General features: G+C 69.8%; 436 protein-coding genes, 2 tRNA genes, 3 pseudogenes and 1 riboswitch (1 of these 442 only partly in view). Of the genes and pseudogenes, 274 read left to right on the top strand and 167 right to left on the bottom strand.

Annotated features, from left to right (window positions below):
* Positions 1 to 242 precede the first annotated feature (242 nt).
* The 9 genes from ACO2TI_RS10370 (at position 243) to ACO2TI_RS10330 (ending at position 5,121) form a co-directional block, all read left to right on the top strand.
* Positions 243 to 713, top strand: coding sequence for a hypothetical protein (locus tag ACO2TI_RS10370; RefSeq protein WP_423284062.1), 471 nt, complete (start codon positions 243 to 245; stop codon positions 711 to 713).
* 109 nt (positions 714 to 822) lie between these two features.
* A complete protein-coding gene (locus ACO2TI_RS10365) occupies positions 823 to 1,212 on the top strand; it encodes a nuclear transport factor 2 family protein (RefSeq protein ID WP_423284061.1) in 390 nt (129 codons plus the stop codon).
* 76 nt (positions 1,213 to 1,288) lie between these two features.
* Complete coding sequence (locus tag ACO2TI_RS10360) at positions 1,289 to 1,816, top strand: GFA family protein (protein WP_423284060.1); 528 nt, start codon at positions 1,289 to 1,291, stop codon at positions 1,814 to 1,816.
* Between the two features lie 58 nt (positions 1,817 to 1,874).
* On the top strand, positions 1,875 to 2,252 hold the full coding sequence (locus tag ACO2TI_RS10355; RefSeq protein ID WP_423284058.1) for a VOC family protein: 378 nt from the start codon (positions 1,875 to 1,877) through the stop codon (positions 2,250 to 2,252).
* A 42-nt stretch (positions 2,253 to 2,294) separates the two neighbouring features.
* Positions 2,295 to 2,690: a GFA family protein gene (locus ACO2TI_RS10350; RefSeq protein WP_423284056.1), complete on the top strand. Its 396-nt coding sequence runs from the start codon at positions 2,295 to 2,297 to the stop codon at positions 2,688 to 2,690.
* A 66-nt stretch (positions 2,691 to 2,756) separates the two neighbouring features.
* Complete coding sequence (locus ACO2TI_RS10345; protein ID WP_423284055.1) at positions 2,757 to 3,314, top strand: DUF4256 domain-containing protein; 558 nt, start codon at positions 2,757 to 2,759, stop codon at positions 3,312 to 3,314.
* 141 nt (positions 3,315 to 3,455) lie between these two features.
* Positions 3,456 to 4,001, top strand: a complete 546-nt coding sequence (locus ACO2TI_RS10340; protein ID WP_423284053.1) for a GNAT family N-acetyltransferase — start codon at positions 3,456 to 3,458, stop codon at positions 3,999 to 4,001.
* Complete coding sequence (locus tag ACO2TI_RS10335) at positions 3,998 to 4,576, top strand: GNAT family N-acetyltransferase (protein ID WP_423284051.1); 579 nt, start codon at positions 3,998 to 4,000, stop codon at positions 4,574 to 4,576. Before ACO2TI_RS10340 ends, ACO2TI_RS10335 begins: the two co-directional genes overlap by 4 nt.
* Positions 4,577 to 4,653: 77 nt before the next feature.
* Positions 4,654 to 5,121, top strand: a complete 468-nt coding sequence (locus ACO2TI_RS10330; RefSeq protein WP_423284049.1) for an SRPBCC domain-containing protein — start codon at positions 4,654 to 4,656, stop codon at positions 5,119 to 5,121.
* Here the strand turns inward: ACO2TI_RS10330 and hslU are convergent.
* The 5 genes from hslU to ACO2TI_RS10305 form a co-directional block, all read right to left on the bottom strand.
* Positions 5,111 to 6,478: an ATP-dependent protease ATPase subunit HslU gene (gene hslU / locus ACO2TI_RS10325; RefSeq protein WP_423284047.1), complete on the bottom strand. Its 1,368-nt coding sequence runs from the start codon at positions 6,476 to 6,478 to the stop codon at positions 5,111 to 5,113. The genes ACO2TI_RS10330 and hslU overlap by 11 nt on opposite strands.
* Before the next feature lie 100 nt (positions 6,479 to 6,578).
* The gene (hslV, locus tag ACO2TI_RS10320) at positions 6,579 to 7,136 is read right to left on the bottom strand and encodes an ATP-dependent protease subunit HslV (protein WP_423284045.1); all 558 of its coding nucleotides are present in this window, start codon (positions 7,134 to 7,136) and stop codon (positions 6,579 to 6,581) included.
* Positions 7,137 to 7,287: 151 nt separating this feature from the next.
* Positions 7,288 to 9,159 (bottom strand): hypothetical protein, encoded by a 1,872-nt coding sequence (locus tag ACO2TI_RS10315; RefSeq protein WP_423284043.1) that lies wholly within the window; start codon positions 9,157 to 9,159, stop codon positions 7,288 to 7,290.
* 43 nt (positions 9,160 to 9,202) lie between these two features.
* Positions 9,203 to 9,958: an RNA polymerase-binding protein DksA gene (gene dksA, locus ACO2TI_RS10310; RefSeq protein ID WP_423284041.1), complete on the bottom strand. Its 756-nt coding sequence runs from the start codon at positions 9,956 to 9,958 to the stop codon at positions 9,203 to 9,205.
* Between the two features lie 139 nt (positions 9,959 to 10,097).
* Positions 10,098 to 11,144, bottom strand: coding sequence for a CobW family GTP-binding protein (locus ACO2TI_RS10305; protein WP_423284039.1), 1,047 nt, complete (start codon positions 11,142 to 11,144; stop codon positions 10,098 to 10,100).
* Between the two features lie 202 nt (positions 11,145 to 11,346).
* Here ACO2TI_RS10305 and ACO2TI_RS10300 point away from each other — a divergent pair, with 202 nt between their 5' ends.
* The 9 genes from ACO2TI_RS10300 (at position 11,347) to ACO2TI_RS10260 (ending at position 20,945) form a co-directional block, all read left to right on the top strand.
* On the top strand, positions 11,347 to 12,249 hold the full coding sequence (locus tag ACO2TI_RS10300) for an HlyC/CorC family transporter (RefSeq protein WP_423284038.1): 903 nt from the start codon (positions 11,347 to 11,349) through the stop codon (positions 12,247 to 12,249).
* Positions 12,249 to 13,781 (top strand): apolipoprotein N-acyltransferase, encoded by a 1,533-nt coding sequence (gene lnt, locus ACO2TI_RS10295; RefSeq protein ID WP_423284037.1) that lies wholly within the window; start codon positions 12,249 to 12,251, stop codon positions 13,779 to 13,781. Before ACO2TI_RS10300 ends, lnt begins: the two co-directional genes overlap by 1 nt.
* Positions 13,782 to 13,794: 13 nt before the next feature.
* Positions 13,795 to 14,538, top strand: a complete 744-nt coding sequence (locus ACO2TI_RS10290) for a hypothetical protein (RefSeq protein WP_423284035.1) — start codon at positions 13,795 to 13,797, stop codon at positions 14,536 to 14,538.
* Between the two features lie 97 nt (positions 14,539 to 14,635).
* Complete coding sequence (glyQ, locus tag ACO2TI_RS10285) at positions 14,636 to 15,574, top strand: glycine--tRNA ligase subunit alpha (RefSeq protein ID WP_423284034.1); 939 nt, start codon at positions 14,636 to 14,638, stop codon at positions 15,572 to 15,574.
* Positions 15,574 to 17,694, top strand: coding sequence for a glycine--tRNA ligase subunit beta (gene glyS, locus ACO2TI_RS10280; RefSeq protein ID WP_423284033.1), 2,121 nt, complete (start codon positions 15,574 to 15,576; stop codon positions 17,692 to 17,694). Before glyQ ends, glyS begins: the two co-directional genes overlap by 1 nt.
* Positions 17,691 to 18,335 carry a D-glycero-beta-D-manno-heptose 1,7-bisphosphate 7-phosphatase gene (gmhB, locus tag ACO2TI_RS10275; RefSeq protein WP_423284031.1) on the top strand — a complete coding sequence of 215 codons (645 nt, stop codon included), beginning with the start codon at positions 17,691 to 17,693 and terminating at the stop codon, positions 18,333 to 18,335. The genes glyS and gmhB overlap by 4 nt, the downstream gene beginning before the upstream one ends.
* Positions 18,335 to 19,114 (top strand): lysophospholipid acyltransferase family protein, encoded by a 780-nt coding sequence (locus ACO2TI_RS10270; RefSeq protein WP_423284030.1) that lies wholly within the window; start codon positions 18,335 to 18,337, stop codon positions 19,112 to 19,114. Before gmhB ends, ACO2TI_RS10270 begins: the two co-directional genes overlap by 1 nt.
* A 29-nt stretch (positions 19,115 to 19,143) precedes the next feature.
* Complete coding sequence (locus ACO2TI_RS10265) at positions 19,144 to 20,106, top strand: M48 family metallopeptidase (protein ID WP_423284029.1); 963 nt, start codon at positions 19,144 to 19,146, stop codon at positions 20,104 to 20,106.
* Between the two features lie 86 nt (positions 20,107 to 20,192).
* Positions 20,193 to 20,945: an SGNH/GDSL hydrolase family protein gene (locus ACO2TI_RS10260; RefSeq protein WP_423284028.1), complete on the top strand. Its 753-nt coding sequence runs from the start codon at positions 20,193 to 20,195 to the stop codon at positions 20,943 to 20,945.
* Here the strand turns inward: ACO2TI_RS10260 and opgC are convergent.
* Positions 20,854 to 22,062 (bottom strand): OpgC domain-containing protein, encoded by a 1,209-nt coding sequence (gene opgC / locus ACO2TI_RS10255; RefSeq protein WP_423284027.1) that lies wholly within the window; start codon positions 22,060 to 22,062, stop codon positions 20,854 to 20,856. The genes ACO2TI_RS10260 and opgC overlap by 92 nt on opposite strands.
* Before the next feature lie 47 nt (positions 22,063 to 22,109).
* Positions 22,110 to 22,637: a hypothetical protein gene (locus tag ACO2TI_RS10250; protein WP_423284026.1), complete on the bottom strand. Its 528-nt coding sequence runs from the start codon at positions 22,635 to 22,637 to the stop codon at positions 22,110 to 22,112.
* On the opposite strand from ACO2TI_RS10250, the gene ACO2TI_RS10245 reads away from it, so the two are divergent.
* The 3 genes from ACO2TI_RS10245 to ACO2TI_RS10235 are packed head-to-tail and all read left to right on the top strand — an operon-like array spanning position 22,632 to position 24,289.
* Positions 22,632 to 23,456, top strand: coding sequence for a helix-turn-helix domain-containing protein (locus tag ACO2TI_RS10245; RefSeq protein ID WP_423284024.1), 825 nt, complete (start codon positions 22,632 to 22,634; stop codon positions 23,454 to 23,456). The two genes, ACO2TI_RS10250 and ACO2TI_RS10245, sit on opposite strands and share 6 nt — an antisense overlap.
* Before the next feature lie 34 nt (positions 23,457 to 23,490).
* Positions 23,491 to 23,961, top strand: coding sequence for a MerR family transcriptional regulator (locus ACO2TI_RS10240; RefSeq protein WP_423284023.1), 471 nt, complete (start codon positions 23,491 to 23,493; stop codon positions 23,959 to 23,961).
* Entirely contained in the window at positions 23,909 to 24,289 is a 381-nt protein-coding gene (locus tag ACO2TI_RS10235; protein ID WP_423284021.1) for a carboxymuconolactone decarboxylase family protein, read from the top strand. The genes ACO2TI_RS10240 and ACO2TI_RS10235 overlap by 53 nt, the downstream gene beginning before the upstream one ends.
* A 20-nt stretch (positions 24,290 to 24,309) precedes the next feature.
* Here the strand turns inward: ACO2TI_RS10235 and ACO2TI_RS10230 are convergent, their stop codons facing one another.
* The gene (locus tag ACO2TI_RS10230; protein WP_423284019.1) at positions 24,310 to 25,365 is read right to left on the bottom strand and encodes an MBL fold metallo-hydrolase; all 1,056 of its coding nucleotides are present in this window, start codon (positions 25,363 to 25,365) and stop codon (positions 24,310 to 24,312) included.
* Positions 25,366 to 25,451: 86 nt separating this feature from the next.
* On the opposite strand from ACO2TI_RS10230, the gene ACO2TI_RS10225 reads away from it, so the two are divergent.
* From ACO2TI_RS10225 to ACO2TI_RS10140, 18 genes are all read left to right on the top strand, one after another.
* Positions 25,452 to 25,922, top strand: coding sequence for a MerR family transcriptional regulator (locus ACO2TI_RS10225; RefSeq protein WP_423284018.1), 471 nt, complete (start codon positions 25,452 to 25,454; stop codon positions 25,920 to 25,922).
* Positions 25,923 to 26,053: 131 nt separating this feature from the next.
* Positions 26,054 to 26,512: a PaaI family thioesterase gene (locus ACO2TI_RS10220; RefSeq protein WP_423284017.1), complete on the top strand. Its 459-nt coding sequence runs from the start codon at positions 26,054 to 26,056 to the stop codon at positions 26,510 to 26,512.
* A gap of 34 nt (positions 26,513 to 26,546) precedes the next feature.
* Entirely contained in the window at positions 26,547 to 27,725 is a 1,179-nt protein-coding gene (locus ACO2TI_RS10215; RefSeq protein WP_423284016.1) for an isovaleryl-CoA dehydrogenase, read from the top strand.
* Positions 27,726 to 27,753: 28 nt separating this feature from the next.
* Entirely contained in the window at positions 27,754 to 28,419 is a 666-nt protein-coding gene (gene can / locus ACO2TI_RS10210) for a carbonate dehydratase (RefSeq protein WP_423284014.1), read from the top strand.
* Between the two features lie 130 nt (positions 28,420 to 28,549).
* Positions 28,550 to 30,400 carry a bifunctional isocitrate dehydrogenase kinase/phosphatase gene (aceK, locus tag ACO2TI_RS10205; RefSeq protein WP_423284080.1) on the top strand — a complete coding sequence of 617 codons (1,851 nt, stop codon included), beginning with the start codon at positions 28,550 to 28,552 and terminating at the stop codon, positions 30,398 to 30,400.
* 54 nt (positions 30,401 to 30,454) lie between these two features.
* Complete coding sequence (locus ACO2TI_RS10200) at positions 30,455 to 31,642, top strand: acetyl-CoA C-acyltransferase (protein ID WP_423284012.1); 1,188 nt, start codon at positions 30,455 to 30,457, stop codon at positions 31,640 to 31,642.
* Positions 31,639 to 32,304, top strand: coding sequence for an SDR family oxidoreductase (locus tag ACO2TI_RS10195; RefSeq protein ID WP_423284011.1), 666 nt, complete (start codon positions 31,639 to 31,641; stop codon positions 32,302 to 32,304). Before ACO2TI_RS10200 ends, ACO2TI_RS10195 begins: the two co-directional genes overlap by 4 nt.
* Positions 32,279 to 32,797, top strand: a complete 519-nt coding sequence (locus ACO2TI_RS10190) for a MaoC family dehydratase (protein WP_423284010.1) — start codon at positions 32,279 to 32,281, stop codon at positions 32,795 to 32,797. Before ACO2TI_RS10195 ends, ACO2TI_RS10190 begins: the two co-directional genes overlap by 26 nt.
* On the top strand, positions 32,784 to 33,914 hold the full coding sequence (locus tag ACO2TI_RS10185; RefSeq protein ID WP_423284009.1) for an acyl-CoA dehydrogenase family protein: 1,131 nt from the start codon (positions 32,784 to 32,786) through the stop codon (positions 33,912 to 33,914). The genes ACO2TI_RS10190 and ACO2TI_RS10185 overlap by 14 nt, the downstream gene beginning before the upstream one ends.
* On the top strand, positions 33,901 to 34,437 hold the full coding sequence (locus tag ACO2TI_RS10180) for a chorismate--pyruvate lyase family protein (RefSeq protein WP_423284007.1): 537 nt from the start codon (positions 33,901 to 33,903) through the stop codon (positions 34,435 to 34,437). The genes ACO2TI_RS10185 and ACO2TI_RS10180 overlap by 14 nt, the downstream gene beginning before the upstream one ends.
* A gap of 150 nt (positions 34,438 to 34,587) precedes the next feature.
* The gene (locus ACO2TI_RS10175) at positions 34,588 to 35,703 is read left to right on the top strand and encodes a TRAP transporter substrate-binding protein (protein WP_423284005.1); all 1,116 of its coding nucleotides are present in this window, start codon (positions 34,588 to 34,590) and stop codon (positions 35,701 to 35,703) included.
* A gap of 118 nt (positions 35,704 to 35,821) precedes the next feature.
* Positions 35,822 to 36,445 carry a TRAP transporter small permease subunit gene (locus tag ACO2TI_RS10170; RefSeq protein ID WP_423284003.1) on the top strand — a complete coding sequence of 208 codons (624 nt, stop codon included), beginning with the start codon at positions 35,822 to 35,824 and terminating at the stop codon, positions 36,443 to 36,445.
* Positions 36,445 to 38,436 carry a TRAP transporter large permease subunit gene (locus ACO2TI_RS10165; RefSeq protein ID WP_423284002.1) on the top strand — a complete coding sequence of 664 codons (1,992 nt, stop codon included), beginning with the start codon at positions 36,445 to 36,447 and terminating at the stop codon, positions 38,434 to 38,436. Before ACO2TI_RS10170 ends, ACO2TI_RS10165 begins: the two co-directional genes overlap by 1 nt.
* 108 nt (positions 38,437 to 38,544) lie before the next feature.
* Entirely contained in the window at positions 38,545 to 39,108 is a 564-nt protein-coding gene (locus tag ACO2TI_RS10160; RefSeq protein WP_423284001.1) for a DinB family protein, read from the top strand.
* Positions 39,109 to 39,213: 105 nt separating this feature from the next.
* Positions 39,214 to 40,836 carry a carboxyl transferase domain-containing protein gene (locus ACO2TI_RS10155; protein WP_423284078.1) on the top strand — a complete coding sequence of 541 codons (1,623 nt, stop codon included), beginning with the start codon at positions 39,214 to 39,216 and terminating at the stop codon, positions 40,834 to 40,836.
* A gap of 7 nt (positions 40,837 to 40,843) precedes the next feature.
* Positions 40,844 to 41,629 carry an enoyl-CoA hydratase/isomerase family protein gene (locus ACO2TI_RS10150; protein WP_423283999.1) on the top strand — a complete coding sequence of 262 codons (786 nt, stop codon included), beginning with the start codon at positions 40,844 to 40,846 and terminating at the stop codon, positions 41,627 to 41,629.
* 4 nt (positions 41,630 to 41,633) lie between these two features.
* Positions 41,634 to 42,272, top strand: a complete 639-nt coding sequence (locus tag ACO2TI_RS10145) for a DUF4126 domain-containing protein (protein ID WP_423283997.1) — start codon at positions 41,634 to 41,636, stop codon at positions 42,270 to 42,272.
* Position 42,273: 1 nt separating this feature from the next.
* On the top strand, positions 42,274 to 44,298 hold the full coding sequence (locus ACO2TI_RS10140) for an acetyl/propionyl/methylcrotonyl-CoA carboxylase subunit alpha (RefSeq protein WP_423283996.1): 2,025 nt from the start codon (positions 42,274 to 42,276) through the stop codon (positions 44,296 to 44,298).
* 47 nt (positions 44,299 to 44,345) lie between these two features.
* Here the strand turns inward: ACO2TI_RS10140 and ACO2TI_RS10135 are convergent, their stop codons facing one another.
* Positions 44,346 to 44,741 carry a hypothetical protein gene (locus ACO2TI_RS10135; protein WP_423283995.1) on the bottom strand — a complete coding sequence of 132 codons (396 nt, stop codon included), beginning with the start codon at positions 44,739 to 44,741 and terminating at the stop codon, positions 44,346 to 44,348.
* Positions 44,742 to 44,871: 130 nt separating this feature from the next.
* On the opposite strand from ACO2TI_RS10135, the gene ACO2TI_RS10130 reads away from it, so the two are divergent.
* A complete protein-coding gene (locus ACO2TI_RS10130; protein WP_423283994.1) occupies positions 44,872 to 45,780 on the top strand; it encodes a hydroxymethylglutaryl-CoA lyase in 909 nt (302 codons plus the stop codon).
* Between the two features lie 5 nt (positions 45,781 to 45,785).
* Here ACO2TI_RS10130 and ACO2TI_RS10125 read toward each other — a convergent pair whose 3' ends face one another.
* On the bottom strand, positions 45,786 to 46,145 hold the full coding sequence (locus tag ACO2TI_RS10125) for a DUF1304 domain-containing protein (RefSeq protein WP_423283993.1): 360 nt from the start codon (positions 46,143 to 46,145) through the stop codon (positions 45,786 to 45,788).
* Between the two features lie 27 nt (positions 46,146 to 46,172).
* The gene (locus tag ACO2TI_RS10120) at positions 46,173 to 46,553 is read right to left on the bottom strand and encodes a cupin (RefSeq protein WP_423283992.1); all 381 of its coding nucleotides are present in this window, start codon (positions 46,551 to 46,553) and stop codon (positions 46,173 to 46,175) included.
* A 60-nt stretch (positions 46,554 to 46,613) separates the two neighbouring features.
* Between ACO2TI_RS10120 and ACO2TI_RS10115 the strand changes: the two genes are divergently transcribed.
* From ACO2TI_RS10115 to ACO2TI_RS10105, 3 genes are read left to right on the top strand one after another with little or no spacing between them, the layout of a single operon-like run.
* Positions 46,614 to 47,120: a YbaK/EbsC family protein gene (locus ACO2TI_RS10115; protein ID WP_423283991.1), complete on the top strand. Its 507-nt coding sequence runs from the start codon at positions 46,614 to 46,616 to the stop codon at positions 47,118 to 47,120.
* Complete coding sequence (locus ACO2TI_RS10110; RefSeq protein WP_423283990.1) at positions 47,117 to 47,329, top strand: DUF1289 domain-containing protein; 213 nt, start codon at positions 47,117 to 47,119, stop codon at positions 47,327 to 47,329. Before ACO2TI_RS10115 ends, ACO2TI_RS10110 begins: the two co-directional genes overlap by 4 nt.
* Positions 47,326 to 47,988, top strand: a complete 663-nt coding sequence (locus ACO2TI_RS10105) for a DsbA family protein (RefSeq protein ID WP_423283989.1) — start codon at positions 47,326 to 47,328, stop codon at positions 47,986 to 47,988. Before ACO2TI_RS10110 ends, ACO2TI_RS10105 begins: the two co-directional genes overlap by 4 nt.
* Before the next feature lie 37 nt (positions 47,989 to 48,025).
* Here ACO2TI_RS10105 and ACO2TI_RS10100 read toward each other — a convergent pair whose 3' ends face one another.
* Positions 48,026 to 48,235: a DUF1059 domain-containing protein gene (locus ACO2TI_RS10100; protein WP_423283987.1), complete on the bottom strand. Its 210-nt coding sequence runs from the start codon at positions 48,233 to 48,235 to the stop codon at positions 48,026 to 48,028.
* A gap of 197 nt (positions 48,236 to 48,432) precedes the next feature.
* On the opposite strand from ACO2TI_RS10100, the gene ACO2TI_RS10095 reads away from it, so the two are divergent.
* The 3 genes from ACO2TI_RS10095 (at position 48,433) to ACO2TI_RS10085 (ending at position 51,317) form a co-directional block, all read left to right on the top strand.
* Positions 48,433 to 49,224 (top strand): helix-turn-helix transcriptional regulator, encoded by a 792-nt coding sequence (locus tag ACO2TI_RS10095; protein ID WP_423283986.1) that lies wholly within the window; start codon positions 48,433 to 48,435, stop codon positions 49,222 to 49,224.
* A 187-nt stretch (positions 49,225 to 49,411) separates the two neighbouring features.
* A complete protein-coding gene (locus tag ACO2TI_RS10090) occupies positions 49,412 to 51,097 on the top strand; it encodes an MFS transporter (protein WP_423283985.1) in 1,686 nt (561 codons plus the stop codon).
* A gap of 67 nt (positions 51,098 to 51,164) precedes the next feature.
* Entirely contained in the window at positions 51,165 to 51,317 is a 153-nt protein-coding gene (locus ACO2TI_RS10085) for a hypothetical protein (RefSeq protein WP_423283984.1), read from the top strand.
* A gap of 52 nt (positions 51,318 to 51,369) precedes the next feature.
* On the opposite strand, the gene ACO2TI_RS10080 is transcribed toward ACO2TI_RS10085, so the two are convergent.
* Positions 51,370 to 52,524 carry a cache domain-containing protein gene (locus ACO2TI_RS10080; protein ID WP_423283982.1) on the bottom strand — a complete coding sequence of 385 codons (1,155 nt, stop codon included), beginning with the start codon at positions 52,522 to 52,524 and terminating at the stop codon, positions 51,370 to 51,372.
* Between the two features lie 110 nt (positions 52,525 to 52,634).
* On the opposite strand from ACO2TI_RS10080, the gene ACO2TI_RS10075 reads away from it, so the two are divergent.
* Positions 52,635 to 52,946, top strand: a complete 312-nt coding sequence (locus tag ACO2TI_RS10075; protein ID WP_423283980.1) for a hypothetical protein — start codon at positions 52,635 to 52,637, stop codon at positions 52,944 to 52,946.
* 41 nt (positions 52,947 to 52,987) lie between these two features.
* Entirely contained in the window at positions 52,988 to 53,236 is a 249-nt protein-coding gene (locus tag ACO2TI_RS10070; protein ID WP_423283978.1) for a 3-phosphoglycerate dehydrogenase, read from the top strand.
* On the opposite strand, the gene ACO2TI_RS10065 is transcribed toward ACO2TI_RS10070, so the two are convergent.
* The 3 genes and pseudogenes from ACO2TI_RS10065 to ACO2TI_RS10055 all read right to left on the bottom strand — a co-directional run bounded on the left by ACO2TI_RS10065 (position 53,233) and on the right by ACO2TI_RS10055 (position 54,164).
* Entirely contained in the window at positions 53,233 to 53,454 is a 222-nt protein-coding gene (locus ACO2TI_RS10065; protein WP_423283977.1) for a hypothetical protein, read from the bottom strand. The genes ACO2TI_RS10070 and ACO2TI_RS10065 overlap by 4 nt on opposite strands.
* Before the next feature lie 7 nt (positions 53,455 to 53,461).
* Positions 53,462 to 53,629, bottom strand: a pseudogene (locus ACO2TI_RS10060) (2OG-Fe(II) oxygenase); the annotation flags it as partial.
* Positions 53,619 to 54,164 carry a hypothetical protein gene (locus tag ACO2TI_RS10055; protein ID WP_423283976.1) on the bottom strand — a complete coding sequence of 182 codons (546 nt, stop codon included), beginning with the start codon at positions 54,162 to 54,164 and terminating at the stop codon, positions 53,619 to 53,621. The gene ACO2TI_RS10055 and the pseudogene ACO2TI_RS10060, both read right to left, overlap by 11 nt.
* Before the next feature lie 166 nt (positions 54,165 to 54,330).
* Between ACO2TI_RS10055 and ACO2TI_RS10050 the strand changes: the two genes are divergently transcribed.
* On the top strand, positions 54,331 to 55,815 hold the full coding sequence (locus ACO2TI_RS10050; protein WP_423283975.1) for a sigma-54 interaction domain-containing protein: 1,485 nt from the start codon (positions 54,331 to 54,333) through the stop codon (positions 55,813 to 55,815).
* Positions 55,816 to 55,893: 78 nt separating this feature from the next.
* Entirely contained in the window at positions 55,894 to 58,032 is a 2,139-nt protein-coding gene (locus ACO2TI_RS10045) for an ATP-binding protein (protein WP_423283973.1), read from the top strand.
* 93 nt (positions 58,033 to 58,125) lie between these two features.
* Here ACO2TI_RS10045 and ACO2TI_RS10040 read toward each other — a convergent pair whose 3' ends face one another.
* The 31 genes from ACO2TI_RS10040 to ACO2TI_RS09890 all read right to left on the bottom strand — a co-directional run bounded on the left by ACO2TI_RS10040 (position 58,126) and on the right by ACO2TI_RS09890 (position 84,583).
* Positions 58,126 to 58,908 (bottom strand): LamG-like jellyroll fold domain-containing protein, encoded by a 783-nt coding sequence (locus tag ACO2TI_RS10040; RefSeq protein ID WP_423283971.1) that lies wholly within the window; start codon positions 58,906 to 58,908, stop codon positions 58,126 to 58,128.
* Entirely contained in the window at positions 58,905 to 59,663 is a 759-nt protein-coding gene (locus ACO2TI_RS10035; protein ID WP_423283970.1) for a hypothetical protein, read from the bottom strand. Before ACO2TI_RS10035 ends, ACO2TI_RS10040 begins: the two co-directional genes overlap by 4 nt.
* Before the next feature lie 9 nt (positions 59,664 to 59,672).
* Complete coding sequence (locus ACO2TI_RS10030; RefSeq protein WP_423283968.1) at positions 59,673 to 63,497, bottom strand: phage tail protein; 3,825 nt, start codon at positions 63,495 to 63,497, stop codon at positions 59,673 to 59,675.
* Entirely contained in the window at positions 63,487 to 63,699 is a 213-nt protein-coding gene (locus ACO2TI_RS10025; protein WP_423283966.1) for a hypothetical protein, read from the bottom strand. Before ACO2TI_RS10025 ends, ACO2TI_RS10030 begins: the two co-directional genes overlap by 11 nt.
* Positions 63,696 to 63,926 (bottom strand): hypothetical protein, encoded by a 231-nt coding sequence (locus tag ACO2TI_RS10020; protein ID WP_423283964.1) that lies wholly within the window; start codon positions 63,924 to 63,926, stop codon positions 63,696 to 63,698. Before ACO2TI_RS10020 ends, ACO2TI_RS10025 begins: the two co-directional genes overlap by 4 nt.
* 8 nt (positions 63,927 to 63,934) lie before the next feature.
* Complete coding sequence (locus ACO2TI_RS10015; RefSeq protein ID WP_423283962.1) at positions 63,935 to 64,732, bottom strand: phage BR0599 family protein; 798 nt, start codon at positions 64,730 to 64,732, stop codon at positions 63,935 to 63,937.
* Positions 64,729 to 65,775, bottom strand: a complete 1,047-nt coding sequence (locus tag ACO2TI_RS10010) for a hypothetical protein (RefSeq protein WP_423283961.1) — start codon at positions 65,773 to 65,775, stop codon at positions 64,729 to 64,731. The genes ACO2TI_RS10015 and ACO2TI_RS10010 overlap by 4 nt, the downstream gene beginning before the upstream one ends.
* A 153-nt stretch (positions 65,776 to 65,928) precedes the next feature.
* Positions 65,929 to 68,841: a phage tail length tape measure family protein gene (locus ACO2TI_RS10005; RefSeq protein WP_423283959.1), complete on the bottom strand. Its 2,913-nt coding sequence runs from the start codon at positions 68,839 to 68,841 to the stop codon at positions 65,929 to 65,931.
* Positions 68,842 to 68,982: 141 nt separating this feature from the next.
* A complete protein-coding gene (locus ACO2TI_RS10000; protein ID WP_423283958.1) occupies positions 68,983 to 69,513 on the bottom strand; it encodes a DUF6631 family protein in 531 nt (176 codons plus the stop codon).
* A 10-nt stretch (positions 69,514 to 69,523) separates the two neighbouring features.
* The gene (locus tag ACO2TI_RS09995; protein WP_423283956.1) at positions 69,524 to 70,282 is read right to left on the bottom strand and encodes a hypothetical protein; all 759 of its coding nucleotides are present in this window, start codon (positions 70,280 to 70,282) and stop codon (positions 69,524 to 69,526) included.
* Between the two features lie 31 nt (positions 70,283 to 70,313).
* Complete coding sequence (locus tag ACO2TI_RS09990; RefSeq protein ID WP_423283955.1) at positions 70,314 to 70,493, bottom strand: DUF7210 family protein; 180 nt, start codon at positions 70,491 to 70,493, stop codon at positions 70,314 to 70,316.
* Between the two features lie 21 nt (positions 70,494 to 70,514).
* The gene (locus ACO2TI_RS09985; RefSeq protein ID WP_423283953.1) at positions 70,515 to 70,955 is read right to left on the bottom strand and encodes a phage tail terminator protein; all 441 of its coding nucleotides are present in this window, start codon (positions 70,953 to 70,955) and stop codon (positions 70,515 to 70,517) included.
* Positions 70,956 to 70,961: 6 nt separating this feature from the next.
* On the bottom strand, positions 70,962 to 71,477 hold the full coding sequence (locus ACO2TI_RS09980) for a gp436 family protein (protein ID WP_423283952.1): 516 nt from the start codon (positions 71,475 to 71,477) through the stop codon (positions 70,962 to 70,964).
* Positions 71,478 to 71,636: 159 nt separating this feature from the next.
* The gene (locus ACO2TI_RS09975) at positions 71,637 to 71,882 is read right to left on the bottom strand and encodes an HI1506-related protein (RefSeq protein ID WP_423283951.1); all 246 of its coding nucleotides are present in this window, start codon (positions 71,880 to 71,882) and stop codon (positions 71,637 to 71,639) included.
* A 35-nt stretch (positions 71,883 to 71,917) separates the two neighbouring features.
* Entirely contained in the window at positions 71,918 to 72,808 is an 891-nt protein-coding gene (locus ACO2TI_RS09970) for a Mu-like prophage major head subunit gpT family protein (protein WP_423283950.1), read from the bottom strand.
* A gap of 27 nt (positions 72,809 to 72,835) precedes the next feature.
* On the bottom strand, positions 72,836 to 73,243 hold the full coding sequence (locus tag ACO2TI_RS09965) for a hypothetical protein (protein ID WP_423283949.1): 408 nt from the start codon (positions 73,241 to 73,243) through the stop codon (positions 72,836 to 72,838).
* A 30-nt stretch (positions 73,244 to 73,273) separates the two neighbouring features.
* Positions 73,274 to 74,398, bottom strand: coding sequence for a phage protease (locus ACO2TI_RS09960; RefSeq protein ID WP_423283947.1), 1,125 nt, complete (start codon positions 74,396 to 74,398; stop codon positions 73,274 to 73,276).
* Between the two features lie 63 nt (positions 74,399 to 74,461).
* Positions 74,462 to 75,037: a phage virion morphogenesis protein gene (locus tag ACO2TI_RS09955; protein WP_423283945.1), complete on the bottom strand. Its 576-nt coding sequence runs from the start codon at positions 75,035 to 75,037 to the stop codon at positions 74,462 to 74,464.
* Between the two features lie 6 nt (positions 75,038 to 75,043).
* The gene (locus ACO2TI_RS09950) at positions 75,044 to 75,304 is read right to left on the bottom strand and encodes a hypothetical protein (RefSeq protein WP_423283944.1); all 261 of its coding nucleotides are present in this window, start codon (positions 75,302 to 75,304) and stop codon (positions 75,044 to 75,046) included.
* Positions 75,301 to 76,560 (bottom strand): PBECR2 nuclease fold domain-containing protein, encoded by a 1,260-nt coding sequence (locus tag ACO2TI_RS09945; RefSeq protein WP_423283942.1) that lies wholly within the window; start codon positions 76,558 to 76,560, stop codon positions 75,301 to 75,303. Before ACO2TI_RS09945 ends, ACO2TI_RS09950 begins: the two co-directional genes overlap by 4 nt.
* The gene (locus tag ACO2TI_RS09940) at positions 76,553 to 78,235 is read right to left on the bottom strand and encodes a DUF935 domain-containing protein (RefSeq protein WP_423283940.1); all 1,683 of its coding nucleotides are present in this window, start codon (positions 78,233 to 78,235) and stop codon (positions 76,553 to 76,555) included. The genes ACO2TI_RS09945 and ACO2TI_RS09940 overlap by 8 nt, the downstream gene beginning before the upstream one ends.
* Positions 78,236 to 78,392: 157 nt before the next feature.
* Complete coding sequence (locus ACO2TI_RS09935; RefSeq protein ID WP_423283939.1) at positions 78,393 to 79,862, bottom strand: terminase large subunit domain-containing protein; 1,470 nt, start codon at positions 79,860 to 79,862, stop codon at positions 78,393 to 78,395.
* Positions 79,862 to 80,434 (bottom strand): phage protein Gp27 family protein, encoded by a 573-nt coding sequence (locus ACO2TI_RS09930; protein ID WP_423283938.1) that lies wholly within the window; start codon positions 80,432 to 80,434, stop codon positions 79,862 to 79,864. Before ACO2TI_RS09930 ends, ACO2TI_RS09935 begins: the two co-directional genes overlap by 1 nt.
* A 10-nt stretch (positions 80,435 to 80,444) precedes the next feature.
* Positions 80,445 to 80,768, bottom strand: a complete 324-nt coding sequence (locus ACO2TI_RS09925; RefSeq protein WP_423283937.1) for a hypothetical protein — start codon at positions 80,766 to 80,768, stop codon at positions 80,445 to 80,447.
* 1 nt (position 80,769) lies between these two features.
* A complete protein-coding gene (locus tag ACO2TI_RS09920; protein ID WP_423283936.1) occupies positions 80,770 to 81,132 on the bottom strand; it encodes a hypothetical protein in 363 nt (120 codons plus the stop codon).
* Between the two features lie 90 nt (positions 81,133 to 81,222).
* On the bottom strand, positions 81,223 to 81,663 hold the full coding sequence (locus tag ACO2TI_RS09915) for a hypothetical protein (protein ID WP_423283935.1): 441 nt from the start codon (positions 81,661 to 81,663) through the stop codon (positions 81,223 to 81,225).
* A 2-nt stretch (positions 81,664 to 81,665) separates the two neighbouring features.
* On the bottom strand, positions 81,666 to 82,334 hold the full coding sequence (locus ACO2TI_RS09910; RefSeq protein WP_423283934.1) for a transglycosylase SLT domain-containing protein: 669 nt from the start codon (positions 82,332 to 82,334) through the stop codon (positions 81,666 to 81,668).
* Positions 82,334 to 82,711 (bottom strand): putative holin, encoded by a 378-nt coding sequence (locus tag ACO2TI_RS09905; RefSeq protein WP_423283932.1) that lies wholly within the window; start codon positions 82,709 to 82,711, stop codon positions 82,334 to 82,336. Before ACO2TI_RS09905 ends, ACO2TI_RS09910 begins: the two co-directional genes overlap by 1 nt.
* Before the next feature lie 156 nt (positions 82,712 to 82,867).
* Positions 82,868 to 83,479 (bottom strand): hypothetical protein, encoded by a 612-nt coding sequence (locus ACO2TI_RS09900; RefSeq protein WP_423283931.1) that lies wholly within the window; start codon positions 83,477 to 83,479, stop codon positions 82,868 to 82,870.
* Positions 83,480 to 83,600: 121 nt separating this feature from the next.
* On the bottom strand, positions 83,601 to 84,014 hold the full coding sequence (locus ACO2TI_RS09895; RefSeq protein WP_423283930.1) for a hypothetical protein: 414 nt from the start codon (positions 84,012 to 84,014) through the stop codon (positions 83,601 to 83,603).
* Entirely contained in the window at positions 84,011 to 84,583 is a 573-nt protein-coding gene (locus ACO2TI_RS09890) for a helix-turn-helix domain-containing protein (protein ID WP_423283929.1), read from the bottom strand. The genes ACO2TI_RS09895 and ACO2TI_RS09890 overlap by 4 nt, the downstream gene beginning before the upstream one ends.
* A 107-nt stretch (positions 84,584 to 84,690) precedes the next feature.
* On the opposite strand from ACO2TI_RS09890, the gene ACO2TI_RS09885 reads away from it, so the two are divergent.
* The 39 genes from ACO2TI_RS09885 (at position 84,691) to ACO2TI_RS09695 (ending at position 112,674) form a co-directional block, all read left to right on the top strand.
* A complete protein-coding gene (locus tag ACO2TI_RS09885; RefSeq protein WP_423283927.1) occupies positions 84,691 to 84,924 on the top strand; it encodes a DNA-binding protein in 234 nt (77 codons plus the stop codon).
* Between the two features lie 7 nt (positions 84,925 to 84,931).
* Positions 84,932 to 85,198, top strand: coding sequence for a hypothetical protein (locus ACO2TI_RS09880; protein ID WP_423283925.1), 267 nt, complete (start codon positions 84,932 to 84,934; stop codon positions 85,196 to 85,198).
* On the top strand, positions 85,195 to 85,584 hold the full coding sequence (locus ACO2TI_RS09875; RefSeq protein ID WP_423283923.1) for a hypothetical protein: 390 nt from the start codon (positions 85,195 to 85,197) through the stop codon (positions 85,582 to 85,584). Before ACO2TI_RS09880 ends, ACO2TI_RS09875 begins: the two co-directional genes overlap by 4 nt.
* A 67-nt stretch (positions 85,585 to 85,651) precedes the next feature.
* The gene (locus ACO2TI_RS09870) at positions 85,652 to 85,990 is read left to right on the top strand and encodes a hypothetical protein (RefSeq protein ID WP_423283922.1); all 339 of its coding nucleotides are present in this window, start codon (positions 85,652 to 85,654) and stop codon (positions 85,988 to 85,990) included.
* On the top strand, positions 85,987 to 86,298 hold the full coding sequence (locus tag ACO2TI_RS09865; RefSeq protein ID WP_423283921.1) for a helix-turn-helix domain-containing protein: 312 nt from the start codon (positions 85,987 to 85,989) through the stop codon (positions 86,296 to 86,298). Before ACO2TI_RS09870 ends, ACO2TI_RS09865 begins: the two co-directional genes overlap by 4 nt.
* 14 nt (positions 86,299 to 86,312) lie before the next feature.
* On the top strand, positions 86,313 to 87,323 hold the full coding sequence (locus tag ACO2TI_RS09860) for a hypothetical protein (RefSeq protein ID WP_423283919.1): 1,011 nt from the start codon (positions 86,313 to 86,315) through the stop codon (positions 87,321 to 87,323).
* Positions 87,324 to 87,339: 16 nt separating this feature from the next.
* Entirely contained in the window at positions 87,340 to 89,124 is a 1,785-nt protein-coding gene (locus tag ACO2TI_RS09855; RefSeq protein ID WP_423283918.1) for an integrase, read from the top strand.
* 12 nt (positions 89,125 to 89,136) lie between these two features.
* Complete coding sequence (locus ACO2TI_RS09850) at positions 89,137 to 90,345, top strand: AAA family ATPase (protein WP_423283916.1); 1,209 nt, start codon at positions 89,137 to 89,139, stop codon at positions 90,343 to 90,345.
* A complete protein-coding gene (locus ACO2TI_RS09845; RefSeq protein ID WP_423283914.1) occupies positions 90,342 to 90,587 on the top strand; it encodes a hypothetical protein in 246 nt (81 codons plus the stop codon). Before ACO2TI_RS09850 ends, ACO2TI_RS09845 begins: the two co-directional genes overlap by 4 nt.
* Complete coding sequence (locus tag ACO2TI_RS09840) at positions 90,584 to 90,817, top strand: hypothetical protein (RefSeq protein ID WP_423283913.1); 234 nt, start codon at positions 90,584 to 90,586, stop codon at positions 90,815 to 90,817. Before ACO2TI_RS09845 ends, ACO2TI_RS09840 begins: the two co-directional genes overlap by 4 nt.
* On the top strand, positions 90,814 to 91,131 hold the full coding sequence (locus ACO2TI_RS09835; protein WP_423283911.1) for an HTH domain-containing protein: 318 nt from the start codon (positions 90,814 to 90,816) through the stop codon (positions 91,129 to 91,131). The genes ACO2TI_RS09840 and ACO2TI_RS09835 overlap by 4 nt, the downstream gene beginning before the upstream one ends.
* Before the next feature lie 3 nt (positions 91,132 to 91,134).
* On the top strand, positions 91,135 to 91,443 hold the full coding sequence (locus ACO2TI_RS09830) for a hypothetical protein (protein WP_423283909.1): 309 nt from the start codon (positions 91,135 to 91,137) through the stop codon (positions 91,441 to 91,443).
* 2 nt (positions 91,444 to 91,445) lie between these two features.
* Positions 91,446 to 91,964 (top strand): hypothetical protein, encoded by a 519-nt coding sequence (locus ACO2TI_RS09825; RefSeq protein ID WP_423283907.1) that lies wholly within the window; start codon positions 91,446 to 91,448, stop codon positions 91,962 to 91,964.
* A 249-nt stretch (positions 91,965 to 92,213) separates the two neighbouring features.
* Positions 92,214 to 92,531, top strand: a complete 318-nt coding sequence (locus ACO2TI_RS09820) for a hypothetical protein (protein ID WP_423283905.1) — start codon at positions 92,214 to 92,216, stop codon at positions 92,529 to 92,531.
* A complete protein-coding gene (locus ACO2TI_RS09815) occupies positions 92,528 to 93,187 on the top strand; it encodes a hypothetical protein (protein ID WP_423283903.1) in 660 nt (219 codons plus the stop codon). Before ACO2TI_RS09820 ends, ACO2TI_RS09815 begins: the two co-directional genes overlap by 4 nt.
* Entirely contained in the window at positions 93,188 to 93,502 is a 315-nt protein-coding gene (locus ACO2TI_RS09810) for a DUF4406 domain-containing protein (protein ID WP_423283901.1), read from the top strand.
* Positions 93,499 to 94,212 (top strand): DUF2786 domain-containing protein, encoded by a 714-nt coding sequence (locus ACO2TI_RS09805; protein WP_423283900.1) that lies wholly within the window; start codon positions 93,499 to 93,501, stop codon positions 94,210 to 94,212. The genes ACO2TI_RS09810 and ACO2TI_RS09805 overlap by 4 nt, the downstream gene beginning before the upstream one ends.
* Positions 94,212 to 94,430 (top strand): hypothetical protein, encoded by a 219-nt coding sequence (locus ACO2TI_RS09800; RefSeq protein ID WP_423283898.1) that lies wholly within the window; start codon positions 94,212 to 94,214, stop codon positions 94,428 to 94,430. The genes ACO2TI_RS09805 and ACO2TI_RS09800 overlap by 1 nt, the downstream gene beginning before the upstream one ends.
* A gap of 5 nt (positions 94,431 to 94,435) precedes the next feature.
* Entirely contained in the window at positions 94,436 to 94,999 is a 564-nt protein-coding gene (locus ACO2TI_RS09795) for a hypothetical protein (protein WP_423283896.1), read from the top strand.
* Complete coding sequence (locus ACO2TI_RS09790; protein WP_423283895.1) at positions 94,992 to 95,954, top strand: phage Gp37/Gp68 family protein; 963 nt, start codon at positions 94,992 to 94,994, stop codon at positions 95,952 to 95,954. Before ACO2TI_RS09795 ends, ACO2TI_RS09790 begins: the two co-directional genes overlap by 8 nt.
* Positions 95,955 to 95,959: 5 nt before the next feature.
* Positions 95,960 to 96,178, top strand: coding sequence for a hypothetical protein (locus ACO2TI_RS09785; protein ID WP_423283894.1), 219 nt, complete (start codon positions 95,960 to 95,962; stop codon positions 96,176 to 96,178).
* Positions 96,169 to 96,633, top strand: coding sequence for a hypothetical protein (locus tag ACO2TI_RS09780; RefSeq protein WP_423283892.1), 465 nt, complete (start codon positions 96,169 to 96,171; stop codon positions 96,631 to 96,633). Before ACO2TI_RS09785 ends, ACO2TI_RS09780 begins: the two co-directional genes overlap by 10 nt.
* Positions 96,623 to 97,045 carry a hypothetical protein gene (locus tag ACO2TI_RS09775; RefSeq protein ID WP_423283890.1) on the top strand — a complete coding sequence of 141 codons (423 nt, stop codon included), beginning with the start codon at positions 96,623 to 96,625 and terminating at the stop codon, positions 97,043 to 97,045. Before ACO2TI_RS09780 ends, ACO2TI_RS09775 begins: the two co-directional genes overlap by 11 nt.
* Positions 97,042 to 97,629, top strand: coding sequence for a gp16 family protein (locus ACO2TI_RS09770; RefSeq protein WP_423283888.1), 588 nt, complete (start codon positions 97,042 to 97,044; stop codon positions 97,627 to 97,629). The genes ACO2TI_RS09775 and ACO2TI_RS09770 overlap by 4 nt, the downstream gene beginning before the upstream one ends.
* Positions 97,622 to 97,996 (top strand): Mor transcription activator family protein, encoded by a 375-nt coding sequence (locus tag ACO2TI_RS09765; protein ID WP_423283886.1) that lies wholly within the window; start codon positions 97,622 to 97,624, stop codon positions 97,994 to 97,996. The genes ACO2TI_RS09770 and ACO2TI_RS09765 overlap by 8 nt, the downstream gene beginning before the upstream one ends.
* A gap of 79 nt (positions 97,997 to 98,075) precedes the next feature.
* The gene (locus ACO2TI_RS09760; protein WP_423283884.1) at positions 98,076 to 99,011 is read left to right on the top strand and encodes a tetratricopeptide repeat protein; all 936 of its coding nucleotides are present in this window, start codon (positions 98,076 to 98,078) and stop codon (positions 99,009 to 99,011) included.
* 86 nt (positions 99,012 to 99,097) lie between these two features.
* Entirely contained in the window at positions 99,098 to 99,343 is a 246-nt protein-coding gene (locus ACO2TI_RS09755) for a DUF1127 domain-containing protein (RefSeq protein ID WP_423283883.1), read from the top strand.
* A gap of 28 nt (positions 99,344 to 99,371) precedes the next feature.
* Entirely contained in the window at positions 99,372 to 100,325 is a 954-nt protein-coding gene (locus ACO2TI_RS09750) for a hypothetical protein (protein ID WP_423283881.1), read from the top strand.
* A gap of 55 nt (positions 100,326 to 100,380) precedes the next feature.
* Positions 100,381 to 101,196, top strand: coding sequence for an alpha/beta fold hydrolase (locus ACO2TI_RS09745; protein WP_423283879.1), 816 nt, complete (start codon positions 100,381 to 100,383; stop codon positions 101,194 to 101,196).
* Between the two features lie 46 nt (positions 101,197 to 101,242).
* Entirely contained in the window at positions 101,243 to 101,461 is a 219-nt protein-coding gene (locus ACO2TI_RS09740; protein ID WP_423283878.1) for a hypothetical protein, read from the top strand.
* Between the two features lie 28 nt (positions 101,462 to 101,489).
* Complete coding sequence (locus ACO2TI_RS09735; protein WP_423283876.1) at positions 101,490 to 102,056, top strand: DUF3455 domain-containing protein; 567 nt, start codon at positions 101,490 to 101,492, stop codon at positions 102,054 to 102,056.
* A gap of 220 nt (positions 102,057 to 102,276) precedes the next feature.
* A complete protein-coding gene (locus ACO2TI_RS09730; RefSeq protein WP_423283875.1) occupies positions 102,277 to 103,467 on the top strand; it encodes a substrate-binding domain-containing protein in 1,191 nt (396 codons plus the stop codon).
* A gap of 148 nt (positions 103,468 to 103,615) precedes the next feature.
* Positions 103,616 to 105,130 carry a fibronectin type III domain-containing protein gene (locus ACO2TI_RS09725; protein WP_423283874.1) on the top strand — a complete coding sequence of 505 codons (1,515 nt, stop codon included), beginning with the start codon at positions 103,616 to 103,618 and terminating at the stop codon, positions 105,128 to 105,130.
* Positions 105,131 to 105,142: 12 nt separating this feature from the next.
* Positions 105,143 to 105,910, top strand: coding sequence for an ABC transporter ATP-binding protein (locus tag ACO2TI_RS09720; RefSeq protein ID WP_423283872.1), 768 nt, complete (start codon positions 105,143 to 105,145; stop codon positions 105,908 to 105,910).
* Between the two features lie 745 nt (positions 105,911 to 106,655).
* Positions 106,656 to 107,408: an ABC transporter ATP-binding protein gene (locus tag ACO2TI_RS09715; protein ID WP_423283870.1), complete on the top strand. Its 753-nt coding sequence runs from the start codon at positions 106,656 to 106,658 to the stop codon at positions 107,406 to 107,408.
* Positions 107,405 to 108,493: a branched-chain amino acid ABC transporter permease gene (locus ACO2TI_RS09710; protein ID WP_423283868.1), complete on the top strand. Its 1,089-nt coding sequence runs from the start codon at positions 107,405 to 107,407 to the stop codon at positions 108,491 to 108,493. The genes ACO2TI_RS09715 and ACO2TI_RS09710 overlap by 4 nt, the downstream gene beginning before the upstream one ends.
* A 2-nt stretch (positions 108,494 to 108,495) precedes the next feature.
* Positions 108,496 to 109,569, top strand: coding sequence for a branched-chain amino acid ABC transporter permease (locus tag ACO2TI_RS09705; protein ID WP_423283867.1), 1,074 nt, complete (start codon positions 108,496 to 108,498; stop codon positions 109,567 to 109,569).
* A 62-nt stretch (positions 109,570 to 109,631) separates the two neighbouring features.
* Positions 109,632 to 111,803 (top strand): D-(-)-3-hydroxybutyrate oligomer hydrolase, encoded by a 2,172-nt coding sequence (locus tag ACO2TI_RS09700; RefSeq protein WP_423283865.1) that lies wholly within the window; start codon positions 109,632 to 109,634, stop codon positions 111,801 to 111,803.
* A gap of 31 nt (positions 111,804 to 111,834) precedes the next feature.
* On the top strand, positions 111,835 to 112,674 hold the full coding sequence (locus ACO2TI_RS09695) for an alpha/beta fold hydrolase (RefSeq protein WP_423283864.1): 840 nt from the start codon (positions 111,835 to 111,837) through the stop codon (positions 112,672 to 112,674).
* A gap of 30 nt (positions 112,675 to 112,704) precedes the next feature.
* On the opposite strand, the gene ACO2TI_RS09690 is transcribed toward ACO2TI_RS09695, so the two are convergent.
* Entirely contained in the window at positions 112,705 to 112,896 is a 192-nt protein-coding gene (locus ACO2TI_RS09690; RefSeq protein WP_423283862.1) for a hypothetical protein, read from the bottom strand.
* Between the two features lie 93 nt (positions 112,897 to 112,989).
* Between ACO2TI_RS09690 and ACO2TI_RS09685 the strand changes: the two genes are divergently transcribed.
* The 3 genes from ACO2TI_RS09685 to ACO2TI_RS09675 are packed head-to-tail and all read left to right on the top strand — an operon-like array spanning position 112,990 to position 114,410.
* Entirely contained in the window at positions 112,990 to 113,469 is a 480-nt protein-coding gene (locus ACO2TI_RS09685) for a nuclear transport factor 2 family protein (protein WP_423283860.1), read from the top strand.
* Positions 113,470 to 114,021 (top strand): AAA family ATPase, encoded by a 552-nt coding sequence (locus ACO2TI_RS09680; protein ID WP_423283859.1) that lies wholly within the window; start codon positions 113,470 to 113,472, stop codon positions 114,019 to 114,021.
* On the top strand, positions 114,018 to 114,410 hold the full coding sequence (locus ACO2TI_RS09675; protein WP_423283857.1) for a nuclear transport factor 2 family protein: 393 nt from the start codon (positions 114,018 to 114,020) through the stop codon (positions 114,408 to 114,410). The genes ACO2TI_RS09680 and ACO2TI_RS09675 overlap by 4 nt, the downstream gene beginning before the upstream one ends.
* A 99-nt stretch (positions 114,411 to 114,509) precedes the next feature.
* Here ACO2TI_RS09675 and ACO2TI_RS09670 read toward each other — a convergent pair whose 3' ends face one another.
* The 3 genes from ACO2TI_RS09670 to ACO2TI_RS09660 form a co-directional block, all read right to left on the bottom strand.
* Positions 114,510 to 115,481, bottom strand: coding sequence for a hypothetical protein (locus tag ACO2TI_RS09670; protein ID WP_423283856.1), 972 nt, complete (start codon positions 115,479 to 115,481; stop codon positions 114,510 to 114,512).
* A 184-nt stretch (positions 115,482 to 115,665) separates the two neighbouring features.
* A complete protein-coding gene (locus tag ACO2TI_RS09665) occupies positions 115,666 to 116,709 on the bottom strand; it encodes an alpha/beta fold hydrolase (protein WP_423283854.1) in 1,044 nt (347 codons plus the stop codon).
* 112 nt (positions 116,710 to 116,821) lie between these two features.
* Positions 116,822 to 118,246, bottom strand: coding sequence for a PLP-dependent aminotransferase family protein (locus ACO2TI_RS09660; protein ID WP_423283853.1), 1,425 nt, complete (start codon positions 118,244 to 118,246; stop codon positions 116,822 to 116,824).
* A gap of 172 nt (positions 118,247 to 118,418) precedes the next feature.
* Between ACO2TI_RS09660 and ACO2TI_RS09655 the strand changes: the two genes are divergently transcribed.
* Genes ACO2TI_RS09655 through ACO2TI_RS09645 form a run of 3 tightly spaced genes read left to right on the top strand, consistent with a single transcriptional unit; the run spans position 118,419 to position 120,591 of the window.
* Entirely contained in the window at positions 118,419 to 118,601 is a 183-nt protein-coding gene (locus ACO2TI_RS09655; protein WP_423283851.1) for a DUF2970 domain-containing protein, read from the top strand.
* Entirely contained in the window at positions 118,601 to 119,308 is a 708-nt protein-coding gene (locus tag ACO2TI_RS09650; protein ID WP_423283849.1) for a c-type cytochrome, read from the top strand. Before ACO2TI_RS09655 ends, ACO2TI_RS09650 begins: the two co-directional genes overlap by 1 nt.
* Positions 119,308 to 120,591, top strand: coding sequence for a c-type cytochrome (locus ACO2TI_RS09645; RefSeq protein ID WP_423283847.1), 1,284 nt, complete (start codon positions 119,308 to 119,310; stop codon positions 120,589 to 120,591). Before ACO2TI_RS09650 ends, ACO2TI_RS09645 begins: the two co-directional genes overlap by 1 nt.
* Here ACO2TI_RS09645 and ACO2TI_RS09640 read toward each other — a convergent pair.
* Entirely contained in the window at positions 120,573 to 120,968 is a 396-nt protein-coding gene (locus ACO2TI_RS09640; protein WP_423283846.1) for a VOC family protein, read from the bottom strand. The two genes, ACO2TI_RS09645 and ACO2TI_RS09640, sit on opposite strands and share 19 nt — an antisense overlap.
* Positions 120,969 to 121,092: 124 nt before the next feature.
* On the opposite strand from ACO2TI_RS09640, the gene uvrA reads away from it, so the two are divergent.
* Entirely contained in the window at positions 121,093 to 126,987 is a 5,895-nt protein-coding gene (gene uvrA, locus ACO2TI_RS09635; RefSeq protein WP_423283845.1) for an excinuclease ABC subunit UvrA, read from the top strand.
* A gap of 36 nt (positions 126,988 to 127,023) precedes the next feature.
* On the opposite strand, the gene ACO2TI_RS09630 is transcribed toward uvrA, so the two are convergent.
* From ACO2TI_RS09630 to ACO2TI_RS09605, 6 genes are read right to left on the bottom strand one after another with little or no spacing between them, the layout of a single operon-like run.
* Positions 127,024 to 127,605, bottom strand: coding sequence for an ORF6N domain-containing protein (locus ACO2TI_RS09630; protein ID WP_423283843.1), 582 nt, complete (start codon positions 127,603 to 127,605; stop codon positions 127,024 to 127,026).
* Positions 127,606 to 127,635: 30 nt separating this feature from the next.
* Positions 127,636 to 129,102 carry a pyridoxal phosphate-dependent decarboxylase family protein gene (locus ACO2TI_RS09625; protein ID WP_423283842.1) on the bottom strand — a complete coding sequence of 489 codons (1,467 nt, stop codon included), beginning with the start codon at positions 129,100 to 129,102 and terminating at the stop codon, positions 127,636 to 127,638.
* Entirely contained in the window at positions 129,099 to 129,728 is a 630-nt protein-coding gene (locus ACO2TI_RS09620) for an LON peptidase substrate-binding domain-containing protein (RefSeq protein WP_423283840.1), read from the bottom strand. Before ACO2TI_RS09620 ends, ACO2TI_RS09625 begins: the two co-directional genes overlap by 4 nt.
* A gap of 2 nt (positions 129,729 to 129,730) precedes the next feature.
* A complete protein-coding gene (rapZ, locus tag ACO2TI_RS09615; protein WP_423283839.1) occupies positions 129,731 to 130,723 on the bottom strand; it encodes an RNase adapter RapZ in 993 nt (330 codons plus the stop codon).
* The gene (gene recN, locus ACO2TI_RS09610) at positions 130,720 to 132,432 is read right to left on the bottom strand and encodes a DNA repair protein RecN (protein WP_423283837.1); all 1,713 of its coding nucleotides are present in this window, start codon (positions 132,430 to 132,432) and stop codon (positions 130,720 to 130,722) included. Before recN ends, rapZ begins: the two co-directional genes overlap by 4 nt.
* A gap of 16 nt (positions 132,433 to 132,448) precedes the next feature.
* The gene (locus ACO2TI_RS09605) at positions 132,449 to 133,354 is read right to left on the bottom strand and encodes an NAD kinase (protein ID WP_423283835.1); all 906 of its coding nucleotides are present in this window, start codon (positions 133,352 to 133,354) and stop codon (positions 132,449 to 132,451) included.
* 119 nt (positions 133,355 to 133,473) lie between these two features.
* On the opposite strand from ACO2TI_RS09605, the gene hrcA reads away from it, so the two are divergent.
* The 7 genes from hrcA (at position 133,474) to ACO2TI_RS09570 (ending at position 139,234) form a co-directional block, all read left to right on the top strand.
* A complete protein-coding gene (gene hrcA / locus ACO2TI_RS09600; protein ID WP_423283833.1) occupies positions 133,474 to 134,496 on the top strand; it encodes a heat-inducible transcriptional repressor HrcA in 1,023 nt (340 codons plus the stop codon).
* A 146-nt stretch (positions 134,497 to 134,642) separates the two neighbouring features.
* A complete protein-coding gene (locus tag ACO2TI_RS09595; protein ID WP_423283831.1) occupies positions 134,643 to 134,972 on the top strand; it encodes a hypothetical protein in 330 nt (109 codons plus the stop codon).
* A gap of 104 nt (positions 134,973 to 135,076) precedes the next feature.
* Positions 135,077 to 136,507, top strand: coding sequence for a TolC family protein (locus ACO2TI_RS09590; RefSeq protein ID WP_423283830.1), 1,431 nt, complete (start codon positions 135,077 to 135,079; stop codon positions 136,505 to 136,507).
* Between the two features lie 9 nt (positions 136,508 to 136,516).
* Complete coding sequence (locus ACO2TI_RS09585) at positions 136,517 to 137,887, top strand: multicopper oxidase family protein (protein ID WP_423283828.1); 1,371 nt, start codon at positions 136,517 to 136,519, stop codon at positions 137,885 to 137,887.
* 32 nt (positions 137,888 to 137,919) lie between these two features.
* Positions 137,920 to 138,429, top strand: a complete 510-nt coding sequence (locus ACO2TI_RS09580) for a cupredoxin domain-containing protein (RefSeq protein ID WP_423283827.1) — start codon at positions 137,920 to 137,922, stop codon at positions 138,427 to 138,429.
* Positions 138,426 to 138,881 (top strand): DUF411 domain-containing protein, encoded by a 456-nt coding sequence (locus ACO2TI_RS09575; protein WP_423283826.1) that lies wholly within the window; start codon positions 138,426 to 138,428, stop codon positions 138,879 to 138,881. Before ACO2TI_RS09580 ends, ACO2TI_RS09575 begins: the two co-directional genes overlap by 4 nt.
* 11 nt (positions 138,882 to 138,892) lie before the next feature.
* The gene (locus tag ACO2TI_RS09570) at positions 138,893 to 139,234 is read left to right on the top strand and encodes a copper-binding protein (RefSeq protein WP_423283825.1); all 342 of its coding nucleotides are present in this window, start codon (positions 138,893 to 138,895) and stop codon (positions 139,232 to 139,234) included.
* A gap of 51 nt (positions 139,235 to 139,285) precedes the next feature.
* Here ACO2TI_RS09570 and cueR read toward each other — a convergent pair whose 3' ends face one another.
* Complete coding sequence (cueR, locus tag ACO2TI_RS09565; protein WP_423283823.1) at positions 139,286 to 139,726, bottom strand: Cu(I)-responsive transcriptional regulator; 441 nt, start codon at positions 139,724 to 139,726, stop codon at positions 139,286 to 139,288.
* The gene (locus ACO2TI_RS09560) at positions 139,723 to 142,125 is read right to left on the bottom strand and encodes a heavy metal translocating P-type ATPase (protein ID WP_423283821.1); all 2,403 of its coding nucleotides are present in this window, start codon (positions 142,123 to 142,125) and stop codon (positions 139,723 to 139,725) included. Before ACO2TI_RS09560 ends, cueR begins: the two co-directional genes overlap by 4 nt.
* 148 nt (positions 142,126 to 142,273) lie before the next feature.
* Here ACO2TI_RS09560 and ACO2TI_RS09555 point away from each other — a divergent pair, with 148 nt between their 5' ends.
* Both ACO2TI_RS09555 and ACO2TI_RS09550 read left to right on the top strand, forming a co-directional pair.
* On the top strand, positions 142,274 to 142,477 hold the full coding sequence (locus ACO2TI_RS09555) for a heavy-metal-associated domain-containing protein (RefSeq protein WP_423283819.1): 204 nt from the start codon (positions 142,274 to 142,276) through the stop codon (positions 142,475 to 142,477).
* Positions 142,478 to 142,510: 33 nt separating this feature from the next.
* A tRNA-Ile gene (locus ACO2TI_RS09550) sits at positions 142,511 to 142,587 on the top strand.
* Between the two features lie 46 nt (positions 142,588 to 142,633).
* On the opposite strand, the gene ACO2TI_RS09545 is transcribed toward ACO2TI_RS09550, so the two are convergent.
* Positions 142,634 to 143,863, bottom strand: a complete 1,230-nt coding sequence (locus ACO2TI_RS09545; RefSeq protein WP_423283817.1) for a multifunctional CCA addition/repair protein — start codon at positions 143,861 to 143,863, stop codon at positions 142,634 to 142,636.
* 153 nt (positions 143,864 to 144,016) lie between these two features.
* Here ACO2TI_RS09545 and ACO2TI_RS09540 point away from each other — a divergent pair, with 153 nt between their 5' ends.
* The gene (locus tag ACO2TI_RS09540; RefSeq protein WP_423283816.1) at positions 144,017 to 144,400 is read left to right on the top strand and encodes a PEP-CTERM sorting domain-containing protein; all 384 of its coding nucleotides are present in this window, start codon (positions 144,017 to 144,019) and stop codon (positions 144,398 to 144,400) included.
* A 22-nt stretch (positions 144,401 to 144,422) separates the two neighbouring features.
* Here the strand turns inward: ACO2TI_RS09540 and ACO2TI_RS09535 are convergent, their stop codons facing one another.
* The 4 genes from ACO2TI_RS09535 to ACO2TI_RS09520 all read right to left on the bottom strand — a co-directional run bounded on the left by ACO2TI_RS09535 (position 144,423) and on the right by ACO2TI_RS09520 (position 149,317).
* Positions 144,423 to 145,106, bottom strand: a complete 684-nt coding sequence (locus ACO2TI_RS09535) for a glutathione S-transferase family protein (RefSeq protein WP_423283814.1) — start codon at positions 145,104 to 145,106, stop codon at positions 144,423 to 144,425.
* Positions 145,107 to 145,214: 108 nt separating this feature from the next.
* Positions 145,215 to 146,189 (bottom strand): complex I NDUFA9 subunit family protein, encoded by a 975-nt coding sequence (locus ACO2TI_RS09530; RefSeq protein WP_423283812.1) that lies wholly within the window; start codon positions 146,187 to 146,189, stop codon positions 145,215 to 145,217.
* A 16-nt stretch (positions 146,190 to 146,205) separates the two neighbouring features.
* Positions 146,206 to 148,254, bottom strand: a complete 2,049-nt coding sequence (locus ACO2TI_RS09525) for a transglycosylase SLT domain-containing protein (RefSeq protein WP_423283811.1) — start codon at positions 148,252 to 148,254, stop codon at positions 146,206 to 146,208.
* 13 nt (positions 148,255 to 148,267) lie between these two features.
* Positions 148,268 to 149,317 (bottom strand): LysR substrate-binding domain-containing protein, encoded by a 1,050-nt coding sequence (locus tag ACO2TI_RS09520; protein WP_423283809.1) that lies wholly within the window; start codon positions 149,315 to 149,317, stop codon positions 148,268 to 148,270.
* Between the two features lie 93 nt (positions 149,318 to 149,410).
* Here ACO2TI_RS09520 and ACO2TI_RS09515 point away from each other — a divergent pair, with 93 nt between their 5' ends.
* From ACO2TI_RS09515 to ACO2TI_RS09505, 3 genes are all read left to right on the top strand, one after another.
* Complete coding sequence (locus tag ACO2TI_RS09515) at positions 149,411 to 149,698, top strand: hypothetical protein (RefSeq protein ID WP_423283807.1); 288 nt, start codon at positions 149,411 to 149,413, stop codon at positions 149,696 to 149,698.
* A gap of 1 nt (position 149,699) precedes the next feature.
* Positions 149,700 to 149,984, top strand: a complete 285-nt coding sequence (locus tag ACO2TI_RS09510) for a DUF2917 domain-containing protein (RefSeq protein WP_423283806.1) — start codon at positions 149,700 to 149,702, stop codon at positions 149,982 to 149,984.
* 86 nt (positions 149,985 to 150,070) lie between these two features.
* Positions 150,071 to 151,081 carry an MBL fold metallo-hydrolase gene (locus ACO2TI_RS09505; RefSeq protein WP_423283804.1) on the top strand — a complete coding sequence of 337 codons (1,011 nt, stop codon included), beginning with the start codon at positions 150,071 to 150,073 and terminating at the stop codon, positions 151,079 to 151,081.
* On the opposite strand, the gene ACO2TI_RS09500 is transcribed toward ACO2TI_RS09505, so the two are convergent.
* Positions 151,050 to 151,463, bottom strand: a complete 414-nt coding sequence (locus ACO2TI_RS09500) for a TfoX/Sxy family protein (protein ID WP_423283803.1) — start codon at positions 151,461 to 151,463, stop codon at positions 151,050 to 151,052. The genes ACO2TI_RS09505 and ACO2TI_RS09500 overlap by 32 nt on opposite strands.
* Before the next feature lie 36 nt (positions 151,464 to 151,499).
* Here ACO2TI_RS09500 and ACO2TI_RS09495 point away from each other — a divergent pair, with 36 nt between their 5' ends.
* Positions 151,500 to 152,114 (top strand): 5-formyltetrahydrofolate cyclo-ligase, encoded by a 615-nt coding sequence (locus tag ACO2TI_RS09495; RefSeq protein ID WP_423283801.1) that lies wholly within the window; start codon positions 151,500 to 151,502, stop codon positions 152,112 to 152,114.
* On the opposite strand, the gene ACO2TI_RS09490 is transcribed toward ACO2TI_RS09495, so the two are convergent.
* Positions 152,115 to 152,720, bottom strand: coding sequence for an OmpW/AlkL family protein (locus tag ACO2TI_RS09490; protein ID WP_423283800.1), 606 nt, complete (start codon positions 152,718 to 152,720; stop codon positions 152,115 to 152,117). It lies immediately after the preceding gene.
* Between the two features lie 197 nt (positions 152,721 to 152,917).
* Between ACO2TI_RS09490 and ACO2TI_RS09485 the strand changes: the two genes are divergently transcribed.
* Positions 152,918 to 153,754, top strand: a complete 837-nt coding sequence (locus ACO2TI_RS09485; protein WP_423283799.1) for a PPK2 family polyphosphate kinase — start codon at positions 152,918 to 152,920, stop codon at positions 153,752 to 153,754.
* Here the strand turns inward: ACO2TI_RS09485 and ACO2TI_RS09480 are convergent.
* On the bottom strand, positions 153,744 to 154,667 hold the full coding sequence (locus ACO2TI_RS09480; RefSeq protein WP_423283797.1) for a LysR substrate-binding domain-containing protein: 924 nt from the start codon (positions 154,665 to 154,667) through the stop codon (positions 153,744 to 153,746). The genes ACO2TI_RS09485 and ACO2TI_RS09480 overlap by 11 nt on opposite strands.
* Positions 154,668 to 154,761: 94 nt before the next feature.
* On the opposite strand from ACO2TI_RS09480, the gene ACO2TI_RS09475 reads away from it, so the two are divergent.
* A complete protein-coding gene (locus ACO2TI_RS09475) occupies positions 154,762 to 155,784 on the top strand; it encodes a zinc-binding alcohol dehydrogenase family protein (RefSeq protein WP_423283796.1) in 1,023 nt (340 codons plus the stop codon).
* On the opposite strand, the gene ACO2TI_RS09470 is transcribed toward ACO2TI_RS09475, so the two are convergent.
* Genes ACO2TI_RS09470 through ahcY form a run of 5 tightly spaced genes read right to left on the bottom strand, consistent with a single transcriptional unit; the run spans position 155,785 to position 159,835 of the window.
* The gene (locus tag ACO2TI_RS09470; protein ID WP_423283795.1) at positions 155,785 to 156,363 is read right to left on the bottom strand and encodes a GNAT family N-acetyltransferase; all 579 of its coding nucleotides are present in this window, start codon (positions 156,361 to 156,363) and stop codon (positions 155,785 to 155,787) included.
* Positions 156,360 to 157,214, bottom strand: a complete 855-nt coding sequence (gene metF / locus ACO2TI_RS09465) for a methylenetetrahydrofolate reductase [NAD(P)H] (RefSeq protein WP_423283794.1) — start codon at positions 157,212 to 157,214, stop codon at positions 156,360 to 156,362. The genes ACO2TI_RS09470 and metF overlap by 4 nt, the downstream gene beginning before the upstream one ends.
* A complete protein-coding gene (locus ACO2TI_RS09460; RefSeq protein ID WP_423283793.1) occupies positions 157,211 to 157,996 on the bottom strand; it encodes a TlyA family RNA methyltransferase in 786 nt (261 codons plus the stop codon). The genes metF and ACO2TI_RS09460 overlap by 4 nt, the downstream gene beginning before the upstream one ends.
* Before the next feature lies 1 nt (position 157,997).
* Positions 157,998 to 158,390 carry a VOC family protein gene (locus ACO2TI_RS09455; protein ID WP_423283792.1) on the bottom strand — a complete coding sequence of 131 codons (393 nt, stop codon included), beginning with the start codon at positions 158,388 to 158,390 and terminating at the stop codon, positions 157,998 to 158,000.
* Positions 158,391 to 158,404: 14 nt separating this feature from the next.
* Positions 158,405 to 159,835: an adenosylhomocysteinase gene (gene ahcY, locus ACO2TI_RS09450; protein ID WP_423283791.1), complete on the bottom strand. Its 1,431-nt coding sequence runs from the start codon at positions 159,833 to 159,835 to the stop codon at positions 158,405 to 158,407.
* Positions 159,836 to 159,861: 26 nt separating this feature from the next.
* A riboswitch (S-adenosyl-L-homocysteine riboswitch) is annotated at positions 159,862 to 159,958 on the bottom strand.
* A 772-nt stretch (positions 159,959 to 160,730) separates the two neighbouring features.
* Here ahcY and ACO2TI_RS09445 point away from each other — a divergent pair.
* On the top strand, positions 160,731 to 162,368 hold the full coding sequence (locus tag ACO2TI_RS09445) for a peptide chain release factor 3 (protein WP_423283790.1): 1,638 nt from the start codon (positions 160,731 to 160,733) through the stop codon (positions 162,366 to 162,368).
* On the top strand, positions 162,368 to 163,603 hold the full coding sequence (locus ACO2TI_RS09440) for a YbfB/YjiJ family MFS transporter (protein ID WP_423283789.1): 1,236 nt from the start codon (positions 162,368 to 162,370) through the stop codon (positions 163,601 to 163,603). Before ACO2TI_RS09445 ends, ACO2TI_RS09440 begins: the two co-directional genes overlap by 1 nt.
* Here the strand turns inward: ACO2TI_RS09440 and ACO2TI_RS09435 are convergent.
* The 6 genes from ACO2TI_RS09435 to metK all read right to left on the bottom strand — a co-directional run bounded on the left by ACO2TI_RS09435 (position 163,584) and on the right by metK (position 169,197).
* A complete protein-coding gene (locus tag ACO2TI_RS09435) occupies positions 163,584 to 164,369 on the bottom strand; it encodes a hypothetical protein (RefSeq protein WP_423283788.1) in 786 nt (261 codons plus the stop codon). The genes ACO2TI_RS09440 and ACO2TI_RS09435 overlap by 20 nt on opposite strands.
* 96 nt (positions 164,370 to 164,465) lie before the next feature.
* Positions 164,466 to 165,563 carry a DNA glycosylase AlkZ-like family protein gene (locus ACO2TI_RS09430; RefSeq protein ID WP_423283787.1) on the bottom strand — a complete coding sequence of 366 codons (1,098 nt, stop codon included), beginning with the start codon at positions 165,561 to 165,563 and terminating at the stop codon, positions 164,466 to 164,468.
* Positions 165,560 to 165,973 carry a cytidine deaminase gene (cdd, locus tag ACO2TI_RS09425; RefSeq protein ID WP_423283785.1) on the bottom strand — a complete coding sequence of 138 codons (414 nt, stop codon included), beginning with the start codon at positions 165,971 to 165,973 and terminating at the stop codon, positions 165,560 to 165,562. The genes ACO2TI_RS09430 and cdd overlap by 4 nt, the downstream gene beginning before the upstream one ends.
* Before the next feature lies 1 nt (position 165,974).
* Positions 165,975 to 167,117 (bottom strand): esterase/lipase family protein, encoded by a 1,143-nt coding sequence (locus ACO2TI_RS09420; protein WP_423283784.1) that lies wholly within the window; start codon positions 167,115 to 167,117, stop codon positions 165,975 to 165,977.
* A 7-nt stretch (positions 167,118 to 167,124) separates the two neighbouring features.
* The gene (locus ACO2TI_RS09415; RefSeq protein ID WP_423283783.1) at positions 167,125 to 167,778 is read right to left on the bottom strand and encodes a DUF2238 domain-containing protein; all 654 of its coding nucleotides are present in this window, start codon (positions 167,776 to 167,778) and stop codon (positions 167,125 to 167,127) included.
* A 237-nt stretch (positions 167,779 to 168,015) separates the two neighbouring features.
* Positions 168,016 to 169,197, bottom strand: a complete 1,182-nt coding sequence (metK, locus tag ACO2TI_RS09410) for a methionine adenosyltransferase (RefSeq protein WP_423283782.1) — start codon at positions 169,195 to 169,197, stop codon at positions 168,016 to 168,018.
* Positions 169,198 to 169,364: 167 nt separating this feature from the next.
* Here metK and ACO2TI_RS09405 point away from each other — a divergent pair, with 167 nt between their 5' ends.
* The 8 genes from ACO2TI_RS09405 (at position 169,365) to ACO2TI_RS09370 (ending at position 175,737) form a co-directional block, all read left to right on the top strand.
* Positions 169,365 to 170,228, top strand: a complete 864-nt coding sequence (locus tag ACO2TI_RS09405; RefSeq protein WP_423284077.1) for a lysophospholipid acyltransferase family protein — start codon at positions 169,365 to 169,367, stop codon at positions 170,226 to 170,228.
* A 4-nt stretch (positions 170,229 to 170,232) separates the two neighbouring features.
* Positions 170,233 to 171,105, top strand: a complete 873-nt coding sequence (locus tag ACO2TI_RS09400; protein ID WP_423283781.1) for a lipid A biosynthesis acyltransferase — start codon at positions 170,233 to 170,235, stop codon at positions 171,103 to 171,105.
* A 98-nt stretch (positions 171,106 to 171,203) separates the two neighbouring features.
* The gene (locus ACO2TI_RS09395; protein WP_423284076.1) at positions 171,204 to 171,863 is read left to right on the top strand and encodes a peroxiredoxin; all 660 of its coding nucleotides are present in this window, start codon (positions 171,204 to 171,206) and stop codon (positions 171,861 to 171,863) included.
* A gap of 13 nt (positions 171,864 to 171,876) precedes the next feature.
* Positions 171,877 to 172,920: an MBL fold metallo-hydrolase gene (locus ACO2TI_RS09390; protein WP_423283779.1), complete on the top strand. Its 1,044-nt coding sequence runs from the start codon at positions 171,877 to 171,879 to the stop codon at positions 172,918 to 172,920.
* A gap of 35 nt (positions 172,921 to 172,955) precedes the next feature.
* Positions 172,956 to 173,846: a diaminopimelate epimerase gene (gene dapF, locus ACO2TI_RS09385; RefSeq protein ID WP_423283778.1), complete on the top strand. Its 891-nt coding sequence runs from the start codon at positions 172,956 to 172,958 to the stop codon at positions 173,844 to 173,846.
* 31 nt (positions 173,847 to 173,877) lie between these two features.
* Positions 173,878 to 174,558 (top strand): DUF484 family protein, encoded by a 681-nt coding sequence (locus ACO2TI_RS09380; RefSeq protein WP_423283777.1) that lies wholly within the window; start codon positions 173,878 to 173,880, stop codon positions 174,556 to 174,558.
* 2 nt (positions 174,559 to 174,560) lie between these two features.
* A complete protein-coding gene (locus ACO2TI_RS09375) occupies positions 174,561 to 175,505 on the top strand; it encodes a tyrosine recombinase XerC (RefSeq protein ID WP_423283775.1) in 945 nt (314 codons plus the stop codon).
* A gap of 19 nt (positions 175,506 to 175,524) precedes the next feature.
* A complete protein-coding gene (locus tag ACO2TI_RS09370; protein ID WP_423283774.1) occupies positions 175,525 to 175,737 on the top strand; it encodes a hypothetical protein in 213 nt (70 codons plus the stop codon).
* 13 nt (positions 175,738 to 175,750) lie between these two features.
* Here the strand turns inward: ACO2TI_RS09370 and ACO2TI_RS09365 are convergent, their stop codons facing one another.
* Positions 175,751 to 177,370 (bottom strand): hypothetical protein, encoded by a 1,620-nt coding sequence (locus ACO2TI_RS09365; RefSeq protein WP_423283773.1) that lies wholly within the window; start codon positions 177,368 to 177,370, stop codon positions 175,751 to 175,753.
* Between the two features lie 103 nt (positions 177,371 to 177,473).
* Here ACO2TI_RS09365 and ACO2TI_RS09360 point away from each other — a divergent pair, with 103 nt between their 5' ends.
* Entirely contained in the window at positions 177,474 to 178,706 is a 1,233-nt protein-coding gene (locus tag ACO2TI_RS09360; RefSeq protein ID WP_423283772.1) for a class I SAM-dependent rRNA methyltransferase, read from the top strand.
* Here ACO2TI_RS09360 and ACO2TI_RS09355 read toward each other — a convergent pair.
* Genes ACO2TI_RS09355 through ACO2TI_RS09345 form a run of 3 tightly spaced genes read right to left on the bottom strand, consistent with a single transcriptional unit; the run spans position 178,656 to position 180,569 of the window.
* Positions 178,656 to 179,078 (bottom strand): potassium channel family protein, encoded by a 423-nt coding sequence (locus tag ACO2TI_RS09355; protein ID WP_423283771.1) that lies wholly within the window; start codon positions 179,076 to 179,078, stop codon positions 178,656 to 178,658. The two genes, ACO2TI_RS09360 and ACO2TI_RS09355, sit on opposite strands and share 51 nt — an antisense overlap.
* Positions 179,075 to 179,533 carry an rRNA maturation RNase YbeY gene (gene ybeY, locus ACO2TI_RS09350; RefSeq protein ID WP_423283770.1) on the bottom strand — a complete coding sequence of 153 codons (459 nt, stop codon included), beginning with the start codon at positions 179,531 to 179,533 and terminating at the stop codon, positions 179,075 to 179,077. Before ybeY ends, ACO2TI_RS09355 begins: the two co-directional genes overlap by 4 nt.
* 4 nt (positions 179,534 to 179,537) lie before the next feature.
* A complete protein-coding gene (locus tag ACO2TI_RS09345; RefSeq protein WP_423283769.1) occupies positions 179,538 to 180,569 on the bottom strand; it encodes a PhoH family protein in 1,032 nt (343 codons plus the stop codon).
* 122 nt (positions 180,570 to 180,691) lie between these two features.
* On the opposite strand from ACO2TI_RS09345, the gene ACO2TI_RS09340 reads away from it, so the two are divergent.
* The 3 genes from ACO2TI_RS09340 (at position 180,692) to ruvA (ending at position 183,889) form a co-directional block, all read left to right on the top strand.
* A complete protein-coding gene (locus tag ACO2TI_RS09340) occupies positions 180,692 to 182,563 on the top strand; it encodes an ATP-binding protein (RefSeq protein ID WP_423283768.1) in 1,872 nt (623 codons plus the stop codon).
* Positions 182,564 to 182,646: 83 nt separating this feature from the next.
* Complete coding sequence (locus ACO2TI_RS09335; protein ID WP_423284075.1) at positions 182,647 to 183,306, top strand: response regulator; 660 nt, start codon at positions 182,647 to 182,649, stop codon at positions 183,304 to 183,306.
* 1 nt (position 183,307) lies between these two features.
* Positions 183,308 to 183,889 (top strand): Holliday junction branch migration protein RuvA, encoded by a 582-nt coding sequence (gene ruvA, locus ACO2TI_RS09330; protein WP_423283767.1) that lies wholly within the window; start codon positions 183,308 to 183,310, stop codon positions 183,887 to 183,889.
* 17 nt (positions 183,890 to 183,906) lie between these two features.
* Here the strand turns inward: ruvA and mutY are convergent, their stop codons facing one another.
* From mutY to mutM, 3 genes are all read right to left on the bottom strand, one after another.
* The gene (mutY, locus tag ACO2TI_RS09325; protein ID WP_423283765.1) at positions 183,907 to 184,989 is read right to left on the bottom strand and encodes an A/G-specific adenine glycosylase; all 1,083 of its coding nucleotides are present in this window, start codon (positions 184,987 to 184,989) and stop codon (positions 183,907 to 183,909) included.
* Between the two features lie 4 nt (positions 184,990 to 184,993).
* On the bottom strand, positions 184,994 to 187,024 hold the full coding sequence (locus tag ACO2TI_RS09320; protein ID WP_423283764.1) for a dynamin family protein: 2,031 nt from the start codon (positions 187,022 to 187,024) through the stop codon (positions 184,994 to 184,996).
* Positions 187,025 to 187,174: 150 nt separating this feature from the next.
* Positions 187,175 to 188,011 carry a bifunctional DNA-formamidopyrimidine glycosylase/DNA-(apurinic or apyrimidinic site) lyase gene (gene mutM / locus ACO2TI_RS09315; RefSeq protein WP_423283763.1) on the bottom strand — a complete coding sequence of 279 codons (837 nt, stop codon included), beginning with the start codon at positions 188,009 to 188,011 and terminating at the stop codon, positions 187,175 to 187,177.
* Between the two features lie 58 nt (positions 188,012 to 188,069).
* On the opposite strand from mutM, the gene ACO2TI_RS09310 reads away from it, so the two are divergent.
* The 8 genes from ACO2TI_RS09310 (at position 188,070) to ACO2TI_RS09275 (ending at position 194,412) form a co-directional block, all read left to right on the top strand.
* Entirely contained in the window at positions 188,070 to 189,869 is a 1,800-nt protein-coding gene (locus tag ACO2TI_RS09310; protein ID WP_423283761.1) for a tetratricopeptide repeat protein, read from the top strand.
* Between the two features lie 5 nt (positions 189,870 to 189,874).
* A complete protein-coding gene (locus ACO2TI_RS09305; protein WP_423283760.1) occupies positions 189,875 to 190,399 on the top strand; it encodes an outer membrane lipoprotein LolB in 525 nt (174 codons plus the stop codon).
* 14 nt (positions 190,400 to 190,413) lie between these two features.
* On the top strand, positions 190,414 to 191,286 hold the full coding sequence (ispE, locus tag ACO2TI_RS09300) for a 4-(cytidine 5'-diphospho)-2-C-methyl-D-erythritol kinase (protein ID WP_423284074.1): 873 nt from the start codon (positions 190,414 to 190,416) through the stop codon (positions 191,284 to 191,286).
* Positions 191,287 to 191,364: 78 nt separating this feature from the next.
* Positions 191,365 to 191,441 (top strand) — tRNA-Gln (locus tag ACO2TI_RS09295).
* 72 nt (positions 191,442 to 191,513) lie between these two features.
* Positions 191,514 to 192,476 carry a ribose-phosphate pyrophosphokinase gene (locus tag ACO2TI_RS09290; RefSeq protein WP_423283759.1) on the top strand — a complete coding sequence of 321 codons (963 nt, stop codon included), beginning with the start codon at positions 191,514 to 191,516 and terminating at the stop codon, positions 192,474 to 192,476.
* An 84-nt stretch (positions 192,477 to 192,560) separates the two neighbouring features.
* Entirely contained in the window at positions 192,561 to 193,190 is a 630-nt protein-coding gene (locus ACO2TI_RS09285; RefSeq protein ID WP_423283758.1) for a 50S ribosomal protein L25/general stress protein Ctc, read from the top strand.
* A gap of 113 nt (positions 193,191 to 193,303) precedes the next feature.
* Positions 193,304 to 193,948, top strand: a complete 645-nt coding sequence (gene pth / locus ACO2TI_RS09280; RefSeq protein WP_423283756.1) for an aminoacyl-tRNA hydrolase — start codon at positions 193,304 to 193,306, stop codon at positions 193,946 to 193,948.
* Positions 193,945 to 194,412 carry a hypothetical protein gene (locus tag ACO2TI_RS09275; protein ID WP_423284081.1) on the top strand — a complete coding sequence of 156 codons (468 nt, stop codon included), beginning with the start codon at positions 193,945 to 193,947 and terminating at the stop codon, positions 194,410 to 194,412. The genes pth and ACO2TI_RS09275 overlap by 4 nt, the downstream gene beginning before the upstream one ends.
* Before the next feature lie 7 nt (positions 194,413 to 194,419).
* On the opposite strand, the pseudogene ACO2TI_RS09270 reads toward ACO2TI_RS09275, so the two are convergent.
* The 3 genes and pseudogenes from ACO2TI_RS09270 to rsmD all read right to left on the bottom strand — a co-directional run.
* Positions 194,420 to 194,584 (bottom strand): annotated as a pseudogene (locus ACO2TI_RS09270) (YfhL family 4Fe-4S dicluster ferredoxin); the annotation flags it as partial.
* 34 nt (positions 194,585 to 194,618) lie between these two features.
* Positions 194,619 to 195,122, bottom strand: a complete 504-nt coding sequence (gene coaD, locus ACO2TI_RS09265; RefSeq protein ID WP_423283755.1) for a pantetheine-phosphate adenylyltransferase — start codon at positions 195,120 to 195,122, stop codon at positions 194,619 to 194,621.
* 8 nt (positions 195,123 to 195,130) lie between these two features.
* Positions 195,131 to 195,790, bottom strand: coding sequence for a 16S rRNA (guanine(966)-N(2))-methyltransferase RsmD (gene rsmD, locus ACO2TI_RS09260; protein ID WP_423283754.1), 660 nt, complete (start codon positions 195,788 to 195,790; stop codon positions 195,131 to 195,133).
* 56 nt (positions 195,791 to 195,846) lie between these two features.
* Here rsmD and ftsY point away from each other — a divergent pair, with 56 nt between their 5' ends.
* Complete coding sequence (gene ftsY, locus ACO2TI_RS09255; protein ID WP_423283753.1) at positions 195,847 to 196,914, top strand: signal recognition particle-docking protein FtsY; 1,068 nt, start codon at positions 195,847 to 195,849, stop codon at positions 196,912 to 196,914.
* 4 nt (positions 196,915 to 196,918) lie between these two features.
* Here ftsY and ACO2TI_RS09250 read toward each other — a convergent pair whose 3' ends face one another.
* Both ACO2TI_RS09250 and ffh read right to left on the bottom strand, forming a co-directional pair.
* Positions 196,919 to 197,671 (bottom strand): DUF2726 domain-containing protein, encoded by a 753-nt coding sequence (locus tag ACO2TI_RS09250; protein ID WP_423283751.1) that lies wholly within the window; start codon positions 197,669 to 197,671, stop codon positions 196,919 to 196,921.
* Positions 197,672 to 197,764: 93 nt separating this feature from the next.
* Positions 197,765 to 199,165: a signal recognition particle protein gene (gene ffh / locus ACO2TI_RS09245; RefSeq protein WP_423283749.1), complete on the bottom strand. Its 1,401-nt coding sequence runs from the start codon at positions 199,163 to 199,165 to the stop codon at positions 197,765 to 197,767.
* 111 nt (positions 199,166 to 199,276) lie between these two features.
* On the opposite strand from ffh, the gene ACO2TI_RS09240 reads away from it, so the two are divergent.
* The 9 genes from ACO2TI_RS09240 to ACO2TI_RS09200 all read left to right on the top strand — a co-directional run bounded on the left by ACO2TI_RS09240 (position 199,277) and on the right by ACO2TI_RS09200 (position 210,354).
* The gene (locus tag ACO2TI_RS09240) at positions 199,277 to 200,158 is read left to right on the top strand and encodes a cytochrome C assembly family protein (RefSeq protein WP_423283748.1); all 882 of its coding nucleotides are present in this window, start codon (positions 199,277 to 199,279) and stop codon (positions 200,156 to 200,158) included.
* A 10-nt stretch (positions 200,159 to 200,168) separates the two neighbouring features.
* Positions 200,169 to 200,408: a PP0621 family protein gene (locus ACO2TI_RS09235; protein ID WP_423283747.1), complete on the top strand. Its 240-nt coding sequence runs from the start codon at positions 200,169 to 200,171 to the stop codon at positions 200,406 to 200,408.
* A gap of 2 nt (positions 200,409 to 200,410) precedes the next feature.
* A complete protein-coding gene (locus ACO2TI_RS09230) occupies positions 200,411 to 202,225 on the top strand; it encodes a sensor histidine kinase (RefSeq protein ID WP_423283746.1) in 1,815 nt (604 codons plus the stop codon).
* Positions 202,226 to 202,249: 24 nt separating this feature from the next.
* A complete protein-coding gene (locus ACO2TI_RS09225) occupies positions 202,250 to 203,863 on the top strand; it encodes a sigma-54-dependent transcriptional regulator (RefSeq protein ID WP_423283745.1) in 1,614 nt (537 codons plus the stop codon).
* 18 nt (positions 203,864 to 203,881) lie between these two features.
* Complete coding sequence (gene ampD / locus ACO2TI_RS09220) at positions 203,882 to 204,457, top strand: 1,6-anhydro-N-acetylmuramyl-L-alanine amidase AmpD (protein ID WP_423283743.1); 576 nt, start codon at positions 203,882 to 203,884, stop codon at positions 204,455 to 204,457.
* A 514-nt stretch (positions 204,458 to 204,971) separates the two neighbouring features.
* Positions 204,972 to 207,896, top strand: coding sequence for a ribonucleoside-diphosphate reductase subunit alpha (locus tag ACO2TI_RS09215; protein WP_423283742.1), 2,925 nt, complete (start codon positions 204,972 to 204,974; stop codon positions 207,894 to 207,896).
* 174 nt (positions 207,897 to 208,070) lie between these two features.
* Positions 208,071 to 209,240, top strand: coding sequence for a ribonucleotide-diphosphate reductase subunit beta (locus ACO2TI_RS09210; RefSeq protein ID WP_423283741.1), 1,170 nt, complete (start codon positions 208,071 to 208,073; stop codon positions 209,238 to 209,240).
* Positions 209,241 to 209,469: 229 nt separating this feature from the next.
* Positions 209,470 to 209,946, top strand: a complete 477-nt coding sequence (locus ACO2TI_RS09205) for a histone H1-like DNA-binding protein (RefSeq protein ID WP_423283740.1) — start codon at positions 209,470 to 209,472, stop codon at positions 209,944 to 209,946.
* 84 nt (positions 209,947 to 210,030) lie between these two features.
* Positions 210,031 to 210,354 carry a DUF167 domain-containing protein gene (locus ACO2TI_RS09200; protein ID WP_423283738.1) on the top strand — a complete coding sequence of 108 codons (324 nt, stop codon included), beginning with the start codon at positions 210,031 to 210,033 and terminating at the stop codon, positions 210,352 to 210,354.
* Here the strand turns inward: ACO2TI_RS09200 and ACO2TI_RS09195 are convergent.
* The 16 genes from ACO2TI_RS09195 to mpl all read right to left on the bottom strand — a co-directional run bounded on the left by ACO2TI_RS09195 (position 210,348) and on the right by mpl (position 224,644).
* Positions 210,348 to 210,692 carry a hypothetical protein gene (locus ACO2TI_RS09195; RefSeq protein WP_423283737.1) on the bottom strand — a complete coding sequence of 115 codons (345 nt, stop codon included), beginning with the start codon at positions 210,690 to 210,692 and terminating at the stop codon, positions 210,348 to 210,350. The two genes, ACO2TI_RS09200 and ACO2TI_RS09195, sit on opposite strands and share 7 nt — an antisense overlap.
* 168 nt (positions 210,693 to 210,860) lie before the next feature.
* On the bottom strand, positions 210,861 to 211,772 hold the full coding sequence (locus tag ACO2TI_RS09190) for a carbohydrate kinase family protein (protein ID WP_423283736.1): 912 nt from the start codon (positions 211,770 to 211,772) through the stop codon (positions 210,861 to 210,863).
* 24 nt (positions 211,773 to 211,796) lie between these two features.
* Positions 211,797 to 212,894: a zinc-ribbon and DUF3426 domain-containing protein gene (locus ACO2TI_RS09185; RefSeq protein WP_423283735.1), complete on the bottom strand. Its 1,098-nt coding sequence runs from the start codon at positions 212,892 to 212,894 to the stop codon at positions 211,797 to 211,799.
* A 116-nt stretch (positions 212,895 to 213,010) separates the two neighbouring features.
* Positions 213,011 to 213,916, bottom strand: a complete 906-nt coding sequence (gene prmA, locus ACO2TI_RS09180) for a 50S ribosomal protein L11 methyltransferase (RefSeq protein WP_423283734.1) — start codon at positions 213,914 to 213,916, stop codon at positions 213,011 to 213,013.
* Positions 213,917 to 213,943: 27 nt separating this feature from the next.
* Positions 213,944 to 215,293 carry an acetyl-CoA carboxylase biotin carboxylase subunit gene (accC, locus tag ACO2TI_RS09175; protein ID WP_423283732.1) on the bottom strand — a complete coding sequence of 450 codons (1,350 nt, stop codon included), beginning with the start codon at positions 215,291 to 215,293 and terminating at the stop codon, positions 213,944 to 213,946.
* Between the two features lie 19 nt (positions 215,294 to 215,312).
* Entirely contained in the window at positions 215,313 to 215,780 is a 468-nt protein-coding gene (accB, locus tag ACO2TI_RS09170) for an acetyl-CoA carboxylase biotin carboxyl carrier protein (protein WP_423283731.1), read from the bottom strand.
* Positions 215,781 to 215,876: 96 nt separating this feature from the next.
* Positions 215,877 to 216,329, bottom strand: a complete 453-nt coding sequence (gene aroQ / locus ACO2TI_RS09165; RefSeq protein WP_423284073.1) for a type II 3-dehydroquinate dehydratase — start codon at positions 216,327 to 216,329, stop codon at positions 215,877 to 215,879.
* Positions 216,330 to 216,419: 90 nt separating this feature from the next.
* Entirely contained in the window at positions 216,420 to 216,974 is a 555-nt protein-coding gene (locus ACO2TI_RS09160) for a TlpA disulfide reductase family protein (RefSeq protein WP_423283730.1), read from the bottom strand.
* A complete protein-coding gene (locus ACO2TI_RS09155) occupies positions 216,971 to 217,594 on the bottom strand; it encodes a hypothetical protein (RefSeq protein ID WP_423283728.1) in 624 nt (207 codons plus the stop codon). The genes ACO2TI_RS09160 and ACO2TI_RS09155 overlap by 4 nt, the downstream gene beginning before the upstream one ends.
* Positions 217,594 to 218,382 (bottom strand): transglycosylase domain-containing protein, encoded by a 789-nt coding sequence (locus ACO2TI_RS09150; RefSeq protein WP_423283727.1) that lies wholly within the window; start codon positions 218,380 to 218,382, stop codon positions 217,594 to 217,596. Before ACO2TI_RS09150 ends, ACO2TI_RS09155 begins: the two co-directional genes overlap by 1 nt.
* Positions 218,379 to 219,248, bottom strand: coding sequence for a shikimate dehydrogenase (gene aroE / locus ACO2TI_RS09145; protein ID WP_423283726.1), 870 nt, complete (start codon positions 219,246 to 219,248; stop codon positions 218,379 to 218,381). The genes ACO2TI_RS09150 and aroE overlap by 4 nt, the downstream gene beginning before the upstream one ends.
* 8 nt (positions 219,249 to 219,256) lie before the next feature.
* Complete coding sequence (locus ACO2TI_RS09140; RefSeq protein ID WP_423283725.1) at positions 219,257 to 220,189, bottom strand: energy transducer TonB; 933 nt, start codon at positions 220,187 to 220,189, stop codon at positions 219,257 to 219,259.
* A gap of 31 nt (positions 220,190 to 220,220) precedes the next feature.
* Positions 220,221 to 222,224 carry a ribonuclease catalytic domain-containing protein gene (locus tag ACO2TI_RS09135; protein WP_423284071.1) on the bottom strand — a complete coding sequence of 668 codons (2,004 nt, stop codon included), beginning with the start codon at positions 222,222 to 222,224 and terminating at the stop codon, positions 220,221 to 220,223.
* A gap of 80 nt (positions 222,225 to 222,304) precedes the next feature.
* Positions 222,305 to 222,907 (bottom strand): YqiA/YcfP family alpha/beta fold hydrolase, encoded by a 603-nt coding sequence (locus tag ACO2TI_RS09130; protein WP_423283724.1) that lies wholly within the window; start codon positions 222,905 to 222,907, stop codon positions 222,305 to 222,307.
* Between the two features lies 1 nt (position 222,908).
* A complete protein-coding gene (locus ACO2TI_RS09125; RefSeq protein ID WP_423283723.1) occupies positions 222,909 to 223,262 on the bottom strand; it encodes a YbaN family protein in 354 nt (117 codons plus the stop codon).
* Complete coding sequence (gene mpl, locus ACO2TI_RS09120) at positions 223,259 to 224,644, bottom strand: UDP-N-acetylmuramate:L-alanyl-gamma-D-glutamyl-meso-diaminopimelate ligase (protein ID WP_423283722.1); 1,386 nt, start codon at positions 224,642 to 224,644, stop codon at positions 223,259 to 223,261. The genes ACO2TI_RS09125 and mpl overlap by 4 nt, the downstream gene beginning before the upstream one ends.
* Positions 224,645 to 224,753: 109 nt before the next feature.
* On the opposite strand from mpl, the gene ACO2TI_RS09115 reads away from it, so the two are divergent.
* Positions 224,754 to 226,841, top strand: coding sequence for a M3 family metallopeptidase (locus tag ACO2TI_RS09115; RefSeq protein ID WP_423283720.1), 2,088 nt, complete (start codon positions 224,754 to 224,756; stop codon positions 226,839 to 226,841).
* Here ACO2TI_RS09115 and hemL read toward each other — a convergent pair.
* On the bottom strand, positions 226,838 to 228,124 hold the full coding sequence (hemL, locus tag ACO2TI_RS09110; RefSeq protein WP_423283719.1) for a glutamate-1-semialdehyde 2,1-aminomutase: 1,287 nt from the start codon (positions 228,122 to 228,124) through the stop codon (positions 226,838 to 226,840). The genes ACO2TI_RS09115 and hemL overlap by 4 nt on opposite strands.
* A 111-nt stretch (positions 228,125 to 228,235) precedes the next feature.
* The gene (gene thiD / locus ACO2TI_RS09105; RefSeq protein ID WP_423283718.1) at positions 228,236 to 229,210 is read right to left on the bottom strand and encodes a bifunctional hydroxymethylpyrimidine kinase/phosphomethylpyrimidine kinase; all 975 of its coding nucleotides are present in this window, start codon (positions 229,208 to 229,210) and stop codon (positions 228,236 to 228,238) included.
* Between the two features lie 187 nt (positions 229,211 to 229,397).
* Between thiD and ACO2TI_RS09100 the strand changes: the two genes are divergently transcribed.
* From ACO2TI_RS09100 to ACO2TI_RS09075, 6 genes are all read left to right on the top strand, one after another.
* A complete protein-coding gene (locus ACO2TI_RS09100; protein ID WP_019560853.1) occupies positions 229,398 to 229,550 on the top strand; it encodes a rubredoxin in 153 nt (50 codons plus the stop codon).
* Between the two features lie 36 nt (positions 229,551 to 229,586).
* The gene (locus ACO2TI_RS09095; RefSeq protein ID WP_423283717.1) at positions 229,587 to 229,997 is read left to right on the top strand and encodes a response regulator; all 411 of its coding nucleotides are present in this window, start codon (positions 229,587 to 229,589) and stop codon (positions 229,995 to 229,997) included.
* Between the two features lie 55 nt (positions 229,998 to 230,052).
* The gene (locus tag ACO2TI_RS09090; protein WP_423283716.1) at positions 230,053 to 230,418 is read left to right on the top strand and encodes a response regulator; all 366 of its coding nucleotides are present in this window, start codon (positions 230,053 to 230,055) and stop codon (positions 230,416 to 230,418) included.
* 20 nt (positions 230,419 to 230,438) lie between these two features.
* Positions 230,439 to 230,960: a chemotaxis protein CheW gene (locus ACO2TI_RS09085; protein ID WP_423283715.1), complete on the top strand. Its 522-nt coding sequence runs from the start codon at positions 230,439 to 230,441 to the stop codon at positions 230,958 to 230,960.
* An 82-nt stretch (positions 230,961 to 231,042) separates the two neighbouring features.
* Entirely contained in the window at positions 231,043 to 233,364 is a 2,322-nt protein-coding gene (locus ACO2TI_RS09080) for a methyl-accepting chemotaxis protein (RefSeq protein ID WP_423283714.1), read from the top strand.
* Positions 233,365 to 233,418: 54 nt separating this feature from the next.
* Positions 233,419 to 239,904: an Hpt domain-containing protein gene (locus tag ACO2TI_RS09075; protein WP_423283713.1), complete on the top strand. Its 6,486-nt coding sequence runs from the start codon at positions 233,419 to 233,421 to the stop codon at positions 239,902 to 239,904.
* A gap of 14 nt (positions 239,905 to 239,918) precedes the next feature.
* Here the strand turns inward: ACO2TI_RS09075 and trmL are convergent, their stop codons facing one another.
* Positions 239,919 to 240,392, bottom strand: coding sequence for a tRNA (uridine(34)/cytosine(34)/5-carboxymethylaminomethyluridine(34)-2'-O)-methyltransferase TrmL (trmL, locus tag ACO2TI_RS09070; RefSeq protein ID WP_423283712.1), 474 nt, complete (start codon positions 240,390 to 240,392; stop codon positions 239,919 to 239,921).
* A gap of 32 nt (positions 240,393 to 240,424) precedes the next feature.
* The gene (locus tag ACO2TI_RS09065; RefSeq protein ID WP_423283711.1) at positions 240,425 to 241,165 is read right to left on the bottom strand and encodes a ComF family protein; all 741 of its coding nucleotides are present in this window, start codon (positions 241,163 to 241,165) and stop codon (positions 240,425 to 240,427) included.
* Positions 241,166 to 241,215: 50 nt separating this feature from the next.
* Between ACO2TI_RS09065 and ACO2TI_RS09060 the strand changes: the two genes are divergently transcribed.
* The 7 genes from ACO2TI_RS09060 to ACO2TI_RS09030 all read left to right on the top strand — a co-directional run bounded on the left by ACO2TI_RS09060 (position 241,216) and on the right by ACO2TI_RS09030 (position 247,273).
* A complete protein-coding gene (locus ACO2TI_RS09060) occupies positions 241,216 to 242,136 on the top strand; it encodes a methyltransferase domain-containing protein (RefSeq protein ID WP_423283709.1) in 921 nt (306 codons plus the stop codon).
* A gap of 326 nt (positions 242,137 to 242,462) precedes the next feature.
* On the top strand, positions 242,463 to 243,644 hold the full coding sequence (coxB, locus tag ACO2TI_RS09055) for a cytochrome c oxidase subunit II (protein WP_423283708.1): 1,182 nt from the start codon (positions 242,463 to 242,465) through the stop codon (positions 243,642 to 243,644).
* 29 nt (positions 243,645 to 243,673) lie between these two features.
* Positions 243,674 to 245,308, top strand: coding sequence for a cytochrome c oxidase subunit I (gene ctaD / locus ACO2TI_RS09050; protein WP_423283707.1), 1,635 nt, complete (start codon positions 243,674 to 243,676; stop codon positions 245,306 to 245,308).
* A 19-nt stretch (positions 245,309 to 245,327) separates the two neighbouring features.
* Entirely contained in the window at positions 245,328 to 245,444 is a 117-nt protein-coding gene (locus ACO2TI_RS09045; RefSeq protein WP_423283706.1) for a cytochrome oxidase small assembly protein, read from the top strand.
* Positions 245,445 to 245,457: 13 nt separating this feature from the next.
* Positions 245,458 to 246,072: a cytochrome c oxidase assembly protein gene (locus ACO2TI_RS09040; protein WP_423283705.1), complete on the top strand. Its 615-nt coding sequence runs from the start codon at positions 245,458 to 245,460 to the stop codon at positions 246,070 to 246,072.
* A gap of 5 nt (positions 246,073 to 246,077) precedes the next feature.
* On the top strand, positions 246,078 to 246,338 hold the full coding sequence (locus ACO2TI_RS09035) for a DUF2970 domain-containing protein (RefSeq protein ID WP_423283704.1): 261 nt from the start codon (positions 246,078 to 246,080) through the stop codon (positions 246,336 to 246,338).
* 53 nt (positions 246,339 to 246,391) lie between these two features.
* On the top strand, positions 246,392 to 247,273 hold the full coding sequence (locus tag ACO2TI_RS09030) for a cytochrome c oxidase subunit 3 (RefSeq protein ID WP_423283702.1): 882 nt from the start codon (positions 246,392 to 246,394) through the stop codon (positions 247,271 to 247,273).
* 80 nt (positions 247,274 to 247,353) lie between these two features.
* On the opposite strand, the gene ACO2TI_RS09025 is transcribed toward ACO2TI_RS09030, so the two are convergent.
* Entirely contained in the window at positions 247,354 to 247,596 is a 243-nt protein-coding gene (locus tag ACO2TI_RS09025) for a twin transmembrane helix small protein (protein ID WP_423283701.1), read from the bottom strand.
* Between the two features lie 30 nt (positions 247,597 to 247,626).
* Between ACO2TI_RS09025 and ACO2TI_RS09020 the strand changes: the two genes are divergently transcribed.
* The 5 genes from ACO2TI_RS09020 to ACO2TI_RS09000 are packed head-to-tail and all read left to right on the top strand — an operon-like array spanning position 247,627 to position 251,834.
* Positions 247,627 to 248,409, top strand: coding sequence for an SURF1 family protein (locus ACO2TI_RS09020; protein WP_423283700.1), 783 nt, complete (start codon positions 247,627 to 247,629; stop codon positions 248,407 to 248,409).
* Positions 248,357 to 249,067 (top strand): SCO family protein, encoded by a 711-nt coding sequence (locus ACO2TI_RS09015; protein ID WP_423283699.1) that lies wholly within the window; start codon positions 248,357 to 248,359, stop codon positions 249,065 to 249,067. Before ACO2TI_RS09020 ends, ACO2TI_RS09015 begins: the two co-directional genes overlap by 53 nt.
* Before the next feature lie 19 nt (positions 249,068 to 249,086).
* Positions 249,087 to 250,244 carry a COX15/CtaA family protein gene (locus ACO2TI_RS09010; RefSeq protein ID WP_423283698.1) on the top strand — a complete coding sequence of 386 codons (1,158 nt, stop codon included), beginning with the start codon at positions 249,087 to 249,089 and terminating at the stop codon, positions 250,242 to 250,244.
* Positions 250,245 to 250,293: 49 nt separating this feature from the next.
* Positions 250,294 to 251,208, top strand: coding sequence for a heme o synthase (gene cyoE / locus ACO2TI_RS09005; protein ID WP_423283696.1), 915 nt, complete (start codon positions 250,294 to 250,296; stop codon positions 251,206 to 251,208).
* An 11-nt stretch (positions 251,209 to 251,219) separates the two neighbouring features.
* Positions 251,220 to 251,834: an SCO family protein gene (locus ACO2TI_RS09000; RefSeq protein WP_423283695.1), complete on the top strand. Its 615-nt coding sequence runs from the start codon at positions 251,220 to 251,222 to the stop codon at positions 251,832 to 251,834.
* A gap of 61 nt (positions 251,835 to 251,895) precedes the next feature.
* Here ACO2TI_RS09000 and rpoH read toward each other — a convergent pair whose 3' ends face one another.
* Both rpoH and ACO2TI_RS08990 read right to left on the bottom strand, forming a co-directional pair.
* A complete protein-coding gene (rpoH, locus tag ACO2TI_RS08995) occupies positions 251,896 to 252,849 on the bottom strand; it encodes an RNA polymerase sigma factor RpoH (protein ID WP_423283694.1) in 954 nt (317 codons plus the stop codon).
* Between the two features lie 118 nt (positions 252,850 to 252,967).
* Positions 252,968 to 253,984 (bottom strand): LacI family DNA-binding transcriptional regulator, encoded by a 1,017-nt coding sequence (locus ACO2TI_RS08990; RefSeq protein WP_423283693.1) that lies wholly within the window; start codon positions 253,982 to 253,984, stop codon positions 252,968 to 252,970.
* A 175-nt stretch (positions 253,985 to 254,159) separates the two neighbouring features.
* Here ACO2TI_RS08990 and ACO2TI_RS08985 point away from each other — a divergent pair, with 175 nt between their 5' ends.
* The 6 genes from ACO2TI_RS08985 to ACO2TI_RS08960 all read left to right on the top strand — a co-directional run bounded on the left by ACO2TI_RS08985 (position 254,160) and on the right by ACO2TI_RS08960 (position 259,220).
* Complete coding sequence (locus tag ACO2TI_RS08985; RefSeq protein WP_423283692.1) at positions 254,160 to 254,666, top strand: gluconokinase; 507 nt, start codon at positions 254,160 to 254,162, stop codon at positions 254,664 to 254,666.
* A complete protein-coding gene (locus ACO2TI_RS08980; protein WP_423283691.1) occupies positions 254,663 to 255,166 on the top strand; it encodes a TRAP transporter small permease in 504 nt (167 codons plus the stop codon). The genes ACO2TI_RS08985 and ACO2TI_RS08980 overlap by 4 nt, the downstream gene beginning before the upstream one ends.
* 5 nt (positions 255,167 to 255,171) lie before the next feature.
* Positions 255,172 to 256,464 carry a TRAP transporter large permease gene (locus ACO2TI_RS08975; RefSeq protein WP_423283690.1) on the top strand — a complete coding sequence of 431 codons (1,293 nt, stop codon included), beginning with the start codon at positions 255,172 to 255,174 and terminating at the stop codon, positions 256,462 to 256,464.
* Between the two features lie 32 nt (positions 256,465 to 256,496).
* A complete protein-coding gene (locus ACO2TI_RS08970) occupies positions 256,497 to 257,516 on the top strand; it encodes a TRAP transporter substrate-binding protein (RefSeq protein WP_423283689.1) in 1,020 nt (339 codons plus the stop codon).
* A gap of 28 nt (positions 257,517 to 257,544) precedes the next feature.
* Positions 257,545 to 257,973, top strand: a complete 429-nt coding sequence (locus ACO2TI_RS08965) for an acyl-CoA thioesterase (RefSeq protein ID WP_423283687.1) — start codon at positions 257,545 to 257,547, stop codon at positions 257,971 to 257,973.
* 65 nt (positions 257,974 to 258,038) lie between these two features.
* Complete coding sequence (locus ACO2TI_RS08960; RefSeq protein WP_423283685.1) at positions 258,039 to 259,220, top strand: acyl-CoA dehydrogenase; 1,182 nt, start codon at positions 258,039 to 258,041, stop codon at positions 259,218 to 259,220.
* 59 nt (positions 259,221 to 259,279) lie between these two features.
* On the opposite strand, the gene ACO2TI_RS08955 is transcribed toward ACO2TI_RS08960, so the two are convergent.
* Positions 259,280 to 260,857: a methyl-accepting chemotaxis protein gene (locus ACO2TI_RS08955; RefSeq protein WP_423283684.1), complete on the bottom strand. Its 1,578-nt coding sequence runs from the start codon at positions 260,855 to 260,857 to the stop codon at positions 259,280 to 259,282.
* Positions 260,858 to 261,177: 320 nt separating this feature from the next.
* Here ACO2TI_RS08955 and ACO2TI_RS08950 point away from each other — a divergent pair, with 320 nt between their 5' ends.
* Both ACO2TI_RS08950 and ACO2TI_RS08945 read left to right on the top strand, forming a co-directional pair.
* Positions 261,178 to 261,858, top strand: a complete 681-nt coding sequence (locus tag ACO2TI_RS08950) for a response regulator (protein WP_423283683.1) — start codon at positions 261,178 to 261,180, stop codon at positions 261,856 to 261,858.
* A 31-nt stretch (positions 261,859 to 261,889) separates the two neighbouring features.
* Positions 261,890 to 263,302: a sensor histidine kinase N-terminal domain-containing protein gene (locus tag ACO2TI_RS08945; protein ID WP_423283682.1), complete on the top strand. Its 1,413-nt coding sequence runs from the start codon at positions 261,890 to 261,892 to the stop codon at positions 263,300 to 263,302.
* 111 nt (positions 263,303 to 263,413) lie between these two features.
* Here ACO2TI_RS08945 and ACO2TI_RS08940 read toward each other — a convergent pair whose 3' ends face one another.
* The gene (locus tag ACO2TI_RS08940; RefSeq protein ID WP_423283681.1) at positions 263,414 to 266,650 is read right to left on the bottom strand and encodes a CHASE domain-containing protein; all 3,237 of its coding nucleotides are present in this window, start codon (positions 266,648 to 266,650) and stop codon (positions 263,414 to 263,416) included.
* A gap of 111 nt (positions 266,651 to 266,761) precedes the next feature.
* The gene (gene ychF / locus ACO2TI_RS08935; protein ID WP_423283680.1) at positions 266,762 to 267,856 is read right to left on the bottom strand and encodes a redox-regulated ATPase YchF; all 1,095 of its coding nucleotides are present in this window, start codon (positions 267,854 to 267,856) and stop codon (positions 266,762 to 266,764) included.
* 110 nt (positions 267,857 to 267,966) lie between these two features.
* Between ychF and ACO2TI_RS08930 the strand changes: the two genes are divergently transcribed.
* Positions 267,967 to 268,839, top strand: a complete 873-nt coding sequence (locus ACO2TI_RS08930; RefSeq protein ID WP_423283679.1) for a pirin family protein — start codon at positions 267,967 to 267,969, stop codon at positions 268,837 to 268,839.
* A 7-nt stretch (positions 268,840 to 268,846) separates the two neighbouring features.
* On the opposite strand, the gene ACO2TI_RS08925 is transcribed toward ACO2TI_RS08930, so the two are convergent.
* On the bottom strand, positions 268,847 to 269,737 hold the full coding sequence (locus ACO2TI_RS08925; RefSeq protein ID WP_423283678.1) for an MOSC domain-containing protein: 891 nt from the start codon (positions 269,735 to 269,737) through the stop codon (positions 268,847 to 268,849).
* Between the two features lie 25 nt (positions 269,738 to 269,762).
* Positions 269,763 to 272,237: an AsmA family protein gene (locus ACO2TI_RS08920; RefSeq protein WP_423283677.1), complete on the bottom strand. Its 2,475-nt coding sequence runs from the start codon at positions 272,235 to 272,237 to the stop codon at positions 269,763 to 269,765.
* Between the two features lie 60 nt (positions 272,238 to 272,297).
* Here ACO2TI_RS08920 and ACO2TI_RS08915 point away from each other — a divergent pair, with 60 nt between their 5' ends.
* On the top strand, positions 272,298 to 273,452 hold the full coding sequence (locus ACO2TI_RS08915) for an FAD-dependent monooxygenase (RefSeq protein ID WP_423283675.1): 1,155 nt from the start codon (positions 272,298 to 272,300) through the stop codon (positions 273,450 to 273,452).
* Between the two features lie 45 nt (positions 273,453 to 273,497).
* Positions 273,498 to 274,226, top strand: a complete 729-nt coding sequence (locus ACO2TI_RS08910; protein WP_423283674.1) for a DsbC family protein — start codon at positions 273,498 to 273,500, stop codon at positions 274,224 to 274,226.
* 309 nt (positions 274,227 to 274,535) lie between these two features.
* Here ACO2TI_RS08910 and ACO2TI_RS08905 read toward each other — a convergent pair whose 3' ends face one another.
* From ACO2TI_RS08905 to ACO2TI_RS08895, 3 genes and pseudogenes are all read right to left on the bottom strand, one after another.
* Positions 274,536 to 274,916: a DUF4148 domain-containing protein gene (locus tag ACO2TI_RS08905; protein WP_423283672.1), complete on the bottom strand. Its 381-nt coding sequence runs from the start codon at positions 274,914 to 274,916 to the stop codon at positions 274,536 to 274,538.
* A 157-nt stretch (positions 274,917 to 275,073) separates the two neighbouring features.
* A complete protein-coding gene (locus ACO2TI_RS08900; protein ID WP_423284069.1) occupies positions 275,074 to 275,346 on the bottom strand; it encodes a cupin domain-containing protein in 273 nt (90 codons plus the stop codon).
* 171 nt (positions 275,347 to 275,517) lie between these two features.
* Positions 275,518 to 276,264: pseudogene (locus ACO2TI_RS08895) on the bottom strand (SDR family oxidoreductase); the annotation flags it as partial.
* A 158-nt stretch (positions 276,265 to 276,422) separates the two neighbouring features.
* Between ACO2TI_RS08895 and ACO2TI_RS08890 the strand changes: the two are divergent.
* The 16 genes from ACO2TI_RS08890 (at position 276,423) to ACO2TI_RS08815 (ending at position 294,069) form a co-directional block, all read left to right on the top strand.
* Complete coding sequence (locus ACO2TI_RS08890; protein ID WP_423283671.1) at positions 276,423 to 276,869, top strand: DUF3429 domain-containing protein; 447 nt, start codon at positions 276,423 to 276,425, stop codon at positions 276,867 to 276,869.
* Between the two features lie 23 nt (positions 276,870 to 276,892).
* Positions 276,893 to 278,713, top strand: a complete 1,821-nt coding sequence (locus tag ACO2TI_RS08885; protein WP_423283669.1) for a M61 family metallopeptidase — start codon at positions 276,893 to 276,895, stop codon at positions 278,711 to 278,713.
* Between the two features lie 29 nt (positions 278,714 to 278,742).
* Positions 278,743 to 279,873 carry a DUF3108 domain-containing protein gene (locus ACO2TI_RS08880; protein ID WP_423283668.1) on the top strand — a complete coding sequence of 377 codons (1,131 nt, stop codon included), beginning with the start codon at positions 278,743 to 278,745 and terminating at the stop codon, positions 279,871 to 279,873.
* 38 nt (positions 279,874 to 279,911) lie between these two features.
* Positions 279,912 to 280,700, top strand: coding sequence for an enoyl-CoA hydratase (locus tag ACO2TI_RS08875; RefSeq protein WP_423283667.1), 789 nt, complete (start codon positions 279,912 to 279,914; stop codon positions 280,698 to 280,700).
* Between the two features lie 16 nt (positions 280,701 to 280,716).
* Entirely contained in the window at positions 280,717 to 281,280 is a 564-nt protein-coding gene (locus ACO2TI_RS08870; RefSeq protein WP_423283666.1) for a DUF924 family protein, read from the top strand.
* A 140-nt stretch (positions 281,281 to 281,420) separates the two neighbouring features.
* The gene (locus ACO2TI_RS08865) at positions 281,421 to 282,686 is read left to right on the top strand and encodes an efflux RND transporter periplasmic adaptor subunit (RefSeq protein WP_423283664.1); all 1,266 of its coding nucleotides are present in this window, start codon (positions 281,421 to 281,423) and stop codon (positions 282,684 to 282,686) included.
* A 44-nt stretch (positions 282,687 to 282,730) separates the two neighbouring features.
* Positions 282,731 to 283,447, top strand: a complete 717-nt coding sequence (locus ACO2TI_RS08860; protein WP_423283663.1) for an ABC transporter ATP-binding protein — start codon at positions 282,731 to 282,733, stop codon at positions 283,445 to 283,447.
* Positions 283,448 to 283,459: 12 nt separating this feature from the next.
* The gene (locus ACO2TI_RS08855) at positions 283,460 to 284,800 is read left to right on the top strand and encodes a TolC family outer membrane protein (protein WP_423283662.1); all 1,341 of its coding nucleotides are present in this window, start codon (positions 283,460 to 283,462) and stop codon (positions 284,798 to 284,800) included.
* A gap of 35 nt (positions 284,801 to 284,835) precedes the next feature.
* Complete coding sequence (locus ACO2TI_RS08850) at positions 284,836 to 286,149, top strand: ABC transporter permease (protein WP_423283661.1); 1,314 nt, start codon at positions 284,836 to 284,838, stop codon at positions 286,147 to 286,149.
* Positions 286,150 to 286,166: 17 nt separating this feature from the next.
* The gene (locus ACO2TI_RS08845) at positions 286,167 to 287,372 is read left to right on the top strand and encodes an ABC transporter permease (protein WP_423283660.1); all 1,206 of its coding nucleotides are present in this window, start codon (positions 286,167 to 286,169) and stop codon (positions 287,370 to 287,372) included.
* A gap of 22 nt (positions 287,373 to 287,394) precedes the next feature.
* The gene (locus ACO2TI_RS08840; protein ID WP_423283659.1) at positions 287,395 to 288,738 is read left to right on the top strand and encodes a sigma-54-dependent transcriptional regulator; all 1,344 of its coding nucleotides are present in this window, start codon (positions 287,395 to 287,397) and stop codon (positions 288,736 to 288,738) included.
* Positions 288,735 to 290,162: a sensor histidine kinase gene (locus ACO2TI_RS08835; RefSeq protein ID WP_423283657.1), complete on the top strand. Its 1,428-nt coding sequence runs from the start codon at positions 288,735 to 288,737 to the stop codon at positions 290,160 to 290,162. Before ACO2TI_RS08840 ends, ACO2TI_RS08835 begins: the two co-directional genes overlap by 4 nt.
* A gap of 40 nt (positions 290,163 to 290,202) precedes the next feature.
* Positions 290,203 to 290,967, top strand: coding sequence for an endonuclease/exonuclease/phosphatase family protein (locus ACO2TI_RS08830; RefSeq protein WP_423283656.1), 765 nt, complete (start codon positions 290,203 to 290,205; stop codon positions 290,965 to 290,967).
* Positions 290,964 to 292,142 carry a cardiolipin synthase ClsB gene (clsB, locus tag ACO2TI_RS08825; protein ID WP_423283654.1) on the top strand — a complete coding sequence of 393 codons (1,179 nt, stop codon included), beginning with the start codon at positions 290,964 to 290,966 and terminating at the stop codon, positions 292,140 to 292,142. Before ACO2TI_RS08830 ends, clsB begins: the two co-directional genes overlap by 4 nt.
* Positions 292,099 to 293,097, top strand: a complete 999-nt coding sequence (locus ACO2TI_RS08820; RefSeq protein WP_423283652.1) for a lysylphosphatidylglycerol synthase domain-containing protein — start codon at positions 292,099 to 292,101, stop codon at positions 293,095 to 293,097. The genes clsB and ACO2TI_RS08820 overlap by 44 nt, the downstream gene beginning before the upstream one ends.
* A gap of 78 nt (positions 293,098 to 293,175) precedes the next feature.
* Complete coding sequence (locus tag ACO2TI_RS08815; RefSeq protein ID WP_423283651.1) at positions 293,176 to 294,069, top strand: hypothetical protein; 894 nt, start codon at positions 293,176 to 293,178, stop codon at positions 294,067 to 294,069.
* On the opposite strand, the gene ACO2TI_RS08810 is transcribed toward ACO2TI_RS08815, so the two are convergent.
* Positions 294,066 to 294,638, bottom strand: coding sequence for a pyridoxamine 5'-phosphate oxidase family protein (locus tag ACO2TI_RS08810; RefSeq protein WP_423283650.1), 573 nt, complete (start codon positions 294,636 to 294,638; stop codon positions 294,066 to 294,068). The genes ACO2TI_RS08815 and ACO2TI_RS08810 overlap by 4 nt on opposite strands.
* Before the next feature lie 74 nt (positions 294,639 to 294,712).
* Entirely contained in the window at positions 294,713 to 296,242 is a 1,530-nt protein-coding gene (lysS, locus tag ACO2TI_RS08805) for a lysine--tRNA ligase (RefSeq protein WP_423283649.1), read from the bottom strand.
* A 187-nt stretch (positions 296,243 to 296,429) separates the two neighbouring features.
* Between lysS and ACO2TI_RS08800 the strand changes: the two genes are divergently transcribed.
* The 5 genes from ACO2TI_RS08800 to ACO2TI_RS08780 are packed head-to-tail and all read left to right on the top strand — an operon-like array spanning position 296,430 to position 301,186.
* Entirely contained in the window at positions 296,430 to 297,737 is a 1,308-nt protein-coding gene (locus tag ACO2TI_RS08800) for a lipopolysaccharide biosynthesis protein (RefSeq protein WP_423283648.1), read from the top strand.
* Positions 297,738 to 297,742: 5 nt separating this feature from the next.
* Positions 297,743 to 298,360, top strand: a complete 618-nt coding sequence (locus ACO2TI_RS08795) for an acyltransferase (protein WP_423283646.1) — start codon at positions 297,743 to 297,745, stop codon at positions 298,358 to 298,360.
* A complete protein-coding gene (locus tag ACO2TI_RS08790; RefSeq protein ID WP_423283644.1) occupies positions 298,357 to 299,469 on the top strand; it encodes a glycosyltransferase in 1,113 nt (370 codons plus the stop codon). The genes ACO2TI_RS08795 and ACO2TI_RS08790 overlap by 4 nt, the downstream gene beginning before the upstream one ends.
* Complete coding sequence (locus tag ACO2TI_RS08785; RefSeq protein ID WP_423283643.1) at positions 299,466 to 300,500, top strand: glycosyltransferase family 2 protein; 1,035 nt, start codon at positions 299,466 to 299,468, stop codon at positions 300,498 to 300,500. Before ACO2TI_RS08790 ends, ACO2TI_RS08785 begins: the two co-directional genes overlap by 4 nt.
* Positions 300,497 to 301,186 (top strand): class I SAM-dependent methyltransferase, encoded by a 690-nt coding sequence (locus ACO2TI_RS08780; RefSeq protein WP_423283641.1) that lies wholly within the window; start codon positions 300,497 to 300,499, stop codon positions 301,184 to 301,186. The genes ACO2TI_RS08785 and ACO2TI_RS08780 overlap by 4 nt, the downstream gene beginning before the upstream one ends.
* Before the next feature lie 11 nt (positions 301,187 to 301,197).
* Here the strand turns inward: ACO2TI_RS08780 and wecC (ACO2TI_RS08775) are convergent, their stop codons facing one another.
* Together wecC (ACO2TI_RS08775) and wecB (ACO2TI_RS08770) are read right to left on the bottom strand one after the other, a co-directional pair.
* Positions 301,198 to 302,469 (bottom strand): UDP-N-acetyl-D-mannosamine dehydrogenase, encoded by a 1,272-nt coding sequence (gene wecC / locus ACO2TI_RS08775; RefSeq protein WP_423283639.1) that lies wholly within the window; start codon positions 302,467 to 302,469, stop codon positions 301,198 to 301,200.
* 25 nt (positions 302,470 to 302,494) lie between these two features.
* Positions 302,495 to 303,619 carry a non-hydrolyzing UDP-N-acetylglucosamine 2-epimerase gene (gene wecB / locus ACO2TI_RS08770; RefSeq protein WP_423283637.1) on the bottom strand — a complete coding sequence of 375 codons (1,125 nt, stop codon included), beginning with the start codon at positions 303,617 to 303,619 and terminating at the stop codon, positions 302,495 to 302,497.
* Positions 303,620 to 303,831: 212 nt separating this feature from the next.
* Here wecB (ACO2TI_RS08770) and ACO2TI_RS08765 point away from each other — a divergent pair, with 212 nt between their 5' ends.
* From ACO2TI_RS08765 to ACO2TI_RS08745, 5 genes are read left to right on the top strand one after another with little or no spacing between them, the layout of a single operon-like run.
* The gene (locus ACO2TI_RS08765; RefSeq protein WP_423283635.1) at positions 303,832 to 305,184 is read left to right on the top strand and encodes a UDP-glucose dehydrogenase family protein; all 1,353 of its coding nucleotides are present in this window, start codon (positions 303,832 to 303,834) and stop codon (positions 305,182 to 305,184) included.
* Entirely contained in the window at positions 305,181 to 306,350 is a 1,170-nt protein-coding gene (locus ACO2TI_RS08760; protein ID WP_423283633.1) for a DegT/DnrJ/EryC1/StrS family aminotransferase, read from the top strand. The genes ACO2TI_RS08765 and ACO2TI_RS08760 overlap by 4 nt, the downstream gene beginning before the upstream one ends.
* Before the next feature lie 7 nt (positions 306,351 to 306,357).
* A complete protein-coding gene (locus ACO2TI_RS08755; protein WP_423283632.1) occupies positions 306,358 to 306,972 on the top strand; it encodes a sugar transferase in 615 nt (204 codons plus the stop codon).
* Positions 306,969 to 308,843, top strand: coding sequence for a polysaccharide biosynthesis protein (locus ACO2TI_RS08750; protein WP_423283630.1), 1,875 nt, complete (start codon positions 306,969 to 306,971; stop codon positions 308,841 to 308,843). The genes ACO2TI_RS08755 and ACO2TI_RS08750 overlap by 4 nt, the downstream gene beginning before the upstream one ends.
* On the top strand, positions 308,840 to 310,123 hold the full coding sequence (locus tag ACO2TI_RS08745) for a hypothetical protein (RefSeq protein WP_423283629.1): 1,284 nt from the start codon (positions 308,840 to 308,842) through the stop codon (positions 310,121 to 310,123). Before ACO2TI_RS08750 ends, ACO2TI_RS08745 begins: the two co-directional genes overlap by 4 nt.
* On the opposite strand, the gene ACO2TI_RS08740 is transcribed toward ACO2TI_RS08745, so the two are convergent.
* The 22 genes from ACO2TI_RS08740 to ACO2TI_RS08635 form a co-directional block, all read right to left on the bottom strand.
* Positions 310,089 to 312,107 (bottom strand): capsular polysaccharide biosynthesis protein, encoded by a 2,019-nt coding sequence (locus ACO2TI_RS08740; protein WP_423283628.1) that lies wholly within the window; start codon positions 312,105 to 312,107, stop codon positions 310,089 to 310,091. The two genes, ACO2TI_RS08745 and ACO2TI_RS08740, sit on opposite strands and share 35 nt — an antisense overlap.
* A gap of 8 nt (positions 312,108 to 312,115) precedes the next feature.
* Complete coding sequence (locus ACO2TI_RS08735; protein WP_423283626.1) at positions 312,116 to 313,975, bottom strand: heparinase II/III domain-containing protein; 1,860 nt, start codon at positions 313,973 to 313,975, stop codon at positions 312,116 to 312,118.
* 11 nt (positions 313,976 to 313,986) lie between these two features.
* The gene (locus ACO2TI_RS08730) at positions 313,987 to 315,063 is read right to left on the bottom strand and encodes a CgeB family protein (protein ID WP_423283625.1); all 1,077 of its coding nucleotides are present in this window, start codon (positions 315,061 to 315,063) and stop codon (positions 313,987 to 313,989) included.
* 30 nt (positions 315,064 to 315,093) lie between these two features.
* Entirely contained in the window at positions 315,094 to 316,119 is a 1,026-nt protein-coding gene (locus ACO2TI_RS08725; protein WP_423283624.1) for a hypothetical protein, read from the bottom strand.
* Positions 316,092 to 316,637: a methyltransferase domain-containing protein gene (locus tag ACO2TI_RS08720; RefSeq protein WP_423283623.1), complete on the bottom strand. Its 546-nt coding sequence runs from the start codon at positions 316,635 to 316,637 to the stop codon at positions 316,092 to 316,094. Before ACO2TI_RS08720 ends, ACO2TI_RS08725 begins: the two co-directional genes overlap by 28 nt.
* Positions 316,638 to 316,673: 36 nt before the next feature.
* Positions 316,674 to 317,645, bottom strand: a complete 972-nt coding sequence (locus tag ACO2TI_RS08715) for a GDP-L-fucose synthase family protein (RefSeq protein WP_423283622.1) — start codon at positions 317,643 to 317,645, stop codon at positions 316,674 to 316,676.
* Positions 317,646 to 317,662: 17 nt separating this feature from the next.
* Positions 317,663 to 318,763: a GDP-mannose 4,6-dehydratase gene (gmd, locus tag ACO2TI_RS08710; RefSeq protein WP_423283620.1), complete on the bottom strand. Its 1,101-nt coding sequence runs from the start codon at positions 318,761 to 318,763 to the stop codon at positions 317,663 to 317,665.
* Positions 318,764 to 318,875: 112 nt separating this feature from the next.
* A complete protein-coding gene (locus ACO2TI_RS08705; protein ID WP_423283619.1) occupies positions 318,876 to 320,045 on the bottom strand; it encodes a hypothetical protein in 1,170 nt (389 codons plus the stop codon).
* A gap of 53 nt (positions 320,046 to 320,098) precedes the next feature.
* Positions 320,099 to 321,232: a nodulation protein NodZ gene (locus ACO2TI_RS08700; protein ID WP_423283617.1), complete on the bottom strand. Its 1,134-nt coding sequence runs from the start codon at positions 321,230 to 321,232 to the stop codon at positions 320,099 to 320,101.
* Positions 321,233 to 321,256: 24 nt separating this feature from the next.
* Complete coding sequence (locus ACO2TI_RS08695) at positions 321,257 to 322,495, bottom strand: hypothetical protein (RefSeq protein ID WP_423283616.1); 1,239 nt, start codon at positions 322,493 to 322,495, stop codon at positions 321,257 to 321,259.
* A 51-nt stretch (positions 322,496 to 322,546) separates the two neighbouring features.
* Positions 322,547 to 327,367, bottom strand: coding sequence for an FkbM family methyltransferase (locus tag ACO2TI_RS08690; RefSeq protein ID WP_423283615.1), 4,821 nt, complete (start codon positions 327,365 to 327,367; stop codon positions 322,547 to 322,549).
* 16 nt (positions 327,368 to 327,383) lie between these two features.
* A complete protein-coding gene (gene wecC / locus ACO2TI_RS08685) occupies positions 327,384 to 328,667 on the bottom strand; it encodes a UDP-N-acetyl-D-mannosamine dehydrogenase (RefSeq protein ID WP_423283614.1) in 1,284 nt (427 codons plus the stop codon).
* A gap of 22 nt (positions 328,668 to 328,689) precedes the next feature.
* A complete protein-coding gene (wecB, locus tag ACO2TI_RS08680) occupies positions 328,690 to 329,814 on the bottom strand; it encodes a non-hydrolyzing UDP-N-acetylglucosamine 2-epimerase (RefSeq protein WP_423283612.1) in 1,125 nt (374 codons plus the stop codon).
* Positions 329,815 to 329,908: 94 nt separating this feature from the next.
* Positions 329,909 to 331,696 carry a polysaccharide biosynthesis/export family protein gene (locus tag ACO2TI_RS08675; RefSeq protein WP_423283610.1) on the bottom strand — a complete coding sequence of 596 codons (1,788 nt, stop codon included), beginning with the start codon at positions 331,694 to 331,696 and terminating at the stop codon, positions 329,909 to 329,911.
* Between the two features lie 4 nt (positions 331,697 to 331,700).
* The gene (locus ACO2TI_RS08670) at positions 331,701 to 332,807 is read right to left on the bottom strand and encodes a capsular biosynthesis protein (RefSeq protein WP_423283608.1); all 1,107 of its coding nucleotides are present in this window, start codon (positions 332,805 to 332,807) and stop codon (positions 331,701 to 331,703) included.
* Entirely contained in the window at positions 332,804 to 333,487 is a 684-nt protein-coding gene (locus tag ACO2TI_RS08665; protein WP_423283606.1) for an ABC transporter ATP-binding protein, read from the bottom strand. Before ACO2TI_RS08665 ends, ACO2TI_RS08670 begins: the two co-directional genes overlap by 4 nt.
* Before the next feature lie 14 nt (positions 333,488 to 333,501).
* Positions 333,502 to 334,314, bottom strand: coding sequence for an ABC transporter permease (locus tag ACO2TI_RS08660; RefSeq protein WP_423283604.1), 813 nt, complete (start codon positions 334,312 to 334,314; stop codon positions 333,502 to 333,504).
* Positions 334,315 to 334,383: 69 nt separating this feature from the next.
* Positions 334,384 to 334,935 (bottom strand): dTDP-4-dehydrorhamnose 3,5-epimerase, encoded by a 552-nt coding sequence (gene rfbC, locus ACO2TI_RS08655; RefSeq protein ID WP_423283602.1) that lies wholly within the window; start codon positions 334,933 to 334,935, stop codon positions 334,384 to 334,386.
* Positions 334,932 to 335,816 carry a glucose-1-phosphate thymidylyltransferase RfbA gene (rfbA, locus tag ACO2TI_RS08650; RefSeq protein ID WP_423283600.1) on the bottom strand — a complete coding sequence of 295 codons (885 nt, stop codon included), beginning with the start codon at positions 335,814 to 335,816 and terminating at the stop codon, positions 334,932 to 334,934. The genes rfbC and rfbA overlap by 4 nt, the downstream gene beginning before the upstream one ends.
* Positions 335,817 to 335,835: 19 nt before the next feature.
* A complete protein-coding gene (gene rfbD / locus ACO2TI_RS08645) occupies positions 335,836 to 336,720 on the bottom strand; it encodes a dTDP-4-dehydrorhamnose reductase (protein WP_423283598.1) in 885 nt (294 codons plus the stop codon).
* On the bottom strand, positions 336,717 to 337,790 hold the full coding sequence (rfbB, locus tag ACO2TI_RS08640; RefSeq protein WP_423283596.1) for a dTDP-glucose 4,6-dehydratase: 1,074 nt from the start codon (positions 337,788 to 337,790) through the stop codon (positions 336,717 to 336,719). Before rfbB ends, rfbD begins: the two co-directional genes overlap by 4 nt.
* Positions 337,787 to 339,262, bottom strand: coding sequence for a mannose-1-phosphate guanylyltransferase/mannose-6-phosphate isomerase (locus ACO2TI_RS08635; RefSeq protein ID WP_423283594.1), 1,476 nt, complete (start codon positions 339,260 to 339,262; stop codon positions 337,787 to 337,789). Before ACO2TI_RS08635 ends, rfbB begins: the two co-directional genes overlap by 4 nt.
* Before the next feature lie 94 nt (positions 339,263 to 339,356).
* On the opposite strand from ACO2TI_RS08635, the gene ACO2TI_RS08630 reads away from it, so the two are divergent.
* Positions 339,357 to 340,457 (top strand): MraY family glycosyltransferase, encoded by a 1,101-nt coding sequence (locus tag ACO2TI_RS08630; protein ID WP_423283592.1) that lies wholly within the window; start codon positions 339,357 to 339,359, stop codon positions 340,455 to 340,457.
* Positions 340,458 to 340,502: 45 nt separating this feature from the next.
* On the top strand, positions 340,503 to 341,960 hold the full coding sequence (locus ACO2TI_RS08625; RefSeq protein WP_423283590.1) for a DEAD/DEAH box helicase: 1,458 nt from the start codon (positions 340,503 to 340,505) through the stop codon (positions 341,958 to 341,960).
* Between the two features lie 18 nt (positions 341,961 to 341,978).
* Here the strand turns inward: ACO2TI_RS08625 and ACO2TI_RS08620 are convergent, their stop codons facing one another.
* Positions 341,979 to 342,770, bottom strand: coding sequence for an SAM-dependent methyltransferase (locus ACO2TI_RS08620; protein WP_423283588.1), 792 nt, complete (start codon positions 342,768 to 342,770; stop codon positions 341,979 to 341,981).
* Positions 342,767 to 343,366: a Maf family nucleotide pyrophosphatase gene (locus ACO2TI_RS08615; RefSeq protein ID WP_423283586.1), complete on the bottom strand. Its 600-nt coding sequence runs from the start codon at positions 343,364 to 343,366 to the stop codon at positions 342,767 to 342,769. The genes ACO2TI_RS08620 and ACO2TI_RS08615 overlap by 4 nt, the downstream gene beginning before the upstream one ends.
* Positions 343,367 to 343,421: 55 nt before the next feature.
* On the opposite strand from ACO2TI_RS08615, the gene ACO2TI_RS08610 reads away from it, so the two are divergent.
* The 22 genes from ACO2TI_RS08610 to nagZ all read left to right on the top strand — a co-directional run bounded on the left by ACO2TI_RS08610 (position 343,422) and on the right by nagZ (position 362,857).
* The gene (locus tag ACO2TI_RS08610) at positions 343,422 to 343,982 is read left to right on the top strand and encodes a YceD family protein (protein WP_423283584.1); all 561 of its coding nucleotides are present in this window, start codon (positions 343,422 to 343,424) and stop codon (positions 343,980 to 343,982) included.
* 160 nt (positions 343,983 to 344,142) lie between these two features.
* Positions 344,143 to 344,325, top strand: a complete 183-nt coding sequence (gene rpmF / locus ACO2TI_RS08605) for a 50S ribosomal protein L32 (RefSeq protein WP_423283582.1) — start codon at positions 344,143 to 344,145, stop codon at positions 344,323 to 344,325.
* Positions 344,326 to 344,456: 131 nt separating this feature from the next.
* Positions 344,457 to 345,524 carry a phosphate acyltransferase PlsX gene (gene plsX, locus ACO2TI_RS08600; RefSeq protein ID WP_423284067.1) on the top strand — a complete coding sequence of 356 codons (1,068 nt, stop codon included), beginning with the start codon at positions 344,457 to 344,459 and terminating at the stop codon, positions 345,522 to 345,524.
* Positions 345,521 to 346,531 (top strand): beta-ketoacyl-ACP synthase III, encoded by a 1,011-nt coding sequence (locus tag ACO2TI_RS08595; protein ID WP_423283580.1) that lies wholly within the window; start codon positions 345,521 to 345,523, stop codon positions 346,529 to 346,531. Before plsX ends, ACO2TI_RS08595 begins: the two co-directional genes overlap by 4 nt.
* A gap of 58 nt (positions 346,532 to 346,589) precedes the next feature.
* A complete protein-coding gene (gene fabD / locus ACO2TI_RS08590) occupies positions 346,590 to 347,531 on the top strand; it encodes an ACP S-malonyltransferase (RefSeq protein ID WP_423283578.1) in 942 nt (313 codons plus the stop codon).
* Positions 347,528 to 348,277 (top strand): 3-oxoacyl-ACP reductase FabG, encoded by a 750-nt coding sequence (fabG, locus tag ACO2TI_RS08585; protein ID WP_423283576.1) that lies wholly within the window; start codon positions 347,528 to 347,530, stop codon positions 348,275 to 348,277. Before fabD ends, fabG begins: the two co-directional genes overlap by 4 nt.
* A 108-nt stretch (positions 348,278 to 348,385) precedes the next feature.
* Positions 348,386 to 348,628, top strand: a complete 243-nt coding sequence (gene acpP / locus ACO2TI_RS08580) for an acyl carrier protein (RefSeq protein WP_423283574.1) — start codon at positions 348,386 to 348,388, stop codon at positions 348,626 to 348,628.
* Between the two features lie 45 nt (positions 348,629 to 348,673).
* Positions 348,674 to 349,918 carry a beta-ketoacyl-ACP synthase II gene (gene fabF, locus ACO2TI_RS08575; protein ID WP_423283572.1) on the top strand — a complete coding sequence of 415 codons (1,245 nt, stop codon included), beginning with the start codon at positions 348,674 to 348,676 and terminating at the stop codon, positions 349,916 to 349,918.
* A 171-nt stretch (positions 349,919 to 350,089) separates the two neighbouring features.
* Entirely contained in the window at positions 350,090 to 350,404 is a 315-nt protein-coding gene (locus tag ACO2TI_RS08570) for a hypothetical protein (protein WP_423283570.1), read from the top strand.
* A gap of 4 nt (positions 350,405 to 350,408) precedes the next feature.
* Positions 350,409 to 351,017, top strand: a complete 609-nt coding sequence (gene rpoE, locus ACO2TI_RS08565) for an RNA polymerase sigma factor RpoE (protein WP_423283568.1) — start codon at positions 350,409 to 350,411, stop codon at positions 351,015 to 351,017.
* 23 nt (positions 351,018 to 351,040) lie between these two features.
* The gene (locus ACO2TI_RS08560) at positions 351,041 to 351,673 is read left to right on the top strand and encodes a sigma-E factor negative regulatory protein (protein ID WP_423283566.1); all 633 of its coding nucleotides are present in this window, start codon (positions 351,041 to 351,043) and stop codon (positions 351,671 to 351,673) included.
* On the top strand, positions 351,673 to 352,725 hold the full coding sequence (locus tag ACO2TI_RS08555) for a MucB/RseB C-terminal domain-containing protein (protein WP_423283564.1): 1,053 nt from the start codon (positions 351,673 to 351,675) through the stop codon (positions 352,723 to 352,725). Before ACO2TI_RS08560 ends, ACO2TI_RS08555 begins: the two co-directional genes overlap by 1 nt.
* A 93-nt stretch (positions 352,726 to 352,818) precedes the next feature.
* Positions 352,819 to 354,369 (top strand): DegQ family serine endoprotease, encoded by a 1,551-nt coding sequence (locus tag ACO2TI_RS08550; RefSeq protein WP_423283562.1) that lies wholly within the window; start codon positions 352,819 to 352,821, stop codon positions 354,367 to 354,369.
* Positions 354,370 to 354,910: 541 nt separating this feature from the next.
* Positions 354,911 to 356,719, top strand: coding sequence for a translation elongation factor 4 (lepA, locus tag ACO2TI_RS08545; protein WP_423283560.1), 1,809 nt, complete (start codon positions 354,911 to 354,913; stop codon positions 356,717 to 356,719).
* Between the two features lie 19 nt (positions 356,720 to 356,738).
* Positions 356,739 to 357,707, top strand: a complete 969-nt coding sequence (gene lepB, locus ACO2TI_RS08540) for a signal peptidase I (RefSeq protein ID WP_423283558.1) — start codon at positions 356,739 to 356,741, stop codon at positions 357,705 to 357,707.
* Positions 357,708 to 357,733: 26 nt separating this feature from the next.
* On the top strand, positions 357,734 to 358,111 hold the full coding sequence (locus ACO2TI_RS08535) for a DUF4845 domain-containing protein (RefSeq protein WP_423283556.1): 378 nt from the start codon (positions 357,734 to 357,736) through the stop codon (positions 358,109 to 358,111).
* Positions 358,112 to 358,144: 33 nt separating this feature from the next.
* Positions 358,145 to 358,867, top strand: a complete 723-nt coding sequence (rnc, locus tag ACO2TI_RS08530) for a ribonuclease III (RefSeq protein WP_423283554.1) — start codon at positions 358,145 to 358,147, stop codon at positions 358,865 to 358,867.
* Positions 358,864 to 359,796 (top strand): GTPase Era, encoded by a 933-nt coding sequence (gene era / locus ACO2TI_RS08525; RefSeq protein WP_423283552.1) that lies wholly within the window; start codon positions 358,864 to 358,866, stop codon positions 359,794 to 359,796. The genes rnc and era overlap by 4 nt, the downstream gene beginning before the upstream one ends.
* Complete coding sequence (gene recO, locus ACO2TI_RS08520) at positions 359,793 to 360,572, top strand: DNA repair protein RecO (protein ID WP_423283550.1); 780 nt, start codon at positions 359,793 to 359,795, stop codon at positions 360,570 to 360,572. Before era ends, recO begins: the two co-directional genes overlap by 4 nt.
* 13 nt (positions 360,573 to 360,585) lie before the next feature.
* Positions 360,586 to 361,404, top strand: coding sequence for a pyridoxine 5'-phosphate synthase (locus tag ACO2TI_RS08515; RefSeq protein ID WP_423283548.1), 819 nt, complete (start codon positions 360,586 to 360,588; stop codon positions 361,402 to 361,404).
* Positions 361,401 to 361,805: a holo-ACP synthase gene (gene acpS, locus ACO2TI_RS08510; RefSeq protein ID WP_423283546.1), complete on the top strand. Its 405-nt coding sequence runs from the start codon at positions 361,401 to 361,403 to the stop codon at positions 361,803 to 361,805. The genes ACO2TI_RS08515 and acpS overlap by 4 nt, the downstream gene beginning before the upstream one ends.
* Positions 361,802 to 362,857, top strand: a complete 1,056-nt coding sequence (gene nagZ / locus ACO2TI_RS08505) for a beta-N-acetylhexosaminidase (protein WP_423283544.1) — start codon at positions 361,802 to 361,804, stop codon at positions 362,855 to 362,857. Before acpS ends, nagZ begins: the two co-directional genes overlap by 4 nt.
* 76 nt (positions 362,858 to 362,933) lie before the next feature.
* Here the strand turns inward: nagZ and ACO2TI_RS08500 are convergent, their stop codons facing one another.
* A complete protein-coding gene (locus ACO2TI_RS08500) occupies positions 362,934 to 365,885 on the bottom strand; it encodes an Rne/Rng family ribonuclease (RefSeq protein WP_423283542.1) in 2,952 nt (983 codons plus the stop codon).
* 611 nt (positions 365,886 to 366,496) lie between these two features.
* On the opposite strand from ACO2TI_RS08500, the gene ACO2TI_RS08495 reads away from it, so the two are divergent.
* From ACO2TI_RS08495 to ACO2TI_RS08475, 5 genes are read left to right on the top strand one after another with little or no spacing between them, the layout of a single operon-like run.
* A complete protein-coding gene (locus ACO2TI_RS08495) occupies positions 366,497 to 367,438 on the top strand; it encodes an RluA family pseudouridine synthase (protein WP_423283540.1) in 942 nt (313 codons plus the stop codon).
* Positions 367,435 to 369,183: a hypothetical protein gene (locus ACO2TI_RS08490; RefSeq protein WP_423283538.1), complete on the top strand. Its 1,749-nt coding sequence runs from the start codon at positions 367,435 to 367,437 to the stop codon at positions 369,181 to 369,183. Before ACO2TI_RS08495 ends, ACO2TI_RS08490 begins: the two co-directional genes overlap by 4 nt.
* Before the next feature lie 10 nt (positions 369,184 to 369,193).
* Positions 369,194 to 369,886, top strand: coding sequence for an HAD family hydrolase (locus ACO2TI_RS08485; RefSeq protein ID WP_423283536.1), 693 nt, complete (start codon positions 369,194 to 369,196; stop codon positions 369,884 to 369,886).
* A gap of 4 nt (positions 369,887 to 369,890) precedes the next feature.
* On the top strand, positions 369,891 to 370,295 hold the full coding sequence (locus ACO2TI_RS08480) for a Rieske (2Fe-2S) protein (protein WP_423283534.1): 405 nt from the start codon (positions 369,891 to 369,893) through the stop codon (positions 370,293 to 370,295).
* Positions 370,292 to 371,320, top strand: coding sequence for a S49 family peptidase (locus ACO2TI_RS08475; RefSeq protein WP_423283532.1), 1,029 nt, complete (start codon positions 370,292 to 370,294; stop codon positions 371,318 to 371,320). Before ACO2TI_RS08480 ends, ACO2TI_RS08475 begins: the two co-directional genes overlap by 4 nt.
* Here ACO2TI_RS08475 and ACO2TI_RS08470 read toward each other — a convergent pair.
* On the bottom strand, positions 371,294 to 372,253 hold the full coding sequence (locus tag ACO2TI_RS08470; protein ID WP_423283530.1) for a LysR family transcriptional regulator: 960 nt from the start codon (positions 372,251 to 372,253) through the stop codon (positions 371,294 to 371,296). The two genes, ACO2TI_RS08475 and ACO2TI_RS08470, sit on opposite strands and share 27 nt — an antisense overlap.
* Positions 372,254 to 372,377: 124 nt before the next feature.
* Here ACO2TI_RS08470 and ACO2TI_RS08465 point away from each other — a divergent pair, with 124 nt between their 5' ends.
* The 16 genes from ACO2TI_RS08465 to ACO2TI_RS08390 all read left to right on the top strand — a co-directional run bounded on the left by ACO2TI_RS08465 (position 372,378) and on the right by ACO2TI_RS08390 (position 390,366).
* Positions 372,378 to 373,847: a form I ribulose bisphosphate carboxylase large subunit gene (locus ACO2TI_RS08465; protein ID WP_423283528.1), complete on the top strand. Its 1,470-nt coding sequence runs from the start codon at positions 372,378 to 372,380 to the stop codon at positions 373,845 to 373,847.
* A 28-nt stretch (positions 373,848 to 373,875) separates the two neighbouring features.
* Positions 373,876 to 374,310, top strand: a complete 435-nt coding sequence (locus tag ACO2TI_RS08460; RefSeq protein WP_423283526.1) for a ribulose bisphosphate carboxylase small subunit — start codon at positions 373,876 to 373,878, stop codon at positions 374,308 to 374,310.
* 25 nt (positions 374,311 to 374,335) lie between these two features.
* Complete coding sequence (cbbX, locus tag ACO2TI_RS08455; protein ID WP_423283524.1) at positions 374,336 to 375,256, top strand: CbbX protein; 921 nt, start codon at positions 374,336 to 374,338, stop codon at positions 375,254 to 375,256.
* A gap of 22 nt (positions 375,257 to 375,278) precedes the next feature.
* A complete protein-coding gene (locus ACO2TI_RS08450) occupies positions 375,279 to 376,379 on the top strand; it encodes a class 1 fructose-bisphosphatase (protein ID WP_423284065.1) in 1,101 nt (366 codons plus the stop codon).
* Between the two features lie 13 nt (positions 376,380 to 376,392).
* Complete coding sequence (locus tag ACO2TI_RS08445; RefSeq protein ID WP_423283522.1) at positions 376,393 to 377,268, top strand: phosphoribulokinase; 876 nt, start codon at positions 376,393 to 376,395, stop codon at positions 377,266 to 377,268.
* Positions 377,265 to 379,316, top strand: coding sequence for a transketolase (gene tkt / locus ACO2TI_RS08440; RefSeq protein WP_423283520.1), 2,052 nt, complete (start codon positions 377,265 to 377,267; stop codon positions 379,314 to 379,316). Before ACO2TI_RS08445 ends, tkt begins: the two co-directional genes overlap by 4 nt.
* Before the next feature lie 37 nt (positions 379,317 to 379,353).
* Positions 379,354 to 380,046 (top strand): phosphoglycolate phosphatase, encoded by a 693-nt coding sequence (locus ACO2TI_RS08435; RefSeq protein WP_423283518.1) that lies wholly within the window; start codon positions 379,354 to 379,356, stop codon positions 380,044 to 380,046.
* 29 nt (positions 380,047 to 380,075) lie between these two features.
* Positions 380,076 to 381,140, top strand: a complete 1,065-nt coding sequence (gene fba, locus ACO2TI_RS08430) for a class II fructose-bisphosphate aldolase (protein ID WP_423283516.1) — start codon at positions 380,076 to 380,078, stop codon at positions 381,138 to 381,140.
* Positions 381,137 to 381,883 carry an HAD family hydrolase gene (locus ACO2TI_RS08425; protein WP_423283514.1) on the top strand — a complete coding sequence of 249 codons (747 nt, stop codon included), beginning with the start codon at positions 381,137 to 381,139 and terminating at the stop codon, positions 381,881 to 381,883. Before fba ends, ACO2TI_RS08425 begins: the two co-directional genes overlap by 4 nt.
* Positions 381,884 to 382,006: 123 nt before the next feature.
* Complete coding sequence (locus tag ACO2TI_RS08420; protein ID WP_423283512.1) at positions 382,007 to 382,372, top strand: hypothetical protein; 366 nt, start codon at positions 382,007 to 382,009, stop codon at positions 382,370 to 382,372.
* 4 nt (positions 382,373 to 382,376) lie between these two features.
* Complete coding sequence (locus tag ACO2TI_RS08415) at positions 382,377 to 383,591, top strand: PepSY-associated TM helix domain-containing protein (RefSeq protein ID WP_423283510.1); 1,215 nt, start codon at positions 382,377 to 382,379, stop codon at positions 383,589 to 383,591.
* A 30-nt stretch (positions 383,592 to 383,621) separates the two neighbouring features.
* A complete protein-coding gene (locus ACO2TI_RS08410; protein WP_423283508.1) occupies positions 383,622 to 385,778 on the top strand; it encodes a TonB-dependent siderophore receptor in 2,157 nt (718 codons plus the stop codon).
* Between the two features lie 25 nt (positions 385,779 to 385,803).
* Positions 385,804 to 387,975 (top strand): TonB-dependent siderophore receptor, encoded by a 2,172-nt coding sequence (locus tag ACO2TI_RS08405; RefSeq protein ID WP_423283506.1) that lies wholly within the window; start codon positions 385,804 to 385,806, stop codon positions 387,973 to 387,975.
* Positions 387,976 to 388,022: 47 nt separating this feature from the next.
* Positions 388,023 to 388,283, top strand: a complete 261-nt coding sequence (locus tag ACO2TI_RS08400) for a FeoA family protein (protein WP_423283504.1) — start codon at positions 388,023 to 388,025, stop codon at positions 388,281 to 388,283.
* A complete protein-coding gene (gene feoB, locus ACO2TI_RS08395) occupies positions 388,280 to 390,184 on the top strand; it encodes a ferrous iron transporter B (RefSeq protein ID WP_423283502.1) in 1,905 nt (634 codons plus the stop codon). The genes ACO2TI_RS08400 and feoB overlap by 4 nt, the downstream gene beginning before the upstream one ends.
* 11 nt (positions 390,185 to 390,195) lie before the next feature.
* Entirely contained in the window at positions 390,196 to 390,366 is a 171-nt protein-coding gene (locus ACO2TI_RS08390) for a hypothetical protein (protein ID WP_423283500.1), read from the top strand.
* On the opposite strand, the gene ureG is transcribed toward ACO2TI_RS08390, so the two are convergent.
* The 4 genes from ureG to ureE form a co-directional block, all read right to left on the bottom strand.
* Positions 390,335 to 390,988: an urease accessory protein UreG gene (ureG, locus tag ACO2TI_RS08385; RefSeq protein WP_423283498.1), complete on the bottom strand. Its 654-nt coding sequence runs from the start codon at positions 390,986 to 390,988 to the stop codon at positions 390,335 to 390,337. The genes ACO2TI_RS08390 and ureG overlap by 32 nt on opposite strands.
* A 68-nt stretch (positions 390,989 to 391,056) precedes the next feature.
* Positions 391,057 to 391,917 (bottom strand): intradiol ring-cleavage dioxygenase, encoded by an 861-nt coding sequence (locus ACO2TI_RS08380; RefSeq protein WP_423283496.1) that lies wholly within the window; start codon positions 391,915 to 391,917, stop codon positions 391,057 to 391,059.
* A gap of 117 nt (positions 391,918 to 392,034) precedes the next feature.
* On the bottom strand, positions 392,035 to 392,736 hold the full coding sequence (locus tag ACO2TI_RS08375) for an urease accessory protein UreF (RefSeq protein WP_423283494.1): 702 nt from the start codon (positions 392,734 to 392,736) through the stop codon (positions 392,035 to 392,037).
* Between the two features lie 12 nt (positions 392,737 to 392,748).
* Positions 392,749 to 393,321, bottom strand: coding sequence for an urease accessory protein UreE (ureE, locus tag ACO2TI_RS08370; RefSeq protein WP_423283492.1), 573 nt, complete (start codon positions 393,319 to 393,321; stop codon positions 392,749 to 392,751).
* Positions 393,322 to 393,387: 66 nt separating this feature from the next.
* On the opposite strand from ureE, the gene ACO2TI_RS08365 reads away from it, so the two are divergent.
* The gene (locus ACO2TI_RS08365; RefSeq protein WP_423283490.1) at positions 393,388 to 393,612 is read left to right on the top strand and encodes an AbrB/MazE/SpoVT family DNA-binding domain-containing protein; all 225 of its coding nucleotides are present in this window, start codon (positions 393,388 to 393,390) and stop codon (positions 393,610 to 393,612) included.
* Positions 393,609 to 393,998 carry a type II toxin-antitoxin system death-on-curing family toxin gene (locus ACO2TI_RS08360; RefSeq protein WP_423283488.1) on the top strand — a complete coding sequence of 130 codons (390 nt, stop codon included), beginning with the start codon at positions 393,609 to 393,611 and terminating at the stop codon, positions 393,996 to 393,998. The genes ACO2TI_RS08365 and ACO2TI_RS08360 overlap by 4 nt, the downstream gene beginning before the upstream one ends.
* Here ACO2TI_RS08360 and ureC read toward each other — a convergent pair.
* Genes ureC through ACO2TI_RS08340 form a run of 4 tightly spaced genes read right to left on the bottom strand, consistent with a single transcriptional unit; the run spans position 393,983 to position 396,623 of the window.
* Positions 393,983 to 395,710 (bottom strand): urease subunit alpha, encoded by a 1,728-nt coding sequence (ureC, locus tag ACO2TI_RS08355; protein WP_423283486.1) that lies wholly within the window; start codon positions 395,708 to 395,710, stop codon positions 393,983 to 393,985. The two genes, ACO2TI_RS08360 and ureC, sit on opposite strands and share 16 nt — an antisense overlap.
* Positions 395,707 to 396,015: an urease subunit beta gene (locus ACO2TI_RS08350; protein ID WP_423283484.1), complete on the bottom strand. Its 309-nt coding sequence runs from the start codon at positions 396,013 to 396,015 to the stop codon at positions 395,707 to 395,709. The genes ureC and ACO2TI_RS08350 overlap by 4 nt, the downstream gene beginning before the upstream one ends.
* A complete protein-coding gene (locus ACO2TI_RS08345) occupies positions 396,012 to 396,275 on the bottom strand; it encodes a HupE/UreJ family protein (RefSeq protein ID WP_423283482.1) in 264 nt (87 codons plus the stop codon). The genes ACO2TI_RS08350 and ACO2TI_RS08345 overlap by 4 nt, the downstream gene beginning before the upstream one ends.
* 45 nt (positions 396,276 to 396,320) lie before the next feature.
* Positions 396,321 to 396,623 (bottom strand): urease subunit gamma, encoded by a 303-nt coding sequence (locus ACO2TI_RS08340; RefSeq protein ID WP_423283480.1) that lies wholly within the window; start codon positions 396,621 to 396,623, stop codon positions 396,321 to 396,323.
* Positions 396,624 to 396,801: 178 nt separating this feature from the next.
* Between ACO2TI_RS08340 and ACO2TI_RS08335 the strand changes: the two genes are divergently transcribed.
* Together ACO2TI_RS08335 and ACO2TI_RS08330 are read left to right on the top strand one after the other, a co-directional pair.
* A complete protein-coding gene (locus tag ACO2TI_RS08335; RefSeq protein ID WP_423283478.1) occupies positions 396,802 to 400,224 on the top strand; it encodes an ATP-binding protein in 3,423 nt (1,140 codons plus the stop codon).
* Entirely contained in the window at positions 400,224 to 401,204 is a 981-nt protein-coding gene (locus tag ACO2TI_RS08330; protein WP_423283476.1) for a response regulator, read from the top strand. Before ACO2TI_RS08335 ends, ACO2TI_RS08330 begins: the two co-directional genes overlap by 1 nt.
* Before the next feature lie 57 nt (positions 401,205 to 401,261).
* Here ACO2TI_RS08330 and ACO2TI_RS08325 read toward each other — a convergent pair whose 3' ends face one another.
* Positions 401,262 to 402,335, bottom strand: a complete 1,074-nt coding sequence (locus ACO2TI_RS08325) for a diguanylate cyclase (RefSeq protein ID WP_423283474.1) — start codon at positions 402,333 to 402,335, stop codon at positions 401,262 to 401,264.
* Positions 402,336 to 402,564: 229 nt separating this feature from the next.
* Here ACO2TI_RS08325 and urtA point away from each other — a divergent pair, with 229 nt between their 5' ends.
* From urtA to ACO2TI_RS08260, 13 genes are all read left to right on the top strand, one after another.
* Positions 402,565 to 403,842 carry an urea ABC transporter substrate-binding protein gene (urtA, locus tag ACO2TI_RS08320; RefSeq protein WP_423283472.1) on the top strand — a complete coding sequence of 426 codons (1,278 nt, stop codon included), beginning with the start codon at positions 402,565 to 402,567 and terminating at the stop codon, positions 403,840 to 403,842.
* A 106-nt stretch (positions 403,843 to 403,948) separates the two neighbouring features.
* On the top strand, positions 403,949 to 405,538 hold the full coding sequence (gene urtB / locus ACO2TI_RS08315) for an urea ABC transporter permease subunit UrtB (protein ID WP_423283470.1): 1,590 nt from the start codon (positions 403,949 to 403,951) through the stop codon (positions 405,536 to 405,538).
* A gap of 769 nt (positions 405,539 to 406,307) precedes the next feature.
* Complete coding sequence (urtC, locus tag ACO2TI_RS08310; protein WP_423284064.1) at positions 406,308 to 407,378, top strand: urea ABC transporter permease subunit UrtC; 1,071 nt, start codon at positions 406,308 to 406,310, stop codon at positions 407,376 to 407,378.
* Positions 407,375 to 408,265, top strand: a complete 891-nt coding sequence (gene urtD, locus ACO2TI_RS08305) for an urea ABC transporter ATP-binding protein UrtD (RefSeq protein ID WP_423283468.1) — start codon at positions 407,375 to 407,377, stop codon at positions 408,263 to 408,265. The genes urtC and urtD overlap by 4 nt, the downstream gene beginning before the upstream one ends.
* An 11-nt stretch (positions 408,266 to 408,276) precedes the next feature.
* Complete coding sequence (urtE, locus tag ACO2TI_RS08300) at positions 408,277 to 408,969, top strand: urea ABC transporter ATP-binding subunit UrtE (RefSeq protein ID WP_423283466.1); 693 nt, start codon at positions 408,277 to 408,279, stop codon at positions 408,967 to 408,969.
* A gap of 48 nt (positions 408,970 to 409,017) precedes the next feature.
* On the top strand, positions 409,018 to 409,587 hold the full coding sequence (locus ACO2TI_RS08295; RefSeq protein WP_423283464.1) for a cysteine dioxygenase: 570 nt from the start codon (positions 409,018 to 409,020) through the stop codon (positions 409,585 to 409,587).
* Between the two features lie 13 nt (positions 409,588 to 409,600).
* Positions 409,601 to 410,305, top strand: a complete 705-nt coding sequence (locus ACO2TI_RS08290; protein WP_423283463.1) for a class I SAM-dependent methyltransferase — start codon at positions 409,601 to 409,603, stop codon at positions 410,303 to 410,305.
* Positions 410,306 to 410,354: 49 nt separating this feature from the next.
* Positions 410,355 to 410,969 (top strand): YitT family protein, encoded by a 615-nt coding sequence (locus ACO2TI_RS08285; RefSeq protein ID WP_423283461.1) that lies wholly within the window; start codon positions 410,355 to 410,357, stop codon positions 410,967 to 410,969.
* A gap of 46 nt (positions 410,970 to 411,015) precedes the next feature.
* Positions 411,016 to 411,420: a VOC family protein gene (locus ACO2TI_RS08280; protein ID WP_423283460.1), complete on the top strand. Its 405-nt coding sequence runs from the start codon at positions 411,016 to 411,018 to the stop codon at positions 411,418 to 411,420.
* A complete protein-coding gene (locus tag ACO2TI_RS08275) occupies positions 411,417 to 412,046 on the top strand; it encodes a LysE family translocator (RefSeq protein ID WP_423283458.1) in 630 nt (209 codons plus the stop codon). Before ACO2TI_RS08280 ends, ACO2TI_RS08275 begins: the two co-directional genes overlap by 4 nt.
* Before the next feature lie 46 nt (positions 412,047 to 412,092).
* Positions 412,093 to 412,341 carry a DUF3297 family protein gene (locus ACO2TI_RS08270; protein WP_423283457.1) on the top strand — a complete coding sequence of 83 codons (249 nt, stop codon included), beginning with the start codon at positions 412,093 to 412,095 and terminating at the stop codon, positions 412,339 to 412,341.
* Positions 412,342 to 412,352: 11 nt separating this feature from the next.
* The gene (locus ACO2TI_RS08265; RefSeq protein WP_423283456.1) at positions 412,353 to 412,736 is read left to right on the top strand and encodes a hypothetical protein; all 384 of its coding nucleotides are present in this window, start codon (positions 412,353 to 412,355) and stop codon (positions 412,734 to 412,736) included.
* A 41-nt stretch (positions 412,737 to 412,777) separates the two neighbouring features.
* Positions 412,778 to 413,098, top strand: coding sequence for a hypothetical protein (locus tag ACO2TI_RS08260; RefSeq protein WP_423283455.1), 321 nt, complete (start codon positions 412,778 to 412,780; stop codon positions 413,096 to 413,098).
* A gap of 6 nt (positions 413,099 to 413,104) precedes the next feature.
* On the opposite strand, the gene ACO2TI_RS08255 is transcribed toward ACO2TI_RS08260, so the two are convergent.
* Positions 413,105 to 413,716, bottom strand: a complete 612-nt coding sequence (locus tag ACO2TI_RS08255) for an outer membrane beta-barrel protein (RefSeq protein WP_423283454.1) — start codon at positions 413,714 to 413,716, stop codon at positions 413,105 to 413,107.
* A gap of 13 nt (positions 413,717 to 413,729) precedes the next feature.
* On the bottom strand, positions 413,730 to 415,229 hold the full coding sequence (locus ACO2TI_RS08250; protein ID WP_423283452.1) for a cryptochrome/photolyase family protein: 1,500 nt from the start codon (positions 415,227 to 415,229) through the stop codon (positions 413,730 to 413,732).
* 51 nt (positions 415,230 to 415,280) lie between these two features.
* Between ACO2TI_RS08250 and ACO2TI_RS08245 the strand changes: the two genes are divergently transcribed.
* The 7 genes from ACO2TI_RS08245 (at position 415,281) to ACO2TI_RS08215 (ending at position 421,070) form a co-directional block, all read left to right on the top strand.
* Positions 415,281 to 415,862: a YqgE/AlgH family protein gene (locus ACO2TI_RS08245; protein ID WP_423283450.1), complete on the top strand. Its 582-nt coding sequence runs from the start codon at positions 415,281 to 415,283 to the stop codon at positions 415,860 to 415,862.
* Positions 415,855 to 416,274, top strand: coding sequence for a Holliday junction resolvase RuvX (ruvX, locus tag ACO2TI_RS08240; RefSeq protein WP_423283449.1), 420 nt, complete (start codon positions 415,855 to 415,857; stop codon positions 416,272 to 416,274). The genes ACO2TI_RS08245 and ruvX overlap by 8 nt, the downstream gene beginning before the upstream one ends.
* Positions 416,271 to 416,774 (top strand): bifunctional pyr operon transcriptional regulator/uracil phosphoribosyltransferase PyrR, encoded by a 504-nt coding sequence (gene pyrR / locus ACO2TI_RS08235; protein WP_423283447.1) that lies wholly within the window; start codon positions 416,271 to 416,273, stop codon positions 416,772 to 416,774. Before ruvX ends, pyrR begins: the two co-directional genes overlap by 4 nt.
* Positions 416,774 to 417,736 carry an aspartate carbamoyltransferase catalytic subunit gene (locus ACO2TI_RS08230; RefSeq protein WP_423283446.1) on the top strand — a complete coding sequence of 321 codons (963 nt, stop codon included), beginning with the start codon at positions 416,774 to 416,776 and terminating at the stop codon, positions 417,734 to 417,736. Before pyrR ends, ACO2TI_RS08230 begins: the two co-directional genes overlap by 1 nt.
* On the top strand, positions 417,733 to 419,058 hold the full coding sequence (locus tag ACO2TI_RS08225) for a dihydroorotase (protein WP_423283444.1): 1,326 nt from the start codon (positions 417,733 to 417,735) through the stop codon (positions 419,056 to 419,058). Before ACO2TI_RS08230 ends, ACO2TI_RS08225 begins: the two co-directional genes overlap by 4 nt.
* Positions 419,055 to 419,813 (top strand): lysophospholipid acyltransferase family protein, encoded by a 759-nt coding sequence (locus ACO2TI_RS08220; protein WP_423283443.1) that lies wholly within the window; start codon positions 419,055 to 419,057, stop codon positions 419,811 to 419,813. The genes ACO2TI_RS08225 and ACO2TI_RS08220 overlap by 4 nt, the downstream gene beginning before the upstream one ends.
* Before the next feature lie 111 nt (positions 419,814 to 419,924).
* Entirely contained in the window at positions 419,925 to 421,070 is a 1,146-nt protein-coding gene (locus ACO2TI_RS08215; protein WP_423283442.1) for an HD-GYP domain-containing protein, read from the top strand.
* Positions 421,071 to 421,074: 4 nt separating this feature from the next.
* On the opposite strand, the gene gpmA is transcribed toward ACO2TI_RS08215, so the two are convergent.
* Positions 421,075 to 421,818, bottom strand: a complete 744-nt coding sequence (gene gpmA, locus ACO2TI_RS08210; RefSeq protein ID WP_423283441.1) for a 2,3-diphosphoglycerate-dependent phosphoglycerate mutase — start codon at positions 421,816 to 421,818, stop codon at positions 421,075 to 421,077.
* Positions 421,819 to 421,949: 131 nt separating this feature from the next.
* On the opposite strand from gpmA, the gene ACO2TI_RS08205 reads away from it, so the two are divergent.
* The 5 genes from ACO2TI_RS08205 (at position 421,950) to ACO2TI_RS08185 (ending at position 425,329) form a co-directional block, all read left to right on the top strand.
* Complete coding sequence (locus tag ACO2TI_RS08205) at positions 421,950 to 422,375, top strand: rhodanese-like domain-containing protein (protein ID WP_423283439.1); 426 nt, start codon at positions 421,950 to 421,952, stop codon at positions 422,373 to 422,375.
* A 91-nt stretch (positions 422,376 to 422,466) separates the two neighbouring features.
* Positions 422,467 to 422,733 (top strand): glutaredoxin 3, encoded by a 267-nt coding sequence (grxC, locus tag ACO2TI_RS08200; RefSeq protein ID WP_423283438.1) that lies wholly within the window; start codon positions 422,467 to 422,469, stop codon positions 422,731 to 422,733.
* Positions 422,734 to 422,823: 90 nt separating this feature from the next.
* Positions 422,824 to 423,306, top strand: coding sequence for a protein-export chaperone SecB (secB, locus tag ACO2TI_RS08195; RefSeq protein WP_423283436.1), 483 nt, complete (start codon positions 422,824 to 422,826; stop codon positions 423,304 to 423,306).
* Between the two features lie 17 nt (positions 423,307 to 423,323).
* A complete protein-coding gene (locus ACO2TI_RS08190; RefSeq protein ID WP_423283435.1) occupies positions 423,324 to 424,343 on the top strand; it encodes an NAD(P)H-dependent glycerol-3-phosphate dehydrogenase in 1,020 nt (339 codons plus the stop codon).
* A 14-nt stretch (positions 424,344 to 424,357) separates the two neighbouring features.
* Entirely contained in the window at positions 424,358 to 425,329 is a 972-nt protein-coding gene (locus ACO2TI_RS08185) for a Bug family tripartite tricarboxylate transporter substrate binding protein (protein ID WP_423283434.1), read from the top strand.
* On the opposite strand, the gene ACO2TI_RS08180 is transcribed toward ACO2TI_RS08185, so the two are convergent.
* The 3 genes from ACO2TI_RS08180 to ACO2TI_RS08170 all read right to left on the bottom strand — a co-directional run.
* Entirely contained in the window at positions 425,301 to 426,221 is a 921-nt protein-coding gene (locus tag ACO2TI_RS08180; RefSeq protein WP_423283433.1) for a hypothetical protein, read from the bottom strand. The two genes, ACO2TI_RS08185 and ACO2TI_RS08180, sit on opposite strands and share 29 nt — an antisense overlap.
* Positions 426,222 to 426,297: 76 nt before the next feature.
* Positions 426,298 to 427,167, bottom strand: a complete 870-nt coding sequence (locus ACO2TI_RS08175) for an urease accessory protein UreD (RefSeq protein ID WP_423283431.1) — start codon at positions 427,165 to 427,167, stop codon at positions 426,298 to 426,300.
* A protein-coding gene (locus ACO2TI_RS08170; protein ID WP_423283430.1) for a GlxA family transcriptional regulator crosses the window boundary here: on the bottom strand, positions 427,121 to 427,862 show its 3' portion. 350 nt of this gene lie beyond the right edge of the window; the window shows 742 of its 1,092 coding nt (coding positions 351–1,092); its start codon lies beyond the right edge, outside the window — the gene reads right to left on this strand; it ends in the stop codon at positions 427,121 to 427,123. The genes ACO2TI_RS08175 and ACO2TI_RS08170 overlap by 47 nt, the downstream gene beginning before the upstream one ends.

The following is a 427,862-nucleotide window of genomic DNA, read 5'->3' as shown; positions in this document are numbered from 1 at the left end:
GAATGGCCATGGACTTCCCCTTCCGAACATTGATGAGAGTTCGCACTTCCCATCGTGGCACTTCGATGCCGGCTGCCGCTTCGCCGCGGCACATTCGGGACGGGGAAGTCCCTTTCATTCGTTAGGCATGCCGGGTGACAACGCCCCTCTACCCAACATTTGAGAAGCGGATCTTTGACGCGATCGAGCGCATCCTTCGCGATCAAGTCGATCCATGGGTCTTCTTGAACACAGGCCGCCCAATGCGAGTCAAGAAGCACGATGGCCACTTCATCTCATATGAAGGTGCGGGGTTCGAAGGCTCTCCTCGACGGGTGTTTTGGTCGCGATACATCGAGCCATTCCTCGAGGACCTAGTAGTCCGGGAAATCACCGCTGCTTCCAAAGAGGCTCGCGAGCGGCACGTGGATGCTCGGCAACTTCTCCCTGAGGTGCAAGGCCTGTTGCTCTCTGGTTGCAGCAAGGTCTTTCAGCGCATGGCCCAAATCGACCAGCGCTTGCTTGGTAAAGGCTATCCCGCTACCGTTCCACTGCGGTCCGTCGCCGCCGAGTATCAAGGCATGCAAGAGTTCATCGCGAAGCACGTCACGGCGGAGCTTGCAATGTGGAAGCCTCGGCGTGCGTACGAAGTCTGGTATGAGCAGAACAAGTTCGTTGTGTGGGTAGTCGGTGCCGTGCTTGCCGTCGCGGGCCTATTGGTCAAGTTCCTGTGAGCATGCCCTAACCCTTCGTTGCACCCGACCTGCTACAGCGGGCTTCGCCCGCTTCCGCAGGCGGGTGAACTCAAACGTTAGGCAGCAAACCAATCCGACGGAGACTCACGTGACAGAGCATCCCATTGAAGTCTGGCATCGGCTCGTGAAAGAACAGAACCCGCGTGGCCTCGATGCGCTGCTCGATGCAGACGCAGTGTTCTTTTCACCGGTAGTACATACACCGCAGCGAGGCAAGAAGATCACTGCCATGTACTTGGCTTCGGCCTTTCAGGTCTTCTTCAACCCGACCTTTCGGTACGTGCGCGAGATCGTCGGAGACACAGACGCCATGCTTGAGTTCGAAACCGAGATCGACGGCATCTTGGTCAACGGCGTGGACATCATCAAGTGGAACGAAGCGGGACACATCGTTGAGTTCAAGGTAATGCTTCGCCCACTCAAGGCGGTCAACATCATTCACCAGCGCATGGCTGCCATGCTCCAAGCCAACCAGTGAGCGCAAGCCGCGAGATCGCCGCCTAACCCTTCGCTCGAGTGGACCCACACCGGCATGGCACTTGGCCCGCGGGGCGATGTGGTCCATCATCCGCCCCGCGACCCAAGCACCGCACTGGCATTCGCGGGTCGGCTCCAACGCCGGAGCCGCACGACCCATCCTTGATCCATCGAGTTGCAGCAGTCCCATGAATGGTCATTGCCTGTGTGGAGCCGTCAGCTTCACGTCGCCCGACGCAAGAGACATTGGCGCCTGTCATTGCGGCTATTGCCGGCGTTGGGGCGGCGGGCCCATGTTGGCGGTTCACTGCGGTCCCGGCGTCGAGTTCACCGGGGCGCAGAACATTGCCGTCTACGCATCGTCGCCTTGGGCCGAGCGCGCCTTCTGCAAATCCTGCGGCACCCACCTCTACTACAAGCTGCTCGCCACGGGCGAGTACTTTGTTCCCGCCGGCGCCTTCGACTCCAACGATTTCGAGCTTGCCAGCCAGATCTACGTCGACAAGAAGCCGGGCTATTACTCCTTCGCCAATCAGACACCCATGCTCACCGAGCAGCAGGTCGTCGAGCAGTTCGCCGCCCAGGGCGGCGAGGGCGGGGCCTAGCTGGCGGCCTGCGCCGCCGTGGCCCCCCGCATGCCAGCACACAGTTTCAGGAGACCTCATGTTCGACCACGTCAAGTTCGGCGTCACTGACTTCGCCGCGAGCAGGGCCTTCTATCTCAAGGCGCTCGAGCCGCTCGGCGTCAAGGTGGTCGCAGAGGGCCCGCCGGCGTACGGCGTCGAGCTCTGCCGCCCTGACAACAACACGTCCTTGTGCCTGTGCCAGACCGATGAGAAGCCGGCGCATCTTCACCTGGCGTTCGCAGCAGAGAACCGTCAGCAGGTCGATGCCTTCTATCGCGCGGCGCTCGCGGCGGGCGCCAAAGACAACGGTGCACCGGGTCTGCGCCCGCACTATCACGCGAACTACTACGCGGCCTTCGTCATCGACCCGGACGGGCACAACATCGAAGTGGTCTGCCACGCGCCCGAGGCCTGATCCTTTCGTCGAACAGACGTTGACCAACCTGGGCTGACCCGCATGTCCACCCGCATAGCCAGCTGCAGCTGCGGACAACTCACCGCGTCGGTCGACGGCGATCCGATTCGCGTTTCCGTGTGCCATTGCCTGGCCTGCCAGCGTCGCACCGGCAGCGTCTTCGGCGCCCAGGCGCGCTTTGCGCGCGCCAACGTGCGGTTCTCGGGTCAGGGGCGGGAGTTCACGCGCGTCGGCGACGAGGGTGGTCGATGCACGTTCAACTTCTGTCCCACGTGCGGCGCCACCGTGTACTACACGATGGCCGGGTTCGAAGAGTTTGTCGCCATCCCCGTCGGGGCGTTCGCGGACCCGTCATTTCCGGGCCCCAGCTTCTCGGTGTACGAGGAGCGCATGCATTCATGGGTGGTCATGCCCGATGGCATCGAGCACATGCGGTAGCGGTATGCGGCCGCAATGACGCCGTGGATTGCGGCGACGGGCCAACCTGCTTTCACGGAAGACGCAATGGCAAACCTGATGACGGCAAAAGAACGGGAACAGCTTCTCCAGGTGTTGAAGGCTCGCTTCGAGAAGAACATGCATCGGCACCAGGGTGTCGCCTGGGCCGACGTGCGAGCGAGGCTCGACGCCTACCCCCAAGCGCTGAAGTCGCTGCAGGCCATGGAGGCCAGCGGTGGTGAGCCGGATGTCATCGCCCATGACCAGGACACGGGCCGCTGCACCTTCTGCGATTGCTCCGCAGAGAGCCCCAGCGGCCGCCGAAGCCTTTGCTACGACGTGGAGGCCCTCGAGTCCCGCAAGGAGCACAAGCCGCAGGGCAGCGCCGTCGAGATGGCGGCCGAGATGGGCATCGAGCTTTTGACGGAAGCGCAGTACCGCGCGCTGCAAACGCTTGGCGAGTTCGACGTCAAGACGTCGAGCTGGATCCGCACGCCGCCCGAGATCCGCGCGCTCGGCGGTGCCCTGTTCTGCGACCGCCGCTATGGCCAGGTGTTCGTCTATCACAACGGCGCGCCGTCGTACTACGCGGCCAGGGGCTTTCGCGGCGCGCTGGTCGTGTGAGGCCCGGCGCAGCGCGGCAAGGCGCGCGCTACGGTTGAAACGCCGGCCGTACGTCGGTCATCGAACCGCGCTCGAACGCGAGCTCTTGCGGCACTACGATGGATTCAGGCCTTGGGCCCGACCATCCTTCCTGCCGCGAACATGCACCCGCTTCCGCTGCGAACCCCTTCGCTCCTGCTTCGCCACTTCATCCGCGCGGATGCGCCGCGCCTCATGGCGCTCAACGGCGAGGCCAGCACGCGCCGGTGGCTGCCATCACACGTTTATGCAGACCTCGCCGAGGCGCAGGCCGCGCTGGACTTCCTGATCAAGTGCTATTCATCGCCGGGCGATCCGCGGCGCGGCCCCTACGTGCTGGGCGTCGAACACGCCGAAAGCGCGCAGCTGCTGGGCCACGTGGGCTTCAGTGCGCTGGACGACGATGTCGAGGTCTCGTATGCGATCGCGGAATCGGCCCGCGGCCGCGGCTACGGGGCCGAAGCGCTGCAGCACGCCTGCCGATGGGCATTTGCCGCGTTCGCGCTGCCGCGCATCGTGGCCGTCACGGCCTTGGCGAATGCATCTTCGCGTCGTACGCTCGATCGCGCCGGCTTCGGTCATGCCGCATCGCAGCTCATGCGCTTCCAGGGCATCGAGCAGACCGTCAGCCGCCATGTCTGGCTTCGCCCGCCCGAAGAACACCCGTGAAGCTCACCGTCTTGCCGCTCACGCCGCAGCGCTGGCCTGATCTCGAGGCGATCTTCAACGCCAAGGGCTGCTCCGTCGCGCGCGGTTGCTGGTGCATGTATTACCGGCACACCGGCAAGGCGGCGGCCCCGCCGGCGCGCATGACGCGCGCCGAGGCGAACAAGGCCGAGCTCAAGGCGCTGGTCGATGCAGGGCCGCCGCCGGGGCTGATCGGCTATCGCGGCAAGCAGCCCGTGGGCTGGGTGTCGCTCGGGCCGCGCGAGGCCTACGCCAAGCTCGCGCGCTCACCGGTCATGAAGCCGGTCGACGATCGGCCTGTGTGGTCGATCATCTGCTTCGTCGTGCCCTCCGAGTACCGCAACCAGGGCGTCGCGCAGGCGCTGCTGGCCGGTGCGATCGCCTATGCCCGGCAGCATGGGGCCACGCTGATCGAGGCCTACCCGGTCGACAAGCCCGCCCGCTCGAACGACGACTCGCTGTGGTTCGGCGCCAAGTCCATGTACGACCAGGCCGGCTTCACGGAGGTGGCGCGCCGCAAACCCCAGCGGCCGGTGGTGCGGCTCAAGCCTGCGTGAAGACCGCCGGGGCGGGCAAGCCGCTTGCCGCAACCCCGGACCGGTCTTCGTTCCATTACTCACGGAGGCAAGCCGCCATGACCAAGAAGACGCTCGAATTCACCGTCGACATCGACGCCCCGCGCGCCGCCGTCTGGGACGCGATGCTGGGCCCGGCGACCTATCGCGAATGGACCGAGCCGTTCTGCGAACGCTCCTACTTCGAGGGCTCCTGGGAGAAGGGCCAGAAGATCCGCTTCCTCACGCCCGATGGCGACGGCATGACCGCCGAGATCGTCGAGAACCGCCCGCGCGAGTTCGTCTCGGTCCGCCACCTGGGCGAGATCGCCGGCGGCGTCGAGGACCTGAGCAGCGAGAAGGTGCGCGCCTGGGCGCCGGCCTACGAGAACTTCCGGCTCGCTGACCTGCCCAGCGGCGGCACGCGCGTGCACGTGTCGGTCGACACCACGCCGCAGTACCTCGAGTTCATGCAGCAGACCTATCCGAAGGCGCTGCAGGCGCTCAAGACGCTGTGCGAGCGCGACCGCGCCGTGTTCACAGGATGAAGCGCGACAAGTCCTCGTCCTTGGCCAGCGCGGCGAGCTTGCCGTCGACGTAGGCGGCGTCGATCGTCACCGTCTGGCCGGCGAGCCGGGGGGCGTCGAAGCTCACCTCGTCGAGCAGGCGCTCGAGCACGGTGGACAGGCGTCGCGCGCCGATGTTCTCGGTGAGCTCGTTCACTTCATAGGCGATCTGCGCGAGCCTTCGCACGCCGTCGGGCGCGAAGGCCAGCGTCACGCCCTCGGTCTGCAGCAGCGCCTGGTACTGCTTGACCAGGCTGGCGTGCGTGCTCGACAAGATGGCCTCGAAGTCGTCGACCGACAGCGAACCCAGCTCGACGCGGATCGGAAAGCGCCCCTGCAGCTCGGGGATCAGGTCGCTGGGCTTGGCGAGGTGGAAGGCGCCCGAGGCGATGAACAGGATGTGGTCGGTCTTCACCATGCCGTACTTGGTGTTGACGGTGGTGCCTTCCACCAGCGGCAGCAGGTCGCGCTGCACGCCCTGGCGGCTGACGTCGGCGCTTCCGTGCTCGGCGCGCGAGGCCACCTTGTCGATCTCGTCGATGAAGACGATCCCGTTCTGTTCGGCGCTGGCGAGCGCCTGCAGCTTGATCTCGTCTTCGTTGACGAGCTTGGCGGCCTCTTCATCGATCAAGAGCTTCATCGCCTCGCCGATGCGCAGCTTGCGCGCCTTGCGGCGCTGCTGGCCCAGGTTGGCGAACAGGCCCTGCAGCTGCGAGGCCATCTCCTCCATGCCGGGCGGCGCCATGATCTCCATCGAGGCGCGCGGCTCGGCGACCTCGAGCTCGATTTCCTTGTCGTCGAGCGAGCCCTCGCGCAGGCGCTTGCGCATCACCTGGCGCGCGGTGTTGTCGGGGGACGGCGGCGCCGGTTCGGCATGCGCGGCGCCGCCGAAGCCGAAGTCGCTGCCGCCGACGGCGGACGCCGGGCGCGGCACCAGGGCGTCGAGGATGCGTTCCTCGGCGGCGTCCTCGGCGCGCGCGCGGTGGGCCTTCATCGCGGACTCGCGCGTCTGCTTGACGGCCATGTCGACCAGGTCGCGCACGATGGTGTCGACGTCCTTGCCGACGTAGCCGACCTCGGTGAACTTGGTCGCCTCGACCTTGATGAAGGGCGCGTCGGCCAGCTTGGCCAGGCGCCGCGCGATCTCGGTCTTGCCCACGCCGGTGGGGCCGATCATCAGGATGTTCTTCGGCGTGATCTCGCTGCGCAGCTTGTCGTCGACCTGCTGGCGGCGCCAGCGGTTGCGCAGCGCAATCGCGACCGCGCGCTTGGCCTCCTGCTGGCCGACGATGTGACGGTCGAGTTCGGAGACGATCTCCTGGGGCGTCATGGAGCTCATGTCCGCCCCCACGCTTGCGGCTTCGCCGCGGCGCTGCCCCCCGAGGGGGCGCCGCCGGCCTTGGGGCGGCCCGGCGGCCGGCGGTGTGTGCTGCTTCGCATCATTGGGCTTCTCCGAGCACTTCGATCGTGTGGCTCTGGTTGGTGTAGATGCAGATGTCGCCGGCGATCTCGAGCGAGCGCTTGACGATCTCGGCGGCGGTCATCTGGCTGTGGTCGAGCAAGGCGATCGCGGCGGCCTGCGCATAGGCGCCGCCGGAGCCGATCGCGACGATGCCCTTCTCGGGCTCGAGCACGTCGCCATTGCCGGTGATGATCAGCGAGCTGGTCCGGTCGGCCACCGCGAGCATGGCCTCGAGGCGTCGCAGCACGCGGTCGGTGCGCCAGTCCTTGGTCAGCTCGACGGCGGCGCGCACCAGGTGGCCCTGGTGCTTCTCGAGCTTGGCCTCGAAGCGCTCGAACAGCGTGAACGCGTCGGCGGTGGCGCCGGCAAAGCCGGCCAGCACCTGGTCGCGGTAGAGCTTGCGCACCTTGCGCGCGCTGGCCTTGACGACGACGTTGCCGAGCGTCACCTGGCCGTCGCCGCCGAGCGCGACCTGGTTGCCGCGCCGCACGCTGACGATCGTGGTGCCGTGGTAGACAGGGGAGGATGCATCCATCCCCCGAAGATAAGGCCGATACCAGCGAGGTCAACCCACAGGGCAGACAGGCAAATGCTGGTGTGGGTTCCGAGAGCTTGCGCGGATCCGGCTTTGCCGGTCCGCAGCAAGGGCCCCCTCGGGGGGCAGCGAGCCCCAGCGAGCGTGGGGGCTAAATGTTCCTGACCTTGACGCGGGCGTGCTCGCTGATGCCCATCGCGTTGAAGAACAGCGCCAGCAGGCGGTGCGCGTCCTCGAAGTGCACCAGGCGGTTCTCGCCGCGGCGCGCCAGCACCCAGTTCAGCAGGTCGCCGGCGGCGATGAAGTCCATGCGGATCAGGCGCTGGCAGTTCACGCTCACCAGCATCGCGTCGCCGATGCTGCTCTCGAGCTGGGTCAGCGTCTTACCGATGTCGCCGACGAGCTGGCCCGAGAGCTCGACGGCCGCGGTCTTCTCGCCGCCGACCTCGTCGAGCACCTGCGACTCGACGAAGCCGGTGGAGACGTCGGTGACCGCCGACTTCGGCGCGATCGTGACGCCGGAGGCGTCGGCCAGCTTGACGGTGCACTGCGCCGCCTCCCACGAGGGCGGCGAGACCTCGTAGGTCACGCAGTAGTCGATCGCGACCTCGTCGAACTGGTCGGGCCGGTTGATGATGCGCAGCACCTCCAGGCGCAGCAGCCAGTACACCGGGTCGGCGTCGCGCACGCCGGCGGGCGCCGTCTCGACCAGACGGGCGAGCAGGTGCTCGGCGCCGATCCAGCGCATCGAGATCGGCTGCGTGCTCCAGTGGCGCAGCAGCTCGGCGAGCTGGGCGCAGGCCTCGGGCTCCACCGTGGCAAGCGGGCCCCAGTCGAGCACCCAGGGCAGCGGCATCTGCAGCGCCTGGGCGCGCAGCCGGCTCACCGCCTCGGTGTCCAGGTGTGCCGGCGCGACCCAGCCGACATGGCCCTCGATGCGCGCCGTCGACGGCTTGGCCGCCGACGCCGCGGCCTCGGCCGCGACGAGCTGGGGAATCGAGAACCACTGCGGCGCCGACCAGCCAAAGCGCTGCGCGTAGTCGAGCGCCAGGCTCTCGAACGGCATCTGCTGGCCGGTGGCGCGGTAGAGGTCGAACAGCACCAGCCAGGTCTCGGCATGCGAGTGGCGGGCGCCGCCGGCCTGGATGAGCTCGCTGACGGCGCGTTCGCAGGCCTCGAAGTCGGCGTTGGCGAACGAGATCACCGCCTCGTCGAGCTCGGGATCGTGCGCGAGTTCGTGCACCTCGACCGCGAACGGGTCGCCCTGCGCGCCCATGCGCACGGTGGCCGGCTTGGCGGGCGCTGCGGCGACGGCGGGTGCCGGTGCGGCGACGGCCGGCGCCGCCTTGGCGCCATCGAGCTGGCCGGGCAGGGTGGGCGCGCTCCAGTCGATGACGCTCGGCGGGCCGGCCGGCTCGGGCGGCGCGGCGGTCAGCGCCGTGGGCGCCAGCGGCGCGGCCACCAGCGCGGCGGCTTTTTCGGCCGCGTCGTCGGCGGGCGCGGGCGCCGGGTCGGCCGCCGGCGCGAACGGCAGGTTCATCGGCGCCGACGCCTCGTCGAGCGCCGACGAGACGGTGGGCGCGTTGTAGAACGAGGGCGGATGCGAGGGCATCGTCGACGTCGTGCGCCGCGCGATGGTCTCGCCTTCCATCTGCTGCTCGATCTCGTCGATCTTGGCCTTGACCGCGGCGTCGGCGCGCGCGTGGTCAGCGCTGCGCGGCGGGTCGGAGTCGTCGAGATTGGAGCTGCCCGCGAGGCCGGCCAGGCCGTCGGGCGGCAGGCCCTCGCGGCGGATCTTGCGCAGCATGTCGAACTCGCGCTTGCGCACGAAGTCGTTGCGCCGCTTGCGCTCGATCATCGCCTTGAGCTCGCCCTTGGCGTAGCCGCTTTGCTGGGCGTCCTCGACCGGGCGCGTGTTGAGGTCGGCCCAGTCGGTCGCCGGGTTGGCGACGAAGCGCACGACCTTGCGCAAGAAGCTGTCGTTCTTGGCGCCAGGCTGGTCGGGATTGTTGGGGTCGCTCATCGCGCCTAACTGCTGCGGGCCGCGCGGCCGGTGTGCTCGGGCGTCAGTCGCCGAACATCTTCTGCTTCATCTCGCGGCGCTGCTGCGCCTCGAGCGAGAGCGTGGCCGTCGGGCGGGCCAGCAGTCGGCCCAGGCCGATCGGCTCGCCGGTCTCGTCGCAGTAGCCGTAGTCGCCGGAGTCGATGCGCGCGATGGACTGCGAGATCTTCTTGAGCAGCTTGCGCTCGCGGTCGCGGGTGCGCAGCTCGAGCGCGTGTTCTTCTTCGATGGTGGCCCGGTCGGCCGGGTCGGGAACGATCGAGGTGTCCTCGCGCAGGTGCTCGGTGGTCTCTCCGGCATTGGCCAGCAGGTCTTCCTTCTGCTGCATCAGACGGCTGCGGAAGAACTCGAGCTGCTTCTCGTTCATGTACTCGCTGTCGGGCATCGCGAGCAGCTCGTCCTCGGTCAGCTGGCTGCCGGCCTTGGTCTTCCAGGCATTGGCGAGCTTGGGATCCACCTTGCGGGCGGGCTTGGAATCGACGACGGGAGCGTTCATGGCGCGCGAGGGGACGACGGCAGCCGGGGCCGGCTTCGGCGCGGCTGCAGGTGAAGGAGCGGCCGCGACGGGCGCGGCCGGGGTCTTGTGGGCGGCCGCCTTGGCGGGCGCCGCAGCGGTCTTGGCGGCGGGCTTGGCAGCCGTTGCGGGAGAAGCGGTCTTGGCAGCGGGCTTTTTCGCCGGCGCCGCGGCGGCGGCCTTGACGGCAGGCTTCTTGACTACCGCTGTCGGGCTCGACGTGCGCTGGGCCGGGGTCTTGCTCACTGCTGGGTCTCCTCGCGTGGCGTTATACCCGCTTGTGGGTCCGCGGACCGATGTTTCGAGGCCCTGTTGCGGGGGCCCCGAATTTCGGCGCGGCGGATTGTAGCGACGGGTTTGCGCCCGCAACCGCGACCGCAGTGGCTCAGGCGAGACATTGCTCCAGGCCGAGCGTGAAGATGTCCTTCGGCAGGTCGATGCCGATGAACACCATCTTGCTGGTCTTCTTCTCGCCGGCGGCCCACTTGGGGCCGACGTCGCTGCCCATCAGCTGGTGCACGCCCTGGAACACGACCTTGCGGTCGAAGCCCTTGACGTTGAGCACGCCCTTGTAGCGCAGCATGCGCGGGCCGTAGAGGTTGACCATCGCCCCGAGGAAGTCTTCGAGCTTGGCTGCATTGAAGGCCCGGTCGCTGCGGAAGACGAAGCTCTTCACGTCGTCGTCGTGATGGTGGTGGTGCGGGTGGTCGCAGTGCTCGCCGTGCTCGTGGTCATGGGCGTGGTCATGAGCGTGGTGATCGTGCTCGTCTTCCTTGAGGAAGTCGGGGTCGATGTCGAGCTTGGCGTTGAGGTTGAAGCCCTTGAGATCCAGCACCTGGGCCAGCGGCACCTCGCCGAAGTGCACCTTCTCGATCGGCGCGCGCGGGTTCATGTGCTTCAGGCGGTGGATCAGCGCCTCGGTCTCTTCGGCGGGAACGAGGTCCGTCTTGCTGAGGAACATGCGGTCGGCGAAACCGACCTGGCGGCGCGCTTCCTGGCGGGTGTCGAGCTGGCCGTCGGCGTGCTTGGCGTCGACCAGGGTCAGGATCGAGTCGAGCAGATAGCTCTCGGCGATCTCGTCGTCCATGAAGAAGGTCTGGGCCACCGGGCCCGGGTCGGCCAGGCCGGTGGTCTCGATGATGACGCGCTCGAAGTCGAGTTCGCCGCGGCGCTTCTTGTCGGCCAGGTCGGCGAGCGTGGCGCGCAGGTCCTCGCGGATCGTGCAGCAGATGCAGCCGTTGCTCATCTGCACGATCTGCTCGGTCGTTTCCTCGACGAGGATGTCGTTGTCGATGTTCTCCTCGCCGAACTCGTTCTCGATCACGGCGATCTTCTGGCCGTGGGCCTCGGACAGCACGCGCTTGAGCAGCGTGGTCTTGCCGGCGCCGAGGAAGCCCGTGAGGATGGTGGCGGGGATGAGGCCTTGGGACATGGTGGGCTCGCTTCGCGGAAAAACTGGCCCTGCAGGTGAGGGCGGGCGACTGTCGATCAAGGTCCGCGGCCTGTCAAGCAAGCGGCAGGCCAGCAGCCGGTTGCCAGCGGGCTGGCAGATGGGGCGCGCATCGTAGCGGGGCGCCAATCCAGTCACGAGGCTGGGGTATTCTCGACCTCCCCCTACTGCCGGCACCCACCCCGTGTCCGACCCCGCTCCGAGTCGCCCGGCCCGACATGGCGACAAGCACCTCTCCGACGACCGGCGCACGCTGTTCGAGCGCATCGTCGAGTTCCTGTCGCCCGGGCCGGATTCCAAGGACGAGCTGATCGAGACGCTCGCCGAGGCCGAGCAGCGCGAGCTGATCGAGCCCGAGTCGCGCCACATGCTCGAGGGCGTGATCCGCATGGCCGACATGTCGGCCGGCGACGTGATGGTCGCAGCGCCGCGCATGGACCTGCTGGACATCGACGCGCCCTACGACGAGCTGCTGGCCGTCGTGATCGGCACCGGCCACTCGCGCTTTCCGGTCTACGAAGGCGAGCGTGAGAACATCATCGGCATCCTGCTCGCGAAGGACCTGCTCAAGCTGCAGCGCGCGCCCGAGCTGAACCTGCGCGCGCTGCTGCGGCCGGCGGTGTTCGTGCCCGAGAGCAAGGGCTTGAACGAGCTGCTGCGCGACTTCCGTTCCAACCGCAACCACCTCGCGATCGTGATCGACGAGTTCGGCCGCACGGCCGGGCTGCTGACGATCGAAGACGTGCTCGAAGAGATCGTCGGCGAGATCGAGGACGAGTTCGACGAGAAGGACCGCGACTCCGGCGTCTTCACGCTGGCCGACGGCAGCCAGCGCGTGGCCGGCGATGCTGGCATTGACGAGGTCAACCAGAGCTTCGGCACCACGCTGCCGGAGGAGGACTTCGACACCATCGGCGGCCTGGTCGCGCACGAACTCGGCCGCGTGCCGCGCCGCGGCGAGGCGGTCGACATCGGCGGCTTGCGGTTCGTCGTGATGCTCGCGCGCGGCGGCGCGGTGCGCTGGTTCAAGGTCACGCGCGCCGAGCCGGCCGAGCCGAGCGCCGCCGCCGAAGGCCCCGAGGCCTGATGAGCCGCGCGGACATCCGCGCGCTGCCCGCCTGGGCCGACGCGCTGGGCCTGCTGCTGGCCGGCGCGCTGCATGCGTTCGCGTTCGCGCCGCGCGAGGCCTGGTGGCTGCAGATTGCCTGCGTTGTGCTGCTGGCCTGGCGTTTCGCCGCCGCGCCGAGCGCGCGCCGCGCGGCGCTGGCCGGGTTTGCGTTCTCCCTCGGCTGGCTGACGCTGGGCGTGTGGTGGCTGTTCATCAGCATGCACCGCTACGGCGGGCTGCCAGCGCCGCTGGCGGCGCTGGCGGTGCTGGCGCTGACGGCCCTCCTGTCGATCTACCTCGCGGCAGCCGGCGCCGCCTTCGTGCGCTGGCGCAGTGGCAGGCCGCTGGCCGATGCGGCGCTGTTCGCCGCGCTGTGGCTGGCGGCCGAGCTGGCGCGCGGCGAGCTGTTCACCGGCTTCCCCTGGCTGGCCGCAGGCTACGCCCATGCCGACTCGCCGCTGGCGGCGCTGGCGCCGTGGCTGGGCGTCTACGGCATCGGCGCCGCCTCGGCGTTCGCGGCGGCATTGATCGTCGGCGGCGTGCGGCTGCGGCGAGCGCCGCCGTTCGCGCTCGCGCTGGCGGCCATCGCGCTGCCACCGCTGCTGCCGGCGGCGTTCACGCATCCGACCGGCGAGATCGGCGTCGCGCTGCTGCAAGGCAACGTGCCGCAGAACGAGAAGTTCGAGGTGCGCTTCCAGCCGGAGGCGCTGGCCTGGACGGCGCGCGCGATGCTCGACGCGCCGGCCGACCTGGTCGTCGCGCCCGAGACCGCGATTCCCTTCTTGCCCGAGCAGCTGCCCGAGGGCTTCTGGGACGGCCTGCGCAACGCCTTCGCCGGCAGCGAGCGCGCGGCGCTGATCGGCGTGCCGCTGGTGCGCCCGCTGGCCGACGGCGGCGTGGGCTACACCAACTCGGCCGCCGGCTTCTCGGCCGCGGCCCAGCGCCTGCCCGAGGGCTTCTACCGCTACGACAAGCACCACCTGGTGCCGTTCGGCGAGTTCATCCCCCTGGGCTTCCACTGGTTCGTCGCGATGATGAACATCCCGCTCGGCGACTTCGAGCGCGGCCCGCTCGACGCACCCTCGTTCGAGGTCAATGGCCAGCGCATCGGTCCCAACGTCTGCTACGAAGACCTGTTCGGCGAGGAGCTTGCGGCGCGCTTCGTCGAGCCGCGGCGCGCGCCGACCGTGCTGGCCAATCTCAGCAACATCGCCTGGTTCGGCGAGACCGAGGCGGTCGACCAGCACCTGCAGATCTCGCGCCTGCGCTCGCTCGAGCTGCAGCGCCCGATGCTGCGCGCCACCAACACCGGCGCGACGGCGGTGATCGACCACCGGGGCAAGGTCGCTCGCTGGCTCGAGCCGCACACGCGCGGCGTGCTGCTGGCCAAGGTGCAAGGCCGCGAGGGCACGACGCCGTTTGCATGGTGGGCCGGGCGCCTGGGCCTGTGGCCGTTGTGGCTCGTGGCGCTGTCGGTGACGGCCCTGATGGCCCGGCGCGCGCCGCGCTGACAGCATCGGGCGCATGAAGCTCCTGCCGGCGATCGCCCTGAGCCTGGCGGCCGCGGGCGCCTGCGCCCAGGGCGAGCCCGAGGCTTACATCTTCAGCCCCTTGGTGGAGGCGGGCGAGCGCGAGATCGACAGCAAGGCCGGCCTCGCGCGCGACCGCGACGGGCGCAGCTACTGGGGTGCCTCGGTCGGCCTGAGCTACGGGCTCACGTCGTGGTGGGCCGCCGAGCTCACCGCCAAGTGGCGCCGCGACGTCGGCGAGCGCGCCGGCTACGACGCCTGGGAATGGGAAAACCGCTTCCAGCTCACGCCGACCGGCGCCTGGCCGTTCGAGCTCGGCCTGCTGGTCGAGCTGGAGCGCCCGCGCGATGCGGCCGAGGGCTGGGAGCTGAACTATGGCCCGCTGCTGCAGATGGAGCCCACGCTGGCCGGCATGCCGCTGCGGCTGAACTTCAATGCGATCTTCCAGCGCCGCTGGCATGCCGACGAACCCGCGCCGACCACGCTGCAACTGCAGTGGCAGCTGCGCACGCGCCGCGGCGAAGAGGCGATCGACGTCGGCCTGCAGGGCTTCGATCACGTCGGCCCCTGGGACGACTGGGCGCCGCGCTCGCGGCAGTCGCACGTGCTGGGGCCGGCGCTGTTCGGCGAGTTCGAACTCGCCGGCACCGAGGTGAAGTGGGAGCTCGGCGCGCTGTTCGGCACCGGCGGTGTCGCGCCGAAAACCACGCTTCGCACCCAGGCCGAGATCGAGTTCTGACCGCGGGCCGGTCCGCAGGACGGTCGTCCCTGGCGCCGTCCCTAGAATTGCAGGCTCGAATCCACGAACCCTTGCGCCGCACCTGCGGCGCCTTGCCATGCTGAGCTTCCAGCAAATCATCCTGCGCCTGCAGCAATACTGGGACGCCCAGGGCTGCGCGCTGCTGCAACCCTACGACATGGAAGTCGGCGCCGGCACCAGCCACACGGCCACCTTCTTGCGCGCGCTCGGCCCCGAGCCCTGGAAGGCCGCCTACGTGCAGCCCAGCCGCCGGCCCAAGGACGGCCGCTACGGCGAGAACCCGAACCGCCTGCAGCACTACTACCAGTACCAGGTCGTGCTCAAGCCGGCGCCGGCCAACATCCTCGAGCTCTACCTCGGCTCGCTCGAAGCGCTGGGCTTCGACCTGAAGAAGAACGACATCCGCTTCGTCGAAGACGATTGGGAGAACCCCACGCTCGGCGCCTGGGGCCTGGGCTGGGAGGTCTGGCTCAACGGCATGGAAGTCACGCAGTTCACCTACTTCCAGCAAGTCGGCGGCATCGACTGCAAGCCCCTCACCGGCGAGATCACCTACGGGCTCGAGCGCCTGGCGATGTACCTGCAGGGCAAGGAAAGCGTCTACGACCTGGAATACGCGCCGGGCGTCAGCTACGGCGACGTGTTCCACCAGAACGAGGTCGAGCAGAGCACCTACAACTTCGAGCACAGCGACGTCGAGTTCCTGCTGCACGCCTTCGGCAAGCACGAGGCGCAGGCGCAGCACCTGATGGGCGCGCAGCTCGCGCTGCCGGCCTACGAGCAGGTGCTCAAGGCCGCGCACACCTTCAACCTGCTCGACGCGCGCGGCGCGATCAGCGTGACCGAGCGCGCGGCCTACATCGGCCGCATCCGCAACCTCGCGCGCGCGGTCGCCGCGAGCTACCTCGACAGCCGCGCGCGCCTGGGCTTCCCGATGGCGCCCAGGGCCTGGGCCGACGAAACGCTTGCCAAGCTCGCCGCCGAGAAGCAGAAGAACGAGAAGAAGGCCGCCTGATGACGACCGCGCACAAGAACCTGCTCGTCGAGTTGTTCGTCGAGGAGCTGCCGCCCAAGGCGCTGAAGAAGCTGGGTGACGCGTTTGCTGCGACCCTGGTCGCGAGCCTGCAATCGCAAGGGCTGGCCGCGGCCGGCGCCGCGGTGGCGTCGTATGCGTCGCCGCGGCGGCTCGCGGTGCACGTGGGCAACGTCGCGTCCAAGGCGGCCGACAAGGCCGTGCAGCAGAAGCTGATGCCGGTCGCGGTGGCGCTCGATGCGGCCGGCGGGCCGACGCCCGCGCTGCTGAAGAAGCTCGCCGCGCTCGGCGCCGATGCATCGGCCGTGCCGCAGCTCAAGCGCGCGATGGACGGCAAGGCCGAGGCGCTGTTCCTCGACTCGGTGGTGCCCGGCGCGACCCTGGCCGAGGGCCTGCAGAAGGCGCTCGACGAGACGCTGGCCAAGCTGCCCATCCCCAAGGTCATGAGCTACCAGCTCGACGACGGCTGGACCAGCGTCAACTTCGTGCGCCCGGCGCATGCGCTGGTCGCGCTGCACGGTGCCGAGATCGTTCCGGTTTCGGCGCTCGGCCTGCAGTCGGGCCGCGTCACGCACGGCCACCGCTTCGAGGCGGCGCAACCGACCGTCACGCTGCGCGACGCGGACAGCTACGCCGAGCAGCTCGAAACGCAAGGCGCGGTGATCGCCTCGTTCGAGGCGCGCCGCGACGACATCGCGCGCCAGCTCGCCGCTGCGGCCGCCAAGGCCGGCACCGGCCTGAAGCCGGTGGAAGACGCCGCGTTGCTCGACGAGGTGACCGCGCTGGTCGAGCGCCCCAACGTGCTCACCTGCCGCTTCGAGCCCGAGTTCCTCGCGGTGCCGCAGGAGTGCCTCATCCTGACGATGAAGGCCAACCAGAAGTACTTTCCGCTGCTCGATGCGCAGGACAAGCTCACGAACCAGTTCCTGGTGGTCAGCAACATCCGCCCGGCCGACGCCAGCGCGGTGATCGAGGGCAACGAGCGCGTCGTGCGCCCGCGCCTGGCCGATGCCAAGTTCTTCTTCGACCAGGACCGCAAGAAGGCGCTGGCCTCGCGCGTGCCGGCGCTGGCCAAGGTCGTCTATCACAACCAGCTCGGAAGCCAAGGCGAGCGCGTCGAGCGCGTGTGCACGATCGCGATGGCGATCGCGAAGGCGTTGGCGATGTCGCCGGCCGACATCGCCGCGGTCGACACCGCCGCGCGGCTCGCCAAGGCCGACCTGCTGACCGACATGGTCGGCGAGTTCCCCGAGCTGCAGGGCATCATGGGCGGCTACTACGCGCGCCACGACGGCCTCGGCGACACCGTCGCCGAAGCGATCGAGGACCACTACAAGCCGCGCTTCGCCGGCGACGCGCTGCCGCGCAACGCGGTGGGCCTGGTCGTCGCGCTGGCCGATAAGCTCGAGACCCTGGTGGGCCTGTTCGGCATCGGCCAGCTGCCCAGCGGCGACCGCGACCCGTTCGCGCTGCGCCGCCATGCGCTGGGCGCGATCCGCATGCTGGTCGAGCGCGAACTGCCGCTCGAGCTCGGCGCGCTGTTCGACGCCGCCGTGCCGGCCTTCGGCGACAAGCTCAGGCAGGACCCGCGCGCGGCGCTGGCCGAGTTCTTCCGCGACCGCCTGGCCGGCCAGCTGCGCGACGAGGGCTACTCGGCGCAGGAGGTCGACGCGGTGCTGGCGCTCGCGCCGCAGCGCCTGTCCGAGGTGCCCAAGCGCCTGGCCGCGGTGCGCGCCTTCGCGGCGCTGCCCGAGGCGGCCTCGCTCGCCGCCGCGAACAAGCGCGTCGGCAACATCCTCAAGAAGGCCGACGGCGCGGTCGAGGCCAAGGTCGATGCCGCGCTGCTGAAGGAGCCCGCCGAGCAGGCGCTCAGCGCCGCGCTGGCGTCGGCGCAGCCGCAGGCCGACAAGCTCTATGCGAACGGCGACTACGCCGCTTCGCTGCGCGAGCTCGCGGTGCTGAAGGCGCCGGTCGACGCCTTCTTCGACGACGTCATGGTCAACGCCGAGGACGCCGCGCTGCGCGCCAACCGGCTGGGCCTGCTGGCGACGCTGCACGCGGCGATGAATCGCGTCGCGGACCTTTCCCGGCTCGCGACATGAAGCTCGTCATCCTCGACCGCGACGGCACCATCAACGTCGACCGCGACGACTACGTCAAGTCGCCCGACGAGTGGCAGCCGCTGCCCGGCGCGCTCGAGGCGATCGCGCGGCTCAACCATGCCGGCTGGCACGTGGTGATCGCCACCAACCAGAGCGGTCTCGGCCGCGGCCTGTTCGACATGGCCTCGCTCAACGCCATCCACGCCAAGCTCAACCTTGCGCTGGCGCACGTGGGCGGGCGCATCGACGCGATCTTCTTCTGCCCCCACTCGGCCACCGACGCCTGCGTGTGCCGCAAGCCGCAGCCGGGCCTGTTCGAGCAGATCGGCCTGCGCTACGGCGTCGACCTGAAGACGGTGGCGACGCTCGGCGACTCGCTGCGCGACCTGCAGGCCGGCGCGGCCGCCGGCTGCGAGCCGCACCTGGTGCGCACCGGCAAGACCGTCGGGCTCGACGCCGCCGGCCTCGACGCGCTGGTGCAGCAGGTGCCCGGCACCCGCGTGCACGACGACCTCGCGGCCTTTGCCGAATTCATGATCTCGCGCGAGCGCAGCCGCCGCGCCGCCGCCAAGGCCGAGGGCGCGCCGCGGTCGGCGGACGAAGGCGTGCTCGATTCCGGCCCCGGAGACCTCTCCTCCTGATGTTCACCTTTGTCTGCGCGCTGCGTTCGGCGCTGTTCTTCGTGTGGATGGCGATCACCGTGGTGCCGATCGCCATCGTTGCGCTGGTCACCTCCATCTTCGTGCGCGGCGACCGCCTCTACTGGATCTGCATCTTCTTCCTGCGTCTGGCGATCTGGGGCGCGCGCGTGATCTGCGGCGTGAACCACCGCGTGCTGGGCATGAACAACCTGCCGCCCAAGGACAAGCTGTCGCCGGTGATCCTTCTGTCCAAGCACCAGAGCACCTGGGAGACCTTCGCGTACCCGACGCTGATGTCGCATCCGCTGTGCTACGTGTTCAAGAAGGAGCTGCTGCTGATTCCCTTCTTCGGCTGGGCGATGGGGCGGCTGGACATGATCCACATCGACCGCAGCAAGCGAGCCGAGGCCTGGAACAAGGTCGCCGAACAGGGCCGCAAGTACCTCGGCCAAGGCAACTGGGTGATCATGTTTCCCGAGGGCACGCGCACGCCGCGCGGCAGCCAGGGCCTTTACAAGGCCGGCGGCACGCGGCTCGCGGTGACGCTGGGCGTGCCGGTGGTGCCGATCGCGGTGACCTCGGCGCGCTGCTGGCCGCGCAAGAGCTTCCTGCTGCGGCCGGGCACGATCGACATCTCGATCGGCCAGCCGATCTCGTCGGAAGGCCGCGAGCCCGACGAGCTGATGCGCCAGGTCGAGACCTGGATCGAGCTCGAGATGCGCAGGCTCGACCCGGGTGCCTACGACAGCGCCCCGTCGGCCTTGCCGACCATGCTCTGACGCGCGCCCCGCGCTTACACTTGCGGCCCATGACTCGACGGGCCGCGCCGCACGGCGCCTCGCAGCCGCACCAGTTCGCATTGCCCCTGTTCGGCGATGCCGATGAGACGCCGGCCCCGTCTTCCACGCCATCTCCCTTGCCCCTGAACGCCTCCGACGAGCCGGCGCTCGCCGTGCCGCGCGCCGCGGCGCAACCGCCCGACCCGCCGCCCGACCGCCAGGCCGACCATCGCCATCCGCGCGCGCAGCGCGAGATCGTGCTGGGCGGCGTCACGATCGGCTACGAGCTGGTGCGCGCCCGGCGCCGTTCGATCGGCATGGTGGTCAGCGCCGACGGCCTGTCGGTGCGTGCGCCTCGCTGGGTGGGTCAGGGCGACATCGACACCGCGCTGCGCGAGAAGTCGCGCTGGATCGTCGCCAAGCTCGGCGAGCAGCGCGAGCGTGCGCGCAAGCAGGCGGCCGCGAAGATCGACTGGCGCGACGGCACGACCCTGCCTTTCCTCGGCGAAAGCGTCGTGCTGGTGCTCGACGCGCGCATCGCCGGCGCGATGCTCGACAGCGGCGAGGCCGTCGCGCAGCCCGGGCTCTCCGGCGTGCCGCGCCTGACGCTGCACGTCGGCCTGCCGCAGACCGCGACGCCCGAGCAGATCAAGGACACCGTGCAGGCCTGGCTGATGCGCCAGGCGCGGCGCGTGTTCGAGGAGCGCTGCGCGATCTACGCCGAGCGCCTGGGCGTGCGCGTCACGCGCCTGGCGCTGTCGAGCGCGCAGACGCGCTGGGGCAGCGCCAGCGCCGACGGCTCGATCCGCCTGAACTGGCGGCTGATCCACTTCGCGCTGCCGACGATCGATTACGTCGTCGCGCACGAACTGGCGCACCTGCGCCACATGGACCACAGCCCGAAGTTCTGGGACGTGGTGCGTTCCGTGATCCCCGACATGGACGCGGTGCGCGAACGCCTGCGCGATCCGATGCTGCCGGCGCTGGACTGAACCCGGCGACACGTCTTCCGCACCGCTGTCGTGGACATTGCGCGAGCGCCTTGCGCCGGAGCGGGCGGCCGGGCAGTCTTGCGCCGATGCGAAGGAAGTGGACGGTGATCCTGGCGGCCAGCGTGCTGCTCGGTGCGGCGGGCATCGCGAAGGCGCAGCCCGCCGGCACCGCCGGGCGCGCGGCGCGCTGGCAGGCGAGCTTCGAGGCCTTTGCCGAACTCGACCGCGCGCAGCCGCCCCAACGCGGCGGCGTGCTGTTCGTCGGCAGCTCGTCGATCCGCCTGTGGGAGGGCCTCGAATCGGCCTTCGACGCGCAGCCGCCGGTGATCAAGCGCGGCTTCGGCGGCTCGCGGCTGGCCGACTGCGCGGCCTTCGTCGACCGGCTGGTGCTGCCATACCGGCCGCGGCTGATCGTGGTCTACGCCGGCGACAACGACCTCGCCGAGGGCGCCGCGCCCGCCGAGGTGCTGGCCAGCTTCAAGGCCTTCGTCGAGAGCGTGCGCGAGGCGCTGCCCGAGGCGCGCATCGCCTACCTGTCGATCAAGCCCAGCCCGCTGCGCGCCGCGCTGATGGCGCAGGTGCGCGAGGCCAATGCGCTGATCGCCGACTACGTGCGCAGCGGCGACAACCTCGACTACATCGACATCTTCAGCCGCATGCTCGACGCGCATGGCCTGCCGCGCACCGAGCTGTTCGGCACCGATGCGCTGCACCTGAACGCCGACGGCTACGCGCTGTGGCGCAGCGTCATTGCCGAGCACCTGGGTGTTCCGCCCCCGGGTGTTCCGAACCCGGGCGATCCGCTCGCGCGCCCGACGCAGTCGGCCGCCGCGCACTGAAGCGATCGCGCACCGCGAGCGCCGGGCGCTCCAGCGAGCGCGTCACGATCGCCGTCAGCCACATCAGCAGCAGGCCCGCGAGCAGCACGACGGCGTCGATCGTCCACGGCCGCTCGGGCGTCGGCGTGCCGGCCCAGGCCAGCGCCAACAGCGTCGCGACCAGGTGGGCGCAGAACACCGGCAGCGCGGCGCGGCCCAGGGTCTCGAGCGGCCTCGGCCGCGGCAGCGCCGCCTTGAGTCGTTCGCCGTGGTGCAGCACGACGACCAGCAGCGCAAAGAAGTCGAGCAGGCGCAGCGGCCCGAGCTGCCATTTGTCGAACAGCAGGTTCAGTGTCGCGTCGCCCGGGAACGGCGCCTGGCCCACGGCGTGCCGCCACGCGAAGCACAGCAGCGCATAGCCGGTCGCGGCTTGCAGCAGCCAGCGCGGGAACACGCGCGGCGGCGGGCTGGGGCGAGCGCCCTCGCTGCCCATCCACAGGCCCAGCAGCCACAGGAACTGCCAGGCGAACACGTCGAACGCGCCGGTCTGCCGCAGCGGCACCGGCAGCGCGAGCCAGGCCACCGCGGCCTCGTGCAGGCTCGCGCCGACGCCGAACTGCGCCAGCGTCCACAGCGCGATGCTGGCGCAAAGCAGCAGCGTCCAGCCGTGGCGCAGACCGTGCAGCAGCACCACCGGGCTCAGCAGCATGAACATCACGTACATCGGCAGGATGTCCAGCAGCGGCGGGTTGTAGAGCAGCAGCAGGCTGGCCGCGAAGGCGGTGAACGGGCGCTGCAGGTAGAAGTCGAGCAGGTCGGTCACCGCCGGCTGGTGCGCGAGCACGCCGGCAATGGCGATCACGCTGAACGCGAACACCAGCAACGCAACCTGCACCACGTAGAGCTTGAAGGCGCGGCGCCAAAACGCGCTCTTCATCTCGACCTCGCCCTCGCGGTGATGGCGTCGCGTGTAGATCTCGCCGGCCATGTAGGCCGACAGGAACACGAAGCCCTCGGCCGCCGAGACGAAGCCGAAGGGCTGGCCGAACGGATCCGACAGGCGCGTCGGCAAGTGCGTCAGCGCCATCAGCACGAGCATCAGCCCGCGCAGGGCATCGAGTTCCCAGCGGCGCGTCATCGCGGTAACAGATCCTCGACGGCCTCATGGCAAACCGCGGGCCCTGTTCAGCGCGCAGCGGCGGCGTCCCGGCGCCGCAGCGCCTGTGCCTCCAGGATCGCGAGCGCTGCCACGGCGCCGGCCTGGCCGAGCACGAAGGCCTGGCCCAGCGCGCTGGCCGCGAAGCCGCCGAAGGCCAGCAGCGCGACGCTGTCGACCACCCACAGCGCATTGGCCGCGACGACCAGCCACACGCCGGCGCGCGCTGCGCCGCGCTGTGCGATCCAGGCCACCAGCGCCGCGAACGGCAGCAGACCGATGCCGGCCGCTCGCAGCAGCGCGGCCGGCAGGCCGAACGGGCCGGCGAGCGCGTCGGCGCCGGCGGCCAGCAGCGCGCCCATCGCGACGCAGGACGCGGCATCGGTCCACAAGACCGTGCGCAACCAGGCCGAAGGCGAGAGTCGGTTCATGAACATGGCGATCTCCTTGATGACGACGTTGAACGTGAAGCCATCGTCGGCGCCGGCGGACATGTTGGCCATGACCTGCGAGGTCATGGCGGCGATGCGGGCGGCCGCCAGAATCGGCTCATGCATGCGATGTCCTCCCCGGTGAACTCAGCCCGCCGACCCGTCGGCGATCTGCTGCGCGACTGGCGCCAGCGCCGCCGCCTGAGCCAGCTGGAACTGGCCAGCGACGCCGAGGTCTCGACGCGTCACCTGAGCTACCTGGAGACCGGCCGCGCGCTGCCCAGCCGCGCAATGCTGCTGCGCCTGGCCGAGCGGCTCGAGGTGCCTTTGCGCGAGCGCAACGCGCTGCTGACCGCGGCCGGCTACGCACCGATGTACGCGCAACGCGCGCTCGACGACCCGGCGCTGGCCGCGGCGCGCGCGGCGGTCGACCTGGTGCTGGCCGGCCACGAGCCGCACCCGGCGCTGGCGGTCGACCGGCAGTGGATGCTGGTGACCTACAACCGCGTCGTGCCGCTGATGCTGCAGGGCCTGCCGCCACAGCTGCTCGAGCCGCCGGTCAACGTGCTGCGACTGAGCCTGCACCCGCAAGGGCTGGCGCCGCGCATCGTCAACCTGGCCGACTGGCGCGCGCATCTCTTCGCCCGGCTGGCGCGCGACATCGAGCTGTCGGGCGATGCGCAGCTGGCAGCCTTGCGCGACGAGCTGCTGGCGATGCCGGCGCCGCCCGAAGCGGTCGCGCAGGCCGATCGGCCGGGTGTCGTCGTGCCCTTGCAGCTGCGCCAGCCGGACGGCAGCGTGTGGTCCTTCATCAGCACCACCACCGTGTTCGGCACGCCGCTGGACGTGACGGTGGCGGAGCTGGCGATCGAGTCGTTCTTTCCGGCCGATGCCGCCACGGCGGCCGCGCTGCGGGCGCTGGCGCCCAGCAAGAAAACCGCTTGACTTAGAGTGCGCTCGAACTCCTATCGTTCGAGCCATGACCACTGCACTGACGATCTCGCAGGTGGCGCAAGCCACCGGGCTGAGCGTTCACACGCTGCGCTACTACGAGCGCATCGGCCTGATCGATTCGGTGGCTCGGCGCAACAACGGGCACCGGCGCTACCGCGAGCAGGACCTGCGCTGGATCGAGTTCCTGCTGCGCCTGCGCGCGACCGGCATGCCGGTGCGGCAGATGCTGCGCTACGCGCGAGCCAGGGCGGCCGGCGACGTGCCGGGCAGTGTGTCGCAGCGCAAGGCGCTGCTCGAGCAGCACTTGCAGGTGCTGCTGGCCGAGATCGAGTCGCTGCAGGAGACCGTGGCCATGCTGCAAGGCAAGGTGGTCTTCTATACCGAACTGGAAGCCAGGCTGGCGGCGCGCCACGACCCACCCTCGAAGCAAGGAAAGAGTTCCCATGCCAAGCGCCCTTTACCAACGCGGACTCGCTCGACTCAAGGAAGTCGATAGCACGGCCGGCGAACGCGTCATCGAAAGCCTGGCCGACATCAGCCCCGACCTGGGCCGCTACATCGTCGAGTTCGGCTTCGGCGAGATCTATTCGCGCCCGGGCCTGGACCTGCAGCAGCGCGAGCTGGTCACGCTGGGCGCGCTCGCTGCGCTGGGCCACGCGCAGCCGCAGCTCAAGGTGCACCTGGCTGCCGCGCTGAACGTGGGCCTGACGCGCGAGCAGATCGTCGAGACGATGCTGCAGGTATCGCTTTACGCGGGCTTTCCGGCGGCGCTCAACGGGGTGTTTGCCGCGCGGGAGGTGTTTGCGCAGCACGACGCGCGCTGACGCGCGCGGGGCCGGTCGCCTCAGGTGGCGCGAAAGCGCAGCACCCCGTCCGCGCCGCGCTCGCGCGTGAGCTTGCCTTCGAACCACAGCGCATGCAGGTGCGCGATCGACTCGCCCATCGCGAAGGTGGTCTGGTGCAGGTCGAGCGCGCGCTTGAACAGCACCGGCAGCAGATCGGCGGCGCTGGTCGGTTTGGCGCGGCAGGCCGCGATCACGTCGGCGAAGCGCTCGTCGTGGTGGCTGCGCAGCTGGTCCAGGCGCGTGTGCAGGCCGCGGAACGGGCGGCCGTGGGCCGGCAGCACCAGGGTGTCGGCCGGCAGCGCGCGGTAGCGTTCGAGCGAGTCGAGGTAGAGCGCGAGCGGGTTGGCCTCGGGCTCGATGTCCATCACGCTGACGTTGGTGCTGATGCGCGGCAGCACCATGTCGCCGGAGAGCAGCACGCGCAGTTCGTCGCTGTAGAGCGCGATGTGCTCGGGCGCGTGGCCGTAGCCTGCGATGCAGCGCCAGCCGTGCGCGCCCAGGCGCAGCAGCTGGCCGTCGAGCAGACGGTGATAGCGCGCCGGCACGGCGGGCACCATGCTGGCGTAGTAGTTGGTGCGCGCGCGTACCTTGGCCAGCGCCTCGGGGTCTGTGAGGCCGTGCGCGCCGAAGTGCGCCGCGGCGCCCGGGCCGCCGTGGCCGATGGTGGCCTGCGAGGCCAGGCGGGCGGCGTGCCAGTCGGTCGAGCTGATCCACAGGTCGCACTGCCAGCGTTCGGTGAGCCAATGCGCCAGGCCGATGTGGTCGGGGTGCATGTGGGTGACGACCACGCGCGTGACCGGGCGGCCCTCGAGATGGCGCTCGAACACCTGCTCCCAGGCGGCGCGCGTCGCGTCGCTGGTGATGCCGCAGTCGACGATGGCCCAGCCGCGCCGGCCCTCGCGCTCGTCGTCGACCAGCCAGAGGTTGATGTGGTCGAGCGCGAACGGCAGGCCCATGCGCACCCACTTGACGCCGGGCGCGACCTCGAGCACCTCGCCGGTGGCGGGCAGTGCGTCGCCGAGGGGGTAGCTGAGCTGGTGTTCGAGAGCATTCATGGCGGGCTTCGTGGCGAGCAACGGGCTGGCTACACTTGACGTGAACGTCAACGTCAACGTCAACGTCAAGCGCATTCTAGGTAGCCATGCCCGCCCCCTCCGTCCCCCAGGCGACGCCCGCCGGCAGCAGCGCGACAACGAGCGCCACCTTCACGATCAGCGAGCTGTCGCGCGAGTTCGACCTCACCACCCGCGCGATCCGCTTCTACGAAGATTGCGGCCTGCTCGCGCCGGCGCGCGGCGGCGCGGGCGGACGCCAGCGCGTCTACACCGCGCGCGACCGCACCCGGCTCAAGCTCACGCTGCGCGGCAAGCGCCTGGGCCTGAGCCTGGCCGAGATCAAGCTGCTGGTCGACATGTACGAGTCGCCGCGCGACACCGTGCCGCAGCTCACGCGCTTCCTCGAGGTGCTGGGCGAGCACCGCGCGCAGATCGAGCAGCAGATGGCCGACCTGCAGGCCACGCTCGACGAGGTGCGCGCGCACGAGCGCGAGGCCAAGCGTCTGCTGGCCGCCGGTGCGGCGGGCGGGCGCGCGGCCAAGGCCAAAGCCGCCTGAATCGAGCCCCCGGCGCGGCCCGGCGGCGACGGGCATGTCCGTCCAATCGAGTCGGTGATCTGCCAGGCTGCTACAGTTGACGTTGACGTAAACGTCAACTGATTTGCCACCCGCCGCACCGGAGCGACCGCATGAGCCAGCCCACGCCCGCCGATCCGCAGTTCGCCCAGCGCGTGCGCGACTCCTTCGGCCGCCAGAGCGCGATGGCCACGATCGGCGCGCGGCTCGAGTCGGTCGAGCCTGGCCGCGTGGTGATCGTGCTGCCGCATGCGGGGCACATCACCCAGCAGCACGGTTTCGTGCACGCCGGCATGGTCTCGACCGCGCTCGACTCGGCCTGCGGCTACGCCGCCTCCAGCCTGATGCCGGCCGACGCCGGCGTGCTGACGATCGAGTTCAAGGTCAACCTGCTGGCGCCGGCCAAGGGCCCGCTGATCCGTTGCGAGGGCCAGGTCACGAAGGCCGGGCGCACGATCAGCGTGGTCGACGGCCGCGCCTGGCAGCACGATGATGGCGGGCAGCCCAGGCTGGTCGCCACGATGACGGCGACGGTGATGACCATCACCGGCCGCGAGGACGTCCGCCACTGATTCCCCAGCTTCGAGAACGACGAGGAGACACGCCATGAACCTGCCCGGCCTCAACTTCATGCTCGGCGAGGACATCGACGCGCTGCGCGACGCGGTGCACGCCTTCGCCCAGGCCGAGATCGCGCCGCGCGCGGCCGAGATCGACCACAGCGACCAGTTCCCGATGGACCTGTGGCGCAAGATGGGCGAGCTCGGCGTGCTGGGCATCACCGTGCCCGAGGCCTACGGCGGCGCCGACATGGGCTACCTCGCGCACATGATCGCGATGGAGGAGATCAGCCGCGCCAGCGCCTCGGTCGGCCTGAGCTACGGCGCGCACTCCAACCTGTGCGTCAACCAGATCAAGCGCAACGGCAACGAGGCGCAGAAGAAGAAGTACCTGCCCAAGCTGATCAGCGGCGAGCACGTGGGCGCCCTGGCGATGAGCGAGCCCGGCGCCGGCTCCGACGTCATCAGCATGAAGCTCAAGGCCGAGGACAAGGGCGGCTACTACGTCCTCAACGGCAGCAAGATGTGGATCACCAACGGCCCCGACGCCGACACCCTGGTGGTCTATGCCAAGACCGAACCGGAGCTGGGCGCGCGCGGCGTCACCGCCTTCCTGATCGAAAAGGGCATGAAGGGCTTCTCGATCGCGCAGAAGCTCGACAAGCTCGGCATGCGCGGCAGCCACACCGGCGAGCTGGTGTTCCAGAACGTCGAGGTGCCGGCGCAGAACATCCTCGGCGGCCTGAACCAGGGCGCCAAGGTGCTGATGAGCGGCCTCGACTACGAGCGCGCGGTGCTGGCGGCCGGGCCGATCGGCATCATGCAGTCGGTGATGGACAACGTGGTCCCGTACATCCACGACCGCAAGCAGTTCGGCCAGAGCATCGGCGAGTTCCAGCTGATCCAGGGCAAGGTGGCCGACATGTACACCGTGCTGCAGGCCGCGCGCGCGTTCTGCTACACGGTCGGCAAGAACCTGGATTCGCTGGGCGCCGAACATGTGCGCCAGGTGCGCAAGGACTGCGCGAGCGTGATCCTGTGGTGCGCCGAGAAGGCGACCTGGATGGCCGGCGAGGGCATCCAGGTGTTCGGCGGCAACGGCTACATCAACGAATACCCGCTGGGCCGGCTGTGGCGCGATGCCAAGCTGTACGAGATCGGCGCGGGCACGAGCGAGATCCGGCGCATGCTGATCGGCCGGGAGTTGTTCGCCGAGACGATGTGAGCCCGTGACATCCGGCACACTTTCGACCATGAGTACCGACCTGCAAGAGCTGTTCGACAGCAACCGCCGCTGGGCGCGCGAGACCGAGACTCGCCAGCCGGGCTTCTTCACCCGCCTGCTCAAGCAGCAGACGCCGCAGTACATGTGGATCGGCTGCGCGGACAGCCGCGTGCCGGCCAACGAGCTGGTCGACCTGCTGCCCGGCGAGCTGTTCGTGCACCGCAACGTGGCCAACGTGGTGGTGCACTCCGACCTCAACGCCTTGTCGACCGTGCAGTTCGCGATCGACATGCTCAAGGTCAAGCACATCATCGTGGTCGGCCACTCGGGCTGCGGCGGCGTCGCGGCGGCCCTGGTCGACCGCCGGGTCGGGCTGGTCGACAACTGGCTGCGCCACGTGCAGGACGTGCGCAACCGCCACGCGGCCTGGCTGATGACGGTGCCCGAGGCGGGGCGCGTCGACGCGCTGGTCGAGCTCAACGCGATCGAGCAGGCGCTCAACGTCTGCCAGACCACCGTGGTGCAAGACGCCTGGCAGCGCGGCCAGGAACTGGTGGTGCATGCATGGTTCTACGCCTTGCACAACGGCCTGCTGCGCGACCTCTCGATGACCGCCGGCAGCGACGCCGACGTGGCCGATGCCTACGAGCGCGCGATCGCAGGCGTGAAGTCGCGCTATCCGAGCGAAGCCTGAGATGGATCGCGCGGTGTCGGCCTCGCCCCAAGCCGCTCCCCCTGGGCAGGCGAGCGATCGGCAAGCGCAGGAGCAGCTGCCTCTGCCGCGCGCGGCCGAGGGCTGGGCCGAGGGCCAGCGCGCGGCCTCGCTGTTTCCCCGCGCGCTCGACGACACGCGCGCCTACGACATCGCGCGCGCCCTGATGGACGGCTTCAACCGCCACTACCGGCTGTTCCGCGAGGCCAGCGCGGCCGCGAAGGCGCGCTTCGAGGCCGGGGACTGGCAGGGCCAGCAGCGCGCGGCGCGCGAGCGCATCGAGTTCTACGACCGCCGCGTCGACGAGGCCGCCGAGCGCCTTTCGACCGAGTTCAACGTCGGTTCGCTGCCGATGCACGTCTGGCAGCAGGTCAAGCTGCACTACATCGGCCTGCTGGTGAACCACCTGCAACCGGAGCTGGCCGAGACCTTCTTCAACTCGGTCAACACCAAGATCCTGCACCGCAGCTACTTCCACAACGACTTCATCTTCGTGCGGCCCGCGGTCTCGACCGAGTACATCGAGAACGACGAGCCCGCCAGCCAGCCGACCTACCGCGCCTACTACCCCACGCGCGACACGCTGCGCGAGACGCTGCTGCGCATCGTCGACAACTACCAGCTGCAGCGCGAGTTCGAGGACCTCGGCCGCGACATCGAGTACGTGCTGCAGGCCATGCGTGCGCGCTTCGGCGACGTGAAGCTGCGAGCGAACTTCCAGATCCAGGTGCTGACGTCGCTGTTCTTCCGCAACAAGGGCGCCTACATCGTCGGCAAGGTGGTCAACGGCTTCACCGAAACGCCGTTCGCGCTGCCGATCCTGCACAACCGCCGCGGCCAGCTGTTCATCGACGCGGCGCTGTTCGGCGAAGACGACCTGCTGCTGCTGTTCAGCTTCGCGCGCGCCTACTTCATGGTCGACATGGAGATCCCCAGCGCCTACGTGCAGTTCCTGCGCTCGCTGATGCCGCGCAAGCCGCGCTGGGAGCTCTACAACGCGCTGGGCCTGCACAAGCAGGGCAAGAACCAGTTCTACCGCGACTTCCTCTACCACCTGCGCCATTCGAGCGACCACTTCCGCATCGCGCCGGGCATCAAGGGCATGGTGATGCTGGTGTTCGACCTGCCGTCGTTCCCCTACGTGTTCAAGGTCATCAAGGACTTCTATCCGCCGCAGAAGGAAACGACGCGCGAGCAGATCCAGTCCAAGTACCTGCTGGTGAAGACGCACGACCGTGTCGGGCGCATGGCCGACACGATGGAATACAGCAACGTCGCGTTCCCGCTCGGCCGCTTCGAGGAGGAGCTGATCGCCGAGCTGCGGGAGTTCTGTCCCAGCCTGCTGGAGATCGAGGGCGACAGCCTGGTGATCCGCCACCTCTACATCGAGCGGCGCATGATCCCGCTCAACATCTACCTGCGCGACGCGACGCCCGAGCAGATGGAGCATGCCGTCATCGAGTACGGCAACGCGATCAAGGACCTGGTGGCCGCGAACATCTTCCCCGGCGACATGCTGTGGAAGAACTTCGGCGTCACGCGCCACGGCAAGGTCGTGTTCTACGACTACGACGAGATCGAATACCTCACCGACTGCAACTTCCGCAAGGTGCCCGAGCCGCGCACCGAGGAGGAAGAGCTCTCCGGCGAAGTCTGGTACCCGGTCGGCCCGCGCGACGTGTTCCCCGAGACCTTCGGCCCCTTCCTGCTCGGCAACCCGCAGGTGCGCGAGCTCTTCATGCGCCACCACGCCGACCTGCTCGACCCGGCCTTCTGGGAAGGCCACAAGGAACGCATCCGCGCCGGCCACGTCCACGACGTGTTCCCCTACGAGCGCAGCAAGCGCTTTCGCCGCGCCAACGCCGCCGGCAGCCCCTTCACCAGCTACGACGGCCCGCCGCCGCCGAAGCTTCACCCGCCCGCCGCGAACACCGCGGCGAACAGTGCCTTCAACCCGCTTTGATCCGACTTGATCCGCGGCCTTCGCGGGCCGCATGCACCGACCAGGAGCCCCACCATGAGCAGCACCCGTGATCCCATCGTCATCGTCTCCGCCGCGCGCACGCCGATCGGCGGCCTGCTGGGCGACTTCGCCTCGCTGGCCGCGTGGGAGCTTGGCGCCGTGGCCATCAAGGCCGCCGTCGAGCGAGCCGGCGTGCCCGGCGACGCCGTCAACGAGGTGCTGATGGGCAACTGCCTGATGGCCGGCCAGGGCCAGGCGCCGGCACGCCAGGCGCTTCGCAAGGCAGGCCTGCCGGATTCGGCCGGCGCGGTGACGCTGTCCAAGATGTGCGGTTCGGGCATGCGCGCGATGATGTTCGCGCACGACATGCTCGCCGCCGGCAGCGCCGACGTGATGGTCGCCGGCGGCATGGAAAGCATGACCAATGCGCCGCATCTGGCCTTCATCCGCAAGGGCCACAAGTACGGCGCGGCGCCGTTCTACGACCACATGGCGTTGGACGGCCTGGAGGACGCTTATGAGCGCGGCAAGGCCATGGGCGTGTTCGCCGAGGAATGCGTCGCGAAGTACCAGTTCAGCCGCGAGCAGCAGGACGCCTTCGCGATCGCTTCCACCGAGCGTTCGCTGCGCGCCAACACCGACGGCAGCTTCGACTGGGAAATCGCGCCGGTCGCCGTGGCCGGCAAGGGCGGCGAGGTGCAGGTCGCGAAGGACGAGCAGCCCTTCAAGGCCAAGCTCGACAAGATCCCCGGCCTGAAGCCGGCGTTCAAGAAGGACGGCACGATCACCGCCGCCACCTCGTCGTCGATCTCCGACGGCGCCGCCGCGCTGGTGCTGATGCGCGAGTCCACCGCCGCGCAGCGAGGCCTCTCGCCGATCGCGCGCATCCACGGCCACGCGGTCCATGCGCAGGCGCCCAACTGGTTCACCACCGCGCCGGTCGGCGCGATCGACAAGGTGCTCAAGAAGGCCGGCTGGGACGCCAAGAGCGTCAACCTGTGGGAAGTGAACGAGGCCTTCGCCGCCGTGACGCTGGCCGCGATGACCGAGTTCAAACTGCCGCACGAGATCGTCAACGTCAACGGCGGCGCCTGCGCGCTGGGCCACCCAATCGGCGCCTCGGGCGCGCGCATCGTCGTCACGCTGCTGGGCGCGCTGAAGAAGCGCGGCCTCAAGCGCGGCGTCGCCGCGCTATGCATCGGCGGCGGCGAAGCCACGGCGATGGCGCTGGAGCTGGTTTGAACGTCCTCGTCGCCGGCGCCTCGCGCGGCATCGGCTTCGAGTTCGTGCGCCAGTACCGCGCCGCGGGCGCGCGCGTCACCGCGACCGCGCGCGACGACGCAGCGCTTTCGCGCCTGCGCGAGCTCGGCGCCGAGGCCTTCGTGCTCGACGTCGCCGATCCGGCGAGCGTCTCGCAGCTCGGCTGGCGCCTCGACGGCGCCGCGCTGGACGTCGTGGTGCTCAACGCCGGTGTCTACGGCCCGAGCACGCAGGGGCTCGAGCCGCCGAGCGTGGCCGATTTCGACGCGGTGATGCGCAGCAACGTGCTCGGCGCGATGCAGGTCGTTCCGCAGCTCGTCGATGCGCTCGCGCCCGGTGCACGCATCGCGGCACTGAGCTCGCGCATGGGCTCGATCGGCAACCGCACGGGCACCAGCGGCTGGCTCTACCGCGCTTCGAAGGCGGCGCTGAACTCGGTGATGAAGGACGTGTCGACGGTGCTGGCCGGCCGTGCGCTGTGCGCGGTCTTCCATCCCGGCTGGGTGCGCACCGACATGGGCGGCGCGCGAGCGACGCTCACGCCCGAGCAGAGCGTGTCCGACCTGCGCGAGCGCATTGCGCGGCTCACGCCGGCCGAGCACGGCGGCTTCTTCGACCATGACGGCAGCCGCATCGAGTGGTGAGCCGCGCTCGCTGGTCGAGCCGGGCGAACGCTTCGGGCGCCGCGTGCGGCTCGACGAGGCGGCGATCCGCGCCTTCTCCACGGCCGCCGGCGACCTGAACCCGCTGCATTTCGACGCGGCCGTCGCGCGCGCTGCCGGTTACCCGGCCATCAGCGCCAGCGGCACCCACACCGCGAGCCTGTTCATGGGGCTCACGGCAACGCACTTCTCGCAGCCTGCGGCCGACGGCCGCGCGCGCGAGGTGCTCGGCATGGGCTTCGAGCTGCATCTGCGCGCGCCCGTCTTCGCGGGCGACGAACTCCAGATCGACTGGCGCGTCAGCGCCACGCACTGGAAGCCGCGCCTGAACGGCTGGATCACCGAACTCGACGGCGACGTGCGCACCGCGCGCGGTGCCGTGCTGCGCGGCCGCGCCACGCTGCTGGTGCGCTTTCCGCGCGCCTGCGATGCCACCGAACATTTCAACGAGATCTCCCAAGATGTTGCTCAGTGAAGACCACCGCGCGGTGCAGGACGCCGTGCGTGCCTACGTCCAAGACGCCATCGCCCCCCACGCCGCGCGCTGGGACAAGGAGCACCATTTCCCGAAGGAGGAGCTCAAGGGCCTGGCCGACCTCGGCTGCTACGGCGTCGCGGTGCCCGATGCGCTCGGCGGCGCCGGGCTCGACTACCTCGCGCTCGCGGTGATCCTGGAAGAGATCGCCGCCGGCGACGGCGCCACGTCCACCGTCGTCAGCGTCAACAACTGCCCGGTCTGCTCGATCCTGATGGCCTGGGCCGACGACGCGCAGAAGCAGCGCTGGCTCGTGCCGCTCGCACGCGGCGAGATGCTCGGCGCCTTCTGCCTCACCGAGCCGCACGTCGGCTCCGAGGCCGGCGGCCTGCGCACGACCGCGGTTCGTGACGGCAACGACTACGTGATCAACGGCGTCAAGCAGTTCATCACCAGCGGCAAGCACGGCGACGTGGCCATCGTGATGGCGGTGACCGACAAGGCCGCCGGCAAGAAGGGGATCAGTGCCTTCATCGTGCCGACATCGACGCCGGGCTACGAGGTCGCGCGGCTGGAAGACAAGGCCGGCCAGCACGCCAGCGACACCGCGCAGATCCGGTTCGAGAACTGCCGCGTGCCCGCCGAGAACCTGCTGAGCGAAGAGGGCATGGGGCTGAAGATCGCGCTGTCGGGGCTGGAAGGCGGGCGCATCGGCATCGCCGCGCAGTCGGTCGGCATGGCGCGTGCGGCCTTCGAGGCGGCGCTGGCCTACAGCAAGGAACGCATCGCCTTCGGCCAGCCGATCTTCGAGCACCAGGCGGTGCAGTTCCGCCTGGCCGAGATGGCGACGCAGATCGAGGTCGCGCGCCAGATGGTCTGGCACGCCGCGGTGATGAAGGACGCCGGCCTGCCGTGCCTCAAGGAAGCGGCGATGGCCAAGCTCAACGCCTCCGAGATGGCCGAGCGCGTCTGCTCGGCCGCGATGCAGACGCTCGGCGGCTACGGCTACGTGGCCGACTTTCCAGTCGAGCGCATCTGGCGCGACGTGCGCGTCACGCAGATCTATGAAGGCACCTCCGACGTGCAGAAGATCCTGATCGGCCGTGCGCTGGCGTAGCGCGCCGCGCCCGAGCGGGCGCCGGCTGCGCGCATGGCTGGCGTCGGACGGCTCGCTGAGCCGCCGGCTCGATGCCGCGTTCGGCGGCTTTCGCGTCGAGGTGGTCGCGCAGGGCGTGGCGCCGATCACGGCCGACGAATGGCGCGCGCTCGGCCGCCCGGCGTCGCGGCGCATGCATGTGCGCGAGGTCGTGCTGCACGCTGGCGGCCAGCCGCTGGTGGTCGCGCGCTCGGTGCTGCCGGCCGTGCATGCCGGCATGGCCTGGCGCGCGGTGCGCGGTCTCGGCACGCGTCCGCTCGCGCAGCTGCTGTTTGCCCCCAAGCCGGTCGGCCCGCACGCTGTGCGCCGCCACGCGCTCGGGCCCGTGCGCCAGGCGCTGTCGCTGCATGTCGACGAGGCGCTGGGCCGCGCGCCGGCGCGGCGCGCCGTCTGGGGCCGGCGCGCGCTGTTCGTGCGTGCCGGCGTGCCCTTGCTGCTGACCGAGTGGTTCCTGCCCGCCGTGGGGCGGCGCTCGCCGGCGTAGCTGCCGCGGCTCGTCGCCCGGGTAATTACGGCCGGGTTTGTGCCAGCGTCAGCGCCAGGACAGGCTTCGTAACATGAAGCAGCGAGCTGCCGCCTGCGGTGGCCAGACGCGTGTGTTTCCAGCGTTCGAACGACCTCAAGGAGACAGAGCATGCCCAAACCGACCGGGGCGCCATCGCGCCGCCGCTTCCTGAAGAAGGCCTCCGCCGGTGCCGTGGGTGCTGCCGCGATGGCCGCGCCGATGGTGTCCAACGCGCAGACCACCAGCCTGCGCTTCCAGTCCACCTGGCCTGCGAAGGACATCTTCCACGAGTACGCCGGCGATTTCGCCAAGAAGATCAACGACATGGCCGGGGGGCGCCTGAAGATCGAGGTGCTGCCGGCCGGCTCGGTGGTGCCGGCCTTCCAGCTGCTCGAGGCCGTGGCCAAGGGCACGCTCGACGGCGGCCATGGCGTGGTGGCCTACCACTACGGCAAGAATTCGGCGCTCGCGCTGTGGGGCTCGGGCCCGGGCTACGGCATGGACCCGAACATGCTGCTGGCGTGGCACTACTACGGCGGCGGCGAGCAGCTGCTGCAGGAGATCTACAAGAGCCTGGGCCTCGATGTCGTCTCCTACCTCTACGGCCCGATGCCGACGCAGCCCTTCGGCTGGTTCAAGAAACCGGTTGCCAAGGTCGACGACATCAAGGGCACCAAGTTCCGCACCGTGGGCCTGGCCGTCGACATCTACACCGAGATGGGCGCGGCGGTGAATCCGCTGCCCGGCGGCGAGATCGTGCCGGCGCTGGACCGCGGCCTGATCGACGGCGCCGAGTTCAACAACGCGTCGTCGGACAAGCTGCTCGGCTTCCCCGACGTGGTCAAGAACTGCATGCTGCAAAGCTTCCACCAGAGCACCGAGCAGTTCGAGATCCTGTTCAACAAGGGCAAGTACGACGCGCTGTCCGCGGAGCTCAAGAAGATCATCGACTACGCCGTCGAGGCCGCCAGCGCCGACATGAGCTGGAAGGCGATCGACCGCAACTCGAAGGACTACCAGGAGCTCAAGAAGGCCGGCGTCAACTTCTACAAGACGCCCGACGCGGTGCTGCGCGCGCAGCTCGACGCCTGGGACAAGGTGATCGCCAAGAAGTCCGGCGAGAACCCGCTGTTCAAGAAGGTGCTCGACTCGCAGAAGGCATTCGCGCAGCGCGCCGGCCAGTGGCAGAACGACTACCTGGTGGACTTCAAGATGGCCTACAACCACTACTTCGGCCGCAAGTAGACAGGGGAGGGGACGCGCGCGGCGCACCGCGGCCGCGCTCGGCAGCAAGGGCGCCAGCGGGCGCCCTTGCTTTTGTCCTCGGCCCGCCAACGGCGGCGGGCCGCACAGGAGCGATGCGATGCAGAAGCTGTTGTTGAGCGTCGACCGGCTGTCCACCTGGATCGGTAAGGTCTTCGCGTGGACCGTGGTCGGACTGACGGTCCTGATCACCTGGGAGGTGTTCTCGCGCTACGCGCTGAACAAGCCGCACGCCTGGGTGCTCGATGCCCAGATCATGCTGTACGGCACGCTGTTCATGACCGCCGGCGCCTACACGCTCAGCAAGGCCGGTCACGTGCGCGGCGACGTGCTCTACGGCTTCTTCAGCCCGCGCACGCAGGCGGCGATCGACCTGACGCTGTACATCGCGTTCTTCCTGCCCGGCATCCTCGCGCTCACCTGGGCCGGCTGGTACTACTTCCAGGATTCGCTCGCGATGCGCGAGCAGACCTTCAACGCCGACCCGCTGCCGGTCTATCCCTTCAAGCTGGTGATTCCGTTCGCCGGCGGGGTGCTGCTGCTGCAGGGCATCGTGGAGATCGTGCGCTGCCTGATCTGCCTGCGCGAAGGCGCCTGGCCCTCGCGCGAGGAAGACGTCGAGGAGGTCGACGTCGACAAGCTCAAGGAAATGGTGCACGTGAAGGACGCCGACATCGAGGCGCTCGACAAGCTGGTCGTCAAGCAGGAAGGCGGGAAGGCGTGATGCGTCGCGAACTCTGGTTCGGCTTCATCCTGATGGGGCTCATCGTCGCCGCGGCGATCGGCATGGTGCTGAGCGTCGAGACGATGACCAACGGCCACTACGGCCTCTTGATGCTCTCGCTGGTGGTCGTGGCCATCATGCTGGGCTTTCCCACCGCGTTCACGCTGATGGGCATGGGCATGCTGTTCGCGTTCTTCGCCTACCACTCCGGCGGGCAGAGTGCGGGCGGTGCGCTCAAGCAGACGCTCGACCTGATGGTGCAGCGCGCGTTCGCCGTGATGGGCAACGACGTGCTGATCTCGATCCCGCTGTTCGTCTTCATGGGCTACCTGGTCGAGCGCGCCAACCTGATCGAGAAGCTGTTTCGCAGCCTGCACCTGTCGCTCGCGCGCGTGCCGGGCTCGCTGGCGGTGGCCACGCTCGTGACTTGTGCGGTGTTCGCCACCGCCACCGGCATCGTCGGTGCGGTCGTCACGCTGATGGGCCTGCTGGCGCTGCCGCAAATGCTGCGCGGCGGCTACGACGTGCGTGTGTCCGCCGGTGCGATCACCGCCGGCGGCTGCCTGGGCATCCTGATCCCGCCGTCGGTGCTGCTGATCGTCTACGGCGCGACGGCCGGCGTCTCGGTGGTGCAGCTGTACGCCGGTGCGTTCTTCCCGGGCCTGATGCTCGCGGGGCTGTACATCGTCTACGTCATCATCCTGGCCAAGCTCAAGCCGGCGCTGATGCCGCCGCTGACCGCCGCGCAGCGCTTCGTGCCGCTGCCGGCGCCGACCGCGGCGCTGGTCGGCGCGCAAGGCGGCGGCATGCGCGCGCTGCCGGCGCTGCTGGGCGCGCTCAAGGGCTCGCGCAACGCCGGCGTGTCGACCGCCTACGTGCTCAAGCAGCTGTTCATCACGCTGCTGCCGCTGCTGCTGTTCGTCGTCGTCGCGCTGTGGAGCTACAGGGTCTCGACCGCGTCGCCGGTCGCCGCCACGGCGCCGGCGCTGCAGCCGATCGGCGCCGAAGCGCCCGCGGCGCGCAGCGGCGGCCTGGCCGAACCGCCCGGCGCGGGCGGGCTGCAGGAGCCCCCCGGGGCCGGTGGGCTGCAGGAGCCGCCGGGCGCCGGGGGCGTACAGGAACCGCCCGGTGCGAACGGCGTGAAGGAGCCGCCCGGCGCCGAGTCGGTCAAGGAGCCGCCGGGTGCGGGCGCGACGTCGCCGGGCGCCACCGCGCCGGCCGGCGAGACCAAGCCCGCCGAGGCGAGCCGCAACTGGTGGATCGGCACCGGCGTCGGCGCGCTGGCGCTGCTGATCTATTACGGGCTGCTGAGCTTCGCACGGCTCGAGATCTTCAAGATGCTCCTGTCGAGCTTCTTCCCGCTGGTGATCCTGATCCTGGCCGTGCTTGGCTCCATCGTCTTCGGCCTCGCAACGCCGACGGAGGCGGCCGCGGTCGGCGCCTTCGGCGGCTTCGTGCTCGCGGCGGCCTACAAGCAGCTGAACTTCGGCGTCGTCAAGGAGAGCGTGTTCCTGACCGCCAAGACCAGCGCGATGGTGTGCTGGCTGTTCGTCGGCTCGGCGATCTTCTCGGCGGCCTTCGCGCTGCTGGGCGGCCAGGAACTGGTGGAGCGCTGGGTGCTGAGCATGAACCTCAGCAAGACCGAGTTCATGGTGCTCAGCCAGGTGCTCATCTTCATCCTCGGCTGGCCGCTGGAGTGGACCGAGATCATCGTGATCTTCATGCCGATCTTCATTCCGCTGCTCGACAACTTCGGCGTCGATCCGCTGTTCTTCGGCCTGCTGGTCGCGCTGAACCTGCAGACCGCCTTCCTCAGCCCGCCGGTGGCGATGAGCGCGTTCTACCTGAAGGGCGTGGCGCCCAAGCACGTGACGCTGAACCAGATCTTTGCGGGGATGATCCCGTTCATGGGCATCCAGATCGTCGCGATCGTGCTGCTGTACCTGTTCCCGGGCGTCGGCTTGTGGCTGCCGCAAGTCTTGTACAAGTAGGCCCTCCCGAAGCGCCTTCGGCGCCTCCCCCCAGGGGGCGACGCGAGTGGACCGGCGAAGCCGGATCCACCGCGTCCGCTGGGTAGGTGCGGGCGTAGCATCGCGGCGATGGACTTGCTCACGCACCTGCGCGCCCAGTCGCACGCCAACCGGCTCGCGAACCGGCGGCTGCTGGGCGCGGTCGCTGCGCTGCCGGCCGCCGAGTTCCATGCGCCGCGCACCGGCTACTTTCCCAGCCTCGCGGCGACGCTGAACCACATCCTCGAGGTCGACCAGTTCTACATCGGCGCGCTGCACGGCGAGCCGCAGCTCTCCACACACTGGGAGCGCTTCGTCGCCAGCGACACCGTGCAGGCCCTCGCCGCGCGCCAGGACGAAAGCGACCTGCGTCTCGTCGCCTGGTGCGAGGCGGCCGGTGCGGCCGCGCTCGATCGCGTGGTCGAGATGCCGCGCAGCGACCGCATCGACCGCGACATCGCGGCGCGCGTGCTGGCGCACCTGTTCATGCACCAGACCCACCACCGCGGCCAGGCGCATGCGATGTTGTCCGGCACGGCCGTCGCGCCGCCGCAGCTCGACGAGTTCCTGCTCGCCAGCGATGCGCGGTTCCGCACGGACGACCTCTTGTCCGCAGGCTGGACCGAGTTTGTCGTTCTGGGCGGCCAAGCTTGACAGGCGAAGGCGCGCCCACCGTAGAATTGACGTTAACGTAAACGTCAATTGAACCACGCGTTGTCGCGGCGTCCCAAGCGCCGCGTCGACCGGGAGGAGACCCAGGTGCCGGTGCTCGAATCCAAGCTGAACACCCGCGGCGACGAGTTCCGCGCCAATGCCGCCGCGATGCGCGCGCTGGTCGACGACCTCAATGCCCGGCTCGAGAAGATCGCCCAGGGCGGCGGCGAGGCCGCACGCGCCAAGCACCTCGGGCGCGGCAAGCTGCTGCCGCGCGAGCGCGTCGAGGGCCTGCTCGACCCCGGCACCCCCTTCCTCGAGATCGCGCCGCTGGCTGCGCACGAGGTCTACAAGGAGAAAGACGGCAGCGACGCGGCGCCTTGCGCCGGCGTGATCGCGGGCATCGGCCGCATCGGCGGCGTCGAGTGCGTGATCGTGTGCAACGACGCCACCGTCAAGGGCGGCACCTACTACCCGCTCACCGTCAAGAAGCACCTGCGCGCGCAGGAGATCGCCGAGCAGAACCGGCTGCCGTGCATCTACCTGGTCGACTCCGGCGGCGCCAACCTGCCGAACCAGGACGAGGTCTTCCCCGACCGCGACCACTTCGGACGCATCTTCTACAACCAGGCCAACCTGTCGGCCCAAGGCGTGCCGCAGATCGCGGTCGTGATGGGCTCGTGCACTGCCGGCGGCGCCTACGTGCCGGCGATGAGCGACGAGACCATCATCGTCAAGAACCAGGGCACCATCTTCCTCGGCGGCCCGCCGCTGGTGAAGGCCGCGACCGGCGAGGTCGTCAGCGCCGAGGACCTCGGCGGCGGCGACGTGCACACGCGCCTGTCGGGCGTGGCCGATCACCTGGCCCAGAACGACACCCACGCGCTCGCGCTCGCGCGCCAGATCGTGCAAAGCCTCAATTGGCAAAAGCCTTCGCCGCTGGCGCTGCGCGAACCGCGCGCGCCGAAGCTGTCGCCCGAAGAGCTGCACGGCGTGATCCCCACCGACACGCGCAAGCCCTTCGACGTGCGCGAGGTGATCGCGCGCATCGTCGACGGCTCCGAGTTCGACGAGTTCAAGGCCCGCTACGGCAACACGCTGGTCACCGGCTTCGCGCACATCGAGGGCATGCCGGTGGGCATCGTCGCGAACAACGGCATCCTGTTCGCCGAAAGCGCGAACAAGGGCGCGCACTTCATCGAGCTGTGCTGCCAGCGCAAGGTGCCGCTGGTGTTCCTGCAGAACATCACCGGCTTCATGGTCGGGCGCAAGGTCGAGAACGAAGGCATCGCGCGCGCCGGCGCCAAGATGGTGACCGCGGTGGCCTGCGCCAACGTACCCAAGTTCACCGTGATCATCGGCGGCTCGTTCGGCGCCGGCAACTACGGCATGTGCGGCCGCGCCTACTCGCCGCGCTTCCTGTGGATGTGGCCGAACGCGCGCATCTCGGTGATGGGCGGCGAGCAGGCCGCGAGCGTGCTCGCCACCGTCAAGCGCGACGGCATCGAGTCCAAGGGCGGCGCCTGGAGCGCGGAGGAAGAAGAGGCCTTCAAGTCGCCGATCCGCGACCAGTACGAGCGTCAGGGCCACCCGTACTACGCCAGCGCGCGCCTGTGGGACGACGGCGTGATCGACCCGGCCGACACGCGCCGCGTGCTGGCGCTGGGCTTGTCGGCGAGCCTGAACAAGCCGATCCCGGATGCGAAGTTCGGCGTGTTCCGCATGTGAGGTGGCGATGAGTCAGGACATCGAGATCCGCCGCTCGCGCGAAGGCGTCGCCGAGGTGTGGCTCAACCGCCCGGCAGTGCGCAACGCATTCAACGACGAGGTCATCGCCGCGCTGACGCAGGCGTTTGGCACGCTCGGCGCCGACGCCTCGGTGCGCGTGATCGTGCTCGCCGCCGAGGGGCCGGCCTTCTGCGCCGGCGCCGATCTCAACTGGATGCGCCGCATGGCCGACTACACGCGCGAGCAGAACCTGGCCGACGCCGGCGCGCTGGCCGAGATGTTGCGCACCATCGCCACGGTGCGCCAGCCCGTGATCGCGCGCGTGCAAGGCGACGCCTATGCCGGCGGCATGGGCCTGGTCGCGGTGTGCGACATCGCGGTCACGGCCGACAGCGCGAACTTCTGCCTGAGCGAAGTCAAGCTCGGTCTCGTGCCTGCGACGATCAGCCCCTACGTCGTGCGTGCGATGGGCACGCGCGCGGCGCAGCGCTACATGCTCACCGCCGAGCGCTTCGACGCGGCCACGGCCAAGGCGATCGGCTATGTGCACGAGGTGGTGCCCGCGGGCGAACTCGATGCGGCGGTCGGCAAGCTGGTCGACGCGCTGCTCGGCGCCAGCCCGCAGGCGCTGGCCCAGTGCAAGCGCCTGCTCGACGAGGTGGTCGACCGCCCGCTCGATGCGGCGCTGATCGCGCGTACGGTCGAGCACATCGCCGATGCGCGCGCGTCCGACGACGGCAAGCATGGCGTGCAGAGCTTCCTCTCGAAGGCCAAGCCGCGCTGGATGAGATGAGGCCATGGCATCGGCGCTGCAGCACCTGGACACCACTCAGCTCGTCGCGCTTGCCGCGGCGCTGGGATGGGCCAGCGGCCTGCGCCTGTACGCGGTGATCGCGATCACCGGACTGCTCGGCTATGCCGGCTGGGTCGACCTGCCCAAGGGGCTCGAGGTGCTGCAGCACCCGGTCGTGCTGATCGCGGCGGGCTCGATGATGTTCGTCGAGTTCTTCGCCGACAAGATCCCCTGGGTCGATTCGCTGTGGGACGCGGTGCACACCTTCATCCGCATTCCGGCCGGCGCGGCGCTCGCGGCCGGCGTGTTCGGTGCGGACCATGCCAGCTGGGCCACGGTCGCCGCGCTGCTGGGTGGCACGCTCGCGGCGACGAGCCACTTCTCGAAAGCCACCGCGCGCGCGGCCGTCAACACCTCGCCGGAGCCGTTCTCCAACGTCGCGCTGTCGCTGCTCGGCGATGTCACCGTGCCGGCGATGCTGTGGCTGGCCCTCGAGCACACGACCTGGTTCTTCGTGCTGCTGGCGCTTGCGCTGGCGCTGATGGTGGTGCTGACGATCGTGCTGTGGAAGTTCCTGCGCGTTGTCTTCCAAGGAATCCGAAAACTGATCGACGGCGGCCAACAGCCGGCGATGCGGAGCTGACATGTTCAAGAAGATCCTGATCGCCAACCGCGGCGAGATCGCCTGCCGCGTGGCCGCCACGGCGCGCCGGCTCGGCATTCGCACCGTCGCCGTCTACTCGGACGCCGACGCGCACGCGGCCCACGTCGCCGCCTGCGACGAAGCCGTGCACATCGGCCCGTCGACGCCGCGCGAGAGCTACCTCGTCGCCGAGAAGATCCTCGCGGCCGCCCAGGCCACCGGTGCGCAAGCCATCCATCCCGGCTACGGCTTTCTGAGCGAAAACGAAGGCTTCGCCGCGGCCTGCGCCGAGGCGGGCGTCGTCTTCATCGGCCCGCCGGCGAGCGCGATCCAGGCCATGGGCCTGAAGGCCGAGTCCAAGCGCCTGATGGAAGCCGCGCGCGTGCCGCTGGTGCCGGGCTACCACGGCGCCGACCAGGATCCGGCGCTGCTCAAGCGCGAGGCCGGGCGCATTGGCTACCCGGTGCTGATCAAGGCCAGCGCCGGCGGCGGCGGCAAGGGCATGCGCATCGTCAACAGCGAAGGCGAATTCGATGCCGCGCTGGCCTCGTGCCAGCGCGAGGCGATCAACAGCTTCGGCGACGCCGCGGTGCTGGTCGAGCGCTACGTCACGCGCCCGCGCCACATCGAGATCCAGGTCTTCTTCGACGCGCACGGCAACGGCGTCTACCTGTTCGAGCGCGATTGTTCCGTGCAGCGCCGCCACCAGAAGGTGCTCGAAGAAGCGCCCGCGCCCGGCATGACCGAGGCGCGCCGCAAGGAGATGGGCGAGGCGGCGGTGGCGGCCGCGCGCGCGGTCGGCTACCAGGGTGCAGGCACGGTGGAGTTCATCGCCGAGCAGGACGGTCGCTTCTATTTCATGGAGATGAACACGCGCCTGCAGGTGGAGCACCCGGTCACCGAGGCGATCACCGGGCTCGACCTCGTCGAGTGGCAACTGCGCGTCGCCGCCGGCGAGCGCCTGCCGCTCACGCAAGACGAGCTCAGGATCCACGGTCACGCGATCGAGGCGCGCATTTGCGCCGAGAACACCGACGCCAACTTCCTGCCTTCGACCGGCACGCTGCACGTGCTGCGCTGGCCCGAAGGCGCGGTGAACTTTCGCGTCAATGCCGATGCCGAGCGCTTTCATCAACCCGCACCGGTGCGCATCGACGCCGGCGTGCGCGAGGGCGACGCGATCACCCCCTTCTACGACCCGATGGTCGCCAAGCTCATCGTCTGGGGCGAGAACCGCGATCAGGCGCTGGCGCGACTCGACGCCGCGCTGGCGGCCACGCGCATCGTCGGCCTGCACACCAACACCGCCTTCCTGCGCCGCGTGGTCGCGAGCCGCTCGTTCAGCGGCGCCGACCTCGACACCGGCCTGATCGAGCGCGAGCGCGCCGCGCTGTTCGACACGCCGCCGCTGCCGCTGGCGGTGGCGGCGGCCGGCATCGTCGCCCATGCGCTGGCCGACGAGCGCGCGCAGCAGGATGCCGATCCGTGGTCCCGGCGTGACGGCTGGCGCCTGCACGGCGTCGCGCGGCGCGTCTTCCAGCTCGAGCATGCCGGGGGCACCGACCGCGCGGTCCTCGAGCGCACGCACGACGGCGGCATGGTGCTCGCGGTCGGCGATCAGCGCCTGCCATACGACGCGCGCCCGCTCGGCGGCGACCGCCACGCCGTGCAGCTCGGTGAGCGCCGCGTCACGCTGGCCGTGCACGCGGTCGGCGAGCAGGTCACGGTGTTCGCGCCGGAAGGCCTGGCCCAGCTGCGCGAGGTCGACCTGCTCGCGCACGCCGGCGACAGCGCCGCCGAGGGCGGGCGCATCACGGCACCGATGCCGGGCAAGGTCGTCGCCTTCCTCGCCCAGGCCGGCGACCGCGTCAAGCGCGGCCAGCCGCTCGCGGTGATGGAGGCGATGAAGATGGAGCACACGCTCGCGGCGCCGGCCGACGGCGTGGTGAAGGCGCTGCGCTACGCGCCTGGCGAGCAGGTCGCCGAGGGCGAGGCGCTGCTGGACTTCGAGGCCGGGGCGGCGTGATGTCGAACCCGAGCGCGCGCGAGCCGCGGCGTCGCCCGGTGCGTGGCTCAGTGCGACGCCGGCGTGCGGCCGAACAGCCGCGCGAGCAGGCCGGGCCGGGCCGGCGCGGCGGGTTGTTCTTGCTCGTCGTCGTAGCGCGAGAGCGGGCGGCTCAGGCCAAAGCCGCTGGTGACCTGCATCCAGGCTGCGTCCTGCGCTGCGCTGCCGGGCGCGCGCGCCGCGATCGCGGCCAGGCGCGCGGCGTCCTCGGCCGCCGTGTCGGCCTCGAACTGGTCGGCCAGCGCAGAGAGTTCGGCGTGGCCGAGCCCGCGACACGCGAACAGCACCTCGGCGGCCTCTGCGCGATGGCGCAGCACGCGCGACACGTCGACCGCGACGCCGAGCTCGCGCTGCAGCAGCAGGCACATGCGGTTGGCGTTGCGCAGGCGGCGGGTGGTGTTCATTTCGGGCTCCAACGACTGGCTGCCATCGTGCGTGCAAACGGCCGCGCCGCCCATCCCGCGCCGTGGGGACGCAGCGCGCCTTTCACCCCCTTCGCTGCGGGTGTCGCAGCGACGATGTGAGGAATAAGTCATGAACCTGCCCACGCACGTCACACTGGTCGATGTCGGTCCGCGCGACGGCCTGCAAAACGAGAAGCAACCGGTCGCGGCGGCCGACAAGATCGAGCTCGTCGCTCGCCTGCAGCGCGCCGGCCTGAAGGAAGTCGAGGTCACCAGCTTCGTGAGCCCGAAGTGGGTGCCGCAGATGGCCGACGGCGCCGAGGTGATGGCCGGCATCGCGCGCGTGGCGGGCGTTCGCCACAGCGTGCTGGTGCCCAACATGAAGGGCTTCGAGGCGGCCGTGGCGACGCGCCCCGACGAAGTGGTCGTGTTCGGCGCCGCCAGCGAGGCCTTCAGCCAGAAGAACATCAACTGCTCGATCGCCGAGTCGATCGAGCGCTTCGCGCCGGTGGTCGCGGCGGCGCGCGCGGCCGGGCTCAAGGTGCGCGGCGCGATCTCGTGCGCTGTCGCCTGCCCCTACGAGGGTGACATCCACCCGGACCGCGTCGAGCTGGTCGCCCGGCTGATGAAGGACATCGGCGTGCAGCACGTCGGCGTGGCCGACACCATCGGCGTGGGCACGCCGCGGCGCGTGCAGGCGGCGATGGAGCGTGCGCTGAAGCACTACCCGCTGGCCGAGGTCAGCGGGCATTTCCACGACACCTACGGCCAGTCGCTCGCCAACGTCTACGCCTGTCTGCAGATGGGCATCCACACCTTCGACGCCAGCGTCGGCGGGCTGGGCGGTTGCCCGTATGCGAAGGGCGCGACCGGCAACGTCGCGACCGAGGACGTGGTCTTCATGCTGCACGGCCTGGGCATCGAGACCGGCATCGACCTCGACGCGCTGGTCGACACGGCCGCGTGGATCAGCGGCGTGCTGGGGCGCAAGCCGGTGTCGCGGGTGGCGACGGCCCTGCTGGCCAAGCGCGCGGGCTGACCGGCTCAGGCCAACAGAACGAGCACTAACGCCACCGCCCCCGGCACCGCCTGCACGAACAGGATCTTGCGGCTCGCCGTCGCGGCGCCGTACAGACCCGCGACGATCACGCAGCCGAGGAAGAACAGCTTGAACGCGAAGCCGGTCGCGCCGCCGAGCACGAGGCCCGCGGCCAGGCCGGCGGCGAGAAAGCCGTTGTACAGGCCCTGGTTCGCGGCCAGCACCTTGGAGGCCGCGGCGAACTCGGGTGTGGTGCCAAATGCGCGCCGTCCCTTGGGCGTGTCCCACTGGAACATCTCGAGCACGAGGATGTAGACGTGCAGCAGGGCGACGAGCGCGACGGCGATCTGGGCGACGAGGGTCATCGGGGCGGCTTTCGTTCAGAGGGTGGTTCAGTTGGGGCGGTGCAGGGTACCCGTGCCGCGCGTCACGTGCAGCACGCGGCTGGGCGCGAGCACGCGCGCCCAGTGCCACACGCCGCGCGGCACGACGCAGGCGCCGCGCCCGCGCAGGGCCACCTCGCGCATGCCGCCCGGATCCTCGAGCAGCAGGTCGATCGCGCCTTCGATCAGGTAGACGATCTCGTCGCCCTCGGGATGCATCTCCCAGTTCGGCCAATCGGCGTCGAAGGCGAACTCGGCGACCAGCCAGTCGCGCGCGATGGCGTTGAGCTCGGCCTCGGGCCGCGACCAGAAGCGCTCGCCGCCGTCGACGACCTCGATCGCGCCGCCGGCGCGCAGATGCAGATAGACGTGCTCGGGATCCAGCGACATGGCGTGCTCCGGTTCGAAGCGTTCGCCAAAATGTAGCGGTCACTCCGCCACGCCAGCCAGATGAGCGAACCCCTAACGGACACCGCCGCACGCCCCGCCGGCTTCGAGCACGTCAGCCGCGTGCTGGTCGAGCTGGGTCATCCGCATGCGCCGCAGTTCCTTGCCGTCGCCGCGCGCACCTCGCAGGAGGCCGCCGATGCGCTCGGCGTGGCCGTCGGCCAGATCGCCAAGAGCGTGATCTTTCGCCGCAAGGCCGACGATGCCGCGGTGCTCGTCGTCGCGTCGGGCGATCGGCGCGTCGACGAGAAGAAGGTGGCCGCCCAGGTCGGCGCGATCGGCCGCGCCGACGCCGAGTTCGTCAAGGCGCGCACCGGCTTCACGATCGGCGGCGTCTCGCCGGTGGGCCACACGACGAAGCCGGTCACGCTGATCGACCGCGAACTGTTCCGCTTTGCCGAGGTGTGGGCCGCGGCGGGCCATCCGAACGGCGTGTTCCGGCTCGCGCCGGCCGACCTGGAGCGCCTGACCGGCGCGCCGGTGGCCGACGTGGTGCAGCCCGTCGCATGAACCCGGGTTTCACGCCCGACGCGCCCGGCCCGGTGCCGAGCCCGTGCATCAGCGTGTGCCGCATGAACGCGGCCACCGGCTGGTGCGAGGGCTGCTGGCGCACGATCGACGAGATCGCCGCCTGGGCCTCGATGCCCGACGAGGCGAAACGGGCCGTCTGGCGCGCGCTGCCCGAGCGCGAGGCCGCGGCCAAGGAGCGCAGCGCATGATCCCGATCAGCTTCTGGTTCGACCCCGTCTCGCCCTATGCCTACCTGGCCTTCGAGCGCATGCCGCAGGCCTTCGAGGGCTGCTCGTACGCGGTGAGCTACCGGCCGCTGCTGTTCGCCGGCCTGCTCAAGCACTGGGGCCAGCTCGGGCCGGCCGAGATCGCGCCCAAGCGCGACTGGACCTACCGCCAGGTGCTGTGGCTGGCCGAGCGCCAGGGGTCCCGGCTCGACCTGCCGGCCGCGCACCCCTTCAATCCGCTGCCGCTGCTGCGCCTGCTCGCGGCCTGCGCGCCCGAGGGCGACACGCCCAATCGCTGGCAGTGCGAGCAGGTGCTGCACCACGTCTGGCACGGCGGCGCGGCGGCCGACGATCCGGCCCGGCTGGCCGAGCTGACCCGGCGCCTCGCGCCGGCGCGCGATCCGCAGTCCGACGCGGTCAAGCAGTCGCTGCGCGAGGCCGGCGACGCGGCGCTGGCGCGCGGCATCTTCGGCGTGCCGACGATCGAGCTGCCGCCGCGCGCCGGCGAGACCTCGCCGCGCCTCTTCTGGGGACAGGACGGCCTCGACATGGCCGCCGCCGCACTGCGCGGCGAGCCCTGGTTCGACGGCCCGGCCTGGAACGCCGCGGCGTGCGTGCCGGCGGGCGTGCAGCGCCGCTAGGGGGCGGCGCGGATTCCTTCCGCGCCGCCCCCTAGGCTCAGGCCGCCTTCTTCTGCGCCTGCTCGGGCGGTGTTCCGGCCTTGAACATCGTCGCGAGCTGCTTGCGCAGCTCCGGCGAGTCGCTGTAGCCGTGGCTCTTCACGGCGTGCTGAACCGCCGCTTCCATCAGTTCGTCGTCGCTGTCGGCGCTCAGCGCCACGGTGCAGGGGCCGCCCATCTCGCGGCAGTCGATGTACTTGCGGGTCATGTTCGTCTCCTTCGTTGCCGTGCGAGGGTGCCCACTTCCTGAAGGCGTCGAGCCCGGCCGTGTCAATCGCCATGTTGGGCTCCACCTCGACCAACGAACGGAGTAGATTGGAGTGGGCACGCGCTACGCATGGTGGCCACCGCCGACGGGGGCGGCCATCAGCCGAATTGCGTACGCAGCCGGGGGCAGGAAAGAGCATGAAGCACCTGACGCGCGGCGACTATGCGGCGGCGCTGCGGTTGATCGGCGAACTCGAGCGTGCGAGCGACGCACCGGAGCATTTCGCGCGCGAGGGCGCGCGCTTGCTCTCCAGCTATGTCGCCGCGGAGCTGACGACGCTGTCGGTGTGCGACCTCGCCACCGGCCATCGAGAGGTGATCGGGCTGCCGGCGCTGCGGCTCGGGCCCGACGAGATCGCCGCCTTCGACCGCCACTTCTACGAGCACCCGCTGGTGCGCTATCACGGCATCGAGCGCGGGCCGGGGGCGCGGCGTATCTCCGATTCGATGGGCCCCGCCGCCTTTCGCAACACCGCGCTGTACGACGAGTACTACCGCCGCGTCGGCCTGCACCACGCGATCGCGGTGCCGCTGCAGCAAGACGGGCGCATGCTGGTGAGCTTCGTGCTCAATCGCGCCCACGTCGACTTCAGCGAGCGCGACCGCGAGCGGCTCGAGCTGCTGCGCCCGCACCTGGTCTGGCTGTACGCCCAGGTCTGCCGTGTCAAGGCGCGCGCCGCCGAGACCGTGCGCAACGCGCCGATGCCAGCGCTGCCCGACGCGCCGATCGCCGGCGAGCTCACGCCGCGCGAGCGCGAGGTGCTGGCGTGGCTGGCCCACGGCAAGACCGACGCCGAGATCGCCGCCTTCCTCGGCACCAGCCCGCGCACGGTGCACAAGCACCTCGAGCACATCTACGTGAAGCTCGGCGTCGAGACGCGCACCGCCGCGGTGATGCGCGGCTTCGGCATGGCGCCGCCGGCGCCGTGACGGCGCAGCGACGGTCGACCTCGGGATAGTCCTGAGCTCCGCTCTCGCATCGCGAAAGCAAAGGAACGGGTTTCCCCTGCAGTTGTCAGCGCGCGTTGGATTCGCGTCAGAGCCCGGTCAGAGGCCTCGCCGATCCTGATGACATGCCGCGCTGCGCGGCATTCCTCATTCACGCAGGAGACAACCCATGGCTGCAATCAGTGCCGGCACCGCGCCGCGCCCGATGACCGGCGAGGAAAAGAAGGTCATCTTCGCTTCCTCGCTCGGCACGGTGTTCGAGTGGTACGACTTCTATCTGTACGGCTCGCTCGCGGCGATCATCGCGAAGCAGTTCTTCTCGGGCCTCGACCCCAGCGCCGCGTTCATCTTTGCGCTGCTGGCATTCGCGGCGGGCTTCATCGTGCGTCCGTTCGGCGCGCTGGTGTTCGGCCGCCTGGGCGACATGATCGGGCGCAAGTACACCTTCCTGGTGACGATCCTGATCATGGGCCTGTCGACCTTCATCGTCGGCATCCTGCCCTCGTACGCGACGATCGGCGTCGCAGCGCCGGTGATCCTGATCGCGCTGCGCATGCTGCAGGGCCTCGCGCTCGGCGGCGAGTACGGCGGTGCCGCGACCTACGTCGCCGAGCACGCGCCGCACGGCAAGCGCGGTGCCTACACCTCGTGGATACAGACCACCGCGACGCTGGGCCTGTTCCTGTCGCTGCTGGTGATCCTGGGCGTGCGCACCTGGCTGGGCGAGGAAGTCTTCGCCGACTGGGGCTGGCGCATCCCGTTCATCGTCTCGATCCTGCTGCTCGGCATCTCGGTGTGGATCCGCCTGTCGATGAACGAGTCGCCGGCCTTCCAGAAGATGAAGTCCGAGGGCAAGACCTCGAAGGCCCCGCTGTCGGAGTCGTTCGGCCAGTGGAAGAACCTGAAGATCGTGATCCTCGCGCTGGTGGGCCTGGTGGCCGGCCAGGCGGTGGTCTGGTACTCGGGCCAGTTCTACGCGCTGTTCTTCCTGCAAAGCGTGCTCAAGGTCGACCCGGCCACGGCCAACATCATGGTCGCGGTCGCGCTCCTGATCGGCACGCCGTTCTTCGTCGTGTTCGGCACGCTGTCGGACAAGATCGGCCGCAAGCCCATCATCCTGGCGGGCCTGCTGCTCGCGGTGGTGACCTATTTCCCGCTGTTCAAGGCGCTGACCGAGGCGGCCAACCCCGACCTCGCCGCCGCCCAGAAGAGCGCGCAGATCGTGGTCACCGCGGACCCGAATGCCTGCTCGTTCCAGGGCAGCCCGATCGCGCGTGAAGTCGACTTCTACAAGTCCTGCGACATCGTCAAGCGCGCGCTGGCCCAGGCCTCGGCGAGCTACGAGACCGTGGCCGCCGCGCCCGGCACGGTGGCGAGCGTGAAGATCGGCGACAAGGAGATCGTTGCGCTCGAAGCCGTTCGCGAGAAGGGCGGTCACAAGTTCGAGAAGGAAAGCGCCGACAAGATCGCCGCCTTCAAGAAGGACGTGGCGGCCGCGATGAAGGCCGCCGGCTATCCGGCCAAGGCCGACCCGGCCAAGATCAACAAGCCGCTGGTCGTCGCGATCCTCACGCTGCTGGTCATCTACGTGACCATGGTCTACGGCCCGATCGCCGCAGCGCTGGTGGAGATGTTCCCGACGCGCATCCGCTACACCTCGATGAGCCTGCCGTACCACATCGGCAACGGCTGGTTCGGCGGCCTGATGCCCACGATCGCGTTCGCGATGGTGGCCTCGAACGGCAACATGTACTACGGCCTGTGGTACCCGGTCGTGATCGCCGCGGCCACGTTCGTGATCGGCCTGTTCTTCGTGCGCGAGACGAAGGACGTGGACATCTTCAAGCACGACTGAACGTCCGCTTGATCTTCCTCGGGCGGGGCCGCGAGGCCCCGCCTTTTCATTTCAAGGAATCCTTGCCATGTGGAAACTTCTGGTGGGCTTTGCCGTGTTCGCGGCGATCGTGATCTTCGTGCTGATGAAAGCCGGCGGCGACGTCGACATGAGCGGCGAGAAGCACGGCGTCGATGCCTCGCACGCGCCGGCGCCGGCGGCATCCGCGGCGTCTCAGTGAGCCCTGGGGCCTCAGTCGTCGGGCGTTGCCGTTGTCGTCCGCCGTTGGCAGGCTAGGCAGCTAGGCGCGTTCCCGTCGCCTTGGCTGCGCGCAGCCGCAGCGCGCCAAGGCCCAGCGCAAACAGCAGCGCGCCCGAGCCGATCGCCAGCGCCCACAGCACCGGTTTTGCGGCGCGCGCGCGGAGTTCGGCGCCGGGCAGCGTGGTCACGACATACCAGTCGGGCCCGTCGATGCGGGCCAGCGCGTACAGCGTGTCTTCGCTGGTGCTGAAGCCGGTGGCGCTGTCGGGCCTGAAGGCCATGAGGCCGGCCAGGCTGGCACGCAGCGCGCTCGACGCACCCGGATCGGGCGCCGAGGCCCCGGCAGACGACGCGAGCGGGCGGCCGTCGTCGACATGGATGGCCGCATCAGCGCCGTGCGGGCCCCCTCGCGGCAGCACGCGCTCGACGAAGCCCTTCACCCGCACCGTGCTGCCGATCGTGCCGACGCGGCGCTCGCCGAGGTGGATCGGCGTCAGTGCCGCGAACACCGGCCCCGGGCCGGCGCCGGCCTCGTCGACCTCGGGGTTCGACCAGACCGTCGCCGCGCCGGGGTCGGCAGGACGGTAGGCGAGCCGACCCCATTGCGCTTCGAACTGGTCGTAGTCGGCCGCGACCTCGCTGCTCCAGTTCGGGTAGAGGAAGGGGTCGTAGCCGACGTTGGACTGCTCGGGAAAGCCGACGAAGAACAGGTTGTCGTCGCGCGTCGTCGCGCCGGGGCCCCAGCGGCTGCACAGGTCGTGGAACAGCACCACGCGCCGTCGCAGCTCGTCGGTGAGCACGACGCCGGCGCGCACCCAGGCGGTGGGGTGGAGGCGCCCGTCGGAGATCTCGGCGCGGCTGCGCCAGGCGCCCTGGGCGTCCTTTTCGAGCAGGCGCTCGAAGCGGCGGGCGCTGGCGTCGTCTCGGTAGTCGGGCCAGCGCCGCACGAACTCGTCGCGCACCGTGTGGTGCAGCTCGACGATGTGGCCGAGCAGCTGCTGCGCGACGCGCGCGCGCTCGACCGCCTGCTGCGCCAAGCGCTCGGTCTCCCTCGCCTCGGCCTGCCGGTAGAGCAGCAAGCCGCCGAGCAGGCCGCACAGCAGCAGCCCGAGAGCGCCGAGCAGCGCCACGGCCGGCAAGGTCATGCCGGTCAGCATGCGGCGAGCGCGGTCGGCGAGGTGCGTCATCGGCGGGCGATGGTGGCAGGCGGCGCGTGGCAAACGGCGCGCCGGCCCGTCGGCCAGGGGATGGACGCCCGGCCGCTCGTTTGCCTACCGTGCATGCACGAGGTGCGCGCATGCCGTTCTCGACCCTGCTCTATCGCTACTTCTTCTATGGCTGGCTGTTTCGCGACGCGAGCCGCGGCAGCCTGTGGCAGCGCAGCGCGGCCTGGCGCCACAACCGCGAGCAGGCGCGCTGGCTGCCCACCTACATGCGGCGCTGGCTGGTGCTGGGCGCGCTGCTGTTCGTGCTGGCGTGGTTCGTCGAGGGCATCTTGCGCTGCCCGTTGCTGTCGGCCGTGTTCTACGTGCCCAGCGCCTTGTCCGTGCCGTTCAATGCCGTCACGGTGCTGTGCTGGACCTTCCTCACGCACGATCGGCCGCTGTAGCGCCAGGTCTATGCTTGCAGCGCTGTCTTAAGGAGGCGCGTATGTCCGATCCGGTGGATGCGCTGGTGCTCGACCTGCTCGAGTGGCTGGGCCCGCGGCAGCGGCCCTATGCCGAAGTCATCGACGCGTGGCGCACGTCCTGCCCGCGGCTGCCCGTGTGGGAGGAGGCCAATGCGAGGGGCTTCGTGGAGCAGCGGCACGAGGCGGGCGTGGGCTCATTCGTGTCGCTGTCGCCGGCGGGGCGACGATGGCTGGTCGAGCATCGCGCGCCGAGGCCTGTTCAGACCTAGGCTGGGTGGGCCAGAGCGCCTGCTGCGAGCACGCTGCGCGAGTAGTCGATCCCTGCATCGATGCCGCGATACCTCGAGCCGGGCTTCCACCCCGTGGCGACCAGCTGTCTCAACATCGACTCGAAGCTGTCGCTGGGGATGTCGTTGATCGTCGCAAGGCCGAGCAGGCGAAACCGGTGCTTGGCAACCGAACGAGTGAATCGCGCAAACCAGTCCATGGTGGGCTTAGGGTGACGGCCTTCCGAGAATCCAGCCGACCGACAGCACATAGCGACTGCCGCCCTCGACTCGGGTCACGCTGTGCTCACACTCGTCGGGTCGGAACAGCCTGATGCGCGCCGATGCGTAGATCGGCCTCGCGCACACGAACTCACCCCCGGCGTCACTGCTCTTCGATCCCGTCATGCAACTTGTACTCGTCGAGGAAGGCCCGCAGGCAGTCCTGAGGCACCGTGCGCGTCTCGATGAATCGGGCGGCGCAACCCGGCGGGTAGGACACCAGGAATGCCCCCTTTCTGGACCTGCATCCGGTGTCGATTGGTTGTTCTCCCGGTAAGCAGAACGGGACGTCGGGCTCGGGGATGCTTGAGACGACGCGGCCGCCCCGAATGAAAGTCGTGGTGCGCACGACAGGGCGACCATCGATGCTCGACCAGAGAACTTGGCAGCCCGTGTAGGACGCCGGCATGGCGGACAGCCTTGGGTAGACCCGGCCGAGGACGTTCGCGCCACCGAAGAAATGGAAGATCTCGCCCGCATCGGCAGGCGGCGTTTCGAGGCTGCAGTTGGGGTCGCCCGAAGCATCCGACGCGATCGCAAAGGTCGCATAGGCAAGTGCAAAGATCGAGGCGAACAGCTTGGCGAACATGAAAGTGCCGATGGTCCCATGCACCGTTCCAGTTGTTGCGGGAGCGGCTAGAAGGTCCATCAGGTGCTCGAGTTCCGGGCAAGCAAGATGCTGCACGATTGTGGCGCGGCGCGACATCGAGCGTTGCCGGCGCGCATCCGGTTCTTGGAGGAGGAAGCGCCCCTTGCTTCTAGGGTTGTCGCGCACCCTGCACGGTCGACTGCAGACATAGCATCGCCCCTCCACGATGCCCACCCGCAGTACACCCACCCCCGAGCCCTGGGACGCCGCGCGCGTGCTCAAGCTCGCCGCGCAGTCGATGTTCGACCTGTTCGACCAGTCGAGCCAGGGCATGCTGCTGGTCGACCGCAGCGCGCGCGTCGTGTGGATCTCCGACGGCTACCGCCGCCTGCTGCCGGCGCTGGGCTTTGCGCGCCAGGAGGATTTCATCGGCCATCCGGTCGCCGAGGTCGTGCCCAACACCATGCTGCACCGCGTGCTGGAGACCGGCCGGCCGATCCTCGCGGACCTGCTGACCAACCACGCGGGCACTTTCCTCGTCAGCCGGCTGCCGCTGCGCGACGAGTCCGGTGCGGTGATCGGCGCGCTCGGCGTGGTGCTGATGGACCGCTCCGATGCGCCCGACGGCGACACGATGCAGCCGCTGATCGAGAAGTTCGCGCGGCTGCGCAGCGAGCTGGAAGACGCGCGCGCGCAGCTCGCTGCGCAGCGCCGGCCCAAGCACACGATCGCCAGCTTCATCGGCGGCAGCGCCGCCGCGCTCGAGGTCAAGCGCCAGGCGCGGCGCGTCGCGCTGACCGACGCCACCGTCTTGCTGCGCGGCGAAACCGGCACCGGCAAGGAGCTGCTCGCGCAGGCCATCCACGCCGCGTCGCCGCGCGCGAGCCGGCCGTTCGTCGGCGTCAACATCGCCGCGGTGCCGGAGTCGCTGCTCGAGGCGGAGTTCTTCGGCGTCGCGCCGGGCGCCTACACCGGCGCCGACCGCAAGGGCCGCGACGGAAAGTTCAAGCTGGCCGACGGCGGCACGCTGTTCCTCGACGAGATCGGTGACATGCCGCTGGCGCTGCAGTCCAAGCTGCTGCGCGCGCTGCAGGAGCGCGAGGTCGAGCCGCTGGGCAGCAACCGCGTGCTGCCGGTCGACGTGCGCGTGATCGCGGCCACCAGCCGCGACCTCGCCGCGATGGTCGAGCAAGGCCAGTTCCGCGCCGACCTCTACTACCGCCTCAACGTCGTGCCGATCGTGCTGCCGCCGCTGCGCGAGCGCGTGGCCGACCTGGAAGCGCTGGCCGAGGCGCTGCTCGAGGACATCTCGCGCCGCAGCGGCCTGCCGGTGCGCAGCCTCGCACCCGACGCGCTCGAGGTACTGACGGCGCACGACTGGCCGGGCAACATCCGCGAGCTGCGCAACGTGCTGGAGCAGGCCGCGCTGATGCACGACGAGCTGCTGCTGCATGCCGCGCAGCTGCCGCCTCTTCGACCGCCGCTCGGCTCGCCGCCGGGCGCGCCCCACGAACACGCGCCCGCCGGCGCCGCGGTGCCCGGCGTCCAGCCGCTGCCCGACCTGCTGGCCGATGTCGAGCGGCGCGCGATCCGCAGTGCGCTCGAGGCCACCGGGGGCAACCGCGCGGCCGCGGCCAAGCTGCTGAAGATGTCGCGCGCGGCGCTGTACGACCGGCTGGCTCGCTACCCGGACCTGGAACAGGTCAAATAGCGCCGCCGCGGTCCGCGAGGCCGTGGTCCGGCGCCAGGTGGGCGCGCTCCTTTCCTGCTCGCTTCGCAGGTCTTCTCGATGCCGGTGCGACTCCAGCTGTTCGGCGCGCCCGCGGTCACGCTCGATGACGGCGCGCCCGCGCTCGCGCTGCCGTTCGAGCGGCGCAGCCAGCTGCTGGTGCTGCTGGCGTTGCGCCGCGCCTGGGTCGCGCGCGCCGAGGTCGCGACGCTGCTGTGGCCCGAGCAGCCCGAGAAGCTCGCCTCGGCCAACCTGCGCAAGACGCTGTTTCGGCTGCCCGGCATGGACTGGGGCGGCCTGGTCGAGTCCGACGGCGGCTCGCTGCGCGCGGTGGCCGAGGCCGACGTGCACGACTTCGAGCAGGCGCTGCGCAAGCGGCGCCTGGCCGACGCGCTGGCGCTGTACGCGGGCCCGCTGCTGGCCGGCTTCGACGACGACGACAACGAGGCCTGGAGCGACTGGCTGCAGTTCGAGCGCCAGCGCCTGCAGGCCGCCTGGCGCGCCGCGGCGCTCGAGCACCTGGCGGGCGAGGGCGTCGATGCCGGCGAGGGCGCGGCGCTCGCGGCCCGGCTGCTGGAGCACGATCCGCTCGACGAGGCCGCGCTGCGCCTGCACATGAGCTTGCTCGCGCGCCACGGCCAGGCGGCGCGCGCGCACGAGGCCTATCGCCGCTTCGCCGAACGGCTGCGTGACGAGCTCGGCCTCGCGCCGGCCAGCGAGCTGCAGGCGCTGCACGACGCGATCGGCAGCGCCGCGCTCGCGCGCGCGGCCGCGCCCGCCCCGCCTGCGCCCGCCGATCCCGCCGAGGCCGGCTTTGTCGGCCGCGCCGGCGAGCGCCGGCGCATCGCCGAGCTGCTGGCGCGCGACGAGGTGCGGCTGCTCAACCTGGTCGGGCCCGGCGGCATCGGCAAGACGCGACTCGCGCAGCGTGCGCTGCACGACCTCGCCGGCGCGTTCGCCGACGGCGCGCACTTCGTGCGGCTCGAAGACGTGTCCGACGCCGGCGAGCTGGTCGCGCGCATCGCGCGCGAGACCGGCACCGCGCTGCGCGGCCGCGCGCCCGCGCTCGAACAGCTCGCCGCCGCCTTGCGCGAGCGACAGCTGCTGCTGGTGCTCGACAACCTCGAGCAGCTCGCGGACGTCGCGCCCGCGGTGATCGATCCGCTGCTGGCCGCCTGCCCGCGGCTCAAGCTGATCGCCACCTCGCGCGTGCGCCTGGGCCTCGCGTCGGAGCAGCTGCTGCCGCTCGAAGGGCTGCCCTGCCCGGAGCGCGAGGACGCCGACCGCGTCGAGGCCTTCGATGCAGCCCGGCTGTTCGTCGCCGCGGCGCGGCGCGTCGAACCCGGTCTGCTGCCCGCGGTCGAGGCGGCGGCCATCGTCGAGATCTGCCGCCTGGTCGACGGCCTGCCGCTGGCGCTGGAGCTGGCGGCCGCGTGGACGCGCGTGCTGTCGTGCGAGGCGATCGCCGACGAGCTGCGCGAAGGCACCGCGCTGCTGCGCGCCAGCGACGCCAGCCATCCGGCCCGCCACGCCAGCATCGAGCACGTGTTCGAGCAGTCGTGGCGCCGGCTCGGCGACGCCGAGCGCGAGGCGCTGGCCGGGCTGACGGTGTTCCAGGGCGGCTTCTCGCTCGAGGCCGCGCGCGCGGTCGCGGGCACGCCGTTGCCGGTGCTGGGCGCGCTGGTCGACAAATCGCTGCTGCGAAAGGACGGCACCCGGCTGTCGCAGCACCCGCTGGTGCAGCAGCTCGCCGCGGCGCGGCTCGCGCCGGCCGCGCGCCAGGCGGCGCGGCGCGCGCACATGGACTACTTCCGCCGCGGCCTGGGCCCGCTGCGCGTGGCGCTGGGCCATGGCGAGCGCGCCGCGCTCGATGCCGTCGAAGCCGAGATCGAGAACCACCTGCATGCCTGGCGCTGGGCCATCGACACGGGCCATGCGCAGGCAGTGCGCGAGATCGGCGGCGCGCTGCAGCGCTACTTCGACCACCGCGGCCCGTTCGAGGAGGGCCTGGCGCTGGTGCGCCAGGCGCTGGACGCGCCGACGCTGCGCGACGACGCCGGCCTGCAGTGCTGGCTGGCCGGCGAGGCGGCGCAGTTCGAGTACCGCCTCGACCGCTACGCGCAGGCCGAGGCGCTCGCCGCGCACGCGCTGGCGGGCGCGCGTTCGTCGCGCCAGCGTGAAGCGGCGCGCGAAAAATGAGCCGCTTTCGGCGTGAAAATCCATTCGGGCTCAGGTTACACCAGGAGCAACGTAATTCCCTGGCAGCGCGCAGCTCTGCCGTCCAGGTGGGGATCACGCGTCTGGAAACTGTGCCGTCGGCACGCTGATGGCTGCGCCCGTGTAGCCTCGATCGGTGCCGACCGTGATGCGCAGATCATCGAGGTAGGCGCCGAGGAACCACGTGCCGCCGCCAGTGTCTGGCGTGCCGCCAATCCAGGCCTCGGTCACCGGGCCGTTGATTGCTGACGCACCGATGCTGGTGTTGTCCGTTCCACCTGTGCCCGCCAGGTACACCCGCATGCTGCTTCCGCTGCGCCGAACAACAAAGTGCTGCCAGGCGTTGAGCGTCACCGAAGCAGCGCTGGAGATGGCTGCCGCGTCCGTGGAGCCGTTCAAAGACCAGCGGCTTGCGATCTTCCCGGTACTGTCGAGGCGAACGTCGATCCCGCGGACTCCCGACGAGCCGTAGTTGCTGATGATGGTGGCCTGTGCTGCCGGTAGCGCCGTCGGGTAGATCCAGCCTTCGATCACAAAGTCGGACGAGCCCACGTGCAAATTCGTTGACGGGAAACGAAGCCTATGGTTGCTAGGTGCGCTGAACAGCCAGGAACCCGAGCCCCACTTGGCCTGCGCAGTCGAAACGGCGCACCCGTTGTCGGACGTGCCCACCTGCGCTGCTGGATCGCTCGACTGTGCGACGGTGCTGCCGTTGGCCGCGTTGCCGTGCAGAAGGATCTTGACCGACGCGTAGTGTGGATCGCCCGCTGGAGGAGCCCCAAAGCGGAAGGGGTTCAGCAGGTAGCCGCGCTGCCTGGCGCGCAGCGCCCCGTGAATGTCGGTGCTGCTGCTGATCATGGCGGCGTGATCTTGATGTAGACCTTCAAGCCCTTGGCCGAACCATCGCCGATCTGGTCGATGTCGATGGTGCCTTTAGCGCCCTTCGTGACCGAGGGGTTCGAGATCACGGGCGCCGACGCGGCCGTGAGAGAGGTTTCCTCGGTGTTGTCGATGGTGATCTTCGTCGACAGGATCGAAGCACCGGCGTTGTTGACGTCGACCGTGAAGATCCCGCCAGCGCCGTTGGCGGCCTGGGGCGTCGTCAGGCCAGCCCACACCTCGGTGACGTTGCCCGTCATTGGGTAGTGGAAGGTCACCTTTGCGTTGCCGGCCGTGAGTGCGGTCGCCTCATCGCTGCATGCGACCGGCAGAACAATGGATCCGTCGGCGCCGCCAACCCCTCCTAGCTCGCTGGAGGGGACGCGTAGGCTATCCCAGCGCGTGATCGTCACCGTCTCGCCTGCAGCGTCATCGACGATCGCATTGCCCTCCGGCGCTTCGACGACCAACTTTCCGGCCGAGAGCGAAGCGATCCGCGCGGTGAAGAGGTTGTTGGCCGTGTTGCCAGTGAACCCTTGGACACGGAACTGATCGCCGGCGACGAAGCCCGCGGCGATGAAGCCATTGGCGCTGTCGTTGAAGCTGTTGTCTGCGCCCAGCGCGCTGATCGTCGCCGCGACGATCTTCACCGTCTGCGATGGCTTCGAGACCAGGACCCACTCGTCCCCATCGACGTCACCCTCGGCCAACTGCGATACCTTCTTGTTTGCCATGCCTGGCTCCTAGCTAAAGCTGATCCGGCTGCCCATCGACGCCCAGGCCGAGATCGTGAAAGCGGTGTTGACCGCGTTGCGCTCGACCTCGATGAGCCCGAGGTCCGAGAACCACGAGACGGTGAACAGCCCCCCGGCCTCGATCAGCGTCTTGAGGCCGACGCAGACGTCCTCGAAGCCCGCCTCGGCGCCGGTCGCGGTGTAGGTGTAGGTCGTGCCGTCAAGCGTGATCTCGAACTTCGATCCGGCACTGATCGGTGCCGGCGTGCTCTTGAAGAACAGGACCGTCGACAACTGTTTGGCGCCGGCGGGAAGAGTGGGCTGGCCAGCCGACAGGAAGCGCAACAGCGGCTTGAAGCCCGAGGGATGGTGGCTCACCTGGAAGTCGTCGCCGAGCTGAACCAGGTCGTAGTTGCCGCCCGCCTGCACCAAGATCGCGTCGCGCGCCATCCCTGCCACCATCGACAGCGTTCCGCTGACGCTGTACGGGTCGAGCTCGGCATGGTCGCTGATCGCCTGCGCCAGCGGATAGAGCTGCGTGACTCGGTTGTCGGTCGTCGACAGGATCACGTTCCAGTTGACGATCACGTAGTCGGCGCCAAAGCCGGCGTCGGTGATCCCGATTGCCTTCTGAGCCGCATAGGTGCGGCCCTTCACGAGGAGGCGGATCGATGCGAGGCCGGTCGCGTTGTAGGCACTGCTGGTGTTGGGCGCGAGCGAGTAGCCGAGGCCATCCGGCCGGAACAGGTCGATATAGCTGTTCTGAACCGTGCCCGCGGTGATCGGATACGGGGCCTGCCGCTGCTCAATGCCGATCTCGGCGACGTTGGTGACCGCATAGGTGACGAACGGGGCGTTGGCCTTGACGATGACGCTATTGCCGCTGACCTCGATACTGCCGATGCCGGGGCCGTTGGCCATCAGCTCCGCGGCCAGAGCATTCGCCATCTCGGCGAAGCTCGTCTTGCCCGCCGCGCTGACCGTCTTCAGGGTCGCCGGGTAGCCGGACACGCCGATCGTGACGTAGTAGATCTCGGCAGCCGAGAAGGTGCCGCTGAAGGTCGCGGTGAGCGTGTGCGTGAACGCGGGCAGCTCGAGCGTCGGCTTCTCCTCGGTGACATAGTCCCCGGCCTCGGTGACCAGGTTCTCACCCGACTCCAGGAGGATCACGCCGTCGACGCTCGAGAAGCGCCGCACCTGGCGCTGCCAGCTCTCGATGCCGCCGCGCACCGATCCCACCTCCAGGCGCACGTTTCGACCGCCTGGAATGAATGGCGTCCACGACGTGCCCGAGATGCCGACCGCCGACGTGATCAGCGCATCGCTGTCGTCGTCGTACACCCACCCTGAGTAGCTGGTCCCGGGCTCCGGGCCGATGTCGCCTTCGTCCTGCTCCACGATGTCGGCGGTCTGCTGCAGGCGATTGCGGTGAGACCACTGGACGAGCGGCGCGCCGAACACGCTGCTCGGGTAGGCCTGTCCGTTAACTCGCAGATTCCCGGGTGGGTATGGCCTCACCTGGCGCTGGGCAGCCGTGCGGCTGACTTCGGTGGCAGCCTCAATGGCCAGCGTGCCACCCGTCGCGATGGTCAGCAGCTTGAAGTCGACCTCTTCGCCTGTCGCGCGCTCGATCCGATCACTGGCGCTCAGCGCGTCATCGAAGAACAGCAGCGCGCCGGCGGCGTGGTCTTGCGGCGTCGTGTCAAGAACGCCTCGGGCAACGGAGATCTCCATCGCGTCGACGTCGATCGCCTGCACCTTGGCCCATTCGGCGCCTGAGCCTTCACCGATGATGACCAGCTCGCCAACCTCCACTTCGCCTAGATCGATGGCGCCCTCGATCGGCAGCACCGTGTCGGCCTGGCTGATGTCGGCGGCCAGCATTGCCGACGGCACAAAGCCACCCGTGCCCTGTAGCTCGAAATCGGCCGTGCCGACGCGGTTCCAGATGTCGAAGCCCTGCGACAGCTGCGTCGGCCGGGCGGCCACCACCGCGAGGTAGGCCGCGTCCATGTCGAGAGCTGCAAGGTCCGTGGCCGTCATCTCGGCGACCAGAGACCGATACGGCACCTCGACGATGTCTCGCCGAACGATCGGTGCAGGCGACGTGTCAGGCTCCTCCCAGCCTGGCGGCTCCTGTTCGACGTAGCTGCTCGACGGCAGACCGAAGACGTCCTCGGCGACTGTCAGCGTGATCTCGCCGTTGGTCAGCTCGCCGTAGTCGATGTCGACCACGCGGAAGACAACACCGGCAATCCCGAGATCTGGCCAAACGAGCTTCAGCACCGCGCCTGGCGTGAGCCGCCAACCGTCGCGGTTGACCCTCAGTCGTGCCTTGGCGATGGGCGTCGCCGAGGCGATCAGATCTCGCTGAGCCACGCGTGCGGCGAGCGAGGCGTTGGGGATGCCCGGGTACTGGCGTGTCTGGCTGACGACGGCTCCCTGCGCCTGGATATTGGCCAGGTCCTGCACCGTGATCGGCGTGTCCTTGTTGGTATCGACGTCCCGATAGACGACCGTGATCTCGTTGACGGTGTCCCCGTAGCCCGCCCGCTGGAAGCTCTCGACCGCGACCACGTTGCCTGAATCGAAGACCGGCAGCGTCTCCGGGTCATAGTCCGCTCGCAGCAGCTTGAGCTCGAACTTCCCGGTTCGCGGGTCCGCGTAGTAGGCGGCGCCGCAGTGGTCGACCACGCGCTGGATGAACGCCTTCAGCTCCTCTTGCTCGTTCCAGAGCATGCAAAGGCCGAAGCCCTCGTCGTACAGCGTGTCAGCTGCAGCCTCGAAGCTCTCACCGATCGTCGCTACCGGATAGCCCAGGCCCCATTCGGTGTTGGTGAGGCACTCGTAGACGATGTGGGCCGGGTTCATGCCCAGGTAATCGCCTGCCGTCAGCTCCGACAGAACCGTGCCAATGAAATTGCACGCGACGTAGTTGCCCACACCTGGCAAGCCGGTGTCGACGACTCGCAGCGCCAACACATGTTCGCCAGGATTGATCGTGACGTCGACATAGGAGACGAAATCGGAGATCGCGGTCGGCGCGAGTTCAGCGCCGTCGAGCCAGATGCCGCGCGTGTTGTCGTGCAGCACCTTGAGCCGTACCGAGGCAGCTCCCACCATCGTGAAGTGATGCCGCACCCACAGCGTCTTGTAGGGCGCCTCCCCCGTCACGGCGGGGATGATGGTGTCCGGGGCCGTGAAGCCGTTCGCAACGGCGTGCGGATGCAGGCGATCGCCGAAGCCGCCAGGACCGCTCTCCCAGGCCGAATCGTTGTATCCAGCAGCGCTGTAGTCTCCGACGCCGTTGCCATCGAGGTAGAGCCACTTGCTGGTCGCTCCTTCGGCGATGACGACGTCGCCCGGCGAGTAGATCGGCGCATCGCTCGGCGTGCCGATCGGAATGGGCGCCTTCTCCGGGTACCAAGGGGCTCCTCCGTCCCAGCCCGCGAGGATGCGCTCGAGCTGCGCGGCCACCGGTTTGATGTATGGGTTGTTGCACCCGATCAGGCCGTCGAACAGCAGCGAGAACACGCCGCGGAACGCCGGCGACGGCTGCGGCAGGACCAACAGCGCCAGCGTGGGCAGCGTCTGCGTCTCGCCGCCCATCATGACGGCGGCCTGCCCATGAATGCCCCCCTCCTTCTTCTCGCCGCCGAAGAGCTCGGGCTTGTCGATCGCGATCGTGCCGTTCTCGGTCTGCGAGCCGATCCACGCGCCACGCTCGCCCCACAGAACCTTCCGAAGCCTGTCGATCGGTCCGTGGCAGAACGCCAGGTGCAGCGCCATGAAGTAGCGCCAGCCGACGGTCTGCTTCTTGCTGCTACCGCCCATTGCCGAACCTCTCGGCTTGCTCGGCCCGCGCGCGCTCGACGGCCTTCAGCGCCATCGCGTCGCCGGTTCGCTCGAGCTGCTCGGCTGAGATGCCGCCGCGCAGGAACGCGGGCCAGTCGAGGCGGTGCTGCACGAAGAACGCGCGTGCGCCGCGGTTGCAGTAGCCCAGCTCCCGGATGTGGCGGTGCAAGACGATGGTCACTTCTTGCCGCCCTTCGCCTTGATGGCCGTGGTGCGCAGGTTGCCGTAATAGATGACGTTCGGACCTGTGACGGTCACGGTGCCAAAGATCACCGGCACTGGACGGCCTTGCTCAGCGACCGGCAAGTCGAAGTCGCTGAGGCTCGGGGCCTTCGGCTGGGGTGGCTTGGGCGCCAGCGCATAGGAAACCAGCGCAGCGATGACCAGGATGGCGAGTTGCACCCACATGGCGGACCTCAGTAGACGGGCGTGCCGTCGAAGGGGTTCTTGATCGGAATGAAGGGGAAGCCGCCGTAGTTCGGCAGGTTGTCGTAGACCGTGTCGCACATGGCCATCGTGTGATCGCAACCGGGGCTGACCGTCACGGCTTGGCCGATCGGGATGCCCTGGAACGGCCTGTCGAGCGTCAAGTTCAAGCCGGAAACACCACTGATGAAGCGTCGCTCGATACCTTCGGCACCGCGATCCCACTCGACGAAGCCGCCGGGGTAAGGCATCGCGTCGAGAGCAGCCACGCCGAGGACCGAGCCCACCACCGACGTGACCGTGGTGTCGATGCTCACCGTGGATCGGACGACGCCGCACTGGTACAGGACGCGCGGGCACTGGCGCTGGTAGAGCCGTCGCAGACCGGTCCGCTTGAGCGAGCTGCTCACGGGTTCGCAGTTGAGAACGGCCGAGGCGCCTTGCCACTCGCAATTGAGCACGCGGCCCATCCAGATCACAGCGACTTCCGCGTCGCCACGATGGAAGCGCTTGATGGTCAGGGCGATCACCTCGGTGGGCGGCGTGACTCGGAAGAGCTCGGCGATCGGAAAGTCGCGTGGGCAGGTCACCTTGACCGCGTTGCGGGCCTGCTCCGTGCTCGCAGCGAGGCTCGATCGACGCAGCGTCGCTGCCGCGTAGGTGTCCGGACCCAACACGATCTCACTGGCCGCCGAGGTGAAACGCTCGACCAGCGTGCCGCGGGCAAACTCATAGAGCTCGACAGGCGCACCGCCGTGCGTGCTCCGTTCGCGATCGTCGTAGCTCATGTCAGATCCCGCACGCTGGCCAGCGCCAATGTGCACTCGGCGAGCAAGTCGGTGCGATACGCGATCTCCACCGCATCGCTGGCCAGGCGCGCCAGCCTCATGAACGAGATCTGCCGCACATCCTCGGGCGCGATCGCGACACCGAGCGCCGCGTCGATCGTCAACTCCTCGACATCGGCGGAGACCTCGGCGGCCACCGTGACGCGGCGATAGAAGACGGTCCCGTCGAACAGCACGATGCGCAGGTCTCGACGACCGATCGCCGCCGATGTGCCGTTCAGGCGCCACAGGCCTCGATTGGCAACCTGCAGCGCGACCGCCGCTCCGCTGGCGCCGGCGACCAGCTGCACGTCGTCCTGCAAACTGGGCAGCCAGAACGGAACCAGCCGGCCCATCCGAGCAGCCAGGAATCCGCGAAACGCTGCGATCTCCTCGCGGCCCGCGAGCAGCCAGCTGTGGCCACGCGAGACGCGCTCGACGCCGGCCAGGTCGGTCACCAGGCGACGGCCGACCTGGCCATCGACCTCCGCGAGCACGCGCGAGTGTTCGGCCTGCGGCTCGTTCGTCCAGTTGGTCTGCTGCGTCAGCACCGAGTAGCCGCGATAGACGATGTCCTCAACCGCCGGCGCCCAGATCCACTCGCCATCGAAGTCGAACCGCAGCGTGCCGACCGCGACGGCGTCGCTGCGGTAGCCCAGCGAAGTCTTGTCCTGCAGCCGCGCGAAGCCCGCCGGCGCGATACGCGCACCGGCGGGCCAGGCTTGTGCCAGCGGGGCATCCAGCGTGATCTCGCCCGCGACCTCGTCGACGTCGAAGACAAGCAGCATGCTCGAGCGCAACCCATCGATGAGCATCAGCGATTCGCCGGCGGCGAAGCCTCGACCGGCGAGCTGGGCGCCGACGGGAAGCACCGAGTCGCCGACGTTGACGTCGCTCGCCAGTTGCACTGCATCAGGCCAGAACGGCAGCTCGAAGTAGCCCCCTTGGCCAGCGCGAAGAAGGTTCTCAGCAAGTACCCGCTCGTCGTTGCCGAGCAGCGCCACAGCGAACTCGACATTGCGGCGCGCACCCTCGCGCAGGCGGACGCGCTGCTCGGTCTCATTGGCTGACGGCATGGCGTCGGTCAGCCATTCGAGGCGCTCGATGATCGGAGCGCTCCAGTCGGCAGCGAATGGGAACGGCGTGCTCACTGCGGCTCACCCAAGCACGTAGTTGCGCACGGCGGCTCCGTTGCGGCCGATGACGTTCACCACGAGCCGCTCAAAGCTCGGCGTCGAGGCCCAGTCCTCGAGGGCCGATGGGTCCAAGACGTTGACCAGGCGCAGCGCGCTGACGCCTCCGGTGCCAGGTGCCGGCGTCGCCGGCTCGAAGCTGCGCGAAGCCACATCCGGCGCCGGCAGACCGACCAGACCGCCGCTCGCATAGCCCCGCCACGCTTCGAGCGCGCGCATCCCGACGCGGTTGAACTCGTACAGGAAGGGCAGCGCGCCAGGCTGCTTCACAACCTCTTGCCGATGCACGAACTCGCCGGCATGGACGATGCCGGCGGGCTCAAACTTCCCGCCGTCGCCGGTGTAGCCGCCCGACGCGAAGCCGATCGCGCTGGCCGCAGCCGTGGCCGCCTTGATGGCGATTTGCTGCGCCGCGAAGCGGACCATCTCCTGCGCGATGCCGCGAAGGAAGCCGAGCACCGCATCCTCGAGGTCCGCAGTGCCGTTGGCCAGGCCCTCGAGCGCCTGCGCCGCCTGGTTCGCGAAGGCATCTTCGAAGGCCTCGCCGACCGGGTCGACCTTGACCTTCAGCTGTGCCGTCTTGACCGAGAGCTGCTCGACGCCGGCAGCCAACGACGGGTCGCCGGAGATCGCGGCGAGCTCACGCATCTTCGGGATCAGCTCATCGATCTGTTCGGCCGTGCGCCGCGCCGCCTCGGCCATGCGCTCCTGGCCAGTGGCCGGATCGATCTGGCGCGTATCGACGTCGAGCTGGATCCGCTCCCGCGCAATGCTCTGTTGGGCGAAGATCTCCTGCACGCGCTGCTGCAGCTCGCCGAGCTCGCCCTTGGCCTTCTCGATGTCGATGACCTGGTCGAGCTTGAACAGCGCTTCGTCCTTGCCCGTGCGCAGCAGGTCCGACCGCAGCTGTGAGAAGCGCGCCTCGATTTGCTTGGCCGAGGCCTCGGCCGCCTGGCCCGTCGCCTGCAACCACTGGATCTCCACGTCCTGGACGCCGCGCTGAGCGCGTGCCTCGCGCTCAGTGTCATCGACCTCGCTCGCCAGCTTGCGCAGGCTCGCGACCCGCTCGTCGGTGAGCTTGAGCGCTCGGCGGTTGGTCTCCAGCCAGGCTTCGAGCCGCACACTGGCGCGTTCGTCGGACGCGGCTTCGCCGTCTTGTGCATTCGCCAGCCGGTTGCGCGCCTCGGCCAGCTGGGTGGTCAACGCCTGCTGCTGAGCGAGAAACGCGTTCTCGACGGGATCTTCCTTGGGACGCGGCGTGCGCTTGCGGTCCTTGAACTTCTCCTGGACATCGGCGAGCAGCTTGTCGTACTTCGCCTGGTCGATCGCGCCGATGTTCAGCGCCTCGTCCAGCTTCTTCTTGGCCTCGGCGATCTTGTCCGCGTTGGTGGCCACCGTCTTGGCCAGGCTGTCAGCCCACTGGCCAAGCTCGATGCGCTGCTGCTCGCGCTCCGCCGCGGTGCGCCGGTTGGCCGCGCGGACGTCACGATCGCGCTTCTCGCGCTCGAGCGCGGCCAGGCGCCGCTCGGCCCCGGCGAGGTCAGTGTCGACAGCGCCCCCCAGGGCGAATCCAGAGGCGCCTGAGCGCAAGGCCTGCACGGCCGCCGCGGCGTCCTTGATCTGCTGCTCGAGCGTGCCGGGCCGTCCGATGTCGAGCATCGAATCCCAGGCGTTCTTCGCGATGTTGGCGACCGTGCGCCAGGCGCGTTGCAGCGTGCCCAGGCTCTCGTTGGCCAGTCCATCGATCCGATCAGCCAGACGCTTCGACAGCTCCAGCTGTGCCTCCTCGCGGCGGCCTTGCTCATCGAGCTGCTGGATGTAGCGCAGTTGCTCGAGGCTCAGGAAGTGCAGCTGCTGGTTGAGCTGCTTGGCCGCCTCGCTCGGCTTCTCGAAGAGCTTGGTCAGTTCCTGGCCAGCCTTGTCGGTCGTCTGCCCCGTGATCAGGCCGTAGCTCTCCACGCTGCGCGTGAGGTTGGCGATCGTGTCGATGCCGAGCCGGCCGCTCTGGACCATCTGCGTGGCGACATCACGCGCTGCGCCCTTCGTGATGCCCGATGCCTTGGTCGCTTCCTCCGCGAGCTCTTCGATCCGCCCGCGTGTCGCGCCAGCGAAGTTGCCCGTCGCCTGGATCGCGACGTTGTACGCCTGGTTCTCTCGCTCGATCTGGACAAAGGCAGCGCCCAGGACGCCGACGGCGATCGCGGCGGCCGTCAGCGCGGCCGTCATCGGCGTGACCAGGCTGGAGACAGCCCGGAACGCGGGCCCGATACCCCCGAACGAATCCTTGATCTGGCCACCTTGCTGGATGGCCACCATCCAGGCCGGCGAGCCGCTGGCCAGGCTCGTGGCGACGTCGGTGATCTGCGCTGGCAGCTGGCGGTAGGCCTGGGCGGTCTGCCCGGCGGAGACGGCGGTGCGCTGATACTGGGTTTGCGCCTGCTGCATCAGCTTTGTGTGCTGAGCCAGGCTGAGGCGCCCAGAGGCCAGAGCAGCATTCAGCGTCTTCTGCGCATCGGCGAGGCGTTGTGCATCGCCCGCCGCGGGGTCGAGCGCGGCGATGAGGCGGCGCAGCTCCGCTTCCTCGCGCGAGGTCTCGTCGCTGGTCTTCCGCCGCTGGGCGGCGAGCTTGGCCTCGGCATCGGCCAGGCGGCGCTGCACGTCGCCCAGTTGCCGCGTGACCTCGATCAGCTGCTGCTCGGCCTGCGTGGCGCCACGGGCGGCCTGTTCGACCTGTTGAAGCGCTTCGGTGCCACCAGTACGCGAACCCTCGCTCTTGACCTCGCGCAGCTCGCCACGCAAAGCGGCGAGCTGCCGCAGGGCCTCGGCCATGTCGGCCTGGACCCGCAGCGCAACGTCCAGATCGCCCTTGCTTGCCACCAGGTGCCCCTTCCTACCCTCGCTTGAGATCGGCCAAGCGGCTCTTCGCCGCCTTGCCCCCTGCGAAACCTGCGTTCACGTCGGCGAGCCGCATGGCGCTGCGCCGCTTCTCCAGCTCCAGCGCCTCGCGGTAGAGGAGCTTCAGCTGGCGCTCGGTGCAGGCTTCGATGTCGGCGCGTGAGAGGCCGGCGACGGCGAGGAGGGTGATGTAGATCTCGGCGTAGCTTGCGCTGCGACCACGCGCTCCTCCTGCGCCCGCACCATGAGCCGGTTGAGGGCGCGCTGGACGAAAAAACGGCCGTTGCACCCCCACCAGGCCATGAGCAGCAGCTCGCCGTCGTCCGGCCGCAGCACAATGTCCGCCGGCAGGTCGCACGCCTGCATCACCAGCGGCATCAGTTCGTCGACGTGCCGCGTCATGACGTCGAGCGCTTCCTCGTAGCTCGGCGGACGGCCGCCTTCCAGGTACGAACTCAGCGTCTCGACCAGCGGCGCTGCGCGCGGCAGCAGCCGCAACCACTCGACGTGCCCGTACTCCCGCATCGTGACCACGCGACCCGAGAGGTTCAGGATGCGCTCCGGGTGCAGCACGTCGACGTCGCCGGCCGCAGCCTCCGCCTTGGCTGCGGCGGCCGCGTTCTTCTCGTGGCGGTTGCCGATCTTGCGAGCCATCGTGCCTCCGTCAAGCCGGCATCGTCACCTGGCGGAAGCGACCGAACTGGCCCAGGTCACCCAGCGCCGGCTTGCTGCTGTCCAGCAGGATGCTCGCCGAGATTTGCATGCCGGCCACATCGTTGCCGTCCGTGATCAGCGCCAGCTCTTGCAGCGGATCGGTCTGGAGCTTGTAGAGCTCGACGATCACCGGCGCATTTCCCTCCGCGAGGTTGATGCCCTCGTAGCGGAACTCCATCACCGGCGCCGGCTGCGTCATGAAGTTGACCTGCTTGCCGCCGGCATAGCCGTAGGCCGCCTTGAGCGGCATCGTCGGCGCCGGGCCGCTCGGCAGCGACAGGAATTCGATCGAGCCGAAGCGCGGATCCTCTTCGTAGTGCGTGTCGGCGATCGTCGCCGGCGAGCCGAGGCTGTCGGTGATGACCAGGTCCTCGATCCCGCCGTGGGCCAGCTTGATGATGTCGCCCACCGCCACGTTGCCCAGCACTTCGCCAGTGACCGTGCCGGCGGCGATCTCCGAGGCGGCGCCGTAGAGCTGCTCCGCGAGGGCCTCGGTGTCGATCTGGTGCAGCGTCGCCGCCAGCGTCATCGTCGTGCTGTTCGGAAAGCTCCGAACCAGCGACTTCTTGCCGCTGTAGCTCTCGCGGTGCTCGACCTTCTCGACGGCAGCCGCGAGCGTGAGCGTCGACACGTCGCCCCACCAGCGCCACTTGCCGCCGGACTTGCGGGTGAAGACCTTGCCCTGGCCGTAGTAGTAGCTTTCGATCATTGCGATCTCCTGTTGCGCGTGTGGATCGTGATCAGACAGTGCCGCCGACCGCCACGGCGATCTGCTTGCGGAGCAGCCATTCGGCGTCCGCCTCGTTGACCTCGAGCTCGGCTTCGGCCTTCAGCGCGCGGCCGGCGTGGGTGTGGTCCTTGAGCAGCTTGACCTTCACGATCTTCTGCGGCTGCTGCTGCACCTGGGGGGTCTTGCTCATCGGGATCTCCTTCGTCGCGCCTCAGCGCATCAGCACATGCGCGCTCTCGTAGGCCTCAACCCACAGCAGCGTCGCGTTGTCGTAGTCCATGACCGCGCCGCCGCGCCAGGCGCAAGCGGTCGCTCCCGGCGACGGCGGCACCCAGCCGATCAGCGCGGCGCGCACCTTGCCAAGCAGCGTGCGCAGCTCGCCGCGCAGCTGCGCGCCGCGCTGCTCGCGGTAGTTGCGCACCGCCAGCACGACGCCGAACTCGGCCGACGCGCCGGCCGCGCGCGCGCCGCGCGCACCGCCGTTGCCGCCAGATTCGTTGGCCAGCAGCACATATGCGCACGGCGGCTGGAAGTCGCGCAGCTGCGAGATCGAGGCGTACTCGGCCGCGCCTTCGACCAGGCGGAATTCCGGCACCTCGGCCTTGAGGCGTTCCATGACCAGGTCGGTATCGAACGGCTCGAAGTTCTGCATCGCCGTCTACCGGAAGGCCTTGAGCTGATCGCGACCGAACACGGCCGCGTCGCTCACGATCTGCACATCGCCACCGTTCGACTCGACCGTCTCATCGCCGATGCCGAGCGTGAACTTGCCGTCAGCCGCGAGCTGCAGCAGACGAAGCGCCTCGCGGTAGTCGCGCACGATCGGATCGTCCTTGTCCAGCGACTGGCGGTCCTTGTGCAACAGGTAGCGCGCGATCGCGCGCGACCAGCCGGTGACCACCGGCGGCACCGGAGCGGTCAGCGGCAGCGTGTAGCGGCGCGCCAGGAAGCCGTCGATCACGCCATCGGCCTCGCGGACCGCGTCGTCGACTCGAACGATCGCCGCGTCGGCAGCTTCTTGCTCTTCGGCGGTCCAGGCGCTGCGATCCTCGCCGCGCAGCGTCACGTCCATGAGGCCGTAGTCGACGATGTCCTTGTGGTCGGGGCTGGCCACCTGGGCCAGCTCGCGCGCACCGGGACGCTCGGCGAGTTCGGCATGAGACACGTAGGGCATGACGGTCGTTGCGTGGCGTTGAAGAGATTGCCGGGGCTATGCCAACACCATCCACCGTTATCCAGCCCCGGCATGAGGTTGGCGGTTTGAGCTCGACTTGGGCTCCCCGGCAGCCTCTCGAGCGAGGCCGCGGGATCGTTGCCCCTCCTTGGGGTGGTATCAGGTCGCCGGCGTCTCCGCCTTCTCAGGCTCGATGTCGACCTCGCTCACGACGAGCAGCGGCTCGGCCTTCAGAGCCTCGACCTGGTCGTCGGTGAGTTCGTCGAGCGGGAGCGTCTTCGCCTCGCCGGTGAACTCGAAGCCTGCGCGACGGAAACTGTCGCGACGCGAGATCACCTTGAGCGCCTTGATCGGCGCGCCGGCGACGCGCTGCGCAGCCGGCTTGCTGTTGTTCGTCTTGGCCATGTGCGAATCTCCTTGTCGTGGTGGTTCGCTCAGGCTCAGGCGAGCCAGGGGCAGACCAGCACTTCGGCGGTGTTGCGGTAGGTGTTGGTCGCGCCGTTGGCCAGGCGCTCGGCCTGGACGACATCGAGCGCAGCCTTCTCGAGGCTCGGCGGCACGACGAGCAGCTTCGGCGTGATCGCCAGCGGCTGGCCGGCGTCGCTCTTGAAGCTCATCATGGCCGCGCGAGCTGCCGCGTAGTTCGTCACGTCGAGCGTTTGCTTCGACATGTACGCGGTCTGCCACAGGCCGAAGCCGACGTTGAGCCGCGCGTCGACGCCCCAGACGAACTCCTTGCGGTCGAAGACGTTGTCATCCTTCAGGTCCGTCTTCGCGGTCAGCTGATAGTCGCGGCGCTTCTGCAGGATGATCGGCTTGACCACCTTGCTGGTGTCGAGCAGGAACCAGGGCGTGCTCGCGCCGCCGCCGTGGTTGCTCACGCTGACCTCGGAACCTTGCTTGCCCACCGGGTGGTCGGTGTCGAAGAAGTACTGGCCGTCGTAGCACAGCGTGCTGTCTCCGGCGGCGAGCAGCGCGAACACCAGCGAGTCGGGGTGCAAGGCCGCGTCTTGGCCGAGCTGCTGCACCAGCGGCGTGTAGACACCGTACTGGTCGTCTTCGATGTCCTCGCGAGGCACGCCGACAGTGTTCTCGAACGTCTTGTTCTTGATGCTGTAGTCGTGATTCTTGAGGTTCTGGATCTGGCGATCGCCGATCCACTCGCGGAAGCGGGTGGTCGCGCCCAGCCAGCCGTACTTCTCCTCGCGGGCGCTCGACGGCACCGGCATCGCGATCGCGCCGGACATCGGTTTGACGACTGCGAACGCGCCTTTGAAGGCAGCGTTGAAGGCCTGGTTCAGGATGGCCAGGTTGCTGTTGTTGATGATCATGGTGGTTCGCTCCTAGAAGCCGCGAGATCAGCCGACGCGGACCCAGACGCCGTCGGCGTCCACGTCCACGATCTTTCCGGCCACGCTGCGCGTGTTGCCGCCGTTGGTCTTCGCGACCGTCTCGTCGTCGACGATGTAGCAGTCGGCGTTGACGTCGGCGAGCGCGATCAGGTCGCCCGCCGCCGAGTTCTTGAAGCGGAACACGCCCTTGCGGTACGTGCCGCTCACCGCGCCCGCGGCGCCGGCGCTGTTGTCCGCGCGCGCCTGCGTTACGCCGACGCACTTGAGCGTGGTCGAGACGGCGCCGGGCGTGCCGTAGCCCGCGGCGTTGATGCAGAACAGCGAGCCGGCATGCATGACGGTCGCGGCCGCCAGCGGGGCGGAGAAGTCCACGCCGTCGCGGCGCGGGGTGTCACGGTCTTTAGTGAGGGCCACGTTGCGCTCCTTGAGTGGGGTGGCGGTGGGTCAGGCCTGCGCGGTCGCGCCCGCCTTGAACTGCTCGACGGTCAGGCCCATGCGGCTGCACACCGCCAGCTCGTCGGCGCTGAGCGCACCGTCGGCGCCGCCCTCGGGCTTCTTGCCCTTGGTCTGGGTGCCACCGAGCGCCGCGATCGGTTGCGCGGTCTTGAGGAACGACGTGAGCGCCGCGATGTCCTTCTTGCCCAGTTCGCGAGCCCAGGCTTCCTGCTCGCCAGCCAGCAAGCGGCCGTCGGCTAGCGCGGGCTCGATGAGCTTGGTGACTTCGTCTTCCTGCAGGCGCGCGGTCAGCGTCGCGACCTGGCCCTGCAGCTGCGTGACCACCGAAACCGGGGCGAACTTGGCCGGATCCGCGCTCGCCGCCTTCAGCTGCGTGCAGGCGGCCACCAGCGCGGCGCCATCGGCCTTGTCGTCGAGCTCGAGCGCCTTGCGCACGCTGGCGAGCGAAGCGCTCAGGTCCTTGATCGGGCCGATCGCGGTCAGCGCGGCGATGGCTTGGTCTTCGGTGGCGGTCTGCTCGAGACCGAACGCGGCGATCATCGCCGCGAGCAGCTTGTTCATGGAGTGGTCCTCCTGGGTGGAAGCAATGCCGAAAGTGGCGGCTGCGCGCAGCGCCAACGGCTCCATGCCGTCGATCGCAGGCGAGTTGGTCAAGGCGCCCATCAGCACCTCGAGAACCGTGCCCGTCTGCTTGTCGAAGGTGAAGACGGGGCTGAAGTAGCGGTATTCCTTGGCGCCGATCAGATCGCTCGCACGCTGCGTGAGCTCGGCGACGGCGAACAGGCCACGCCCCTCGCGCCAGACCAGGTCCTTGATGAAGGCGGCCGCCGGCGCGGGTTGGCCGTTGGCTTCCTTGTTGAGGGTCTGGTGCTCGTAGTCGATGACCGGCGGCGTCTTGCGCTGGCGGAAGCGCTCGATCACGCGGCTGGCGCTGGCAGCGTCGATGCGCCAGGCGTCGACGGGCATCTCCCGGCCGTCGCTGGGCCGGAACGCACCGGCGGGCACGAACTGGAGCTCGATTACATGGCTGCCTCCCTCGAGCGCGGGCAACTCGAAGGCGCAGGCGGCGAGCGCGAGCCCTACTGCTGCGGTGAGTGCGGTTCGGCGATGCATGGGCGCATCGTCGGTTCGCACGCCCCGCGCATCATCGGAACGAGTTCAGATTGTCTGCGGCCCTCAGCTGCTCAACAGCTCGCGGAGGAACTCGGCTGTTCGCTCACGCACCTCGAGCCGATCGCGATCAGACAGGCCAAGGAAGGGGCGCGCCGGCATCTTGATCGTGTGCGCGCCGATGGTGACACGCTGGGCCACGGCGCCCTTGCTCGCCTTCTTGGCGAACTTGCGGCTCAGCTCGCCGGCCTTGTTGGCGCGACGGTACACGTTCTGCGACCTGGCCGCGATGCTGATCTCGCCCCCGAACTGGTGAATCGCGCCATAGGCCCGATTCGTGCCGACGGCAACGGTATCGCTGCCCTCGACCTGGTAGGCGATCTGGCCGCGCAGGAAGCCTCGGAGGGTGAGGATCTTGTCCTTGTTGCGGCGCTTGCGCTTCAAGTACCGCGGCGACAGCGCCTGCCAGGTCGAACCGTCGGGGGCCACCTGCGCCTTGAATCGATCCTGCGTCGACGCGCCCAGGTACTCGCCGAGTTCAGCGAGCAGCGGCCCCGGGCTGGCCAGCAGTCGCTCGACCTTCTCCAGACGCTCGGGAGCGCGCTGCAGATCGAGGTCGATGATGAGCGTGGTACCGGCCATGCGCGGTCACTCGGTCGGTTGTTCGTCGATCTCGATGGCGCGAGGGACCGCGAGCTCGCCCGTGATCATCAGCGGCCATTCGAGCTCGAGTTCGGGGTTGGCCAGCGCCGTCAGCTGAAGCATCACTTCGAACAGCGCTTCGCTCAGCACCAGCAACGGCACGAAGACCCAATGCCGCTCGACGACCAGCGGCGCCTGCCCATAGAGGTCGCCGATGTGGACCGGGCAGATGCCAAACCAGCCCTTGTGCGTGCAGGTCATCTTCACTGGTCGTCCTCCTGCGGCCGGCGGAACAGTCGCACACCGACGCGCCAGTCGTCGGCCACGCCCGTGTTGTCGGTCAGGCTGGTCAGCCCAGCCCAACCGTCCTGCCCGAACTCCACGACGACCACGGCCGGGGAAGCCTGGCCGACGTCGAACTGGGCGAGATAGCGGCGCCGCACGACGGCCTTGCTGCTGTCGTAATCCCATTCCACGCGCGCCCAGATCTCGTCCGGATCGAGCAGCGCCTGCGCGACCAGCGGCAGGGTGCGGCCGCGGCCACCGCGATCGGCCTGCAGCTCGCCGGCGCCGTCTTCGAACAGGGCGCGACCGATCACCAGGCGCTCGCCGATCGCGTCGGTGAACACCCGCGGCTGCTCGAGCGTCGCGCCGAAGGCCTGCAGAAACTCGCCGGCGTAGTCGCGATCGCGCAGCCCGCCAGGCAGCAGCTCGGAAGCCGGAAACGGCCGCGGCGGCGGCATCGGTCCAGGCGCCCGCAGGTTCGGCAGGCCAGGCCCGCCTTGGTTGCCTGGCAACGGCGGTTCCGGCCGCTGCGGCGGGATCGAGCTGTTCAGCCTCGAGGCGCCGGGCGTGTACTCGAAGCCGGGGTCGATGCCTTCCGGCACCCGGACCTTGCGCGGCCCATTGGGGCTGCGCTGGCCGATGGTGTGCTCGACCATCGTCACCTCAGGCGCCTGGTCGGGCCCGGACTTCCCAAGCTGCTCCAGATCTCGCAGCGACAGTCCGCGCACCGAGCACTGGCAGCCCCATCCGTTCGGCGGGAAATGCTGCTCCCACCACGGATCCGACGCATCGAGCACCAGGCCATCCCAGGCCACGTGCTGAGCGCGGGGGTGCTCGACCCAGTCGGCATGCACGTACTGCCAGAACGGCGTGCGCGGGCCGTTGCGCAGCTGTTCGTTGCGCCCGGCCGCGTAGCTCGTGGTCAGGTTCGTCTCGTAGATCACGCGGCTGCGCCATTCGCGCCCGCCGCGGTAGTCCCAGCCGTGCGTCGCGACGATGCGGTCGAAGTCGCGCCGGAACTCCTCGAGCGTGGTGCCGTCGGCGATCGCGCGCTCGATCGCGCCCCGGAAGTCAGCCACGATCGCATCCCGGGTCGCGCCTGCGACGACGAACGCCCAGTCGTGCTCGCGCGTGTAGACGTCGGTCCAGGCCGCGGTCGGCAGGTTGAGCTTGCGCCGGAAGAACTCGCTTTGCTCCCGAAACGGCAGCGAGCCGTAGGCCGCGGCAGCGTCAGGCACGGCCGGCGCCGCCGGCGGCGGCCTCCTGCAGGATCTCGTAGCGCCCGGCCAGCGCGGCGGCCGCCAGAGCCTGAGCCATCGCGTCTGCGTACTGCTGCAGGTCCATGTCCGGCAGCAGCTGCTCGAGCCCGTCGCGCAGCTCTTGCAGCGAGCTCACCCGCTCCACCAGCGTGCGCACCTGGTCGATCCATTGCTGCGTTGCCGGCGCGACGTCGCGCGCCAACTGCGTGCGCATCAGCTCGATGGGCTGCGCGATCGCCGTCGCGGCCGCGGCTGGGGGGCGCGCCGCCAACGCGGCGAACATGGCCGACACCAGCGCGGTCGCTGCAGCCACCTCCGGCGGTGGCACCTGAGCGGGCGGCTGGCCCGGCACCGGCGGCGCGGGCGGAGGCGGCTCGGGCGGCATGCCCAGCACTTCCTCGCCTTCTTCCGCCTGTGGAATGCCGAGCTTCTCATGGACCCATTGCACCGTCGGCCGCACGCCCAGCTTGACGAGGCCGGGCAGCGACTCGGCATAGCTCGCCATGTCCTCAGGCTCTTCCGCGTTGAGCCGGAAGCGGCCGCAACGCCCAATACCGTCGGGCGCCAGGCCGTTGAGAACGGCGATTGCGTAGACGAGGTCGCGCGACAGCGTCGAGTTGATCTGCCGCACGTCGGCATCGCGCAGATCCTTTCGCACCTCGTTGTGCACGTTGCCCAGCGCGTTGGTGCTGCTCTTGCCGTCTGCGCCGCTCGTCAGCGTGCCGCCAAGGATGACCTTGCTCTCGGTGCGTTCGCAGACGTTGATCATCAGCTCGAACGAGGCCGGGTCGCCCTCCGCCGCCTTCTGGAACTCGATCATCATCCCCTCGGGCACGATGCCCGAGGCCTTGTGGCCGATACCGGCCAGCGCGCGCAGCAGCGTTGCCTTCTCCGCCTCGCTGGCGCTCCTGGGGTACTTGCCCAGGCGCACGGGGATGCCATAGACCTCCAGGAACTCCGCCAGGTCGCCGAGGCTGTAGTTCTTGAAGAGGTAGGGCCAGACCAGCTGACGGAACAGCGCCGTGCGTTCGATGTAGCCGCTCTTGGCCTTGTGGACATGGGTGATCCAACCGAACGGGCGCAGTGGCTCACCCATCACGCCGTCGACGCTCGTGTTGCTGCGCAGGCGAATCTCTTGCTGCTGGCCGCGGTGCGTCATGAACCAGGTCTGCGGCCGGTGGGTGATCTTGGCCGGCAGCCAGGCGCGACCCTCGCGTCGCCACTCGATCTCGAGGTTCACGAAGCCCTTGCCGATCGAATCGGTCAGATCGAACAACATGTCCTCGAAGTCGGGGATCTGGCGCACCAGTTCCTCGATCTGCTTGGTCCGCTTCTTCTCCGCAGCGCTGGCATTCACCGGGTCGACCAAGTCCCAGTCGAGCAGCAGCGCGCGGCGACGCTTGCCCATCTCCGCCGCGATGTGCCCGTCCTTTTCTTCCATGTCCTCGAACAGCTCGTACTGGGCGACGATGTCGCCCTGCTCGGCGGTGTCGAGGATGTTGGCCAACCGGCTCGGTGTCAGGCCGCGCGAAGGGTGCCGGGCGAACTCGCGCTGCAGGTGCGTCAGCCGCGCCGTCTGCGGTTCGGCCAGGTCGGAAAGGGCGGCGCGTTCGATCGGCCGACCGTCCGGCCCGAGGATCTGGGGGATGGTCATCGTGTGTTCTCCGTTCGGTCGGCTCGGGCCCTGTCCCGGCCATGTCGCTGCAACCCCGCTGCAACCCCCTGGAAGACGCGATCGACGACGAGACGGGGCGATGTAGCCACCGGCGCCTGAAAAGCGCCTGGCGGCCCGAATTCCACGAGCGGCCAGGTCACCATGCGCCCGGCTCCGGGACCCAGATCACATCGCCGCGACGCTCGGCGTCCGAATCTCCGCTGTCGGCAGCTCGCTCCATGCCGCGTGCGTAGGTGACGCCGGCGGTGAACTCGATCGGCGCTGAGGCGTTCGAGCCGGCATGCAGCGCCAAGCCGAGCGCCCAGAAACGGTCCGCGTGGCCATCGGGCGTGCTCTCAGCGACGAACCGGATGTTCCCGGCAGCGGTCGTGATCTTCTGGACCTTGCGCAAGTCGGCGCGAATCGTCGGGTCCTCGGGGATGCGCAGCTTTCGGTCTTCGAACGCGCCGCGGACCGGATAAGCCAGCGCCTCCTTGACCGGACCCGTGAACGTGACGGCCTCGACGCGGCTTTCCCCGAAGCGGTCCTGAGCATCGTCGGCCCAGCCAATGCCCAGGCCCGTCGCGTCGATGCAAGCGCGCTGACACCGCTCCAGCCACGGGTAGAGGATCTTCTCCTGCTCGCTCTTTCGCATGTTCTGCAGGGCGATGACCTTGCGCGTGTAGAACACGTCGCCGAGCTTCTCGAGGATCCAGATGACCGTCAGGTCCTTCTTGCGGCCAATGTCGACGCCGACGTACAGCGGGCCGAGGAACGGCCCCTCGAGCTCGCGCTCCCAGTCGACGCCGCGGGAGTACTCGCAAGACGTGATCAGCAGGTACTCGAGGAACTTTGCATCGTCGTCGGCCGGGATGCACATGTACTCCTGGTCGAAGCTCTCGGCGTCCGCGGCGCCGGCCTTCACCCAGTCGAAGTACTCCGCCTCGGTCATGGCCTGCTGCTCGGCGTCAGCCGGCAGCGACTGCTGCAGCTTCCAGAGGAAACCCTGCTCGAGCGCGTTCTGCAGCGTCACACGGTGGTGGCTGATGCGCTTCGGGTTGCCCTTCTCGACGATCTCGCGGATCAGCTGATTGAAGAAGCTGTGCGAGCCGCGGTGCGTGGAGATCACCTCCATCGAGCCGCCCCATGTGATGCCGGGGTAGGCGATCGCCCACAGCTTGCGCTGGTCAGGGTGCAGCGCGAACTCGTCGAGGATGCGACTGCCACGCTTGCCGGCCTGCGCATCGGGGTTCGAGCTCATGCTGTGGATGCGTCGGCCGCTGGCGAACGCCAGCACGTAGGCGCTGATCTTCTTCTCCGGGTCGAGCACCTGCTCGCCCAGATCCTGGGCGGCCAGGTTCATCAGGCCCGCAAAGAGCTTGCAGTCCTCGAGGAACAGGCGCGCTTGGATGTCGTCGCGGCTGCTGACCCACTCGTCGTAGCGCGCGCCCTGCGCGGCGGCGCGCTCGTCAGCGGCGTAGGCCGTCGACCAGCTGATGCCGATCTGACGGCTCTTCTCCATGAGCTTGAGGCGCGAATCGTCCTTGATCCACTTGGCCTGGAACTGCAGGAAGATCGCCTGCGGGTCGGCAGGGATGATCTTGGCGCGGCCCTTGTGCTGGGTCATCAGACGATCCCCAGCGCCTCGCGGATCGCCGCCTTGGTCTCCGCCGTCACGCCGCCCTTGTTGGGCATCGCCTCGAGCTTCGCGCGCTGCTCGTCGAGCAGCTGCTTGCGTGCGCGCTCCTCGACCTCGGCCTGGAACTTCTTGAGGTTCACCGAGCTGCGCGACAGCGTAGCGATGTTCTTGGCGGCCGAGCTCAGCATCGCGACGCGATCGCCAGGCTCGAGGTCGGGATCATCGGCATCCTGCAGCTGCAGGATCGCCTCGAAGAGCTCGGTCTGCACCAGCGCGGTAAGGGCCTCGCTGCGCGCGTCCTTGTCATCTCCGGCCTGCTCGCGGATGAGCTTGGCGGCCTCCGTGCTGGCGCGGATCGCCGCCAGGCGCCGATCGAGCTTTTGCCCATAGCGGCCGAGCGCGCTGCGACTCGGCAGGCTCCCAGCCTTCGACTCCGCCGGGAAGCGCTCCTGCAGGTCGGTGATCAGCTCGTCGAGGGTCTGTGCGCCGGTGGCGAGCATCGCCTCGATGTAGCTCTTGATCTCCGCCGGCAGCCGGCTGATCGTGCTCTTGCGGGCCACGGCGGCGACCTCACCAGTACTTCGCCGGCCGCGCGATGCCGGGCTCGCAGTCGACCGTGTACTCCGCGACATCGACGCCGTCGCGCGTCAGCTCGGCATGCCAGCGGCCGGTCGGCTCCTTCTTGACCTGCACCAGCTTGCGCTCGTCCAGGTAGTCGAGTTCGCGCCGCAGCTCGAGCGGCGTGGCATCGGGATACTCGCTCTGGGCGACGGCCAGGATCGGGCCCTCGTAGGCGCCCATCGGGCGCGCGTTGTTGAGCGTCAGCAGGATCAGCCAGCGCAGCGCTTCGCGGCGGATGCGCGCGGTGTCGATCGGCACCTCGGTTTGTCGCACGTCAGTCTCCCCGAGCTGCGGTGCGCAGCTGCAAGTTCTCGATTCGCACAGCCAGGCCGTCGAGCTTGGCTTCGACGACGCTCTGACCGCGCACGTAGTCCTCCCGCATCACGAAGCGCTGCGGCAACTCGGCCTTGAGCTCCATGAGCTCGCGTTCGACGCGCTTCCACTGCTTGGCCTCTTCGCGGTTCGCCTCCTGTATCTCGTCGAGCTGGTCCTGCAGCTTGGTGAAGCGTTCGTCGAGGCTGCGTCCGGTCTGGTCGAGCAGCATCTTTCCGGCGGCGGCGACGGCGCCGAAGAAGGCCAGCAGCAGCGTGATCAGCAGGGTGATCAGCTGCCAGAGCTCGATCTGGATGTTGGTCATTGCGTCTTCCGCGGGTACTGGAGTCGCTCGATCACCAGGCCTGCGCATCTGGCGTAGGCGTCGTACATCTGCTTGAGGGCCACCATGACGTCATCGGCCTGAGCGCTCGCCGGCGCCGGCAGGTCCTGTGGGCATCCCACCTGCAATTCCGCCGGCTGCGGCGGCGGCAGCCCGTGCACGGGCCTCGGCGAGCTGGCGCATGACGTCAGCACTGAACAAGCAATCAGCGCGGCGAGCCGCATCAGAGTTGAGCGCACGTTTCAGCTCCTCGGTGCTCTCCGCGTCCGCCGCGGCGCGGCGGTTCATTGCCAGGCGCAGGGCAGCGCTCGCATCGGCTGCCTGCGTGATCAGCCCGGTGTGCGAATCGATGATCGCGTTGAGGTCCCGCACGTGCTGTTCGGCCTCTTTGCCACGCTGCAGCTGCTTGCCTTGCGACAGTCCCCAGAGCTGGCCGCTCAGCGCGCCGAGCGCCAATCCCGGCACCAGGCCCACGCAGATCAGCACCGCAGCGGTGACCTTGGTCAGTGGCATCGTCACGTGCAAACCCCTCGGCCCCAGCCGGCGTCGACATAGGTGCGCTCGTGGCGCAGCAGGATGCGACGCGGGTAGTCGCGGTTCTCGCGCCAGTGGCCGGGCGCGCGACCGGCATTGACGGTCTCGACAGAGCCGAACCACAGCAGTGGATCCAGACCCTGCCGCGCCGCCAACGCCTTGTCGCGGTTCACCCAGCCCAGCCCGCCGTTGTAGGCGGACAGCACCATCGCGAAACGCTGACACCCGTCGCGCCCTGCGACTCGCTCGTGCAGCCACAGGTCATAGCTGGCCAGCGCGCGCAGCGACCAGGTCGGATTGAAGGGTTCGTTCGCCGCGAGCTGCGGATCGATGCGCGAGATCCAGCTCGAGGTTGCCGGCATGAACTGAGCGAGCCCGGCAGCGCCGACGTGCGACACCGCACGTGGATTCCAGGCGGATTCCTGATGCACCTGCGCTGCCAAAGTGGCGATCGGTGCATCGAGGCCCCAGACCGAGCGCGCCGAGCGCACGAGCTCGACTCGGTAGGCAGCCGAGACCGGAGGGGGCGCCGGCGGCGCGGCCAGCGCGAACACCGGGAACAGCACCAGCGCTCGCTGTGCCCACCACCAGGCGAGATCGCAGCAAGACGCCCCGACAGCCCGCGTCTTTGCCAGAAGAAGGCGTGTCATCACAGCCCCGTGGCCAAGCCGACGATCACCGCGGCAACGATGACAGCGCGGCGCAGCAGCGCAGCGATGAAGATCGGCTGGTACTCCGCCACGACGCGGAAGTCCGCGTCACCCTGCGGTTCGTCCGTACCCAGCCGCCAATCGCGTTCCAGGTAGCCGTCGGGCCGCGAGTACGGGAAGAGGCCCCGGTCGACCCAGTAGCCCAGCACCGCTCCGATCGCGATGAGTGCGCACTTGTAGAGCACGACGGGCAGCTGAACGAGGGACACCAGAGCCACGGCCAGCAGCAATGCGGCGGCGACCATCAGCCACAGCGTGGTGCGCGGCAGCTTCAGCAGCGCGGGAATGCGCTCGCGCACACCAGAAAGCAGGAACATGACTCGCCCTCCTCGACAGCGGGGCCGACGCCCCGGGATCAACGGGCATCAGTCTCGTGTCGAGGTGCAAGCGAGTCTTGGGAACCGGTTCAGATTTCCGGTGATGCGCGCCGCGCGCGCGCGAGGGTGCCGCTCTCCCGAGCGGCCAGGGTCACGTCACTGCATGAAGCGGCACTTGCCGAATTCGCAGCGGACCATCAACGACTCGCCGCCAGCGCAGCTCACCGCATAGGTCTCCGACGCCGGCCCCTTGGCGACCAGGTTGGCGCGTGCATCGGCGCAGCGATTCTGCCGTGCCATGCTTTCGACCTGGTAGGCCTCTTGGCCGCGCTGCACCTCGGGCGCTGCAGCCACCGTCGGCGCGGCCGACGCAGGACCCGGCACCGCAGCCGTCGGCGATGGCGTTGGGTCGGCCGGTGCCGCCGCCGGCGGCTGAGCCACCGTTGCCGTGCAACCCCGTTGCGTGCGGACCTGCTGCAGTTGAGCCAGGCGTGTATTCGCGCTCTCGACCGCGCTGGACTTCTCCATCACGTTGCCGACGCCGAAGTCGCCGAGGAAGCTGAGCACGGAGCGTGCGTCGAACTCGCTCTCCTTTTCGACGCGCTGCAAAAAGCCGTGCACCTTCGCCGTCTCGAGCTCGAGCTCGCGGCAGGTCATCGAGCTGCGCTCCACACTAGTGAGCTCGCCCTGGCGTCCGTAGTTCTTCGTGGCGCAGCCGGCGCTCAGCGCGGCGCATGCGATCAGCGCGATCGCAAAGATCTTGTTCATCGGAACCCCCTTGAATGTGACCGAGTACGTTTTTCTGTAGGTGGACTACGTCTTTCTGCAGTCTGCCGCTGCACTTTCGGTGGCGCCTGCAGCGCTGGCAACCCCTCTGCGGGGGAGGCGGCTAGCGTCGCTCGAAGAGCACCTGTTCGATTTCCCACAGCTGCGCGAGGTAGCTGCGGATGGCGCGGCCATAGAGGCGGCGCTCGCGCTGCACGTGGTGCATCGGCCACATCACCAAGCCCGCCTGCAACGCGATGCCGCCGAAGAACACTTCGGGGCGCGCCGTGAGCCCATTGGTGATGATCACCATCAGCAACGCAAAGCTGCCCAGCAGGCCCACCAGCATGAGCAGCAGCCAGCGTGAAGTCCACATCTCCCAACGCGCCGTCGAAAGCTTGCCGCGGTAGAGCCGCTCAGCAGCCTGCAACTGCTCGGTGCTCCACTCCCAGTAGTTCGGCGCATCCGATTGGGTGATGTTGAAGATGTCGCGACCAGCAACCTGGCGCACGGGTGCGTGGTAGACCTGATTGGTCAACGTTTTCTCCCTTTGCCGCGGTCGTAGTTGACGACATCGCGGCCCGCGGCCTGACCGACCGATGCGTTGAAGTGTTGCTTCACGCTGGTCGTGGGCCTGGGCGATGGCGACGACGGACCGGTCGCCTTGCCGCGCTGGGTAGATGTAGCCGCGTCTGGAGATCGCTTCGCCAGCCGTGCGGCCAGCTCGCTGACCGTCTTGCGATCCGGCGGGTCGCAGCGCCGCCAGTCCTCGACCAGCTGGACCTCCGCATCGTCCTGCGGCCCCTGGTCGATCAGCTCGCGGATTTGACGGAGAAGTCCGGCGCTTTTCCCGAACACGTGGCCGGCCTCGCGCTGCGCCCGCTGCAGCTGCGTCTCGCCCGTGATGACGTAGTGCATGTCGATTTGTAGATCAGGCCGCGCCGCGACCAATGCCTCGACTGCCTCCTTCGGGAACGAGCCGCGGGCCTTGCGCTTGTTGAAGGCGCTCTTCTCCATGCCCAGAAGAGCGGCCAGCTCCACGTCGGTCTGCACGCCGACGATCTCCTTGAGCCGGAGGACCGCTCGCTCGAATTCGAAGTAGTTCAAACACCCCCCTTGCGCAGTCGATTTGTGGACTGCTACACTGCATCCACAAATCGACATTCGCTATCCCAAAAAAGCACTAACTGACTCGATTGAGAAGGGTACTCCAGATGAGCGTTCGCGCCGCGAAGACGATCCGCACGCCAGCCCAGGTGCGTGACGAGTTCACCCGCAAGGGCGTCTCGATCAGCAGCTGGGCCGTCGCGCATGGCTTCAGCACCGCGCTGGTGTTCGACCTTCTCGCCGGCCGCAAGAAGGGCCTGCGCGGGCAGGCTCACCGCGCTGCCGTCGCGCTCGGTCTCAAGCGCGGCGAGATCGTCAACGACCCGAGCCAGGTGCTCTGAGGTCGCCATGCAGCGGTCGCAGCGTCACCTCGACTTGCCGCGCCACGAGCCGATGCGCTCGCGGCCCGGCTTCCTGCGCATCGAAGGCGGGTGCGTCGTCACGCCCGCCGGCATCCGCATCGGCTGCGCCCACCTCCAGCAACCGCCCATCCCCAGCGCTGACGCCGAGGCCATCCAGCGCGCCTTCCTCACTCCCCGCCGCCGCGCGAACGCGCTGCTGCGGGTGCTTGCGGCCGGCCTGGCCGCCGTCGTCATCAGGAGAAAGCCGCTGTGACCAAGCTCTTCCGCGCGCGAGTGCGTTCGCGCATCCACGATGCCGAGCGCATCGTCTTCTTCGAGGCCTTCGGCCGCGATCAGCTGGACCACGTCGAGGAGGCGGTCTGCTACGCCTGGAACGTGCCCGCCGAGGACCTCGAGGTCTACGACCTTCTCGGCGAGCAGCAGCTGCTGCAGCTCGCCGCCGGCAAGACGATCGACGGCGATCTGCGCCTGCTTGAGATCGGCTTCGAGTACGGCTCGCCTACCTATCCGCGGCCCGAGGACGTGCAGCTGCTGGTGAGCCCGGCCACGCAGAACCGCCTGCACATGGCACTGGCGCGCCTGCCGTCGATTCGCCGCCCGGTCGGCGGCATGCCTCGCCTCTTCGGAGCCGCAGCATGAACGGCGCGCGCCACCCCTTCTGGCTGGCACTGGCCGTCACCGTCGTCATCGCCCTGGGAGCGCTGGCATGACCGCGGCGGCCACCATCAAGGCGGAGCACGTCGCGCTGGCCGCGGTGACGCACAAGATGCGCACGCGCCTCGGCTGCAAGGTCGCGAGGTTTGCCGCGATGAGCGGCGCCACGAGTGCGTGCGGGCCGACCTGCGGCAGCTCGCGCTCCTACCGGGATTGGTCGCAGCGACAGCGCCAGGCCCGCACGCCGCTGTTCCTGGCGATGAACCACGGCGACCTGGTCAGCGCTGTCGAGCGGACTCGGCTCTGCCACGGGCTGAAGGAGGTACGCGCGACCTGGGGCTGCGGCCTTAAGGCGCTGCGCGCCGAAATCGCAACGGCAGGCCTGGCATGAGCTCGGCACCAGACACCGGCCCCAACGCCCTGGTCGCGCGCTGCGCGCAGCTGCTCGAGCTGCTGTGCGGCGCGGTGCCGCACGGCATGAGCAACAAGGCGATCGCCGATGCGCTGCGCGTGCCGCCGAGCTACGTGACGCGCGCGGCTGCCGATCTTGCCGCGATCGGCTGGGTCGAGAAGCTGCCGAGCGGCAACTTCTGCGTCACGACCCGCTTCTCGCGCCTGTCGTTCCGCGTGTTGGCCTCGTTCGAGCGAGAGCAGCAGCGCCTGGGCGACATGCAACGCAATTTCACCCTGAACAACTGAGGAGCTCCCTCCGAATGGCTCGCACGCCCAACCCGAAGGCCGAAGCACCGGTCGACGTGAAGTTCAACGAGGTCGCCCTCCAGAAGCTCGACGCCGACGTCAAGCAGCTGGTGGCGATCGACAGCCAGGCCGAAGCGCATGTGCGCGCCGTGGCCTTGCGCATCGGCTACCAGCTTCCGGCCGACAGCACCGACCCCGACCTGATCCAGCGCGACATCGCCGCGAACATGCGGCGCAGCGTCGAGGCCTGCCTTGAGGTGGGCCGCGGCCTGACCGCGCTGAAGGCGGCCTGCCAGCACGGCCAGTTCCTTGCGCGGCTGGAGGTGCTGGGGATCGAGCCTCGCGTGACCCAGCGGTTCATGCAGGCCGCGCTCAAGTTCGCAAATGCGTCGACGGCGCCGCTTTTGAAGGCCGCCGGCACCCAGAGCAAGCTGTTCGAGCTGCTCGTGCTGGACGACGAGCAGATCGAAGAGCTGGCGCTGACCGGGCAAACCGGCGAGCTGGCCCTTGACGACGTCGCGACCATGTCGGTGAAGGAACTGCGCGCCGAGGTGCGGCAGGTGCGCGCCGACCGCGACTTCGAGGCCGAGAAGCGGGCCAAGGCCGAAGCGAAACGCGACGCCGCCGAGAAGAAGCTGCGCGGCAAGGTGCCCGAGGTCATGCCGCTCGACGAGCGCCTGGCGCCGTTCCAGAAGGACATCACCGAACGGCACTCCCTCATGGAAAAGTGCGTGATGGCCGACATCGAGGCCGTCAAGGCGCTGGAGACCTGGTGGCTCGAAGACTCGGGCGAGGATGGTCCGATGCCGCCGGCGGTGCTCGCTGTCCTGGTGCACCTGGACAACGCCGTCACGCAGCTGGCCAGCTGGGTCGGCACGCTGCAGCACACCCTGAACGAACGCTTCAGCGGCGACCTGCAGGCGGCGCGCCAGTACCTCATGCAGGCACCCGCAGGCGACGAAGTGGAGGCCGAGGCCACCGCCGACTCGGCCGCCGGCAAGCGCCGCGGCGCCAAGCGGGGTTGACGTGCTCGACGCCGACATGAGCCTCACCCCAGCCATCCGCGATCACCTGAAGGTCCTGGCTGCGCGCCTAGACGCCGCGCCACGCGGCCAGGCCACGGCCCTCGTCCGCGAGTCCGCGGCGTTCCTCGGCTGGTCGGTGCAGACGGTGTACCGCCAGCTGCGCGACTCGGCGGGGTGGAGCTCGGGCCGGCGCACGCGCAAGGACAAGGGCAGCACGTCGGTCGACGCCGACGCACTGGTGTCACTCGCCGCGGCGCAGCGCGAGGCGGTGCGCGACAACGGCAAGCAGACCCTGTTCACCACAACAGGCCGCGGTGTCTTCGAGGCCAACGGCGTGAGCTTCGGCGTCTCGAACCAGCAGCTCAACCGTCTCATGCGCGAGCGCAAGCTCGGTGTCGCCGCGCAGCGCAAGGCCAACCCGGTGCAGGACCTGCGTGCACCGCATCCGAACCACACGCACGAGGTCGATCCGTCTCTGTGCCTCGTGTACTACCTGCGCGATCGCCAGTACATCATCCGCGACAGCGAGTTCTACAAGAACAAGCTCGACGCGATGGCCCGCGTCAAGTTCAAGGTGTGGCGATACGTCGCCTATGACCGCGCGAGCGGTTCGATCGTGCCCTGGTACGTCGAGGCCGCCGGCGAGAGCCAGCAGAACCTGTTCGACTTCCTGATGTTCGCCTGGGGCGAACAGCCAGGCCGGCCGTTCCACGGCGTGCCGAAGAACCTGCTGGTCGACAAGGGCAGCGCCCGCGGCAGCGCGCTCGACAACCTCCTGCTGCACCTCGAGGTCAATCCGCTGGACCACGCGCCGGGCAAACCGCGCGTGAAGGGCGGCGTCGAGGTCGGCAACAACATCGTCGAGACGCAGTTCGAAAGCCGCTTGCGCTTCGAGCCGGTCGACAACGTCGAGCAGCTCAATGCCGCCGCGTTCGCATGGGCCAACGCGTACAACGCGAACCTGATCCCCGGCCAGGATTCGCGGCTGCGCCGTGACGGCCTGGCGCAGCCCGTGGCGCGCTACGACCTGTGGCAGCTGATCACCGCCGAGCAGCTGCGCCGCCTGCCGCCGGTCGACGTGTGCCGCGCGCTCATGGCCGCGCGCGAGGAAGAGCGCACCGTGCGCCCGAACCTCACTATCACCTACCGGCACCCGCAGGCCGAAGGCTCGGCGACCTACAGCGTGCGCGGCCTGGCCGGCGTCAACGTCGGCGACAAGATCTCGGTGCGCTCGCTCGTCTACGGCGAGTGCGCGATCCAGATCGAGGTCCCCCGCTACGACGGCGAGCCGCTCATCTACCGCGTGGAGCCGGAGCGCGACTTCGATCGCTTCGGGCAGCGCCTCTCCGCGGCCGAGATCGGCAGCGAGTTCAAGGCCATGCCGAAGACCGCCATCGAGCATGCAGCCGATGCGATGGACGACAAGGCCTATCCCGGCCTCGGCGACGACGAGCTCAAGGCCGCGCGCGAGCGCAAGGTCACGCCGTTCGGCGGCGAGCTCAAGGCCCACAGCTACCTCAAGGACGTGGCGATGCCGACCTACCTGCCGCGCAACGGCAGCGAGATCGAGACGCCGGCGCACGCGCGCTTCGAGATGCCGCGCCTGGACGCGACCGCCGCGATGCTGCGCATCGTTGACGCCGTCGGCCGCCACCTCACCGCGGACGAGCATGCGTTCCTCGCTGCCCGCTATGCGGATGGGGTCCCGGAGGACCAGCTCGAGGCGCTGATCGCGCAGTTCAAGGCCGGTGCCGAGGCGCCGGCGCCGCTGCAGGCCGTCGGCGGCCTGCGCGCCGTGTAGGAGGGCGCTGCGATGGCACTCAAGCTCAAGCGCCTCCTGAACGAACGCAGCGTCAGCGCCAACGGCCTGGCGCGCGCCACAGGCCTCAACAGCGGCTCGATGAGCCGCCTCCTGAATTTCGGCGTGTGGCCGAAGACGCCGCCCGAAGACGAGCTGCGTCGGCTGATCGGGCGGCACCTTGGCATGCCGGTCGAGCAGCTCGTCAGCTACTTCGATCACGACGTCGATCTGCAGGGGCAGGTCGACCAGTCCAGCCCGGCGGCGGAAGCCGTCAACCAACCGGAGATTGACATCATGCTCCTGCGCAAGCAGACGCTGACCCGCGAAGCCCGTCAGCATTTCCGCATCGCCCGCGATCCTTTCGACGAGAGCGCGGTCCAGTCCGACGCCGATGTCTTCGTCACCGACGACATCCGGCACGTCCGCGCCGCGATGCGCCAGACCGCGCGCCACGGTGGCCTGCTCGCCGTGATCAGCGAGAGCGGCGGCGGCAAGAGCACGCTGCGGCACGACCTGGTCGACTGGATCAACTCGAACAACGAGCCGATCACGGTCATCCAGCCGTTCGTTCTCGGCATGGAGGGCCGCGGCGAGCGCGGCAAGACGCTCACCAGCATCGACATCACCGGCGCCGTCATCCGCAAGGTGGCGCCCGGCACCACGCTGCGGGCGAGCCAGCAGGACCGCTACGACCAAATGCACGCCGTCCTCAGCGCCAGCGCGCAGGTCGGTCGCAAGCACGTGCTCGTGATCGAGGAGGCCCACGACCTGGCCGTGCCGACGATCAAGCACCTCAAGCGCTTCTACGAGCTGCAGGACGGCTTCCGTCGCCTGATCTCGGTGATCCTCATCGGCCAGACCGAACTCGAGCGCAAGCTCAGCGAGCAGAACCCCGAGGTTCGAGAGGTCGTGCAGCGCATGGAGATCGTCACGCTGCCGCCCCTCGACAGCCACCTCGAGGGCTACCTGCGCCACAAGCTCGGCCGTGCCGACGTGAGCCTCGACGCCGTGCTCGACCCCGCCGCCGTGGACGAGATCCGTGCGCAGCTGCGCACGACGATCACCGAGCGAGGCAACGGCCAGCGCGCCACCCGCATGGCGTCGCTGTGCTACCCGCTCGCGGTCCACAACCTGCTGACCGCGGCCATGAACGCGGCGGTGCGCATCGGCGCGCCGCGCGTCACGGCTGACCTGGTCGCCGCCGCTGCGAGGGCGTCGTGAGCGCGAACCGCACGCAGCCCAGCATGGTGGTTCGCATTGCCGCCATCGTCGGCGCGATCGCGGCCGCGCTGGCCGGCGTCCTGATGCCGCCGGACGGCGCCGAGCCGACCGATCTGCCGGTCTACGACCCCGGCGAGCAGGCGCTGCGGGACGAGCTGCTCGACCGTGTTGCCGCGGCCTACGAGCAGGGCCGTGCCGATGCGTTCAAGAGCGCGATGTGCATCAGCGGAGGGCGGCCATGAGCTTCGGGACCACCGCGCTGCTGCTGATCCGGCTCGACCAGGTCGGCGCGCACTGGGAGAGCGTCGTGGAGCTTGCGCGCCGCTTCGCTGTGTCCGAGAGCGAAGTCCGCCAACACCTCGAGGCGCTCACCGCCGACGGTCTGGCGCGCGTCCAGCGCGACGCACACACCGGCGAGATCCAGGCCGCCATGAGCGAGCCCAGCGCCGTCAGCACGAAGGCCAGCGAATGAACGCAAACCAGCTCCTCAACCTGCTCAGCGAGCACCAGGGACGCAACCGCGGCATCGCCGCGCGCGACCTGGCCGTCAAGGCCGGACTGTCGCCGCGCCAGGTGCGCAAGCGCATCAGCGCGCTGCGCGACGAAGGCATTGCCATCTGCGGCAAGCCCGCCACGGGCTATTTCGTTCCAGTGACGCCGGACGAGCTGGAAGAGAGCTGCGAGTTCCTGGAACACCGAGCGCTGCACAGCCTGAGGCTGCTGTCACGCATGAAGAAGGTCGCGCTGCCCGAGCTGCTCGGCCAGCTGCGCCTCAACAAGGCCTGAACCATGTTCATGCACGAGCCAGGGCGCAAGACCGCCCTCACGAAGAGCCACACGCACGCGTGCGCGGTGTGCGAGCAGCAGATCCCGCAGCAGATGCTGATGTGCGGTCCGCACTGGCGCCTGGTGCCGCCGCAGCAGCAGCTGACGGTCTACCGGCTGTGGAACCAGCTGCACCGCGCGCCGACGCGGAGCAAGGCCTACGAACGCATCTGGGCCGAGTACCTCCAGGCGCGCGACGCCGCCATCGAGAGCGTGCGCAAGAGCCTGGGCGAGACGCCCACGGCAGACCCTGGCCATCCCGAAGGAGCTTGACGATGACCACCCTGGACGAGATCGGCGACGCCGCGCGCGTGCTGAGTGAGCGTCGCGCGCGCCTGCGCACGCTGGTCGAGGCCCTGACCCGCGGGCTCGAGGCCTTGAAGACCGACTCGCTGCCCGAGATGCGGGTCGCGATCACCGAGGCGACGCAGGCCTGGGAGTCGTTGCGCGACCTGGTTGAGGCGAATCCGCAGCTGTTCAAGAAGCCTCGCACGGTGGCACTGCACGGCATCAAGGTCGGGTTCGAGAAGGGTAAGGGCGGCCTCGAGATCGTGGACCCCGATCGCACGGTGGCGCTGATCCGCAAGCACCTGCCCGACCAGGCCGACGTGCTGATCGCGACGAAGGAGGCGCCTGCGAAGGATGCGCTGGCGCAGCTGTCGGCCGAGCAGCTCAAGAAGGTGGGCGTCAACGTCAAAGGCACCGGCGACCAGGTCGTGATCCGGCCGGCCGACGGCGAGATCGACAAGCTGGTCAAGGCGCTGGTGAAGGCGCAGATCGAAGAGGACGGCTAGCAGGCCCGTCCTACCCCCGCAGCCGGCCCGGGGGGAGCGAAAGGCCGGTGGGACGTAAGCGGCGAGTGGTCCCGTTCGAAGCAGCTACGGCGTGCCGCAGTTGCCATTACAGAAAACCGCCGCAGGTGACGGGCGCAGCCGTCTCGTGTCGACGCACGACGCGGTCTCCACCTCCCTCGGGAGGCATGCGTGGCGTCACCCGGTTTCCGGTGTCCGAGAACACCGGACCTTCTTCAAGAGAGCGAAGCGATGACGGGCTTGGATTTGCCATTTGACTGGACCACGTTCGAGAACGCACTGCCGTCAGGCGATGCGCTCACGCCGTGGTTTCCGCGGTCGACAGCTCCGGTGCACGTCGGCCCCTATCGCGTGTCGTCGGATACCGGCTACTGCGGCTGGTCGTGGTGGCACGGCGACAAGTTCGGCAACTGCTACGTCCGCATCGCAGGCGCGATCGAGAACCGAGGCCACAGCTACCAAGGCCGCGATGGCGGCCTCCACGCAATCCTCCACTGGCGCGGGTGCATGCAGCACCTGCCATTCCTGACTCGGGAGCACCTATCGTGAACTCCGACTTCGTACATCGAACCGTCAGCGCGCCGGCCGCCCAGCGGGTCGAGACCAATGCGCCGAACAGCGTCTTCGCGCTCGGTGGCCCGCCCGTGGATAGCTCGCCTACACGCAAGGTTCGCAGCGACTCGAGGTGGCCCAAGGCCCTTGAGCTCTTCGAGCGGCGCGGCGCGATGTCCGCGCAGCAACTGGGAGCGGCGCTCGAGATCAGCCTGAAGGCTGCAAGGAACCTGGTCACGCGCATGCTGGCGGACAAGACGATCGCCGTCGCGTCCAGCCACACCAGCGGGCCCAGCCATCCCCGGCTTTACGACCTGGCGCAGCGATGTGGCGGCGATCAACCTCCGAGCGACTTCAAGACATGGCTGGCGAAGACCGGCCAAGAAAGCGCTGAGGGCCGCGTGCCGCCGCAAGCGGCACCTGGGCCCAGCACGCCCGATGATCCCAAGGTGATCACAGGCCACGGTCGTGGACGGCGAGCACTCGCCCGCATCGACCCAGTGCCGAGCCCCCAGCTGACATGCGGGCTGCTCAACACAGGCGAGCTACTGATCGAGGCTGGCGAGCAGCGCATGCGGCTGGACCGCATTCAGGCTCGGTCGCTCGTTTCTTACCTCGACCTGGTGTCGAAGACGCTGCAGGCGGTGAGCTGAATGCCGAAGATCTACCTCGCCGGGCCGATGACGGGACTGCCCGAGCTCAACTTTCCGTCGTTCAACCACTTCGCGTCGGTGCTGCGCGCGATCGGCCATGAGGTGGTCAACCCCGCGGAGATCAACGGCCTCGCCACCGAGAAGTCCTGGCAAGAGTGCATGCGCGACGACATCCGCGAGCTGGTCGGCTGCGATGCCATCGCGCTGCTGCCCGGTTGGCAGCGCAGCACCGGCGCCAACCTCGAGCTGCACATTGCACACCGCCTCGGCATGGACGTCTTGTTCGTCGAGCAGCTGGTGAAGGAGTACTTGTGAACCGAGACCAGGCTCTTGCCAAGATCCGGAAGTGCCTTGCACTTGGGCGCAGCTCGAACGAGCATGAGGCGGCCGCCGCGATGCGGCAAGCGCAGAAGCTCATGGTCGAGCACGGCCTGGACGCGGTCGACGTCGACCTGGCGCATGTGGGCGAAGCTGAAAGCCGCGCGGTGATGCAGACGCCGGTCTCCTGGGAGATCACGCTCGCCCACTTGGTGGCCGAAGCCTTCGGTTGCCAGACATTCACGACTCGCCGCGTTCTTGTGGGCCGCACACGCTCGAGCGTGGCCGCGATCCGCATCTTCGTCGGCGTCGGCGCGGCCGCCGAGGTTGCGAAGTACTCCTTCGACGTGCTCAGCCGGCAATGTGCCAAGGCTCGTCTGTCGCACATCGCGAAGCAGCCCAAGAACTGCAAGCCCATCACCAAGACGGCACGCGGTGACCAGTTTGCGAATGGTTGGGTGCACGGGGTGCGAGATCTCGTCAAACGGTTTGCGGGCAACGAGCAACGCACCGAGCTGCTCGAGATGTACATGAAGCGCGCGCATCCCGATCTGGTCGAGGTAGATGCCAAGCGCCGCGAGGTCGGGCGCAACGTCCGCCATGACGACGCCTGGCAAGGCATGGAGGCGGGCAGGCAGGCAAAGCTGCACCACGGCGTCGGTGCCGAGCAGCGGCCGCTGATCGCCTCGGCCAACGGAGGCGCCTGATGCAGACCTTCGACGTCATCGTCCACGCCAAAGGCGGCTCCTACGTGACGGGCGTCTACCAAGGCCACTGCGCCGCGTGCCGCACGAGCGCGCAAAGCGCAGCCGAACAGCTCGGCCTGCAGCTGTTCGGCGAATCGTTCCTGCGAGCGGAACCGCTCCCGGGCCCGGCGGCCGCCCCCTACCAGGGCTGGCGCCTTTTTGCATCCACGGAAGGCTGATGCCGATGCACCAATCACCCACCGACATGCGGCGCGTCGCCGCGAGCTCGTCCGACGTCGACGCGCGCGCGACGCTGCTCTCGGCCGTCAACGCGATCGAGCGCAAAGACGCTGCGCTGAAGGATGCCTGCGACCTGCTCGAGGGCTGGGTTCGCTTCAAGTGCACGAAGCGCTACCAGGCTGAGCACTTCGCGCACATCGAGAAGCTGCGCAGCGCGCTGAGCGAAGTCGCTGCGGAGGGCGGCGACTGCCCTGTGTGCGACGGCAGCGGCGAGGTGGCAACGCTGCAGCCTGGTTCGCGTCACTTCGCGCGGGTGCCCTGCGAGACGTGCGGCGGAGACGGGTGCATCGGCGGTCCTGCCGACCTTGCCACGCTGGCTGAGCAGGTCGTGCAGAGCGAAACAAACGCGCTGGCCACGCAGTGCTCGGACTTCGCGACGAGCCTGCGCAGCGCGTTCACCGTGGCCGCGCTCAAGGGCGAAGCGCCGGCGTCGTTTCGGAAGGCGGCCGAGCTGCTCGAGCGCGCCGCGAGCGCGCTCACCGATCAGGCGCAGGCTCAACGTGGGTGACATGACCGGCATCAGTTGGTGCGACAGCACCTTCAATCCCTGGATCGGTTGCACACGCATCTCGCCGGCCTGTGACGATTGCTACGCGGCGCGCAGTACACCGGCGCGCACGCTCGGCTTAGTCTGGGGCCCACACGAGGCGCGGCGCCGCACCGCAGCTGAGACGTGGAAGCACCCGGAGCGCTGGGACCGACAGCACGCCCAGTTCCTCGCCGTGAACGGGCGGCGCCGGCGCGTCTTCTGCGCCAGCCTGGCCGACGTGTTCGACAACCAGGTGCCGGCGGCCTGGCGCGAAGACCTGTTCGAGCTGATCCGCACGACGCCCAATCTCGATTGGCTGCTGCTCACCAAACGCATCGGCAACGCGAGGAGCCTGCTCCCGAGCGACTGGGGCGGCGGCTATGACAACGTCTGGCTCGGCGCGACCGTCGTGAACCAGGGAGAAGCCGACCGCGACGTCCCGAAGTTGCTCGCGCTGCCAGCGTCGGTGCGCTTTTTGTCGATCGAGCCGATGCTGGGGCCGATCGACCTCCAGAAGTCATGCACGCTGCGCTGCCCGAACGGCGATTGCTACACGCACCACTCCACCGGTCATCGCGTGGTAGTTGATTCCGAGAATGGCGGAACCTTGGTGGAGTGCATCTGTTCGCGCCTCAACGGCCTGTCCTGGGTCATCGCCGGCGGCGAAAGCGGCCCAAAGGCGAGGCCAGCGCACCCCGACTGGTTCCGCTCGCTGCGCGACCAGTGCGCCGCCGCCGGCGTGCCGTTTCACTTCAAGCAGTGGGGCGAGTGGCTACCCGGCTCGCAGGCACGCGAGGTGGGCAACCAGATGGCGTTCGTTGGCAGCTGCAATCGCGGCTGGCAATGGGATGAAGGCACCCACTCATGGCGCATCGGCAAGAAGGGCGCCGGCCGCTTGCTCGATGGCGTTGAGCACGGCGGATTCCCACTTTGACCATCATGACGCGAGAGTCAAAGAAGTTGCGGACGACCGATCTCGGCGCCGAGAAGTACTGCACCCGGTGCAACGAGTGGTGGCCTGCCGATGGTGAGTTCTTCTACAGCGATCCGACCGGCTTGGCTGGCCTCTTCTACTGCTGCAAGGCCTGCTACCAGGAGTGGAAGGCGGCCCACCTGGCCAAGAAGGCCGCAGCGCGAGGAGCACAGCAATGCAGCTGACGTGTCCTTGCTGCCATGTCCGCTTCCCGCTCGAGGCGGCGCTCCAGGACGAAGCCGGCCGCGAACTCCTCGCGCTGCTGGCCGGCCTCGACAGCGCGATCGCGCGGCCGCTGGCCAGTTACCTCGGCTTCTTTCGCGCGACGAAGACGCAGCTCGGTTGGGATAGAGCGCTGCGCCTGGCGCGCGAGGTGCTCGACCTCACCGTCGACCAAGGCCACCTGCAGGTCGCCCTCGATGAGACAGTGGCCGCGATGGCCGAGAAACGCGCTCAGAGCGGCTGGAAGCCTCTCGGGGGACACAACTACCTCCGGAGGGTTTTGGAGAGCGCCACAGCCCGCCTGGAGGCCTCGGCTGGTGCAGATCTGCACCAAAGCCGAAGCAGTGCGGCGCCCGCGCCGCGCAGCAAGACGGGCCAGGCGCTGGTGGCGCTGGAGGGAATGAAGCGTGGTCGCTGACGCTGCTCCCGCCGAGATCCCAGCCTGGTTCAACGACGCGATCGTCAATGGCATCCAGCGTCTGTACGTGCTGGGGCTCGCCGGCACGCCTGCGGCCGAGACGGTCGTGCTGACGGGCAACGTGTGGGTGGAGCTGCTGTGGAACGCGCGCCGCTGGGATGAGCCGTCCACGCCGACGCGGCTCGCCGAGGCCTTTCGGCGCCTCTCGTTCGCTGCTGATCGCTGGCCCGCGCCGGCGCAGCTGCTCGAGTACGTGCCCGACCGCGCCCAGCCGAAGGTTATTGCACGTTCGTACACCCAAGAGCAGATCGCCAACAACCTCGCGTTCATTCGCAAGGAGCGCGAGCGCCTCTTCGGACCGAAGAGGCGCCCATGCGTCGACGTCGACGCAGACGAAGGACCCCAGCAATGAGCACCGTCGTCGACCAAGAAGGCGCGCGCCGCGCCGACCTGGCCAAGATCCACCTGGCCAAGAAGGATCTCGGCTGGGATGACGACTTCTACCGTTCGATCCTGTGGAGCGTGTGCCGCGTCAAGTCCAGCGCCGAGCTGGACTTCACCGGGCGCAAGCGCCTGCTCGAGCACATGCGCCGCTGCGGCTGGAAGGCCAAGCGCGGCAAGTCGTCGCGTCCGATGGCCGATGACGACCAGTCGAAGATGATCCGCGGCCTGTGGCTCGAGCTCCATGAGCTTGAATACGTCACGGATTCAAGCGAGGCGGCCCTGGCCAGTTGGATCAAGCGCGAGACGCGCGTCGAGGCCCTCCAGTGGCTTTCGCCCGCCCAGCGGCAGCAGACCATCGAGAAGCTGAAGCGCTGGCGGGATCGCGACGCGAAGAAGCTTCGGACGCTGGCGCTGGTCGCGTTCAATCGCGGCCGGTTGTCGACGTCCGACATTGAAGAGCTGGCAGCGGCCTGGTTCGGCTCGCCGCGGCTCACCAAGGGAGTCGCCGGGCAGATGCTGGCCCGGCTGCAGATGGAGGCCGACCGTGGCTAACGAGCACACCAGCATGGCGCAGCGTCGCAACGAGCTGCTCACGGACCTGGTCGACGTCGCCCTGCGCGTCCTGCGCGACCACGACATCCCCGAGGAGCTCGCCTCCGTCGCCTCGAATGCGGTCGCCGACCGCCTGGCCGACCACTGGGGCGGCCAGAACATCACGTTCCCGAAGGACTTCTTCTGGCGCCTGGCCAAGGTCGAACTCGCCATCTACGATGACTGGGCCAAGGGCTCGACCTTCCCCGAGCTGGCGATGAACTACAAGATGTCCGAGCGCGGCGTGCGCAAGCTGATCGCCCGCGTTCGTGCCAAGATCACGGACGCACGCCAGACTGGCCTTTTCGAGCCCCCGACGAGCAGCTGATCGGCACCGCGCCCGCCGTTCCGCCTCCCGTAACGGAATTACTCGGCGCCCGTCCCACCCCATCCCCCGTGATCCCGCTATGTCTCGTTTATCGCGCCGGATCACCGAGGTTTTTCACGTTCCCGTTCACCAGCGCGCGCACGGCGTGCTCGGCACCTGCGCGCTGCGCCAGGGCCGTTTCGGCGAGGCGCGCCGGCATTTCAAGCAGTCGCTCGCGCTGACCGCGCCGGGCGGCGACGAGCGCAACCGCGCCGCGACGCTCGACCACCTGTCGCTGGTCGAGAAGTACCTTGGCCGCTTCGACGAGGCGCTGCGCTTCGCGCTCGAGGCGCTGGCGCTGTACCGCCGACTCGACGACCACGCGGGCCTCGCGCTGTGCCTCAACAACCTCGGCGCGCTGCACATGGCGCGCGAGGACTACCGCTCGGGCCTGCCGCACCTGCACGAGGCGCTGGCGATGTGCGAGCGCGACGGCTTGTCCGGCACGCTGCCCTTCGTGCTGTCCAACCTCAGCGAGGTCGAGCTGCACGTCGGCAACCTGCCGGCCGCGCGCGACCATGCGACGCGCGCCGGCGAGATCGCCCAGGCCAAGGGCAACCGCGCGGCGCGGCTGTGGGCCACGCTGCAGCTGGGGCGCATCGCGCAGCGCGAGGGCGACCTCGACGGCGCGCGGCGCCTGCTGGCCGAGGGCACGGCGGGCGCAGCGGCGATCGGCGTGCCCTCGCTGCAGTGCATCGCGGTGGTGGCGTTCGCCGAACTGCTGTGCGCCGACGACGACCGCACCGCGGCGGCGCGGGTGCTCGGCTTCGCGGCGCGCCAGCCGTCGATGGGCGGCCTGCTGGCCGAGAGCATCGACGCCGAGCGTCAGCGCCTGGCGCTACCGGTCGACCGCGTGCCGCTGGCCATCGACCTCGCCGAGCTGCTGCGGCGCATCGCCGACGAGGCGCCGGTCGCGCACGAACCGCTGCGCGCGCTGCTGCACAAGGCCGAGCGCCGCCGCACGGCGCGGGCCTGACCCTCCAGCCTCCCGGCCGCGGGCGTGGAACGCCCGTGCAACGCCCCCCCGCCGAAAGTCCGTCCGTCAACGAAAGGACGGACCCCATGCCCATTGCCCTGCTTCTCCTTGCCTCGCTGGCCCGCGCCGGCCTGGCGCACTGGCGCCGCCGCCGCGAGCGCCTGGCCACGGCCCGCGCGCTCGCCGAGCTGAACGAGCACCTGCTGCGCGACCTCGGGCTCGACCGCAGCGACATCGACTCCGTCGCCGGTGCCACCGCCGGCCGCGGCGACTGGACCCGCGTCGTGACGACGCCTTCGCTGCCGCGCCGCCGCGCGGTGGCCTGCCGCTGACGCGGCGCCTCACCGGAGAACTTCCACCATGCTGACCGCCACCCGACCCGAAACCCTGGCCACCGCGCGCTACGCCAAGTGCATCGAGGCCTCCAAGCGCGTGCGCTGGGAGATCGAGCGCGACGTGATCCGCGGCCGCCGTTTCGACACCGGCTGCAAGTTCCTGCCCGACGCGCTTTCGATGATCGACCGCCTCGGCTTCCTCACGCCCGACGAGGCGCGCTTCCTGTCGCAGATCCAGGGCCGCACGTACGCCAACATGTTCGCGCTGGTCGAGCGCTTCATCGGCGCCAAGGTGCTCGAGCTGACCGAGCCGCACCGACTGGGCGACCAGGTCGCGCTCGAAGCCCTGGTGCGGCTGACGGACGAGGAAATCAAGCACCAGGCACTGTTCCAGCAGCTCGACGCGATGGCGGCCGAGCAGATGCCCGATGGCTACCGCTTCGTGCCGCGGCCCAACGAGGTCGCGCAGGCGGTGCTCGCCAAGTCCACCTGGGCGGTGCTGGCGCTGACGCTGGACATCGAGCTGTTCTCGCTTGCGCACTACCGCGCCAGCATCGGCCCCGAGACCGCGATCTGCCCGCTGTGGAAGGACGTGTTCCTGTTCCATTGGAAGGAAGAGTCGCAGCACGCCATCCTCGACGAGATGGAATGGCGCCGCGAGCACGCGCGGCTGTCGGAGGCCGAGCGCGACCGCGGCGTCGACGAGCTGATCGAGCTGGTCGGGGCGGTCGACCAGACCGCGCAGGCGCAGGCCGCGGCCGATGCCGACTACTTCATCGCCAACGCGGGCCGGCGCTTCGGCACCGAGCAGGAAGCAACGCTGCGCGATCGCCTGCTCGCCGCCTACCGCTGGCAGTACATCGTCACCGGCTCGCGCGAGCCGCGCTTCGCGCAGGTGCTCGGCGAGCTGACGACGCCCGCGCAGCGCCGGCGCATCGAGCAGGCGCTGGCGCCGATCGCCGAAGAGGTCGTGCAATGAGCCGCCGGGCCGCTCCCAAGGCGAATTCCGAAGTGCGAAGCACGGAGGATGCCCGATGAACGCGGTCGTGATGCTGCATGCCAGCGCGTCGTCGGCGCGCCAGTGGCAGGCGCTGGGCGAACTGTTGCGCGCCAGCGGCCGCGAGGTGCACGCGATCGACCTGTTCGGCCACGGCCGCCGCGAGGCCTGGCAGGGCGTCGCGCCGATGCGCCTGGCCGACGAGGCGGCGCCGATCGAGCGCCTGCTCGAAGGCCTGGGCGGCGCCCACCTGGTCGGTCACTCCTACGGCGGCGCCGTCGCGCTCAAGCTGGCCAGCCGTCGGCCGTCGCTGGTGCGCAGCCTGGTGGTCTACGAGCCGGTGATGTTCAGCCTGCTGCGCGCCGACCCCGATTCGCAGCCGCTGCTGCAGCGCGTGGTCGGCGTCGCCGAGGCGATGCGCGCGAGCGTGGCGCAAGGCCGGCCCGACGACGCCGCGCGGCGCTTCATCGACCTGTGGTCCGGCGAAGGCACCTGGGCCGCGCTCGCGCCCGAGCGGCAAGAGGTCTTCGCGGCGCGCATGCCGGTCGTGCTGCAGCACTTCGATGCGCTGTTCGGCGACCCGTTCTCGGCCGCCGACCTGGCGCGGCTGTCGATGCCGCTGCGGCTGCTGTTCGGCGCGCGCACCGTGCCGGCCGCGCGGCGCATCGCGTCGCTGATCCACGCGGCACTGCCGGGTGCGCGCTGCAAGCGGCTCGACGGCATGGGCCACATGGGCCCGGTCACGCACGCGCCGGCCTTCAACCGCCACCTGCTCGAGCTGTTGGCCGCCGGCCAGCCGGTGCGCGCAACCGGCGAACGCAGCGCGTCGCTCGCGGCCGCGGGCGCGCTTTGACGCTCTTTGATCGATCGATCGGAACCAAGGACGAAAGGAGTCCACGATGAAACCGCTGACGAAACACGGCTGGCTGGAAACGCTGCTGAGCGGCGCGCTCGCCGTCTGGTGGGTCCTGCTGCTGTCGCCGCTCGGCCTCGAGCGCCCCGAGAACGCCCAGGCGATTGCCGCGCAGCCCGCGAGCCCGCGCACGCCCGAAGCCGCGTATCCGTCACCGCAAGTCGACCCGCACGCGGCGCCCGAGGCGCTGCCGCCGACCTTCTGAACGCTGAAGAAGACGAAAGGAATCCACGATGAACACGCTCGCTCTCCAATCCCTGCGTCGCGCCGCGGCGCTGCTGTGGCCCGCGCTCGGGCTGGCCGCCTGCGCCGTTGCGCCGCTGCCACCGTCCGTGCCCGAGGCGATCGCGCCGGCGCGCGGCGAATCGCTGGCCTTGAGCGTCGCCGCGCGCGGCGTGCAGGTCTACGAATGCCGCAGCGCCGCGCCGGGCGCCGCACCGGCCTGGCAGTTCGTTGCGCCCGACGCGCAGCTGTTCGACGCGCGCGGCCACCGCATCGGCGAGCACGGCGCCGGCCCGCACTGGCAGGCGCTGGACGGCAGCCGGCTCGACGCGGTCGTCAAGGCGCGCGCCGACGCGCCGCGCGACGGCGCGATCCCGTGGCTGCTGCTGTCGGCCCAGGCGAGCGGGCGCACCGGCAGCTTCACCGGCGTGAGCAGCATCCAGCGCATCAACACCCAAGGCGGCGTCGCGCCGGCCGGGGGCTGCGATGCCGCCAGCGTCGGGCGCATCGCGCGTGTGCCCTACACGGCCGACTACCGCCTGTTCCGCGGCGCCGGCGGCAGCCCGGTGGTGTTCTGAGCCGGGCCAGCGCGGGCGTCGGCTGTCTGCAAGACAGACACATGTCGCGCCGGATCTGTCGGAATCGCAGACAGCGCAGCCGCGGCGCGGGCCCATCCCGCACCGCGGCCGCGCGGCGTTGGATGGGAGATCCGGGCTCACCCTGGGACTTGCCCTAGGCCGCCCTCGTGCGGGCACGGGCCGTGCACCACCGTGCGGCACCAAAGAGGAGACAAGCCCCATGAAGATGCTCCACCGCCGCGCGCTGGCGACCCTGGTCCTGGCCGCGCTCGGCGCGGCCGCGTTCGCGCAGTCGGGCAACGAGATCCGCATCGCCCACGTCTACAGCAAGACCGGCCCGCTCGAGGCCTACGGCAAGCAGACGCAGACTGGCTTCATGCTCGGCCTCGAGTACGCCACCGCCGGCACGATGAGCGTGGCCGGCAAGAAGCTGGTGGTGATCGAGAAGGACGACCAGGGCAAGCCCGACGTCGGCAAGGCCCAGCTCACGGCGGCCTATGCCGACGACAAGGCCGCGCTCGCGGTCGGGCCCAGCAGCTCGGGCGTCGCGCTCGCCTTGCTGCCGGTGGCCGAGGAGTACAAGAAGATCCTGCTGGTGGAGCCCGCGGTCGCCGACTCGATCACCGGCGACAAGTGGAACAAGTACATCTTCCGCACCGGCCGCAACTCCAGCCAGGACGCGATCGGCAATGCGGTCGCGCTCGACAGGGGGGGCGTCACGATCGCCACGCTGGCGCAGGACTACGCCTTCGGGCGCGACGGCGTGAAGGCCTTCAAGGACTCGCTCAAGAAGGCGAAGATCGTCCACGAGGAGTACCTGCCGACCAGCACCACCGACTTCACCGCCGGTGCGCAGCGCCTGTTCGACGCGCTCAAGGACAAGCCGGGCCGCAAGATCATCTTCATCATCTGGGCCGGCGCGGGCAACCCGTTCAAGATCGCCGACCTCAACCCCAAGCGCTACGGCATCGAGATCGCCACCGGCGGCAACATCCTGCCGGCGATGGTGAACTACAAGCAGTTCCCGGGCATGGAAGGCGCGACGTACTACTACTTCGGCATTCCCAAGAACGCTGCCAACGAGTGGCTGGTCGCCAACCACTACAAGCAGTTCAAGACACCGCCTGATTTCTTCACCGCCGGCGGCATGAGCGCGGCGATCGCGGTGGTCGAGGCGCTCAAGAAGACCGCCGGCGACACGGCGACCAACAAGCTCATCGCGACGATGGAAGGCATGAGCTTCGAGACGCCCAAGGGCAAGATGACCTTCCGCAAGGAAGACCACCAGGCGATGCAGTCGATGTACCACTTCCGCATCAAGGCGGACCCGGCCTTCGACTGGGGCGTGCCCGAGCTGGTGCGCGAGATCAAGCCGGAAGAGATGGCGGTGCCGATCCGCAACAAGCGCTGAGTTCAGCGCGCGCGCTCTGCGACTTTTCTCCCTCTCCCCGCAGGCGGGGAGAGGGCAGGGGTGAGGGGCCCGGTCCGGCCTGGCCCTCACCCCAACCCTCTCCCGCAAGCGGGAGAGGGAGCATGACAACACCACGAGGAGACAAGCGATGCGAGTTCGGATGCTTCGCCACGCCGCGGCGCTGGCTGCCACCCTGATGGCCTCGGCCGCCGCCTTCGCCGCCGTGCCGCTGCCGCAATACAACGTCGACACCAGCAAGATCAGCGTCTCGGGCCTGTCGTCGGGCGGCTTCATGGCCAACCAGCTCGGCTATGCCTACTCGTCGACCTTCATGGGCGTCGGCGTGTTCGCCGGCGGGCCCTACATGTGCGCGGGCCACAGCAACTACACCGCGTGCATGTACAACGCCAGCATCAGCGCCAGCATGCTGAACACGATGCAGGCCGACATCAACAACTGGAGCGCAACGGCCATCGACAACAAGGCCAACGTCGCGAACCAGAAGGTCTACCTGTTCGTCGGCAGCAGCGACTACACCGTCGGGCCCAACCCGATGAACGCGGTGAAGACGCAGTACACGAACAACGGCGTCAGCGCGGCCAACATGGAGTGGGTGCAGCGCAGCGGCACCGCGCACGTGTTCCCGACCGACTTCGACGCGACCGGCAACAACGCCTGCAGCTCCAGCGCCTCGCCCTACATCAGCAACTGCGGCTACGACGGCGCCAAGGCCGCGCTGACCAAGTTCTACGGCACGCTCAATGCGCGCAACGACGCGCCGGCCGCGGCCAACTACATCGAGTTCGACCAGTCGGCCTACAGCAACGGCAACCCCGGCATGGCCTCGACCGCCTGGCTCTACGTGCCGGCCAGCTGCGCGAGCGGCACGCAGTGCAAGCTGCACGTCGCGCTGCACGGCTGCCAGCAGGGCACGGGCACGATCGGCGACAAGTTCGTCAAGAACACCGGCTACACGCGCTGGGCCGACACCAACGGGATCATCGTGCTGTTCCCGCAGGCCAAGGTCGACAACACCAGCCGTTCGACGGCGGCCAGCGGCTCGCTCGCCAACCCCAACGGCTGCTGGGACTGGATCGGCTGGTACGGCAGCAACTTCGCGCAGAAGGCCGGCACGCAGATGGCGGCGATCAAGGCCATGGTCGACCGCATCGCCTCGGGCACGGGCAGCGGCGGTGGTGGCGGTGGTGGTGGTGGCACGCCGCTGCCGGCGCCGACCGGCGTCGGCACCTCGGGCGCGACGGCGAGCAGCATGGTGATCGCGTGGAGCGCGGTGTCCGGTGCGAGCGGCTACAACGTCTATCGAGGCGGCAGCAAGGTCAACGCGTCGCTCGTCGGCGCGACCAGCTACACCGACACCGGTCTCGCGAGCGCGACGACCTACAGCTGGACCGTCGCCGCCGTCGATGCGAACGGCGCCGAGGGCGCGATGTCGTCGCCGGCCACCGGCACCACCGCCGGTGTCGCCGCCACCTGCTTCACCGCGAGCAACTACGCGCACACCACCGCGGGCCGCGCCTACCAGCAAGGCGGCTACGCCTATGCGAACGGCTCGAACCAGAACATGGGCCTGTGGAACACCTTCGTCACCACGACGCTGAAGCAGACGGGGCCGAACTACTACGTGATCGGCACCTGCCCCTGACCACCTTCACCGATGCTCGAGACCCGCAACCTGACGATCCGCTTCGGCGGCCACGTGGCCGTCGACGCGGTGTCGTGCACTTTCGAGCCCGGCACGCTGACGGCCATCGTCGGCCCCAACGGTGCCGGCAAGACAACCTACTTCAACCTGATCTCCGGCCAGCTGCGCGCCAGCGCCGGCGAGGTCTGGCTCGACGGCGAGAACCTTTCGTCGCTGCCGGCGCCACTGCGCACGCGCAAGGGCCTGGGCCGCGCGTTCCAGCTCACGCAGCTGTTTCCCAACCTCAGCGTGCTGGAGAACGTGCGGCTCGCGGTGCAGGCGCGCGCGACCGGGCGCGAAGGCGGCGGCTTCGATCTGCTGCGCGTGTGGCTGGACCGCCGTGCCTGGCTCGACGAGGCGAACGCGCTGCTCGAGCAGGTGCGCCTTTCGGCCCGGCGCGACGAGCAAGCGGCCAGCCTGCCGCACGGCGACCAGCGCAAGCTCGAGGTGGCCGTGCTGATGGCGCTCGACCCCAAGGTCTACCTGTTCGACGAGCCGACGGCGGGCATGAGCGTCGACGAGGTGCCGGTGGTGCTGGACCTGATCCGCGCTTTGAAGGCGCGGCGCGACCGGACGATCTTGTTGGTCGAGCACAAGATGGATGTGGTGAGGGAGCTGGCGGATCGGATCGTGGTGCTGCACCAGGGGCAGTTGGTAGCGGATGGCGATCCGGCGGTGGTGATTGCTTCTCCGGTTGTGCAGCAGGCTTACCTTGGGGTTGTGGTGGAGGAGGTGGCGTGAGCTGTTTCTCCGCCACCGCTGTGATGCTGCCCTGCGGGCAGCTGCGCGCCTGCGGCACTGAGCTGCCCCTGCGGGGCAGGGCCGGGATGTGCGCCCGGCGGCGCACCTACTTTCTTTTGCTTCGCCAAAAGAAAGTAGGCAAAGAAAAGGCGACCCCCGATCCGGCGCCCGCGGCGTTGCCGCGGGTGCCCTGCGGTGCTCGCTCCAGGGGCGCGCCGCTTAACTCGCTGTGCTCACTGCGTTCGCACGCTCGAACAGTCGCGGCGAGTTTGAAGTGGAAGCGCGCTCACGCGCGCCGCCCCTTGCACTGTGCTCCTCGGCGCCTCCTAGGGGGCCCCAAAGGCAAGTACCAACACCAACACCAAACCCAACACCAACAGCCGACTCTGCGCGCGGGGTGTATTGCCGTTGACGTTGGGGTCCCCCTCGAAGGCGCCGAGGAGCACAGCGAAGCGGGCGGCGCGCGCCAGCGCGCTTCAACATCAAACTCGCCGCTTTGTTCGAGCGCAGTGAGCGTAGCGAACGTAGCGAGTTATGCGGCGCGCCCGCTTCGCGAGCACCGCAGGGCACCCGGCGCAGCCGGGCGCCCGAGCGGGGGTCGCCTTTTCTTTGCCTACTTTCTTTTGGCGAAGCAAAAGAAAGTAGGTGCGCCGCCGGGCGCACATCCCGGCTCTGCCCCGCAGGGGCAGCTTCAGCCTCAAGCAGTCGCTCAGCCGCCTGCAGGCCGGCATCACGGATCAGAGCAATGACCACCAAGCCATTGCTCCACCTCACCGATGTCCAAACCCACATCGGCCCCTACCACATCCTCCACGGCATCGACCTCACCGTCCCCGAGGGCGAAGTCACGATGCTCCTCGGCCGCAACGGCGCCGGCAAGACCACGACACTGCGCACGATCATGGGCCTGTGGCAGGCCTCGGCCGGCCGCATCGCCTTTGCGGGCGAACCCATCGGCGGGCCGCAGGCACAACGCACGACGCCCGAGATCGCACAGCGCGGCATCGCCTACGTGCCCGAGAGCATGGGCATCTTCAGCGACCTCACGGTGCAGGAGAACCTGGTGCTGGCCGCTCGCCATGCCAGACGCGCCAGCGAGATCGACACGCAAAGGCTCGAGTGGATCTTCGGCCTCTTTCCGGCGCTGAAGAAGTTCTGGCGCCATCCGGCCGGCAAGCTCAGCGGCGGACAGAAGCAGATGCTGGCGGTTGCGCGCGCGATCGTCGAGCCGCGCCGCCTGCTGCTGATCGACGAGCCGAGCAAGGGGCTGGCGCCTTCGATCATCCGCAACCTCGTCGATGCGTTCAACGAACTCAAGCGCCAGCGCACGACCATCCTGCTGGTGGAGCAGAACTTCATGATGGCCAAGGCCCTGGGCGACCGCGTCGCGGTGATGGACGATGGCCGCGTGGTGCACGCGGGCGCGATGGCCGAGCTGGCCGAGGACGAGGCGCTGCAGCAGCGGCTGCTGGGGCTGTCGTTGGGGGCGCATCAATGAGCACGTCTGTGGGCACGCAAGGCCGTACCGGACCCTCACCCCAGCCCTCTCCCGTCACGACGGGAGAGGGAGCCCATCCAACTCCCTCGCCCCGCTTGCGGGGAGAGGGCTGGGGTGAGGGGTGGCAGCCTCTCGCGCTGCTCGCCGCCATTGCCCTCGTCGCTGCGCCCTTCATCGGCAGCGGCTCGACCTGGCTCACGCTCACCGTCGCCGGCCTCGCGATGGGGATGATGCTGTTCGTCATCGCCTCGGGCCTCACGCTGGTGTTCGGCCTGATGGACGTGCTGAACTTCGGCCACGGCGTGTTCATCGCGCTCGGCGCCTTTGTCGCGACCAGCGTGTTCGGCGGCATGGGCGCGTTCGCGGGCAGCGAGTCGATCGGCGCCAACCTGCTCGCCATCGGCGCCGCGCTCGCCGCGGCGATGCTCGCGGCCGGGATGCTCGGCCTCGCGTTCGAGCGCGTGATCGTGCGGCCGGTCTACGGCCAGCACCTCAAGCAGATCCTCATCACGATGGGCGGCATGATCGTCGGCGAGGAGCTGATCAAGGTCGTCTGGGGGCCGCAGCAGATCGCGCTGCCGCTGCCGCAGGCATTGCGCGGCGCCTTTCTGATCGGCGACGCGGCGATCGAGAAGTACCGTGTGTTCGCGGTCGCGATCGGCCTCGTCGTGCTGCTCGCGCTGTTGTGGGCGCTCAACCGCACCAAGCTGGGCCTGTTGATCCGCGCCGGCGTGCAGGACCGCGAGATGGTCGAGTCGCTCGGCTACCGCATCCGCACGCTGTTCGTCGGCGTGTTCGTCGCAGGCAGCGCGCTGGCCGGCCTGGGCGGCGTGATGTGGGGGCTGTACCAGCAGACCATCACGCCGCAGATCGGCGCGCAGGTCAACGTGCTGATCTTCATCGTCATCATCATCGGCGGCCTCGGCTCGACCTTCGGTGCCTTCGTCGGCGCGCTGCTGGTGGGCCTGGTCGCCAACTACACCGGCTTTCTGGCGCCAAAGGTCGCGCTGTTCTCCAACATCGGCCTGATGGTCGCGGTGCTGCTGTGGCGCCCGCAGGGGCTGTATCCGGTCACGGGAAGGTGAGCATGCTGAACCGCCTTCTCTCGCACGACCTGCCCAGGAGCCGCTGGCTCGCGCTCGGCCTCGTCGTCGTGCTGCTCGGCCTGGCCGGCGCGCCCTTCCTGTTCGAGGGCAGCCGCGCGCTCAACGTCGCGGCCAAGGTCTGCGTGTTCATCGTGCTGGTCGCGAGTTACGACCTGCTGCTGGGCTACACCGGCATCGTCAGCTTCGCGCACACGATGTTCTTCGGCATCGGCGCCTACGGCGTCGCGATCGCCAGCACGCGGCTGGGCGAGGGCCTGGGCGCGGTGACGATCGGCACGCTGGTCGCGCTGGCCTTGAGCCTCGTGCTCGCGCTGGTGATCGGCCTGTTCTCGCTGCGCGTGCGCGCGATCTTCTACGCGATGATCACGCTCGCGGTCGCGGCCGCGTTCCAGACGCTGGCCTCGCAGCTGTCGGAACTCACCGGCGGCGAGGACGGACTGACCTTCCGCAACCCCGAGTGGCTCAGCCCCTCGTTCGAGCCCTTCGAGCAGCCCTTCCTCGGCGTCACCGTCGACGGCAAGCTGATCTGCTACTACCTGCTGTTCGGGCTCAGCGTGGCGCTGTTCCTCGCGCTGCTGCGCATCGTCAACTCGCCGTTCGGGCGCGTGCTGCAGGCGATCCGCGAGAACGACTTTCGCGCGGAGGCGATCGGCTTTCGCACCGTGGCCTACCGCACGTTGAGCAACGTGCTGGCGGCCGGCTTCGCGACGCTGGCCGGCGCGATGCTCGCGCTGTGGCTGCGCTACACCGGTCCGGACACGACGCTGTCGTTCGAGATCATGCTCGACGTGCTCTTGATCGTCGTGATCGGCGGCATGGGCACGCTCTACGGCGCGGTGGTGGGCGCGGCGATCTTCCTGCTCGCGCAAGGCTATCTGCAGGAACTGCTCAAGCTCGCGCACGACGCACTCGCGGCGCTGCCGTCGATGCCGGCGCTGGCGACCGAACTCGTCTCGCCCGATCGCTGGCTGCTGTGGCTGGGCATCGGCTTCGTGCTGTGCGTCTATCACTTTCCGAGCGGCATCGTCGGGCGGCTGCGCGCGGCCCGGCGATGACCCACGCGGCCGCCGGTGGCCTTGATCGCCGGCTTCAGAAGCAGTCCGACAAGGAGGCAACGATGAAGGCAGGAGAGATCAGGCAAGGCATGCTGGCCATGGCGGCCGCCGCGATGCTGGCCGCATGCGGCGGCGGCGCCAACGAGGGCGACCCCTTGCCCACGGCGCGGGCGCAGTCCAGTCAGCACAGCAACCTCAATCGCCTGCCGGCCTTCGTGTCCGGCCCGGTGCGCACGACGGTCTACGACGGCGCGAGCGACGATCTGCTGACCGCCGGCCTCGGCGCCGCCGGCCTGGCCTCGGCGATTCCGCCCGGCTATGTCGACGGCACCGCACCGACCGCCGCCGAACTGCGCCGCGCCGCGATCTACAACAACTACCGCGCGCTGGTCGACATGACGGCGGCCGGCGGCTACGGCAGCCTGTACGGCCCGACCGTCGGGCCCGGCGGCACGACGCTGCCCAACGACGGCAAGGTCGCCGGCGTCGAGGTGCTGGCCTACAGCGACGACGGCGGCGGCCGGCGCAACGTGACGCTGATGGTGCAGGTGCCCGACTCGTTCGACCCTGACCGCGCCTGCATCATGACCGCCACCTCGTCGGGCTCGCGCGGCGTCTACGGCGCGATCTCGGCCGGCGAGTGGGGCCTCAAGCGTGGCTGCGCGGTGGCCTACACCGACAAGGGCACCGGCGGCGCGCCGCACGACCTGATGGCCGACACGGTGTCATTGATCGACGGCACGCGCGCCACGGCCGCCGCGGCCAGCAGCGCAGCGCACTTCAACGCCGGGCTCGATGCCACCGAACTCGCCGCCTTCAACGCCGCGACGCCGCACCGCTTCGCGTTCAAGCACGCGCACTCGGGTCGCAACCCCGAGGCCGACTGGGGCCGCTTCACGCTGCAGGCGGTCGAGTTCGCGTTCTGGGTGCTCAACGAGCGCTACAGCCCGCGCACCGGCACCGGCCTCGCGGTCAAGCAGATCCAGCCCAGGAACACGCTGGTGATCGCCTCGAGCATCTCCAACGGCGGCGGCGCCGCGCTCGCGGCTGCCGAGCTCGACGCGCAGGGCCTGATCGACGGCGTGGCCGTCACCGAACCGGCGGTCGAGTTGCCCGCGAACCTGGGCGTCACCGTCGAGCGCGGCGGCGTGCCGGTGCCCACGATCGGCAAGCCGCTGATCGACTTCACGACCTGGGCCAACGTCTACCAACCCTGCGCGTCGCTGTCGGCGCAGCTGGCGGGCACGCCGTTCCAGTCGACCTATGCGCTGCCGGCGGTGTTCGGCTTCGTTGCGGCGAACCGCTGCGCCTCGCTCAAGGCCAAGGGGTTGCTGACGGCCGAGACCACCGCGGCACAGGCCGACGAGGCGCTCGCCAGGCTGCGCGGCTACGGCTGGGAGGCCGAGTCGGATCCGCTGCACGCCTCGCATGCCGCGTTCGAGATCGCCTCCGCGGTCAGCGTGACCTTCGCCAACGCCTATGCGCGCACGCGCGTCAGCGACCACCTGTGCGGCTACAGCTTTGCCGGCATCGACGCCACCGCCGCGCCGGCGCCGCTGGCTGCCACTGCGGTGGCGCAGATGTTCGCCACCGGCAACGGCGTGCCGCCCAACAGCGGCGTGCAGATGATCAACAACCGCAGCGTCGGCGGGCCGCGCCGTGACGTGGCCTCGGTCTCGCCCAGCACGCTGGCGGCCGACATGAACGTCGACGGCGCGCTGTGCCTGCGCAACCTGGTGACGGGCAGCGACGCGAACGCGCTGGCGCTGCAGGCCGGGCTGGACGCCACGCGCCGCAGCGGCAACCTGCACGGCAAGCCGACGCTGATCGTGCACGGCCGCTCGGATGCGCTGCTGCCGGTGAATCACACCTCGCGGCCCTACACCGCGCTGAACAAGCGCGTCGAAGGGCAGGGCAGCCGGCTGTCGTACATCGAGGTGACCCACGCGCAGCACTTCGACGGCTTCATCGGCCTGCCCGCGGTGCTGCCGGGCTACGACACGCGCTACGTCTCGCTGCACCTGTACCTGTTCCGCGCGCTCGACGCGATGTACGGCCACCTCGCGCAAGGCCAGGCGCTGCCGCCCAGCCAGGTGGTGCGCACCGTGCCGCGCGGCGGCACGCCCGGCGCGGCACCCGCGCTCACCGCGGCCAACGTGCCGCCGATCGCGCTGGCGCCGGCCGCGGGCGACCGCATCGAGTTCAGCGACAACACGCTGCGCATCCCGGACTGACCCTGCGCGCGATGCGCCAGCCGAGCCGACCATGAACGCCACCTCCCGCTACCTGCGCTGCGAAGGCCGCGAACTGCACTTCCTCGAGTGGGGCGCGCAGCACGACGAGGTGGTGATCGCCTGGCACGGCCTGGCGCGCACCTGCCGCGACATGGACGACATCGCGGCGCACCTGGCGCAGCGCTGGCGCGTGATCTGCCCGGACACCATCGGCCGCGGCCTCTCGCAGTGGAGCCCCGAGCCGGGCAGCGAATACTGCCTGGCGTTCTACGCGCGGCTCGCCACCGCGCTGGTCGACCAGCTCGGCATCGAGCGCTTCCACTGGCTGGGCACCTCGATGGGCGGCGCGATCGGCATCAAGGCCGCGGCCGGCCCGCTGCGCGGCCGTCTGCGCCGCCTGCTGCTCAACGACAACGGCCCCAGCCTCGCGGCGCCGGCGATCGAGCGCATCCGCAGCTACGCCGGCAGCCCGGCGGCCTTTGACACCGTGACCGAGCTGGAGACCTACTTCCGCACCGTCTACAAGCCCTATGGCTGGCTCAGCGACGCGCAGTGGCGCCGCCTGACCGAAACCTCGGTGCGCCGCCTGCCCGACGGCCGTGTGACGCCGCACTACGACCCACAGATGGTGCGCCAGTTCATCGACCACCCGAACGACTACGAGCTGTGGGACGAGTGGGACACGCTGACGCTGCCGGTGCTATGCCTGCGCGGCGTCGATTCAGACCTGCTGCTGCGCGAGACCACCGAGCAGATGCGCCACCGCGGCCCGCGCGCGGCGGTGGTCGAGATCGAGGGCTGCGGGCACGCGCCGGCGCTCAACACGGCGGCGCAGTTCGAGCTGGTGGAGCGGTTCTTCGCGGGGCACTGAGTGCAGCCGCCGTGCGAATGCAGCGACCGGTCACTCGTGCGAGTCGAGCAATTGGCCCCACTCGGTATCCGTCATCTCCAGCTCGCGCACCTCGGGCTTGCGCGCCTCGATCGAGCGGCGGCGCTCGATGCCGGTGGGAGGCGGCAGATCGTGCCGGCGGCGGTCCTGGCCGGAGCGGCGCTCCTGGATGGGGCTTTGGGGGGCCTCGCGGGGGGACTTCACGGCTGATCCTCGGGGCGCAACGACGGGAGGAGCCGCGATTGGATCACAGACTTGCGACACTGCGGCCGGTCTCCGACAACCGTGATCGATCCCATGCCGAACCGTCCTTCGACGCCCCGCCGTCTGCTGCTGGTGCGCCACGTCGCGCTCGCGGGCCTGGCCGCCTGGCTGCTGTCGGCCTGTGCTGGCGTCCCGCCGGAGGCCGGCCGCACGGTCGCCGAACTCACCGCCCAGGCCGAGCGCTGGGACCAGGCCATCGTGCGCAAGGACCGCGCGGCGATCGAGGCCAACATGGCCGACGACTTCCGCCAGATCGACGGCGCCGGCAACGTCGAGAGCAAGCCCTCGTTCGTCGACGACCTGATGTCGCCGGACCTGCAGATCGATCCCTATACGGTCGAGGACTTCGAGGTGCGCCTGTACGGCGACACGGCGCTGCTCAGCGGCCGCACGCGCATGAGCGGGCGCTACCAGGGCCGGCCGTTCGCGACCCACTACCGCTACATCGACGTCTACGTGAAGCGCGACGGGCGCTGGCGCATCGTGAGCGTGCAGATCTCGCGGATACCGTAGATGCGCTACGTCATCATCGGCACGAGCGGCTGCGGCAAGTCGACATTGGCGCGCGCGCTGGCGAAGGCGCAGCAGGCGCCTCATGTGGAACTCGACGCCCTGCACTGGGCCGCCGACTGGACGCCGCGGCGCAAGAGCGAGTTCATCGAAGGCGTTCGCGCTGCGACGCAGGCCGAGCGCTGGGTCGCCGACGGCAATTACGGCGTCGTGCGAGACGTGCTGTGGTCGCGCGCCACGCACATCGTCTGGCTCAACTTCGGCCGCGGCGTGGTGATTGCGCGCGTGATCGGGCGAACGCTCAGGCGCAGCTTGCTGGGCGAACCGTTGTGGAGCGGCAACCGCGAGACCCTTCGCCGGGCGTTCTTCTCCAGGGAGTCGATCGTGCTGTGGTCGCTGACGACCTTTCATAAGAACCGGCGCAAGTACGCCGAGCTGCGCGGGGATGCTGCGTATGCGCACCTGCACTGGATCGAACTGCGCACGCCGCGCGAGGCGCGGCGCTTTCTCGAATCGATGAGCCACCCGCCGGCCGCCGCCGGCCAAGCGACATGAGCGAAACCGACCCCGGCGCCGAAGCCATCGTGCGCGAGTTCTGGCGCCTGATGGCCAGCAACGACTTCGCTGCGGTGAAGACCGTGCTCGGCGACGGCTTCGTCGTCGAGTGGCCGCAGTCGAAGGAACGCATCGTCGGCGCGGAGAACTTCGTGCGCATGAACGCCGAGTACCCCGCGCACGGGCCTTGGCGCTTCACGATCAACCGCCTCGTGGCTTCGGGCGAGCAGGTGGTCACGCAGGTGAGCGTGAGCGATGGCGTGCAGCAGGCCGAGCCGGTGTCCTTTTTCACCGTGCGCGGCGGGAAGATCGTCGCGATGGTCGAGTACTGGCCGGAGCCCTTCGAGGCGGTGCAGAACCGGCGGCATCTGGTGGAGAGGATGGGGTGAGGCGGGGCGGTGCAAGAGCTCGGCTATCTGCCGACCGGGCCTCTCGACATCCTCGTGGAGGCCCGCCGGCACCGGGCCGGCGAGCGGTCGTCCGGGGCTTCAGGCCGCCACCGGCAGCGGCATGTCGTGCGCGTTCGGCACGGCATAGGCCAGCGGTGCCAGGGCGCTCTGGATGCGCGCCGCCTGCTGCGAGTCGACCAGCGAGAACAGCGTCTTCTGGAATCGCGGTTCCATCACCCCCGAGACGATGTACTGCCAGCGATAGGCCTTGAGAATGGCGTCTTCCATCCGACGCGCGCGCGCCTCGTCGCGACCGTGGCCGGTCATGGCGCAGAAGTAGGCGCTGTCGGCCTTCGCCTGCGCCTGCAGGATCCCGTCGACCGCGCCCACGAGTTCGATCAGTTCGTCCACCGCGACGCTGCGTTGCGATGCAGTCAGCCGAGAGTCTTCCTTCAGCAGCTCCAGTTCGTCGAGCATGGCGTGCTGGGATTCCTCGCGCCAGTGAAAGCGGAACACGTCCTTCCACAGCTCGCAGAGGCCGGCGTCAGGCTCGATGCTGGCTCGAAAGTGCGCCAGCGTGAACAGCTCGATATGCAGGGTCAGCGCCATCACGGCCCAGGTGCTCTTGCCGAGCACCACCTGCGCAACGGCGTCAGGGTCGGCAGTCTTCACATAGCCGGCGGGCATGTCGTCGGCCATCATGAGCTCGAGGCGGCGGAACAGCTCCTGGTGCTTCAGCTCCTCGTCGGCCATGCGCACCAGGGCCTCGACGGCAACCTGGTCGCCGAACGCCTCGGCGCGGCCGAGTTCCATCGTCTTGGCGCCGATGAAGCGCTCGACCAGACCGAACAGGTAGGCGTAGGTCCGGCCCTGCACCTGGCTGAGCAGGCGCCGCTCGTCGTCGTTCAGGAAGTCCATCTCGCCGACCAGCGACAGGCCGGCGGGCATGAAGGCCTTCGAGCGGTCGAAGCGGCGGCCGCGGATCACGTCGCGGTCGATCTCCCAGCGCACGCGCTTGGAGTTGTCGATGCACTTGGCATAGCGGGGGTCAGTGGTCGTGGAAGTGGGCATGATGGTCTCCTCGGAAGGCTTGAAGCGTCGGATCGACGTGACGCCATCGTTGCGAGGAGCACCTCGGGGTGCATGAGGCGGCGGCCCCAGACTCGGCGCGTCGTGCCCCGAAACCGAACGATCGGGTGGGGCCAGTGTCCCGAGCCGCACGCCCGGCGGCGCCGGCCGGAGGGGGAACGCGGCGTCAGGCCGCCCCGAAACCGGCGTCGCGCGCACGCACGATGGCCTGCGCACGGTTCTCCACCTCGAGCTTCGCGAACACGCTGGTGATGTGGTTGCGAACCGTCTTTTCGCTCAGTTCCATGGACGCGGCGATCTGGGCGTTGTCGCGACCGCGCGCCATCAGCTCGAGCAGCTCGCGCTCCCGCGGGGTCAGTGCTGCGAAGCGCGCGTCTGCCTCGCCGCGGGCGGAGCCGAGGAAGTCGCGCACTTCCTCGCGCCACGCGGGCCAGGTGGGATCGTCGGGCACCATCAGGTGGTTCGCGCTGGCCAGCGGCACGAGGCGAGCGCCGGGAATCCCGCCCATCAGCCGCCGCCCCTCCGCGAACGGCACGCGCAGGTCGCCGGTGGCGTGCAGCACCAGCGTCGGACACTGCACCTGGGGCAGCAGCGGCGTGATGTCTACCGCCTCGAAGCCGCGCAGCATGCGCACCGCATTGGCCGGCGAGGTGGAGCGGCGCTGCAGCTCGTTGAACCAGTCGTGCTGCTCGGCCGTGCCGCCCGGGATGAACTGCATGGTGAAGAACTGCCGCCACGATGGGTCGTTGCTGCCCCAGCCGAGTTCCACCAGCTTGAGCATCGTCTCGGCCGTCTCGATGGCCTTCGGGTCGTCGCTGCGCCGGCGCCGACCGCGCGCGTAGCCACCGTGTATCACCAGATGGGTCACGCGCTCGGGGTGGCGCACGGCATAGGCAATCCCCACCGGCGTGCCCTGCGAGACGCACAGCAGCGCGAAGCGCTTCAGCCCGGCGGCGTCGATCACGCACTCCAGGTCGTTCACCTGGTCGTCAAAATCGTAGCGGTCGACATCCCAGTCCGACAGCCCCGTGCCGCGCTGGTCGTAGCGCCACAGTTGATGGTCTTGCGAGAGCGCCTCGATCAGATAGCCCCAGACCGGGCTGTGCAGATCGAACTCCAGGTGCGTGAGCCAGTTGCCGACCTTGACCAGCGGCGGTCCGCTGCCCGTGACCGCGTAGGCCAGCCGGGCGCCGTCGCGGGCGGTGCACATGCGGATCTGCTGCCGGATCGCCATGCGGGATTTTCGGGCAGGCTGCGGCCAGCGACAACTCGCGCCTGGGATTCAAGCGCGACCACAGCGGGCGCAAGCGCATGCACGGTCCTCACGCCGCGCCGAGATTCCCCGCCAACCTCCCCACGACCTTCATCGCCTCCTCGAAGCGCCCATCCTCGGGGTGCCCGTAGTTGATCCGCACGCAATGCCCGAAGCGCGCGTGCTCCGCCGAGAACAGATGTCCCGGCGCGAGGCTGATGCGATGTGACAGCGCGAGGCGGTGCAGTTGCAGCGCATCGACCCCGCGCGGCAGTTCGAGCCACAGGAAATAGCCGCCCTCGGGCTGCGTCACGCGCGTGCCGGCCGGAAAGTGCTTTGCCACCAGCCGCAAGGCGATGTCGCGCTGTGAAGCCAGTGACTGGCGCAGCTGCCGCAGGTGGCGCTCGTAACCGCCTCGCTGCAGGTAGCGCGACAAGGCCTCCTGAGAGGGGATGGGCGCGGCCAGCGTCGTCATCAGCTTCATGCGCTCGATGCGCTGCGCGAAGCGCCCGCCGGCGACCCAGCCGATGCGGTAGCCGGGCGCGAGGCACTTGGAGAACGAGCTGCAATGCATCACCAGGCCATGGCGGTCCCAGGCCTTGGCCGGCGGCGGGCGGCGGCTGTCGAAATAGAGCTCGCCGTAGACGTCGTCCTCGATCAGCGGGATGCCGCGCGCGGCCAGCAGCGCCACCAACGCTTGCTTGTTCGCCTCGGGCATCAGGCTGCCGAGCGGGTTCTGGAAGTTGGGCATGAACCAGCAGGCCTTGATCGGGTGCCGGTCGAGCGCGGCGGCGAGCGCGTCGAGGTCGACGCCGCTGCGCGGATGCGTGGCGATCTCCACCGCCTTGAGCTGCAGCCGCTCCAGCGCCTGCAGCGCGGCGTAGAACGTGGGCGACTCCACCGCGACCAGGTCGCCGGGCCGGGTCACGGCTTGAAGGCTCAGGTTCAGCGCTTCCATCGCGCCGTTGGTGACCACGATCTCCTGCGCGTCGAGCGCCATGCCGTCGGCCGCGTAGCGCAGCCCGAGCTGGCGGCGCAGCGTCTCGTGGCCGGGGCCCAGGCTTTCGACGGTGCGCCACGGGTCGAGCTCGCGCATCGCCGCGGCCAGGTCGCGCGCCAGGCGCGGCAGCGGAAACAGTGCCGGGCTCGGGAAGGCCGAGCCCAGCGGCACCACCTCGCGGTCGCGCACCGAGCCCAGCACCTGGAACACCAGCTCGCTGATCGCCACGTCGACCGAGCGCGCCGGCGGCTTCGAGGCCTGCGGCTCGGGCGGCGCGGCGGCGGGCCGCGCCGGCACGACGTAGTAGCCCGAGCGCGGCCGCGCGCGCACCAGGCCGCGCGCCTCGAGCAGGTAATAGGCCTCGAACACCGTCGAGGGGCTTACCTGCCGGCTCACGCTGGTCTGGCGCACCGAGGGCAGGCGTTCGCCGGCGCGCAGCGCGCCGCCGCGGATCAGGGCCGCGATCTCGTCGGCGAGCTGTTCGTAGCGCTTCATGCGGTGGCGGATCTGATCCGGTGTGCGGTGCGATCCGGTCCACTGTACTGGGCGCGTCTGCGCCCTGTGACGCAAGACCCGCGAGACATCTGATCTGCTCTTTTTCGCCGGAACTGAGTCTTGTGGCGCAACGGGCGCGGGAGCACAGTCGCGGCATCGACGAGGTCAGGTCATGAACGGGTTGCGCTACGTGCGGATGGTGTTGTGGAGCTTCATCGGCATTCGCCGCCGCAGCGGCGCGGTCGACGAGTTCGCGCAGGTGCGCCCGAGCGCGCTGGTGGTCGCGGCCGTGGCGCTGGCGGGCGGCCTGGTGGCCGTGCTCGCACTGGTGGCCACGCTGGCGGCGGGGCACTGATGATCGTGCGCAGCGCGTTCGTCACGCTCGCCTTGGCGCTGGTCGGCGCCGGCGCTGGGGCCGCCGCGCCCGCCGACCCCAAGCTCGACACCATGGCGCAGCGCCTGCAGGCCTGCACCGCCTGCCACGGCAAGGAAGGGCGTGCCACGCCCGAGGGCTACTTCCCGCGCATCGCGGGCAAGCCGGCGGGCTATCTCTACAACCAGCTGCTGAACTTTCGCGACGGCCGCCGGCGCAACGCGACGATGACCTATTTCGTCGAGCACCTGTCCGACGACTACCTGCGCGAAATCGCCGCCTACTTCGCGTCGCTCGACCTGCCCTACGCGCCGCCGGCCGTGAGCCAGGCCGCCGCGCAGCCGATCGAGCAGGGGCGCCGGCTGGTGCACGAGGGCGACGCGGCGCGCGGCATCCCGGCTTGCGTCAAGTGCCACGGCGCGTCGATGACGGGCCTGTCGCCGTCGATGCCGGGGCTGCTGGGCTTGCCGCATGCGTACCTGGTCGGCCAGCTCGGCGCCTGGCGCGACGGGCAGCGCCGCGCGGTCGAACCCGACTGCATGGGCGAGATCGCGCGCAAGCTCTCGGCGCAGGAGGTCAACGCGGTGGCGGTGTGGCTCGCGTCGCAGCCAGTGCCGGCCGATGCGAAGGCGCCGCCGCTGCCCGCGGGCACGAAGCTGCCGCTCGAGTGCGGCAGCGGGGGACGGTGATGCGGCGCTGGTTGATCGGTATCGCGAGCGTGGTCGCGCTGCTGCTGGGAGCCGTGCTGGCGGCGATCGCCTGGCAGTTGCGCGACGAGCCCGAGGAGGCGGCAGCGCCCACGTTCATCTCGTCGCCCGCGCTGATCGCGCGCGGCGCCTACCTCGCGCGCGCCGGCAACTGCGCCGGCTGCCACACCACGCGCGGCGGCGCGGCCTATGCCGGCGGGCGCGGCATCGCGACGCCGTTCGGCACCATCTACGCACCCAACCTCACGCCCGATCCGACGCACGGCCTGGGCGGCTGGAGCTCGGCGCAGTTCTGGCGCGCGATGCACCACGGCCGCGCGCGCGACGGCCGCCTGCTCTACCCGGCGTTCCCGTACCCGAGCTTCACGCAGGTCACGCGCGAGGATTCGGATGCGATCTACGCCTTCTTGCTGAGCCTGCCGCCGGTGGCGCAGCCCAACCGCGCGCACGAGCTGCGCTTTCCCTACGACACGCAGGCCGCGCTGGCGCTGTGGCGCACGCTGTTCTTCCGCCCCGGCGTGCACGAGCCGCAGCCTGACAAGTCGGCGCAGTGGAACCGCGGCAGCTACCTGGTGCGCGGCCTGGGCCACTGCGTGGCCTGCCACGCCAACCGCAATCTGCTCGGCGCGACGAGCGAATCGGTCGAGCTCTCCGGCGGCCTGATCCCGATGCAGAACTGGTACGCGCCCTCCCTCGCGTCGCGCGAGGAGGCCAGCGTGGCCGACTGGCCGCTCGAAGACGTGGTCGACCTGCTGCGCGCCGGCACCACCTCGCGCGGCGCGGTGATGGGCCCGATGGCCGAGGTGGTGTTTCGCAGCACCCAGCACCTGAGCGACGAGGACCTCACCGCGATGGCGGTGTTCCTCAAGGACTTGCCGCAGGCCAAGCCACCGAAGCACGACCCACCCGAGATCGACGCCTCGATCCTCGCGCGCGGCAAGCGCATCTACGATGACCGCTGCGCGCAATGCCACGGCGAGCAGGGCCAGGGCGTGCCCGGCGCCTACCCGCCGCTGGCCGGCAATCGCGGCGTCACGATGTCATCAGGCGCGAATGTCGTGCAGGCCATCGTGCTGGGCGGCTTCGCACCGGCCACGCGCGGCAACCCCAGGCCCTACGGCATGCCGCCGATCGGCCTGGAATACGGCGATGCCGACATCGCCGCGGTGGCGACCTATGTGCGCAACGCCTGGGGCAATCAGGCGCCGCAGGTGCTGCCGTTGCAGGTGATGCGCGCGCGAGGGGTTCAGGCCGGCGGCGAGTGACAGGCCACGCAGAGCTTGTTGCCGTCGGGATCGCGGAAGTAGGCGCCGTAGTAGTCGGCGTGGTACTCGGGGCGCAGGCCGGGCGGGCCCTCCGAGGCGGCGCCGTTGGCGAGCGCGACCGCGTAGGCGCGGTCGACCATCGCACGGTCGGCGGCCAGGAAGGCCGTCATCTGGCCGTTGCCCGGCGCGTGCGGCTGGCCGTTGAACGGCGTGCCGATCAGGAACAGCGGCCGCGCGCCGCCGGCGCTCTGCCAGCCGGCCCACGGCCGTTGCCGTTCGCAAAAGCGCGGCTCGATGCCGAGGCAGGCCATCAGCGCGCTGTAGAAGGCCAGCGCCCGATCGAAGTCGGTCACGCCGACGAAGACGTGCGAGAACATGGCATCTCCCTGGATGAACGGCTGCAGTGTCGCTTGCGCAAGGCCTTGCCCTTGCTGACACCGCGGTGGCAGCAGCCCTCCCTAGAATCTTCCGCTCCCCCTGCCCACGCCCCGCCCGTACACCATGACTTCCGGTGTCATCCGCATCCGCGGCGCCCGCCAGCACAACCTCAAGCACCTGGACCTGGACATTCGCACCGGCGAGCTGACCGTGGTGACCGGGCCCAGCGGATCGGGCAAGTCGAGCCTGGTGTTCGACACGCTGTATGCGGAGGGCCAGCGCCGCTACGTCGAGACCTTCTCCGCCTATGCGCGCCAGTTCCTCGACCGCATGGACCGCCCGGCGGTCGACGCGGTCGAAGGCGTGCCGCCGGCCATCGCGATCGACCAGACCAACCCGGTGCGCACCTCGCGCTCGACGGTCGGCACGATGACCGAGCTGAACGATCACCTGAAGCTGCTGTTCGCGCGCGCGGCGCGGCTGTTCGATCGCCAGACCGCCAGGCCGGTGCGCGAGGACGACCCGGAATCGGTCTACCGCGACCTCCAGGCGCGCACCGTGGCCGCGGGCGATCCGCGGCTGATCGTGACCTTTCCGGTCGAGCTGCCGGCCGGCGTGAGCGATGCGCAGGTCGAAGAGTGGCTCGCGGCGAGCGGCTACACGCGCGTGCAGGCGCGGCGCGAGGTGGCAACCCCGGCGGGGCCGCGGACGCTGCTCGATGTGGTGGCGGATCGCTTTCGCTTCGGCGGCACGGAGAAGTCGCGCGTGATCGAGGCGCTGGAAGTCGCGTTCAAGCGCGGCGGCGGGCGCTGCAACGTCTACGTGATGGCGGCCGACGATGGCGAGCCCGAGATCTGGCGCTACAGCCAAGGCCTGCACAGCCCCGACAGCGACCTGCGCTACGCCCATCCGCAGCCGTCGATGTTCTCGTTCAACTCGGCCTTCGGCGCCTGCGAGACCTGCCGCGGCTTCGGCCGCGTGATCGGCGTCGACTGGGGCCTGGTGATCCCCGATGCGCGCAAGACCCTGCGTTCCGGCGCGATCAAGCCGCTGCAGACGCCGGCCTGGAAGGAATGCCAGGACGACCTGATGAAGTACGCCGGCGAAGCCGGCATCCCGCGCGACACCGCGTGGAGCCAGCTCACCGACGAGCAGCGCCGCTGGGTGCTCGACGGCACGCCCAACTGGAAGGGCAACTGGAACAAGCAGTGGTACGGCATCAAGCGCTTCTTCGAGTACCTCGAGAGCAAGGCCTACAAGATGCACATCCGCGTGCTCTTGTCCAAGTACCGCAGCTACACGCCGTGCACGAGCTGCGGCGGTGCGCGGCTCAAGCTCGAGTCGCTGCTGTGGCGGCTGGGCTCGAAGGAAGACGCCGATGCGGTGCTGGTGCCGGCGAAACGCTTCCTGCCGCAAGGCGTGGCCTGGTCGCGCGAGCAGCTGGAAGCCTTGCCCGGCCTCAGCCTGCACGACCTGATGCTGCTGCCGATCGACCGGCTGCGCCGCTTCTTCGACGGCCTGCAGTTCGACTCGTCGATGCTCGACGAGGCGCTGGAGCTGCTGCTCGACGAGATCCGCACCCGGCTCAAGTACCTGTGCGACGTCGGCATCGGCTACCTCACGCTGGACCGGCAAAGCCGCACGCTCTCCGGCGGCGAGGTCCAGCGCATCAATCTCACCACCGCGCTCGGCACCTCGCTGGTCAACACGCTGTTCGTGCTCGACGAGCCCAGCATCGGCCTGCACCCGCGCGACATGCACCGCATCAACGAGGCGATGCTGCGGCTGCGTGACGCCGGCAACACGCTGGTGGTGGTGGAGCACGACCCGGCGGTGATGCTCGCGGCCGACCGCGTGATCGACCTCGGCCCCGGCCCCGGCACGCAGGGCGGTCGCATCGTCTTCGACGGCACGCCCGAGGACCTCAAGGGTGCCGAGACGCTGACCGGCAGCTATCTCGGCGCGCGTCGCAGCATCGGGCTCGGCATGCGCCGGCTGGTCGACGCGAACACGCCCAAGCTCATTCTCGAAGGTGCGCGCGAGCACAACCTGAAGGACGTGTCGGTCGAGTTCCCGCTGCAGCGCCTGGTCTGCGTGACCGGCGTGTCCGGTTCGGGCAAGAGCACGCTGATGCAAGACGTGCTCTACCCGGCGCTGGCGCGCCACTTCGGCAAGGCGACCGAATCGCCGGGCGAGCACGACCGCCTGCTCGGCGCCGACTGGCTGGCCGAGGCGGTGTTCGTCGACCAGAGCCCGATCGGCAAGACCGCGCGCTCCAACCCGGCGAGCTACGTCGGCGCCTTCGACGCAATCCGCGCGATCTTTGCCGACGCGCCGATGGCCAGGCAGCGCGGCTACGGCCCCGGCATGTTCAGCTTCAACGCCGGCGACGGCCGCTGCCCGACCTGCGGCGGCTCGGGTTTCGAGCACGTGGAGATGCAGTTCCTCTCCGACGTCTACCTGCGCTGCCCCGACTGCGACGGCACGCGATTCCGCGCCGAGCTGCGCGAGGTCAAGGTCGAGCGCCTGGGCAAGAGCCTGTCGATCGCCGACGTGCTCGAGCTCACCGTCGCCGATGCGGTGCGGTTGTTCGCGGTCGACCGCGAGGTCATCCGCACGCTCGCGCCGCTGGCCGACGTGGGGCTCGACTACGTCAAGCTCGGCCAGCCGGTGCCCACGCTCTCGGGCGGCGAGGCGCAGCGGCTCAAGCTCGCGGGCTTTCTCGCCGAAGCGGCAGGGCAGCCGGCGCAGCGCGTCGCGAAGAAGGGCACGCTGTTCCTGTTCGACGAGCCGACCACCGGCTTGCACTTCGACGACATCGCCAAGCTGATGCGGGCCTTCCGCAAGCTGCTCGACGCCGGGCACTCGCTGCTGGTGATCGAGCACAACCTCGACGTGATCCGCGCGAGCGACTGGATCGTCGACCTGGGGCCGGACGGCGGCGAGGCCGGCGGCGAGCTGGTGGCCGAGGGCACGCCGGATGACCTGAAGGCGCATCCACGCTCCTACACCGGCGCCGCGCTGCGCGACTACGAGCAGGCCCTGGGCTTCAACGGCGCCCGCGTCGAGGTGAAAGAAAAGCTCCCTCTCCCGCTGGCGGGAGAGGGTAGGGGTGAGGGCGACGGCCCGTCCCTGCAACAAGCCCTCAGGCGCAGCCGGCCTGGCCCTCACCCCAACCCTCTCCCGCACGCGGGAGAGGGAGCAGGACAGTTCATCCAGATCGTCAACGCCCGCGAGCACAACCTCAAGGGCCTGTCGGTCGACATCCCGCGCGGGCAGTTCAGCGTGGTCACGGGCGTCAGCGGCTCTGGCAAGAGCACGCTGGCCTTCGACATCCTGTTCAACGAGGGCCAGCGCCGCTACCTGGAAAGCCTCAACGCCTACGCGCGCAGCATCGTGCAGCCGGCCGGCCGGCCCGAGGTCGACGCGGTCTACGGCATCCCGCCGACGGTGGCGATCGAGCAGCGCCTGTCGCGCGGCGGTCGCAAGAGCACGGTCGCGACGACCACCGAGGTCTGGCACTTCCTGCGCCTGCTCTACGTGAAGCTGGGCACGCAGTTCTGCCCGCACTGCACGGCGGACGCGAGCGTCGCGGTGCAACCGCAGACGCCGGAGTCGATCGCGGCGCAGCTGATGCGCGACTACCGCGGCCAGCACATCGGCCTGCTCGCGCCGCTGGTGGTGAACCGCAAGGGCGTCTACACCGACCTCGCCAAATGGGCGAAACAACGCGGCCATTCGCATCTGCGCGTCGACGGCGAGTTCCTGCCCACCGACAAGTGGCCGCGCATCGACCGCTTCAAGGAACACACGATCGAGCTGCCGGTCGGCGACCTGGTGGTCGAGCCCGAGCGCGAAGCCGAGCTGCGCGCGCTGCTGGCTTCTGCGCTCGAGCACGGCAAGGGCGTCGCCCATCTGCTCGCGCCCTTGGATGGCCTCAAGGCCGCGATGATCGCCGGCACGCCGACCGGTCGCATCGGCCGCGCCAAGGTGTTCTCGACCAAGCGCGCGTGTCCTTCATGCGGCACCAGCTTCCCCGAGCTGGACCCGCGCATGTTCTCCTACAACAGCAAGCACGGCTGGTGCCCCGACTGCGTGGGCACCGGCCTCACGCTGACGCGCGAGCAGCGCAAGGCGCTCGACGACTCGGTGCAGGAGGACAACGGCGGGCGCGAGCGCAGCTTCGCCGAGCCCGAGGTCGACGACGTGGCCGACGCGCCTTGTGGCACCTGCCACGGCGCGCGGCTCAACAAGGTCTCGCGCGCGGTGCGCTTTCGTGATGCCGACATCGCCTCGCTGGCGGCCAAGTCGGTCGTGGACGCGCGACGCTGGGTCGAGCAGCAGAAGCTCGACGGCCGCGAGGCCGCGATCGCTCGCGACGTCGTCACCGAGATCAGGAGCCGCCTCGGCTTCCTCGAAGACGTGGGCCTGGGCTACCTGACGCTGGACCGCGCCGCGCCCACGCTCTCGGGCGGCGAGGCGCAGCGCATCCGGCTCGCGGCGCAGCTCGGCAGCAACCTGCAGGGCGTGTGCTACGTGCTCGACGAACCGACCATCGGCCTGCACCCGCGCGACAACCGCGTGCTGCTCGATGCGCTGGCCAAGCTGCGCGAGAACGGCAACACGCTGGTGGTGGTGGAGCACGACGAGGACACGATCCGCCGTGCCGACCACATCATCGACATGGGCCCGGGCGCCGGCAAGCGCGGCGGCCGCGTGATCGCGCAAGGCACGGCGGCGGAGCTTCGCGTGCACGACGACTCCATCACCGGCCGCTTCCTCGAGAAGCCGCTGGTGCATCCGCTGCAGGCGCGCAGGGCGGTGACGGCCCCTCACCCCAGCCCTCTCCCCAAAGGGGCGAGGGAGCAGACCGGAATTGCTCCCTCTCCCGCCGGGGCGGGAGAGGGTCGGGGTGAGGGTGGCGAATGGCTCATCGTTCACGGCGCGACGCTGCACAACCTGCGAACGATCGACGTGCGCGTCCCGCTGCGCCGCCTGGTCGCCGTCACCGGCGTCAGCGGCTCCGGCAAGAGCACGCTCGCGCGCGACGTGCTGCTGGCCAACGTGCAGGCGGCCGTCGCGCTCAAGGGCAGCAAGGCCGGGCGCGAGCAGCTCGCGGCCGGCACCGCGCCGGCCTGGACCGGCTGCGATCGACTGAGCGGCTTCGACACGGTGGACCGCGTGCTCGAAGTGGACCAGACGCCGATCGGCAAGACGCCGCGCTCCTGCCCGGCCACCTACATCGGCTTCTGGGACACGATCCGCAAGCTCTACACCGAGACGCTCGAAGCCAAGGCGCGCGGCTACGCGGCGGGGCGCTTCAGCTTCAACACCGGCGAAGGCCGCTGCCCGGGCTGCGAAGGCCAGGGCTTGCGCACGATCGAGATGGCCTTCCTGCCCGACGTGAAGGTGCCGTGCGACCTTTGCCACGGCGCGCGCTTCAACCCCGAGACGCTGGCCGTCACGTGGCGCGGCAAGAGCATCGGCGACGTGTTGCAGATGGAAGTCGACGAGGCGGTCGAGTTCTTCGCCGCGATGCCGAGCATCGCGCACCCGCTTCAGCTCTTGAAGGACGTGGGGCTGGGCTACCTGACGCTGGGTCAGCCTTCGCCCACGCTCTCGGGCGGCGAGGCGCAGCGCATCAAGCTGGTGACGGAGCTGAGCAAAGTGCGCGACGACATCGGCCGTCGCGGCCAGAAGGCACCGCACACGCTCTACGTGCTCGACGAGCCGACCGTGGGCCTGCACATGGCCGACGTCGAGAAGCTGATCCGCGTGCTGCACCGGCTCGTGGACGGCGGCCACAGCGTCGTCGTGATCGAGCACGACCTCGACGTGATCGCCGAGGCCGACTGGGTGCTGGACCTCGGGCCGGAAGGCGGCTCGGGCGGCGGGCGCGTGGTGGGGGCGGGATCGCCGGAGGAGATCGTCGCGGCGGGGACGCATACCGGCGTGGCGTTGGCGCCGGTGTTGGCGCGGGGGCAGGCGCGCGGTGGTAGCACAGCTCTCGCGCTATGAGGTGCTGCCGCAGGGCTGCCTCTGCGGCAGGCCGCGCTAGCGGCGCGCTTCTGGCGTGACGAAGCCGATCGGCCGCTTGGGCGGATCGGGTGGAGCTGTTAACGCGCGCAGCGCCTCGAGGATCTGGCGGATCTGATGACGCGTCTCGCGACTGAGCGCGTCGTGATCGAGTGCGAGCCCGTCCGTCTTGGTCTCCAACTCGGACAGGCGTTGAGCCAGCTCGGCGTGCGAGGCAATGAACTGCTTGATTCGAACGAAGGCGCGCACGACATAGATGCCCATCTCGATCGCACGCGGCGAGTTCAGCGCATTGGAGGCCTGAATCGCCCCGTGTTCGGTGAAGGCAAACGGCAGCGAGCGCGAGAACTTGAGTTTCGCGAGGTGATCACAGTTTGTGATCACCTCCGCCCTTTCGGCGGTCGACAGCTGGAACATGAAGTCCGCCGGGAATCGAGCGGAATTGCGCTTGACTGCCTGGTTGAGCGCGCCAGTCGGTACGCCGTACAGCTCGGCCAGGTCGGCGTCGATGATGACCTTGTGGCCGCGCAACGTCAGGATGCGGCTCTCGATGTGGGGCAGAACCGGGGTGCTGTTGCCCTGGGGACGCGGGTTCGGCATGTCGACGCAGTTCCGGCGGCCGAATGGCCGTCACTGCGGCAGATGGGACATCAAGTCATCACCGATTGCCATGATCAGTGCCGGCAATGCATCCACGTCACGCATCTCGGTGCGGAAGTTCGCCACGCACGCCCTCAGCCAGAAGCGCCCATCGACCACCGCCGGGCTCAGGAAGGCGCGGCCGTCGCGCTGCAGCGCGTCGAGCAGCGCGCGGTTGAGCGCGTCGAGTTCGTCTTCGCTGCCGCGCCAATCTGCGGGCCGGTAGCGCATCGTCGTGATGCTCAGTCCTCGAGGTCCGGCCTCGAGCTGCGGCGTCGCGCACACCGCGGCGTGCAGCCGCTGCGCGAGCGCGATGTCGTCGGCGATCATCTGCGCGATGCCGTCGCGCCCCGCCATGCGCAGGATCAGCCAGACCTTCAGCGCGCGAAAGCCGCGCGAGTTCTGCGGGCCGAGTTCGTGGAAGTCGATGCCTTCGGCGTCGTCTTGCGACGGCGCGGCGTAGTACGACGGCCGCTGCGCGAACAGCGCACGCAGGCGCTGCGGTTCGCGCAGCAGCAGGCCGCCGGCTTCCAGCGGCGCGTAGAGCCACTTGTGCGGATCGAGCGCGAGCGAGTCGGCCTCGCCGAGCGCGGCCAGGTCGTCGGCGGCGTCACCGAGCCACGCGCGCAGCGTCGCGTCGGCGAGCAGGCAGGCCGCGGGCGCGCCGTAGGCGCCGTCCACGTGCAGCCACAGGCCGCGTTCGCGGCACAACGCGGCCATTGCACGCAAGGGATCGACCGCGCCGGTACTCACCGTGCCGGCAGTGGCGATCACCGTCAGCGGCGCGATGCCTTGCGCGCGATCGCCGTCGAGCCGCGCCCGCAGCGCATCGAGGTGCAGGCGCTGGCGCTCGTCGGTCTCGATCCAGCGCACCGCGTCGTCGCCGAGGCCGGCGATGCGCACCGCCTTGGCGAGCCAGCCATGCGTCTCGCGCGAGGCGTAGATCGCGCGCGCGCCGTCGCCGGCCGCGTGGCGTGCGGCGAGCAAGGCGACCGTGTTGGCCGAATTGCCGCCGCTGGTCAGCAGGCCGCCCGCGCCTTCGGGCAGCCCGACCAGCTCGGCCAGCCAGCGCAGCGTCTGCGCCTCGATCTCGCTGGCCACCGGCGCGGTCCGCCACAGGCTCACATTGGCGTTGAGCGCCGCGGCGAGCAGCTCGGCGAGCATGCCGATCGGCGCCGGCGACGAGGCGATGTAGCCGTGGAAACGCGGATGGCCGGTGATCGGCGAGCGCTCGAGCAGCAGCGCCATCGCCTCGTCGAGCAGCGCCGCGGCATCCTGGCCGACGCGCGGCAGCGGGTTCGCCGCGCCGACCAGCGCACGCACTTCGGCGGGTGTCGCGTCGGGCATCACGGGCCGGTCGCGCAGGCCCTCCAGCGTGATCGCGATGCGCTCGACCAGGGCGTGACCGAGCGCGCGGAACTCGTCCGCCGGCATCGCGAGCGCGGCGTCGCGCGTCAACTCACCACGCCCTTGCCGCGCAGGAACTCGTCGACCAGCTGCAGCCGCACCAGCGGATCCTCGAGCTCCATCAGCTTCTGCTTGGCGGCCAGCGAGATCGGCAGGATCTCGCACCAGCGGTTGGCGAGCCAGCCGGCGCTGTCGAACTGGTAGGGCTCGAGGAAGGGCTGGGTGCCCTGCGCCTTGAGCGCTGCGATGGCGTTGGCCAGGCCCTTGGCCGAGCCGATCAGTGCCTCGGTCGGCAACACGACCTCGTCGTCGGGTAGCGCCGTGACGCGCGCGGTCCACAGACCGTCGTCCTGCTGCTGCGTCGACTCGGTCGCGAAGCGGTGCGTGCCGCGGCAGCGCACGTGCAGGATGCCGGTCTGGGCGCTGTCGGCCTCGATCAGCTCGGCCTGGCAGCCCACGCGCTCGAAGACCACGGGCGCCTTGCTCGCGCCGCGCACCTCGGCGCCTTGCGTCAACGCGACGACGCCGAACGGGCGCCGCTCGCGCAGGCAGTCGGCCATCAAGTCGAGGTAGCGCGCCTCGAACACCTTGAGCCCGAGCAGGCCGCCGGGAAAGAGCACCGATTGCAGCGGGAACAGCGGCAGCTCGAACGGCTCGGAGGAAACGGAATCGGGCACGGTCAGGGCGCGGTGGTCCGCGCGTCCAGTTCTCTATGGCGCACCAAGGTCGGTGTGCGGTCGCGGAAGACCTTCGCGAGCTGCTCGGCGAAGTAGACGGAACGATGCTGGCCGCCGGTGCAGCCGATCGCGACGGTGAGGTAGGCGCGCTGGTCCTGTTCGAAGGCCGGCAACCAGCGTGCCAGGAAAGCCTGGATCTGCGCGAGCATCTCGTTCACCTCGGGCTGCGCTTCGAGGTACTCGGCCACCGGCAGGTCGCAGCCGCTGAGCGGGCGCAGTTCGCGCACGTAATGCGGGTTGGGCAGCACGCGCACGTCCCAGACGAAGTCGGCGTCGAGCGGCACGCCGTTGCGAAACGCGAAGGACTCGAACACCAGCGTGAGCGAGCCGCCGACCGCCTGCACCATCTGGCGTATCCAGGCGCGCAGCTGCGTCGGGCGCAGCGAGCTGGTGTCGACCACGGTGGAGACGTCGCGCAGGTCGGCGAGCAGTTTGCGCTCGAGCTCGATCGCCTCGATCAGCGCGCGGTGGCCGTCCTGCGTGTCGTCATTGGTCAGCGGATGGCGGCGGCGCGTCTCGGAGAAGCGGCGCACCAGCGCGTCGGTGCTGGCGTCGAGGAAGACCGAGCGCACGATCACGCCCTCGGTGCCCAGGCGCAGGATCAGCGGCAGCAGGTGCGGCAGCGACGCGGCGCTGCGCACGTCCATCGCGATCGCCAGGCGACGCATGCCGCGCTCGCTCTCGAGCTTGAGGAACTCGCGCAGCAGCTCGGGCGGCAGGTTGTCGACGCAGTAGAAGCCGGCGTCCTCGAGCGCGTGCAGCGCGACCGACTTGCCGGAGCCGGAGATGCCGGTGACGAGAACGACCTCCCGATGGTTGTCGGCTCCCCGCTCGCCGGGGACGGCGGGCGACCCTCCGAGAGGGTCCGGCCTTGCTTGGGGCGGCCCGGCGCTGCGGCCGGAGTCAGCAGCCTCGTTCATGCCGGTCTGACTCATGCGCGTTGCTTCCGTTTCGTACCTGGCGCTTCAGGCGGCGCGGCGGCCGCCAGCAGCGCCTGCGCGTGCGCGAGGCTGGTGCCGCCGCCGGCGTCGCCGCCCAGCATGCGCGCGAGCTCGGCGACGCGAACCGGCCCTTCGACCGGCTTGACGCTGCTTTCGGTGCGCCCGCCGCTGCTCGCCTTGGCGACGACGAAATGATGGTCCGCGCAGGCGGCGACCTGCGGCAAGTGGGTGACCGCCAGCACTTGCCGATCGCGGCCCAGCCTCCGCATCAGCGCGCCCACGGTGTCGGCCACCGTACCGCCGACGCCGGCGTCGATCTCGTCGAAGATCAGCGTCGCGGCGCCGTGGCCCTGCTGGTTCTCGAACTCGCTGGTGGTCACCGCGATCGCCAGCGCGATGCGCGAGAGCTCGCCGCCCGAGGCCACCTTGGCCAGCGCGCGCGGCGTGCTGCCGGCGTGTCCGGCAACGCGGAACTCGACCGCCTCCATGCCCGAGCGCTGCGGCTCGGGCAAGGGCTCGAGCGCGACCTCGAAGCGACCGCCGGCCATGCCGAGCTGCTGCATCGCGGCGCTCACCGCGGCGGCCAGCTTGGGCGCGGCGGCGCGGCGTGCGCGCGTCGCGGCCTGGGCCTCGCGGTCATAGGCGCTGCGCGCGGCGGCGAGCGTGCGTTCGAGCGCGGCGAGGTCGGTGGCGGCATCGACCTGCGCGAGCTCGTCGCGCCATTGCGAAAGCAGCGCGGGCAGTTCCTCGGGCGGGCGGCGAAAGCGCCGCGCGAGGCTCATCCAGGCGCCCAGGCGCGCGTCGAGCTCGGCCAGTCGATCCGGGTCGAGCTCGCCGTGGCGCAGCCGCGAGACCAGCGTGTGCGCGGCGTCCTGCAGCTGCGCCTGCGCGCTCCTGAGCACATCGAGCGGCTCGGCCAGCGCGGCGTCGTGTTCGACCACCGCTTCGAGCGCGTCGATCGCCTGCGCGCAGCGCGACTCGGCGGAGTCGTCGGCCTCGCTCGCGGCGTCGATGGCCGCCTGCAGCGCGTCGATGATGGCCTGCGCATGCGACAGGCGCCGGTGCTCGGCTTCGAGCTCGGGCCATTCGCCCTCGGCCGGTGCGAGCTTGTCGAGCTCGCCGATCTGCCAGGCCAGGCGCTCGCGTTCGCGGTCGAGGTCGGCCTGCTGGTGGCGTGCGCGCTCGAGCGCCTCGCGTGCGGCGCGCCAGTTCGCATGCGCGGCGGCGAGGGCGGTGGTGTCGAGGCCGGCGTAGTCGTCGAGCAGCGCGCGCACCGCGTCGGCGCGCGTGAGGCCCTGCCAGGCGTGCTGGCCGTGGATGTCGAGCAGGTGCTCGCCGAGCTCGCGCAGCTGCGCGACGGTGGCGGTGCCGCCGTTGATCCACGCGCGGCTCTTGCCTTGCGCGTCGATCGTGCGGCGCAGGATCAGCGGGTCGCCGGCCTCGCCGGGCTCGAAGCCGGCTTCGGCGAGCCACGCGGCGAGCGCGTCGCCGGCGGCATCGAACTCGGCGCTGACCTCGGCGCGTGCCGCGCCCTCGCGCACGACGCCGGCATCGCCGCGCGCACCGAGCGCGAGCTGCAGCGCGTCGATCAGGATGGACTTGCCGGCCCCGGTCTCGCCGGTCAGCACCGAGAAGCCGGCGGCGAAATCGAGTTCGAGTTCGCGAACGATCACGAAGTCGCGCAGCGCGAGACGTCTCAGCATGGGATCACGAAGCGGTTCATGGATTGGCGTCGTGCACGACGCCTTCGTTCCAGTGCAGTTTGCGGCGCAGCGTCGCGTAGTAGCTCCAGCCGCGCGGGTGCAGGAAGCGCACTCGGTGCTCGCTGCGGCGCACGTGCACGCGGTCGCCGTGCAGCAGGCTGGCCAGGCCCTGGTGGTCGAAGTTCACGCTCGCGTCGCGGCCGGCGACGATCTGCAAGGTGACCTCGCCGTCGTCGGGGAGCACGATCGGGCGGTTGGACAAGGTGTGCGGCGCGATCGGCACCATCACCCATCCCGCGATGCCCGGGTGCAGGATCGGCCCGCCGGCCGACAGCGCATAGGCCGTCGAGCCGGTCGGCGAGGAAAGGATCAGCCCGTCGGCCCGGATGTTGGCGACGAACTGGTCGGCGATCTCGATGCGCAGCTCCACCATGCCCGCGGTCGCGCCGCGCGTGACGACCACGTCGTTGACCGCGAAGCCCTCGAAGATGCGGTCGGTGCGCCCGCTCGCGCCTTCGCGCGTGACGCAGCCGGCCAACATGGTGCGCTGCTCTTCCTCGTACTCGCCGGCGATGATGGGCGCGAGCGACTCGCGCAGCTCGGCGATCGGGATGTCGGTGATGAAGCCCAGCCGGCCCTGGTTGATGCCGACCAGCGGCAGGCCATGGCGCGCCATCTGGCGCGCGACCGCGAGCATGGTGCCGTCGCCGCCGACCACGACGACGAGGTCGCATTGCGCGCCGATCTCGTCGGGCGTGAGGGTGGGGTGGTCGGCGAGGCCGGTGTTCAGCGCGGTGTCGCGCTCGAGCGAGACCTCGACGCCGGCACCGAGCAGGAACTCGGCGACATCGGCCAGCACCGAACGGCTGCCCGGCGCCTGGTACTTGCCCACGAGGGCGGCATGACGGAACCGGTTGGCCATGAGCGTGCGTTCGGGTGCGGCAAATTACACCACAGGGATGTGCGGCAAGGGCTTGTACGCGCATGGGGTGCGTGGGGCCGCACCTACAATGAAAATCACGATTGCGAAGCCCGCCGGACATGCTGGACGAACGCGCCAAGACCCTGCTGAAAGCCCTCGTCGAGCGCTACATCGCCGACGGGCAGCCGGTGGGTTCGCGCACGCTGTCGCGCGCCTCGGGGCTGGAGCTGTCGCCGGCGACCATCCGCAACGTGATGGCCGACCTGGAGGACCTGGGCCTCATCGCCAGCCCGCACACCTCGGCCGGGCGCGTGCCCACGGCGCGCGGCTACCGCCTCTTCGTCGACACCATGCTGACCGCGCGCCCGGTCGGCGAATCGCCGGCGGAGCTTGAACAGGCGCGCGAGCAGATCCAGCCCGACCAGCCGCAGCGCGTGATCGCGCACGCGGCGCAGATCCTGTCCAACCTGTCGCAGTTCGTCGGCGTGGTCACGGCGCCCAAGAAGGCGAGCGTGTTCCATCACATCGAGTTCATGCGCCTGGGCGAGCGGCGCGTGCTGGTGATCCTGGTCTCGCCCGACGGCGACGTGCAAAACCGCGTGATCTTCACCGCGCAGGACCACACGCCCGTCCAGCTCGTCGAGGCCACCAACTACGTCAACGCGCACTACGCCGGCCTCACGCTGGAGGCGGTGCGCGAACGGCTGCAGCACGAGGTCGAGCAGCTGCGCGGCGAGATCGCGCAGCTGATGCAGGTGGCGGTGCAGGTCAGCAGCGAGGCGCAGGCCGAGACCTCCGAGCAGCTCGTGGTCTCCGGCGAGCGCAACCTGCTGACGGTGCAGGACTTCGGCAACGACCTCGGCTCGCTGCGTCGCCTGTTCGAGCTGTTCGAGCAGAAGACGCAGCTGATGCGCCTGCTCGACACGTCCAGCCGCGCCGAGGGCGTGCGTATCTACATCGGCGGCGAGAGCCAGGTGGTGCCGTTCGAGGAGCTGTCGATCGTCTCGGCGCCCTACGAGGTCGACGGCCAGATCGTCGGCACGCTGGGCGTGATCGGGCCGACGCGCATGGCCTACGACCGCATGATCCAGATCGTCGACATCACGTCGCGGCTGGTGACGCACGCGCTGAGCCAGAAGTAGGCCGATCGCTTGACCTTGTCACCGTGGCAAGGTCTATCGTGGCGGCCGGTCCCTCTGCTAACCTCGTCGTCGTGAAGTCCCTGCGCGTCTGTCTCCTGCTTGTGCTGGCGCTCCTGCTTCCCGTCCGGGGCGCGGTGGCGGCGGCCATGCTGTGCCCGCCCGGCGGCAGCGGCCTGCAAAGCGAGTTGCGCCTGCAAGGCGAGCCGGCGGGCCATCACATGGACCACGGTGCGGGCGGCGGCCACGACCACGGTGCCGACCATGCCGGCGCCGGCCACGCCGACCACGGCCACGAGGACGGCGCGTTCGACAAGTGCAACCTGTGCTCGGCCTTCTGCTCGCTCACGCCATTCGTGAGCGAGCCGCAGACCCTGCTCGATCCGCCGGACCTGGCGGACGCCGAGTTCCCCGCGCTCTCGCCGCCCGCACCGTCGTTCGTCTGCGGCGGCCAGGAGCGGCCGCCCCGAACCATCTGACCCCTTCGAGGCCTCTTCGAGAGGCTTGACGGGGCTCGTGCGCGCGGCGCACGGGCGTCCTCCGGCCGACATGCACCGGCCGACGACTCACATGGTTTCGAGCAATGAACGACCTTCTCCTCAGGCGCGTGCCTGCCGTGGCGCGGTGCTTGCCGTGGTGGGCGCTGGTGCTGGCCGGCTGCGCCTCCTTTTCGCCTGACGGCGGTGCCGGCCGGGTTGCCGAGCTGACCCAGGAACGCACCGGCCTGGCGAGCACCTACCAGCGCACGGCCGGCGACGTCGACACCGCGCGCGCCAGGATCGCCGAGCTGCTCAAACAGCCGCTCACGGCCGACAGCGCCGTCGAGCTGGCCTACCTGAACAACCGCGGCCTGCAGGCCAGCTTCAGCGAGCTGGGCATCGCCGAGTCCGAGCTGGTTCGCGCCGGACGGCTGCGCAATCCGTCGTTTGGCTTCGGGCGTCTGCGCGAGGCCGGCGGCGTGGTCGAGATCGAGCGCTCCGTCATGTTCGACGTGCTGGGGCTGTTGACGCTGCCGGTCGCGTCGCAGGTCGAGCAGCGGCGCTTCGCGCAGGCGCAGCTGCAGGCGGCCCACGAGGCCGTCGGCATCGCCGTCGAGACGCGCAGGGCCTACTTCAGCGCGGTCGCGGCCCAGGAGCTGGTCAAGTACTACGAGCAGGTCAAGGACGCCGCCGACGCTTCGAACGAGCTCGCGCGGCGCATGCTCCAGGTCGGCAATTTCAGCAAGCTCGCGCAGATGCGCGAGCAAGCCTTCTACGCCGACGCGACGGCGCAGCTCGCGCGGGCGCGGCATCAGGCGCTCGCCGAACGGGAGCGCCTGACGCGCTGGCTGGGCTTGTCGGGCGACCAGCTCGGCTTCACCCTGCCCGAGCGCCTGCCCGACCTGCCGATGGAGCCCGTCGAGCCCCGCGACGCCGATCAGACCGCGATGGACAAGCGGCTCGACGTGCTGATGGCCAAGCAGGCCGCCGAGCACACGGCCAGGTCGCTCGGCCTGACCCGGGCCACGCGCTTCGTCAACGTGCTGGAGCTCGGCTACCAGAACAAGAGCGTCACCGGCGAGCCGCGTGCCAACGGCTACGAGATCGAGCTCGAGCTGCCGCTGTTCGACTTCGGATCGACGCGCGCCGCGCGGGCAGAGGCCACCTACATGCAAGCCGTGCATCGCGCCGCGCAGGTCGCGGTCGATGCGCGCTCCGAGGTGCGCGAGGCCTACTCGGCCTACCGCACCACCTACGACCTCGCCCGCCACTACCGCGACGAGGTCGTGCCGTTGAAGAAGCGCATCTCCGAGGAGAACCTGCTTCGCTACAACGGCATGCTCATCAGCGTGTTTGAACTCCTTGCCGACGCGAGACAGCAGGTGACGAGCGTCACGGGCTACGTCGAGGCGCTGCGCGACTTCTGGATCGCGCAGACCAATCTGCAGACCGCGCTGACCGGCCGTTCGCCGGGCGCAGGATTTGCCATTCGCTCCTCCGCATCCGCCGCGCCCGCCGAGGGCGGCGGCCACTGAACGAACGCCATGTCCAACCGACGCAATTTCTTCAAGGCCGCCGGCGCCGTGGCGCTGGGGGCCACGGCCGTGAGCCGCGTGGGCGCCGCTTCCCTGCCGGAAGCTGTGATCCAGAGCTCGCCGACGATGGCGCCGCCGCTCGTCCCCACGACGGGTCGCCCCTACAACCCCGTGGCCACGCTCAACGGCTGGTCGCTGCCCTGGCGCATGAACAACGGCGTCAAGGAGTTCCATCTCGTCGCCGAACCGGTGGTGCGGGAGATGGCGCCCGGCATGAAGGCCAACCTCTGGGGCTACAACGGCTCGAGCCCGGGCCCGACGATCGAAGCGGTCGAGGGCGACCGGGTGCGCATCTTCGTCACCAACAAGCTGCCCGAGCACACCACGGTGCACTGGCACGGCGTGCTCGTGCCTTCGGGCATGGACGGCGTGGGCGGCATGACCCAGCCGCACATCCCGCCCGGCAAGACCTTCGTCTACGAGTTCACGCTGCTGCGTTCGGGCACCCACATGTACCACCCGCACGCCGACGAGATGACGCAGATGGCGATGGGGATGATGGGCATGTTCATCATCCATCCCAAGGATGCGCGCCAGATGCGCGTGGACCGCGACTTCGTCTTCCTGCTCGCGTCCTACGACATCGAGCCCGGCAGCGCGACGCCGCGCACGGCCGAGATGACCGACTTCAATCTCTGGACCTGGAACAGCCGCGTCTTCCCGGGCATTGATCCGCTGGTGGCCCGCACCGGCGACAAGGTGCGCGTGCGCGTCGGCAACCTGACGATGACGAACCACCCGATCCACATGCACGGGCCGCACTTCGTCGTCACCGGCACCGACGGCGGCTGGGTGCCGCCCTCCGCGCGCTGGCCGGAGGTGACGACCGATGTCGCGGTCGGCCAGATGCGCGCGTTCGAGTTCGAGGCGATGGCCGGCGACTGGGCGATCCACTGCCACAAGTCGCACCACACGATGAACGCGATGGGCCACGACGTGCCCAACATGATCGGCGTGGACCACCGCGGCGTGGCCGAGCGCATCACGCGGCTCGTGCCCGACTACATGGTGATGGGCGACAAGGGCATGGCCGACATGGGCTCGATGGAGATGCCGCTGCCCGACAACACGCTGCCGATGATGACCGGCACGGGCCCCTTCGGTCCGCTCGAGATGGGCGGCATGTTCAGCGTCGTCAAGGTGCGCGACGACGTGAAGCCCGGCGACTACAAGGACCCGGGCTGGTACCGGCACCCCCAAGGCAGCGTCGCCTACGAGTTCAAGGGGGACTTGCGGCAGCCCGCGCGCGCCGCCTCGATCGAGGCGGACGACAAGACGCTCACCGTGCGCAAGCCGCACGGCGGCCACTCCGGCCACTGAATCGACACAGGACCCTCGACACAGGACCCGGCATGAACATGACCCTCCAGACTTTCGGCGTCGCTGCCCTGGCCGCAGCGGCCGCCATCGCATCCACCGGCGCCAGCGCCCATGGCGACGCATCGCATCCCGCGAAGCCGCGCAAGTTCGACGCGGGCCAGGTCGAGGACACGCCCTTCGGCCGCGAGGGAAATCCGGCAAAGGCGGTGCGCACCATCCGTGTCGACATGGCCGACACGATGCGCTTCACCCCGGCCGAGATCCAGGTCAAGCGCGGCGAGACCGTCAGGCTCGTCGCGGCCAACAAGGGCCAGGTGCTCCACGAGATGGTGCTGGGCACGCCCGAAGAGCTCAAGAAGCACGCCGAGTTCATGAAGACGTTCCCCGGCATGGAGCACGACGAACCGCACATGACGCACGTGAAGCCGGGACAAAGCGGCGAGATCGTCTGGCAGTTCACGAAGGCGGGCGTGTTCCAGTTCGCCTGCCTGATTCCCGGGCACTTCGAAGCCGGCATGGTCGGCAAGGTGACGGTCAAATGAAGCGCCGCAGCCTTCTGGCGCTGATCGCCGCGACGGGTGCCGCCGGCGTGCCCGCGCTCGCGCGGGCCGAGCGGCCGGCGATCCATGTCTTCAAGAGCGCCTATTGCGAATGCTGCGCCGCCTGGGTCGAGCATCTGAGGGGCGCCGGCTTCACCGTGAAGGTGACGGTCGTGGACGACACGACTGCGGCCCGCAAGCGCCTGGGCATGCCCGATGCCTTCGGCAGCTGCCACACGGCCAGCGTCGCCGGCTACGTGCTCGAAGGGCATGTGCCGGCGGCCGAGGTCAAGCGACTGCTCGCGACACGGCCCGACGCGATCGGCCTCGCGGTGCCGGGCATGCCGGTCGGGTCTCCCGGCATGGAAGTCGGAACGCGCCAGGACCCGTACGACGTCCTGCTCGTCGGCAGGAACGGCCGCTCGACCGTGTTTGCCACCTACCCGAAACGTTGAAGGAGCCACGCATGAGGTTCGTCCCCCTCCTCGCACTCGCCGCCGCGACGGCCGCGTTTGCCGCTGCCGCGCAGACGGCGCCCGGCGCCGCGGATCTCGCGGCACACCACCCTGCAAGCGCGGCGCCGACGCCTCAGAGCGACGGCGAAGTGCGCAAGCTGGACAAGGAGCAGGGCAAGCTGACCTTGCGCCATGGACCGCTGCAGAACCTCGGCATGCCGGCCATGACGATGGTGTTCAAGGTCGCCGACCCGAAGCTGCTCGACGCCCTGAACGTGGGCGACAAGGTCAGGTTCACCGCCGAGAAGGTCAACGGTGCGTACGTCGTGACGGCCATCCAGCCGGCGCCGTGAGGCCGTCGGGCTCCGCGGCACGAGCGGCCATCGTTGCGCGCACGCTTGTCGTCAAGCAAGCCGGCTGCCGTGCAGGCGGCGCGATCCCTTGGACGGCACCGGCGCGTCGCGCGCCAGCTCCTCGATGATCGGGCAGTCGGGCCGGTCGTCGCCGCGGCAGCAGTGCACCAGGGTCTCGAGCGTGGCCTTCATCTCGAGCAGCTCGCGCACCTTGCGATCGAGCTCGTCGATGTGCGATTGGGCCAGCGCCTTGACCTGGCGGCTGGAGCGTTCGCGGTCCTGCCACAGGCTCAACAGGTCGCGGATCTCGTCGATCGAGAAGCCGAGGTCGCGCGAGCGGCGGATGAAGCGCAGCGTGTGCACGTCGCGCTCGCCGTACTGCCGGTAGCCGGCATCGCTGCGCTGCGCGGGCGGCAGCAGCTCGACGCTTTCGTAGTGGCGGATCATCTTGGCCGAGACGCCCGAGGCCTCGGCGGCTTGTCCGATGTTCATCGTGTGGTCTCCGTCGACGAGGGGCGCCAGCGCCGCAGCAGCAGCGCGTTGGTGACGACGCTGAAGCTGCTGAAGGCCATCGCGGCGCCGGCGATCACCGGGTTGAGCAGGCCCATGGCGGCCAGCGGGATGCCGAGCACGTTGTAGGCGAAGGCCCAGAACAGGCCCTGCTTGATCTTGCCGTAGGTACGGCGCGAGACGTCGAGCGCGTCGGGCACCAGGCGCGGCTCGCCGCGCATCAGCGTGATGCCAGCGGTCTCCATCGCGACGTCGGTGCCGGTCGACATCGCGATGCCGACCTGCGCGGCGGCCAGCGCGGGCGCGTCGTTGATGCCGTCGCCGACCATCGCGACGATCTCGCCGCGCTGGCGCAGCGAGCTCACCTCGGCGGCTTTGTCGGCCGGCAGGACCTCGGCGCGGAAATCGTCCAGGCCCAGCTCGCGCGCGACCGCCGCGGCGGCGCCGTGGTTGTCGCCGGTCAGCATCACGGTGCGGATGCCCAGCTCGCGCAGCCGCGCGACGGCCTCGCGCGCCAAGGGCTTGACCGTGTCGCCGAACGCGAGCAGGCCGACGAGCCGCGGCGCCGCGCCGCGCTCGATCAGCCACGAGACGGTGCGGCCCTCGGCCTCGAGCGCTTGCGCACGCGCGGCGAGCGCGCCGGCGTCGACGGCCAGCTCGGCCAGCAGGCGCTTGCTGCCCAGCACGAGCAGGCGGTCGTCGACGACGGCCTCGAGGCCGCGGCCCGGCAGCGCGCGCGCGTCGCGCGCTGCAGGCACGGCCAGGCCGGCCTGCTGCACGCTCGCCATCACCGCACGCGCGAGCGGGTGCTCGCTGGTCTGCTGCAGCCCGGCCGCCAGGCGCAGCAGCTCGTCGCGCGCGACGCCTTCGGCCGGCTCGGCCGCCACCAGCGAGGGCTTGCCCTCGGTGAGCGTGCCGGTCTTGTCGAACACCACGGTGGTCACCGCATGCGCGACCTCGAGCGCCTCGGCGTCCTTGATCAGGATGCCGCGCCGCGCGGCGACGCCGGTGCCGACCATGATCGCGGTGGGCGTCGCGAGGCCGAGCGCGCAGGGGCAGGCGATCACCAGCACCGCGACCGCGTTGACCAGCGAGCGCTCCCAGTCGCCGCTGATGCCGAACCAGGCCGCGAAGGTGAGCGCCGCGATGCCCAGCACCACCGGCACGAAGACCGCGCTGACGCGGTCGACCACGCGCTGGATCGGCGCCTTGGCCGCCTGCGCCGACTCGACCATGCGGATCACGCGCGAAAGCAGGGTCTCGGCGCCGATCGCCGTGGTGCGCACGACGAGCAGGCCTTCGGCGTTGATCGAGCCGCCGGTGGCCAGGTCGCCTTCGTGCTTGGCGACCGGCAGGCTCTCGCCGGTGATCAGCGACTCGTCGACATGGCTCGCGCCTTCGACGACCTGGCCGTCGACCGCGATGCGTTCGCCGGGGCGCACGACGACGAGGTCGTCCACGCGCACCTGCTCGATCGGCAGCTCGGTCTCGACGCCGTCGCGCCGCACGCGCGCGGTGGCCGGGCGCAGCGCATTGAGCGAGCGGATCGCATCGGCCGTCTGGCGCTTGGCGCGATGCTCCAGCCACTTGCCCAGCAGCACCAGCGTGATCACCGCCGCCGAGGCCTCGAAGTACAGGTGCGGCATGCCGTGCTCGGCATGCTCGACGAGCAGGTAAAGCGACAGCCCGTAGGCCGCCGAGGTCCCTAGCGCGATCAGCAGGTCCATGTTGCCGGTGCCGGCCTTCACGGCCTTCCAGCCGGCGACGTAGAAGCGCGCGCCGAACACGAACTGCACCGGCGTCGCGAGCGCGAGCTGCAACCAGCCGCCGGGCATCCAGTCGATGCCGAACAGCTGCAGCAGCATCGGCGCAACCAGCGGCAGCGTCAGGGCTGCGCTGGCGAGCACCGGCCACCAGGCCGGCCATCCATGCGCCACGGGCGCCGGCGCCTGCGCCGCTCGCGCGCCATAGCCGGCCTTCTCGACCGCGGCGATCAGGTCCGCCAGCTCGACGCCGGCAAGCGCGGTGACGCTCGCCTTCTCGGTCGCCAGGTTCACCGCCGCCTGCGAGACGCCGGGAACCTTGTTCAGCGCCTTCTCGACGCGCGACACGCAGGACGCGCAGGTCATGCCCTCGATCTGCAGCTCGAGCGTGCGCGTCGGCACCGCGTAGCCGGCCTTGCGGATCGCCGCGGCCACGGACTGCGCGTCGATCGCGCCGGCGCCGCGCACGGTGGCTTCCTCGGTCGCCAGGTTCACGCTCGCGTCGCTGACGCCGGGAACGGCGCGCAGCGCCTTCTCGACGCGCAGAACGCACGAGGCACAGGTCATGCCCTCGACGGGCACGGTCAGGTCGAAGGGGCGGGCGATCGTGGTGTCCATGCTGCGATCATCAAGCTTCCCACGATGTCAGGGTCAAGCGAACTGCGCGCCATCTGATGCAGCGCAAGGGTCTTGCGGTGGCTCGCTTGACCTGCCCATGGTGGCAAGCTTCAACATGCATGCGACGATCCCACCGCGGAGATTCCCGATGATTGCCTTCCAAGTCGACGACATGACCTGCGGCCACTGCGCCAGCACCATCACCAAGGCCGTCAAGACCGCCGACGCGAACGCCCAGGTCGCCATCGACCTCGCGTCGCACCGCGTGACGATCGAGCCTTCGCAAGCCGATGCGCAGGCGCTGCGCGAGGCCATCGCCGAGGCGGGCTACACGCCGGTGCCCATCGGCTGACGGCGAGAGCCGCCGCCTAGAATCCCTGGCGCGGGGCCGGAAGCTTAAAGGGTATAAGCGCTCGGCTCATAACCGAAGGACAGTGGGTTCGAATCCCACCCGGCCTACCAGGGCTGAGGTGCCCCGCCGGTTCAACAGCGCACCACCAAAGGCCGCTCAAGCGGCTTCCAGCGACTGCGCGACCGCGCGCCCGCGCGCCGCGTGGATCGCCTCGCCGATGCGCGGCCCGCTGGCGCCTTGCTCCTGCGCCTGCCGGGCAATCAACGCGGTGTCCACTGACAGCGCGGCCGCGAGCGCCGTGCGCAGGCGCGCGGCCTGCGCATAGACGTCGTCCTCGTGCCCGAGCCGCCCGCGTGCGTCGCACTCGCAGGCCAGCAGAACGTCCTCGAAGCGTTGCGGCTTGCGCAGTGCGTCGCAGCGCTCGAGCAGCCGCAGCAGCGCGGCGGCGCCCAGTTCCTCGCTGCGGTGCACGTTGCCGTGCTCGCGCGCGACCACCTCGGCCAGCTCGCGGCAGTCGTTGGGCACGCGCAGGCGCTCGCTCAGCTCGCGCAGCAGCTCGACGCTGCGGCCTTCGTGACCCAGGTGGCGCGGCAGCACGTCGGCGGGCGTCGTGCCCTTGCCGAGGTCATGGCCCAGGCAGGCGTAGCGCACCGCGAGCGAGGCGTTCAGCCGCGCGCTCATGTCGAGCACCATCATCAGGTGCACGCCGGTGTCGATCTCGGGGTGGTAGTCGGCCCGCTGCGGCACGCCCCACAGGCGATCGACCTCGGGCAGCAGGCGCGCAAGCGCGCCGCAGTCGCGCAGCAACTCGAACATGCGCGAGGGCCGGGCCTCCATCAGCCCGCGCGCGATCTCCTGCCACACCCGCTCGGCCACCAGCGCGTCGGCCTCGCCGTCGGCCACCATGCGGCGCATCAGCGCCAGCGTCTCCGGCGCGACGTGGAACTCGGTGAAGCGCGCCGCGAAGCGCGCGACGCGCAGGATGCGCACCGGGTCCTCGGCAAAGGCGGGCGAGACGTGGCGCAGCACGCGCGCCTCGAGGTCGCGCCGTCCGCCGAAGGGGTCGACCAGGCGGCCGTCGGCGCCGCGCGCCATCGCGTTGATCGTGAGGTCGCGGCGTGCGAGGTCCTGCTCTAGCGTCACGTCGGGCGCGGCGTGGAACAGGAAGCCGTGGTAGCCGCGTCCGCTCTTGCGCTCGGTGCGCGCCAGCGCCACTTCCTCGCGCGTGACCGGGTGCAGGAAGACCGGGAAGTCGCGCCCGACGGGCGTGAAGCCGGCGGCGATCAGCTGCTCGGGCGTCGCGCCTACGGCGACCCAATCGCGGTCGTTGACCGTCAATCCGAGCAATTCGTCACGAATTGCGCCGCCGACCTCGAAGAGTTCCATGCCCGCAGTTTAGGGATGCCCCGCGGCTCGGGGGTATGGCGCACGCGGGCCGGGGATACCGCGCGTCACGCTGCATGGGTACAACCTCCAGGTCGATCGATTCGCCCAATGCCGCGCAGATGGTGGTGACGCGAACGGTCCATTGGAGTCCTCATGTCGTTGCCGCTGTTTCGTCGCCTGGTCCTGTGTTCGCTGCTGTCCTGCGCATCGCTCGCGCAGGCGCAGGACAACACCGTCGATGCCTCGGCCTGGATGACGCCGAGTTTCGAGCGCCTGAGTGCAGGCGACGGCGCCGGCAGTGCGGCCGGACAGGTTGGCTTGATCGCGCTGCGCTCCGACGCCGCGACCCGGCCCCAGCCGGTGCGCGGTGCCGTGCTGCTGGCGGCCGACGAGGCACAGCAGCCCCATGCGGCAGACAGCAAGCACGAGCGTGATGCCGTTGCGTTCGCGCTCGTGCCGGAGCCCAGCACCTATTTGCTGCTGCTCGCCGGCCTGCTGGCGGTGGGTTTCGTCGCGCACCGGCGCGGCCACGAGTGAGGCCGCGCCCGCCGCACGCGGCTCAGCGCGTGCGGTAGGGCTCGTCGAACTCGACGAACTCGTTCTCGGCCAGCGCGTCGGCGCGCCAGGCCGCGACGCCGGGCAGTGCGAGCACGCGGTCCACGTAGGCCTCCAACGCCGGCGGCAGCGCGATGCCGTAGGTGCGCACCCGCATGCACACCGGCGCGAAGTAGGCATCGGCGATCGTGAACGTGCCGAACAGCAGCGGGCCGCCCGAACGCACCAGCAGCTCGCCCCACAGCGACACCAGCCGCGCGACGTCGGCGCGCACGCCCGCGTTCTCGGCCATCACGCGCGGCCCGACCTCGGGCAGCGAGGCCTCGATGTTCATCGGGAAGTGCGTGCGCAGGTCGACGAAGCCCGAGTGCATCTCGGCGCAGGCGCTGCGCGCCAGCGCGCGCGAGCGCGGATCGGCCGGCCACAGCTGCTTGTGCGCAAACAGCTCGGCCAGCGTCTCGGCGATCGCCAGCGTGTCCCACACCGCATGGCCGTTGTCGAGCAGCAGCACCGGCACGCGGCCGGCGCCGCTGTAGCGCGCCAGCTCGCGCTTGAACGGGCCGTCGGTGTCGAGGCCGTGGGCGAAGCTCAGCTTCAACTCCTCGAAGGGAATGCCGGCCTGGCGCATCAGCACCCAGGGACGCATGGACCAGGACGAGTAGTTCTTGTTGCCGATGACGAGCTTCATGGGATCGGTCGCGAGGTGGTGTGAACGACCTCGATGCTAGGCGCCACGGCGCTCGCGCGGGTTGCCGATCGCGCATCGCAGCGATGCGCCGGAAGAATCGCGCCGGCTTCAGTCGCGCCGCGCGGCTTCGCGCAGCACGTCGAGCCGGGCCTCGGGCGAGCGCCGTCCCAGCCACGCCGGCGCCACCGCTTCGAGCGGCGTGGGCGTGATGCCCAGCCGCGCGAGTCCGGGCCAGCGGCCGCTCGCGACGTTGGGCACGCGCATCGAGTCGAGGTTGTCGGTCGACATCAGCGGCTCGCCGGGCAGCAGCGCGAGCAGGCCCGCCTGCAGGCGCGCGAGCGCGTCGGGCAGCGGCAGCACCGCTCGCTCGTGGCCGCTCCAGCGGCCAGCCAGGCGCGCCAGCTCGCTCAGCGTGTAGACATGCGGGCCGGCGAGCTCGAGCGTCTGGCCGATCGTCGACGGATCGTCGAGGCACACGGCGATGGCCTGCGCGACGTCTTCGACCCACACCGGCTGGAAGCGCGCATCCGCGCCGGCCAGCGGCATCACCGGCAACAGCGCCTGCAGGCGCGCGAACAGGTTCAGGAAGCGATCGTCCTCGCCAAAGATCACCGACGGCCGCAGCAGCGTCAGGTCGAGCCCGGCCTCGCGCAGCACCGCCTCCCCGGCGGTCTTGCTGCGCAGGTAGCGCGACGGCGCGGCCAGGCCGGCGTCGGGCACGCCCAGGGCGCTGACGTGCAGCAGCCGGCGCACGCCGGCGCGCCGGCAGGCGGCGGCGAGCTTGCGCGGCAGATCGACATGGACGTGCGTGAACTGCGCCTGGCTGCCATGCAGGATCGCGACCAGGTTGACCACCGCGTCGCGGCCGGCGACCAGGCGCGCGAGCGTGGCCTCGTCGTGCACGTCGGCTTGCACCAGCTCGACGGTCGGCAGGCTGGTCAGCGCCTTGGCGCGAGCCGGCCGGCGGCTCGGCACCGTGATCTCGCCGCCGCCGCCGAAGTGGCGCGAGACCAGGCGCGCGACGAGCGCACGGCCGACGAAGCCGGTGCCGCCAAGGATCAGCACGTCGGTGGGCGCGGGCATGGTCGGGCCTTTCGGTTCAGGGCAATTCCTTGTCGGCGGCCGGCAGCGGCGTGTCGCTCGGGCCGATGCGCTGGCCCAGGCGGGCGCGCAGCGACTGCGGCTGGCCGCTGATCAGCGCGGCGTAGTCGGTGGCATTGGACAGCACCTTCTTGACGTAGTCGCGTGTCTCGTTGAATGGGATGTTCTCCGCCCAGGCCGCGGCGTCGACCACCGGTCCCTCGCGCCAGCGGCGCGGGCGGTTCGGGCCGGCGTTGTAGGCCGCGGCGGCGAGCGCCTGCGAGCCTTCGAAGCTGTCGAGCACCAGCTTCAGGTAGCCGGTGCCGATGCGCAGGTTGGTGTCGCGTTCGGTGATGCGGTCCTGGCTGTAGCTGATGCCGAGCTTCTTGGCCGTCCAGCGTGCGGTGGCCGGCATCACCTGCATCAGGCCCGAGGCGCCGACGCCCGAGCGCGCGTCGAGGATGAAGCGCGACTCCTGGCGGATCAGGCCGTAGACGTAGGCCGGGTCGATGCCGGTGCTGCGCGCGCTGGCCAGGACCTCGTCGCGAAACGGCATCGGGAAGCGCTGCGCGACGTCGACCTCGTCCTTGGTGCGCTCGCTGGTGTTGATGCAGCGGTCCCAGACTTCGCGCTGGCAGGCCAGCTGCGCGGCGGCCAGCAGCTGGCGGTCGTCCATGCCGCGCAGCGTGAAGTTCCATTCGCGCACGCCCTCGCTGCGCAGGCCGATGGCGATCAGCAGCAGCGCTCGCTGCAGGCCCGGATTGGCCGCGGCGGCGCTGCGCTCGGCCTCGGTGAGCGGCGCAGGCCGCGGCGGCAACACCAGCGGTTCGCCGAGCGATTCGAGCGCGAGCTTGCCGTAGAAGTGAAGCGGGCTCGCGATCTGGCGCATCAGCGTGCGCGACTCCTCGAGCATCGCGGCGCCGTCCTGGCTGTCGGCCGCCAGCGCCTGCAGTGCGCGCGCCTTCCAGTAGACCCAGGTCGGGTCGCGCTGCTCGTTGGCGCTCATCGCGTTGATGGCCTGCACCACCTGCTGCCAGCGGCCGGCGCCGTTGTTGGCGCGCAAGGCGGCGCGCACCGACCAGGCCAGCGTCTCGTCGGGCAGCTCGACGGTGTCGTCGCGCGCGGCCAGCGCGGCGCGCTGGAAGTGCTGCGAGGCCTCGGTGTCGAGCTTGATGGCCGTCTGCTTGCCGATGCTGGCCCAGACCCAGGTGCGCGTCGCCGGCGCCAGGCCGTCCTGCCAGCGCTGCTGCAAGGCCTCGGCCGCCGCCGGCGGATCGTTCGCGGCCAGGCGGATCAGCGCCAGCGCGGTGAGCTCCTGCGCCTTGCGTCCGCGTGTGTTGGCCTTGCGCGCGAGGTAGCGCTGCGGGTTGTCGAACAGCTCGTTGACCGCCGCCGAGGCGTCGTCGTCGATCAGCTGCGCAACCTGGCGCGCGGCCGCGCGGCGGTTGTTCTCGGTGGCCAGGCGGGCCTTGCGCCAGACCTCGGCATCGCTCAGCTTGCCGGCTTCGCGCAGCGTGGTGGCCAGCAGCGCGCAGCCGTCGTCGGCCTCGCGCTGCGCCTGCCAGGCCTCGCGGGCGTCGCGCGCGACGTCCTCGCCGTCGAGGTGGCGCGCGAGCAGCCAGTAGCAGGTGACCTCGCGGTCGTCGTTCATGCGAAAGCGCGGGAACTCGACGCGCAGGTTGGCCCAGTCGCGGCGCTTGCCGAGCTCGAGCAGCCAGTCGTTGCGCAGCCGGTCCTCGACGTAGCTGGCGGGCCAGCGCGCATAGAACGCGTCGAGATCGGACTGGCTGGCTTCGCTCAGCCGGTTGCCGAGCTCCCAGTAGTCGACCCAGGGTGCGAGCGGGTGGTTGGCGGTGGCCGCCTTGGCCGACGCGAGGCGGGCGCGGTCGCGGCGCCGCAGTGCGTCGCGCGCGTCGATCACGCTCTCGCTGCCGGGCGGCGCGGCCGTGCTGTTCTGGGCCTTGGTTTCGGGTGCGACGGTGCCGAGCGTCAGCCCGACGCCGAGGCCGATGGCGAGCGAAGCCGCCAGGCCGGTCAGGCGGGCGCGGCGCGGTGTACTGCGATTCATCCAGGGATCCGGTTCAAGCACGCTGCGGCATCGCGGCCGCGGCATCGGTTTCAATGTAGCCGAGGGGCGACGCATCGCCGCCCCCCGAAGACGTGTCGGGCCGGCTGGCGCCGATGGTGTCGCCGGTCAGCTCGGCCTGTTCGGCGACCCACTGAACGAAGGCCTGCACCTCGGGACGCGCCTTGGCGGCTTCGGCCACCTGCATCCAGTAGGCGCAGGGGCTGAGCAGGCGGCCCGCGGGGCCGAAGGGCTCGACCAGCTCGCCGCGCTCGAGCGTGTGGCAGATCAGCGCGATGCGCGCGAGCGCGACGCCTTGGCCGTCGATCGCGGCCTGGATCTGCTGGTGCGTGAAGTTCAGGTAGAGCCAGCGGCGCGGCTCGAGCTCGGGCTCGCCGAACTGCGCCAGCCAGTGGCGCCAGCTCAGGTAGCGCGCGCTCGGGCGCACGTCGTCCTCCTCGAGCAGCGTGTGGTGCACCAGGTCGGCGGCCGAGCGCAACGGCGGCAGTTCGCCGCGGCGCGCGCGCTCGGCGAGCTGGGGCGAAGTGGCCGGCGTGATCACCTCGTCGAACAGGCGATGCGCCTGCGGCGGCCGGTCGACGGTGAGCCCGTAGCGCAGTGCGAGGTCGACCTGCTGGCCGTCGAGCGCCTCGAGGCGGTCGGTGGCGAGCAAACGGATGTCGATGTCCGGGTGGCGCGCCTCGAACGAGGCCAGGCGCGGGATCAGCCACAGCGAGGCGAACGACGCGAAGGTGGTCACGTTGACGATGCGTCGCCCGCCGGCCGCGCGGATCTGGCGCACCGTGGAGTCGATGCGCGCCAGCGCCGGCGCGGTCGCCTGCAGCAGCGCGATGCCCGCGCCGGTGAGCGCGACGTGGCGCGTGCCGCGACTGAGCAGCTGCGCGCCGACCTCCTCTTCGAGCGCCTGGATCTGCCGGCTGACGGCCGACTGGGTGAGAAAGAGCTCGTCGGCCGCGGCGCGAAAGCTCTTCAGGCGGGCGACCGCCTCGAAGGCACGCAGTGGCCCGACGGACAGGGGGCGCCGGCGGGGCGGATTGATGCTCATCAGGAATCAGTGGGCTGAGCCGATCTCATTGGACCGGGTGCGATTTTCCGCTGAAGATTCAGGCCAGACAAGCGAGATTCAGGAGCGATGACCATGATCATTCTGATGACTCTGGCGCAACAGTTCCGGCGCTCGCCCAAGCCCGTGCTAGGCAGGCGCCGCTGGTCGATGCAGGCCGTTGTCGCGGCCTGCTGGGCGGCGGCCCTGCTGGTGGTGGTGACCAGCTGCGGCGTGCTGGCTGCCGTGGGCTGGGTGTTGTTCATGCCGGCCGAATCGCTGCCGCCGCCGCGCGCCGAAGCGCCGGCCGTCGAGCACGTGGCGCGTGCCGCTCAAGCGGCGCCGCTGCCTCAATCAGTCATGCGTGAAGAAGGGGAGTTTTGAGATGAGCACGATCCACAACATCGCGATCAACGGTCCCGTGTGGCGCCTGTCCAGCGGCGAGGCGATGCGCCTGCCGCGCGAAAGCCGGGCACGCTGGCTGCGCCTGCGCAGCGGCCGCCTGTGGGTGACCGCCGACCGCCATCCGAACGGCGGCAACAGCGACCTGCTCGACGACTGCTGGCTCGGCGCCGGCGACACGCTGCGGCTGGAAGCCGGCGAGTCGGCCGTGGCCGAGGCCTGGCCGAGCGCGAGCTTCGAGGTGCTGGAAGCGGCGCCGATGCGCTGAAGGCAGAAAGCGGCCCACGCGTTGCGCGGGCCGCGGCGCTGGGCTACCGTGCGCGCCCATCACAACGCACACCAGGAGCCTAGCCCATGACGCACATCGTCTCGCCGTTCAAGCCCGCGTACCGGCCCGTTCTGGGCGTGGTGACTGCCGCCACGATCGCCTTCGCGTCGGCGCTGTCGCTGACCTGCACCGAGGCGCAGGCCGCGGCCCCGCAGCAAAAGACCCAGGCGCCCGGCTTCTACCGGATGATGCTGGGCGAGTTCGAGATCACGGCGCTGTCCGACGGCACGGTGGACCTGCCGGTCGACCAACTGCTCACGCGCACGACGCCGGCCAAGGTCAACAAGGTGCTGGCGGCCAACTACCTCAAGTCGCCGCTCGAGACCTCGGTCAACGGCTTCCTGATCAACACCGGCAGCAAGCTGGTGCTGGTCGACACCGGCGCGGCGGGGCTGTTCGGCCCCACGCTCGGCAAGCTGGTCGCCAACCTCAAGGCCGCCGGCTACCAGCCCGAGCAGGTCGACGAGGTCTACATCACCCACATGCACCCCGACCACGTCGGCGGCCTGGCCGCGGGCGGCCAGGCGGCGTTTCCGAACGCGGTGGTGCGCGTCGACAAGCACGACGCCGACTTCTGGCTCAGCGACGCGAACTACGAGAAGGCGCCGAAGGACGCCAAGGGCATGTTCGAAGGCGCGCGCGGCGCCGTTGCGCCCTATGTCGCGGCGGGCCGCTTCAAGCCCTTCGACGGCGACACCGAGCTCGTGCCCGGCGTGAAGGCGCGCGCGAACCACGGCCACACGCCCGGCCACAGCGTGTTCATGGTCGAGAGCCAGGGCCACAAGCTGCTGTTGTGGGGCGACCTGATGCACGTTGCCGCGGTGCAGTTCCCGCAGCCGCAGGTGACGATCGAGTTCGACAGCGACAGCCCGGCGGCCGCGGTGCAGCGCAAGAAGCTGTTCGCCGAGGCGGCCAAGCAGGGATACCTGGTCGGCGGCGCGCATCTGTCGTTCCCCGGCCTCGGCCACTTGCGCGCCGAGGGGGCGGGCTACCGCTTCGTGCCGGTCAACTATTCGGTGCCGCGCGACGCGAAGTAGCCGCCTTCTTCTTCGCGGCCGTTCGGGGCTTGGCCTGCGCGCGCGAGCGCAGCGCCGCCTCGAGGGCGAGCCGGGCCCACGGCGCCATCGCGGCCGGCGAGTCCATCGCGTCGTCGGGCGGCGTCCAGTAGCTCATCGTCACGGCGGCGCGGTTCTCGCGCGAGTAGGCGAACGGCCGCCCGCCGGCGGCCTCCCAGCGCTCGCGCGTGAGCGCATCGGTCTTCATGTAGAGCTGCTCGTCGGCGATCAGGCCGACCATCACGTCGTCGGCGTACAGGCCGTGGCCGCCGAACATGCGCCTGGCGCGCACCGGGCCGACGGCGGCCAGCAGCTCGAGACACCAGTCGACGTAGCCGTCGCGAGGAGGAGGGGTGGCAGGCATGGCCGAAGCATGCACGAAGCCGCGAGAATCCCGGCCATGACGCTGCCCTTCGATCCGCTGAACCTCCAACGCGACAAGGCCCAGCTGCGCCGGGTGCTGCAGGCCGAGCGCCAGGCGCTGCCCGACCGGCTCGAGCGCGCCGTGCAACTGCAAGGCGTGCTGCGCGTGTGGCTGGCCACGCGCGAGGACGTGACGGTGGGCGCCTACTGGCCGATCAAGGGTGAGTTCGATCCGCTGCCGGCGCTCCACCGCTGGACCGAGGGCTCCGGCCACGGCACCGGCGACGGGCCGCCGCGGCGCATCGGCTTGCCGGTGATGAACCGCGAGACCCGGCAGCTGCGCTTTCACCAGTGGTACCCGGGCTGCCCGATGGAGCCCGACGCCTACGACATCCCCAAGCCGCAGGGCACCGACTTGCTGCTGCCCACGCTGCTGCTCGTGCCCTGCGTCGGCTTCGGCCCGAAGGGCGTGCGCCTGGGCTACGGCGGCGGCTTCTACGACCGCACGCTCGCCGCGCTGTCGCCGCGCCCCTTCACCGTGGGCATCGGCTACGCGCACGGCTTCATTCCGTGGCTCGAGGCCGAGCCGCATGACATCCCGCTGGATGTCATGCTGACGGAAGACGGCGTGCAGTGGGCGCGTGACGAGTAGTTAGAACTTGAAGCCGAGGCCGACGCTGAACAGCAGCGGGTCGACCCTGAATTCGCCGAGCTTGCTGCCGCCGGCCGAGACGTCGGTGCGGATCTGCACCTTCTTCACGTCGACGTTGACCAGCAGATTCTTCGCCACCGGGATGTCGACGCCGGCGCCGATGGCCAGGCCCCAGCTGTTGCGGTCCACGTCCAGCCCCGCCGGCAGGTCGACCGACGAGAAGCGCGTGTAGTTGATACCGATGCCCGCGTACGGCCGCACGCTGCCTTCGGGGATGAAGTGGTACTGCAGCGACAGCGTCGGCGGCAGGTGCTTGAGCGTGCCGATCTTCGAGCCGTCGAGGCTCAAGTCGTGCTTTTGCGGATAGGTCAGCACCAGCTCGGCGGCCAGGTTGGGCGTGAAGAAGTAGCTGATGTCGACCTCGGGGAAGGTCTTGCTGTCGACCGACAGGTCGGCGCCGGCGATGTCGTCCTTGTTGGCCGGATCGAGGTACAGCGCGCGCACGCGCACGAGCCAGGGCTCGGCGGCCTGGGCCGTGGGAGCGATCGAGGTGAGGCCGGCCGCGGCGACGAGGACGGCGAGAAGACGTTGCTTGTTCGTGGACATGATGGTTCCGGTCGGTGAGCGGGAACGCTCCCGCAGACGCCATTGCAGGCCGGCGGGCTGTGCACGCCCTTGCCCCAGGTCAACGTCGGCCTGAGCGCCGGGCGAAGTGCTGATCCACGTCAACGAGCCGTCGCGGCGGCGTCGCCGCGCCGCTACATTCGCGCCAGCGGCGCCGTCGCGCCGCAAGGAGCCACGCGATGCCCGGCAAGAACGGCAAGAACAACCGGCGCCTCGAGCGCGCGCGTGCCGGCCTGCGGCTCAAGGACGTCGATCCCGGCGCCCGGCCCTTCGCGGGCAGCAGTCACGAGGCCGACGACGCCCGGCTCGACGAGCTGGCGATCGACATCGACCGCCTGCAGGACCTGCTCTACGCGCACGGCCAGGCCGGCGGCACGCGCAAGCTGCTGCTGGTGCTGCAGGGCATGGATGCCTCCGGCAAGGACGGCACCGCGCGCTCCGTCTTCAACCGCTGCAGCCCACTGGGCGTGCGCGTTGCCGCCTTCAAGGCGCCCAGCGAGGTCGAGCGCGCGCATGACTTCCTGTGGCGCGTGCACGCGGTGGTGCCGCGCGCCGGCGAGATCGTCGTGTTCAACCGCAGCCACTACGAAGACGTGCTGGTGCCCTATGTCGAGGGCTGGATCGACCGCCCCGAGCGCGACCGGCGCCTGGCACACATCGTCGCGTTCGAGCGCCTGCTGCACGACACCGGCACCGCGGTCCTGAAGTGCTTCCTTCACATCTCGAAAGAAGAGCAGAAGCAGCGCTTGCAGGCGCGCGTTGACGACCCGGCCAAGCGCTGGAAATTCCAGCCCGGCGATCTGGCCGTGCGCGCGAAGTGGGCCGCCTATCAGGGCGCCTACCAGAGCGCGATCGCCGCGACCTCGAGCGCGCACGCGCCCTGGTACGTGATCCCCGCCGACAGCAAGACCAACCGCAACCTGATGATCGCCAGCCTGGTGCGGCAAACGCTCAAGGACATGAAGCTCAAGCCGCCGAAGCCGGACTTCGATCCGGCGCTGGTCGTCATCGCCTGAGCATTTGGGCGGCCAGTCGGGCCGCCAGGTGATCGACCAGCGCGCGCACGCGCTGCGGCAGGAAGCGCTGGCTGGGCATCACCGCGTGCAGCGGCAACGCGTCGCCGACCAGGCCGGGGAACAGCCGCACCAGCGCGCCGCGCGCGAGGCTGGCGCGCACGTCGAGCTCGCCTTTGTAGAGGATGCCGTGCCCGGCCAGCGCCCAGCGGTGCGCGATCTCGGCGTCGTCGACGCTGCGCCGGCCGTTCACGCGCACGGCGGCCAGCGGCGCGGCTTCGGTTGCGCCCTCGGCCCAGAAGCGCCAGATCGTCTCGCGACGCTGGCGGATGCGGTAGGTCAGGCATTCGTGCGCGGCCAGATCGGCCGGCTCGCGCGGCGTGCCGCGGCGCGCCAGGTAGTCGGGCGAGGCGACCGCGATGCGACGCGTGCGCGCGAGCTGGCGCGCCACCAGGCGCGAATCGGCCAGCTCGCCGGTGCGAATCGCGAGGTCGACCTGGTCGCGCACCACGTCCTGCAGCCGGTCGCCGACGCTCAGCTGCAACTCCACGCCAGGATGCGCCTCGAGGAACTCGTCGAGCCAGGGCAGCAGCACGTTGCGCGTGAGGTCGCTCGGGCCGGTCAGGCGGATCGTGCCGCGCAGGCGGCTCGCATCGTCGCCGATGTGCGCGGCGCCTTCGTCGAGCAGGTCGAGCGCGCGCTGCGCGTAGCCCAGGAAGGCCTCGCCCGGCGGCGTGAGGCTCAAGGCGCGCGTGCTGCGCTCGACCAGCCGCGCGCCGAGCCGGGCTTCGAGCCGCTTGAGCAGCGCGCTGGCCGCCGCCGGCGTGACCGACAGCACCCGTGCGGCCGCGGTCAGGCTGCCGCCGCGGGCGCATTCGATCAGCACGCGCAGCTCGTCGACATTTTCAATCTTCATTTGAAACTGTGTCGTTAAACGACTGGCTACTCAACGTCGAATTGAATCACCATCATCCCGGGCATCGCAACCTTTCCGTTCGTGGAGCCCCCTCATGAAAGCCGTCGGCTATCTGCAGTCCCATCCGATCGACCACGCCGAGTCGCTGCTCGACCTGTCGCTGCCCGCGCCCGAGCCCGGGCCTCGCGACCTGCTGGTCGAGGTGCGCGCGGTGTCGGTCAATCCGGTCGACGCCAAGGTGCGGCAGCGCCGAGCCAGCGCGGATGGCGTGACGCCGGTGGTGCTGGGCTGGGATGCGGTCGGCGTCGTGCGCGCGATCGGCGCGCAAGTGCGCGGCTTCGCGGTCGGCGACCGCGTCTGGTATGCCGGCGACATCACGCGCCCCGGCAGCAACGCCGAGCTGCAGTGCGTGGACCACCGCATCGCCTCGCACGCGCCGCGCAGCCTGAGCGACGCCGAGGCGGCGGCGCTGCCGCTGACGGCGATCACCGCGTGGGAGCTGCTGTTCGACCGCCTCGGCGTGCAGGCGGGCGAGTCGGCCACGCTGCTGGCCACCGGCGCGGCCGGCGGGGTCGGCTCGGTTCTCGTGCAGCTGGCCCGTGCGCGCACCGTGCTCACCGTCGTGGGCAGCGCTTCGCGCGCCGAGACGCGTGCGTGGCTGAAGGAGCTCGGGGCCCACCACGTGGTCGACCACACGCAGCCCCTGGTGCCGCAGCTCGCGGCGATCGAGGGCCTGCCGCCGCTGCGCTATGCGGCCAGCCTGACGCACACGCCGCAGCACTACGCGCAGCTCGTCGAGGCGCTGGTGCCGCAAGGCAGGCTCGGCGTGATCGACGACTTCGCGGCCGGCGAGGTCGACGTGATGGCGCTCAAGGGCAAGGCCTTGTCGCTGCACTGGGAAATGATGTTCGCCCGCTCCCTGCACCAGACGCCCGACATGGCCGAGCAGGGCCGACTGCTCGCCGAGGTGGCGCGCCTGGTCGACGAGGGCGTGCTGCGCAGCACCGCGAGCGAGGTGCTGGGGCCGATCGACGCGGCAACGCTCAGGCGCGCGCATGCCCTCATCGAGAGCGGCCGCACGCGCGGCAAGCTCGTCTTGGAGGGCTTCGGCGACTGATCAGCCGCGCAGCGCGGCCCGCTCGCGCGCGAGCAGGCCGTACAGGCCCGAGTCGGACACCTCGCCATTGACGATCCAGCGCTCGCGCAGCGTGCCTTCGAGCTTGAAGCCGACGCGCTCCAGCAGCCTCGCCGAGGCGGCGTTGCGCGGGTCGATGTCGGCTTCGAGCCGCAGGAGGTCGAGGCCTTCGCGCGCGAATGCGTGGTCGACCACCGTGCCGACGGCTTCGCTGGCGAAGCCCGCGCCCCAATGCGCGCGTCCCAGCATGTAGCCGATCTCGGCGCGCCGGCACTGCGCGTTGAGCGAAAACAACGTGACGGTGCCGATGACGGCGCCGTCGCCGCGCCGCTCGATGCCCCATTGAAAGAGCCGCCGCGCGGTGAAGTCGTGGCGGATGCCTTCGATGTAGGCGGCGGCCGCGGCCCTTTCGGTCATCGCCGGCCGGCTGGCGTAGCGCATGACCTGCGGGTCGCCGAACACCGCGAAGATCGCGTCGGCATCGCCGTCGCGCAGCATGCGCAGCCGCAGGCGCGGCGCCTCGAGCGTCGGCAGCACGTCGAGGCCGGGGTACCAGCTCATGCCGCGTTGCCCAGGCCGAGCCGGCGGCAGATCTCCAGCACCGCGGCGCTCTGGTTCATCGTGTAGAAGTGGATGCCCGGCACGCCGGCTGCGCGCAGCTGGTCGACCAGGCCGGTCACGACGTCGAGCCCGAGGGCCTGAATCGAGTCGCGGTCGTCGCCGAAGCCCTCCAGCCGCAGCCGCAGCCAGCGCGGGATCTCGGCGCCGCAAGCCTCCGAGAAGCGGATCAGCTGCGACGAGTTCGTGATCGGCATGATGCCCGGCACGATGTCGATCTCCACGCCGTGCGCGCGCGCCTCGTCGACGAAGCGGAAATAGGCATCGGCGTTGAAGAAGTACTGCGTGATCGCGCTCGACGCGCCGGCGCGGACCTTGGCGACGAAGGCCTTCAGGTCGGCCTCCGGGCTGCGCGCCTGCGGGTGCATTTCGGGATAGGCCGCGACCTCGATGTGGAAGTGCTCGCCGGTCTCCGCGCGGATGAATGCGACCAGGTCGCTCGCGTAGCGGAACTCGCCGAAGCCCCCGTAGCCGCTGGGCAGGTCGCCGCGCAGCGCGACGATGCGGCGGATGCCTGCGTCCTTGAAGCGCGCGAGCGCGGCGCGCACCGTGTCCTTGCTCGCGCCGATGCACGAGTAGTGCGGCGCGGCCTCGTGGCCTTCGGCGCGGATGGCCTGCACCGCGTTCCAGGTGCCTTCCTGCGTCGAGCCGCCGGCGCCGAAGGTCACCGAGCAGAACTCGGGCGACAGCGCATACAGCGCGCGGCGCACGGCGACCTGCTTCTCGGCGCCCTCGGGCGTCTTGGCGGGAAAGAACTCCAGGCTCAGCGGCAGCGAGCGCTTGGGGGTTGTCATGGCGATGGTCCTTTCGCAGGGTCTTGAGCCCAGACGAAGTATTCGGTGTTGCCTTCGGTGTTGCCGCGGCCGCCGCCGGCGATCGTGCTTTCGAACCAGTCGCGCACCGTCCAGCGCAGCGCCGCGCAGGCCTCGCGCACCGCGGCCTCGACGCGCGCGTACTGCGCCGGGTCCTTGACGATGCCGCCCTTGCCGACATGCTGCGGGCCGACCTCGAACTGCGGCTTGACCAGCAGCAGCGCGTCGCCGCCGGCCTTCAGCCACGGCGCGAGGTGCGCGAGGTTGGCCGCCAGCGAGATGAAGGACAGGTCGGCGACGACGAGATCGAAGCCGCCTTCGGGCGCATGCGCGGCGAGCTCCGAGCCGGCCAGCTCGCGCAGGTGCAGGCCCTCGAGCGGGACCACGCGCGCGTCGCCGCGAAGCTTGTCGTGCAGCTGACCGTGGCCGACGTCGAAGCCGACCACGCGGGCCGCGCCGCGCGCGAGCAGCACCTCGGTAAAGCCGCCGGTGCTCTGGCCGACATCGAGGCAGACGCGACCGGTCACGTCGAGCCCGGTGCGCGCCAGCGCGCCGTCGAGCTTGAGGCCGCCGCGCGAGACCCAGCGCGCCTCGGCGTCGTCGAGCAGGCGCAGCGGCGCGTGCGCCGGCAGCTCGTCGCCGTTCTTGGCCACGCGCTGCCAGCGCCCGCCTGCCTCCCACTCGACGCCGGCGGCGATCAGCCGCTGCGCCTGCGAGCGCGAGGCCGCGAGGCCGCGTTCGACGAGCAGCTGGTCGGCGCGCATCTCAACGTCGCTCCAGCGTCTGCGGTGGCGGCAGCGAGACCGCGACGACGTAGCCGTCCGGGTCCTCGAAGCAGCGCGCGCAAGCGCTCCAGTAGGGGTTGTGCGGGGCGACCTCGCGCGCGCCCGCGTCCAGCAGACGGCGGGCGCAGGCGTGAAGCGAGGCTTCGTCGTCGACGTAGAACACGAGCAGGTGCTCCGGGGTCGGTGCGCGCGGCGCGGCGACGCCATGTTCGCGCACGAACTCGATCTGCCAGCGCTCGCCGGCGCGGCCGAGGATCAGGCCGTCGAAGCCCTGGTGGTCCTCGAAGCGGCCGACGACCTCGCAGCCGAGCGCCGTGTAGAAGCGCTCGAGGGCCGCGAGATCGTTGGTCGGGCGCGCGCTGCGCAGGCGCACGGCGTCGTCGTCGCTCAGTAGCGGTAGGTGTCCGGCTTGTACGGACCCTGCTTGGGCACGCCGATGTAGGCGGCCTGTTCGTCGGTCAGCTCGGTGAGCTGGGCGCCGAGCTTCTTGAGCTGCAGCCGCGCGACCTTCTCGTCGAGGTGCTTGGGCAGCACGTAGACCTTGCCGATGTCGTAGCTGTCCGGATGGGCGTACAGCTCGATCTGCGCGATGGTCTGGTTGGCGAAACTCGACGACATCACATAGCTCGGGTGGCCGGTGGCGCAGCCCAGGTTCACCAGGCGGCCCTTGGCGAGCAGGATGATGCGCTTGCCGTCCGGGAAGATCACGTGGTCGACCTGCGGCTTGATCTCCTCCCACTGGCACTTGGCCTCGAGCTGGGCGACCTGGATCTCGTTGTCGAAGTGGCCGATGTTGCAGACGATGGCCTGGTCCTTCATCGCGGCCATGTGCTCGTAGGTGATGACGTCGCGGTTGCCGGTGGTCGTCACGAAGATGTCGGCCTTGTCGGCGGCGTACTCCATCGTCACGACGCGATAGCCCTCCATCGCGGCCTGCAGCGCATTGATCGGGTCGATCTCGGTGACCCAGACCTGCGCCGACAGCGCGCGCAGCGCCTGGGCCGAGCCCTTGCCCACGTCGCCGTAGCCGCAGACCACGGCGACCTTGCCGGCGATCATCACGTCGGTCGCGCGCTTGATGCCGTCGACCAGCGACTCGCGGCAGCCGTAGAGGTTGTCGAACTTGCTCTTGGTGACGCTGTCGTTGACGTTGATCGCGCGGAACATCAGCGTGCCCTTGGCCGACATCTCCTTCAGGCGATGCACGCCGGTGGTGGTCTCCTCGGTCACGCCGATGATCTGGGCGCTCTTGCGCGAATACCAGGTCGCGTCCTCGGCGAGCTTGGCCTTGATCGCGGCGAACAGCACGCGCTCCTCCTCGCTGCCCGGGTTGGCCAGCACGGCCGGGTTCTTCTCGGCCTGCTTGCCCAGGTGCATCAGCAGCGTCGCGTCGCCGCCGTCGTCGAGGATCATGTTCGGGCCTTCGGCCTCGCTGCCCTTGGGGCCGAAGTCGAAGATGCGGTGCGTGTAGTCCCAGTAGTCGGCCAGCGACTCGCCCTTGTAGGCAAACACCGGCGTGCCGACGGCGGCCAGCGCGGCGGCGGCGTGGTCCTGGGTCGAGAAGATGTTGCACGAGGCCCAGCGCACCTGCGCGCCGAGCGCCTGCAGCGTCTCGACCAGCACCGCGGTCTGGATCGTCATGTGCAGCGAGCCGGTGATGCGCGCGCCCTTGAGCGGCTGGCTCTTCGCGAACTCCTCGCGGATCGCCATCAGGCCGGGCATCTCGGTCTCGGCGATCTTGATTTCCTTGCGACCCCAGTCGGCCAGCGACAGGTCGGCGACCACGTGGTCTTGGGCGGGCTTCAGAACAGCGCTCATCTCGCGCACTCCTTGTTTGAAAAGGGGGTGGGCGAGCGCCGTTGGAACCGGTGAGGCCACCCGGCGGGGGCCCGCTTCGAGCCTGGCGCGGTGGGGGGCCGCGTCGCAACGCTCCTCGAAGCGGGGTGGATTTTAGCGGGTTGTGTTTGTTGGGGGCCTGCGGGGGATGCCGCTCTGCGGGAGTGGTGTCGTCTCTGCGAGGCTCGATGCCGGGATTTCGCCTCGGCGGGCGACCTACTTTCTTTGCTTCGCCAAAGAAAGTAGGCAAAGAAAGGCGACCCCCGATCCGGCGCCCGCGGCGTTGCCGCGGGTTCCCTGCGGTGCTCGCTCCAGGGGCGCGCCGCTTAACTCGCTGCACTCACTGCGTTCGTGCGCTCGAACAGTCGCGGCGAGTTTGAGGTTGAAGCGCGCTGGCGCGCGCCGCCCCTTGCGCTGCGCTCCTCGGCGCCTCCTAGGGGGCCCCATCCAGACGGTCGCAGCCCCGCTCGGGGGTGTGTTGCCGTTGCAGTTGCCGTTGGGCCCCCTCGATGGCGCCGAGGAGCGCAGCGAAGCGGGCGGCGCGCGCCAGCGCGCCTCGACTTCTGACTCGCCGCTTTGTTCGAGCGCAGTGAGCGCAGCGAACGCAGCGAGTTATGCGGCGCGCCCGCTTCGCGAGCACCGCAGGGCACCCGGCGCAGCCGGGCGCCTGAGCGGGGGTCGCCTTTTCTTTGCCTACTTTCTTTTGGCGAAGCAAAAGAAAGTAGGTGCGCCGCCGGGGCGCACATCCCGGCTCTGCCCCGCAGGGGCAGCTCCAGCCCCCGCAGGCGAGCCAGCCCAACCAAACCAAACCAGCGACAATCCGCCCCTTCCCAAGCGCATCCCCCGCCGGGGCAAACCAGCGCCCCGGAGCCCCCTCGTGACCGACCCCCTGCTGCAAGCCGAGGTGCGCCGCCGCCGCACCTTCGCGATCATTTCCCACCCCGACGCCGGCAAGACCACGCTGACCGAGAAGCTGCTGCTGTTCTCGGGCGCGATCCACATCGCCGGTTCGGTGAAGGCGCGCAAGGCCAGCCGCCATGCGACCTCGGACTGGATGGAAATCGAGAAGCAGCGCGGCATCTCGGTGGCCAGTTCGGTGATGCAGATGCTGTATCGCGACTGCGTCATCAACCTGCTCGACACGCCCGGCCACAAGGATTTCTCCGAAGACACGTACCGCGTGCTGACGGCCGTGGACGCCGCGCTGATGGTGATCGACGCGGCCAACGGCGTCGAGCCGCAGACGCGAAGGCTGATCGAGGTCTGTCGCCAGCGCGACACGCCGATCCTCACCTTCGTCAACAAGATGGACCGCGAGGGCCGCGAGCCGCTCGAGCTGCTCGACGAGATCGAGCAGGAACTGGGCATGCCCTGCGTGCCGATGACCTGGCCGGTCGGCCAGGGCAAGGCCTTCGGCGGCATCGTCGATCTGCGCAAGCAGCAGATGCGCCTGTTCGCCGCCGGCGAGGACAAGCGCAGCGGCGACGACGAGATCGTGCCGCTCGCGCAGGCCGATGCGCTTCGCCAGCGCTTCGGCCACGACTTCGAGCAGGCCGAGTCCAACATCGAGCTGCTGCAGGCCGCCGCGCCGGCGTTCGACGAGGCCGCCTTCGTCGGCGCGAAGCAGACGCCGGTGTTCTTCGGCTCGGGCGTCAACAACTTCGGCGTGCAGGAGGTGCTCGACGCGCTGGTCGACCTGGCGCCGCCGCCGGCCGCGCGCCACGTCACGCAAGAAGGCGGCGAGCAGCGCGAGATCGCGCCCGCGACGCCGGGCTTCTCGGGCGTGGTGTTCAAGGTGCAGGCCAACATGGACCCGTCGCACCGCGACCGCATCGCCTTCGTGCGCGTCAACTCCGGCCGCTACGGCCAGGGCATGAAGCTGCGCGTGCAGCGCACCGCGAAGGAGCTGCGCCCGACCTCGGTGGTGACCTTCCTGTCGCAGCGCCGCGAGGCGGTGGAAGAGGCCTACGCGGGCGACATCATCGGCTTCACGACGCACGGCGGCGTGCAGCTCGGCGACACCATCACCGACGGCGACGCGCCGGCCGCGTTCGGCACCTACACCGGTCTGCCGTTCTTCGCGCCGGAGCTGTTCCAGACCGTCGAGCTCGCGAACCCGATGAAGAGCAAGCAGCTGCAGCAAGGCCTGATGCAGCTCGGCGAGGAGGGCGCGATCCAGGTGTTTCGCCCGCAGACCGGCGGCTCGATGCTGCTGGGCGCCGTCGGCCAGCTGCAGTTCGAGGTGGTGCAGCACCGCCTGAAGGCCGAGTACGGCGTCGAGATCCGGCTGATGCCCTGCCGCTTCACCGGCGCGCGCTGGGTCACCTGCGACGACGCCGCGGCGATGAAGAAATTCCTCGACGAGAACGAGAGCAAGCTCGCACTCGACGCGGCCGACACGCTGGCCTACCTGCTGACCTCGGCCTACGATCTGCGACTGACACAGGAGCGCTATCCGAAGGTGGTGTTCCATCCGCTGCGCGAGCACGCGGGACTGGCGCTTCAGAGCAAGTGATGGAGCGGCAGGCCGGCCGCCGGGCCGCCCCAGGGCCGGCCAGCTCCCTTGGGGGGCAGCGCAGCGGCGAAGCCGCCAGCGTGGGCGCTGCACTCGCGCTCGGCCTCGCGGCGGCCGTCTCGCTCGGCCTGGCGCGCTTTTCCTACCCGCTGCTGCTGCCGCCGATGCGCGCCGACTTGGCGTGGAGCTACCTGACGGCCGGCGCGATGAACACCGTCAACGCGGCCGGCTACCTCGTCGGCGCGCTGCTGATGCCGCGCGTGCTGACGCATCTGGACGCGCGCCACGCGATGCTGGCCGGCGGCCTCGCGGCGGCCGTGCTGCTGGTCATGCACGGCCTGGCGAGCAGCGATGCGACGCTGTACCTGCTGCGCGCGGCGACCGGCGTGGCGAGCGCGGCCAGCTTCGTCGGCGGCGGCCTGCTCGCGGCGCGGCTGGCCTCCACGGCCACGAAGCGCAGCGGCCTCGTGCTGGGGCTCTACTACGGCGGCACCGGCGTGGGCATCGTCGCGTCGGCGCTCGCGGTGCCGCCGCTGGTGGCGCTCGATCGACCGCATGCCTGGCAGCTCGCGTGGTGGCTGCTCGGCGCTTTTGCCTTGCTCGCGACGCTGGCCACCGCCTGGGGCACGCGCACGCTCGACGGCGCGCCGCCCGCCGCCGCGGCGCGCGAGCGCGCCAGGCTCGCGCCGCTGGCTTTCGGCCTCGCGGGCTACCTGATGTTCGGGCTCGGCTACATCGGCTACATGACCTTCGTCGTCACGCTGCTGCGCGAGCAGGGGCTGGGCGGTGCGCAGATCGTTGCGTTCTACGTGCTGCTCGGCCTGGGGGTCGTGGCCTCGTCGTGGCTGTGGGCGCGGCTGCTGCAGCGCCATCGCGGCGGATGGCCGATGACCTTGCTCAACGGCCTGCTGGCGCTCGCGACCGCGCTGCCGGTGGTCTCGAGCCATCCGCTCGCGGTGTTCGCATCGGGTGCGCTGTTCGGCAGCGTGTTCCTGTCGGTCGTCGCGTCGACCACGGCGCTGGTGCGCCACAACCTGCCGGCGAGCGCGTGGCCGGGTGGCATCGCGGCGTTCACGATCGTCTTCGCGGCCGGGCAGATCGTCGGGCCGAGCCTGGTCGGCTGGGTGGCCGACGGCCCCGGCGGCCTGGCGCGCGGCTTCGTCTGTTCGGCGGGGGTGCTGGCGTTCGGGGCCTTGCTGTCGTCGCGCCAACGCGCTAGCTCAGCCGCGGATTGAGCACCCGCACGCGCAGCGCCTCGGCGGGCGCCAACTCGCCCCACTCGAGCCGGACCAGCAGCTGCGTATCGTCGATGAACACGGTCGACTGCGGCCTGCCGTTCACATAGGCCTGCGAAGCCGGCACGAAGCGCGCGCCGCGCACGATCAGCGTGGGGCGCACGCGCGGACCGCCGCGCGCACCGGCCTCGACGCGCAGCACGACGGGCGGCGGCGCCGCTGCGCCATCGGCCGCGTCCGCCGGCCGGCTCAGCCGCCCGAGCAGCTGTTCGCCCAGACGGTCGATGCTCGCCTTGGACAGCAGCCCGGCGAGCAGGCCGTGCATCGCGAGGCCGAGCGGATGGAAGCGGCCCGCCGCGACGCTGTCGGTCAGCACGCTGCTGCGCATCACCACGTGCAGCAGCAGCGCTGCCGCGATGCCGAACAGCGGACTCAGCAGGTGCCAGCCGAGTTCGACCGCCGTCGGTCCCGCGCCGCGCCGCGTCGCGGCCGGCAGGCGCGCGACCGCCGGCATCAGGCAGCCCAGGCCGCCAAACACGCCGGCGAACAGCGCGAGCTGCACGTCGGCCGTGATCTCGAAGGCCAGGCCGCTCCACAGCAGCCGCACGGTCTGCAGCTCGTGGCCGATCGTCGCGGCCGGCAACTGCCTGGGCCACAGCGAGGCCAGCAGGTAGGCCAGCACGGCAGCGGCCATGGGCAGCAGCAGCCAGGCCAGGCCGGGCAAGGCGCGCAGGCGCGCGGGAACGGGGCTGGAGGTCGCGGCCATGGCAGGGCGTGGGTGCGTTCCCCGATGGTGGGCGCGCCCGCGCCCGCGCTGGCTGACCGATTCGCGACGGTTCGCTGACGCGCCGACGGGCGCCGGTCAGCGCGCGGCGAGGAAGGCGCGCAGCCGCGCCAGCTCGGCATCGAGCTCGCGGCGAAAGCCGGCGTCGCGCGGCGCGCGGCCGTTCGCGTAGCCGAACTCGATCTTCGGCCCAACCTTGCCCGGCGTCGCATTGGCCCAGCCGATCACCTGGTCGCGCCACAGCAGCGGCAAGGCGTAGTAGCCCAGCTTGCGCTGGGGCGCGGGCGTGTAGGCCTCGAACTTGTAGGTCCAGCCCCACAGCAGCTCGAAGCGCCGCCGGTCCCAGACGATGGGATCGAAGGGCGCGAGCAGGCGCACCGCATCGTCGGGCTCGTGGCGGGCGCTGCGTGCGCGCTCGTCGGCAGGCCAGTACCAGGTGATGCCGTCGATCGCGACGCTCGCGAGCTGCGGCTTCATCTGCGCGAGCGCCGCACGCGTCTCGTCGGCCAGGTGCGGCGCGCCGTAGCCGAGCAGGCGCGCGAGGTAGGTGAGGCTCGGCGCCGGCAGTGGCGCGTACTTCGCGACGACGAGCTCGACCAGCGTGCGTGCGCGCGCCAGCCGTGCCGTGGGGCTGTCGTCGACCGGTGCGCGCTCGACCGCCGCGTAGACGCGCGTGCCCGACTCGCGCCGCACGACGCGCAGCAGGCCGCGGTAGTGCATCGCGTCGAGCAGCTGCGTGCTGGCGTTGAGCGTGCCGCCCCAGTAGCCCTTGACGCGGCCGTGGTGCGAGAACTCGGCGAGCACCTCCTTCGGATGCGTCGGACCGCGCTCGCGCACGAAGGCCAGCACCTCGTCGGCGCGCCGGCGCGTGGCTGCGTCCCAGCGCCGCTTGGGTTCGCGCGGGTGCATCAGCTCGGCATGGCGGCGCGGCAGGAAGCCGTAGTTGACGAAGCAGTCTTCTTCGACCGCCAGACGGGGGTAGCGCTGCTCGAGGTCGCCGGCGCGGTAGTCGGCGACGCGGTGGCGCAGCGTCAGGTCCTGCGCGCGCGCCGGCGCGCGGATCGGGTCGGCCTGCACGAAGCCGAGCCGCTCGATCGCGCGGCCCAGCGTGGTCGGCGCGAACAGCGTGCGCGCCACCGCGTAGCGGCGCAGGTCGTCGAGCGTGGGGGACTTCAAGTTTCGTGCGCGGCTGGCAGCGAGTCGGCGCCGAAGGCGGTCGGCATGAGCGATCCCACCGACTCGTGGATCACCTTGCCGCGTCCGGCATCCAGGTAGACCGGCGTCGAGGGGGCGGCGAACTCGATCAGGACCTGGCGACAGGCGCCGCACGGCGCCACCGGCTTGAGCGAGCGCGAGGTCACGCCGACCGCCGTGATGCGCCTCGCGCCGGCCGCGATGGCGGTGAAGACCGCCACGCGCTCGGCACACACCGTGAGCCCGTAGGACGCGTTCTCGATGTTGGCGCCGGTGAAGACGCGGCCGCGCTCGTCGGTCACGGCCGCGCCGACCTTGAAGCGTGAATAGGGGGCGTGGGCGCGGCCGGCTGCCTGCCGGGCCGCGGCCAGCAGCTCGCGGGGCGTCTTCATTTCATGGCTCAAGGGATGCCAGCTTGTCGCCGCGGAAGGCGGCGTCGAGGTAGCGCTGAAATTTTGGCACCACGCGTTGGTGCAGGGCATCGGTGAAGGCCTGGCACGCCGTGCCGTGCGGCTCGCACAGCACGGCGGGAATCGTGTCCAGGCCATCGACGTTGACCACGCCGACGACCTCGCCGCGCGTCTGGCTGAGGATGGGCAGCGACATCACCCACCGCAGCCTCGGGTGCAGCTTGTCGAGCTCGCTGGCCGGCAGATGGGCCGCGCTCCAGTGCGCGCCATGCTTGACGACCACCAGCGGCGCCTTGCTGAAGGCGCTGCCGGTGCCGCCGTGGTCGTGCCCGATGCACAAGTCGAGCTCGGGCGCGTAGTCCATGTTGTCGGTGGCGCCGGGCACGATGCGCAGCGAGCCTTCGAACGGCGCGAACAGGTTGGTGCGCACGGCGGCCGCGTCGACGCCCAGGCGCGCCGCCGCCTCCTGGCGCAGCACCTGCAGCTCGGTGCGCACGCGCTCGCACAGGTCGGCCGGCAGCGCCGGGTAGGCGATGAAGCGCGCCCACTGCTCGTACTTCAACGGGTTGTGCACCTCGCTGTGGCCGCCGCTGATGAAGTCGTCCAGCAGCCAGGGCGAGGTCTGCAGGAAGCCGCGACGGCCCGAGTCGCCGGCGTCCAGCCGGGCGATCGCGCGCAGCCGGCGCGACACCCAATCGGCGAGCGAGACGACCCAGTCGGCATCGGCGCGCTCGTTGCGCACCGCGCCCACGCGCCGCTGCGCGAACTGGCCCTTCCAGTCGAAGGCGCGCTCGACGATGCTGCCGGTCAGCACCACGCGGTCATAGAGCAGGTTGCCGTTTTCCATCTGCAGCGCGCGCATGACCATGTAGGTGCCGAAGCTGTGCGAGATCACGCTCAGGCGCCGGCAGCCGGTCTTGTCGACCAGGCTGCGCAGCTCGTTGCGGATGCGCGAGAGCTGCGCCTCGCGGCTCCATGGAAAGAAGAACCGCAGCGCGTTGAACCAGCCGTAGTCGAGGTGATAGGGCACCAGGCCATGGCGGGCGAGATAGGGCGTGATGTCCTTCTGCCACTTGCCGTGGGTCTGGATGCCGTGGATCGTGACGACGACGCGCGGCGGCCGCATCGCGGGCTCAGCCATGGACGAGCCGGCTCGCCGGCGACGCCGCGGCGCCGAGCTGGCGGTCGTGCAGGCGCGACAGCAGCAGCTGCGCGGCCATCGCGCCGATCCAGGCGCAGAACATGTCCTTTTGCGTATCGAACGGATCGCCCTGCGTGCCGAGGAACTCGTCGGCGCCCTGGCCCAGGGCCGCGGCAGCGCCCCATTCGATCAGTTCGTACAGCGCGCTGATCGCCAGGCACACGGCGGTGACCAGCGTGAACAGCCAGCCGCCGCGCGCCAGCCGCGTGTGCCGCAGCAGCAGCTCGCGCGCGGCGATGGCCGGCACGAAGCCTTGCATCAGGTGGCCGATGCGGTCGTAGTGGTTGCGTTCGAAGCCGAACGCGTCTTGCATCCAGAAGCCCAGCGGCACGCGGGCATAGGTGTAATGGCCGCCGAGCGCGAGCACCATGGCGTGCACGAAGACCAGCACGTAGAGCAGGCGCGTCAGCGGGAAGCGGTGGTGCGTGGCGAGCAGGATCGGCAGCGCGATGAAGGTCGGCGCGACCTCCATGACCCAGGTGCCGAGTTCGTAGGGGCGCCAGCCCGACAGCGCGGTCAGCGCGAGCATCGCCGCGGCGTAGAGCCACAGCTGGCGAGTCGTGAACGTGGTGGGCGTCGCTGTCATGGCGCGCGATGCTGCCAGAAAGAACGAAGGCGGCCCATGGGCCGCCTTTCTTTCGCCTGCTTTGGCCTTGCGGCTGCGGCTCACATCGCTTCGCGACATGAGCCTTCGCCGCAAGTCGGCCGGGCCGCTGCGCGGTTGCCATTGCGACCTGCGTTGGCCTTGTGGCTTCGGCTCACATCGCTTCGCGACATGAGCCTTCGCCGCAAGTCGGCCGAACCGCTGCGCGGTTGCCGAGCTTTACAGCCCGGCCGCTGCACGCAGCGCGGCCGCCTTGTCCGTGCGTTCCCAGCTGAACTCCGGCTCTTCGCGACCGAAGTGGCCGTAGGCCGCGGTCTTCGCGTAGATCGGGCGCAGCAGGTCGAGCATCTGGATGATGCCCTTGGGGCGCAGGTCGAAGTGCTCGTTGACCAGCGCGGCGATCTGGTCGTCGGGGATCACGCCGGTGCCTTCGGTGTAGACCGTCACGTTCATCGGCCGCGCGACGCCGATCGCGTAGGCGACCTGGATCTGGCACTGGCGCGCCAGGCCGGCGGCGACGATGTTCTTGGCGACGTAGCGCGCGGCGTAGGCGGCCGAGCGGTCGACCTTGGTCGGGTCCTTGCCCGAGAACGCGCCGCCGCCGTGCGGGCAGGCGCCGCCGTAGGTGTCGACGATGATCTTGCGCCCGGTCAGGCCGCAGTCGCCCTGCGGGCCGCCGATGACGAAGCGCCCGGTCGGGTTGATCAGGTAGCGCGTTTCCTTGAGCCACTCCTTGGGCAGCACCGGCTTGATGATCTCCTCGATCACCGCCTCGGTGAACGAGGCCTTCATCTTGGTGGGCGACTCGCTCTGGTCGGGGCTGTGCTGCGTGGACAGCACGACGGTGTCGATGCTGTGCGGCTTGCCGTTCACGTAGCGCATCGTGACCTGGCTCTTCGCGTCCGGACGCAGGAAGGGCAGGCGGCCGTCCTTGCGCAGCTGGGCCTGGCGCTCGACGAGGCGGTGCGCGTAGTAGATCGGCGCGGGCATCAGCTCGGGCGTCTCGTCGCAGGCATAGCCGAACATCAGGCCCTGGTCGCCGGCGCCGGTGTTCAGGTGGTCGTCGGAGGCGTGGTCGACACCTTGCGCGATGTCGTTGCTCTGCTTGTCGTAGGCGACGAGGACCGCGCAGCCCTTGTAGTCGATGCCGTACTCGGTGTTGTCGTAGCCGATGCGCTTGATCGTGTCGCGCGCGACCTGGATGTAGTCGACGTGCGCGTTGGTGGTGATCTCGCCGGCCAGCACCACGAGGCCGGTGTTGGTCAGCGTCTCGGCGGCCACGCGCGAGCGCGGATCCTGCGCGAAGATGGCATCGAGGATGGCATCCGAGATCTGGTCGGCCACCTTGTCCGGATGGCCCTCCGAGACCGACTCGGACGTGAAGAGAAAGTCGTTCGCCACTTTTAAACTCCGATCAAACAAGCAAAAACGTCGCTGGGGCGTCGCCGGTTTGGATCGAGCGGCGAACGCTTTAGCGGCATTTGTGAATCGCCCCGCAAGTTGTTCCTTAACTCGGCGATGGCGGCATTTTAACGCCGCGCCGGGAATCCCCTGCCCGCATGAACTCCATGATCACCGGCCTGATGAAGGCCTTGGCGCGCTGGCCGCTGCCGCTGCTGCACGCCGTCGGCGCGCCCTTGGGCTGGCTGGTCTTTGCCGCCTCGCCGAGCTACCGGCGCCGCTTTCGCGCCAACGCCGAGCAGGCCGGGGTGGCCTGGCCGCGCGCGCGCCACGCGGTGGCTGCGGGTGGTCGGCTGATGGCCGAACTGCCGCCGCTGTGGGTGCCGGGCGCCAGCGCCGGCGTGCTGGCGCGCACGCGCTGGGAGGACGGCGGCCTTGTCGAGGCGGCGCTCGCGGCCGGTCGCGGCATCGTGTTCCTGACGCCGCACCTGGGCTGCTTCGAGGTCACGGCGCAGTCCTTTGCCCAGAACTTCGGCGCGCGCTGCCCGATCACGGTGCTGTATCGCCCGGCGCGCAAGCCCTGGCTGCGCGACTTGGTCGAAGGCGCGCGCCGGCGCGAGCACCTCGATGCTGCGCCGGCCACGCTGGCCGGCGTGCGCCAGATGCTGCGCGCGCTGCGCCGCGGCGAGGCGGTCGGCCTGCTGCCCGATCAGGTGCCGCCCGAGGGCCTGGGCGCCTGGGCACCGTTCTTCGGCAAGCCGGCCTACACGATGACGCTGGCCGCGCGCCTGGTGCAGCAGACCGGCGCGACGGTGCTGCTGGCCTGGGGCGAGCGGCTTGCGCGCGGGCGCGGCTACGTGGTCCACGTGAGCGCGTTGGCGGAGCCGCTGCCCGGCGCGGCAAGCGACCCGGACGGGTCACAATCCGCCGCCGCCATCAACCGCGCCATGGAATCGCTGATCCTCCAGTGCCCCGAGCAGTACCTCTGGGGCTACCACCGCTACAAGGCGCCGCGCGCGCTGTCGACCTGACGCGATGCGGCTGGTCATTGCCCTGATCTGGCTGCTGCACTGGCTGCCGCTGCCCTTGCTGGCAGCGCTGGGGCGCGCGCTCGGCCGCCTGCTGTGGTGGTTCGGGCGCTCGCGCCGGCGCATCGCGCTGCGCAACCTCGAACTGTGCTTTCCGCAGATGGCCGAGGCCGAGCGGCGCGCGCTCGCGCGCGAGCACTTCGGCTGGCTGGGCCGCAGCCTGCTCGAGCGCGGACTGCTGTGGTTCGCGTCCGAGGCGCGGCTCAAGCGGCTGATCCGGGTCGACGGCCCGGTCGAAGCGGCGGACCAGCATCCCGACACCGCATGGATGTGGCTGGTGCCGCACTTCCTCGGGCTCGACGTCGCCGGCACCGGCGTGCGCATCAACGTGCGGCGCGACGCCGCGTCGATCTACCAGAGGCAGAGCAACCCGGTGTTCGACCGCGTGATGCGGCGCGGGCGGCTGCGCTTCGGCCGCACCGAACTGTTCTCTCGCAAGGAGTCGGCCAAGCCGCTGATGCGCGCGGTGCGCAACGGCGCGGCCTTCTTCAACCTGCCTGACATGGACTTCGGCGCCAAGGACGCGGCCTTCGTGCCCTTCTTCGGCGTGCCGGCGGCCACGCTGCTGGCGCCCTCGCGCATGGCACGCCTGCTCGGCATGAAGGTCCAGCCGGTGATCGCCGAGATGCTGCCCGGCGGGCGCGGTTACCGGCTGCGCTGCTTCGAGCCGCTGGAGGGCTTTCCGAGCGATGACGCCGAAGCCGACACCGCGCGGCTGAACCGCTGGATCGAGGAGCGCATCCGCGAGAACCCGGCGCAGTACCTGTGGGTGCACAAGCGCTTCAAGACTCGACCGCCGGGGCAGCCGACCCTATATTGATCGGGTCGAGGGCCCGAGCCCTGATCGAACGGCCCGTTCCCGGCGCGCAGGCGGGCCCGCCCGATGCTTCCTTCCATGCGCGCGAGCAAGGCATGACCATGTCACTGCGCATCAACGACACCGCCCCCGACTTCACGGCCGAGACCACGCAGGGAACGATCCGATTCCATCAATGGATCGGCGACGGCTGGGCGGTCCTGTTCTCGCATCCGAAGGACTTCACGCCGGTGTGCACCACCGAACTCGGCTACATGGCGAAGATCGAGCCCGAGTTCGCCAAGCGCAACTGCAAGATCATCGGCCTGTCGGTCGACCCGGTCGGCGACCACGACCGCTGGGCGCAAGACATCGAGCAGACCCAAGGCGCCAGGCCCAAGTACCCGATGATCGGCGACCCCAAGCTCGAGGTTGCCAAGCTCTACAACATGCTGCCGGCCGACGAGCCGGGCACCAGCGAAGGTCGCACCGCGGCGACCAACCAGACGGTGCGCACGGTGTTCGTGATCGGCCCGGACAAGAAGATCAAGCTGATGATGACCTACCCGATGACGACCGGGCGCAACTTTGACGAGATCCTGCGCGCGCTCGACTCGATGCAGCTCACCGCCAAGCACAAGGTCGCCACGCCGGTGAACTGGAAGCACGGCGAGGACGTCATCATCGCCGGCTCGGTCTCCGACGACGACGCGAAGAAGCTCTTCCCCGACGGCTGGAAGGCGCCGCGGCCCTACCTGCGCATCGTCAAGCAACCTTCGTGACGCGGGCTCGGACGTGATCTTCGAGCGCATCGTCACCGGCGGCTGCCTGTCGTACCTGGTCGGCTGCGAGAAGAGCTGCGCGGCTGCGCTGATCGACCCCGAGGTCAGCCAGGTCGACCGCTACCTGGCGCTGGCGACGCAGCACGGCGTGCGCGTGCATTTCGTGATCGACACGCACACGCACGCCGATCACTTTTCCGCCGCGCGCCAGCTGGCCGACCGCCTCGAGGCGCGCACGGTGATGCACCGCAACAGCCCGGCGCCCGGCGTCGACATGCGCGTCGACGACGGCGAGATGGTCGTGCTCGGCAGCCTGCGGCTTTCGGTGCTGCACACGCCCGGCCATACCGCCGACTCGATGTGCCTGGTGGTCGGCGACCGTGTCTTCACCGGCGACACGCTGCTGATCGGCGGCACCGGGCGCACCGACTTGCCCAGCGGCGACGCGGCCGCCTTGTACGACAGCCTGTTCGGCAAGCTGCTGAAGCTCGATCCCGCGCTGATGGTCTTTCCAGCGCACGACTACAAGGGCCGCGAGCACTCGACGATCGGCGACGAGATCGCGAACAACCCGCGCCTGCAGCGCCGCGACCGGGCCGACTTCATCGCGATGATGAAGAGCCTCGACCTGTCGATGCCCACCCACCTCACCGAGGCGCTGCGCACCAACATGAGCGGCGGCAAGACCGTCGCGCAGATGCTCGCCGAGGCGGCCGCGGTCGTGCCTTTCATGTCGATGGCCGAGCTGCGCGCGCGCATCGACGCCGGCACGCCCGACTTCATCGTGCTCGACGTGCGCGAGCGCGACGCCTACGAGGCCGGCCACATCCCGGGCGCGAAGCTGCTGCCGCGCGGCCAGCTGGAGCTGCGCGTCAACGCCGAGCTGCCCGACCCGACGCGGCGCATCGTCACCTGCTGCGAATTCGGCCGCATCTCGACGCTGGCCGCGGCGACCTTGCGCAGCATGGGCTTTCGGCGCGTGGTCGCGCTCGACGGCGGCATGAAGGCCTGGCGCGAAGCCGGCCACCCCACCGAGGGCGGGCCTGCACCGCAATGACTGCGGCGCGCCGCAGCGCCACCGATAATGGCCGGATGAAGCTGCGCTTCTCCAAGATGCAAGGCGCGGGCAACGACTTCGTCGTGCTCGATGCCACCCGCGCCCCGCTGGATCTCACGCCGGCGCAATACCGCTTCCTGGCCGACCGGCGCTTCGGCGTCGGCGCCGACCAGATCCTGATCGTCGAGCCCTCGGTCGAGCCGGGTGTCGACTTCAGCTACCGCATCGTCAACGCGGATGGCTCCGAAGTCGAGCAGTGCGGCAACGGCGCGCGCTGCTTCGTGCGCTTCGTGCGCGACGCCGGCCTGACCGAGAAGAACACGATCCGCGTTCGCACGCTCAGCGGCGTGATCGAGCCGCGCCTGGGGCAAGACGGCCGCGTCACGGTCGACATGGGCGCGCCGGTGTTCGAGCTGCCGCGCGTGCCGTTCGATGCCTCGGGCCTCGCGCCGCGCGAGGAAAACGGCTTCGCGCTGTGGCCGCTGGCCATCGACGGTCGCGCCGCGCCGGTCGAGGCGGCGGCCGTGTCGATGGGCAACCCGCATGCGGTGATGGACATCGCGCAGTTCGGCGTCGCTGATGTCGACGCGGCGCCGGTCGAGTCGCTCGGCCCGCTGATCGAACACCATGCGCGCTTCCCGAAGCGCGTCAACGCCGGCTTCCTGCAGGTGGTCTCGCGCCGCACGGTGCGCCTGCGCGTCTACGAGCGCGGCGCCGGCGAGACGCTGGCCTGCGGCACCGGCGCCTGCGCGGCGGTGGTGGCCGGCATCCGCCGCGGCGTGCTCGATGCCGGCGCGCCGGTCGACGTGCACACGCGCGGCGGGCTGCTGTCGATCGCCTGGTCCGGCCGCGAAGCCGACCCGGTGATGATGACCGGACCGGCGACCCATGTCTTTGACGGCGAGATCGACTTGCCGGCTGCCTGAAGCACCCACTGAATCACGACGAGCCCACCGCATGAGCATCCCGACCGGCATCACCGAAGACGAGATCGCCAACTACCTGCTGCACACGCCCGGCTTCTTCGAGCGCCACGCCGAGCTGCTCGCCACGGTGCAGCTGACCAGCCCCCACGGCCACCGCGCGGTCTCGCTGCAGGAACGGCAGATGGAGATGCTGCGCGAGAAGATCCGCGGGCTGGAGCTGAAGATCGTCGAGATGATCCGCCACGGCCAGGAGAACGTGGCGATCGCCGACAAGCTGCACCGCTGGGTGCGCGCGATCATGCTGACCACCAATGCCGGCGACCTGCCCGGCGTGCTGGTCGCCGAGCTGCGGCACCAGTTCCTGATCCCGCAGGCCGCGATCCGCATCTGGGGCGCGGCGGCCGCGTTCGAGACCTTGCCGTTCGCGCAGGGCGTCAGCGATGACGTCAAGACCTTCGCGTCCAGCCTGACGCAGCCGTTCTGCGGCGCGAACGCCGGCTTCGAGGCGGTCGGCTGGCTCGACGAGCCGCAGACCATCGCCTCGACGGCGCTGATCCCGCTGCGCCATGGCGTCGCGCCCAATGCCTTCGGCATGCTGGTGCTGGGCTCGCCCGACCCGACGCGCTACGGCGCCGACATGGGCACCGAGTTCCTGCAGCGCATCGGCGAGATCGCCAGCGCCGGGCTGACCCGGTTGCTGCCGGTGGCCTGACGATGGCCGGCGCCGCCGAGCCGGTGCCCTGGCCGCCGCAGATCGACCGCTACCTCGAGCACCTGCGCGTCGAGCGGCGTCTCGCGGAAGCCTCGTTGCGCGCCTACCGCGATGCGTTCGCGCGCCTGCACGCCGCGATGACAGCCGACGGCCTCGCGCTCGCCGGCGTGCAGCCGCACCATGCGCGGCGCTGGATGGCGCGCCTGCATGCGCAAGGCCTGGGCCCGCGCAGCCTGGCGCAGATGCTCTCGGCCTGGCGAGGGCTGTTCCGCTGGCTCGGCCACGAGGGAGAAGTGGCGCTCAATCCGGTCGACGGCCTGCGCGCACCCAAGGCCGCCAAGCCGCTGCCGAAGGCGCTGGCGGTCGAGCAGGCCGTCGCGCTGGCCGAGCACCGGGCCGAGGACGCCCGCGACGCGCGTCTCGAGGCGCGCGACCGCTGCATCGTCGAGCTGCTCTACGGCGGCGGCCTGCGCGTCTCGGAACTCACCGGCCTTGATGTCACGGCCAGCGGCAGCGCGCGCGGCTGGATCGATGCCGCGGCCGCCGAGGCCCAGGTGCTCGGCAAGGGCAGCAAGCGCCGCGGCGTGCCGGTCGGGCGCGCGGCGCTCGAGGCGCTGCAGGCCTGGCTCGCGGTGCGCGGCGAACTGGCGCGCCCCGGCGAGCCGGCGCTCTTCGTCGGCCCGCGCGGCGCGCGGCTGTCGCCCTCGCAGCTGCGCGCGATGCTCGCGGCGCGCGCGCGCGCCGCCGGCCTGCCGACGCACGTGCACCCGCACATGCTGCGCCACAGCTTCGCGTCGCACCTGCTGCAGTCCAGCGGCGACCTGCGCGCGGTTCAGGAGCTGCTGGGCCACGCCAGCATCACGACCACGCAGGTCTACACGCGGCTGGACTTCCAGCACCTCGCCAAGGCCTACGACGCGGCGCATCCGCGCGCGAAAAGACGATGACCAGCCTTTCCTTCACGTGATGCCCCAGTCGATCCTCAAGCCGCTGGCGCTCGCGGCCGCGCTGGCGGCCGCCGGCGCCCAAGCCCAGACCCCGACGCCGCCGACCTGGAGCACGCGCCCTGCCGCGGTCGAGCTCAACTGGACGCCGCTCAAGCTGCCCACCGGCGAACGCTACGGCACGCCGATGGCCACGCTCAGCGTGGGTTGGGCGTTCGGCACCCTGGGGCCCTGAGCACCGTCGTCGCTCACCGGGCGGCGGCGAGCCCGCGCAGCGCGTCGGCGTTGCCGGGCCAGGCGGCGAGGTCGTCGCGGTAGGTCTGCGCCGCGCCGGCGCGGTCGCCCGAGCGCAGCTGCCAGGAGGCCAGTGCCAGCCGGCCCGCGGCGCCCAGTGGCGGCGGCTCGCGGCGATCGAGTTGCGCGTCGAGCGCTGCGGCGTCGGCGAAGGCCGCGGCGGCCGCGACGGCGTCACCATTCGCCGCGGCGAGTTCGGCGCGCAAGCGCGCATCGAGCGGGCGCATCAGCGCCAGCACGTCGTCGCCGCTCGCGGCCGCCAGTGCCGCCGCGAAGCGCTGGCCCTGCTGGGCGGCCTCGTCGATGCGACCGCTGCGTGCGAGCGCGACGCCGCGCGCCTGGGCGTCGATGCCGTCGGCCAGCGGGCTCGGCGCGATCGGCGGTGGCAGCGCGATCACCTCGGCCGAGCGCTCCAGCCGCACGAGGGTGAGCGCCGGCAGTCCGCGCACGTAATCGCCCCAGCGCCCGTTCATGCGTCCGGCGCGCGCGGCGAGGCGGCGCGCCGCGTCCAGCGCGACCTCGCCCTGGCCGTCGGCCAGGGCGGCGAACCAGAGGAAGTGCAGGTTGTGGTCGTCCCAGTCGCGGCTGCGGGAGAAGCCCTGGCTGCGCAGGGCAGCGGCGAGGCGTTGTTCGGCGTCGAGCGCGGCCTGGTTCGCGCGCACGGCATCGCCCAGGCGGCCGGTGCGCGCGAGGATGTGCGCCGGCATGTGCAGCAGGTGCGGCGACGCCGGCGCCAGCTGCGGCAGCCGCTGCGCGGCCGCATTGGCGCGTGCCGGTTCGGGCGAGCCGTCGAGCACATGGATCAGGTAGTGGTTGAGGCCGGTGTGCTGCGCGTGGGCGGCGAGCCCGGCTTCGAGCCGCGACGCCAGCTCGCCGAGCCGGCCGGCTGGGCGGCCGCTGGCGCGGTCCCACCAGTCGTCGCGCGTGGCGACGAGTTCGGCTTCGGCCCACAGCGAGAGCAGGTCCGGGTCGGTGGGTTCGGCCTGCACCAGCTCATGCAGCCGCTGGGCGTAGGCGATGTCGCGCGGATGCGCGCGCTCGCCGTTCGCCGGGCCGCACAGCGATTCGGCGCCGCCGCGCACATCGTCGGTGGCCGGCGTGCTCGCGTCCGGCTCGTCGGCGCCGTAGCGCAGCGCCATCGCGTCGATCAGCGCGCGCTCGGCGGCCGTCGCGCCGGCCGCGAGCGACTGCGCCAGCGCCGCATGGCGGCGCGCTTCGCCAAGCCATCCGCGCCGCGGCGCATTGATGTTCGGCCCGAGCTGCCAGGCCACGCCCCAGGCGCACAGCGCGCACGCCGGATCGACGGCGAGCGCGGCCTTGAAGGCGCGCACGGCCTCGCGTTCGTTGAAGGCATAGGCCTGCAGGACGCCCTGGTCGAACAGCCGTCGCGCCTCGGAACTCACGGTCGTCACGGACAGTGTCGAGACGCCGAAGCCGCGATCGAGCGCCGGCGCGCGGCCCTCGTTGGAGGTGGTGCGCGTTGCGCAGGCGGCGGCGGCCACGATCGCCAGCGCGATGGCGGCGCGGCGAAGCGGCGGCCAGACGGCGAGGGCGGGGGGACGATGGGCAGGCATGGCGGGTTCGGAACCCGAGCTTGTAGGCGGCGTGCCGCGGCGGTGTCAAACCCGCGGTTGCGGCGAATGCGGGCCGGGCGCGAGGCGCTGCGAAAATCGCCCGATGAAAGTGATCCGACTGCGTGAAGGCAAGGAACGTTCGCTCCTGCGCCGCCATCCCTGGGTGTTCGAAGGCAGCATCGCCAAAGGCGGCGGCGATGCCGGCGAGACGGTGCGCGTCGAGGCGGCGGACGGCCGCTTCCTGTGCTGGGCCGCGTTCAGCCCGAGTTCGCAGATCCGCGTGCGCGCCTGGAGCTTCGACGAGGCCGAGCGCATCGACGCAGCGTTCTTCCAGCGTCGCGTGCAGCAGGCCGTCGCGATGCGCGCGCGCCTGGCGATCGCCAGCGACGGCGTGCGTCTCGTGCATGGCGAGGCCGACGGCCTGCCGGGCCTGATCGTCGACCGCTACGCGGACACGCTGAGCTCGCAGTTCCTGTCCGCCGGCACCGAGCGCTGGAAGTCGCAGATCGCCGACGCGCTGCTCGCCGCGACCGGCTGCACGCGGATTTACGAGCGCTCCGACTCCGGCGTGCGCGGCCTCGAAGGCCTGCCGTCGGTGGCCGGCTGGCTGCGCGGCGAGGGCGCGACCGAGATCACGATCCGCGAGCACGACTGGCGGCTCACGCTCGATGTCGCCAGCGGCCACAAGACCGGCTACTACCTCGACCAGCGCGACAACCGCGCGCTGTTCGCTCGGCTGGTGCGCCAGTTCGGGGTCAAGCGCGTGCTCAACTGCTACAGCTACACCGGCGGCTTCTCGATCGCGGCACTGGCCGGCGGCGCCGAGGAGGTGATCAGCGTCGATTCGTCGGGCCCGGCGCTCGAGCGCGCCTGCGCCCACGTGGTGCTCAACGGCTTCGACCCGGCGCGCCACACGGCGCTCGACGCCGACGTCAATGCGACGCTGCGCCAGCTGATCAAGGACGGCCGGCAGTTCGACGCCATCGTGCTCGACCCGCCCAAGTTCGCTGCCAGCGCCGCGCATGCCGAGCGCGCGTCGCGCGCCTACAAGGACATCAACCGCCTCGCATTCAAGCTGCTGGCGCCTGGCGGCTTGCTGCTGACCTTCAGCTGCTCGGGCGGCATCGGCGCCGAGCTGTTCCACAAGATCGTCGCCGGCGCGGGCCACGACGCCGGCGTCGACGGCTACCTGCTGCAGCGCCTGGAAGCGGCGCCGGACCACCCGACCAGCATCACGTTCCCGGAAGGCGAATACCTGAAGGGGCTGGCGATCCTTCAGCGAGCTTCAGCGAGTGTGGGGGCGCCAGTGCCTCTGCATCTCGATGAAGAGAAATGATGCCGACCAGCCGATCAGCAGCAGACCGTTGAGCGCCTCGACGCCGGCCAGCAGCCGCACCGAACCCTTGGGCACCACGTCGCCGAAGCCCAGCGAGGTGTAGGTCTCGGCCGAGAAGTAGGCGGCATCGGCCAGGCTCGGCGTCGCGCCGCCCAGCGTGCCGTGGCCGGCGTGCACGAGCCAGCCGTAGGCCAGCGCATAGAGCGCGATCTCGATCGCATGGCCGACCAGGCAGCCGGCCACCGCGACCAGCACGCGCAGCCGACCCGGCCAGCGCACGCCCGCGAGCCAGCGCGTCAAGAGACTCAGCACCTCGAAATGCACCAGCGTGGCCGCGACCAGCAGCCCGAACCCCGTCAACGAAGCGTTCATCGGCGGCGACGGGCGGGGGCGTAGGGATCGGGGTGACCGAGCGCGGCCATCACCTCGGTCTCGCGCGCTTCCATCACCGCCGCCTCGTCGTCGCGCTCGTGATCGAAGCCCTGCGCATGCAGCGTGCCGTGCACCAGCAGGTGGGCGTAGTGCTGTTCGAGCGTCTTCTTCTCCTTGCGCGCCTCGGCTTCGACCACCGGCGCGCACAGGATCAGGTCGGCCGCGACGACGGGCGCGTGCGCATAGTCGAAGGTCAGCACGTTGGTGGCGTAGTCGCGACCACGGTAGTCGCGGTTGAGCGCGCGGCCCTCGTCGGCGTCGACGATGCGCACGGTGATCTCGCCCGGCGCTTCGAGCGCGGCGCGGATCCAGCGCGCGACCTTGTGGCGCGGCAGCGCGGCGCGATGGCGCGCATCGGCAAACTGCAGCGAGAGCGTGAGCGGCGGGCGGGCCATGCGTTCAGCTCCGCTCGGGGCGGTCGGCGCGGTCGACCTCGCGCGGGCCGGCCGGCGGCTGCGCGGCCTCGTAGGCCTCGACGATGCGCGCGACCAGCGGATGGCGCACGACGTCGGCCGCAGTGAAGCGCGTGAACGCGATGCCGCGCACGCGCGCGAGCACGCGCTCGGCGTCGACCAGGCCGCTGGGCATGCCGCGCGGCAGGTCGACCTGGCTCGTGTCGCCGGTGACCACCGCCTTGGAGCCGAAGCCGATGCGCGTGAGGAACATCTTCATCTGCTCGCGCGTCGTGTTCTGCGCCTCGTCGAGGATCACGAAGGCATGGTTGAGCGTGCGCCCGCGCATGAAGGCCAGCGGCGCGATCTCCAGCGTGCCCTTCTCGAAGGCCTTGGTGACGCGGTCGAAACCCATCAGGTCGTAGAGCGCGTCGTAGAGCGGGCGAAGGTAGGGGTCGACCTTCTGCGTCAGATCGCCGGGCAGGAAGCCCAGGCGCTCGCCGGCCTCGACGGCCGGGCGGGTGAGCACGATGCGCTGCACCTGGTTGCGCTCCAGCGCGTCGACCGCGCAGGCCACCGCGAGAAAGGTCTTGCCGGTGCCGGCTGGGCCGATGCCGAAGCTGAGGTCGTGGCCGAGGATGTGGCGCAGGTACTGCACCTGGTTGGGCGTGCGCCCCGCGAGGTCGGCGCGGCGCGTGCGCAGCACCAGCTCGTCGTCGGGCGGCGTCTCGTCGGCCTCGCCGCGGCGGCGCTTGGCCGCGCCGCGCGCGGTGTCGGCCAGGTCGCGCTGCATCGCCACCAGCGCGAGCTGCAGCTCCTCGGCCGCGATCGGGCGACGCGCGCGCTCATACAGGCTTTGCAGCAGCGCGACCGCGCCTTCGGCCGCGGCCTTGGCGCCCTCGACGCGAAATGATTCGCCGCGCCGCGAGATCGCCACGTCGAGCGCCGCTTCGATCGTGCGCAGGTGCTCGTCGAGGCTGCCGCACAGGTGGGCAAGACGGGTGTTGTCGGGCGGGATGAAGGCGTGGCGCAGGATCACGAGCGAGGCCGCGTTGGAGGCAAGGGCGGAAGGCGCGATTGTCGCGCCAGCGCGTCGCCCCCGCGCGCCGGGGGCCGGGCTTGCCTGGGACGCCCGCGCAAACGCTCGCACAATCGCCCGCCATGTCGATGCCGTGGCCGACCTTTGCGCGAATCCTGCTGAGCCGGCTGCGCCTGCTCGGGTTGGCTGCGCTGCTGCCGCTGTTGGCGCAGGCCGTGGCGGCACAGGAGCAGCGCGTGCTCGTGGTGCGCGCCGCGCAGGCGATCGCGCTGCCGCAGGCGAGCTCGGCGCCGCCGGCCGAGGGCACGCCCGCGCAGGTCGTGGCGCTGCCGGACGACTGGTCGGCCAGCCGGCCTCACCATGGCGGCGCGACCTGGTATCGGATCGGTTTCCCGGCGCCTCCGGTGCCGCCCGACGAGCTGCCCGTTCTTTACATCCCGCGCGCCTGCCAGAACGTCGAGGTGTTCCTCAACGGCTCGCGCATCGCACGCGGCGGGCGCATGACGCTGCCGTACACGCGGCATTGCTACGAATCGATGGTCGTCGCGCTGCCGACCGGCCTGCTGATGCCGCACCACAACCGCCTCGAGCTGCAGGTCGTGGGCCATCCGCTCGAACGCGTGGCGGCGCGCCAGCGCGCGGCCGGACTGTCGGAGCTCTACATCGGCGCGCAGTCGCTCCTGCAGCCGGCCAGCGAGCGGCAGCGCTTCTGGAACGTCACCGCGGCCCAAGTCGTGGCGGTGACGCTGGTCGTGCTGGGCCTGTTCGTGATCGGCATCGGCTGGGTGCGCGACGTCAGCTACCTGCTGCACTTCGGCTTCGTCTGCCTGGGCTGGGCGGCGCTGTCGGCGCGCGTGTGGTGGTTCAACATCCCGTTGCCGAACGAGGTGGTCGAAGGGTTCTTCTTCTGCGCTTTCGTGGTGCTGGCAGTCAGCGGCACGCTGTTCCTGCTGCGCTATGCGGGCGTGCCGCCGTCGCGCCGCGAATGGCTGTTGTGGGCGCAGTGCCTGATCGCCCCCGCGCTGCTGCTGGCGGCCGGGCCTGACCGGCTGTTCGTGCTGGCGGCGGCCTTCTACACGCTGCTGGCCGCGCAGGTCATCGGCGCGGCGGGGATCTACCTGTGGGCCGCGTGGCGCGAGCGCCGCACCGAGCGCTGGGTGATGGCCGGCATCCTCGGCCTGCTGGGGCTGGCGATCGTGGCCGAGATCGCGATCCAGGACCTGATGCTGCCGCTGCCGCAGGTGCACATGATCCATTTCGCGATGCCGCTGCTGTTCGTCGCGATCGCGTTCCGGCTGGTGCAGGTGTTCGTGCAGGCGCTGCGCCACGCGGAGCGCGCGCGCGGCGAGTTCGACCAGCGCCTGCGCGACGCCACGGCCGAAATGGAGCGCGGCTGGGCGGCGCTGACCGAACAGCGCGTCGAGCAGATGGCCGAGCGCGAGCGCAAGCGCATCGCCGGCGACCTGCACGACGACCTGGGCGCCAAGCTGCTGACCATCGTCCACACCAGCGACAACGACCGCATCTCGCAACTCGCGCGCGAGGCGCTCGAGGAGATGCGCCTGTCGGTCAAGGGCCTGACCGGCAAGCCGGTGCAGCTGGCCGACGCGCTGGCTGACTGGCGCGCCGAGACGGTGTCGCGCCTGGGCGCCGCCGGCATCGAGATCGAATGGCACAGCGAGGAGGTGACCGAGCCGCGCACGCTGTCAGCGCGCGCCTTCGTCGGCATCACCCGCATCCTGCGCGAGGCGACGAGCAACCTGATCAAGCACAGCGGCGCATCGCGCTGCACGGTGCGCAGCTCGGTCGACGAGGACCTGCACCTCGTGATCCGCGACAACGGCAAGGGCATTCCCCTCGAGCTCGACGGCAAGCTCGACCGCGGCCACGGCATGTACAGCATGAAGCACCGCGCCAAGCAGATCCAGGGCCAGTGCCTGGTGGAGTCGGGGCCGGGCTTCGGAACCGTGATCCGTCTCACGGTCCCGCTCTGAACGTGGGCACCCGCTGCCTGCCATCCTCAGCAACCATGAGGCACGCGGCGGGCCAATGCTGCTAGGATGAGTCCGTGAGTACCGTGACCCGCATCCTCCTGCTCGAAGACCTGCCCGAGATCCGCGCCTGGATGAAGGCGCTGGTGCTGCAGGCCTTTCCCGGTGCCCAGATCGCCGAGGCCGCGCGCGTGCACGACGCCCGCGCGCTGATCGGCGCACAGAAGTTCGATCTCGCGCTGATCGACCTCGGCCTGCCCGACGGCTCGGGCGTCGAGGTCGTGGGCATGCTGCGCGAGGTGCAGGCCGAGGCGCAGTCGGTCGTGGTGACGATCCACGACGACGACGAGCACCTGTTCCCGGCGCTGCAAGCCGGCGCGTTCGGCTACATCCTCAAGGAGCAGCCGCGCGAACAGATCGCCGAGCAGCTGCAGCGCATCAGCCAGGGCGAACCGCCGCTGTCGCCGTCGATCGCACGGCGCGTGATCCAGTACTTCGCCACGCACGCGAAGGACGACTACCCGACCTCGAACCCGGTGCCCGGCGTCACGCTGACCGAGCGCGAGAGCGAGGTGCTGCTGCGTGTCGCCAAGGGCTTCACGCTGCCCGAGATCGGCGTGCAGCTGAACCTGTCGCGCCACACGATCGCCGACTACGTCAAGCAGATCTACCGCAAGCTCAACGTGAGTTCGCGCGCCGAGGCGGCGCTCGAGGCGCAGCGCCTGGGTCTGTTCCGTCGCCAGTAAGGTGATCGGTCGCCTGAGCGGCACGCTCGCCGAGAAGAGCCCGCCCGCGATCCTGCTCGACGTGAACGGCGTCGGCTACGAGGTCGACGTGCCGATGAGCAGCTTCTACAACCTGCCCGCCATCGGCGAGCGCGTCACGCTGCTGACCCACTTCGTCGTGCGCGAGGACGCGCAGGTGCTGTTCGGCTTTCTCACCGCGCCCGAACGCGACACCTTCCGCCAGCTGATCAAGATCTCCGGCGTCGGGCCGCGCACGGCGCTGTCGATCCTGTCGGGTCTCAGCGTCGCCGAGCTGTCGCAGGCCGTCACCGCACAGGAGGCAGGCCGCCTCGTCAAGGTGCCCGGCATCGGCAAGAAGACCGCCGAGCGACTGCTGCTCGAACTCAAGGGCAAGCTCGGCGTCGACCTCGGCCCGGTGGCGGCCGGCGGCGGGCCGGCCAGCGATGCGCAGGCCGACATCCTGCAGGCGCTGGTCGCGCTGGGCTACAGCGATCGCGAGGCGCAGGCGGCGGTGAAGTCGCTGCCCGCCGACGTGGCGGTGGCCGATGGCATCAAGCAGGCCTTGAAGGCGCTCGCGCGCTGAGGGCGCGGGCCTGCGACTCAACCGATCAGCAGCTTGCGCAGCGGTGCCGGCAGCGCGATCTCGCGCAGCTCGGCCGGCGCGACCCAGCGGCCCGGCGCGAAGGATCGCTCAACCCGTGCAGCGACGGCGGCATCGACCAGCACGCGACGCGGGTGCAAGGTCCAGTCGAGGTGGGTCAGGGCATGCCTGAGCGTCGGCTGCGGCTCGGCCGCGGCGTGCACGCCGAGCTCGCGCAGTGCGGTCTCGAGTCCTGCCTCGTCTTCGTGCAGCGGCAGCGTCCACAGACCGGCCCAGATGCCGCGTGCCGGGCGCTGTTCCAGCCACACCGCGCCGTCCGGCGCGGCCAGCCACAGCCACCAGTGCTCGCGCGCGCCGCGCTTGAGCTTGCGCGTCTTGACCGGGTAGGCCTCGACGCGGCCTTGCGCGCGCGCGACGCAGACCTCGGTCAGCGGGCACAGCAGGCAGTCCGGGCGGCGTGCGCTGCACACGGTGGCGCCCAGATCCATCACGCCTTGCGTCCAGGCCGGCATGTCGTCGGCATCGGCGGGCAGCAGCGCGGTCGCTCGGTCCCATAGCGCGCGCTCGTTCGCGGCGACGGCCAGGTCGGCATCGAAACCGAGCGCGCGCGTCAGCACGCGCTTGACGTTGCCGTCCAGGATCGCGGCGCGCTCGCCGAAGCAGAACGACGCGATCGCCGCGGCGGTCGAGCGGCCGATGCCGGGCAGTGTCTCGAGCGCCGACGCGCTGCGCGGAAACGCGCCGCCGTGCTCGGCCATGACCGCCTGCGCGCAGCGATGCAGGTTGCGCGCGCGGCTGTAGTAGCCCAGGCCGGCCCACGTCGACAACACCTCGTCGAGCGGCGCCTCGGCCAGCGCCAGCACAGTGGGAAAGCGCGCGAGGAAGCGGTCGTAGTAGGCCAGTACCGTCGTGACCTGCGTCTGCTGCAGCATGACCTCGGACAGCCAGACGCGGTACGGATCGCGGCTGCGCTGCCAGGGAAGGTCGTGCCGGCCGTGCGTGCGCTGCCAGGCGACGATGCGCGGTGCGATCTCGCGCTCGAGTTCGACGCGCGGCGGTGCCGCGATCACGTCAGCGACCATGGTCTCAGCCGCGCGCCGCGGACGTGTTGGGCGCGGGCAGGTCGAGCGGAATGTCGATCAGGTTCGACGGCGCGGTCTCGGCATAGCCGAGCTCCATCTCGGCCAACACGCCGGGACGGCTTTGCGCCTGCGAGCGCGCCGCCTTGACCAGCTCGCCGAGGCGGCGCTGCAGCAGTTGCAGCCGCTGGTCCTGGCTGTCGAGCTCGGACAACCGGTCCTCGAGTTCACCCGCCGCGGCCTGGATGCGCTCGAGCGATTCTCGACGGCGCCGGAAGCCCTTGCGGCGGTCGCGCAGCTGCGAATCGATCTGCGCCGAGGCGGTCTTGTTCCAGAGCTCCAGCTCGCCCGAGGCGCTCTCGAACACCACGCGCAGTCGCGAGACCAGCATGCGGCGAAACTGCTCGAACGATGCGCCGCCTTGCGAGAGCCGGATCGCATGGCCCAGGCCGAGGTACTGCGTGTAGTTGCGCTCGATCAGCTCGAGGTCGCGCAGAAAGCGATCGAGGTCGGGGCCCTTGCTGACCGCCAGGCTGAACCCGAACTCGACGTTGAGCTTCTCGAAGGAGGCCTCGAGCATCTGATGGATCTCGGCGCCGCGCGTCTGCGCGAGCTCCAGCCGCTCGCGCAGCCCCTCGCACAGGCGCGCGAAGGCCTTGCGCGCACCCAGTTGCAGCAGCGAGCCGCGCAGCGCCGCCTCGAAGGCGTCGATGTCGGCGCGCAGGCGGTCGCTCGCGAGATCGAGCAGCGCTTCCTTGAGCATGCGCGAGTGCACCGCGCGCATGGCCTGCAGGCGCGCGATGCACTGCTCGAACTCCGCCGTGTCGGCCTCCACGCGCTGCAGCATCAATCGCACCTTGGCGGCGTTCTTGCCACGCAGGCCGCGCAGCTCGAGCAGTTGCTCGGCCATCTGGCGGCGGCGGTCGCCGAGGCGGCGCTGGACCTGGGTCTCGATCTCCGATAGCGCGCCGTTGCCCATGCGCGCGAGCAGTTCGCGGCGTTGCGGCAGCAGACCCTCGGACAGCGCGGCTTCGAGCGCCGGCAGCCGGCTTTCGGCCAGGCGCTGAGCGTCGCCTTCGACGCGCGCGGCGAGCGCCTGCTTGGCTGAGATCGGGAACACCGCGGACGGCGCCAGGTCCAGCGTGCGCGCGACCTCCTCGCATTGGCGCTGGATCTGCAATGCCGTTGCCTCGGGCGTGCCCAGCGGATCGGCCAGCGTGTCGATCTTGTTCAGCGCGACGTAGCAGGCCGCGCCGGTGGTCGCGAGGTGTTCGCGCCAGACCGCGAGGTCGGACTTCGTCACGCCGGTGTCGGCCGCGAGCACGAACAGTGCGGCATGCGCGGTCGGCAACAGGCCGAGCGTGAGCTCGGGCTCGGCGCCGATCGCGTTGAGGCCCGGCGTGTCGAGCACGACCAGGCCGCGCTTGAGCAGCGGGTGCGGAAGGTTGATCAGCGCATGGCGCCAGGCCGGCACCTCGACGCAGCCTTGCGCGTCCAGCGGCGGGTTGTCGTCGGCGCGCTCGTCGTCCCAGAAGCCGAGCGCGCGCGCCTGGTCCTGCGTGACGAGGCGGGTGCGCGTGACTTGCGTCAGCGCCTCGGCCAGGCGCTGCGCGTCGCTGGGATCGATCGGCGTGTGCGTCCAGGCCTGCGGCTGACGGCGCAGCTCGGCGAGCGAGGCGCCTTCGAGGCGCGTGTCGATCGGCAGCAGCGCGAGGCTGGGCGGTTCGTCGGCGTCGTAGGCGAGTTCGACCGGGCACATCGTCGTGCGACCCGCGGTCGCCGGCAGGATGCGCCGCTTGGCGTCGGAGAAGAAGATGGCGTTGATCAGCTCAGACTTGCCGCGCGAGAACTCGGCCACCACCGCGACCACGAGCTTGTCTTCGGCGAAGCGGCCGCGCAGGGCTTCGATCTGGTCAGCGGTCGGCGCATCGAGCAGGTCCTGCTCGCGAAGAAAGCGCGCCAGCTCCCGCACGCGCGCCTCGACAGCGCTGCGCCAGCTGCTCAGGGCATCGAAGCTGCGGGCGAACGAAGCGGGCATGGGGCGTGGGCGCTTTGTCCCGGGGGCGATGTGAACGCGAAATCGTAACCGAGCCCCCTGGGACTTTGGACCCTTGCTGCGGACTCGCGGCGACAAGTTGGCGACGAGTCTGTGTCAGGGCGTGACGGAGTTGCGCGGCCTCACCGACCGTTACCGGTGCTGGCACCCGGCGCAGAAGTAGGTCGAGCGCTGACCCTGGACGAGCCGGCGCACCGGCCGTCCGCAGCGCTGGCAAGGCAGTCCCTCGCGGTCGTAGACAGCGGCTTCGGCCTGGAAGGCGCCGTCCATGCCGTGCGCGTCGCGGAAGTCGCGCAGGGTCGAGCCGCCGAGTTCGAGCGCGCGGCCGAGCACGGCGCGCACCGCGTCGACCAGTCGCGCGCAGCGCTCGAGGCTCACGCGCGAGGCCGGCGTGCGCGGATCGATCCCGGCTCGGAACAGCGCCTCGCTGGCGTAGATGTTGCCCACGCCGACGACGATGTCGCCGGCCAGGATCGCGAGCTTGATCGCCACGCGTCGTCCGCGCAGCCGCTGGTGCAGGAACTGCGGCGTGAAGCCGGCATCGAACGGCTCGATGCCCAGGCCCTCCAGCAGCTTGGCCGCCGCGCCGCTGTCGAGCGAGGGCGACCACACGACCGCGCCGAAACGGCGCGGATCGGTCAGGCGCAGCGTGCCGCGGTCCGTGGCCAGATCGAAGTGGTCCCAGGGGCCGGGCGCCGGCATCGACTCGCGCCAGGCCAGCGACCCGGACATCCCCAGATGCACCAGCAGACCATCGCGCGTCGAGATGCCGCTCGAAGGTGCGAGTGCGAACCAGAGGTACTTGCCGCGGCGCGAAACGTCGTCGATGCGGCGTCCGGCCAGCGCCGAAGGCGCGAGGCCCAGCGGCCAGCGCAAGGGCTTGCCCAGGCGCACGTTCGCGATGCATGCGCCGCGCACGCGCTCGACCAGGCTGCGGCGCGTGACTTCCACCTCTGGCAACTCGGGCATGCGCGGAATTATCCCGGCGCGCGTGCATAGAATGATTCTTGCCCTTTGGAGTGCCTCAATGGCGAAGTGCCGGCCGTTCCTGACCCTGCTGCTGTGCGGCTTGGCGTGCATGCCCTTGGCGGCCCAGACCGCCCCGGCGTCGCCGATCGATGACGACGAACCGGCCATCGGCACCGCGCTCGATGCCGAGACCTTCTACGAAGTACTGGTCGGCGAGATTGCGCTGCGCAGCGGCGAACCCGGCGCCGCCTACGAAACGCTGCTCGACGCGGCGCGCAGGATGCGCGACGAGCGCTTGTTCCAGCGCGCGACCGAGATCGCGCTGCAGGCCCGGGCCGGCGACCAGGCGCTCGCGGCCGCACGCGCGTGGCGCCGGGCGCTGCCGCAGTCGATGGAAGCGGCGCGTTACGAGATCCAGCTGCTGAGCGCGCTCGAGCGCGTCGGCGAGACGGCCGAGCCGCTGCGCGCGCTGCTGGCGCTGGTGCCGCCGGCCGAGCGCCCTGGCGCGATCCTGTCGCTGCCGCGCAGCTTCGCACGCGCCGGCGACCGCAAGCAGGTGCGTTCGGTGATGGAGCAAGTGCTGCTGCCCTATGCCCAGGCCAAGGTCGCGGGCGAACCGCCGGCGGCCGCCGTGGCGGCCTGGGCCTCGCTGGCGCGCGTGCGCGCCGCCGCCGGCGACGGTGCGGCGGCCGTCGAGGCGCTGCAGCAGGCGCAGGCCCTGGATGCGGGCAGCGAAGGGCCGGCGCTGGTCGCGCTGGAGCTGATGCCCACGCAGCCGGCGGCCGAGTCGATGGTGCAAAGCTACCTGGCGATCGACGGCACGCCGCTGGCCAAGCGCAGTGCCGTTCGCCTGATGTATGCGCGCACGCTGGCCGGCCAGCAGCGCTATGCCGAGGCGCTGCCGCAAATGGAGACGGTCACGCGTGATGCGCCGGGCCTAGCCGATGCCTGGCTCGCGCTCGGCGCGCTGCGCCTCGAGCTCAAGCAGCCGCAGCCGGCCGAGCAGGCGCTGCGCACCTACCTCGAGCGGCTCGCTCAGGCGCCTGCCGGCGAGGCGGCACAAAGCTCAGGCGACGACGACGGCTCGCTCGCGCAGCGCCAGACGCAGGCCTATTTGCTGCTCGCCCAGGCCGCCGAGCAGCGGCGCGACTACGCCGGCGCCGAGGCGTGGCTTGCCAAAGTCGACGGCTCGCAGGCACTGGCCGTGCAGGTGCGCCGCGCGTCGCTGCTGGCCCAGCAGGGCAAGCTCGACGCCGCGCGCGCGCTGGTGCGCCAGGTGCCGGAGCGCAACCCCGAGGACGCGCGCGCCAAGGTGCTGGCCGAGGCCCAGCTGCTGCGCGACGCCAAGGCCTGGGCGCCGGCGCGCGAGGTGCTCGCGGCCGGCAACGAGCGCTTCAAGGACGACGTCGACCTGCTGTACGAGCAGGCCATGGTCGACGAGAAGCTCGACCGCCTGCCGGAGATGGAAGCGCTGCTGCGGCGCGTGATCGCGCTGCGGCCGGACCATCACCACGCCTACAACGCGCTCGGCTACTCGCTGGCCGATCGCAACCAGCGTCTGCCCGAGGCGCGCGCGCTGATCCTCAAGGCGCTCGAGATCTCGCCCGGCGAGCCGTTCCTGGTCGACAGCCTTGGCTGGGTCGAGTACCGCATGGGCAATCGCGAGGAGGCGCTCAAGTGGCTGCGCCAGGCCTATCGCGCGCGACCCGATCCCGAGATCGCCGCCCACCTCGGCGAGGTGTTGTGGGTCAACGGCGAGCGCGACGAGGCGCGGCGCGTCTGGCGCGAAGGGCGCGGCCGCGACGCCGGCAACGAGGTGCTGCTCGAAACGCTCGCGCGCCTCAAGGTCGAGCTCTGAGTTTCGTGCGCCCGTCCCTGCGTGCCCGCTTCGCGGCCCTGCTGCTGCCGCTTGTTCTCGCGGCCTGCGCCACGGTGAGCGCTCCCGACCTCGGGCTGGCGAGGCTCGACGGCCGGCTCGCGCTGCGCATCGACAGCCAGCCGCCGCAGTCGATGTCGGCGGCCTTCGAACTGTTGGGCGACGGCGAGCGCGGCCGGCTCGTGCTGACCAACCCGCTGGGGCTGCAGATCGCCCAGGCGCACTGGTCACCCGGCGCGCCGGCGCGATTGATCACCAGCGAGGGCGAGCGCCATTTCGGCGACCTCGACAGCCTGGCCGAAGGCGCCCTGGGCGAGCGCGTGCCGCTGGCCGCGTTGCCAGACTGGCTGCGCGGCCGGCCCTGGCCCAAGGCGCCGAGCCAGGCCGCAGCGAGCGGCTTCGAGCAGCTGGGCTGGTCGATCGATCTCGGCCGCCAGGCCGAAGGCCGCGTCGCGCTGCGCCGCGTTGCAGCGCCGGCCGTGGACCTTCGCGTGCAACTCGACCCACGTTGATCCCGCCGATGGCTCTGCGTTCGATCACCGACCTGCCGGCACCGGCCAAGCTGAATCTCTTCCTGCACGTGGTCGGCAAGCGTGCCGACGGCTACCACCTGCTGCAGTCGGTGTTCGCGCTGATCGACTGGGCCGACACGCTGCACGTCGAGCGCCGCGACGACGGCCGTCTCGCGCGCCACGATCTCGGCCTTGCGCTGCCGCCAGACGACCTGACGCTGCGCGCCGCGCGTGCGCTGCAAGCGGCCAGCGGCACGACGCTCGGCGCCGACCTGTCGATCGACAAGCGAGTCCCCTGGGGTGCGGGACTGGGCGGCGGCAGCTCCGATGCCGCGACCGCGCTGCTGGCGCTCAACCGGCTGTGGGGGCTGGGTTGGCCGCGCAGCCGCCTGGCCGAGCTGGCCGCGACGCTGGGCGCCGACGTGCCGTTCTTCGTCGGCGGGCGCAACGCGTGGGTCGAGGGCGTCGGGGAGAAGCTCACACCGATCGAGTTCGCGCCGCGCTGGTGGGCCGTGCTCAAGCCGGCCGTCGCGATCCCGACCGTGGCGGTGTTCACGAGTCCGGCATTGGCCGAGCAGTTGGTGCGCGCGCGCGCGCCTGCTATACTTTCGGACTTTCTTGCAGACCCCACGGGGTTTGGCCGCAATGACTTGCAGTTGCCAGCAATGGCCTACAGCTCGGAAGTCGGTCAGGCCTTGAAGCTGCTGGAAGCCCGCTTCGGCGCAAGCCGGATGTCGGGCTCGGGCAGCGCGGTGTTTGCGGAAGTCGGTGCGGGCGAATCGCCGCGGGCCGCGATGTTGGAAGCCGACGAGCTTCCCGCGGGCTGGGTGGGACGCATGTGCCGGGGTCTCGAGCGGCATCCGCTCGCCGACTGGGCAGGCGACTGAAGCGTCCGTCCCGCGGCAGCGAAGGTCACGAAGGACCGGCGACAGTTTTTTGGTGAGCGCGCAAGCGCTGACCCGTGTAGGGGAGTCGCCAAGTTGGTTAAGGCATCGGATTTTGATTCCGACATGCGAGGGTTCGAGTCCTTCCTCCCCTGCCAAACCTGCAGCTGAAGACACGGCGCCCCGAGGGGCGCCGTGTCGTTCTCGCTGGCTCCCCGGAGATGCCGACCATGCTCGCGAACACAGTCCTCTTCACCGGCAACGCGAACCCGGCGCTTGCGCAGGAGATCGCGACCCATCTCGGCATCGAGCTCGGGCGCGCCCACGTGGGCCGCTTCTCCGACGGCGAGGTCACGGTCGAGATCCAGCAGAACGTGCGTGCGCGCGACTGCTTCGTTGTGCAGCCGACCTGCGCGCCGACCAACGAGAACCTGATGGAGCTGTTCATCATGGTCGATGCGCTCAAGCGGTCTTCCGCCGCGCGCATCACCGCGGTGATTCCCTACTTCGGATACGCCCGTCAGGACCGCCGCCCGCGCTCGACGCGCGTGCCGATCTCGGCCAAGGTGGTGGCCAACATGCTCGAGGCCACCGGCGTCGCGCGCGTGCTGACGATGGACCTGCACGCCGACCAGATCCAGGGCTTCTTCGACATCCCGGTCGACAACATCTACGCCTCGCCGGTGCTGCTGTCTGACCTCAAGAGCAAGAACTACGACAACCTGATCGTCGTCTCGCCGGACGTCGGCGGCGTCGTGCGCGCCCGCGCGCTGGCCAAGCAGCTTGGCTGCGATCTCGCGATCATCGACAAGCGCCGCCCGGTGGCCAACGTCTCGGAAGTGATGCACGTCATCGGCGAGATCGAAGGCCGCAACTGCGTGATCATGGACGACATGATCGACACCGCCGGCACGCTGGTGAAGGCGGCCGAAGTGCTCAAGGAACGCGGCGCAAAGAGCGTGTTCGCCTACTGCACGCACCCGATCTTCTCGGGCCCGGCGATCGAGCGCATCAAGGGCTCGGCGCTCGACGAGGTCGTGATCACCAACACCATCCCGCTGAACGCGGCCGCCAAGAGCACCGGCAAGATCCGCCAGCTCTCGGTGGCCTTCCTGTTCGCGGAGACCATCCGCCGCATCTCGGACGGCGAGTCGGTCACTTCGCTTTTCTCGGAGCAGAACAACAACTTCTGATCCGGGTTTCACGGCCGCGGCATGCCGTCGCGGCATTCACCACGGGTGCCTGGTCGCGGGCACCTTCCTCATTGGAGAACTGTCATGAACTTCGTCGCTTTCAAGCGCGAACTGCAGGGGACCGGAGCGAGCCGCCGCCTGCGCAACGGCGGCAAGGTGCCGGGCATCGTGTTCGGCGCAGGCGAGCCGCAGATGATCGAACTCGATCACAACGCGCTGTTCCACGCGCTCAAGAAGGAAGCCTTCCACTCGTCGATCCTCGACATGGAACTCGACGGCAAGACCCAGAAGGTCCTGCTGCGCGACGTGCAGCGCCACCCCTGGAAGCAGCTCGTGCTGCACGTGGACTTCCAGCGCGTCGACGCCACCACCAAGATCCGCAAGAAGGTGCCGCTGCACTTCAGCGGCGAAGAGAACTCGCCGGCCGTCAAGCTGGACAAGGCCCTGGTCTCGCACGTGGTCAACGAGCTCGAGATCGAGTGCCTGGCCGAGAAGCTGCCCGAGTTCCTCGAGGTCGACCTGTCGCAGCTGACCAAGGGCCAGTCGCTGCACGTCAACGACCTGAAGCTGGGCGCCGGCATCAAGGTCGTGCTGCATGGCAAGAAGAACCCGGTGATCGCCACCGTGGTGGTGCAGGAAGAGGAAGCGCCGGCCGAGGTCGCCGTCGCTGCGGCGCCTGCCCCGGCGCCGGCCAAGGGCAAGGGCAAGAAGTAATTCGTCGCCTGCACCCGTGCATCGACAGCCCCGCCTCGGCGGGGCTGTTTCGTTGAGGGGCTCCCCCTTCCGGGCGGGCGCCGTCCCGGGACCCGCTTCGATAATCCCGCACCATGATTCGTCTCTATGTCGGCCTGGGCAATCCGGGCCCCGAGTACGAGGCCACGCGCCACAACGCCGGCTTCTGGTGGATCGACGACCTCGCGCGCGAGCTCAAGGTGTCGCTCGTCCCGGAGCGCAGCTACTTCGGCCTCGTCGCGCGCGTGAACCGGCCCGAAGGCCCGCTGTGGCTGCTCGAGCCGCAGACCTACATGAACCTGTCGGGCAAGTCGGTCGCGTCGCTGGCGCGCTTCTTCAAGATCGCGCCGAACGAGGTGCTGGTCGCGCATGACGAACTCGACCTGGCGCCCGGCGAGCTCAAGCTCAAGCAGGGCGGCGGCCACGCCGGCCACAACGGCCTGCGCGACATCCATGCCCAGCTCGGCAGTCCCGATTACTGGCGCCTGCGCATCGGCATTGGCCACCCCGGCGTGAAGACCGAGGTCGCGAACTATGTGCTGGGCAAGCCGAGTCCTGCGCACCGTGAGGCGATCGAAGCCGCGCTGGCGCGCTCGCTCACGGCCTTACCGGCGCTGCTGTCCGGCGACATGACGCGCGCGACGCAGCAGCTGCACACCACCAAGCCGCCGCGGCCGAAGCCGCCGCGCCCGTCGGCTCCCGCGAACGGTTCCAACGACGAGGACAAGGCCTCACCATGACACTGCGCGTCGCGATGCTGTACCTGACCCTGTGTGGACTCGGCAGTATCGTGAACGCGCAGACGGTCTACCGCTGCGGCCCCGATGGCCGCAGCTACTCGCAAACCCCGTGCGCCGACGGGCGCGCGATCGAGGTTGCCGACACGCGCAGCGACGAGCAGCGTCGCCAGTCGCGCGCCGCGATCGACGCTGACAAGCGGCTGGCCGACGAACTGGAACGCGAGCGGCTGGCCAGCGAGCGCCGGCCAACGCCAGCGGCGGCCTCTCTGGGCGGCACGCCGCGCGCCGAGGCGGATCAGCCCTGGCGGTCCGCCGCCAAGCTGCCCAAGCCCAAGGGCTTCAAGGCGCAGGGGGCGTCGAAGGCGCGTCCGAAGGAGCGTTCGAAGGAGGGCTCGAGGACGCCGCCGTCAGCAGCCGGAACTTCGCCCAGAGCTGATCCTTCGTCTCGACGTGCGCCGGGTTGATCGGGATGCACGCGACCGGGCAGACCTGCACGCACTGCGGCTCGTCGAAATGGCCCACGCACTCGGTGCAGCGGGCCGGATCGATCACGTAGATCTCCGGCCCCAGCGAGATCGCCTGGTTGGGGCACTCGGGTTCGCAGACGTCGCAGTTGATGCACTCGTCCGTGATCATCAGCGCCATGGCGACAGCATCTCCTCTTGCGTCCTCATGCCGACTGCGCCCCGGTGGCGCTGGCATAGCGCTCGCGCAGGCGGCGCAGCACCGAGGGCGCGACGAACTTCGACACGTCGCCGCCCAGCATCGCAATCTCGCGCACGAAGGTGCCGCTGACGAACTGGTACTGGTCGCTCGGCGTGAGGAACACCGTTTCGACATCGGGCATCAGCTGCCGGTTCATGCCGGCCATCTGGAACTCGTACTCGAAGTCGCTGACCGCGCGCAGGCCGCGCACGACGACCTTGCCCTTGTGCTCGACGACGAAGTCGCGCAGCAGGCCGCGAAAGGCGATCACCTCCACGTTGCCCAGCGGCGCGGCGATCTCCTGCGCGATCTCCAGCCGTTCGGCGATCGTGAACAGCGTGCGCTTGTGATGGCCGGCGGCGACCGCGAGGATCAGCCGGTCGAACAGCCGGCTGGCGCGGCGCATCAGGTCCTCGTGCCCGAGCGTCATCGGGTCGAAGGTTCCGGGGTAGACGGCGGTCAGGGACATGCGGGCGGTCAAGGCGCGCTCTCCTCGGATCGGACGACGGCGTCGGCCGCAGTGTAGGCGCCGGCCGTGCGGCGCAGCAGGTGAGCGTGAACGGCCCCGGCACGCAGATGGCGATGCAGCGCCAGGCCCAGCGGGTCGAACGACGCCGGCTCGAAGGCCCGGTCCGCCTCCAGGTAGAGCCAGCCGCCATCGACCACGAGCGGCGCGGCGGCGGCCAGCGCGGGCTCGAACAGGCCTTCGCCGAACGGCGGATCGAGCAGCACGAGCTCGAAGCTCGCCGGCGGCGCGCGCCTCATCCACCCGAGCGCGTCGGTGGCCAGCACCCGTGCGGCCTGCGCATTGAGGCGCTGGCGCGACTGCTCCAGGCCGCGTGCGAGCCGCGCGTCGCGCTCGATCAGCAGGACCTCGGCCGCACCGCGCGATGCCGCCTCGAAGCCCAAGGCGCCGCTGCCGGCGAAGGCGTCGAGCACGCGCCAGCCGTCGAGATCCTGGCCGAGCCAGTTGAACAGGGTTTCGCGCACGCGGTCGGGCGTCGGCCGCAGGCCCGGCGCATCGGGCACCGGCAGGCGCAGCCGGCGCCACTGGCCGCCGATGATGCGCAACTGGCCCGGCGCGCCGGCCGGGCGCGAAGCAGATGATGTCGCCGAGCGGCGCGATGCGGAACTCATGGCGCGATTGTCGCCGGGCCTTCGGGCCGTCCGGCGGCACGGGCTATCCTCGGCGGATGTTCAGTTTCTTCAAGAAAAAGGCGCCACCGGCACCGGTCGCGCCCGATGTGCCCGCACCGGCGATGGAGACGCCGGCCCAGCCGGTTAGCCCGCCTGCTCAGGCGCCCGTCGCCGCACCGCAGGCCTCCTGGTTCGACCGCCTGCGCACGGGCCTGCGCCGCACCGGTGGCAGCATCACCCAGGTCTTCACCGGCGCGCGCATCGACGATGCGCTCTACGAGGAACTCGAAGCCGCGCTGCTGACCGCCGATGCCGGCGTCGCCGCGACCCAGCACCTGCTCGATGACCTCAAGCGCCGCGTCAAGGCCGCCAAGGCCAGCGAGCCGGCGCAGGTGCGGCTGCTGCTGATCGAGGCGATCGCCGAGCTGCTTCAGCCGCTGGAGCGCGAACTCGTGGTCGGCCCGGCCGAGCCGACCGTGATGATGGTCGCCGGCGTCAACGGCGCGGGCAAGACGACGACGATCGGCAAGCTGACTCGCCACCTGGCCGACGACGGCCACCGCGTGCTGCTGGCCGCGGCCGACACCTTCCGCGCGGCCGCGCGCGAGCAGCTCGCGGTATGGGCCACGCGCGCCGACGCGCGTCCCGATGCGGCGGCGGCCGGCCAGATCGAGATCGTCAGCCAGCAAGGCGGCGACCCGGCGGCGGTGTGCTTCGATGCAGTCAAGGCCGGCCAGGCTCGAGGCTGCGAGGTCGTGATCGCCGACACCGCCGGCCGGTTGCCGACGCAGCTGCACCTGATGGACGAGCTCAAGAAGGTGCAGCGCACGATCGGCAAGGCGATGGACGGCGCGCCGCATGAGGTGCTGCTGGTGATCGACGGCAACACCGGCCAGAACGCGCTGGCGCAGGTGAAGGCCTTTGACGATGCGCTGGGCCTCACCGGCCTGGTCGTCACAAAGCTCGACGGCACCGCCAAGGGCGGCGTGCTGGCCGCGATCGCGCTGTGGTCGCGCACGCGTGCGCAAGGCGCGGTGCCGGTCTACTTCATCGGCGTCGGCGAGTCGCTGGCCGACCTGGAGCGGTTCCGCGCGCGCGAGTTCGCGCACGCCTTGCTCGACTGAATCTCTAACGCCGCTTCGGCTCGTCGAGCGGCATCGGCGCCGAATCGAGGTCGTCGAACCAGGTCGACGGCGGCGGCTCGTCGATCTCGGTGACCTCGGGTACTGCCTCGTTCGCCATCCGCGCGACCAGGTCGCGCGCCGACTGGTCGGCCTGGGCCGTCGCCGCGGCGGCTGCCGTCGCGGAGGCGGCGGCCGCGGCCGGGGCTGCGCGACGCGCCTGTTCCTCGGAGCCGCCGAGCACGAGCTCGCGCACCTGGTCGGGCCGCGGCAGGCTCTGCTCGTACCAGGTCAGCACCTTCACGCCGGCCTTGCGCAGCACGCGCACCATGCGGTCGTGGCGCTTCTTGTGGCGCTCGCTGGCTTGCTCCGCCGACGGCCGAACGTCGACTACGGCAACCACCTGCGAGCCCTCGTCGCAGACGACGAGGTCGGCGCACAGCTGGCCGGCGCGGCGCATCCATTCGGCGTATGAATGCCGTGTCGGAACGCGCAGGAAGCGCGCGAGCGGCACCTGCGCGAGGATCATGCATTCGGGCAGCGCGTCGCGCAGCAGGCGATGCGCGCGCCGCTCCGTCACCGTCATCACGCGCGTGGCCTCGGGCGGCCAGCCCGCCACCGTGTCGAGCGTCTCGACCGCGTTGGCGCGGCGGCTCCCGCCGGAACTGCCGTTGGCCACTTCGTCGCCGCGTCGGCGACGCCACAGCCACCATCCGAGCAACAGGATGGCGACCAGGCCGATCGTTTCGATCAGGCTCATTGCTCTTTCACTCCCACTACGGGCCCGACCCTAGCAGCGAGCGCGCCGCCGGTCCAGTCGCAATGTCCCAGACCGGCTGCGCGCCGGCGACGATCAGCGGCCGAAGCCGGGCGGCTTCATGCCGCCCATGCGCCGCATCATCTTCGCCAGGCCGCCGCCCTTCATCTTCTTCATCATTCCCTGCATCTGCTCGAACTGGTTGAGCAGACGGTTGACGTCCTGGACCTGCACGCCGGCGCCGGCGGCGATGCGGCGCTTGCGCGAGGCCTTGAGCAGCTCCGGCTTGCGGCGCTCCAGCGGCGTCATCGAGCGGATGATGCCTTCCATGCGGCGCATGTCGCGCTCGGCGCGGTCGACGTCGTTCTGTCCGAGCTGCGCGGTCTTGCCGCCGGTGAGCTGGCTGGGCAGCTTGTCGATCAGCCCGCCCAGGCCGCCCATCTTCTTCATCTGCGACAGCTGGGCGAGGAAGTCCTCGAGGTCGAAGCCGTCGCCCGACTTCACCTTGTCGGCGAGCTTCTGCGCCGCGGCGAGGTCGACGCCCTTGGTGACCTCCTCGACCAGCGCGACGATGTCGCCCATGCCGAGCACCCGGCCGGCATGGCGCTCGGCGTCGAAGGCCTCGAGGCCGTCGATCTTCTCCGACACGCCGGCGAACTTGATCGGCGCGCCTGTGACCGAGCGCACCGACAGCGCTGCGCCGCCGCGCGAGTCGCCGTCGAGCTTGGTCAGCACGATGCCGGTCAAGGGCAGCGCCTCGCCGAAGGCCTTGGCCGTGTTGATCGCGTCCTGGCCCTGCATCGCATCGACCACGAACAGCGTCTCGATCGGCTTGACGGCCGCATGCAGCGCGCGGATCTCGGCCATCAGCGCCTCGTCGATCGCCAGCCGGCCGGCGGTGTCGACGATCAGCACGTCGTGGTAGTGGCGCCTGGCGTGGTCGAGTGCGGCCAGCGCGATGTCGACCGGCTTGTCGTTCGCCGTCGACGGGAACCACTCGGCGCCGGCCTGGCCGCTCACCGTCTTGAGCTGCTCGATCGCCGCCGGGCGGTAGACGTCGGCCGAGACCGTGAGCACCTTCTTCTTGCGCTTCTCGATCAGGTGCTTGGCCAGCTTGGCAGTGGTGGTGGTCTTGCCGGCGCCTTGCAGGCCGGCCATCAGGATCACCGCCGGCGGCTGCGTCGCGAGGTTGAGGTCCGAGGCGCCGGGCTTGAGCTGCCCGTTCGCGTCGACCTCGCCCATCGTCGCGGCGAGCTCCTTCTGCACGATGCCCACCAGCGCCTGGCCGGGCGTCAGCGAACCGACCACTTCGGCGCCGAGCGCCTTGTCCTTGACGCGCGCGACGAAGTCGCGCACCACCGGCAACGCCACGTCGGCCTCGAGCAGGGCCATGCGCACCTCGCGCAGCATGTCCTGCACATTGGACTCGGTGATGCGGGCCTGGCCGCGCATGGTCTTGACCAGGCGGCTCAGGCGTTCGGAGAGGGCGGAGGCCATTCGGGAGTCTCGAAAGAGGGGCGGCGGGTGCAGCGCGGGGGTGCGTTCACCGCGTCGGCGCAGCGGTTGCAGCCAAGGTCCGCACGGGGACCGCTCGCTACACTCGGGCCCATGAGTTTATCCCTCGATGGCGCGGCCTCCGGTGCCGCGCTGGCGGGCCTGGCCGGCGGTTCGCCGCTGTGGCTGGCGAGCGCGGTCGCGCTCATCGCCTATGCGGTTGCGGCACTGCGGCCGGCCGCGGCGCCGGCTTCGGACGACGCGCAAGAGCCGCGGTTGCAGCTGGGCGCCGCCCTCGTGATCGGCTGGATCGCGCAAGGTGCGGCGATCGCCGCGCATGCCGCCGGTCTCGGCGAGCCGCAGCCCGGGGCGCGCTTCGGCTTCGCGCCGGCGCTGTCGGTCACCGTGTGGCTGGTGCTTGCGGTCTATGCGGTCGAAAGCCGCGTGCTGCCGCTGCCGGCCCTGCGCCGCGCGCTCGCGCTGCTCGGCGCAGCCAGCGTCGGCCTCGCGCTCGCGTTTCCCGGTGAATGGCGCCCCGGCCTGGCCTCGGCGTGGGCGCCGCTGCACTGGGTGCTGGGCATCGCGGCCTACGGCCTGGTCGGCGCGGCGGTGCTGCATGCGGCACTGCTCGGCCATGCGGAGCGGCAGTTGCGCCTGCGCCCGGCCGGCGGCGTGACGCCGGCGCCGCTGGGGTTGCCGCTGCTGCGGCTCGAGAAGCTGACGTTTCGCTTCGTCGTCGCGGGCTTCGTCGTGCTGTCGGCAACGCTGGCGGTCGGCTGGTGGTTCGCGTCGCCCTGGCGCTGGGACCACAAGAGCGTGTTCTCGCTGCTCGCCTGGGCGGTCTTCGCCGGCCTGCTGGTCGGCCGTCACGTGTTCGGCTGGCGCGGTCGTCGCGCCACGCGCTGGCTGTATGCCGGCGCGTCGCTGCTGCTGCTGGCCTACGTCGGTTCGCGCTTCGTGCTCGAGGTGCTGATGCACCGCGGCGGCCCGGCCTGAGGTTCGCCGCATGGCCAAGCTGATCCTGATCGTCGTGCTGGCGCTGGTCGTGGTCTGGTGGCTGCGCGGCTTGCGCCGGCCGTCGCCGCCGGCGTCCTCGAAGCGCAGCGCAGGGCCTTCGCGCGCGCAGGCTATGGTGCCGTGCGCGCATTGCGGCGTGCATCTGCCGCGCATCGAAGCGGTCGCCGGCGCCGATGCCGGCCGCTTCTACTGCACCGAGGCGCACCGGCTGGCCGCCGAGGAGCGATGACGATGACCGCTGAGCCCACCTGGTTCAGCTCGCTGGAATCGACGCTCGACGATCCCGAGTCGTCACGGCTCGACCGCGGCGAATGGCGCGCCAGCGACACGCCCGATTCGCGCTTCCTGTCGCGCCAGGCGCGCCGCATCGCCAGCGAAGGCTCGAGCGCGTTTTCGCGCCTGTACCGCGCCTTCGTCAGCGCGCGCGCGGCGCTGGGCTTGCTGCTGTTCGGCACCTCGATCGTCATCGCGCTGGTCGAACTGCGGCCGCGCACCGAACTCGTGGCGCTGTGCGGCGCCTACGCGTTCGCGACCACGCTGCTGTGGATGCTGCCGCGCTGGCCGATCGGCCAGCCCGGACCCACTGCGACGCGGCTGCGGCGGCGGCAGTTCGTCGCGACGATCGGCCTCGACCTGGCGACCTTCGGCTCGCTGCACATGCTCACTGCCGGCGGCGGGCCGATCAGCACCGCGGCCTTGCTGGTGATGCCGGTGCTGATGTCGGGCGTGCTGACGCCGCGGCTGCAGGCGCTGGGCGTGACGGCGGCGGCGACGCTGGTGCTGCTGTCGCAGTCGCTGGTGCAGGTGTGGGCGGGGCAAGAGGTCTACGTCGAGATCACGCGGGCGGGGCTGGCCGGCGCCGGCTTGTTCGTCGTGTCGCTGCTGGCGCACGAGCTGGCCGGGCGGCTCGCGCGCGAGGAGCTGACGGCGCGCGGCAGCCTCGAGATGGCGCGCCAGCAGGCCCAGCTCAACCGGCTGGTGATCGAGGAGATGCAAGAGGGCGTGCTGGTCGTCGACCGGCGCCTCAAGGTGCGCGCGGCCAACCCGGCGGCGCGCGCACTGCTGGGTCATGCCGGCGGCAGCGCCTCGTTCGCGCTCGACGACCGCTCCGGCTGGTCGCAGCTCGGGCAGGCGGTGCGCGAGGCGGTTCTCGAACGCAGCTGGCCCGATGCCGGCCGCGACATCGCGCTGACGCTGTCCGACGGCGAACCGCGCCGGCTGCGGCTGCGCATGCGGTTCATGCGCCGCCGCGCGACGGCGGCCGACGGCGGCGGCGAGGAGATGGTTGTGCTGCTGGTCGAGGACCTGCACACGGTCCAAAGCCGCCTGCGCCAGGAAAAGCTCGCCGCGATGGGCCGCGTGTCGGCCGGCATCGCGCACGAGATCCGCAACCCGCTGGCGGCGATCGCGCAGGCCAATGCATTGCTCGCCGAAGACGTGGCCGATCCGCAGCAGCGCCAGCTCGTCGACATGATCGCGGACAACGCCAAGCGGCTGCAGCGCATCGTCGACGACGTGATGGAGGTCGCGCCCGGCGCCTTGGCCGATCCGCCGCCGCTGGACATCACCGCGCAGGTCGCGGCCGCGTGCAGCGAATGGGCGCGCACCTGCGGCCTCGCGCTCGGCGAGGCGAGCGCGCTGCGCGTCGAGCTGCCCGAGCAGCCGGTGGGCGTGGTCTTCGATGCCGACCACCTGCGGCGCGTGCTGGTCAACCTGCTCGACAACGCGCTGCGCCACGGCAGCGGCCAGCCCGGCGCGGTGTGGGTGCGCGTCGCGCAAGACGGCGACGAGCTCGTGCGCCTGCTGGTGGCCAGCGACGGCGCGCCGATCCCGCCCGAGATCGAGCGGCATCTGTTCGAGCCGTTCTTCTCCAGCCGCAGCCGCGGCACGGGACTCGGCCTGTATATTTGCCGCGAGCTGTGCGAGCGCTACGGGGCCGGCATCGAGTACCAGCTGCGCCCGGCATCGAGCCGGCACCGCAACGCGTTCTGGGTGACCATGCGCCGCGCCGCACTGCCGGCCACCGAGCCCCGCCTCCATCTGTGACGCTCGATCCCTGACGCGTATTGCATGAGTGCCGCCATCGCCCCGCCCGCATCGCACTACAGCCTGCTCGTCGTCGACGACGAGCCCGATCTGCGCACGCTCTACGAGCTCACGCTGCTGCGCGAGGGCTACGACATCGAGACCGCCGGCTCGGTCGACGATGCCTGGGCAATGCTGCAGGGGCGCACCTACAGCGCGGTGATCACCGACATGCGCCTGCCCGACGGCGACGGCATCGAGCTGCTGCGCCGCCTCGAAGGCGCGGGCCGGCGCGAGAAGACCATCGTGATCACCGCCTACGGCTCGGCCGATGGCGCCGTCGAGGCGCTCAAGGCCGGCGCCTACGACTACCTCACCAAGCCGGTCGACCTGAAGCAGTTCCGCAGCGTCGTCGCATCGGCGCTCGGCCGCGGTCCGGGGCAGCCGACGGTGCAGCCCGAGCGGCTGCCTGGCGGCAGCACGGCAGCGCGCGCCGGCACGGGGCCCGCGGCGCGACCCGCGGTGGTCACCGTCACGCGCGGCGCGGTGCCCGCAGCCGCGAACGACGCGCTGGGCCGCATGGCCGGCACCTCGGCCCCGATGCAACAGGTGCGCAGCCTGATCGAGAAGGTTGCGCGCAGCATGGCGCCGGTGCTGATCCATGGCGAGTCGGGCACCGGCAAGGAGCTGGTCGCGCGCGCGATCCACGAGGTCAGCGCGCGTTCGGCCGGCCCCTTTGTCGCGGTCAACTGCGGCGCGATCCCCGAGCAGCTGCTCGAAGCGGAGTTCTTCGGCTACCGCAAGGGCGCGTTCACCGGCGCCAACGAGGACCGCGACGGCTTCTTCCAGGCCGCCCGCGGCGGCACGCTGTTCCTCGACGAGATCGGCGACCTGCCGCTGTCGATGCAAAGCAAGCTGCTGCGCGCGATCCAGGAACGCAGCGTGCGCGCGGTCGGTGCCACCGCCGAAGTACCGGTCGACGTGCGCGTGGTCAGCGCCACGCACAAGAACCTCGGCGCCGAGGTGCAGGGCGGGCGCTTCCGGCAGGACTTGTACTACCGGCTCAACGTGATCCAGATCCGCGTGCCGCCGCTGCGCGAGCGGCTCGAGGACCTGCCGGCGATCTGCGAGCGCGTGCTCGACCGCATCGCGGCCGAAGCCGGCGTCAGTCCGGCGCCGCGGTTGGCGCGCGATGCGCTCGCTCAGTTGCTGCGCTGTCCGTTCCCGGGCAATGTCCGCGAACTTGAGAACCTGCTGCACCGCGCCGTTGCGCTCAGCGGCAGCGACCTCATCACGGCGGGCGAGCTCGACCTGCCCGACGACGCCTACGACGACGCAGCCGGCGACGAACCCGAGTCGCCGATCGCTGCCGCGGCCGAACTCGCCGACGCCGGCGGTCCGCCCGCGTCGGCCGCGGCGGCCGAAGGGCCGCTGCCGTCGGACCTCGTGAGCTACCTCGACGACGTCGAGCGTGGCATCCTCGTGCGCGCGCTCGAACGCCACCGCTGCAACCGCACGGCCGCCGGCGCGAGCCTCGGCCTCACGCTGCGCCAGATGCGCTACCGCATGGCACGCCTGGGCATCCAGGTCGCCGAGCACGGCGCGACGGTCGGCACGGCCACCGGCACCGACGATGCGTTCGACGACGACGCGCCCTGAGCGCAGCGCGAGCGCCGCTTGAACGCACCCTCGCGCTGGTCGGACGGCTGGTACGCGGCGGCCCGGCGCGTGCCGTCGCCGAACTTCGGGCTGCGTCCGCCGCATACGCCGGTGTCCCTGGCCGTCGTGCATTCGATCAGCCTGCCGCCGGGCGTCTACGGCGGCGACGCGATCGAGCAGCTGTTCACGAACCGGCTCGACTGGACCGCGCATCCCTATTTCCAGCAGATCCGCGGCATCGAGGTCTCGGCCCACTTCGTGATCCGTCGCGACGGCGAGCTGCTGCAGTTCGTCTCGGTCGACGAGCGCGCGTGGCACGCCGGGCGATCGCACTGGCGCGGGCGAGACAACGTCAACGACTTCTCCGCCGGCATCGAACTCGAAGGACTCGAGGGCGGGCGCTTCGAGCCGGCGCAGTACGCGCGCCTGGCCGAGCTGTTGCGCGCGCTGCGCGAGGCCTATCCGATCGAAGAGGTCGTGGGCCACGAGCACGTCGCGCCGGGTCGCAAGCTCGATCCCGGCTGCGGCTTCGACTGGCACGCGTTGCGCCGAGCGCTCGGTTGGAGCGCTCGGTGTTTTCCCGCTTTGACGTGACGACGCAGCGGCTCGCGCCGCGACGCATCAAGCAGTGATGCGGCTTGCGGGCCGCTTCGGGCGGCAAAGCGAGGAGATCTGCGGCCTGCGCGAAGCGGTGCGAGCAATGGCGCGGGCGAGCACGCAGCCGCTCGTTCAAGGCTTCTGCGTGGAGTGAGCAAGTACGCTACGGATAGTGGCTTGTCGCCTCGGCGGACCCTAGATATAGTGTTTTGCATGGTATTCTTCGCTGCCTGAGCGCTGCTGGAGTGATGCAAGCCGCCGCCACGCTTCGCTGCCGTCGCGCAATTCGCGCGGCGTGCCGCGAGTCGCTGAGCCCACCCGGCGTTCACCCGCTCGCCCTCGCGCGATCGCGCATCGCGCTGCGAATCAAGCTGCCTGCCACGCCGTCTCGTTCGCACTGCCAAGCGGCAGTGCGCGGGACCACTGTTCTTTCCGCTCTTTCCTGACGCCGCCTCGCACGACGAGGCGGCCGCACGCCCTTCGACCTCACGACAACATTCAAGAGGACCTCATGCACGCCGTACAACCCAGCGCTTCCGTCTCGACCTCCGTTCCCGGTGCGGTTCCCTCGCAGCCGGTGGCCAGCGGTTCGGCCTACGCGGGCTACCAGATCATCCGCCGCAACGGCGCGGTGGTCTCGTTCGAGCCGCACAAGATCGCGGTCGCGCTGATGAAGGCTTTTCTCGCGGTGCACGGGACGCAAGGGGCGGCGTCTGCGAGCGTGCGCGAGACGGTCGACGGCCTGACGGAGCAGGTCGTGCGTGCGCTGCTGCGCTCGCGTCCGGGCGGCGGTACCTTCCACATCGAGGACATCCAGGACGCGGTCGAGCTGGGCCTGATGCGCGGCGGCTTCCATGAAGTGGCGCGCGCCTACGTGCTCTATCGCGAGCGCCGTGCGCAGGAGCGCGCCAAGCAGGGCCAGGCGCCGGCGGTGGCCGCGCCCTCGCTGCACGTCATCGACAACGGCCAGCGCGTGCCGCTGGACCTGGGCGCGCTGAAGGCGCTGATCGTCTCCGCCTGCGACGGCCTGGGCGCCGACGTGAAGCCCGACCCCATCCTGGCCGAGACCCAGCGCAACCTCTACGACGGCGTGCCGATCGACGAGGTCTACAAGGCTGCCATCCTGGCCGCGCGCACGCTGATCGAGAAGGATCCTGCCTACACGCGCGCCACGGCGCGCCTGCTGCAGCACACCATCCGCCGCGAGATCCTCGGCGAGGAAGTCACCCATGCGCAGATGCACACGCGCTACGCGGAGTACTTCCCCGAGTTCATCAAGCAGGGCGTCGACGCCGAGCTGCTCGACGAGAAGCTGCTGCAGTTCGACCTGAAGAAGCTCGGCGGTGCGCTCAAGGCCGACCGCGACCTGCAGTTCGACTACCTCGGCCTGCAGACCCTGTACGACCGCTACTTCCTGCACGTGCAGAAGAAGCGCATCGAGCTGCCGCAGGCCTTCTTCATGCGCGTGGCGATGGGCCTCGCGCTGAACGAGATCGACCGCGAGGCGCGCGCGATCGAGTTCTATGAAGTGCTGTCGAGCTTCGACTTCATGTCGAGCACGCCGACGCTGTTCAATTCGGGCACGCTGCGCTCGCAGCTGTCGAGCTGCTACCTGACCACGGTGGCCGACGACCTCGACGGCATCTACGAGGCGATCAAGGAGAACGCGCTGCTGAGCAAGTTCGCCGGCGGCCTCGGCAACGACTGGACCAACGTGCGCGCCCTGGGCTCGCACATCAAGGGCACCAACGGCGAGTCGCAAGGCGTGGTGCCGTTCCTGAAGGTCGTCAACGACACCGCGGTCGCGGTCAACCAGGGCGGCAAGCGCAAGGGCGCGGTGTGCGCCTACCTGGAGAGCTGGCACCTCGACATCGAGGAGTTCCTCGAGCTGCGCAAGAACACCGGCGACGACCGCCGCCGCACCCACGACATGAACACGGCGAACTGGATTCCCGACCTGTTCATGCGCCGCGTGATGGAAGGCGGCGAGTGGACGCTGTTCTCGCCCTCGACCTGCCCGGATCTCCACGACAAGTTCGGCGCCGAGTTCGAGGCCGCCTACGTGCGCTACGAAGAGAAGGTCGCGCGCGGCGAGATCAAGCTCTACAAGAAGCTGCGCGCGGTCGACCTGTGGCGCAAGATGCTCTCGATGCTGTTCGAGACCGGCCATCCCTGGATCACGTTCAAGGATGCCTGCAACGTGCGCTCGCCGCAGCAGCATGTCGGCGTCGTGCACTCGTCGAACCTGTGCACCGAGATCACGCTCAACACCAACGAGCGCGAGATCGCGGTGTGCAACCTCGGCTCGGTGAACCTGGCGCAGCACCTCAAGGACGGCGCGATCGACCAAGCCAAGCTGAAGAAGACGGTGGCCACGGCGATGCGCATGCTCGACAACGTCATCGACATCAACTACTACGCGGTCAAGAAGGCGCGCGACTCCAACCTGCGCCATCGCCCGGTCGGCCTTGGCATCATGGGCTTCCAGGACGCGCTTTACCAGCTGCGCACGCCCTACGCCAGCGACGCCGCGGTCGAGTTCGCGGACCGCTCGATGGAAGCCGTCTGCTACCACGCCTACTGGGCCTCGACCGAACTCGCCGCCGAGCGCGGCCGCTACTCGAGCTACAAGGGCTCGCTGTGGGACCGCGGCATCCTGCCGATCGACTCGCTCGACCTGCTGGCCAAGGAGCGTGGCGGCTACGTCGAAGTCGACCGCTCCAGCACGCTCGACTGGAACGCTCTGCGCGCACGCATCGCCGAGCACGGCATGCGCAACAGCAACTGCGTGGCGATCGCGCCGACCGCGACGATCTCCAACATCATCGGCGTCGACGCCTCGATCGAGCCGTGCTTCGGCAACCTGTCGGTCAAGTCGAACCTGTCGGGCGAATTCACGGTGGTCAACGAGTACCTCGTTCGCGACCTGAAGAAGCTCGGCCTGTGGGACGACGTGATGGTCATGGACCTCAAGCACTTCGACGGCTCGCTGCGCCGCATCGACCGCGTGCCCGAGGAGCTCAAGCAGCTCTACGCGACCGCGTTCGAGATCGAGCCGGTGTGGCTGGTCGAGGCCGCCGCTCGCCGCCAGAAGTGGATCGACCAGGCGCAAAGCCTGAACATCTACATGGCCGGCGCTTCGGGCAAGAAGCTCGACGAGACCTACAAGCTCGCGTGGACGCGTGGCCTGAAGACCACGTACTACCTGCGCACGATCGGCGCGACGCATGCCGAGAAGAGCACGGTGAAGGCCGGCTCGATGAACGCGGTGCCGAACGTCGGCGGCGTTGCCGGCGGTGCGGCCGCAGCGCCTGCCGCGGCACCGAGCGCGCTCGAGCGCGCGGCAGCCGCAGCGCAAGCGCAGATGGCCGCGGTGCCCGCGACGGACATCAAGTTCTGCGCGATCGACGACCCGACGTGCGAGGCCTGCCAGTGAGTTGACGAGCGCATCGCGCAACGCATCTTGTGCGTGCGCGATGCGCGATCGCGAAGCCGAAGTGCGGCATGCAGTCGATGCACGACCGCAACAACTTCAGCGTCGCGATGTCAACAAGTACTTGGTGTTCGCACACAACACTCCGATAATTCGCATCCATAGGACGTACCAACCATGCTGGCTTGGGAAGAAGACGCTCGGTCCACTAGCTTCGCGACGACCCATCACACGCCGCCATCGTTCAACGATGCGCAGGCAGCGTCTCCGTCACTGCATCATTCGGCTCAGGCCTCGCAGTCCTCCGAGTCTGCGCAGGCGGTCAGCTCACGCCGCGTCAACGTCGCCGACAAGCGCGTCATCAACGGCGCGACCGACGTCAACCAGCTCGTGCCGTTCAAGTACAAGTGGGCGTGGGAGAAGTACCTCGCCACCTGCGCGAACCACTGGATGCCGCAGGAGATCAACATGTCGCGCGACATCGCGACGTGGAAGGATCCCAACGGCCTGACCGAAGACGAGCGCCGCATCATCAAGCGCAACCTCGGCTTCTTCGTGACCGCCGACTCGCTTGCGGCCAACAACATCGTGCTGGGCACCTACCGGCACATCACCGCTCCCGAGTGCCGCCAGTTCCTGCTGCGCCAGGCCTTCGAGGAAGCGATCCACACGCACGCCTACCAGTACATCGTCGAGTCGCTGGGCCTCGACGAGAGCGAGATCTTCAACGCCTACCACGAGGTGTCATCGATCCGCGACAAGGACGAGTTCCTGATCCCGTTCATCGACGCGATCATGAACCCGAACTTCCGTACCGGCACGCCCGAGACCGACCAGACGCTGCTCAAGAGCCTGATCGTCTTCGCCTGCCTGATGGAAGGCCTGTTCTTCTACGTCGGCTTCACGCAGATCCTGGCGCTCGGCCGCCAGAACAAGATGACCGGCGCTGCCGAGCAGTACCAGTACATCCTGCGCGACGAGTCAATGCACTGCAATTTCGGCATCGACCTGATCAACCAGATCAAGCTCGAGAATCCGCACCTGTGGACGGCCGAGTTCAAGGCCGAGATCAAGGCGCTGTTCCTCAAGGCCGTCGAGCTGGAATACCGCTACGCCGAAGACACCATGCCGCGCGGCGTGCTGGGTCTGAACGCGAGCATGTTCAAGGGCTATCTGCGCTACATCGCGAACCGGCGCGCCACGCAGATCGGCCTCGAAGAGCTCTTCCCGAACGAGGAAAACCCGTTCCCGTGGATGAGCGAAATGATCGACCTGAAGAAGGAGCGCAACTTCTTCGAGACCCGCGTCATCGAGTACCAGTCCGGTGGCGCGCTCTCGTGGGATTGACGCTCAACTGCTGACGTTTGAACCGGACGCGGCCGACGCCAACAGGTCATGACGAACAAGAAGAGATCGAGATCAATGAACGGACGCACCGCGACGCACGAAGCGCGGACGGCCGTTCATGCCCCCATTCATCGCACCGGATTGCCTTCTCCAAGGTGACTTCGGGCGATGGATCGCCGAACTGCTCGAGCAGCGCGGTGTTTTTTGCAACTTGATCAAGGAGAACGTGATGGCAACTGCGAAGAAGGCGCCGGCCAAGAAGGCCGCTGCGAAGAAGGCTCCGGCCAAGAAGGCCGCCGCCAAGAAGCCGGCTGCGAAGAAGGTCGCCGCCAAGAAGGCCCCGGCCAAGAAGGCTGCGGCGAAGAAGGCTCCGGCCAAGAAGGTTGCGGCCAAGAAGGTCGCCGCCAAGAAGGCGCCGGCGAAGAAGGTCGCGGCCAAGAAGGCCCCGGCGAAGAAGGCTGTCGCGAAGAAGGCACCTGCGAAGAAGGCTGCTGCCAAGAAGGTTGCCAAGAAGGCGCCTGCGAAGAAGGCTGCTGCCAAGAAGGCCCCTGCGAAGAAGGCTGCGAAAAAGGCCCCTGCCAAGAAGGCGAAGCCTGCCGCTGCCCCTGCGAAGCCTGCTGCCGCTGCCCCGGCGGCCGCGCCTGCCGCGAAGACCACGCTGAGCCCGCAAGCGGCCTGGCCCTTCCCGACCGGCGTGAAGCCCTGAGTCGAGGGCGCTTTGCGCCCATGACGAACAGCCCGGCCGCTTGCGGCCGGGCTTTTTCTTTGCGGCTCATTTGACCTGCGATCCGTGGCTTCAGCGACCAACGTCCCCTACCTGCGCGCGACCGCGCGCGGCGGCTCGCGGCTGGACGTGAGCGTGGCGCCCAATGCGCGCAGCACGGCGATTGCCGGCGTGCACGGCGACACGCTGCGCGTGCGACTGGCGGCGCAACCGATCGAAGGGGCGGCGAACGAGGCGCTGCTGCGCTGGCTAGCGCAATCGCTGGGCATCGCGAGATCGCAACTGCGCCTCGCGCACGGCGCGAGTTCGCGCCGCAAGAGCGTGGAGATCGACCTCGAGGTCGAGCGCGTCAGGGCTTGGATCGCCCAGACATTGGCCGACGGTCAGTGATGCAGCATCGGCTGCGTCGCGGCGAAGCCGCTGCCGTCGCGCGGTGACGCGTCGCCGGCGTCGATTTCATCGACCAGGGCCGCCTTGCGGGCGGCCGCTTCGGCCGCGGCATCCGCCTCGCGGCGGCGCGGCAGAGGCCGCCGCGCCAGTTCCTCCTGGAGTTGCGCGATCTGGCGTCGCGCCTGCAGGGCGTTTTGCGTCGCGGTCTGCCGCACGCGGTCCAGCCGCAGCGCCAGCGCGGCGCGCTGCCTGGAGTACCACCAATGGCTGGCCCACCAGCTCAAGGCGGCGGCGGTGGCAGCGGTCAACAGCGGCAAGACCCAGAACGCGATGCTCATGATGCTCCTCCCGAGAGACAACGCGGCATCAAGATAGCGCCGCTCAGTCGTCGGCGGGTGTGCAAACGGCACGCGCGCTGACGCCGTCATGGGGGTATCGGCCGCACGCGGCGTGACTGAAGTCCGGTTTGCGCGCGAGATGTGAACACCGGCTCACGGCCGGCGCGTTTACGCGATGCCGAGCGCGGCGCGGTCGAGCTGGTGGTTCTGCACGCCGGCCGTCGCAATCTTGATCGCGCCGACGCGGTTGCCGAGCTCAACACAGCGCGCGAGATCCCAGCCGCGCTCCAGGCCATAGAGCACCGCGCCGCGGAAGGCGTCGCCGCAGCCGGTGGGATCGAGCACCGCCTGCGCCTTGACGCCGGGCACATGCTGCCGTCGGCCGTCGATCCACAGCTCGCAGCCCTCGGCGCCGAGCGTCACGATGACGCCGCGCAGGTTCGGCAGCGAAGAGAGCTCGGCGAGCGACAGGCCGGTGCGGTCGCACAGCATGCGGCCTTCATAGTCGTTCACCGCGACCCAGGTGGCCTGGTCGACGAAGCGGCGCAGTTCGGCGCCATCGAACATCGGCAGGCCCTGGCCGGGGTCGAACATGAAGGGGATGCCGGCGTCGGCGAGCTGCTGCGCGTGCTGGACCATCGCGTCGCGGCCATCGGGGGCGACGATCGCCAGCGCGATGTCGGCGCGCTTCTCGATCTTGGTGAGGTGCGCGAACTGCATCGCGCCGGGGTGGAAGGCCGTGATCTGGTTGCTGTCGCGGTCGGTGATGATGATCGCCTGCGCGGTGTGGCTTTCGGTCACCGTGCGCACGTAGTGCGTGTCGACGCCCAGGCCCCCGAGCCGCTCCAAGTAGCCGCCGCCGTCGTTGCCGAGCGTGGCCATCACGACCGCATCGCCGCCCAGCGCCTTGAGCGTGTAGGCGATGTTGCCGGCGCAGCCGCCGAACTCGCGCCGCAGCGTCGGCACCAGGAACGACGTGTTCAGGATGTGGATCTGGTCGGGCAGGATCTGCTCGGCGAAGCGGCCAGGAAAAACGGTGATGGTGTCGAAGGCGAGCGAGCCGCAGATCAGGGCAGACATTGTTTAGAGCGCGCTAGGGCGTGGTCAGGGATAGAAGAGTTCGACCGTGTAGCCGGCGATGCGCGGCAGCGGCGTGGTGAACGCGAGCTGCAGGTGCAGCTCGGCGCCCGGCGGCACGACAGCCGGTGCAGTGGCCCCGTCGCCGGCAGCGAGCTGGAACTCGCTCGTGTTGAGCGCGCGGCGCGCCAGGGTGTCGCCGCTGCCATCGGTCAGGTTGAGGTCCACCGCGGGCGCAGCCAGCGGCAGGTGGCTGCGGTTGCGAAGCGTCACCTCGAGGCGGTAGCCGGAGCCGTCGGCGATGCGGTTGAGGGCGCTGCCCTCGACGAAGAAGGACTCGATGCTGCGCAGCGGCTCGATGCGGCAGGCCAGCGGCTCGCAGATCGCCTCGAGCAGCGGCCGCGTCTCGGGCCATTCGAGCGCGATGCGATCGCGCCAGTGCACGGCGACCTGAAGCGACAACAGCAGCAGCAAAAGGAACGCGAACGCGGCGCGGATGCGCCGCCACGCAGGTCGTTCGCGGCGCTCCTGCCGCTCGGCAGCTTCAATGAAGCTGGCGCTGATCGGCGCATCGTCGGGGACGAAGCGCGACAGGGGATCGTCGAGCGTGATCGCGTCGTGCTCGTGCTCGGGCAGGTCGATCGCGCTGTCCAGCGGCAGCTCGCTCGGAAAGCGCGCGTCAGCGAAATCGGGCGGCTCCTGCTGCGTGCCGGCCTGGCGCGCGGCGCGCAGCTGCGCCGCCGCTGGCTCGGGCTGCGGCAGCACGCTGTCCTCGCGCCGAAAGCCCACTGTCGACGCGAAGCTGTCGATGTCCACCGCACCGGCCGGCGCGTCTTCTTCCGCTTCGTCCTGTTCCTCGGGCACGCGGCTGGCGACGAACTCCTGCCGGCCTGGCCGCGGCGCTGGCGGCGGCTTGGGCGCAGTGGCCGCAGCAGGCGGTGATGCGGTCGTGGCCGGCGCACTGCGCGCCGGCGGCGGCTCGCGATCAAGGTCGAACAAGCCGTCGAGCGCGTTGAAGACTTCGCTGCAGCGCCCGCAGCGCACCCAGCCTTCGGAGACCTTGAGCTGGTCCTGGACGACCCGGAAGATCGTTCCGCAGGACGGGCAGCGGGTCGCGAGGCTCACTTTTGCCCCCCGTCCGCCGGGTACGGCGGCCGGCCCCCCGAGGGGGCGCGGGCCGGCTTGGGAGCGGCCCGGCGCTCGGCCCGCATTGACCCCGGATGTCCCATTGCCACTGTGCCTCAGGCGGCGCGCCGCGCCGTCATCAGGATCCATCCATCCTCGCGATCGCTCACGTCGAGCGCGAGGCCGGTGGGGGCGTAGGCCGCGCGAAGCTCGTCGGCCTGGCGCTCCAGGATGCCCGCCAGCACCAGATGGCCGCCCGGCGCGACATGCGCCGCCAGCAGCGGCCCCAGCAGCTTGAGCGGCGACGCGAGGATGTTGGCCAGCACCAGCGGATAGCCGCCGGCCGGCGAGCCGACGGCCTGCGGCAGCCCGGCGCGCAGCTCGACGCCGTTGGCCTGCGCGTTCGCGATGCTCGACTGCACCGCTGCCGCATCGATGTCGACCGCGTCGACCTCGCCGGCGCCGAACTTCGCCGCGCCGATGGCCAGGATGCCGGAGCCGCAGCCGTAGTCGAGCACGCGCAGGCCGGCGAAGGCCGCGGCATGGTTGGCGATCCAGCGCAGGCACATGCGCGTGGTCGGGTGGGTGCCGGTGCCGAACGCCAGGCCGGGATCGAGGCGGATCACCGTCTCGGCCTGGGCCGGGGCCTCGTGCCAGGTGGGCACGATCCAGAAGCTTTCGGTGATCTCGACCGGCGCGAACTGCGACTGCGTCAGCCGCACCCAGTCTTCGTCGGGCACCGGCGCGATGGCCTGCACGTGCACATCGGCGGCCCATTCCTGGGCCAGCAGCAGCGTCGCGGCCTCGGTGGCCGCGGCCTCGTCGGGGAACAGCGCCTTGACCACCGAACGCTGCCAGCCCGCCTTCGGCGCCGGCATGCCGGGTTCGCCGAACAACGCGTGCTCGACCTCGGTGTCGGCATCGGCGTCTTCGACGGAGACGGCCAGCGCCTCGAGCTCCATCAGCGCGTCGCTGACGGTCTCGACGTCGGATTCGGCGGCCAGCAGGGAAAGTTCGACCATCTCAGTTGAACCCGCTCGTGGTTCATTTCATCGCTTGTGCTGCTGCATCCAGCCTTCGAGGTAGTGGATGCTGGTGCCGCCCTCGATGAATTTGGCGTCGGCCATCAGCTCGCGGTGCAGCGGGATGTTGGTCAGGATACCTTCGACCACTGTCTCCGACAGCGCCGTGCGCATGCGCGCCAGCGCCTGATCGCGCGTGTCGCCGTGCACGATGATCTTGCCGATCATCGAGTCGTAGTTCGGCGGCACGAAGTAGTTCGTGTAGGCGTGCGAGTCGACGCGCACGCCGGGGCCGCCCGGCGGATGCCACATCGAGATGCGGCCCGGCGAGGGCGTGAACTTGTATGGATCCTCGGCGTTGATGCGGCACTCGATCGCATGGCCGCGCAGCTGGATGTGGCGCTGCGCGAACGGCAGCTTCTCGCCGGCGGCGATGCGGATCTGCATCTGCACGATGTCGATGCCGGTCACCAGCTCGGTCACCGGATGCTCGACCTGCACGCGCGTGTTCATCTCGATGAAGTAGAACTCGCCGTTCTCGTACAGGAACTCGAACGTGCCCGCACCGCGGTAGCCGATCTTCTTGCACGCCGCCGCGCAGCGCTCGCCGACCTTCTCGATCGTGCGGCGCGGGATGCCCGGGGCGGGCGCTTCCTCGATGATCTTCTGGTGGCGCCGCTGCATCGAGCAGTCGCGCTCGCCGAGCCAGACCGCGTTGCGGTGCTGGTCGGCAAGGATCTGGATCTCCACGTGGCGCGGCTGCTCCAGGAACTTTTCCATGTAGACGGCCGGGTTGCCGAACGCGGCGCCCGCTTCGGCGCGCGTGGTCTGCACAGCGTGCAGCAGCGCCGCCTCCGTGTGCACCACGCGCATGCCGCGTCCGCCGCCGCCGCCGGCGGCCTTGATGATCACCGGGTAGCCGATCGCGCGCGCGATGCGCGTGATCTCCTTCGGGTCGTCGGGCAGGGCGCCTTCGGAGCCCGGCACGCAGGGCACGCCGGCTTTGATCATGGCCTGCTTGGCCGAGACCTTGTCGCCCATCATGCGGATCGCGTCGGGCGTCGGGCCGATGAAGGTGAAGCCGCTTTGCTCGACGCGCTCGGCGAAGTCGGCGTTCTCGCTGAGGAAGCCGTAGCCGGGATGGATGGCCTCGGCGTCGGTCACCTCGGCGGCCGAGATGATGGCCGGCATGCTGAGGTAGCTCTGGCCCGAGGGCGCCGGGCCGATGCACACGGCCTCGTCGGCGAGCTTGACGTACTTGGCGTCGCGGTCGGCCTCGGAATAGACGACGACCGAGCGCACGCCGAGCTCACGGCAGGCGCGCTGGATCCGCAGGGCGATTTCCCCGCGGTTGGCGATCAGGACTTTCTTGAACATCGAGTGCCTTCCTGCCGCCTCACTCGATCTCGAACAGCGGCTGGCCGTACTCGACGGCCTGCCCGTTCTCGCAGTAGATCCGGGTGACGCGCCCGGCCTTGTCGGCCTCGATCTCGTTCATGATCTTCATCGCTTCGATGATGCAGATCGGCTGGCCTTCCTTGACCTCGTCGCCGACCTCGGCAAAGGCCTTCGCGCCCGGGCTGGAGGCGCGGTAGAAGGTGCCCACCATCGGCGACTTGACGATGTGGCCGGTCGGTTCGGCCGGCGCGGCGGGGCCCGCGACGGCCATGGGCGCGGTGCCCGTGGGCGCCATGGCCTGCACCGGCGCGGCCATCACGGGAGCCGGCATCGCCGTGACCACCGGCGCGGCCATCGGCTGCGACTTGACGATGCGCACTTTGCCGTCGGCCTCGGTGATCTCGAGTTCCGAGACGTTGGACTCGGACACGAGGTCGATCAGGGTCTTCAGTTTGCGAAGGTCCATGGTGCAGGGGCTCCAACAGAGATTCTGGTTGTCGATCAATACGCGGCGCCGCCATGCGGCCGGCGCCGTTCGCGCCGGGCACGGGCGGCGGCGTGGTCAGCGAGGGGCCGTGGATGGGCCCCGGTCGAGCAGGAACTCCAGCGCCAGCCGGTAGCCGGCCGCGCCGAGGCCGACGATCACGCCGTCGGCCAGGTCCGAGAAATAGGAATGGTGGCGGAAGGCTTCGCGCCGGTGGACGTTGGACAGGTGAACTTCAACGAACGGGATCGCCACGCCCGCCAGCGCGTCGCGCAGCGCGATGCTGGTGTGCGTGAAGGCGCCCGGATTGATCACGATCGCATCCACCGACTCGTGCGCGGCGGCATGCACGCGGTCGATCAGTGCGCCCTCGTGGTTGCTCTGGAAGCAGTCCAGCTGGGCACCGCGCGCCTGGGCCAGTGCGCGCAAGTCGTCGTCGATGCCGGCCAGCGTCTGACTGCCGTACACGGCGGGTTCGCGCGTGCCCAGCAGGTTCAGATTGGGTCCGTGCAGGACAAGGATGTGCATCAGATCGGTTCGAGTTGCCGGCAACTGGCGGCAGTTCGCGGCGGATTGTGCCAGCGTTCGAGCCGAAGCCCGCTGTTTTCGGTGACCGGGCGGTCAGCCGGTCGAGCGGGCCACGGCGGCGAGTTCATCGAAGCTTGTCTCGCCGAGCTTTTGATGGACGATGCGCCCCGATGCGTCGAAGACCACCGTGAATGGCAGGCCGCCTTGCGCATTGCCCAGCGCGCGCACGAGCTCGGTGCCTGTGAGTCCGGCCAGGCCGATCGGGAAGCCGACCGGCGTCTTGGCGAGGAACTCGCGCACCGGCGTCGGCCCGTCGATCGCGAGGCCGACCACCTGCCAGCCGCGCGGCCCGAACTCGCGGTGGAAGCGGTCCAGCGCCGGCATCTCCCGCACGCAAGGCGCACACCAGCTGGCCCAGAAGTTCAGCACCAGCGGCTTGCCGCGCAGGCTGGCGGCCACCAGCGGCGCAGCGCCTGCGGGCGTGTCGAACTGCTGCGACCACCAGGCTTCGGCGGCGACCGGCGCGGCAGCCTGCGGCGTGCTGCGGCGCCAGCCCAGCCAGGCGCCGCCGCTGGCGGCCAGCGCCGCGACGGCCGCGGCCAGCGCCAGCCGGCGCCGGGAGACACGAGGTTCGAGGGTATCGGTCATGCGGGATCGGCTTCCGCGCCGGGCTGCGCGGCCATGAGTCGGCGCAGCGCCTGCGCGTCGCCGCGCTCGGTGCGCCCGCGCGCGTCGGGCCGCAGCGCGCCGCGCAGGTCGTCGTGGTCGAGGATGCTGAGGTGCACGGTCACCGCCTCGCCCAGCGCGGCGCTCGGCGTCGCCAGGCTCAGCACGTCGACCGAACGACCGCGTGGACCGCGCGTGCTGCCCACCGCGTAGTCGACACGTGCGTTCAGCAGCGCGATCTCGGCCGACTTGGCGTCATCGCAGAACAGCTGCAGGTGCACGTCCGACAGCCGCGTCGCGGTGCCGCGCCAGACCGCGCCGGTCAGGTGCGGGCGGAACTCGGCGAGCCGCTCCATCCACTGCAGAGCCACCTCGCGCAGGGCGGCCAGCTCGGCGGGCTGCGTCTCGGCGCAGAACAGCGCAAGGTAGGCGCGCACTTCCTCTTCGACGAGGTCGTTGTCGGGGAGTTCGCCGTTCGGCAGGCCGCGCTTGCCGAGCTCGCGCAGCGCGCGCTGCTTGGCCGGGCCGTACTCGAGGCCTTCCTCGACCACCAGGCGCGCGGCCGTTGCAGCAATCTCGACGGTCAGGGGCGAGACCGGCATCAGGGCAGCTCCACCGCACCCATGCGCGCGACGATGGTCGCCGCGCGCCCGGCCACGTAGGCCGAGCCAGGACGCTGCTCGAAGCGCTTGGGCGCCGGCAGCATCACCGCCAGGCGCGCCGCCTGCATCGGCGCGAGCCGCTCGGCGTCGACGTGGAAGTAGTGCCGGGCTGCAGCCTGCGCGCCGAAGATGCCTTCGCCCCACTCGACGTTGTTGAGGTAGATCTCGAGGATGCGCTCTTTCGAGAGCATGGCCTCGAGCATGAAGGTGATCACGAACTCCTGGCCCTTGCGCGCCAGGCTGCGCTCGCCGGAAAGAAACAGGTTCTTGGCCAGTTGCTGCGTGATCGTCGAGCCGCCGACGACCTTGGCCACCACCGGCTTGGCGGCGGCGACCGACCGGCCGGCAGCCGCGCGCCGCTCGGCCTGGCGATCGAGCTGCGACTGCAGCCGCTCGGCGCGCGCCTCGGCGCGCTGGTTGCGCTCCCAGGCCTTCTCGATCGCGTCCCAGTCGACGCCGCCGTGGTCGGTGAAGCTGGCGTCCTCGGAGGCGATCACGGCGCGCTTGAGCGTGCCGGCGATCCGATCGTAGGGCCGCCACTCCTGCGACCACAGCACCTGGCCCTTGATGGTCGCCAGGCGCCAGATCTCGCTGCGCTGGAAGGTGGTGGACTGCGGATCGACGACGGTCATCGCCGCGACCCGCAGCGCGAACACCAGCTGCAGCGCCAGGCCGCAGACGACGACGAGCGCCGCCGCGCGCCACAGGCCGGCCAGCAGGCGCTTCATCGATCGACCTCGGCGCGCAGCGCGGCCAGCACCGGCGCGGTGTCGGGCCGCACGCCGCGCCAGAACCAGAACGACTCGGCGGCCTGCTCGACCAGCATGCCCAGGCCGTCGCGCGCGAGCGCGCCGCGCGCGCGTGCCCAGCCGAGGAAGCCGGCGGCGGCCGGCCCGTACATCATGTCCAGCGCGAGCGCGCCCGGCTTCAGCACGTCGCCCGACACCGGCACGGCGTCGCCGGCCAGGCTGGCCGCGGTGCCGTTGATCACCACGTCGTAGGCCTCGCCGGCGTCGTCGAGCCCATGGGCCGACAGCGCGACGCCGTGCTGCGCCGCCCACGCGGCGTGCCGCGTCGCCAGCGACCGTGCCCTGTCCGGCGTGCGGTTGGCGATCGCGATCGATGCGCAGCCGGCTTCGATCAGCGGCCCGAGCACGCCGGCCGACGCGCCGCCGGCGCCGACGAGCAGCAGCCGGCGCCCAGCGAGCGCGACGCCGGCATTGCGCGTGATGTCGCGCACCAGGCCGATGCCGTCGGTGTTGTCGCCGGCCCAGCCGGCTTCGTCGAAGCGCAGCGTGTTGACTGCGCCGGCCAGGCGCGCGCGATCGCTCAGCGTGGCCGCGAGTGCGAGCGCCTCGAACTTGAACGGCACCGTGACGTTGCAGCCGCGCGCGACACCCAGCGTGCGGCCGTCGCCGCTGGCGGCGAAGGCGCGCACGCTCGCCGCGAAGCCGTCGAGCGGGCAGGGCAGGCGGCCGTAGTCGATGCGCTCGCCGGTCTGCGCCGCGAAGCGTGCGTGGATCGCCGGCGAGCGGCTGTGCTCCACCGGGTGGCCCGCGACGGCGTAGCGCTCGGGCAGCGCGTTCGATGCCATGGAGCCGCTCACTGCGCGTCGAACAGCTTGGCCGACATGCCCTCGTCGCGCGAGAACTTGAAGCGCGAGGCGACCGCGATCACGTCGGTCTGCTGGCGCATCGTGTCGCTGAACGGGCCGAACGGCCCGGCGCCGCGCGCGATCGCCTGCGCGCGCTTGTCGAGCGCGTTCTGGCCAGAGCTCTGCACGATCTCGGTGTCGATCACGCGCCCGCGCGAGTCGACCCAGATCACCATCACCAGCTCGCCGTAGAGCTTGCGGCCGCGCTCCTCGGGGAAGTTCTGCGTGCCCTTTTCCTCGATGCGGCGCTTGAGGCGGTCGTAGTAGATCGCATAGGGCGCCTCCTCGGTGGAGGGGCTCACGTAGCGCTTGCGGGGGCGGCTGTTCTCCTCGTTGATGCGCTTTTCGATCTCGGCCAGCATCTGCAGCAGCTGGCGCTGCTGTTCCTGGCGCGATTGCGCCTCGGTGCTGCCTTCGTCGCGCTTGGGGTCGGGCGGCGGCAGGCGCGCGAGCTCGCGACGCACCTGCGCCAGCAGCTGCTGCTGCTGCTCCTGTAGCTGTTCGACCTGCTTGCGCGTGCTTTCCATCGCGTCGCCGACCTCGGTGAACGCCGACGGCGGCAGCGGCGAAGTCGCGCGGCCGGCCTGGGCCTCGCCGCCGCCGGCCAGCGCGGCCTGGGCGATCGCCTGGGCCTTGGCGGGCGGCTCCGACGAGCGCGCGTTGACCAGGATCACCTCCAGCGGCGTATCGCGGAACACGCGCTCGAAGCCCTCCGGATCGACGAAGCGCACGCCCAGCAGCGCCGCATGCACGCCGATCGAAACGCCCAGCGCGATCTGCAGCGTCGTCAGCTGGCGCAGCCAGGCGCGCAGGCGCTGGCGGCGCGAAAGCGGGACGTCCCGGGCGGACGCGGGCGGCGGCTGCGGCTGGGTGTCGTGCATGCGCGAAAGACGGGTTCGGCGACCGGAACGATCAGGAGGCCGCGGCAGCCGCGCCCTCGGCGGGATTGTCGGCATCCTGCACGTCGATCGCCAGCGCCAGTGGCGCGGCCGCGTCGGCGGCTTCGTCGACTTCTTCCGCGTCGAGCTGGGCGTCGTCGGCCGGCGTGGCCGCGTCATCGAGGCGCGCGACGAGACTGGCATGCAGGTCCAGCGTCAGCCCGTCGATGCCGGTCACGCGCACGCGCACCCGCGCTCCGCGCGGCAGGCTCTCGCAACCGAGCGCGCGGAACACCAGCGGCAGCGTGTCGGCACGCACCAGGCCGTCTTTCAGCACCGCGGCGTCGAGTTCGCCGATGCCGGCCTGCTCGAGGTGGCGCAGCGTCCACCAGCGCTCGATCGTGTTCTGGAAGCCGTTGTAGGCGGTGTAGGCGGCGTCGAAGCCGGAGATCACCGAGAACAGCTCGGCGTCCCTGGGCTTGAACGGCGCCACCAGCGCGGCGGTGCGGCCATGGCGGGCGCAGGCCACGATCTGCCACTGGTTCAGCAGGTCGACGTAGCGGCGCAGCGGCGAGGTCGCCCAGGTGTACTGCGCGACGCCCATGCCGGCGTGCGGCAAGGCCTTGGTGCCCATGCGTACCTTGATGCCGGGCGCCAGGCTGGCCTGGCTGCGGTAGATGCCGGGCACGCCGCATTCGGCCAGCCAGCCGCCCCAGGTGCTGTTGGCCAGGATCATCGCCTCGGCGACGATCAGGTCCAGCGGCGCGCCGCGCTTGCGCTCGACGATGCGCACCGTCTCGCTGCCGTCGGGCTCGGCGCCGGTCTTGCCTTCGAGCTTGAAGCTGTAGTCCGGCCGGTTGAAGGTCTCGGGCTTGCCGCGCACGACCTCGCGCCGGGCCTTGAGCGATCTGGCCAGCTTGAACAGGAAGGCCAGTTCGGTCGCGAACGGATAGTCGGCGGGCGCTTCGCCGTTGAGCGAGGCCTCGGTGACGACGGCGTCGAGCTGGTCGTGGCGCAGGTTGGCGGCGATCGGCACGCGCTCGAGCCGGGTCTCATGGCTCTTCACCTCGAGCGAGGCTTCGTCGAGCGTGAGGTAGATGCTCACCGCCGGGCAGTCGCGGCCCTCGATCAGCGTGTAGGCCTGCACCACCTCGTCGGGCAGCATCGTCAGCTTGTGGCCCGGCATGTAGACGGTGGACCAGCGGCTGCGCGCGAGCTGGTCCATCGGCGAGTTGGGGCCGAACGCGAGGCCGGGTGCGGCGATGTGCACGCCGAACACCACGGTGCCGCTGCCCAGGCCTTGTACCGAGAGCGCGTCGTCGATCTCGGTGGTCTGCGAGTCGTCGATCGAGAACGCGCGCACCGCGGCCAGCGGCAGCTCGCCTTCGATCGCCGGCGCCGCGATGCCGGGCGCAAAGGTCGTGCCCTTGGGGAAGTGCTCGTAGAGGAAGCGCTTCCAGTGGAACTGGTAGGAGCTGGTGATCGCGCCGGCCGCCTTCAGCAGGTCCAGGGGCGCGCGCTGGCTGCGCTTGGCGGCCTCGACGACGGCCTTGTACTCGGGCGCGTTCTTGTCGGGCTTGAACAGGATCTTGTAGAGCTGGTCGGCGACCGGCGCCGGGCAGCGGCCCTCGGCCAGCTCGGCGGCCCAGGCCTCGATCTGCTCGGCGACGCGCTTCTTCTTCTCGATCGCCGCGAGCGCCTGCTGCAAGATCTCGGCCGGCGCCTTGCGAAAGCGCCCCTTGCCGCGGCGGTGGAAGTAGTGCGGCGCCTCGAACAGGCGCCACAGCATCGCGGCGCGCTGCACCGCGTCGGCCTGGGCCCCGTAGTACTCGCAGGCGAGATCGTCGAAACCGAATTCCTCGTCCGGCGCGGTTTCCCACACCAGGTCGAGATCGATCTCCTCGGCCATCGCCGGGGCCTTGGCCAGAAGCTCCGCCGGCTGCGGCTTCGCGAAGCGCATCAGCGTGTTGGAGGCCTTCACCTTGACGCGCTTGCCGGAGTCGAGCTCGATCTGCAGCGAGCTTTCGGCCTCGGACATCACGCGGCCGGCGAGGAACTTGCCGGCGTCGTCGAACAATGCATGGACAGTCACGGGGCGGATTGTCCCATCCCGTGCCCTCAGCCCAGGCCGAGGTGGCTCAACACGAAGGGCAAGTGGTCCTCGAAATCGCTGATCGCGTGGTCGCCGCCCTCGAGCAGGCGGATGCGCGCGCCCGGATAGCGGCCCGTCATCTCCTGCCAGTCGAGCACCTCGTCGCCCTTGGCGATCACCGCCGCATAGCGCTCGGGGTGCGTGATCGCAGGCGGCGTCAGCACGCGCAGCTCGTCGACATGCGCGGCGGTGAAGCTGAACTTCAGCTGCGGGTCGTGCCACGCGACCTGCTCGCCGATCTGGTCGGCCAGGTCGCGCGCCGGATCGACGGCGGGGTTCAGCAGCACCGCGCGGCAATGGCGCGCTTCGGCCACCACGGTCGCGTACCAGCCGCCCAGCGAGCTGCCGATCACGCCCATGCGCTCGTCGGCCGGCCAGCCAGCGGTGAGGTGGGCGATCAGCGCCAGCGCCTCGGACGGCGAGGGCGGCAGCTGCGGACAGCACCACAGGATGGCACGGCCGGCATCGTGCAGATCGCGCACCGCCTGCGCGACGCGCTGCGCCTTGGCCGAGCCCGGCGACGAGCGAAAGCCGTGCAGGTAGAGCAGGTGGCTGACGGGCGGGTTCATGTCATGCACTCGGTCGCGTGAGGATCCATCCGCCGACGAGCAAGGCCACCGTGCCTGGCACGAAGCGCCAGCCGCCGCTGAGCATGAAGGCGCCGCCGATGGCGCTGATCAGCAGCATCGCGATCGCGGCGCGCTTGGCGACGAGCGGAATGGCACCGCGCTCGCGCCACGCACGGATCGACGGCCCATAGCGGGGGTGCTCGAGCAAGCGGCGCTCCCAGGCCGGATTCGCGTGCGCGAAGCACGCGGCTGCCAGCAGCACGAACGGCGTTGTCGGCAGCAGCGGCAAGGCAATGCCCGCAATGCCCAGCGCCAGCGAGACGACTCCGGCGCCGAGCAGCAGCGAGCGTTTCACTTCACGGCCTTGGCGAGTGCGTCGAGCAGCTTCGCGTGCATGCCGCCGAAGCCGCCGTTGCTCATGCACAGCACGTGGTCGCCGGGCCGCGCCGCACGCACGACCTGCGACACCAGCGCGTCGATCGAGTTCGCGACCAGGGCCTTGTCGCCCATCGGCGCCAGCGCCTCGGCGGCGTCCCAGTCCAGGCCGCCGGCATGGCAGAAGCTCAGGTCGGCCTCCTCCAGCGCCCACGGCAGCTGGGCCTTCATCGTGCCGAGCTTCATCGTGTTGGAGCGCGGCTCGAACACGGCCAGGATGCGCTCCAGCCCGACCTTGCGGCGCAGGCCGTCGACGGTGGTGCGGATCGCGGTGGGGTGATGCGCGAAGTCGTCGTAGACCTTGACGCCGTTGGCCTCGCCGCGCAGCTCGAGCCGGCGGCGCACGTTCTCGAAGCGGCCGAGCGCCGCCGCGGCGTCGGCCGGCGCGACGCCCACGTGCTCGGCCGCGGCGATCGCCGCCAGCGCGTTGAGCTGGTTGTGCTCGCCGATCAGCGGCCACTCGACGCGCGCGACCTGCACGCCGCTCTTGAGCACGTCGAAGGCATGCGGTTCGCCGCGCGCGCGCCAGCCGGGCGCGTCGCCCTTGACACCGAAGCGCTCGACGCCGCTCCAGCAGCCGCGTTCGAGCACGCGGGCCAGCGCCTCCTCGCGCGCGTTGACGACCAGCCGGCCGCTGGCCGGCACCGTGCGCACGAGATGGTGGAACTGGGTCTCGATCGCGGCCAGGTCGGCAAAGATGTCGGCGTGGTCGAACTCGAGGTTGTTGAGCAGCGCGGTGCGCGGGCGGTAGTGCACGAACTTGCTGCGCTTGTCGAAGAAGGCGGTGTCGTACTCGTCGGCCTCGATCACGAACGGCGTGCGCTCGGAGAACGAGACCTTGCCCAGCCGCGCCGAGATGCCGAAGTTCAGCGGCACGCCGCCGACCAGGAAGCCCGGTTCGCGTCCGCAGGCTTCGAGGATCCACGCCAGCATCGAGGTCGTGGTGGTCTTGCCGTGCGTGCCGGCCACGGCCATCACGTGGCGTCCCTGCAGCACGTGTTCGGCCAGCCACTGCGGGCCGCTGGTGTAGGGCGCGCCTTCGTCGAGGATGGCTTCCATCAGCGGGAAGGCGTCCGCCTTCGCGCGCGAGACCACGTTGCCGATCACGTAGAGATCGGGCTTGAGCGCGAGCTGGTCGGCGCCGTAGCCCTCGATCAGCTCGATGCCCAAGGCGCGCAGCTGGTCGCTCATCGGCGGATAGACATTGGCGTCGCAGCCCGTCACGCGGTGGCCGGCCTCGCGCGCCAGCGCGGCAACGCCGCCCATGAAGGTGCCGCAGATGCCGAGGATGTGGATGTGCATGGCGCGGGATTCTAGGCAGCGGGGTGGGCTCGCCCGTCTCCAAACGCTTCCTAGAATGGGTCTTCCCTCTTCAATCGCGTGCGGGTCACGAGCCCGCGGTGCCCAACCCATGGAACGCAGCGACAACCCCTTGCTGGCCGACTGGACCACTCCCTACGCGCTGCCGCCGTTCGACGCCGCGCGTCCCGAGCATTTCGCGCCGGCCTTCGCGGCGGCGTGGGCGGCGCACCGCGCCGAGCTCGACGCGATCGCCGCGCAGGCCGAAGCGCCGACCTTCGAGAACACGCTGGCGGCCTTCGACCGCAGCGGCGCGCTTCTGGCGCGCATCGACTTGCTGTTCGGCAACCTGACGGTGTCCGCCAGCACGACAGCGCTGCAGGCGGTCGAGCGCGAGCTCGCCGCGCCGCGCGCCGCGCACGAGAGCTGGGTGCTGCAGCACGAGGGCGTGTGGAAGCGCGTCGACGCGCTGTACCGCGAACGGTCCGCACTGGGCCTCGATGCCGAACAGCTGCGCTTGCTCGAGCGCGTGCACCTGGACTTCAGCTTCGCCGGCGCCGCGCTCGCGCCCGAGGCCCGGGCGCGCGCCGCGGCGATCGCCGAGGAACTCGCCGGCCTGTACACGCGTTTCAGCCAGAACCTCCTGGCCGACGAGACCGAGTGGCATCTCGCGCTCGAGCACGAGGCCGATCTGGCCGGCCTGCCGCCGGCGCTGGTGGCCAGCGCGCGCGAGGCCGGCCAGCAGCGCGGGCTCGCGGTGCCGGCGATCACGCTGTCGCGCTCGCTGGCGATTCCGTTTCTCACGCACTCGACGCGTCGCGACCTGCGCGAGCGCGTCTGGCGCGGCTGGGTCTCGCGCGGCACGCTCGACGCGGCGCGCGACAACCGGCCGATCGCGGTGAAGATCCTGACGCTGCGCAACGAGCTGGCACGCCTGCACGGCCAGCGCGACTTCGCGCAGCATGCGCTGCGCGACCGCATGGCCAAGACGCCAGCCGCGGTCGCCGAGCTGCTGCAGCGCGTCTGGGAGCCTGCGCGCGCCAAGGCGGCGAGCGAGGAGCGCGCACTGGTCGAGTTCGCGCGCGAGCACGGCCTGCTGCCCGACGGCGTGGCGCTTGCGCCGTGGGACTGGCGCTTCGTCGCCGAGCGCCGCCGCAGCGCGACGCTGTCGCTCGACGACGCGATGCTCAAGCCCTACTTCTCGCTCGACGCGATGAGCGCCGCGATGTTCGACTGCGCCCAGCGCCTGTTCGGCGTGCGCTTCGACGAACGCCGCGACGTGCCGATGTACCACCCCGATGTGCGCCTGTTCGAGGTGCGCGACGCGGCCGGCGCAATGCTCGGCCTGTTCATGGCCGACAACTTCGCGCGCCCCGGCAAGCGCGGCGGCGCGTGGATGAGCATCTACCGCAGCGAGTCGAAGAACGGCGCCGGTGTGCTGGGCGAGCCGGCGCCCGGCGAGCGCGTGCTGCCCTTCGTCGTCAACAACAACAACTTCGCCAAGGCGCCCGCGGGCGAGCCGACGCTGATCGGGCTCGAGGACGTGCGCACGCTGTTCCACGAGTTCGGCCATGGCCTGCACGGCCTGCTGTCGCAGGCGCGCTTCAAGCGGCTGGCGGGCACCAACGTGCTGCGCGACTTCGTCGAACTGCCCTCGCAGCTGTTCGAGCACTGGGCGTTCCAGCCCGAGGTGATGGCCCGTCACGCGCGCCACGTGAAGACCGGCGAGCCGATTCCGGCCGAGCTGGTGCAAAAGGCGCTGGCCGCGCGCAACTTCGGCCAGGTCTACGACACCATCCAGTACGTCGGCTCGGCGCTGGTCGACATGGCGCTGCACCAGGCGGTGGATCCGGCCGCGATCGACCTCGATGCCTTCGAGGCCGGCGAGCGCGAGCGCCTGGGCGTGCCGGCCAACATCGGCCTGATGCACCGTCCGCAGCAGTTCCGCCACCTGTTCAGCGGCGACGGCTACGCGGCCGGCTACTACGTCTACCTGTGGGCCGAGGTGCTGGATGCCGATGCCTTCGCGGCCTTCCGCGAGACCGGCGACGTGTTCGATGCCGCAACCGCGCGGCGGCTGCTCGACAACGTCTATGCGGTGGGCGACACGGTCGAGCCCGGCGCGACCTACCGCGCGTTCCGCGGCCGCGATGCGGCGGTCGAGCCGATGCTGGCGAAGAAGGGCCTGATCGAAGCTTAGGCCTTCAGGGCTTCGCGCGCTGCAATCACCGTCGCCGCAATGTCGGCGGCGGTGTGCGCCGCACTCACGAAGCCGGCTTCGTACAGCGCCGGCGCGAGGTAGACCCCGCGCTCGAGCATGCCGTGGAAGAAGGCGTTGAAGCGCGCCTTGTCGGTGGCCATGACGGCGTCGTAGTGCTGCGGCAGCGCGTCGGCGAAGAAGAAGCCGAACATGCCGCCTTCGCTGTCGACGGCCAGCGGCACGCCGGCCTCGCGCGCGACGGCCGAAAGGCCTTCCACCAGCGAGCGCGTCGACGCGGCGAGCGCCTCGAAGAACCCTGGACGCTGGATCTCCTTCAGCGTCGCGAGGCCGCAGGCCGTGGCGACGGGGTTGCCCGACAGCGTGCCGGCCTGGTAGACCGGGCCCAGCGGCGCGAGCTGCGCCATCACCTCGCGCGGACCGGCAAAGGCCGCCAGCGGCATGCCGCCGCCGATGACCTTGCCGAACACGCTGAGGTCGGGCCTGAAGCCGGGGATCGCCTTCGCATAGAGACTTTGCGCGCCGCCGAGCGCGACGCGAAAGCCGGTCATGACTTCATCGAAGACGAGCAGCGCACCGTGTTGCGCGCACAGCTCGCGCAGCCGCTTCACGAACGGCACCGCCGCGCGCACGAAGTTCATGTTGCCGGCGATCGGCTCGATCATCACGCAGGCGATCTCGCCGCCGTGCTCGGCGAACGCGGCCTCGATCGCGGCGATGTCGTTGTAGGGCAGTACCAGCGTGTGCTGCACCACTTCGGGTGGCACGCCGGCCGAGGTGGGATGGCCAAAGGTCGCGAGGCCCGAGCCGGCCTTCACGAGCAGCGCGTCGGCATGGCCGTGGTAGCAGCCCTCGAACTTGATCAGCCTGGGCTTGCCGGTGAAGCCGCGCGCGAGGCGGATCGCGCTCATCGCCGCCTCGGTGCCCGAGCTCACCAGGCGCACCTGCTCGGCGCTGGGCACGAGCTTGAGGATCTCCTCGGCGAGCTCGATCTCGCGCTCGGTCGGTGCGCCGAACGAGAAGCCGTCGTCGACGGCCTTGTGCACCGCCTCGAGCACGGCCGGGTGACCATGGCCCAGGATCATCGGTCCCCAGGACCCGATGTAGTCGATGTAGCGCTGGCCCTCGGCGTCCCAGAGATAGGCGCCTTGCGCGCGGGCGATGAAGCGCGGCGTACCGCCCACGGCGCGAAAGGCGCGCACGGGCGAGTTCACGCCGCCGGGGATCGAGGCTTGGGCACGCTCGAACAGGCTCGAATTGTTCATGTCAGCACCCCGCCCGCCGGGTACGGCGAGCGACCCTCCGAGAGGGCGGGGCCTTGCTTGGGGCGGCCCGGCGCGGCGGCCCCCCGTTGAGATCGGAGCATGCGCCGTTGCTCAATGGACGCGTCGCGACGGCGCACTCGGCGTGCCGGTGGTGCCTTCCTCAGGCGCTTCTTCCTCGCCGTTCTCGGCGCCGGCCTCCTCGCCTTCGGGCGGCAGGGCCCAGAAGTAGCGGTCGGGGATCACGTTGCCCATGCCGGGACGGAAGCCGGCGTCGAGCGACTGGTCGAGGAAGTTGAGCGCCTCGCCGACGGCCAGGTGCAACTCCTCGCCGCTGGCCAGCAGGGCCGCGAGCGCGGCCGCCAGCGTGTCGCCGGCGCCGACGAAGGCGGTGTCGAAGCGCTCGAACTTCTCGCCGGTGATCGCGCCTTGCGGCGAGGCCAGCACGTTGTCGACCCAGCCTTCGGCGCCCTTGCCGGCGGGCAGCTGGATGCCGGTGACGAGCACGAAGCGCGCGCCCAGCTCGCCGGCCGCAACCGCGAGCTCGCGCGCCGACGGGGGACGCTCGCCTTCCCACTCGGGCAGCAGGAAGTCGATCAGCGTCTGCTGGTTGCCGACGATCACTTCGGCGGCCGGCGCGATCAGCTCGCGCCAGGCATCAAGGTAGGCCTGCTGGTCGTCGTCCTCGAGCCAGGTCGGGGTCTGCAGGTAGGCCACGAGCGGCACGTCGACGTAGTCGGAAAGCACCTCGGCGACCGCCGAGACGCCCTCGGCACTGCCGAGGAACCCGACCTTCCAGGCGGCGATGGTCACGTCTTCGAGGATGGCGCGCGCCTGCTCGACGACCACCTCGGAATCGATCGCGTGCGACTCGAACACCTCGGCGGTGTCGCGCAGCACGATCGACGTGACGACCGGCAGCGGATGTGCGCCCATCGCGGCGATCGTCGAGACGTCGGCCGCAAGACCGGCGCCGCCGCTGGGCTCGCTGGCGTTGAAGCTCATCACGCAGGCCGGCGCGGCGGGCTCGGTGCCGACCGCGTCGCCGGCGGACGGGTCCTCGGCCGGTGCGGCCGCTTGCTTGCTCATGAGGCTGGGGAAAAGGCTGATGGACCGCGACGGCACCCTTTCATGCGGGGCGTCACGAAGTTCGAGAAATTGATGAGGATTGTTGCGTAGGTGCCCAAAATTCCTTGTCTTTCAAGAATGGGCGCTCGCTACAATCGTCCGCTATTGTAGTGATCGAACCCACAACGTGAGCGAATCTCGCACCTGGATGTGCCTCATCTGCGGATGGATCTATGACGAGGCTGCCGGGGACCCAGAACATGGCATTGCACCTGGCACCGCGTGGGCCGATGTGCCGATGAACTGGGTATGCCCCGAATGCGGCGCCCGCAAAGAGGACTTCGAGATGGTGCAGATCTGAGCCACGGATCGCACAGTCGTTGAGGAATACCAGCCCGTGAGCGAGTCGCCGATCATCGAGGGCTCGGCCGTCGCCGAGCCTGCCGCCTTGCGTGTGCTCGTCATCGACGACAGCAACACGATTCGCCGCAGCGCCGAGATCTTCCTCAAGCAGGGTGGCCACCAGGTTCTGCTCGCCGAGGACGGCTTCGACGCGCTCGGCAAGGTCAACGACCACGTGCCGGATCTGATCTTCTGCGACATCCTGATGCCGCGGCTGGACGGCTACCAGACCTGCGCGATCATCAAGCGCAATCCGAAGTTCGCGTCCGTGCCGGTGATCATGCTGTCGTCCAAGGACGGCTTGTTCGACAAGGCGCGCGGCCGCATGGTCGGCTCCGAAGACTATCTCACCAAGCCGTTCACCAAGGATCAGCTGCTGCAGGCTGTGCAGCAGCATCGCCGCTGAGCGCGAGGGCGTGCGCGCGGCAACCGGGCGCGATCCAAATTTGAGGACTGCCACGATGGCCATCGAAAAGATCCTGCTGGTCGACGATTCCAAGACCGAGCTGCACTTCCTGTCCGAGCTGCTGACCAAGCGCGGCTATCGCGTGCGCACCGCCGAGAACGGCGAAGAGGCGATGAAGCGCCTCGAGGAAGAGAAGCCCGACCTCATCCTGATGGACGTCGTCATGCCCGGCCAGAACGGCTTCCAGCTCACCCGCGCCATCACGCGCGATCCGCGCTTCGCCGAGGTGCCGGTCATCATGTGCACGAGCAAGGGCCAGGAGACCGACAAGGTCTGGGGCATGCGCCAGGGCGCACGCGACTACGTGGTCAAGCCCGTCGACGCCGACGAGCTGATCGCCAAGATCCGCGCCTTCAACTAAGCAGGCAAGGCGCCCGACGCATGGCCAACAAGGAAGCACTGCGCGAACTGCAGAGCCGGCTGGCCGAGCGGCTGCAGCGGGCGCGTTCGCAAGAGCGCAGCGCCAACTGGCTCGCGGTGGAAAGCGGCGGCTACGGCTTCCTGCTGCCGCTGGCCGAGTCCGGCGAGATCTTTCCCTGGGGCGCGGTCGCGCCGGTGCCGCACACGCACGGCTGGTTCATCGGCGTCGCGAACCTGCGCGGCCGCCTGCACGGCGTGGTCGACCTCGCCGGCTTCCTGGGCCTGCCGAGCGCCGACCCGCAGCGCTCCCCGGTGCGCCTGATCGCCTTCAATCCCTCGCTGGAGACCAACGCCGCGCTGCTGGTCGAGCGCCTGGCCGGGCTTCGCAGCGAGGAACAGCTGACCCGCGTCACCGATGCCGACGGCCAGCCGCGGCCGGCGTTCGCGGGCGCGCGCTTCAAGGATGCGCAGGGTCGCGTCTGGCAGGAACTGTTGCTGGGCACGCTGTCGACCGACCCGGCCTTCCTGAGGATCGCGCAATGACTGGATCGGGCCGCAGCGGCGTTTCGGGGCGCTGGGACGGATGGGGCGCATGCGCTCCGGCAACGTGGATGAAGAGGGACCTATGAGCCTGTTGAGCAAACTGAAGCTGGGCGGATCGCGCGGCAAGGCCGACGCCGAAGCGGCGTTCGACGAGGCCTATCCGGTCGCCGACGACCTCGCGCTCGCCGGCGCCGACGGCACCCGGCCGCTCGAAGCCACCACGGTGCAACTGAACGACCACGGGTCGATCATCTCCGAGGCCGCGCCCTCGGAGCTGACCACCGACCTGACGACCGATTTCACCGACACGCGCGTGCAGGCCGGTGACGCCTCGGGCGCCGCCATCGGCACCGGCGTGCCGCTGATCGGCCATCGCCCGCTGGGCGAGCAGCAGCGCGTGCTCGGCGGCATGCTGTTCGTCGGCCTGCTGGGCCTGGTGGTGGTGACGGTGGCCTCGCTGAACGCCGCCAACCGCGCCGCCAGCCAGGTGGCGGCCAGCGGCCAGGCGCTGATGCAGTCGCAGCGGCTCGCGAAGTCGGTTTCCCAGGCGCTGATCGGCAGCGCCGGCGCCTTCCCCGAGGTGAAGGAAAGCGCCGACGTGCTCGCCAAGAGCGTGCGCGGCCTGGTCAGCGGCAACGAGATGGTCGACACCGCGCCGGCCGCGGTGCAGCCCTCGCTCGAGCCGCTGATGCCGCTGATCGATCGCGCCGAGAAGAACGCCAACACGGTGCTGGCCCAGCAGCCCATCCTGACGCAGGTGGGCCAGGCGCTGCGCACGATCAACCGCCAGTCGTCCGACCTGCTCGAGATCGCCGAGACGATCTCCTCGCTCAAGCTGCAGCAGGACGCCTCGGCCGCCGAACTGTCGGCGGTGGGCCAGCTGGTGATGCTGACGCAGCGCATCGGCAAGTCGGCCAACGAGTTCCTCACGATGGAGGGCGTGTCGCCCGAGGCCGTGTTCCTGCTCGGCAAGGACCTGAACGCCTTCCGCGAGATCGCCCAGGGCCTGCGCGACGGCAACCAGGAGCTGCGCCTGCCGGCCACCAAGGACGCCGCCACGCGCGAGCGCCTCGACGAACTGCTCAAGCAATACGAAGAGACGCGCAAGGAAGCCGGCGCGATCCTCGGCAACCTGCAGGGCCTGGTGTCGGCGCGCGAGGCGCAGTCGCAAATCGTCAACGACAGCGAACCGCTGCGCAAGGGCCTGGAAGAAGTGCAGACCGGCCTGCAGGAGCGCACCGGCCTGTCGGCGGTCAACGTGCTGGTGATCGCCGTCTCGCTGGTCCTCGCGCTGGCGGGCGTCGCCGGCCTGGTCTACGTCTACCTCGCCGACCAGCGCCAGCGTGCGCGCCTGGCCGAACAGCAGCGCCAGGAGGCCGAGCGCCAGGAGCAGGAAGCCAAGCGCGTCAACGACGCCAACCAGGCGGCGATTCTGCGGCTCATGAACGAACTGCAGACGGTGGCCGAAGGCGACCTGACGCAGCAGGCGACCGTGACCGAAGACATCACCGGCGCCATCGCCGACTCGGTGAACTACACCGTGGAAGAGCTGCGCCAGCTGGTGTCGCAGGTGCAAGGCACGGTGGCGCGCGTGACCGAGACCACGCAGCAGGTGGAAGCCACGTCGACCGAGCTGCTCGCCGCCTCCGACGAGCAGCTGCGCGAGATCCGCGAGACCGGCGAATCGGTGCTCCAGATGGCCGGCCGAATCAACGACGTGTCCGCGCAGGCGCAGCAGTCGGCCCAGGTGGCGCGCCAGTCGCTGCAAGCGGCCGAGTCGGGCCTGCAGGCGGTGCAGAACTCGATCGGCGGCATGAACGCGATCCGCGAGCAGATCCAGGAAACCTCCAAGCGCATCAAGCGCCTGGGCGAAAGCTCGCAGGAGATCGGCGAAATCACCGAGCTGATTTCCGACATCACCGAGCAGACCAACGTGCTGGCGCTCAACGCCGCCATCCAGGCGGCCTCGGCTGGCGAAGCGGGCCGCGGCTTCTCGGTCGTGGCCGAAGAAGTGCAGCGGCTGGCCGAACGCTCGGCCGACGCGACCAAGCAGATCGCCGCGCTGGTGAAGACCATTCAGACCGACACGCAGGACGCCGTGGCGGCCATGGAGCGCTCGACGCAGGGCGTGGTCGAGGGCGCGCGCCTGTCCGACAACGCCGGCACCGCGCTGGGGGAGATCGACAACGTGTCGCGCCGGCTTGCCGAGCTGATCGAACAGATCTCGGACCAGGCGGCCCGCGAAGCCGATTCGGCCAACGTCGTGGCGGCCAACATCCAGCACATCTTCGCGGTGACCGAGCAGACCGGCGAGGGCACTCGCTCGACCGCGCAGCTGGTGCGCGAGCTGTCCAAGTCGGCCGAAGAACTGAAGACCTCGGTCGCGCGCTTCAAGATCAGTTAAGCCGCCGGGTCGGGTGCCAGCGCCCGGCTCGACCGTTCAACACCAAGGGCCCGGATGGACAGCCAGCCGAACCACGCGCTTCAAGACGACGACCTGAGCGCTCTTGCCTGGGTGCAAGAGGAACTGCGCAAGTCGCTCGACGCCGCCCACAAGGCGCTGCGCCGCACGCTGAAGGAAGTCGAAGCCGCCGCCGGCTCGGACGTCGACGCCGTCGAATCGACCGCGCTGCGACAGGCGCGCGCGCAGCTGCACCAGGGTGCCGGCGTGCTCGAGCTGATCAGCCTACCGGCCGGCGCGGCACTGCTGCAGGCCGCCGAGGCGGCAGTGCAGCGCTACGTCGCCAAGCCGCACAAGCTCACGCTGGCCGCGGTCGAGACCATCGAACGCGCATCGTTCGCGCTGCTCGACTTCGTCGCGCGCCGCCTGGCCGGCAAGGCCGTCTCGCCGGTGGCGATGTTCCCGCAGTACCGCGCGGTGCAGGAGCTGGCGGGCGCCGAGCGCGTCCATCCCGCCGACCTGTGGCACATCGACTGGCAATGGCTGCGCCTGCCGGTCGAGGTCGGTGCCGCGCCGCGCGGCGTCGACGCCGCGGTCGTCAGCGAATTCGAAGCCCAGGTGCTGGCGCTGATGCGCGGCGGCTCGCCCGCCGATGCGCGCCGGCTCGGCAACCTGTCGGCCGCGCTGGCCGCCGGCGCCGCGCTGCCAGGCGGCTCGCCCGAAGCCGTGACGCTGTGGCAGCTCGCGGCCGCCTACTACGAGGCGCTGGCGCTCGAGCTGCTGCGCCCCGACGTCTACAGCAAGCGCGTCACCTCGCGCCTGCTGGCCCAGCTGCGCGCCCAGGCGCGCGGCGATCTGACCGTCTCCGAGCGCCTTGCGCAAGACCTGTTGTTCTTCTGCGCACTGGCGCAGGCGCCGCAGCCGGGCGTCGAGGCGCCGCGACTGGCCGCGGTGCGCCAGGCCTGGGCGCTCGACCGCGTCGCGCCGCCCGCCGATTACGAGCAGCCGCAGCTCGGCCGCCACGACCCGGCGGCGGTCGCGCAGGCGGTCAAGCGGGTGTCCACCGCCAAGGACGGCTGGTCGGCCGTCGCGGGCGGCGAGATGCACCGCCTGGGCAACCTGAACGAGCAGTTCAGCCTGGTGGCCGATTCGCTGCGCAAGCTGCTGCCCAATGGCGAGCAGCTGGCCGACGCGCTGCTGCAGTCGGCGCACGTCACGGTCCAGTCGAAGGCCGCGCCGGCGCCGGCGTTGGCGATGGAAGTCGCGACCAGCCTGCTGTGGGTCGATGCCGCGCTCGAGGAGGGCGGCTTCGACCATCCGCAGCACGCGCCGCGCGTCGCGCGCCTGGCCGAGCGCATCGCCGCCGTTCGCGGCGGCGCCGCGCCCGAGGCGCTCGAGCCCTGGATGGAGGAGCTCTACCGCCGCGTGGCGGACCGCCAGACCATGGGCAGCGTGGTGCAGGAGTTGCGCGCCAGCCTGGCCGAGACCGAGAAGACGATCGACCGCTACTTCCGCTCGCCCGCCGAGCCTGACCTGCTGATGCCGGTGCCCGGCCAGCTGCAGGCAATGCGCGGTGTGCTGTCGGTGCTGGGACTCGACCAGGGTTCGCACGCGGTGCTGCGCATGCGCGACGACGTCGACGCGCTGATCGCCGCGCAGGCGGCCGCCGCCTCGCGCACCGACGTGTTCGATCGCCTGGCCGGCAACCTCAGCGCGCTGAGCTTCCTGATCGACCTGCTCGGCGTGCAGCCGCAGGCCGCGAAGTCGCTGTTCCTGTTCGACGCCGAAAGCGGCCTGCTGCGCTCGCTGGTCGGCGCGCGCGGCGGCGTGCCCGCCACCGCGACGCTGGCCGAGCAGGCCCAGCGGCTGGCGTCCGACCTCGCTGCAGGGACGCTGCCGCTGTCGGCCGTCTCGCGCGAGGTCGACCGCCTGGCGCACGAGCCGCAGGTCAGTGCCGTGCGCGAGCTGACCCAGCCGCTGGAGGCGCTGCAGCAGGTGCTGGCCGGCAGCGGCACGGCCGCCGAGCCCGAGGCACAGATGCGCGAGCGCGTCGGCCAGGCGCTGAACGAGTTCGCGGCCACTGCCTCCGAGGCCGTGGGCCTGGAGCCGGTGCCGTCGGGTCCGCTGCCACTGATCTCGCTGTCGCCGATGCCGCCGCTCGCGCCGCCGCCTGCGGCGCCGGCCAGCACCGGTCTCGAGGAAGACGACGAGATGCGCGAGGTCTTCCTCGAGGAGGCCCGCGAGGTGATCGACGGTGCGCGTGCCGCGCTGGTGACCTTGCGCTCCGAGCCCGGCGACGGCGAGGCGCAGGTGACCGTTCGCCGCGCCTTCCACACGCTCAAGGGCAGCTCTCGCATGGTCGGCCTGGCTGACTTCGGCGAAGCCGCCTGGGCCTGCGAGCAGCTCTACAACCACTGGCTCGCGAGCCAGCAGCCGGCGAGCGAGGAACTGCTGCGCTTCACCAGCGAGGCGCTGGATTACTTCGCACCGTGGGTCGACGCCATCGCCGAGCGCGCTGCGGCGCTGCCGGGCAGCGAGCCGGTGCGCCGCTCGGCCGACGCCTTGCGGGTCGATGGCCTGTACCGCCCGCTGCGCTACCAGGCCGCCGCCCCGGCGCCTGCCACGCCGGCACCGGCGCTCGACATCGCGAGCCTGCTGCCGCCGGCCAGCGAGTTGGAGCTGCCGGCCGAGGCGGCGACGCCGCTGCCGGAGGTCATCGACGCGGCGCCCATTGCGCCGGTGGAATCTGCCACGGTCGCGGCGCCGGAGCCGGGCCTGGGCTTCACGCTCGACTTCGGCGGCGAACCTCCGGCGCCTGCGCAGCCCGCCATGCCGCTGCCGCTGGCCGAGACGCTCGACTTCTCGCTCGACCTCGCCTCGTTCGATCTCGCGACACCGGCGCCTGCGAGCCCGAGCGCCGTGCCGGCCGAGCTGCCGGCGCTGGACGACGTGGTCGGCGGCGGCGAGAGCGAAGACTTCGCGACGATGCCGCTGCCGCTCGACGAGCAGCCCAAGGCGCCGTCGGTGCTCGACGAGGCGGTCATCACGTCGATCGAACTTACGTTCGAAGACAGCACGCCGGCCGACGGCGGCACGACGGCGGCTGACATCGGTCTGATCGAGGCACTGCAGCCCAGCGCTGAGGGCGAGTCGCGGCTGCCGGTGCCGGAGCTGATCGAGCCCGTCGTCGAGGAGGGCAGCTCGGTGCTGCCCGAGCTCGATGACGACGAGCTGCAAAAGGCGGATGCCGGCCCTTCGCTGATCGAGGCGTTGGCGCCGACGTCGCAGCTCGATGCGATGGCAGCCAACGACGCGCTCGCCGAGCCGGCCGAGGCGGTGGCCGAACTGCCGGTGGAGTCGCCGGCCGAGCCGCCAGTTGAGAGCGACCAGGTCAAGATCGTCGGCCCGCTGCGCATCTCGATCCCGCTGTTCAACATCTACCTCAACGAGGCCGACGAGCTGTCGCGGCGCCTGGGCACTGAGCTGTCCGAGTGGGCGCTGGAGCTGCACCGCCCGGTCGGCGAGTCGGCCATTGCGCTGGCGCATTCGCTCGGCGGCAGCTCGGCGACGGTGGGCTTCGCCGACCTGTCGGCGCTGGCGCGCCAGCTCGAGCATGCGCTGATGCGGTCCCACTCGCTGGGCCACGGCTTTGGCGAGGATGCCCAGCTGTTCGGCGAGGCCGCCGAAGAGATCCGCCGGCTGCTGCACCAGTTCGCCGCCGGCTTCCTGAAGGCCGCGGCGCCCGAACTGCTGCAGCGCCTGGCCGATTTCGACCGCATCGCCGATGAGCGCGCGGCGGCTGCTGAGGCGGCGCCGGCCGTCGAGGCAGCGCCCGCCACCGAGGCGCCGTCGCAGCCCGTCGAAGCCGCGACCGCCGAACCGGTGTCGCCGGTCGCGCCGATCGCGGCAGCCGAGGTGTCGTTCGAGCCGCCGCCCGCCGCGCCGCCGATCGAGCAGGCCAGCGTGCTGGCCGACCTCGGCCAGGCCGAGTTCCGCCCGCTCGCGCCGCTCGTCGGCGAGGCAGAGCCGGTGCGCGCCGCCTCGTTCGATGCGCTCGACGACGAGGACGACATCGACGCCGAGGACGCGGTCGACGTCGATCTGTTTCCGATCTTCGAGGAAGAGGCGCTGGACCTGCTGCCCAAGCTGTCCGGCCAGTTGCGCGACTGGAGCCGCCACCCGGCCGATGCCGGCCACGCGAGCGCGGCGATGCGCACGCTGCACACCTTCAAGGGCGGCGCGCGCCTGGCCGGCGCGATGCGCCTGGGCGAGCTCGCGCACCGCCTCGAGACTGCGATCGAGCACCTGCTCGCCCGCGAAGACGAGCGCCAGAGCGCCGACATCGATCCGCTGCACGCGCGTGCCGATGCACTGAGCGCCTCGTTCGACCAGCTGCGCCGCCGCGACGCCGAGGCCTATGCGCAGCAGGCGGCCGCGGTCGCCGTCGCCGAGCCGCAGCCGCCCGTCGTGCCGGAGCCGCCGGTGCTGGCGGTCGAGATGCCGACCCTGGTGGTCGAGGAGGCGCCGACGCCCGGCTTCGAGACCTCGGGCTTCGACGTGCTGTCCGAGCCGGGCGAACTGCACGGACTGCCGCCCGATCAGCCGCCGGCGGCGACGATCGACTGGTCGCGCTTTGCGGGCGTGGCGGCGGAGGCCGCGCCGGCGGCGCGCACGCCGAGCGAGCGCGCCACGCTGGCCGGCTCGGCCGTGCGTGTGCGCGCGCACCTGCTCGACCGCCTGGTCAACCAGGCCGGTGAGGTCAGCATCGCCCGCGCGCGCCTGGATGCCGGCGTCGGCACGATGCGCGGCGCGCTCAACGACCTGACCGACAACCTCGAGCGACTGCGCGCCCAGCTGCGCGACATCGAGCTGCAGGCCGAAACGCAGATGTCCTCGCGCATGGAGGCGGCGAAGGCGGCGTCGAAGGACTTCGACCCGCTGGAGTTCGACCGCTACACGCGCTTCCAGGAGATCACCCGCATGATGGCCGAGTCGGTGAACGACGTGGCCACCGTGCAGCGCGCGCTGCAGCGCACGATCGAAGTTTCGGAAGACGAGCTCGCCGCTCAGGCGCGCCTGACGCGCGAACTGCAGGACGACCTGCTGCGCACCCGCATGGTGGAGTTCGAGGGTCTGTCGGACCGCCTGTACCGCGTCGTGCGCCAGGCCGCCAAGGAGACCGGCAAGCAGGTGCGGCTGGACCTGCTGGGCGGCTCGATCGAAGTCGACCGCAGCGTGCTGGACCGCATGACCGGCGCCTTCGAGCACCTGCTGCGCAACTGCGTCACGCACGGCATCGAGTCGCCCGAGCAGCGCAGCGCGGCCGGCAAGGATCCGGTCGGCACCATCGTCGTTGCGCTCCACCAGGAGGGCAACGAAGTTGCGATCGAATTCCGCGACGACGGCGCGGGCCTCAACTTCGCGCGCATCCGTGCGCGCGGCGTTGCGCTGGGGCTCGTCGCGCCCGACGCGCAGGTCGGCGAGGCCGAGCTGGCCAACCTGATCTTCACGCCCGGCTTCTCGACCGCCGAACAGGTGACCGAGCTCGCCGGGCGCGGCGTCGGCATGGACGTCGTGCGCGCCGAGGTCAACGCGCTGGGCGGTCGCATCGAGACCGCCAGCGCTGCCGGCCAGGGCACCAGCTTCAAGCTCGTGCTGCCGCTGACCACCGCGGTGACGCAGGTCGTGATGCTGCGCTGTGGCGCCGCGACGATCGCGGTGCCGGCGACGCTGATCGAGATCGTGCGTCGCGCCACGCCGACCGAGGTGAAGGCGGCCTACACGAGCGGCATCTACCAGCATGGCGAGCATTCGCTGCCGTTCTTCTGGCTCGGCGCGCTGCTGTCGTCGAGCGCGCGCGCCAGCGATCTCACGGCGCGCTCGCAGTCTGTGGTGGTGATCCGTTCGGCACAGCAGCGCATCGCGCTGCACGTCGACGAGGTGCTGGGCAACCAGGAAGTGGTGGTCAAGAACCTCGGCTCGCAGCTGTCGCGCCTGCCGGGTCTGGCCGGCATGACGCTGCTGGCGTCCGGCGCGGTTGCGCTGATCTACAACCCGGTTGCGCTGGCCACGGTCTACGGCGAGGCGGCGCGCGCCGCGTCGGCCGCGGCGATCGCCGCGCCCGAGCGCGTCGAGGTGCAGCAGCAGGCACCGAGCGTGCCGCAGGCGCCGCTGGTGCTGGTGGTCGACGACTCGCTCACGGTGCGCCGCGTGACGCAGCGCCTGCTGGCGCGCGAGGGCTACCGCGTCTCGCTCGCGAAGGACGGCCTCGAAGGCCTCGAGCGCGTGGCCGAGGAGCGCCCGTCGGTGGTGCTGTCGGACATCGAGATGCCGCGCATGGACGGCTTCGACTTCGTGCGCAACCTGCGCGGCGACCCGAAGCTGGCCGACCTGCCGGTGATCATGATCACCTCGCGCATCGCGCAGAAGCACCGCGACGTGGCCGCCGAGCTCGGCGTCAACCACTACCTCGGCAAGCCGTACAGCGAAGAAGAGCTGCTGTCGCTGATCGCGCAGTACAGCGCGCAGGCGCTCGCCGCCTGAGCCGCGTGCGGGGGCTACGCGCCCCCGGCGTAGCCCTGCTGACGCCAGGCCTCGAACACGGCCACGGCCACCGCATTGCTCAGGTTCAGGCTGCGCTGGCCCGGGCGCATTGGCAGGCGCACGCGCCGCTCGGGCTCGAAGACGGCGTCGCGCAGCGCCGGGTCAAGGCCGCGGCTCTCGCTGCCGAAGACGAGCCAGTCGCCGGGCTGCCATGCCACCTGGGCGAACGGGCGGCTGCCGCGCGTGGTGAAGGCGAACAGCCGTTCGAGGTCAGGTCGCGCGGCCTCGACGAATGCGGGCCACGACGCGTGGCGGCGCACCTCGGCGTACTCGTGGTAATCGAGCCCGGCGCGCTGCAGGAGCTTGTCGTCCATCGAGAAGCCCAGCGGCTCGATCAGGTGCAGCGCGCAGCCGGTGTTGGCCGCGAGCCGGATCACGTTGCCGGTGTTGGGCGGGATCTCGGGTTCGACGAGAACGATGTTGAACATGGCCAGCGAGTGTCGCGCACGGCGCGCCGCGTTCAGGGCGTGCGCGCAAGGACCCAGACCTGCACCTCGGCCGCGCCCGCGGCGTGCAGCGTACGCGCGGCCTCGGCCAGCGTCGCACCGGTCGTCATGACGTCGTCGACCAGCGCGATGCGCTCCCCGGCCAGCACGGCGCGCGCCGCCGGCGGCACGAGGAAGGCGCCGCGCACGTTGGCCGCGCGGCGCTCGCGCGGCAGCGAGAGCTGGTGCGGCGTGTCGATCACCCGCTGCAGCAGTTGCGCTTGCGCCGGCAGGCCGAGCTCGCGTGCCAGTCGTCGAGCCAACTCCCACGCCTGGTTGTAGCCGCGCTCGGTCAGGCGTGCGCGCGCGAGCGGTACCGGCAGCAGCCGGTCGACCGCCGGGGCATCGGCCATCGCGATGGCTGCGCGCAGGCGCTGCACGCACCATGGCAGCAGGTCGAGCCCGGCGCGGAACTTGAGTGCCGACAGCAGCGTGTCCCACGGATGGCCGTAGTCCAGCGCGCTGATCGCACGCGACCACGGCGGCGGCTCGCGCAGGCAACGACCGCAGCGCGCGAGCGCGTCGTCAATGGCCGCGGGCAAGGCCTGCGCGCAAGCCGCGCAGCGTGCACGCCAGGCGCCGTGGCGCGCTTCGCAGGCGGTGCAGACGCGGCCGAGCCGGCCGCTCGTCGCGCCGCGACAGACCGCGCAGCGGTTGGGCCACGGCGAGGGCGAACGCGAAGCTGCGCAGGAAAGGACTGAGGGCGTGACGGTCATCGGGCCAGGCTGCCGCGGCCCCAGGGGGCGCTCACTATACTGCCGCGCCCATGGCCTCCTCCCCCCAGCGCGAGCCGCCGCGCCCGCCCGATGCAGGCGCCGTCGCGCGTCAGTGGCGCGCGGCGCGCGGCGTGCCGTGGCTGCATGGCGAGGTGGCGCGGCGCATGGCGCAGCGGCTCGAGATGATCCGCGTCGAGCCGGCGCGCGTGCTCGACTGGTGGGCGCAGCGCAGCGGTTCGCGCGAGCTGATCGCCGCGCGCTACCCGAAGGCGCGCATCGACGCGCTCGAGCCCACGGCCGAGCTGGCGGCGCACAGCGCACAGGCGCTGCGCGGCGCGTGGTGGCGGCGCTGGCGCGGTGACGCGCCGGGCGTGTTCGTCGAGAGCGCTGCGGCTGGCACCGAACTGGCATTCCCGGCAGGCGGGGCAGGACTGGTCTGGGCCAACATGGTCTTGCATTGGGTCGCCGACCCGGCGGCGCTGATGGCGCGCTGGCATGCCGCGCTCGCGGTCGACGGCTTCCTGATGTGCACGGCCTTCGGCCCCGACACGCTGCTCGAGCTGCGCACGCTGTACCGCGAGCTGGGGTGGCCGGCGCCGAGCCACGACTTCATCGACATGCACGATCTCGGCGACGCGCTGGTGCAAGCCGGCTTTGCCGATCCGGTGATGGACATGGAGACGCTCACGCTGACCTGGCCCGATGCCGCGGCGCTGCTCGACGAGTTGCGCACGCTGGGCGGCAACGCCGCGGCCGGGCGTTTTGCCGGACTGCGCACCCCGCGCTGGCGGCGCGCGCTCGAGGCGCGCCTGACCGAACGCTTGCGCGGACCCGACGGCCGGCTCGCGCTGCGCTTCGAGCTCGTCTACGGGCATGCCTTCAAGCCCGCGCCAAAGCTGCGTGTGGCGGCCGAGACGAAGGTGTCGGTCGAGCGTCTGCGCGACATGGCGCGACAAGGCCGCGCGCGTTGAGACCCCACTGTCGGCTCGGCTAGAATCCGCCGGCTTTGCCGCGCGGGTTTGCCACTTTTTCCGGCACGCTTGCTGCACATGAGGCCCTTACCAGGGCGATGCGCTTCGAACGCGTGGCACGGTGTGACGGTGAGTGCCGCAACGAGGTCGGTGTGCGCTGCGGCAGGCACATCGGTCCGGCCATGACGCCCGGTCGCCACGCGCGGCCCGCGCTGCGCCGGCGACTCGTCGAGGAATTTCAGACCGCCGAGCGGCGGTCGACGCCCGGTGCCTGCAAGGCAACGGTCGAGACAGGCTTTGTTGGTTTGGTGGAAGAGAGCACGAAGATGACGATCAACGCCCTGTGGAACGCCGGCCGCCGGCACGCCGCCCGGCTCGCGCTCGGTGCGGCGACTGCGCTGGTGGCGACGGCCGCGTCCGCGGTCAACGACCTGCCCGGCGGCCCCAAGGTCAACCAGCTGGATATGCACGATCCGGTGACGCGCATCGCCGCCGAACAGCACTGGCTGCACTGGCTGATGCTCGGCATCTGCACGTTCATCTTCGTCGCGGTGTTCGGGGTGATGTTCTATTCCATCATCAAGCACCGCAAGAGCAAGGGCGCGAAGTCGGCCGAGTTCCACGAGAGCGTGGCGGTCGAGATCGCGTGGACCGTGGTGCCGTTCGTCATCGTCATCGCAATGGCGCTGCCGGCCACCAAGGTCGTCGTCGCGATGAAGGACACCACCAACGCCGACCTGACCATCAAGGCCACCGGCTACCAGTGGAAGTGGGGCTACGACTACCTCAAGGGCGAGGGCGAGGGCATCAGCTTCCTGGCCACGCTCGACACCACGCAGCGCGTGATGTCCGACATGGGCCAACCGCAGGGTGACGACTACCTGCTCAAGGTCGACAACCCGCTGGTCGTGCCGGTCAACAAGAAGATCCGCATCGTCACGACGGCCAACGACGTGATCCACGCCTGGATGGTCCCGGCCTTCGGCGTCAAGCAGGACGCGATCCCCGGCTTCGTGCGCGACACGTGGTTCCGCGCCGAGAAGACCGGCGACTACTACGGCCAGTGCGCCGAACTGTGCGGCAAGGAGCACGCCTACATGCCGATCCACGTCAAGGTGGTCTCGCAGGAGGACTATGCGGCCTGGGTCGACGGCGAGAAGAAGAAGCTGGCCGCCAAGGCGGACGACCCGAACAAGGTCTGGGAACAGGCCGACCTGATCGCCCGTGGCGAAAAGGTCTACGCCGCCAACTGCGCGGCCTGCCACCAGGCCAACGGCAAGGGCGCCGGTCCGATCAAGCCGCTCGACGGCTCGGCCATCGTCCAAGACGCCGACAAGGGCAAGCAGATCGCCATCGTGCTCAATGGCGCGGCCAACGGCGCGATGCCGTCGTGGAAGCAGCTGTCCGACACCGAGATCGCCGCGGTGATCACCTACACCAAGAACCACTGGTCGAACGCGACCGGTCAGACCGTGCAGCCGGCCGAAGTGCTGGCCGCGCGCAAGTGACTCACCGACGCATCGACAAGGATCCAACCATGAGCGCTGTTCTGGACTCCCACGGTCACGTTGCCGGTGACCACGCGCACGACGATCACCACCACGACCATCCGCACGGCTGGCGCCGCTGGCTGTTCGCCACCAACCACAAGGACATCGGGACGCTCTACCTGCTGTTCTCGTTCACGATGCTGATGATCGGCGGCCTGCTGGCGCTGGGCATCCGCGCCGAGCTGTTCCAGCCCGGCCTGCAGTTCGTGAACCCCGAGCTGTTCAACCAGTTCACCACGATGCACGGCCTGATCATGGTGTTCGGCGCCATCATGCCGGCCTTCGTGGGCTTCGCGAACTGGATGATCCCGCTGCAGATCGGCGCGTCGGACATGGCCTTTGCGCGGATGAACAACTTCAGCTTCTGGCTGATGATTCCCGCGGCCATCATGCTGGTGGCGTCGTTCTTCATGCCCGGCGGCGCGCCTGCCGCGGGCTGGACGCTCTACGCGCCGCTGACGCTGCAGATGGGCCCGTCGATGGACGCCGGCATCTTCGCGATGCACATCCTCGGCGCCAGCTCGATCATGGGCTCGATCAACATCATCGTCACGATCCTGAACATGCGCGCGCCGGGCATGACGCTGATGAAGATGCCGCTGTTCTGCTGGACCTGGCTGATCACCGCCTACCTGCTGATCGCTGTGATGCCGGTGCTCGCCGGCGCGATCACGATGACGCTGACGGACCGCCACTTCGGCACCAGCTTCTTCAGCCCGGCCGGCGGCGGCGACCCGGTGATGTACCAGCACATCTTCTGGTTCTTCGGCCACCCCGAGGTCTACATCATGATCCTGCCGGCGTTCGGGATCATCAGCGCCATCGTGCCGGCGTTCGCGCGCAAGCGCCTGTTCGGCTACACCTCGATGGTCTACGCCACCGCGTCGATCGCAATCCTGTCGTTCATCGTGTGGGCGCACCACATGTTCACGACCGGCATGCCGGTGACCGGCCAGCTGTTCTTCATGTACGCGACCATGCTGATCGCGGTGCCCACGGGCGTGAAGATCTTCAACTGGATCGCCACCATGTGGCGCGGCTCGATGACCTTCGAGACGCCGATGCTGTTCGCGGTCGGCTTCATCTTCGTGTTCACGATGGGCGGCTTCACCGGCCTGATCCTGTCGGTCGCGCCGATCGACATCCAGGTCCAGGACACCTACTACGTCGTCGCCCACTTCCACTACGTGCTCGTGGCCGGCTCGCTGTACGCGCTGTTCGCCGGCTTCTACTACTGGGGCCCGAAGTGGACCGGCGTGATGTACGACGAAACGCGCGGCAAGATCCACTTCTGGTGGTCGCTGATCGCGTTCAACGTCACCTTCTTCCCGATGCACTTCCTGGGTCTGGCCGGCATGCCGCGTCGCTACGCCGACTACCCGATGCAGTTCACCGACTTCAACCAGATCGCTTCGATCGGCGCGCTGGCGTTCGGCCTGGCGCAGGTGTATTTCTTCTTTTTCGTCGTGCTGCCGTGCATGCGCGGCAAGGGCGAGAAGGCGGCGCAAAAGCCCTGGGAGGGCGCCGAGGGTCTCGAGTGGGAAGTGCCGTCGCCGGCGCCTTTCCACACCTTCGAGAACCCGCCCAAGCTGGACGCCACGGCCACGCGCATCGTCGGCTGATCGAGATCCCAGCAGTCCCATGGCCACCAAGCCCGAGCAACGCCGCAGCAACCTGCGGCTCGCCCTGATCCTCGCGACCGTTGCGGCGGCGTTCGCCGCCGGCTTCGTCGCGAAGATCGTGCTGTTCGGCGCCTGAGGACATCGCCGCGATGAGCAACCCGCGCCGCGCCGCCGACAACCGCCGCATGGTCGCCAAGCTGGCGGTCGTCGCGCTGGCGATGTTCGGCTTCGGCTATGCGCTGGTGCCGATCTACAAGCACATCTGCGAGGCGCTGGGCATCAACGTGCTGTCGCTGTCGGAGCGCACCGTCAACGGTGCGTCGTCGCCGACGAAGAACACGCAGATCGACCCAAGCCGCACGATCACGGTCGAGTTCGACGCCAACGCGCGCGGGCCGTGGGAGTTCCATCCCGCCAAGCGTTCGGTCGACGTCCACCCCGGCGAGCTCGTCACGGTGATGTACGAGTTCCGCAACGTGCAGAACCGCGAGATGTCGGCGCAGGCGATCCCGAGCTACGCGCCCAAGCAGGCGACCGCGCACTTCAACAAGCTGGAGTGCTTCTGCTTCAACGAGTACCGGCTGCAGCCGGGCGAGAGCAAGCAGTGGCCGGTGGTGTTCTACATCGACCCCAAGCTGCCCAAGGACGTGCGCACCATCACGCTGAGCTACACCTTCTTCGAGGTCGGCGGCAAGGGTGTCGCGTCGCCCGCCAACGCTTCCGCCGCAACATCGGCCGTCGCCAAGGCGGCGGGGGCCGTGTGAGCGCGATGGCCGAGCCGAACAACCGCCACGACGCGCCGGGCGCCGACCTGCGCGAGGCCGTGCAGCGCCGGGGCTCGTTCCTGGGCACGCTGAAGGCGGTGGCCTGGTCGTTCTTCGGCGTGCGCAAGGGCAGCGACTATGAAAAGGATGTCGGCCAGCTCAATCCGCTGCACGTCATCGTCGCCGGCGTGATCGCCGCGGCGCTGTTCGTGCTGGCGCTGGTGCTGGTCGTGCGCTTCGTGATCGCCAGCGGCGCTGCCGCCTGATCGCGCCGGGCGCATTGCAAACGAGAGATCGAGGTTTTCAGGAGAGCAAGCACATGTCGGCAGCATCCCACGGGGCGACGCCCTACTACTTCGTGCCGGGGCCCTCGCGGCATCCGATCATGGCCGCGATCGGCCTGTTCTTCGTGATCCTGGGCGCCGGCCAGTGGATCAATGGCCACGGCTGGGGCGCGTACTCGCTGCTGTTCGGCCTGCTGTGGTGGGCCTTCGTGCTCAAGCAGTGGTTCGGCGACGCGATCCGCGAGAGCGAGGGCGGCCTGTACGGCCGTCGCATCGACGTCTCCTACCGCTGGAGCATGAGCTGGTTCATCTTCAGCGAAGTGATGTTCTTCGCGGCGTTCTTCGGCGCGCTGTTCTGGGCTCGCGTGTTCGCCGTGCCGACGCTGGGCAGCCTCGACAACGCCATCCTGTGGCCCGACTTCAAGGCCGTGTGGCCGAGCGTCGTGCCTGGCGCGACCGCGTCGCCGGCAGGCACCGTCGAGGCGTTCTCGACGATGGGCCCGTGGCCGATCCCGACCATCAACACCGCGCTGCTGCTGAGCTCGGGCGTCACGCTGACGATCGCCCACCACGCGCTGGTGGCCGGCGAGCGCGGCAAGACGATCTTCTGGATGTGGCTGACGGTGCTGCTGGGCATTGTCTTCCTGGGCTTCCAGGCCTATGAGTACCACCATGCGTACAGCGAGCTGAACCTCAAGCTCACCAGCGGCATCTACGGCTCGACCTTCTTCATGCTGACCGGCTTCCACGGCTTCCACGTGCTCGTCGGCATGCTGATGCTGCTGTTCATCACGATCCGCCTGATGAAGGGCCACTTCACCAAGGACCGCCATTTCGGCTTCGAAGGCGCCGCCTGGTACTGGCACTTCGTCGACGTGGTCTGGCTCGGCCTCTACGTGATCGTCTACTGGATGTGACGCGCCGGACCGCACCGGCATGAACGACAAGAGCGCCGCGAGGCGCTCTTGTTCATTGGGGAACGGCCGTTGCGCCGCCCTCAGCGGCCGACCGGCAGGCCGGTCGGCTGGATCCAGCCGAGCTTGTAGGCGACCAGGATGAACACGAACAGCGCGACGGACAGTCCGATGCGAACGGTCAGCGCACGAGCCATGCGGCCCTTGCGGTGGCCTTCTTCCTCCGAGCTGCCGTGCAGCATCGCCCGGCCGGCGAGGAACAGCGCGGCGACGATGCCGACGAAGGCGAGGGCGATGACGATCTTCATGCCGACACTGTATGGCATGCGACACGCCACTTGCGGCGAGGCGGCGCGATGAGCGAGCGCACGCGCCGCTGGCTGGTCCTGATCGCGGCATTGGCTGCGATCGCCGTGACCGTGCGTCTGGGCGTGTGGCAGCTCTCGCGTGCGGCGCAGAAGGAGGCGCTGCAAGCCGGCCTCGCCGAGCGCGGCGCCATGCCGCCGCTGCCTCAGGGCGAACTGGCGCGCGACGCGGCGACGGCGACGGCGCAGTGGCACCGGCACGTGCGCGTGCGCGGGCGCTGGCTGGCGCAGCACACCGTCTACCTCGACAACCGCCAGATGGACGGGCGCCCCGGCTTCTACGTGCTCACGCCGCTCGAGCTCGCGCCCGGCGATGCGGTCGTCGTGCAGCGCGGCTGGGCGCCGCGCGACGCTCGCGACCGCACCCGCGTGCCGTCCGTACCGACGCCGCCCGGCGAGGTCGTGCTCGATGCCGTGATCGCGCCGCCGCCGTCGCAGCTCTATGCCCTGGGCGCCGAATCGCCCGGCGCGCTGCGGCAGAATCTCGACCTCGCGGCGTTTGCGCGCGAAACGGGCCTCGCGCTGCGACCGCTGTCGCTGATGCAGACGGACGGGCGGAAGGACGGGCAGACGAGCGCGCAGAACGACGGTCAGCGCGACACGCCCGACGCCCCCTCCGACGGCCTCGCGCGCCGCTGGCCCGCCCCCGCGGCCGACGTGTACAAGCACTACGGCTATGCCTTCCAGTGGTTTGCTCTGGCGACCCTCGTCGCCGGCCTCTATGTCTGGTTCCAGCTCCTCCGCCCGCGACTCCGTGCCCGCCGTGCCGCATGACTCGGCCGAGCCGATCGGCCTGACCGTCCACAGCCTGCCGTCGCCGGGGCTTGCGCCTGCCAAGGCGCGCAGCGGCCGCCTGAAGATGCTGCTGGTGCTGGCGGTGTGCGCCGCGCCGGTCGTGGCCTCGTACTTCACGTACTACGTGATCCGGCCGCAGTCGCGCAGCAGTCATGGCGCGTTGATCGAGCCGCAGCGTCCGCTGCCCTCGGCCAGCGCGCTGCCGCTGACGGACCTGGAGGGCCGCGCGGTCGATCCGGCCTCGCTGGCCGGCCAATGGCTGCTCGTGGCGGTCGGCGGCGGCGCCTGCGACGCGCTGTGCGAGAAGCAGCTCTACCTGCAGCGCCAGTTGCGGGAAGCGCTCGGCCGCGACAAGGACCGCGTCGACCGCGTCTGGCTGATCGACGACGCCCAGCCGGTGCGCGCCGAACTGCGTCCCGCGCTTGCCGGCGCCACGGTGCTGCGCGCCGATGCCGCCGCGCTGCGCGCCTGGCTCGCGCCGGCATCGAACGAGCCGATGGCGCCGCACTTTTTCGTCGTCGATCCGCGCGGCCACCTGATGATGCGCTTTCCGGCGCCGAGCGAGCCCAAGCCCATCTTGCGCGACCTGAGCCGCCTGCTGCGCGCCTCGGCCAGCTGGGACCAGGCCGGGCGCTGAGCGCCACGGCAGGAACACGATGGACGCGACGCCGCTGTACAACTTCGAGCCGCTGCTGCACATGGCGCTGCTGGGCGTCGTGATCGCGCTCGGCCCGCTGGCGTGGTGGTGGGTGCGCCACCGCGGCGTCGACGGTGCGCGCCGCGGCCACGCGCTGGTGCTGCTGACGCTGTTCCTGACCTTCGACCTGGTGCTGTTTGGTGCCTTCACGCGCCTGACCGACTCCGGCCTCGGCTGCCCCGACTGGCCCGGCTGCTACGGCAGCGCGAGCCCGCTCGGCGCCAGCGACGAGATCCAGGCCGCGCAGACGGCCCAGCCCACCGGGCCGGTCACGCACGGCAAGGCCTGGGTCGAGATGGTCCACCGCTACCTCGCCACCGGCGTCGGGGTGCTGATCACGGTCGCGATGGCGCTGGCCTGGCTGCAATGGCGGCGCGATCGCCGCTCGCTTGCCACGGCGCTGTGGGCCAGCGCGACCTTCGTCTGGGTGTGCGTGCAAGGCGCGTTCGGCGCCTTCACCGTCACGCTCAAGCTCTATCCGGCCATCGTCACCGCACACCTGCTGGGCGGGCTGGTCCTGCTTGCGTTGCTGGCCGCGCAGGGCGCCGCGCCACGGCGCGGCGAGGTCGCGGTCAGCGCACGCCTGCGTGCCGCCATGGTGGCGCTGGCCGCGTTGGCCACCGTGCAGATCGCCCTCGGCGGCTGGGTCAGCACCAACTACGCGGTGCTCGCGTGCAGCGACTTCCCGACCTGCCAGGGCCAGTGGTGGCCGGCGGCAATGGACTTCGAGCACGGCTTCTCGATCCTGCGCCCGCTGGGCACCGGCAAGGGCGGCGAGGGCTTCCTGCCGTTCGCCGCACTCACGGCCATCCACATGACGCATCGCATCGGCGCCGTCGTCGTGCTGGCCACGATGCTGGCGCTGGCCGTTGCGCTCGGCCGCGTGCCGTCGCTGCGGCGCTTTGCGGCCGGCTTGCTGCTGGTGGCGCTGTGGCAGTTGGCGAGCGGCGTCTCGAATGTCGTGCTCGGCTGGCCGCTGGTGGCGGCGGTGGCGCATACCGGTGGCGCTGCCGCGCTGACGATCGTGATGACCACGCTGCTCGTGCGCACGCGCCGCGAGCCGGCTGCCGTCGCGGCCTGGGACGCGGCGGCCGTCGCGCCGCAGTCCCGTTCCTAGAACCTCCGACCGCCTTCGCGCCGACTCCCCCGTGGTCACTCCTGCTCCGATGCCTTCCACCGCCGCGCCCGATCCCGCGCCGGGCGCGCTGCCCTCGCCTTGGCGGCAGTTCTTCGTGCTGACCAAGCCGCGCGTCGTGCAGTTGATCGTGTTCTGCGCGCTGATCGGCATGCTGCTGGCCGTGCCCGGCTGGCCCGATGCCGCGGCGTGGGGCACGTTGGCACTCGCGTGCCTCGGTATCTGGCTGGTCGCGAGCGCCGCGGCGGCCTTCAACTGCCTGGTCGAGCAGGGCATCGACGCGAAGATGAAGCGCACCGCCTGGCGCCCGACCGCCAAGGGCGAGCTCGGCCGCGGCCAGACCTTGCTCTTCGCCGCCGTGCTGTGCGCGCTGGGCAGCGCGCTGCTGTGGACGGCGGTCAACCCGTTGACGATGTGGCTGACGCTGGCCACCTTCGTCGGCTACGCGGTGATCTACACCGTGATCCTCAAGCCGCTGACGCCGCAGAACATCGTGATCGGCGGTGCGTCGGGCGCGATGCCGCCGGTGCTCGGCTGGGCGGCGATGCGCGGCGAGGTCGGTCCCGAGTCGCTGATCCTGTTCCTGATCATCTTCCTGTGGACGCCGCCGCACTTCTGGGCGCTGGCGCTGTACCGCGCCGAGGACTACGCGCGCGCCGGCCTGCCGATGCTGCCGGTCACGCACGGCAACGAGTTCACGCGGCTGCAGATCCTGCTCTACACCTTCGTGCTGCTGGCCGCGACGCTGCTGCCCTTCGTCTACGGCATGAGCGGCTGGCCGTACCTCGTGGCCGCGGTCGCGCTGGGGCTGTGGTTCTGCGCCTATGCGCTGCGCCTGTGGCGCGGCTACAGCGAGGCGCTGGCGCGCCGGACCTTCCGCTTCTCGATCTGGTATCTGTCGGCACTTTTCGCTGCGCTGATGGTCGACCACTACCTGCCCGTCTGAGCTCTGCCGCCATGCCGATGATCCTTCGCCGCACCCTTCTTGCCGCCTGTGCGGCCTCGATGCTCGTCACGCTGGCCGGCTGCGACCGGCTCGCGGCGCTGGTCGACAAGAAGCCCGCATTCCAGGCCGTGGACATCACCGGCGCCGACTACGGCGCGGCGCTCGCGCTGACCGACGCCGACGGCCGGCCGCGCACGATGGCCGACTTCAAGGGCAAGGTCGCGGTGGTGTTCTTCGGCTACACGCAGTGCCCCGACGTCTGCCCGACCACGATGGCCGAGATCGCCGCGGCGAAGAAGCAGCTCGGCGCGGCCGGCGAGCGCGTGCAAGGCGTGTTCGTCAGCGTCGATCCGGCGCGCGACACGCCCGAGGTGCTCAAGGCCTACGTGAACGCCTTCGATCCGAGCTTCGTCGCGCTGCGCGGCACGCCCGAGCAGACCGCGGCGGTCGCGAAGTCCTTCAAGGTCTTCTTCCAGCAGGTGCCCGGCAAGGAGCCGGGGCGCTACACGATCGACCACACCGCGGGCGCCTACGTGTTCGACGCCGAGGGCCGCGTGCGGCTGTTCGTGCGCTACGGGCAGCCGGTCGAGGCCTGGACGGCCGACCTCAGGCAGCTGCTCGGCTGATCGATTCCCAATGAGAACGGGGCCGCGATGCGGCCCCGATTCCTTTGAAGGCGAATCCGCTTCAGGCCGCTTCGGCCAGCGCGACGCGCATCTTCTTCATCGCCGCCACTTCGATCTGGCGGATGCGCTCGGCGCTGACGCCGTACTCGGCGGCCAGCTCGTGCAGCGTCGCGCCGCCCGAGCCGTCGTCTTGCACTTGCAGCCAGCGCGCCTCGACGATGCGGCGGCTGCGCGCATCCAGCGCGTCGAGCGCGCGCGCGATGCCGTCGGAGGCCAGTGCGTCGCGGCGCTGCGCCTCGATCACGCGCGTCGGCTCGTGGCGTTCGTCGGCCAGGTAGGCGATCGGCGCGTAACTTTCCTCGCCGTCGTCGGAGGTCGGCTCCAGCGCGACGTCGCCGCCGGCCAGGCGCGTTTCCATCTCGATGACTTCCTCGCGCTTGACCTTGAGCTGGTCGGCGACGAGGTCGATCTCGGCGTCGCTGAGCGACTGGCGGTGCTGCTGCGCGTCGCTGTCTTCGCCGCTGACCTCGGCCTTGAAGCCTTGCTTCATCGAGCGCAGGTTGAAGAACAGCTTGCGCTGCGCCTTGGTCGTGGCCACCTTCACCAGGCGCCAGTTGCGCAGCACGTACTCGTGGATTTCGGCCTTGATCCAGTGCAGCGCGTAGCTGACCAGGCGCACGCCCTGCGAGGGGTCGAAGCGCTTCACGGCCTTCATCAGGCCGATGTTGCCTTCCTGGATCAGGTCGCCATGCGGCAGGCCGTAGCCGAGGTATTGGCGCGAGACGGCCACCACCAGGCGCAGGTGCGACAGCACCAGCTGACCGGCAGCGGCGAGGTCGTTCTGTTCGCGCAGCCGCTTGGCGAGCGACTGCTCTTCCTCGAGCGTCAGCATCGGCAGGCGATTCACGGCCGAGATGTAGGCGTCGAGGTTGCCCAGCGAGGGCACCAGCGCCCAAGGATCGCGGATCGCGAGGGCGGTGCCGGCGGCGGGCGTCGTGGACGGTGAGAGAGACATGCAGTCCTCCTTTGCAGCCAAGATACTAGCACTCGATCCGATCGAGTGCTAAGTCGAAGGCGATTGAAGACGCCTATTTGTCTCTAAGGAAATAACTGAGAGTGTGCACTAACACGCGTCAGGTGCTATCGCGCACGATCAGGGACCAGCCGAGATCGACGCAGCTGGTCGCGACCGGTTCCCCGCGCATCATCGCCAGCAGCATCGTGGCGGCTGCGCGGCCGATCTCGGCGCGCGGCGTGCGCACCGTGGTCAGCGCCGGGACCATCTGGTCGCTGCCGGTCAGATCGTTGAAGCCGGCCACCGCCACCCGCTTCGGCACGGCGATGCGCAGGCGCTGCGCGGCCAGCAGGGCGCCCTGGGCCAGGTCGTCGTTGCAGAAGAAGATCGCGTCGACGGCCGGCCGCTGCGCGACGATCTGCTCGAACATCTGCGCGCCCAGCGCCATCGACGACGGCGCCGGATTGAGCCACTCGAGCTTGGCGTCGTACAGGCCGGCGGCCTGCAGCGTCTCGCGCCAGCCCTCGCGCCGCTGCAGCGTGCGCGGATCGAGCTGGGCCGCCGCGAACGCGACGCGCCGGCGGCCGCGCTCGAGCAGGTGGCGCGTGATCGCCGCGCCCGCGTCGCGCTGGGAGAATCCGACGCTGTAGACGCCCGGCTGCGGCGCCGACTCCATCAGGTGCACGCAGGGCACGCCGCTGGCGGCCAGCAGCGAGCGGGTCGACTCGTGGCGGTCGAAGCCGGTGACCAGCACGCCCGCCGGCCGGTGCGCCAGGTGCTCGCGCAGCAGCTGCTCCTCCTCGCTCGGGTCGTAGTGCGTGATGCCGATCAGCGTCTGGTAGCCGGCCGGACGCAAGGTGCGCTGCACCGCCTCGAGCAGGTCGACGAACAGCGCGTTCGACAGCAGCGGGATCAGCACCGCGACATGCGAGCTGCGCTGCGAGGCCAGCGCGCGAGCCGCCGGATCGGGCACGTAGCCCAGCCGGCGGGCGGCCTCCAGCGCCCGCTGCGCCAGCTCTGCATCCACGGTGCGCTCGCCGCGCAGTGCGCGCGAAACGGTGATCGGGCTGACGCCGGCCGCCTGGGCGACGTCGGCCAGCGTCACGCGTCCGGTGGCACGGGTGCGGCGGTTCATGCCCGGCGGCCTAGGGAAACCACGGATCGGCGATGGGGTCGCATGGCCTAGGATAGCGCTATCTCAGCAAGGCGCGCAAGCCGAGCGAACCCCGGGGCGAGAGGCATTTCTCCTCGGGATTGATCGATCCGGCTTGCGGCCTTCTTTTGCTTCGAATCAGATAGCGCTATCTCAAATGGGCATCTCGGTGGTCGTGATGGGCGTTTCCGGCTGCGGCAAGTCGACGCTCGCCGAAGCGGTGGCGGCGCGCCTGGACCTGCCCTACGTCGAGGGCGACGCGTTCCACAGCGAAGCCAACCGTCAGAAGATGAGCCACGGCATTGCGCTGACCGACACCGACCGCGACGGCTGGCTCGACACGCTGGCCGCCGAGCTGCGCGCGCGAGCGCCAGGCGCCGTGCTGAGCTGCTCGGCGCTCAAGCGCCGCTACCGCGATCGGCTGCGCGCCGCGGCGCCGGGCCTGCGCTTCCTGTTCCTCGAGATCGACCGCGCGCACGCGATCGAGCGCGTCGCCGCACGCGCCGGCAGCCACTTCTTCAACGCCAGCCTGGTCGACAACCAGTTCGAGACGCTGGAGCCGCCGCTCGCCGAGCCGGGCGTGCTGCGGCTCGACGCCCGCGCGCCGCTCGCCCGCCTGGTCGACGAATCCTTGCGCTGGCTCACGAGCGAGGAGACGCGATGAATCACGCACCTGAAGACAGCGGCCTCGCGCAGCGGCTCGCCCATCGCGCGATGGCGGTCTGCCTCGGCGTGATGGCCTTGGCGGTGTTCGTCAACGTCGTGCTGCGCTACGGCTTCGGCAGCGGCATCGCGGCGAGCGAGGAGCTCTCGCGGCTGCTGTTCGTCTGGATGGTGTTCATCGGCGCGGCGGCGTCGTATCCGCGCGGCGAGCACATGGCCTTCACCAGCCTGGTGGCCGCGCTCGCGGGCCGTCCGCGCGCCTTGCTCGCCGCGACGCTCGCGATCCGCGCGCTCGTGCTGTTGGCCTGTGCGCTGCTCGCCTGGGGCGCCTGGCAGCAGGTGCAAGTCGGTTGGTCGAGCCGCTCGGTGGTGCTCGGCTACCCGACCGCGCTGCTGCCGCTGCCGGCGCTGCTGTGCGCGCTCGCGATCGGCGCGATGGCGCTGGCCGAGATCGTGCGTCGCACGCCGCTGGACCTGGGCCACGCCCACGAAGTGGAGTGAAGGCCATGGCGCCCGAGACCCTCGCCTTCCTGATCTTCTGCGGCGGCATGCTGGCGCTGATGGGCGTCGGCATGAACATGGCGCTCGCGCTCGTGCTCACCGGCGCCGGCATGGCCTGGGCGCTCGACTTCTGGGACACGCAGTTGCTGGCGCAGAACCTGGTCGCGGGCGTCGACAGCTTCCCGCTGCTGGCGGTGCCGTTCTTCGTGCTGGCCGGCGAGCTGATGAACGCCGGCGGCATCAGCCGCCGCATCATCGACATGGCGCAAGCCTGGTGCGGCCACATCCGCGGCGGGCTCGGCTACGTGGCGATCGGCGCGGCGGTGCTGATGGCCAGCATGAGCGGCTCGGCGCTGGCCGACACCGCGGCGCTGGCCACGATCCTGATGCCGATGATGCGCCGCCAGGGCTATCCGCTGCACACCTCGGCCGGCCTCATCGCCTCCGGCGGCATCATCGCGCCGATCATTCCGCCGTCGATGCCCTTCGTGATCTACGGCGTCACGACCAACACGTCGATCTCGGCGCTGTTCCTGTCGGGCATCGTGCCCGGCCTGCTGATGGGCGCAGGCCTCGTGATCGCGTGGAAGCTCGTCGTGCGGCGCATCGACCTGCCCACCGGTGAGCCGCTGGCGCTGCGCGAGCGCCTGCGCGCTACCGCACGCGCGTTCTGGGCGCTGCTGATGCCGCTCATCATCATCGGCGGCATGAAGAGCGGCGTGTTCACGCCGACCGAGGCGGCCGTGGTGGCGGCGTTCTACGCGCTGGCCGTGGCGCTGTTCGTGCACCGCGAAATGACGCTGGCCGAGGTCGAGGGCGTGCTGGTGCGCGCGGCCAAGACGACCGCGATCGTGATGTTCCTGTGCGCCGGTGCGCAGGTTGCAAGCTACATGATCACGCTGGCCGACCTGCCCAGCGTGCTCACCGGCTGGCTGGGCCCGATGGTGGAGCACCCGCGCGTGCTGGTCGCCGTGATGATGGTGGTGCTGGTGCTGATCGGCACCGCGCTCGACCTCACGCCCACGATCCTGATCTTCGCGCCGGTGATGCTGCCAATCGCCGTGAAGGCCGGCGTCGACCCGGTCTACTTCGGCCTGATGTTCGTGCTCAACGGCGCCATCGGCCTGATCACGCCGCCGGTTGGCACCGTGCTCAACGTGGTGGCCGGCGTCGGCCGGCTGCCGCTGTCGCGCGTGATCCGCGGCGTGAACCCCTTCCTCCTCGTCTACCTGTTCGTGCTCGCGCTGCTGGTCGTGTTCCCGCAGATCGTGACCGCGCCGGTGGCGTGGATGCGCTGACCCCAAGACAGACCGATCCAAGGAGACCGAAGATGCAAGTCCTTCGTCGCACCGTTCTCGCCGCGGCCTTCGCCGCCGCGCTCGCCGCGCCGTTCGCGGCCCTGGCCCAGGACATCAAGCCGCGCATCATCCGCTTCGGCTACGGCCTCAACGAACAGAGCAACCAGGGCCGCGCGGTCAAGCTGTTCGCGCAAGAGGTCGAGAAGCGCTCGGGCGGCAAGATGCGTGTGCGCGCGGTCGGCGCCGCCGCGCTCGGCCCCGACGTGCAGATGCAGCAGGCCCTCATCGGCGGCGCGCAGGAAATGATGGTCGGCTCGACCGCCACGCTGGTGGGCATCAGCAAGGAAATGGCGCTGTGGGACACGCCCTTCCTGTTCAACAATGCGCGCGAAGCCGACGCGGTGCTCGACGGACCCGTCGGGCAGAAGGTGATGGCCAAGCTCGACGAGAAGGGCCTGGTCGGCCTGGTCTATTGGGAGAACGGCTTTCGCAACCTGACCAACAGCAAGCGCGCGGTCAACAAGCTCGAAGACCTCGACGGCATCAAATTGCGCGTGATGCAGAACAACGTCTACCTCGACAGCTTCAAGACCCTGGGCGCCAACGCGGTGCCGCTGCCGTTCTCGGAGCTGTTCAGCGCACTCGAGACCAAGACGGTCGACGGCCAGGAGAACCCGTACAACACCATCCTGTCGAGCAAGTTCTACGAGGTGCAGAAGTACCTCAGCATCACCAACCACGTCTACAGCCCGTGGATCGTGCTGGTGAGCAAGAAGTGGTGGGACCAGCTCTCCAAGGATGAACAGAAGGTCCTGCGCGACGCCGCCGTCGCGAGCCGCGACTTCGAGCGCCGCGACACGCGCGACGAAGCCGGCCGCGCGCTGGCCGAGCTGAAGGCCAAGGGCATGCAGATCAACGAGCTGCCGCCGGCCGAGGCCGCGCGCATGCGCGACAAGCTCACGCGCGTGAATGCCGGCATCGGCGCCAACATCGGCATGGACCTGTGGCAGGAAACGCAGGCCGAGCTGGCGAAGCTGCGAGAGAAGAAGTGAGGCCTCGTGCGGCGCGATACTGCGTCGCATGAACCAGGTCCACCGCTTCAGCCTCACCGTCGAGTTCGGCGACTGCGACCCGGCGCAGATCGTCTGGTTTCCCAACTTCTTCCGCTGGTTCGACGCCGGCTCGCGGCGCTACTTCATCGCCTGCGGCGTGCCGACCTGGCAGGAGACCGAGGCCTCGTTGGGCATCATCGGCACGCCGCTGGTCGACACGAAGGCGCGCTTCGTCAAGCCGGCCAGCTACGGCGACGAGATCGCCGTCGAGAGCACGGTGAGCGAATGGCGCGGCAAGAGCTTCGTGATGAGCCACCGCATCTTCAACGCGGCGGGCGAGCTGCTGTGCGAATGCGAGGAGGTGCGCGTGTTCGCCGAGCGCGTCGCGGGCGATCGGCATCGCATCCGTGCGGTGCCGGCGCCCGAGTCGATCAAGGCGCTGTGCGCGCAGCGCTAGACTGGTTTTCTTCATGACGATGCCATAGCGCGCGGCCTTTGCTCCGCGTGCCGAAGGAGACGACGATGGCTTCCAAGGCTGCCTTCCACTGGGACGACCCGCTGCTGCTCGATGCGCAGCTGTCGGACGACGAACGCGCCGTGCGCGACGCCGCGCGCGCCTACTGCCAGGACCGGCTCGCGCCGCGCGTGCTGCAGGCCTTTCGCGACGAAACCACCGATGCGGCCATCTTTCGCGAGATGGGCGAGCTCGGCCTGCTGGGCCCCACCATCCCCGAGGCCTACGGCGGCGCCGGCCTCAACTACGTCAGCTACGGCCTGGTCGCGCGCGAAGTCGAGCGCATCGACTCCGGCTATCGCTCGATGATGAGCGTGCAAAGCTCGCTGGTCATGGTGCCCATCCACGAGTTCGGCACCGAGGCGCAGAAGCAGAAATACCTGCCCAAGCTCGCCCGCGGCGAATGGATCGGCTGCTTCGGCCTGACCGAGCCCAACCACGGCTCGGACCCCGGCAGCATGGCCACGCGCGCGCGCAGCGTCGCCGGCGGCTACGAGCTCACCGGCTCAAAGATGTGGATCACCAATAGCCCGATCGCCGACGTCTTCGTCGTGTGGGCCAAGGACGACGCCGGCCAGATCCGCGGCTTCATCCTCGACAAGGGCGCCAAGGGTCTTTCCGCACCGGCGATCAAGGGCAAGGTGGGCCTGCGCGCCAGCATCACCGGCGAGATCGTGATGGACCGCGTCTTCGTGCCCGAGGAGAACGCCTTCCCCGAGGTGCGCGGGCTCAAGGGCCCGTTCACGTGCCTGAACAGCGCGCGCTACGGCATCGCCTGGGGCGCTTTGGGCGCGGCCGAGGATTGCTTCCACCGCGCGCGCCAGTACGTGCTGGATCGCAACCAGTTCGGCCGCCCGCTGGCGGCCAACCAGCTGGTGCAGAAGAAGCTGGCCGACATGCTGACCGACATCACGCTGGGGCTGCAGGGCTGCCTGCGCCTGGGGCGCATGAAGGACGAGGGCACGGCGTCGGTGGAGATCACCTCGATCATGAAGCGCAACTCCTGCGGCAAGGCGCTGGAGATCGCGCGCACGGCGCGCGACATGCTGGGCGGCAACGGCATCTCCGACGAGTTCGGCGTGATCCGCCACGTGGTGAACCTGGAGGTGGTCAACACCTACGAGGGCACGCACGACATCCACGCGCTGATCCTCGGGCGCGCGATCACGGGGATCCAGGCGTTCAGTTGAGGGGCGCAACGGCCCCGCCTGCTCCCTCTCCCGCGTGCGGGAGAGGGTTGGGGTGAGGGTCAGGCCGCCACGGACTCCAGTCGGAACGCGCCGATCGCCTGCGCGAGCCGCTGCGCCTGCTCCTTGAGGCTCTCGGCCGCGGCGGCGCTTTGTTCGACCAGCGCGGCGTTCTGCTGCGTCATCTGGTCGAGGTTCGTCACCGCGCTGTTGACCTGTCCGATGCCGTCCGATTGCTCGGCCGCGGCCGCGGTGATCTCGCCGATGATGTCGCTCACGCGGCGCACCGAGGCGACGATCTCGTTCATCGCGCCGCCCGCGTCTTGCACCAGCTTGGCGCCCGAGTCGACCTTCTCGACCGAAGCGCCGATCAGCGTCTTGATCTCCTTGGCCGCGTCGGCGCTGCGCTGCGCGAGGCTGCGCACCTCGGAGGCCACGACCGCGAAGCCGCGGCCTTGTTCGCCGGCACGCGCGGCCTCGACCGCGGCGTTCAAAGCGAGGATGTTGGTCTGGAACGCGATGCCGTCGATCACGCCGATGATGTCGACGATCTTCTTCGAGCTGGCGTTGATCTCGTCCATCGTCGCAACCACCTGCGCGACCACCTCGCCGCCCTTGGCGGCCGAGGTCGAAGCGGAAGACGCCAGCTGATTGGCGGTGCGCGCCGAATCGGCCGTCTGCTTGACGGTGCCGGTCAGCTGCTCCATCGACGCCGCGGTTTCCTGCAGGTTCGACGCCGTCTGCTCGGTGCGCGACGAGAGGTCCTGGTTGCCGGTCGCGATCTCGCTCGAGGCGGTCGTGATGCTGTCGGTCGCGACGCGCACCTGGCCGACGGTGTCGCGCAGCGAGGCGGTCATCTGGCGCAGCGCGGCGAGCAGGCTGCCCGCGGGCGCGTCGTGCAGGTCGACCGCGAGATTGCCGCCGGCGACCTGCTGCATCGCCGCGATCGCATGGCTGGGCTCGCCGCCGAGCTGGCGCAGCACCGAGCGCGCGACCACGACGCCGAGTCCGGCGATCACCGCGAGGATCAGCGCGCCGACTCCGGCGCCGGCCAGCACCGCGCGGCGGACCTGCGCCTTGACGTCATCCATGTAGACGCCCGAGCCGACCATCCAGTCCCAGCCGGGCACGGCCATGACGTACTGCAGCTTGGGCACCGGCTCGCTCGTGCCGGGGCGCGGGAAGTTGGTGTCGACGAAGGCGCGGCCGTCCTTGCTGGCGCGCAGGCCGGCGACCATGTCCTTGATGATGAAGCGACCCTGGCCGTCCTTGAGCTTCTCGCGCATGTCCTGGCCGGCGAACTCCGGCTTGAACGGATGCATCACGCCCGTGCCGTCGAGCGTCCAGAGGTAGTAGTACTCGGTCTTGCCGTCGGCGCCGCCGTAGCGCGCGATGCGCAGTGCCTCCTTGGCGGCGGCTTGGGCATCGGCGACGCTCATCTCGCCCGACGCGGCCTTGGCCTGGTAGCCGAGCACGAGGTTGTGCGCCGCTTCCACCGCGGTGCGCAGCTGGTCGCGGCGGGCCGTCTCGATGTCTCGGCTGGTGTTGAAGGCCGACACGGCGGCCAGCAGGATGACGCCGGCGATCGCGCTGCCCACGAGCAGGGCGATCCGGTTCTTGAAAGTCCAGTGATTCAGCATGGCAATACGTCCGGGAGCGGGCCGTGGCGGGTCATCCGGCCCGAAGCCTGATATCGGCCGCGGTTTGCGCGACTGAAGGGCTGGAGACGATTCTGGACGGCCGGCGCGCCGCGCCATGGGCCGAAAAGCGGGCGCCCGGCGCGCCAGATGTCAGACCGCCGTCAACGCCGCGCCGTGCGCGCGACCGATGATGCGGGGCGAGGCCGGCCGCATGTGCGAGCGCTGCGCTAGAGTCATCTGCGACGCCAGCGCGGCCGCGGAGATTGCCGGTGATGCCACAGAACCAGACCGCCCGTAAGACCTTGTCCCCGCCTCGCTCGATGCACATCCTGCTCGTCGAAGACGATCCCGCGTTGGCCGAGTCCACCGCCCGCGCCCTGCGCTCGCAGGGCTGGGAGGTCGACCACACTGCGCGCGGCGAGCCCGTTCCCGCCTCGTTGAAGGCCGACCCGTACGACCTGCTCATCCTTGACATCGGCCTGGCCGGCATCGACGGCTTCGAGACCCTGCGCCGCGTGCGCGAGCAGGGCCTGGAGACGCCGGTGCTGATGCTCACTGCGCGCGATTCCATCGAAGACCGCGTCCAGGGCCTCGAGGCCGGCGCCGACGACTACCTGGTGAAGCCCTTCGCGCTGGCCGAGCTGATCGCCCGCGTGCGTGTGCTCACGCGCCGGCACCAGGCACGCCAGGGCAGCGTGCTCGCGATGGGCGGCCTGAAGATGGACCTCACCGCGCGTCGCGCCTGGATCGGCGAAGAGCCGCTCGAGCTCTCGGCGCGCGAATGGTCGGTGCTCGAGTTCCTGCTCGGGCGTGTCGGCCACGTGGTCGGCAAGGAGCAGATCCTGCAGGCCATCAGCGGCTGGGACGACGCGCTGTCGGAGAACGCGGTCGAGGTCTATGTCTCGCGCCTGCGGCCCAAGATCGAGCCGGCCGGGCTGCGCATCCGCGCGGTGCGCGGCTTCGGCTACCTCGTCGAGGACAACGGCGCGGCGGCGCGCTGAGCGGCTCTCTACGCGCGCTCCGTTCGCCGCCATGCCGCTGCCGCTGCTGAAGAGCCTGCGGGCCAAGCTGCTGGCCGCGGCCGGCATGCTGATCCTCGTCATCGCGCCCGTGCGCGTCTGGTTCGACGCGCAGGAGGAGATCGCGCGCGCGGAGGCGCTGTTCGACCAGGTGCTGGCCGACACCGCCTACGCGATCGGCGAGCAGATCGGCGCGGCCGTGGCCGAGGGCCGACCGCCGGCGCGGGCCATCGGTGCGCAGGCCGAGGCCATGCTGCGAGCCAGCCAGACCGAGCGCATCTACTACGCGGTGCTCGACGGCGAGGGCCGACCGATCGCCGGCGACGCGCCGCTGGCCGCGCTGCCTCGATCCGCGCTGCCCGGGCTGTCGCACCGCGCCTTCGATGCCCGGCTCGATGGCGAGGCGGTGCGCATCGTCGACATGGCCGTCGAATGCGGCAGCTTGCCCAATTGCCGCGTGCGCGTGGCCGAGACGCTGGGCCGGCGCGACCTCGCGCGCGCCAGCGCGGTGCGCTCGACCGCGCTGTTCTCGATCGCCTCGGCGGTCGCGTTCGCGATCGCGATCTGGGCCGTCGCGACGCTCGCGCTGCGGCCGCTGCGCTCGGTCAACCGTGAACTCGCCGAACGCACGCTCGATGACCTGCGCCCGCTCGGGGCGCATGGCGTGCCCAGCGAGGTGCGGCCGCTGATCGACGCGATCAACCAGCTGCTGCGCCGCCTCGGCGAGGCGGCCGCGCGCCAGCGCCACTTCATCGCCGACGCGGCCCACCAGCTGCGCACCCCGCTGACCGCCTTGCGCACCGAGTCCGAGCTCGCGGTGCTGGAGCCGCACGCGCCCGAGATCGACGCGACGCTGCGGCGCCTGCACCGCGGCGCCGAACGCGCGGCGCGCCTGGCCGACCAGCTGCTCGCGATGGCGCGCGCCGAGGCGAGCCCGCGCGATTCGGCCGGCCTCGAGCCGCTGGACCTCAAGGCCGTGGCGCAGGAGGCCGCGCAGGACTGGGTACCGCGCGCGCTGCAGCGCGGCGCCGACCTCGGGTTCCAGCTCGAATCCGCGCCGGTGCGCGGGCGCGCGGCGCTGCTGCGCGAGCTGCTGGGCAACCTGGTCCACAACGCGCTGGAGTACGCCGGGCCGCACCCGCGCGCCGACGGCAGCGCGGCACGCATCACCGTGCGCACCGGCTTGCGCGAGGGTTGTCCGTGGATCGAGGTCGAGGACAACGGTCCGGGCATCGCGCCCGACGAGCGCCAGCGCGTCTTCGAGCGCTTCTACCGCGCGCCCGGCTCACCTGGCACCGGCAGCGGCCTGGGCCTGGCGATCGTGCACGACATCGCCACCGCCCACGGCGCGCACGTCGAACTCGGCGAGGCGCTGGACGGTGCGGGGCTGCGCGTGAGCGTGGTGTTCCCCCCGGTAGCCATTTAGCGACGTACCGAACGCGGCAAGTAGGGGTTCACCAGGTCTTGCGCGGATCCGGCTTCGCCGGTCCTCAGCAAGGGCCCCCTCGGGGGCAGCGAGCGATAGCGAGCGTGGGGGTCAGCTGAACCTTGAGTCGAAGCGTGTGTCCGCCTGCTGCAGCCACTCGTCGATCACGCCCAGCAAGGTCGGCGCGGCGACCGGCTTGGTGAGGTAGTGGCGCGCGCCGGCCGCGAGCGCCTTGGCGATCTGTGCCGGCATCGCGTCGGCCGAGACGATCACGACCGGGATCGTCGCGGTGCCGGGGTCCGACTGCAGGTGCGTGAGCAGCGTGAGGCCGTCGATGTCGGGCAGGTTGATGTCGAGCAGCACCAGGTCGGGCGGCGCGGTGCGCACGGCCGCCAGGCCGTCGAGTCCGGTGCGCGCGATGTCGAGCTTGACCTGCGGGCGCTGCGCGAGCATGCCGCGCATGATCTCGATGTTGACCTCGTTGTCCTCGATGTAGAGCACATGGCGCGCGTGGTAATCGGGCTCGGCGAGCGCGGCCGGCTCGGTCGCGGCGCGCTCGTCGTCGCCGCGCTCGGCCAGCGGCAGCAGCACCGTGAAGGTCGAGCCGCGGCCGGCCTCGCTGGAGACGCCCAGCGTGCCGCCCATGCGCTCGACGAGCAGCTTGCTGATCACCAGGCCGATGCCGGTGCCCTCGGTGCCGCTGCCTTCGCGGCCGAGCCGGTTGAAGGGCTCGAACAGATGGGCGAGCTGCGAGTCGGTCAGGCCCAGGCCGGTGTCGCTGACCGCGACCTCCAGCGCCGGGCGGCCCAGGCCGGACTCTTCGCGCACGCGCGCCGACAGCAGCACCGAACCGCCTTCGCGGTTGTACTTGATCGCGTTGGACAGCAGGTTCAGCAGCACCTGGCGCAGGCGCGTCGCGTCGCCGAGCACGCGCGCGTCGTTGCCGAACGAGGCGCGCTGCATCAGCGAGATGTCGCGCGCGCGCGCCTGCACCTCGACCATCGACAGCACCGCGTCGAGCAGCGGCGAGATCGGCTGCGGCTCGATGCGCAGCGCCAGCGTGCCGGACTCGATGCGTGACAGGTCGAGCACCTCGTTGATCATCTCCAGCAGGTGCCAGCCGGCATGCTGGATCTGGCTCACCCAGTCGGCCTGGCGCGCGCCCAGCGGCTGCTGTCGGTCCATGCCCAGCAGCTGCGCGAAGCCGAGCATCGCGTTCAGCGGCGTGCGCAGCTCGTGGCTCATGCGCGAGAGGAACTCGTCCTTGGCGCGGTTGGCCGCCTCGGCGCGGTCGCGGTCGCGTTCGGCGGCCTCGAGCCGCAGGTGCTCGCTGATGTCCTCGATCACGGCAACCAGGCGCGCGGGCTCGCCGTCGGCGCGCAGCGGCGTCACGGTGGCCTCGACCCAGAACGGCGCGCCGTCGGGCCGCAGCAGCCGCTTGCGGCGCCGCACGACCGGCATCTCGCCGCTGGCCAGCGCCGCGCGCAGGCGCGCGTCCTCGGTGCGGTCGTCGGCATGCGTGAACTCGGCCATGCCATGGCCGGTGAGCGCATGGTCCGGGCGCTGCAGCAGCTGCCGGAAGGACTCGTTGAACTGATCGATGCGGCCCTCGAGGTCGGTGTAGACCACGCCCAGCGGCACCGAGTTGAAGATGCTCCGAAAGCGCTGCTCGCTGATGCGCAGCGCCGCCTCGGCCTGTTCGCGCTCGGCGATCTGCTCGCGCAGCTGCCCGGTGCGCTCCTGCACGGCCGATTCGATGCGGCGCGTGCGCCCGGTGACCGTCAGAAGCAGCGCGCCCATCATCGCCGCGGCCGCCAGGCCCGACAGCGAGAACAGCCACGCGGTGCCGCGGTCGCCGCCCGGCGCGCCCTGCACGGCGCTCGGCGAGGCCGCGATGCGCGCTTCCCAGCGCCGACCGGCGAAGGGCAGGGTCAGCCGGTGGTCGCGCAGCGACGTCGCGCCCTGGCGCTCGCAGCCGGGCGGCCCGGACAGGCGCAGCGGATGGCCGTCGTGCAGGTCGTCGAGGTCGACCAGGCAGATCTGCAGGTAGGCGGGCAGGCCCTCGCGCATCGCGCGCAAGGCGTCGTCCATGCGCAGCGTGACGAAGACCAGGCCGCGCAGCTCGCCCTTTTCGCCGGGCGGGGCGGCGTGCCGCACCGGCTCGTAGACCACCACGCCGGTCTGCGTGGCCGTCTCCTGCGTGAGGCGAAAGGCGCGGCTGGCGACCGCCTCGTCGCTCGCGACGGCGCGCGCGATCGCCTCGCGCGAGGCGGGGATCGAGAGCACGTTGACGCCCAGCGCGGCGGCGTTGCGCTCTTCCGGCTCGACGAAGCGCATCGCGATGACCTCGTCGTCGCCGCTGGCGATCGCCGCGTCGCGCTGGAACACCTTGAAGTTGATGTGGCCGTCGATGCGGCCTTGCATCTCGAACGCCTCGACCTGCGAGCGCGGGACGCGCTGGTGCCAGCCGATCGCCTGCAGCGACGGCAGGCGCCGGACCCAGCTGCTGCTCGCGCGCTGGAACTCCTCGCGGTTGACGTCTTCCGAGCCGAGGAAGAGGCTGCGCGCGCCTTCCAGCGCGTCGACATGCGAGGCCAGGCGCAGCGCGATCGTGCGGGCGGCGCCGATCGCGTCGCGCTCGAAGGCGGCCTGCTCGCGCTGGTCGGCCCAGCGGTTGACCTGGTTCACGGCGAGCGCCAGCAAGACGGTGGTCACGAGCAGCGGCAGCGCGACCGTGCCGCGCCGCGGTGCCCAGGCTTCGCGCGGCTGGCCCACCAGCGTCAGCGCGATCGGCCCGGCGATCATCACGCCCAGGGTGTCGCCGACCCACCAGGTGCCCCAGTTCGCGGGCACCTCGGCGGTGTGGATCGTGCCGCTGGCCAGCAGCCCGAGCGTCGCCCAGCTCGCGTTGATCAGGCACGCGGACATGCCGGCCAGGCCGAAGAAGTAGCCGATGTCGGCGGGCGCGTCGAGCGTCAGCGGCTGGCGCACGAAGCGCCGCGCAAGCGCCGCGCCGGCCATCGCCTGGAGCATCGCGCCGATGCCGATCCACGTCGGCAGCGCAAAGGCCGACCAGCCGGCCAGCCCGCGTTCGAGTCCCAGGCCCAGGTTGACCGCGAACGAGCCGAGCAGCACGGCCGGCGCGACCCGCATGCCGTAGCGCAGCACCGCGACGAGCGCGATGCCGGTCGCCGGATACAGCGGCGACGCATAGCCCGGCGGGATCGCCAGCCCCATCGCCAACAGGCCCGTCAGCGCATACGCGATGGCCGTGCCGACGAAGGCCTGCAGCAGCGGCACAGGCGCATCGTGCGAGGCGGGGGCGGCGGAGTCGGTGCTGCTGGACATGGAGGCGTCGGACCGCGCGTGGGCGTGGTCCGCGAGCCTAGCATCGGCGCTGCGTTCGCCGGGGCTTTATGGCGGCGCTGTCGCGGCCGCGCACAGCAAGTTTGTGCGCTGTCAGACGTTGAACAGGAAGTTCATCACGTCGCCGTCCTTGACGACGTAGTCCTTGCCTTCGGCGCGCATCTTGCCGGCGTCCTTGGCGCCTTGCTCGCCCTTGAACGCGACGAAGTCGTCGTAGGCGATGGTCTGCGCGCGGATGAAGCCGCGCTCGAAGTCGGTGTGGATCACGCCGGCGGCCTGCGGTGCGGTGTCGCCGATGTGGATGGTCCAGGCGCGCACTTCCTTCACGCCGGCGGTGAAGTAGGTCTGCAGGCCCAGCAGCTTGAAGGCGGCGCGGATCAGGCGGTTCAGGCCCGGCTCGTCCTGGCCCATCTCGGCCAGGAACATCGCCTTGTCCTCGTCGGCCATGTCGGCCAGCTCGGCTTCGGTCTTGGCGCAGATCGCCACCACCGGCGCGTTCTGCCTGGCCGCGTACTCGCGCAGCTTGTCGAGGAAGGGGTTGTTCTCGAAGCCGTCCTCGGCCACGTTGCCGACGAACATCGCCGGCTTGGCGGTGATCAGGCACAGCGGCTTCAACACCACGCGCTCTTCCTTGCTGAAGTCGATGCCACGCACCGGCAGGCCCTGGTTCAGCGTGGCTTCGCACTTCTTCAGCACCTCGACCAGGCGCTGCGCATCCTTGTCACCGCCGGCCTTGGCGACCTTGCTGTAGCGGATCAGGCTCTTTTCCACCGTGGCGAGGTCGGCCAGGCACAGCTCGGTCTGGATCACCTCGATGTCGGCGATCGGGTCGACCTTGCCGGCCACGTGGATCACGTTCGGATCCTCGAAGCAGCGCACCACGTTGACGATCGCGTCGGTTTCGCGGATGTGCGAGAGGAACTGGTTGCCCAGGCCTTCGCCCTTGCTCGCGCCGGCCACCAGGCCCGCGATGTCGACGAACTCGACGATCGCCGGCACCACGCGCTCGGGCTTGACGATCTCCGACAGCTTGGCCAGGCGCGGGTCGGGCAGCTCGACGACGCCGACGTTGGGCTCGATCGTGCAGAACGGATAGTTCTCGGCCGCGATGCCGGCCTTGGTCAGCGCGTTGAAAAGGGTGGACTTGCCGACATTGGGCAGGCCCACGATGCCGCATTGCAGGCTCATGGCGGATCCGATCTTTGGCGTGGAAAAACGCGAAGAACGCGCGGGGAAACGGCGGATTTTAGTTGGGGCGGCTATCCTGGCCTCGGACCACCGATACCCGGAGCACACCCATGGCCTTGCTGCAGCTCAAGCCCCACACCAAGGATCTCGGCGGCGGTTTCACCGTGCGTCGGCTGCTGCCCGCCGCCGCGCAGCGCGCGGTCGGACCGTTCGTGTTCTTCGACCACATGGGCCCGGTCACCGCGCAGCCGGCGGACAACCACGACGTGCGCCCGCATCCGCACATCGGCCTGGCGACCGTGACCTATCTCTTCGAGGGCGCGATGATGCATCGCGACTCCACCGGCGTCGTGCAGCGCATCGAGCCCGGCGCGATCAACCTGATGATCGGCGGGCGCGGCGTCGTGCATTCCGAGCGCACGCCCGACGATCTGCGCAGCGTCGCGCGCACGAGCCACGGCCTGCAGCTGTGGCTCGCGCTGCCCGAGGCCGACGAGGAGATGGCGCCCGAGTTCCACCATGTCGCGGCCGACGCGATCCCGCAGGCCGCGGTGAACGGCGTCGCGGTGCGCGTGCTGATCGGCGAGGCCTTCGGCCGGCGCTCGCCGGTGCCGCAGCGCTCGCCGACGCTCTACCTCGAGATGGCGCTGCCGGCCGGGGCCTCGATCGTGCTGCCCGACGCGGCCGAGCAGCGCGCGGTCTACGCGGTCGATGCGCCTGTCACGCTCGACGGCGAGACCGTCGAGCCGCAGCACCTGGCGGTGCTCGCGCCCGGCAGCACGCCCACGCTCGCGGCGCCGGTCGGCGCGCGTGTCGCGCTGGTCGGCGGCGCGCCGCTGGGGCATCGCCACATGTGGTGGAACTTCGTCTCCAGCCGCAAGGAGCGCATCGAACAGGCGGCCGACGACTGGGCCGCGGGGCGTTTCCCCAAGGTGCCGGGCGACGAGATCGAGTTCATCCCGCTGCCCGAGCGGCGGTTCTGAGCCTTCTTCAGAAGCTCAGCGTCGCCTCGCCCGCGTCGCCCACGCGCAGCACGCGCTCGAATCCTTCGACGATCACCGCGTTCATGCCGAAGGTGATCGCGCCTTCGAGCCGCGCATCGGCGCGGTAGCTTGCGAGCACGTCGCTCACGGTCGCGCCGGGTGCGATGCCGGCCTCGCCGTCGGGCACGCCGGTGGCCGGGTCGACGTCGGGGATCGGGCAGCGCGAGCAGGGCTTCACGAGCCGCAGCACCACCGGGCCGTCGGCGGTCGCGAAGCGCAGTTCGCCGACATGGTCTTCCAGATGCTCGCGCAGCGCCTCGTCGTCGCCGTCGATCACGAGGTTGGGCCGAAAGCGCGCCATCGTCACCGCCGCGCGGCCCTTGGCGGCCAGGCGCTCGTTGAGCGCCTCGAGCGCGCCGCTGGAGCACACCAGGATCGGGTAGCCGTCGGAGAAGGCGTTGAGCGCATCGATCTCGCCGGTCCACTTCTTGTTGGACAGGCGCCGCTGCTCGGGATCGAAGCGCGCCAGCCGCACCGGGCGGCCGAGGAAGTCGCTGAACCACTGCGCGGCGAGCGCGCCCATGTCCCAGGCCGGCAGACGGTCCTTCCAGACCTTCACGTCGAGCGGCTGGTCGACCGCGTCGAGCGCGAGGTGCAGCGCCAGCATGCCGGGCGCGCGCAGGATCACGTCGGCCGCGCGCAGTTGCGGCCTGACCAGCGCGAGGCGCGGCAGCTCGCGCTGGCTCAGGAACTCGCCGTGCTCGTCGACCACCATCCACTGGCGATCGAGATCGAAGCCGGTCTCGGTGAGCAGCGCCTCGCGCACGTCGACGGCAGCGCAGGACTTGACGGGGTGCAGGTGCAGCGAGGCGACCCGGATCGCGACGGTATCGGTCATCGGGCCATTATCGAAGGGCGTCGCGCTATTTCCCGAGCAGGTCCTTGAGGCGTTCGCGGGCACGCTCCTTGAGCTGCTGCTCGGGCGACTTCGCCGGCGCCGACGCGCCCGAGGCCGCCGGCGGTGCGGCACCGGGCACGATGCCCCTGAGCGCCTCGCCGGCCCGACCGCCGATCACTGCCGGCGCCGCGCGCGCGACCAGCTCGGCGCTGACCGCGCTCCAGCGCACGCGGTAGTCGACCGAAGCCAGCGGCCCGCTGAGCTCGATCGGCACCGTCATGCCCTTGAGCATCGCCAGCTCGGGGCCGCCCTGGCCTTGGTCCGTGCCGGTCACGGTGGCGCGCGCGAGGTAGTCGATGCGCGAGCGCACGAGGTCGATGCTGCCCTCGCCGCCCACGCGCAGGAACGGGCTCTTGGCGACCAGGTCCTTGCTGCGCGCGATGCCGTTGGCGATGTCGAAGCTCGCCGAGAGCTCTGTGAAGTCGGTGCGCTCCTCGTTGTTGCCGGTCTGCCGCGCGTCCTGACCGCCGGCTCGCGTGAGCGCGATCGCCGAACGCCACTGGCGCAGCGTCTTCGCGAGGTTGATGCCGCGCAAGGCGCCGTCGCGCACCGAGAACGCGGCGCGGCCGTCGAGCGCCGTGCGCAGCTGCGAGACGCTCGCGCCGCCCGTCTGCAGGCGGGCGTTCAGGCGCCCGCGGCCTTCGAGCCGCTCGTAGCGCGCGACATCGCTCAGCAAGGCGCGCAGGTCGACGTTGTCCGCATTGAAATCCAGGCCGAGCCGGCGCGTGTTGGCGTCGGCGCGCGCCGTGCCGGCGAACTGTCCGCCCCACGAGCGGCCCGCCAGCCGCGTGACGTCGAGCACGCCGTCGCGCACGGTGGCGACGAATTGGGCGTCGTCGATGCGGTAGGGCGGGTAGACCAGCTTGCCGGCGCGCAACTCGAGACGGCCGTCGAAGGCCTTCAATGCAGACAGGTCCACCGGCGCGTCGGCCGGCGCCGCCCCCGAGGCGGCTGGCGCTGGCGAGCGCGCGGCCACGAAGCGCGTGAGATCGAGTCCGTCGAAGCGCGCCTTGGCATCGACGCGCGCTCGCGCGCCGCCGAGCGCGGCATCGGCCTGCAGCTCGAAGCGCTGCTCGTTGAACGTGCCGGCCAGTCGCGCCGCGGCGCGTTGGGCGTCGGCATTCAGCGTGCCCTCGGCACGCAGCTGAAGCGGCGCCGGCGTGGGTGCGCTGAACGTGACCGCGAGCTGCGCGCCGTCGAGCGCGACGGCCCAGGGCTCGGGCTTCAGCGCCAGCCGGCTCGCCAGTTCGCCTTGCACGCGCTGGCCGTTGAACTCGCCGGTGATGCGCAGCTTCAGGCCCGGCACGTCGATGCGCTCGAAGCTGCCCGCGGGCGGCTGCGACGACAGCGCGAGCTGCAGCTTGCGCGTCGCGCCGTCGAGCCGGATGTCGCCGCCCAGCGGGCCGCCCTGGAGGCGCTCGCCACTGACCTGGAGCGCCGGCCAGCCGATCCGGGCGTCGAACGCGTCGGCGCCGATGCGGCCGGTCAGCCGCGCGGCGAGCTTCTCGAGCGCGAGCGCGCGGCGCTGCGGATCGAAAGCAAGGCGATCGAAGGCCAGCGTCGAGTCCTTGAACGTGACGCCGGCCCGGCTGCCGCTGAGCGTGAGCCTGGCGCGCTCGGCGGCGAGCGCGTTCGCGGCGCCGTCGTACGACAGCGCCGCCGCTTCGAGGCGGGCATCGAGCGCCTCGAAGCCCGCGCCGCGTCCGGCCAGCGCGAGCCGCGCGTCGTCGAGGCGCAGTTTCACCGCTTGGCCCGGCGCCATCGCGAGGCCGATGCGCGCCTCGAGCGTTGCGCGCGCATCGACCTTGGGTTCGTTGAGCAGAACCCGGCCGGCGAAGCTCAGCGGCGAGGTCGCGCCGGCGGCGAGACGCCCGCTCGTCAGCTGTTCGATGTCGAAGCGGCCGTCGATGCCGGCCAACGCGTCGCGCACCGTGAGCTGCACGTCACTGATCGCGATGCGCTCGGCATCGATGCCGATGCCACGCTTGGCGTCGCTGTCGGCGTCGGTATCGCTGCGCGGTGCGGGCGCCGCGTCGCGGCCGCCGACGAGGTCGTCGATGTTGCGCCGGCCCTGCGCGTCGCGCAGGTAGACCGCGCGCACCCCGCGGGCGCTGACGTGGTCGATCGCGAGCCGCCGTTCGGTCAGCAGCGGCCACAGGCGCAGCGAGAGTTCGGCCGACTCCGCCGTCGCGAACGTGTCCTTCGGGCGCTGGTGCTCGCTCAGCCGCAGCTTCGACACCGCCATGCCCACCGGCAGCAACGTCAGGCGCACCGGACCGTCGATCGTCAGCTCCCGCTGGTGGTGCTCGCGCATCCAGTCGATCGCCAGGCGCTTGCTGCGCTCGCCATCGAAGCTCGCGACGAGCCAGGCCGCGGCCACGGCGACGAGCGCCACGACGGCGGCAAGGGCGATCAGCGTCCGGCGCAGCCAGATGGGCATGAAACCATTCTGCGCGCGCAGCGAAAGGCCCTGGGGCGCGGCTGCCTACAATCGATCGCAATGAATGGTTTCGACGTGTGTGTGCGCGGCCGCGGCGCGGTCGGCCTGTCGCTGGCGCTCGACCTGAGCCGGCGCGGACTGCGCGTCGCGCTGGTCGGCGAGCCCATGCTCGTCGGTGCACGCGCCGGTGCACGCGCCGACGTCCGCACCTATGCGCTCAACGCCGCGTCGATCGAGCTGCTCGCGCGCCTGAAGGTGTGGGACGCGCTGCGCGCCACGCCGGGCGCTGCGACGCGCGTGATCGACATGCAGGTGCGCGGCGACGGCGAGGGCGAGCTGGCGTTCAGCGCATGGCAGCAAGGCGTTGCGGAGCTGGCCTGGATCGTCGATGCCGCGGCGCTCGAGCGCGAACTCGAGCAGGCGGTGCGCTTCGCGCCGCATGTCGACAGCGTCGAGGCCGAGGTCGCCGCGCCGCTGCTGGCGCTGTGCGAGGGCAAGGATTCGACGACGCGCGCCGCCTTGGGCATCGAGGTCGAGCGCCACGACTACGGCCAGACCGCGATCGCCGCGCGGCTCGTCTGCGAGCGGCCGCACCAGGGCGTCGCGCGCCAGTGGTTCCGCGCGCCGGACGTGCTGGCCCTGCTGCCGTTCGACGGCGCCGACGGCCAGCCCGGCTACGGCCTCGTTTGGTCGCTGCCCACCGAGCGCGCGCAGGCCCTGATGGCGGCCGATGCGCCGTCCTTCGAAGCCGAACTCAACGCGGCGGTGGGCAGCGAATCCGCCGCGGCCGGCACGCTGCGCCTGGCCGGCGAGCGCGCCGCCTGGCCGCTGCGGCTGGCGCGGGCGCGGCGCTGGTTCGGGCGGCTGCCGGGCCATGCCGAGCGCGCCTGGGTGCTGCTCGGCGACGCCGCGCACGTGGTCCATCCGCTGGCCGGCCAGGGGCTCAACCTGGGCCTGGCCGATGCCGCCGCGCTGGCGCGCGTGCTCGGCGAGCGCGAAGCCTGGCGGCCGCTGTCCGACGAGCGCCTGCTGGCGCGCTACGCGCGCGAACGCGCCGGCCCCACCTGGGCCATGGGCCGCATGACCGACGGCCTCGTGCACTTGTTCGCGCGTCCCGGCGGCATGCTGCAGGAACTCCGCAACCGCGGGCTGACTCTGGTGAATCATGCCGCGCCACTCAAGCGCTGGCTGGCTGGCCGCGCGCTGCGCGGCTGAGCCCCGCCGACGGCGACCTCACCGCAACCTCAACGGATCCCTTCGATGAAGCACCTTCTCCTGGCCCCGGTGGCCGCCGCCGCGCTGCTGAGCTCGGCCCTTGCGCAACCGGTGCCGCAGGAAGCCGCGATCCGCAAGGGTCTCGCCGAGCGCCTGGCCAGCATGCCCAAGATCGACGAGGTCAGCCGCACGCCGGTGCCGGGGCTGTTCGAGGTGCGCGTCGGCAACGACATCTTCTACACCGACGCCGAGGGCGCCTACGTCGTGCGCGGCGAGATCATCGAGCTCAAGACGCGGCGCAACCTCACCGAGGAGCGCATCGACAAGCTCACCGCGATCGATTTCGCCGCCTTGCCGCTCAAGGACGCCATCGTCTGGAAGACCGGCACCGGCAAGCGCAAGATCGCCGTCTTCGCCGACCCGAACTGCGGCTACTGCAAGCGCTTCGAGACCGAGCTCAACAAGGTCAAGGACGTCACCGTCTACACCTTCTTGCTGCCGGTGCTCGGTGGCGACTCGCCCGACAAGAGCCGCGCGATCTGGTGCGCCAAGGATCCCACCGCCGCCTGGCGCAACTGGATGCTCGAAGGCACCTCGCCGCCCAAGCTGCTGGGCGAATGCGCCACGCCGATCGACCGCAACCTCGAGCTCGGCCGCAAGCACCGCATCAACGGCACGCCGGCCATCGTGTTCGAGGACGGCACGCGCGTGCCGGGCATGCTCAACGCTGCGCAGCTCGAGAAGCAGCTCACGGCGTCGTCGAGCAAGTCCTGAGGCTTCCTGACGCCGGCTGGCCCCGGGCCGCCAACCCCTCGGGGGCAGCAAACGAAGTGAGCGTGGGGGTACACAGGCCGGCCGCCGGGCCGCCCCAAGGCCGGTCAGCCCCCTCGGGGGGCAGCGAACGCAGTGAGCGTGGGGGTACACAGGCCGGCCGCCGGGCCGCCCCAAGGCCGGTCAGCCCCCTCGGGGGGCAGCGAACGCAGTGAGCGTGGGGGCCCACACCAACGACAACGCCGCCCGAAGGCGGCGTTGTCGTTGGTGCGCGCCGCGTGAAGCGGCGCGGGGGACGGCGGGCATCAGGACTCAGCGCGACGCGATCGCGGTCGCCTGGGCCTTCGCCGGGGCCTCGAGGCCGTAGGTCGCCAGCACCTGGGCTTCCAGCTCGCCCGACTTGCGGGCGCGCGCCAGTTCCGCCTTGACCTGCTCACGGGTCAGCCCGGTCTTCTCGACCTTGGGCGATTCGGCGGCCGGCGTCTGGGCGGTCGCGGGAGCGGCGCGCTTGACGATCGCAGCCGGGCCGTAGGCTTCTTGCGCGGCGTAGTCCAGTTCGCCGGCGGCACGGGCGCGGGCCAGTTCGGCTTGCACCTGTGCACGGGTCAGCGGCTGGCTGGTCGACTGAGCCTGGGCGGCGAGCGAAACGAACGCGGCGGCAGCGGCGGCGACGATGGTGATGACAGCTTTCATGTTGGTTCCTTTCAAGGGGTCTCGGGTTGGAGTGACGTAAAGGTAGGTCTTCCTAGCCGGTAGATAAACGGCGAAGTTCGGAAATGACCATTCCTGTTTTGCGAACAAACTACCGGCAACCCCTACGGGATCCCCCTGGCTGCACCCGCGCTCCGCCCTACTTCTGACCTTCCAGCGGGGTCAGCACCGGCGCGTCGCGGCGCTTGATCAGCATGACCACGAAGCGCGCCGGTGCGCTGCTGCTGGCATTGCGGCCGATCAGGTGGACATCGTCCGGGCCCTCGTAGAAGGTCTCGCCGGCCTTGACGGTCACCAGCGGGCCGCCTTTGAGCTGCATCTGGATCGTTCCCTCCAGCACGTACAGCAGCGCGTGGGCGTCATGGCGGTGCGCCATGTCCTTGGCGCCCGGCGGATAGGACACCTCGAGCATCACCGCCTCCTTGCCGGGCAGTTCGGGCAGGGGCTTGGCCATCAGCTGCTTCACGTCGGCCGCGCGGGCCGTGCCGGCGAGCAGGGCGCCGCAGGCGAGCGCGGCAAGGCACAGGAATTGTCTTGTCTTCATGGGATCGTTCCGGTGGGGGTGGGTCAACGGGAGGGCGCCCGCGGCGAGCTTGCTCAGCCAGGCGTCGAGCGTCGTCGCGCCGACGCGGGCATCGGCGGCCGCGACCAGGGAGCGGTCGTCCAGCAGCGAGCCGAAGTAGGGCGCCTTGGCGTCGGCGGTGACGCGACGCGGATCCTGGCGGGTGTCGAGCGCGCGCTGCACGGCCTCGTGCATCGGCAGTCGCTGCGGCCCGCCGACCTCGACGATGCCGTTGCGCGGCGTGGCCGTCGCCACCTCGGACAGGAACAGCGCCACGTCGTCCGCGGCCATCGGCTGGAACAGCGCCGGCGTCACATGCGGCGTGCCCTCGACCATGCCGGCGTCGGCAATGGCGGTCAGGAACTCGAAGAACTGCGTCGCGCGCACGATCGTGTACGGCACGGTCCCGTTCGTGATCAGGCTTTCCTGGGCCACCTTGGCGCGCAGGTAGCCGTTGTCGGAGAGGCGGTCGGCGCCCACGACCGACAGCGCGACGTGGTGACGCACGCCGGCGGCCGCCTCGGCGGCGAGCAGGTTGGTCGTCGAAGTGCGGAAGAACTGCAGCACCGCCTGCGCTTCGAACGACGGCGAGTTGCTCACGTCGACCACCACCTCGGCACCGGCCAGCGCCTGGGCCAGGCCCTCGCCGGTCAGCGTGTTGACGCCTTGCGACGGCGACGCCAGGGTCACCCGATGGCCGGCGCGCTCCAGCAGCACGCCCAGCTTGCTTCCGATGAGGCCGCTGCCTCCGATCACGGTCACGTTCATGTCGATGTCCTTCCAGGGTTGGCCGTGGGGAGCGGCGCCGTCATGGGCCGCCCACAACCCACAAGACGTGCCGTGCCGGCGCGCTGTGACAGCCCCGCGGCGCCGCCGCGCAGCGACAATCCGCGCGCCGTCCAACCGACGCCCTCCTGCCGACCACCGTGACCGCCGCCTCGCCCCTTGCCCCGAACCCCGTCGCCGTGCGCCTCGGCTATGCGGGGCTGATCCCCTTCGTCGGCGGCGCCTTGCTGGTCTGGCTGGTGCGCGAGTACCCCGAGCAGCACGCCTTCGTGACCGACGCGCTGGCCAAGTACGCGGCGCTGGTCGTGGCCTTCCTCGGCGCGCTGCATTGGGGCCTGGGGCTGAAACAGTCGGTGCCGTCGCCGGCGCCGTTCGCCTGGGCCGTGGTGCCGGTGCTGCTGGCCTGGATCGGCGCGCTGATGCCGCCCTATGCCGGCCTGGTGGTGCTCGGCGTGCTGCTGGTGGTGTGCTATGCGGTCGACCGGCGTGCCTACCGCAGCCATGGCCTGGCGAGCTGGCTCACGCTGCGCTTTCGCGCCACCGTGATCGCCAGCCTGAGCTGCTTCGTCGCCGCGGCGCTGAGCTGAGCCACCCTTCCACGAGTCTTCGCATGATCCGTTTTCGCATCGACGTCGCCGACGCCCACGCGCACCAGTTCGAGGTCTCGGCCACCGTGCCCGCGCCGGCGCCCGAGCAGCGCCTGAGCCTGCCGGTCTGGATTCCCGGCAGCTACCTGGTGCGCGAGTTCGCGCGCCACCTGCACGGCCTCGAGGCCGCGCAGGGCGGCAAGCCGGTCGCGCTCGAGCAGCTCGACAAGACCACATGGCTCGCGCGCTGCAGCGGCCGCGGCGCGCTGACGCTGCGCTGGCGCGTCTATGCCTTTGACACCTCGGTGCGCTGCGCCTACCTCGACGGCCAGCGCGGCTTCTTCAACGGCACCGGCGTGTTCCTGCGCGTCGAGGGCCGCGAGGCCGAGCCGCACGCGCTGAAGATCGGCACGCTGCCGCGCGGCTGGTCGGTCGCCACCGCGATGCGCGCGGTGCAGGTCGACGCGCGCGGCCGCGGCGACTACGAAGCGGCCGGCTACGACGAGCTGGTCGACCACCCGGTCGAGCTCGGCACGTTCTGGCGCGGCCACTTCAAGGCCCACGGTGTGCCGCACGAGTTCGTCGTCGCCGGCGCCTTGCCGGGCTTCGACGGCGAGCGCCTGCTGGCCGACAGCCGCCGCATCTGCGAAGAGCAGATCGCGCTGTGGCACGGCGAGACGGTGGCCGGCAAGCTCAAGGTCCGCAAGCCGCCGTTCGAGCGCTACGTCTTCCTGCTCAACGCCACCGACGACGGCTACGGCGGCCTCGAGCACCGCGCCAGCACCGCGCTGATCGCGCCGCGCCGCGACCTGCCGCGCCGCGGCCAGCCCAACGGCGCGGCGGGCAATGCGCAAAGCGACGGCTACGTGCAGCTGCTCGGCCTGATCAGCCACGAGTACTTCCACACCTGGAACGTCAAGCGCCTGAAGCCCAGGCCCTTCACCGCCTACGACTACACGCGCGAGAACTACACCCGGCTGCTGTGGTTCTTCGAGGGCTTCACGTCCTACTACGACGACCTGGTGCTGGTGCGCGCCGGACTGATCGACCGCACGCGCTACCTGCGCCTGGTGGCCAAGACGCTGAACCAGGTGCTGGGCACGCCGGGGCGGCAGCTGCAAAGCGTGGCGCAGGCCAGCTTCGACGCCTGGGGCAAGTACTACCGGCCCGACGAGAACACCGTCAACGCGACGGTCAGCTACTACACCAAGGGCGCGCTGGTCGGCCTGTGCCTGGACCTCGCGCTGCGCCGCGACGGCCGCGGTGCCACGCTCGACGCGGTGATGCGCGCGCTGTGGGAGCGCAGCGGCGCCGCCAAGCCCGCGGGCGGCCCCGGCGTGGGCGGCATCGAAGAGGACGACGTGCGCGCGGTGCTGCGCGAGATCGGCGGGCGCAGCTTCGACCGCGAGCTCGACGCCTGGGTGCACGGCACCGCCGACCTGCCGGTCGCCGAACTGCTCAAGAGCGTCGGTGCGGCCGCCAAGGAAGACGCGCCCGCGCCCGCGCAGCGCCTCGGCGCGCGCCTGGCCGAAGGCGCCGGCGCGATCAAGCTGCAGTCGGTACTGCGTGCCAGCGCCGCCGAGCGCGCGGGCCTGGCGGCCGGCGACGAGCTGATCGCGGTCAACGGCTGGCGCGTCAAGCGCGCCGAAGACCTCATGCCGGTCGGCACCTTCGACGCGCCGGTCGAGCTGACCGTCGGGCGCGACATGCGCCTGCTCACGCTGACGCTGGACGCCACCACGCGCGTGGCCGGCGCGGTGCAGCTGAGCTGGCTGGCCGACGACGCGTCCGACGCCGCCCAGCGCGAACGCCGCGACGCCTGGCTCGCCGCCGCCGGCCGCTGAGCCGGCCGCGCGCGACGACGCACGAGAGCATGGCTGCCGCGCGGCGCCGGCGCTGGCAGTTTGCTGCGCTGGCCGCAGCGGTGCTGCTGGTCCACCTGTGGCTGGCCGAGCGCGCTGCCGAGTGGCTTGAGATCCACGAAAGCGCCGAGGCGCTGGTGCGCATGGAGGCCGCCTTCGTGCGCGAGCTGCAGCCCACCGAGCCGCCGCCGGTGACCGCGGTGCCGCCGCAGCCCCGGCCGCCGGCGCACTCGGCACGCCCGGCACTGCCGGCCTCGGCTCCTGAGCCGCCCGAGGCGCCCGCATCGCATGCCGCGGCGCCGCTGCCGGAGCCCGACGAGGCCGAGGCGGCGGCCGACGCCGCATCGGTGCCGGACGGGGCCGCCTCGCCGGTCGCCGCTGCCGAGCCGCCGGCATCGGCCGCCTCCGACGCGCCGCTGGTGCTCGGCGGCTTTGCCTGGCCGCCGTCGACGCAGCTGAGCTACACGCTGACCGGCTGGGTGCGCGGCGAGGTCCACGGCCAGGCGCAGGTGCGCTGGCTGCGCGAGGGCACGCGCTACCAGGTGCAGCTCGACGTGGTCATCGGCCCCGGCTTCGCGCCGGTGATGCAAAGGCGCATGACCAGCGACGGCCGCGTCACCGAGCAGGGCCTCGCGCCCGAGCGCTACGACGAGCAGACCGAGGTCGCGTTCGGTCGCACGCGTCGCGCCCAGGTGCGCTTCGAGGCCGCCGAGGTCGAGCTGGCCAACGGCCGGCGCCTGCCCGCGCTGCCGGGCGTGCAGGACACCGCGAGCCAGTTCGTGCAGTTGGTATGGCTGCTCAGCACGCAGCCGCAGCGGCTCGCCGCCGGCGCTTCGATCGAGATGCCGCTGGCGCTGCCGCGCCGCCAGGACCGCTGGGCCTACGACGTCGTCGGCCTGGAGACGCTGGCGACGCCGTTCGGCCCGCTCGAGGCCTGGCACCTCAAGCCGCGCCGCGAGGGCGACGCGGTCACGCTGTCGATCGAGGCCTGGTTCGCGCCCACGCTGCAGTACCTGCCGGCGCGCATCGTGATCCGCCAGGATGCCGAGACCTTCGTCGACCTGATGATCGACAGCCTGCCGAAGCAGGCCGCGCCGAAGCCGCCGTCACCGCCGCCGAGCGCGCCGCGTTCGGTACAGTAGTTCGCATCCCCCAAGACGTGTCCCCAGGAGACTTCGACATGGCCTACGAGAACATCATCACCGACGTGCGCGGCGACGCGCCGCTGAGAACCGGCTGGATCACGCTCAACCGCCCGAAGGCGCTCAACGCGCTGTCCGATCCGCTGATGGACGAACTCGGCGCCGCGCTCAAGGCCTTCGATGCCGACGCGTCGATCGGCTGCATCGTCGTCACCGGCAGCGAGAAGGCCTTCGCGGCCGGCGCCGACATCTCGCAGATGGTCACGATGGACTTCATGCACGTCTACAAGAACGAGCACATCTCGCGCAATTGGGAGCACATGCGCAGCGTGCGCAAGCCGGTGATCGCCGCGGTGGCCGGCTTCGCGCTCGGCGGCGGCTGCGAGGTCGCGATGATGTGCGACCTGATCGTCGCGGCCGACAACGCCAAGTTCGGCCAGCCCGAGGTCAAGCTCGGCATCCTGCCGGGCGCCGGCGGCACGCAGCGCCTGCCGCGCGCGGTCGGCAAGGCCAAGGCGATGGACATGGCGCTGACCGCTCGCATGATGGACGCCGCCGAGGCCGAGCGCGCCGGCCTGGTCTCGCGCGTCGTGCCGCTGGCCGATCTGCACAAGGAAGTGCAGGCCATCGGCGACCAGCTCGGCCGCTACTCGCTGCCCACGCTGATGGCCATCAAGGAGTGCGTCAACCGCGCGTTCGAGAGCCCGCTGTCCGACGGGCTGTGGTTCGAGCGCCGCATGTTCCACGCCTTCTTCGGCACCGCCGACCAGAAAGAGGGCATGGGCGCCTTCCTCGAGAAGCGCACGCCGGCCTTCACCCACGGCTGAGGCGGGGGCGGACGTCGTGGCACCCGAGGACGTGCTTGCGTTCTGGTTCGGCACCGGCGAGGCGCCGCGGCCCGAATGGTTCCGCAAGGACGCCGCCTTCGATGCGCTGATCACCGAGCGCTTCGGCGCGACGATCGAGGCCGCGCTGCGCGGCGAACTGGCCGCCTGGCGCGACACGCCCGACGGCCGGCTCGCCGAGGTGATCGTGCTCGACCAGTTCACGCGCAACGCCTTTCGCGACACGCCGCGCGCCTTTGCCGGCGATGCGCCGGCGTTGGCGCGCGCGCGCGAGATGCTGGTGCGCGGCGACGACCGCACGTTGCCGCCGCTCAAGCGCTGGTTCGCCTACATGCCGCTCGAGCATGCCGAGAACCTGGCCGCGCAGGAGCAGAGCGTGCAGCTCTTCGAAGCGCTGGCCGCCGACGCGCCCGAGCATTGCGGCAGCGCCTTCGACTACGCGCTGCGCCACCACCAGGTGGTGCAGCGCTTCGGCCGCTTCCCGCACCGCAACGCCATCCTCGGGCGGCGCAGCACGCCGGCCGAGCTGGCCTTTCTCGAGCAGCCGGGCTCGCGCTTCTAGGGCTGGCCGCGCACTGTCCGCTCGTTGTCCGGGCGCTGTCCGCGGACACTGCGTGCGCCAGCGATGCGCTGGCAAGTCCTTGATTTCATTGCGTTTCGAGACGCGTGACGGCCCGGCACGGTGATTGCGAAAGCGCTCGCATGATCCGCGACACCGCCGCCCAGGACCGACCGATCTCCCCGACGCCGCATCGCCGCCGCTGGCTCGTCGCGGGCGTGCTCGGCGCCATCGCCGCGCTCGGCCTCGCGGCGCCTGCGCTTCTTCGCCTGGGCAGCGCGCAGGCGTCGGTCAGCGCGTCGCGCCTGACCATCGCCACGGTCGAGCGCGGCGCGCTGGTGCGCGACGTGGCCGGCGAGGGCAAGGTCGTCGCCGCGGTCAGCCCCACGCTCTACGCCACCGAAGGCGGCGCGGTCGTGCTGCAGGTGCATGCCGGCGACGCGGTCAAGAAGGGCCAGCTGCTGGCCGTGATCGACAGCCCCACGCTGACCAACCGTCTCGCGCAGGAGCGCTCCAACGCCGATGCGCTGCAGGCCGAGGCGCTGCGCGCCGAGGTCGACGCGCGACAGCGCCGTGCCGCGCTGCAAAGCGCCTGGGAGAGCGCCAAGGTCGACGAGCAGGGCGCGCGCAACGAGCTGGCGCGCCAGCAGAAGGCCTTCGATGCCGGCGCGTCGTCGGGCATGCAGGTCGAGCGCGCGCGCGACGCGATGGAAAAGGCGCGCATCGCGCTCTCGCATGCCGAGGCCAACCTCGGCCTCAACGACGACAGCCTGCGCTTCGAGGTGCGCGCCAAGCAGCTCGCCGCCGAGCGCCAGCGCCTGCTGGTCAAGGACCTCGAGCGCCAGGTCGACCAGCTGCAGCTGCGCTCGCCCGTCGACGGCCAGGTCGGCCAGCTGTTCGTTGCCGAGCGCGCCACGGTGGCCAAGGACGCGCAGCTGCTGTCGGTGATCGACCTGTCCGCGCTCGAGGTGCAGATGCAGGTGCCCGAGAGCTATGCGCGCGACCTCGCGATCGGCATGCCCGGCGAGATCACGGGCAACGGCAAGACCTGGGCGGGGCGCGTCAGCGCGGTCTCGCCCGAGGTCGTCAACGGCCAGGTCGCCGCGCGGCTTCGCTTCGACGGCGACACGCCCGAGCAACTTCGCCAGAACCAGCGCCTGTCGGTGCGTGTGCTGATCGAGCGGCGCGAGAACGTGCTGCGCGTCGCGCGCGGCAGCTTCGTCGAGGAGTTCGGCGGGCGCTTCGCCTATGTGCTGCGCGACGGCATTGCCGAGAAGTCGCCGCTGCGCCTGGGCACGGCCAGCGTCGCGCATGTCGAGGTGCTCGAGGGCCTGCAGGCCGGGGACCGCGTCGTCGTCTCGGGCAGCGACGCCTTCGGCGAACAGGCGCGCGTCGCGGTCAGCCCCTGATATCCGCTGCTTTCCATTCGTCCACCGCCATCGAAGGACAAACGATGCTCAAGATGACCCAGGTCTCCAAGGTCTACCGCACCGAAGTGGTCGAGACCCATGCGCTGCGCGACTTCAGCCTCGAGGTGAAGCCCGGCGAGTTCGTGGCGGTCACCGGCCCGTCGGGCTCGGGCAAGACGACCTTCCTGACCATCGCCGGTCTGCTGGAGTCGTTCGACGGCGGCAGCTACGTGCTCGACGGCGTCGAGGTCGGCCGACTCGACGACAGTGCGCGCTCGAAGATCCGCAACGAGAAGATCGGCTTCGTCTTCCAGGCCTTCAACCTCATCCCCGACCTCAGCGTCGCCGACAACGTCGAGGTACCGCTGCGCTACCGCGGCATGAAGGCGGCCGAGCGCCGCGAGCGCGTGCGCGGCGCGCTCGAGCGCGTGGGCCTGGCTTCGCGCGAGCGCCACTACCCGGCCGAGCTGTCGGGCGGACAGCAGCAGCGCGTGGCGATCGCTCGCGCGCTGGCCGGCAGCCCGCGGCTGCTGCTGGCCGACGAGCCGACCGGCAACCTCGACACGCAGATGGCGCGCAGCGTGATGGAGCTGCTCGAGGAACTGCATCGCGAGGGCGCGACCATCGTGATGGTCACCCACGATCCGCAGCTGGCCGCGCGCGCGCAGCGCAACGTGCACGTGATCGACGGCCAGGTGCTCAGCGGCACCGCCGAGCTGCTCGGCCTGGGCGCGTGGGGCCGCGCGCAGCAGGTGGCCTGAGGGCGCGCGCCGATGATCCGCAGCTCGCGCAACCGCTGGCGCCCCTTCGTGGCCGGCGCCTTCGCGCTCGCCGCGCTGAGCGGTTGCCCCTGCCTCGTGCGTGCGGCCGACCTGCTCGATGCTTATCGGCTCGCGCTGGCCGGCGACCCGGTGCTGTCGCAGGCCGAGGCCACGCGTCAGGCCGCGCGCGAGGGCGTGGGCGTCGCGCGCGGTCCGTTGCTGCCGCAAGTCAGCGCCAGCCTCGGCTATGCCCGCACGCGCACGGCCGACGGTGCCGAGGTCGGCATCGCGAGTCCGTCGAGCAGCCGCCAGCCTGCGCTCGCGCTGAGCCAGACGCTGTTCGACCTGGGTCGCCTCGCCGCGCTGCGCGCCGAGCAGGCACGCGCCGACAGCGAGGACGCGAGCTACCGCGCCGCGCAGCAGGCGCTGCCGGTGCGCGTGGCGGCGGCCTACATCGGCGTGCTGATGGCCGCCGACACGCTGGCGATCTCGCAGGCCAACGAGGACGCCTTCGTGCGCCAGGTGGCCGAGTCCGAGGCGCGCTACCGCGCCGGCCTGTCGGCCCTGGTCGACCTCGACCAGGCGCGCGCCTATGCCGCGTCGGCGCGCGCCAACACCATCGGCGCGCGCCAGGCGCTCGATGCCGCGCACGAAGCGCTGGCCGAGCTCACCGGCGCACCGCTCGCCGGGCTGCGCACGCTGCGCGAGGACGCGTCGATCGCGCTGCCCGAGCCGGCCGATGCGCAGGCCTGGGTCGGCATCGCGCTGCAGAACAACCCGCTGATCCAGTCGCGTCGCGACGCCGTGGTCGCTGCCGAGCGCACGATCGACGGCGCGCGCAGCGGCCACTGGCCCACGCTCACCGCCGGCGTCGATGTCGGCCGCCCGGCGGTGTGGCCCGCCGACGGCAGCGGTCGCGACGGTCGCACCATCGCCAGCGTCGGCCTGCTGCTGAAGCTGCCGTTGACCGACGGCGGCACGACGCAGTCGCTGGTGCGCCAGGCGCTGGCCCAGCGCGATGCCGCGCAGGCCGCGCTCGAGGCGCAGCGCCGCCAGGTCGCGCGCGACGTCGCCGACCAGTTCCGCAGCGTCGCCGCCGGCCTGCAGCAGATCGAGGCCACGCGTGCCGCGGTGGCCTCGGCCGCAAAGGCGCTGGAGGCGATGCGCGTCGGCCAGCAGACCGGCACGCGCACGATGACCGACCTGCTGCTGGCGATCCAGCAGCTCGGCGCCGCGCAGGCCGCCTATTCGCAGGCGCGCCATCGCTGCGCCTACGACCGCCTCGTGCTGCTGCAGCTGGCGGGCACCGTCGGCGAGGCCGACCTGGCCGCGCTCAACGCGCAGCTGATCTGAACGACACCGCAACGACGCCGAACGAGGAGCCGACGATGCTCACCCACTACCTCGAACTCGCGCTGCGCAGCTTCGGCCGCAGCAAGGCACTGACCGCGTTGATGGTGCTGGCGATCGCGCTGGGCATCGGCGCGTGCATGACCACGCTGACCGTCTACCACGTGCTCTCAGGCGACCCCATCCCGGCCAAGAGCGGCAAGCTCTTCTACGTGCAGATGGACGCGCAGACCAAGGGCGACTACACGCCCGGTGCCGAGCCGGACGAGCAGCTCACGCGCCTCGACGGCGAGACCCTGCTGCGCGAGCGCCGCGCGCGCCGCCAGGTGCTGATGGCCGGGGGCGAGGGCGCAGTGCAGGCGCTCGACGGCGCCTCGGCTGCGTTGGCGCCGATGCACGCCGACCTGCGCTACGCGAGCGCGGACTTCTTCCCGATGTTCGACGCGCCGCTGCGCTACGGCCAGGGCTGGAGCGCGGCCGAGGACGAGGCGCTTGCCCGCGTCGCGGTGATCTCGAGCGAGCTCAACGAGAAGCTGTTCGGCGGCGCCGACAGCGTGGGCCGCTCGCTGCGCGTGGGCGGCCACGAGCTGCGCATCGTCGGCGTGCTGGCACCGTGGCGGCCGGTGCCGCGCTTCTACGACGTGATCACCAAGGGCAACTTCAGCCAGGTGGAGCTGGTGTTCGTGCCGTTCTCCACCTCGCGCGACCTGGCGCTGCCGCGCTCGGGCTCGATGAGCTGCTGGTCCGACACGCAAGGCGACCCCTCGGCGCTGAACGCGCCGTGCAGCTGGGTGCAGTACTGGGTCGAGCTCGACGGCGCCGCCGAGCAGCGCGCATTCCGCGACTATCTGAACGCCTACGTCGAGCGCCAGCGCCAGGCCGGGCGCATGGAGCGCCCCGACAACGTGCGGCTGCGCTCGGTGATTGAATGGCTCGACCACAAGAAGGTCGTGCCCAACGACGTGAAGCTGCAGGTCTGGCTGGCGCTCGGCTTCCTCGCCGTGTGCCTCGTCAACACCGTCGGCCTGTTGCTGGCCAAGTCGATGCGCCGCGCCGGCGAGATCGGCATCCGCCGCGCGCTCGGCGCGTCGCGGCGCCAGGTGTTCGTCCAGTTCCTCGTCGAGGCCGGCGTGATCGGCCTGGCCGGCGGCGTGCTCGGCCTGGGGCTCGCGCTGCTGGGCCTGTGGGGCGTGCGGCAGATGCCGACCAGCGCCGCCCGGCTCGCGCAGCTCGACGCCGAGATGCTGGTGCTGACCTTCGTGCTGGCGCTGGCCGCCAGCCTCGTGGCCGGGCTGCTGCCGGCCTGGCGCGCCTGCGGCATTGCGCCGGCGCTGCAGCTCAAGTCGCAGTGAGCGCAGGAGAGACGACGATGGACATCCGCCCGATCCTCACCACCTTGCGCCGCCACAAGACGGCAGCGGCGCTGATCGTGCTCGAGGTCGCGCTGACCTGCGCGATCCTGTGCAACGCGATGGACCTCATCGCGAACCGCCTGGTGCGCATGCAGCGCACCACCGGCATGGCCGAGAGCGAGCTGGTGATGGTCAACATCACCGGCGTCGGCACCGATGCCAATGCCGACGCGCTGACGCGCTCCGATCTCGTGGCGCTGCGCGGCCTGCCCGGCGTGCGCGGCGTCACCATCACCAACCAGCTGCCCTATGGCGGCTCGTCGTGGAACACCGGCGTCACGCTGGCGCCCGACCAGGAGCGCTCGTCGCTGGTGGCCTCGATGTACCTGGCCGGCGAGGACTTCCTCGCCACCACCGGCATCCGGCTCGCCGAGGGGCGCGACTTCCAGCCCGGCGAGTACATCGACTTCACCGACAACAACGCGGGCCGCGCCGATCCGACGGTGATCCTGGTCAACCGTCCGATGGCACAGAAGCTGTTTCCCGACGGCTCGGCGCTGGGCCGCACGATCTACCTGTCGAAGACGCCGGTGAAGGTGATCGGCGTGATCGAGCGCCTGGTCTCGGTGCGCGAGATCCGCGAGGACGCGCCGGCCATGGTGCTGCCGGTGCGCATGGCCTACAGCCCGGGCGGGCGCTACCTGCTGCGCACCGACACCGCGCAGCGCGACGCCGTGCTGCGCGCCGCCGTCGACACGCTGCAGCGCAACGGCCCCAACCGCGTGCTGCTCGAGCGCCGCACGTTCGAGGAGATGAAGAACCGCTTCTTCGAAGGCGACCGCGCGATGGCCAGGCTGCTGGTGGCGGTGTGCGTCGCGCTGCTGGTGGTGACGGCGCTGGGCATCGTCGGCCTGGCCAGCTTCTGGGTGCAGCAGCGCACGCGCATGATCGGCATCCGTCGCGCACTGGGCGCCACGCGGCGGCAGATCCTGCACTACTTCCAGCTCGAGAACTTCCTGCTCACGTCGGTAGGCGTCGCGCTCGGCGTGGCCGGCGCCTACGCGGCCAACCTTGGCCTGATGCGCCATGCCGAGCTGACGCGCCTGCCGTTCGCCTACGTCGCCGGCGGTGCGGTGATCCTGTGGCTGCTCGGCCAGCTCGCGGTGCTGGGGCCGGCGCTGCGCGCGGCCGCGGTGCCGCCGGTGGTGGCCACGCGCGGCTGACCAGCCCGTAGCATCGGGGCCGATGCATACCGCCCTCGTCATCGACGACAAGCCCTCGGTCGGCGAAGCGCTGTCGCTGCTGCTGTCGCTGCGCGGCATTCGCACCGTGGTCGCCGCCGGGCCCGACGAGGGCCTGGCCGCGCTCGCGCGCGAACCGATCGACCTGGTGATCCAGGACATGAATTTCAGCGCCGACACCACCTCGGGCGACGAGGGCGCGGCGCTGTTTCGCGCGATCCGCGAACGCCACCCCGATCTGCCGGTGATCCTCCTGACCGGCTGGACGAGGCTGGAAAGCGCGGTGCAGCTGGTCAAGGCCGGCGCGGCCGACTACCTCGCCAAGCCCTGGGACGACGCCAAGCTGCTCGCCACCGTCGAGAACCTGCTCGAGCTCGGCGAGGCCTCGCGCGAGGCAGCGCAGGCGCGCCGGCAACTGCGCGCGCGGCGCGCGGCGCTCGCGCAGCGCTACGCGCTCGAGGGCCTGGTGTTCGCGTCGGAGGCGATGACGCAGGCGCTCGAGCTCGCGTGCCAGGTCGCGCGCGCCGAGGTGCCGGTGCTGATCACCGGGCCCAACGGCGCCGGCAAGGAGCGCATCGCGCAGCTCGTGCATCGCAACTCCGACGTGCGGCGCGGCCCCTTCGTCGCGGTCAACTGCGGGGCGCTGCCGGCCGAGTTGATCGAGGCCGAGCTCTTCGGCGCCGACAGCGGCGCCTACACCGGCGCGCAGCGTGCGCGCGAAGGCCGCTTCGAGGCGGCCGACGGCGGCACGCTGTTCCTCGACGAGATCGGCAACCTGCCGCTGGCCGGCCAGGTCAAGCTGCTGCGCGTGCTGGAGACCGGCCGCTTCGAGCGCCTCGGCTCGAGCCGCACCCAGCAGGTGAAGGTGCGCGTCGTCAGCGCGACCAATGCCGACCTGAAGGCCATGGTCGAGCGCGGCACGTTCCGCGAAGACCTGTACTACCGCCTCAACGTCATCGAGGTGCGCCTGCCGCCGCTGGCAGAGCGCCGCGACGACGTGCTGCCGCTGGCCGAGCACTTCCTCGCCGGCCGCGCGACGCTCGACGAGCCGGCGCGCGCGGCGCTCGTCGACTGCGCCTGGCCCGGCAACGTGCGGCAGCTGAAGAACGCGATCGAGCGCGCGGTGCTGCTGGCCGTGAACGGGCGCATCGGCGTCGAGCAGCTCGGCTTGCCGCCGTCGCCGCCGGCGCTCGCGCGCAACCTCGACGAGCCCAGCCGCGAGGCGGTGGTCGCCGCGCTCGCGCGTGCCGACGGCGTGGTCGCGCGCGCGGCGCAGTCGCTCGGTCTGTCGCGCCAGGCCTTGTACCGTCGCATGGAGCGCTACGGGCTCGGCGCGACGGACGCATGACCAAGGGCACGCAGGCCTCGCGCGCCTGGCTGCCGGCGCAGCGCCTGCCGGTCGCGCTGGCGGCGCTGTTCCTGGCCTTCGCGCTGGCCGGCGCGGCCCTGCATCTCGGGCTCACGCGCTGGCCGTTGCCGCAGCTGCTGGCTGCGCTCGATGCCGCGCTGGGCCTCGGCTGGCGCGCTCCCGCCGAAGGCAGCGCCACGGCCTGGGCGCTGACCTTCGCGCTCGCGGTGCCGCTGGCCTGGCTGCTGGCGCTGCGGGTTGCGGCGCCGTGGCGCCGGCTGCTGCGCGCGCTGCAGGGCGCGGTGCTGAGCTACCGAGACGGCGACTTCAGCACCTCGATCGCGGTGCATGGCCAGGGCGAGTTCGCCGAGCTCACGCGCGTGCACAACGAGCTCGGCGAGGCGCTTGCCGCGCAACGTCGCCAGCTCGCGCAGCGCGAGCTGCTGCTCGACACCGTGGTCCAGCACACGCCGGTCGCGCTGGTGCTGGTCGACGCGGCCGACGCGCAACAGCGCGTCGCCTACGCCAATCTCGCCGCGCGCCAGCTGCTGCACGAGGGGCGCAGCCTCGACGGCCTGCCGTTCGAGCCCTTGCTCGCGAAGGCCGGCCCCGAGCTGCGCCAGGCCGTGGCCAGCGGCCAGGACGCCTTGTTCGAGGTCGCCGAGGGCGGCGGCGAGGAGCGCTTCCACCTGCTGGTGCGCGACGTGCAGCTGCAAGGCCGCGCGCACCGGCTGTTGCTGCTGCGGCGCATGACGCGCGAGCTCTCGCGCCAGGAGGTGGCGAGCTGGAAGCGCGTGATCCGCGTCATCAGTCACGAGCTCAACAACTCGCTCGCGCCGATCTCGTCGCTCGCGCACAGCGGCGCCGAGCTCGCGCGGCGCGGCGACGTCGCGCGCCTGGCCGAGGTGTTTGCCGGCATCGGCGAGCGCGCACGCCACCTGCACGGCTTCCTCGAAGGCTATGCGCGCTTCGCACGGCTGCCGGCGCCGCGGCCGGCGCCCGTTGCGTGGCCGGACTTCGTCGAGCGGCTGGCGATGCATGCGCGCTTCGCGCTCGACGGCGCGCTGCCCGACGAGCCGGCGCTGCTCGACGCCGGGCAGATCGAGCAGGCGCTGATCAATCTGCTGAAGAACGCGCACGAGGCCGGCGGCGAGCCCGGCGCGGTGACGCTGTCGATCGGGCGCGCCGGCGAGCACTGGCGCCTCGAGGTGGCCGACCGCGGGTCGGGCATGAGCGACTCGGTGCTCGCGCAGGCATTGCTGCCGTTCTACTCGACCAAGCGCGACGGCAGCGGCCTGGGCCTGGCGCTCGCGCGCGAGATCGCCGAGGCCCACGGCGGGCGCATCGTGCTCGCGCGCCGCGAAGGCGGCGGCATGTGCGTGGCCTTGGAGCTGCCGCGGGTGCCGCCGCCCGGCGCGGGCTGAGCGCAGGCTCGGGCACGGCGATTGCCGTGGCGCGAAGGGCATGAAAGCCCTCAATGCGCAGACCTCGCTCAAGGTCCTCACCGTGAACACCCACAAGGGGTTCACCTTCTTCAATCGCCGGTTCATCCTGCACGAACTGCGCGAGGCGGTGCGCGCGGTCTCGGCCGACGTGGTGTTCCTGCAGGAGGTGCTGGGCATGCATGCGCTGCATGCCGGGCGCTTCGCGAACTGGACGCCGCTGCCGCACTACGAGTTCCTGGCCGACTCGATGTGGCCCGAGTTCGCCTATGGCCGCAACGCGGTCTATCCGCACGGTCACCACGGCAACGCGCTGCTGTCCAAGTTCCCGATCCTGCAGCACCGCAATCTCGACGTCTCGACCGGCGGGCGCGAGCCGCGCGGCCTGCTGCACTGCGTGCTGAGGCTGCCCCTGCAGTCGCTCGAGGTGCATGCGATCTGCGTGCACCTGGGCCTGCGCGAAAGCCAGCGCCGCCGCCAGATCGAGCTGTTGTGCCAGATGGTCGAAAAGGACGTGCCGGCGGGCGCGCCGCTGATCGTCGCCGGCGACTTCAACGACTGGCGCCGGCGCGCCCACCGCGTGCTGGAGCAGTGCGCCGGCTTGCGCGAGGTGTTCGTGCACACCCACGGACGTGCGCAGCGCACCTTCCCGGCGCGCCTGCCGATGCTGCAGCTCGATCGCATCTACGTGCGCAACGCGCGCGTGCACGCGCCGGTCGCCTTGCCGGCGCGGCCGTGGTCGCATCTGTCGGACCACGCGCCGCTGGCCGCGGAGATCCTCCTGTGAAGGCCCCCGTGCGCCACGGCAACCGCGTCACGCTGCTCGAGAACGGCGAGGAGTTCTTCCCGGCCGTCTTCGGCGCGATCGACGCCGCGCGCCGCGACGTCGTCATCGAGACCTTCATCCTGTTCGAGGACAAGGTCGGCCTCGCGCTGCGCGACACGCTGGTGCGCGCGGCCCGGCGCGGGGTGGAGGTCGACCTGCTGGTCGACGGCTTCGGCTCGGCCGACCTGAGCGCGGCTTTCGTCGACTCGCTGGTCAGTGCCGGCGTGCGCTATCGCGTCTTTGCGCCGGGCAGCCGCTGGCTCGGCTTTCGCGTCAACCTGCTGCGCCGCATGCACCGCAAGCTCGCGGTCATCGACGGCGAGCGCGCCTTCGTCGGCGGCATCAACTACTCGGCCGACCACCTGGGCGACTACGGCCCCGAGGCCAAGCAGGACTATTCGGTCGAGGTGCGCGGGCCGCTGGTGGCTGACATCCACCGCTTCGTGCGGGCGGTGGCCGAGGCCGACCACGGCGGGCGCCACCGCCTGCCACCGGCGCCGGCGCCTGCGCCGGCGGGCTCGGCGCAGGCCTTGTTCGTCACGCGCGACAACCACCGGCACCGTACCGACATCGAACGCCACTACCGCCTCGCGATCCGCGCGGCGCGGCGCGAGGTGCTGATCGCAAACGCCTACTTCTTTCCCGGCTGGCGGCTGCTGCAGGAGATGCGCCGCGCCGCGCGCCGCGGCGTGCGCGTGCGGCTGGTGCTGCAAGGCGAGCCCGACATGGCGATCGTCAAGGCGGCGGCCGCGCTGCTCTATGAGCACCTGCTGCATGCCGGCGTCGAGGTCTACGAGTACTGCGAGCGGCCGATGCACGGCAAGGTGGCCCAGGTCGACGACATCTGGGCCACGGTGGGCTCGAGCAATCTCGATCCGCTCAGCCTGTCGCTGAACCTGGAGGCCAACGTCGTCGTGCGCGATGCCGAGTTCGCGCTCGCGCTGCGTACGCGGCTCGAGCGGCTGCTCCAGCGGCACTGCAGGCCGGTCGAGCGCCATGGCCGCGCGCCGGGGCTGTGGGCGCTTGCGCGCAGCGTGATCGTGTTCCATTTCCTGCGCCGCTTCCCGGCGTGGGCCGCAGCATTGCCGCCTCATGAGCCGTTCGTCGCGGTACCCGAGCGCGCCTCGCATTCCTGACGAGCCAGCGGGCGGCGGGCGGCGCCGGCTCGGCCCACGCGCGCGCCGCGCCTTGCTGGCCGGCTTTCTCGTGCTGGTCGGCGTGCTGCTGGTGCTGCTGGCGCGCGATCTCGACTGGGCCGAGGTCGGTGCGGCGCTCGCGCGCCTGTCGCCCGGCATGCTGGCGGCCGCGGCACTGCTGACGGCGGCCAGCCACGGGCTGTACGCGCACTACGACCTGCTCGGGCGCCACTACACCGGCCACGCGCTGCCTCGTGCGCGCGTGGTCGCGGTGACCTTCGTCAGCTATGCGTTCAACCTGAACCTGGGCGCGCTGGTCGGCGGCATCGCGTTCCGGCTGCGGCTCTATTCGCGGCTGGGCCTCGCACCCGGCACGATCGCGCGCGTGCTGAGCCTGAGCCTGGCGACCAACTGGCTGGGCTACCTGCTGCTGGCCGGCTCGATGTTCGCGCTGCGGCCGCTGGCGCTGCCGCCGTCGTGGCGCATCGACGCCGCCGGCCTGCGCTGGCTGGGCGCGGCGATGGTCGCCGCGGCGCTGGGCTACTGGGCGATGTGCGCGTTCGCGAAGCGGCGCGACTGGGCCTGGCGCGGCCACGCCTTCCATCTGCCGTCGGCGCGCACCGCCGCGCTGCAGCTGATGCTGTCGACGCTGAACTGGGCGCTGATCGGCGGCGTGCTGTACGTGCTGTTCGGCCAGCGCATCGACTACCCGAGCGTGCTGTCGGTGCTGTGCATCGCCGCGGTGGCGGGCGTGCTGGCGCACGTGCCGGCCGGCCTGGGCGTGCTTGAGGCGGTGTTCGCCAGCCTGCTGTCGCACCGCGTGCCGGCGGCCGAGGTGGTCGGCGTGCTGCTGGCCTACCGGGCGCTGTACTACCTGGCGCCGCTGGTGCTGGCGCTGGGCGTCTACGCCCGCATCGAGCAGCTGGCGCGGCGCGAGCTACGTCAGCAAACGTGACCGAGCGGCCAAGCGTGATTTCCGTGGCATGGGTGCTGCCCTCGGCGCACCAGAATGCGGTTGATCGAGATGACTGCCATGCCCGCCACCGTCCTGCCCGTCAAGACCGCCCTCGGCCGCGAAGAGCTGCGCCGCCGTTCGCACGGCCTGAGCCAGCGCCACCGCACGGTGCTGCTGCTGGTCGACGGCGCGCGGCCGCTGAGCGTCGTGCTGAGCCTGGCGCAGAAGGCCGGCGCGAGCGTGCAGCACTTCGAGGAACTGGTGCGCCTGGGCCTCGTGGAGCTGCCGCAGGTGCCGACGCTGACGGCGGAGCCCGAATCCGAGTCGCTGTTCGAATCGACGGGCGGCGACACGACCTCGGGTTCGAATGCCGAGGCCGATCTCGACGTCGTGCCCGAGGCGGCGGTCGAGCCGGCGGTCGCGGCGAGCGAACCGGTCGAGGCGGTCGAGGTGCAGGCGCCGCCCGAACCCACGATCGAAGCCGCGCCGGCGGCCCTGCCCGAACCGGCGGCGGCGCCCGCGGCAATGGTCTCGGGCGCCGTCGAACCGCTGCCGGTGCGGCGCGCGCTGCCGGCCGACATCGAGCTGCCGGTGCTCGAACCCGGCGCCGAGCCGATGCCACACGTCGAGATCGATCTGGCGCCGCCGCCGCTCGAAGCGCGCCGGCCCGAGGCCCGCGCGCCGCGCCTGGTCGGCGAGGAGCTCATCGTGCACGAGGTGCGCGAGCTGCTGCTGGCCGCGATCGAGGCCATGCCGCCGCGGCATCGCCTGCACAAGCGCCTGCACAAGGCCGCGACCATCAACGATCTGGTCGACGTGATCGAGATGATCGAGCGCCTGGTGCGCCGCCAGGGCGGCGCGAGCGCCAACGGCAAGCTGATGTCGGACATGCTGTTCGCGCGCGACATGCTGGGCCTGGGCAACACGCGCTTCGTCGAGACCGAGGCCTACGACGGCGCGCGGCAACGCTAGGGCTGCAGCCAGCGCGCGCCGTGGGCGTCGAAACGTGCGCGGCGATGGCCGTCGCGGTGCAGCTCGAGCCAGTCGACCGACAGCACCTGTGCGCCGATCAGCGCGAAATGCGTGCGCTCGACCGAGGTCGGCGCGGCTTGCGGCTGGCGCGCCGGATCGTCGGGCAGCGCCACGCCCGGCGCCAGCGGCGCGAGGTAGTCGCGTGCCGAAGGGCGACTGCGCAGCTGCGCCCAGCGCGAGGTCACGTCGAGGCCCTCGCTCCTGACCTCGCAGATCAGCCGCAGCCGCAGCTGCCAGCCCAGCTGCGGCGACCAGCACACGAGCATCGCGCGCGCATCGGCGTCGAGCTGCCGGTGCTTGGCCGAACGCGCGTCGGTGTAGATGAACAGCTGCCGCCGTTCGGGGTCGACCTCGCGCAGCACGACCGTGCGCGCGTCGGGACCATCGTGCGCGTCGTGCGTTGCCAGCACGCAGCTGTGCCAGCCGTGCTCGCGGTCGTGCGCGGCCATCATCAGCTCGCGCCACAAGGCGGCCTCTAGCGGGCCGAGCGATTCGAAGCGTGTCTCCACTTGGTGACCGTAGCGCAGCGGTCGGCCCCGCGCTTTGCGCTAGGTCAGCCCGCGCCGCGCGAGGCCGAACCGGTTCACGCTTCCCGGCGCAGCGCCGGGAAGAGGATCACGTCGCGGATGTTGGGCGAGTCGGTCAGCAGCATGATCAGCCGGTCGATGCCGATGCCGCAGCCGCCGGCCGGCGGCATGCCGTACTCGAGCGCGCGCACGTAGTCGGCGTCGTAGAACATCGCCTCCTCGTCGCCGGCGTCCTTGGCCGCCACCTGCGCGAGGAAGCGCGCGGCCTGGTCCTCCGGGTCGTTGAGCTCGGAGAAGCCGTTGGCCAGCTCGCGGCCGCAGACGAAGAGTTCGAAGCGCTCGGTGATCGACGCGTCGGTGTCCGAGGCGCGCGCCAGCGGGCTCACCTCGGCCGGGTAGTCGATGATGAAGGTCGGCTGCCATAGCTGCTCCTCGACCTTGGCCTCGAACATCGCGAACTGCAGCTGCGCCAGGCCGGCGCGCGGGCTGCCGAGCGGGGCCGGCTCCTCGCCGAGTGCAACGAGCTTGGCGTGCAGCGCCGGGGCCGAGTCGGCCTCGGCTTCGGTCAGGCCGGCGTACTTGACCAGGCTGTCGCGCATCGAGACGCGCGCGAACGGGCTTTCGAGATCCACTTCGCGGCCCTGGTAGTGCAGCCGCGCGCTGCCGGCGGCCTTGCGCGCGGTGCAGCGAATCACGGCCTCGGTGTAGTCCATGATGTCGCGGTGGTCCCAGTAGGCCGCGTAGAACTCCATCATCGTGAACTCGGGGTTGTGGCGGACCGAGATCCCCTCGTTGCGGAAGTTGCGGTTGATCTCGAACACGCGCTCGAAGCCGCCGACCACCAGGCGCTTGAGGTAGAGCTCGGGCGCGATGCGCAGGAACATCTGCTGGTCCAGCGCGTTGTGGTGCGTGACGAAGGGCTTGGCGTTCGCGCCGCCGGGGATGGGATGCAGCATCGGCGTTTCCACTTCGAGGAAGCCGTGCTCGACCATGTACTGGCGGATCGACGAGATGGCCTTGCTGCGCGCCGCGAAGCGCTCGCGCGAGGCCGGGTCGGCAATGAGGTCGACGTAGCGCTGGCGGTACTTCTGCTCCTGGTCGGTCATGCCGTGGAACTTGTCCGGCAGCGGACGCAGGCTCTTGGCGACGAGGCGGATCGAGCTGACCTGGATCGTCAGCTCGCCGGTCTTGGTCTTGAACAGCGTGCCCTCGCAGCCGAGGATGTCGCCGAGGTCCCACTTCTTGAACGCGGCCAGCGTCTCGGGCCCGACCATGTCCTGCTTGACGTAGATCTGGATGCGGCCCGATGCGTCCTGCAGCGTCGCGAAGCAGGCCTTGCCCATCTCGCGCTTGAGCATCATGCGCCCGCCGATGCAGGCCGTGACCGGCTGCGCCTCGAGCTCTTCGTTGCTCTTGGCCTCGTGGGCGCGGTGCAGCGCGAGCGCATGGTCGCGCGGCTTGAAGTCGTTGGGATAGGCAATGCCCTGCGCGCGCAGCGCGGCGAGTTTCTCGCGGCGTTCGGCGATCAGCTGGTTCTCGTCGGCGGCATGCGCGGCGGTGTGCGGCGCGGTCGGCTGCTGGCTCATGGAGGCTTTCGAAGGGCACCGGCGAGGAAGGGGCGCGCCGGGCATGGAAACCCGCGATTTTAGGGACCCTGGGCTCCCTCGCCCCGCTGGCGGGGAGAGGGTGGGGGTGAGGGGTTCGGCCCGGCCCTCACCCCGGCCCTCCCACGGAGGCTGGGAGAGGGAGCAGGTCATCGACAATGCGCCGCCCATGAGTTCACAGCCGTCCCAACGCCCCTTGCTGTCCGGTGCCGCGCTCAACCTGGGCGCCAAGCTGCTCGCGGTGGGCCTCGGGCTGGCGATCCTGGTCGCGGTGGCGCGGCTGGGGCCCGCGGTGCAGGGTGCCTTCGCGCTGTTCGTCGCGGTGGAGTCGGCGCTGGTCACGCTGGGCTCCGGCCTCGGGCTGCTGCTGGCGCGCGAGGTCTCGCAGCGGCGTGGCGCGCTGCCGGCCGGGCGCGCGCGGCGGCTGCTGGGAGCGGCCGTCCTGTTCGGCATCGTCGCCGCGGCGGTGCTGGCGGCGTGGGCGGTGGTGGCGCAGGCCGATCCGTACCGCCACCTGTGGCTGCTCGCGCTCGTGGCTCCGCTGACGCTGATGGTGCCCACGGCCACCGGGCTGTGGATGGGCCAAGGCCGGCTGCTGGCGCTGAACCTGCCGCTGGTGGCGGCGCCGGCCGTGGTGCTGGCCGTGCTGCTCGCGGCCGCGACGCTGCACTCGAGCACGGTGGTCCTGGTGCTGGCGGCCTGGGCTGCCGGCAAGGCCGCGGTGGGCTTGGCCGCCGGTGCCGTCGCGTGGTGCGAGGACCGTGCCGGCCCGGCCGAACCGGCGCCGACCGCGCCGCGCGAGGCCTGGCGCTTCGTTGCGGTGATCGCCGTCACCAACCTCGTGAGCCTGGCCAACTACCGCGCGACGCTGTTTCTCGTCGAGCGGCTGCGCGGCTTGAGCGAAGCGGGCGTCTACTCGGTCGCGGTGCAGGTGGCCGAGCTGCTGTGGCTGCTGTCGTCGGCGGTCACGGTGGCGGCCTACCACCGCATCGGCAGCCCCGACGCGCGCGAGGCCGCGGCGCTGACGCTGCGCGCGGTGCGCATCAACCTGGGCGCGACGCTGGCGGCCGCGCCGCTGCTGGCGCTGCTGGCCTGGGCGCTGCTGCCGGCCGTGCTCGGCGCGGCCTATGCCGGCGCGATCGTGCCGCTGGTGCTGCTGCTGCCGGGCGTTGCCGGCTACGCGGCGGCCTCCAGCCTGTCGGCCTACTACACCAACCATCGCGGACGCCCGCAGTGGTCGGCCGGCATCGCCGGGCTGTCGCTGGCGATCACGCTGGCGGTCGCCGCGCTGGCGGTGCCGCGCCTGGGCGCGCCGGGCGCGGCGCTGGCGACGAGCGCCGGCTACCTGCTGGCGATCGCCGTCGCGCTGCGCCTCTTCCTGCGAGACGCCGGCCTGCCGGCCGCGGCGCTGTGGCGGGGGCTGCCCGAGCGCGCGGCTGCCGGTGAGAATGAGCGCCCCGCCTCGACGTCACGCTGAACGCCTTGCTGCGCAATCTGCTCGCCCCCCTGCGCCGCTGCCACGCCTGGCTGGCCGCGCCGCGCATGCTCTACGGCTGCCGCGCCGCTGACGGCCGCTGGCTCGCGCACACGCGCGTGAGCACCGGCACCGCGATCGAATCGCCGCACAAGCTGGTGCTCGGCGACCACGTCTTCATCGGCCACCACAACTTCATCGACGCTTCGGGCGGCCTGGACATCGGCGATGGCGTGCAGATCACCAACCACGTCTCGGTGCTGACGCATTCCAGCCACCGCGCGCTGCGCCTGGAGCGCGAGCGCTACTTCGGCCACCCGAGCCCGGCCGGCTACGAGCACGCGGCCACGGCGATCGGCGCCTGGAGCTTCATCGGCCCGCATAGCACGATCGCGCCCGGCAGCCGGATCGGCGTCGGCGTGCTGGTGCGCGCCTACAGCTACGTGCGCGGCGAGGTGCCGGACTTCGCGATTGTCGAGGGCCAGCCGGCGCGCGTGGTCGGCGACGTGCGCGAGGGCGACCGCGCATGGATCGAGCGCCAGGGCGAGACGGCTTTCGGTGCGGCGCAGCGCGATGCCTACGAGGCGTGGGTGAGAAAGGTCATCGAGCAGGCGGGGAACGCATGACAGCCACCGACACCTCTCGGCGCATCCTGTTTTTCGCCGACGCCAGCAACATCCACACGCGCCGCTGGGTGCAGGCCATGGCCGAGCGCCAGTTCGAGTGCTACGTCGTCACCCGCCGCCCCGGCACGATCGCCGGGTCCAAGGAGGTGATCGCGCTGCACGAGGGCGACAGCGCGCTCGGCTGGTTCCGCGCGATTCCGCAGGTGCGCGCGCTCGCGCGCCGCATCCGGCCGCACTGGGTGCACGGCCACTACGTCACCTCCTACGGTCTGTGGGCCGCGGCCTGCGGCTATCCGGTGCCCAAGGTGCTCACCGCGTGGGGCTCGGACATCCTCGTCACGCCGCGCGAACCGGGCCTGCGCGGCAGCTTCATGAGCGGTCTGGTCGGCTGGAGCCTGCGCCAGGCGCAGCTCGTGACGGCCGACTCGGCCGACGTGATCGAGGCGATCCGCGGCTATGGCGTGCGCGCGCCCTGCCACGAGGTGCTGTGGGGCGCCGACACCGACCGCTTCCGCCCCGCTCGTGCGGCCAAGGCCGGCTTCGAGATCGTGAGCCTGCGCAACTGGGAACCGAACTACAACATCGACGTGATCCTGCGCGCCTTCGCGCGGCTGCGCCACGAGCGCCCCGAGGCGAATGCAGTGCTCACGCTGCTGGGCGGTGGGCCGCTCGACCGCGAGCTGCATTCGCTGGCGATCCAGCTCGAGCTCGGCGACGACGCGCTGCGCCTGATCGGCCGCACGGATGACGTGGGCATGGTCGAGGCGCTGCAGCGCGCGTCGGTGTCGGTCACGGTGCCGACGAGCGACGCCACCTCGGTCGCGATGCTGGAGTCGATGGCCTGCGGCGTCGCGGTGGTGGCGAGCGACCTGCCGGCCAACCGGCCCTGGGTCGACGCGGCCTGGCGCGTGCCGCCGCGCGACGACGCGGCGCTCGCGCGCGCGCTGATCCGCCTGTGCGACGACCGCGCTCAGGTGCGAACCCTGGGCGAGCGCAACCGCAGGCTGGTCGAGCAGAAGGGCTCGCGGCGCGGCCAGATGGACCGCATGGCGGTGCTGTACGAGTCGCTGTGGCTCCAGGCTCCCGCGCCAGGAGGAGCGACGACATGAATGCCCACGGCCAGCCGCGCCTGATCTCGATCATCGCGCCGTGCTTCAACGAGATCGCCCACCTCGACGCGTTCTGTGACGCGATCGCCGAGCAGGAGCTGCCCGATGGCTGGAGCTTCGAGGCGCTGATCGCCGACGGCCGCAGCACCGACGGCACGCGCAACCGGCTGCTCGCGCGCTGCGCCGAGGACACGCGCTTCCGGCTGATCGACAACCCGAAGCGCATCGTCTCGACCGGCCTGAACCGCTGCCTCGAGCAGGCGCGCGGCGCGCTGATCGCGCGCATGGACCTGCACACCAGCTACGAGAGCGACTACCTCGCGCAGTGCATCGCCGCGCTCGAGCGCACCGGCGCCGACAACGTCGGCGGGCCATGGAGGGCCGAGGGCGAGGGCGTCGTGCAGGAGGCGATCGCGGCGGCGTTCCAGTCGCGCTGGGTGATGGGCGGCGCGCGCTCGCGCGACCTCGAGTACGAGGGCCCGGTCGACACCGTCTACCTCGGCTGCTGGCCGCGCCGCACCTTCGAGCAGCACGGCGGCTTCGACGAGCAGCTGGTGCGCAACCAGGACGACGAGCACAACCTGCGCCTCGCGCGGGCCGGCGCGCGTGTGTGGCAAAGCCGCGAGATCGTCTCGAGCTACTGGCCGCGCGCGACGCTCGGCCAGCTGTTTCGCCAGCAGCTGCAGTACGGCTACTGGAAGCCCTTCGTGACGCGCAAGCACGGCCGGCCGGCATCGCTGCGCCAGCTGGTGCCGGGCGCCTTCGTCGCGCTGATGGCGCTGCTGCTGGTGCTGGGCTTGGTATCGCCCGCGGCGGCGCGGGGCTTCGCTTGGCTGGGCTGGCTGTACGCGTTCTACGCGCTCGGCGCCTCGGTCTCGATCGCGCGCAAGGCGGGCTGGGAACTGCTGCCGATGCTGCCGCTGGTGATCGTCACGACGCACGGCGGCTATGGGCTCGGGACGCTGCGCGGGTGGTTCGACGTGATCACGAAGCGCCGGCCGTCGGCGGGGTTTGGGGTGGTGACGCGGTGAGCGACGAGCTGCGGGCCCTGGCCGCGCGCTATGCGCGCCGCGACACGGCCGCCGGCGAAGGGCGCTACAGCCTCTTTAATGCCGCCGCGCAGCAGGCCCAGCAGGAGCGGCTGCGTGCCATGGTCTCGCTGTGGAGGGCGCACGGCTGGACCACGCTGGCCGGCCGCTCGATGCTCGAAGTCGGCTGCGGCGCCGGCGGCAACCTGCTGGACCTGATCCGGCTCGGCGCCGAGCCGGCGCGGCTGACCGGCGTGGAGCTGCTGCCCGAGCGTGCTGCGGCCGCACGGGCATCGCTGCCGGGCGCGGTGCGGGTGATCGAGGGCGACGCGCTCGCTGCCGACATCGCGCCGCTCAGTCAGCAGGCCGTGCTCGCCTTCACCGTGTTCTCGTCGCTGCTCGACGATGCTTTCCAGCAGCGCCTGGCCGAGGCGATGTGGCGCTGGGTCGCGCCGGGCGGCGGCGTGCTCTGGTACGACTTCGCGGTCGACAACCCGCGCAATCCGGACGTGCGGGGCGTGCCGATGCGGCGCGTGCGCGCACTGTTTCCCCAGGCGCGGTTCGACGTGCGGCGCGTGACGCTCGCGCCGCCGATCGCGCGGCGCTTACCGGCGGCGCTGCTGGGTGCCGCTTCGGCCTGCCTGTGGCCGTTGCGCACCCATCGCCTCGTGTGGGCCGTGAAGGCCTGAACGGCGTTCGTTCAGCCGACGACCGCGCCCACCGCGTCGATCACCACCTGCTCCTTGCCGAGCTTGCCGGCGAGGTCGGCGAACTCGCGGTGGCCCACCAGCACCAGCACGATGTCGGCACCGTCGAGGCCCGCCTCGAGGCTGACCAGACGGCCGGCTTCGAGCGTGCGCGGCAGCGACTTCACGTTGGGCTCGACGAAGCGAAGCTGGGCGCGCGTGCTGCGCACCAGGTGCTCGGCGATGTGCAGCGCGGGGCTTTCGCGCAGGTCGTCGATGTTGGGCTTGAAGGCGAGGCCGAGCACGGCGATGCGGGCGTCCGATTCGCTCTTGCCGCAGCGAGCAATGGCCTCGCGCACCTTCTCGAGCACCCACAACGGTTTGCCGTCATTGACCTCGCGGGCGGTGCGAATGAGACGTGCCTGTTCAGGCGTCTTGTCGACGATGAACCAGGGATCGACCGCGATGCAATGGCCGCCGACGCCGGCGCCGGGCTGCAGGATCTTCACGCGCGGATGGCGATTGGCCAGGCGGATGAGCTCCCACACATTGATGTCCAGACGGTCGCAGATGATCGACAGCTCGTTGGCGAAGGCGATGTTGACGTCACGGAACGAGTTCTCCGTGAGCTTGCACATCTCGGCCGTGCGCGCGTTGGTTACCAGCAGCTCGCCTTGCACAAAGATGCGGTACAGGTCCACCGCGCGCTGCGAGCAACGCGCGGTCAGCCCGCCGATGATGCGATCGTTGGCCACCAGTTCGCGCACCACCTGGCCGGGGAGCACGCGCTCGGGGCAGTAGGCGACGTTGACGTCGACCTGGCTGCCATCGGTGACGCCCTCGGTCGGGAAACGCAAGTCCGGGCGCGCTTCGGCCAGCCACTGCACCAGCAGTTCGGTCGTGCCCACCGGCGAAGTCGACTCCAGCACCACCAGGTTGCCCCGGCGCAGCACCGGCGCGATCGAGCGCGCGGCCGCCTCGACGAAGCTCACATCCGGCTCGTGGTCGCCCTTGAACGGCGTGGGCACGGCAATCAGGAAAGCATCAGCCGCCTCCGGCTTCGTCGTGGCGCGCAGGTGGCCCTCGTGCACGGCGCTGTGCACGATCATGTCCAGCTCGGGCTCGACGATGTGGATGCGCCCCTCGTTGATCGTGTCGACCGCGTGCTGGTTGATGTCCACGCCGATGACCTGGGTGCGCCGCGCGGCGAACATGGCCGCGGTGGGCAAGCCGATGTAGCCCAGGCCGATCATCGAGACGGTGGAGAACTTCTCGGGACTGTTCATGGAGAAAACTCGAGCAGGCAGTCGATCAGGAAAGACGGGTCAGCAGCGCATCGACGATGCGCTCGCAGGCATGGCCATCGCCGTAGGGGTTGTGGGCGAAGCTCATGCGCTCGTACTCGCTGCGGTCGTCGAGCAGCAGCGAGACGCCTTCGACGATCTTGGCCACGTCGGTGCCGACCAGGCGCACCGTGCCGGCATCGACCGCCTCGGGCCGCTCGGTGGTGTCGCGCATCACCAGCACCGGCTTGCCCAGGGAAGGCGCCTCTTCCTGCACGCCGCCGGAGTCGGTGAGGATCACCGTCGAGCGCGTCATCAGGTAGACGAAGGGCAGGTAGTCCAGCGGCTCGATCAGGTGCACGTTGGGAATGCCCGACAGCAGCCGGTTCACCGGCTCCTGCACGTTGGGGTTCAGGTGCACCGGGTAGACCAGGTCCATGTCCGGGTAGCGCTTGGCTAGCTGCGCAATGGCTTCGCAGATGCGCTCGAAGCCGTTGCCGAAGTTCTCGCGGCGGTGGCCGGTGATCAAGAGCAGCCGCGCGCCCTTGCGCAGATAGGGAAAGCGCGCGGCGAGCTGCGCCGAGAGGCTGCTCGAGGCCTCCAGCTTGGCGCGCACGGCCAGCAGCGCATCGATGACCGTGTTGCCGGTCACGACCACGTGGGCCGCCGGCACGCTCTCGCGCACCAGGTTCTCGCGCGAGGTGGGCGTGGGCGCGAAGTGCAGGCGCGCCAGCGCGCCGGTGAGCTTGCGGTTGGCCTCCTCGGGCCAGGGCGAGTAGAGGTTGCCGGTGCGCAGCCCCGCCTCGACGTGGCCGACCGGGATGCGCTGGTAGAACGCGGCCAGGGTGGCGGCAAAGGTGGTGGTGGTGTCGCCGTGCACGAGCACCACTTCGGGGCGCTCGGCCTCGTAGACGCGGCGGATCGACTGCAGGATCTCGCTGGTGATCGAGTACAGGTCCTGGCCCGGGCGCATGACGTTGAGGTCATGGTCGGGTCGGATCTCGAACAGCTCGAGCACCTGGTCGAGCATCTGGCGGTGCTGGGCGGTCACGCACACCCGGCCGTCGATGCCGGCCGTGGCCTCCAGGCGCTTGACCAGCGGCGCCATCTTGATGGCCTCCGGCCGCGTGCCGAAAACAGTCAATACCTTCATCTGCTCCCTTGCGTGCAGCCGTTGCCGGGATTGTGGCAAGCGACCGGCCGGCGACGCCCCTTGGCGCCCCCTTGGTTCCGGTGGGTCCGGCACCCTGGAATGCGTGAGGAGTTCTCGACGCCGCGCGCTGGCGCGGCTGCGGGCGTGGGCGTGAAACAATCCGGGATTGCGCCGCCGCGGCGGCGCCAGGATTCAGTGGAAACGGACGCGCTATGAAGATCACCGTCGTAGGGACCGGCTATGTCGGTCTGGTGACCGGGGCCTGCCTGGCCGAGATGGGCAACCACGTGCTGTGCCTCGATGTCGACCCGCGCAAGATCGAGACGCTGAAATCGGGCGGCATCCCGATCTACGAGCCCGGTCTCGAGGAAGTGGTGCGCCGCAACGCCGCCGGCGGGCGCCTGGAGTTCACGACCGACGTCGACCATGCGGTCGCCCACGGCACGCTGCAGTTTATCGCGGTCGGCACGCCGCCCGACGAGGACGGCTCGGCCGACCTGCAGTACGTGATCGCCGCCGCGCGCGCGATCGGCGAGCGCATGACGGACTACAAGGTCATCATCGACAAGAGCACCGTGCCCGTCGGCACCGCCGACAAGGTGCGCGCGGCGGTGGCCGAGGCGCTCGCCAGGCGCGGCGTGTCGATGGAGTTCTCGGTGGTCTCCAACCCCGAGTTCCTCAAGGAAGGTGCCGCAGTCAACGACTTCATGCGGCCCGACCGCGTGGTGATCGGCGCCGACGCCGGCGACCAGCGCGCCGTCTTCATGATGAAGGCGCTGTACGCGCCCTACCTGCGCAACCACGACCGCCTGCTGGTGATGGACATCCGCAGTGCCGAGTTCACCAAGTACGCGGCCAACGCGATGCTGGCCACGCGCATCAGCTTCATGAACGAGCTGTCGCGGCTGGCCGACGCGGTGGGCGCGGACATCGAGCACGTGCGCGTGGGCATCGGCAGCGATCCGCGCATCGGCACGCACTTCCTGTATGCCGGCACCGGCTACGGCGGTTCATGCTTCCCGAAGGACGTGAAGGCGCTGATCAAGAGCGCCTCCGAGGTCGGCCACAGGCTCGAGGTGCTGACGGCGGTCGAGTCGGCCAACGAGCGGCAAAAGCGCGTGCTCGAGGACAAGATCGTCGCGCGCCTGGGCAAGGATCTGTCGGGCAAGCGTTTCGCGCTGTGGGGCCTGGCCTTCAAGCCCGGCACCGACGACATGCGCGAAGCGCCCAGCCGCGTGCTGATCGCGGCGCTCGCCGCGCGCGGCGCCGAGATCGTCGCCTTCGACCCGGTCGCGATGAAGGAGGCACAGCGCGCGATGCCCGATCAGCCGGGCCTGCGCTACGCCGCATCGGCCGCCAAGGCGCTGCAGGGCGCCGACGCGCTGGTCATCGTGACCGAGTGGAAGGAGTTCCGCAGCCCGGACTTCGAAGGCATCAAGGCTGCGCTCAAGCAGCCGCTGGTGTTCGACGGCCGCAACCTGTTCGAGCCCGAGACCATGCAGGCCTTCGGCATCGAGTACCACGCGATCGGCCGGCCCTCGCTGCCGGTGGCCTCGAACGCATGAGCCAGGCGCTGCCCTTTCTGCCCTTCGCGCTGCCGGAGATCGGCGACGAGGAGATCGCCGAGGTCGTCGATGCGCTGAAGTCGGGCTGGGTCACCACCGGTCCGAAGGCGCGCCGCTTCGAGCAGGACTTTGCCGCCTTCCTCGGCGGCGAGCCGGGGCTGGAGGCGATTGCGGTGAACTCGGCGACCGCCGGCCTGCACCTCGCGCTCGAGGCGCTGGGCATCGGTCCGGGCGACGAGGTCATCACGACCACGCACACCTTCACCGCGACCGCCGAGGTCGCGCGCTACCTCGGCGCCGATGTGGTGCTGGTCGACATCGATCCGGCCACGCTCAACATCGACCCGGCGCAGGTGGAAGCGGCGATCACGCCGCGCACCAGGTGCATCGTTCCCGTGCACTATGCGGGGCTCGCGGCCGACATGGACGCGATCCTCTCGATCGCGCGGCGCCACGGCCTGAAGGTCGTGGAGGATGCCGCCCATGCGCTGCCGACCACGCATCGCGGCGCGCTCGTCGGCACGCTGCCAAGCGACGCCACGGTCTTCAGCTTCTACGCCAACAAGACCATCACCACCGGCGAGGGCGGCATGCTCGTCACGCGCGACGCGGCGCTCGCCCAGCGTGCCAAGGTGATGCGACTGCACGGCATCAACCGCGACGCCTTCGACCGCTTCACCGCCAAGGTTCCGAGTTGGTACTACGAGATCGTCGCGCCGGGCTTCAAGTACAACTTGACCGACATCGCGGCGGCGCTGGGCATCCATCAGCTCAAGCGCCTGCGCGGCTTCCAGGCGCGGCGCGAGCAGATCGCGCAGGCCTATGACGCGGCCTTCGCAGGGCTGCCGCTGATCGTGCCGCCGCGCGCGAAGGGCGACGACCAGCATGCCTGGCACCTTTACGTCGTGCGCCTGGCCGATGACGCGCCGCTCGATCGCGACGCCTTCATCGAGCGCCTGTTCGCGCTGGGCATCGGCGTCAGCGTGCACTACATCCCGCTGCACCTGCATCCCTACTGGCGCGAGCGCTACGGCCTCGACGCCGCGCGCTTTCCACACAGCCAGCGTGCCTACGAGCGCATGGTGAGCCTGCCGCTGTACACGAAGATGAGCGATGCCGACGTGCAGCGCGTGATCGACGCCGTGGGCCAGGCGCTGCGCGGCTGACGGCACGATGGGCAAGCGGGTGTTCGATCTCGTGGTGGCGGGCCTGGCGATGCTGCTGCTGTCGCCGCTGCTGTTCGCGATCGCGGCGGCGATCAAGCTCGATTCGCCGGGGCCGGTGTTCTTCCGCCAGGAGCGCGTCGGCCGCGGCGGTGCGCCGTTTCGCATCCACAAGTTCCGCACCATGGTTCACGCGCCGCAGGTCGAGGGCCCGCTCCTGACGGTGGGCAACGATGCGCGCATCACGCGCGTCGGCGCCTGTCTGCGTCGCAGCAAGCTCGACGAGCTGGCGCAGCTGATCGACGTGCTGCAAGGCACGATGAGCCTCGTGGGGCCGCGCCCCGAGGTGCCGCGCTACGTGGCGCTGTACCCGCGCGAGCTGCGCGAGAAGGTGCTGAGCGTGCGGCCGGGGATCACGGATCCGGTGTCGATTGCCTACCGCGACGAAGGCGAGCAGCTCGCGCGTGCCGCGGACCCGGAGCGCGAGTACATCGAGCGCATCATGCCGCTCAAGCTGCAGCACGCGGCGCGCTATGCCGAGCACGCCACGCTGGCCAGCGACATCGGCGTGCTGTGGCGCACGCTGCGGCTGATCGTCGCGCGCACCAGTGGAGCGGCGCGATGAGCGAGCGGCTGTGGCACGGACTCGACGCGCTGCTCACGCGCTGGCGCCGCCATCGCTACGCGCTGTCGCTGCTGGCCGACGCCGCGGTGATCGCCGTCGCCTGGCAGTTCACCTACCTGTTCCGGCTCGGCTTCGAGCGCTGGATCTCGGCGCGGCCGGGCTACGACGGCGCGGTGCTCGCCGGCGTGGTGCTGCTGTACCTGATCGTCTTCGTGCTGCTCGGCGTGCCGCGCGGCATCTGGCGCTTCTCGGGCTTCGGCGAGATCCAGCGGCTGGCGATTGCCTGCACGATCGGCGGCGCCTTGAGCGCGAGCATCGTGATGGGCGCCCATCTGCGCGAAGTGCCGCGCGCGGTGCTGGCGCTGCACCCGCTGATCGCGCTGTTCGGGCTGGCGAGCGTGCGCATCGCCTATCGCATGCTCTACGAGCACCTGCGCTCACAGCTGCGAGGGCGCGACGGCAGCCTGCGTCGTGCGCTCGTGATCGGCGCGGGCGACGCCGCGCGCCTGCTGCTCGCCGGACTGCAGCACCAGGGCTGGCACGTCGTCGGCCTGCTCGACGACGATGCGGCCAAGCGCGGCACCCGCGTTGCAGGCCTGCCGGTGCTCGGCACCGTCGACGACGCGGCTGATCTCGCGCGACACCATGAGGCGACGCACCTGATCATCGCGATGCCCTCGGTCAGCGCGACGCAGCGCCGCCGCGTGGTCGAGGCGGCCAGCGCGACCGGCCTGCCGGTGCTCACTGTTCCGTCGGCCCAGGAGCTGCTCGAAGGCGCGCTCGTCAGCCGCGTGCGCGACATCCAGCCCGAGGACCTGCTCGGCCGCGAGCCCGTCAAGCTCGACGAGGCGGGCATCTCGGAATGCCTGTCGGGCAAGACGGTGCTGATCACCGGCGCGGGCGGCAGCATCGGCAGCGAGCTGTGCCGCCAGGTGGCGCGCTACGGGCCGGCGCGGCTGGTGCTGTACGAGCTGAGCGAGTTCAATCTCTACACGATCGAGCAGCAGCTGAGTGAGCAATTTCCGAAACTGCCGCTGGTGCGACTGATCGGGGATGTGAAGAACCTCGAGCATCTGCGCCATGTGATGGCGAAGTGGAAGCCGCAGATCGTGTTCCATGCGGCGGCATACAAGCACGTGCCGCTGATGGAGGAGGAGAACGCGTGGGCGGCGCTGCAGAACAACACGCTGGGGACGTATCACGCGGCGCTGGCGAGTGCGGAGCAAGGCGTCGAGCGCTTCGTGCTGATCAGTACCGACAAGGCGGTCAATCCGACCAATGTGATGGGTGCGACGAAGCGAGCGGCGGAGATGGTGATCTCGGCGCTTGCAGCGGAACATGCCGGCACCAGGTTCATGGCGGTGCGGTTCGGGAACGTGCTGGGGTCGAGCGGGAGCGTGATTCCGAAGTTCAAAGAGCAGATCGCGAGGGGTGGGCCGGTGACGGTGACGCATCCGGAGGTGATTCGGTATTTCATGACGATTCCGGAGGCGGCGAGGCTCGTTATCCAGGCGGCCGCGATCGGTGAGACGGGGCAGGTCTATGTGCTTGACATGGGCCAGCCGGTGCGCATCGTCGATCTGGCGCGCGATCTGATCCGGTTGTCGGGACGCTCGGTGGACGAGGTGCCGCTCGCGTTCACCGGGTTGAGACCCGGCGAGAAGCTGTACGAGGAACTGCTTGCCGATGCAGACGCCAGCGTGCCGACCGCGGTACCGTTGATCCACGTGGCCCGAATCACGCCGGGTCTGGACAAGGTGCCGGCACTGCTGGCATGGATGGTCGGGCTGCGGCACGCGCCGCCTGACGAGGTGAGGGAGATGCTGACAGACATCGTGCGCGAATACCGCGCGGGCGCGGGGCGGACTTGAACATCGCGTACCTGGATCCGCCCTACAGCCGCTATTTCACGCAACTGTGCCGCAAGCTCAATACGAGCACGGGCGGTCGCACCGTGGCGCTGCTATCGTGCCCCGCTTATCGCCTCTACGCGCGTGGCGATCGAAGCATCGTGTGGCAGCCGGGAGTCTCGAGCGTGCGGCACGTGCTGCCCGAGCCGTTCACGAGGGCTGCCTGGGCCAGCCACGATGAGCGGTTCGCTGAGGCGTTCTCGCATGCCGTCGAGTGGTTCAAGGAGCGCTTTCGCGAGGAAGCCACCGACGTTTGCCTGCTGTTCTCGGACGCGCGTCCCTTCTCGACGGCTGCCGCCATCGCCGCGGCTCATGTGGGCGTGGTGTGCCTGTACTTCGAGCGCGGCGCGTTTCGCCTGCGCACGGCCAGCCTCAGCACACAGGGCCTGAACGCGCGCTTCGACCTGCGACTCGCGGCGCGGGCGGGCGGCATGCTCGGCCTGCCCGATGCCGCGATTCCCGCTCGCCGCCGCGAAGAGCCATGGCTGCGCGCGCGTTTCGCTCTGTTCATGCTGCTCAATGAACTGTCGTGCCGCTGGACACCGCAGCGGCGGCCGATGCAGCACAAGACCTATCACTTCTTCAACTACGTGCGCATCGCGCTGCGGCAGTTCCAGTCCGAGCATCCCGAACTGCTGCCGGCGCACGGCGAGCTCGCCGTCGACGAGGTCAAGGGCACAGTCCTGTTGCCGCTGCAGTTGCAGACGGATTCGCAGTTCGTCATGTACTCGCCGTTCCGGCACAACCAGGAACTGCTCGACTTCATCGTGCCGCGGGTTTGTAAGTCGCTGCCGGGCGCGCGGGTTCTCGTAAAGAAGCACCCGATGGACGTGCGGCACTACCAACTGCCCGCCGGCGCACAGTTCGTCGGCGGCAATCTTTCGAACTACTACCACGACGCCGCGCTGATGGTGTGCCTCAATTCGGGTGCGGGTTTCGAGGCCGCCGTCCAGGGCAAGCCAGTGCTGTGCTTTGCCGACAGCTTCTATACGGGTCATCTGCCTGTCGTGCGGACCAGCAAGGCGAACTTTGTCGCTGACCTTCTCGCGGCCGCTCGGCGGGGCGACGATCCGGTCTCGGGCGCGCAGCTACGCGCCGCGGTGCTGCGCAGCTACCAGGCCCCCGGTGACGTGTGGGCCTACACCGACGATGACCTCGACGCGAGCACCGGCATCGTGCTGCAGCACATTGCCGCTGCGCGGGCGCTCAACGGCGGCGCCAGCGACTCCGCGTCTGCTTGAGCGCTGCCAGCGCACGCAGCCACCTCGGCAGGACCGGCGGCTCGACGTCGTTCCAGTGGCTCAACTCGAACAGCGCCCGTTCGGGCGTTGTGAACGCGCCGCTGCTGCGACTGACATAGGTGGGGTAGAGGATCAGCGCGCCGGCGACCAGCTCGTCGAGCTGCAGGCGGCGCGTGCGGCGCGCCACCGGCTGGGCGTCCTCGGTCAGCCCCCAGCCAGCGTAGAACGGGCTGCCGTGGCAGACCACGCGCTTGCCACGCAGCAGCGCCTCGAAGCCCGCGAGCGAGGTGATGACCTGGATCTCGTCCACCGCGTCGAGCAGCAGGTGCATCGGCAAGTCGACCACGACTTCGTCGCACCACGGCGCAGGATCGCCCTCGTCGCCGGCCCCGTCGCGCTTGCGCGCGACGACGTCGGGGTGCGGCTTGTAGACCACGTAGGCGTCGGGCCGCGCGCTGCGCACGGCACGCAGCAATTCGATGTTGCGGCGCACCCCGCCGAGCGCCCCATAAGCGATCGAGGCATCCGATTCCACCTGGCCGGGCACCAGCACAACCTGGCGCGCGCGCGCCGGCCGCTGCCAGTGACCCTGTCCGACGTTGTACTTGGTGATGCCCGCCGCAACGATGGCCTCGCGCAGCAATCGCGCGCGTGCGCGCAGCGCGTCGTCGAAGGGGTGCGACTGCAGTAGCGTCTCGAGGTCCGAGGGGGCTGTGGCGTCGTAGTACATGCCGCTGCCGTCGATCACCCACGACAGCGGCCGCACCCAGTTCGCGCCCAGGCCGACCGAGCGCAGGAAGCCGTCTTCGACGCGCAGCAGTGCGCCGCTGCCGTGCGGCGCGGCGTCGCGCGGGCGGCCCCAGACCGCGCGCGACTCGTTGGTTGCGGCGGAAGGTTCGGGCGTCTCGGTGAAGTGCAGCGTACTGCCGGCGAAGAAGGACTGCGCAATCGGCTTCTTCCAGTTCGAGAACGCGATCGCCTGCACCTGCGGCGCAAAGCGCTGGCGCATGCGCCGCTGCAGCACCATCCACTCGAACACTCGTTCGGGCTCGCAGCGTTCGCGGGTCTCGGGGTCGAGGTAGCGGGGGTACTCGACCAGCGCCGCGTGCACCAGGTCGGGCAGGCCCACCTTGTGCGCCGTGCGGCGCCGTTCGGGCGCCGGCAGCGCGTCTTGCGTGAGCCCCCAGCCGGCGTAGAACGGCATGCCGAACGTGCGCACCGGCTTGCCCCACATCAGCGCCTCGAAGCCCATCTGCGACGTGACTACGTAGACCGCATCCGCGGCCTCGAGCAGCGAAGGGGGGTGTGCATCGCTGGATAGCAGCGTGACGCGCGACGCGGCGCCGGCGGGCAGCGCCGCGAAATGGGCGCGCTTGCGCCCGGCGATCACGTCGGGGTGAACCTTGAGGACCACGGGCACGCCAGGGTGCTCGTCGAGTGCTGCCTCGAGCATGCGCGGGAAGCTGGACTCGCTTGCCAGGCCGAGCGCGATCGAGGCGTCGCCGAAAGTCTGGTCGACGACCAGGACGAAGGGGCCGTCGACGGGTGCGGGGACTTCGCGGGCGTGGTTGTACTTGGAGAGGCGGCCGTGGCGCCATGCCGCAGCCAACGCCTCTGCGCGTGCAGTGTCGGCAGAGGAGTGAGAGCGCGCGATGGCACGCTCGAGGCGCGATGGTCGCTGTGCATCGTAGTACACGCCAAGATCGTCTACCGAGACCGACAGCGGCCCGTCGACGTTGCCCAGCGCGACCGAACGCAGGAATCCGTCTTCGATGGCGAGGTAAGGCAGGCCCTGCCGAGCGGCCCATTCGGCGTCGCGGGCGAACGCGCCCTTGAGGCCCCAGCCGATCACGGCCTCGATCTCGAAGGCGGGGCGGCCCAAGGGCTGGTAGCGAACTTGCGCGCCGAGCAGGCGCGGCAGGTCCTGTACGAGCAGCAAGCCGATGCGACGCGCCAGGAGCGGGCGCCAGGGTGTGGCAGACATGAGCGACTTCACGTCGAACCCAGCGGGGAGACATCGAGCTCGACGCGATCGGCGCCGGCGACCCACGATGGCCGTCCGTCGGCGGCCAACGCAAGTGCAGCGCGGCTGTCGAGCGACAGTGCGAGCACGGTTACCGCCGCGAGACCCTGTCCGGCCATCACCAGCACCGGGTTGGGTTGGGCCTGGCGGTAGCTGCGGCTGATCCAGCCCTGCAGCTCGGGCGCTTCTTGCCCGCAGACGACTGAAAGCTCAAGCGGCATCGAGGACCAGTGGTGCACGGTCACCCGGCCGCCGTTCTGATGTGCGACCTCGAAGGCCTGGCCGACCACGCGTGCCGAGAATTCCGGTGCCAGGTGCGTCAGGTGGCGAAACGAGGTCGGTCGAGGGGCGACGAAGCGGTCGACGACGATCAGCCAGCGGCCCGGAGCGAAATGCAGCGTGCGCTCGTGCCGCTCGCCGCCCGGACGATGTGTGACCGTCGCTCTCAGGCGCTTGCCCCAGGCAGTATCGATCACCGGCGCGAGACAGTGGCCCGTGCGATGACTGGGATGCACGTCGCTGTCACGCCCGCCGAACTCGATCAGGTTGTGCGCGCGGTTGCTGCGCATGTAGCGCCGCATCGGCGTGTCGTCGTAGGCGTACTTGCCCGAATCGACCACGATGTCGCAGCCCGACTCGGTCCAAACATAGGACAGCACGTCTTCGTGCTTGTGGCCGGGCAGGTCGAAGCCGGCCTTCATGGCCAGCAAGGACCAGTCGCCCGCGTCGGCATGGCGCATCTGGCGGACGAAGCCGTAGCAGCTGTGGTTGAGCACCTCGATACCAGTATTCGAGACCTGTGGCTCGGGCAGTTGCATGCGGGTCGGCGGGCGGCCGTCGCTGTCGCCGATCGGGATGTGGCGTCCGTCCGGCATCGACATCCAGTGCTGCAGAGCCTTGGCGCCGTCGAGTACAGCCACGAGTCGGGCCGAGCTGCGGTCATACCAGTGCGATGCGAGCAGGGCGTCGAACATGCCGCGCACCACACCGTGGTACTGCGGCGAGTTTTCGCGGTGAACGCAGCGCGTGTCGAACTGCAGGTCTACGAGGCGGTCCAGCCGTGCCCCGATCGTGGACATCCAGGCGACGAGGCGCGGGTCGCCGTCATGAAACGCTGCTCGCACAAGCGCCGTGGTTCCGTGCAGGTCCCAGACCGTGTGGTTGGTGTAGCGGAAGAAGCCGGGGGCCGTCAGCTCGCGCGCGTGCAGCGCCATGAGCGTGACCAAGACATCGGCTTCGCCAGGCGTCACGGCGAGCTCGCCGAGGCGCACGCGTTCGAACAGGTGGGCCAGCCGCAGGGCGCGCGTGCCCACCATCATGTCGCGCCAGGCCAGCTGCTGCTGGCGGCCGTGCGCGAGGAGGTGGCGATGCCAGTCGAGCACGATATCCAGCGCGCGCCGCAACCACCCACCGTCGGGCTGCTCGTCATGGGCTCTCAGGTATGGATCGATCAGCCGCAGCATGTGCAGCTGCGAGCGCCAGTTGGCATCGTGGTACGGGTCCGAGCTCCAGTTGATCGGCAATGCGAGCGGGAAGGCCGGCGTGTCGGTGCGGGCCTTGTAACCCTCGTCGCGCTGCCGTTCTGCCGCAGCGAGGACCGAAGCTCCGACGTGTCCGCGAACGAGACCGAGATCCTTGAGCTCGACGCGCAGCGCACCGGGTTCGTTGCGCCGAATCGCGGCATGGAAGTCCGACGCAGCCAAGGGCCGATCGGGCCAGGCGGGGCCGTCATTGATCGCCGGCAGGCCAAACGGGGCCGGCAGCCAACGGCGCAGCTGCAGCCAGATGCGGCGCGCCCGCGCGTTCAAGGGCTCGCGTCCCAGGGTCATCTGTGCCGACATCAAGCCACCGGTGCAGATGAGCCGGTCGGTCTGCCCAGGATGTCGAGGATTGCATCGAGGCGCCGGCTGTAGGTGTGCTCGCGTGCGATGTAAGCCGCACCGTCGACCATGCGGGCACGATCGTCATCGTTGTAGCCGTCACGCGCCAGCCGGCCCAACAGGTCCTGCGCCTCGTCGCGGTTGCTCACCGTGTGGCAGTAGGGGCCGAACCATCGATCGATCGACAGGGCAGGCGTGGACACGGCCAAGCCTCCGCAGGCGATGATCTCGATCAGGCGTCGCGAAAACATGGTCGGCGAAGCCTCGACCGTGTTCACGTTGAGCGATGCCAGGGATTGCTTGTAGATCGCCGCGGTGCGCTCGTGCGGAACCTTGGCCCGAACCACGAGACCGGGCAGATCGGGATACCGGTACTCATGGCCGCGTCGGTCGGAGTTGCGGTCGTAGACGGTCAACCCGAGGGTCCGCGCCGCGCACGACAACAGGAGATCCTGGCGCCTGCGGCGCTCGTCGTGGATGTGGCGGCTGTAGCTGCCGACAAAGTTGGCGCCACGGCGGCCCGACACCGTGCCGCTGAAGCTGTGCAGCGCCGGCTGGACGGCGAACGGCAGCGCCTCGATGCGGGCCACGTTCCCCACCACCGCACGGTAGCGCCCGATGCAGCTGGCATCGACGGTGAGGACGGTCTCGAAGAGACTGGCGCTGTCGATGAAGCGCTCGAAGTGGACGCCGTCCTCCTTGTTCCAGAACACGGTCGGTATGCCTAGGTCGCGCGCCTCGGCCACGAGGGCACGCAGGCTGGCATTGTTGCGCTGGGGATGAGATGGATAGGCTGCGACGCCGTACTTCCACGCGCTTCGCGGGCCATTCCAGGCCGACTCGACAAACACGATGTCAGGGCGCTCGCGTCTGAATACCTTGCGAAAGTTCGAAGGCGTGAGGTCGATCACCGTGCACTCGTGGCGCAGGCAGCTGCGCGTCAGCTCGTCGGCGACGAGGCCGATGCGCAGTCGAGCGTGCGGGCCGGTGGGTCGGGGCGCACTTGAGCCGGAGGCCGGCAGCAGGCGCCGCAGCATTCGCATCACCATCGTCTAACGCTCGTCTCGTCAGTCGTGCGTGATCACGCGTTCGCGACGAAAGTCTTCGGACCTGCACCAAGGGCGTGGCACTTTCGGACCGACGATCGAGACACGCGGTGAGGCACCGTCAGATTCCTCGATCGCATTGCGCTCGTCGACGTTGCCGGTCGACGGGCACTCGCCCAGCTGTTTGGTGCAGCCCTTGCGGCCCCTCATGTCGCAGAACCACTCTTCGATCGCGGGTGCGGCCTGTGCGTGACGATAAACGTTGCCCGTGATCATGTTGTCGTTCGAGCGATCGCGCAGTTTGACGGCCGAACCGCAGAAGTCGTCGACCGTGTTGTCGACAATGCGATTGCGCGACGAGAAGTGCGCGAGGTAAAGGGCATGAAGCGCACCGCAACCGCTCACGTTGCGGATGCCGACAAAGCGATTGCGCTCGACGGTGTTTCTGCTCGAGTTCACGAAGCGGATAGCTGCCGTGGACAGGGCCTTCGGGTCGTTCGTCGCGATCGTGCCGATCCGCTCGAACAGGTTGTCGCGGATCACCGTGCCTTCATTGCCGGTGGACGGGTCGTCGCGCTTTCCGTCCAGCGATATGGCGGTGTAATAGCCGCGGATGACCAGACCCTCGATCGTGAGTCCAGTCGGTCGCCCATCGGACGCCCAAAGGCGAAGCCAGGTCTCCCGCGCGTTCGGGCCGCCTTCGAACACCGGCCGCTTGCCATCGCCCGCCACACCGCGCAGCGTCACGGCTGTCGGCGGCGAGCCCTGGATGCGGATCCACTGGCCGGTGTAGACGCCGGGATGCACGAGTACCGTGGCCGCGGTACCGGCCGGTTGAGCGGCGGCCAGTTCCCATGCGCGGTTGAGTGTGGCCACTGCTGTAGCACGGCTGGTGCCGTCGCGTGCATCATTGCCGTCAGGCGCCAGGTGGAACGGATTCGCGTGCGCCACGGCAGCCATCAGCGTCAGCGCGACGGCGGCTAGGCGGGACAGGCGCAGGCGCTTCATGGGGATCTTGCTCAGTTCGACCTCGGCGGTTTCGTGCATTCGACGTTAAGGCTGATCAGTCGGCCGTTCTCCTTGTCCATGTGCGGAATGTAGGCCTGCGAGAAGTCGTCGATATCAACGTGCTCGGTCTTTCGCCAATCCCAGCGCCGCACGTCGACGAACCCGATGCCTTCGAGCATGCTCTTGGCGGAATCGAAGTCGAATGTGTTGTAGTGGAAGTTGTGCTGGTGGTCCTGGCGGCCGTACAGCGGCCCGATCACGAGTTCGAGATTCTTGGTGCGCGTGTAGATCTCGCAGGCCGCCTCGAAGTCGGGCACGGCGATGCGCAGGACGCCGCCGGGGCGCAGCACACGCTGCCACTCCTTGAGCACCTCGCCAACTGTGTGGCGCGGAAAGTGCTCGACGATGTGGCAGGCATAGATCAGGTCGCACGAATCGGTCTCGAAGCACGACAGGTCCGTCACATCGCGCACATGGTCGACATGAGGGAACGACAGCGCGTCGACGTGAACGAAGCCGGGGATGTAGCGCTTGCCGCAGCCGAGGTGGAGTTTCATGTTCAGGGTTCCTGGATGATGGAGCCGTGGGGCGCGTCAGCGCACGGACCCACGGTTGGCCATGTACCAATCGATCGTGTTGCGAAGACCAGCCTCGAGGCTCAGCGAGGGCTTCCAGCCGAGCGAGAAGATCTTGGAGCAGTCAAGCAGCTTGCGGGGCGTTCCGTCGGGCTTGGTGGCGTCGAATCTGAGCTCGCCGGTGTAGCCTGTGAGGCGAGCGATCAGCCGGGCCACATCGGCGATCGTGTGGTCCTCGCCGCAGCCGATGTTCAGGTGCGGAGCGCCGTTTGCGACCACGGCCTTCAGCCGATCGGCCTCGAGCTCCATCACGGCGACGCAAGCTGCTGCGAGGTCGTCGACGTGCAGGAACTCCCGGCGCGGCGTCCCGGTTCCCCAAATGGTGACGCTTTCGGCCCGCTCCTCGCGCGCTTCAACGAAGCGGCGGATGAGCGCGGGCAGGACATGCGAGCCGGTGGGGTGAAAGTTGTCGAACGGACCATACAGGTTGGTAGGCATCACGGTGCGATAGTCGCGGCCGTGCTGCCTGGCAAGGGCCTCGCACAGCTTCATGCCGGCGATCTTGGCGATGGCGTAGGGCTCGTTCGTCGCCTCCAGCGGGCCGGTCAGCAGCGCCTCCTCCGTGATTGGCTGGGGTGCGAGCTTGGGATAGATGCACGACGAGCCGAGGAAGAGCAGGCGCTGGATGCCGGCGGCGTGCGCGCCGCCGATCAGATTCGACTGCATCACGAGGTTCTCGTGGATGAAGTCGGCGGGCAGGGTGGAGTTGGCCATGATGCCGCCCACCTTGGCGGCAGCCACGTAGACCTGCTCGATGGGGTTGGACGACAGGAAGCTGCGTACCGCTGCCTGGTCGGTCAAGTCCAGTTCTGCGCGCGAGCGCAGGATGAGGTTGTCGTGCCCCAGCGCCAGCAGGCGGCGCACGATCGCGCGACCCACCAGGCCGTTGTGGCCGGCGACGAAGATCAGACCGTCTCGTGACTTGCTCATGAGGATCGTCCGGCTGTTCAGAGCGTGGTCAGGCCATGGTGGCGCAATGCCTGCTCGGTGCGCGCGTGCTGGAGATCGCTCGTCACCATTTCAGTCACCAGTTCGTCGAAGGTGATCGTGGGCTGCCAACCGAGCTGCTCGCGCGCCTTGGTCGCGTCACCGAGCAGCGTTTCCACCTCGGCAGGGCGGAAGTAGCGCGCATCGACCCGTACCACGGCCTGGCCGATGCGATTCTTGAGGCTAGGCAAGTCCGTCGCCGTCAGTATGCCGCGCTCGTTCACGCCGCTGCCTTCCCAGGCCAAGGTCATGCCCAGGCGGTTCGCGACCCCCTCGACGAACTGGCGCACCGAGTACTGCACCCCGGTGGCGATGACGTAGTCCTCGGGCTTATCCTGCTGGAGCATGAGCCATTGCATGGCGACGTAGTCTCGAGCGTGGCCCCAGTCCCGCAGTGCGTCGAGGTTGCCGAGGGCGAGATCGGGCTGCAGGCCGAGGCTCAACCGGGCGAGGCCGCGCGTGATCTTTCGGGTGACGAAGGTCTCTCCGCGCAACGGGGACTCGTGATTGAAGAGGATACCGTTGCAGGCGTAGAGACCATAGGCCTCGCGATAGTTGACGGTGATCCAGTAGCCATAGAGCTTGGCAACGGCGTAGGGGCTCCGCGGGTGGAAGGGCGTGCGCTCGGTCTGGGGAATCTGCTGCACCAGGCCGTAGAGTTCGGACGTAGACGCTTGGTAGAAGCGCGTCTTGTCGGTCATGCGCAGGTTGCGGATGGCCTCGAGCAGGCGCAGGACGCCGATGCCATCGGAGTTGGCGGTGTACTCAGGCTCCTCGAAGCTCACGGCCACGTGGCTTTGCGCTGCCAGGTTGTAGATCTCGTCGGGCTGCGACTGCTCGATCACGCGCATCAGTGACGACGAGTCGGTCATGTCGCCGTGGTGCAGATGGAAGGGCAGGCCCTCATCCTCGGCACGGGCGATCAGATGATCGATGCGCTGGGTATTGAAGAGTGATGTGCGCCGCTTGAGGCCGTGGACGGTATAGCCCTTGCTCAGCAGGAGTTCGGAGAGGTAGGCGCCGTCCTGGCCGGTGACGCCGGTGATGAGAGCTGATTTCATGGGCCGATGCTCGAAGTTGAATGCAGCTGGGCTGCTGCCAAAGGGGCAATTCTGACTCGGGTGCGAAGTGTGCCTATGGGGCGTCATTGCACCTGCAGTCGGTGCATCGTTCCTAGATGACGAGTGGGTCCGGATGAGCCAACAAGTCTCCAAGAACGGCGGGAAACGTCGAGAATGGCCGTTGTTCGAGGCCGATGGCTGACAGGTCCGCATAGACTCCGTTGGCTAGCGGCGAATAGAAGCGTCGACCCACCAGATCGGGTGCGAAGAACGTAAGCATGTTTGCAGCAAATCCGCGAGCCGTCGAGACCACGATCTTGGAGTTCAGAAGCATTCGCACCGAATCAAACCACTCGCGTGCGCTCGCTTCGCCGAAGACAGTTGCGTCGAACGCGCCAGAATAAAGTATTCGCCTCTCGGCCGCATCTATTGCTTCGTCCAACTTCTGATCCTCGAAGACGAGACCCTTCTTTTCGACCTTAGTACGTAGTGCGGACGAGAGAAGCATCTGCTTTGTTCTGTCAAAGCCATCGGACACTAGATTGATCTGAATGTCAGGAAAGTGTTGACGAATGCTCTTGGCAGATAAGATGCAATCGTCAATGAGGTTTAGGGTTCTCTTGACGAACGGGTTACGGTCGAGCGCGGCGTAACTCACGACTCCGGCGGGATGATCGTTCCTCTTGGCGAATTCGGGGATGACAACGAATGCGCCGATGCGGACGGCGGCTACGTCGCCCAACCGAAGATGAACAGTCAGGCTGCGCCTGTTCGCCTCGGGCGGGAATAAGTTCATCCCGCAGTCGAGCATGTGTCGTCGAAAGGAGCTTTCGAAGAATGGTGCATGAAGCTGCTCGTGATCATGTATGCCGCTCGCGGCAGCGGGGCTTGGGAATGAGATCAGGAGCGTTTCAGCCTGGGGGAAAGCAGCGATCGCGTGCTCGATCTCTACCGAAAGTGGCAACTGCGACCGAGTGAGGTGCCTGCCATCGAGTACGAGCTCCGGTGTGTTACCGGTAGTCGGCGAAGACATGGACCGCAGGCCAATCCGCGTGACCAAGTCATCGTAATAGGGCCTGGAAAAGCTCGATGGTAGCGACAGACCTGCAAATCTCAGCCCAAGCAGATCCCCCAGGGCCGATTCGAAACATGCGAGGGTCAACATGTCGCCGAGCCCTGACGAAACCATGCGCACACGATAGTCGCGAATCCTGGACTTGGCAATGACTGCGCGTGCCCGATCAATGTCGGCCAGTGCTTCCGCAGAGGTTTCGTTGTTCATGCTTGTGATCTTGTGGGGCGCGCCTGACGCACGCTTGATTTGAAGAAACCCCTTCAGTAGGTTCTTCGCGCGCTGACCAGTCGGCGCATCGAAATCTGCTCGTCATTTGTCAGTGCCGCTTGGCTCGCAGGCACAGACATGATTGTGTCTTCGTAATAGTGCAGAGTTCTTGAGGTGCCCGACAGATCAATCATCAGTCCGTCGGTGGGGATTTTCACTCGACGGATCGCCAAACCAAATACGGGGTCTCCAATCGCCGGTGAGAGATTTGCCAATTGGTCATCAGAGTTCACTACCCTGGCGCCGGAGTAGATAACACTGTCATGATCGCCACGGAGCAATCGGGTCAGCAAACTGAAGTATCCGCGCGATCCGATGAAGCTGTTACATTTGGCTAGGCAATAAATGTCAGCGAGGGCTTCGCCAGCCATTGCTACCTTCTCGTCGTCCGATAGATCGTCTCGACCGACATGCAGTGCCCCGCTTCCGTTAGGTCGATAGATCTTCGGCAGCGCGATAACATTCGGGTAGTAGTGCTTGAAGTAGTCGAGCGTTCCACCGCAGTCGGTGGCGACATAAAGCCCCATGTCATCAGGCGACAGATTCAGAGATTTCAGCTTCCCACTTATTCGGTTTCTGAACCAGCGTGGATCCGGTGCCATTACCTTCTTCTCGCCATTGCCATGCCGGAAATGAATACCTATCGAATGGCGAAATGGCTTAAGAGAAGCTAGCTGGCGGTCCACTGATGCCTGGATGTCGTCGACAAGGCGGAGCCCGCGAGCCAGTTGGGCGTACTCGGCGAGGCGGGGGAGCAACTCTTGGCTATCACGCGAGATGACAATGCAGTCCGCATCGCAGGTCGGTGGTACGTCGTCGGGGCGCGACTTCGTCAGATCGACGTCTTTCAGATAGGTCACAGGCGGCAGACCCGCTCGACCAGCCCATTCGCCAGGAAAGACCGACATAGTGGCAAGACCGGGAACGTCGACCGGTGCAAGGAAGTGCGGAGCAGTGAAGAAGCGAGCAAACAGCTTTCCATCGCTGACCCGGCCATAGCGACCCCCGCTCCAGTCGACGATGAGCTCGCGCCCGAGCTGTCGGGCTAGACGCCAGGCGCCTAGCATGACGCAGATGTCTCCACCGAGACCATAGTAGCTCTTGACGAGGACAAACTGTTTGCGCATTGGCGACTACCTATTGCACGGACGTTATGTCCAATTTGCCCCCGGCGAGGCGATTCCATGATTCGCTTCAAGACCGCTAATGATGCTTCGAACGCTCTCGTTGGCGACCACCTTTAGCACAACGGGTTCGAGAATGCTGGCGGGTGGGGCGACATGACCTTCGCCCCAGCGGCCAAGCCAGGAGCCGAACTCGTCACCACAATGTGCCGAGTTAGATCCCGACCATTCGGCGCCGACAGCCGTCATCAAGGGCTTCAGGTGACGGTTTACATGATGGGAGTCGTGGGCGTTCTGCAGAATGATCGAGCGGAACTTGCCCGAGTCGGCCGTATCGGCGAGTTCCTCGAAAACTCCGGCCGTAGCCAGTGCATCGCGGAGCTGTTCGGGTGTCTGCTGTTCCGGTGCTTCCAGGCGGAAGCTCCGCGCAATGGAAGGGAAGGCGCGTTCGAAATATCTGATCACGCTCTGCCGGTAATAGCGATGAATAGCCGTCTGCGGATTACACGCCACGACCGCTGCGGGTCCTTCGACGTGTCTCACGACGGACAGTGCGGCGAATGCTCCGCCCGACCCGCCCATCAGCACGAGAGGTCGCTTCATCTGCGCGGACACTTCGCTTAGATGGCGTCCGATCGTACGAGATAGATGGGGGTGATCATCGCAACCCGCATACCAGGCGAGCGCAATGTCACGTGCCCGCGTCACGGTCGGATCAGCAACGCAGATGACCGGCAGACCGAGGCGCCGCGCAATGCCGGTGCCTGCGAAGAACGGGCCTATCTTTTCCTGGCGCTTCGAGATGGCGCCGTTGAAGCAAACAAGCACGGCCGGAGCATGAGCCAGGCGCTCGAAGTCCTGCAGCAGAAAGTCGAGGCTGGTCGTGCCTTCGCCGAGGAATCGATGAAGACCATCGACTGCTCGGAGCGTGGCTGTCGTAGGTGCTTCATGGACAGGCACCCGCCATTGATCCGGATCGTACTCGCCTGATTCCGGAAAACGACGCGGCGCCCCGCTGATGCGCTCGATCGCTCCGGTTGCCCTGTTCTTGACAAAGGCCACGGCACGGTACCAGCCGGGAATGTTCGGGATTGCAAAGCGCGTGGACGGCCTTGGGCCGTACTCAGTCTGAGCGACCCGTTGATTCCCACGGAATAGATAGAAGGCGAACTGCGTCGTCGCGGTAGCCGGCATGGACAGGCTGACCTCAAGGCCGGCGACGTCGACTTTGAGGCGCACGGAGATTGCCGAGATGGGGCGAGGCAAGTCCGGCGCCTTCGCTTGCCGATCTTGGTGCGGTGAACTACTCACGATCCGTCAATGCCTGCTTGAGGTATCCCCATAGCCTGCGGGCGACAACAATGCCAGTTCGCGACGAATCGTCGCCTCGAATCCGGCCTGGTGCCCGACCCGAGCCGAGGCGGCCGCAGATAGACGCAGGAACCGTTGCGGATCGTCGGCGAGGCCGCTGATCGCATCAGCCATCGCAGCGACCGCCTCCGCGGGAACGAGCACCCCACACTGGTTGTCCATGAACTCGTGCACGGCCGCAACCGCATGACTGATTGGCACCAGCCCTGAGCTCATCGCCTCATCACGGCTCACACCCTGCGAGTCCCAGCGTGTCGGCGACAGAAAGATGCCGTGTCGCATGTGCAGCTCGCCGATCTCCCGTTGCGTGACGAAGCGCTGAATCATTTCGACGTTGGCATAGGTGCCCAATGCAGCGCGAGCGGATTCGAACTCCTCGCCGTCGCCGACGATGGTGATGCGGTATCGCTCGAAGCCTGGCCGCCTTGCAAGCTCCAAGATCCCGGCAATTAGCAAATCGTTGGCGTACTTGCGGCTCACGAACGGTCGAATGGCCAACAGGTTGAAGCGCTGCTCCGGCGACTTGGCGCGGTACGGGAACAACTCCGCGTCGACAAAGTTGTGAATGATTGAGTGACGCACCGTCGACAGGTCGAGGCCGAGATCCTCTGCTACTTCGCCCGCGAAATGCTTCGACACGAAGACTAGATCAAGGTTGGGATGCGGGTGTGCCAGCACTTCCTGCCAGAACGTGACCCGCTGTTCGCTGAGCTTTTTCTGGCGCTCGACCTCGGCTTCGTCCATGCGTTCGAACTCGAAGGCGCGCCGCTGCCAGCTCTGGACTTCGGCTCCGTGCATCCAGACGGTCACACGAACGCGGTCAATGTGACGCTGTAGGACTTCCCACATCTGCCGGTCCATCAGGTGGACCAGGACGTGATCACAGCTGCCACTGGACAGGGCAAGATCGAGTAGATCGCGGTCGCCGTGGATGACGTCGACGTCCTCGAACTCCCTGAAGGAGCAGGGCTCGTCGGGGCTGAATCGGAACACGTCCGTCAGCATGCGGGCGCGTGCATATGCCCGGACGCGGCTATGCACGAAGCCGTACTTGTAGAGATCATCGTAGCTGGGGTATTGCTTCAGCAGGACGAGCTTGTGCGCCGTTCCGACCAGCACTGTCGGTCGTTCGCGAAGATCCGCGAGCACTAGCTTTGCAATGCGCAGCGTGCCGTGCCCGACGATGCGCAGGCCCACGCGCATGAAGCTGCAGCGCGCCGGGATCGGCAGGGAGAACGCCTCGCCGGCCTTGTTCATCGCGTGGCCAACCTTCTGCTGCTTCTCGTCCAGGAACTCGAACACGGTGCGCACTTCGAGCGACTCAGCGTGAGTGCACAGCAGCTGGAAGCGGCTGTTCATCTCCAGGTTGAGTTCGGCGCGCGTGAACACGCGGTCGAGATAGACGTAGCGATGCTTGCCCTCGGGTACCGCAACATCAAGCTTCAGCTCGCCGTCGGCCAGCGTTGCACCGCTGTTGCCGGGCAGCAATTCGGCCAGTTGCTCGGCCGACAAGCCAGGCGTGGACGCGGCATCCGTGCCTGCGTCGGGTTGGGTTGCTGCTGCAATGCGTTCGGCGCGTGGCAGCAGCTCGCGGGTGGCGTCGAGGCCGACGCGCAGGCCTGGCAGATCGTCAACTGCTTGGCGGATCGCGGCTGCCGGTGCGCAGCCGGTACCCATCGCATAGTTGAACTCGTCGATGGCAATCAGGCCCTCGCCTTCGAGCGTGGCAGCGTCGAGCGTGTCGGCGTCACGGATGTCCAGCGCCTGGAAGCGTGCCCGCTTCAATACCCCGGCGCGAACGGGCAGTCGCTCCGTGCTGCGGTAGGCGAGTTCGCCGTCGACCAGGGCAACACCGTCTGCCGTGGCGCGGAAGTGAGCTGCCTTGCCGATCGCCTGGGCCTCGCAGTAGCTCGTGGCCTGGTGAAGGTCGAGCAGGTAGTTCGGGCCGTGATAGTCAGCGACGCTCAGCGGGGCAATCCAGTCGGCGCCCGCGTAGGCCGGCAGCGCGCCGAGCGCGGCGACGTCACGCACGTGCTGGATCCGTTCGCCGAGCAGATCGACCGGCACGACAGGACCAACCAGGGCGAGCGTCACGCCCTCGAGGGACTGATGCTGCCAGTCCACCGCCAGCGCGCGGGCTTCATCGGCATTGCGAGGGAACGCGACGGCGCATAGCGTCGCGGGCTGCGCCGCCAACCCAGGGCCGCCAAGCTTCTCGGCAATGTAGGCGAGCCGGTGGGCATAGGTGTGCTGGGCCATCACCTTTCGCAGCCCTGCGAGACGGAACTTTCTCAGCGTGACGTCGTCGCTCAGCGTCGCGAGGCGGCGGCGGATTTCGCTCGACGCGTCGGACGACACGACGAGGTCGCCGAACATCAGCCGCATGCCGCGCGAGAAGTTGCTCACCACGACCGTGTTGCTGGCCAGCAGCTCGAACACCCGTCGCGCAAACATCGTCTGCGACTGCTTGATGGTGTTCATGTTGATGCCGTAGCGGTAGCCCTTGTAGGCCTTGTCGATCTGGTCGAAAGGCAGGCTGCCCACGATGTAGGGCTGGTACTCCGGCGGAAACTCGTAGTGCGGATGCGCCTTGCCGAAATTGCGGTCGAAGATCTCTACGGGCTTGAGCTCCTTCACCACGTCGAGAAGGCTGCGGAAGTCGCGCTGGCGTTCGGGGTACTTGAGGTAGTACGAGCCGGCGAAGCAGAACGCGTCATCGCGCGGGAACCGCTCGATCGGGTTGTGCGAGGCCGGCTGGGCGGCGAATGGAAGCAGGTAGACGCGGTCGTGGCCGACCTCTCGCTTGTAGCGCGCGATGCAGTCGATGTCGGTCGTGAAGACGTAGTCGACCGATCGGGCCACATGAAGGAAACCGCCGAAGTGGACCGGATCTTCCTTGTTCCAGAACACTGTTGGCACCCGCTGCGCCTGAGCCCAGGCAATGAGCGCGGCGAGTTCCTCGGAGGGATTGCTGATCTTCAGTGACCAGTCGCCCTCAGCCCCACGCCAGGCCGATTCGATGAACACGAGGTCGGGCCGGAACTCGTCGACCTGCGAGCGCCATTCGGCGATGCGCAAGGGCCGCAACTCGCACTCGGATGCGAACGAGTGGTGCGTGAACTCATCCATGATGGCTGCGACGCGCAGGCCCTTGAGCGTTTCCGGTAGCCGGGGCAGGGTGGCGGGCTCGGGCGTGGCCTCGGGCAACGTCACGCGCGCGGCCGCGCCGGGCGCCGCTCCCTTGGCAACGGCGGCGCGTGCGGAAGACACCGACCGCCGCATGCTTGGAGACGGCGGTGCCAGCGATGCAGGCGCGTTGCCTTCGGCCTGCGATGCGCGCCGCTCGCGTCGTCTCCTGACGTCGCGATAGATGCGCAGCAGTCGCATCGGCAGGCGCACCGCACCACCCACGGAGCGGCCGGCGGCGACCAGGGCCTGGCCGACCTGGAATGCCGCAGTTTCGCGAGTGCGTTCCAGGCGTTCGGTCAGCGCGGCTTCGCGTCGTTCAGTGGCGGCCAGGCGGACTTCGCGAACTTCAACCGTGCGGGTGAGCTTCTGGGTCGCGAGCTTGGATTGATCGAGCGCACGCTGCAGCGTCTTGGCGCGCTCCTCGAGCTTCTGTACGTCGGCAACAGCCTTTTGCGCGAGTGTGAGTTCGGCCTGCACGGCTGCGTGGCTGACTTGCGCGGCGGACAGGCGCGCTTGAAGGTCATCGGTCTGCTCGCGCAGGCGGCGCTGCTCCTCGGCGAGTCGCTGCTCGGTCGCCTGCAGCTGGCTTGCAAGTGTGCTGAGGCGCTCGTGTGCGTCGCGTTCCCCGCGTTGGGCCGCCTGCAAGGCGCTTTCAATTTCGCGTTCGCGGGTCTGCGCATTCGTCAACGACAGTCGCGCCTCCTGCTCCTTGGCCTGCGCGGCCGACAGTGCTGCTCGGGCCTCGCGCTCCTTTTCCTGCGCCTGTGACATGCGCAGCCGGATCTCGCGGAGCAGTTGATTCGACTTGTAGTCGTTCTGTGCCGATTTGGCCTGGAGGTGTTGCAGCCGCTGCTCCACGCTTAGTCGCTCGGCGGGAATGAACAAATGCGTCGGCGTCGCGTTGAAGGTGTCCCAGTAGGTGTAGTTGAGCGCGGCCATCCACCGCGACATGCGCCGGTAGTGCGCCTCCGTGCCGCATTCCACATAGACGAGCGGGCGGTCACGTTCTAGCAGCGAACGGCCCCCTTCGAGAACGTCGATCTCCATGCCCTCGACGTCCAGCTTGATCACGTCGACCCGCTGGCCGAACGAGAAGCTGTCGAGCATGCTCACTTTCAGCTCGCCCTCGCCCAGGGCAAGGTGCTGCCCACCGAGGTTCTCCGGTGTGTCCACGCCGAAGCGCGCCATGCCGGCGCTGCGGCCAAGTCCGGTCTCGTGCAGCTGCACCTGGCCGACGAGCCCGTTGAGCTCGATGCTTTCGCGCAGGGCCGCGCACAACTGAGGATTCGGCTCGAACGATTCCACCCGACACCCGGCCACCGCCGCGAGAAACAGCGTGTGATTGCCGATGTTGGCGCCGATGTCCAGCACCAGGCCACCGCGCGCGACGCGGCTGCGGATGTCTTCGAGCATTTCCTGCTCGTAGGGCGTGCGATCGGTGGCCAGCTTCTTCTGGATGTAGTCGGTGCCGGCGTGCGGCAGCACGATGCGATACGGGCGCTCGTCGACCGACAGTTCGAGCACGAGCGGCGCAGCGGGTGCGGGCTGCGTCGAGACCGGGCGCTGGGTGATGCTCATCGGGTGGAGGCGGTGGTCACTTCAGGACGCCGACCGCGTCGACAGCCGACTGCTGCGGGCGCAGGCGTGCCGCGAGTCCCTGGAACTCGCGGTGGGCCACGAGGACGACGACGACATCGGCCTCGGAGAGTGCCTGGTCTAGATCGGTCAGCCTGGCTGCCGCCAGCGTGCGCGGCAGACTCGTGACGTTGGGCTCGACCACCAACAGCCTGGCGGAGGTCGAATTGAGCAGGTTCTCGGCGATATGAAGCGCCGGACTTTCGCGGAGGTCGTCGATGTTGGGTTTGAACGCGAGGCCCAGTACGGCGATGCGCAGGTCGGATGCGGAACCGGTCCCCTCGGCGGCGAGGCGGTCGCGAACCGCCTGCGCGACTTTTTCGAGCACCCAGGCAGGCTTGCCGTCGTTGACTTCGCGGGCCGTCCTGATGAGCCGGGCCTCGTCGGGCGTCTTGTCGACGATGAACCACGGGTCGACGGCGATGCAATGCCCACCGACGCCGGCACCCGGCTGCAGGATGTTGACCCGCGGATGCCGGTTGGCCAGGCGGATCAGTTCCCAGGCATCGATGCCGAGCTTGTCGCAGATGATCGATAGCTCGTTGGCGAAGGCGATGTTGACGTCGCGAAACGAGTTCTCCGTCAGCTTGCACATTTCGGCTGTACGCGCGTTGGTGACGAGCAGGTCCCCCTTTACGAAGGTCCTGTACAGCGCGACGGCGCGCTCGGAGCATTGCGCGGTCAGGCCCCCCACGATGCGGTCGTTCTCCACGAGTTCGCGCACGACGTGGCCAGGCAGTACGCGTTCGGGGCAATAGGCCACGTTGACGTCAATCCGGTCGGCACCTGGCGTCGGGAAACGCAGGTCGGGTCGTGCTGCGGCGAGCCACTGCACCATCTGCTCGGTCGTCCCAACGGGCGAAGTCGACTCCAGCACAACGAGGTTTCCCTTGCGCAACACCGGTGCAATGGATTCCGCCGCCGCCTTCACGTAGCTGACATCCGGTTCGTGATCCCCCTGGAACGGCGTCGGAACGGCAATCAAGAACGCGTCGGCCGGTTCGGGCCGAGTCGTTGCGCGAAGGAATCCCTCGGTGACGGCGCTGTGCACGATCATGTCGAGTTCGGGCTCGATAATGTGGATGCGACCCTGGTTGATGGTATCGACCGCATGCTGATTGATATCGATGCCGACAACCTTCGTGCGCCGCGCCGCGAACATCGCCGCGGTCGGCAGGCCGATGTAGCCGAGCCCGATCATCGAGACCGTGGAAAAGGTTTCCGCTTGATTCGTTGGATTCATGGGGTTCAGCGCCAACCGGCGTTCAGCTGCGCAGCGACAGCAGGCTTTGCACGATGCGATCGCACGCCCGGCCGTCGCCGTAGGGATTGTGGGCAAACGCCATGCGCTCGTACTCGGCAAGATCATCGAGCAGCAGGCTCACGCCATCGGTGATCGAGGCTTCGTCGGTGCCGACCAGACGCGCGGTACCGGCAGCAATGGCTTCGGGTCGTTCGGTCGTGTCGCGCATCACGAGCACCGGCTTGCCGAGCGCTGGAGCTTCTTCCTGGATGCCGCCCGAGTCGGTCAGGATCACAGTGGCGCGGGTCATCAGGTATACGAACGGCAGGTAGTCCTGCGGGTCGATCAGGTGCACATTCTCGATACCTGACAAGAGTCGACCAACGGGCTCGCGCACGTTCGGATTGAGGTGGACGGGGTAAACGAGGTCCATGTCTGGGTATCGTTGCGCGAGCTTGGCAATGGCCCGGCAGATGCGTTGGAAACCATCGCCGAAGTTCTCGCGGCGGTGGCCGGTAATGAGCAGCAGCCGCGCGCCGGTACGCAGGAACGGGAAGCGCTGCGCGAGCGCAGCACTCATCTCGGGCGATGCGTCGAGCTTGGCTCGCACGCTCATCAGCGCGTCGATCACCGTGTTGCCCGTGACGACGATATGCCCGGGGGAGACGTTTTCCTTCAGCAGATTGTCGCGCGAGGCCTCCGTCGGGGCGAAGTGGAACCGCGCCAGCGCGCCGGTCAACTTGCGGTTGGCTTCCTCCGGCCACGGTGAGTGCAGGTTGCCTGTGCGCAGACCCGCCTCCACGTGGCCGACTGGAATGCGCTGATAGAACGCCGCGAGCGTGGCCGCAAAGGTCGTGGTGGTATCGCCATGGACCAGCACAACGTCGGGCCGCTCGTTTTCGTAGACGGCACGGATCGTCTGCAGGATCTCGCTCGTGATCGAGTAGAGGTCCTGGCCGGGTCGCATCACGTTGAGGTCATGGTCGGGCCGGATTTCGAACAGCTCGAGCACCTGATCGAGCATTTGCCGATGCTGGGCCGTGACGCAGAGGCGACTCTCGATCTGAGGCGTGGACTCGAGATGCTTGACCAGCGGAGCCATCTTGATGGCTTCTGGTCGAGTCCCGAAGACTGTCAGAACTTTCATTTTCTCCCTGTAGGCAGGTCGGCGCAGCTGCGCCGGATTGTCTCAAATGACGAAAGGGCCGCCGACGCGGCCCTTTCGTTCATCGGGCAAAGGATCAAAGGTCGAACAGGACCTTCGCCGCGACGGCGATCTGGTAAATGATCTGGGTGATGCCGCGCGTGATCTCGACGCTCTTGGTCTCGATCTTTGGCAGCACCATCAGTTCATCGCCTGGGGCCAGTGCCACCTGAGTGCCCATGACTACGGTGCCGTCCTGGCGCACGACGAGCACCTTGGCCTTGTCGGCACCCTGGGTGTAACCGCCCGAACGGGCGATGTAGTCGTCGACCGAGGCGCGGGCGTCGAACACCAAGGCCGTGGGCATCAGGACCTCACCGCTGACGAGGACGAGATTGCTCTGGGCTGGAATGCGCAGCACATCGCCGTCTTCCAGGAGCGTGTTCCCAACATCGCCGTTCTGTCCGAGGATGACTTGTCCGCGTGGCTGGACTTGTCGGGCGCGGTCGATGAACTCGAGGATTTGCTGGCCTTCGCGGCTGCGCAGGGCCGCCTCCTCGCTCGTCGCCGAACGAGCCGTGAGTGCATAGGTTTCCAGACTGCGTAGCGACGCCTCGATCAAATCCTTCTGGCGGGTCGCGACCGACTTGCGAAACAGCTGGATCGCCTCCAGGCGCGACTGCGGCGCGGGCCTGATGCGGGCCAGCGCGTCCTTCAAGTGCGAACCGTAGGGCAAGACCAGCGTGCGCTCGCCGAGATGAGAGCCTTCGATGCGCACGAGGATGGTTCCCGGGTACTTGTCGCTGGTCACAGTCACCTCGTCGCCGTCCTGGATCGTGACGGCGGCGGCTTCGCTGATGGCGTGGTATTCGCTGCGGTGATCCGCGCCGAGCTTGCGCACGACACTGAGGTGGGTTGCGCCCGGACGGGGGCGGGCGACCGCGAGGAGTTCCTCACCTGTCACCGCGGGGCGCCCGAACTCGAAGATGTAAGGGTTCAGCACCTCGCCGCCGACCGTGACCGTGAACTTGCGCGGTGCGACGACGAGCGTATCGCCGTCGTGCAGTTGCAGGCTCTCGATGCGGCCGTTGAGCAGGAAGTCGTACAGGTTAACCTTGGCGTACGGCTTGCCGGCGCGCAGCACGTCAACCTCGACATAGCTGCCTCGGTCGGGATCAATTCCGCCGGCGCGGTCGAGGTAAGCGATCACCGAATCGGACGAGAGGCCGCCGTAGAGTCCGGGCGCGCGCACGAAGCCCGTGACGTAGATCTTGACTGGCTGGGCCGCTTCGAGCGTGGCATAGACGCCGACGCTTGCGCGATAGGTCTTCTTGACCTGGATTTCTATGATGCCGTTCAGATCGGCGTTACGCACGCCGAGGACGTTGACGGGCCCAACATTGGGAACGAAGACGTTGCCTTGCGCATCGACCACCTGCGTGGCTTCAAAATTGAACGCACCCCACATGCGGACGCTGATGCGATCGCCGACGGCGATCTGCTGGTCCGGGTTGAAGCCGCTGAATGCTGTGGCCGCGAAGCGACCCGAGAACATCTGCGAGCCGAACATCAGCGGCTTGAGCGAGGTGGCCGGATCGGGAGGCAGCGGCTGTGGGTTCATGCCCGGAACCACTGCCGCCCCGGCGGTTCCCTGAGCGGCGCGCGCGCGGGCCTCGGCGTCAATGAGGGCCTTGGGATCCCGCACTGGCTGTGTCGTGGGGATCTCGGTCATACCGCGAGGGCTGGTGCCATACGGGTAGCTGCCGGTGCTGTTCGTTATCTGCGCCGAAACGGGCAGGCCGAACATTGATCCGACCGCGAGAATCAGCGCGGCCAGGGCGCGAACTCGCATGGCGGGCGAACGTGGGGTGGCATGCGGACTCATGGCGTCAGTCTTGATGTTCGCGGATGGTGGCCAAGATCAGCCGGGCCACGGCATACAGCAGCAGGCAGGCCACGGTGAGCGTGGCCAAGTTGTAGAGGCGGCGGGGGTAGGCCGCGCTCTGCGGCAGCGTGGGCGGCTCAATCACGGAGAGGGTCTTGAGCTTGCGCGTCGCCTCGATGCGCGCGTTTTCCACCGCCGCGAGCGAGAGCTTGTAGGCGTCGAGCGCGAACTCGGCTTGTAACTCGAGCGCCTTGAAATCGACCGCGAGTTCACCCAGGCGGTCGCCCTTCTTGCCGCTGGCCGTGGCGCGCTCGCGCTCGGACTCCAGTTGAGACCTGAGCGCGGCGATCTGAGCCTTGAGCGCGCGCACTTGGTAGGCGTCCTCGTTGAGGAAGGCGCGCAGGCCGCCGAGCTCGGCCTCCGACTTGGTGATCTGCGTTTGTAGTTCAGCCGTGACGTAACCGCTGGCGCGCGCTTGGATCGTGGGATCCAGAAAGCGGTTCTTGGCCTGGAACTTGAGCACGTCTTCCTTGGCCTGCTGGAGTCGCTCGCCCGCCAACTTGAGCTCGCCTTCGGCGAACGAAAGCTTCTCCCGCGCAAGCTTGTGCGAGAGCTCGTTCACGAATCGCTCGCTCTCCTCGAGAATGGCCTGGTTGACGCGGTGTGCGAAATCCGCATCGAACCCCTGCACGCGCACCGTGAGCGTCGAAGAGAGGTCGTCGAGCACAACGTCAACGCGCTGGCGGTAATACTCGAGGAACTCCTCCTGATTCGCCTCTGGCGACAGGTGCACGGCCAGGTCGAGTCGGCGCTGCGAGAAGTGCTTTCGCAACTGGAGCCGCTCCTCGAGCTTGGTGAGAAGTGCGAGCGAGTGGATGTACTGCTTCAGGTAGAGGGTGTCCTCGCGCGACTGCGGATTGATCCCTGCGAGCAGCAGTGCCGCGCCCGGAATGGCGCTGCCGTCGTTGCCGGCGCGCTGCAGCGCGACGGTGGCCTCGCTGACGTAGCGCGCGGATGCAATCAGGCCGTAGTACACGATGCCCAGCGCCACGGGGATTGCCAGCAAAGCAATCTTCAAGCGCCGTGGCGTGAGCGCCTTGAGTTGGTTCATGCGATTCGTTGCTTTCTTTTCGGGTGTTCCTGCATGTACGCGGCGATGCCCTCGGAAACGTCCTCGTACAGCGTTGCTTGCCCTTTGTCGACGAACACGACCACGTCGCAGTACTTGCGAATGTCGGTCATGCTGTGCGAGACGAGGATCAGGTTCGATTTGGCGAGCCGATCCCGAATGACGGTCTGGCTTTTTGACTTGAACTGCGCGTCGCCGACGGCCATTACCTCATCGATCAAGTAGTAGTCGAACTCGAAGGCCATGCTCAGCCCGAATGCGACTCGCGATCGCATGCCGCTGGAATATGAGCGCACGGGCAAGTCGAAGTACTCTCCGATCTCGGCGAACTCCTCGACGAAGGCAATCTTTCGGCGCATTTCAGCGCCGGTGGCGCCGTAGATGCGGCAGACGAACTGTGCGTTCTGGCGAGCACTGAGCGAGCCCTGGAAGCCGCCGCCCAGGCCGACCGGCCAGGAGATGTTGGCGTCGGTGATGACCGAACCTTCATTCGGCGAATCAATGCCGCCCAGCAGGCGCATCAAGGTCGACTTGCCCGCACCGTTGCGGCCAATCAGTCCGATATTCACCCGGTCGGGAAACACAAAGTTCAGGTTCCTGAAGACATACCGTCGTCCCTTGGGCGACGGATACCACTTCGTCAAGTTGCGCAGCTCGATCATGCTGGTCCTGGCGCCTAGCCCTGCGCGATTAGCTGTTGTCTATTCACGCGGTAAAGGCTGAGACCCAACGCGGAAAGGATCAGGATGACCTTGAGCGGAAAGAAAAGATTCACACCCGGCATCGGGCGATAACTCTCGATGAAGAAGCCGCGCGAAGATTCAATCAGATGAAGAACAGGATTCCAGAGCAGGTACTGCCTTATTTCTCCAGGCAAGTTGTGGACTGCGAAGATGACTCCGGAACTGATATACAAAGGCAGGAATATCAGGCCGACGATCGAGCGGGCCTTGGGACGGTCGAAAGTCACGACGGCCAACACGAGTCCTAGACTCATGCCCATCAGAACCAACATCAGCAGAACGCCCATCAGTTCCAGCGGCGCCCACGGCAACCAATGGAAACCGGCCCAGCCTAGACCCGACAGCGTGATGACATAGACGGCCGAATACAGCAGCGTCTCCACCAGCGCCCGCGCGAACAAGGTATCTATCGGCTTAACCTGTCGATAGGAGAACAGCCCCTTGTTTGCGCCGATGGCGTCCGCAAGTCGCAGCGTGACGTTGCGAAAAATGAAGAACGGCAGCAGGCCGGTCACTAGGAACACCGGAAACTCGACCGTGGTCGATGCGGTGTGGCGCAGGAACCCGAACAAGGTCAGGATAAAGAGCACATGGGCCAGTGGCTCGAACAACAGCCAGATTGCGCCCAGCCAGCGGCCCTCGATGCGGGTGCGCAACTCCCGGATGAACAGAGCCAACAGCACGGCCCGCTGGATCTTCAGCGGGCTGCGCTTTCGGGTTGGAGCAGTCGAGGCGATGGCAGACATGTCTGGACGGTCGGCAGCCCGCTATTGTGCTTGACGCCCGCTGACGCTTCGTGCCGGTGACCTAGTGCCTCAGTCGAATGCTGGAACTTCCGCCAGAGTTGGAGCGGCGGAGTCCTTCGATGACAGGCGCGGGATCGATGCGCCCAGCGGCCAGCGGATTCCGATTGCCGGATCGTCCCAGCGAATGCTGGCCTCGAAGGCCGGCGTATAGAAGTCGGTCAGCTTGTAGAGGAAATCGGCGCTGTCGCTCAGGACCAGGAAGCCGTGCGCGAAACCCGGCGGAATCCAGAGCTGGCGGTGATTTTCCTCGCTGAGCTCGACGCCGGTCCAGTGACCGAAGCTCGGACTCGAGCGGCGCACGTCCACGGCTACATCAAACACTCGTCCCTGCGACACGCGTACCAGCTTGCCCTGCGCGCGCGGCGCCCGCTGGAAATGCAGTCCCCGCAGCACGCCCCGCGTAGACCGCGAGTGGTTGTCCTGAACGAACTCAATGTGCTGTCCCAAGGCTTCATCCAGCACATGTTGGTTGAAGCTCTCCAGGAAGTAGCCGCGTTCATCGCGAAACACGGTGGGCTCGAGGATCAGTACCTCGGACAGGGTGGTCGGGATCACCTTCACTTGGCCGCCGAATCGTTGAGTAACTGAATCAGGTAACGGCCGTAGCCGTTCTTGATCATCGGTTGAGCCAGCGCCTCGAGCTGCATGGCGTCGATCCAGCCCGATCTGAAGGCAACTTCTTCGGGGCAGGCGACCTTCAGGCCCTGGCGCTTCTCGAGCGTGGCGATGAACTGGCTGGCATCGAGCAAGCTGTCGTGGGTGCCGGTGTCGAGCCATGCGAAGCCACGGCCCATGATCTCCACGTTCAGCTGACGCTGGGCGAGATAGTGCGCGTTGACGTCAGTGATCTCCAGCTCGCCGCGCTTCGACGGGCGCAGCGACGCGGAGATGTCGCAAACCTGTTCGTCGTAGAAATAGAGGCCGGTGACTGCATGGTGGCTCTGCGGTGTCTTGGGCTTCTCCTCGATGCTGACTGCCTGTTGTTGCTTGTCGAACGTGACCACGCCGTAACGCTCGGGGTCTTGCACGCGATAGGCAAACACGGTGGCCCCGGCGGCGCGCGAGGCGGCGCTCTGCAACAGTCCTTGCAGACCGTGTCCGTAGAAGAGGTTGTCGCCGAGTACCAGGGCGCTCGGGTGCCCGCCGATGAAGTCGCGCCCGAGGATAAAGGCCTGCGCAAGGCCGTCCGGGCTTGGCTGCACGCAGTAGTGCAAACTGAGGCCCCAGCTCGAACCGTCGCCCAGCAGCGCCTGAAAGCGCGGAGTGTCTTGTGGCGTGCTGATCACGAGGATGTCGCGGATGCCAGCCAGCATCAAGGTGCTCAGCGGGTAATAGATCATTGGCTTGTCGTAGACAGGCAGCAGCTGCTTGCTGATCGACAGCGTGGCCGGGTGCAGGCGCGTGCCTGATCCACCGGCCAGAATGATGCCTCTTCGTTGCATGGTGTCTGCCTCCCTTGGCTCAGCGCGCCAGCAGTTCGTCGAGCAGTCGCTCCATCCCACGCTGCCAGTGGGGCAAGTTCAGCCCGAATGTCGTCCGAAAGCGGCTCGTGTCAAGACGCGAGTTGGCCGGGCGCCTGGCCGCTGTGGAGAAGGCCTCCGAATGAACGGCTTCAATGGCGTTGGCGGCGACTAGGATCGGTGCACCGGCAGCGCGAGCGTGTTCGATCACGAAGGTGGCGAGCGCATGCCAGCTCGTCTCGCCGCCGGCAGCGACGTGATAGAGACCGCACAGATCGGGCCGCCGCAGCACGGTGCTCAGGGCATGAGCCGTGACGTCGGCCAGCAGTTCAGCACTGGTTGGAGCACCGAACTGGTCGTCGACGACGGTCAGCCGGTCCCGCTCGGCGGCCAGCCGCAGCATTGTCTTCGGGAAGTTGCTCCCTCGCGCTGAGTAGACCCAGCTGGTGCGAAGCATCAAGTGGCGGCAGCCACTTGCGCGGACCAGCGTCTCGCCTTCGAGCTTGGTGCGTCCGTATGCATTGAGCGGGGCAGTGCTCGCCGACTCGTCCCGCGGCGTATTGCCGCTACCGTCGAGCACGTAGTCGCTGCTGTAGTGAACGAGGATGGCGTCAATGGCTGCGCATTCGCGCGCCAACGCGCCGGGCGTCAGCGCGTTGACCGCGCGGGCCAGCTCCGGCTCGCTCTCCGCGCGATCGACGGCCGTGTAGGCTGCGGCGTTGACCACAATCCGGGGGCGCTGCGACTTGACGAGCGCGGCCAGCTGATCGGGCCGACTGAAGTCGGCGACGTGGCGCTCGGCCGTGACGATGTCGCCGAGCGGGGCCAGGGAACGCTGCAGTTCCCATCCCAGTTGGCCACGGTGACCAAGCAGCAGCAGCTTCATGCCGTGTGGTCACCTCGGCCTGCGTAGTTGGCGGCAAGCCAGTCCCGGTAGGCGCCGCTCTGGACGTCGGCCACCCACTCGGCGTTCGCTAGATACCACTGCACGGTCTTGCGCAGTCCGGTCTCGAAGGTTTCGGTGGGACGCCAACCGAGCTCGCGCTCGATCTTGCCGGCATCGATGGCGTAGCGTCGATCATGGCCGGGTCGGTCTGCCACATGGGTGATGAGTCGGGCGTACGGGCCGCTCGGGTCCGGCCGCAGTTCGTCGAGCAGCGCGCAGATGTGCCGGACGATGTCAATGTTTGTCTGCTCGTTCCGTCCCCCGATGTTGTAGGTCTCGCCGGCGCTACCACGTGCAAGTACCTCTCGAATCGCACTGCAGTGATCCTTGACGTAGAGCCAGTCGCGCACTTGCAGGCCATCGCCGTAAACAGGGAGAGGCTTGCCGGCCAATGCCCTGACGATCATGAGTGGGATGAGCTTCTCCGGGAAGTGCAGCGGGCCATAGTTGTTGGAGCAGTTGGTCGTAACGACAGGGAGCCCATACGTGTGATACCAGGCCCTGACCAGGTGATCACTGGCGGCCTTGCTGGCGGCATAAGGGCTGTTGGGCTCATACGCGTGCCGTTCGGTGAAGGGGGAGGCGTCCGGATCAAGCGAGCCGTAGACCTCGTCCGTGCTCACGTGGTGGAACCGGAAGAGCCGCTGCTCATGTTCGGGCAAGCGCGACCAATACGCCCGAGCCGCCTCCAGCAGCGCAAACGTGCCTTCAATGTTGGTCCTGATGAACGCGGACGGACCTTGTATCGATCGGTCGACATGGCTCTCCGCCGCCAGATGAACGATGGCGCGCGGCCGATGATCAGCCAGCAGGCGATCGATCAACATTCGATCGCAGATATCGCCGCGCACGAAAGTGTGGCGGGTGTCATGCCGCAGCGGTTCGAGGTTGCGCAGATTGCCCGCGTAAGTCAGCGCATCAAGATTGACGACTGGCTCGCCCACATGTGCCAGCCAGTCAAGCACGAAGTTGCTGCCGATGAAGCCGGCACCGCCGGTGACCAGAATCAAGTCAATGACTCCGAAGTGCCCTCACTGCGGCCATAGTTGTCCTCGAATCTCAGGATGTCATCTTCTCCAAGGTAGCTGCCCGACTGGACCTCAATGATCTCGAGTGGGGTCTTGCCCGGATTCGCCAGACGATGCTTCTCGCCCAGCGGGATGTAGGTGCTCTGGTTCTCCGTGACAAGCAGCTTGTGATCGCCGCATGTCACCTCGGCCGTCCCCCGCACCACCACCCAATGTTCGGCGCGATGGTGGTGCATTTGCAGGCTGAGCGAGGCGCCCGGACTGACCATGATTCGCTTGACTTGGAAGCGCGGTCCGGCGTCGATGCTGTCGTACCAACCCCAGGGGCGGTGCACACGGCGATGCAGGTCGACTTCGGCGCGTGCGGCGCGCTGCAGCTTGGCGACAACGTGCCTGACATCTTGGCTGCGTGCGCGATCTGCTACGAGTACTGCGTCAGGCGTCTCGATCACTACGACGTTGTCGAGCCCCACTGCGCCGACGAGCCGGCTCGTGGCATGGATGTAGGTGTTGCGGCTGTCCTCGATGATTGCGTCGCCGTGAGAGGCGTTGCCCTGCGCGTCGTGATCGCAGACCTGCCAGACGGCGTCCCAGGCGCCGAGGTCGCTCCAGCCGGCGTCCAGGGCGACCAGCTTGACGCTGAAGCCCGCCTTCGGATTGCGCGGACACGCCTCCATTACGGCGTAGTCGATCGACTCGGAAGGGATGGTCGCGAACGCAGCGCGATCCGGCCGCACGAAGCTGGCGTCGACGCCGCGACTCGCCCATGCAGAACGCGTCGTTGCGGCGATATCGGGACGGAAGCGTTCGAGTGCCGCCATCCACGTCGAGGCCTTGAGCACGAAGATGCCACTGTTCCATGCGTAACCGCCCTCGGCAAGGTAGCGTTGCGCCGTAGCGAGGTCCGGCTTTTCGACGAAGGCGCTCACTTGGCGCGCAATTCCTTCGCCCTCGCTGAGGATGTAACCAAACCCGGTTTCCGGCCGATCAGGTACGACGCCAAGCGTCACGATGCTACCTTTCGACGCGGCATCAACGGCCACGAGCAGCGCATCAACGAATCGATCTAGGTCGGTGACGATGTGGTCGGCTGGGCTAACCACGAGAATCGGATCGCCGCCGTCATCGAGCGCGGCCAGCGCAGCGAGTGTGAGTGCCGGCGCCGTGTTGCGCCCCAGCGGCTCCAGCAGAAGCCGCGCGTCGGCGATGCCGATCTCGCGCAGCTGCTCGAGCACCATGAAGCGGTGCTCCTCGTTGCCGACAATCAGAGGCGCACCTAATGCTCTTCCCCGATCCTTGAGTGACAGGATGCGCAGCAAGGCTTGCTGAAAAAGTGTGTGAGGTCCACGAAGCGCCAGAAACTGCTTCGGATAGAGCGCTCTGCTGAGCGGCCACAAGCGGGTCCCGGAACCGCCTGCAAGAACGACGGGAACAACGGTGATCGGAACTGACATTGGCACCAAGGGCTTCGTTTAACCGGCAAACGGCCACTATACCGGTGCGCAGGTCGCGGAAAGATGGACGAGGGGGACTGACTACACTGGCCGAATGCTCCTGTTCTTGGTGTCCTTTTGTGCGGCTGCCGCGATGGCCCTGATCATCGTGCGCTCCTCGCGCCGCCATGGCCGGTTCTCCGGCGACCACGACTTGTCGGGGCCGCAAAAGTTTCACGCACGCCCGGTGCCGCGCGTTGGCGGCTTGGCGGTTGTCCTTGGGTTGGCATGCGCTTTCGTGGTTGACGACTCCAATTGGCTGCGCCAGCGCAGCTTCGATGCCATGGCGCTGACGCTGCTGGCCTGTGGACTTCCCGCGCTGCTGATGGGCTTTGCGGAGGACCTTACCAAGCGCGTGCGCCCGCTGTGGCGACTGCTGGCTGCAGCCGTCTCCGGTGCACTGGGTGTATGGGCACTCGATGCGACGATTGCACGAACCGACCTCTGGGGGCTCGACGCGCTCGCCGCTAGCTCCGTTGGTGCAGCGCTCTTGGCCGTGTTCGTGGTCGCGGGGATTGCCAATGCCGTAAACATCATTGACGGCTTCAATGGCCTTGCCTCGATGTGCGTGATGCTGATGTTGTTGGCGATCGCCTACGTCGCGTATGAGGTTGGCGATCATTCGATCGTGCTGCTCGGGTTGGTTGGCGTCGGCGCAACCCTTGGCTTCTTCATCTGGAACTTTCCGGCCGGACTGATTTTCTTGGGCGACGGCGGCGCCTACTTCCTTGGCTTCTACGTTGCCGAGCTCGGCATATTGCTGATAAGCCGCAATCCGCGTGTGTCGCCGCTATTCCCCTTGTTGCTGTCGATCTATCCGGTGTTCGAAACGCTGTTCTCGATGTACCGGCGTCGGGTACTAAAGGGCCGGGCGGTTGGCATGCCGGACGGAGTCCACCTGCACAGTCTTGTCTATCGTCGCCTGCTGCGGTGGGCCGTTGGCCGCGAGGATGCCAAGGCTCTGACGCAACGCAGCTCGATGACTGCCCCCTATCTGTGGTTGTTGTGCATGATGTCCGTGGTTCCTGCTGTTGTCTTCTGGGACAACTCCCGCGTGCTCGGCTGCTTCATCGTTCTGTTCGGCGTCACCTACGTCGTCCTCTATGCCCGCATCGTGCGCTTCAAGACCCCGCGCGCCTTGATCGTTCGCCGCTGAGGCCTGCGCCGACCGGGCTTCCGGCTCTGCGGCGATAATCCCCGCATGTCCGAATCCGCAACGGCCGCCCCGGCGGCCGCCTCCGGCGCAGAGGTTCAAGCTGCGCCCCCCTCCCGTTTCGACACCCTCGCGCTCGATCCCAAGCTGCTGCGCGCGGTGGCCGACTCCGGTTACCTCACGATGACGCCGATCCAGGCCAAGGCGATTCCGATCGTCTTGGAGGGGCGCGACGTCATGGGTGCCGCGCAGACCGGCACCGGCAAGACCGCCGCGTTCTCGCTGCCGCTGCTGCAGCGCATGCTCAAGCACGAGAGCAACTCGGTGTCGCCCGCGCGCCACCCGGTGCGTGCGCTCGTGCTGGCACCCACGCGCGAGCTGGCCGACCAGGTCGCCAACAACGTCAGGGCCTACGCCAAGCACACGCTGCTGCGTTCCACCGTGGTGTTCGGCGGCATCGACATGAAGCCGCAGACCGCCGAGCTCAAGCGCGGCGTCGAGGTGCTGATCGCCACGCCGGGCCGGCTGCTGGATCACATCGAGGCCAAGAACTGCAGCCTGAGCCAGGTCGAGTACGTGGTGCTCGACGAGGCCGACCGCATGCTCGACATCGGCTTCCTGCCGGATCTGCAGCGCATCCTGAGCTACCTGCCCAAGCAGCGCCAGACGTTGCTGTTCTCGGCCACGTTCTCGCCCGAGATCAAGCGCCTGGCGCAGAGCTACCTGCAGGATCCCGTGCTGGTCGAGGTGGCGCGGCCCAACGCCACCGCAGCGACCGTCGAGCAGCGCTTCTTCAACGTCGACGACGACGACAAGCGCCGCGCCGTGCGCCAGATCCTGCGCGATCGCGAGCTCTCGCAGGCCATCGTGTTCGTCAACTCCAAGCTGGGCGCGGCTCGCCTGGCCCGCTCGTTCGAGCGCGACGGCCTCAAGACCAACGCGCTGCACGGCGACAAATCGCAAGACGAGCGCCTGAAGTCGCTGGCCGCGTTCAAGGCCGGCGAGGTCGAGCTGCTGGTCGCCACCGACGTGGCCGCGCGCGGCCTCGACATCGCCGACCTTCCGGCGGTGTTCAACTTCGACGTGCCGTTCAACGCGGAAGACTATGTCCACCGCATCGGCCGCACCGGACGTGCCGGCGCCTCGGGGTTGGCGATCACGCTGGTCACGCGCAACGACGCGCGCCAGATGGCCGAGATCGAAAAGCTCATCAAGAAGAAGATCGAGGTCGAGCCCTTCGAGCTCGAGGACGACCGCCCGCGCCGTCGTCCGCGCCTCGACGACGACGCGCCGCGCGAGCGCCGCGATTCGCGCGAGGCACGCACCGACTTCGCGCCGCGTCGCGCCGCGCCGGTCGACCCGTTCTTCGATCGTCCTTATGAAGAGCCTGCGGCCGACGCGGCGCCGAGCTGGGAGAAGGCCGAGGTCAAGCCGGCTGCCGGCCTGTCCCGCTACATCAAGCCCAAGCGCAAGGTTGCCGCGCTGCTGGGCGGCGGCAGCTCCTGAGCGCTGCCGGCCCGTCGGTCAGGCCAGCAGCAGGAACACCGCCGGCCGTTGTGCCGGCCAGTCGATTGGCGGCGCTGTTCGCCAGCGCGCCACCGTGTCGGTGCGGCTGAAGCCGCCTTCCAGCGTGAGTCCGCAGCTGACCGACAGCTGCGTCGCCGGCGATAGCCCGGCCAGCAGCGCCTGCCACAGGGCCGCGTTGCGGTAGGGCGTCTCGATCAGGACCTGCGTCTGCGCCAGCTTGCGCGAGACCTGCTCGAGCTCGCGCAGCCGCTGGGCCAGCGCGGCGCTGTCTTGAGGCACATAGCCCACGAACGCGAAGCTTTGCCCGTTGAGTCCGCTGGCGGCCAGTGCCAGCGTGATCGAGCTCGGGCCGGACAGCGCGCGCACCGGGATGCCCCGCCGATGGGCCCGTGCGACGAGCGCGGCACCCGGGTCCGCAACGCCTGGTAGCCCCGCTTCCGACACCAGGCCGAGATCATGTCCGGCCAGCGCGGGCGCGAGCAGCGCATCGAGCATGGCGCCGTCGTCGGTCGCTGCGCGTGCGCCCTTGGGCGGGCGCGGCAGCTCTTTCAAGTCGAGCGCCTGCAGCGGCTGCGACAGCGGCACGAGCGCGCCGATGCGCTTGAGCATCGCCCGCGTGCTCTTGGCGTTCTCGCACACCCAGTGGCCGAGGCCGGCGGCTGTCTCGATCACGGCTTGCGGCAGCACGCTGCGCAGGTCGGGCGCCTCGTCGGGCCCGCTCCAGGTGCCGAGATCCAGGGTGTTGGGCACCAGCAGCAGCGTGCCCGGGCGCGGCGCGACGGCGTTCATCCGCGTCGAACCGGGTCGATGCCGGCCTGGCGCAGCAGTTCGCAGGTGGCGATCAGCGGCAGGCCGACCAGCGCCGTCGGATCGTCGGACGTGATCGCCTCCAGCAAGGCGATGCCCAGCGTCTCGCTCTTGGCGCTGCCGGCGCAGTCGTAAGGTTGTTCGAGGCGCAGGTAGGTCTCGATCTCGTCGTCGTCCAGGGCGCGAAAGCGCACCTGCACCGGCACGCGCCGCAGTGCCTCGAAGCCCGTGGACGCATTGACCACGGCCACCGCGGTCTGGAACACGACCGTGCGGCCGCGCATGCTGCGCAGCTGCTCGACCGCGCGTTCGTGCGTGCCGGGCTTGCCGATCGCCTGGCCGTCGAGGTCGGCCACCTGGTCGGAGCCGATCACCACGGCACCCGGGTGCCGCATCGCGACCTCGCGCGCCTTCTCCAGCGCGAGCCGTTCGGCGAGCGCGGCCGGCGCCTCGCCGGGTTGCGCGGTTTCGTCGACCGCCGGGCGGTCGACATCGAAGGGCAGGCGAAGGCGCTCGAGCAGCTCGCGGCGGTAGCGCGAAGTCGAGCCGAGCACGAGGCGGGGCGAAGAGGCTGACATGGCGGCGCATTGTCCTGCACGGGCCCGGCGCGGATACGGCGCCTACACTGCCGCCATGGCCGCTCCCCGAGAACACAACCCCAGGCGCCTGGACGTCGCGGCCTTCGCGACCGCGGGCACCGAACTGCAAGGCCAGGCACCGCTGGCCGATCTGCCGAGGCTCGCCGAGTCGGCCGTCGCTGCCGAGTCCGCGCCGCTGGTGAGCTGGCGCGCGCAAGGCGAGCGCAAGACGCGCGTCGGTGCACCCGCCGAAATCTGGCTGCACCTGCATGCGGCGGTCGAGATGCCGCTCGAGTGCCAGCGCTGCCTCGCGCCGGTGACGGCGCCGGTCGAGGTCGATCGCCGCCTGCGTTTCGTCGACGGAGGCGAAGCCGCCGCCGCGGCGCTGGACGCCGACAGCGAGGACGACGTCTTGCCGCTGTCGCGCTCGCTCGACCTGATCGAGCTGGTCGAAGACGAGCTGCTGCTGGCGCTGCCGATCGTGCCGCGTCACGAGGTGTGTCCCAAGCCGCTGCCGGTTCCGGCAGCGGCGCCAGCGCAGCCGGATGCCGACAACGAACCCGCCAAGCCGAATCCGTTTGCCGCCCTTGCCAAGCTCAAGAAAGCGGGCGATTGAGCGACGACCCCTGTGCTACACTAGCCGGCTTTTGCGGATGGCCATGCAGTGCCATCCGGCGCGTCATGTGGCTGGACGCTCGCCTGGGGATCCCACCGATCCCGGCTGGTGCCCACGGGCGCGACCCTCGCGCAGCCACCTCTGCATTTAGGAGCCCATCATGGCCGTTCAGCAAAACAAGAAGTCGCCCTCCAAGCGCGGCATGCACCGTTCGCACAATGCCCTGGGCACGCCGGGCATCGCCGTCGAGCCCACGACGGGCGAGACGCACCTGCGTCACCACATCAGCCCCAACGGTTTCTATCGCGGCCGCAAGGTCGTGAAGACCAAGGCCGACGCCTGAGTCCTCGCGTTCGCGCACACTGCGCGAATGGTGACGATCGCCGATTGCATTCCTGTACGCCCGGCCCCCTGTGACGCAGGCGGCCGGGCGCTCTCATTGGCTTGCCGCATCGGGATGCCGCGATGACCGACGTGATCCGCATTGCCGTCGACTGCATGGGCGGTGACCACGGCCCGTCCGTGACGCTGCCGGCCAGCCGCGCCTTCCTGGCTGCCCATCCGCAGGCCGAGCTGCTGCTGGTGGGGCGCCCCGAGGCGCTTGCCGAAGCGGCCGGCTGGGCGCGCTGCCGCATCGTTGCCGCCAGTGAGGTCGTCACGATGGACGACTCGGTCGAGGTCGCGCTGCGCCGCAAGAAGGACTCTTCGATGCGCGTCGCGATCTCGCAGCTCAAGGCCGGTGCCGACGGCGCGCCCGCCGCTCAGGCCTGCGTGTCGGCCGGCAACACCGGCGCGCTGATGGCGGTGGCGCGCTACCTGCTCAAGACGCTCGACGGCATCGACCGCCCGGCGATCGCCACCGTGATGCCCAACCAGTTGGACGGCCACACCACCGTGCTCGACCTGGGCGCCAACGTCGACTGCACGGCCGAGCACCTGCTGCAGTTCGCGGTGATGGGCACTGCGCTGGTCGCCGCGGTCGAGGGCAAGGAAGACCCGACGGTCGGCCTGCTCAACATCGGCGAAGAGGCCATCAAGGGCGGCGACACGATCAAGCGTGCCGGCGAGCTGCTGCGCGAGGCGGCGGCCGGCGGCCACCTGAACTTCCACGGCAACGTGGAGGGCAACGACATCTTCAAGGGCACGACCGACCTGGTCGTGTGCGACGGCTTCGTCGGCAACGTGGCGCTCAAGACGGCCGAGGGCCTGGCGTCGATGCTTTCGACGATGATCAAGCAGGAGTTCACGCGCAGCTGGTACAGCAAGCTCGCCGCGGTCGTGGCCCTGCCGGTTCTCAAGCACTTCAAGCACCGCGTCGACCATCGGCGCTACAACGGCGCCGCCTTGCTCGGCCTGCGCGGCCTGGTGTTCAAGAGCCACGGTTCAGCCGATGCCTTCGCTTTCGAGCAGGCGCTGAACCGCGCGTATGATGCGGCGCGAAACCGACTGCTCGATCGCGTCCACGACCGCATTCTCGAGACGCTGCAGGCCATGCCCAGCGGCGATCCCGGCGGCGACACGACGGTGGCCCAAGCCGCATGACTGCTACCACTTCCTCGCAGCCTGCCGCTGCAGTGCGCTACTCGCGCATCACCGGCACCGGCAGCTACCTTCCTCCCAAGCGCATCACGAACGCCGAGTTCGCGGCCGATCTCGCCACGCGCGGCATCGAGACCTCGGACGAGTGGATCGTCGAGCGCACCGGCATCCGGGCGCGCCACTTCGCCGACGAGGGTGTCACGACCAGCGACCTCGCGCTCGAGGCGGCCCGCCACGCGCTCGAGTCGGCCGGCCGCCGCGCCGACGAGATCGACCTGATCATCGTCGCGACCTCGACGCCGGACATGATCTTCCCGTCGGCGGCCTGCCTGTTGCAGCGCAAGCTCGGCGTGCATGGTTGCCCGGCGTTCGACGTGCAGGCCGTGTGCTCGGGCTTCGTCTATGCGCTCACGATCGCCGACGCGATGATCCGCACCGGCAGCGCGCGCTGCGCGCTGGTGGTCGGCGCCGAGGTGTTCTCGCGCATCCTCGACTTCAACGACCGCACGACCTGCGTGCTGTTCGGCGACGGCGCCGGTGCCGTGGTGCTCGAAGCGAGCGACACGCCGGGCATCCTGGCCACCGAGCTGCATGCCGACGGTCGCCATGTCGAGATCCTGTGCACGCCCGGCACCGTGGCCAACGGCAAGGTGCTCGGCGATCCGCTGCTCAAGATGGACGGCCAGGCCGTGTTCAAGCTGGCGGTCGGCGTGCTCGAGCAGGCCGCCCGCGCGGTGCTCGACAAGTCGGGCCGCACCGAAGCCGACATCGACTGGCTGATTCCGCACCAGGCCAACATCCGCATCATGCAGGGCACGGCCAAGAAGCTGAAGCTGCCGATGGACAAGCTCGTCGTCACGGTCGACGAGCACGGCAACACCTCGGCCGCCTCGATTCCGCTCGCGCTCGACCACGCGGTGCGCGCCGGGCGCGTGAAGCGCGGCGATACGGTCATGCTCGAAGGCGTGGGCGGCGGCTTCACCTGGGGCGCCGTGCTGCTCGACTTCTGACCGAGCGGCGGCACGCGGCTGCAAGGCCGCGCTCTCACGAACCTGGAGACCACCACAGATGACGATCTCGTTCGCCTTTGTCTTTCCCGGCCAGGGCTCGCAGGCCGTCGGCATGCTCGACGCCTGGGGCGAGCATGCGGCCGTGCGCGACACGCTGGCCGAGGCTTCGGCCGCGCTGGGCGAAGACCTCGGTGCGCTGATCAAGAGCGGCCCCAAGGAGCAGCTGGACCTCACGACCAACACCCAGCCGGTGATGCTGACGGCAGCCGTCGCCTGCTGGCGCGCGTGGCTGGCCGAGGGCGGCCGTGCGCCGGCCGCGGTGGCGGGCCATTCGCTGGGCGAGTACAGCGCGCTGGTCGCGGCGGGCAGCCTGACGCTCGGTGACGCGGTCAAGCTGGTGCGCTTTCGCGCTCAGGCGATGCAAGACGCGGTGCCGGTCGGCGCGGGCGGCATGGCGGCCGTGCTGGGCCTGGCCTCGCAGGCCGTGATCGAAGGCTGCGCCGAAGCGGCGGCGGCCAGCGGCGAGGTGGTCGAGGCGGTGAACTTCAACGATCCTGCGCAGACCGTGATCGCCGGCAGCAAGGCCGGGGTCGAGAAGGCCTGCGAAGTGCTCAAGGCCAAGGGTGCCAAGCGTGCGCTGCCGCTGCCCGTGTCGGCGCCGTTCCATTCGAGCCTGATGAAGCCGGCCGCCGAGCGGCTGAAGGCCCAGCTGGCGGCGACCAGCTTCGCGGCGCCGAAGATCGCCGTGATCAACAACATCGACGTGAAGGCCGAGGCCGGTCCGCAGGCGATCCGCGATGCGCTCTATCGCCAGGCCTTCGGCCCGGTGCGCTGGGTCGAGACGGTGCAGGCGCTCAAGGCGCGCGGCATTACGCATGTCATCGAATGCGGTCCTGGCAAGGTGCTGCAAGGTCTGGCCAAGCGCATCGACGCCGAGATCGTGGCCGGCGGCATTGCCGACCCGGCCACGCTGGTCGAACAGAAGGAAATCCTCCAATGAGCGACGTCACCACGCTTTCCGGCCAGGTGGCCCTGGTCACCGGGGCCAGCCGCGGCATCGGCCGCGCGATCGCGATGGCGCTGGCCGCCCAGGGCGTCAAGGTCATCGGCACCGCGACCACCGAGTCGGGCGCAGCCGCGATCGGCGATGCGCTGGCGCCTCATGGCGGCGCAGGCCTCAAGCTCGACGTGACCGACGCCGCGGCGCTGGAGGCGGCCATCGACGGCATCGTCAAGCAGCACGGCGCGATCCATATCCTCGTCAACAACGCCGGCATCACGCGCGACCAGCTCGCGATGCGCATGAAGGACGAAGACTGGGACGCCGTCCACGACACCAACCTGAAGGCCGTGTTCCGCGCCAGCCGCGCCGTCATGCGTCCGATGATGAAGCAGCGCTACGGCCGCATCGTCAGCATCACTTCCGTGGTGGGCGCCTCGGGCAACCCCGGCCAGGCCAACTACGCGGCCGCCAAGGCCGGCGTGGCGGGCATGACCCGGGCGCTGGCGCGCGAACTGGGCAGCCGCGGCATCACCGTCAATTGCGTCGCGCCGGGCTTCATCCAGACCGACATGACCGAGGCCCTGCCTCAGGCCCAGAAGGACGCGCTGCTGGGCCAGATCCCGCTGGGCCGCCTTGGCGCGCCGGAGGAGATCGCCCAGGCCGTGGTGTTCCTGGCCTCGCCGGGCGCCGGCTACATCACCGGCACCGAGCTGCACGTCAACGGCGGCATGTACATGGGCTGAGGCCTGCCGCGCCGGTCAGGTTTTCCCCCGCCGGGGCTGACTTAGGTCCGACACCCTAGACCCCTTAGAATCCCCCCCTTGTTTTCCGTTACCTCCCTGGAGGAGTTCATGAGCGATATCGAAGCACGCGTCAAGAAGATCATTGCCGAACAACTTGGCGTGGCCGAGGCCGAAGTCACCCACGAGAAGGCTTTCGTCGCCGACCTGGGCGCCGATTCGCTGGACACGGTGGAACTCGTGATGGCGCTGGAGGACGAATTCAGCATCGAGATCCCGGACGAAGAGGCCGAGAAGATCACCACCGTGCAGCACGCGATCGACTACGCGCTCAAGCACGCCAAGGCCGCCTGATCGGCGCCTTCTCTCCCTGAACAGCAGCCGTCAGCGCTTCTTACGATGAGCCGTCGTCGCGTCGTCGTCACCGGGCTCGGGCTGGTCACGCCCGTGGGCAACACGGTGGCCGAGTCCTGGAGCAACCTCGTCGCCGGCAAGTCCGGCATCGCCAACGTCACCAAGTTCGATGCCTCGAACCTGGCCGTACGATTTGCGGGCGAGGTCAAGGGCTTCAACGTCGAGGATTACATCCCGGCCAAGGAAGCCCGCCACATGGACACCTTCATCCACTACGGCCTGGCGGCTTCGCTGCAGGCTGTGAAGGATGCAGGCCTGCCCACCGGCGAAGCACTTGCGCCCGAGTTGGCTGAGCGCATCGGCTGCATCGTCGGCTCCGGCATCGGTGGCCTGCCGATGATCGAGGAGACGCAGATCGAGTACGCGGCACGCGGGCCGCGACGGATCTCACCGTTCTTCGTGCCGGCCTCGATCATCAACATGATCTCGGGCCACGTGTCGATCCAGTGCGGCTTCAAGGGCCCGAACCTGGCCATCGTCACCGCCTGCACGACCGGCCTGCACAGCATCGGCCAGGCCGCGCGCATGATCGAGTACGGCGATGCCGACGTGATGATCGCCGGCGGCGCGGAAAGCACCGTCTCGCCGCTGGGCATCGGCGGCTTCGCCGCGGCGCGCGCGCTGTCGACCCGCAACGACGATCCGGCCACGGCCTCCCGCCCCTGGGACAAGGACCGAGACGGCTTCGTGCTCGGCGAGGGCGCCGGCGTGATGGTGCTCGAGGAGTACGAGTCGGCCAAGAAGCGCGGCGCGAAGATCTATGCCGAGCTCACCGGCTTCGGCATGAGCGCCGACGCGTTCCACATGACCGCGCCCGACGTCGACGGCCCCCGCCGCTCGATGGTCGCGGCGCTCAAGAACGCCGGCATCAACGCAGCCGACGTGCATTACCTCAACGCCCACGGCACCTCGACGCCGCTGGGTGACGTCAACGAGACCAACGCGATCAAGCTCGCGTTCGGCGATCACGCCAAGAAGCTGGTCGTCAACTCGACCAAGTCGATGACCGGCCACCTGCTGGGCGGCGCGGGCGGTATCGAGTCGGTGTTCACGGTGCTGGCGATCCACCATCAGGTGTCGCCGCCGACCACCAACCTCTTCAACCAGGATCCCGAGTGCGATCTCGACTACTGCGCCAATACAGCGCGGGAGATGAAGATCGACGTCGCCGTGAAGAACAACTTCGGCTTCGGCGGCACCAACGGCACCCTGGTGTTCCGCCGCGTCTGACGCCCGCACGGGCCATCGGCCGGCTTGCGAGCCGCACCTGCCTTCGAAATCGAACTGCCGCGCGAGCCAGCGTGGCTGATCGTCTCGGCTTGCCTGGGCTTGCTCGCGGTGGCGTGCGGGTCGGCCTGGGCATGGGACGGCGCAGCGCCGCGGTGGCTGTTGCCCGCCGCCGTGGCGATGACCTTCGGCACCTGGTGGGTGGCAAGCTGGCGGCGCCCGCCACAGCAGCTGCGCTGGGATGGCCAGGAGTGGTGGCTGCAGTCGCTGCGGGGCCGTCGCGTCGCGCGCAATGGCCGCCTTGCCGTGGCCGTCGACCTGGATGCCTGGCTGCTGCTGCGCTTCGAGCCGGCCGCGACTTCCCGCCGCGCCCTGTGGCTGGCGGCGTCGCGTCGTCGCGTGGGTGCCGACTGGCCGTCCCTGCGGCGTGCGGTATATTGCGCCCGCCCTGCGGAGACCGAGTTCACCGCGACCGATTCTTCCGCTTGAGCGCATGTCCGACGCTGCCGCCGATGCCCTGCTGATCGACCGCGTCAAACGCGGCGACCAGCGTGCTTTCGAGATGCTGGTGGTGAAGTACCAGCGCCGCATCGAGCGGCTGATCGCGCGCATGGTGCGCGACTCCGACCTGGTGGCCGACATCGCGCAGGAAACCTTCATCCGTGCGTACCGCGCCTTGCCGCAGTTCCGCGGCGAGAGCGCCTTCTACACCTGGCTCTACCGGATCGCGGTCAACACGGCCAAGAAGGCCTTGATGGAACTCAAGCGCGATCCGCTGGTCACCGAATCGGCGCTCGCGGGCGCCGAGGACGACGACGAAACTTCGCGCGTCGAGAACGAACTAAGCGACGGTGAGACGCCCGATGCGGTGCTCGCCAGCAAGGAGATCGCGGCGACCGTCAACGCCGCGATCGAGGCGCTGTCCGAGGATCTGCGCCAGGCGATCATGCTGCGGGAAATCGAAGGCCTGAGCTACGAGGACATCGCCACGGTGATGAACTGTCCGATCGGCACCGTGCGATCGCGCATCTTCCGCGCGCGCGAGGCGATCGCGCAGCGGCTACGGCCGTTGCTGGACACCCGTGAAGGAGAGCGCTGGTAAGCCGGCGCCTTTGGAGAAACGACATGCGACCCGAGTCGACCGATCTGGATGCTCACGAGGACCTTTCGGCCCTGGCCGACGGCGAGGTCGACGAGAGCATCGCGGCACGCTTGTCGGTGAGCTGGCGCGACGACGCGGATCTGCGCAGCCGCTGGCACGCCTATCACCTGATCGGCGACGTGCTGCGCTCGGATGACCTGGCAGGATCCAGCCGCGATGCGACGCTGTGGGCTGCCGTGCGTGCGCGCATTGCCGAAGAGCCGGTGGTCGTGGCGCCTGCGCCATCGAAGACCAACGGCGCAACCGGCCGCAGTGCGCGCCGCTGGATCGCATCCGGAGCGGTTGCGGCTGGGTTCGTGGCGGTGGCCGGTGCGCTGGTCGTGCTCGGCGGGCCCGGCGGCCGTGAACCGGTCGCGGCACCGCAACTGGCGCGTGCGCCTGAACCCATCGCTGCCACGGCGGCGACGCAGTTGGCCTCGGCGTCCGCGCCGGTTGCGGTCGCCGATGAGCGGGCTACAGCTGCCAATGGCGCGCTGATCCGCGACGCGCGCATCGAGCGCTATCTCGCGGCGCACCAACAGTTCGGTGGCAGTTCGGCGCTGGGAGTGCCGTCGGGCTTCCTGCGCAACGCCACCTACGAAGCTCCGAACCGCTGATGGGCTTTCCGACGCTTGCGTCTCGCACCGGCCTCGGCTGCCGGCGTCGCCTGATGGCCGCGCTGTGCATGGGCGGCGTGCTTGGTGCCGCGGCTGCCGCGCCGGCGTGGGCGCAGACCGGTGATCCGCTCGTCGACGCGCGCGAAGCGCGAGCCTGGCTCGAGCGCATCCACGCCGCGGCCGGTCAGAAGAGCTTCCAGGGCACCTTTGTCGTCAGCGCCGGCGGCACTGTCACGAGTTCGCGCATCGTCCATTACTGCGATGGTCGCAACCAGCTGGAACGAATCGATTCGCTCGACGGGCAGCGCAGACAGGTGCTGCGCCACAACGACGTGGTCCAGACCATGTGGCCCGGCAGCCGCGTCGCGGTGGTCGAGACACGCCACATGACCGGCGGCTTTCCCGCCCTGCTGCAGTCCAGTGCCGACCGCATCGTCCGGCACTACGACGCGCGGCCGCTCGGTCGCGATCGTGTGGCGGGCCACGAGGCCAACGTGTTGCTGCTCAAGCCCAAGGACCACTTCCGCTTCGGCTACCGCCTGTGGGCCGAGAAGGACAGCGGCCTTCTGCTGCGCGCCGAGGTGTTGGGAGCGCAGGGCGAAGTGATCGAGGCGTCGGCCTTCTCCGATCTGCAGATCGGCGTGAAGTCGCAGCCGGATGTGGTGCTGGTGCCGATGAAGCGGCTGGAGGGCTATCGGGTGCAGCGTCCGGTGCTCGAACCGGTCGACCTTGCGCAAGAGGGCTGGCAGGTGCGCGAATTGCCACCGGGCTTCAAGCACGTCAGCAGCGTGCGCCGCACGATCGACGCGGAGCCGGGGAACTCGGCCGCGCCGGCCGCGGTGCTGCAGACCATCTATTCCGACGGACTCACCCACGTCTCGGTCTTTCTGGAGCCCTACAACCCCGCGACGCATCGCCGTGAACTGCTGATGGCCATGGGCGCCACGCAGACGCTGGCGCGCAGACAAGGCGATTGGTGGCTGACCGTGATCGGCGATGTGCCGGTGGTCACCTTGCGGGCCTTTGCCGCGGCGCAGGAACGTCGGCCCTGACTGAGGGCTTTCTTTACCGGAACTCGGCCGCGCCCGCGGCGTCTGCATCTGCGTTCTGACCACTGAACCGTTGTCGACCCTGTGAGATACGACATGCCCATCGACAAGCTCTCGCCCCAAACTCGAATTCGTTGGTCCGCTCGACGCGGTTCCCGCACCTGGCTCGGATTCGCCGCGCTGGCAGGCACCGCCGCAGTGACGGCCGCGGTCGTGCTGGCGCCGCCCAGCAGCCACGCGCAAGCGGGCGCCACGGCGCCGGCATTGCCCTCGCCCAGCGTTGCGGCCGCGCGCGGGCTGCCCGACTTCACCGACCTCGTCGAACAGGTCGGCCCGTCGGTGGTCAACATCCGCACCACCGAACGCGTGCGCCCCGGGCGCAATGCGCCCGAGATGGACGAAGACATGCAGGAGTTCTTCCGGCGCTTCTTCGGCGTGCCGCCCGGCCAGTTCCCGCAGCCGCGGCGCAACCCGCGCCAAGGCCCCGAGGAAGAGGAGCAGCAGCGCGGCGTCGGTTCGGGCTTCATCCTCAGCGCCGACGGCTACGTGATGACGAACGCGCATGTCGTCGAGGGCGCGGACGAGGTCTACGTCACGCTGACCGACAAGCGCGAGCTCAAGGCCAAGATCATCGGCAGCGACAAGCGCACCGACGTGGCGGTGGTGAAGATCGACGCGGCCAACCTGCCGGCAGTGCGCATCGGCGACGTCAACAAGCTGCGCGTCGGCGAATGGGTCATGGCGATCGGCTCGCCGTTCGGGCTGGAGAACACCGTGACCGCCGGCATCGTGAGCGCCAAGGCGCGCGAGACCGGCGAGTTCATCCCGTTCATCCAGACGGACGTCGCGATCAACCCCGGCAATTCGGGCGGACCGCTCATCAACCTGCGCGGCGAGGTGGTCGGCATCAATTCGCAGATCCTCAGCCGTTCGGGGGGCTTCATGGGCATCTCGTTCGCGATCCCGATGGACGAGGCCATGCGCGTCGCGGACCAGCTGCGCGCCAGCGGCCGTGTCGTGCGCGGCCGCATTGGCGTGACGATCGGCGAGGTGACCAAGGATGTCGCCGAATCGCTCGGACTGGGCAAGGCGACCGGCGCGCTGGTTCGCTCGGTCGAGGCGGGCGGTCCGGCCGAGAAGGCCGGCGTCGAGCCGGGCGACATCATCACGCGCTTCGACGGCAAGCCGGTCGAGCGCTCGACCGACCTGCCGCGCTTCGTCGGCAACACCAAGCCCGGCACCAAGGCGGCGCTGCAGGTGTTCCGCCGCGGCAATGCGCGCGAACTCACGGTCGCGGTGGCCGAGCTCGAACCGGATCGCGCCACGCGTGCCGGCAGCCCCACGCCGGGCGCCAAGCCCACGCCCGCGCCGGCCGGTGCCTTCGGCATGACGGTGGCGGACCTGACCGACGCGCAAAAGCGCGAGCTCAAGCTCAAGGGCGGCGTGCGACTTGAGGCCGTCGAAGGCGCGGCGGCACGCGCCGGTCTGCGCGAAGGCGACATCGTGCTGGCCGTGGCCAACACCGAGGTGGCCGATACCAGGCAGTTCGAGGCCATCGTCGCGAAGCTGGACAAGTCCAAGCCGGTCAGCGTGCTGTTCCGCCGCGGCGACTGGGCCCAGTACGCGCTGATCCGGCCGGCGCGCTGACCGCTGTCGGCCGGCAAGACCCGGAGCCGACGAGGCTGCCGGGTCTTTTCATTTTGTGAGAGTCAAGCGGCTTGGCGAATGGCGTTCATCGATGCCCGACTGTGAATAAATCAGTGTTCAGCGATGTTTGTGAACACTGACTTTCTGACTCGGCGAACCCATTGCGCCGGGCGTTCGATAGAATTGCGGCCGATTCGAGCCGGTTTCCGTTCCTTCCGCGGCCGATCGGCGGCACTGCAAAATCGTCCACAGCCGGTCCACAAGCAATTGTGGAAAAGCTGTGGATGAAATTCCTTGTTGGCGCACCGCAACGGGCTGATCTCAAGCAACGGCGCGGTTTCCAAGGGGGGGGCTTTCGCTACAATGAAGGTCCAACAACGCAGTTGCCATAGCTTTTGTTGGAAGGCGCGTCACCGGTTCGACGTGCCTTTTTTTTATGTCCGGCCCGCGCACCGTGCGGATGCTTACGTCGTTGCCGGCGACATGAGACGGCCTCGCGCGACCACCGATCGACGCTGAGGGCTGTGCTCGACAGGCTTTCATGGATCACATCCGCAACTTCTCGATCATTGCCCACATCGACCACGGCAAAAGCACCCTGGCCGACCGGATCATCCAGCGCTGCGGCGGGCTGAGCGATCGCGAGATGGAAGCGCAGGTGCTGGACTCGATGGACATCGAGCGCGAGCGCGGCATCACGATCAAGGCGCAGACCGCGGCACTGCAGTACACGGCTCGCGACGGCAAGACCTACAACCTCAATCTGATCGACACGCCCGGGCATGTCGACTTCAGCTACGAGGTGAGCCGTTCGCTCTCGGCCTGCGAGGGCGCGCTGCTCGTCGTCGATGCGAGCCAGGGCGTCGAGGCGCAGACGGTCGCCAACTGCTACACCGCGCTCGACCTCGGCGTCGAGGTCGTGCCGGTGCTCAACAAGATGGACCTGCCGCAGGCCGACCCCGAGGCGGCCAAGGCCGAGATCGAGGACGTGATCGGTATCGACGCGTCCGAGGCGATTCCGTGTTCGGCCAAGACCGGCATGGGCATCGACGACATCCTCGAAGCCGTCATCACCCGCATGCCGGCGCCGCGCGGCCGGGCCGACGGCCCTCCGCGCGCGATGATCATCGACGCCTGGTTCGACAACTACGTCGGCGTCGTGATGCTGGTGCGCGTGGTCGACGGCTCGCTGAAAAAGGGCGAGCGTATCCGCATGATGGCAACCGACGCGGTCTACCCGATCGAGCAGCTGGGCGTGTTCACGCCCAAGTCGCTGCCGCGCGAGGAACTGCGCGCCGGCGAGGTGGGTTTCCTGATCGCCGGCATCAAGGAACTGGCGGCAGCCAAGGTCGGCGACACGGTCACGCTGGAAAAGAAGCTGCCGAACAATGCCGGTCCGGCGAGCGAGCCGCTGCCCGGCTTCAAGGAGATCCAGCCGCAGGTCTTCGCGGGCCTGTACCCCACCGAAGCCAGCGAGTACGACTCGCTGCGCGACGCGCTCGAGAAGCTCAAGCTCAACGACAGCTCGCTGCGCTTCGAGCCCGAGGTTTCGCAGGCGCTGGGATTCGGCTTTCGCTGCGGCTTCCTGGGCTTGCTGCACATGGAGATCGTGCAGGAGCGCCTGGAGCGCGAGTTCGACCAGGACCTGATCACGACTGCGCCGAGCGTGGTCTACGAGGTCGTGCTGGGTGACGGTACGGTGCTCCAGGTCGAGAACCCCTCCAAGATGCCGGAGCAGGGCCGCATCCAGGAGATCCGCGAGCCCATTGTCACGGTGCACCTGTACATGCCGCAGGACTACGTCGGCCCGGTGATGACGCTGGCCAACCAGAAGCGCGGCGTGCAGATGAACATGGCCTACCACGGCCGCCAGGTGCACCTGACCTACGAGTTGCCGCTGGCGGAGATCGTGCTGGACTTCTTCGACAAGCTGAAGTCGGTCTCGCGCGGCTACGCGTCGATGGACTACGAGTTCAAGGAGTACCGCGCTGCCGATGTCGTGAAGGTCGACATCTTGATCAACGGCGATCGTGTCGACGCCTTGTCGATCATCGTGCACCGCAGCCAGAGCCAATTCCGCGGCCGCGCGGTGGCGGCCAAGATGCGCGAGCAGATCCCGCGTCAGATGTACGACGTCGCGATTCAAGCGGCCATCGGCGCCAACATCATCGCGCGCGAGAACATCAAGGCGCTGCGCAAGAACGTGCTGGCAAAATGCTACGGCGGTGACATCACCCGCAAGCGCAAGCTGCTCGAAAAACAAAAGGCCGGCAAGAAACGCATGAAGCAGATCGGGACCGTCGAGGTGCCGCAGGAAGCGTTCCTCGCCATCCTGCAGGTCGATGACTGACACCCCCACGACGCTCCCCATGAGTGCATTCACCGGGCTGCTCTACGCCGCGCTCGTCGCCTACCTTGGCGGCTGGTATGTCGGCGCTTGGACCGGCAACTTCTCGCTGCTGCTGTTCGTGCTGACGCTCGTCACGCTGGGCTACTGGCTGGCCGAGCGCTTCCACTTTGCCCCGCAGCGCGCGGCGGCCGCCGGTGCGCTCGAGCGCCAGGACGCGCAGCGCCGTAGCGAACTCGCCAAGCAGGGCATCACACAGGTCGACAGCGCCCTGGTCCAGGCCAAGGAGGCCGTCCTCGCGCAGCCGTGGTGGCTCGACTGGACGGCCGGCCTGTTTCCGGTGATCCTGGCCGTCTTCCTGCTGCGTTCCTTCCTGTTCGAGCCGTTCAAGATTCCTTCCGGTTCGATGATCCCGACGCTGACGATCGGCGACCTCATCCTGGTCAACAAGTACCACTACGGCATCCGGCTGCCGGTGCTGAACAAGAAGGTCGTTGCCAACCACGACCCCCGGCGCGGCGACGTGATCGTGTTCCGCTATCCGGTCGACACGCGGGTCGACTACATCAAGCGCGTGGTCGGCCTGCCCGGCGACACCGTGGCCTATCTCAACAAGCGCCTGACGATCAACGGCGAGCCGGTTTCCAAGAACGCGCTGCCGGACTACTACGACGAGGACAACCTGCGCTACGCGCAGCAGTTCGGTGAGAAGCTGGGCGAGGTCGAGCACCGCATCCTCAACGACCGCGAGCGTCCCGGCTTCGTGATCCCGATGCCCGAGTTCCAGAAGTTTCGCGACAACTGCAGCTACAGCGCCGAAGGCGTGAGCTGCAAGGTGCCGCCCGGTCACTATTTCGTGATGGGCGACAACCGTGACAATTCTCAGGATTCGCGCTATTGGGGCTTCGTGCCCGACGAGAACATCGTCGGCAAGGCCTTCTTCGTGTGGATGAATTTCGGTAATCTCGGTCGGATTGGCTCGTTCCAGTGACCTCTTTGCGTTCGCAGGAGTCCTCGATGACAGTTTCTCGGCTGCCGGCCCGCTGCGATTCGAAGCAGCGCGGCGTCTCCCTGATCGGCCTGCTGTTCTGGGCGATCGTCGTCTCCGCGGTGGCGCTGGTGGCGGTCAAGGTGCTGCCGACGCTCAACGAGTTCTTCACGATCCAGCGCGCGGTGAACAAGCTGGTGACGGAGGGCTACAGCACCGTGCCGGAGATCCGGGCCGCCTTCGAAAAGCAGAAGGACATCGAATACTCGATCAGCAGCATTTCCGGCAAGGATCTGCAGATCACCAAGGAGAACGAGCGCACGGTGATCCGCTTCGCCTACGACAAGGAGATCGAGCTCGTCGAGCCGGTCTACCTGCTGATCAAATACCAAGGGCGGTCGCAATGAACGCCGCGCCGGCTGGCCGGCGCCAGCCGGCCCATGGCTGAGCGAAGCAAGCCCCGCCCGGCACTTCCTGATGGCCTGGCGGCGCTCGAGCAGCGGCTCGGGCAGCGCTTCTCGAACACCGCGCTGCTGCAGCGCGCAATGACGCACAAGAGCTTTGGCGCCGAGCACAACGAGCGGCTCGAGTTCCTCGGCGACGCCGTGCTCGCGGCCGCGATCTCGGGCCTGCTCTATGCCCGCTTCCCCGACGCTCCCGAAGGCGACCTGACTCGCGTGCGCGCCCACCTCGTGCGGGAGGAGTCGCTGCACCGCATTGCGCTCGAGCTGGGCCTGTCGCCGCTGCTGCGCATGAGCGAGGGCGAGCAGCGCTCGGGCGGGGGGCAGCGGGCGTCGATCCTGGCCGATGCGCTGGAGGCGCTGATCGGCGCGGTCCAGATCGACGCCGGCTTCGAAGCCGCGCGCGCCCTCGTCGAGCAGCTCTTCGCGCCGCGGCTCGAAGCCACCGCCGTCGAAGCCTGGACGAAGGACGCGAAGACCGAACTGCAGGAATGGCTGCAGGCGCGCCGCGAACCGGTGCCGGCCTACCGCATCGAGTCGACGCGCGGGCGCCAGCACGACCAGATCTTCGTCGTTGCCTGCGAAGTGGCCTCGCGCGGGCTTCAGACCACCGGGGAGGGCCGCTCCCGGCGCGCCGCCGAGCAGGCCGCGGCCGCGGCCGCGCTCGCTAAACTGTCCGGTCCCGACGCGACCGGCGCATGAACCCCGAAATCCCTTCCTCCCACGCCGGCAGCGAGCCGGCGCAACGCTGCGGCCTGGTGGCCATCGTCGGCCGACCCAACGTGGGCAAGTCGACGCTGCTCAACGCGCTGGTCGGCCAGAAGATCAGCATCACCTCGCGCAAGGCGCAGACCACGCGTCACCGCATCACGGGCATCCGCACCGAGGGCGCGGCGCAGTTCGTCTTCGTCGACACGCCCGGTTTCCAGACGCGCCACACCACGCGCGGCACCGGCGCGCTCAACCGCTCGCTGAACAAGACGGTGCAGTCGGTGCTGTCCGACGTCGATCTGGTGCTGTTCGTCGTCGAGGCGGGCCGCTTCGGTTTGGACGACGCCAAGGTGCTGGCGCTCGTGCCGCCCGGCAAGCCCTGTGTGCTGGTCGCCAACAAGCTCGACCTGGTGCAGCGCCGCGCCGAGCTGGCGCCGTGGCTGAAGGCCATGCAGGAGCGGCATCCGTTCGCCGAGTTCGTGCCGCTGACCTCCAAGCGCGAGGACGAGGCGCTGCGACTGCTCGGCATCATCGCGCCCTACCTGCCCGAGCAGCCCTGGTACTACGACGCCGACGCGCTCACCGACCGCAGCGAGCGCTTCCTCGCCAGCGAAATCATTCGCGAGAAGCTGTTTCGCCTCACCGGCGACGAGCTGCCCTACACCTCGACCGTCGTGATCGAGAAGTTCGAGGAAGAGGGCGCGCTGCGCCGCATCGCGGCGACCATCATCGTCGAGCGCGAGGCCCACAAGGGCATGGTGATCGGCGAGAAAGGCGAGCGCCTCAAGCGCATCGGCACGGAGTCGCGCACCGAGCTCGAGCGTCTGATGGACGGCAAGGTCTTCCTCGAGCTGTGGGTCAAGGTCCGTTCCGGCTGGGCTGACGACGAGGCGCGGCTCAAGTCCTACGGCTACGAGTGAGCGCCGCGCCGAGCCGCGCGGCGGCGCCGCTGGCCGCCTACGTGCTGCACCGCTACGACTGGAGCGAGTCCAGCCTGATCCTCGATCTCTTCACGCGCGGCGAAGGGCGCATCGTCGTCGCGGCCAAGGGGGCCAAACGGCCCACCTCGCAATGGCGCGGCGTGCTGCTGCCCTTCCAGCGCCTGACGGTGGTCACCGGCCGTCGCCGCGAGACCACGGGCGAGGAGGGCGCCGGCGAGGTGCTGCCGCTGCGCAGCGCCGAGTGGGCCGGCGGTGCGGCACTGCCGCGCGACGCCGCGCTGCTGGCCGGCTTCTACCTCAACGAGCTGCTGATCAAGCTCCTCGCGCGCCACGATCCGCACCCGCTGCTGTTCGACGCCTATGCCGCAACACTGCCGGCGCTGGCGGCGCCGCGCGATGCCGAGCTCGAGACCGCGCTGCGCGCTTTCGAGCTGCTGCTGCTGCGCGAGACCGGCCTGCTGCCCGAGCTCGGCCGCGAGACGCAGACACAGCGCGCGCTGCTCGACAGCCAGTCCTATGCCTTGCGTGCCGAAGCCGGCCTGGTGCCGGTCGATGAGGGCGGCATCGCGGCGGCCGGCTGGCGCGCGCTGCAGGCCGTGCTCGGGCGCGGCGATGCCGACGTCGTCGCGCTGCAGGCCGCGGTCGCGCCGTGGCTCGCGCCGTTGAAGACGCAGCTGCGGCAGGTGCTTCACTATCATCTCGGCACGCCGATGCTGCGCACGCGGCAGCTGATGATCGACCTGCAGGCGCCTTAGCGCCTGAACCGCCATGACCTACGCCGGATCGCACCTCGCGACCAACGACGCGCCGCTGCTGGGCGTCAACATCGACCACGTCGCGACGCTGCGCAACGCGCGCGGAGGCGACTTCCCCTCGCCGGTGGAGGCCGCGCGCCTCGTCGTCGACGCCGGTGCGGACATCGTCACCTTTCATCTGCGCGAGGACCGGCGCCACATCCGCGACGACGATGTCGCGCGCCTGCGCGAGACGATCCGCGCACCGCTGAACTTCGAGGCCGCCGTCACCGACGAGATGCTCGCGATCATCGAGCGCACGCGCCCCGAGCACGTCTGCCTGGTGCCCGAGCGTCGTCAGGAGGTCACGACCGAAGGCGGGCTCGAGGTGGCCGGCCAGCTCGCGCGCATCCGCGAGGCCTGCGTGCGCCTGGCCGAGGCCGGCGCGCGCGTCTCGCTCTTCATCGGCGCCGATCCGGCGCAGATCGAGGCCGCGGCCGCGGCCGGCGCGCCCTGCATCGAGCTCCACACCGGCGCGTTCGCGAACGCCTGGTGGGCACGCGATGCGCAGGCCATGGCGCACGAACTCGCTCGCTTGCGCGAGGGCCTGCGCCTGGGCCGATCGCTGGGGCTGCGCACGCATGCCGGCCATGGCCTGGCGCTGTGGTCTCCGGGCGTCGAGCGTCCCGCCGACGAGCCGCCCAGCAGCACGCACATGGTCGCGGCGCTGCCCGAAGTGGCCGAGCTGCACATCGGCCACGCGCTGGTAGGCCACGCGCTGTTCGTCGGGCTGGCGCAAGCGGTGCGCGACTTCCAGGCCGAGGCGGTACTCGCCCGCCGAGCCGGACGATGATCTACGGTATCGGCACCGATCTTTGCGACGTGCGCCGCATCGAGCGCGTGCTCGCGCGCAAGGGCGAGCGCTTCGCACACAAGGTGCTCGGTCCGCACGAACTCGAGGTCTGGCGCGCGCGCAGTGCACGCGTGCCCGGGCGGGGCCTGCGCTATCTGGCCACGCGCTTCGCGGCCAAGGAGGCCTTCTCCAAGGCCATCGGCCTGGGCATGCACATGCCGATGACCTGGCGCGCCTGCGAGGTCGTCAACGTGCCGGGCGGCGCACCGCAGATCCGCCTGCACGGCGAGCTGGCGCGCTGGTTCGCCGCGCGCGGCCTGAAGGCCCACGTGAGCGTCACCGACGAATCCGACCACGCTGCCGCCTTCGTGGTGGTCGAGCACCTTCCTTCCCAGCCATGAGCGACTTTTCCCATGCCCCGGCGGTGATCGACATCGCCGGCCCGACGCTGACCGATGCCGACCGGCGCCGCCTCGACCACCCGATGACCGGCGGCCTGATCCTCTTCACGCGCAACTGGCGCGACCGCCGCCAGCTCACCGAGCTGGTCGCCGAAGCCAAGGCGCAGCGACCGGACCTGCTGGTCACCATCGACCACGAGGGCGGACGTGTCCAGCGCCTGCGCACCGACGGTTTCACTCACCTGCCGCCCATGCGCCGCCTCGGCGAGCTGTGGATGCAAGACGCGCTCACCGCCACCGACGCGGCCACCGCCTGCGGCTACGTGCTCGCGAGCGAACTACGCGCATGCGGCGTTGACCTGAGCTTCACGCCCGTGCTCGACCTCGACTACGGCGCCAGCGCCGTGATCGGCGACCGTGCCTTCCACCTCGACGCGCGCGTCGTCGCGATGCTCGCCAAGAGCGTGATGCACGGCCTGCTGCAGGCCGGCATGGCCAACTGCGGCAAGCACTTCCCCGGCCATGGCTTCGTGGCGGCCGATTCGCACACCGAGATCCCGGTCGACGGGCGCACGCTCGACGCCATCCTGGCCGACGACGCGCGGCCCTACGAATGGCTGTCGACCAGCCTCGCGTCGGTGATGCCGGCGCACATCGTCTACCCCAAGGTCGATTCGCAGCCCGCCGGCTTCTCGAAGCACTGGCTGCAAGGTGTGCTGCGCGGACAGCTCGGCTTTCCCGGCGCGATCTTCAGCGACGACCTGTCGATGAAGGGCGCCACCGTCGCCGGCTCGCCGCTCGAGGCCGGCATCGCGGCGCTCAATGCGGGCTGCGACATGGTGCTGCTGTGCAACCAGTCGCTCGTCGACGGCGGAGCCCCGATCGACGAGCTGCTCGACGGCCTGGCGCAGGCCGCGGGTCTCGGTCGATGGGCGCCCGACGTCGACGCCGAGCGTCGCCGCATCGCCCTGCTGCCGACCTCCGACCCATTGCCCTGGGACGAACTGATGCACGACGCGCGCTACCAGCACGCGCTCGAACGGCTCCCCTGACGCGGCGCGACCCAAAGGACGCCGAAAAGAAAAGAGCCCGTCGCGACGGGCTCTTTTCATTGGCGACGCGCGTCGGTCAACGCGACTCGAACGGCAGCGCGAACTGCGACAAGTCCTTGCGCGTCTCGACCAGGACCAGCGGGCCTTCATCGGGCAGCACCACCGGCTTGATCTCGCGCGGCACATGCACCGGCTTCGGCTCGGCGGCCATGGCGGCCTGCGCCGCGGCGATCTTGTCGGTGTCCGAGTTCACCCACTCGAGGCCGGCATTGCGCGCCAGCGCGGCCAGGTCGTCGAGCGGCAGCGCGAACGCAACCGGTGCAGGCGCGGGCGCCGCGATCGGCTCCATCGCAGCCACCGGCGCCGGCGTCGGCTTGGCTTCTTCAAGCGCCGCCGGCGCGGCGACCACGGGTTCGGCAGCCTCCGGCGCGACGTCGATCGACAGTGTCTCGATCACGCTCGCGCCGACATCCTCGCCCAGCGGCTCGCCCTCGGCCAGCAGCGCGACGGCCTCGGCGCCTTCCTCGATGGCCTCACCACCCTCGGCACGCGCGCCTTCGCCGCGCTCGCCATTGCGACCGCGTCCGCCACGGCGACGACGACGGCGACCGCCTTCGCGCTCGCCGGCCTCGCCCTCGGCGGCCGGCTCGGCGCGCGGTGCCTCGCCGCCGATGCCGGCAGCCTCGGCCACCGCGGCCATCGCCGACGCTGCGCCCAGTTCGGCGACCGGCGCCTCGGCTTCGACGGCCTCGGGCCGCGCCTCGGCGCCGCGCTCGCCACCACGGCCGCGACCGCCGCGGCGGCCTTCCCCGCGGCCCTCCGCACGGCCTTCTGCGCGACCTTCTGCGCGACCTTCGCCGCGCGATTCGCCACGCGCCTCGCGTGCCTCGTTCGACACACCGGTGGCCTCGACCTCGCTGCGCGGCGGGCGCTCGCCCTGCGCATTGCCCTTGCGTTCGTCGCGACGCGACTCGTCACGGCGCCCGTCGCGCCGCGCGCCGGCATCGCCTTGCGCACCACCGTCCGCACGGCCGCCTTGGCGACCTTCGCGTGCCTCCGTCCGGCCGCCTTCGCGACCACCCTCGCGGCCGCCTTCGCGACCACCCTCGCGGCCGCCTTCGCGACCACCCTCGCGGCCGCCTTCACGGCCACCTTCGCGGCGCTCGTCGCCGCGACGGCCACCGCGGCCGCCGCGCCCGCCGCGACCGCCATCGCGACCACCTTCACGCGGCTCTCGCGCTTCCTTGGCCGGCACGGCCGGCGCGGCCACGACCGGCGCCGGGGCCTGCGTCTCGCCGCCGAACAGCTTCTTGAGCCAGCCGAAGAAGCCGCCGCTGCCTTGCACCGGCGCGGGAATCGGCGTGGCCACCGGCGGCGCGACGGGCGCCGCAGCCGCGGGCTCCGGCTTGGGCGGCGCGACCGGCGCCGGCTGGTCGGGCAGCACGCCCTTGATGACCGGCTCCTGCTTGGCCTTGGCCTTCTCGCGTCGGCTGATCGAGACCTCGTCGTCCGGCTCCTCGATCATCGAGTAGCTCGCCTGCAGGTTCTCCAGGCGCGGGTCGTCGTGGCGCAGGCGCTCGAGCTTGTAGTTCGGCGTCTCGAGGTGCTTGTTGGGCACCAGCAGCACGGTCACGCGCTGCTTGAGCTCGATCTTGGTGATCTCGGTGCGCTTCTCGTTGAGCAGGAACGAGGTCACTTCCACCGGCACCTGCACGTGCACGGCTGCGGTGCTCTCCTTCATCGACTCTTCCTGGATGATGCGCAGGATCTGCAGCGCGGAAGACTCGGTGTCGCGGATGTGGCCGGTGCCGTTGCAGCGCGGGCAGGTGATGTGGCTGCCTTCGGACAGCGCCGGGCGCAGTCGCTGGCGGCTGAGTTCGAGCAGGCCGAACTTGGAAATCGAGCTGAACTGCACACGCGCGCGGTCCGAGCGCAGCGCGTCGCGCAGGCGGGTCTCGACCTCGCGGCGGTTCTTGGACTCCTCCATGTCGATGAAGTCCACGACGATCAGGCCGCCGAGGTCGCGCAGGCGCATCTGGCGCGCGATCTCGTCGGCCGCCTCGAGGTTGGTGCGCGTGGCGGTTTCCTCGATGTCGCCGCCGCGCGTGGCGCGCGCGGAGTTCACGTCGATCGAGACCAGCGCCTCGGTGTGGTCGATCACGATCGCGCCGCCGGCCGGCAGGTTCACCGTGCGCGAGAACGCGGTCTCGATCTGGTGCTCGATCTGGAAGCGGCTGAACAGCGGCGCATCGTCACGGTAGCGCTTCACGCGATTGGCCGTTTCCGGCATCACGTGGTTCATGAACTGCTTGGCCTGATCGTAGATGTCGTCGGTGTCGATCAGGATCTCGCCGATGTCGGCGGTGAAGTAGTCGCGGATCGCGCGGATCACCAGCGACGACTCCTGGTAGATCAGGAACGCGCCCTTGCCCGCCTTGGAGGCGCCGTCAATGGCGTCCCAGAGCTTGAGCATGTAGTTGAGGTCCCACTGCAGCTCGGGCGCGGTGCGGCCGATGCCGGCGGTGCGCGCGATCAGGCTCATGCCCTTGGGGTACTCGAGCTGGTCGAGGTTCTCCTTGAGCTCCTCGCGGTCCTCGCCCTCGATGCGCCGGCTGACGCCGCCGCCGCGCGGGTTGTTGGGCATCAGCACCAGGTAGCGGCCGGCCAGCGAGATGAAGGTGGTCAGCGCCGCGCCCTTGTTGCCGCGCTCTTCCTTCTCGACCTGGACCAGCAGTTCCTGGCCTTCCTTGATGACGTCGGAGATCTTGGCGTTCTTGAGGTCCGCGCCGTCCTTGAAGTACTGCTTGGAGATCTCCTTGAACGGCAGGAAGCCGTGGCGGTCTTCGCCGTAGTCGACGAAACAGGCTTCCAGCGAGGGCTCGACGCGCGTGACGACGGCCTTGTAGATGTTGCCCTTGCGCTGCTCGCGCCCTTCGATCTCGGTTTCGAAGTCGAGCAGCTTCTGGCCCTCGACGATCGCCAGGCGCCGCTCTTCCGGCTGCGTGGCGTTGATCAGCATTCTCTTCATGCGCACTCCTACGCCGCGGCGGGCCATGCATGCCCGACGCGCACGACTGCGGTCACCTCCCGCGGGAAGCGACCGATCGATGCACGAATCAGCGCGGAGGAACCGAGAAGGAATCGCCCTGGACCTGGCTCACCCGCGAGGGTTCAAAGCGCAGGCGTTGGCGCATGCGAGCGCGCGATGCCGGACCGGCGCGCGCAACCGGCCACGCGCCGTCCAGCCGGCAGCAAGGCCGTGCAATGGGGCGATATGGCAAGTGGGCGGGCCGGAAACATCCGAGGCATCACGGGACGCGGGCTGCAGTTCGGTTGGCCATGCGCGCGAAGCGCTGGAACCCAACTACCGCCGGAAAACCTTGTGTCGTGGTTCGTTCTACGCTGGCTCTGCCACCGCTTTTGCGCCTGCCGACCGCTCACCTTGGGAAACGGCCCTGCCGCGCGCCGCGGCGTTGCATCACCTTTTGTCCGCTGCCGATGAGGCAGCGGGGCCTCGTGTTCGCTTTTCAGTGACGGGTAAACTCTGAAAAATCAATCACTTACGGCACACACGTGGCACAACGCATTATAGGTGCCAAAGCGCCGGCGGCGACAGCCCGGCCCCAGCCGGCACCTGCGGTGACCCATGTGACCGTCGGCGAGGAAGGCGAAGGCCAGCGCCTGGACAACTACCTGGTCAAGACGCTCAAGGGCGTTCCCAAAACCCACGTCTACCGGATCATTCGCAGCGGCGAGGTGCGCGTGAACAAGGCGCGCGCCGCCGCCGACACGCGCCTGGCCCTGGGCGACGTGCTGCGCCTGCCGCCGGTGCGCGTGTCGGACAAGGTGGCCGAGAAGGCCGAGAAGCCCGCGCCGGCGCGCGAATTCCCGATCGTCTTCGAGGACGAGTGGCTGATCGCGATCGACAAGCCGGCCGGCGTGGCCGTGCACGGCGGCTCGGGCGTGAGCTTCGGCGTGATCGAGCAGCTGCGCCGCGCGCGCCCCACGCTGCGTTTTCTCGAGCTGGTGCATCGGCTCGACAAGGAGACCTCGGGCCTGCTGCTGGTGGCCAAGAAGCGCAGCGCGCTGACCGCGCTGCAGGACCAGTTTCGCCAGCGCCAGACCGGCAAGACCTACCTGGCCGTCGTCAAGGGCGAGTGGCCCGATCGGCTCAAGGTGATCGACGTGCCGCTGCTGAAGACGCTGGTCGAGGCGCCGGACGGCGCGGGCGAGCAGCGCCACGTGCGCATCGTCGACGAAGCCCATCCCCAGGGGCGGCGATCGATCACGCTGGTGCGCGTGGCGCGGCGCCTGGCCGGGTTCACGCTGCTCGAGGTGACGATCAAGACCGGGCGCACCCACCAGATCCGCGTGCATCTCGCATCGCAGGGCCACCCGATCGTCGGCGACGAGAAGTACGGCGACTTCGAGCTGAACAAGGCGATGCACCGGCGCGGCGTCAAACGCATGCTGCTGCACGCATGGCGCCTGGCCTTCGACCACCCCAAGACGGGCGAGACGGTGCGGCTGGAATCGCTGACGCCGTTCGAGCTGGAGGCGCTCGAGAAGGGGGCTTCGTGACGCGGCGCGAATGGCAGATCGCGCTGCCGATCCTGCTCGCGCTGGCGGCCTGCGCGGCGGGCTTGATCAAGGGCCTGCAGCTGCGCGGCGATGCGCGCGGGCCCGAAGCGATGCGGGTGCTGCCGTCGCCGCAGGGCGAACGCGTGGCGCTCGTGTTCGACGGCGCCTTGCACGTGACGGACGCCGAGGGCCGACGGCTTGTGCGTCAGCCGGTCGCCGAGCTCGGCCTCGCCGAGGCGCCGAACGACATGGATTGGACGGTCGATCGCGAAGGTCACATCGAGGCCTGGCTGTTCGACGACCGTGTGCCACGGGTGCTGCGCTGCGCATGGGACGAGGCGCGGCCCGGCCTGCGCGACTGCGCGGCCGCGCTGTCCGGTGCGCAGCTCAAGCTGAACCCGCGCTCGCGCGCCGTGCACTTGGCGGTCGATCGCCTGGGCGAGCGGATCTTCCTCGCCGATGCCAAAAGTGCGCAGGTGCAGGTGTTCGACCTGGCGGGTCGTGTGCTCGCACGCTCGCAGCCGGATGTGTCGCTCGACTTCCCGAACCGGCTGCGCTTCCTCGGCGACGACACGCTGGCGGTGGCCGACAACGACCACCATCGCATCGTCTGGCTCGACGTTGCGGCGGGGCGGCCGATGCGCGTCGCGCGCACGCTCTCATCGCATGACCACGGCCAGGCACGGCCGGGGCGCGGGCTGGTCGGCGATGCCGCCTTCGGCGCCGACGGCACGCTGTGGATGCTGGCGCTGCGGCCGGGCCAGAAGGACGGCGACCTGCTGGTCTTCGACGCCGACCGACGGCCCATCGCGCGTGCCGACCTGCCCGCCGGAGCCGATCCGCTGATCGTCGAAGCGCTCGGTTCGGCGGCGCTCGTCGCCGACTTTGCCGGAGCCGACCTCTATCGCGTCGATGCGCGCGGCCGCTGGCTCGGTCCGTTCGGCGACGCCCCGCTGCGCGCCGAGCTGAGTGCCCGGCACGACCAGTTGCGCACGGCTGACCGGTGGTTCACGGCCTCGCTGGCGGCAGGCGGTCTCGTGATCGCGGTCGGCATCGTGCTGGCGCTGCGCTTCGGCGAACGACCGCCGCGCGCCGGCGCGCTCGACCGCGAGACGGCCGCCCGGCTGGCCGAGCTGCGCTCGGCCGCGCATGCGCCGGCGCTGCCCGTCGTGCTGACGCCGACGCCGGCCTACCTGAAGGCCCTGCGGCGCCAGATCGTGTGGTCCGCCGGCCTGGCGCTTCTGTCGGCCGCCGCGGTGCTGGTGCCGGTCGCGATGCTTGGGGGCGCACTCAAGACGGCCGCGGGCATCGGGCCGATGGCCCTCGGCGTGGTCGTCCTGGGTGGCGTTTCGCTGCTGGCGTTGTCGATCCTGCAGCGCCGCATCGGTTCGACCCGGCTGGAGATCGGCGCCGAAGCGGTCGACTGGATCGAAGGCGAGCGGCGCAAGTCGAGCGCGAAGCTGAAGGACGTCTACGCCTCGGCCGGCGGCCTTTTGATCGGCGCGCGCGTGCTGCGCTGGCGGCTCGTGCGCCTGGGCAGCCCACGGCGCCCGGGCGAGCCGATGTTCGATCCGCAGGCGATCGAGCGGGCGCTGTTGTCGCGGCTTCCCGCGACCCAGCTCGTCGACGATCCGGCGCTCATGCGGCTGCAGCTGCAGCGGCAACCGCTGGCGCTCAAGCTGCTGCTCGCACTGCCGATCGCCACCTGGGTCATCTGGCAGATCGCCCGCCTGTTCGAACGCTGACAATTCGCGCATGACCGACTTCCGCCCGCGCCGCTTCGACCTCATCGTGTTCGACTGGGACGGCACCCTGTTCGACTCTACCGCGCTGATCGTGCGCTGCATCCAGGCGGCGTGCGCCGATGTCGGCACCACCGTGCCCAGCGATGCGCAGGCCGCCTACGTGATCGGCCTGGGCCTGCATGACGCGCTCGCACATGCCGCGCCCGATCTTCCGAAGGAGCGCGTGATCGATCTCGCGCAGCGCTACCGCCACCACTACTTCGCGGCTCAGCATGAACTCACGCTGTTTCCCGGCACGCTCGAGATGCTGGGCGAGCTGAAGTCGCGCCATCATTGGCTGGGCGTGGCCACCGGCAAGTCGCGCCGCGGCCTCGACGAGGCCTTGGACCGCGCGCTCGACGCACGCGAAAGCGGCTTGTCGCTGCGCCGCTTCTTCGACGCCACGCGCACCGCCGACGAAACCGCGAGCAAGCCCAACCCGCTGATGCTCAACGAGCTGATGCGCGAGTTCGGCGTCGCGCCCGAGCGCACGCTGATGATCGGCGACACCACGCACGATCTGCTGCTGGCCGACAACGCCGGCGCCGCATCGCTCGCGGTGAGCTACGGCGCGCACGAAGTCGAGGCCTTCGATGCGCACGCGCCGGTATTCGTCGCGCACAGCACGCGCGAGCTGCACGACTGGCTGATCGCGCACGCCTGATCCGATGCACGCCGACGCCATCGACCTGTGCGCCTCGGCCGAGCTGGCCGAGCGCGGCAAGGCCATCGTCTTCGACGTGCTGGTCTTCGGCCGCCCCGAGCGCGCGTTCGCGCTGCGCTTCGACGGCCGCGTGGTGGCCTACCTGAACCGCTGTGCCCACGTGCCGGCCGAGATGGACTGGCAGCCCGGCGAGTTCCTCGACGCCGACCGGAACTTCATCCTCTGCTCGATCCACGGCGCGAGCTATGACGCGGCCAGCGGCCATTGCATCGGCGGGCCCTGCGGCCGCGGACGCCTCATGGCGATCGCGGTCGACGAGCGCGACGGACGGGTGCGTTGGTATCCTTCCCGTGACGTTCGGCCGGTGGCCGAATCCTTCGGCGAGACCTCGCCCTCGAGCCAGACATGAGCACCTCCAACGACGATCCCTCCCGCCCCGAACCCGAGTTCGGCCCGGCTCCCGTGCCTCCGGTGACGCGCCCGGCGCCCGCGCCGACGACGCCCGCGGTGGCCGGCGTCGATGCCGGCGTGATCGAGGACTTCGCGCGCGCCTACCTGCGCGACCGCCGCGGCGAGCGGCGCTGGAAGCTGGTGTTTCGCTTCGCGTGGCTGCTGGTGTTCGCGGCGATCGCCTATGCGCTGTTCGCGCAGAACAAGCACGCCGCCGCGCCCAACGGCCCGCACACCGCCTTGATCGAAGTGCGCGGCGAGATCGCAAGCGAAGGCGAGGCCACCGCCGAAAACCTCAACGCCGCGCTCAAGAGCGCCTTCGAGGACCGCGGCGCGCAAGGCATCGTGCTGCGCATCAACTCGCCGGGTGGCAGCCCCGTGCAGGCCGGCCTGGTCTACGACGAGATCAAGCGCCTGAAGGCCCTGCACGGCAAGAAGGTCTATGCGGTGTGCGAGGAAGTCTGCGCCTCGGGCGCCTACTACATGGCCGCCGGCGCCGACGAGATCTACGTCGACAAGGCCTCGATCGTCGGCTCGATCGGCGTGCTGATGGACGGCTTCGGCTTCACCGGTTCGATGGAAAAGCTCGGCGTCGAGCGCCGCCTGCTGACCGCCGGCGCCAACAAGGGCATGCTCGATCCGTTCTCGCCGCTCAACGAGCAGCAGCGCGCGTTCGCGCAAGGCATGCTCGAGCAGATCCACCACCAGTTCATCGCGGTGGTCAAGGAAGGCCGCGGCAAGCGCCTGAAGGAGACGCCCGAGACCTTCTCCGGCCTGTTCTGGAGCGGCGAAGAAGCCGTGAAGCAGGGCCTGGCCGACAAGATCGGCAGCCTCGACTACGTCGCGCGAGAAGTGGTCAAGGCCGAGGAAGTGATCGACTACACGCCGCGCGAGAACGTCGCGGAGCGGCTGGCCAAGCGCTTCGGCGCATCGATCGGCGAAGGCGCGATCAAGGCGCTACGCAGCCTCCCCTCGATCCACTGAAGGTTCATGCGGGCTCACGCCCGCGAACTGCCTGGCGAGGTGCGCCTCGCCATGCTCGAGGATGAAGTAGCGCAGCGCCTCGGCAATCGGCGAGAGCGTCTTGCTCAGCGTGTGCACCACGTACCAGCGGCGCACCACCGGCAGGCCCTCGACATCGGGCAGCGCGAGGCGCCCTGTGGCCAGCTCCAGGCCCACGGTGTGCAGTGACAGGAACGCGAGGCCCATGCCGGCCATCACGGCCTGCTTGATCGTCTCGTTGCTCGACATCTCCATCGCGTAGCCCGGCGCGATGTGCTGCTCCTCGAAGAACTGCTCCATCGCCGCGCGCGTGCCCGAGCCGGGCTCGCGCACGATGAAGGGCTGGTTTGCGAGCGCCGACGCCGGCACCGGGCCCAGCCGGACCAGCGGATGCTCGGGCGGCGCGACCACGCCGTGCGGATGCGCGGCAAAAGGCTCGGCGCGCGTCGCCAGCTCCTTGGGCGGGCGGCCCATCACCGCGAGGTCGGCCTCGTTGTCGTGCATGCGCGCGACCAGCTGCTCGCGGTTGCCCACCAGCAGCTTGATCTCCACCGCGGGGTGCTCGGCGCGAAAGCGCGCCAGCAGCTGCGGCAGGAAGTACTCCGCCGTCGACACCATGCCGATCGTCAGGCGGCCGCCGGTGAGGCCGCGGAACTTGGCGACCGCGTCCTCGGCGTCCTTGAGCGTCACCAGTACCTTCTTCACGTAGACCAGCAGGTACTCGCCGGTCACGGTGAGCGAGACGCTGCGGCCGGTGCGATCGAACAGCGGCAGGCCGACCTGCTCCTCCAGCTCCTTGATCTGCATCGAGACCGCCGGCGGGCTCAGGTGCAGCTCCTCGGCCGCGCGGGCAAAGCTTCCCAAGCGCGCGCAGGCGGCGAAGCAGCGCAGTTGACGCAGCGTGATGTTGCGCATCGGCGGGTGGATCGGAGAGTCAGTTAAGAAAAGCTGAACTTCGAGTGCAGTTCATCTGACTTTACCTGAACTGTCGTGGCCCCTACCGTTCAGCCAACGCATCGAGCCACAGCAGGAGACACCGATGAACAAGCCGGTCGACGAAGGAATCATCACCGACGCCAAGAAACGCTATTCGGCCGGAGTGCTGAAGTACCGCCAGATGGGCTATTGGCAGCCCGACTACCAGCCCAAGGACACCGACACCATCTGCCTGTTCCGGATCACGCCGCAAGAAGGGGTCGATCCGATCGAGGCGGCCGCGGCCGTGGCCGGCGAGTCGAGCACCGCGACCTGGACGGTGGTCTGGACCGACCGCCTGACCGCCTGCGACAGCTACCGCGCCAAGGCCTTCAAGGTCGAGCCGGTGCCCAACAACCCCGAGCAGTACTTCGCCTGGGTCGCCTACGACCTGATCCTGTTCGAAGAAGGCTCGATCTCGAACATGACCGCGAGCCTGATCGGCAACGTGTTCTCGTTCAAGCCGCTCAAGGCCGCGCGGCTGGAAGACATCCGCATCCCGGTCGCCTACGTCAAGACCTTCAAGGGCCCGCCGACCGGCCTGGTGGTCGAGCGCGAGCGCCTGGACAAGTTCGGCCGCCCGCTGCTGGGCGCGACCACCAAGCCCAAGCTGGGCTTGAGCGGACGCAACTACGGCCGCGTGATCTACGAAGGCCTCAAGGGCGGCCTCGACTTCATGAAGGACGACGAGAACATCAACTCGCAGCCCTTCATGCACTGGCGCGACCGCTTCCTCTACGTGATGGACGCGGTCAACAAGGCCAGTGCCGCCACCGGCGAGGTCAAGGGCTCGTACCTGAACGTCACCGCCGCGACGATGGAAGACATGTACGAGCGCGCCGAGTTCGCCAAGGAACTCGGCAGCGTGATCGTGATGATCGACCTCGTGATCGGCTACACGGCGATCCAGAGCATGTCGAACTGGGCGCGCAAGAACGACATGATCCTGCACCTGCACCGCGCGGGGCACGGCACCTATACGCGCCAGAAGAACCACGGCGTCTCGTTCCGCGTGATCGCGAAATGGATGCGCCTGGCCGGCGTGGACCACATCCACGCGGGCACCGCGGTCGGCAAGCTCGAGGGCGACCCGATGACGGTGCAGGGCTACTACAACGTCTGCCGCGACAGCTACACCTTGCAGGACCTGCCGCGCGGCCTCTACTTCGACCAGGACTGGGCCGACCTGAAGAAGGTGATGCCGGTCGCCTCCGGCGGCATCCATGCCGGCCAGATGCACCAGCTGCTGGACCTCTTCGGCGACGACGTCTGCCTGCAGTTCGGCGGCGGCACGATCGGCCACCCGCAGGGCATCCAGGCCGGTGCGGTGGCGAACCGCGTCGCGCTCGAAGCCATGGTCAAGGCGCGCAACGAGGGCCGCGACATCAAGGTCGAGGGCCCCGAGATCCTGCAGGCCGCGGCGCGCCACTGCTCGCCGCTGAAGCAGGCCCTCGATACCTGGGGCGAGATCAGCTTCAACTACACGCCCACCGACACCAGCGACTACGTCGTCACGCCCAGCGTGTCGGCCTGATCCGCGAGACCCACGAGGAGTCCCGACCATGATGACCAACCCGATGCAGCGCGTCACGCAAGGGCAGTTCAGCTTCCTGCCCGACCTGACGGACGCCGAGATCACCGCGCAGATCGAATACGGCCTCGCCAAAGGCTACGCCTGGAGCGTCGAGTACACCGACGATCCGCACCCGCGCAATACCTACTGGGAGATGTTCGGCAACCCGATGTTCGACCTGCGCGACGCCGCCGGCGTGCTGATGGAACTCAACAGCTGCCGCAAGACCTTCCCGAACCACTACATCCGCCTGATGGCCTTCGACTCCACGCGCGGCATCGAGTCGATCGCGATGAGCTTCATCGTGAACCGCCCGCCGCGCGAACCGGGTTTCGGACTCGCGCGCACCGAGACGGTCGGCCGCCACATGCGCTATCGGATCTCGTCGTACGCGACCGACAAGCCCGAAGGCGAGCGCTACTGACCGAAGACCGCAGCGAGAGGCCGCGATGGACGCCCCCACGACCGTCGACCTGCGCGCGCTGGTGCGCGAGTCCAACGTGCACGAGGTGCTCGACGCGCTCGATGCCGAGCTCGTCGGCCTCGCGCCGGTGAAGCGCCGCCTGCGCGAGATCGCGGCCTTTCTCGCGGTGAGCAAGGCGCGCGAACAGCTCGCGCTCGACGCCTCGCCGCCGAGCCTTCACATGTGCTTCACCGGCAATCCCGGCACCGGCAAGACCACGGTGGCGCTGCGCATCGCCGAGATCCTTCATCGCCTGGGCTACGTGCGCAAAGGGCACGTGGTCAGCGTCACGCGCGACGACCTGGTGGGCCAGTACATCGGCCACACCGCGCCCAAGACCAAGGAAGTGCTCAAGAAGGCGATGGGCGGCGTGCTCTTCATCGACGAGGCCTACTACCTCTACCGCCCCGAGAACGAGCGCGACTACGGCCAGGAGGCGATCGAGATCCTGCTGCAGGTGATGGAGAACCACCGCGACGATCTGGTCGTGATCCTCGCCGGCTACAAGGACCGGATGGAGACCTTCTTTCGCTCCAACCCCGGCATGGGTTCGCGCATCGCGCACCACATCGACTTTCCCGACTACAGCGAAGACGAACTGCTGGCCATCGCGCAGCGCATGTGCGCGCAGATGCACTACGAGTTCGACGACGCATCGCTCGCCGCGATGCGCGACTACATCGCGCATCGCGTGCAGCAGCCCCATTTCGCCAACGCGCGCTCGATCCGCAATGCGCTCGACCGCGCGCGCCTGCGCCAGGCGATGCGCGTGTTCGAAGACGCCGCGCACGACGGTGCGACCGATGCGCGCGCGCTCACGCTGCTCGCCGCCGAAGACTTTCGCGCCTCGCGCGTGTTCACCGGCGGCGCGCTTGCGCAACAGGCGACACAAGAGTCAACGACATGAGGAGACCACCATGCCTTCCACCCTGTACAGCGGACGCACCACGCTGTCGAAATTCCTGATCGAGCAGCTGCGCGAGCACCCTGAAGGCGCCGACCTCGGCGCCTTGCTGGTCGACGTGGCCGCCGCCGTCAAGGCGATCGCGGCGATGACGGCCAAGGGCGCCCTGGGTGGCTTTCTCGGCGCGGTCGAGCAGCGCAACAGCCAGGGCGAGACGCAGAAGAAGCTCGACGTGCTCGCCAACGAGGCGGTGATCCAGTCCTGCGAATGGGGCGGCCTGGTGGCCGGCATGGCGAGCGAGGAGCTCGAGGCGCCGTACGAGATCCCGGCCGAGTTCCGCCGCGGGCGCTTCCTGCTCGTGTTCGATCCGCTCGACGGCTCGAGCAACACCGACGTCAACGTCTCGGTCGGCACCATCTTCTCGGTGCTGCGCCATGCCGATGCGCAGGCGCCCACGCTCGACGCCTTTCTCCAGCAAGGCAGCCGGCAGGTCGCGGCCGGCTATGCGATCTACGGCCCGGCGACGATGCTGGTGCTGACCGTGGGCCGCGGCACGCACGGCTTCACGCTCGATCGCGAGGTCGGCAACTTCATCCTCACGCATCCCGACCTCGCGATCCCCGAAGAGACCAGCGAGTTCGCGATCAACACCAGCAACGAACGCTGGTGGGAGCCGCCGGTGGCGCGCTACGTCAACGAATGCAAGGCCGGCAAGAGCGGCGAGCGCGGTCGCGACTTCAACATGCGCTGGATCGCCTCGATGGTGGCCGAGGTGCACCGCATCCTGATGCGCGGCGGCATCTTCATGTACCCGCGCGACCGCAAGGACCCGGCCAAGCCCGGCCGCCTGCGCCTGATGTACGAGGCCAACCCGGTCGGCATGCTGATCGAGCAGGCCGGCGGGCGCGCATCGACCGGGCGAGGGCGCATCCTCGACGTGCCGCCCGCCGAGCTGCACCAGCGCGTGCCGGTGATCCTCGGCTCGCGCTGCGAGGTCGAGCGCATCGAGCGCTACCACGCCGAGTTCGACGCCGGCACCGACCGGCCCTTCGTCTCGCCGCTGTTCAACGAACGTTCGCTGTTTCGCCCCGAAGCCCTGGCGGTCAACGCCGGGCTGAACGGCTGAGGAGGGCGCTGTCATGTCGCAACGCCATCCCATCATCGCCGTCACCGGTTCGTCGGGCGCGGGCACGACGACCGTGATGAAGAGCTTCGCGCACATCTTCCGGCGCGAGAACATCCGCGCCCAGGTCATCGAGGGCGATTCCTTCCACCGCTTCAACCGCGTTGAGATGCGCGAGCGCACGCGCATCGCCGATCTCGAGGGCAACCACAACCTCTCGCACTTCGGCCCCGACTCCAACCTGCTCGCCGAGCTGGAGCAGACCTTCCGCCACTACGGCGAGACCGGGTCCGGCAAGGTCCGAAAGTACGTCCACGACGCCGAGGAGGCCGCCGAGTTCAAGTGCGACCCGGGCACCTTCACCGAGTGGCGTGAGATGGAGCCGAACACCGACTTGCTGTTCTACGAAGGCCTGCACGGTGCCTACCAGGGCGGCGGGGTCGATGTCGCGCGCCACGTGGACCTGCTGGTCGGCGTGGTGCCGATCATCAACCTCGAGTGGATCCAGAAGCTGCACCGCGACCAGAACATGCGCGGCTACTCGCAGGAGGCGGTGGTCAACACGATCCTGCGCCGCATGCCGGACTACGTGAACTACATCTGCCCGCAGTTCAGCCACACGCACGTGAACTTCCAGCGCGTGCCGACGGTGGACACCAGCAATCCGTTCATCGCCAAGGACATCCCGAGCGCCGACGAGAGCATGGTCGTGATCCGCTTCGCCAACCCCAAGGGCATCGACTTCCCCTACCTGCTGTCGATGCTGCAGAACTCGTGGATGAGCCGGCCCAACAACATCGTCGTGCCGGGCGGCAAGATGGGCCTGGCGATGCAGCTGATCTTCACGCCGATGATCCTGCGGCTGATGGACCAGAAGCGGAGGGCGTCATGAGTGAAGTCGATCCTCGCACGCTCGCCGACGCGCTGCGCTTCCTCGCGATCGACGCGGTCGACGCCGCCAACTCCGGCCACCCCGGCATGCCGATGGGCATGGCCGACATCGCCGAGGTCCTGTGGCGCGAGCATCTGAAGCATGACCCGCAGCGCCCCGACTGGCCCGACCGCGACCGCTTCGTCCTCAGCAACGGCCACGGCTCGATGCTGCTCTATGCACTGCTGCATCTGACCGGCTACGCGCTGCCGCTCGACGAGCTCAAGCGCTTTCGCCAGCTCGGCTCGCGCACGCCGGGCCATCCCGAGGTCGGCCACACGGCCGGCGTCGAGACGACCACCGGCCCGCTCGGCCAGGGCCTGGCCAACGCGGTCGGCATGGCGCTGGCCGAGAAGCTGCTCGCGCACCGATTCAACCAGCCGGGCCACGAGATCGTCGACCACCGCACCTGGGTCTTCCTCGGCGACGGCTGCCTGATGGAAGGCATCAGCCACGAGGCGGCGTCGCTGGCCGGCGTGTGGGAGCTCGGCAAGCTGTGCTGCTTCTACGACGACAACGGCATCTCGATCGACGGCCACGTCGACGGCTGGTTCCGCGACGACACGCGCGCGCGCTTCGAGGCCTACGGCTGGCGCGTGATCGGCCCGATCGACGGCCACGACCGCGCGCAGATCGAGGCCGCGATCCGCACCGCGCGTTCCAGCATCGCGCGGCCCACGCTGGTGATCTGTCGCACGACCATCGGCTGGGGCTCGCCGGCCAAGGCCGGCACGCACGACGTTCACGGCGCGCCGCTGGGCCAGAAGGAGTCGCTCGCCACGCGCGAGGCGCTGGGCTGGCCGCACGCGGCCTTCGAGATCCCGGCGCCGATCCGTGCCGCGTGGGACGCGCGCGATCGCGGCCGCGAGGCCTCGCGCGCCTGGGACGCGCGCCTGGCCAGCTACTCGCTCGCGCATCCGGCGCTGGCCGACGAGCTGCTGCGCCGCCTGCGCGGCGCGCTGCCCGCCGACTGGGCGCAGATCGCTGCGCGCACGATCGATGCCGCGCGCGCGGTCGAGGCGCCGACCGCGACGCGCAAGTCCTCGCAGAACGCGCTCGAGGCGCTGGTGCCCGCGCTGCCCGAGCTGCTCGGCGGCTCGGCCGACCTGACCGGTTCCAACCTCACCGCGGTCAAGGCCTCGGTACCGGTCGATGCGCACGGCGTGGGCAACCACGTGCACTACGGCGTGCGCGAGTTCGGCATGGCCGCGGCGATGAACGGCATCGCGCTGCACGGGGGACTGCTGCCCTACGGCGGAACCTTCGCGGTGTTCAGCGACTACTCGCGCAACGCGATCCGCATGGCCGCGCTGATGCAGCTGCCGGTCGTGCATGTGCTCACGCACGACTCGATCGGCCTGGGCGAGGACGGCCCGACCCACCAGCCGGTCGAGCACGCCGCGACGCTTCGGCTGATTCCGGGCCTGGACGTCTGGCGCCCGGCCGACGCGATGGAAACGGCGGTCGCGTGGACCGCGTCGCTCGCGCGCGCCTGCAGCGCCGAGCCGGGGCCCAGCGCGCTGCTGCTGTCGCGCCAGAACCTGCCGCAGCTCGCGCGCGCCGCGCTCGATGAAGAAGCGATCGCGCGCGGCGGCTATGTCGTCGCCGACGCGGTCGGCCGGCCCGACGTGGTGCTGATCGGCACCGGCTCGGAGCTGCAACTCGCGCTGGCGGCCCGCACGCAGCTTGCCGAACAGGGCATCGCCGCGCGCGTGGTGTCGATGCCTTCGACCAGCGTGTTCGACCGCCAAAGCAGCGGCTGGCGCGACGCGGTGCTGCCGCGTGGCGTGCCGCGCGTCGCGGTCGAGGCCGCGCACCCCGACTTCTGGCGCAAGTACGTCGGCCTCGAAGGCGAGGTGGTCGGCATGGCGCGCTTCGGCGAGTCGGCGCCCGCGACGCAGCTGTACCAGCGCTTCGGCATCACGGCCGAGGCCGTCGTCGCGGCGGCGCGCCGCGTCGCCGGCCGCGAATCGGTGCAGGCCGAGCCGGCCTACGCCGGCGCCAAATGACGCGACGACCGAGTCCACGACGCAGGAGTTCACCCCGATGTATTCGCTGTACCTGTTCGACCTCGACGGCACGCTGGTCGACACCGCGCCCGAGATCACCGACGCCACCAACGCGCTGCTCGCCTCGGCGCGGCTGCCGCAGGTCGACGAGGCGCTGGTGCGCCAATGGATCGGCCACGGCACGCGCGAGCTGCTCGCGCAGGCGGTGGCCCACGTGAGCGGCCGCGCGGTCGACATCCTGCGCGGCGACGGCACGCTGGATGCGCTGATGCCGGCGTTCTCGCTGCACTACCTCGAGCACTGCGGCCGGCGCAGCCGCGTGTACCCGCAGGTCGAGGCCGCGCTCGACGGCCTGCGCGACCGCGGCGCGCGGCTGGCGGTGATCACCAACAAGGAAGAGCGCTTCGCCTTCCCGCTGCTCGAGCGCCACGGCCTGCGCGACTACTTCCAGCTCGTCGTCTGCGGCGACACGCTGCCGGCCAAGAAGCCCGACCCGATGCCGATCACGCACTGCCTCAAGCGCTTCTCGGTGAGCGCCGCGCAGGCGGTGTTCGTCGGCGACTCGGAGATCGACGTCAAGACCGCGCGCGCCGCCGGCGTGGCCTGCTGGGCCGTGCCCTATGGCTACAACCACGGCCGCCCGATCCAAAGCGCCGGCCCCGACCGCGTGATCGAGAGCTTTGCCGAGCTGGTCGAGCAGCCCGAGCGCCGGCTGCTCCTGATCGACTGAACCGAACACAAGACGACGGAGACAAGACCATGGCCCTCATCGCCCTGCGCCAACTGCTCGACCATGCCGCCGAACACGGCTATGGCCTGCCGGCGTTCAACATCAACAACATGGAGCAGATCCACGCCATCATGCAGGCCGCCGACGCGACCGACAGCCCGGTGATCCTGCAGGCCTCGGCCGGCGCGCGCAAATACGCCGGCGAGCCTTTCCTGCGCAAGCTGGTCGAAGCGGCGGTCGAGCAGTACCCGCACATCCCGGTGTGCATGCACCAGGACCACGGCGCCTCGCCGGCGGTGTGCCAGCAGTCGATCCGCAGCGGCTTCTCGAGCGTGATGATGGATGGCTCGCTGCTCGAAGACATGAAGACGCCCGCGAGCTACGACTACAACGTCGCGGTCACCGAGCGCGTGGTCGACATGGCGCATGCCGTCGGCGTGTCGGTCGAGGGCGAACTCGGCTGCCTCGGCTCGCTCGAGACCGGCCAGGCCGGCGAGGAAGACGGCGTCGGCGCGGCGGGCACGCTCGACCACTCGCAGCTGCTGACCGACCCCGACGAGGCGGCGTCCTTCGTTGCCGCCACCGGCGTCGATGCGCTGGCCATCGCCATCGGCACCAGCCACGGCGCCTACAAGTTCACCCGTCCGCCCACCGGCGACATCCTCGCGATCGACCGCATCAAGGCGATCCACGCGCGCATTCCCAACACCCACCTCGTGATGCATGGCAGCTCCAGCGTGCCGCAGGAGTGGCTGGCGATCATCCGCAAGCACGGCGGCGAGATCGCCGAGACCTGGGGCGTGCCGGTCGAGCAGATCGTCGAGGGCATCCGCCACGGCGTGCGCAAGGTCAACATCGACACCGACATCCGCCTCGCGATGACCGGCGCGATGCGCAAGCTGATGGCCGACAAGCCCGACGAGTTCGACCCGCGCGCCTTCTTCAAGGCCGCCACCGCGGCCGCGCGCGGCATCTGCGAGCAGCGCTTCGCGGCCTTCGGCTGCGCGGGGCAGGCCGCGCGCCTGAAGCCGCTTCCGCTGGACCGCATGGCGCAGCGCTACGCGCGCGGCGAGCTGAAGGCGACCGTCCATTGAGCGCAGCACCGGCCCTGCAGGCTCTGCTGTTCGACGTCGACGGCACGCTGGCCGAGACCGAGCGCGACGGCCACCGCATCGCGTTCAACGCCGCGTTCGAGGCTGCGGGCCTCGGCTGGCACTGGGACGTCGAGACCTATGGCCGCCTGCTCGCGATCACCGGCGGCAAAGAGCGCATGCTCGCGTGGTGGCAGGAGCGCGAGCCGGTCTCGACGCCGAAGGAGGTTGCGCGCCGGGCCGAACGCGTGAAGGCGCTGCATGCCGACAAGACGCTGCGCTACACGGCGCTGGTGGCGGCCGGGCGGGTGCGGCTGCGACCCGGCATCGAGCGGCTGATCGACGAGGCGCGCGCGGACGGGCTGCGGCTCGCGATCGCCACCACGACCACGCCCGACAACGTCAGCGCACTGCTGCGCCATACGCTGGGCGAGGACGCGTCTCGCTGGTTCGACGTGATCGGCGCCGGCGACGTGGTCGCCGCCAAGAAGCCGGCACCCGACATCTACCGCTGGGTGCTCGAGCGCCTGCAGCTCGCGCCCGAGGCAACGCTCGCGCTCGAGGACTCGGCCAACGGCCTCGCGGCCGCGCGCGCCGCCGGCGTGCCCTGCGTGGTGTCGCCGAGCGTCTACGCGCGCGGTGAGTCGTTCGACGGAGCGCTCGCGGTCATCGAGCGCTGGGGCGCGCTCGGAACGTTGCGGCAGTGGCATGCCGAGGCCGCTTCGCCGGCGTTCGCTTGCAAATGAAAGTCATTCTCATTAACATCTGATTTCGGTCGGACGCACTCCGGCCGCTTCTGCAGCCAGCCGGACGTCGCGCCGCGCCAGCCAGCCTGTGATCCATCGCCGCCCGCCCGCGGCGCACCAGGTATGGCTTTCGACCGCTGCTCTCCTTCCACGCCCGCGGCCCTCGACGCCGAGTCCGAGGCCGATCAAGCGCCCAGCGTCATCGCGCTGATCGCCGGCACGCTCGCGCTGTCGACGCGATTCGCCCAGCTCGATGCGCAGGACGCGGGCGATGCCGCGCTGCGCCGGCTCATCGCCGCCAAAGCGGCCTCCAACCTCGATCGCATCGCCGCGCACGACGAGGCGCCGGCGTGCTTTCGCGCGCTGACGCACAAGCTCGCCGCGCAATGGCAGGCGCTGCGCGACGCGCCCGAGCAGGCGCCGCGCGCGCCCGAGGCGATCGGGAGCGAGGCGGCGTTCCCGTCGCCGGCCTCCTCCACCTTGCACTGAGCCGATGCGCCGCGCCCTCGTCCTCGTTCACCGCTGGTTCGGCCTCGCTGCCGCGGCTTTCCTGTTCGTCGCCGGCCTCACCGGCGCGGTGATCTCCTGGGACCACGAGCTCGACGGATGGTTGAACCCGCAGTTCTTCGAGGCGCGCAGCGAGGGGCCTGCGAAGCCGACCCTCGAGCTGGCGGCCCAGGTGGAAGCGGCCGATGCGCGTGTGCGCGTGACCTACCTGCCGCTCAACGTCGAGCCGGGCCATGCGCTGGGCATGTCGGTCGCGCCGCGCGTGGACCCGAAGACCGGCGCGCTGTTCGAGCCCGGCTACAACCAGGTCGCGGTCGACCCGGCCACCGGCGAGGTCCAGGGCCGGCGCGAATGGGGCGCGATCTCGCTCGACCGCGAGAACCTGCTGCCCTTTCTCTACAAGCTGCACTACAGCCTGCACCTGCCGGAGTTCGGCGCCTTCCGGCTCGGCGTCTGGCTGTTCGGCCTGATCGCGATCGGCTGGGTGATCGACTGCGCGATCGCGCTCGCGATCTCGTTTCCGAGCCCCGCGGCGTGGCGCAAGTCGTTCGCGTTCCGCTGGCGCAAGGGCGGCTATCCGCTGGTGTTCGACGCGCACCGATCGGGCGGCGTGTGGCTGTGGCCGCTGCTCCTGATCATCGCGATCACCTCGGTGTCGATGAACCTCGGCAACGAGGTCACGCGCCCGGTGGTCTCGTGGTTTTCGACGCTGAGCCCGTCGCCTTTCGCCAGCCGTGCGCCGGCGCCGCTGAACCAGCCCGTCGAGCCCAAGCTCGGCTTCGCGCAGGCCATCGCGCTCGCCAAGGACGAGGCCTCGCGCCGCGGCTGGACCTTGCCCGCCGGCGCCGTCTTCTATTCGCCCGACTTCGGCATCTACGGCGTCGGCTTCTTCGAGCCGGGCAACGACCACGGCGACGGCGGCCTCGGCAATCCATGGCTGTATTTCGATGCGCTCGACGGCCGCCCCGCCGGCGAGGTCGTGCCGGGCGAGGGCAGTGCGGGCGATCTCTTCATGCAGCTGCAGTTCCCGTTGCACTCGGGGCGCATCGCCGGCGTGGCCGGCCGCGCGCTGATGAGCGTGCTCGGCCTGTCGGTGGCGACGCTGTCGGTGACCGGCGTCGTGATCTGGCTGCGCAAGCGCCGCGCGCGGCGGGCGCAGGCCGCGCCAGAGCGGGCGCTGGGCCCGCGTGCGCCGGCCTGAGCCTTCGTGCCTGCAGGAACGAACACGAACATGAACCGCCTCGACCTCGCGCATCGACCCATCACACGCGCTGCGCTGATCGCCCTGCTGTGCGCCGCGCCCACGGCGGCGCTGCAGGCGCAGACCGCCGCCGAGCCCGCCGCCGAAGCGCCCGCCGCAACTTTGCCGACGGTCACCGTGAAGGGCGACCAGGAAAGCGCCACCGGTCCGGTGATCGGCTACCGCGCCAAGCGCGCGGCCAGCGCCAGCAAGACCGACACGCCGCTTGCCGAGACGCCGCAGTCGGTGACCGTGGTCACGCGCGACCAGATCGTCGACCAGGGCGCCACCAACCTGCAGGACGCACTGGGCTACGCAGCCGGCGTGCGCTCCGACGCCTACGGCCTCGACTCGCGCACCGACTCGACACGGGTGCGCGGCGCCTCTCCCGACGAGTACCTCGACGGCCTGCGCAAGCTGTTCAACTGGTACACGAGCAATGCGCGCACCGAGCCCTACACGCTCGAACGCATCGAGGTGCTGCGCGGCCCGGCCGCGATGCTCTACGGTCAGGGCAGCACCGGCGGCGTGATCAACATGGTCTCCAAGCGCCCGCAGGCCGACGCGCAAAACGAGATCGGCCTGCAGGTCGGCAGCTGGAACCGCAAGCAGCTGCAGGCCGACTTCACCGGCCCGCTGAGCGCGGACGGCGAATGGCTCTACCGCCTCGTCACCGTGCTGCGCGACGCCGACACGCAGGTCGACCACGTGCGCGACGATCGCGTCGTGTTCGCGCCCTCGCTGACCTGGCGCCCCAGCGCCGACACCTCGCTCACGCTGCAGGCGCTCTACCAGAAGGACAAGTCGGGTTCGACCTCGCAGTTCTTCCCGTGGGCCGGCGTGCTCACGTCCAACCCCAACGGCCAGCTGCCGACCGACCGCTTCATCGGCGAGCCCGACTGGGACCGCTACGACTCCGAGCGCCAGACGCTGGGCTGGCTGTTCGAGCACCGCTTCGGCAGCGGCTGGACGCTGCGCCAGAACACGCGCTTCTCGAACAACGAGGTCGACTACCGCAGCCACTACGGCGACTCGTTCACGCTGCCCGGCGGCTGGGCCGGCGACCCGGTCGGCCAGCGCCTGTTCGGCCGCTTCGCCGACGCCACGCTGACCAAGGTGCGCATGGCCAGTGCCGACCAGAACCTGCAAGGCGAAGTGCGCACCGGGGCGGTCCGGCACCAGCTGCTCGCGGGCCTGGACCTCGTGCACTACCGCCAGAACCGCAAGTCCGGTCTCGGCTGCCCCGAGTACTACGACCCGACCTGGTGCGCGAGCACCAACGTGCCGGTGATCGACGCCTATGCGCCGATCTACGGCAACTTCGTCGCGCCCGAGATGAGCGACGACCCCAAGTCGACGATGCGCCAGAGCGGCCTGTACCTGCAGGACCAGATGAAGTTCGGCGAGCACTGGGTCGTCGTCGCCGGCCTGCGCCACGACCGCGCGCGCAACAGCACCGAAGGCGCGCCTGACGAGCGCTCGAGCGCCACCACCAAGCGCGCCGGCCTGATGTACCTGGCCGACAACGGCGTCTCGCCCTACCTGAGCTACAGCGAGTCGTTCTCGCCGGTGGCCAGCATCGGCAGCCAGCGCTTCGATCCGCTGCGCGGCAAGCAGTGGGAGGCCGGCGTGCGCTACGAGCCGCGCGGCATGGACCTGGTGCTGCACGCGGCCGTCTACGACCTGCGCGAGAAGAACCAGCTCGTGCAGGACATGACCACCAGCCTGTACTCGCAGATCGGCGAGACCAAGACGCGCGGCGTGGAGCTGGCGGCCAAGGCCTCGTTCGGCCCGGCCGACCTGATCGCCCACTACAACGTCACCGACATCGACGAGGCGCTCGAGGCCGTGCCCGAGCACCAGGCTGCGGTGTGGGGCAAGTGGCGCTTTGCGCTGGCTGGCCTGGGCGGCTTCTCGGCCGGCGCCGGCGTGCGCTGGATGAGCGCGTTCACCGACGGCGCGGCGCCCGAGGTGCCCTCGGTCGCGCTGCTCGACGCGATGTTCGCGTGGGAGAGCGCGCAGTGGCGCTACGCCCTCAACGTCAACAACCTGACCGACAAGGTCTACGTCGCCACCTGCCTGAGCCGCGGCGACTGCTGGTGGGGTGCGCGGCGCAACGTCGTGCTGACGGCGACCTACCGGTTCTGACTTCCTTCCTTCTCACTCGACGCTCATGAAGCCATTCACCGCCGCCTCGCGCGGCGGCCTGCTCGCGCCCCTGGCGCTGTGCAGTGCCGCTGCCTTTGCCCAATCGAACACCGCTGCCGCGCCGGCCGAAGCCGCGTCGGCGCCCGAGGCCGTGCTGCCGGTCGTGCGCGTCGACGGCTCGCGCCCCGGCGAGATGCCGAGCGAGAAGACCGGCACCTACGGCGTGCGCTCGGCCAACACCGCGACCAAGCTCGATCTCTCGCAACGCGAGACGCCGCAGTCGATCAGCGTCGTCACGCGCACGCAGATCGAGGACCAGGGCCTGCGCAACGCCAACGACCTGCTCTCCAGCGTGACCGGCGTCAACGTCGAGCGCGTGGAGCCGGGCCGCAGTTACTTCTCGGTGCGCGGCTTCGAGGTCTCGAACTTCCAGCTCGACGGCATCGGTTTGCCGTTCGCCACCGGCGACCAGCTCGGCGACATCGACACCGCCATCTATGACCGCGTCGAGGTGCTGCGCGGCGCCAACGGCCTGATGTCGTCGACCGGCAACCCGTCGGCCACGGTGAACTTCGTGCGCAAGCGCCCGACCGGCCCGTTCCAGGCGCAGGCCGCGTTGACGCTGGGCTCGTGGAACCAGCGCCGCCTCGAAGGCGATGTGTCCGGCGCGCTCAACGAGTCAGGCAGCGTGCGCGGGCGCTTCGTCGCCGCGGCCGAGAAGAGCGACAGCTACCTCGATCGCTACTCGCTGAAGAAGCACGTCTTCTCGGGCATCGTCGAGGCCGACCTCGCGAGCGACACGCTGCTCACCGTGGGCCATTCGCAGCAGCACAACAAGCCGCGCGGCGTGATGTGGGGCGCGTTGCCGATGTTCGACAGCACGGGTGCGGCGACGAACTACGACGTCTCGGCCAGCACCGCGCCCGACTGGACCTACTGGACCACCGACGACCGCCAGACCTTCGCCGAGCTCGCGCAGCAGCTCGGCGGCGGCTGGCAGGCGAAGTTCTCGCTGACGCGCCGCGAGCTGGGCTCCAACGCCGAACTGTTCTACGTCTACGGCACGCCGAACGACACGACCGGCGGCCTGTTCGGCTATCCGTCCAAGTACGGTCACGTCGAGAAGCAGTGGATCGCCGATGCGCATGTCACCGGGCCGTTCACGCTCGGCGGGCGCCGCCACGAGCTGGTGCTGGGCGTCAACTGGGCGCGCAGCGACAGCGCGCTGCACTCCAGCGACGACGAGGTCGGCCTGGTCGAGCTGAGCGAGGACGAGGTGCTTGCCGGCAGCTACCCTCGCCCGGCCTTCGACGAAGGCATCACCGGCAGCGCCGACTTCCACGACCGCCGCAAGAGCTTCTACGGCGCGGCGCGCTTCAACCTCGCCGACGACTTCAAGCTGTTCACCGGCGCCAATGTCACGCGCGTCACCAGCACCGGCTTGCAGTACGGCGTGGACCACGACTACGGCATCACCAAGACCACGCCCTTCGTCGGCGCGGTGTGGGACTTCGCGGCCGACTACTCGGCCTATGCGAGCGCGACGCGCATCTTCAACCCGCAGCACCAGCTCGACCTCAACGGCGGCGTGATCGACCCGATCGAGGGCAGCAACGTCGAGGCCGGCGTCAAGGGCGAGTGGTTCGACAAGCAGCTCAACGGCTCGCTCGCGGTGTTTCGCACCAAGCAGGACAACACGGCCGAGTACGCCGACTTCCAGAACGGCCATTCGCTGTACCGCGGCGTGAACGCCACCTCGACCGGCTTCGAGCTCGACCTTGCCGGGCGCATCGGCCGCGACTGGGACGTCAGCGCCGGCTACACGCAGATGCGCATCGAGGGCGACGACGGCGAGGCCGTGCGCACCTACGTGCCGCGCAAGACGCTGCGCCTGTCGACGGCGTATCGCGTTGCCGCGCTGCCCGGCCTCAAGCTCGGCGCGAGCGTCAAGGCGCAGTCGGACTTCTACCGCGTGCAGTCGCGCGACGCGACGACGGGCGATCCGACCATCGTCACGCGGCAGGGCGGCGTCGCGGTGCTCGACCTCATGGCGCGCTACGAGATCGACGCGCACTGGAGCCTCACGGCCAATCTCTACAACGTCACCGATCGCAAGCTGCTCACCAGCCTGCTGTGGGCCCAGAGCTACTACGCGGCGCCGCGTAGCGGCAGCGTGACCTTGAGCTGGAAGTACTGAACGCACCTGACAGGCAAACGAAAATCATTCGCAATTAGAATCAGGGGATGCAATCCACCCTTGATCAAGCGGCCGTGGGTGTCCCCATGCGGGTGACGCGCATCGACGCGGCCGGGACCTCGCCCGAATGGGCCGAGCGCCTGGCCGAGCTGGGCTTCCTGGCGGGCGAACGCGTGATGGTCACGGCGCGCGGACCGTTCGGTGGCGATCCGCTGGCGGTGCAGATCGGGCTGTCGAGTTTTGCGCTGCGGCGTGCCGAGGCGGCCTGCGTCGGTGTGCAGGTGGACGACCGGGGCAGCGCGCGATGAGTGATCAGGTCCTGCACTTTCAACCCGCGGCCGGCCTGCCGATGGTCGCCCTGGTCGGCAATCCCAACTGCGGCAAGACCGCGCTGTTCAACCTGTTGACCGGCAGCCGGCAGAAGGTCGCCAACTACGCCGGCGTCACCGTCGAGCGCAAGGAGGGCCGCTTCGAAACGCCGGGCGGGCGCCGCCTGCGCGTGCTCGATCTGCCCGGCGCCTACAGCCTGCACCCGCGCTCGCCCGACGAGCAGGTCACGGTCGACGTGCTGGCCGGCCAGGCCGCCGGCGAGACGCGGCCCGAGCTGGTGGTGTGCGTGGTCGACGCGACCAACCTGCGACGCAACCTGCGGCTGGTGCTCGCCGTGCGCCGGCTCGGCCTGCCGTGCGTGGTCGCGCTCAACATGACCGATCTCGCCGAGCGGCGCGGCCTGAAGATCGATGCCGCCGCGCTCGCGCGCGAACTCGGCGTGCCGGTGGTGCCGACCGTCGCGGTGCGCGGCGACGGCGCGCAGTCGCTGCGCGGCCTGCTGGACGACGCGAGCATCTGGCAAGCGGCGCAGCCGGCGCCCGCCGCGCACGACGGCAGCGCGCCGAGCAACGATCCCTTCGCCGACCACGAGCGCGTGCGCGCGATGCTGCAGCGTCTGGGCCTCGATGCGGTGCTGCCGCACGAGCCGAGCGAGCGCATCGACCGCGTCGTGCTGCATCCGGTGATCGGCCCGCTGCTGCTCGCCGCGGTGCTGTTCCTGATGTTCCAGGCCGTGTTCGCCTGGGCCGAAGCGCCGATGGGCTGGATCGAGGCCGCCACCGCGGCGGTGGGCGAATGGCTCGGCGCCGCGCTGCCGGAAGGCCTGCTGCGCAGCCTGCTGGTCGACGGCATCGTCGCGGGCGTCGGCGGCGTGCTGGTGTTCCTGCCGCAGATCCTGATCCTGTTCTTCTTCATCCTCGTGCTCGAGGAGTCGGGCTATCTGCCGCGTGCGGCCTTTCTGCTCGACCGGCTGATGGGCGGCGTGGGGCTCACGGGGCGCTCGTTCATCCCGCTGCTGTCGAGCTTTGCCTGCGCGATCCCCGGCATCATGGCCACGCGCACCATCCCGAACGCGCGCGATCGGCTCGTGACCATCATGCTGGCGCCGCTGATGACCTGCTCGGCGCGGCTGCCGGTCTATGCGCTGCTGATCGGCGCCTTCATTCCGCAGCGAGAGGTGCTGGGCGCATTCGAACTGCAGGGCCTGGTGCTGTTCGGGCTCTACGTCGCGGCCGTGGTCAGCGCCTGCCTCGTCGCCTGGGTGCTCAAGCGCTTCACGGCCGCGGGCCGCGAGGTGCGCCCGCTGATGATGGAGCTGCCCAGCTACCACTGGCCGACGCTGCGCAACGTCGGCATCGGGCTCACGCAGCGCGCCGAGATCTTTCTCAAGCGCGTGGGCGGCATCATCCTCGCGCTGACCGTGATCCTCTGGTTCCTCGCCAGCTTTCCGGCGCCGCCCGAGGGCGCGACCGGCGCGCCGATCGAGTACAGCTTCGCCGGCACGCTGGGCCGCTGGCTGGCGGTGATCTTCGAGCCGATCGGCTTCAACTGGCAGATCTCGATCGCCCTGGTGCCCGGCCTCGCGGCGCGCGAGGTCGCGGTCTCGGCGCTGGGCACGGTCTACGCGCTGTCGGCCACCGGCGACGACACGGCGGGCGCGTTGACGCCGCTGATCCAGCAGGGCTGGAGCCTTGCGACCGCGCTGTCGTTGATGGCGTGGTACGTGTTCGCGCCGCAATGCCTGTCGACGCTGGCCACCGTCAAGCGCGAGACCGGCGGCTGGCGCGCGCCGCTGGTGATGGCGGCCTACCTGTTCGGCCTGGCCTACGCGGCCTCGTTCGTCACCTACCGCGTCGCGCTCGCGCTCGGCGCGGGCTGAAGGAGATCGCGATGCTCGACTGGCTCGTGTTCCCGATCGTTGCGGCGGCGGCCTGGTTCACGTGGCGCCAGCTCGCGCCGCGTGGGCGCTACGGAAAGGGCGGCGGCAAGGGCGCGGCCTGTGGCGGCGGCTGCAGCGGCTGCGATGCCGCTAAGCCGTCAGCAGCCCGCGCGTTTCGATGAAGCGCACCACCTCGGCCAGCCCCTCGCGGGTCTTGAGGTTGGTCATCACGTAGGGCCGGCTGCTCGCGTGCGCCGGGCGCATGCGGCGCGTGTCGGCTTCCATCACCGCGAGATCGGCGCCCACGTGCGGCGCGAGGTCGGTCTTGTTGATCACGAAGAGATCGCTCTTCGTGATGCCGGGCCCGCCCTTGCGCGGGATCTTCTCGCCGGCGGCGACGTCGATCACGTAGATCGTCAGGTCGCTGAGTTCGGGGCTGAAGGTGGCCGCGAGGTTGTCGCCGCCGCTTTCGATGAAGACGATGTCGGCATTCGGAAACTTCTCGAGCATGCGGTCCACCGCCTCAAGGTTGATCGAGGCGTCCTCGCGGATCGCGGTGTGCGGGCAGCCGCCGGTCTCGACGCCGACGATGCGCTCGGGCTCCAGCGCACCGGCGACGGTGAGCAGCCGCTGGTCTTCCTTGGTGTAGATGTCGTTGGTCACGACCACCAGGTCCCAGCGCTCGCGCATGGTCTTGCATAGCATCTCGACCAGGGTGGTCTTGCCGGAACCGACGGGGCCGCCGACGCCCACGCGCAGCGGAGGAAGCTTCTTGGTGCGGCCGGGAATGGAATGCAAAGTCATCTGCGAATGATGCCTCACGGCCCGCACTCAGGCTCCCTCTCCCGCTGCGGGAGAGGGAGCCGTCGGGCTCAGACCGAGATCCCGACCTCCAGCGTCGCCGCGTAGCCGCTGCTCACGCTGCCGCTCACGTCGGCCAGCTGCAGGCTCGAGCCGTCGGAAAAGACGTTGTCGGTGGACAGCGACATCTGGCTCAGATTGGACGCGCTGCCGGTATAGCCCGACTGCGCGTAGACGGCGTCGCAGGCCGACTCCGGCAGCGCCAGTTGCGAGGTGCGCAGCTTGTTGCTGAAGCTGGTCGCGGTGGTCGCGCTGCGATAGACCTCGAAGTGGATGTGCGGCCAGCGCCCGCTGTAGCAGCCGGGGAAGATGGTCGTGAACATGAGTTGGCCGTTGGCGTCGCTCACCTGCACGCCGCGCAGGTAGTTCTCGCCGGTGACGCCGCTCGAGTACATCGAGTAACGGCCGAGCGCGTCGCAGTGCCACAGGTAGACCGCGTAGCCTTCGAGCGACGCGCAGCTCGCGTTGGTGTTCACGAGGTTGAGCGTCACCGTCAGCGCGACGCCGGTGGCCGTGCCGGTGGCGCCGGCGATGCTCGAGCGGATGTCGCTGCGAACGATGCCCGACAGCGCCAGCGCGTTCGCGATGCTGCCGTTGCTGGTGTTCGAGCCGTCGCCGGGGTAGGGGCCCGCGGTCTCCTCGGGGATCAGGCTGCAGGTGCTCGACGACGATGTTGAGGTGGTCGTTGTGCCGCTGCTGTCGGTGCTCGAACCCGACAGCGAATCGCCGTCGCCCGCGCCCCCGCCGCAGCCGATCAGGGCGCCCATACCCAGGGAGGCGACGCCGGCGCCGCCAAGCCAGCGCAGCGCCTGGCGGCGCGCGAGGATCAGCCGCAGGTCGTGCTGAAGTCCGAGATCGTGATCGTGGTGCATGGGTCCGCCCTCCAGGTGCGCTTGACAATGTGAAGCGCCAGTCTGGCGAGACCGCATTGCTCGCACGTTGCCGGCCCATTGCCGAGCGTGAGCGAGGGGCGAGCGAGGCTCGATCCGTCAGGAGCGAAACAGCCGCGAGTACTGCGTCTCGTGGCGCGCGCTTTGCACCGCGAGGCCGGGCAGGAAGGCCTGGCGCGCGTCATCGCCGCGTGCCGCGACGGCGCGGGCCTGCGCGACCGCCGCCGGCACCGCGGCCACCAGCGCCTGCAGCACGCGCTGCCCGGCGCTCTGGCCCAGCGGCACGGCCTTCACCGCGGCCTGCACCGCGTTCTCGGACCACGCGAAGGCGTAGGCCGCCAACGCATCGTCGAGCGAGGCGTCGCCGCTGGCGGCCGCAAGCGCCCACCCGACGGGCCAGGTGGGCGCACGATGCAAGGCATCGAGCAGCGCCAGCGTCGCTTCGGCGGGCGCGCGCTGCGAGAGCCAGTCGGCGATCGAGCGGCCCATCTGCTGCGCCTGCAGCGCGAACTCGGCGCTTTCGCGCGTCGCGCGGACCCAGGCGTCGAGCGCGAGCACGCGTGCCGTATCGCCGCGGCGCGCGGCCTCGATGGTCTCGGCCACGACCGGCAGCTCGCTGCTCGCGAGGCCGAGCTGGAGCTGGTCGACGAGCCAGTCGCGCACGCCGGCCTCGCTGTCCGCCATGCCGGCCTCGACCGCGGCCTCGAGGCCTTCCGAGTAGCTGAAGCCGCCGACCGGAAGCGCCGGCGAGGCGAGCCACAGCAGCGAGAGCAGCGCGGGTCGGGCGTTCGCCTCAGTCATCGGCGGCCGGCATCAGTGGTCGTGTTGACCGTGGTGGTGGGCGTGATGGCCGTGGTCGTGGCCGTGATGCTCGTGACCGTGATGGTGACCGTGGTCGTGGTCGTGATGATGATGGCCGTGGCCCTGCGCCTCCGCCGAATACGCGCCGCCCTCGGGCTCGAACGCGGCCTGCTCTTCGCGCACGATCAGGTGCATCGCGCGCAGCATGTCGGCCAGCACGTGGTCGGGCTCGAGCTTGAGGTGGTCGGGCTTGAGTTCCAGCGCGACGTGGCGGTTGCCGAGGTGGTAGGCCGCGCGCGTCAGGTCGAACGGCGAGCCGTGCTCGGCGCAGGCGCGCACCACCAGCACCGGCTGCGCCGCGGCGATCACGCGCACCAGCGAGCCGTCCTCGGCCACCAGCACGTCGCCGCCGCGCACCACGCTGCCGCGCGCGAGGAACACGCCAAGCCGGCGGCCCTGCGAGTCGGTGGCATCGAAGCGGCTCTTCTGCCGCGTGTCCCAGTCGAGTTCGACGCTCGCGGCGCGCTTGAGCAGCGCGGCAGCAAGGCCCTGGCCGCGGGGGATGAGCTTGTTGATGGTCAGCATGGCAGGCTGGCGAAGCACAGAAATTCGAGCTAGTATAACGATCGTTATAACGTCTTGGGAGTCACCATGACCGCCCTCAAGCTCACCCAGATCGGCAACTCCGTCGGTGTCATCCTGCCCAAGGAGGTGCTGGCGCGGCTCAAGGTGGAGAAGGGCGACACCGTCTTCCTGACGGAAGCCGCGAACGGGGTCACGCTGACGCCGTATGACCCGTCGCTCGAAGAGCAGCTCAAGGCCGGACGCGAGTTCATGCGCGAGTTTCGCGACACCTTCCACCAGTTGGCCAAGTGAGTCGCTGGGTCTGGGTCGAGCGGGCGGCGCTCGAACTCCTGCACGACGAGAGCCTTGCCGAGCACGGCGGCGCGCCGGGACTGCGCGACGAGGGCCTGCTCGAGTCTGCACTGGCTCGACCGCAGAACCTCGTCGCCTACGGGGACCCCGACGTCGCCGAGCTTGCCGCGGCCTACGGGATCGGCCTCGCCAAGAACCATGCGTTCGTCGACGGCAACAAGCGCGCCGCCTTTCTGGCGGTCGGTATGTTCCTGATCCTCAACGGGTATCGACTGGTCGCAACCCAGGCGGATGCAACGCTCACGATGCTGGCCGTCGCCGCCGGCGAACTCGACGAGCCCGCCTTCGCCGCCTGGATCCGCAGCCACATTCAGAAGAGAAAGTAGCGCTGCGCCATCGGCAGCACCTTCGCCGGCTCGCAGCTCAGGAGCTGCCCGTCGGCGCGCACCTCGTAGGTCTGTGCGTCGATCTGCATCGTGGGCAGCCAGGCGTTGTGGACCATGTCGGCCTTTCTCACCGTGCGGCAGCCCTTCACGGCGGCCAGGCGCTTGCGCAGGCCATAGCTCTCGGCCGCGCCGCCGGCCAGCGCGGCTTGGCTCACGAAGGTCAATGAAGACCGCCCCAGCGCGCCGCCGAAGCTGCCGAACATCGGCCGGTAGTGCACCGGTTGCGGCGTCGGGATGCTGGCGTTGGCGTCGCCCATCAGCGCCGCGGCGATGAAGCCGCCCTTGAGGATCAGCGTCGGCTTCACGCCGAAGAAGGCCGGGCGCCACAGCACCAGGTCGGCCCACTTGCCGACCTCGATGCTGCCCACTTCGTGCGCGATGCCGTTGGCGATCGCCGGGTTGATCGTGTACTTGGCGACGTAGCGCTTGACGCGCGTGTTGTCGTTGCGCTCGCTGTCGCCATCGAGCGCGCCGCGCTGCGCCTTCATCTTGTGCGCGGTCTGCCAGGTGCGGATGATCACTTCGCCGACGCGGCCCATCGCCTGGCTGTCGCTGCTCATCATGCTGATCGCGCCGAGGTCGTGCAGCACGTCCTCCGCGGCGATGGTCTCGCGGCGGATGCGGCTTTCGGCGAACGCCAGATCCTCGGCGATCGACGCGTCGAGGTGGTGGCACACCATCAGCATGTCGAGGTGCTCGTCGACCGTGTTGGCGGTGTAGGGCATCGTCGGGTTGGTCGACGAGGGCAGAAAGTTCGCCTCGCCGACCACGCGCAGGATGTCCGGCGCATGGCCGCCGCCCGCGCCTTCGGTGTGAAAGGCGCACAGCGTGCGGCCCTTGGTGGCCGCGATCGTGTCCTCGACGAAGCCGCTCTCGTTGAGCGTGTCGCTGTGGATCGAGACCTGGGTGTCGGTCTCGTCGGCGACCGCCAGGCACTGGTCGATCGCCGAGGGCGTGGTGCCCCAGTCCTCGTGCAGCTTCAGGCCGATCGCGCCGGCCTCGATCTGCTGGCGCAAGGCTTCGGGCCGGCTCGCGTTGCCCTTGCCGAGAAAGCCGATGTTCATCGGGAACGAATCGGCCGCGCGCAGCATCTGCGCGATGTTCTCCGGCCCCGGCGTGCAGGTGGTCGCGAAGGTGCCGGTCGCGGGACCGGTGCCGCCGCCGAGCATCGTGGTCACGCCCGACATCAGCGCTTCTTCGATCTGCTGCGGGCAGATGAAGTGGATGTGGCTGTCGATGCCGCCGGCGGTGACGATCATCCCTTCGCCGGCGATGACCTCGGTGCCCGGGCCGATGACGATGTCCACGCCCGGCTGCACGTCGGGGTTGCCGGCCTTGCCGATCGCCGCGATGCGCTGGCCGCGGATGCCGATGTCGGCCTTGACGATGCCCCAGTGGTCGACGATCAGCGCGTTGGTGATCACGCAGTCGACCGCCTCGTGCGCGCCGGGGCCGTTGGGCACCTGGCTTTGGCCCATGCCGTCGCGGATGGTCTTGCCGCCGCCGAACTTCACTTCCTCGCCGTAGCCGCCGGCTTTCAGCGTGTGGTCGGCCTCGACCTCGATCACGAGGCCCGTGTCGGCCAGGCGCACGCGGTCGCCGACCGTGGGGCCGTACATCTCGGCATAGGCGCGCCGTCCGATGCTGCTCATAGTGTTCCTTGCACGTCGCCGCGAAAGCCCCAGACCTCGCGGCCGCCGGCGTAGTCGACCAGCGTCACGGTGCGCTGCTGGCCGGGCTCGAAGCGCACCGCGGTGCCCGAGGCGATCGCCAGGCGCATGCCCCGCGCGGCCGCGCGATCGAAGGCCAGCGCCGGGTTGGTCTCGGCAAAGTGATAGTGCGAGCCGACCTGGACCGGCCGGTCGCCGCGGTTCTCGACCACCAGGCTCAGCGTGCGGCGTCCGGGCACGAGCGGGTGGTCGGGGCCGTCGGCCGGGATCAGTTCGCCGGGGATCATCGACCCCGGCTCCCGGCCTCGGCCTGCGCGCGCTGTTGCGCCTCGCGCCGCGATCGGCGCACGGCAGCCACGACGCGCCACGCGACCAGCGCGACCACCACGCCCACGGCCAGCATCGCGAGCAGGTGTTCGGTCTCGGAGAACGGATGGCCGAGCGCGGTCTCGATAAGGTGGTGCGCACCACCGTCGGCGCCGCCGTGAGCCAGCAGCGCCGTCGGCGACGCGGCGAGCGCGACGGTCGTGATCAGGCGTCGGGTCATCTGAGTCTCCTCATATTGGTGCGGCTCGCGGTGGGGCGCACGATCTCATGCAATGGGTTGGTGCACGGTCACCAGCTTGGTGCCATCGGGAAAGGTGGCCTCGACCTGGATCTCGGGAATCATCTCGGCCACGCCCTCCATCACGTCGGCGCGGGTGAGCACGTGCTGGCCGGCGCTCATCAGCTCGGCCACGGTGCGGCCGTCGCGCGCGCCTTCCAGGATCTCGGCCGTGATCAGCGCGACGGCTTCCGGATGGTTGAGCTTCAGGCCGCGTGCCTTGCGCCGCTCGGCGAGCAGCGCGGCGGTGAAGATGAGCAGCTTGTCCTTCTCGCGCGGGGTCAGGTCCATGGGGCGGGGCTCTTTGCAGGATGGATGCCATGGGATTCTGGCGAGTTCGCCCCTCACCCCAACCCTCTCCCCCTGCGGGGGCGAGGGAGCGATAGGGAGCGACTCCCTCTCCCGCAGGCGGGAGAGGGCCGGGGTGAGGGCAGGGTGGAGCTGGTGCGTTTCTTGATGCGTCCTCGAGATGTCCGCCGCCCAGCCCACCCCCCACGACGCCCCCCAGCGCGTCATCAAGCTGCGCCGCGACTACAACAGCTGGGTCGCGCGCGAGACGCTGGAGGACTACGCGCTGCGCTTCACGCCGCGGTCGTTTCGCAAGTGGTCGAACGCGCGCGTGGCCAACACCGCGCTCGGCGGCGCGGCCTCGTTCCTGGTGCTCGAGGCGGTGGGCGCCACGCTGATGGTGCAGCACGGCTTCGCCAACGCCGCACTCGCCATCCTGGCCACCGGCCTCGTGATCCTGCTCGCCGGCCTGCCGATCAGCGCCTACGCCGCGCGCCACGGCGTCGACATGGACCTGCTCACGCGCGGCGCCGGCTTCGGCTACATCGGCTCCACGGTCACCTCGCTGCTCTACGCGAGCTTCACCTTCATCTTCTTCGCGCTCGAAGCGGCGGTGATGGCCTATGCGCTCGAGCTCGCGTTCGACATCCCGCCCGCCTGGGGCTACGTGATCTGCGCGCTGGTCGTGATTCCGCTCGTCACGCACGGCGTCACCGCGATCAGCCGGCTGCAGGTGTGGACGCAGCCGCTGTGGCTCGCGATGCTGGTGACGCCTTACGTCTACGTCTTCGCCGAGAACCCGAACGCGCTGCAAGGCCTCGCGGCCTACGGCGGCGAGCACGGCATCACTCAGTTCTCGTGGCTGAACTTCGGTGCCGCCACCACGGTGGGCATCGCGCTGATCACGCAGATGGGCGAGCAGGCCGACTACCTGCGCTTCATGCCCGAGCGCACGCGCGACAACCGCTGGCGCTGGTGGGCCGCGGTGTTCGTCGGCGGGCCGGGCTGGGTGATTCCCGGCGTGCTCAAGATGCTGGGCGGCACCTTGCTCGCCTGGCTGGCGATCACGCACATGGTGCCCGCAGACCGCGCGGTCGACCCCAACCAAATGTACCTCGCGGCCTGGGAGCACGTGTTTCCGAACTACGGCTGGGCGGTCGCCGCGACGGCGCTGTTCGTCGTGATCTCGCAGCTCAAGATCAACGTCACCAACGCCTACGCCGGCTCGCTGGCGTGGAGCAACTTCTTCGCGCGGCTCACCCACAGCCATCCGGGGCGCGTGGTGTGGGTGGTGTTCAACACCGCGATCGCGCTGATGCTGATGGAGCTCGACGTGTTCCAGGCCATCGGCAGCGTGCTGGGCCTGTACGGCAACGTGGCCATCGCCTGGATCATGGCCGTGGTGGCCGACCTGGTGGTCAACAAGCCGCTGGGCCTGTCGCCCAAGGGCATCGAGTTCAAGCGCGCGCATCTGTATGACGTGAACCCGGTCGGCGTCGGCGCGATGGGCATCGCCTCGGTGCTCTCGATCACCGCGCACCTCGGCGCGCTGGGGCCCGTGGCGCAGGCCTGGTCGGCGGCGATCGCGATGGTGACTGCCTTCGTCTGCGCGCCGCTGATCGCCTGGGCCACGCGCGGTCGCTACTACCTCGCGCGCACGCCCGAGCCGGCACTCGACGACGGCTCGCCCCTGCGCCCGCAGCGCCGCTGCGTGATCTGCGAGCGCGAGTACGAGCGCGAGGACATGGCCGCCTGCCCGGCCTACGGCGGGCCGATCTGCTCGCTGTGCTGCTCGCTCGACGCGCGCTGCGAAGACCTGTGCAAGCCCGACGAGGCCAAGCTGCCCGCGCAGTGGTCGGCGCTGCTGCGCCGCCTGCTGCCGCGCGCGATCGGGCCCTATCTCGACACCGGCCTGGGCCACTACCTGCTGGTGATGATCTTCGTCGTGCCCGGGCTCGCCGGGCTGTTCGCGCTGATGTACCACCAGGAGCTGCGCCAGCTCGGCGAGCAGGCGCAGCTCCTGGCGCCCGCGCTCAAGTTGGGCTTCCTCAAGGCCTTTGCCGCGCTGCTGCTGGTGGCCGGCACGGTGACCTGGTGGCTGGTGCTCACGCACAAGAGCCGCCAGGTCGCTCAAGCGGAGTCGAACCGCCAGACGCAGGCGCTGCGCCAGGAGATCGAGTCGCACCGCCGCACCGACGCGCAGCTGCAGCAGGCCAAGCGCGCGGCCGATCGCGCCAACCGCGCGAAGAGCCGCTACATCACCGCGATCAGCCACGAGCTGCGCACGCCGCTCAACAGCATCCTGGGCTACGCGCAGCTGCTGGAGGAAGACGAGTCGATGCCGCCGGCGCGCGCGCAGGCGGTGCGCGTGATCCGCCGCGGCGGCGACCACCTGCTCAGCCTGATCGAGGATTCGCTCGACCTCGCGCGCATCGAAGGCGGCAAGCTCGCGCTCGAGCAGCGGCCGGTACGCTTTCGCGATCTGCTGGCCGAGATCGCGCGCATGTTCGAGCTGCAGGCGCATTCGCGCGGCCTGCGCTTTCGCCACGAGATCGACGCACCCGAGGTCGTGCGCGCCGACGAGCGAAGGCTGCGCCAGATCCTCATCAACCTGCTGGGCAACGCGGTCAAGTTCACGCAGCGCGGCGAGGTGGTGTTTCGCGTGCGCTGGGCGCGCGAGATCGCGCGCATCGAGATCGAGGACACCGGCCCCGGCATGCCGGCCGACGAGCTCGCGCGCGTGTTCGAGCCCTTCGAACGCGGCCGCTCGGCCGCCGGCGCCGGCGGCACCGGCCTGGGCCTGACGATCGCCAAGATGCTGACCGAGCTAATGGGCGGCGAGATGACGGTGCGCAGCACGCCGGGCGTCGGCACCGCGTTCGCGATCCGCCTCTTCCTGCCGCAGGCGCGCGCCGAGACTGCCACGCCCGCGGTACACGCGCCGCGCCGGCCCGCCGACTGCGACGCGCGCCTGCGCGGGCGCAGCGTGCTGGTGGTCGACAACGAGGAGGCCGACCGTCAGCTCGCCGCCAGCGTGCTCGAGCCGATGGGCGTGACGGTGCTGCAGGCGGCCTCGGGCGAAGCCGCGCTCGCGCTGCTGGCGCAGGGCGCGCGGCCCGACGCGATCCTGATGGACCTCGCGATGCCCGGCCTCGACGGCTGGGCGACGATCCGCCGCATCCGCGCCGAGGGCTGGTCGGGCGCGCCGGTGGCCATCGTCTCGGCCAACGCCTTCGATCGCGCGCTCGACAACGATGTCGGCATCACGCCGGCCGACTTCTTCGTCAAGCCGGTGCGCATGGCCGAACTGCTCGACTGGCTGGCCCGCCGTCTGGCGGCGCCGCGAACCGCGACGCCCGATGCGCCGGTGCCCGCGCTGCCGGTCGGCTTGCCGGCCGCGGCGCGCGAGCGCCGCGCGCGGCTCGATGAGTTTGCGCGCCTGGGCTACCTGCGCGGCCTGCTGGTCGAGCTCGACGCGATCGCGCAAGCCCAGCCCGAGGCCGCCGCCTGGGCGGCGCAGGCGCGCGCGTTGGCGCAGCGCTTCGAGTTCGACGCGCTGCGCGCGCTGCTGGCCGCCGACGCGCCAAGCGAGGCCGTCTCGTGATGCCGTCCGCCGCCGATGCCACGAACGCCGCCTCGCCGCTGGGCGCCGGCGGCGATGTCGTGCTGATCGTCGACGACGTGCCCGACAACGTCGCGCTGCTGCACGACGCGCTCGACGAATCCGGCTACACCGTGCTCGTGGCCACCAGCGGCGAGGCCGCGCTCGAGCGCGCACTGGCCGCGCGGCCCGACGTGGTGCTGCTCGACGCGGTGATGCCCGGCCTCGACGGTTTCGAGGTCGCGCGAAGGCTCAAGGCCCAGCCGGCCACCGCGCACATTCCGATCGTCTTCATGACCGGCCTGGCCGAGACCGAGCACGTGGTCGCGGCATACGAAGCAGGCGGCGTCGACTACGTGACCAAGCCGATCCGCCCGCGCGAGGTGATCGCGCGCATCGCGGTGCACGTGCGCGGCGCGCGCCAGGCGCGCCAGGCGCGCAACGCGCTCGACGCCTTCGGCCATGCGGTGATCACGGTGCGCGCGAGCGATGGCCGCTTGCTGTGGCAAACGCCGCTGGCGCGCGAGCTGCTGCAGGCGCTCGAGGCCACGCAAGACGCCGGTCCGCCGCGCGGCGCCTGCCTCAACGAGGCGCTGACCGACTGGCTGCAGGCGCAGGCGGTGCTGGCCGCCACCGGCCAGCCGCGCCAGGCGCTGCTGCTCGCGCGCGACGGCCGGCGTGTCAGCTTCGCGCTGCATGAAAGCACCGGCGACGACGAATGGCTGGTCGTGCTCAGCGAGAGCAACGACCGCGCGACGATCGAAAGCCTCGCGCTGGCCTTCAAGCTCACCGCGCGCGAGGCCGAGGTGCTGCACTGGGTCGCGCAGGGCAAGACCAACCGCGACATCGGCGACATCCTCGGCACCAGCCCGCGCACGATCACCAAGCACCTCGAGCACGTGTTCGCCAAGCTCGGCGTCGAGACGCGCACCGCGGCGGCGAACCTGGCGCTGGCCGCCAAGGGTCGAGAGCGTCGGGCTTGAGACAGGCGCTCTTCGCATGCGCCCTTGGCTGCCTCTCCCGCGAGCGGGAGAGGCAGTCTATGCCGCGGCGTGCGAGGCCGCAGCCGGCCGCGAGAACACGGCCCAGTCGTCGCGGCTGCCGCGCTTGACGCGGTACAGCGCCTCGTCGGCGCGCTCGACCCATTGGCGCGGGGTGGCGATGCCGGGCTCGAGCGCCGCGATGCCGAAGCTCAGTGTCACCGTCGGTTCGCCGCAGCGCAGCGCCACGCGGATGCGCTGCGCCAGCGCGACCGCCTCCTGCTGCGACGAGCCGGGCATCAGGATCGCGAACTCGTCGCCGCCGTAGCGCGCCAGCACGTCGCTCTGGCGCACGCATTCGCGCAGGCGCTGGCCGAGCTCGCGCACGACGTCGTCGCCGGCGGTGTGGCCGAGGCGGTCGTTGATCTGCTTGAAGTGGTCGACATCGGCCAGGATCAGCGCGGCCGGGCGACGATGGCGCTGGCCGAGCGAAAACTCCTCCTCGACGCGCTGGTCGAAGTAGGCGCGGCCGAACACGCCGCTCAACGCGTCGCGCCGCGTCAGCCACTCCAGCTCGCGCTTCTGGCGCGACAGCCGCTGCGCGAGGCGCCAGGTGATGTAGCCGATCGTCAGCGGATAGACCACCAGGAAGGGCAGGCAGGCCAGGATGGTCGCCAGCGTCGCCGTCGGCTGCCAGCCGGCGTCGAGCACCGCGAAGCCCACGGCGGCGCCGAGCAGCTGCGCGACGAGCCCGCGCGCCATCAGCTTCGGGCCGCCGACGCCGACGTTGTCGAGCGTCAGCATCGTGATGATCAGCACGCTGGGCAGCACGTTGAAGCCCATGGCCGGCACCCAGAAGCCGCCGAACGCCGAGTCGATCAGCACGTTGCGGTGCTCGGCCGCGAACGGCGCCGGGCTGCGCAGCGCCCAGTGCAGCGCGACGTGGGGCCACAGCAGGCCGTTGAAGGCGAGCAGGGCCCAGGCCCAGTCGGACGTGCCGACCTGCAGCAGCGCCGAGGCGACCGCCGCGCTGCCCAGGCCCAGACCGACCACGCGCGGGCCATGGATGCGGCGCACGAGGCCGCGTCCGCGCGCGGCATTCGTCGGGTTGGCATCGGGAGGAACGGGATCCATGCTGGCCATCGCTCGGGACTGCGGGCCGCCGTCCACCAGAGGCCGGCGTGCCGTTCGCGCATTGTTGGCAGTGCCGGCGCCGGCCGAGGCTGCCGTTTCATGCGGCTGGCTTGACGGCCGTCAGGCGGGCGGCCTGCGCGACTACGACATCTGTCGTATTTCACGCTCGCGCCGCGCTTCGGACACTGGCCCGGTCCAGTTCGTCGTCTCTCAAACGGAGGGGAAACCCATGCAAGCCAGTCGTCGCGCCTTCGCCGTCCAATCGCTCGCCGCCGCCGCGCTCGCCGCGCTCGGCATCACCGCCGCGCACGCGGCCGACACCATCAAGGTCGGCGTGCTGCACTCGCTGTCGGGCACGATGGCGATCTCGGAGACCGTGCTCAAGGACACGGTGCTGATGACGATCGACGAGATCAACGCCAAGGGCGGCGTGATGGGCAAGAAGCTCGAGCCGGTGGTGGTGGACCCGGCGTCGAACTGGCCGCTGTTCGCCGAGAAGGCCAAGCAGCTGATCACGCAGGACAAGGTGGCCGTGGTGTTCGGCTGCTGGACCTCGGTGAGCCGCAAGTCGGTGCTGCCGGTGTTCGAGGAGACCAACTCGCTGCTGTTCTATCCGGTGCAGTACGAGGGCGAGGAGCTCAGCAAGAACGTCTTCTACACCGGTGCTGCGCCCAACCAGCAGGCCATCCCGGCGGTCGAGTACCTGATGAGCAAGGACGGTGGCTCGGCCAAGCGCTTCGTGCTGCTGGGCACCGACTACGTCTACCCGCGCACCACCAACAAGATCCTGCGCGCCTTCCTCCACAGCAAGGGCATCGCCGATGCCGACATCATGGAGGAGTACACCCCGTTCGGCCACAGCGACTACCAGACCATCATCGCCAAGATCAAGAAGTTCTCGTCCGAGGGCAAGAAGACCGCGGTGGTCTCGACGATCAACGGCGACTCCAACGTGCCGTTCTACAAGGAGCTCGGCAACCAGGGCCTGAAGGCGACCGACGTGCCGGTGGTGGCCTTCTCGGTCGGCGAAGAGGAGCTGCGCGGCGTCGACACCAAGCCGCTGGTCGGCCACCTCGCGGCCTGGAACTACTTCATGTCGGTCAAGAACCCGGCCAACGCCGAGTTCACCAAGAAGTGGGCGGCGTACGCGAAGGCCAAGGGCATCCCGGGCCACAAGGACAAGCCGCTGACCAACGACCCGATGGAAGCCACCTACATCGGCATCCACATGTGGGCGCAGGCGGTCGAGAAGGCCAAGAGCACCGACACCGACAAGGTCATCGCCGCGATGGCCGGCCAGACCTTCAAGGCGCCGGGCGGCTTCACCAGCACGATGGACGCCAAGAACCATCACCTTCACAAGCCGGTGTTCATCGGCGAGGTGAAGGCCGATGGCCAGTTCAACGTCGTGTGGAAGACGCCGGGTCCGGTGAAGGCGCAGCCGTGGAGCCCGTTCATTCCCGAGAACAAGGGCAAGAAGGACGAACCCGTGGTCGCCGCGAAGTAAGCACAGAGTCCCCTCTCCCTGTGGGAGAGGGCTAGGGTGAGGGCCGGCGGGTCGGCGCCCTCACCCCCACCCTCTCCCGCAGGGAGAGGGAGCAATGCATGCCAGCATGTTGCAACGGTTCTTCTTGGCCGCGTTCCTGCTGATCGCCTCTGGCTTCGCTCACGCTTTGAGCCAGGCCGACGCGAAAGCGATGGCGGTCGGTGACAACGATGCCCGCATCGCCGCGCTGAACGCCGCGGCGGCGACGGGGGACGCCTCGCTCGCGAGGTTCTTGCAAGCCCTGCTCGACGACGAAGTCAAGGTCGCTGGCGACAAGGTCTACATCGTCCGCGACGGCAAGGCCGTCGATGCCGCGAGTGCTGCCGCTGTGGCGCTGCCCGACGACGCCGAGGACGTGACCAACAACAACCGGATGCGAGGTGCGCTCGAAGCTGCGCTGGCAGCGGGCAAGCTGCGCGACCCCGATGCCGCCACGCGGCGTGCCGCCATCGCCTCGCTGCGCGAGGGCGCCGACGAATCCAGGCTGCCGCTGATCGAGCGCGCGCTCGCGGCCGAGACGGATGCGTCGCTGAAGTCGGAACTCGAGCTGCTGCGCGCGGCCGTGCTGATCTCCTCATCCGATGCCGCCAAGCGCCTCGAAGCCGCCAAGGCGCTGGGCACGCGCGCCGATCCGGCCACGCGCAACCTGCTGTCAGAGCGGCTCAAGCCGGCGGCCGAGGGCGGCGAGGCCGATGCGGCGGTGCGCGCCGCGGCGCGGTCTTCGCTCGACGCGATCAGCGCCAAGCTCGCCTGGGGCGAGCGTGCCGGCGTGCTGTTCTCGGGCCTGTCGCTCGGCTCGATCCTGATGCTCGCGGCGTTGGGCCTGGCGATCACCTACGGCCTGATGGGCGTGATCAACATGGCGCACGGCGAGCTGATGATGATCGGCGCCTACGCCACCTACTTGGTGCAGAACCTGTTTCGCGCCTGGCTGCCGGACGCATTCGACTGGTACCTGCTCGTCGCGGTGCCGGTCTCGTTTGCCGTCTCGGCGGCGGTGGGCGCGGTGCTCGAGCGCGGCGTGATCCGCTTTCTCTACGGCCGCCCGCTCGAGACGCTGCTGGCGACCTGGGGCATCAGCCTGGTGCTGATCCAGCTCGTGCGCTCGCTGTTCGGCGCGCAGAACGTGCCGGTCGAGAACCCGGCCTGGCTGTCGGGCGGCGTCGCGGTCGCGAGCAACCTGACGCTGCCCTACAACCGCATCGCGATCCTCGTGTTCGCGGGCTTCGTGCTCGTTGGCATGTCGCTGCTGATCGCGCGCACGCGGCTGGGGCTGTTCGTGCGCGGCGTGACGCAGAACCGGCCGATGGCCGCGTGCCTGGGCGTGCACACCGCGCGCACCGACACGCTGGCGTTCGCGCTCGGCGCAGGCATCGCGGGCGTGGCGGGCTGCGCCTTGAGCCAGGTCGGCAACGTGGGGCCGGACCTGGGGCAGGGCTACATCGTCGACTCGTTCATGGTGGTGGTGCTGGGCGGCGTGGGCCAGCTCGCGGGCACCGTGTATGCGGCGATGGGGCTGGGGGTGGTGAACAAGCTGCTCGAAGGATGGGCGGGGGCGGTGCTCGCGAAGATCATGGTGCTGGTGTTCATCGTGGTCTTCATTCAGAAGCGGCCGCAGGGGTTGTTTGCGGTGAAGGGGCGGAGTGCGGAGGCATGAGGTTGTTCCTTGCCTCTGCCGGTGAGATGCCGCTCTGCGGGGGGCTGAAGCTGCCCCTGCGGGGCAGGGCCGGGATTTCGCCCCGGCGGGCGACCTACTTTCTTTTGCTTCGCCAAAAGAAAGTAGGCAAAGAAAAGGCGACCCCCGATCCGGCGCCCGCGGCGTTGCCGCGGGTGCCCTGCGGTGCTCGCTCCAGGGGCGCGCCGCTTAACTCGCTGCACTCACTGCGTTCGTGCGCTCGAACAGTCGCGGCGAGTTTGAGGTTGAAGCGCGCTGGCGCGCGCCGCCCCTTCCACTGCGCTCCTCGGCGCCTCCTAGGGGGCCCCAACAGCAACTGCAAATGCAAAACCCAACCCCAACAGCCAACCCCACGCGCGGGGTGTATTGCTGACGTTGGGGGCCCCCTCGAAGGCGCCGAGGAGCGCAGCGAAGCGGGCGGCGCGCGCAGCGCGCATCGTGAACTGACTCGACGCGTCTGTTCGAGCGCAGCGCCCGCAGGGCGCGTAGCGAGTTACGCGGCGCGCCCGCTTCGCGAGCACCGCAGGGCACCCGGCGCAGCCGGGCGCCTGAGCGGGGGTCGCCTTTCTTTGCCTACTTTCTTTGGCGAAGCAAAGAAAGTAGGTCGCCCGCCGGGGCGAAATCCCGGCCCTGCCCCGCAGGGGCAGTTTCAGCCCCCCGCAGGGACGCCTCGACACGACATCACAAAAGGAATCGAGCCATGAGCGCCGCCACGATCTCGCCGACCGTGGCCCCCAGCCCCACGCGCCTGATGAGCCTCCCCGCCTGGACCGGTGTCATCACCGCCCTCCTGGCGATCACCGTCCTCGCACCGCTGCTGAACCTGGCGGTACCCACCACCAGCCCCTTCCACCTCAGCGACTACGCCATCGCCCTGATCGCCAAGATCATGTGCTACGCGATCTGCGCGCTGGCGATGGATCTGATCTGGGGCTACGCCGGCATCCTTTCGCTCGGCCACGGCCTGTTCTTCGCGCTCGGCGGCTACGCGATGGGCATGTACCTGATGCGCCAGATCGGCCGCGACGGGCAGTACAAGTCGGACATGCCGGACTTCATGGTGTTCCTGAACTGGAAGGAATACCCCTGGCACTGGGCGCTCAGCGACAGCTTCGTGTTCCAGATGCTGATGGTGGTGCTGGTGCCGGGGCTGCTGGCCTTCGCGTTCGGCTTCTTCGCGTTCCGATCGCGCATCAAGGGCGTGTACTTCTCGATCATCACGCAGGCGCTGACCTTCGCCGCGATGCTGCTGTTCTTCCGCAACGAGACCGGCTTCGGCGGCAACAACGGCTTCACCGACTTCAAGCGCATCCTCGGCATCCCGATCGCGACGCCGTCGATGCGCATGACGCTGTTCGTGATCACCGGCCTCACGCTGCTGGGCTCGTACGTCGGCGCGCGCTGGCTGATGCAGACCAAGTTCGGCCGCGTGCTGCAGGCGATCCGCGACGCGGAAGGGCGCACGATGTTCATCGGCTACGACCCGGTGGCCTACAAGCTCGCGATCTGGGTGCTCTCGGCCGTGCTGTGCGGCATCGCGGGGGCGCTGTACGTGCCGCAGGTCGGCATCATCAACCCGAGCGAGATGTCGCCGGCCGCCTCGATCGAGATCGCGATCTGGGCGGCGGTGGGCGGGCGCGGCACGCTGATCGGGCCGATCGTCGGCGCCTTCTTCGTCAACGGCGCGAAGAGCTGGTTCACGCAGGCGTTCCCGGAGTTCTGGCTGTACTTCCTCGGCGCGCTGTTCATCGCGGTGACGCTGTTCCTGCCGCAAGGCCTCGTCGGCCTGGCGAGGAAACTGAAGCGGGGGCCCAAGGCATGACGCCTGAACTTCAGGAAGCCGGCTCGCGCGTGCGAGAGCGCATGGCCGCGCGCGCGGCCAGCGGCCCGGGCGAGGCGAGCGGGCGCGCCGCGAGCTACGGCCGCGTGGTCGAGCCGGGCGTGCTCGATGTCGCGCACGGCCCGATCCTTTACCTCGACGACATCACGGTCAGCTTCGACGGCTTCAAGGCGCTCAACGCGCTGTCGCTGACCATCGACGCCGGCGAGCTGCGCTGCATCATCGGCCCCAACGGCGCGGGCAAGACGACGATGATGGACGTCATCACCGGCAAGACGCGCCCCGACGCCGGGCGCGCCTTCTTCGGCTCGACGATCGACTTGCTGCGGCTCAACGAACCCGGCGTCGCGCGCGCCGGCATCGGCCGCAAGTTCCAGAAGCCCAGCGTGTTCGAGCAGCTCACGGTGTTCGAGAACCTCGAGCTCGCGCTGGCCGGCGACCGTCGCGCGCGCGCCGCGGTGACGCACAAGCTCGGCGGCGCGCAGCGCGATCGCATCGACGAGGTGCTCTCGCTGATCCACCTGAAGGACCAGCCGCGGCGGCCCGCCGGCCTGCTCTCGCACGGCCAGAAGCAATGGCTGGAGATCGGCATGCTGCTGATGCAAGACCCCAAGCTGCTGCTGCTCGACGAGCCGGTGGCCGGCATGACCGACGAGGAGACCGAGCGCACGGCGGAACTCTTCCTCTCGCTCGAGGGCGAGCATTCGCTGGTGGTGGTGGAGCACGACATGACGTTCATCCATGCGCTCACGCGCGACAACGCGGCCAAGAAGGTCACGGTGCTGCACGAGGGGCGCGTGCTGGCCGAGGGCTCGCTCGCGCAGGTGCAGGCGAACGAGCAGGTGGTCGAGGTCTACCTCGGCCGATGAAGCATCCAGCCATGCTGAAAGTCGACAACCTTCACCAGTTCTACGGCGGCTCGCACATCCTGCGCGGCGTTGGCTTCGAGGCGCGCGCCGGCGAGGTGACGGTGCTGCTGGGCCGCAACGGCGTCGGCAAGACGACGCTGCTCAAGACGCTGATGGGCCTGGTGCAGCCGCGCAGCGGCAGTGTGCAGCTCGGCGACACCGACCTGAAGCCGCGCACGCCTTTCGAGCGCGCGCGCTTGGGTCTGGGCTACGTGCCGCAGGGCCGCGAGATCTTCGGCCGTCTCACGGTGGAAGAGAACCTGCGCATGGGCCTGGCCGGCAAGCCTGGCGGCACGCCCGTGCCGGGCGAGCTGTACGAGCTGTTCCCGGTGCTCAAGCAGATGCTCGGGCGGCGCGGCGGCGATCTGTCGGGCGGCCAGCAGCAGCAGCTCGCGATCGCGCGCGCGCTCGCCGCCGGCCCGAAGCTGCTGATCCTCGACGAGCCGACCGAAGGCATCCAGCCCAGCATCATCAAGGACATCGGCCGCGTGATCCGACGGCTCGCCGAGCGCGGCTCGATGGCGATCCTGCTGGTCGAGCAGTACTACGACTTCGCCGCCGAGCTGGCCGACCAGTACCTCGTGATGGAGCGCGGCGAGATCGTGATGCGTGGTCGCGGGGCGGAGATGGCGAACGACGGCGTGCGGGAGCGACTGGCGATCTGAGCGCCATCGCGCGGCCTAAACTGCGGCGCTCGTCACGAGTCTTTCCCGATGACCTCCGCCGCCCTCGAAGCCTTCATCGCCCAAGCCGGCAGCCTCAGCCGCGAGCCGCGCAGCGCCGCCGACTGCGTGCTCGCCCTCGCGCCGCTGATGTTCGACCTCATCGAGCACGCCGGCAGCTTTCTGCTGCCTCAGCACTACCGCAGCGCCCCCGGCGGCTACACGCGCAACCTCGTCTACGAGGCGCCGGACGACAGCCTGTCGCTCTATTCGATCGTCTGGCAGCCGGGGCAGTGGACGCCGGTGCATGACCATGGCAGCTGGGGCGTCGTCGGCGTGGTCGAAGGCGTGCTCGAAGAGCGCAACTACGTGAGGCTGTCGCCCGACCGCGGCGCGGACGAGGGCATCGAACTCGTTCGCGGCGGCGCCATCCTGCTGCGCCAGGGCGCGGTGACGAGCTTCGTGCCCAACCCGGACCACATCCACATCACCGGCGTGCCCATCGAGCGGCCGCGCGCGGTCAGCCTGCACCTGTATGGCCGCATGATGAGCAGCTTCAACGTCTACGACGTCGAGGCGCGCACGCGCCGGCGCATCGAGGTCGCGCACAACGAGAGCTGAGCGGCACGCCGGCATGACGACCGACTTCGCCTCGCTGTCGCCGCACGAGCTGCTGGCGCTGGACGCCTCGCTGCGCGAGCGCGAGCACGACAAGTGGCAAAGCTTCTACAGCGACCGCGGCAAGCCCTGCCCGTTCTTCGTCAGCGATCCCGACGAATGCCTCGTCGGCTGGATCTCAAGCGGGCGGATCGCCCGCGGCCGCGCGCTCGACATCGGCTGCGGCAACGGCCGCAACGCCATCTTTCTCGCGCGCCAGGGCTGGCGGGTCGATGCGATCGACCTCTCGGCGTCGGCCGTGGCCTGGGCCCGCGAGCATGCGGGCGCGTCCGGCGTCTCGATCGACGTCCGCTGCACCTCGGTGTTCGACGCCGAACTCGAGCCTGGCGCCTACGACCTGGTCTACGACGGCGGCTGCTTCCATCACATCGCGCCGCATCGTCGAGAACAGTATGTGCAGACGGTCGCCGCGGCGCTCGCTCCCGCGGGCGCATTCGGCCTCGTCTGCTTCCGGCCGGAAGGCGGCAGCGGCTTTACGGACGAAGAGGTCTACCAGCGCCACTCGCTCGGCGGCGGCCTCGGCTACACCGACGGGCAGCTGCGCGCGATCTGGTCGCGCCACCTGCGCGTGTCCGAGCTGCGCCAGATGCGCGAACCGCCGCCCGGAGCAGGCCTGTTCGGCAGGGATTTCCTCTGGGTGATGCTGGCCGGTCGCGGTTGAGCGCCTGCCGACAGGGGCCCAAGGCACGCGACCTGCTTTCGGGTCGGCCATGTCCTCTTCCGCTTCGACCGCCGTCGCGCACTCCTGGCTCGACGACGCCCATGCGCTGATCGCCGGCTCGCTGTTCGTTGCGCTGGGCCTGACGATGTTTGCCCATGCCGGCCTGCTCACCGGCGGCGTCGCCGGCGTGGCCTTCTTGCTGGACTACGCCGGCGGCCCCGGCATTGCGTGGGGCTTCTTCGTGCTCAACCTGCCGTTCTTCTTGCTCGCATGGCGGCGGCTCGGCGCCGAGTTCACGGTCAAGAGCTTCATCGCGGTCGGCCTGGTGTCGGCCTGCACCGCGCTGGCGCCGCGGGTCGTGCGGTTCGAGGTCCTCGACCCATGGGTCGCCTCGGTGCTCGGCGGCTTTCTGATCGGCTTCGGTCTGCTGGCGCTGCTGCGCCACCGCGCCAGCGTCGGCGGCGTCAACATCCTCGCGCAGTGGCTGCAGCAAACGCGTGGCCTGCGCGCCGGCAAGGTGCAGATGGCGGTCGATGTCGCCGTCGTGCTCGCGGCGCTGTTCATCGTGGAGCCGCAGCGGCTGCTGCAGTCGGTGGTGGGCGCGCTGGCGATCGGCGCGATCCTCACGCTCAACCATCGGCCGGGGCGCTACCTCGGCGTCTAGCGGCCCCCGGGTTGCCGGCCCGGCGGCCGCGCGTGTACAAAGCGCCATGGCCATCTTGCTCGACCATGCGACCGTCCAGACCGCGGACCGCAAGGCCGCCGCGCGCCGGCTGGCCGAGATCCTCGGCGTGCCCTGGGCCGAGGAGACCGGCATCGGCCCGTTCTCCGCGGTCTACGTCAGCGATGCGCTCACGCTCGACTTCGACCAGGCCGACAGCCCGTTCCCGGTGTCGCACTACTGCTTTCGCGTCGGCGAGGCGGACTTCGATGCGATCGTCGGGCGGCTGAAGGCGCTTCGCATCCCCTACCGCAGCACGCCGCACGGCCCGACCGATCATCAGGTCAACCATCTGTTCGGCGGCCGCATCGTCTACTGGAACGAACCCGACGGGCACGTGTGGGAGGCGCTGACGGTGAGCTATGCGCGCCAGAAGAAGGAGCATGCCCCATGAACGGCGAAACCCTGCTCGTGTTCTCGCTCGTGGCCTTCGTCGGCATCGCGACGCCCGGGCCGACCGTGCTGCTGGCGCTGAGCAACGGCTCGCGCTTCGGTCTGCGCGCGTCGCTGCCCGGCATGGCCGGCGCGGTGCTGTCGGATTTGGTGCTGATCTCGGCGGTGGCCGCGGGCCTGGGCGCGCTGCTGGCGGCGTCGGAGTTCTGGTTCGCCGTGCTCAAGTGGGTCGGCGTGGCCTACCTCGCATGGCTGGGCCTGCGCATGCTGCGCTCCAGCGGCACGCTGGCGGCGCCGGACGCCGCCGACGGCGCAGACCGAGCCTCTGCGCGCGCCGTCTTCCGGCGCAGCTTCCTGGTCGCGGTGACCAACCCGAAGGGCTATCTGTTCTTCTCGGCCTTCCTGCCGCAGTTCATCGATCCGGCCCAGCCGCAACTCGCGCAGTACCTCGCGCTGGCCTTCGCGTTCGCGGCGATCGATTTCGCGGTGATGTTCGGCTACGCCGCGACCGGCGCGCAGGCGATGCGCTGGCTGCGCGCCAAGGGCGTGCTGTGGCTGGACCGCCTGTGCGGCGGCGCGCTGCTGGCGCTGGCCGGCTCGCTGGCGCTCTATCGCCGGCAGGCCTGAACCACGCATCCCGGACAATGCGCCGCTTTGCGACTCCGAGTTCCCCATGAGCGACACCCCCGAGCGCCCCGCCTTGCCCGACCGCCTCTCGGTCGACCCGCGCAGCCCCTTCCACGTGGCCGCGCTGTTCGAGCATCCGATCGGCATCCGCTTCAACGGCAAAGATCGGCACGACGTGGAGGAGTACTGCGTCAGCGAGGGCTGGATCAAGGTGCCGGCCGGCAAGTCGCTCGACCGCCATGGCCAGCCGTTGTTGATCAAGCTCAAGGGCAAGGTCGAGGCCTACTACCGCTGAGCGCTGCCGCGATGAAGCTGGAGCCCTTCGCCAGCGTCGACGGGCACAGCTTCGCGGCCTCGCGCGCCGACGTCCTGAAGCGCTTCGGCACGCCGCGGTACCAGGGGCGCAACGAGGTCGGGCTGGACGAGCTCGACTACGGCGAGATCGTCTTTCGCTTCCAGGACAACGGCCGGCTCGAGGAGATCACGGCACAGGCGGCCGTGCTGCACTTGGGCGCCGTGGCCGTGCCCTTTGCCAGCCTGGCTGCCTTCGTGCGGGAGCACGACGGCCAGGCCTTCGAGCGCGCCGGCTTCGTCGTGAGCCCAGGCTTCGGTCTCGCGTTCGATCCGCTGCAGCCGTGCTGGGTCACCGCGTTGGCCGCGCACTGCCTTGGCGAATGGGCGGCACTGTGATCTGATGCCGGCGCATCACGCCGCGAGCAAGGGGGACCGACATGGGCCGTTTCGTCATTGCCGCTTTCAAGCCCAAGACGGGCTGCGAGGAACCGCTGGCAGCCGTGGTCGAGAAGCACTGGCGCGTGCTGCAAGAGCAGGGGCTGGTGACCGAACGGCCTCGCCACGCGATGCGCGGCGACGACGGCACGGTCATCGAGGTGTTCGAATGGCGCTCGCCCGAGGCCATCGAGCAGGCGCACCACAACCCGGCGGTGCTGGCGCTGTGGGCCGAGTTCGAGGCGGTGTGCGAGTACGTGCCGCTGGCCTCGCTGGCCGAGTCGCAGCACCCGTTTTCGGAGTTCGACGCGCTGCCGTTGTGAGGTCGTTCAGTACCCGATCGACAGCCCCACCATCGCCTCGCCCTGCGTGAACGAGTCGCCGCGGATCTGCACCACGCAGCCGCCGGAGCAGAAGAAGCCGCCGCTGCTGTTGACCAGGGTCGCGTAGCCGCGCAGCTCGGCGCGCAGCGAGATGCCGGGGCTCAGCAGCAGGCGCCAGCCGATGCCCACGTTCATCGACGCGCGCACCTCCGACGACAGGCCGGTCAGGCTCGGCGAGAAGTGCGTGATGCCCAGGCCGCCCACCACATAGGGGCCGCCCTTGGCATGGCCGCCGTCGAAGTAGTAGGTGCCGCCCAGGTGCGCGTAGGTGATGTCCAGTGGCAGGGTCTCGGTGGCCGCGCCGACCGTGACGCGCCGCAGCTCGGTGCTCTGGCGGCCGACGAAGACCTCGATCTGGCGCGTCGGGTCGATCACCCAGTCGATCGCCACCGCGCCGGCGCCGCCGCTGTCGACGTCCACGTCGCGATCGTCGGCGCTGCTCGAGGTGTCGGTGAAGCCGCCGCCGGCGCGCGCACCGCCGAAGACGGTGCCGCTGACCTGGGCGGTGGCGGGCAGCGCGCAGGCGGCGCAGGCGAGCAGGGCGGCGATTCGCTTCATGGGCGGGTCTCCTTCATCGTTCACGCCGGACGACAGCGTAGCGCTCCAGTGTCTTCTCGCGCGCGAGCGCATGGTCGACGATGGGCCGAGGGTAGTGGCGACCCAACACCAGGCCCGCGGCATCGAGTTCCATCGGCTTGGCCTGCCACGGTGCATGGATAGCGGCGTCCGAAAGGCCGGCGAGCTGCGGCAGGTAGCGGCGGATGAAGCGTCCCTGCGGGTCGAACTTCTCGCTTTGCGCCACCGGATTGAAGATGCGGAAGTACGGCTGCGCATCGCAGCCCGATGAGCTGGCCCACTGCCAGCCGCCGTTGTTGGCGGCCAGGTCGAAGTCGTTGAGGTGCGCAGCGAAGTAGCGCTCGCCCCAGCGCCAGTCGATGCCGAGGTCCTTGCACATAAAGCTCGCGACGATCATGCGCAGCCGGTTGTGCATGTAGCCCGTCTGGTTGATCTGGGCCATCGCCGCATCGACGATCGGATAGCCGGTGCGGCCCTCGCACCAGGCGGCAAAGAGCTCGTCGGCGTGCTTGCCGTGTTCCCACTTGATGCGGTCGTACTCGGGCTTGAAGCTCTTGCCGGCGGCCACGCGCGGGTGGTGCTCCAGCACCTGGAAATAGAAGTCCCGCCAGATCAGCTCCGACAGCCAGACCTGCGCACCGCGCGAGCCCGCGCGCATGCGCTCCCCGGCCGCGCGCGCCAGCTCGCGGATCGACACCGTGCCGAAGCGCAGGTGAACGCTGAGGTAGCTCGGGCCTTTGACGGCGGGGAAATCGCGCGTGCGGTCGTAGTGCTCGATGCGCTCGCCGAAGAAATCGGCCAGCAGTTCCTGCGCACCGGTGCTGCCCGTCGGGATCTTCAGCTCGGCGAGGTTGGTGGGCTCGAAGCCGATCTCGGCCAGCGTCGGCACGCTGCGTGCGCGAAAGGCCTCGGGCAGCGGCGCGAGCGCATCGGCGTGGCGTTCGATCGAATAGGCCTGCACGAAGAAGGGCTCCAGCTTCTTCAGCCAGGCGTTCTTGTAGGGCGTGAACACGCCGTAGGGCGTGCCGGCGCCGGAGAGGACCTCGTCGCCCTCGAAGACGACCTGGTCCTTGCTGGCGTGAAAGGCGATGCCGGCATCGGCCAGCGCGCCGCGCACGCGCGCGTCGCGGGCGAGCGCTGCCGGCTCGACATCGCGGTTGGCATAGACCGCCTGCACGCGCAGTTCGGCCGCCAGCCGCGGCAGCGCTTCGCGCGCCGGGCCGTGGCGCACGACCAGGCCGACGCCTTCGACGCCGTGACGCTGCCCCAGTGCTCGCAGCTGCGCGTCGAGATCGACCAGGCTTTCGCGGATGAACTCCACGCGCCGATCGCGCCGCGGCAGCGCATCGAGGATCTCGGTGTCGAACACGAAGCCGACATAGACCCGTCGCGCCGCCTTGAGCGCGTGGTACAGCGCCGCGTGGTCGTGCGCGCGCAGGTCGCGCCGGCACCAGACCAGCGCGGCGTCGAGAGGCTTGGCTGACGGCGTGATCATGGCGGCGGAGTTTGCCGCGAGTCGCATCTGCGCAGACCCTAGAATGACCGCATGTCGTCGGACGCCAGCAACCTGACCAACCAGTTCCTGATCGCCATGCCCGGCATGGCGGACGACAATTTCACGGGGGCGGTGGTCTACCTGTGCGAGCACACCGAGCGCGGCGCGCTCGGGCTGGTGATCAATCGCGCCAGCGACATCACGCTGCGCAACCTGTTCGAGAAGATCGACCTCTCGCTCGACCGCGACGACCTGGCCGACCAGCCGGTGTGCATCGGCGGCCCGGTGCAGACCGAGCGCGGCTTCGTGCTGCACAAGCAGATGGCCGACGAAGGCGCAAGTTACAACTCGTCGCTGCGCATCAGCGGCACCGACCTCGAGATGACGACCAGCAAGGACGTGCTGGAGGCCATGTCGCAAGGGGGCGGCCCGCGCAAGGTGCTGATCACGCTCGGCTACAGCGGCTGGGCGCCCGGCCAGCTCGAAGACGAGATCGCACGCAACGGCTGGCTGACCGTCGACGCCGAGCCGGCGGTGATCTTCGAGACGCCGATCGAGCTGCGCTATCAGCGCGCGCTGGGCCTGCTGGGCATCGACCCGAGCTTCCTCAGCGCCCAGGCGGGGCATGCCTGACGTGGCTCGCGCCACCGGGCCCGCCACCGCGCCGCAGACCTTTCTTGCTTTCGATTTCGGGCTGAAGCGCACCGGCGTGGCCGTGGGCAACACGCTCACGCGCGACGCGCGCGCGCTCACCACCGTGGCCGCCGAGGGCGACGCGCGCTTCGCGCCGATCGGCAGGCTGATCGACGAGTGGCGGCCCGACGCGCTGGTGGTCGGCGTGCCGTTCCATCCCGACGGCGCCGCGCACGACAATACGCGTCGCGCGCAGCGCTTCGCGCGCCAGCTGGCCGGACGCTTTCGGCTGCCGGTGCACGAGGTCGACGAGCGCTACACGACCACCGAGGCCTTGTCGCAAGGCGCGAAAGACGCCGACGCGCAGGCCGCCTCGATCATCCTCGATCAGTTCCTCCGAGGACTGCCATGACCACTCTCCATCTCGACGCCGAGGCGCTCTACGCCGACCTGCTGGCGCGCACGCGCGGCCTGCTCAAGCCCGACGCGGTGATCGTCGGCATCTGGTCCGGCGGCGCCTGGCTCGCCGAGCGCCTGCAGCGCGACCTGGGCCTGGGCGGCAAGCACGGCGTGATCTCCAGCACGCTGCACCGCGACGACTTCGGCGAGCGCGGCCTGGCCAGCGGCTCCGATGCGACCTCGCTGCCTTTCGACGTCAACGGCCGCCACGTGCTGCTGATCGACGACGTGCTCTACACCGGGCGCACGACGCGCGCGGTGATCAACGAGCTGTTCGACTTCGGCCGCCCGGCCAGCGTGACGCTGGCGGTGCTGGTCGACCGCGGCGGGCGCGAACTGCCGATCGAACCCGCCGTCTCGGCCGCGCGCGTCGCGCTGCCGTCCCACCAGCGGCTGGCACTGGCGCGCGACGATGCCGGCCGCTTCACCTTCACCGTCGAGGAGTCTCGTTGATGTTGGCGCGCCGCAACCCTCAGCTCAACAAGCACGGCGAGCTGATCCACCTGCTGTCGATCGAGGGCCTGCCCAAGGCGGTGCTCTCGCACATCCTCGATACCGCCGAGACCTTTCTCTCGGTCAACGACCGCGAGGTCAAGAAGGTGCCGCTGCTGCGCGGCAAGAGCGTGTTCAACCTGTTCTTCGAGAACAGCACCCGCACGCGCACCACGTTCGAGATCGCGGCCAAGCGCCTCTCCGCCGACGTGATCAACCTCGACATCGCGCGCAGCTCCACCGCCAAGGGCGAAAGCCTGCTCGACACGATCGCCAACCTCTCGGCGATGCACGCCGACATGTTCGTCGTGCGCCATGCGGAGAGCGGCGCGCCGTACCTGATCGCGCAGCATGTCGCGCCGCACGTGCATGTGGTCAACGCCGGCGACGGGCGCCATGCGCACCCGACGCAGGGCCTGCTCGACATGTACACGATCCGCCACTACAAGCGCGACTTCACGAACCTCACGGTCGCGATCGTCGGCGACATCGTGCACTCGCGCGTGGCGCGCTCCGACATCCATGCGCTGACCACCCTGGGCGTGCCCGAGGTGCGCGCGGTCGGACCCAAGACCCTGGTGCCGGGCGATCTCAAGGAGATGGGCGTGCGCGTGTGCCACTCGCTCGAAGACGGCATCCGCGGCGCCGACGTGATCATCATGCTGCGCCTGCAGAACGAGCGCATGAGCGGCGCGATGCTGCCCAGCGCCGGCGAGTACTTCAAGAGCTACGGCCTCACGCCCGAGCGTCTCGCGCTCGCCAAGCCCGATGCGATCGTGATGCATCCGGGCCCGATCAACCGCGGCGTCGAGATCGACTCCGCCGTGGTCGACGGCAAGCAAAGCGTCATCCTGCCGCAGGTGACCTTCGGCATCGCGGTGCGCATGGCGGTGATGTCGATCATCGCGGGGAACGAAGCATGAAGCTGCTGATCACCAACGGCCGCCTGGTCGACCCGGCATCGGGCCGCGACGAAGTGGGCGACCTCGCGATCGCGAGCGGTCGCATCGTCTCGCTCGGCAAGGTGCCGGCCGATTTCTCGGCCGACCGCACGGTCGACGCGCGCGGCCTCGTCGTCGCGCCGGGCCTCGTCGACCTCGCCGCGCGGCTGCGCGAGCCGGGCCACGAGCACGAGGGCATGCTCGAAAGCGAACTCGCCGCGGCCGCGGCCGGCGGCGTCACCAGCCTGGTATGCCCGCCCGACACCGATCCGCCGCTCGACGAGCCGGGCCTCGTGGAGATGCTCAAGTTCCGCGGCCGCAAGCTCTCGCGCTGCCGGCTGTTTCCGCTCGGCGCGCTGACGCGCGGCCTGGCCGGCGACACGCTGACCGAGATGGCCGAGCTCACCGAATCCGGCTGCGTCGGCTTCTCGCAGGGCGACCACATGATCGGCGACACGCAGGTGCTGCTGCGCGCGCTGCAGTACGCCTCGACGTTCGGCTATGCGGTCTGGCTGCGGCCCAACGACCCGTGGCTGGGCAAGGGCGTCGCGGCCAGCGGCGCGATCGCGACGCGCCTGGGCCTGTCGGGCGTGCCGGTCGCGGCCGAGACGATCGCGCTGCACACCATCCTCGAGCTCGTGCGCCAGACCGGTGCGCGCGTGCACCTGTGCCGCCTGTCCAGCGCGGCCGGCGTCGAGCTCGTGCGCGCGGCCAAGGCCGAGGGCCTGCCGGTCACCGCCGACGTGAGCATCAACTCGCTGCATCTGACCGACGTCGACATCGGCTACTTCAACTCGGCGATGCGCCTGGTGCCGCCCTTGCGCCAGCAGCGCGACCGCGATGCGCTGCGCGCAGGCCTTGCCGACGGCACGATCGACGCGCTGGTGAGCGACCACACGCCGGTCGACACCGACGCCAAGACGCTGCCCTTCGGCGAGGCGGAACCCGGCGCCACCGGGCTCGAGCTACTGCTGAGCCTGGCGCTCAAGTGGGGCGCGGACAGCGGCCTCGCACTGGCGCCGACGCTGGCGCGTATCACCAGCGAGCCGGTGCGCGTGCTGGGCGCCGCGGTCGGCTCGCTGGCCGCAAGCGCCGGCCGCCTGGTCGAAGGCGGCGTGGCCGACATCTGCGTGTTCGACCCCGAGGCCACCTGGGCCGTGAGCGACGACGCGCTCGCCAGCCAGGGCAAGCACACGCCGTTCGCGTTCGCGACCAGCGGCGCGGCGCTGCCGGGCCGCGTGCGACTGACGGTGGTGGCCGGCACGGTCGCGCACGAAGCCGCCGACGCGGCCGCCGCTGCTTGATCCGCAGGCTGCGCGCCGTCTGGCGCCTCGCCCGTGTGGTCGTGCACGGGCTGCACGGCCTGGCGATCGTGCTGCTGCGCTTTCCTTCGCTCGGCACGGCCGAGCGGCAGGCGCGCGTGCAGTGGTGGTCGCGCAAGATGCTGCGCCTGATGGGCATCGGCCTGGAGACGGTGGGCACGCCGCGGCCAGGTGGCACGCTGGTGGTGGCCAACCATGTCTCGTGGCTGGACATCGCGGCGATCCATGCGGCGCGTCCGCAGGTGCGCTTCGTGTCCAAGGCCGACGTGAAGTCGTGGCCGCTGGTCAGCCGGCTCGTCGACGCGGCCGGCACGCTCTACGTCGAGCGCGAGCGCCGGCGCGACGCGATGCGCGTGATGCACACCATCGCCGAAGCGCTGGCCCAAGGCGATGCGGTCGGCGTGTTTCCCGAAGGCACGACCGGCGACGGCCACGCGCTGCTGCCCTTTCACGCCAACTTGCTGCAGGCGGCCATCGCCGCCGGGGCGCCGGTGCAGCCGGTGGCGCTGCGCTACCGCGACGCGACGCAGGCCGTGAGCCCGGCCGCGGCCTACATCGGCGACACCAGCCTCGCGCAGTCGATGTGGTGGATCGCCTGCGCCGAGGGCCTGGTCGTGCGCGTGCAATGGCTGCCGGCCGAAGGCAGCCGCCATGCCGACCGGCGCGCGCTGAGCGCGCTGCTGCGCGAGCAGATCGCGCAGGCGCTGGGCGAAGAACCACTGCACGGCGAGAACTGAGTCACGCCGCGCGCCCGGCGTTCAACCGCAGCGCCGCGAGCGAACAAGCGAGGGTGGGCACGCGAGCCTAGATTGGCTCGCACCGATGAATGCCCGCCTCCTGCCTTCGCGATGAGCGCCGCCGACACCACGACGCTGCGGCTGCTGCGCCTCGTGCAGAACCAGGTTCAAGTCGGCCAGCCGCTGCCCTTCGGCGTGCGCGACGAGCACGGCAAGCTCCTGCTCGCGCGTGGCCAGGTGATCCAGGACCAGGACCAGCTCGACGCGCTGCTCGAGCGCGGCGCCTACGTCGACGCCGAGGAACTGCGCAAGGCCAAGGGCGGCAAGTCCGACGACGCCCCCGCACGCGCGCTCACCCTGTTCGACAGCTGGGAGCAGATGATCTGGCGCCTCGACCGCCTGCTGCGCGGCATCGGCGACCCCGGCTTCCCCCAGCGTGCCGACGAACTCGCGCGCGCCTTCGTCGCGCTGGTGCAGCGCGACCCCGACATCGCGATCTACTTCGCCGTGCGCCAGGATCCCCGCCGCCTGGCGCTCTATGGCCTCACGCACAGCCTGCACACCGCGCTGGCCTGCCTGCTGGTGGCCCAGCGCATGAACATGGAAGAGGCGTCGCAGCTTTCGCTGCTGAAGGCCGCCATGACGATGAACCTCGCGATCGTCGAGCTGCAGGGCCGGCTCGCGGCCCACGGCAACCGCCCGACCGAGCAGCAGCGCCAGGCGCTCGCCGCGCATCCGCAGGCCGCGGCGCTCGCGCTGGCCGCCGCGGGCGTGACCGATGAAGACTGGCTGGCCGCCGTCGCGATGCACCACGAGCGCCCCGACGGCCGCGGCTATCCGAACGGCGTGGCCCTGACCCATCCGCTCGGCGCGATGCTGCGCAAGACCGATGTCTTCATGGCCAAGATCAGCCCGCGCGCGCAGCGGCCGGCGCAGACGGTGCAGGAGGCCGAGCGCCAGCTGTTCGCCGAAGAAGGCGGCAGCCCGTTCGCGGCGGCCCTGGTCAAGGAGTTCGGCATCCACCCGCCGGGCGCGTTCGTCCAACTCAAGTCGGGCGAAGCGGCCGTGGTCGTGCGCCGCGGCGCGACGGTCGGCACGCCGCTCGTCGCTGCCATCACCAACCGCGACGGCATGCCCATCGTCGACACCGTGCGGCGCGACACATCACGCGCGGAGTTCGCGATCGCCGGCCCCGCGCGCAACCAGCGCGCCGTGCTGCGCGTGCCGCCGGAGCGGCTGTTCGGGCTGGTGAGCTGAGTCGTCAGGCCTTGCCCTGGTTCGCCACCGCCGCCGCGGCCTTGGCGGCCGCCTCGGCGTCGCCGAGGTAGTACTTCTTCAAGGGCTTGAGGTCGGCATCGAGCTCGTAGACCAGCGGGATGCCGTTGGGGATGTTCACGCCGACGATGTCGGCATCGCTGATGCCATCCAGATGCTTGACCAGCGCACGGATCGAGTTGCCGTGCGCGGCGATCACGATGCGCTGGCCCGAACGGATCGCCGGTGCGAGCGTCTCGTTCCACAGCGGCAGCACGCGCGCGACGGTGTCCTTCAGGCATTCCGTCAGCGGCACCTGTTCGGGCGCCAGCTTGGCGTAGCGCAGATCGGCGCGCTCGCTGCGCGGGTCCGTGGGCTCCAGCGCCGGCGGCGGCGTGTCGTAGCTGCGGCGCCAGACCAGCACCTGCTCGTCGCCGTACTGCCTGGCCATGTCGGCCTTGTTGAGGCCTTGCAGCGCGCCGTAGTGGCGCTCGTTGAGGCGCCAGTCCTTGACCACCGGCAGCCAGGTGCGGTCCATCTTGTCGAGCGCGAGCCACAGCGTCCAGATCGCGCGCTTGAGCACCGAGGTGTAGGCGACGTCGAATTCCCAGCCGCCTTCCTTGAGCAGGCGACCAGCCTCCTGCGCCTGGGCGACGCCGGTGTCGGTGAGCTCGACGTCGGTCCAGCCGGTGAAGCGGTTCTCGAGGTTCCAGGTCGATTCGCCGTGGCGGATCAGCACGAGCATGTACATGGCAGGGCGAGCGTGAGCGCAGTGGAAAGGTGAGGGGACGGAAAACGCCGGATTCTAGAATCGCGGTCTTCGCCGCCCGGCCTGACGCCGGCGGCCCACCACCCGACGCGCCCCTTCGGCGCGAGCAGACCGTGAGCTTCTTCCTCCAGAACTGGTACCTCTTCCTTGCCGCGGCCGTGTCCGGCCTGCTGCTGCTGTGGCCTGCGATCTCGCGTTCGGGCGGCGGCGCGGCCTCCGTGTCGCCGTCCGAGGCGGTGCTGATGATCAACCGCGAGAAGGCGGTGCTGATCGACGTCAGCGAGCCCTCCGAGTTCGCCAGCGGCCATGCGCTGAACGCGCGCAACGTGCCGCTGGGCGAGCTCGACAAGGGCGGCCACAAGTCGCTGCCGTCGAACAAGCAGCTGCCGGTGCTGGTGATGTGCCCGACCGGCGCGCGCGCGCGCCGCGCGGTGGCCACGCTGAGCAAGCTGGGCCATGCCAACGTGCGCGCGGTGGCCGGCGGGCTGGCGGCGTGGCGCGAAGCGCAACTGCCGACCGAGAAGTCGTCGACAGCCTGAGCACTTATCACGATTGCACAAGCCTTGCCGGCGGCAAGGCCGTGACGCCTCGATGACAATTCAGGCCTAGCGTTTGCTTTCGTTCGATTCCATGCAAGTCGTCAGGATGTACACGACGCTGGTCTGCCCCTACTGCCAGCGTGCCAAGGCGCTGCTGAAGCAGCGCGGCGTCGAGGCCATCGAGGAGATCCGCGTCGATCTCGATCCCGCCCAGCGCGCGGCCATGATGCAAAAGACCGGCCGCCGCACGGTGCCGCAGATCTTCATCGGCGAGACCCACGTCGGCGGCTGCGACGACCTGATGGCGCTCGACCAGCGCGGCGGCCTGCAGCCGCTGCTGCGTGCCACGATCGCCTGAGCCCTCAGGCCATAATCGCCGTCTGTCCTCGGCCCGCACCCGGTGGCGTGCGGGCCGTTTGCTTTTCGCGAGAAACGCCGGAAGACCCTCATGGCCGAGCAAGACCTTAACCCCGTGTTCCAGATCCAGCGCGTCTACCTCAAGGACCTGTCGCTGGAGCAGCCCAACTCGCCGCAGATCCTGATGGAGCAGAGCCAGCCGGCCGTCGAGATCAACCTCGGCGTCGCGGTCGAGGGCGTGGCCGACGGCTTGTTCGAAGTCAGCGTGACGGCCACCGTGACCACCAAGCTCGGCGAGCGCACGCTGTTCCTGGTCGAGGGCAAGCAGGCAGGCATCTTCGAGATCCGCAACCTGCCCGACGAACAGATGGGCCCCGTGCTCGGCATCGCCTGCCCCGGCATCGTCTACCCCTACCTGCGCGGCAACATCTCCGACGTCATCACGCGCGCCGGCTTCCCGCCCGTGCACCTGGCCGAGGTGAACTTCCAGGCCATGTACGAGGCCCAGCAGCAGGCCCAGGCGCAAGGCGGCACGCCCAACGGCGGCGGCTCGCCGATCATCACGCAGGCCTGAGGCTTCCCGCGGCGGCGATGAGGATCTCCGTCCTCGGCGCCGGTGCCTGGGGCACCGCGCTCGCGGCGCAGGCCGCGAACCGTCACGAGGTGCTGCTGTGGGCGCGCGACGCGGCCCAGGCCGCGGCGATCGCCGCGGCACACGCCAACGAGCGCTACCTGCCCGGCGTCAAGCTGCCGGGCGCGCTGGCCATCGGCCATGAACTCGACGCCGCGCTCGCTCACGCGGGCGGCGATGGCCTGGTCGTCATCGGCACGCCGATGGCCGGGCTGCGCGAGATGCTGTCGCGCTGCGCACAGGCGCTGCCGGCCGGCGCCGGCGTGGTCTGGCTCAGCAAGGGCTTCGAGGCCGGCACCGGCGCGCTCGGCCACGAGATCGCGCGCGAGGTCGCGCCCCGGCTCGCCAGCGGCGTGCTGTCGGGGCCCAGCTTCGCGCTCGAGGTCGCGCGCGGCCAGCCGACCGCGCTGGTCGCGGCCAGCGCCGATGCCGCGCTCGCCGAACGTGCGGTCGCGGCCTTCCACGCCGACGCGCTTCGCATCTACACCTCCAGCGATCCGGTCGGCGTCGAGGTCGGCGGCGCGGTCAAGAACGTGCTCGCGATTGCCACCGGCATCTGCGACGGCATGCCGCAGCCCGGCGGCCGCGAACCGGGCCTGGGCCTCAACGCGCGCGCCGCGCTGATCACCCGCGGCCTGGCCGAGATGACGCGCCTGGGCATCGCGCTCGGCGCGCGTGCCGACACCTTCATGGGCCTGTCGGGCTTGGGTGACCTGGTGCTCACGGCCACGGGCGCGCTCTCGCGCAACCGCACGGTCGGCCTGCAGCTCGCGCAGGGCCGCGCGCTGTCCGACGTGCTGGCCCACCTGGGCCACGTCGCCGAGGGCGTGCTCAGCGCGCCCACCGTGCTGGCGCGCGCGCAGGCGCTGGGCGTCGAGATGCCGATCACCGCGGCGGTCGTCGCGGTGCTGGAAGGCCGCGCCAGCGCGGCCGACGCGCTGGCGCAGCTGATGAGCCGCGGCGCACGCGCCGAGCACTGAAGAAGCCCGTCCCCATGCCACTGACCCGGCGCCGCTGGCTCGCCGCCGGCGCCCTCGCGGCGCTCGCCGCACCGGCGCGTTCCGCCGACTGGCCGGGCCGTTCGCTGCGCCTCGTCGTGCCGTTTCCGCCCGGCAGCTCACCGGACATCATCGCGCGGCTGATCGCCGAGCCGCTCGCGCAGCGCCTGGGCCAGACGGTGGTGGTCGACAACAAGCCCGGTGCCGGCGGCAACATCGGCACCGGCCTGGTCGCCAAGGCCGACGGCGACGGCAGCACCTGGCTGTTCACGATCCAGGGGCCGCTGGTCACCGCGCCGCTGCTGGCGAAGTCGCTGCCCTACGACCCGGCGCGGCAGCTGCGCCCGGTCACGCTGGTCGCCACCTCGCCCAACGTGCTGATCGTCGACCCGGCGCTCGGCGTGAACACGCTGGCGGAGTTCGTTGCGCTCGCGAAGGCGCGCGCAGGCGCGCTCGCCTACGGTTCGGTGGGCACCGGCAGCGCGGCCCACCTCGCGATGGAGTGGTTCAAGGCGCGTGCCGGCATCGACCTGCTGCACGTGCCCTACCAGGGCTTCCCGCAGGTCGTGAACGCCATCCTCGGTGGCCAGGTGGAGGCCGGCTTCATGGTGCCGGCGATCGCGATGAGCCAGGTGCGCGCCGGCAAGCTCAAGGCGCTGGCGGTCACCACGCCGGGCCGCAGCGCCGCGCTGCCCGAGCTGCCCACGGTCGCCGAACAGGGCTTCCCCGGCTTCGAGGCGATCTCGTGGCAGGCGGTGCTCGCGCCGGCGTCGACACCGACGCCGATCGTCGAGCGCATGAACCGCGAGCTGATCGCGATCGTGCGCAGCGAGGCCGTGCGCACGGCCATCCTCGGCCAGTACTTCAGCGCCGCGGGCACCGCGCCGGAAGCGCTGGCCACGCTGATGAAGAGCGAGCGCGAGCGCTGGGGGCAGGTGATCAGGGCCGCGGGGCTGCGGGCGGAGTAAGGGTGGCATCCGAGGCCATGGAGCCGGCGGATGCCGGCGTGTCACGGACGAACGTGGCCCGAATCGGAAACTGCATCGTGCACGGCTGACCGGCGCATCGAGCCGGCGTGAAGCGCTGCTGCTTCATGACGAATCCCGACACCATCTCGACCATCGCAGGTTCGGCGGCGCCGACGACTTCGACGTGCGTCGCGCTGCCATGCTCATCGATCGTGACGAACATCGACAGTGATTTCGACGTCGTTCGCACGAGACCCCGGGCGAATCCGATCACACGATAGATGGCCAAGGGCCCGCCCACCGGGTATGGCGGCACGACGTCCTCGGGCAGCGCTTCGTACAGCGAACGTACGGCGATACGGTCCTCGGCCGCCAAGTCGGCGTAGCTTCTGTCCAGGGCGATCGAGCCCAGTACCGTGCCAGCCAACCGGTGATCGTCTTCGGTGACGGGGGCAAGGAGGGACGGCGGCGCCGGATCGACTCTGAAATCGAACTCCTGCTGCACGGTCAGCTGGCCCTGGTTTCGATGTGCGGAGCAGTCATAGGCCATCACATAGCGGCGCACCACTCCGTGATAGACCGATGGCCCCGAGAGAATGGTGGCATCGACGGGACGACCGTTCTCTATCCGGGTCTCGACCCGTACGACGCCTGAAATGCCCCGCCTGAGCGCCTCGCTTGGGAAGTCCGGACCTTTACGAGCGTGCTTGCAGCTGATGCCGATCTGAGAGGCAGCGTCGGCATCTGGGGGCCGATCCGGCAATCGCTCCGACAAGGTCTGCGCATGGGCGGCAAACGTCGCGAACACGACCAGCGTGCCCCCAAAGAGCTTGGACGCGAGGCCCGTCTCCCGAGCTTGCATTCGAAGTTCGATCGGCAGCCTCCTGTGCATCGCTCCTCCTCGATTCATTGTTCGCCATCGTCCACGATGCCGCATCGGTCCGTCGCAGGAGTGTTCGGGGCTTGCCTCAGGTTCTCCACACCCGCGGCGCACAGGGCTCGATCGCCCACAGCGCGCGCCGCCACGCCGCCCATACCTGCAGCAGCGCGACATGCAAGGGCTCCACGCGCGCGGCGAGCGCGCGCAGCACGATGACGCGCGGCTGCGGCGAGGTGCAGCCCATGGTGGGCGCGTCGGCGGGCCAGGCGGCGCGCGCGGCTTCGGCGAGCTCGTTGCGGCGCGCGTCGGGCAGCGGCTCGCCGAAGGCGCACCAGGCGGTGGCCAGTACCGCGTGGCCGGCGAAGCCGAGCGGGCTGGCCAGGCGGCGGCGCGTGAGCTCGGCCAGCGCGGGGTCGTCGAAGTCGAGCACGCCGCGCTCGAGCCAGTCGCCACCGTTCGCGCCTGCCAGCTCGATCGATTGCTCGAAGCGCCCGCGTGCGAAGGCCTCGCCGGCGGCCGGCAGGCCCAGCGCGAGCAGGTCCCAGCCGATCATCGAGGCACCCGGCGCCAGCTCGAATCGCAGCGTGTTGGCCGCGCGTGCGCCGTCGTGCACCAGGGTTTCGAGCGGCAGCCATTCGAGCCGCGCGGCGGCATCGACGCGGGCAAGCACCTGCTGCCGCGCGCTCGCGCCGCCGCTGCGGTAAAAGCGCGTCGCGCCGGGCGTCGTGACGAGCGCATGCGTGCCGGCGGCCAGCCGCGCATCGACCTCCAGCGTGTCGCCGCCGACGATGCCGCCGGGCGGATGCACGATCACGTGGTGGCAGGTGGCCGGGCCCTCGGGGTAGAGGCTTTGCAGCACGCGCAGCGGGCCTTCGTGCGCCGCGCGGCCGATGGTGCGCGGGGCGGGGGCATCAGGGTCGAGGCGATAGTCGAGTCGTAGTCGGGCGTGCCAGCTCATCGCCCGCATCTTCTCCTGAAACGTCGCGCAGTCGCCGCGCCAGCGCACCGAAGCGCCGCCGGTACTGCGCCGGCGTCAGCCCCACCTTGCGGCGAAACAGCCGGCCGAAGAAGCTCGCGTCCTGGTAGCCGACCTCGAACGCGACCGCCTCGATCGGCAGGTCGCCCGACTCGAGCAGCTGCTTGGCCTCCTCGAGCCTGAGCGTGTGCACGTACTCCAGCGGCGCATGGCCGGTGGCCTGCGCGAAGCGGCGCGAGAAGCTGCGCTCGGCCAGGCCGCTCATCTGCACCATCGTCGCGACCGGCGCCTCATGGCGGTAATGCTCGGCGGCCCACTCCTGGCAGCGCGCGATCACCGGGTCGGCGAGCTGCGCGGTGCGCGCCATTGCCGCATAGGCCAGCGGGCTGGTCGTGCTCCAGTCCAGCAGGTTGAGCCGCGCGACCTGCATCGCCTCCTCGGCGCCGACGAAGCGCGCGATCAGGAACAGCGCCAGCGCATGCCAGCTCGTGCCGCTGCCGGCCATCACCAGCCGCTGGCCGATGCCGGCGGCGACCAGCGCGCGCTCGGGCTGCCAGCGCGTGTCGGGGTAGTCGCGCTGCAGCGCCTCGCAGTAGCCCCAGTGCGAGGTGCCCTCGAGCCCGGCGAGCAGCCCGGTGCGCGCCAGCAGCACCGCGCCCGAGCAGGCCGAGGCCAGC

Source organism: Caldimonas sp. KR1-144 (assembly GCF_049446155.1).
Lineage (GTDB): Bacteria > Pseudomonadota > Gammaproteobacteria > Burkholderiales > Burkholderiaceae_C > Rivibacter.
This window is presented reverse-complemented; position numbering and strand designations above follow the sequence as displayed.

Coding starts and splice junctions, on each gene's coding strand:
- ACO2TI_RS08445 (WP_423283522.1), top strand. CDS start 376,393: ATGTCGCAACGCCATCCCATCATCGCCGTCACCGGTTCGTCGGGCGCG.
- ACO2TI_RS09140 (WP_423283725.1), bottom strand. CDS start 220,189: ATGCACGACACCCAGCCGCAGCCGCCGCCCGCGTCCGCCCGGGACGTC.
- ACO2TI_RS08325 (WP_423283474.1), bottom strand. CDS start 402,335: ATGGATCCCGTTCCTCCCGATGCCAACCCGACGAATGCCGCGCGCGGA.
- ACO2TI_RS09940 (WP_423283940.1), bottom strand. CDS start 78,235: ATGACCATCCCCCAGATCCTCGGGCCGGACGGTCGGCCGATCGAACGC.
- ACO2TI_RS09850 (WP_423283916.1), top strand. CDS start 89,137: ATGGCACTCAAGCTCAAGCGCCTCCTGAACGAACGCAGCGTCAGCGCC.
- ybeY (WP_423283770.1), bottom strand. CDS start 179,533: ATGGCCCGCCCGCCGCTCACGCTCTCGCTGCAGTTTGCCGATGCGCGC.
- ACO2TI_RS09605 (WP_423283835.1), bottom strand. CDS start 133,354: ATGGCCAACCGGTTCCGTCATGCCGCCCTCGTGGGCAAGTACCAGGCG.
- ACO2TI_RS09215 (WP_423283742.1), top strand. CDS start 204,972: ATGCACGCCGTACAACCCAGCGCTTCCGTCTCGACCTCCGTTCCCGGT.
- ACO2TI_RS10220 (WP_423284017.1), top strand. CDS start 26,054: ATGAGCCAGCCCACGCCCGCCGATCCGCAGTTCGCCCAGCGCGTGCGC.
- ACO2TI_RS09285 (WP_423283758.1), top strand. CDS start 192,561: ATGAACTTCGTCGCTTTCAAGCGCGAACTGCAGGGGACCGGAGCGAGC.
- ACO2TI_RS10050 (WP_423283975.1), top strand. CDS start 54,331: ATGCCCACCCGCAGTACACCCACCCCCGAGCCCTGGGACGCCGCGCGC.
- ACO2TI_RS09795 (WP_423283896.1), top strand. CDS start 94,436: ATGCACCAATCACCCACCGACATGCGGCGCGTCGCCGCGAGCTCGTCC.
- rfbD (WP_423283598.1), bottom strand. CDS start 336,720: ATGAAGCTGCTGCTGCTTGGTCACCGTGGCCAACTGGGATGGGAACTG.
- ACO2TI_RS09760 (WP_423283884.1), top strand. CDS start 98,076: ATGTCTCGTTTATCGCGCCGGATCACCGAGGTTTTTCACGTTCCCGTT.
- ACO2TI_RS09585 (WP_423283828.1), top strand. CDS start 136,517: ATGTCCAACCGACGCAATTTCTTCAAGGCCGCCGGCGCCGTGGCGCTG.
- ACO2TI_RS09590 (WP_423283830.1), top strand. CDS start 135,077: ATGAACGACCTTCTCCTCAGGCGCGTGCCTGCCGTGGCGCGGTGCTTG.
- uvrA (WP_423283845.1), top strand. CDS start 121,093: ATGACTTCCGGTGTCATCCGCATCCGCGGCGCCCGCCAGCACAACCTC.
- ACO2TI_RS08860 (WP_423283663.1), top strand. CDS start 282,731: ATGCTCAAGATGACCCAGGTCTCCAAGGTCTACCGCACCGAAGTGGTC.
- acpS (WP_423283546.1), top strand. CDS start 361,401: ATGATCTACGGTATCGGCACCGATCTTTGCGACGTGCGCCGCATCGAG.
- ACO2TI_RS09365 (WP_423283773.1), bottom strand. CDS start 177,370: ATGCCTGCCCATCGTCCCCCCGCCCTCGCCGTCTGGCCGCCGCTTCGC.
- ACO2TI_RS08620 (WP_423283588.1), bottom strand. CDS start 342,770: ATGAACGCCGTCGCGCCGCGCCCGGGCACGCTGCTGCTGGTGCCCAAC.
- ACO2TI_RS10160 (WP_423284001.1), top strand. CDS start 38,545: ATGGACTTGCTCACGCACCTGCGCGCCCAGTCGCACGCCAACCGGCTC.
- ACO2TI_RS08630 (WP_423283592.1), top strand. CDS start 339,357: ATGCTCCTGTTCTTGGTGTCCTTTTGTGCGGCTGCCGCGATGGCCCTG.
- ACO2TI_RS08875 (WP_423283667.1), top strand. CDS start 279,912: ATGGCCTACGAGAACATCATCACCGACGTGCGCGGCGACGCGCCGCTG.
- ACO2TI_RS08550 (WP_423283562.1), top strand. CDS start 352,819: ATGCCCATCGACAAGCTCTCGCCCCAAACTCGAATTCGTTGGTCCGCT.
- ACO2TI_RS09400 (WP_423283781.1), top strand. CDS start 170,233: ATGCGGCTGGTCATTGCCCTGATCTGGCTGCTGCACTGGCTGCCGCTG.
- ACO2TI_RS09100 (WP_019560853.1), top strand. CDS start 229,398: ATGTGCCTCATCTGCGGATGGATCTATGACGAGGCTGCCGGGGACCCA.
- coxB (WP_423283708.1), top strand. CDS start 242,463: ATGACGATCAACGCCCTGTGGAACGCCGGCCGCCGGCACGCCGCCCGG.
- ACO2TI_RS09920 (WP_423283936.1), bottom strand. CDS start 81,132: ATGACCAACATCCAGATCGAGCTCTGGCAGCTGATCACCCTGCTGATC.
- ACO2TI_RS10035 (WP_423283970.1), bottom strand. CDS start 59,663: ATGGCAAACAAGAAGGTATCGCAGTTGGCCGAGGGTGACGTCGATGGG.
- ACO2TI_RS10370 (WP_423284062.1), top strand. CDS start 243: ATGCGAGTCAAGAAGCACGATGGCCACTTCATCTCATATGAAGGTGCG.
- ACO2TI_RS10240 (WP_423284023.1), top strand. CDS start 23,491: ATGACCACTGCACTGACGATCTCGCAGGTGGCGCAAGCCACCGGGCTG.
- ACO2TI_RS08660 (WP_423283604.1), bottom strand. CDS start 334,314: ATGTCTGCCATCGCCTCGACTGCTCCAACCCGAAAGCGCAGCCCGCTG.
- ACO2TI_RS09720 (WP_423283872.1), top strand. CDS start 105,143: ATGCTCGAGACCCGCAACCTGACGATCCGCTTCGGCGGCCACGTGGCC.
- ACO2TI_RS08690 (WP_423283615.1), bottom strand. CDS start 327,367: ATGAGCATCACCCAGCGCCCGGTCTCGACGCAGCCCGCACCCGCTGCG.
- ACO2TI_RS10235 (WP_423284021.1), top strand. CDS start 23,909: ATGCCAAGCGCCCTTTACCAACGCGGACTCGCTCGACTCAAGGAAGTC.
- ACO2TI_RS08290 (WP_423283463.1), top strand. CDS start 409,601: ATGACGACCGACTTCGCCTCGCTGTCGCCGCACGAGCTGCTGGCGCTG.
- lepB (WP_423283558.1), top strand. CDS start 356,739: ATGAGTGCATTCACCGGGCTGCTCTACGCCGCGCTCGTCGCCTACCTT.
- ACO2TI_RS08990 (WP_423283693.1), bottom strand. CDS start 253,984: ATGAACCGCCGCACCCGTGCCACCGGACGCGTGACGCTGGCCGACGTC.
- ACO2TI_RS10265 (WP_423284029.1), top strand. CDS start 19,144: ATGACTCGACGGGCCGCGCCGCACGGCGCCTCGCAGCCGCACCAGTTC.
- ACO2TI_RS10200 (WP_423284012.1), top strand. CDS start 30,455: ATGAGCAGCACCCGTGATCCCATCGTCATCGTCTCCGCCGCGCGCACG.
- ACO2TI_RS09780 (WP_423283892.1), top strand. CDS start 96,169: ATGCAGCTGACGTGTCCTTGCTGCCATGTCCGCTTCCCGCTCGAGGCG.
- ACO2TI_RS09980 (WP_423283952.1), bottom strand. CDS start 71,477: ATGCCCTACGTGTCTCATGCCGAACTCGCCGAGCGTCCCGGTGCGCGC.
- ACO2TI_RS08830 (WP_423283656.1), top strand. CDS start 290,203: ATGAAAGCCCTCAATGCGCAGACCTCGCTCAAGGTCCTCACCGTGAAC.
- ACO2TI_RS08265 (WP_423283456.1), top strand. CDS start 412,353: ATGAAGCTGGAGCCCTTCGCCAGCGTCGACGGGCACAGCTTCGCGGCC.
- ACO2TI_RS09505 (WP_423283804.1), top strand. CDS start 150,071: ATGACGCACATCGTCTCGCCGTTCAAGCCCGCGTACCGGCCCGTTCTG.
- aroE (WP_423283726.1), bottom strand. CDS start 219,248: ATGGCATCGAACGCGCTGCCCGAGCGCTACGCCGTCGCGGGCCACCCG.
- ACO2TI_RS09860 (WP_423283919.1), top strand. CDS start 86,313: ATGGCTCGCACGCCCAACCCGAAGGCCGAAGCACCGGTCGACGTGAAG.
- ftsY (WP_423283753.1), top strand. CDS start 195,847: ATGTTCAGTTTCTTCAAGAAAAAGGCGCCACCGGCACCGGTCGCGCCC.
- ACO2TI_RS09650 (WP_423283849.1), top strand. CDS start 118,601: ATGATCGTGCGCAGCGCGTTCGTCACGCTCGCCTTGGCGCTGGTCGGC.
- ACO2TI_RS08375 (WP_423283494.1), bottom strand. CDS start 392,736: ATGACTGAGGCGAACGCCCGACCCGCGCTGCTCTCGCTGCTGTGGCTC.
- ACO2TI_RS10175 (WP_423284005.1), top strand. CDS start 34,588: ATGCCCAAACCGACCGGGGCGCCATCGCGCCGCCGCTTCCTGAAGAAG.
- ACO2TI_RS09655 (WP_423283851.1), top strand. CDS start 118,419: ATGAACGGGTTGCGCTACGTGCGGATGGTGTTGTGGAGCTTCATCGGC.
- ACO2TI_RS08750 (WP_423283630.1), top strand. CDS start 306,969: ATGAGCGAGCGGCTGTGGCACGGACTCGACGCGCTGCTCACGCGCTGG.
- ACO2TI_RS09160 (WP_423283730.1), bottom strand. CDS start 216,974: ATGACCGATACCCTCGAACCTCGTGTCTCCCGGCGCCGGCTGGCGCTG.
- ACO2TI_RS08470 (WP_423283530.1), bottom strand. CDS start 372,253: ATGCGCAACATCACGCTGCGTCAACTGCGCTGCTTCGCCGCCTGCGCG.
- ACO2TI_RS08915 (WP_423283675.1), top strand. CDS start 272,298: ATGAATGGTTTCGACGTGTGTGTGCGCGGCCGCGGCGCGGTCGGCCTG.
- ACO2TI_RS09575 (WP_423283826.1), top strand. CDS start 138,426: ATGAAGCGCCGCAGCCTTCTGGCGCTGATCGCCGCGACGGGTGCCGCC.
- wecB (WP_423283612.1), bottom strand. CDS start 329,814: ATGAAAGTTCTGACAGTCTTCGGGACTCGACCAGAAGCCATCAAGATG.
- ACO2TI_RS09380 (WP_423283777.1), top strand. CDS start 173,878: ATGAGCATCCCGACCGGCATCACCGAAGACGAGATCGCCAACTACCTG.
- ACO2TI_RS09665 (WP_423283854.1), bottom strand. CDS start 116,709: ATGTGCACCGCCCGCGACGGCGCCCGGCTGGCCTACGCGGTCACGGGC.
- ACO2TI_RS09970 (WP_423283950.1), bottom strand. CDS start 72,808: ATGATCATCAACAACAGCAACCTGGCCATCCTGAACCAGGCCTTCAAC.
- ACO2TI_RS08295 (WP_423283464.1), top strand. CDS start 409,018: ATGACCTCCGCCGCCCTCGAAGCCTTCATCGCCCAAGCCGGCAGCCTC.
- rsmD (WP_423283754.1), bottom strand. CDS start 195,790: ATGAGTTCCGCATCGCGCCGCTCGGCGACATCATCTGCTTCGCGCCCG.
- era (WP_423283552.1), top strand. CDS start 358,864: ATGAACCCCGAAATCCCTTCCTCCCACGCCGGCAGCGAGCCGGCGCAA.
- ACO2TI_RS08270 (WP_423283457.1), top strand. CDS start 412,093: ATGAGCGACACCCCCGAGCGCCCCGCCTTGCCCGACCGCCTCTCGGTC.
- accB (WP_423283731.1), bottom strand. CDS start 215,780: ATGGACCTTCGCAAACTGAAGACCCTGATCGACCTCGTGTCCGAGTCC.
- ACO2TI_RS09555 (WP_423283819.1), top strand. CDS start 142,274: ATGATTGCCTTCCAAGTCGACGACATGACCTGCGGCCACTGCGCCAGC.
- ACO2TI_RS09935 (WP_423283939.1), bottom strand. CDS start 79,862: ATGACCCAGCACAAGGGCCGCGCCAAGATCATCCCTGCCGACCCGCAG.
- ACO2TI_RS08535 (WP_423283556.1), top strand. CDS start 357,734: ATGACAGTTTCTCGGCTGCCGGCCCGCTGCGATTCGAAGCAGCGCGGC.
- ACO2TI_RS10030 (WP_423283968.1), bottom strand. CDS start 63,497: ATGGGCGGTAGCAGCAAGAAGCAGACCGTCGGCTGGCGCTACTTCATG.
- wecC (WP_423283639.1), bottom strand. CDS start 302,469: ATGAACAGTCCCGAGAAGTTCTCCACCGTCTCGATGATCGGCCTGGGC.
- rapZ (WP_423283839.1), bottom strand. CDS start 130,723: ATGAGTCAGACCGGCATGAACGAGGCTGCTGACTCCGGCCGCAGCGCC.
- ACO2TI_RS10305 (WP_423284039.1), bottom strand. CDS start 11,144: ATGTCCCAAGGCCTCATCCCCGCCACCATCCTCACGGGCTTCCTCGGC.
- glyQ (WP_423284034.1), top strand. CDS start 14,636: ATGCTGAGCTTCCAGCAAATCATCCTGCGCCTGCAGCAATACTGGGAC.
- ACO2TI_RS08475 (WP_423283532.1), top strand. CDS start 370,292: ATGAGCACCTCCAACGACGATCCCTCCCGCCCCGAACCCGAGTTCGGC.
- ACO2TI_RS08900 (WP_423284069.1), bottom strand. CDS start 275,346: ATGCTCGAGGTGTCCTATCCGCCGGGCGCCAAGGACATGGCGCACCGC.
- ACO2TI_RS10225 (WP_423284018.1), top strand. CDS start 25,452: ATGCCCGCCCCCTCCGTCCCCCAGGCGACGCCCGCCGGCAGCAGCGCG.
- ACO2TI_RS09035 (WP_423283704.1), top strand. CDS start 246,078: ATGGCCGAGCCGAACAACCGCCACGACGCGCCGGGCGCCGACCTGCGC.
- ACO2TI_RS08390 (WP_423283500.1), top strand. CDS start 390,196: ATGCTCGACTGGCTCGTGTTCCCGATCGTTGCGGCGGCGGCCTGGTTC.
- trmL (WP_423283712.1), bottom strand. CDS start 240,392: ATGTTCAACATCGTTCTCGTCGAACCCGAGATCCCGCCCAACACCGGC.
- ACO2TI_RS09700 (WP_423283865.1), top strand. CDS start 109,632: ATGAAGGCAGGAGAGATCAGGCAAGGCATGCTGGCCATGGCGGCCGCC.
- ACO2TI_RS08905 (WP_423283672.1), bottom strand. CDS start 274,916: ATGAAAGCTGTCATCACCATCGTCGCCGCCGCTGCCGCCGCGTTCGTT.
- ACO2TI_RS10095 (WP_423283986.1), top strand. CDS start 48,433: ATGAAGCACCTGACGCGCGGCGACTATGCGGCGGCGCTGCGGTTGATC.
- urtD (WP_423283468.1), top strand. CDS start 407,375: ATGACGCCTGAACTTCAGGAAGCCGGCTCGCGCGTGCGAGAGCGCATG.
- ACO2TI_RS08980 (WP_423283691.1), top strand. CDS start 254,663: ATGAATCACGCACCTGAAGACAGCGGCCTCGCGCAGCGGCTCGCCCAT.
- ACO2TI_RS09580 (WP_423283827.1), top strand. CDS start 137,920: ATGAACATGACCCTCCAGACTTTCGGCGTCGCTGCCCTGGCCGCAGCG.
- ACO2TI_RS08975 (WP_423283690.1), top strand. CDS start 255,172: ATGGCGCCCGAGACCCTCGCCTTCCTGATCTTCTGCGGCGGCATGCTG.
- ACO2TI_RS08500 (WP_423283542.1), bottom strand. CDS start 365,885: ATGAAGAGAATGCTGATCAACGCCACGCAGCCGGAAGAGCGGCGCCTG.
- hslU (WP_423284047.1), bottom strand. CDS start 6,478: ATGAGCTCCATGACGCCCCAGGAGATCGTCTCCGAACTCGACCGTCAC.
- ACO2TI_RS09485 (WP_423283799.1), top strand. CDS start 152,918: ATGCCCGGCAAGAACGGCAAGAACAACCGGCGCCTCGAGCGCGCGCGT.
- ACO2TI_RS10340 (WP_423284053.1), top strand. CDS start 3,456: ATGCACCCGCTTCCGCTGCGAACCCCTTCGCTCCTGCTTCGCCACTTC.
- ACO2TI_RS08755 (WP_423283632.1), top strand. CDS start 306,358: ATGGGCAAGCGGGTGTTCGATCTCGTGGTGGCGGGCCTGGCGATGCTG.
- ACO2TI_RS08700 (WP_423283617.1), bottom strand. CDS start 321,232: ATGCGCAAACAGTTTGTCCTCGTCAAGAGCTACTATGGTCTCGGTGGA.
- fabG (WP_423283576.1), top strand. CDS start 347,528: ATGAGCGACGTCACCACGCTTTCCGGCCAGGTGGCCCTGGTCACCGGG.
- ACO2TI_RS10185 (WP_423284009.1), top strand. CDS start 32,784: ATGTTGCTCAGTGAAGACCACCGCGCGGTGCAGGACGCCGTGCGTGCC.
- ACO2TI_RS09205 (WP_423283740.1), top strand. CDS start 209,470: ATGGCAACTGCGAAGAAGGCGCCGGCCAAGAAGGCCGCTGCGAAGAAG.
- ACO2TI_RS08215 (WP_423283442.1), top strand. CDS start 419,925: ATGAGCGCCGCCGACACCACGACGCTGCGGCTGCTGCGCCTCGTGCAG.
- grxC (WP_423283438.1), top strand. CDS start 422,467: ATGCAAGTCGTCAGGATGTACACGACGCTGGTCTGCCCCTACTGCCAG.
- ACO2TI_RS08190 (WP_423283435.1), top strand. CDS start 423,324: ATGAGGATCTCCGTCCTCGGCGCCGGTGCCTGGGGCACCGCGCTCGCG.
- ACO2TI_RS08480 (WP_423283534.1), top strand. CDS start 369,891: ATGCACGCCGACGCCATCGACCTGTGCGCCTCGGCCGAGCTGGCCGAG.
- gpmA (WP_423283441.1), bottom strand. CDS start 421,818: ATGTACATGCTCGTGCTGATCCGCCACGGCGAATCGACCTGGAACCTC.
- ACO2TI_RS09235 (WP_423283747.1), top strand. CDS start 200,169: ATGGCCAAGCTGATCCTGATCGTCGTGCTGGCGCTGGTCGTGGTCTGG.
- gmhB (WP_423284031.1), top strand. CDS start 17,691: ATGAAGCTCGTCATCCTCGACCGCGACGGCACCATCAACGTCGACCGC.
- ACO2TI_RS09525 (WP_423283811.1), bottom strand. CDS start 148,254: ATGAATCGCAGTACACCGCGCCGCGCCCGCCTGACCGGCCTGGCGGCT.
- ACO2TI_RS09250 (WP_423283751.1), bottom strand. CDS start 197,671: ATGAGCCTGATCGAAACGATCGGCCTGGTCGCCATCCTGTTGCTCGGA.
- ACO2TI_RS09065 (WP_423283711.1), bottom strand. CDS start 241,165: ATGACCGTCACGCCCTCAGTCCTTTCCTGCGCAGCTTCGCGTTCGCCC.
- ACO2TI_RS10100 (WP_423283987.1), bottom strand. CDS start 48,235: ATGACCCGCAAGTACATCGACTGCCGCGAGATGGGCGGCCCCTGCACC.
- ACO2TI_RS09910 (WP_423283934.1), bottom strand. CDS start 82,334: ATGACACGCCTTCTTCTGGCAAAGACGCGGGCTGTCGGGGCGTCTTGC.
- ACO2TI_RS08910 (WP_423283674.1), top strand. CDS start 273,498: ATGAAGCACCTTCTCCTGGCCCCGGTGGCCGCCGCCGCGCTGCTGAGC.
- ACO2TI_RS09490 (WP_423283800.1), bottom strand. CDS start 152,720: ATGTCCACGAACAAGCAACGTCTTCTCGCCGTCCTCGTCGCCGCGGCC.
- ACO2TI_RS08230 (WP_423283446.1), top strand. CDS start 416,774: ATGTTGGCGCGCCGCAACCCTCAGCTCAACAAGCACGGCGAGCTGATC.
- urtE (WP_423283466.1), top strand. CDS start 408,277: ATGCTGAAAGTCGACAACCTTCACCAGTTCTACGGCGGCTCGCACATC.
- ACO2TI_RS09155 (WP_423283728.1), bottom strand. CDS start 217,594: ATGCCGGTCTCGCCCCTGACCGTCGAGATTGCTGCAACGGCCGCGCGC.
- fba (WP_423283516.1), top strand. CDS start 380,076: ATGGCCCTCATCGCCCTGCGCCAACTGCTCGACCATGCCGCCGAACAC.
- ACO2TI_RS08250 (WP_423283452.1), bottom strand. CDS start 415,229: ATGATCACGCCGTCAGCCAAGCCTCTCGACGCCGCGCTGGTCTGGTGC.
- ACO2TI_RS10055 (WP_423283976.1), bottom strand. CDS start 54,164: ATGGACCTTCTAGCCGCTCCCGCAACAACTGGAACGGTGCATGGGACC.
- ACO2TI_RS10125 (WP_423283993.1), bottom strand. CDS start 46,145: ATGACCCTCGTCGCCCAGATCGCCGTCGCGCTCGTCGCCCTGCTGCAC.
- ACO2TI_RS09085 (WP_423283715.1), top strand. CDS start 230,439: ATGGCCAACAAGGAAGCACTGCGCGAACTGCAGAGCCGGCTGGCCGAG.
- ACO2TI_RS09710 (WP_423283868.1), top strand. CDS start 107,405: ATGAGCACGTCTGTGGGCACGCAAGGCCGTACCGGACCCTCACCCCAG.
- ACO2TI_RS09905 (WP_423283932.1), bottom strand. CDS start 82,711: ATGTTCCTGCTTTCTGGTGTGCGCGAGCGCATTCCCGCGCTGCTGAAG.
- ACO2TI_RS09785 (WP_423283894.1), top strand. CDS start 95,960: ATGACGCGAGAGTCAAAGAAGTTGCGGACGACCGATCTCGGCGCCGAG.
- ACO2TI_RS09955 (WP_423283945.1), bottom strand. CDS start 75,037: ATGGCCGGTACCACGCTCATCATCGACCTCGATCTGCAGCGCGCTCCC.
- ACO2TI_RS09870 (WP_423283922.1), top strand. CDS start 85,652: ATGACCGCGGCGGCCACCATCAAGGCGGAGCACGTCGCGCTGGCCGCG.
- ACO2TI_RS08865 (WP_423283664.1), top strand. CDS start 281,421: ATGATCCGCGACACCGCCGCCCAGGACCGACCGATCTCCCCGACGCCG.
- nagZ (WP_423283544.1), top strand. CDS start 361,802: ATGAGCGACTTTTCCCATGCCCCGGCGGTGATCGACATCGCCGGCCCG.
- ACO2TI_RS10215 (WP_423284016.1), top strand. CDS start 26,547: ATGAACCTGCCCGGCCTCAACTTCATGCTCGGCGAGGACATCGACGCG.
- ACO2TI_RS08280 (WP_423283460.1), top strand. CDS start 411,016: ATGGCCATCTTGCTCGACCATGCGACCGTCCAGACCGCGGACCGCAAG.
- ACO2TI_RS08930 (WP_423283679.1), top strand. CDS start 267,967: ATGGCCTTGCTGCAGCTCAAGCCCCACACCAAGGATCTCGGCGGCGGT.
- ACO2TI_RS10170 (WP_423284003.1), top strand. CDS start 35,822: ATGCAGAAGCTGTTGTTGAGCGTCGACCGGCTGTCCACCTGGATCGGT.
- ACO2TI_RS09115 (WP_423283720.1), top strand. CDS start 224,754: ATGGAACGCAGCGACAACCCCTTGCTGGCCGACTGGACCACTCCCTAC.
- ACO2TI_RS09075 (WP_423283713.1), top strand. CDS start 233,419: ATGGACAGCCAGCCGAACCACGCGCTTCAAGACGACGACCTGAGCGCT.
- glyS (WP_423284033.1), top strand. CDS start 15,574: ATGACGACCGCGCACAAGAACCTGCTCGTCGAGTTGTTCGTCGAGGAG.
- opgC (WP_423284027.1), bottom strand. CDS start 22,062: ATGACGCGCCGCTGGGAACTCGATGCCCTGCGCGGGCTGATGCTCGTG.
- ACO2TI_RS08625 (WP_423283590.1), top strand. CDS start 340,503: ATGTCCGAATCCGCAACGGCCGCCCCGGCGGCCGCCTCCGGCGCAGAG.
- ACO2TI_RS08615 (WP_423283586.1), bottom strand. CDS start 343,366: ATGTCAGCCTCTTCGCCCCGCCTCGTGCTCGGCTCGACTTCGCGCTAC.
- ACO2TI_RS10140 (WP_423283996.1), top strand. CDS start 42,274: ATGTTCAAGAAGATCCTGATCGCCAACCGCGGCGAGATCGCCTGCCGC.
- mpl (WP_423283722.1), bottom strand. CDS start 224,644: ATGCACATCCACATCCTCGGCATCTGCGGCACCTTCATGGGCGGCGTT.
- ACO2TI_RS08920 (WP_423283677.1), bottom strand. CDS start 272,237: ATGCCCATCTGGCTGCGCCGGACGCTGATCGCCCTTGCCGCCGTCGTG.
- ACO2TI_RS09240 (WP_423283748.1), top strand. CDS start 199,277: ATGAGTTTATCCCTCGATGGCGCGGCCTCCGGTGCCGCGCTGGCGGGC.
- ACO2TI_RS09630 (WP_423283843.1), bottom strand. CDS start 127,605: ATGCCGAACCCGCGTCCCCAGGGCAACAGCACCCCGGTTCTGCCCCAC.
- ACO2TI_RS09010 (WP_423283698.1), top strand. CDS start 249,087: ATGGACGCGACGCCGCTGTACAACTTCGAGCCGCTGCTGCACATGGCG.
- ACO2TI_RS09355 (WP_423283771.1), bottom strand. CDS start 179,078: ATGAACGCTTCGTTGACGGGGTTCGGGCTGCTGGTCGCGGCCACGCTG.
- ACO2TI_RS08955 (WP_423283684.1), bottom strand. CDS start 260,857: ATGCTGAATCACTGGACTTTCAAGAACCGGATCGCCCTGCTCGTGGGC.
- lepA (WP_423283560.1), top strand. CDS start 354,911: ATGGATCACATCCGCAACTTCTCGATCATTGCCCACATCGACCACGGC.
- ACO2TI_RS09560 (WP_423283821.1), bottom strand. CDS start 142,125: ATGGACACCACGATCGCCCGCCCCTTCGACCTGACCGTGCCCGTCGAG.
- hslV (WP_423284045.1), bottom strand. CDS start 7,136: ATGGATGCATCCTCCCCTGTCTACCACGGCACCACGATCGTCAGCGTG.
- ACO2TI_RS09340 (WP_423283768.1), top strand. CDS start 180,692: ATGTCGATGCCGTGGCCGACCTTTGCGCGAATCCTGCTGAGCCGGCTG.
- ACO2TI_RS08260 (WP_423283455.1), top strand. CDS start 412,778: ATGGGCCGTTTCGTCATTGCCGCTTTCAAGCCCAAGACGGGCTGCGAG.
- ACO2TI_RS09810 (WP_423283901.1), top strand. CDS start 93,188: ATGCCGAAGATCTACCTCGCCGGGCCGATGACGGGACTGCCCGAGCTC.
- ACO2TI_RS10090 (WP_423283985.1), top strand. CDS start 49,412: ATGGCTGCAATCAGTGCCGGCACCGCGCCGCGCCCGATGACCGGCGAG.
- secB (WP_423283436.1), top strand. CDS start 422,824: ATGGCCGAGCAAGACCTTAACCCCGTGTTCCAGATCCAGCGCGTCTAC.
- ACO2TI_RS09735 (WP_423283876.1), top strand. CDS start 101,490: ATGAACACGCTCGCTCTCCAATCCCTGCGTCGCGCCGCGGCGCTGCTG.
- rnc (WP_423283554.1), top strand. CDS start 358,145: ATGGCTGAGCGAAGCAAGCCCCGCCCGGCACTTCCTGATGGCCTGGCG.
- ACO2TI_RS08945 (WP_423283682.1), top strand. CDS start 261,890: ATGCCGCTGCCGCTGCTGAAGAGCCTGCGGGCCAAGCTGCTGGCCGCG.
- ACO2TI_RS09830 (WP_423283909.1), top strand. CDS start 91,135: ATGTTCATGCACGAGCCAGGGCGCAAGACCGCCCTCACGAAGAGCCAC.
- accC (WP_423283732.1), bottom strand. CDS start 215,293: ATGTTCAAGAAAGTCCTGATCGCCAACCGCGGGGAAATCGCCCTGCGG.
- ACO2TI_RS09535 (WP_423283814.1), bottom strand. CDS start 145,106: ATGAAGCTCGTCATCGGCAACAAGAACTACTCGTCCTGGTCCATGCGT.
- ACO2TI_RS09820 (WP_423283905.1), top strand. CDS start 92,214: ATGACGGGCTTGGATTTGCCATTTGACTGGACCACGTTCGAGAACGCA.
- cyoE (WP_423283696.1), top strand. CDS start 250,294: ATGCCTTCCACCGCCGCGCCCGATCCCGCGCCGGGCGCGCTGCCCTCG.
- ACO2TI_RS09645 (WP_423283847.1), top strand. CDS start 119,308: ATGCGGCGCTGGTTGATCGGTATCGCGAGCGTGGTCGCGCTGCTGCTG.
- ACO2TI_RS08555 (WP_423283564.1), top strand. CDS start 351,673: ATGGGCTTTCCGACGCTTGCGTCTCGCACCGGCCTCGGCTGCCGGCGT.
- ACO2TI_RS08665 (WP_423283606.1), bottom strand. CDS start 333,487: ATGATCGAGCTGCGCAACTTGACGAAGTGGTATCCGTCGCCCAAGGGA.
- ACO2TI_RS08460 (WP_423283526.1), top strand. CDS start 373,876: ATGATGACCAACCCGATGCAGCGCGTCACGCAAGGGCAGTTCAGCTTC.
- ACO2TI_RS09680 (WP_423283859.1), top strand. CDS start 113,470: ATGCGCTACGTCATCATCGGCACGAGCGGCTGCGGCAAGTCGACATTG.
- ACO2TI_RS08730 (WP_423283625.1), bottom strand. CDS start 315,063: ATGCTGCGGCGCCTGCTGCCGGCCTCCGGCTCAAGTGCGCCCCGACCC.
- ACO2TI_RS09470 (WP_423283795.1), bottom strand. CDS start 156,363: ATGAGCTGGTACCCCGGCCTCGACGTGCTGCCGACGCTCGAGGCGCCG.
- feoB (WP_423283502.1), top strand. CDS start 388,280: ATGAGTGATCAGGTCCTGCACTTTCAACCCGCGGCCGGCCTGCCGATG.
- can (WP_423284014.1), top strand. CDS start 27,754: ATGAGTACCGACCTGCAAGAGCTGTTCGACAGCAACCGCCGCTGGGCG.
- cbbX (WP_423283524.1), top strand. CDS start 374,336: ATGGACGCCCCCACGACCGTCGACCTGCGCGCGCTGGTGCGCGAGTCC.
- pth (WP_423283756.1), top strand. CDS start 193,304: ATGATTCGTCTCTATGTCGGCCTGGGCAATCCGGGCCCCGAGTACGAG.
- ACO2TI_RS09740 (WP_423283878.1), top strand. CDS start 101,243: ATGAAACCGCTGACGAAACACGGCTGGCTGGAAACGCTGCTGAGCGGC.
- ACO2TI_RS09000 (WP_423283695.1), top strand. CDS start 251,220: ATGCCGATGATCCTTCGCCGCACCCTTCTTGCCGCCTGTGCGGCCTCG.
- ACO2TI_RS08435 (WP_423283518.1), top strand. CDS start 379,354: ATGTATTCGCTGTACCTGTTCGACCTCGACGGCACGCTGGTCGACACC.
- ACO2TI_RS09375 (WP_423283775.1), top strand. CDS start 174,561: ATGGCCGGCGCCGCCGAGCCGGTGCCCTGGCCGCCGCAGATCGACCGC.
- ACO2TI_RS09675 (WP_423283857.1), top strand. CDS start 114,018: ATGAGCGAAACCGACCCCGGCGCCGAAGCCATCGTGCGCGAGTTCTGG.
- ACO2TI_RS09855 (WP_423283918.1), top strand. CDS start 87,340: ATGAGCCTCACCCCAGCCATCCGCGATCACCTGAAGGTCCTGGCTGCG.
- ACO2TI_RS09800 (WP_423283898.1), top strand. CDS start 94,212: ATGCAGACCTTCGACGTCATCGTCCACGCCAAAGGCGGCTCCTACGTG.
- ACO2TI_RS08635 (WP_423283594.1), bottom strand. CDS start 339,262: ATGTCAGTTCCGATCACCGTTGTTCCCGTCGTTCTTGCAGGCGGTTCC.
- ACO2TI_RS10110 (WP_423283990.1), top strand. CDS start 47,117: ATGAACCCGGGTTTCACGCCCGACGCGCCCGGCCCGGTGCCGAGCCCG.
- ACO2TI_RS09395 (WP_423284076.1), top strand. CDS start 171,204: ATGTCACTGCGCATCAACGACACCGCCCCCGACTTCACGGCCGAGACC.
- hrcA (WP_423283833.1), top strand. CDS start 133,474: ATGCTGGACGAACGCGCCAAGACCCTGCTGAAAGCCCTCGTCGAGCGC.
- ACO2TI_RS08845 (WP_423283660.1), top strand. CDS start 286,167: ATGGACATCCGCCCGATCCTCACCACCTTGCGCCGCCACAAGACGGCA.
- ACO2TI_RS08330 (WP_423283476.1), top strand. CDS start 400,224: ATGCCGTCCGCCGCCGATGCCACGAACGCCGCCTCGCCGCTGGGCGCC.
- ACO2TI_RS08255 (WP_423283454.1), bottom strand. CDS start 413,716: ATGAAGCGAATCGCCGCCCTGCTCGCCTGCGCCGCCTGCGCGCTGCCC.
- ACO2TI_RS08735 (WP_423283626.1), bottom strand. CDS start 313,975: ATGACCCTGGGACGCGAGCCCTTGAACGCGCGGGCGCGCCGCATCTGG.
- ACO2TI_RS10145 (WP_423283997.1), top strand. CDS start 41,634: ATGGCATCGGCGCTGCAGCACCTGGACACCACTCAGCTCGTCGCGCTT.
- ACO2TI_RS09195 (WP_423283737.1), bottom strand. CDS start 210,692: ATGAGCATCGCGTTCTGGGTCTTGCCGCTGTTGACCGCTGCCACCGCC.
- ACO2TI_RS08560 (WP_423283566.1), top strand. CDS start 351,041: ATGCGACCCGAGTCGACCGATCTGGATGCTCACGAGGACCTTTCGGCC.
- ACO2TI_RS09435 (WP_423283788.1), bottom strand. CDS start 164,369: ATGGCCGCGACCTCCAGCCCCGTTCCCGCGCGCCTGCGCGCCTTGCCC.
- ACO2TI_RS09695 (WP_423283864.1), top strand. CDS start 111,835: ATGAACGCCACCTCCCGCTACCTGCGCTGCGAAGGCCGCGAACTGCAC.
- ACO2TI_RS09150 (WP_423283727.1), bottom strand. CDS start 218,382: ATGAAGCGCCTGCTGGCCGGCCTGTGGCGCGCGGCGGCGCTCGTCGTC.
- ACO2TI_RS09540 (WP_423283816.1), top strand. CDS start 144,017: ATGTCGTTGCCGCTGTTTCGTCGCCTGGTCCTGTGTTCGCTGCTGTCC.
- ACO2TI_RS09210 (WP_423283741.1), top strand. CDS start 208,071: ATGCTGGCTTGGGAAGAAGACGCTCGGTCCACTAGCTTCGCGACGACC.
- ACO2TI_RS09135 (WP_423284071.1), bottom strand. CDS start 222,224: ATGTCCGAGGCCGAAAGCTCGCTGCAGATCGAGCTCGACTCCGGCAAG.
- ACO2TI_RS08835 (WP_423283657.1), top strand. CDS start 288,735: ATGACCAAGGGCACGCAGGCCTCGCGCGCCTGGCTGCCGGCGCAGCGC.
- ACO2TI_RS08465 (WP_423283528.1), top strand. CDS start 372,378: ATGAACAAGCCGGTCGACGAAGGAATCATCACCGACGCCAAGAAACGC.
- ACO2TI_RS10245 (WP_423284024.1), top strand. CDS start 22,632: ATGCATGCGATGTCCTCCCCGGTGAACTCAGCCCGCCGACCCGTCGGC.
- ACO2TI_RS09045 (WP_423283706.1), top strand. CDS start 245,328: ATGGCCACCAAGCCCGAGCAACGCCGCAGCAACCTGCGGCTCGCCCTG.
- ACO2TI_RS09985 (WP_423283953.1), bottom strand. CDS start 70,955: ATGCAGAACTTCGAGCCGTTCGATACCGACCTGGTCATGGAACGCCTC.
- ACO2TI_RS09750 (WP_423283881.1), top strand. CDS start 99,372: ATGCTGACCGCCACCCGACCCGAAACCCTGGCCACCGCGCGCTACGCC.
- ACO2TI_RS10015 (WP_423283962.1), bottom strand. CDS start 64,732: ATGAGCTACGACGATCGCGAACGGAGCACGCACGGCGGTGCGCCTGTC.
- ACO2TI_RS09670 (WP_423283856.1), bottom strand. CDS start 115,481: ATGCCCACTTCCACGACCACTGACCCCCGCTATGCCAAGTGCATCGAC.
- ACO2TI_RS09900 (WP_423283931.1), bottom strand. CDS start 83,479: ATGAACAAGATCTTTGCGATCGCGCTGATCGCATGCGCCGCGCTGAGC.
- ACO2TI_RS08335 (WP_423283478.1), top strand. CDS start 396,802: ATGTCCGCCGCCCAGCCCACCCCCCACGACGCCCCCCAGCGCGTCATC.
- metF (WP_423283794.1), bottom strand. CDS start 157,214: ATGACAACCCCCAAGCGCTCGCTGCCGCTGAGCCTGGAGTTCTTTCCC.
- ACO2TI_RS08345 (WP_423283482.1), bottom strand. CDS start 396,275: ATGACCCGACGCCTGATCACGACCGTCGCGCTCGCCGCGTCGCCGACG.
- ACO2TI_RS09060 (WP_423283709.1), top strand. CDS start 241,216: ATGGCCTCCTCCCCCCAGCGCGAGCCGCCGCGCCCGCCCGATGCAGGC.
- ACO2TI_RS08420 (WP_423283512.1), top strand. CDS start 382,007: ATGGCTTTCGACCGCTGCTCTCCTTCCACGCCCGCGGCCCTCGACGCC.
- ACO2TI_RS08175 (WP_423283431.1), bottom strand. CDS start 427,167: ATGAGCTGGCACGCCCGACTACGACTCGACTATCGCCTCGACCCTGAT.
- ACO2TI_RS08245 (WP_423283450.1), top strand. CDS start 415,281: ATGTCGTCGGACGCCAGCAACCTGACCAACCAGTTCCTGATCGCCATG.
- ACO2TI_RS09770 (WP_423283888.1), top strand. CDS start 97,042: ATGAGCACCGTCGTCGACCAAGAAGGCGCGCGCCGCGCCGACCTGGCC.
- ACO2TI_RS08785 (WP_423283643.1), top strand. CDS start 299,466: ATGAATGCCCACGGCCAGCCGCGCCTGATCTCGATCATCGCGCCGTGC.
- dapF (WP_423283778.1), top strand. CDS start 172,956: ATGAAGCTGCGCTTCTCCAAGATGCAAGGCGCGGGCAACGACTTCGTC.
- ACO2TI_RS08340 (WP_423283480.1), bottom strand. CDS start 396,623: ATGGACCTGACCCCGCGCGAGAAGGACAAGCTGCTCATCTTCACCGCC.
- urtA (WP_423283472.1), top strand. CDS start 402,565: ATGCAAGCCAGTCGTCGCGCCTTCGCCGTCCAATCGCTCGCCGCCGCC.
- mutM (WP_423283763.1), bottom strand. CDS start 188,011: ATGCCCGAGTTGCCAGAGGTGGAAGTCACGCGCCGCAGCCTGGTCGAG.
- ACO2TI_RS08405 (WP_423283506.1), top strand. CDS start 385,804: ATGAAGCCATTCACCGCCGCCTCGCGCGGCGGCCTGCTCGCGCCCCTG.
- ACO2TI_RS09020 (WP_423283700.1), top strand. CDS start 247,627: ATGAGCGAGCGCACGCGCCGCTGGCTGGTCCTGATCGCGGCATTGGCT.
- ACO2TI_RS09290 (WP_423283759.1), top strand. CDS start 191,514: ATGCTCGCGAACACAGTCCTCTTCACCGGCAACGCGAACCCGGCGCTT.
- coaD (WP_423283755.1), bottom strand. CDS start 195,122: ATGTCCCTGACCGCCGTCTACCCCGGAACCTTCGACCCGATGACGCTC.
- ACO2TI_RS09130 (WP_423283724.1), bottom strand. CDS start 222,907: ATGAACCCGCCCGTCAGCCACCTGCTCTACCTGCACGGCTTTCGCTCG.
- ACO2TI_RS09275 (WP_423284081.1), top strand. CDS start 193,945: ATGACACTGCGCGTCGCGATGCTGTACCTGACCCTGTGTGGACTCGGC.
- ACO2TI_RS09510 (WP_423283806.1), top strand. CDS start 149,700: ATGAGCACGATCCACAACATCGCGATCAACGGTCCCGTGTGGCGCCTG.
- ACO2TI_RS09835 (WP_423283911.1), top strand. CDS start 90,814: ATGAACGCAAACCAGCTCCTCAACCTGCTCAGCGAGCACCAGGGACGC.
- ACO2TI_RS08765 (WP_423283635.1), top strand. CDS start 303,832: ATGAAGATCACCGTCGTAGGGACCGGCTATGTCGGTCTGGTGACCGGG.
- ACO2TI_RS09825 (WP_423283907.1), top strand. CDS start 91,446: ATGACCACCCTGGACGAGATCGGCGACGCCGCGCGCGTGCTGAGTGAG.
- ACO2TI_RS10085 (WP_423283984.1), top strand. CDS start 51,165: ATGTGGAAACTTCTGGTGGGCTTTGCCGTGTTCGCGGCGATCGTGATC.
- ureG (WP_423283498.1), bottom strand. CDS start 390,988: ATGACTTTGCATTCCATTCCCGGCCGCACCAAGAAGCTTCCTCCGCTG.
- ACO2TI_RS10080 (WP_423283982.1), bottom strand. CDS start 52,524: ATGACGCACCTCGCCGACCGCGCTCGCCGCATGCTGACCGGCATGACC.
- wecB (WP_423283637.1), bottom strand. CDS start 303,619: ATGAAGGTATTGACTGTTTTCGGCACGCGGCCGGAGGCCATCAAGATG.
- ACO2TI_RS09515 (WP_423283807.1), top strand. CDS start 149,411: ATGATCATTCTGATGACTCTGGCGCAACAGTTCCGGCGCTCGCCCAAG.
- ACO2TI_RS09475 (WP_423283796.1), top strand. CDS start 154,762: ATGAAAGCCGTCGGCTATCTGCAGTCCCATCCGATCGACCACGCCGAG.
- ACO2TI_RS09495 (WP_423283801.1), top strand. CDS start 151,500: ATGACGCTGCCCTTCGATCCGCTGAACCTCCAACGCGACAAGGCCCAG.
- ACO2TI_RS08880 (WP_423283668.1), top strand. CDS start 278,743: ATGGCTGCCGCGCGGCGCCGGCGCTGGCAGTTTGCTGCGCTGGCCGCA.
- ACO2TI_RS08185 (WP_423283434.1), top strand. CDS start 424,358: ATGCCACTGACCCGGCGCCGCTGGCTCGCCGCCGGCGCCCTCGCGGCG.
- ACO2TI_RS08815 (WP_423283651.1), top strand. CDS start 293,176: ATGCCCGCCACCGTCCTGCCCGTCAAGACCGCCCTCGGCCGCGAAGAG.
- ACO2TI_RS08350 (WP_423283484.1), bottom strand. CDS start 396,015: ATGATCCCCGGCGAACTGATCCCGGCCGACGGCCCCGACCACCCGCTC.
- ACO2TI_RS08610 (WP_423283584.1), top strand. CDS start 343,422: ATGGCCGCTCCCCGAGAACACAACCCCAGGCGCCTGGACGTCGCGGCC.
- ACO2TI_RS10040 (WP_423283971.1), bottom strand. CDS start 58,908: ATGATCAGCAGCAGCACCGACATTCACGGGGCGCTGCGCGCCAGGCAG.
- ACO2TI_RS09040 (WP_423283705.1), top strand. CDS start 245,458: ATGAGCAACCCGCGCCGCGCCGCCGACAACCGCCGCATGGTCGCCAAG.
- rfbA (WP_423283600.1), bottom strand. CDS start 335,816: ATGCAACGAAGAGGCATCATTCTGGCCGGTGGATCAGGCACGCGCCTG.
- ACO2TI_RS08970 (WP_423283689.1), top strand. CDS start 256,497: ATGCAAGTCCTTCGTCGCACCGTTCTCGCCGCGGCCTTCGCCGCCGCG.
- ACO2TI_RS08950 (WP_423283683.1), top strand. CDS start 261,178: ATGCACATCCTGCTCGTCGAAGACGATCCCGCGTTGGCCGAGTCCACC.
- rpoH (WP_423283694.1), bottom strand. CDS start 252,849: ATGTCTCTCTCACCGTCCACGACGCCCGCCGCCGGCACCGCCCTCGCG.
- ACO2TI_RS10350 (WP_423284056.1), top strand. CDS start 2,295: ATGTCCACCCGCATAGCCAGCTGCAGCTGCGGACAACTCACCGCGTCG.
- ACO2TI_RS10345 (WP_423284055.1), top strand. CDS start 2,757: ATGGCAAACCTGATGACGGCAAAAGAACGGGAACAGCTTCTCCAGGTG.
- ureE (WP_423283492.1), bottom strand. CDS start 393,321: ATGCTGACCATCAACAAGCTCATCCCCCGCGGCCAGGGCCTTGCTGCC.
- ACO2TI_RS08940 (WP_423283681.1), bottom strand. CDS start 266,650: ATGTCCAGCAGCACCGACTCCGCCGCCCCCGCCTCGCACGATGCGCCT.
- ACO2TI_RS09190 (WP_423283736.1), bottom strand. CDS start 211,772: ATGTCTGCCCTGATCTGCGGCTCGCTCGCCTTCGACACCATCACCGTT.
- ffh (WP_423283749.1), bottom strand. CDS start 199,165: ATGGCCTCCGCCCTCTCCGAACGCCTGAGCCGCCTGGTCAAGACCATG.
- ACO2TI_RS08180 (WP_423283433.1), bottom strand. CDS start 426,221: ATGCACAGGAGGCTGCCGATCGAACTTCGAATGCAAGCTCGGGAGACG.
- ACO2TI_RS08960 (WP_423283685.1), top strand. CDS start 258,039: ATGGCTTCCAAGGCTGCCTTCCACTGGGACGACCCGCTGCTGCTCGAT.
- ACO2TI_RS10230 (WP_423284019.1), bottom strand. CDS start 25,365: ATGAATGCTCTCGAACACCAGCTCAGCTACCCCCTCGGCGACGCACTG.
- wecC (WP_423283614.1), bottom strand. CDS start 328,667: ATGAATCCAACGAATCAAGCGGAAACCTTTTCCACGGTCTCGATGATC.
- ACO2TI_RS09520 (WP_423283809.1), bottom strand. CDS start 149,317: ATGAGCATCAATCCGCCCCGCCGGCGCCCCCTGTCCGTCGGGCCACTG.
- ACO2TI_RS09440 (WP_423283789.1), top strand. CDS start 162,368: ATGGAGCGGCAGGCCGGCCGCCGGGCCGCCCCAGGGCCGGCCAGCTCC.
- ACO2TI_RS08275 (WP_423283458.1), top strand. CDS start 411,417: ATGAACGGCGAAACCCTGCTCGTGTTCTCGCTCGTGGCCTTCGTCGGC.
- ACO2TI_RS08285 (WP_423283461.1), top strand. CDS start 410,355: ATGTCCTCTTCCGCTTCGACCGCCGTCGCGCACTCCTGGCTCGACGAC.
- ACO2TI_RS09225 (WP_423283745.1), top strand. CDS start 202,250: ATGAGTGCCGCCATCGCCCCGCCCGCATCGCACTACAGCCTGCTCGTC.
- ACO2TI_RS09705 (WP_423283867.1), top strand. CDS start 108,496: ATGCTGAACCGCCTTCTCTCGCACGACCTGCCCAGGAGCCGCTGGCTC.
- ruvX (WP_423283449.1), top strand. CDS start 415,855: ATGCCTGACGTGGCTCGCGCCACCGGGCCCGCCACCGCGCCGCAGACC.
- acpP (WP_423283574.1), top strand. CDS start 348,386: ATGAGCGATATCGAAGCACGCGTCAAGAAGATCATTGCCGAACAACTT.
- ACO2TI_RS10045 (WP_423283973.1), top strand. CDS start 55,894: ATGCCGGTGCGACTCCAGCTGTTCGGCGCGCCCGCGGTCACGCTCGAT.
- ACO2TI_RS09500 (WP_423283803.1), bottom strand. CDS start 151,463: ATGCCTGCCACCCCTCCTCCTCGCGACGGCTACGTCGACTGGTGTCTC.
- ACO2TI_RS08410 (WP_423283508.1), top strand. CDS start 383,622: ATGAACCGCCTCGACCTCGCGCATCGACCCATCACACGCGCTGCGCTG.
- ACO2TI_RS10315 (WP_423284043.1), bottom strand. CDS start 9,159: ATGAGCGACCCCAACAATCCCGACCAGCCTGGCGCCAAGAACGACAGC.
- thiD (WP_423283718.1), bottom strand. CDS start 229,210: ATGAGCAAGCAAGCGGCCGCACCGGCCGAGGACCCGTCCGCCGGCGAC.
- ACO2TI_RS08965 (WP_423283687.1), top strand. CDS start 257,545: ATGAACCAGGTCCACCGCTTCAGCCTCACCGTCGAGTTCGGCGACTGC.
- tkt (WP_423283520.1), top strand. CDS start 377,265: ATGAGTGAAGTCGATCCTCGCACGCTCGCCGACGCGCTGCGCTTCCTC.
- ACO2TI_RS10105 (WP_423283989.1), top strand. CDS start 47,326: ATGATCCCGATCAGCTTCTGGTTCGACCCCGTCTCGCCCTATGCCTAC.
- lnt (WP_423284037.1), top strand. CDS start 12,249: ATGAGCCGCGCGGACATCCGCGCGCTGCCCGCCTGGGCCGACGCGCTG.
- ACO2TI_RS10270 (WP_423284030.1), top strand. CDS start 18,335: ATGTTCACCTTTGTCTGCGCGCTGCGTTCGGCGCTGTTCTTCGTGTGG.
- ACO2TI_RS09995 (WP_423283956.1), bottom strand. CDS start 70,282: ATGATCGAAAGCTACTACTACGGCCAGGGCAAGGTCTTCACCCGCAAG.
- ACO2TI_RS09405 (WP_423284077.1), top strand. CDS start 169,365: ATGATCACCGGCCTGATGAAGGCCTTGGCGCGCTGGCCGCTGCCGCTG.
- ureC (WP_423283486.1), bottom strand. CDS start 395,710: ATGAGCAGCATCGGACGGCGCGCCTATGCCGAGATGTACGGCCCCACG.
- ACO2TI_RS10290 (WP_423284035.1), top strand. CDS start 13,795: ATGAAGCTCCTGCCGGCGATCGCCCTGAGCCTGGCGGCCGCGGGCGCC.
- ACO2TI_RS08715 (WP_423283622.1), bottom strand. CDS start 317,645: ATGAGCAAGTCACGAGACGGTCTGATCTTCGTCGCCGGCCACAACGGC.
- fabD (WP_423283578.1), top strand. CDS start 346,590: ATGACGATCTCGTTCGCCTTTGTCTTTCCCGGCCAGGGCTCGCAGGCC.
- ACO2TI_RS10355 (WP_423284058.1), top strand. CDS start 1,875: ATGTTCGACCACGTCAAGTTCGGCGTCACTGACTTCGCCGCGAGCAGG.
- ACO2TI_RS08725 (WP_423283624.1), bottom strand. CDS start 316,119: ATGCACGAAACCGCCGAGGTCGAACTGAGCAAGATCCCCATGAAGCGC.
- ACO2TI_RS10070 (WP_423283978.1), top strand. CDS start 52,988: ATGTCCGATCCGGTGGATGCGCTGGTGCTCGACCTGCTCGAGTGGCTG.
- ACO2TI_RS10075 (WP_423283980.1), top strand. CDS start 52,635: ATGCCGTTCTCGACCCTGCTCTATCGCTACTTCTTCTATGGCTGGCTG.
- ACO2TI_RS09480 (WP_423283797.1), bottom strand. CDS start 154,667: ATGAAGATTGAAAATGTCGACGAGCTGCGCGTGCTGATCGAATGCGCC.
- cueR (WP_423283823.1), bottom strand. CDS start 139,726: ATGAACATCGGACAAGCCGCCGAGGCCTCGGGCGTCTCGGCCAAGATG.
- ACO2TI_RS09730 (WP_423283875.1), top strand. CDS start 102,277: ATGAAGATGCTCCACCGCCGCGCGCTGGCGACCCTGGTCCTGGCCGCG.
- pyrR (WP_423283447.1), top strand. CDS start 416,271: ATGACCACTCTCCATCTCGACGCCGAGGCGCTCTACGCCGACCTGCTG.
- ACO2TI_RS09090 (WP_423283716.1), top strand. CDS start 230,053: ATGGCCATCGAAAAGATCCTGCTGGTCGACGATTCCAAGACCGAGCTG.
- ACO2TI_RS09320 (WP_423283764.1), bottom strand. CDS start 187,024: ATGCCCGCTTCGTTCGCCCGCAGCTTCGATGCCCTGAGCAGCTGGCGC.
- gmd (WP_423283620.1), bottom strand. CDS start 318,763: ATGAAATCAGCTCTCATCACCGGCGTCACCGGCCAGGACGGCGCCTAC.
- ACO2TI_RS08720 (WP_423283623.1), bottom strand. CDS start 316,637: ATGAAACTCCACCTCGGCTGCGGCAAGCGCTACATCCCCGGCTTCGTT.
- ACO2TI_RS10330 (WP_423284049.1), top strand. CDS start 4,654: ATGACCAAGAAGACGCTCGAATTCACCGTCGACATCGACGCCCCGCGC.
- ACO2TI_RS10065 (WP_423283977.1), bottom strand. CDS start 53,454: ATGGACTGGTTTGCGCGATTCACTCGTTCGGTTGCCAAGCACCGGTTT.
- ACO2TI_RS08820 (WP_423283652.1), top strand. CDS start 292,099: ATGAGCCGTTCGTCGCGGTACCCGAGCGCGCCTCGCATTCCTGACGAG.
- ACO2TI_RS08225 (WP_423283444.1), top strand. CDS start 417,733: ATGAAGCTGCTGATCACCAACGGCCGCCTGGTCGACCCGGCATCGGGC.
- ACO2TI_RS10000 (WP_423283958.1), bottom strand. CDS start 69,513: ATGGCTCGCAAGATCGGCAACCGCCACGAGAAGAACGCGGCCGCCGCA.
- ACO2TI_RS09310 (WP_423283761.1), top strand. CDS start 188,070: ATGGCGAAGTGCCGGCCGTTCCTGACCCTGCTGCTGTGCGGCTTGGCG.
- ACO2TI_RS09030 (WP_423283702.1), top strand. CDS start 246,392: ATGTCGGCAGCATCCCACGGGGCGACGCCCTACTACTTCGTGCCGGGG.
- ACO2TI_RS08670 (WP_423283608.1), bottom strand. CDS start 332,807: ATGAACCAACTCAAGGCGCTCACGCCACGGCGCTTGAAGATTGCTTTG.
- ACO2TI_RS08885 (WP_423283669.1), top strand. CDS start 276,893: ATGATCCGTTTTCGCATCGACGTCGCCGACGCCCACGCGCACCAGTTC.
- urtC (WP_423284064.1), top strand. CDS start 406,308: ATGAGCCTCCCCGCCTGGACCGGTGTCATCACCGCCCTCCTGGCGATC.
- ACO2TI_RS10360 (WP_423284060.1), top strand. CDS start 1,289: ATGTGGTCCATCATCCGCCCCGCGACCCAAGCACCGCACTGGCATTCG.
- rpmF (WP_423283582.1), top strand. CDS start 344,143: ATGGCCGTTCAGCAAAACAAGAAGTCGCCCTCCAAGCGCGGCATGCAC.
- ACO2TI_RS09025 (WP_423283701.1), bottom strand. CDS start 247,596: ATGCCATACAGTGTCGGCATGAAGATCGTCATCGCCCTCGCCTTCGTC.
- ACO2TI_RS08485 (WP_423283536.1), top strand. CDS start 369,194: ATGACCGACTTCCGCCCGCGCCGCTTCGACCTCATCGTGTTCGACTGG.
- ACO2TI_RS08760 (WP_423283633.1), top strand. CDS start 305,181: ATGAGCCAGGCGCTGCCCTTTCTGCCCTTCGCGCTGCCGGAGATCGGC.
- ACO2TI_RS10130 (WP_423283994.1), top strand. CDS start 44,872: ATGAACCTGCCCACGCACGTCACACTGGTCGATGTCGGTCCGCGCGAC.
- ACO2TI_RS09420 (WP_423283784.1), bottom strand. CDS start 167,117: ATGCGGCCGCCGCGCGTCGTCGTCACGATCCACGGCATCCAGACCCAC.
- prmA (WP_423283734.1), bottom strand. CDS start 213,916: ATGGTCGAACTTTCCCTGCTGGCCGCCGAATCCGACGTCGAGACCGTC.
- ACO2TI_RS08925 (WP_423283678.1), bottom strand. CDS start 269,737: ATGACCGATACCGTCGCGATCCGGGTCGCCTCGCTGCACCTGCACCCC.
- ychF (WP_423283680.1), bottom strand. CDS start 267,856: ATGAGCCTGCAATGCGGCATCGTGGGCCTGCCCAATGTCGGCAAGTCC.
- ACO2TI_RS08850 (WP_423283661.1), top strand. CDS start 284,836: ATGCTCACCCACTACCTCGAACTCGCGCTGCGCAGCTTCGGCCGCAGC.
- ACO2TI_RS10115 (WP_423283991.1), top strand. CDS start 46,614: ATGAGCGAACCCCTAACGGACACCGCCGCACGCCCCGCCGGCTTCGAG.
- ACO2TI_RS09415 (WP_423283783.1), bottom strand. CDS start 167,778: ATGACAGCGACGCCCACCACGTTCACGACTCGCCAGCTGTGGCTCTAC.
- ACO2TI_RS09915 (WP_423283935.1), bottom strand. CDS start 81,663: ATGCCACTGACCAAGGTCACCGCTGCGGTGCTGATCTGCGTGGGCCTG.
- ACO2TI_RS09595 (WP_423283831.1), top strand. CDS start 134,643: ATGCTGTGCCCGCCCGGCGGCAGCGGCCTGCAAAGCGAGTTGCGCCTG.
- ACO2TI_RS09640 (WP_423283846.1), bottom strand. CDS start 120,968: ATGTTCTCGCACGTCTTCGTCGGCGTGACCGACTTCGATCGGGCGCTG.
- ACO2TI_RS08985 (WP_423283692.1), top strand. CDS start 254,160: ATGGGCATCTCGGTGGTCGTGATGGGCGTTTCCGGCTGCGGCAAGTCG.
- ACO2TI_RS10135 (WP_423283995.1), bottom strand. CDS start 44,741: ATGAACACCACCCGCCGCCTGCGCAACGCCAACCGCATGTGCCTGCTG.
- ACO2TI_RS09990 (WP_423283955.1), bottom strand. CDS start 70,493: ATGAGCAAGACCCCCCAGGTGCAGCAGCAGCCGCAGAAGATCGTGAAG.
- ACO2TI_RS09755 (WP_423283883.1), top strand. CDS start 99,098: ATGCCCATTGCCCTGCTTCTCCTTGCCTCGCTGGCCCGCGCCGGCCTG.
- ACO2TI_RS09745 (WP_423283879.1), top strand. CDS start 100,381: ATGAACGCGGTCGTGATGCTGCATGCCAGCGCGTCGTCGGCGCGCCAG.
- ACO2TI_RS08515 (WP_423283548.1), top strand. CDS start 360,586: ATGACCTACGCCGGATCGCACCTCGCGACCAACGACGCGCCGCTGCTG.
- urtB (WP_423283470.1), top strand. CDS start 403,949: ATGTTGCAACGGTTCTTCTTGGCCGCGTTCCTGCTGATCGCCTCTGGC.
- cdd (WP_423283785.1), bottom strand. CDS start 165,973: ATGAAGACGCCCCGCGAGCTGCTGGCCGCGGCCCGGCAGGCAGCCGGC.
- ACO2TI_RS08790 (WP_423283644.1), top strand. CDS start 298,357: ATGACAGCCACCGACACCTCTCGGCGCATCCTGTTTTTCGCCGACGCC.
- ACO2TI_RS09530 (WP_423283812.1), bottom strand. CDS start 146,189: ATGCCCGCGCCCACCGACGTGCTGATCCTTGGCGGCACCGGCTTCGTC.
- ACO2TI_RS09660 (WP_423283853.1), bottom strand. CDS start 118,246: ATGAAGCGCTACGAACAGCTCGCCGACGAGATCGCGGCCCTGATCCGC.
- ACO2TI_RS10165 (WP_423284002.1), top strand. CDS start 36,445: ATGCGTCGCGAACTCTGGTTCGGCTTCATCCTGATGGGGCTCATCGTC.
- ACO2TI_RS08840 (WP_423283659.1), top strand. CDS start 287,395: ATGCATACCGCCCTCGTCATCGACGACAAGCCCTCGGTCGGCGAAGCG.
- ACO2TI_RS09725 (WP_423283874.1), top strand. CDS start 103,616: ATGCGAGTTCGGATGCTTCGCCACGCCGCGGCGCTGGCTGCCACCCTG.
- ACO2TI_RS09080 (WP_423283714.1), top strand. CDS start 231,043: ATGAGCCTGTTGAGCAAACTGAAGCTGGGCGGATCGCGCGGCAAGGCC.
- ACO2TI_RS09880 (WP_423283925.1), top strand. CDS start 84,932: ATGCAGCGGTCGCAGCGTCACCTCGACTTGCCGCGCCACGAGCCGATG.
- ACO2TI_RS09370 (WP_423283774.1), top strand. CDS start 175,525: ATGCCCCAGTCGATCCTCAAGCCGCTGGCGCTCGCGGCCGCGCTGGCG.
- ACO2TI_RS09960 (WP_423283947.1), bottom strand. CDS start 74,398: ATGCATCGCCGAACCGCACTCACCGCAGCAGTAGGGCTCGCGCTCGCC.
- ctaD (WP_423283707.1), top strand. CDS start 243,674: ATGAGCGCTGTTCTGGACTCCCACGGTCACGTTGCCGGTGACCACGCG.
- ACO2TI_RS08800 (WP_423283648.1), top strand. CDS start 296,430: ATGAGTTCACAGCCGTCCCAACGCCCCTTGCTGTCCGGTGCCGCGCTC.
- mutY (WP_423283765.1), bottom strand. CDS start 184,989: ATGGTCGCTGACGTGATCGCGGCACCGCCGCGCGTCGAACTCGAGCGC.
- rpoE (WP_423283568.1), top strand. CDS start 350,409: ATGTCCGACGCTGCCGCCGATGCCCTGCTGATCGACCGCGTCAAACGC.
- fabF (WP_423283572.1), top strand. CDS start 348,674: ATGAGCCGTCGTCGCGTCGTCGTCACCGGGCTCGGGCTGGTCACGCCC.
- ACO2TI_RS10020 (WP_423283964.1), bottom strand. CDS start 63,926: ATGTGGGTGCAACTCGCCATCCTGGTCATCGCTGCGCTGGTTTCCTAT.
- ACO2TI_RS09975 (WP_423283951.1), bottom strand. CDS start 71,882: ATGGCCAAGACGAACAACAGCAAGCCGGCTGCGCAGCGCGTCGCCGGC.
- ACO2TI_RS09885 (WP_423283927.1), top strand. CDS start 84,691: ATGAGCGTTCGCGCCGCGAAGACGATCCGCACGCCAGCCCAGGTGCGT.
- ahcY (WP_423283791.1), bottom strand. CDS start 159,835: ATGAGCGCTGTTCTGAAGCCCGCCCAAGACCACGTGGTCGCCGACCTG.
- ACO2TI_RS08400 (WP_423283504.1), top strand. CDS start 388,023: ATGCAATCCACCCTTGATCAAGCGGCCGTGGGTGTCCCCATGCGGGTG.
- ACO2TI_RS09545 (WP_423283817.1), bottom strand. CDS start 143,863: ATGGAACTCTTCGAGGTCGGCGGCGCAATTCGTGACGAATTGCTCGGA.
- ACO2TI_RS09015 (WP_423283699.1), top strand. CDS start 248,357: ATGTCTGGTTCCAGCTCCTCCGCCCGCGACTCCGTGCCCGCCGTGCCG.
- ACO2TI_RS09230 (WP_423283746.1), top strand. CDS start 200,411: ATGACCGCTGAGCCCACCTGGTTCAGCTCGCTGGAATCGACGCTCGAC.
- ACO2TI_RS10150 (WP_423283999.1), top strand. CDS start 40,844: ATGAGTCAGGACATCGAGATCCGCCGCTCGCGCGAAGGCGTCGCCGAG.
- hemL (WP_423283719.1), bottom strand. CDS start 228,124: ATGAACAATTCGAGCCTGTTCGAGCGTGCCCAAGCCTCGATCCCCGGC.
- ACO2TI_RS08705 (WP_423283619.1), bottom strand. CDS start 320,045: ATGAACAACGAAACCTCTGCGGAAGCACTGGCCGACATTGATCGGGCA.
- ACO2TI_RS10250 (WP_423284026.1), bottom strand. CDS start 22,637: ATGCATGAGCCGATTCTGGCGGCCGCCCGCATCGCCGCCATGACCTCG.
- ACO2TI_RS09715 (WP_423283870.1), top strand. CDS start 106,656: ATGACCACCAAGCCATTGCTCCACCTCACCGATGTCCAAACCCACATC.
- ACO2TI_RS08365 (WP_423283490.1), top strand. CDS start 393,388: ATGACCGCCCTCAAGCTCACCCAGATCGGCAACTCCGTCGGTGTCATC.
- ACO2TI_RS09840 (WP_423283913.1), top strand. CDS start 90,584: ATGAGCTTCGGGACCACCGCGCTGCTGCTGATCCGGCTCGACCAGGTC.
- ACO2TI_RS09685 (WP_423283860.1), top strand. CDS start 112,990: ATGCCGAACCGTCCTTCGACGCCCCGCCGTCTGCTGCTGGTGCGCCAC.
- lysS (WP_423283649.1), bottom strand. CDS start 296,242: ATGAGCCAGCAGCCGACCGCGCCGCACACCGCCGCGCATGCCGCCGAC.
- ACO2TI_RS09570 (WP_423283825.1), top strand. CDS start 138,893: ATGAGGTTCGTCCCCCTCCTCGCACTCGCCGCCGCGACGGCCGCGTTT.
- ACO2TI_RS08595 (WP_423283580.1), top strand. CDS start 345,521: ATGACTGCTACCACTTCCTCGCAGCCTGCCGCTGCAGTGCGCTACTCG.
- ACO2TI_RS08415 (WP_423283510.1), top strand. CDS start 382,377: ATGCGCCGCGCCCTCGTCCTCGTTCACCGCTGGTTCGGCCTCGCTGCC.
- ACO2TI_RS10120 (WP_423283992.1), bottom strand. CDS start 46,553: ATGTCGCTGGATCCCGAGCACGTCTATCTGCATCTGCGCGCCGGCGGC.
- ACO2TI_RS10260 (WP_423284028.1), top strand. CDS start 20,193: ATGCGAAGGAAGTGGACGGTGATCCTGGCGGCCAGCGTGCTGCTCGGT.
- ACO2TI_RS10190 (WP_423284010.1), top strand. CDS start 32,279: ATGACGGCAGCCGCATCGAGTGGTGAGCCGCGCTCGCTGGTCGAGCCG.
- ACO2TI_RS09460 (WP_423283793.1), bottom strand. CDS start 157,996: ATGCGCGCCGACCAGCTGCTCGTCGAACGCGGCCTCGCGGCCTCGCGC.
- ACO2TI_RS09360 (WP_423283772.1), top strand. CDS start 177,474: ATGAAAGTGATCCGACTGCGTGAAGGCAAGGAACGTTCGCTCCTGCGC.
- ACO2TI_RS08740 (WP_423283628.1), bottom strand. CDS start 312,107: ATGTCTGCCACACCCTGGCGCCCGCTCCTGGCGCGTCGCATCGGCTTG.
- recN (WP_423283837.1), bottom strand. CDS start 132,432: ATGCTGAGACGTCTCGCGCTGCGCGACTTCGTGATCGTTCGCGAACTC.
- ACO2TI_RS08380 (WP_423283496.1), bottom strand. CDS start 391,917: ATGCACCACGATCACGATCTCGGACTTCAGCACGACCTGCGGCTGATC.
- ACO2TI_RS08855 (WP_423283662.1), top strand. CDS start 283,460: ATGATCCGCAGCTCGCGCAACCGCTGGCGCCCCTTCGTGGCCGGCGCC.
- ACO2TI_RS09865 (WP_423283921.1), top strand. CDS start 85,987: ATGAGCTCGGCACCAGACACCGGCCCCAACGCCCTGGTCGCGCGCTGC.
- ACO2TI_RS08675 (WP_423283610.1), bottom strand. CDS start 331,696: ATGAGTCCGCATGCCACCCCACGTTCGCCCGCCATGCGAGTTCGCGCC.